General features: G+C 44.9%; 375 protein-coding genes, 3 pseudogenes and 1 riboswitch (1 of these 379 running past the window's edge). Of the genes and pseudogenes, 159 read left to right on the top strand and 219 right to left on the bottom strand.

The window, feature by feature from the left end:
• Positions 1 to 403: the 5' portion of an NADPH-dependent FMN reductase gene (locus AACT42_RS18160; protein WP_094133838.1), read on the bottom strand. The gene continues 191 nt to the left of window position 1, outside the view; the window shows 403 of its 594 coding nt (coding positions 1-403); its start codon is at positions 401 to 403; the stop codon falls past the left edge of the window.
• A gap of 1 nt (position 404) precedes the next feature.
• Complete coding sequence (locus tag AACT42_RS18155; protein ID WP_094133837.1) at positions 405 to 1,307, bottom strand: DMT family transporter; 903 nt, start codon at positions 1,305 to 1,307, stop codon at positions 405 to 407.
• A gap of 113 nt (positions 1,308 to 1,420) precedes the next feature.
• On the opposite strand from AACT42_RS18155, the gene AACT42_RS18150 reads away from it, so the two are divergent.
• From AACT42_RS18150 to AACT42_RS18140, 3 genes are all read left to right on the top strand, one after another.
• Entirely contained in the window at positions 1,421 to 1,912 is a 492-nt protein-coding gene (locus AACT42_RS18150; protein WP_094133836.1) for a MarR family winged helix-turn-helix transcriptional regulator, read from the top strand.
• Positions 1,913 to 2,400: 488 nt separating this feature from the next.
• On the top strand, positions 2,401 to 3,123 hold the full coding sequence (locus AACT42_RS18145) for a ParB-like protein (protein WP_094133835.1): 723 nt from the start codon (positions 2,401 to 2,403) through the stop codon (positions 3,121 to 3,123).
• Between the two features lie 265 nt (positions 3,124 to 3,388).
• A complete protein-coding gene (locus tag AACT42_RS18140; protein ID WP_017048214.1) occupies positions 3,389 to 4,213 on the top strand; it encodes a TerC family protein in 825 nt (274 codons plus the stop codon).
• 67 nt (positions 4,214 to 4,280) lie between these two features.
• On the opposite strand, the gene AACT42_RS18135 is transcribed toward AACT42_RS18140, so the two are convergent.
• Positions 4,281 to 5,981 carry a methyl-accepting chemotaxis protein gene (locus AACT42_RS18135; RefSeq protein WP_094133834.1) on the bottom strand — a complete coding sequence of 567 codons (1,701 nt, stop codon included), beginning with the start codon at positions 5,979 to 5,981 and terminating at the stop codon, positions 4,281 to 4,283.
• Positions 5,982 to 6,546: 565 nt separating this feature from the next.
• Positions 6,547 to 7,416 carry a LysR family transcriptional regulator gene (locus AACT42_RS18130; RefSeq protein ID WP_094133833.1) on the bottom strand — a complete coding sequence of 290 codons (870 nt, stop codon included), beginning with the start codon at positions 7,414 to 7,416 and terminating at the stop codon, positions 6,547 to 6,549.
• A gap of 142 nt (positions 7,417 to 7,558) precedes the next feature.
• Here AACT42_RS18130 and ampC point away from each other — a divergent pair, with 142 nt between their 5' ends.
• The 3 genes from ampC (at position 7,559) to yidZ (ending at position 11,133) form a co-directional block, all read left to right on the top strand.
• Positions 7,559 to 8,716, top strand: a complete 1,158-nt coding sequence (gene ampC / locus AACT42_RS18125) for a class C beta-lactamase (protein WP_094133832.1) — start codon at positions 7,559 to 7,561, stop codon at positions 8,714 to 8,716.
• A 277-nt stretch (positions 8,717 to 8,993) separates the two neighbouring features.
• Entirely contained in the window at positions 8,994 to 10,202 is a 1,209-nt protein-coding gene (locus tag AACT42_RS18120; protein ID WP_094133851.1) for an MFS transporter, read from the top strand.
• On the top strand, positions 10,177 to 11,133 hold the full coding sequence (gene yidZ, locus AACT42_RS18115) for an HTH-type transcriptional regulator YidZ (RefSeq protein WP_094133831.1): 957 nt from the start codon (positions 10,177 to 10,179) through the stop codon (positions 11,131 to 11,133). Before AACT42_RS18120 ends, yidZ begins: the two co-directional genes overlap by 26 nt.
• A 305-nt stretch (positions 11,134 to 11,438) precedes the next feature.
• Here the strand turns inward: yidZ and AACT42_RS18110 are convergent, their stop codons facing one another.
• The 8 genes from AACT42_RS18110 to AACT42_RS18075 form a co-directional block, all read right to left on the bottom strand.
• Positions 11,439 to 12,632 carry an acetate/propionate family kinase gene (locus AACT42_RS18110; protein ID WP_094133830.1) on the bottom strand — a complete coding sequence of 398 codons (1,194 nt, stop codon included), beginning with the start codon at positions 12,630 to 12,632 and terminating at the stop codon, positions 11,439 to 11,441.
• 329 nt (positions 12,633 to 12,961) lie between these two features.
• Positions 12,962 to 13,723, bottom strand: a complete 762-nt coding sequence (gene vctC / locus AACT42_RS18105) for an iron chelate ABC transporter ATP-binding protein VctC (RefSeq protein ID WP_013868453.1) — start codon at positions 13,721 to 13,723, stop codon at positions 12,962 to 12,964.
• 6 nt (positions 13,724 to 13,729) lie between these two features.
• A complete protein-coding gene (vctG, locus tag AACT42_RS18100; protein WP_026028906.1) occupies positions 13,730 to 14,680 on the bottom strand; it encodes an iron chelate uptake ABC transporter permease subunit VctG in 951 nt (316 codons plus the stop codon).
• A gap of 22 nt (positions 14,681 to 14,702) precedes the next feature.
• The gene (vctD, locus tag AACT42_RS18095; protein WP_026027432.1) at positions 14,703 to 15,638 is read right to left on the bottom strand and encodes an iron chelate uptake ABC transporter permease subunit VctD; all 936 of its coding nucleotides are present in this window, start codon (positions 15,636 to 15,638) and stop codon (positions 14,703 to 14,705) included.
• 27 nt (positions 15,639 to 15,665) lie between these two features.
• Positions 15,666 to 16,577: a siderophore ABC transporter substrate-binding protein gene (locus AACT42_RS18090; RefSeq protein ID WP_202599578.1), complete on the bottom strand. Its 912-nt coding sequence runs from the start codon at positions 16,575 to 16,577 to the stop codon at positions 15,666 to 15,668.
• A gap of 195 nt (positions 16,578 to 16,772) precedes the next feature.
• Positions 16,773 to 17,954: a DUF3103 domain-containing protein gene (locus AACT42_RS18085; RefSeq protein ID WP_017045107.1), complete on the bottom strand. Its 1,182-nt coding sequence runs from the start codon at positions 17,952 to 17,954 to the stop codon at positions 16,773 to 16,775.
• Between the two features lie 239 nt (positions 17,955 to 18,193).
• The gene (locus AACT42_RS18080; RefSeq protein WP_094132376.1) at positions 18,194 to 20,638 is read right to left on the bottom strand and encodes a M9 family metallopeptidase; all 2,445 of its coding nucleotides are present in this window, start codon (positions 20,636 to 20,638) and stop codon (positions 18,194 to 18,196) included.
• 187 nt (positions 20,639 to 20,825) lie between these two features.
• On the bottom strand, positions 20,826 to 21,587 hold the full coding sequence (locus AACT42_RS18075; RefSeq protein ID WP_019282661.1) for a class II glutamine amidotransferase: 762 nt from the start codon (positions 21,585 to 21,587) through the stop codon (positions 20,826 to 20,828).
• A 506-nt stretch (positions 21,588 to 22,093) separates the two neighbouring features.
• Between AACT42_RS18075 and AACT42_RS18070 the strand changes: the two genes are divergently transcribed.
• Both AACT42_RS18070 and AACT42_RS18065 read left to right on the top strand, forming a co-directional pair.
• Complete coding sequence (locus AACT42_RS18070; RefSeq protein WP_017043657.1) at positions 22,094 to 22,339, top strand: hypothetical protein; 246 nt, start codon at positions 22,094 to 22,096, stop codon at positions 22,337 to 22,339.
• 195 nt (positions 22,340 to 22,534) lie between these two features.
• Positions 22,535 to 25,291: an immune inhibitor A domain-containing protein gene (locus AACT42_RS18065; RefSeq protein WP_094166312.1), complete on the top strand. Its 2,757-nt coding sequence runs from the start codon at positions 22,535 to 22,537 to the stop codon at positions 25,289 to 25,291.
• A gap of 73 nt (positions 25,292 to 25,364) precedes the next feature.
• Here the strand turns inward: AACT42_RS18065 and AACT42_RS18060 are convergent, their stop codons facing one another.
• The 3 genes from AACT42_RS18060 to AACT42_RS18050 form a co-directional block, all read right to left on the bottom strand.
• On the bottom strand, positions 25,365 to 26,225 hold the full coding sequence (locus tag AACT42_RS18060) for a lipase secretion chaperone (RefSeq protein ID WP_088733178.1): 861 nt from the start codon (positions 26,223 to 26,225) through the stop codon (positions 25,365 to 25,367).
• Between the two features lie 84 nt (positions 26,226 to 26,309).
• A complete protein-coding gene (locus AACT42_RS18055; RefSeq protein ID WP_088733177.1) occupies positions 26,310 to 27,251 on the bottom strand; it encodes a lipase family alpha/beta hydrolase in 942 nt (313 codons plus the stop codon).
• A 265-nt stretch (positions 27,252 to 27,516) separates the two neighbouring features.
• Positions 27,517 to 29,739, bottom strand: a complete 2,223-nt coding sequence (locus tag AACT42_RS18050) for a leukocidin family pore-forming toxin (protein ID WP_088733176.1) — start codon at positions 29,737 to 29,739, stop codon at positions 27,517 to 27,519.
• 506 nt (positions 29,740 to 30,245) lie between these two features.
• On the opposite strand from AACT42_RS18050, the gene AACT42_RS18045 reads away from it, so the two are divergent.
• Positions 30,246 to 31,496, top strand: a complete 1,251-nt coding sequence (locus AACT42_RS18045; RefSeq protein WP_094133317.1) for an SGNH/GDSL hydrolase family protein — start codon at positions 30,246 to 30,248, stop codon at positions 31,494 to 31,496.
• A gap of 38 nt (positions 31,497 to 31,534) precedes the next feature.
• Here the strand turns inward: AACT42_RS18045 and AACT42_RS18040 are convergent, their stop codons facing one another.
• Positions 31,535 to 31,990, bottom strand: a complete 456-nt coding sequence (locus tag AACT42_RS18040) for an Lrp/AsnC family transcriptional regulator (RefSeq protein WP_026027548.1) — start codon at positions 31,988 to 31,990, stop codon at positions 31,535 to 31,537.
• A gap of 149 nt (positions 31,991 to 32,139) precedes the next feature.
• On the opposite strand from AACT42_RS18040, the gene AACT42_RS18035 reads away from it, so the two are divergent.
• Positions 32,140 to 33,093 (top strand): DMT family transporter, encoded by a 954-nt coding sequence (locus tag AACT42_RS18035; RefSeq protein ID WP_176429066.1) that lies wholly within the window; start codon positions 32,140 to 32,142, stop codon positions 33,091 to 33,093.
• Here AACT42_RS18035 and yegD read toward each other — a convergent pair.
• A complete protein-coding gene (yegD, locus tag AACT42_RS18030) occupies positions 33,084 to 34,436 on the bottom strand; it encodes a molecular chaperone (RefSeq protein WP_094133319.1) in 1,353 nt (450 codons plus the stop codon). The two genes, AACT42_RS18035 and yegD, sit on opposite strands and share 10 nt — an antisense overlap.
• A 107-nt stretch (positions 34,437 to 34,543) precedes the next feature.
• Positions 34,544 to 34,801 carry a hypothetical protein gene (locus AACT42_RS18025; protein ID WP_010317931.1) on the bottom strand — a complete coding sequence of 86 codons (258 nt, stop codon included), beginning with the start codon at positions 34,799 to 34,801 and terminating at the stop codon, positions 34,544 to 34,546.
• Positions 34,802 to 35,146: 345 nt separating this feature from the next.
• Between AACT42_RS18025 and emrD the strand changes: the two genes are divergently transcribed.
• Positions 35,147 to 36,352 (top strand): multidrug efflux MFS transporter EmrD, encoded by a 1,206-nt coding sequence (gene emrD, locus AACT42_RS18020; protein ID WP_013868437.1) that lies wholly within the window; start codon positions 35,147 to 35,149, stop codon positions 36,350 to 36,352.
• A 99-nt stretch (positions 36,353 to 36,451) separates the two neighbouring features.
• Here the strand turns inward: emrD and AACT42_RS18015 are convergent, their stop codons facing one another.
• Positions 36,452 to 37,432 carry an ABC transporter substrate-binding protein gene (locus tag AACT42_RS18015; protein ID WP_094133320.1) on the bottom strand — a complete coding sequence of 327 codons (981 nt, stop codon included), beginning with the start codon at positions 37,430 to 37,432 and terminating at the stop codon, positions 36,452 to 36,454.
• 113 nt (positions 37,433 to 37,545) lie between these two features.
• Between AACT42_RS18015 and AACT42_RS18010 the strand changes: the two genes are divergently transcribed.
• Positions 37,546 to 39,516, top strand: a complete 1,971-nt coding sequence (locus tag AACT42_RS18010) for a sensor histidine kinase (RefSeq protein WP_202599560.1) — start codon at positions 37,546 to 37,548, stop codon at positions 39,514 to 39,516.
• Positions 39,517 to 39,538: 22 nt separating this feature from the next.
• On the opposite strand, the gene AACT42_RS18005 is transcribed toward AACT42_RS18010, so the two are convergent.
• The 3 genes and pseudogenes from AACT42_RS18005 to AACT42_RS17995 all read right to left on the bottom strand — a co-directional run.
• Positions 39,539 to 40,312: an ABC transporter substrate-binding protein gene (locus AACT42_RS18005; protein WP_094133322.1), complete on the bottom strand. Its 774-nt coding sequence runs from the start codon at positions 40,310 to 40,312 to the stop codon at positions 39,539 to 39,541.
• A 50-nt stretch (positions 40,313 to 40,362) separates the two neighbouring features.
• A complete protein-coding gene (locus AACT42_RS18000; protein ID WP_017048193.1) occupies positions 40,363 to 41,910 on the bottom strand; it encodes a DUF3369 domain-containing protein in 1,548 nt (515 codons plus the stop codon).
• Between the two features lie 236 nt (positions 41,911 to 42,146).
• Positions 42,147 to 42,293, bottom strand: a pseudogene (locus AACT42_RS17995) (helix-turn-helix domain-containing protein); the annotation flags it as partial.
• On the opposite strand from AACT42_RS17995, the pseudogene AACT42_RS17990 reads away from it, so the two are divergent.
• Positions 42,280 to 42,456: pseudogene (locus AACT42_RS17990) on the top strand (MATE family efflux transporter); the annotation flags it as partial. The pseudogenes AACT42_RS17995 and AACT42_RS17990 sit on opposite strands and share 14 nt — an antisense overlap.
• Here the strand turns inward: AACT42_RS17990 and AACT42_RS17985 are convergent.
• The 3 genes from AACT42_RS17985 to phhA form a co-directional block, all read right to left on the bottom strand.
• Positions 42,453 to 44,777, bottom strand: coding sequence for a methyl-accepting chemotaxis protein (locus AACT42_RS17985; RefSeq protein ID WP_094133323.1), 2,325 nt, complete (start codon positions 44,775 to 44,777; stop codon positions 42,453 to 42,455). The pseudogene AACT42_RS17990 and the gene AACT42_RS17985 sit on opposite strands and share 4 nt — an antisense overlap.
• Before the next feature lie 316 nt (positions 44,778 to 45,093).
• Positions 45,094 to 45,426, bottom strand: a complete 333-nt coding sequence (locus AACT42_RS17980) for a 4a-hydroxytetrahydrobiopterin dehydratase (RefSeq protein ID WP_013868428.1) — start codon at positions 45,424 to 45,426, stop codon at positions 45,094 to 45,096.
• Positions 45,419 to 46,210, bottom strand: coding sequence for a phenylalanine 4-monooxygenase (phhA, locus tag AACT42_RS17975; RefSeq protein ID WP_017045087.1), 792 nt, complete (start codon positions 46,208 to 46,210; stop codon positions 45,419 to 45,421). The genes AACT42_RS17980 and phhA overlap by 8 nt, the downstream gene beginning before the upstream one ends.
• Positions 46,211 to 46,480: 270 nt before the next feature.
• On the opposite strand from phhA, the gene AACT42_RS17970 reads away from it, so the two are divergent.
• Both AACT42_RS17970 and AACT42_RS17965 read left to right on the top strand, forming a co-directional pair.
• The gene (locus AACT42_RS17970; protein ID WP_172859091.1) at positions 46,481 to 48,454 is read left to right on the top strand and encodes an acetoacetate--CoA ligase; all 1,974 of its coding nucleotides are present in this window, start codon (positions 46,481 to 46,483) and stop codon (positions 48,452 to 48,454) included.
• A gap of 153 nt (positions 48,455 to 48,607) precedes the next feature.
• Positions 48,608 to 49,522, top strand: a complete 915-nt coding sequence (locus AACT42_RS17965) for a LysR family transcriptional regulator (RefSeq protein WP_040122741.1) — start codon at positions 48,608 to 48,610, stop codon at positions 49,520 to 49,522.
• Between the two features lie 298 nt (positions 49,523 to 49,820).
• On the opposite strand, the gene AACT42_RS17960 is transcribed toward AACT42_RS17965, so the two are convergent.
• A complete protein-coding gene (locus AACT42_RS17960; protein WP_049785471.1) occupies positions 49,821 to 50,402 on the bottom strand; it encodes a class I SAM-dependent DNA methyltransferase in 582 nt (193 codons plus the stop codon).
• A gap of 213 nt (positions 50,403 to 50,615) precedes the next feature.
• Between AACT42_RS17960 and AACT42_RS17955 the strand changes: the two genes are divergently transcribed.
• Both AACT42_RS17955 and AACT42_RS17950 read left to right on the top strand, forming a co-directional pair.
• Entirely contained in the window at positions 50,616 to 51,494 is an 879-nt protein-coding gene (locus AACT42_RS17955) for a LysR family transcriptional regulator (protein ID WP_010319645.1), read from the top strand.
• 219 nt (positions 51,495 to 51,713) lie between these two features.
• Positions 51,714 to 52,610: a cation diffusion facilitator family transporter gene (locus AACT42_RS17950; protein ID WP_017043151.1), complete on the top strand. Its 897-nt coding sequence runs from the start codon at positions 51,714 to 51,716 to the stop codon at positions 52,608 to 52,610.
• 77 nt (positions 52,611 to 52,687) lie between these two features.
• Here the strand turns inward: AACT42_RS17950 and yddG are convergent, their stop codons facing one another.
• The 4 genes from yddG to AACT42_RS17930 form a co-directional block, all read right to left on the bottom strand.
• On the bottom strand, positions 52,688 to 53,602 hold the full coding sequence (yddG, locus tag AACT42_RS17945) for an aromatic amino acid DMT transporter YddG (protein WP_017048186.1): 915 nt from the start codon (positions 53,600 to 53,602) through the stop codon (positions 52,688 to 52,690).
• Positions 53,599 to 54,198 carry a sugar O-acetyltransferase gene (locus AACT42_RS17940; protein ID WP_026028176.1) on the bottom strand — a complete coding sequence of 200 codons (600 nt, stop codon included), beginning with the start codon at positions 54,196 to 54,198 and terminating at the stop codon, positions 53,599 to 53,601. Before AACT42_RS17940 ends, yddG begins: the two co-directional genes overlap by 4 nt.
• A gap of 171 nt (positions 54,199 to 54,369) precedes the next feature.
• Complete coding sequence (locus AACT42_RS17935) at positions 54,370 to 54,768, bottom strand: OsmC family protein (protein WP_026028175.1); 399 nt, start codon at positions 54,766 to 54,768, stop codon at positions 54,370 to 54,372.
• Positions 54,769 to 54,798: 30 nt separating this feature from the next.
• The gene (locus tag AACT42_RS17930) at positions 54,799 to 55,785 is read right to left on the bottom strand and encodes a Gfo/Idh/MocA family protein (RefSeq protein WP_013868419.1); all 987 of its coding nucleotides are present in this window, start codon (positions 55,783 to 55,785) and stop codon (positions 54,799 to 54,801) included.
• Positions 55,786 to 56,634: 849 nt separating this feature from the next.
• On the opposite strand from AACT42_RS17930, the gene AACT42_RS17925 reads away from it, so the two are divergent.
• Complete coding sequence (locus AACT42_RS17925) at positions 56,635 to 57,078, top strand: dCMP deaminase family protein (protein WP_010319355.1); 444 nt, start codon at positions 56,635 to 56,637, stop codon at positions 57,076 to 57,078.
• 77 nt (positions 57,079 to 57,155) lie between these two features.
• Here the strand turns inward: AACT42_RS17925 and copI are convergent, their stop codons facing one another.
• The 6 genes from copI to AACT42_RS17895 all read right to left on the bottom strand — a co-directional run bounded on the left by copI (position 57,156) and on the right by AACT42_RS17895 (position 67,108).
• Positions 57,156 to 57,668, bottom strand: a complete 513-nt coding sequence (gene copI, locus AACT42_RS17920) for a copper-resistant cuproprotein CopI (protein ID WP_176429059.1) — start codon at positions 57,666 to 57,668, stop codon at positions 57,156 to 57,158.
• Positions 57,669 to 57,744: 76 nt separating this feature from the next.
• Complete coding sequence (locus AACT42_RS17915; RefSeq protein WP_094133326.1) at positions 57,745 to 60,873, bottom strand: efflux RND transporter permease subunit; 3,129 nt, start codon at positions 60,871 to 60,873, stop codon at positions 57,745 to 57,747.
• On the bottom strand, positions 60,870 to 62,372 hold the full coding sequence (locus AACT42_RS17910) for an efflux RND transporter periplasmic adaptor subunit (RefSeq protein WP_094133327.1): 1,503 nt from the start codon (positions 62,370 to 62,372) through the stop codon (positions 60,870 to 60,872). Before AACT42_RS17910 ends, AACT42_RS17915 begins: the two co-directional genes overlap by 4 nt.
• A 9-nt stretch (positions 62,373 to 62,381) precedes the next feature.
• Positions 62,382 to 63,830, bottom strand: a complete 1,449-nt coding sequence (locus AACT42_RS17905) for a TolC family protein (protein ID WP_094133328.1) — start codon at positions 63,828 to 63,830, stop codon at positions 62,382 to 62,384.
• A gap of 82 nt (positions 63,831 to 63,912) precedes the next feature.
• Entirely contained in the window at positions 63,913 to 64,329 is a 417-nt protein-coding gene (locus AACT42_RS17900; RefSeq protein WP_094133329.1) for a hypothetical protein, read from the bottom strand.
• Between the two features lie 112 nt (positions 64,330 to 64,441).
• Positions 64,442 to 67,108 carry an ATP-binding protein gene (locus tag AACT42_RS17895; RefSeq protein ID WP_094167937.1) on the bottom strand — a complete coding sequence of 889 codons (2,667 nt, stop codon included), beginning with the start codon at positions 67,106 to 67,108 and terminating at the stop codon, positions 64,442 to 64,444.
• Between the two features lie 515 nt (positions 67,109 to 67,623).
• On the opposite strand from AACT42_RS17895, the gene AACT42_RS17890 reads away from it, so the two are divergent.
• Positions 67,624 to 69,066, top strand: coding sequence for a glyceraldehyde-3-phosphate dehydrogenase (locus AACT42_RS17890; RefSeq protein WP_094134226.1), 1,443 nt, complete (start codon positions 67,624 to 67,626; stop codon positions 69,064 to 69,066).
• Positions 69,067 to 69,172: 106 nt separating this feature from the next.
• Here AACT42_RS17890 and AACT42_RS17885 read toward each other — a convergent pair whose 3' ends face one another.
• Entirely contained in the window at positions 69,173 to 70,228 is a 1,056-nt protein-coding gene (locus tag AACT42_RS17885; RefSeq protein WP_094134227.1) for a hybrid-cluster NAD(P)-dependent oxidoreductase, read from the bottom strand.
• Between the two features lie 95 nt (positions 70,229 to 70,323).
• Positions 70,324 to 71,985, bottom strand: a complete 1,662-nt coding sequence (gene hcp / locus AACT42_RS17880) for a hydroxylamine reductase (RefSeq protein ID WP_017045073.1) — start codon at positions 71,983 to 71,985, stop codon at positions 70,324 to 70,326.
• A gap of 330 nt (positions 71,986 to 72,315) precedes the next feature.
• On the opposite strand from hcp, the gene AACT42_RS17875 reads away from it, so the two are divergent.
• A complete protein-coding gene (locus AACT42_RS17875) occupies positions 72,316 to 72,525 on the top strand; it encodes a hypothetical protein (protein ID WP_094134008.1) in 210 nt (69 codons plus the stop codon).
• An 80-nt stretch (positions 72,526 to 72,605) separates the two neighbouring features.
• On the opposite strand, the gene AACT42_RS17870 is transcribed toward AACT42_RS17875, so the two are convergent.
• The gene (locus AACT42_RS17870; RefSeq protein WP_013868407.1) at positions 72,606 to 73,220 is read right to left on the bottom strand and encodes a LysE family translocator; all 615 of its coding nucleotides are present in this window, start codon (positions 73,218 to 73,220) and stop codon (positions 72,606 to 72,608) included.
• A gap of 191 nt (positions 73,221 to 73,411) precedes the next feature.
• Between AACT42_RS17870 and yjeH the strand changes: the two genes are divergently transcribed.
• Entirely contained in the window at positions 73,412 to 74,689 is a 1,278-nt protein-coding gene (gene yjeH, locus AACT42_RS17865; RefSeq protein ID WP_094134007.1) for an L-methionine/branched-chain amino acid transporter, read from the top strand.
• 129 nt (positions 74,690 to 74,818) lie between these two features.
• Here yjeH and AACT42_RS17860 read toward each other — a convergent pair whose 3' ends face one another.
• Complete coding sequence (locus AACT42_RS17860) at positions 74,819 to 76,555, bottom strand: methyl-accepting chemotaxis protein (RefSeq protein WP_047688716.1); 1,737 nt, start codon at positions 76,553 to 76,555, stop codon at positions 74,819 to 74,821.
• A gap of 139 nt (positions 76,556 to 76,694) precedes the next feature.
• Positions 76,695 to 80,663 (bottom strand): response regulator, encoded by a 3,969-nt coding sequence (locus AACT42_RS17855; RefSeq protein WP_094134081.1) that lies wholly within the window; start codon positions 80,661 to 80,663, stop codon positions 76,695 to 76,697.
• A gap of 123 nt (positions 80,664 to 80,786) precedes the next feature.
• Here AACT42_RS17855 and AACT42_RS17850 point away from each other — a divergent pair, with 123 nt between their 5' ends.
• The 3 genes from AACT42_RS17850 (at position 80,787) to AACT42_RS17840 (ending at position 83,982) form a co-directional block, all read left to right on the top strand.
• Complete coding sequence (locus AACT42_RS17850; RefSeq protein ID WP_013868403.1) at positions 80,787 to 81,881, top strand: response regulator; 1,095 nt, start codon at positions 80,787 to 80,789, stop codon at positions 81,879 to 81,881.
• Positions 81,882 to 81,923: 42 nt separating this feature from the next.
• Positions 81,924 to 82,373 (top strand): GNAT family N-acetyltransferase, encoded by a 450-nt coding sequence (locus tag AACT42_RS17845; RefSeq protein WP_094134080.1) that lies wholly within the window; start codon positions 81,924 to 81,926, stop codon positions 82,371 to 82,373.
• A gap of 280 nt (positions 82,374 to 82,653) precedes the next feature.
• Positions 82,654 to 83,982 carry an anaerobic C4-dicarboxylate transporter gene (locus AACT42_RS17840; RefSeq protein WP_013868401.1) on the top strand — a complete coding sequence of 443 codons (1,329 nt, stop codon included), beginning with the start codon at positions 82,654 to 82,656 and terminating at the stop codon, positions 83,980 to 83,982.
• 126 nt (positions 83,983 to 84,108) lie between these two features.
• Here AACT42_RS17840 and AACT42_RS17835 read toward each other — a convergent pair whose 3' ends face one another.
• Entirely contained in the window at positions 84,109 to 93,549 is a 9,441-nt protein-coding gene (locus AACT42_RS17835; protein ID WP_094168001.1) for a retention module-containing protein, read from the bottom strand.
• 375 nt (positions 93,550 to 93,924) lie between these two features.
• Here AACT42_RS17835 and AACT42_RS17830 point away from each other — a divergent pair, with 375 nt between their 5' ends.
• On the top strand, positions 93,925 to 95,511 hold the full coding sequence (locus AACT42_RS17830) for an EAL domain-containing protein (protein WP_088729382.1): 1,587 nt from the start codon (positions 93,925 to 93,927) through the stop codon (positions 95,509 to 95,511).
• A gap of 34 nt (positions 95,512 to 95,545) precedes the next feature.
• On the opposite strand, the gene AACT42_RS17825 is transcribed toward AACT42_RS17830, so the two are convergent.
• The 8 genes from AACT42_RS17825 to AACT42_RS17790 all read right to left on the bottom strand — a co-directional run bounded on the left by AACT42_RS17825 (position 95,546) and on the right by AACT42_RS17790 (position 103,332).
• A complete protein-coding gene (locus AACT42_RS17825) occupies positions 95,546 to 96,334 on the bottom strand; it encodes a LytR/AlgR family response regulator transcription factor (protein ID WP_094132986.1) in 789 nt (262 codons plus the stop codon).
• Complete coding sequence (locus AACT42_RS17820) at positions 96,331 to 97,383, bottom strand: sensor histidine kinase (protein ID WP_017042182.1); 1,053 nt, start codon at positions 97,381 to 97,383, stop codon at positions 96,331 to 96,333. Before AACT42_RS17820 ends, AACT42_RS17825 begins: the two co-directional genes overlap by 4 nt.
• Entirely contained in the window at positions 97,383 to 98,684 is a 1,302-nt protein-coding gene (locus AACT42_RS17815; protein WP_094132984.1) for a hypothetical protein, read from the bottom strand. The genes AACT42_RS17820 and AACT42_RS17815 overlap by 1 nt, the downstream gene beginning before the upstream one ends.
• A 1-nt stretch (position 98,685) precedes the next feature.
• On the bottom strand, positions 98,686 to 99,447 hold the full coding sequence (locus tag AACT42_RS17810) for an outer membrane lipoprotein-sorting protein (protein WP_017042180.1): 762 nt from the start codon (positions 99,445 to 99,447) through the stop codon (positions 98,686 to 98,688).
• On the bottom strand, positions 99,440 to 100,699 hold the full coding sequence (locus AACT42_RS17805) for an ABC transporter permease (protein WP_094132982.1): 1,260 nt from the start codon (positions 100,697 to 100,699) through the stop codon (positions 99,440 to 99,442). The genes AACT42_RS17810 and AACT42_RS17805 overlap by 8 nt, the downstream gene beginning before the upstream one ends.
• Positions 100,687 to 101,370 (bottom strand): ABC transporter ATP-binding protein, encoded by a 684-nt coding sequence (locus AACT42_RS17800; protein ID WP_020477135.1) that lies wholly within the window; start codon positions 101,368 to 101,370, stop codon positions 100,687 to 100,689. The genes AACT42_RS17805 and AACT42_RS17800 overlap by 13 nt, the downstream gene beginning before the upstream one ends.
• A 14-nt stretch (positions 101,371 to 101,384) precedes the next feature.
• Entirely contained in the window at positions 101,385 to 102,203 is an 819-nt protein-coding gene (locus AACT42_RS17795; RefSeq protein WP_094132980.1) for a hypothetical protein, read from the bottom strand.
• 220 nt (positions 102,204 to 102,423) lie between these two features.
• Positions 102,424 to 103,332, bottom strand: a complete 909-nt coding sequence (locus AACT42_RS17790; protein ID WP_017048162.1) for an aldo/keto reductase — start codon at positions 103,330 to 103,332, stop codon at positions 102,424 to 102,426.
• Positions 103,333 to 103,653: 321 nt separating this feature from the next.
• On the opposite strand from AACT42_RS17790, the gene AACT42_RS17785 reads away from it, so the two are divergent.
• The 3 genes from AACT42_RS17785 to AACT42_RS17775 all read left to right on the top strand — a co-directional run bounded on the left by AACT42_RS17785 (position 103,654) and on the right by AACT42_RS17775 (position 109,635).
• Positions 103,654 to 105,702 carry an alpha-amylase gene (locus tag AACT42_RS17785; protein ID WP_094168082.1) on the top strand — a complete coding sequence of 683 codons (2,049 nt, stop codon included), beginning with the start codon at positions 103,654 to 103,656 and terminating at the stop codon, positions 105,700 to 105,702.
• Between the two features lie 345 nt (positions 105,703 to 106,047).
• Positions 106,048 to 107,283: an outer membrane protein transport protein gene (locus AACT42_RS17780; protein ID WP_013868388.1), complete on the top strand. Its 1,236-nt coding sequence runs from the start codon at positions 106,048 to 106,050 to the stop codon at positions 107,281 to 107,283.
• A gap of 15 nt (positions 107,284 to 107,298) precedes the next feature.
• Positions 107,299 to 109,635: a VolA/Pla-1 family phospholipase gene (locus AACT42_RS17775; RefSeq protein ID WP_094131786.1), complete on the top strand. Its 2,337-nt coding sequence runs from the start codon at positions 107,299 to 107,301 to the stop codon at positions 109,633 to 109,635.
• 195 nt (positions 109,636 to 109,830) lie between these two features.
• On the opposite strand, the gene AACT42_RS17770 is transcribed toward AACT42_RS17775, so the two are convergent.
• From AACT42_RS17770 to AACT42_RS17745, 6 genes are all read right to left on the bottom strand, one after another.
• Positions 109,831 to 110,388: an Lcl C-terminal domain-containing protein gene (locus tag AACT42_RS17770; protein ID WP_094131787.1), complete on the bottom strand. Its 558-nt coding sequence runs from the start codon at positions 110,386 to 110,388 to the stop codon at positions 109,831 to 109,833.
• The gene (locus AACT42_RS17765) at positions 110,385 to 111,845 is read right to left on the bottom strand and encodes an Lcl domain-containing protein (protein WP_094131788.1); all 1,461 of its coding nucleotides are present in this window, start codon (positions 111,843 to 111,845) and stop codon (positions 110,385 to 110,387) included. Before AACT42_RS17765 ends, AACT42_RS17770 begins: the two co-directional genes overlap by 4 nt.
• Positions 111,846 to 111,847: 2 nt before the next feature.
• Positions 111,848 to 114,124: a proprotein convertase P-domain-containing protein gene (locus tag AACT42_RS17760; RefSeq protein WP_094131789.1), complete on the bottom strand. Its 2,277-nt coding sequence runs from the start codon at positions 114,122 to 114,124 to the stop codon at positions 111,848 to 111,850.
• Between the two features lie 9 nt (positions 114,125 to 114,133).
• A complete protein-coding gene (locus AACT42_RS17755) occupies positions 114,134 to 116,275 on the bottom strand; it encodes a TonB-dependent hemoglobin/transferrin/lactoferrin family receptor (protein ID WP_094131790.1) in 2,142 nt (713 codons plus the stop codon).
• Positions 116,276 to 118,288, bottom strand: coding sequence for a prolyl oligopeptidase family serine peptidase (locus tag AACT42_RS17750; protein WP_094131797.1), 2,013 nt, complete (start codon positions 118,286 to 118,288; stop codon positions 116,276 to 116,278).
• Between the two features lie 256 nt (positions 118,289 to 118,544).
• Positions 118,545 to 119,891: a DEAD/DEAH box helicase gene (locus AACT42_RS17745; RefSeq protein WP_088733584.1), complete on the bottom strand. Its 1,347-nt coding sequence runs from the start codon at positions 119,889 to 119,891 to the stop codon at positions 118,545 to 118,547.
• A 396-nt stretch (positions 119,892 to 120,287) separates the two neighbouring features.
• On the opposite strand from AACT42_RS17745, the gene AACT42_RS17740 reads away from it, so the two are divergent.
• A complete protein-coding gene (locus AACT42_RS17740; protein WP_094131791.1) occupies positions 120,288 to 120,557 on the top strand; it encodes an Lpp/OprI family alanine-zipper lipoprotein in 270 nt (89 codons plus the stop codon).
• A 107-nt stretch (positions 120,558 to 120,664) separates the two neighbouring features.
• On the opposite strand, the gene AACT42_RS17735 is transcribed toward AACT42_RS17740, so the two are convergent.
• From AACT42_RS17735 to AACT42_RS17720, 4 genes are read right to left on the bottom strand one after another with little or no spacing between them, the layout of a single operon-like run.
• The gene (locus AACT42_RS17735; RefSeq protein ID WP_013868372.1) at positions 120,665 to 121,588 is read right to left on the bottom strand and encodes a L,D-transpeptidase family protein; all 924 of its coding nucleotides are present in this window, start codon (positions 121,586 to 121,588) and stop codon (positions 120,665 to 120,667) included.
• A gap of 5 nt (positions 121,589 to 121,593) precedes the next feature.
• Positions 121,594 to 123,006 carry a deoxyribodipyrimidine photo-lyase gene (gene phrB, locus AACT42_RS17730; protein ID WP_094131792.1) on the bottom strand — a complete coding sequence of 471 codons (1,413 nt, stop codon included), beginning with the start codon at positions 123,004 to 123,006 and terminating at the stop codon, positions 121,594 to 121,596.
• Between the two features lie 16 nt (positions 123,007 to 123,022).
• Positions 123,023 to 123,856, bottom strand: a complete 834-nt coding sequence (locus AACT42_RS17725) for a MerR family transcriptional regulator (RefSeq protein WP_013868370.1) — start codon at positions 123,854 to 123,856, stop codon at positions 123,023 to 123,025.
• Positions 123,846 to 124,799: a YbgA family protein gene (locus AACT42_RS17720; RefSeq protein WP_026027151.1), complete on the bottom strand. Its 954-nt coding sequence runs from the start codon at positions 124,797 to 124,799 to the stop codon at positions 123,846 to 123,848. Before AACT42_RS17720 ends, AACT42_RS17725 begins: the two co-directional genes overlap by 11 nt.
• Before the next feature lie 311 nt (positions 124,800 to 125,110).
• Here AACT42_RS17720 and deoD point away from each other — a divergent pair, with 311 nt between their 5' ends.
• The 6 genes from deoD (at position 125,111) to AACT42_RS17690 (ending at position 132,142) form a co-directional block, all read left to right on the top strand.
• Positions 125,111 to 125,821, top strand: coding sequence for a purine-nucleoside phosphorylase (gene deoD, locus AACT42_RS17715; protein WP_013868368.1), 711 nt, complete (start codon positions 125,111 to 125,113; stop codon positions 125,819 to 125,821).
• Positions 125,822 to 125,881: 60 nt separating this feature from the next.
• A complete protein-coding gene (locus AACT42_RS17710; RefSeq protein WP_026028170.1) occupies positions 125,882 to 127,351 on the top strand; it encodes a lactate dehydrogenase in 1,470 nt (489 codons plus the stop codon).
• Between the two features lie 163 nt (positions 127,352 to 127,514).
• Positions 127,515 to 129,002, top strand: a complete 1,488-nt coding sequence (locus AACT42_RS17705; protein ID WP_094131794.1) for a hypothetical protein — start codon at positions 127,515 to 127,517, stop codon at positions 129,000 to 129,002.
• Positions 128,983 to 130,563, top strand: coding sequence for a GGDEF domain-containing protein (locus tag AACT42_RS17700; RefSeq protein WP_017042162.1), 1,581 nt, complete (start codon positions 128,983 to 128,985; stop codon positions 130,561 to 130,563). Before AACT42_RS17705 ends, AACT42_RS17700 begins: the two co-directional genes overlap by 20 nt.
• Positions 130,564 to 130,625: 62 nt before the next feature.
• Positions 130,626 to 131,012: a DUF3302 domain-containing protein gene (locus AACT42_RS17695; protein WP_013868364.1), complete on the top strand. Its 387-nt coding sequence runs from the start codon at positions 130,626 to 130,628 to the stop codon at positions 131,010 to 131,012.
• Positions 131,012 to 132,142, top strand: a complete 1,131-nt coding sequence (locus tag AACT42_RS17690) for an HlyD family secretion protein (protein WP_017045041.1) — start codon at positions 131,012 to 131,014, stop codon at positions 132,140 to 132,142. Before AACT42_RS17695 ends, AACT42_RS17690 begins: the two co-directional genes overlap by 1 nt.
• A gap of 101 nt (positions 132,143 to 132,243) precedes the next feature.
• On the opposite strand, the gene AACT42_RS17685 is transcribed toward AACT42_RS17690, so the two are convergent.
• Entirely contained in the window at positions 132,244 to 133,434 is a 1,191-nt protein-coding gene (locus AACT42_RS17685; protein ID WP_094131795.1) for an MFS transporter, read from the bottom strand.
• On the opposite strand from AACT42_RS17685, the gene AACT42_RS17680 reads away from it, so the two are divergent.
• The gene (locus AACT42_RS17680; RefSeq protein ID WP_094131796.1) at positions 133,433 to 134,560 is read left to right on the top strand and encodes an endonuclease/exonuclease/phosphatase family protein; all 1,128 of its coding nucleotides are present in this window, start codon (positions 133,433 to 133,435) and stop codon (positions 134,558 to 134,560) included. The two genes, AACT42_RS17685 and AACT42_RS17680, sit on opposite strands and share 2 nt — an antisense overlap.
• A gap of 12 nt (positions 134,561 to 134,572) precedes the next feature.
• On the opposite strand, the gene AACT42_RS17675 is transcribed toward AACT42_RS17680, so the two are convergent.
• A complete protein-coding gene (locus tag AACT42_RS17675; protein ID WP_017042159.1) occupies positions 134,573 to 134,860 on the bottom strand; it encodes a GNAT family N-acetyltransferase in 288 nt (95 codons plus the stop codon).
• A 136-nt stretch (positions 134,861 to 134,996) separates the two neighbouring features.
• Here AACT42_RS17675 and AACT42_RS17670 point away from each other — a divergent pair, with 136 nt between their 5' ends.
• A complete protein-coding gene (locus AACT42_RS17670) occupies positions 134,997 to 135,740 on the top strand; it encodes a flagellar brake protein (RefSeq protein WP_017049260.1) in 744 nt (247 codons plus the stop codon).
• Positions 135,741 to 135,784: 44 nt separating this feature from the next.
• Here the strand turns inward: AACT42_RS17670 and gltS are convergent, their stop codons facing one another.
• Entirely contained in the window at positions 135,785 to 137,011 is a 1,227-nt protein-coding gene (gene gltS / locus AACT42_RS17665; protein ID WP_026027149.1) for a sodium/glutamate symporter, read from the bottom strand.
• 651 nt (positions 137,012 to 137,662) lie between these two features.
• Here gltS and AACT42_RS17660 point away from each other — a divergent pair.
• The 5 genes from AACT42_RS17660 (at position 137,663) to sstT (ending at position 141,777) form a co-directional block, all read left to right on the top strand.
• Positions 137,663 to 138,583, top strand: a complete 921-nt coding sequence (locus AACT42_RS17660; RefSeq protein ID WP_017042156.1) for a DUF368 domain-containing protein — start codon at positions 137,663 to 137,665, stop codon at positions 138,581 to 138,583.
• Between the two features lie 143 nt (positions 138,584 to 138,726).
• Positions 138,727 to 139,155 carry a hypothetical protein gene (locus tag AACT42_RS17655; protein WP_017048144.1) on the top strand — a complete coding sequence of 143 codons (429 nt, stop codon included), beginning with the start codon at positions 138,727 to 138,729 and terminating at the stop codon, positions 139,153 to 139,155.
• Positions 139,152 to 139,760: an SCO family protein gene (locus AACT42_RS17650; protein ID WP_094133716.1), complete on the top strand. Its 609-nt coding sequence runs from the start codon at positions 139,152 to 139,154 to the stop codon at positions 139,758 to 139,760. Before AACT42_RS17655 ends, AACT42_RS17650 begins: the two co-directional genes overlap by 4 nt.
• A 1-nt stretch (position 139,761) precedes the next feature.
• Positions 139,762 to 140,205 carry a copper chaperone PCu(A)C gene (locus tag AACT42_RS17645; protein ID WP_017048143.1) on the top strand — a complete coding sequence of 148 codons (444 nt, stop codon included), beginning with the start codon at positions 139,762 to 139,764 and terminating at the stop codon, positions 140,203 to 140,205.
• Positions 140,206 to 140,559: 354 nt separating this feature from the next.
• Entirely contained in the window at positions 140,560 to 141,777 is a 1,218-nt protein-coding gene (sstT, locus tag AACT42_RS17640) for a serine/threonine transporter SstT (RefSeq protein ID WP_026028166.1), read from the top strand.
• A 111-nt stretch (positions 141,778 to 141,888) separates the two neighbouring features.
• On the opposite strand, the gene AACT42_RS17635 is transcribed toward sstT, so the two are convergent.
• From AACT42_RS17635 to lamB, 4 genes are all read right to left on the bottom strand, one after another.
• Positions 141,889 to 143,034 (bottom strand): tetratricopeptide repeat protein, encoded by a 1,146-nt coding sequence (locus AACT42_RS17635; protein ID WP_019282475.1) that lies wholly within the window; start codon positions 143,032 to 143,034, stop codon positions 141,889 to 141,891.
• Positions 143,035 to 143,363: 329 nt separating this feature from the next.
• Positions 143,364 to 145,001, bottom strand: coding sequence for a glycoside hydrolase family 13 protein (locus AACT42_RS17630; RefSeq protein WP_094133717.1), 1,638 nt, complete (start codon positions 144,999 to 145,001; stop codon positions 143,364 to 143,366).
• A 148-nt stretch (positions 145,002 to 145,149) separates the two neighbouring features.
• A complete protein-coding gene (locus tag AACT42_RS17625; protein ID WP_094133718.1) occupies positions 145,150 to 145,983 on the bottom strand; it encodes a MalM family protein in 834 nt (277 codons plus the stop codon).
• A gap of 111 nt (positions 145,984 to 146,094) precedes the next feature.
• A complete protein-coding gene (lamB, locus tag AACT42_RS17620) occupies positions 146,095 to 147,294 on the bottom strand; it encodes a maltoporin LamB (protein WP_017042148.1) in 1,200 nt (399 codons plus the stop codon).
• Between the two features lie 438 nt (positions 147,295 to 147,732).
• Between lamB and glgX the strand changes: the two genes are divergently transcribed.
• Positions 147,733 to 149,730: a glycogen debranching protein GlgX gene (gene glgX, locus AACT42_RS17615; protein WP_017048138.1), complete on the top strand. Its 1,998-nt coding sequence runs from the start codon at positions 147,733 to 147,735 to the stop codon at positions 149,728 to 149,730.
• An 82-nt stretch (positions 149,731 to 149,812) separates the two neighbouring features.
• Here glgX and ulaG read toward each other — a convergent pair whose 3' ends face one another.
• Both ulaG and ulaR read right to left on the bottom strand, forming a co-directional pair.
• On the bottom strand, positions 149,813 to 150,880 hold the full coding sequence (gene ulaG / locus AACT42_RS17610) for an L-ascorbate 6-phosphate lactonase (protein WP_094133719.1): 1,068 nt from the start codon (positions 150,878 to 150,880) through the stop codon (positions 149,813 to 149,815).
• Positions 150,881 to 151,003: 123 nt separating this feature from the next.
• On the bottom strand, positions 151,004 to 151,759 hold the full coding sequence (gene ulaR / locus AACT42_RS17605) for an HTH-type transcriptional regulator UlaR (protein ID WP_026027147.1): 756 nt from the start codon (positions 151,757 to 151,759) through the stop codon (positions 151,004 to 151,006).
• A gap of 390 nt (positions 151,760 to 152,149) precedes the next feature.
• Between ulaR and AACT42_RS17600 the strand changes: the two genes are divergently transcribed.
• From AACT42_RS17600 to AACT42_RS17565, 8 genes are all read left to right on the top strand, one after another.
• The gene (locus AACT42_RS17600; protein WP_026028425.1) at positions 152,150 to 153,910 is read left to right on the top strand and encodes a PTS ascorbate-specific subunit IIBC; all 1,761 of its coding nucleotides are present in this window, start codon (positions 152,150 to 152,152) and stop codon (positions 153,908 to 153,910) included.
• Between the two features lie 74 nt (positions 153,911 to 153,984).
• A complete protein-coding gene (locus AACT42_RS17595; protein ID WP_094133720.1) occupies positions 153,985 to 154,467 on the top strand; it encodes a PTS sugar transporter subunit IIA in 483 nt (160 codons plus the stop codon).
• 7 nt (positions 154,468 to 154,474) lie between these two features.
• Complete coding sequence (locus tag AACT42_RS17590; RefSeq protein WP_094133721.1) at positions 154,475 to 155,167, top strand: L-ribulose-5-phosphate 4-epimerase; 693 nt, start codon at positions 154,475 to 154,477, stop codon at positions 155,165 to 155,167.
• A 5-nt stretch (positions 155,168 to 155,172) separates the two neighbouring features.
• Positions 155,173 to 155,994 (top strand): Cof-type HAD-IIB family hydrolase, encoded by an 822-nt coding sequence (locus AACT42_RS17585; RefSeq protein WP_094133722.1) that lies wholly within the window; start codon positions 155,173 to 155,175, stop codon positions 155,992 to 155,994.
• A gap of 5 nt (positions 155,995 to 155,999) precedes the next feature.
• Positions 156,000 to 156,647, top strand: a complete 648-nt coding sequence (locus AACT42_RS17580; protein WP_088733123.1) for a 3-keto-L-gulonate-6-phosphate decarboxylase UlaD — start codon at positions 156,000 to 156,002, stop codon at positions 156,645 to 156,647.
• Between the two features lie 8 nt (positions 156,648 to 156,655).
• Complete coding sequence (locus tag AACT42_RS17575; protein WP_026027146.1) at positions 156,656 to 157,537, top strand: L-ribulose-5-phosphate 3-epimerase; 882 nt, start codon at positions 156,656 to 156,658, stop codon at positions 157,535 to 157,537.
• A 188-nt stretch (positions 157,538 to 157,725) separates the two neighbouring features.
• Positions 157,726 to 158,148: a hypothetical protein gene (locus tag AACT42_RS17570; RefSeq protein ID WP_094126674.1), complete on the top strand. Its 423-nt coding sequence runs from the start codon at positions 157,726 to 157,728 to the stop codon at positions 158,146 to 158,148.
• A gap of 119 nt (positions 158,149 to 158,267) precedes the next feature.
• On the top strand, positions 158,268 to 159,224 hold the full coding sequence (locus tag AACT42_RS17565) for a diguanylate cyclase domain-containing protein (protein WP_026028163.1): 957 nt from the start codon (positions 158,268 to 158,270) through the stop codon (positions 159,222 to 159,224).
• Here AACT42_RS17565 and AACT42_RS17560 read toward each other — a convergent pair.
• Complete coding sequence (locus tag AACT42_RS17560) at positions 159,214 to 160,185, bottom strand: arginine deiminase-related protein (protein WP_094133518.1); 972 nt, start codon at positions 160,183 to 160,185, stop codon at positions 159,214 to 159,216. The two genes, AACT42_RS17565 and AACT42_RS17560, sit on opposite strands and share 11 nt — an antisense overlap.
• Positions 160,186 to 160,696: 511 nt before the next feature.
• Between AACT42_RS17560 and AACT42_RS17555 the strand changes: the two genes are divergently transcribed.
• Positions 160,697 to 162,541, top strand: a complete 1,845-nt coding sequence (locus AACT42_RS17555; protein WP_094133517.1) for an ABC transporter ATP-binding protein — start codon at positions 160,697 to 160,699, stop codon at positions 162,539 to 162,541.
• A 97-nt stretch (positions 162,542 to 162,638) separates the two neighbouring features.
• Positions 162,639 to 163,343, top strand: a complete 705-nt coding sequence (locus AACT42_RS17550; protein WP_013868329.1) for a DUF445 domain-containing protein — start codon at positions 162,639 to 162,641, stop codon at positions 163,341 to 163,343.
• An 86-nt stretch (positions 163,344 to 163,429) separates the two neighbouring features.
• Here AACT42_RS17550 and AACT42_RS17545 read toward each other — a convergent pair whose 3' ends face one another.
• Both AACT42_RS17545 and AACT42_RS17540 read right to left on the bottom strand, forming a co-directional pair.
• Positions 163,430 to 164,185: a phosphatase PAP2 family protein gene (locus AACT42_RS17545; RefSeq protein ID WP_094133516.1), complete on the bottom strand. Its 756-nt coding sequence runs from the start codon at positions 164,183 to 164,185 to the stop codon at positions 163,430 to 163,432.
• 308 nt (positions 164,186 to 164,493) lie between these two features.
• Positions 164,494 to 166,371, bottom strand: a complete 1,878-nt coding sequence (locus AACT42_RS17540; RefSeq protein ID WP_094133515.1) for a PhoX family protein — start codon at positions 166,369 to 166,371, stop codon at positions 164,494 to 164,496.
• Between the two features lie 442 nt (positions 166,372 to 166,813).
• On the opposite strand from AACT42_RS17540, the gene AACT42_RS17535 reads away from it, so the two are divergent.
• Positions 166,814 to 167,374 carry a hypothetical protein gene (locus AACT42_RS17535; RefSeq protein ID WP_047688797.1) on the top strand — a complete coding sequence of 187 codons (561 nt, stop codon included), beginning with the start codon at positions 166,814 to 166,816 and terminating at the stop codon, positions 167,372 to 167,374.
• A gap of 23 nt (positions 167,375 to 167,397) precedes the next feature.
• A complete protein-coding gene (locus AACT42_RS17530; RefSeq protein WP_176429058.1) occupies positions 167,398 to 168,966 on the top strand; it encodes a methyl-accepting chemotaxis protein in 1,569 nt (522 codons plus the stop codon).
• A gap of 117 nt (positions 168,967 to 169,083) precedes the next feature.
• Here AACT42_RS17530 and AACT42_RS17525 read toward each other — a convergent pair whose 3' ends face one another.
• The 7 genes from AACT42_RS17525 to AACT42_RS17495 all read right to left on the bottom strand — a co-directional run bounded on the left by AACT42_RS17525 (position 169,084) and on the right by AACT42_RS17495 (position 177,864).
• Positions 169,084 to 169,920, bottom strand: a complete 837-nt coding sequence (locus AACT42_RS17525; RefSeq protein WP_094133513.1) for an arginase family protein — start codon at positions 169,918 to 169,920, stop codon at positions 169,084 to 169,086.
• A gap of 6 nt (positions 169,921 to 169,926) precedes the next feature.
• Positions 169,927 to 170,661: an IclR family transcriptional regulator gene (locus AACT42_RS17520; protein WP_010316838.1), complete on the bottom strand. Its 735-nt coding sequence runs from the start codon at positions 170,659 to 170,661 to the stop codon at positions 169,927 to 169,929.
• A 161-nt stretch (positions 170,662 to 170,822) separates the two neighbouring features.
• Positions 170,823 to 172,709: a methyl-accepting chemotaxis protein gene (locus AACT42_RS17515; protein ID WP_094124805.1), complete on the bottom strand. Its 1,887-nt coding sequence runs from the start codon at positions 172,707 to 172,709 to the stop codon at positions 170,823 to 170,825.
• A 325-nt stretch (positions 172,710 to 173,034) separates the two neighbouring features.
• Complete coding sequence (locus AACT42_RS17510; protein WP_094133512.1) at positions 173,035 to 173,892, bottom strand: hypothetical protein; 858 nt, start codon at positions 173,890 to 173,892, stop codon at positions 173,035 to 173,037.
• Complete coding sequence (locus tag AACT42_RS17505; RefSeq protein ID WP_088729359.1) at positions 173,892 to 174,755, bottom strand: ABC transporter ATP-binding protein; 864 nt, start codon at positions 174,753 to 174,755, stop codon at positions 173,892 to 173,894. The genes AACT42_RS17510 and AACT42_RS17505 overlap by 1 nt, the downstream gene beginning before the upstream one ends.
• On the bottom strand, positions 174,752 to 175,123 hold the full coding sequence (locus AACT42_RS17500; RefSeq protein WP_026028428.1) for a GntR family transcriptional regulator: 372 nt from the start codon (positions 175,121 to 175,123) through the stop codon (positions 174,752 to 174,754). Before AACT42_RS17500 ends, AACT42_RS17505 begins: the two co-directional genes overlap by 4 nt.
• A gap of 194 nt (positions 175,124 to 175,317) precedes the next feature.
• Complete coding sequence (locus tag AACT42_RS17495; RefSeq protein WP_094133511.1) at positions 175,318 to 177,864, bottom strand: glycosyl hydrolase family 18 protein; 2,547 nt, start codon at positions 177,862 to 177,864, stop codon at positions 175,318 to 175,320.
• A 475-nt stretch (positions 177,865 to 178,339) separates the two neighbouring features.
• Between AACT42_RS17495 and AACT42_RS17490 the strand changes: the two genes are divergently transcribed.
• On the top strand, positions 178,340 to 178,963 hold the full coding sequence (locus AACT42_RS17490) for a DUF2057 family protein (protein ID WP_176429068.1): 624 nt from the start codon (positions 178,340 to 178,342) through the stop codon (positions 178,961 to 178,963).
• Between the two features lie 64 nt (positions 178,964 to 179,027).
• Here AACT42_RS17490 and AACT42_RS17485 read toward each other — a convergent pair whose 3' ends face one another.
• The 3 genes from AACT42_RS17485 to AACT42_RS17475 all read right to left on the bottom strand — a co-directional run bounded on the left by AACT42_RS17485 (position 179,028) and on the right by AACT42_RS17475 (position 182,222).
• Positions 179,028 to 180,413, bottom strand: a complete 1,386-nt coding sequence (locus AACT42_RS17485) for an SLC13 family permease (RefSeq protein WP_017043564.1) — start codon at positions 180,411 to 180,413, stop codon at positions 179,028 to 179,030.
• Positions 180,414 to 180,608: 195 nt separating this feature from the next.
• Complete coding sequence (locus AACT42_RS17480; protein ID WP_094133510.1) at positions 180,609 to 181,466, bottom strand: alpha/beta fold hydrolase; 858 nt, start codon at positions 181,464 to 181,466, stop codon at positions 180,609 to 180,611.
• A 147-nt stretch (positions 181,467 to 181,613) separates the two neighbouring features.
• Positions 181,614 to 182,222: a TetR/AcrR family transcriptional regulator gene (locus tag AACT42_RS17475; RefSeq protein WP_013868315.1), complete on the bottom strand. Its 609-nt coding sequence runs from the start codon at positions 182,220 to 182,222 to the stop codon at positions 181,614 to 181,616.
• Between the two features lie 126 nt (positions 182,223 to 182,348).
• Between AACT42_RS17475 and AACT42_RS17470 the strand changes: the two genes are divergently transcribed.
• A complete protein-coding gene (locus tag AACT42_RS17470; RefSeq protein ID WP_094133509.1) occupies positions 182,349 to 183,305 on the top strand; it encodes an AEC family transporter in 957 nt (318 codons plus the stop codon).
• Positions 183,306 to 183,363: 58 nt separating this feature from the next.
• On the opposite strand, the gene AACT42_RS17465 is transcribed toward AACT42_RS17470, so the two are convergent.
• The gene (locus AACT42_RS17465) at positions 183,364 to 184,113 is read right to left on the bottom strand and encodes a substrate-binding periplasmic protein (RefSeq protein WP_094133508.1); all 750 of its coding nucleotides are present in this window, start codon (positions 184,111 to 184,113) and stop codon (positions 183,364 to 183,366) included.
• Between the two features lie 172 nt (positions 184,114 to 184,285).
• Between AACT42_RS17465 and AACT42_RS17460 the strand changes: the two genes are divergently transcribed.
• The gene (locus tag AACT42_RS17460) at positions 184,286 to 184,918 is read left to right on the top strand and encodes an START domain-containing protein (RefSeq protein WP_422824440.1); all 633 of its coding nucleotides are present in this window, start codon (positions 184,286 to 184,288) and stop codon (positions 184,916 to 184,918) included.
• Positions 184,919 to 184,923: 5 nt separating this feature from the next.
• Here the strand turns inward: AACT42_RS17460 and AACT42_RS17455 are convergent, their stop codons facing one another.
• The 9 genes from AACT42_RS17455 to AACT42_RS17415 all read right to left on the bottom strand — a co-directional run bounded on the left by AACT42_RS17455 (position 184,924) and on the right by AACT42_RS17415 (position 199,174).
• Positions 184,924 to 185,319, bottom strand: a complete 396-nt coding sequence (locus tag AACT42_RS17455; RefSeq protein WP_094133507.1) for an MAPEG family protein — start codon at positions 185,317 to 185,319, stop codon at positions 184,924 to 184,926.
• 76 nt (positions 185,320 to 185,395) lie between these two features.
• On the bottom strand, positions 185,396 to 186,139 hold the full coding sequence (locus AACT42_RS17450) for a DUF2931 family protein (RefSeq protein ID WP_094133506.1): 744 nt from the start codon (positions 186,137 to 186,139) through the stop codon (positions 185,396 to 185,398).
• Between the two features lies 1 nt (position 186,140).
• Positions 186,141 to 188,276, bottom strand: a complete 2,136-nt coding sequence (locus tag AACT42_RS17445; protein WP_094133505.1) for a T6SS phospholipase effector Tle1-like catalytic domain-containing protein — start codon at positions 188,274 to 188,276, stop codon at positions 186,141 to 186,143.
• The gene (locus tag AACT42_RS17440; RefSeq protein WP_094133504.1) at positions 188,273 to 189,070 is read right to left on the bottom strand and encodes a DUF4123 domain-containing protein; all 798 of its coding nucleotides are present in this window, start codon (positions 189,068 to 189,070) and stop codon (positions 188,273 to 188,275) included. The genes AACT42_RS17445 and AACT42_RS17440 overlap by 4 nt, the downstream gene beginning before the upstream one ends.
• On the bottom strand, positions 189,070 to 191,118 hold the full coding sequence (locus AACT42_RS17435; protein ID WP_094183026.1) for a type VI secretion system Vgr family protein: 2,049 nt from the start codon (positions 191,116 to 191,118) through the stop codon (positions 189,070 to 189,072). Before AACT42_RS17435 ends, AACT42_RS17440 begins: the two co-directional genes overlap by 1 nt.
• Before the next feature lie 141 nt (positions 191,119 to 191,259).
• Positions 191,260 to 191,778 carry an Hcp family type VI secretion system effector gene (locus AACT42_RS17430; RefSeq protein ID WP_013868180.1) on the bottom strand — a complete coding sequence of 173 codons (519 nt, stop codon included), beginning with the start codon at positions 191,776 to 191,778 and terminating at the stop codon, positions 191,260 to 191,262.
• Between the two features lie 291 nt (positions 191,779 to 192,069).
• Positions 192,070 to 194,259: a 1,4-alpha-glucan branching protein GlgB gene (glgB, locus tag AACT42_RS17425; protein WP_094132859.1), complete on the bottom strand. Its 2,190-nt coding sequence runs from the start codon at positions 194,257 to 194,259 to the stop codon at positions 192,070 to 192,072.
• Positions 194,260 to 194,440: 181 nt separating this feature from the next.
• A complete protein-coding gene (gene malQ / locus AACT42_RS17420; protein ID WP_094132861.1) occupies positions 194,441 to 196,618 on the bottom strand; it encodes a 4-alpha-glucanotransferase in 2,178 nt (725 codons plus the stop codon).
• A gap of 102 nt (positions 196,619 to 196,720) precedes the next feature.
• Positions 196,721 to 199,174 carry a glycogen/starch/alpha-glucan phosphorylase gene (locus tag AACT42_RS17415; RefSeq protein WP_094132863.1) on the bottom strand — a complete coding sequence of 818 codons (2,454 nt, stop codon included), beginning with the start codon at positions 199,172 to 199,174 and terminating at the stop codon, positions 196,721 to 196,723.
• A gap of 586 nt (positions 199,175 to 199,760) precedes the next feature.
• Between AACT42_RS17415 and malT the strand changes: the two genes are divergently transcribed.
• The gene (gene malT, locus AACT42_RS17410; protein ID WP_017046883.1) at positions 199,761 to 202,469 is read left to right on the top strand and encodes an HTH-type transcriptional regulator MalT; all 2,709 of its coding nucleotides are present in this window, start codon (positions 199,761 to 199,763) and stop codon (positions 202,467 to 202,469) included.
• Positions 202,470 to 202,531: 62 nt separating this feature from the next.
• Here the strand turns inward: malT and AACT42_RS17405 are convergent, their stop codons facing one another.
• A complete protein-coding gene (locus tag AACT42_RS17405; protein WP_026027197.1) occupies positions 202,532 to 202,888 on the bottom strand; it encodes a YibL family ribosome-associated protein in 357 nt (118 codons plus the stop codon).
• 291 nt (positions 202,889 to 203,179) lie between these two features.
• On the opposite strand from AACT42_RS17405, the gene AACT42_RS17400 reads away from it, so the two are divergent.
• Positions 203,180 to 204,841 (top strand): methyl-accepting chemotaxis protein, encoded by a 1,662-nt coding sequence (locus tag AACT42_RS17400; RefSeq protein WP_019281765.1) that lies wholly within the window; start codon positions 203,180 to 203,182, stop codon positions 204,839 to 204,841.
• Positions 204,842 to 204,978: 137 nt separating this feature from the next.
• On the opposite strand, the gene AACT42_RS17395 is transcribed toward AACT42_RS17400, so the two are convergent.
• From AACT42_RS17395 to AACT42_RS17380, 5 genes and pseudogenes are all read right to left on the bottom strand, one after another.
• Positions 204,979 to 205,461 (bottom strand): YehS family protein, encoded by a 483-nt coding sequence (locus AACT42_RS17395; RefSeq protein ID WP_038148283.1) that lies wholly within the window; start codon positions 205,459 to 205,461, stop codon positions 204,979 to 204,981.
• A gap of 119 nt (positions 205,462 to 205,580) precedes the next feature.
• The gene (locus AACT42_RS24845; protein WP_405054803.1) at positions 205,581 to 205,961 is read right to left on the bottom strand and encodes a CZB domain-containing protein; all 381 of its coding nucleotides are present in this window, start codon (positions 205,959 to 205,961) and stop codon (positions 205,581 to 205,583) included.
• Between the two features lie 42 nt (positions 205,962 to 206,003).
• Positions 206,004 to 206,477: pseudogene (locus AACT42_RS24840) on the bottom strand (methyl-accepting chemotaxis protein); the annotation flags it as partial.
• A 336-nt stretch (positions 206,478 to 206,813) separates the two neighbouring features.
• Complete coding sequence (gene ribB, locus AACT42_RS17385) at positions 206,814 to 207,470, bottom strand: 3,4-dihydroxy-2-butanone-4-phosphate synthase (RefSeq protein WP_094132865.1); 657 nt, start codon at positions 207,468 to 207,470, stop codon at positions 206,814 to 206,816.
• A gap of 92 nt (positions 207,471 to 207,562) precedes the next feature.
• A riboswitch (FMN riboswitch) is annotated at positions 207,563 to 207,719 on the bottom strand.
• 181 nt (positions 207,720 to 207,900) lie between these two features.
• The gene (locus tag AACT42_RS17380) at positions 207,901 to 208,038 is read right to left on the bottom strand and encodes a hypothetical protein (protein ID WP_013868191.1); all 138 of its coding nucleotides are present in this window, start codon (positions 208,036 to 208,038) and stop codon (positions 207,901 to 207,903) included.
• A 145-nt stretch (positions 208,039 to 208,183) separates the two neighbouring features.
• Here AACT42_RS17380 and AACT42_RS17375 point away from each other — a divergent pair, with 145 nt between their 5' ends.
• The gene (locus AACT42_RS17375) at positions 208,184 to 210,082 is read left to right on the top strand and encodes an SgrR family transcriptional regulator (RefSeq protein ID WP_094132867.1); all 1,899 of its coding nucleotides are present in this window, start codon (positions 208,184 to 208,186) and stop codon (positions 210,080 to 210,082) included.
• Here the strand turns inward: AACT42_RS17375 and AACT42_RS17370 are convergent.
• The 8 genes from AACT42_RS17370 to AACT42_RS17335 form a co-directional block, all read right to left on the bottom strand.
• The gene (locus AACT42_RS17370) at positions 210,079 to 211,494 is read right to left on the bottom strand and encodes a coniferyl aldehyde dehydrogenase (protein WP_094132869.1); all 1,416 of its coding nucleotides are present in this window, start codon (positions 211,492 to 211,494) and stop codon (positions 210,079 to 210,081) included. The genes AACT42_RS17375 and AACT42_RS17370 overlap by 4 nt on opposite strands.
• A gap of 21 nt (positions 211,495 to 211,515) precedes the next feature.
• Positions 211,516 to 211,998 carry an Lrp/AsnC family transcriptional regulator gene (locus AACT42_RS17365; protein WP_010317305.1) on the bottom strand — a complete coding sequence of 161 codons (483 nt, stop codon included), beginning with the start codon at positions 211,996 to 211,998 and terminating at the stop codon, positions 211,516 to 211,518.
• Positions 211,999 to 212,220: 222 nt separating this feature from the next.
• Complete coding sequence (locus AACT42_RS17360; protein WP_013868194.1) at positions 212,221 to 214,110, bottom strand: methyl-accepting chemotaxis protein; 1,890 nt, start codon at positions 214,108 to 214,110, stop codon at positions 212,221 to 212,223.
• 217 nt (positions 214,111 to 214,327) lie between these two features.
• Complete coding sequence (locus AACT42_RS17355) at positions 214,328 to 214,555, bottom strand: hypothetical protein (RefSeq protein ID WP_013868195.1); 228 nt, start codon at positions 214,553 to 214,555, stop codon at positions 214,328 to 214,330.
• 215 nt (positions 214,556 to 214,770) lie between these two features.
• Positions 214,771 to 216,261, bottom strand: coding sequence for a sodium/proline symporter PutP (putP, locus tag AACT42_RS17350; RefSeq protein WP_017044927.1), 1,491 nt, complete (start codon positions 216,259 to 216,261; stop codon positions 214,771 to 214,773).
• A gap of 68 nt (positions 216,262 to 216,329) precedes the next feature.
• Positions 216,330 to 217,028, bottom strand: coding sequence for a 1-pyrroline-5-carboxylate dehydrogenase (locus AACT42_RS17345; RefSeq protein ID WP_017042347.1), 699 nt, complete (start codon positions 217,026 to 217,028; stop codon positions 216,330 to 216,332).
• Positions 217,029 to 217,049: 21 nt separating this feature from the next.
• The gene (putA, locus tag AACT42_RS17340; RefSeq protein WP_094132871.1) at positions 217,050 to 220,172 is read right to left on the bottom strand and encodes a bifunctional proline dehydrogenase/L-glutamate gamma-semialdehyde dehydrogenase PutA; all 3,123 of its coding nucleotides are present in this window, start codon (positions 220,170 to 220,172) and stop codon (positions 217,050 to 217,052) included.
• Between the two features lie 291 nt (positions 220,173 to 220,463).
• Positions 220,464 to 221,288, bottom strand: coding sequence for an AraC family transcriptional regulator (locus AACT42_RS17335; RefSeq protein WP_017042345.1), 825 nt, complete (start codon positions 221,286 to 221,288; stop codon positions 220,464 to 220,466).
• 426 nt (positions 221,289 to 221,714) lie between these two features.
• Here AACT42_RS17335 and AACT42_RS17330 point away from each other — a divergent pair, with 426 nt between their 5' ends.
• From AACT42_RS17330 to AACT42_RS17320, 3 genes are all read left to right on the top strand, one after another.
• Complete coding sequence (locus tag AACT42_RS17330) at positions 221,715 to 222,818, top strand: PEGA domain-containing protein (RefSeq protein WP_026028446.1); 1,104 nt, start codon at positions 221,715 to 221,717, stop codon at positions 222,816 to 222,818.
• Positions 222,819 to 222,974: 156 nt separating this feature from the next.
• On the top strand, positions 222,975 to 224,795 hold the full coding sequence (locus AACT42_RS17325; RefSeq protein WP_013868201.1) for an SUMF1/EgtB/PvdO family nonheme iron enzyme: 1,821 nt from the start codon (positions 222,975 to 222,977) through the stop codon (positions 224,793 to 224,795).
• A gap of 310 nt (positions 224,796 to 225,105) precedes the next feature.
• On the top strand, positions 225,106 to 225,822 hold the full coding sequence (locus AACT42_RS17320; RefSeq protein WP_088733577.1) for a helix-turn-helix transcriptional regulator: 717 nt from the start codon (positions 225,106 to 225,108) through the stop codon (positions 225,820 to 225,822).
• A gap of 39 nt (positions 225,823 to 225,861) precedes the next feature.
• On the opposite strand, the gene pdxH is transcribed toward AACT42_RS17320, so the two are convergent.
• Positions 225,862 to 226,497: a pyridoxamine 5'-phosphate oxidase gene (pdxH, locus tag AACT42_RS17315; protein WP_013868203.1), complete on the bottom strand. Its 636-nt coding sequence runs from the start codon at positions 226,495 to 226,497 to the stop codon at positions 225,862 to 225,864.
• A 297-nt stretch (positions 226,498 to 226,794) separates the two neighbouring features.
• Here pdxH and AACT42_RS17310 point away from each other — a divergent pair, with 297 nt between their 5' ends.
• The 4 genes from AACT42_RS17310 to AACT42_RS17295 are packed head-to-tail and all read left to right on the top strand — an operon-like array spanning position 226,795 to position 232,939.
• On the top strand, positions 226,795 to 228,186 hold the full coding sequence (locus AACT42_RS17310) for an HlyD family type I secretion periplasmic adaptor subunit (RefSeq protein WP_094132872.1): 1,392 nt from the start codon (positions 226,795 to 226,797) through the stop codon (positions 228,184 to 228,186).
• Positions 228,187 to 228,230: 44 nt separating this feature from the next.
• Positions 228,231 to 228,893, top strand: coding sequence for a transglutaminase-like cysteine peptidase (locus AACT42_RS17305; protein ID WP_026027195.1), 663 nt, complete (start codon positions 228,231 to 228,233; stop codon positions 228,891 to 228,893).
• A 5-nt stretch (positions 228,894 to 228,898) separates the two neighbouring features.
• The gene (locus tag AACT42_RS17300; RefSeq protein WP_013868206.1) at positions 228,899 to 230,809 is read left to right on the top strand and encodes a bifunctional diguanylate cyclase/phosphodiesterase; all 1,911 of its coding nucleotides are present in this window, start codon (positions 228,899 to 228,901) and stop codon (positions 230,807 to 230,809) included.
• Between the two features lie 15 nt (positions 230,810 to 230,824).
• On the top strand, positions 230,825 to 232,939 hold the full coding sequence (locus tag AACT42_RS17295; RefSeq protein WP_094132874.1) for a type I secretion system permease/ATPase: 2,115 nt from the start codon (positions 230,825 to 230,827) through the stop codon (positions 232,937 to 232,939).
• 81 nt (positions 232,940 to 233,020) lie between these two features.
• On the opposite strand, the gene AACT42_RS17290 is transcribed toward AACT42_RS17295, so the two are convergent.
• The 14 genes from AACT42_RS17290 to AACT42_RS17225 all read right to left on the bottom strand — a co-directional run bounded on the left by AACT42_RS17290 (position 233,021) and on the right by AACT42_RS17225 (position 248,936).
• The gene (locus AACT42_RS17290; protein ID WP_094128638.1) at positions 233,021 to 234,697 is read right to left on the bottom strand and encodes a DUF342 domain-containing protein; all 1,677 of its coding nucleotides are present in this window, start codon (positions 234,695 to 234,697) and stop codon (positions 233,021 to 233,023) included.
• A 188-nt stretch (positions 234,698 to 234,885) separates the two neighbouring features.
• Positions 234,886 to 236,580: an ATP-binding SpoIIE family protein phosphatase gene (locus tag AACT42_RS17285; protein WP_017044934.1), complete on the bottom strand. Its 1,695-nt coding sequence runs from the start codon at positions 236,578 to 236,580 to the stop codon at positions 234,886 to 234,888.
• A gap of 18 nt (positions 236,581 to 236,598) precedes the next feature.
• On the bottom strand, positions 236,599 to 236,898 hold the full coding sequence (locus AACT42_RS17280) for an STAS domain-containing protein (RefSeq protein WP_013868210.1): 300 nt from the start codon (positions 236,896 to 236,898) through the stop codon (positions 236,599 to 236,601).
• 11 nt (positions 236,899 to 236,909) lie between these two features.
• Complete coding sequence (locus AACT42_RS17275) at positions 236,910 to 238,088, bottom strand: methyl-accepting chemotaxis protein (RefSeq protein ID WP_017044935.1); 1,179 nt, start codon at positions 238,086 to 238,088, stop codon at positions 236,910 to 236,912.
• 44 nt (positions 238,089 to 238,132) lie between these two features.
• Positions 238,133 to 239,176, bottom strand: coding sequence for a protein-glutamate methylesterase/protein-glutamine glutaminase (locus AACT42_RS17270; RefSeq protein WP_088729800.1), 1,044 nt, complete (start codon positions 239,174 to 239,176; stop codon positions 238,133 to 238,135).
• Complete coding sequence (locus AACT42_RS17265; RefSeq protein ID WP_088729801.1) at positions 239,173 to 239,814, bottom strand: chemotaxis protein CheD; 642 nt, start codon at positions 239,812 to 239,814, stop codon at positions 239,173 to 239,175. The genes AACT42_RS17270 and AACT42_RS17265 overlap by 4 nt, the downstream gene beginning before the upstream one ends.
• 10 nt (positions 239,815 to 239,824) lie before the next feature.
• Entirely contained in the window at positions 239,825 to 240,685 is an 861-nt protein-coding gene (locus AACT42_RS17260; RefSeq protein ID WP_088729802.1) for a CheR family methyltransferase, read from the bottom strand.
• Positions 240,670 to 242,694 carry a methyl-accepting chemotaxis protein gene (locus AACT42_RS17255; RefSeq protein WP_094132875.1) on the bottom strand — a complete coding sequence of 675 codons (2,025 nt, stop codon included), beginning with the start codon at positions 242,692 to 242,694 and terminating at the stop codon, positions 240,670 to 240,672. The genes AACT42_RS17260 and AACT42_RS17255 overlap by 16 nt, the downstream gene beginning before the upstream one ends.
• A gap of 10 nt (positions 242,695 to 242,704) precedes the next feature.
• Complete coding sequence (locus AACT42_RS17250; RefSeq protein ID WP_013868216.1) at positions 242,705 to 243,169, bottom strand: chemotaxis protein CheW; 465 nt, start codon at positions 243,167 to 243,169, stop codon at positions 242,705 to 242,707.
• Positions 243,169 to 243,699, bottom strand: a complete 531-nt coding sequence (locus tag AACT42_RS17245; RefSeq protein WP_017044938.1) for a chemotaxis protein CheW — start codon at positions 243,697 to 243,699, stop codon at positions 243,169 to 243,171. The genes AACT42_RS17250 and AACT42_RS17245 overlap by 1 nt, the downstream gene beginning before the upstream one ends.
• Before the next feature lie 21 nt (positions 243,700 to 243,720).
• Entirely contained in the window at positions 243,721 to 245,859 is a 2,139-nt protein-coding gene (locus tag AACT42_RS17240) for a chemotaxis protein CheA (RefSeq protein ID WP_094132877.1), read from the bottom strand.
• A 59-nt stretch (positions 245,860 to 245,918) separates the two neighbouring features.
• Positions 245,919 to 246,278: a response regulator gene (locus AACT42_RS17235; protein ID WP_094132879.1), complete on the bottom strand. Its 360-nt coding sequence runs from the start codon at positions 246,276 to 246,278 to the stop codon at positions 245,919 to 245,921.
• 23 nt (positions 246,279 to 246,301) lie between these two features.
• Positions 246,302 to 246,565 (bottom strand): STAS domain-containing protein, encoded by a 264-nt coding sequence (locus AACT42_RS17230; RefSeq protein WP_017044940.1) that lies wholly within the window; start codon positions 246,563 to 246,565, stop codon positions 246,302 to 246,304.
• A gap of 307 nt (positions 246,566 to 246,872) precedes the next feature.
• A complete protein-coding gene (locus tag AACT42_RS17225; RefSeq protein ID WP_094132881.1) occupies positions 246,873 to 248,936 on the bottom strand; it encodes a tRNA(Met) cytidine acetyltransferase TmcA in 2,064 nt (687 codons plus the stop codon).
• Between the two features lie 173 nt (positions 248,937 to 249,109).
• Between AACT42_RS17225 and AACT42_RS17220 the strand changes: the two genes are divergently transcribed.
• Positions 249,110 to 250,144, top strand: coding sequence for an ABC transporter substrate-binding protein (locus AACT42_RS17220; RefSeq protein ID WP_017044942.1), 1,035 nt, complete (start codon positions 249,110 to 249,112; stop codon positions 250,142 to 250,144).
• 71 nt (positions 250,145 to 250,215) lie between these two features.
• Here the strand turns inward: AACT42_RS17220 and AACT42_RS17215 are convergent, their stop codons facing one another.
• Positions 250,216 to 251,187: a ParB/RepB/Spo0J family partition protein gene (locus AACT42_RS17215; RefSeq protein ID WP_017049342.1), complete on the bottom strand. Its 972-nt coding sequence runs from the start codon at positions 251,185 to 251,187 to the stop codon at positions 250,216 to 250,218.
• Positions 251,188 to 251,194: 7 nt separating this feature from the next.
• The gene (locus AACT42_RS17210) at positions 251,195 to 252,412 is read right to left on the bottom strand and encodes a ParA family protein (RefSeq protein ID WP_026027506.1); all 1,218 of its coding nucleotides are present in this window, start codon (positions 252,410 to 252,412) and stop codon (positions 251,195 to 251,197) included.
• Positions 252,413 to 253,641: 1,229 nt separating this feature from the next.
• On the opposite strand from AACT42_RS17210, the gene AACT42_RS17205 reads away from it, so the two are divergent.
• A complete protein-coding gene (locus AACT42_RS17205) occupies positions 253,642 to 255,618 on the top strand; it encodes a replication initiator protein RctB domain-containing protein (RefSeq protein WP_017043500.1) in 1,977 nt (658 codons plus the stop codon).
• A gap of 189 nt (positions 255,619 to 255,807) precedes the next feature.
• Here AACT42_RS17205 and AACT42_RS17200 read toward each other — a convergent pair whose 3' ends face one another.
• Positions 255,808 to 256,263: a transcriptional regulator gene (locus tag AACT42_RS17200; protein WP_094132123.1), complete on the bottom strand. Its 456-nt coding sequence runs from the start codon at positions 256,261 to 256,263 to the stop codon at positions 255,808 to 255,810.
• A 354-nt stretch (positions 256,264 to 256,617) separates the two neighbouring features.
• Here AACT42_RS17200 and AACT42_RS17195 point away from each other — a divergent pair, with 354 nt between their 5' ends.
• From AACT42_RS17195 to AACT42_RS17175, 5 genes are all read left to right on the top strand, one after another.
• Entirely contained in the window at positions 256,618 to 256,815 is a 198-nt protein-coding gene (locus AACT42_RS17195; RefSeq protein WP_017043498.1) for a PA3496 family putative envelope integrity protein, read from the top strand.
• Between the two features lie 159 nt (positions 256,816 to 256,974).
• On the top strand, positions 256,975 to 257,184 hold the full coding sequence (locus AACT42_RS17190; RefSeq protein ID WP_017044944.1) for a DUF3283 family protein: 210 nt from the start codon (positions 256,975 to 256,977) through the stop codon (positions 257,182 to 257,184).
• Positions 257,185 to 257,273: 89 nt separating this feature from the next.
• On the top strand, positions 257,274 to 257,990 hold the full coding sequence (locus AACT42_RS17185) for a YebC/PmpR family DNA-binding transcriptional regulator (RefSeq protein ID WP_017044945.1): 717 nt from the start codon (positions 257,274 to 257,276) through the stop codon (positions 257,988 to 257,990).
• Positions 257,991 to 258,157: 167 nt separating this feature from the next.
• On the top strand, positions 258,158 to 259,021 hold the full coding sequence (locus AACT42_RS17180) for an NAD(P)-dependent oxidoreductase (protein ID WP_094132122.1): 864 nt from the start codon (positions 258,158 to 258,160) through the stop codon (positions 259,019 to 259,021).
• Positions 259,022 to 259,483: 462 nt separating this feature from the next.
• The gene (locus AACT42_RS17175; RefSeq protein WP_202599505.1) at positions 259,484 to 260,719 is read left to right on the top strand and encodes an aromatic amino acid transport family protein; all 1,236 of its coding nucleotides are present in this window, start codon (positions 259,484 to 259,486) and stop codon (positions 260,717 to 260,719) included.
• Between the two features lie 35 nt (positions 260,720 to 260,754).
• Here the strand turns inward: AACT42_RS17175 and makE are convergent, their stop codons facing one another.
• From makE to AACT42_RS17145, 6 genes are all read right to left on the bottom strand, one after another.
• Positions 260,755 to 261,816: an alpha-pore-forming cytotoxin subunit MakE gene (gene makE, locus AACT42_RS17170; RefSeq protein ID WP_094132120.1), complete on the bottom strand. Its 1,062-nt coding sequence runs from the start codon at positions 261,814 to 261,816 to the stop codon at positions 260,755 to 260,757.
• A 51-nt stretch (positions 261,817 to 261,867) separates the two neighbouring features.
• Complete coding sequence (makA, locus tag AACT42_RS17165) at positions 261,868 to 262,977, bottom strand: cytotoxin MakA (RefSeq protein ID WP_000082912.1); 1,110 nt, start codon at positions 262,975 to 262,977, stop codon at positions 261,868 to 261,870.
• Between the two features lie 12 nt (positions 262,978 to 262,989).
• The gene (gene makB / locus AACT42_RS17160) at positions 262,990 to 264,054 is read right to left on the bottom strand and encodes an alpha-pore-forming cytotoxin subunit MakB (RefSeq protein WP_094132119.1); all 1,065 of its coding nucleotides are present in this window, start codon (positions 264,052 to 264,054) and stop codon (positions 262,990 to 262,992) included.
• A gap of 11 nt (positions 264,055 to 264,065) precedes the next feature.
• Positions 264,066 to 264,461 carry an alpha-pore-forming tripartite toxin MakABE regulator MakC gene (gene makC / locus AACT42_RS17155; RefSeq protein WP_013868236.1) on the bottom strand — a complete coding sequence of 132 codons (396 nt, stop codon included), beginning with the start codon at positions 264,459 to 264,461 and terminating at the stop codon, positions 264,066 to 264,068.
• Positions 264,462 to 264,485: 24 nt separating this feature from the next.
• Positions 264,486 to 264,866 carry an alpha-pore-forming tripartite toxin MakABE regulator MakD gene (makD, locus tag AACT42_RS17150; RefSeq protein ID WP_013868237.1) on the bottom strand — a complete coding sequence of 127 codons (381 nt, stop codon included), beginning with the start codon at positions 264,864 to 264,866 and terminating at the stop codon, positions 264,486 to 264,488.
• Positions 264,867 to 265,491: 625 nt separating this feature from the next.
• A complete protein-coding gene (locus AACT42_RS17145) occupies positions 265,492 to 266,379 on the bottom strand; it encodes a LysR family transcriptional regulator (protein ID WP_094132118.1) in 888 nt (295 codons plus the stop codon).
• A gap of 125 nt (positions 266,380 to 266,504) precedes the next feature.
• On the opposite strand from AACT42_RS17145, the gene AACT42_RS17140 reads away from it, so the two are divergent.
• The 3 genes from AACT42_RS17140 to AACT42_RS17130 all read left to right on the top strand — a co-directional run bounded on the left by AACT42_RS17140 (position 266,505) and on the right by AACT42_RS17130 (position 268,486).
• Positions 266,505 to 267,143, top strand: a complete 639-nt coding sequence (locus AACT42_RS17140) for an NAD(P)-dependent oxidoreductase (RefSeq protein WP_017043238.1) — start codon at positions 266,505 to 266,507, stop codon at positions 267,141 to 267,143.
• A gap of 115 nt (positions 267,144 to 267,258) precedes the next feature.
• Positions 267,259 to 267,981 (top strand): sulfite exporter TauE/SafE family protein, encoded by a 723-nt coding sequence (locus AACT42_RS17135; RefSeq protein WP_017044952.1) that lies wholly within the window; start codon positions 267,259 to 267,261, stop codon positions 267,979 to 267,981.
• 73 nt (positions 267,982 to 268,054) lie between these two features.
• On the top strand, positions 268,055 to 268,486 hold the full coding sequence (locus AACT42_RS17130) for a YccF domain-containing protein (protein WP_026027764.1): 432 nt from the start codon (positions 268,055 to 268,057) through the stop codon (positions 268,484 to 268,486).
• Between the two features lie 79 nt (positions 268,487 to 268,565).
• Here AACT42_RS17130 and AACT42_RS17125 read toward each other — a convergent pair whose 3' ends face one another.
• The gene (locus tag AACT42_RS17125) at positions 268,566 to 269,432 is read right to left on the bottom strand and encodes a hypothetical protein (protein ID WP_017044953.1); all 867 of its coding nucleotides are present in this window, start codon (positions 269,430 to 269,432) and stop codon (positions 268,566 to 268,568) included.
• A 241-nt stretch (positions 269,433 to 269,673) separates the two neighbouring features.
• On the opposite strand from AACT42_RS17125, the gene AACT42_RS17120 reads away from it, so the two are divergent.
• A complete protein-coding gene (locus AACT42_RS17120; RefSeq protein ID WP_017044954.1) occupies positions 269,674 to 270,531 on the top strand; it encodes a Vmh family MBL fold metallo-hydrolase in 858 nt (285 codons plus the stop codon).
• Between the two features lie 15 nt (positions 270,532 to 270,546).
• Here the strand turns inward: AACT42_RS17120 and AACT42_RS17115 are convergent, their stop codons facing one another.
• From AACT42_RS17115 to AACT42_RS17100, 4 genes are all read right to left on the bottom strand, one after another.
• The gene (locus AACT42_RS17115) at positions 270,547 to 270,954 is read right to left on the bottom strand and encodes a hypothetical protein (RefSeq protein ID WP_013868244.1); all 408 of its coding nucleotides are present in this window, start codon (positions 270,952 to 270,954) and stop codon (positions 270,547 to 270,549) included.
• Positions 270,951 to 271,442 carry a methylated-DNA--[protein]-cysteine S-methyltransferase gene (locus AACT42_RS17110; RefSeq protein ID WP_094134237.1) on the bottom strand — a complete coding sequence of 164 codons (492 nt, stop codon included), beginning with the start codon at positions 271,440 to 271,442 and terminating at the stop codon, positions 270,951 to 270,953. Before AACT42_RS17110 ends, AACT42_RS17115 begins: the two co-directional genes overlap by 4 nt.
• A 1-nt stretch (position 271,443) precedes the next feature.
• Positions 271,444 to 272,808, bottom strand: coding sequence for an AlkA N-terminal domain-containing protein (locus AACT42_RS17105; protein WP_443084838.1), 1,365 nt, complete (start codon positions 272,806 to 272,808; stop codon positions 271,444 to 271,446).
• Between the two features lie 165 nt (positions 272,809 to 272,973).
• The gene (locus AACT42_RS17100; RefSeq protein WP_094134235.1) at positions 272,974 to 273,864 is read right to left on the bottom strand and encodes a LysR family transcriptional regulator; all 891 of its coding nucleotides are present in this window, start codon (positions 273,862 to 273,864) and stop codon (positions 272,974 to 272,976) included.
• A 148-nt stretch (positions 273,865 to 274,012) separates the two neighbouring features.
• Between AACT42_RS17100 and AACT42_RS17095 the strand changes: the two genes are divergently transcribed.
• Complete coding sequence (locus AACT42_RS17095) at positions 274,013 to 274,372, top strand: DUF413 domain-containing protein (RefSeq protein WP_013868249.1); 360 nt, start codon at positions 274,013 to 274,015, stop codon at positions 274,370 to 274,372.
• Between the two features lie 266 nt (positions 274,373 to 274,638).
• On the opposite strand, the gene AACT42_RS17090 is transcribed toward AACT42_RS17095, so the two are convergent.
• Complete coding sequence (locus tag AACT42_RS17090) at positions 274,639 to 274,890, bottom strand: DUF3081 domain-containing protein (protein WP_094134234.1); 252 nt, start codon at positions 274,888 to 274,890, stop codon at positions 274,639 to 274,641.
• 311 nt (positions 274,891 to 275,201) lie between these two features.
• Between AACT42_RS17090 and nagB the strand changes: the two genes are divergently transcribed.
• Positions 275,202 to 276,002 (top strand): glucosamine-6-phosphate deaminase, encoded by an 801-nt coding sequence (nagB, locus tag AACT42_RS17085; protein ID WP_013868251.1) that lies wholly within the window; start codon positions 275,202 to 275,204, stop codon positions 276,000 to 276,002.
• 127 nt (positions 276,003 to 276,129) lie between these two features.
• Here nagB and AACT42_RS17080 read toward each other — a convergent pair whose 3' ends face one another.
• Positions 276,130 to 276,426 (bottom strand): bactofilin family protein, encoded by a 297-nt coding sequence (locus tag AACT42_RS17080; protein ID WP_305951630.1) that lies wholly within the window; start codon positions 276,424 to 276,426, stop codon positions 276,130 to 276,132.
• An 8-nt stretch (positions 276,427 to 276,434) separates the two neighbouring features.
• Positions 276,435 to 277,382: a M23 family metallopeptidase gene (locus AACT42_RS17075; RefSeq protein WP_094128595.1), complete on the bottom strand. Its 948-nt coding sequence runs from the start codon at positions 277,380 to 277,382 to the stop codon at positions 276,435 to 276,437.
• Between the two features lie 639 nt (positions 277,383 to 278,021).
• Between AACT42_RS17075 and AACT42_RS17070 the strand changes: the two genes are divergently transcribed.
• From AACT42_RS17070 to AACT42_RS17055, 4 genes are all read left to right on the top strand, one after another.
• Positions 278,022 to 279,971, top strand: coding sequence for a PTS mannitol transporter subunit IICBA (locus AACT42_RS17070; RefSeq protein ID WP_094133869.1), 1,950 nt, complete (start codon positions 278,022 to 278,024; stop codon positions 279,969 to 279,971).
• A gap of 116 nt (positions 279,972 to 280,087) precedes the next feature.
• A complete protein-coding gene (locus AACT42_RS17065; protein ID WP_094133868.1) occupies positions 280,088 to 281,236 on the top strand; it encodes a mannitol-1-phosphate 5-dehydrogenase in 1,149 nt (382 codons plus the stop codon).
• Between the two features lie 61 nt (positions 281,237 to 281,297).
• Positions 281,298 to 281,828, top strand: coding sequence for an MltR family transcriptional regulator (locus AACT42_RS17060; protein WP_094133867.1), 531 nt, complete (start codon positions 281,298 to 281,300; stop codon positions 281,826 to 281,828).
• Between the two features lie 105 nt (positions 281,829 to 281,933).
• Positions 281,934 to 282,863 carry a Gfo/Idh/MocA family protein gene (locus AACT42_RS17055; RefSeq protein ID WP_176429034.1) on the top strand — a complete coding sequence of 310 codons (930 nt, stop codon included), beginning with the start codon at positions 281,934 to 281,936 and terminating at the stop codon, positions 282,861 to 282,863.
• Here AACT42_RS17055 and nhaD read toward each other — a convergent pair.
• From nhaD to AACT42_RS17040, 3 genes are all read right to left on the bottom strand, one after another.
• Positions 282,860 to 284,308 (bottom strand): sodium:proton antiporter NhaD, encoded by a 1,449-nt coding sequence (gene nhaD / locus AACT42_RS17050; RefSeq protein ID WP_088733080.1) that lies wholly within the window; start codon positions 284,306 to 284,308, stop codon positions 282,860 to 282,862. The genes AACT42_RS17055 and nhaD overlap by 4 nt on opposite strands.
• 169 nt (positions 284,309 to 284,477) lie before the next feature.
• Positions 284,478 to 285,782, bottom strand: a complete 1,305-nt coding sequence (locus AACT42_RS17045) for a dicarboxylate/amino acid:cation symporter (RefSeq protein WP_029189696.1) — start codon at positions 285,780 to 285,782, stop codon at positions 284,478 to 284,480.
• Positions 285,783 to 286,264: 482 nt separating this feature from the next.
• The gene (locus tag AACT42_RS17040) at positions 286,265 to 286,708 is read right to left on the bottom strand and encodes a DoxX family protein (protein WP_013868258.1); all 444 of its coding nucleotides are present in this window, start codon (positions 286,706 to 286,708) and stop codon (positions 286,265 to 286,267) included.
• Positions 286,709 to 287,885: 1,177 nt separating this feature from the next.
• Here AACT42_RS17040 and AACT42_RS17035 point away from each other — a divergent pair.
• Together AACT42_RS17035 and AACT42_RS17030 are read left to right on the top strand one after the other, a co-directional pair.
• Entirely contained in the window at positions 287,886 to 288,542 is a 657-nt protein-coding gene (locus AACT42_RS17035; RefSeq protein WP_094132416.1) for a hypothetical protein, read from the top strand.
• A gap of 55 nt (positions 288,543 to 288,597) precedes the next feature.
• Entirely contained in the window at positions 288,598 to 289,833 is a 1,236-nt protein-coding gene (locus AACT42_RS17030) for a zinc-dependent metalloprotease family protein (RefSeq protein ID WP_017049322.1), read from the top strand.
• Positions 289,834 to 289,879: 46 nt separating this feature from the next.
• Here the strand turns inward: AACT42_RS17030 and AACT42_RS17025 are convergent, their stop codons facing one another.
• The 3 genes from AACT42_RS17025 to slyA are packed head-to-tail and all read right to left on the bottom strand — an operon-like array spanning position 289,880 to position 292,471.
• The gene (locus tag AACT42_RS17025) at positions 289,880 to 290,914 is read right to left on the bottom strand and encodes a DUF2955 domain-containing protein (protein WP_017049321.1); all 1,035 of its coding nucleotides are present in this window, start codon (positions 290,912 to 290,914) and stop codon (positions 289,880 to 289,882) included.
• A 12-nt stretch (positions 290,915 to 290,926) separates the two neighbouring features.
• The gene (locus tag AACT42_RS17020) at positions 290,927 to 291,982 is read right to left on the bottom strand and encodes an HlyD family secretion protein (RefSeq protein WP_019283055.1); all 1,056 of its coding nucleotides are present in this window, start codon (positions 291,980 to 291,982) and stop codon (positions 290,927 to 290,929) included.
• A gap of 6 nt (positions 291,983 to 291,988) precedes the next feature.
• Positions 291,989 to 292,471, bottom strand: a complete 483-nt coding sequence (gene slyA, locus AACT42_RS17015) for a transcriptional regulator SlyA (protein WP_019283056.1) — start codon at positions 292,469 to 292,471, stop codon at positions 291,989 to 291,991.
• Between the two features lie 113 nt (positions 292,472 to 292,584).
• Here slyA and AACT42_RS17010 point away from each other — a divergent pair, with 113 nt between their 5' ends.
• Positions 292,585 to 293,613 carry a VirK/YbjX family protein gene (locus AACT42_RS17010; RefSeq protein ID WP_017046842.1) on the top strand — a complete coding sequence of 343 codons (1,029 nt, stop codon included), beginning with the start codon at positions 292,585 to 292,587 and terminating at the stop codon, positions 293,611 to 293,613.
• A gap of 33 nt (positions 293,614 to 293,646) precedes the next feature.
• Here the strand turns inward: AACT42_RS17010 and AACT42_RS17005 are convergent, their stop codons facing one another.
• From AACT42_RS17005 to AACT42_RS16950, 12 genes are all read right to left on the bottom strand, one after another.
• Positions 293,647 to 294,405: an EAL domain-containing protein gene (locus AACT42_RS17005; RefSeq protein WP_026027758.1), complete on the bottom strand. Its 759-nt coding sequence runs from the start codon at positions 294,403 to 294,405 to the stop codon at positions 293,647 to 293,649.
• A 98-nt stretch (positions 294,406 to 294,503) separates the two neighbouring features.
• The gene (locus AACT42_RS17000) at positions 294,504 to 296,057 is read right to left on the bottom strand and encodes a cryptochrome/photolyase family protein (RefSeq protein WP_094132414.1); all 1,554 of its coding nucleotides are present in this window, start codon (positions 296,055 to 296,057) and stop codon (positions 294,504 to 294,506) included.
• 154 nt (positions 296,058 to 296,211) lie between these two features.
• Positions 296,212 to 296,586: a rhodanese-like domain-containing protein gene (locus AACT42_RS16995; RefSeq protein ID WP_017049317.1), complete on the bottom strand. Its 375-nt coding sequence runs from the start codon at positions 296,584 to 296,586 to the stop codon at positions 296,212 to 296,214.
• A gap of 50 nt (positions 296,587 to 296,636) precedes the next feature.
• Positions 296,637 to 297,734, bottom strand: coding sequence for an ABC transporter permease (locus tag AACT42_RS16990; protein ID WP_013868268.1), 1,098 nt, complete (start codon positions 297,732 to 297,734; stop codon positions 296,637 to 296,639).
• Positions 297,731 to 298,657, bottom strand: a complete 927-nt coding sequence (locus AACT42_RS16985) for an ABC transporter ATP-binding protein (protein WP_088733084.1) — start codon at positions 298,655 to 298,657, stop codon at positions 297,731 to 297,733. Before AACT42_RS16985 ends, AACT42_RS16990 begins: the two co-directional genes overlap by 4 nt.
• Positions 298,657 to 299,619, bottom strand: coding sequence for an HlyD family secretion protein (locus tag AACT42_RS16980; RefSeq protein ID WP_088733085.1), 963 nt, complete (start codon positions 299,617 to 299,619; stop codon positions 298,657 to 298,659). Before AACT42_RS16980 ends, AACT42_RS16985 begins: the two co-directional genes overlap by 1 nt.
• 91 nt (positions 299,620 to 299,710) lie before the next feature.
• Positions 299,711 to 300,370 carry an HAD family hydrolase gene (locus AACT42_RS16975; RefSeq protein ID WP_017044976.1) on the bottom strand — a complete coding sequence of 220 codons (660 nt, stop codon included), beginning with the start codon at positions 300,368 to 300,370 and terminating at the stop codon, positions 299,711 to 299,713.
• A gap of 4 nt (positions 300,371 to 300,374) precedes the next feature.
• Complete coding sequence (locus AACT42_RS16970) at positions 300,375 to 301,424, bottom strand: ABC transporter ATP-binding protein (protein ID WP_017046834.1); 1,050 nt, start codon at positions 301,422 to 301,424, stop codon at positions 300,375 to 300,377.
• Positions 301,421 to 302,224, bottom strand: coding sequence for an ABC transporter permease (locus tag AACT42_RS16965; protein ID WP_094131654.1), 804 nt, complete (start codon positions 302,222 to 302,224; stop codon positions 301,421 to 301,423). Before AACT42_RS16965 ends, AACT42_RS16970 begins: the two co-directional genes overlap by 4 nt.
• Positions 302,211 to 303,110, bottom strand: coding sequence for an ABC transporter permease (locus AACT42_RS16960; protein WP_094131657.1), 900 nt, complete (start codon positions 303,108 to 303,110; stop codon positions 302,211 to 302,213). The genes AACT42_RS16965 and AACT42_RS16960 overlap by 14 nt, the downstream gene beginning before the upstream one ends.
• The gene (locus tag AACT42_RS16955; protein WP_017049310.1) at positions 303,110 to 303,913 is read right to left on the bottom strand and encodes an alkaline phosphatase family protein; all 804 of its coding nucleotides are present in this window, start codon (positions 303,911 to 303,913) and stop codon (positions 303,110 to 303,112) included. The genes AACT42_RS16960 and AACT42_RS16955 overlap by 1 nt, the downstream gene beginning before the upstream one ends.
• Before the next feature lie 9 nt (positions 303,914 to 303,922).
• Positions 303,923 to 304,984, bottom strand: a complete 1,062-nt coding sequence (locus tag AACT42_RS16950; RefSeq protein ID WP_094131655.1) for an ABC transporter substrate-binding protein — start codon at positions 304,982 to 304,984, stop codon at positions 303,923 to 303,925.
• 212 nt (positions 304,985 to 305,196) lie between these two features.
• On the opposite strand from AACT42_RS16950, the gene AACT42_RS16945 reads away from it, so the two are divergent.
• From AACT42_RS16945 to AACT42_RS16935, 3 genes are all read left to right on the top strand, one after another.
• Positions 305,197 to 305,949 (top strand): UTRA domain-containing protein, encoded by a 753-nt coding sequence (locus AACT42_RS16945; RefSeq protein ID WP_094125826.1) that lies wholly within the window; start codon positions 305,197 to 305,199, stop codon positions 305,947 to 305,949.
• Positions 305,950 to 305,994: 45 nt separating this feature from the next.
• Positions 305,995 to 307,221, top strand: coding sequence for a DEAD/DEAH box helicase (locus tag AACT42_RS16940; protein WP_064626554.1), 1,227 nt, complete (start codon positions 305,995 to 305,997; stop codon positions 307,219 to 307,221).
• A 445-nt stretch (positions 307,222 to 307,666) separates the two neighbouring features.
• On the top strand, positions 307,667 to 308,902 hold the full coding sequence (locus AACT42_RS16935; protein WP_094166088.1) for a RidA family protein: 1,236 nt from the start codon (positions 307,667 to 307,669) through the stop codon (positions 308,900 to 308,902).
• Positions 308,903 to 309,041: 139 nt separating this feature from the next.
• On the opposite strand, the gene AACT42_RS16930 is transcribed toward AACT42_RS16935, so the two are convergent.
• On the bottom strand, positions 309,042 to 309,698 hold the full coding sequence (locus AACT42_RS16930) for an HAD family hydrolase (RefSeq protein ID WP_017044984.1): 657 nt from the start codon (positions 309,696 to 309,698) through the stop codon (positions 309,042 to 309,044).
• 217 nt (positions 309,699 to 309,915) lie between these two features.
• Between AACT42_RS16930 and AACT42_RS16925 the strand changes: the two genes are divergently transcribed.
• Positions 309,916 to 311,652 carry a SulP family inorganic anion transporter gene (locus AACT42_RS16925; protein WP_050934249.1) on the top strand — a complete coding sequence of 579 codons (1,737 nt, stop codon included), beginning with the start codon at positions 309,916 to 309,918 and terminating at the stop codon, positions 311,650 to 311,652.
• Positions 311,653 to 311,903: 251 nt separating this feature from the next.
• Here AACT42_RS16925 and AACT42_RS16920 read toward each other — a convergent pair whose 3' ends face one another.
• The 10 genes from AACT42_RS16920 to AACT42_RS16875 form a co-directional block, all read right to left on the bottom strand.
• Positions 311,904 to 312,785: a YjjW family glycine radical enzyme activase gene (locus tag AACT42_RS16920; protein ID WP_094131757.1), complete on the bottom strand. Its 882-nt coding sequence runs from the start codon at positions 312,783 to 312,785 to the stop codon at positions 311,904 to 311,906.
• On the bottom strand, positions 312,785 to 314,338 hold the full coding sequence (locus AACT42_RS16915; RefSeq protein ID WP_094131756.1) for a YjjI family glycine radical enzyme: 1,554 nt from the start codon (positions 314,336 to 314,338) through the stop codon (positions 312,785 to 312,787). The genes AACT42_RS16920 and AACT42_RS16915 overlap by 1 nt, the downstream gene beginning before the upstream one ends.
• A 145-nt stretch (positions 314,339 to 314,483) precedes the next feature.
• Entirely contained in the window at positions 314,484 to 315,098 is a 615-nt protein-coding gene (locus AACT42_RS16910; protein WP_094131755.1) for a glutathione S-transferase family protein, read from the bottom strand.
• A gap of 13 nt (positions 315,099 to 315,111) precedes the next feature.
• Positions 315,112 to 316,143 (bottom strand): NADP-dependent oxidoreductase, encoded by a 1,032-nt coding sequence (locus AACT42_RS16905; protein WP_017046824.1) that lies wholly within the window; start codon positions 316,141 to 316,143, stop codon positions 315,112 to 315,114.
• A gap of 84 nt (positions 316,144 to 316,227) precedes the next feature.
• On the bottom strand, positions 316,228 to 316,824 hold the full coding sequence (locus tag AACT42_RS16900; RefSeq protein ID WP_038148298.1) for a TetR/AcrR family transcriptional regulator: 597 nt from the start codon (positions 316,822 to 316,824) through the stop codon (positions 316,228 to 316,230).
• Positions 316,825 to 316,978: 154 nt separating this feature from the next.
• Complete coding sequence (locus AACT42_RS16895; RefSeq protein WP_094131754.1) at positions 316,979 to 319,282, bottom strand: glycoside hydrolase; 2,304 nt, start codon at positions 319,280 to 319,282, stop codon at positions 316,979 to 316,981.
• Positions 319,283 to 319,357: 75 nt separating this feature from the next.
• On the bottom strand, positions 319,358 to 320,185 hold the full coding sequence (locus tag AACT42_RS16890; protein ID WP_094131753.1) for a DUF2861 family protein: 828 nt from the start codon (positions 320,183 to 320,185) through the stop codon (positions 319,358 to 319,360).
• Positions 320,178 to 320,831 (bottom strand): response regulator transcription factor, encoded by a 654-nt coding sequence (locus tag AACT42_RS16885; protein ID WP_013868288.1) that lies wholly within the window; start codon positions 320,829 to 320,831, stop codon positions 320,178 to 320,180. Before AACT42_RS16885 ends, AACT42_RS16890 begins: the two co-directional genes overlap by 8 nt.
• A complete protein-coding gene (locus AACT42_RS16880; RefSeq protein WP_094131752.1) occupies positions 320,828 to 322,273 on the bottom strand; it encodes an ATP-binding protein in 1,446 nt (481 codons plus the stop codon). The genes AACT42_RS16885 and AACT42_RS16880 overlap by 4 nt, the downstream gene beginning before the upstream one ends.
• Positions 322,274 to 322,366: 93 nt before the next feature.
• Positions 322,367 to 324,064, bottom strand: a complete 1,698-nt coding sequence (locus tag AACT42_RS16875; RefSeq protein ID WP_094131751.1) for an RluA family pseudouridine synthase — start codon at positions 324,062 to 324,064, stop codon at positions 322,367 to 322,369.
• Between the two features lie 574 nt (positions 324,065 to 324,638).
• On the opposite strand from AACT42_RS16875, the gene AACT42_RS16870 reads away from it, so the two are divergent.
• The 18 genes from AACT42_RS16870 (at position 324,639) to AACT42_RS16785 (ending at position 350,188) form a co-directional block, all read left to right on the top strand.
• Positions 324,639 to 325,727 (top strand): hypothetical protein, encoded by a 1,089-nt coding sequence (locus tag AACT42_RS16870; RefSeq protein WP_094131750.1) that lies wholly within the window; start codon positions 324,639 to 324,641, stop codon positions 325,725 to 325,727.
• Positions 325,728 to 326,114: 387 nt separating this feature from the next.
• Positions 326,115 to 326,624, top strand: a complete 510-nt coding sequence (gene tssB, locus AACT42_RS16865) for a type VI secretion system contractile sheath small subunit (RefSeq protein WP_017043584.1) — start codon at positions 326,115 to 326,117, stop codon at positions 326,622 to 326,624.
• A gap of 49 nt (positions 326,625 to 326,673) precedes the next feature.
• Positions 326,674 to 328,149 carry a type VI secretion system contractile sheath large subunit gene (gene tssC, locus AACT42_RS16860; RefSeq protein WP_026027753.1) on the top strand — a complete coding sequence of 492 codons (1,476 nt, stop codon included), beginning with the start codon at positions 326,674 to 326,676 and terminating at the stop codon, positions 328,147 to 328,149.
• 2 nt (positions 328,150 to 328,151) lie between these two features.
• Positions 328,152 to 328,589: a type VI secretion system baseplate subunit TssE gene (gene tssE, locus AACT42_RS16855; RefSeq protein WP_013868295.1), complete on the top strand. Its 438-nt coding sequence runs from the start codon at positions 328,152 to 328,154 to the stop codon at positions 328,587 to 328,589.
• A 6-nt stretch (positions 328,590 to 328,595) separates the two neighbouring features.
• On the top strand, positions 328,596 to 330,365 hold the full coding sequence (gene tssF, locus AACT42_RS16850; RefSeq protein WP_013868296.1) for a type VI secretion system baseplate subunit TssF: 1,770 nt from the start codon (positions 328,596 to 328,598) through the stop codon (positions 330,363 to 330,365).
• Entirely contained in the window at positions 330,329 to 331,351 is a 1,023-nt protein-coding gene (gene tssG, locus AACT42_RS16845) for a type VI secretion system baseplate subunit TssG (protein WP_094132575.1), read from the top strand. The genes tssF and tssG overlap by 37 nt, the downstream gene beginning before the upstream one ends.
• 4 nt (positions 331,352 to 331,355) lie before the next feature.
• Positions 331,356 to 332,828 (top strand): type VI secretion system-associated FHA domain protein TagH, encoded by a 1,473-nt coding sequence (tagH, locus tag AACT42_RS16840; RefSeq protein ID WP_094132572.1) that lies wholly within the window; start codon positions 331,356 to 331,358, stop codon positions 332,826 to 332,828.
• A 2-nt stretch (positions 332,829 to 332,830) separates the two neighbouring features.
• Positions 332,831 to 333,310, top strand: a complete 480-nt coding sequence (gene tssJ / locus AACT42_RS16835; protein WP_013868298.1) for a type VI secretion system lipoprotein TssJ — start codon at positions 332,831 to 332,833, stop codon at positions 333,308 to 333,310.
• Between the two features lie 4 nt (positions 333,311 to 333,314).
• Positions 333,315 to 334,649 carry a type VI secretion system baseplate subunit TssK gene (gene tssK / locus AACT42_RS16830; RefSeq protein WP_017044997.1) on the top strand — a complete coding sequence of 445 codons (1,335 nt, stop codon included), beginning with the start codon at positions 333,315 to 333,317 and terminating at the stop codon, positions 334,647 to 334,649.
• Between the two features lie 2 nt (positions 334,650 to 334,651).
• A complete protein-coding gene (icmH, locus tag AACT42_RS16825) occupies positions 334,652 to 335,425 on the top strand; it encodes a type IVB secretion system protein IcmH/DotU (RefSeq protein ID WP_026027751.1) in 774 nt (257 codons plus the stop codon).
• Positions 335,426 to 335,448: 23 nt separating this feature from the next.
• Positions 335,449 to 338,067, top strand: a complete 2,619-nt coding sequence (tssH, locus tag AACT42_RS16820) for a type VI secretion system ATPase TssH (RefSeq protein ID WP_094132569.1) — start codon at positions 335,449 to 335,451, stop codon at positions 338,065 to 338,067.
• A 2-nt stretch (positions 338,068 to 338,069) separates the two neighbouring features.
• On the top strand, positions 338,070 to 339,632 hold the full coding sequence (locus AACT42_RS16815; RefSeq protein ID WP_176429031.1) for a sigma-54 interaction domain-containing protein: 1,563 nt from the start codon (positions 338,070 to 338,072) through the stop codon (positions 339,630 to 339,632).
• Positions 339,629 to 340,288, top strand: coding sequence for a type VI secretion system-associated protein VasI (gene vasI, locus AACT42_RS16810; protein WP_094132563.1), 660 nt, complete (start codon positions 339,629 to 339,631; stop codon positions 340,286 to 340,288). The genes AACT42_RS16815 and vasI overlap by 4 nt, the downstream gene beginning before the upstream one ends.
• A gap of 9 nt (positions 340,289 to 340,297) precedes the next feature.
• Positions 340,298 to 341,695, top strand: a complete 1,398-nt coding sequence (gene tssA, locus AACT42_RS16805) for a type VI secretion system protein TssA (RefSeq protein WP_019281678.1) — start codon at positions 340,298 to 340,300, stop codon at positions 341,693 to 341,695.
• A 17-nt stretch (positions 341,696 to 341,712) separates the two neighbouring features.
• A complete protein-coding gene (gene tssM, locus AACT42_RS16800; RefSeq protein ID WP_094132560.1) occupies positions 341,713 to 345,258 on the top strand; it encodes a type VI secretion system membrane subunit TssM in 3,546 nt (1,181 codons plus the stop codon).
• A gap of 57 nt (positions 345,259 to 345,315) precedes the next feature.
• Complete coding sequence (locus AACT42_RS16795) at positions 345,316 to 346,611, top strand: type VI secretion system ImpA family N-terminal domain-containing protein (RefSeq protein WP_094132557.1); 1,296 nt, start codon at positions 345,316 to 345,318, stop codon at positions 346,609 to 346,611.
• 167 nt (positions 346,612 to 346,778) lie between these two features.
• Positions 346,779 to 349,808 carry a type VI secretion system tip protein TssI/VgrG gene (gene tssI, locus AACT42_RS16790; protein WP_176432252.1) on the top strand — a complete coding sequence of 1,010 codons (3,030 nt, stop codon included), beginning with the start codon at positions 346,779 to 346,781 and terminating at the stop codon, positions 349,806 to 349,808.
• Complete coding sequence (locus tag AACT42_RS16785) at positions 349,805 to 350,188, top strand: hypothetical protein (RefSeq protein WP_019281225.1); 384 nt, start codon at positions 349,805 to 349,807, stop codon at positions 350,186 to 350,188. Before tssI ends, AACT42_RS16785 begins: the two co-directional genes overlap by 4 nt.
• Positions 350,189 to 350,255: 67 nt before the next feature.
• Here the strand turns inward: AACT42_RS16785 and AACT42_RS16780 are convergent, their stop codons facing one another.
• Positions 350,256 to 350,516, bottom strand: a complete 261-nt coding sequence (locus tag AACT42_RS16780) for a DUF3012 domain-containing protein (protein ID WP_013868177.1) — start codon at positions 350,514 to 350,516, stop codon at positions 350,256 to 350,258.
• A 306-nt stretch (positions 350,517 to 350,822) separates the two neighbouring features.
• On the opposite strand from AACT42_RS16780, the gene rbsD reads away from it, so the two are divergent.
• From rbsD to AACT42_RS16750, 6 genes are all read left to right on the top strand, one after another.
• A complete protein-coding gene (gene rbsD, locus AACT42_RS16775) occupies positions 350,823 to 351,242 on the top strand; it encodes a D-ribose pyranase (protein WP_013868176.1) in 420 nt (139 codons plus the stop codon).
• Between the two features lie 20 nt (positions 351,243 to 351,262).
• Positions 351,263 to 352,768, top strand: a complete 1,506-nt coding sequence (gene rbsA, locus AACT42_RS16770; RefSeq protein ID WP_013868175.1) for a ribose ABC transporter ATP-binding protein RbsA — start codon at positions 351,263 to 351,265, stop codon at positions 352,766 to 352,768.
• An 11-nt stretch (positions 352,769 to 352,779) separates the two neighbouring features.
• Positions 352,780 to 353,748: a ribose ABC transporter permease gene (gene rbsC / locus AACT42_RS16765; protein ID WP_443084857.1), complete on the top strand. Its 969-nt coding sequence runs from the start codon at positions 352,780 to 352,782 to the stop codon at positions 353,746 to 353,748.
• 73 nt (positions 353,749 to 353,821) lie between these two features.
• Positions 353,822 to 354,700 (top strand): ribose ABC transporter substrate-binding protein RbsB, encoded by an 879-nt coding sequence (gene rbsB / locus AACT42_RS16760; protein WP_010320543.1) that lies wholly within the window; start codon positions 353,822 to 353,824, stop codon positions 354,698 to 354,700.
• Positions 354,701 to 354,877: 177 nt separating this feature from the next.
• Entirely contained in the window at positions 354,878 to 355,798 is a 921-nt protein-coding gene (gene rbsK / locus AACT42_RS16755) for a ribokinase (protein ID WP_026027599.1), read from the top strand.
• 16 nt (positions 355,799 to 355,814) lie between these two features.
• Positions 355,815 to 356,822 carry a substrate-binding domain-containing protein gene (locus AACT42_RS16750; protein ID WP_094132250.1) on the top strand — a complete coding sequence of 336 codons (1,008 nt, stop codon included), beginning with the start codon at positions 355,815 to 355,817 and terminating at the stop codon, positions 356,820 to 356,822.
• A gap of 45 nt (positions 356,823 to 356,867) precedes the next feature.
• Here AACT42_RS16750 and AACT42_RS16745 read toward each other — a convergent pair whose 3' ends face one another.
• Both AACT42_RS16745 and AACT42_RS16740 read right to left on the bottom strand, forming a co-directional pair.
• The gene (locus tag AACT42_RS16745; protein WP_094132249.1) at positions 356,868 to 357,491 is read right to left on the bottom strand and encodes a DsbA family protein; all 624 of its coding nucleotides are present in this window, start codon (positions 357,489 to 357,491) and stop codon (positions 356,868 to 356,870) included.
• Positions 357,485 to 358,348, bottom strand: coding sequence for an MBL fold metallo-hydrolase (locus tag AACT42_RS16740; RefSeq protein ID WP_094132248.1), 864 nt, complete (start codon positions 358,346 to 358,348; stop codon positions 357,485 to 357,487). Before AACT42_RS16740 ends, AACT42_RS16745 begins: the two co-directional genes overlap by 7 nt.
• A 110-nt stretch (positions 358,349 to 358,458) precedes the next feature.
• On the opposite strand from AACT42_RS16740, the gene AACT42_RS16735 reads away from it, so the two are divergent.
• Positions 358,459 to 359,361, top strand: coding sequence for a LysR family transcriptional regulator (locus AACT42_RS16735; RefSeq protein ID WP_094132247.1), 903 nt, complete (start codon positions 358,459 to 358,461; stop codon positions 359,359 to 359,361).
• A gap of 53 nt (positions 359,362 to 359,414) precedes the next feature.
• Here AACT42_RS16735 and AACT42_RS16730 read toward each other — a convergent pair whose 3' ends face one another.
• From AACT42_RS16730 to AACT42_RS16710, 5 genes are all read right to left on the bottom strand, one after another.
• Complete coding sequence (locus AACT42_RS16730) at positions 359,415 to 359,555, bottom strand: hypothetical protein (RefSeq protein ID WP_017050239.1); 141 nt, start codon at positions 359,553 to 359,555, stop codon at positions 359,415 to 359,417.
• Between the two features lie 133 nt (positions 359,556 to 359,688).
• Positions 359,689 to 361,137 carry a decarboxylating NADP(+)-dependent phosphogluconate dehydrogenase gene (gnd, locus tag AACT42_RS16725; protein ID WP_094132246.1) on the bottom strand — a complete coding sequence of 483 codons (1,449 nt, stop codon included), beginning with the start codon at positions 361,135 to 361,137 and terminating at the stop codon, positions 359,689 to 359,691.
• A 13-nt stretch (positions 361,138 to 361,150) separates the two neighbouring features.
• On the bottom strand, positions 361,151 to 361,867 hold the full coding sequence (pgl, locus tag AACT42_RS16720) for a 6-phosphogluconolactonase (RefSeq protein WP_017046895.1): 717 nt from the start codon (positions 361,865 to 361,867) through the stop codon (positions 361,151 to 361,153).
• Complete coding sequence (zwf, locus tag AACT42_RS16715; protein WP_161441840.1) at positions 361,864 to 363,366, bottom strand: glucose-6-phosphate dehydrogenase; 1,503 nt, start codon at positions 363,364 to 363,366, stop codon at positions 361,864 to 361,866. The genes pgl and zwf overlap by 4 nt, the downstream gene beginning before the upstream one ends.
• Before the next feature lie 356 nt (positions 363,367 to 363,722).
• A complete protein-coding gene (locus AACT42_RS16710; RefSeq protein ID WP_176432251.1) occupies positions 363,723 to 364,235 on the bottom strand; it encodes a hypothetical protein in 513 nt (170 codons plus the stop codon).
• A gap of 209 nt (positions 364,236 to 364,444) precedes the next feature.
• On the opposite strand from AACT42_RS16710, the gene AACT42_RS16705 reads away from it, so the two are divergent.
• The 3 genes from AACT42_RS16705 (at position 364,445) to AACT42_RS16695 (ending at position 370,204) form a co-directional block, all read left to right on the top strand.
• On the top strand, positions 364,445 to 366,805 hold the full coding sequence (locus AACT42_RS16705) for a Lon protease family protein (protein ID WP_026027772.1): 2,361 nt from the start codon (positions 364,445 to 364,447) through the stop codon (positions 366,803 to 366,805).
• A gap of 270 nt (positions 366,806 to 367,075) precedes the next feature.
• Positions 367,076 to 368,704: a methyl-accepting chemotaxis protein gene (locus AACT42_RS16700; protein WP_013868163.1), complete on the top strand. Its 1,629-nt coding sequence runs from the start codon at positions 367,076 to 367,078 to the stop codon at positions 368,702 to 368,704.
• Between the two features lie 255 nt (positions 368,705 to 368,959).
• Positions 368,960 to 370,204 (top strand): MDR family MFS transporter, encoded by a 1,245-nt coding sequence (locus AACT42_RS16695; protein ID WP_176429111.1) that lies wholly within the window; start codon positions 368,960 to 368,962, stop codon positions 370,202 to 370,204.
• 42 nt (positions 370,205 to 370,246) lie between these two features.
• On the opposite strand, the gene AACT42_RS16690 is transcribed toward AACT42_RS16695, so the two are convergent.
• From AACT42_RS16690 to AACT42_RS16680, 3 genes are all read right to left on the bottom strand, one after another.
• Entirely contained in the window at positions 370,247 to 370,984 is a 738-nt protein-coding gene (locus AACT42_RS16690) for an MBL fold metallo-hydrolase (protein WP_013868161.1), read from the bottom strand.
• On the bottom strand, positions 370,962 to 371,591 hold the full coding sequence (locus AACT42_RS16685) for a hypothetical protein (RefSeq protein WP_013868160.1): 630 nt from the start codon (positions 371,589 to 371,591) through the stop codon (positions 370,962 to 370,964). The genes AACT42_RS16690 and AACT42_RS16685 overlap by 23 nt, the downstream gene beginning before the upstream one ends.
• 99 nt (positions 371,592 to 371,690) lie before the next feature.
• Entirely contained in the window at positions 371,691 to 373,025 is a 1,335-nt protein-coding gene (locus AACT42_RS16680) for an MATE family efflux transporter (protein ID WP_069212035.1), read from the bottom strand.
• 460 nt (positions 373,026 to 373,485) lie between these two features.
• Here AACT42_RS16680 and AACT42_RS16675 point away from each other — a divergent pair, with 460 nt between their 5' ends.
• The 8 genes from AACT42_RS16675 (at position 373,486) to AACT42_RS16640 (ending at position 384,151) form a co-directional block, all read left to right on the top strand.
• Positions 373,486 to 374,724, top strand: a complete 1,239-nt coding sequence (locus AACT42_RS16675) for a carbohydrate porin (RefSeq protein WP_094132243.1) — start codon at positions 373,486 to 373,488, stop codon at positions 374,722 to 374,724.
• Between the two features lie 337 nt (positions 374,725 to 375,061).
• Positions 375,062 to 376,069 (top strand): LacI family DNA-binding transcriptional regulator, encoded by a 1,008-nt coding sequence (locus AACT42_RS16670; protein ID WP_017046898.1) that lies wholly within the window; start codon positions 375,062 to 375,064, stop codon positions 376,067 to 376,069.
• Between the two features lie 30 nt (positions 376,070 to 376,099).
• On the top strand, positions 376,100 to 377,347 hold the full coding sequence (locus AACT42_RS16665) for an extracellular solute-binding protein (protein WP_094132777.1): 1,248 nt from the start codon (positions 376,100 to 376,102) through the stop codon (positions 377,345 to 377,347).
• A 94-nt stretch (positions 377,348 to 377,441) separates the two neighbouring features.
• Positions 377,442 to 378,428 carry a carbohydrate ABC transporter permease gene (locus AACT42_RS16660; RefSeq protein WP_094132775.1) on the top strand — a complete coding sequence of 329 codons (987 nt, stop codon included), beginning with the start codon at positions 377,442 to 377,444 and terminating at the stop codon, positions 378,426 to 378,428.
• A gap of 4 nt (positions 378,429 to 378,432) precedes the next feature.
• Positions 378,433 to 379,299 (top strand): carbohydrate ABC transporter permease, encoded by an 867-nt coding sequence (locus AACT42_RS16655; RefSeq protein ID WP_017044900.1) that lies wholly within the window; start codon positions 378,433 to 378,435, stop codon positions 379,297 to 379,299.
• A gap of 80 nt (positions 379,300 to 379,379) precedes the next feature.
• Complete coding sequence (locus AACT42_RS16650) at positions 379,380 to 380,474, top strand: ABC transporter ATP-binding protein (RefSeq protein WP_017044899.1); 1,095 nt, start codon at positions 379,380 to 379,382, stop codon at positions 380,472 to 380,474.
• Positions 380,474 to 383,074, top strand: a complete 2,601-nt coding sequence (locus AACT42_RS16645; protein ID WP_094132773.1) for a glycoside hydrolase family 3 protein — start codon at positions 380,474 to 380,476, stop codon at positions 383,072 to 383,074. The genes AACT42_RS16650 and AACT42_RS16645 overlap by 1 nt, the downstream gene beginning before the upstream one ends.
• A 63-nt stretch (positions 383,075 to 383,137) precedes the next feature.
• A complete protein-coding gene (locus AACT42_RS16640) occupies positions 383,138 to 384,151 on the top strand; it encodes a LacI family DNA-binding transcriptional regulator (RefSeq protein WP_094132771.1) in 1,014 nt (337 codons plus the stop codon).
• A 37-nt stretch (positions 384,152 to 384,188) separates the two neighbouring features.
• On the opposite strand, the gene AACT42_RS16635 is transcribed toward AACT42_RS16640, so the two are convergent.
• Positions 384,189 to 385,745, bottom strand: a complete 1,557-nt coding sequence (locus AACT42_RS16635) for a methyl-accepting chemotaxis protein (RefSeq protein WP_094132769.1) — start codon at positions 385,743 to 385,745, stop codon at positions 384,189 to 384,191.
• 234 nt (positions 385,746 to 385,979) lie between these two features.
• Here AACT42_RS16635 and AACT42_RS16630 point away from each other — a divergent pair, with 234 nt between their 5' ends.
• Complete coding sequence (locus AACT42_RS16630) at positions 385,980 to 388,898, top strand: alkaline phosphatase family protein (RefSeq protein ID WP_094132767.1); 2,919 nt, start codon at positions 385,980 to 385,982, stop codon at positions 388,896 to 388,898.
• Positions 388,899 to 388,994: 96 nt separating this feature from the next.
• On the opposite strand, the gene AACT42_RS16625 is transcribed toward AACT42_RS16630, so the two are convergent.
• On the bottom strand, positions 388,995 to 389,525 hold the full coding sequence (locus tag AACT42_RS16625; protein WP_010320227.1) for an RNA methyltransferase: 531 nt from the start codon (positions 389,523 to 389,525) through the stop codon (positions 388,995 to 388,997).
• A gap of 196 nt (positions 389,526 to 389,721) precedes the next feature.
• On the opposite strand from AACT42_RS16625, the gene AACT42_RS16620 reads away from it, so the two are divergent.
• The 5 genes from AACT42_RS16620 (at position 389,722) to AACT42_RS16600 (ending at position 394,131) form a co-directional block, all read left to right on the top strand.
• On the top strand, positions 389,722 to 391,050 hold the full coding sequence (locus AACT42_RS16620; RefSeq protein WP_094132765.1) for a sphingomyelin phosphodiesterase: 1,329 nt from the start codon (positions 389,722 to 389,724) through the stop codon (positions 391,048 to 391,050).
• Positions 391,051 to 391,998: a hypothetical protein gene (locus AACT42_RS16615; RefSeq protein ID WP_237666851.1), complete on the top strand. Its 948-nt coding sequence runs from the start codon at positions 391,051 to 391,053 to the stop codon at positions 391,996 to 391,998.
• An 83-nt stretch (positions 391,999 to 392,081) separates the two neighbouring features.
• Positions 392,082 to 392,603, top strand: coding sequence for a DUF2058 domain-containing protein (locus AACT42_RS16610; RefSeq protein WP_010320225.1), 522 nt, complete (start codon positions 392,082 to 392,084; stop codon positions 392,601 to 392,603).
• 182 nt (positions 392,604 to 392,785) lie between these two features.
• Positions 392,786 to 393,715, top strand: coding sequence for a CDF family Co(II)/Ni(II) efflux transporter DmeF (gene dmeF / locus AACT42_RS16605; protein WP_094132763.1), 930 nt, complete (start codon positions 392,786 to 392,788; stop codon positions 393,713 to 393,715).
• The gene (locus AACT42_RS16600) at positions 393,715 to 394,131 is read left to right on the top strand and encodes a MarR family winged helix-turn-helix transcriptional regulator (protein WP_069211994.1); all 417 of its coding nucleotides are present in this window, start codon (positions 393,715 to 393,717) and stop codon (positions 394,129 to 394,131) included. The genes dmeF and AACT42_RS16600 overlap by 1 nt, the downstream gene beginning before the upstream one ends.
• Before the next feature lie 53 nt (positions 394,132 to 394,184).
• On the opposite strand, the gene AACT42_RS16595 is transcribed toward AACT42_RS16600, so the two are convergent.
• Positions 394,185 to 395,654: a serine protease gene (locus tag AACT42_RS16595; RefSeq protein ID WP_094131775.1), complete on the bottom strand. Its 1,470-nt coding sequence runs from the start codon at positions 395,652 to 395,654 to the stop codon at positions 394,185 to 394,187.
• 275 nt (positions 395,655 to 395,929) lie between these two features.
• Here AACT42_RS16595 and AACT42_RS16590 point away from each other — a divergent pair, with 275 nt between their 5' ends.
• Positions 395,930 to 396,481: a YbhB/YbcL family Raf kinase inhibitor-like protein gene (locus AACT42_RS16590; RefSeq protein ID WP_017043292.1), complete on the top strand. Its 552-nt coding sequence runs from the start codon at positions 395,930 to 395,932 to the stop codon at positions 396,479 to 396,481.
• Between the two features lie 14 nt (positions 396,482 to 396,495).
• On the top strand, positions 396,496 to 397,338 hold the full coding sequence (locus AACT42_RS16585; RefSeq protein ID WP_202599616.1) for a helix-turn-helix transcriptional regulator: 843 nt from the start codon (positions 396,496 to 396,498) through the stop codon (positions 397,336 to 397,338).
• Between the two features lie 13 nt (positions 397,339 to 397,351).
• Here the strand turns inward: AACT42_RS16585 and AACT42_RS16580 are convergent, their stop codons facing one another.
• From AACT42_RS16580 to AACT42_RS16570, 3 genes are all read right to left on the bottom strand, one after another.
• Positions 397,352 to 400,192 (bottom strand): FAD-binding and (Fe-S)-binding domain-containing protein, encoded by a 2,841-nt coding sequence (locus AACT42_RS16580; protein WP_161441970.1) that lies wholly within the window; start codon positions 400,190 to 400,192, stop codon positions 397,352 to 397,354.
• A gap of 69 nt (positions 400,193 to 400,261) precedes the next feature.
• A complete protein-coding gene (gene lldD, locus AACT42_RS16575; RefSeq protein ID WP_026027779.1) occupies positions 400,262 to 401,398 on the bottom strand; it encodes an FMN-dependent L-lactate dehydrogenase LldD in 1,137 nt (378 codons plus the stop codon).
• Positions 401,399 to 401,505: 107 nt separating this feature from the next.
• Positions 401,506 to 403,206 carry an L-lactate permease gene (locus AACT42_RS16570; protein WP_029189968.1) on the bottom strand — a complete coding sequence of 567 codons (1,701 nt, stop codon included), beginning with the start codon at positions 403,204 to 403,206 and terminating at the stop codon, positions 401,506 to 401,508.
• A 220-nt stretch (positions 403,207 to 403,426) separates the two neighbouring features.
• Here AACT42_RS16570 and AACT42_RS16565 point away from each other — a divergent pair, with 220 nt between their 5' ends.
• Positions 403,427 to 404,326, top strand: a complete 900-nt coding sequence (locus AACT42_RS16565) for a LysR family transcriptional regulator (protein ID WP_013868134.1) — start codon at positions 403,427 to 403,429, stop codon at positions 404,324 to 404,326.
• A 20-nt stretch (positions 404,327 to 404,346) separates the two neighbouring features.
• Here AACT42_RS16565 and AACT42_RS16560 read toward each other — a convergent pair whose 3' ends face one another.
• The 6 genes from AACT42_RS16560 to budA form a co-directional block, all read right to left on the bottom strand.
• A complete protein-coding gene (locus tag AACT42_RS16560) occupies positions 404,347 to 404,550 on the bottom strand; it encodes a hypothetical protein (RefSeq protein ID WP_094133789.1) in 204 nt (67 codons plus the stop codon).
• Positions 404,551 to 405,375: a carbohydrate-binding protein gene (locus tag AACT42_RS16555; RefSeq protein ID WP_094133788.1), complete on the bottom strand. Its 825-nt coding sequence runs from the start codon at positions 405,373 to 405,375 to the stop codon at positions 404,551 to 404,553.
• A 20-nt stretch (positions 405,376 to 405,395) separates the two neighbouring features.
• Complete coding sequence (locus AACT42_RS16550; protein WP_094133787.1) at positions 405,396 to 405,632, bottom strand: hypothetical protein; 237 nt, start codon at positions 405,630 to 405,632, stop codon at positions 405,396 to 405,398.
• Between the two features lie 371 nt (positions 405,633 to 406,003).
• Complete coding sequence (locus AACT42_RS16545; protein WP_013868131.1) at positions 406,004 to 406,762, bottom strand: SDR family NAD(P)-dependent oxidoreductase; 759 nt, start codon at positions 406,760 to 406,762, stop codon at positions 406,004 to 406,006.
• Positions 406,759 to 408,462 (bottom strand): acetolactate synthase AlsS, encoded by a 1,704-nt coding sequence (alsS, locus tag AACT42_RS16540; RefSeq protein ID WP_094133786.1) that lies wholly within the window; start codon positions 408,460 to 408,462, stop codon positions 406,759 to 406,761. The genes AACT42_RS16545 and alsS overlap by 4 nt, the downstream gene beginning before the upstream one ends.
• Before the next feature lie 95 nt (positions 408,463 to 408,557).
• Positions 408,558 to 409,355 (bottom strand): acetolactate decarboxylase, encoded by a 798-nt coding sequence (gene budA, locus AACT42_RS16535; protein ID WP_069212237.1) that lies wholly within the window; start codon positions 409,353 to 409,355, stop codon positions 408,558 to 408,560.
• 85 nt (positions 409,356 to 409,440) lie between these two features.
• On the opposite strand from budA, the gene AACT42_RS16530 reads away from it, so the two are divergent.
• Entirely contained in the window at positions 409,441 to 410,325 is an 885-nt protein-coding gene (locus AACT42_RS16530; RefSeq protein ID WP_094133785.1) for a LysR family transcriptional regulator, read from the top strand.
• 63 nt (positions 410,326 to 410,388) lie between these two features.
• Here AACT42_RS16530 and glpQ read toward each other — a convergent pair whose 3' ends face one another.
• Complete coding sequence (gene glpQ, locus AACT42_RS16525; RefSeq protein WP_094133784.1) at positions 410,389 to 411,450, bottom strand: glycerophosphodiester phosphodiesterase; 1,062 nt, start codon at positions 411,448 to 411,450, stop codon at positions 410,389 to 410,391.
• 99 nt (positions 411,451 to 411,549) lie between these two features.
• On the bottom strand, positions 411,550 to 412,926 hold the full coding sequence (gene glpT / locus AACT42_RS16520) for a glycerol-3-phosphate transporter (protein WP_026029046.1): 1,377 nt from the start codon (positions 412,924 to 412,926) through the stop codon (positions 411,550 to 411,552).
• 494 nt (positions 412,927 to 413,420) lie between these two features.
• Here glpT and AACT42_RS16515 point away from each other — a divergent pair, with 494 nt between their 5' ends.
• A complete protein-coding gene (locus AACT42_RS16515) occupies positions 413,421 to 414,596 on the top strand; it encodes a lytic polysaccharide monooxygenase (protein ID WP_443085136.1) in 1,176 nt (391 codons plus the stop codon).
• Positions 414,597 to 414,687: 91 nt separating this feature from the next.
• On the opposite strand, the gene AACT42_RS16510 is transcribed toward AACT42_RS16515, so the two are convergent.
• Positions 414,688 to 415,092, bottom strand: a complete 405-nt coding sequence (locus AACT42_RS16510) for a cystatin domain-containing protein (RefSeq protein ID WP_013868124.1) — start codon at positions 415,090 to 415,092, stop codon at positions 414,688 to 414,690.
• Between the two features lie 398 nt (positions 415,093 to 415,490).
• Here AACT42_RS16510 and ompW point away from each other — a divergent pair, with 398 nt between their 5' ends.
• The 4 genes from ompW (at position 415,491) to AACT42_RS16490 (ending at position 419,155) form a co-directional block, all read left to right on the top strand.
• The gene (ompW, locus tag AACT42_RS16505) at positions 415,491 to 416,135 is read left to right on the top strand and encodes an outer membrane protein OmpW (protein WP_026027932.1); all 645 of its coding nucleotides are present in this window, start codon (positions 415,491 to 415,493) and stop codon (positions 416,133 to 416,135) included.
• A 163-nt stretch (positions 416,136 to 416,298) separates the two neighbouring features.
• Positions 416,299 to 416,442, top strand: a complete 144-nt coding sequence (locus AACT42_RS16500) for a hypothetical protein (RefSeq protein WP_019281242.1) — start codon at positions 416,299 to 416,301, stop codon at positions 416,440 to 416,442.
• A gap of 41 nt (positions 416,443 to 416,483) precedes the next feature.
• Complete coding sequence (gene empA / locus AACT42_RS16495; RefSeq protein ID WP_094133781.1) at positions 416,484 to 418,319, top strand: zinc metalloprotease EmpA; 1,836 nt, start codon at positions 416,484 to 416,486, stop codon at positions 418,317 to 418,319.
• Positions 418,320 to 418,546: 227 nt separating this feature from the next.
• A complete protein-coding gene (locus AACT42_RS16490; RefSeq protein ID WP_026027933.1) occupies positions 418,547 to 419,155 on the top strand; it encodes a 2OG-Fe(II) oxygenase in 609 nt (202 codons plus the stop codon).
• Between the two features lie 51 nt (positions 419,156 to 419,206).
• Here AACT42_RS16490 and AACT42_RS16485 read toward each other — a convergent pair whose 3' ends face one another.
• The 3 genes from AACT42_RS16485 to AACT42_RS16475 form a co-directional block, all read right to left on the bottom strand.
• A complete protein-coding gene (locus AACT42_RS16485) occupies positions 419,207 to 419,452 on the bottom strand; it encodes a Rho-binding antiterminator (protein ID WP_013868119.1) in 246 nt (81 codons plus the stop codon).
• Positions 419,453 to 419,469: 17 nt separating this feature from the next.
• Positions 419,470 to 419,991 carry a spermidine N1-acetyltransferase gene (speG, locus tag AACT42_RS16480; RefSeq protein ID WP_013868118.1) on the bottom strand — a complete coding sequence of 174 codons (522 nt, stop codon included), beginning with the start codon at positions 419,989 to 419,991 and terminating at the stop codon, positions 419,470 to 419,472.
• A 90-nt stretch (positions 419,992 to 420,081) separates the two neighbouring features.
• The gene (locus tag AACT42_RS16475) at positions 420,082 to 421,542 is read right to left on the bottom strand and encodes an aminotransferase-like domain-containing protein (RefSeq protein ID WP_094133780.1); all 1,461 of its coding nucleotides are present in this window, start codon (positions 421,540 to 421,542) and stop codon (positions 420,082 to 420,084) included.
• Between the two features lie 97 nt (positions 421,543 to 421,639).
• Here AACT42_RS16475 and AACT42_RS16470 point away from each other — a divergent pair, with 97 nt between their 5' ends.
• The 5 genes from AACT42_RS16470 to pstB all read left to right on the top strand — a co-directional run bounded on the left by AACT42_RS16470 (position 421,640) and on the right by pstB (position 426,454).
• The gene (locus AACT42_RS16470; protein ID WP_026027683.1) at positions 421,640 to 422,542 is read left to right on the top strand and encodes a DMT family transporter; all 903 of its coding nucleotides are present in this window, start codon (positions 421,640 to 421,642) and stop codon (positions 422,540 to 422,542) included.
• Positions 422,543 to 422,824: 282 nt separating this feature from the next.
• Positions 422,825 to 423,646, top strand: a complete 822-nt coding sequence (locus AACT42_RS16465) for a phosphate ABC transporter substrate-binding protein (RefSeq protein ID WP_026027935.1) — start codon at positions 422,825 to 422,827, stop codon at positions 423,644 to 423,646.
• A 211-nt stretch (positions 423,647 to 423,857) separates the two neighbouring features.
• Positions 423,858 to 424,790 carry a phosphate ABC transporter permease subunit PstC gene (pstC, locus tag AACT42_RS16460; RefSeq protein WP_094134176.1) on the top strand — a complete coding sequence of 311 codons (933 nt, stop codon included), beginning with the start codon at positions 423,858 to 423,860 and terminating at the stop codon, positions 424,788 to 424,790.
• A gap of 5 nt (positions 424,791 to 424,795) precedes the next feature.
• Entirely contained in the window at positions 424,796 to 425,659 is an 864-nt protein-coding gene (gene pstA / locus AACT42_RS16455; RefSeq protein ID WP_026027681.1) for a phosphate ABC transporter permease PstA, read from the top strand.
• 45 nt (positions 425,660 to 425,704) lie between these two features.
• Positions 425,705 to 426,454, top strand: coding sequence for a phosphate ABC transporter ATP-binding protein PstB (pstB, locus tag AACT42_RS16450; RefSeq protein ID WP_013868112.1), 750 nt, complete (start codon positions 425,705 to 425,707; stop codon positions 426,452 to 426,454).
• Positions 426,455 to 426,527: 73 nt separating this feature from the next.
• On the opposite strand, the gene AACT42_RS16445 is transcribed toward pstB, so the two are convergent.
• From AACT42_RS16445 to AACT42_RS16430, 4 genes are all read right to left on the bottom strand, one after another.
• A complete protein-coding gene (locus AACT42_RS16445) occupies positions 426,528 to 427,628 on the bottom strand; it encodes a GGDEF domain-containing protein (RefSeq protein ID WP_094134175.1) in 1,101 nt (366 codons plus the stop codon).
• On the bottom strand, positions 427,628 to 428,095 hold the full coding sequence (locus tag AACT42_RS16440; RefSeq protein ID WP_094134174.1) for an oxidoreductase: 468 nt from the start codon (positions 428,093 to 428,095) through the stop codon (positions 427,628 to 427,630). The genes AACT42_RS16445 and AACT42_RS16440 overlap by 1 nt, the downstream gene beginning before the upstream one ends.
• A gap of 201 nt (positions 428,096 to 428,296) precedes the next feature.
• A complete protein-coding gene (locus AACT42_RS16435) occupies positions 428,297 to 429,673 on the bottom strand; it encodes a YjiH family protein (RefSeq protein ID WP_026027937.1) in 1,377 nt (458 codons plus the stop codon).
• A 351-nt stretch (positions 429,674 to 430,024) separates the two neighbouring features.
• Positions 430,025 to 431,686, bottom strand: coding sequence for a SulP family inorganic anion transporter (locus tag AACT42_RS16430; protein WP_094132313.1), 1,662 nt, complete (start codon positions 431,684 to 431,686; stop codon positions 430,025 to 430,027).
• Positions 431,687 to 431,897: 211 nt separating this feature from the next.
• On the opposite strand from AACT42_RS16430, the gene AACT42_RS16425 reads away from it, so the two are divergent.
• Together AACT42_RS16425 and AACT42_RS16420 are read left to right on the top strand one after the other, a co-directional pair.
• Positions 431,898 to 432,197, top strand: coding sequence for an isoamylase early set domain-containing protein (locus AACT42_RS16425; RefSeq protein ID WP_026028657.1), 300 nt, complete (start codon positions 431,898 to 431,900; stop codon positions 432,195 to 432,197).
• Positions 432,198 to 432,383: 186 nt separating this feature from the next.
• A complete protein-coding gene (locus AACT42_RS16420) occupies positions 432,384 to 433,691 on the top strand; it encodes a peptidoglycan DD-metalloendopeptidase family protein (RefSeq protein WP_017050287.1) in 1,308 nt (435 codons plus the stop codon).
• Between the two features lie 52 nt (positions 433,692 to 433,743).
• Here the strand turns inward: AACT42_RS16420 and AACT42_RS16415 are convergent, their stop codons facing one another.
• On the bottom strand, positions 433,744 to 435,576 hold the full coding sequence (locus AACT42_RS16415) for a putative bifunctional diguanylate cyclase/phosphodiesterase (RefSeq protein WP_094132311.1): 1,833 nt from the start codon (positions 435,574 to 435,576) through the stop codon (positions 433,744 to 433,746).
• 216 nt (positions 435,577 to 435,792) lie between these two features.
• Positions 435,793 to 436,677, bottom strand: a complete 885-nt coding sequence (locus AACT42_RS16410) for a LysR family transcriptional regulator (protein WP_026027569.1) — start codon at positions 436,675 to 436,677, stop codon at positions 435,793 to 435,795.
• Between the two features lie 134 nt (positions 436,678 to 436,811).
• Here AACT42_RS16410 and AACT42_RS16405 point away from each other — a divergent pair, with 134 nt between their 5' ends.
• The 3 genes from AACT42_RS16405 (at position 436,812) to AACT42_RS16395 (ending at position 438,721) form a co-directional block, all read left to right on the top strand.
• The gene (locus tag AACT42_RS16405; RefSeq protein ID WP_094125776.1) at positions 436,812 to 438,008 is read left to right on the top strand and encodes a multidrug effflux MFS transporter; all 1,197 of its coding nucleotides are present in this window, start codon (positions 436,812 to 436,814) and stop codon (positions 438,006 to 438,008) included.
• A 124-nt stretch (positions 438,009 to 438,132) separates the two neighbouring features.
• The gene (locus AACT42_RS16400) at positions 438,133 to 438,483 is read left to right on the top strand and encodes a hypothetical protein (RefSeq protein ID WP_026027570.1); all 351 of its coding nucleotides are present in this window, start codon (positions 438,133 to 438,135) and stop codon (positions 438,481 to 438,483) included.
• A gap of 103 nt (positions 438,484 to 438,586) precedes the next feature.
• Entirely contained in the window at positions 438,587 to 438,721 is a 135-nt protein-coding gene (locus AACT42_RS16395) for a hypothetical protein (RefSeq protein ID WP_013868100.1), read from the top strand.
• Between the two features lie 198 nt (positions 438,722 to 438,919).
• On the opposite strand, the gene AACT42_RS16390 is transcribed toward AACT42_RS16395, so the two are convergent.
• The 3 genes from AACT42_RS16390 to AACT42_RS16380 all read right to left on the bottom strand — a co-directional run bounded on the left by AACT42_RS16390 (position 438,920) and on the right by AACT42_RS16380 (position 441,890).
• Complete coding sequence (locus AACT42_RS16390) at positions 438,920 to 439,489, bottom strand: glutaredoxin domain-containing protein (protein ID WP_010320515.1); 570 nt, start codon at positions 439,487 to 439,489, stop codon at positions 438,920 to 438,922.
• A gap of 59 nt (positions 439,490 to 439,548) precedes the next feature.
• On the bottom strand, positions 439,549 to 440,433 hold the full coding sequence (locus AACT42_RS16385) for a DMT family transporter (protein ID WP_013868098.1): 885 nt from the start codon (positions 440,431 to 440,433) through the stop codon (positions 439,549 to 439,551).
• Between the two features lie 461 nt (positions 440,434 to 440,894).
• On the bottom strand, positions 440,895 to 441,890 hold the full coding sequence (locus tag AACT42_RS16380; RefSeq protein WP_176429061.1) for a porin: 996 nt from the start codon (positions 441,888 to 441,890) through the stop codon (positions 440,895 to 440,897).
• A gap of 284 nt (positions 441,891 to 442,174) precedes the next feature.
• On the opposite strand from AACT42_RS16380, the gene AACT42_RS16375 reads away from it, so the two are divergent.
• The gene (locus tag AACT42_RS16375) at positions 442,175 to 442,789 is read left to right on the top strand and encodes a fumarylacetoacetate hydrolase family protein (RefSeq protein ID WP_094132307.1); all 615 of its coding nucleotides are present in this window, start codon (positions 442,175 to 442,177) and stop codon (positions 442,787 to 442,789) included.
• A gap of 58 nt (positions 442,790 to 442,847) precedes the next feature.
• On the opposite strand, the gene AACT42_RS16370 is transcribed toward AACT42_RS16375, so the two are convergent.
• From AACT42_RS16370 to AACT42_RS16335, 8 genes are all read right to left on the bottom strand, one after another.
• Positions 442,848 to 443,168: an AzlD domain-containing protein gene (locus AACT42_RS16370; protein WP_094132306.1), complete on the bottom strand. Its 321-nt coding sequence runs from the start codon at positions 443,166 to 443,168 to the stop codon at positions 442,848 to 442,850.
• The gene (locus AACT42_RS16365; protein WP_094132304.1) at positions 443,165 to 443,896 is read right to left on the bottom strand and encodes an AzlC family ABC transporter permease; all 732 of its coding nucleotides are present in this window, start codon (positions 443,894 to 443,896) and stop codon (positions 443,165 to 443,167) included. Before AACT42_RS16365 ends, AACT42_RS16370 begins: the two co-directional genes overlap by 4 nt.
• A gap of 76 nt (positions 443,897 to 443,972) precedes the next feature.
• On the bottom strand, positions 443,973 to 444,806 hold the full coding sequence (locus tag AACT42_RS16360; protein WP_029189976.1) for an AraC family transcriptional regulator: 834 nt from the start codon (positions 444,804 to 444,806) through the stop codon (positions 443,973 to 443,975).
• Between the two features lie 201 nt (positions 444,807 to 445,007).
• Complete coding sequence (locus AACT42_RS16355; RefSeq protein WP_094132302.1) at positions 445,008 to 446,711, bottom strand: phospho-sugar mutase; 1,704 nt, start codon at positions 446,709 to 446,711, stop codon at positions 445,008 to 445,010.
• 158 nt (positions 446,712 to 446,869) lie between these two features.
• Positions 446,870 to 447,784 carry an amino acid ABC transporter permease gene (locus AACT42_RS16350; protein ID WP_202599563.1) on the bottom strand — a complete coding sequence of 305 codons (915 nt, stop codon included), beginning with the start codon at positions 447,782 to 447,784 and terminating at the stop codon, positions 446,870 to 446,872.
• Between the two features lie 32 nt (positions 447,785 to 447,816).
• Complete coding sequence (locus AACT42_RS16345; protein ID WP_088721593.1) at positions 447,817 to 448,599, bottom strand: transporter substrate-binding domain-containing protein; 783 nt, start codon at positions 448,597 to 448,599, stop codon at positions 447,817 to 447,819.
• A 97-nt stretch (positions 448,600 to 448,696) separates the two neighbouring features.
• Positions 448,697 to 449,494: an amino acid ABC transporter permease gene (locus tag AACT42_RS16340; protein WP_026027335.1), complete on the bottom strand. Its 798-nt coding sequence runs from the start codon at positions 449,492 to 449,494 to the stop codon at positions 448,697 to 448,699.
• A complete protein-coding gene (locus tag AACT42_RS16335; RefSeq protein ID WP_094167952.1) occupies positions 449,494 to 450,213 on the bottom strand; it encodes an amino acid ABC transporter ATP-binding protein in 720 nt (239 codons plus the stop codon). The genes AACT42_RS16340 and AACT42_RS16335 overlap by 1 nt, the downstream gene beginning before the upstream one ends.
• A 299-nt stretch (positions 450,214 to 450,512) precedes the next feature.
• On the opposite strand from AACT42_RS16335, the gene aroG reads away from it, so the two are divergent.
• On the top strand, positions 450,513 to 451,565 hold the full coding sequence (gene aroG / locus AACT42_RS16330) for a 3-deoxy-7-phosphoheptulonate synthase AroG (RefSeq protein ID WP_094133176.1): 1,053 nt from the start codon (positions 450,513 to 450,515) through the stop codon (positions 451,563 to 451,565).
• 94 nt (positions 451,566 to 451,659) lie between these two features.
• Here aroG and AACT42_RS16325 read toward each other — a convergent pair whose 3' ends face one another.
• Entirely contained in the window at positions 451,660 to 452,103 is a 444-nt protein-coding gene (locus AACT42_RS16325; protein ID WP_026027942.1) for a DUF2850 domain-containing protein, read from the bottom strand.
• 369 nt (positions 452,104 to 452,472) lie between these two features.
• On the opposite strand from AACT42_RS16325, the gene ppnP reads away from it, so the two are divergent.
• A complete protein-coding gene (gene ppnP / locus AACT42_RS16320) occupies positions 452,473 to 452,754 on the top strand; it encodes a pyrimidine/purine nucleoside phosphorylase (RefSeq protein WP_161441901.1) in 282 nt (93 codons plus the stop codon).
• A 28-nt stretch (positions 452,755 to 452,782) separates the two neighbouring features.
• On the opposite strand, the gene AACT42_RS16315 is transcribed toward ppnP, so the two are convergent.
• Positions 452,783 to 453,529 (bottom strand): substrate-binding periplasmic protein, encoded by a 747-nt coding sequence (locus AACT42_RS16315; protein WP_094133178.1) that lies wholly within the window; start codon positions 453,527 to 453,529, stop codon positions 452,783 to 452,785.
• Positions 453,530 to 453,626: 97 nt separating this feature from the next.
• Positions 453,627 to 454,475, bottom strand: coding sequence for a pirin family protein (locus tag AACT42_RS16310; protein ID WP_094133179.1), 849 nt, complete (start codon positions 454,473 to 454,475; stop codon positions 453,627 to 453,629).
• 148 nt (positions 454,476 to 454,623) lie between these two features.
• Here AACT42_RS16310 and AACT42_RS16305 point away from each other — a divergent pair, with 148 nt between their 5' ends.
• Positions 454,624 to 454,914, top strand: coding sequence for a hypothetical protein (locus AACT42_RS16305; protein WP_013868082.1), 291 nt, complete (start codon positions 454,624 to 454,626; stop codon positions 454,912 to 454,914).
• On the opposite strand, the gene AACT42_RS16300 is transcribed toward AACT42_RS16305, so the two are convergent.
• Entirely contained in the window at positions 454,895 to 456,070 is a 1,176-nt protein-coding gene (locus AACT42_RS16300) for a GGDEF domain-containing protein (protein ID WP_013868081.1), read from the bottom strand. The genes AACT42_RS16305 and AACT42_RS16300 overlap by 20 nt on opposite strands.
• A 324-nt stretch (positions 456,071 to 456,394) precedes the next feature.
• Positions 456,395 to 457,303 carry a LysR substrate-binding domain-containing protein gene (locus AACT42_RS16295; RefSeq protein WP_094128091.1) on the bottom strand — a complete coding sequence of 303 codons (909 nt, stop codon included), beginning with the start codon at positions 457,301 to 457,303 and terminating at the stop codon, positions 456,395 to 456,397.
• A gap of 90 nt (positions 457,304 to 457,393) precedes the next feature.
• On the opposite strand from AACT42_RS16295, the gene AACT42_RS16290 reads away from it, so the two are divergent.
• Positions 457,394 to 458,320: a DMT family transporter gene (locus tag AACT42_RS16290; RefSeq protein WP_094128094.1), complete on the top strand. Its 927-nt coding sequence runs from the start codon at positions 457,394 to 457,396 to the stop codon at positions 458,318 to 458,320.
• 11 nt (positions 458,321 to 458,331) lie between these two features.
• Here the strand turns inward: AACT42_RS16290 and AACT42_RS16285 are convergent, their stop codons facing one another.
• Positions 458,332 to 459,423: a DUF3541 domain-containing protein gene (locus AACT42_RS16285; protein WP_094124469.1), complete on the bottom strand. Its 1,092-nt coding sequence runs from the start codon at positions 459,421 to 459,423 to the stop codon at positions 458,332 to 458,334.
• 328 nt (positions 459,424 to 459,751) lie between these two features.
• Here AACT42_RS16285 and AACT42_RS16280 point away from each other — a divergent pair, with 328 nt between their 5' ends.
• Entirely contained in the window at positions 459,752 to 461,128 is a 1,377-nt protein-coding gene (locus AACT42_RS16280) for a diguanylate cyclase (RefSeq protein WP_017045991.1), read from the top strand.
• Positions 461,129 to 461,373: the final 245 nt, after the last annotated feature.

Genomic DNA, 461,373 nt, shown 5'->3' with positions numbered 1-461,373 from the left:
ACGCGTGGTTGTTCTTGCTGCCTGTCATGCGCAGCTCACTGATCGGATATACGCCATTTACGCCCGCTGATACGCTTACTAAGAGTACCGGCTTATGTGCAAGCTCTTCATCGGTAGACAATAGCAAAAAATTCTTAAGTGCTGGAGTTGCCATTCCATGCCACTCTGGTGTAATAAGAATCACTGCATCCGAGTGTTTAAGTATCTCGGAAATTGGCGTCCATAGCTCCCACTCTTCACTTTGTTTCCAAACCCCTTCATTCCAAAACGGAAGATTAAGTGAGTGCAAATCCAAAATATTTGTTGTATCGAAATGATCTAAAGAAAGTGACTCTAAATAACGTGCAACTGATAAACTTTGCGAGTTTGCACGCTGGCTGCCAGATACAATTGTAATCTTCATATTAGTTCCTTTTTAAAAGTAAATTATTAGCTTTATCAGATGACGAATTTGTACGAGGGGCTGCCAAAGCGATAGCAACTAGGACAAACATTGCCCCTAATAATTGAAGCCAAGTTAAGGTTTGATCGAGAATGAGATAACCCAACACACATGCAGATACGCTACTGAGAAAACCGAGAAAAGAAACGGTAACCGGTGGCAGCTTTTCTATTCCTCGAAACCATAAGGAGTAGCCTAAAATTGCGCCTATTACACTCAGATACAGATATCCAATATAATTTGACAAACTTAAATGTTCAGGAAGCCCTTCAACCCATAAGGCCACTGGCAGCAGCATGAACCCACCAAAAAGCAGTTGCCAACCGGTGAAACTCAGTAAAGTTATCTCACTAGGTCTTTCCCATTTTTTTGTTAATACAACCCCAGAAGCCATACTTAATGTACCAATAGAAGCAACAACAACTCCTAATAAATTGATCTGTACAGCACTGTTGATGACCAGCAAGACAATACCTGAGATTCCAACCACACTAGCCCAAATTTGACACGATGATAGCTCTGATTTTAGCCACTTCCAGCTTAGTAGGAGTACGAACATAGGCTGGATAGACATCACTATCGACGCCATCCCCCCAGGTAGATAAGTTGCAGCAAAGAATAGACAGTAGAAAAACAAGCCAATATTTAAAAAGCCAAGTAACGCAAGACGGCTCAGCCACTTGCTATCAGGTAACGTCTTGCTAATTAAGACTAGAAATAAACCTGCCGGCAAAGCTCGAATTGTTGATGCAAGCAACGGTGACTCCGCTGGCAACAACTCAGTGGTAACAATATAAGTACTTCCCCAGACAATCGGCGCTATAGCGGTCAAACCGATTGTCCTTATCTGATGTAATCCTTTCATAATGATTCCTTCAAATTAAAAATATCTCTTGTAAAAGATACTTTCTTTAAAGTAATGGATATTTAACTTATGATCAAGTATCTTTTTAGTAAGATATTTATAGGAGAGATAAAATGTCATTGGATAATGTCGATTCCATTTTGATTCAGTGGAAAAGTGTCAGACCCGATCTGGACTGTTCTTCTATGGGAGTCATTGGACGTTTACGTCGAACCAGTAATGTCTGGAAGAGTAAAATGGATAAAGTGTTTAAAGAACATGGGTTAAGCAGCATCGAGTTCGATATTTTAGCAACGATGCGTCGAAGCGATCCTTCCGGTATTACACCAACAGAGTTATATAAGACACTCATGCTTTCTTCAGGCGCTGTAAGTACGCGTTTAGATCAGTTAGTAAAAAAAGGATTGGTAGGGCGTATTTATAGCGAACACGACCGGCGAAGCTGCAAAGTCACTTTGACCTCAAAAGGTGTTAAGTGTGTTGATACTGCGTTAAACGATCATGTTGAAAATATGGATAAAATGCTGAATGTATTGACTAAAAAAGAACAAGATCAGCTTGCAGATTTACTACGAAAGGTATTGATTTATGAGGAAAACGAATAAAGAGAATTTTGGGGGGTTGTAGTGGATATAACATGTTTCAGCAAACTATATCGCTCATCATAAATGGCATACTCTCAACGCTCACGAAACTAATTCCCTCCCCTTCAAAGGGAGGGGTGTTTCTTGGTTGGTTGCTAGCAGCACCCCCTCCTAACCTCCCCTTGAAAGGGGGAGGAACATAACGGGGCAAAAGTGTGTTGACGGCTCGCTAATCACTCGACTCTGAAACACACTCAAAATGATAAACGTTAATGCATTCATTCAAAGTTATAACTTTACACCCTCACTGTAACCCTATGATTTTTATTAAACTATATACCGACTGATAAATTCTCCAACACCTTATCGATGTTTTCTGTACCGTTAGGCTTCAAACTCCTACAATGCAAGGCAGAGGGTCGGTGAAGGCTAAGCTTTCACTTTTACATATTGAATAATCAACAATGCATTTGATTGCATTGGTACCGTCATCATTCAAAAGGAATAGCATGTTGAGCAAAGGATGGATATTGCTTGCCGCCGCAATCATCAGTCAGGGAGCATGGGCACTCGCTCCTTGCGGGACAGACAGTGGCATCGGGGACTGGTGCAGCCTAGATATTAATCAGCTACACCCCACTCAGGCCGGGGTTGGTCAACAACAAGTTGATAAAACACAAGCCAAACTGGCGACAAAAAGCCCAGCACAACTTAAAAAGTACATGAAAAAGAAAAAGATCCCAGTAATCGTAGATGCTGATGGCCAATATTGGTTGGTTGACCGACATCATCTGACTAAGGCGCTTTGGCAGCAAGGTGTGAAAGAGGTGACCGTCCACATCCTTGCTCACCTCGACAACAAGGAGAGCTTTTGGCAAGACATGCAAGGCAACCACTGGACATGGCTGCGCGATGAAAAAGGAGCCCCGCTAACTCCCGATCAATTACCTGCACACATAAGTAAGCTACCCGACTACCCCTACCGCTCTTTGGCAGGTGAACTACAAGATGCCGGTTATTACAGCAAGCATGAACAGGTTTATTTTGTTGAGTTTGCTTGGGCTAGCTGGCTTGGGGAGCAAATGAATTGGGTGCCAGTCAATGCGAGTACGCTCCCAGAACGACTCGAACAAGCTACACAACTGGCATGTAGCTCAGCCGCTAAGGCTCTGCCTGGTTACCCCGGAGAGCAGTGCTCAACTATGCGCCACCTCATCAACACGACAAACTAAGGTTCTATCGCAAAGCGTGATTTAAATAAGACTCATCATTTTGAAGATACAATTGCCTGCGAGCGAACAAATCGCTCGCAGGGCGTTGTTCGATAAGATGAATATGTATTTTGTTACAAATCGCCCTCTTGTCTTGTGGTTCAGTCAATGATTTACTGTCGCTTCCTTAGCAACAGAGGCTTTTATTGACAATGGACGACCCCTTCAGGCGACCAATATTTACTGATTCCCCCCTTCACCGTGCCCCCTTATTTAAGGAGGCCACATGTTAGAACTCTTCCTACTACCCGAAACTTGGGCGATATTTGCCACACTGCTTGCTTTAGAAGTGGTTCTTGGCGTTGATAATGTAGTGTTCATTTCCGTCTTATGTGAACGGCTCCCCGTTCAGCAGCGGCCGCTTGCGCGTAACTTAGGCATTTTGTTAGCGGTTACCGCTCGGATTGGTTTGGTTTTTTCTATCAGTTGGCTGATGTCGTTAACTGCACCGATAGTCGTTTGGTTTAGCAACGAATTATCTGGACGAGATTTTATCCTCATCTTCGGCGGTGCTTTTCTGTTATTCAAAGCAGCAAAAGAGTTGTGGAACTGGCTAATGCCTGATGAGCATTCACATACAACGACAGTGAGTGCTGGCCTTGCGGTCGTGTTACTGCAAATTGTCGCGGTTGACGCGGTATTTTCCATGGATTCGGTAATCACTGCGGTGGGTCTAACTAACGACATTCCTATCATGGTCGCGGCCATTTTAGCGTCTGCGGTGATCATGATATTAACCGCAGCGCGCATTAACGCCTTAGTCACCCGTTATCCGGGTTTTAAAACGCTGGCATTACTGTTTTTAATGATGCTGGGCGGTTTGTTAATCGCGGAAGGTGTTGAGCTGCACATCAATAAAGGCTACGTCTATTTTGCGATGGCGTTTGGTTTGGCAATGGAGATTTGTCATATTCAATGGGCGAAGAAACAAGCAATCCAGATTAAGCAGCTACGTCCGTTAAAGCTATATACGTCAAAACTACATACGTCAAAGCCATATTCGTTAAAAAGACCCATGCCTTTACTAAGGTCAAAGTCCTCAGCACATTGAAGAGATAATTAATATCAAAAGGGCGAACAGCAACGTCGCCCTTTCTTCTATCCTAATACTATTAACGTTAAGCTAATTTACGCACACTAAATTGGCTCATTAACGCTTTTAAATCATTGGCTTGCTGTGACAAATCATTACTAGCGTTAGCAGTTTCTTCCGTGCTCACTAATACTTTGTCGCCTGAATCACGAATACCCAACAAATTTTGGCTGACTTCTTCAGCACTCACGGCTTGTTGCTCGCTGGCGGAGGCGACTTGCAAGTTCGATTGCATCAGTTCGTCTAACGCTCCCGCTATCGAATAGAGCTGAGCTTTTGCACTATCGACGAGTGTTGATGATTCGCTGATCTGCTGGTCATTATCTTCTATCGATTTTGCAGCAATTTGAGCTTTATTCACCAACACTTGGATCAAACTGCTGATTTCATGAGTCGCTTCTTGGCTGCGAGAAGCCAAAGCGCGCACTTCATCAGCCACAACCGCAAATCCTCTTCCTTGTTCACCCGCCCTTGCCGCTTCAATTGCAGCGTTGAGTGCCAACAAATTGGTTTGCTCTGAAATCGAATCAACCACTGAAACGAAATTCTGAATTTTATGTGTGCTGTCTTGTAACTCTAAGATCATTTTCTGTGAGTTAGCCGCGTTAATCACCAATTGATGGGAGATTTTTTGTGTCACATCCGTCGTCTCACAAGCCGCTTTAACGCTGTTATCTGCACGAGAAGTCGACTCTGCGGCACCTTCATCATTACTCGCCACTTCTGTAATCGTTGATGCCATTTGCTCCATTGCAGCCGCAACTTGCTGAGTGCTCTCTTGCTGTACAAGCATCGCTTTACGGTTATTCTCTGCCAACACATTTAATTCCGTCACCAGCCCTGCAATGCTGTTTGCTCTTTGAATCACCTCACCAACGGTTTTACTCAACGAGTCCGCCATGGTGTTCATACTTTGCGTCAACTGGCCGATCTCATCTTTTGATTCTGGCACAATGTGCTGATCAAAATGACCATTTGCCATTTTAGCCGCTATATTTCTCACTTTTAGCACAGAGCGAACAATTTGACGGCTGAGTAACGTCCCCATAGCAAGGCCAAGAATTATCGAAACGGCAGCTAATGTTATTGTGCCCTGCAATGCTCTGTGTTCTTCATCCTCAGTAATGAGAATAGACGTTTCTGTTTTTTGCTCTAAATCGCGTAGAAAATGTTCAATTTCGGTATTAAATGCCTCTTGCATTTTTTCTAGCACGAGCACTTGTGGCGCAAGTTGTTCTACTGGCTCATTACTATTTAAGCGCTTGAGCAACTCAAACAAAGCCACCTCATACTGATAGTAATGACTTTCTAACGCTTCAAATGTTTGATATCGGTTTTGGCTCTCTTGATCAACACCCTTCGCTTGACGATGCTTCTTTGCATCACTGAGTATTTGCTTCGCTTGTGCCAATTCAGACTCCAACATTTTTGCGATGCTTTCTGCCTTCTGATTAAGGTCTTTCAGCTCTTGTGCATGATCTGCAAAGGGTATTTTGGCTAGTCGAAACGCCTTTTCTAACGCGATCGAACTTTCCAACTGTTTGATAGTGATATCCGAGGTCAATCGAATTAAAGGGATACTTTCATGAGCGATCTCTTCAATTTCGAGCGCAATACGATTCATTTTTAAAGCGCTAAAGCTTGCAACACCAACAATTAAGCACAGCATTAGCGTAATTAGCGAAATCATTTTTTGGGTAATCGATAAGTCTTTAATCCACTGCATAAATGCGCTCTCCAAACACAATCATTAAAGCCATTCGTTTATATGAATATTGTTATGCTGTTAAAGATAGTTTAGTAAAACCTAAAACACACTATTTCTAATACTAAGTAACTAGAGGTCATATCTGTTCAAGCGAGTAGAAAACTCTGCTTTTACTTATCAGTCAGTGTGTTAAAGAAAAAACCCGAACGCTTGGGTTCAGGCTTTAAGATAGGAAACAAGGCTTACTGCGTTAGATGCGCTCTACACATTCACGAGCAATTACCAGCTCTCAATAAATTAGTAGATGTATGGCAAACAACCTCTATTTGAGATAGCCAACTATTCTCATTCACTAAAGTCAAGCAGTTTGGTCTGGGGAGTTACGAACATGGAGGCAAGTGCATTAGCTTTAAGCACTGTAATCCATGCGGTTGCGTCACGCGCTATACCACAACTGAAGCGTGGGATAGTGATCTTCGGGCAGTGAACTCTCGGATGTTTGATCCCATAGGTGGCTAACATCGATGTCCGCTATTTTGATGGCCTGACAGCTGGACGTTTCAGAATTAATACCCGTTCACCATCAGCAACACTCCAGGATCCACTGCTTGAATAGAGTCTGCGCTTTGGTCTCAGTTTGACTTTGGAGTCTTGTTAGCCAGTAGGATCCGCTGTTGAGAAAGATATCGAAGGGTTGAATGAGCTTCTCTTCAATGAGTGCCTTTTCAAACATAACGGGAGGCGCTAATGCAATCCCTAGTCCCTGAATTGCTGCTTCAATCATCGAAATGGATGAGTCAAAGGTAATGCTATTGAGCCTGGACTTAGGTAGCGATATACGGGCTTGTTGAAACCACAACGACCACTCCTCAGGATTATATGAACGGAGCAAAGTGTAGCCCAGAATGTCCTGCGGTTTCTCTAAGTGATGGCCGATCGTTTTATTGCAAAGCACGGTTAAAGGGGCAGGAAACAAATGCTCTGCTTCGGTCGCATGCCATCTGCCTTTGCCATAACGAATAAAGAAGTCCAGCCCTTCGGACACGGGATCAGCCACGTTGTTGTTGGTCGAGATTCTGACATCGATATAAGGAAAACGTTCATTAAAGTCTTTAATTCTTGGGAGCAACCAGTTCAGAGCGAAGGTGCCCACAACACCAACACTGACCACTTCTCGGTGAATTCCTTGTTCAAGCATCTCTAGCGTATCGGTCATACTGTCAAACGCATTTTTAACCACCGGCAATAACATCATTCCTTCATCGGTCAGCGCTAATCCCCGCGGAAGACGGTAAAACAGCGCTCCCCCCAGTTGCTGCTCCAACATCTTAACCTGCTGACTGATCGCCGCCTGCGTGACACAGAGCTCGATAGCTGCTTTTGTGAAGTTTAAATGCTTAGCAGAGATAAGAAATGCCCTCAGTGCATTCAGCGGTAAATGTGTGATGTTCATGATTAGATCTTAGTTAAACTTATGGCTGGATTTAGTTTTAACGCATTGTTCTCTTATAGATCTATTTTTATGATTAGCGTGTCCTATGGTGATATATATTAAAAACAATAAGTAAAACTTATCAATGGAGAGATTAACTTCAATGTGTGTAAGAAGACTAACCATCAATACAATAGCTCTGGCTATGTTGTTTGCGCCTAACGTTCGCGCGGCTGGTGTGGGAGAAAAATTAAAAAACGAGGTCGATAAACAGGCTCAAGCATTGATGCAGAACTATCATATTCCGGGTATGGCGTTTGGTGTTGTCGTTGAGGGGAAGACGTATTTTTACAATTACGGTGTGGCTGATACAGCGCAAAACCAGCCTGTGTCTGAAGCGACGATTTTTGAGTTGGGTTCTGTCAGTAAAACATTCGCAGCCACATTGGCGAGCTACGCGCAGGTGAAGGGGCAACTGTCGTTAACGGATACTGCGGAGCAACACATGCCAGAACTAAAAGGCAGCACCATCGGTGCACGAACCTTGCAAGAGTTAGGAACGTACATCGCAGGCGGGTTGCCGTTGCAGTTTCCAGATACGGTGAAAAACAATCAGGATATGGTTCAGTACTATCGAAATTGGAACGAAGTGTACCCAAGCAACACTAAAAGAGTCTATTCGAACCCCAGTATCGGTTTGTTTGGCTATATAGCCGCATTAAGCCTGAAAGAGGACTACGTGTCTGCTATGGAAAAAAATGTGTTCCCAGCACTGAGTATGTCCAATACCTACATCCATGTGCCGGATAACAAAATGAAAGAGTATGCGTTTGGCTATAACGCGAACGGCGAAGCCGTGAGAGTGAATCCGGGCGTACTGGATGCAGAGGCGTATGGAGTCAAGTCCACCAGTTCGGACATGGTACAGTACATCAAAGCTAATCTGGGGTTGGCCGTAGTCGCAACCGATATGCAACAAGCACTGGTCAATAACAGGACTGGCTTCTATCAGTCCAGTACTTTTATGCAAGGTTTGGCGTGGGAGATGTACCCGTATCCCAGTCAGCTCAGTGCCCTTTTAGAAGGCAATTCGACGGACGTAATCATTAAGCCTCAAACAATCCAGATAAACACGCCGCCGACACCACCAACGAACGGAGTATGGGTCAACAAAACAGGCTCGACCGGTGGGTTTGGTGCTTACGTGGTCTACATTCCAAGCAAAGAATCGGGTATCGTGATTCTTGCCAATAAAAACTACCCAAATCAGGAACGAGTGAAAGCGGCATTCCGTATTCTGCAGGCAGGACTAGAACAGTAAGCGCAACTAGGTTAGATAAAGTCTGAACATTCATGTTCGCGGTTGGTGAGCATGAATGTTTGTTTATTGAACCAATAAACAGAAAAGGCGTAGTAGCTCAAGGAAAAATCAAGCATGTATGAAAAACAGGGAGCCTTACTAACGTAAATCCCTGACATACCCACACATTTCATTTACTAATGTAGTAAATGGAAATACCTGTTGTCATAAAGGTAACGCGCCAAGTTCAGAGATGTCTCATATTATCCTCGTAAACCCAACCACTTACGAGACCACCATGAAACCAGCGGCTAATGTATCCCGATATCTGCTATGCAGCTTTGCCTTTGTGCTGCTCTATCCCACTGCCATCGATCTCTATTTGGTTGCCTTGCCACAAATTGCCAACGATCTTTCTGCAAGTGAATCCCAACTTCATATCGCCTTTTCTGTTTATCTTGCGGGTATGGCTTCTACTATGGTGTTTGTAGGACGAGCTGCTGACCATTTTGGCCGTAAACCTGTCGCCATGTGTGGGGCAGTGATCTTCTCGCTTGCTTCGACGTTGGCGGGTTCAGCGGAAACCAGTGATAGCTTCCTAGTTATGCGTTTCTTCCAAGGCGTTGGAGCGGCATGTTGCTACGTTGTAGCCTTCGCTATTTTGCGTGATACCTTAGATGACCAAATGCGGGCTAAAGTGCTTTCAATGCTTAATGGCATCACTTGTTCGATTCCCGTGCTAGCACCTGTTATCGGTAATCTGATCATGATTAAGTTTCCATGGACTGTGCTGTTCACTGCCATGGCACTGATGGGGGTAGCCATAGGTTTGATAGCTTGCTTTGTATTGAAGGAAACCTTACCTAAAAATGAGCGTCACTGTATCACTGCGAATGACGGCTCAAATGAGTCACTGTTTAACCGTTTCTTTATCTCGCGCGTTGTTTACACATCCTTGGGTGTGACTGCGATTCTTTCTTATGTGAATACCTCACCGATGATTGTTATGGATATTCTTGGCCTTACAAGAGGTGAGTATTCTACTGCTATGGCACTGCTTGCCATGGTGGGTATGGTAACGTCATTTTCAGCGCCTGTGGCCCTCTCTTACTTCAAACAAACGACATTAATGTTTTCAGCTCAGGTAACCATTTTGCTGTCGGTTATCGTCATTCTTGCGGCTCACTTGAATGGCGATAACTCGACACTCTATATGGCTGGATTCGCCTTAATCAGCATGGGCTTTTCAATGGGGTTTGGTGTGGCAATGAGTCAAGCACTCAGTTTGTTCTCTCGCAAAGCTGGGTTAGCAAGCTCCATGCTTGGTATTGCTCAGGTATCGTGTTCGGCAATATTTATCTGGTTGATGGCGCTTTTAGGCCTCTCGGTAGTGATGATATTAATCATTGCCTTGGTCGCGAGTGGCGTAATTGGCCTCTCTCTAATAGTATTGTTTCCATATCATAATGTTAGTGAAAGCCATGAAGAAATCTCTTGCCCGACTTGATCTCAATTTATTGCTCACTCTGCAGTTGCTCTTGCAAGAGCAGAGTGTCACGAAAACGGCGAAAAAGCTGAATGTAACACCCTCATCGGTGAGTAAGTCACTGGCTAAATTACGTGATTGGTTTGACGACCCTTTATTTGTGAACACTCCGCTGGGACTTAAACCAACAACGCTTGCGACGAGCATGCAAGAAAGCTTGTTAGACTGGATGCAAATCGGTAATCAGGTTGCATCACGACGAGGTGATGATGCGCCGAGTGGTGTGAAGTTTCACCTTGGTGTCGAGTCGCCATTGTCACTCATTATGGTGGATGAGCTGACTAAACGAATTCATGACACGTATCCCGATTCTAAAGTGAAGTACCACAATTGGGATTACGATTCATTAGACGCGATTACGCGCGGTGAAGTGGATATCGGTTTTACGGGGCGAGAGAGCCACCCTCGCTCTAAGGAGTCGCTAGAACTGCTGCCATATTTCATCAATTTTGAAGTTCTATTTTCCGACCTGCCTATGGTGTATATCCGAAAAGACCACCCAGCGATTGAGCAGGAATGGAACTTGGAGACCTTCTTAAGCTACGCCCATATCAATGTTACATGGGAGAAGAACGACAGCTGGGCGTTGGATGAGATTTTGGCTGAGCAGGGACATACGCGCAATGTTAGCCTAACGATGGCAAGCTTCGAACAAGCGCTGTTTGTAGCAGAGAAGCCCAGCCATCTAATGTTAACCACGGCACCCAAGTATTGTCAGCGATATTGTGAACAACTGCACCCTAACTTGGTATCGCTACCCATTCCAATTCCGCAAGAATATCAGCATAAGCTACTGATTCCATTTACGATGATCTGGCATAAGCGCAATAATCAGAATCCTAAAATCGTATGGTTAAGGGAGACAATAAAAAGCTTGTATAGCATAAATTGAATGTTCAGGTGACATATGAACAGCTCCCGCTAAATCATTGAGGTTAGGTAGGGACTCCCATTAGTTTTGGTACCACCAATTTAGAACGCTTCCCTCTACTCTGATAGCGCTTTCTACTCATTATGGGGCATCAACAACCCAGTACTAACCTCGCTAACTTAGATGCAAAAAAATGAATTGTAGAAGGCAATTTAGTAAGCCATGGGTGTGTCGCCATGCACATCCTTAGCGATGGTCTATCCAACATATGAGTACAAAAAAAGCGAGCACTAAGCTCGCTTTTATCTATTTGATTTTAAATTTAATTATAGCAACTCAACCGACTGTTGGGCGATCACGAATTCTTCGTTGGTTGGTACCACAAGCGCTACTGCATTTAGCATGTCTGATTTTGCGATAATGCCAGCATTACCGAATCGAGCTTGCTCGTTGCCTTGCTCATCTTCCACAAAACCAAGAATTTTCAGGTTGTGTAGAATTTCACGACGAATAGGCAATGCGTTTTCGCCAATACCACCAGTGAAAATAATACCGTCGAGCGAATCAAGCGCTGCAAGGTATGACGCGATGTATTTCGCCACACGGTAGGTGAAGACTTGGAAGGCCAATGTAGCGCCTTCATGACCTTGCTCCATGGCTTCTAGAATGCCACGTGCATCGCTGGTTAAACCAGAAACACCCAAGAAACCAGAGGCTTTGTTCAATGAATTAAACACTTGTTCTTGCGTCCAACCCTTCTTCAATAGAAATTCAATGATACCGGGGTCAAGGTCACCACAGCGAGTGCCCATCATCAAACCGGAAAGCGGTGTAAAACCCATACTGGTATCGACACTCTGGCCATCTTTAATTGCGCACACTGACGCACCATTACCAAGGTGAACAGAAATAAAGCTGCTTTCTTCAACTGGCTTGTTGATCATTTTTGCCGCTTCACGGCTCACAAAATAATGGCTGGTTCCGTGGAAACCATAGCGGCGAATACCAAACTCAGTGTATAGCTCTTTTGCAATCGCACCTGTGTAGGCTTTTGCTGGCATGGTTTGGTGGAAAGCGGTATCAAAAACAGCAAACTGCGGTAACTCAGGAAACGCTAGCATTGCCGCGCGCATACCAATCGCGTGTGCTTTATTGTGTAGCGGTGCTAAATCACTAAGCGCTTCAACTTCGTTGACGATTTTTTCGTCTAACTTAACGGTCTTAGTAAACTTCTCGCCACCATGTACTACGCGGTGTCCAATTGCAACGACGTCATCAATCAAGCCGTAGCTTTTCACAAGCTCAACCAGTTTTGCAACCGCCAACAGGTGGTGATTCGCTTCACCTTGAATCGCACAATTGGCTTTTTCTCCGTTAAACTTCCAGCTCATACGGGCATCATCAAGCCCAAAGCATTCACCTAGACCACTCAGTACGGCATCCCCCGTATTTGAATCAATCACCGCAAACTTCAGTGATGAGCTGCCAGAGTTAATAACCAAAACAAACGAGTTCGACATGGGGTAAGTTTCCTGTTTTAGACTAAGTGTTGAAGTATACAACTTCTTGGTTTACGTGACCCTCATTATTCAATAATTTTTTAATCTTTCAACTTTGTTTTAGTTTCAGCATCATGCCAAACGATTTTTTCTTGATCTGAGGCAAGTTATTATTTCTTTTGAAGTGAGAAATATATCAATATTTAAGTCCATCCTGTAGCGCGCAGTAAACGTCTGCGCTTCCACCATTTTGCGTTGACAACATTAGGCACTAAAAAGGGGCCTTACGGTGAATCGAAAGCGTTCTGTTCAGTACTCGTAACGTTACGCACACCGGCAGTTAAATCGCATCAATGGGTGTAATACATACAAATACGCTTACTTTCTATTTCTAATACGTTGAACGGCGTTTCATAGATATCGCTCAAAACCGACGATTGAATCACCTCTTGTACTGTGCCAGTTGCTACTACTTGGCCTCGTTTCAGCGCAATGATGGAATCGGAGTAACAGGATGCAAAATTGATGTCGTGGATCACCACGACCACCGCTTTATTCAACTCATGTGCTAAACGCTGAATAGTGGCCATGATCTGCAATGAGTGTTTGATATCGAGGTTGTTCAATGGCTCATCGAGAAAGATGTAATCGGTATCTTGGGCGATCACCATGGCAATAAAGGCCAGCTGGCGTTGGCCGCCACTCAGTTCGTCTAGGTATTTATCTTCTATCGCTTTAAGATCAAGATATTCGATCGATTGCTCAATCATCGCATGATCGTTGGCTGTTAATTTACCTTGCGAATAAGGAAAACGGCCAAAAGCCACCAGCTCTTTCACGGTAAAACGCATGGTCAGAGTATTGGCTTGACGCAGAACCGACAGCTTTTTAGCCAACGCTTTAGTATCCCACTCAACCAGCTCTTTGCTTTCAATCCAAACTTTACCGCTATCACGGCTGACCAAACGGCTGGCCATCGACAGTAAGGTACTTTTCCCTGCGCCATTAGGGCCAATAATTGAAGTGACCTTGCCTTTTTCAAACTGCGCACAGGCCTTATCCACAACGGCTTGTTGGCCAAACACTTTAGTCAGTTTATCTAGCTGAATCATATGAAATTAAACCATTTTATTACGTAAAAGGAGGGAGAGAAAATAGAGGCCTCCGATGAAATTGATCACCACACTCAGCGTTGTTTCAAACTGGAATACTTTTTCAACCACCCATTGACCAGAAAGCAATGCACACACCGCCATCGCGGAACAACCAATCAATAAGGTTCGGTGTTGGTATGAACGAAACCACTCGCGCGTTAAGTTGGTGACCAATAAGCCAAAGAACATCACGGGCCCAACTAAAGCTGTAGAAATAGCAATTAATACCGCACTAAGCATCAATACATGGTGCGTCACTCGGCGTACATCCACCCCTAAACTGACCGCGTTATCGTTATCCAACCATAAAACATCCAACACGCGATGCAGGCGAAACAGGCCAAAGCAAACCAACAGCAGTAACGGTGTTACCCAATACACAAGTTCCACTTTCACGTTGTTGAAGCTCGCAAACATATTGGACTGTACCGATGAAAAATCATTCGGATCCATCAGCATGATCAAAAAGGAGGAAATGCTGGAAAACAGTTGCCCCAGAATGACTCCTAATAGCAACAACACCATTAAGTTGCTCTGCTGCTTACGAAAATAAAAAGCGAACAACAAACTAGAAAACAGCAACATGGCGGCAACGGACAACGAAAAATTGAGGTAAGCATTAAGCGCGTAGCTACTTAGGCCACCAAAAAGAGTCACCACTAACACCTGCACAAACAGGTAGAGTGAATCAAACCCCATGATGCTGGGCGTTAAAATTCGGTTGTGGGTAATGGTTTGAAACGCTAGAGAGGACTGCGCAATGGCAATACCCGCTAACACCATCGCCAATACTTTGGGTACACGACGAGAAAGAAAATAGTGATAGTTGCCGGCGTTCAATCCAACACCAATAAATAACCCAGCAAAAAGCAGAGAAGCCAAAACCAGTAACCACAGTTTGGTATGATCACGCAAAGTGATGCTCGCACATACAGATTTACCCATGGCGTTGTCCTCGCAACAGCAACACAATAAATACACTGCCACCGAGAATACTGATGATCATCGAAATCGGCACTTCATAGGGGAAAATAATCAAACGACCGCCCAAATCACATAGCAGCACCAATAACGCACCGAAAATGGCCGTACGAGGGATATTTTTGCGTAAGTTGTCGCCGTAATAGTGGCTGACTAAATTAGGCACAATCAACCCTAAAAAAGGCAGTTGACCGACAATCATCACAACCGTCGCAGACATCACCGACACCAAACAAACGCCAATCACCAGCACTTGCTGATAGTTAAGCCCTAAGTTCACAGCAAAATCTTTACCCATGCCGACCGCCGAAATTCGCGCCGCATACAAATAGCTAAAGAGGGCAACCGGGATCGCAATATAGAGCAGTTCGAAATCCCCTTTCAGCAAATTGGCAAAATTGGCTACCGTCCAGCTAGAAAGGTTTTGTATCGCATCGTATTTGTAAGCGATGAAGGAGGCGGCGGATTCCACCACATTACCAAAAATAATGCCGATCAAAGGGACAAAAATGGCATTTTTAAACTGCACGCGCTGAATCAGTTGGACAAACAGCAAAGTGCCCGCAATCGAAACCGAGAAAATAAGCCACAAGCTTTCACCGTGACCAAAAAAGACTAAGCTCAACACATAGCCCAGCATGGCGCATTCAATGGTACCGGAGGTAGAAGGCGCGGCAAATCGGTTTTGACTGATTTGCTGCATAATAAGACCCGCGATACTGAGCCCTGCCCCGGCTAAAACAATCGCCAACAAACGTGGCAAACGACTGGTAAAGAGCAGTTGCCAAGCATGGGCATCCCCTTGCAGTAATGCCATTAGTGATAGATTGCCTACCCCCACAAACAGTGAAGATAGGCTGACTACCAACAAAGCAAGCAATAACTTTTTCAAAGCTAACCTCAGCTTGTTTGTGGCAAATTAGTGAATGTGTACAGCATTTCTAACGTCGCTGATCATCTGCTCGGTAGCAGTCACACCAGAAATGGATAGGTACCAAGCATTAAGGTCTAAAAAGGCCATACTTTTATTTTTGTAGGCTGCCGTCGCTTTGATCAGGTCATTTTCAAACTCTTGGCGAGTATGACTTTGCCCTTTGTTGACCAACGTATCGCGATCAATGATCAATAAGGTTTTAGGATCATGTTCGCGAATAAATTCATAAGAGATTAGATCGCCATGGCGTGTCGCTTTGATACTATCGACGGTCGTTTTGAATCCAAAATCTTTATACACCGCCGAGAAACGTGATTCAGGCCCGAAAGCGGTAATGTTACCGCCAGAGCTCATCACTGTGAGCGCATCGATTTGATTGTTCTGATTAAAGCTACGAAGTGCTTGAAACTGCTTATCTAAATCTTCAATTTTGGCTTCCACTTGATCTTCAATAGCAAAGACTTTGCCTAGATTACGCCACTGCTGCTGTGTACTCTGCCAGTAGCCTTGGCTTGCATCGGCTGCAAAAACGATAGTTGGTGCAATTTTAGATAGCTCGTCATAACTGGTTGCGGCGCGCGGCCCAATCACAATCACATCCGGTTTTTGCATATAAATGGTTTCGAAATCAGGCTCAAATAAAGAACCGGCAGGTGCGTATGTATCGCTGTTGTACTTCGCTAAATAATTCGGCAGTTCAGTTACTTTCGATACCGCGACAGGTTCAATACCAAAGCGATCTAACGTATCTAACGCACCCAAACCAATGACAACCACACGTTGCGGATTTTGCTCGATCGTCGTGGTACCGAGTTGATGATCCACAGAAACGGTTTTAGCACTGAGAGTAAAAGAGGTAAGCAAGCCAAGTGCTGCCAAACTAAACAACGATTTCATATAGGTTCCCATTCAAAATAACTGCGACAGATTTTGATAAGCATTCGCATTAAGTTCGGGTAATATAATCGTTGACCGTCGTTCAAGCAACCCTATTCACATCAAAATCGGCCATGATGATCAGAAGCAGCAAGAATGATGAAAAAGCGAGCGCTAATAAGAGATTCGCGCTCGCTTTCTAGGGGGAGAGAAATGTTATGGACGTGTCGGGTTAATCGTCAAAGGTTCAAAAGTGGCCACTGCGTTACCACTCGCTCCAGGATGATCAACATAGCTGGTGTCTTGCATCAAAGTGTAAAAGACATCGACATAATCGTCGTCGTTGACCAGTAAACCATCGGGAATCGCATCAATGATCTTGCCCGTGATTTGCGGAATAATCGCATACGCCTGCACTTCTGGATCAGGGATAAGCTTCAGCACTTCTTCCGCTACTTTGACGAGTAATTTAGCCAGCTCCTTATAATCGGTACCATCATCTTGCTCCATCAAGATAAGATCGGCTGCGCCCCAACGGTAACGAGACCATTGGATCATCACTTGATTTGGGAAGTAATCTTGCTTGTCGTAATCCAAATAAGGCATTTCAACTAAGTCAATGGTCGGCTCATCTCGGCTTGGATTGATGCCTGTAACAATCGCATAAATTTCAGCCGCTCCAGAGATCCACGGTTCTTTGTCATCCGCTAAACGAATTTTTTTCAGTACTGTGGTGGAAATAGGCTCAGCGCTATTATCGCTGCTGCGGGCCATCGCTTGCGCGGCGACGCTACCACTTTCTACTGTGGTCAATGTGGTCGATTGACCCAATGCGTTCATCTGTGCACGCATTGCTTGTAAGCCTGCGCGCAATTCCACTTCGCTATTACTATCAACCACGAAAACGGGTACATCTGGCATTTGATATACATCCAGTTGATGCACCTGTCCGTACACATCAAACGCTTCAATATATTGCCAAGACGCATCATTACCTTTGGGCTCAAAAGCAAACAACGGGCTTTGCCCTTCTTGCCACTCTTTAATCATCGACGCATCGGCAATACGCAGTTGCAGCAATTGCTCAGTAAAATCCTCAATGCCTTTCATTGAACGAATTTGCGCGTCCGCTACAACCATCTGTTGACTAAAATCGGAATCAGGCTGCTCTTCAAACAAAGTGGAAACAGAAATGGATAGGTTTTGCGCGCTGATTTCAGTTTTAAGTGTGGTTTCAAGCTCGGCGTAACTTTCACTCAGTTGCAGTGCTAACGCTCTTTTTTGCTGTGCAATCGCATCAGCATTGGATTGGCTGGTGCTACTGGTTGTCGCTTCTTCTGAGTTGCACCCCATAATAGTGGCCACAAGCAGTAATGAAACGGGTGTTATATATCTCATAATGAACCCTTAATATTTTTAATTACAACATAGAGTAATAACTCTACATAAAAACACAATATCACCGAATGCTATTCTTTCAAGAAATAAATAGAGTGTTAATTTATATTCTTCCCACAAGATCAAATTATTATTAAGTAAAGATTAAATTACACAATGTTAATATAGCTATTACTTTTATGGCTAATTATATGATTTTAATAAAAAGAAGTGCTTTTACACTTCTTTTTATTCATTAATTATTCATAAGTTGCATAGAGCTCAACTTGGCTATTGGCTTGCTGTGCATTAAGCATGAAATGGACATAGCCCGCTTGCGTTACTGGCAGTTCAATATACTCATAGCTATCAGCACGTTTAGACGCTTGATCAAAATGAGTCAATGTAGGCCAGTGCTCGCTTTCTGCATAAAGATCAACATTGTGGGCTGCCATCTTATCAATAGGCTGGAGCCAAACTTTGACACTGCTCATTCCCTCTGGTACATAAATCGCTGCATAGCGAGTTTGATGAATACCCAACGTCATTGGCTGACGATTTTCGAGAACAACAGGTGCTAAATCATCACTAGGCTTTTGCGTATTATCGGTAATGGCGTAACTTACTTTCGTATTTAATTCAACACGCTGGTAAGCTTCTCTACCCGTAATACTAAAATAATAGCGACCCGGTAAAACGGTACCATGGGCTTGTTTTTCTAGTGCAATTGTTTCATTACTATGCAGTTCAAAATTTGTTATTTGATAATCATAATAATGCGCAATTTTTTCATAACTTAAATAAAGATCGGCGTCACCATCACCGCTAATATTAATCGACAATTCACTGACATTATCTGGAACATCAATATAATAGAGTTGTTCACTGTACTGCTCACCCGACAAGGTAACACTCTGCCCTAACGCTAAATGATTCATCGTGTCTTCTGGTTGAATTGGTGGCACAGTCGGATCTTCTGGATTACCACTGTCCGTTGTCAAAGTGTCTAACCAAGTTGAAAATTCGCTGTCTAGGCTTTTTCCGATCCGTTTCACTTGCTCAGCCCATGCTTTGAAATCGCCACTACGTGATAGCGCTAGCAGTTGATCCACTTCATTGGGATGGTTTTCCAGCATAAAACGAACCGCTAAATAGCCCCAGCGATAAATTTGATTGGTGTCATTTTGATAAGTAGTGGCTAGCACTTGCGTGAGGCTCAGTTTTTTCTCAGCAATTAAGTCTACCGCCGCTTGGTAGCCTTTTTTATAGTGCATGTATTCAGCGAAGCCTTCCAACCACCACACGATATGGCCTTCACTTAAATTGAGAGAAAACGAACCGTATTGATTGTAGCGTCCGTCCAAATAATGCACATATTCATGCTCTAAATTGAGAATAGACAACGCCTCATCCTGCGCATATCGGTAAGCGACAAAGCGCGCTGTGTTGTTGGCATCAGCCGGGTTGCCTTCAAGGTATTGCCCACCGTTGTTGGTAGTATTGCCAAACAAGAAGTTGGAATAACTGACATAACTTTCGTTGCTATCAAATACCACCACTTCCACTTGTTGATTAAGATCATCGGCCACGGGCGTGAAACCGGTATTCACGACGGTATGGAAGTCGGCTTCTTTCTCATTCAAAATGCCACACGCTTGCTCTGCTTGCTGAGGTGTTAAGCCTTGCGAGCGGATAATAGCAGGCCCATCACATTGATGGCGATTTGGCATGATACGCTGTTCAAGTTGCTGCTTAGCTTGCGTTAAATTAAGCGCTTCCAATGTCTCTGGCGCGTAGTAAGAAAGCATTTCAACCGCAGCAATCCAGAGTTTATCGCTACGTCCACCCAGCGGGTAACGTTCCAATACTTTTTCTAAAATCGCAATGACTCGAGTTTTGGTGTTTGGGTAAGGGCTAACCAGTAAGCGCCCCGTTTCACGCACCGCATTGTACAAAATGAAATCGGCATCGGTTCCTAACGCCCAATCATGCTCAGTGGCAAAACGATACAGTGTCTCCAAATATTCTGGATGGGCTTCAATGTCTTGATAAAAATCATCACGCGAAGCATGGCCGCTCATGGATCGAAATAAGTTATTTAAACCATCAACAAACTGTACATCTTGCGCCGTTTGTGGGTTAAAGGCGTCCAATAGCACGATGAAATTCGCCATCGTTGAAGGTAGGCGTTTCACGTTATCGACCATTAACGTTAAGCTCGACATGGCCGCCACTTGTTCACGACCTAAGCTCAAACTGTAAGGCGATAACATAAACTGGTTAATCGTATCCGCAATCGCATTACTCAATTGCTCCGAATAATCACCAAAATCTTGTTTTACACCATAGCGCACATAATACGCGGCACGGATAAACTCCCCCAGATTAGCAATAGATTTGGCTTGCGCTTCTGTTCCTTGATATTGCGAAACCTCTAACGCCAGCGCTCGGTTAATGCTGTCTATACTATTTTCACTGTATAGACCCAAGATGGCTTTACTATCGGTATAAAACCACGAGTTATAACAGGCTGGTTGTGCATTTTTAATCGCTAAAATTGGCTCTTGTGCTTGGGTGATATCATTAAACTGGCAGGCATCTAATGCATAAGAAAAAGACGGTAATCCTGCTAACGATAATGCCAATAGCAAAGCATTAGGTTTGGGACGAGGGGAATGAATAGATGGAACCGGAGCAATACGCATAGTAACGACTCTCTATAGATCATAGAAATGAATGAGTCGCGATTTATATCAGAATCACATCAACAAAATGAAACTTGATGCACAGAAACCAGGATCTTACTTCAAAAAAGAATTGCTCTCATGAGAGAGCAATCGATTAACCAATAGATCTTATATATCAATACATTACTAATTTTTCCACCACTAACTAAGTGATCGGATACACAGTACATTGAGTGCCAATCACATGAGTAATGGTTTGCGGCTCAATCATTTGCCAACCACTTTCACTATCAAGGGGTTCTGACGCAACCACCATATTATCGCCTTCGCTTTTACTAAACACGGTCGGCGGATTACCATCAGAGCTATAACGCACTAACCAAAAATCTTGCCCATCAGAGATACAAATCGAAGCTTTAAAAGGTGTGACTATCTGTTTCTCCGCCAAAGCCTGCGCAATTTGACCAATCGTGGTCGTAATGGCTTGTACTGGCTGACTGCGTAACCCATTACTCATCATCAATAAAAAAATCAATTCACTATCCGTTGTCCCAACACGCTTGACGTATAGCGATTCCGGTAGCTGCCGTTCTAAGGCGAATTTCACTTTTTCAAACTCACCAATTTGCCCGTTATGTAAAAACATCCAGTGATCCAAAATAAACGGATGACAGTTAGAACGGGAAACCTGCGTTCCGGTGGACGAACGCACATGTGCCATAAAACGGTGAGAACGAATGTGATGCGTTAAGGATCGCAGGTTTTCATCTCCCCAAGCGGGTAAGACTTCATGAAACTGCCCGGGTGTAGTGCGTTCGGTATACCAACCCAGCCCAAACCCATCAGCGTTGACACGGGTGACCGCTTTACGCGCTTCTAAACTTTGGTGCACGAGAGAGTGTTCCGGTTGATAAACCAGTTGATCGAGGTAGATAGGAGTTCCTTGGTAGGCGAGCCAGCGGCACATAATGCAAACATTCCAAAATAATCAGTCACTGATTTCAATAAAGCACGTTTGCTCAATGGCTGCAAGGTGTCCAGGCAACGATACCTTTGCCACTTGGCTCATCAACGCCACAAGTTAATGACTCTTAAATGCAGGCTTAAATGATGAATTATTTATTGAACTAAGATCATCTTTTAGCAAAGTTCATATTATTAAAAATACTAAACCTATTATTAGTCATTGTTGGTTTTGACCCAACATTTACTTTCGATTGAATTCTAACCTATCACTTTATTTATCTAAAGAATTTCATCTTCATCACTAAGAATAAAATACAAATCCATCAATTATTAATTCTAAATTTAAGAATAAAGAACCGACATATTTATCAATTAAAAACAAACCAAATGTTAACTAGTTATGTTTAAAATATGATGTTATTTCAAAACAACAATTATTTACACTTGCTATGCGTATGACTGATATATAGATTGTTACGAATAATTCACACATTATATGGATATACTGTGAAACATTTAATTTATTTTTTATTAATTAGTTACTCATCAATTAGCCTTGCTCAATCTTCAGTTGATGATGAACGGTTGCTCGCCTCATTAATCGAACGAGGTGTGATATGTGAAGGGCTGACATCAGAACAGCAACAACAAGCACTTGCCCTTTATCTACAAAGAAAACACCACAAAGAAAAGTCTCTCAATTCGACAACTCATCAAGAAGAAGCGTGTATTTCTCCGCCGAAGAGCGACTAAATCACCCGTTCAATCTTCACTGAATAACACTCAGAAAACTTGCCTAGATAAGAATATACCAGCCACTCATTGCGTCCATGAATTCTATTTTATGGCGATGAAAGCCATTTATTCTCTATAGCGCTCAGTCGTATGGAAATCAGTTCAGTGAAATTGTTAATACCATAAATACAGAAAGAAAAATAAGGAAAGCAGATGAAACACATAAGGAAAACCTTGCTTGCGTCAGCAATGGTAACACTATTTAACGTCAGTGCTTATGCGCACACCCCGATTGATTTAGGGGTAGTCAATGAAGATAAACTCATTGAAATGTTAGTGCGTAACGGTGTTGTGGATGGCAATGCTACCGATGCAATCAAGCGCGATGCCTTGGATCGTTATTTAGAGCAGAAAATCAAATCGGGCTTCCACGGCGATGCGCAATTTGGTAAGCAAGCTCTTGAGCAACGCGCACGGGTATTAAAAACCATTGAAAAACAAAAAGGCCACCAAAAAGCCAGCGTTTTTGCTCTCGATATCAGCACCAAACGCACCGATAAGGTATTAGCGCTTTTAATTGATTTTCCCGATTTACCTTGGAACGATAACCGCCTGACCAAAGAGCATACTGAAATGCTCTATGCCAGCTACAATCCACCTCACTATCAAGATCTGCTTTTTTCAGATGCGGGCTATGCAGGCCCTAATGGAGAAAATTTCATCTCGATGCGTCAGTATTATGAAAGCGAGTCTGGGCAAAGCTACAGTGTGGCCGGGCAAGCCGCAGGTTGGTATCGCGCGTCTAAAAACGCCGCGTTTTACGGGGGCAACTCGGCAACAACAGACAAAGATATGAATGCGCAAGAGTTGGTACGCGAAGCACTGAACCAACTGGCGCAAGACCCTAGTATTAATCTGGCCGATTACGATATTGAAGATCGTTACGATTACAATGGTAATGGCAACTTCCGCGAACCGGACGGCGTAATCGATCACTTGATGGTGTTCCATGCATCCGTTGGTGAAGAAGCCGGCGGCGGTGTGCTTGGACCTGACGCCATATGGTCCCACCGTTATAATCTCGGCCAACCTTATGTCCTTCAAGGCACAAAAAGTACGCTTCCAGATCGCTTTAACGGCCAATATGCCGCCTTTGATTACACCATGCAACCGATTGATGCGGCCGCTGGGGTTTGCGCACACGAGTATGGCCACGATTTAGGTTTGCCTGACGAATACGATACCCAATACACAGGTAAAGGTGAGCCAGTTTCCTATTGGTCCATCATGTCTTCTGGCAGTTGGGCCGGAAAAATTGGCGGAACACAACCGACGGCATTCAGCTCTTGGTCTAAACAGTTCTTACAAAAAGCGGTCGGTGGTCGTTGGATCAATGACGATCAAATTTCGATTGCAGAGTTAGAGAAAAATCCTCGCGTATTTACCCTCTTCCAAACCACTGACAATGCTCGACCAAATATGGTGAAGATTGATTTACCACTGAAGCGTGTTGATGGGGTGAAGCCTTATCAAGGTTCGTCCGCTTTTTATTCAAACCGAGGCGATGATCTGAAAAATAGCATGTCTCGTAAGCTTTCTATCCCTGCTGGTGAACAAGCTACGCTTAATTTTAAAGCATGGTATCAGATTGAAAAAGACTACGACTTTGCACGCGTACTGATCAATGGTAAAGCGATTGCAGGTAACATCACCACCATGGATGACCCGTACAATACAGGGCTTGTACCTGCTATTGCTGGTCAGTCGGATGGTTGGGTCGATGCGATATTTGACGTCTCCCAGTGGGCAGGCCAAGAAGTGACACTCAGCTTTGACTATGTCACTGATGGCGGCTTAGCCATGGAAGGTCTTTACCTTGATAACCTACAGTTAGAGGTCGACGGGCAGCAAACCCTTATTGATGATGCCGAAGGAACATCCACCTTCGCCTTTAAAGGTTACACCACCAACAATGGCTTCCATGAAGCGCCACACTATTATTTACTGCAATGGCGTAGCCACAATGACGTCGACCAAGGCTTAGCCAATATCAAACGCATGGGCCAGTTGATGACTTTCGAACCCGGCCTACTGGTTTGGTATGTGGATGAATCTTACACGGATAACTGGGTAGGTAACCACCCAGGTGAAGGTTGGTTAGGTGTCGTCGATGCGGATCAAAACGCATTGGTTTGGTCAAAAACCGGTGAGGCCGCACAAACGCGCTTCCAAGTGCGAGATGCAACCTTCTCATTGCAAGATCAAACACCTCTACGTTTAGTCGCTGCCGATGGTGATGTGCTCGAAGACACAAGCTTAATCGGTAATGGTAACTTCTCTGATGGCGCGGATTACAGCTCACCATTAGTACCAGATGCTGGACGTAAGTTAACGGAATTTGGCTTGATGATCGACATCCTCAACCAAGGCCAAGACAATGAGTACGGCGTAATTCGCTTATCAAAAGTCAGCGAACAAAACCAAGCTCCTGTCGCCAACTTTGAGCTTAAAACCGACGGTTTATCCGTCAGCGCTTTCAACTACAGCCATGATGAAGATGGCGAGCTAGTCAGTTACGCATGGGATTTTGGTAACGGCCAAATGAGCAGCGAAATGGCGCCAAGCTGGAGCTACACCAGAGCAGGGCAATACACAGTAAGCCTAACCGTAACGGATGATAAAGGCGCAACCAACACCACTACGCGCACAATACAGGTTGAAGTGCCTAACGCATTACCGCAAGCCAGTGCTAAGTACATCCACCTTGGACGCTGGGTAACAATGTGGTCAACCAGCAGCGATAGCGATGGGCGTATTGTCGATACGGAATGGACCCTGCCGAATGGAAAAATAAAACGTGGCAAACTCTTCACCGCCATTTTCCCAAGCTCTGGAAAACATGAAGTGAAAATTAAAGTGATGGATGACAAAGGTGCAACAGTGACTAACACCATTGTGGTTAATTTGTAACCACCTATTCTATTTTCTCTTAGAGAACTTGAGCGCGGCTTCGGTCGCGCTCTTCTTTATTGGATAAACAGAATTAAAGCGATTGATCACGTAACCTTTCCAAAGCCTCGACGCGTTTGAGTTGTTTAACCTCAAACGTTTGGGTACGCAGTTGCGTAATTTGCTGATTTTTTTCATCTTGGCTCAAGCGCGTATTTTCAAGCACCGCCGAACGCTGTTGTAGATAGTTTTCGAGATGCTGAGAAAACTGCTCTCGTTGTTCACTAAGCTGCGTTAACCGCTGTGCTCCTTGTTCGCCAACCAACTCGTTCCAAGCTAAGTATTGCTCTTGCGTGGACAAATGGCGACTCGCGTTGAGTGCTGGCAGTAGTTGTACATTGCGTTCACTGCGCTGAATGTATTCTGGCTGCTGCGCTAATAACGTTTGCCACTGCAACTGCTCATCATATGAATCTACTGCTTGAGCTTTAATGCGCAGCTTTTCTAACGCTAAATTTCGTAACGCATTCTCTTCACCAAACAACATACTTTGCTGATCAACGTTAAAAAATTGACTTTGTATTTTCAGTAACTGCTGATTGATCTCAGCTAAGGTAGCAAGATCGAGATTGGCGATGGAAGAATTAGCCTCTAACTCAGCTAATGCTTGTTTGTACTGGATAAACTGTTCAAAAAGCATTGGATCGATCACTACGCCCTCATCCTGCTCAGCATGCTGGGCAATGCGCAGCTCAACCTCAGGTAATGAACTCTCTCCTAATGTAGAGATAAAATAGTGAATTAAATCAAGACTCGATGCACTGTCTATCTGCGTATCTTGTTGAGATGGCGTTTGTAACGCGCTCTGTGATGATACTGGCTTTTGCAGAAAAAGCACCGCACCGATGCTCCCCAAGATGATCACGATAAAACCAAATAGTGCGGGCTTTTTCATAGCCAATCCTTATAAAGTTTGATGTTACAAAACTTGAAGTTATAAACCTCGAAACTATCAAGCTCGAGACTATCAACCTCGAAGTTATAAACCTTGAAGCTTCAATCGATTAGCGTGCTGGCGATACAAGGTAACGGGGTCAGTTTCAAAAAGGTGGTGTATCCCAAGCAAGCCGTTGATTTCATCTAAGTGGTTCATTTGGTAATCATCGCGGATCACCTTACCCAAGTGAGTACTGCATACGCCGACTAAACCATCATTAGGGCCATTAAAGACAAGCCCAGTCAACATCATCGCAGCATCAGTTGGGTCAAGGAGGTTGGTAAAGGTCGAAGATCCTGTCCACGAATAGTAATAAACACCATTGTCAGCCAGTAATTCACCATCACCACATTCACTGCTTGGAACGCCTTCTGGGTAGTATTGATTAAACGCTAGCGAACCTTGGGTAGTTAAAGCTTCTAAGGAGGCTAAAGGATCTTGCTCTAGGTTACTTCCCCCAGAAAGAAGGCCAACCAAACCCGCCAATCCTTGCGCCATTTTGACGGTAATCGCTTCAGAAATGGAGCCCTCTTTAATGTGCCCACGCACTAAATCTGCCACGATTGAGCCTTTATTCACACCACCAATGCTAGTCACGGACGCCACAAGATCGGGCCGAACTGATGCAACATAGCGAGCCGTTGGTCCGCCATGGCTATGGCCAATCAGGTTAACTTTTTGAGCGCCAGTGGCGGCTAAAAGTGACTCCACTTGTTGCAATAGTTGTTCACCTCTTAGCTCAGAGCTGTTGATTGCTGAGACTTGAGCCACGTAGACCTTTGCGCCATCTTTCGTCAGTGATTGCGGAATGCCGTAGAAATAATCGACTCCGGCCAGCGTATCAAAACCAAATAAGCCATGAACTAACACAATAGGGTACTGGGTTTGGGTATAGCCTGTCTTACTTAACGCCACCGTGCTGGTTGCCGCCAGCGCCGTGGTACTCAGCAGACAAAAAGCAGCAATAATAATCGTTTTTTTCAAAGTAAATTCCTTCTTATTGTAGTGCCTGGTTTAGGCGCGGCATACATCTAGCCTACCGTTACCACACCAGAGATTAGACCTCTGAGGAGCACCCTAACTTTAGAAGAAAAGCACTTTATTTCATGTCGGCTTACCAGCTTCGTGAATGAACTAAAAAAAACAACAGATAAAATTAACATCGCATTAACAAAAAGAGCACTCACGTTTTAGCTAATTAAGCCAAAAGCATGAGCGCTCTTTACTACTCAATCATGAACTGATTGCGCTATTTTATAATAAATTGAATACCATCGGCTAACCAACCTTCAGACCAAACCTTGACTTGCCGAATTGCCGATCCGGCTGGCAGCTCAAACACTTCATCGTGGGTACTGATTGCGTAGTCTTTTGACCCCACTACTTTGGTTGAACCATCATCAAGCTTAAAAGTCATACGGAGTAAATGGTTGCCACCGTACTTGAACTCACCCGAAGTAACGGTTATTTGCGTCACGCGTTTCAGATCAATTTCAGTCAAACTACCACTTTCACCGCCTTGCATCGCATTGGCTTGCGTACCAATTGCATCAATCGCAGCGCCATGGCGAATATACAGTGTCCCCGATTGACCAACATCTTGTAAGGCCAATGAACCCGATGTAAACCCAAATACGGCCGATTCACTATCTGAATGAAATACGTTGGTGTAAGCGGTAATGGTGCGCACACTTACCTGATCATTGCCATCAGCATACAAACCTAACTCACCGCTGGTTTTATCATGACCAAGTAACTCATGAGAGAAAACATTACTCAGCTTATCGCTGTTTTCTATCCATTCCCAACGCTGACTTAAACTCGAACTACAGGTTTGTAATTGACCCAGTGATTGTCCATCCAAACATTGATGGATGTCGTTTGCACTCACATAACGACCTAACTGATCATAAATAAAAGATTGTGAGTTTTTGGTTTCATCACAGCTTGAGGCAGAGAGCGCGCCATTATCAGCCACATCAACGCAACGATTATTAAAGCTGCCCAATTGCAAATTCACTGGACGACCGCCAGTGAATACTGGGTGCTCCCAATCGACAGTAAAGCTAGCACTTTTGCTCACTCTGCGGCGCGTCGTATTTTCAAAACCATGGTAGGACTGATGCGCACCTACAACATAATAATGCTTATAAGCACCGTTATAAATGGGACGAATATTGACCGAAGAATCAATGGTAAATTCCGTTGTCCCTGTTGCATTAGGAGCGGCTTTATAGATCACATCCATTTTTGGTACAAAGCTCGCGTAACCAATCGGGTTAATGCGGTTGGTATCCACAGGATAAGTATTGACCCACAGCGCATCCGTTGAACGATTTAACATCGATTCGGCAGTCGCGTATTGGCTACGATTCCATTTAAAGCTGACGTTTTGCGCGTTATTGGTGCTACGTTCAACACGATAATCGTGCGTTTTAAAGGTTAACCAACGGCTTTGGTTGTAGCTGGCATTGGCTTCTAGCTTGCCTTTAGGTCCATCAGCACTAACCTCGACACCACCACTCACTCCTAGCTGGAAGCCGGATACCTCTTTGACTTCATATTCGGCATTGAGATTTTCTCTCGGGAACGTTTTTAAGATCTGCGCTTTGTTGTTCGAAGAGTTAAATACAAATTGGTAGTCTTGAGCGATGGCATCAGTCGACCAGTCTCGGAAATAAGCATCTAATGTCACGTAATCAGCACCCGATTGACGATAATCAAGACGATCATTGAGATGGATGCCAGCACCCGTTGTATCATCATCTAAGCTGATGCGAACAATTTTTGCATCCGGCGTCGCTGAACCAATCGTGCCATATTGTAATGAACGCTCTAAATTAACTCGATAGATCAAAGAGATATTGGGGTTATCGCAAAACACTCGCGTGCCTCGATCCCAAAGATGTGAGTTCTTAAACGTACATTCACTATCAGTAATAGGCCGATTGACATTCAAATAAAACGCGACGTGTGGCAAAGAGTTGGTTTCCGAACCACTATTTGACACCATACTGGCCGTACTACGGCGCTGACGAGAATGGGCAATTGGGGCGGCTTCCAGTAGACGAATGTTGGCATCATTCTCGTCATCTAACGGTGTGAACAACAATTCTCCTTTGTGTTCACTGATGATCAAAAAGTCACTGGCAAACGCTAAGCCCAGTTTTTTCCTGAGCAGTGCTTTCGCCTCTGTCTTTTGCGACTCGCCTTCAATCGTACTGAAATCGACAAAATAGCGCATATGTTGGTTCAGTACATCGTCACGAATCTGCATTAGTGTCGGGGGCTCAACCTCTCCTTGTAACCAATAGCTCGCATTGAAGTAATTGATTTGGCTGTCATCCTGAAGCTCACTGAACATTTCAATGGCCAAACCTTGCGGCTGATTCACGTCAGCTTGAGCGGTGTTCCATACCAAGCCTGACATAATGGCAATAGCGCTAAGTGCTTTTCTTCTGTTTATTGACATATAAACCTCGTAAGCATTTTTATTGTTATCACGGTATTTAAAAGAAAATGAATACCCATTTTTTATTTTTTCAGACCACAAAATAAAAGGACATTGGTTTTTTGGTACCTTTGTGGCGAATTATTAATAGATCTTAAAATAACAAACACAAAGAGAAATGATTTTTAATGTGGCTTAAAATCACAATAAAACTGTTTAATTTTTACACATATTGACTGATTATAATTTTATTGATATTTTTATTAAACTACTGAAATTTAACATTAGGACAAATTAATAAAGCAAAACCTTATTGTTATTTATCTAAATTAGGATTTATAAAAACCCTTTCGTATTTTCTTCACTGACAGTCCATTGTTTGATCTTAATACCAAATAATGCTCAGCATAGTCGTTTATTGATTGACGCTTAACACCATAAACCCAAAATAGGTCTGACCAGTTTGTTAATTTCACTTTCGCACTTATTCTTTAGTAGATACGTGCCTAAACCAATAAGAAAAAAATATGAAACTAATGACGTTATTGATGACCGCAATATTGCCACTCTCCATGGCGATTGCAGAAAATACGGATACCACCTCAGAACCAGTTACCGCTTATGGCGTAATGAATACGCAAAATAAGCAAACCTACACTTATGTACGCTGTTGGTATCGGCCCGCTGGCAATCATGATGACCCAGCAACAGATTGGGAGTGGGCATTGGATGAACAAGGAAATGACTACACCATTAGTGGTTACTGGTGGTCATCTGTGCGCTTTAAAAATATGTTTTATACCGACGCCTCACAATATGAAATAAAGCAGCGTTGTGAAGAGACACTTGGCGTCAGTCACGATTCGGCAGATATTACTTATTTCGCAGCAGACAATAGGTTCTCATACAATCATTCGATCTGGACTAACGATAAACAAAATGCCAAACCCGTCATTAATAAAATGGTGACCATAGGTGACAGCCTTTCGGATACAGGAAATATATTCAATGCGTCACAATGGAAATTTCCCAATCCTAACTCTTGGTTTTTAGGACACTTTTCCAATGGTTTGGTGTGGACAGAGTATTTAGCAAAAATGCACAATTTACCTGTATATAACTGGGCGATTGGCGGTGCCGCAGGGCGTAATCAATATATCGCGCTGACAGGTGTGAACGATCAAGTCCGCTCTTATCTAAATTACATGACAATGGCCAAAAACTACCAGCCAGAAAATACGCTCTTTACCCTTGAATTTGGCTTAAATGACTTTATGAATTACAACCGTGAAGTATATGAAGTCAAAGCAGATTTTAGCAGCGCGATGATTCGTCTTGTGGATTCAGGGGCCAAAAATATTATTCTACTCACCCTGCCCGATGCAACCAAAGCCCCGCAGTTCAAATATTCAACAGCAGAAGAGATAGCGAAAGTCAGCGCTAAGATCACCACCTTCAATGCGTTTATTCAGCAACAAGCACTGTATTATCAGATGCAAGGGGTAAATATCATCCTGTTTGATGCTCATAGCTTGTTTGAAAACCTCACAGCCAATCCACAGCAATACGGCTTTGAAAATGCAACCGATGCATGCCTCAACATCAATCGCAATTCAGCTTTAGATTACTTGTACCGTCATAGCTTAACCAATGATTGCGCTTACCATAGCTCTGACAAATACGTATTTTGGGGCGTGACGCACCCTACCACGGCCATCCATCAATTGATTGCCAACGAAATCAGTAAAAACTCTCTCGCGTCATTTCAATTTGAATAAGCACGTCTGACCCTGAAGACAGCACGCAAGTGCTGTCTCTAAACCCAAATAGGCATCGCGGTAGCGGCTTTCACTTGACGCATGGCGAGGTGGGTATGCATATCTTTTACATTGTTGAGCCGCTGTAACTGACGCGTAAATGCTTCGTACCCTGATAAATTGGCACTAACGACTTCCAGCAAGTAATCATACGCACCTGAAACCACATGGCAGCTGATCACCTCCTCCATCTCTTTGATTGCCTCTTCAAAACTATCAATGGAAGCGGCTTGATGATTATTCAGGCTAACTTCAACAAAAACCGTCATACCAACTCCGACAGCTTGCCGGCTTAAGCGAGCTTGATAGCCATCAATGATCCCGCTCTCCTCTAATCGTTTCAAGCGTCTTGCGCAGGGAGAAGGTGATAATCCAACCTTTTCTGCAAGCTCTGCGGTGCTTAAGCGTCCCTCTGTTTGTAATAAGGTCAACATGCGGCGGTCTATTCTATCCATTACTCGATCCTTGATGAAATCCACTAACATTTTGCTAATTTATAGCGGATAAGTGCTAAACCATCTAGCAATAAGGGTGAACTTGCCGGATAAAAGTAAGCCGAACCATAGATAATGGTGAGAAACCATCCATTGATGTGAATGAAATTATGATTTATGGCTACCTCGCGATAGGCACCACACTGTTATTATGGTCCGGCTTTTTCCTCTCTTTAAAGGCAGGGGCGAGCGGCCTATTAACCCCTGCGGATATTGCATTAACGCGCTTTTTACTGCCCGCTTTGTTGCTCTCTCCATTGGTTTGGAGAACTCGACATCAATTGCAAAATGTACCTATGCGTTACTTAATTGGTCTATTTATTGGCTGTGGATTGCCCTATTTACTAGTGACAAGCCATGCGATGCACTACGTTCCGGTTTCTGATGGTAGCGCGCTTGTTCCGGGCGTGCTGCCGCTGTTTGTCTCGGGTATCGCGGTGTTGCTGTTTAAACAGCCGTTAAGTCGCCATCGAATAGCTGGGCTGACTTTAGTGGTGGCAGGGGTTGGTATTTTCCTCTATTCAAGTGCCACTGATTTTGAGTCAAACCGTTTGACCGGACATTTGATGTTTTTAACCGGCAGCCTGATGTGGGCAGTGTTTACGATTTGTGCGCGGGTAGCGAATTTGCATGCGCTCGTCAGCGCGGGATGGGTTGCTTTACTTTCTACTATTTTATTGGCCGTTCTAATCGCTTTAGGCATCGTCGATAGCTACTTAGCCACACACTCTTTTGCACACTGGCCGTGGAAAGAACTGGCGGGACACACACTGCTACAAGGTGTCGGGGCGGGGCTCATTGCAGCATTTACCTATTTATATGCAGTTTCAACACTCGGCGCAGAACGCTCCGCTGCCTTTGGCTCTGCAACACCAGTCGTGGCAACCTTGTTGGCGATTCCCGTTTTTGGTGAGATGCCAACGCCTTTGACTTGGATCGGATTAGGGTTGATAAGCTTAGGTAGCTTGGTTGCCAGTAATGTTTTAATGAAACACGATCATTCGCAACATTACCGGCCCCCAACGCATCAAAAACGAAGCGCTAAGCGCTCATATCAGCGATAGCAAATCTCAGCCCAACGAGCCAAACCAGCAGTCACTGAACCAAAGTAGTTACCGCTGACAACGGGTACGTGGGGCAGTTGCTGCTCTACCGCTTGGCGTAATATTGGAGAACGAGCAGATCCGCCCGTCATAAAGATAACATCCGGCTTTACGCCACCTTGTTCAACCGCTTCTTTGACCAATTCCACCATTTTCGCTTTAGGGGATTCAATGGCGTCGATCATTTGCTCACGCTCAATTTGCACTTCGATCTGCTCAGAAAGAAGATCGAGCACCACCTGACATTGCGTAAGATCAGATAGAGCAATTTTTGCCTCTTCTGCACGGCGTACAATTTGATAGCCGAGCGTTTCAAAATAGACTTTCAGCAAACGCGCCAACTTTTCTGGTTGCTGCGCCTCTTTGTGTAGCAATTTCAATGCTGCCAAGTTTTGCTGAGCATAGAAGTCACGTTGCGCTTCCACGTTGTTAATTGCAATCGGGTTCCAAAACTGCGTGATCGGCATATCAATGCCAGAAATGGCTTTACTTCCTAATCCAAAAAAAGACATCAACTGTTTGAAAGCAATATAGATATCAAGATCATTGCCTCCGACCCGTTGGCCACTATGCGCAAGCAAACTCGCGGTGCGGTCGTCACGCCCTCGCCAACTCGGCCCCATTTTTAGCAATGAACAGTCGGTGGTTCCACCACCGATATCAACCACCAGTACGGTTTGATCTTGCACCAGAGTCGCTTCATATTCTAAACCCGCCGCAACGGGTTCAAACTGAAAACTGATGTGCTGAAAACCTGCGCGTTTCGCCGCACGTTGTAAAATAGATTCCGCTTGTCGATTGGCCTCTTCACCACCTCGGCCATGAAAGTTAATAGGACGACCAATCACAGTATCTTGGATGGTGCGCTGAAGGTGCTGCTCTGCATTATGCTTAATATTGACCATCATGGCGCACACCAAGTCTTCGAAAAAACTGACCTGCACATCACGTAAACCTGCCGCGCCTAGAAATGATTTAGGGGATTTAACGTAATAAATATCGCGCGGATCCTGCAGATAAAGATCGAGCGCCGCTTGGCCAAAGGCAATGTCTTGCGCGGCAAGTTCAATACTCTCTTCTCTATTCACATTGATCGCGCGGCGAAGTACTTGCTCACCAATTTTATCGCTTGGCGTAATATTATGATGACGGAACAGATGCTCAGAAATGGACTCTCGCGTCGGGGCGCATATTGTCGAAGGAATGTAGTGGCTTTTACCTTCTATGGGTAACAATGTTGGCTGCCCATCTTGCATCATTGCGACAGAACAGTTCGCCGTTCCATAGTCAAAACCAATAAACATCGCTACCTCCTAGCATCAGAAAAAGGCCGGCGATCCTACCTTATGATTTTCACAAATACTATCCCCAAACTACTTGGAATGTCTGGCGAGAAAAGACATGGATTGGTTTACACAAGCCAAGAGACGAAAAAAGACAGCAGCAGACAGCCCACATAAGCCATTTTAATCGCCTTGATATGTCGATAGTGGATAAGACAAGGTGACAAGATAAATAACGGGATCAGGACAAAAATGGGGTTCATACTGAATAGCCAGCTTAACAATACAACAGAAAGTGCATAGTAGAAGAGCCACGAATTTGGAACCGACAACTTTTTGCCAAGTCCCACTATAAATAATAATGCAGCAAGTAAAGGTAACATCATTAATCACACCTTTATGATATTAATTCTCATTTGCATTAAATATTAGTCACTGTTCAGCGCAAAAGCAATAGAAAAACTAGGTACATTATCAGACACCAAGAGCCATACTCAACACAGGCATTGGAACCGTCTTTCATTTCTCTTTAACCACCCGAATAATGATTAGTTTTTCTAATTCAAATCATAGATTTTTATCTTGCTCAACTTCACACTTTTAGATTGATAAAAGCGCCTAGCCTCACTAATATCTCGCGCCGAAAGAGCGATACTTTTAACGCTGGCCATTAGTTTCATTATTCATATTAATTATATTTCGTAGTTGCACCATTGTGCAGGAGATAGACCATGTCCGCATCGTTTCCGTTAGTGAAACTCACATTTTTAATTGCGATTTTGACCGCTGTCGGCCAAATGACACAAACGATGTACGTCCCTTCCATTGGCCATATGGCGGGAGAATTTTTAGTTTCTCCTGCATCACTGCAGGCGGTCATGGCATGTTATTTAATCCCTTATGGACTATCACAATTTGTCTATGGTCCATTGTCAGACCGTCTAGGACGCAAACCGATTATTATCGCTGGGTTGCTGATTTATATTGCAGGATCGCTACTCGCATTATTTGCTCACCAATACGATTGGTTTTTGGTCGGTAGTTTTATTCAAGGGCTTGGCATTGGGTGTGGTGGCGCAATGTCTCGAACCCTTACTCGAGACTGTTTCTCAGGAGCAGAATTGCATAAGGCCAATAGCCTTATCAGCATGTGCGTTATTTTTTCGCCACTCATTGCTCCTGTTCTTGGTGGGTACTTAACAGAAAGTTTTGGCTGGCGCTCTAGTTACTTATTTTTATCCCTATTCGCGATTGCCGTGGTGATCACTATGATGACGAGTATGGTAGAAACATTGCCTAAAGCGGCTCGCAGACACGAATCGGTTGCAAACAGCTATCGCTATGTGTTGAGTGACAAACGTTTCCAAGGGTATTTAATTTGTCTCGTGGCGACTTTCTCTGGCGTCGCGGTGTTTGAAGCCGCTGCAGGTGTATTACTTGGTGGCGTTTTGCAACTGCCTGCCACCACCGTCAGCTTATTGTTTGTCTTACCGATCCCTGGTTATTTAGTTGGTGCGGCGCTATCGAGTGTTATTGCGTTGAACTTCAACGAAAAAAGCGCCTTGTATGTGGGCTTGGTAGCGATAGCATTAGGTTCATTGGTGGTGTTTGTTCCTGGAGTGTTGGGGCAAACCAGCGCATTGACCCTAATTGGTGGTGCCACTGTCTATTTTCTCGGTGCAGGCATTCTCTTTCCCGCAGCGACCACTGGAGCGTTAACACCACTGCCTTACCATGCAGGAACAGGAGGTGCTGTGTTAGGCGGTATGCAAAACCTTGGGGCTGGTTTAGCCACCCTTTTAGCGTCGGCTATTCCAGCTCATGACCAGATGCCACTTGGCGCATTGATGCTGTTGATGTCTGTGTTTGCTGTGGTTGGTTTGATTCGTGTTTACAGTAAACATGATCCATCAAATGAAATGCCATTGGCTGTTTAATAAACTGTAATGAAGAAAAAGCAGACAGGTCACCGCCTCTCTGCTTTTTTATTTTAGACGTAATGCTGAATTCGACAATTCAATACAGTCCCATCAAAGTCAGTCAATCTTCATCCATCCTTCCGGCACGCTTAACCCCCAACGGGACATTTCTCCCTGATGGTAAATAGCACGCCCTTGTTGGCCGATTTGGATAGGAATGCGGCTTGCGTCTTCATTATTATTTAAAATGCGTAACACCGTTTTGCCCGCCATTTCGCCTTGATCACGACCCGCTAACACAACACCCCCAGCCGCTTTGCCCGCACCGATCGAAAAATCCCAAAAACCAAATAAAGGAACCTCTGTATGTTGGTTTGTCCACGTTAATACAGTATCCGCTGGCACATTATTTTCGCTCTCATCGACCAAGGTTTGGTAAAGCCCCACGACTATGGCGCCAAATCCTTGCTCTTTAGCTGTGCTTATTCTTGTCTGCCATTCTTTCTCTGTCGCCACTGAAGCTATCTCTGTCGCAATGCCTAAATTCTTTTCAATCATACTCGCTTGGGTTTGCATAAATTCCAACGCAATACTCGCCGTACTACCCGAGTCAAATAACACCAGTACTTTACGCTTATCTTTATCGAGCATCCGGCCAATTTCTCCCATGGTTTTCACATAGAGAGGGCGCTCTAAAATACCGGTCACTTTGGCTTGCCCTTGGTATTGAGCCATGAATTTTCGTGGGTTTGAATTAATCCCCAGAAACACGATTGAGATTGGCTCGTTGTAGAGTTTCGGCAGCATATAAACCAACGCATTGTCGTCACCTAAAACCACCACCTGTGGTTTCAGTTGCTGATATCGGCTAAAGGCTTGTTCGGCGATTTGTGAATAACGGCTCGCTGGTACACGTTTGGTGTCCATCTCAAAGGTATGCAGTTCATGCGCAGGCGTTAACGACTGCTTAAGGGCGGATACATAGCTAGCATCCCATTCATAACCTTGCTCGTAGCTCTCTATTAAAAGTACGTTTCCCGCCATCACGGGCGCACTTATCACACACAATATCCATATCCATATCCATATCCAACGCATGAACTGCCTCCAATGTTTTGGCTATTTTTTTATAGTGTAGTCAATAAGATGTTATCCACACTTCCCATGTGACATCTATACTCAAATTATCACTCAAAAAAATGAGAAGCAGGATGAACAAAAGCCGAACATTTAATGAAAGCATTGATAACCCACTATCGAGTCGTATTGGTCGCAGGATCATTTTTTTCCTTGTCATTTTAAGTGGTGCTGTCACCCTGATGACAACGTTAGCACAAACATATTTCGACTATGACAGAGAGTTCGATGATGTGGCTCAGCGTCATCACGAAATAGAATTCGTTCATGCCGAACTGCTTGCCGCTTCTTTATGGAATTATGATCTCGTGACGCTTCAACAGCGCTTAGATGGCTTAGTGAACTTGCCTAAAATTGATTATTTGGAAATCACGTCTGGCGGTTATCAATTCAGTGCCGGAGAAAAAGTGATGGAGCAATTAGTCGCACACCGTTATCCCATGCTTTATATCAACCCAAAAACAGAAGCCAAAGAGCAGATTGGTGAGATCTACGTTGAGTCTAATGCTCAAGAAATCTACAACTACTTAATCAAGCAGTTTCTACTGATATTGGTCGTGAACGCGATTAAGACTGCCTTTATTTGTTACGCTATTTTGATGATTTTCCATGAGAGCGTAAATCGACGTGTCTTCGCTATTGCTCAATACTTACGCAAGTACAACCCTCGCCATCCACCAAAACCACTAAAACTTCCTCATAAAAAATGGATTATGGGGCATAACGATGAACTCACTTGGCTAGCCGATGAGACCAATAAAATTACCGGAAATGTAACTACGTTGTACAGTAATATAAAACTTGAACAAGAACGATTAGCCGATTTTACGGACGTCTCATCCGACTGGTTATGGGAGACGGATAATACTGACAGATTGATTTACACTTCCGAACCCATGCGTCAAGCTTTGGAGATCTGTGAAAATAGCAAGCCACTACTTTCAGAGATTGATTCACTGCGAGATATGAAAAAATTACTCCAATCCATTACTAAACACTGCTCGTTTTCAATGTGTGAAGAGACAATTATCATCAATGATTGTAAGCAATATTTGATGTTTCAAGCAGTAGCACGATATGAGAAGGATATGTTTCTCGGGTTACGGGGCACAGCCATTAATATTACCGAGCTAAAACTGGCGCAGCTTGAACTACAAAAACTTAACCAAAACTTAGAGCGTCAAGTCGCCAAACGAACCTGCGATCTGGAAAATAGTATTGAGCAACTAAAAGCCACGCAAACACAGTTGATTGAATCTGAGAAATTAGCGGCTTTAGGTGGTTTAGTTGCAGGGGTGGCACATGAAGTCAACACGCCATTAGGTATCGCGGTAACAGCAAGTTCGGTAATCATTGAGGTCACACAAGAGCTAAATAGCGCCTTCGCCAACCAAACGCTCACAAGCCAGCAGTTTTCTGAATTGATGCAGAGAATGAATGAAACCAATACGATGCTTGAAAGCAACTTAAATCGTGCTGCCAAACTGATCCGAGACTTTAAACAAACAGCGGTCGATCAGGTATCTGAGAGTCGTAGTCAATTCTCAATCCACCAAGTATTAAGCGCGCTTATCGCCAGTCTTCATCCCGAGACCAGGAAAATCCCTGTTACCCCCGTACTTGAGGGCGATGAAGGACTAACCATGAACAGCTTACCTGGAGTATTGACTCAAATAGTCTCTAATCTAGTGATGAATAGCGTCAACCACGCTTTTAGTGATGAGCAAAACCCCATCATAACCATTGCGTTCAAACAGGAAGGAGAGAATATCCTCTTAGAATATAAAGATAATGGCTGTGGCGTCGAACCAAAACTGCACCATAAAATCTTTGAACCCTTTTTTACCAGCAAAAGAGGCCGTGGCGGATCAGGGCTTGGCTTGAATCTTGTCTTTAATCTAGCGACTCAAAAATTACAAGGAAAACTAGATTTTAGTTCTAATGTTGGCCAAGGTGTTCATTACGTTTTTACTCTCCCTAAAGCCCTTGAACTTGTTAATGATGATGCTGCAATAAATGATGCAGTAATAATAGACAGAAAGTAATAATAGATAGAAAGTAAGAGGGTCAAGGTTGCCAATCATCGTAAGGACGGTGAATAGCATCATAGAGTATTTTCAACTCTCCACTTTCCTCTAGTTGAGAGAGTATTCGCGTTAAGTATTGATCAACCTCATCGCCTTTAGAGCCGTGAGCAATGACAAATACATCCTTGAAATCGGCAAAGTGTTGGCGTGAAACATTCTCTAAACCTAAACTTTTCAGCGCAATATCCGCTTCTTCTTGTGCCCAGACAAATCCATTAATACGTCCAGCGGCTACTTTAAGTAGTGAAGCATTGATGCTATTTGAGCGCGCAACTTCAAAAGGTATATAGCTAGGAACGGCCTCAACGTAGTATTTATCAGGCTGGCTCCAAAGCTGTTCTGACGTGATTCGATTGGCTTTATTTGTATAAAGAACATGTGCCACTAAACCGAACGACTTCGTACTAAAACGAAATGGTAACTTTCCTTCAGGATCATCAACATAAATCGCGGGTAAGGCAAAGTCAGCTTGCTTATTAACGACCCCATGTACAGCTCGATGCAAAGGGAAAACTTCAATATGGATCTCTGTATCAGGGTCGACCTTATCCATGTACCTCACTAATTCGACAAATGGCCCCGAACCATCCGCATTAATCAGTCCAGGGAGTTCACCAAGGTGTGCGACCATTTGTTTAGGTTCATTAAGTTTGGGATTTGAAGGATCAATTTGTGCTTGTACAAAAGGAATCTGAACGATGGCTAAGCTAGACGTACACAAGCCAACAATCGTCTTTAATTGGTTGCTTTTCACTCTATCCTACTCCCTGAAAACGGATCTATTTTTCGGTTCCAAAAAAGATTCTAGTCTGGAAACTGTTCACGAATAGTGATGAAATCATCCCAATGCGCCAGCATCAGATCGACCAACATCGGATCAAAATGTTTTCCTTTTTGCGCGACAATTTCTTGTTTGATTGTCTCTTCCGGCCAAGCATCTTTATAACTGCGTTTCGAGCCAAGGGCATCAAACACATCAGCTAATGCTGTGATTCTGCCACTGATAGGAATGCCTTCACCGGCTAATTGGTTTGGGTAACCGCTTCCATCCCATTTTTCATGGTGAGAACCGGCAATCTCTTTCGCTTTGATAATTAAACTGCGTTTTGAACGACTTAAGATATCAACACCGTATTCAACGTGTTTTTGCATGATCGCCCATTCTTGAGCGTCCAATTTCCCTGGTTTATGAAGAATACTATCAGGGATCGCCACTTTACCTACATCGTGCAGGGGTGACGCATTTTTAATCATATAAATATCCTGCTCAGGTAGGGTCATTAATGTGGCTAATTTTTCACAGATCAGAGAAACCCGCTGTACGTGAGCCCCTGTTTCTTTACTTCTGGCTTCGACGGCATTGGCTAAGTTATAAACAAGCTCCCTCGATGTTTCGCGTAAATCAAGCTGTAAATTTAAGTTTTCAAAAGTTAACCCTATGTTGTACATATAGATTTCAAGCAAGCGTTCGTCATTTTCAGATAAGCGCTCAAGCAAATTAATATAGAGTAAATTTTCTACACCACGACTGTCTGTCATATAAAGTACAGAGGCATCATCATAGCTATGAGACATTTTGCTTTGCAGTGCAAGCTGGCAGCGCTTAGCCACTTCCGAAGGTAAGCGCGAGAAATCACAGTCAGAATAAAAATCGACAAATCCTCCAATAGCCGCCAACGTTAAAGCACACGAACCTTCGCCTTCAGATTTAGGCTGAACGATACAATAAAATGCCGATGCATGGAGTTTAAGTAAAGAAGTGAGCTGGCTCAGTACCGATTCAGCATAGGTTTGTAAGGTTGTGGTATTTTGTACCTTCGCTGAGGCTTCAATCACGCGTTTAAGCCCCTCTTTTTGCTCTTCTATCAAACAAAGATCCCGATAAGATCGCAACATCGAATAGAGCAGGGTTCTGAGTTTTTGTGTGGTAAGTTCTGTTTTCTCTTTATAGTCATCAATTTCATACTCTTGGATGACCGTATCTTCGGGGGCTTGCCCTGCTTGCCCGGTACGTAATACCAAACGAATGATTCTATTCTTACACTCTTCACGGATATGCCTAACTAAATCTAACCCCGCGTGTTCCGTCTCCATAACTACATCAACGAGCGCTAAAGCTATATCGGGCTGAGTATTCAGCACTTCTCTGGCTTCAAGACCAGACATAGCAGACAGTAGCTCTAGTGGCCGTCCTTGAAATGAAAACCCTCTTAGCGCTAAACGAGTGATCTGGTGCATCTGCTCATCATCATCGACTAGCAGTACTCGCCATGGTTTATTTTCAACACTAAGTTCATGACTCTCCTGGCTCTTTGGTTGAGCCTCTTGTCGAAAATCCGCAAACAGATCCATCGCTTATCTCTCTATATTGACAATATTCCTACTCTTATAGGTTTAGCACATAACCGTTTTGTTGGTGGTTAGAATCTAATTAATGTGATGAATAAATTGATTTTTACAAGCTATATACTCAATGATATTGATATTTCAATCACCTTTATAAGCCGTGCTCGAGGTGCAATAATTTCATCGCGTTTAGTAGATAAAAAGTTTATGAATGAAGAGTGCCATTTACCAATGCCGTGGAATTAATCATTTCGTTTTTTACGAAATTCTCGTGGTGTGCAATGGCTCCATACCTTAAAACGAGTACTAAAGTTTGCTGGGTTAGGGTAGCCGACAATGTCACCGACATGTTGGATTGGCCAGTCGGTAGAAACAAGCAAACGAGCGGCTGGCATTTTGATTTACAACGTTATTGTCGGTCAGTTGGGCGTTTCTGAACTTGCGATTATCTCACTGCTTTCCCCAATTGAAAGTGTACTCATTTCCGCCTTTCTTGGATTTGCCGTGACCGCCTCTATCTTGCTTGGACATGAAATTGGTGCACAGCGTTACGCCTTATATTTGAACTGAGCAATCTCACTATTTAGTGTCTCTGCTTGCCCAGAAAGGTCGGTAAGCACCCCATCAACATCATTCACCTGCCCAGAAACTGACAGTGAAGCATCGGCAATCGAAGTAATACTGCTGCTGATTTCATCCGTTACTGATTTTTGCTCTTCTGTCGCGGCAGCAATTTGCACATTCATGTCATTCAGTTCGGTTAACATTGACATGATTTGAGCAAGCATATCCGTATTCAAATGGCAGGTTTCAACCCCTTTCACCACGGTTTTATTGGCCTTTTCAATTCCCTGCGACACACTGTTTATTTCATGTTGTAGCGAATCGATTTTTTTACGGATCTCTTCAGTCGAAGTCTGCGTGCGCCCTGCTAATGATCGCACTTCATCGGCAACGACCGCAAAACCACGCCCCTGCTCGCCAGCACGTGCTGCTTCAATCGCCGCATTAAGGGCCAGTAAGTTGGTCTGCTCGGCGATACCTTGGATAACATCAAGCACTTCAGCAATAGAATTACTTTCACTATGGAGCCGCTCAATAGCTTCCACCGCCATCCTCATCTCATCGCTCAACAAGCTGATTTCATTTCCCAACGCTTCCCCGACGTCGACACTTTGTGACCCTGTATCATTAGCTGATTTCACATAATCGGCAGCTCGGCTAGCAAACTGCGCTACCTCGCCAATTGAAGCACTCATTTGATTTACCGCCGCCGCGACCGATTCTGTTCTCATACTCTGCTCGGCAACAGCGCCTCGCGTGCTCTCCATATTGGAAGACATACGATGAGTGCTGCCGTTGAGTGACTCCGTCGCCCGCGCAAACTGCTCAATGGTTTTCTGTAAGCTGCTAAATAGCTGGTTAAAGGCAACCGCAACTTCCGCCATTTCATCTTTACCCTTTTCACTTAAACGCGCGGTTAAATCATTCTCCTGATTAATCCGATGCAGCTCTAACGACGCACTGCGGATAGGTTTGGATATACCACTTCCCACGATGTAAGAAATAAAGAGTGAAAGCACCACAAGAACAGCAATACTAATAAACACCGTCTGCAATACTGAACGCTCTAAAGTCGAGACATCTTGCAACGCCTCAGATTGATCGATTTCAGTTAATATAGCCCATTTTTGTCCTAAAACATCCAGAGGTGCGTAAGCCGAAAGTACTTCAACATTACGATAGTCTTTGATGGTTTCTAGGCCTTGTCCACCCGCCAATGCCTGTCGTACCGCGTCGGTCTTGATGCGTTGACGTCCAATGGCCGAACCCTTGGTTTTGATTTGCTCAATGGTGGCAGGCTCAACACCAATATCAGTTAAGGTTTGAAAGTATTGCTCAGGATCTTCTAATAAAAACCGTGATTGACTGCGCAATAAACCATCTTGCCCCACAAGGTAAGTTTCTCCACTTTTACCGAGCCCCGCATCAGCCCAGCTACCGCCAAATGTCATGATGTTGTTGATCACATCGATCGGCATCTGAAAGATCAGCGTGCCTACCCGCTGCTGTTCTTTGAAAATTGGGGCCGAAATAAACGAAGCCGCTGCCTCATAGGAAGGATAATAAGGTGCAAAATCTTCGAGGTAGGATTGCCCCTCTTGCAAGTTTTTTGCCTTAGCAAATGCATGGCCTAGCCCCGAATTTTGATATGCGCCAGTTGATAAATTGGTCGCAAAATCCAGTTCTTTAAACACGGTATAAACCACGTTGCCTGACAAATCGACAAGGAAAATATCGTAATAGCCAAACGCTTCTAAAAATCGCCTAAATGAGGCGTGATAACGCCGGTGAGCTTCATCATAGCTGCTGCCCAATGAATCAAAATCCAAGTGATGTTTGGATCCAAGCTCGTTAGGGTTTACGCCGATGTAGCGAGCCTGCAGTGCTTTTCCCTGCTCTGAAAGCTGTGCAAATGCACCAAGTTCATTTGGCTGACTGCCATTGTTTTCCTGACGGTAAGTACGACCAAACTGATCACGATAATACCGTTCTAGCGCATCCATATCTTGGGGCGTTATACGGTGGGCAGGATAACGAGAGAACGAACGAGTAAAAGAATCCATTGCTTCTTGAGTCGATACCTCGGAAGACAAGGTCTCAATTTGCAGACGGATCTGTTTGAAATAGTTAGTTATTTCACTCTTTTTGATTTCGCGTACGGAGGTAAGTTGATTTGCGGCTCGGTCATAAAGTGCTTGGCTTGAGAGCTCTGATGCTCGCCACCCAACAAAACCACCGCTGATTACCACGCCAACTGAACACAAGATAGTACATGCCGCAATGATTTTCGTTGATATTTTCATAGTCAAACCCTACGCATAGAAATGAACAACTTTTTGTAAAGCCATCGTCGCCCCTAGCCACTGGGTTTATATGAAATTTGTATTATGAGCTTTTCAAAGTGTAGGTCACGGTTTGGCTTTTGCGTAGAAAAACGACCGGATACATCCAAACAACTTGTTGAAGTTGCAGGTAGGCGGTAAGTGAGCTCATCCCCATGAGCACAAGTAAACTCTATGCTGGGTTGAGCAAACGTAGCCAGCACTGCTGCAGCTTCAAGTGCACAACGAAGGGAAAATAACCACCAGGTCGAGATCTAAAACTAAAACATTGATAGTATTGGTTTTAATCGATTAATCCATCACATTTTGCGGCGCAGATAAAATCGTTTTTGTGCAATCCTTTGATGGAATGGCTCCACCAAGTCACGGTCACTTTTCCCCACTCTAATAACAAACTGGGGTGGTGGAATTCCGCTTCAGCTAATTGAGCAACTTGGTTAGAAAATGCCCACGCCAACTTGAAGTTTTTGAACACATACACTTTTTCCAACTGGGGGATGTCATCACGTACAACAATAGACCACCCCTCAAGCTCAGTGAGTAGTTGCTGCTGCTCGGGGATCGATAATGCTAACGCATCAAGGCTACAAGCTTCACAACGTAATTCTTCAAGCATGGGTCTCTTCCTTGGGTTGAAATAAGGGGGCCAACAAGCCTGCCTGCATGGCACTTTCTACCTGCTGTACAAGATTTTCTTGGCTCAAATGGTACAGATCTCGTAGATCATCCAACACATAATAAATGGGTTGCATGATATCAATACGATATGGCGTTCTCAGCACTTGTTGGATGTCAAATTTTTCACGTATGGCCGTTTGATTATCAAGGCTATACACGGTTTCAGCGGGGGAGGATAAAATACCTCCGCCATATATTTTTACACCGTCACTTTCTTGCACTAAACCAAATTCGACCGTAAACCAATAGAGCCGCGCCAAATAAGCTCTCTGTTTTGGGCTCGCGTTAGCCCCAAGCTTGCCGTAAACCTGAGTAAATGATGCAAAATCAGGATGAGTAAGCATCGCGCAATGACCAAAAATCTCATGAAAAAAATCCGGTTCTTGCAAATAGTCAAACTCTTCACGGCTACGCAAAAACGTGGCAACTGGAAATTTTTTCTCTGCCAATAAGGCGAAAAATCGATCGAAATTAATTAAAGCGGGCACCGGCTCGACTTGCCATCCGGTTTCACGTTGCAAAATACGGTTGATATCGGGCAACTGAGGAACCTGATCTTTAGAGAGTTGCAGCATCGCTAACCCATCCAAATAGGCTTGGCATGCTCGCTGCTCAACGACGGTCTCTTGACGTGCGATCAGATCATACCAAATCCGATCCTCTTCGTTACTCCAGTCAATGAAACCTTTGCTATTTAATGGCTTAGAATGATACTGCGTCATACCACAACCTTTTAACAAACCGATTGCATTAAGCCTATCGCCTCGTGAAAAGTCTGCCAATCTTAGGCTCGACATCTGACGACGCTCACGCGTAACAAATATTTTACATTTATGGTTTTTTTACTTAGATATCAGGGATATGATTATGGCCAACCCGTTTGACTTTGCGGCATTCGCCGACAACACTAAACAGTGCCAACAGATCAGAAAATAAACGGATATATACCCACTTGTAGGGTTGTAGGGAACGCGATTATGTTTGAAGAAAATTTGACGCCGCACACACCGCTTTGGGTCCCTAGCCAAGACCGCATCAAAGCGTCCAATTTAAACCAGTTTATTGAGCACATTAATATGCAAGGTGAGGCGATAGAAAGCTACTCACAACTGCATCTCTGGTCCGTTGCCGAGAGAAAACAATTTTGGTTAGAAGTGTGGCAATTTTGCGATGTGATCGGCTTTCGTGGTAACTGCATTTACGGTGAGGGGATTGCGAGATGGGACGACTTCACCGCCGCCAGAGACACAATTTGGTTTCCCCAAGCACAATTGAACTACGCGGAAAATCTGCTCTCTTATGCGTTTCAACAACCAGAAGGCATTGCCGTTTGGTTTAAAAATGAAAATGGGCAAAGCAAGAAGCTAACATGGCAGCAACTCAGTGATCAGGTTTCTATTATCCAGCAGTGGTTAAAACAAAATGGAGTTGAAAAAGGTGATGTTGTCGCCGGTTACTTACCCTATATGACCGAAACTTTAGTGGCTATGTTAGCGACTACTAGCTTAGGAGCCGTTTGGACATCAACCTCTCCTGATTTCGGTGTCGACAGCGTAGTGGAGCGTTTCGGCCAAGTACAACCCAAAATTTTGTTCTGCTGCAATGGGTATACGTTTAATGGCAAAACCCACCTCATGGAAGAAAAAAACGGTCAGATTGCCGATGCTATTTCGAGCCTACACAACATTTGTCAGATCGAATATTTACATCAACGCTCACTCACGGCTGATTTTAACGACGCTTTTTCTGATTGGAATGCGATTCTCGCAAGTTACCTTCCACGTGGGCTACGCTATGAACGCGTTAGCTTCAATGACCCACTGTTTATCTTGTACTCATCAGGTACGACAGGTAAACCCAAATGCATCGCCCATTCGGTTGGCGGTACGATTTTAAATCATCTCAAAGAGCATCAATTACACTGTGATATTCAACCGGGCGATCGTGTGTTTTATTACACCACTTGTGGGTGGATGATGTGGAACTGGCATGTTTCGGCGCTCGCTAGCGGTGCTACGTTGGTTATTTATGATGGTAGCCCAATGTATCCGCAACCGGGAGTATTGTGGGATTTGGCAGAAGAAGCCAACATCACTTTGTTCGGTACATCGGCCAAATATTTAGAGGCACTGCAAAAAACCGCGTATTCACCGAGCGATTACTACCCTCTCTCCTCACTGAAAACATTATGTTCAACAGGTTCGGTTTTGTACCCAAAACAGTTTGATTATGTATACGCCAACATAAAAGCGGACTTACACCTCGCCTCTATCTCGGGTGGAACCGATATTTGTGGCTGCTTCGTGCTTGGCAACCCCATATCGCCGGTGTATCGAGGAGAATGCCAAGGAGCAGGCTTAGGACTTGATGTCGCCGTATTTAACGACCTTGGTCAACCCGTGATACAACAACGGGGAGAGTTAGTCTGCCGCAACAGTTTCCCTAATCAACCCATCGGGTTTTGGCATGATGATGGCCAACGTTATCACGATGCATATTGGAGCAAGTTCTCTGGTGTATGGCACCACGGTGATGAAGTTGAGTGGACCGACAATGGTGGAATACGTTTTTACGGGCGCAGTGACACCACCTTAAACCCCGGAGGCGTGCGTATCGGCACGGCGGAAATTTATCAGCAAGTGAATAGCTTTCCTGAAATACAAGATTCGGTCGCAGTGGGTCAGAAAATCGATAATGATGAGCAGATCATCCTTTTTGTACAACTGGCTCCACAGTGCGAACTCAACACCCTACTGGTGAACACCATCAAACAGCGCCTAAGAGAAAACTGCTCCCCTCGTCATGTTCCTGCGCAGATCCATTCCATCAGTGATGTGCCACGTACCAAATCCGGAAAACTGGTAGAACTCGCGGTGAAGCAAGTACTGCATGGCGAGACAGTCAAAAACTTAGGTGCCATTGCCAATCCTCATGTATTAGAAGAAATCCACGCGCTGTTTACATAAACATTATTCTTGAAATAAAGGCGATGGAAGTTGATGTAGGCGCATAGCGGTAAATATTTCGGCAGCTTGTCAAATAACCCGCATCTTTTCGTGTAATTTGTCAGTATGTCAGTGATATGCTTTTGAAAAAGTTTGGAGGAACCGCCTTTATTTATGGATTATATTCACCTTTCAAGAATCAGTTTAAAACACTTAACAGCGCTACACGTCATGCTCAGTACCCGCAGCGTCACGCAGACAGCAGCCCAGCTCTGCATTAGCCCTTCAAGCATCAGTAAAAACTTGTCGCAATTGCGCATTCTCTTGGAAGATGAACTATTTTATCGTGATGGTACACATTTAATACCTACCCCTTTCGCGCTACAAATGGGCCCCACTGTCCATTCAATCCTCTCTAGCATGAATGGATTGCTGCATCACTCAAATTTCGAACCTCAACATTATCAGGGGAAATACCGCCTTGCGATGCGAGAAAGTGCCTTCGAGTTGTTTGCTCCTATTTTGACAAACGTAATAAAAAATCATGCACCGCAAGCTTCCTTTACTATCTACTCGAAAGATCACTATGGCTTCGACGCCCTGCAAAGCGGGCTGATTGATTTCGTCATTTTGCCACACGATATCAGCCAGCCCCCAACGCGAGATAAAGAACTCGTGTGGGAAGTGATTGCTCACGATGAAATGGTCTGCTTAATGCGTAGTGATCATGCTTTAGCCAATGAAGTACTCACTATCGATCACTACCTTGCTCAATCGCATATCGGCATCATGGACAAAGAGCTGGCTGAACCTTTTTTTGAACAGAATTTAGCTCAATCTCATCGAGCTCGTCATGTTCCGGTCGTTGTTGCTGACTTTGGTGCGGCCGCCATCTTATGCAAACATACCGACTCACTCTTTACTTGCTCCAAACGCTGGGCGGAACAAGCGATGCAAGCTAAAGGGTTGCTCGTCAAACCGTTACCTTTCAATTATGGGAAAGTGGCTTACAGCTTAGTGTGGAATAAGCCCAGTATGAACGACCAAGCTTTGAAATGGTTGTGTGATCAGCTCAAAAAACCACACTGATGTTTGTGAATCAATATTGAAAATTTAGCTCAATGCTTAAAATAAAGAAGGCCAGCACTATTTTGCACTGGCCTTCTTTATTTATCTTCTGATGTGCTTTTATTTTTGCTTAACCCTAGCCATGAGTTATCAGTCAACAAACAGAATTATTCGTGATCAATGCCTTATAGTCTTCTAGGGAGAGTGACTATCATGACACTTATCAACAAGCTAGAGCTTACGCAAGTTGGTCATTATGGAACAGTGAAATAATGTAAATAAGCCATTCTCAATCTGGAAAACCATCTATTTTATGATGTTATTTCCTACCAATGCCCATCACTACTGGCGCTAGACCTTTTGAATTTTTAATCTCAAACGCAACTGCGGTTTCCACTTGGCTAAAACCTGCGCTTTTCAGTTGTGTCTCAATTTGGTTTTGGCTAAGACCATAGTCAGGATCATCTTCTTCAACCAACCAGTCCCAATGAATAAAAACGCCATGCTCATCTAATAGAGAATGAATGATGGTAAATACTTCATTAAGATTCGGCACAAACGCGCACACAGATGACGCCACAACAAGATCGAATTGTTTGCGAAAGGCCGGATGTTGCGCGACTAGACCACGGGTCAGAAAATCCACCACGGGTTCAACGTTGACCAACTCTTTTTTATCCAACTCTTCAATCATGGCCTCAGAGCCATCGAGCGCGACAATATCTCTGGCATGGCGAGACATCATTTGGCTCAGCAAACCCGTACCACACCCGAAATCAAGAACATGTTTACCTTCGAGAGTGACCCGTTTCTGCAATTGCTGAAACACATTTTGAGCAAAAAGCGTTGTGGATTCGTCCTGCTCCCACTGAGCCGCACACTCATCCCATTCGTTCGCCATCATGGCCTCCGTGTTACTTCTTGTATTGGGGAAATTTTCCCAAGAATAAACCAAAACTGTGTTACGTTCATAGAGTTACAGCTCAATCTTGACTAAGAAATGATGAACTGGCTTTGATTGGCGAGAAAACCGTCAGTTGGTAGAAGAACATCAGATAGGCAGTGGTACTAAAATTGTTTATGATCAACCCATTATTGTGCCTTAGAGAACGTTATGAACCTTTCTCAAATTGAAGCATTTTTCTCTGTCGCGGACACAGGCTCAGTCTCCGAAGCGGCGCGACAATTAGAATGTAACCGAACCAAACTCAGTATGGCGATTAAAGCGTTGGAGAAAGAGCTCGATACCGCTCTTTTTGTGCGCACTGGCAACAACCTGACCTTATCTGAAGCGGGGAAAGCAATTTATAAAGATTGTGAAAGTGTTTTGGTGACCATTGCACGTATAAAACACACCTGTACGCAAATATCACGGGGCTTCAACGCCGAGATGTGGATTGCCCGTGATGATTCTCTTCCTGATGCCTTGTGGCAAGATTTTGCACACCAGCTGAATAACCGTTTTCCCGCGACCTCGTTCAACCTTGTATTGGCTTCAAGCGGCGACTTAGCCAACTTGATTGCCACCCATCAAGTCGATTTTGCTTTTGGCGTCGATTACGAAAGGATCAACGACCCGCGGATCACTTATCAACCTTTGGGTAAAATCCGGATGATGTCGGTGTGCAAAAGTGACCACCCGCTAACTAAAATTTCGCGAGTCACCGACGAAGAACTGCGCAGAGCAATGCAAGCCGTGATGGTCTATTTAAACGAAAAAGATAACCCCGAATTACAACCTTTCTCTCGTCGCTACATTGGCTTTTCCAGTTTCGATTACATGCTCAATACCATTTTGACTGAGAATGCATGGGGCGTATTGCCAGAACCTTTAATTCGCCACTTCCTACGTGAACAAAAGCTAACGGTGATTAAGCACACCTACGGTCTCACTCAAGAAGATTACTGCATGTTTACGGCCACGGGCATGGCCGAACACCCTGGCATGAACTGGTTAGCCGATAAGTTGCGTGACTATTTGTTTGATTTTTAATTTTCGTTGTTTAGTTTCCAAGATGCCCACATTTCAAACAATCTAAAGCGAAGACAGTCAGCGTCAATTATCCTGACAGGCAAATAACAACATAACTAGTTGTTTTAATTAAAAATAAACTTACTTCCCAATATTCAAGCCAACGACCAATGCACTTAGAGATTGTCAAAACCGTGCTTTAAGCCAAAATAACAGCATGTTTTCAACAGGTAGTCTTTTATGTGTGCTCGAACAAGAAATAATGAAAATCGCATTTTGACGATTTCGGCCCTTTTAGCTTCTGGCTTTGCTGGTGGCGGACTTGTGGTTGGTATGCTTGTCGGTTCACTGGTTATCGTGTTTGACGGTGTGTATTCACTGGTTAGTTTGCTGTTAACATTATTGTCGCTGGTGGCGTCACGCTACATTCGTAAACCTTCTGACTCGACTTTTCCGTTTGGACGCGCGGTGCTAGAACCTGCGGTTATTGCTATCAAAGCCAGCGTTATTTTGTTAGTCGTGAGTTATTCGTTGTACTCGGCTGTCATGGCATTGTTTAGCGGTGGTCGAGAAGTGGATGCTTCTATCGCAACTGTTTTTGGCACAGTGAACGTGATTGGTTGTGCGATTGCGTGGTGGTTCATGGTCAACAAGAGTAAACGTTACTCTTCGGGTTTGATTGACGCTGAAGTAAAACAGTGGCAAATGGACACGCTATTAAGCGTCGCGGTAACGGTCGGTTTCATTGCCGCTTGGTTGATGACCTTGTCTCCTTGGGCAAAATATGCCGTCTATGCAGACCCAATCATGATGCTATTAATGTCGTTTTACTTTATCAAAGTGCCTTATGACATGCTTAAATCGGCAACACGTGAATTGTTGATGATGTCACCAAGCAAAGAGATTTGTAAAACTGTGGATCAAGGTGTCATTGCCGTAGGAGAAGAATCAGAGCAAGATATCGAGTTGACTGCGGTGACTAAAGTCGGTCATGAGCTGTGGGTCAATGTCGACATTCGCCCTGATGAGAATGAAATGATTGCACTTGAAGATATCGAAAGTACTCGTCGCTCACTACATAAGCGTTTATCAAAGCTGCCATTCGTACTGCAATTAACCATGAACGTGGCTCGTTAATCAGTCTCAATTAAACGGAAAAAGCCCTCTCGTTCCCGAGAGGGCTTTTTTTTATACATAATAAAGCTGTTGCGATGTCAGGCTATTGGCATTTTCTCTTGCACCGTCGATTGACGTTCTCTGGTCGCCCACCAACAAATTAAAGAACCCATCGTCACCATAATCACACCTTGCCAAAAGCTTAGCCCAAGCGCTACACCTAAGATTAGCGATGAAAGCAAGGTTGAAATCACTGGTGTGAAATAAGAAAGAGTCGCCAATAGAACCATGTTGCCACGCAAGATTGCCACATTCCAAAGTGCATAACCGCTGCCCATCACCACACCCGTTAACGCTAAATTCAAGGTTGCTGGAACGGTAAACACTAAAGTGCTTTCGCTGCTAAGAAAATACTTAATCCAGAGGGCGATAGCAGTAGCCATAAAGAACAGGATAATGGCATTTTGTCCATTGGCTAACTGTTTGGTGATATTGCAATAAACAGCCCAAATAATCGCCCCGCCAAACGCCATGCTATAGGTTAAGGGATTAGTCGCAATATTGGCCGATATTTGCATCACCGAAAATCCACTATCACCAGTAATGGTCCAAGCAACCCCAACAAATGCGAGCGCAACGCTTGGATACACCAGAATATGGACGGGTTTACGGCTGAGAAATACCGCAAACAACACCGTCAAGGCTGGCCACAAATAGTTAATCACCGCCATCTCGAGCGCTTGATGGCGATCATTGGCCATACCTAACGCTAATGCTAAGCAGATTTCGTAGCTCACAAAAAGCGCGCCACCGATCAGAACATAACGCAGAGAAAAGTGTTTGAATTTAGGCACGCCCATGACAAGCATCAGAAATACTGAGCTCACAGTGTAAATCAGTGCCGCCCCACCAATTGGGCTAAATTGCTCGGTGACCGTTCTGATTAGCCCCAGTAGACAGCTCCACAGCAAGATAGCCGCAACACCAAATAGTGTATGTTTATGCTGCTTCAATGATGCCCTTCCTTAACTGAACTATGCAGGTCAGATGTTCCATTCATTTCTTTTAATGAACGGAGCACTCTCGCTGGTGTGCCTCCGACTAGGCTATCAGCTGGCACATCCTGATTGACCACTGAATTTGCCGCGACAACCGAACGCGCACCAATCGTGACTCCTTGATTAATCACAACGTTGCCACCAATCCATACGTCATCTTCAACCGTAATCGGCTTACAAAATGTTTCCCACAAGCGGCGGCTGCGATAATCCAAAGCATGCGCTGGTGTATAAAACTGGGTGTTAGGGCCAATCAAAACATGATTACCAATCGTGATTTTAGCGCCATCAAGCATAGTGACATTCATGTTGATAAAGGTTTCATCACCAATGGAAATTGTTTCACCGAATTCACAATAGAAAGGAGGCTGCACCACACTTTGTTGGCCAATTTGACGATATAGCTGAGTTTGCAATTGATGGCGGGCTGTAGCATCGGCGCATTGGTTGATCTGCAACAGTAAATGTCCTGCTTTGCTACGAATAGCTTCCATTTCTGGGTCTGCACCGTCAAACACCATACCATTCATCATTTTTTCCATTTCGGTCATGAGCCGTTCCTCCTTATGCATCTAGTTTATTTAGACTACTTGGATAAACAAAAGAAAAAAGAGAAAAGCTCACTGTTTCACTTTCCTCTTTAATTTCAACCAACCTGTAACGCACAGGAAAAGGCAAGATCAGAGCATATTGCTTTTTCCTAGTTTTATTGATTGAATGGCTTAAACAATCGACCAACTGTGAGTCATTGTGACACCTTTGCCTAACATTAAGCAGACAGAACAGTACTTTTCTAATGAATCGGCCGTCACTTTTTCAACGACATTAGGGTCAAGATCAACGCCTGATACGTCGAAATGGATATTGACTAGCGTAAAAATCCGCGGTGCGGTTTCACGGCGCTCAGCCGTCAATTTCGCGTTACATGCCGTGACCTGTTGATTGGCCGATTTTAAGCCATCAACCACATCCACAGAGCTACAACCTCCCGCAGCCATCAGAACCATCTCCATCGGGCTAGGCGCGGTTGCACCACCACTGCCATCCATCACCACCGAATGACCAGATTGGGATTGGCCCAAGAACTTGAAATTTTCGACCCACTTTACTTCAGCTTGCATTATTTTTGCTCTCTTCTCTGTGCGATGAAACTACAGGTTATCGGTTGGAAAAATCACGCCCGTTTGGCGGCGTATTTCTGTCAATAATTTGGAAACGGTGAGTGAGCGTAATTTGCATTGCTCATCTATTGTCTTGTTCTGTATCTGATCTGCAAATTTTTGTGCTTCGTAAAACATGCGGTTGGCGTGTTGCTCAATACTCAGATCTTGGGTTTGACCACCACGGTTAATTCTCGTGATGCGGTTGCAGGTAGAAATCATCTCAACATGCAGTGCGGCCTCTTCACCTTGAATTTCGCTCGGCAAATAGGAGTCACTGGTTTTTGAATGCATTAATAGCACATCAAAACCGTCATATCCTAAGATCACACTGCCGTTACCATCAACCCCCGTCTCCAGTAAATGCGCTTGGGCTTGTACCGATTTAGGCTCACCAAACAGTTCAATGGCTGAGCCCAAACAGTAATAACCAATATCCATGATCGAACCATTGGAGAACTCGGGCAAAAAGGTATTGGGCATCTCACCCTTGAGATATTTAGGGTAACGAGAGGAATACTGGCAGTAGCTGAGCACCGCTTTACGGATAGCGCCAATCTGCGATAGCTCTTGTTTTAGAACGGAAAAATTGGGCAAATGTGGGGTTATAAAAGCCTCAAATAATACTACGCCATGCTGTTTGGCAACTTGATACATCTGCTGTGCTAATGAGAAATCAGAAGCCAGCGGCTTCTCACAGATAACATGTTTGCCCGCTTGCATCATTTGAATCGACTGTGGACCATGCAGTACATTCGGGCTGGCGATGTACACGGCATCCACATTGTCACTCTCACCTAGGCTCTTAAGGTCAGTAAACAAAGCAGGAGCATCGTATTTTTCGGCAAATTGTTTCGCCCTGTCCAGCGAACGGGAATAAACCGCTACTAGCTGAAATTCCCCCGTTTTTAATGCCCCTTCGATAAATTGGTCAGTAATCCAGTTGGTTCCAATAACAGCTAAGCGAATCATCATCATATCCTTTCATTATTTTCACCTATTATCTGGAGTTACTCCGCAGGAAGCAATGTTAACCTCACCACTTATTATTTTCAGGTGGCCATTATTTTCAGGTAACCAAAATAAAGAAAACCCCACTAAGCTCTCGCTTAGTGGGGTTCCAGTTCTTACTCGCAGCAATCCAGCTACTGATAAGTGCTCCCTGCATCAATTCCTTGATAGTCTGCTGATTCCCTCAGCGCATTCCCTTTCATCGCCTTCCTAGCGGTGTCCTTAACTCCGTCGTCCCGACAGATTTGTGCACTTTTCCTTTGCACCGTCCATTAACTTTCCTTGATAACCATCCTAGTTATTCAGCATCCAGCTAATGTCCTTCGCTATCCTTGCCGATCATCCTTCCTGAATTATCGAATCTTCGTCCTGAAGATGACCTATCCTTGGGTCTTTCCTGTTCCGTGTCCGCTTCCTGCTGACAACTTCAGATTACGGATTTCACTTTTTTCAGCAATCCCCCACCTGTTGTTTTTTCTCTGCCAGAAAGACACAAAATGAAAATTATCATTTAAATTCAAATAATTAAAAAATTTCAATCTCTTTTTATTGCATAGCAAAACGTTAAAGTCTCACGATACGTGTAAGAGATCTCTCACAAACTTAATCCTATAATTGCCTATCGCCGCAGCTAAGATACCCGCACGAAATGAGATAGAGCTCTCACTCTAATACTGATTGGCACGGCTGAATTCTGTTTAGAAATGAGAATTGCTCTAGACTAAGTGTGAGAAAACTAGGATATTAATGTCGATCTTAATCACACATCTCCCTCGCTACTGAGGAAATGCAAGAAAATCGTCAGAGGAACAACACATGATTTCGAAATGGGCACAGCGCTTTTACCAAATGGCAGAACTTGTTGGCTCTTGGAGTAAAGATCCCTCCACGCAAGTCGGCGCAGTGATCACTAAGCAAAATCGCATCGTTTCGGTTGGATTTAACGGTTACCCACATGGTATTTCAGACAGTGCAGGCACCGATGATCGTGATATGAAATACCTCAAAACACTGCATGCTGAGGAAAATGCCATCCTATTCGCCAAGCGTGATTTGGATGGTTGCGAAATTTATGTGACACATTTTCCTTGCCCAAACTGTGCAGCAAAAATCATTCAAACTGGGATTTCCGCAGTACACTGCCCAGAGCAAACAGAAGACTTCTTATCCCGTTGGGGTGATAAGATCAAAGTCAGCCAAGATATGTTTTTACAAGCGGGTGTTAAAGTAAACTGGCTACCGCTTAGTGATTTGAAATAATTAATCAATGGTCAAAAAAACCGCCCTGCCAAATTGGAAGGGCGGTTTTTTCTTTTAACGAGTTAGCGTGACAACTTTTACTGAAGCTGAATTTTCTTAATCATCCCAGCTTCAGCATGGCCGGGTATATTGCAGGCGAACTCAACATTATTATCACCATGGAAGTGCCATAACAGTTGTTTCGCTTTACCCGGTGCCACGGTGACGGCACTGCCACCATCGTGTTTATGATTGCCCATTTGGCGCATCATTTCTCGGTGTTTTAGCTGCTCGGCGGCTGAACCAATCGAAAATTCGTGCTCAATTTTACCTGTGTTCATAACGACAAATTGCACCACATCATCGGGTTCAATATTCACCTCCTTTTTGAAGGTGATTTTCATGTCATCCGAGAGTAAAACATGCACCACTCTATCGGGTTTTGCTCCTTTGGCAGGCATGCCGACTTCTGACATGTCATCCATCGCTATGTTCATCGTGTCCGTTTGCTTCATCGCCATGCTGCCATGATCCATTTTGCTATGATCCATTTCAGCCATGACAGAAGAAGTGAACAACGCCAGTGAAAGTGTGATTAGTGTTTTTTTCATTTTGATTTTCCTTAAATTCATCCAGTTACTATTTATTTTCCGATTGGTGCTTAGTTTTTACTTTGCCAACTGCACGCTATTTGAGTGTTGCGATTTCACGGTTTTTCCATAACTTGAATACCGCAGGTAGAACCAATAATGTGAGCAATAGTGCTGAAGCCATGCCTCCAATCATGGGTGCGGCAATGCGCTGCATTACCTCCGAACCGGTTCCCGTGCCATACATAATCGGGATCAGGCCAATAATAACTGTCAGTACCGTCATCATGACTGGGCGCACGCGCTGTCCTGCTCCTTCGCCAATGGCATTGATGAGATCTTGGCTGTCAATGACCGCACCATTTTCTTGCGCATCAATTTTTTTGTAGTGCCAAGCTTGGTTTAAATAAACGAGCATGATCACGCCAATTTCTACCGCAACACCTGAAAGTGCAATAAAGCCCACTCCCACGGCGATTGAAAAGTTGTAGCCAAGGTAGTGCATCAACCACACGCCACCCACCATCGCCAGCGGCAATGTCGCCATAATGATCAACACTTCTTCGATTCGACGGAAGCTGAAATAGAGTAGCAACATGATGATCGCGATTGTGATCGGCGCGACGACACTCAAACGCGCTTTGGCCCGCTCCATGTATTCATATTGGCCAGACCATACGAGAGAATATCCTGCTGGCAGTTGTAATTGCTCCGCTACCGCTTGTTGCGCCTCTGCCACATATGAACCGAGATCGCGTCCATCAATATCGACAAAGACCCAGCCGTTTGGCCGTGCGTTTTCGGTTTTGATCATCGGCGGGCCGTCTTCGTAGCGAATATCAGCCACATCGGCCAAGACCAAACGTGCACCGTTTTGAGTCACCAAAGGTAAGTTTTGCAGCTTCACTACCGAATCACGGTAATCTTGCGGGTAACGTACATTGATCGGGTAACGCTCTAACCCCTCAATGGTTTCCCCTACATTCATGCCCCCTACTGCGGTTGAAACCACTTGTTGCACATCTTTAATGCTTAGCCCATAGCGCGCCGCTTGTAACCGATTGATATCTATCGTTACATAACGTCCACCAGCCACACGTTCAGCATAAACCGATGCCGTGCCTTGAACGCGGTTAAGGATAGGTTCAAGTTGCGCACCGATGGTTTCAATCTGTTTGAGATCGGGACCCGCTATCTTGATACCAATCGGCGTTTTGATCCCTGTAGCTAACATATCGATGCGTGTTTTGATTGGCATCACCCACGCGTTGGTTAACCCCGGAAATTGCACTAAGCTGTCAAACTCCTTGCGTAGCAATTCTGTGGTTACGCCTTCACGCCATTGATCGCGAGGTTTAAGTTGGATCACCGTTTCAATCATGGTTAAGGGCGCGGGATCGGTTGCGGTTTCTGCACGCCCCATTTTGCCCCACACGGTTTTGACCTCTGGTACGGTTTTGATGAGTTTATTGGTTTGCTGCAATAGCTCACGCGCCTTACCAATCGAGATCCCCGGATAGGTTGTCGGCATGTACATGAGATCGCCTTCATCTAATGGCGGAATAAACTCACTGCCTAATTTGCTCATTGGGTAATAAGCGGAAGCCATTAATGCCAAAGCCAATACAATCATGCTTTTGGGATAACGCAAACTCAGGTTGAGTAGCGGACGATAAAGTGCCACAAGCCCCTTATTAACTGGATTTTTATGCTCGGAAATAATATTGCCACGCACAAAATAGCCCATAAGAACAGGGACGAGCGTGATCGCTAAACCTGCCGCAGCGGCCATGGCATAGGTTTTAGTGAACGCCAATGGCGAGAACATCTTACCTTCTTGGCCTTCGAGTGCGAAGACAGGCACAAAACTTAACGTAATGATAAGTAGTGAAAAAAACAGCGGCGCGCCGACTTCTTCAGCGGCTTTACCAATCACCTGCCAGCGATTTTTGCCGGTCAGTGGGGTGCGTTCAATATGTTTATGCACATTTTCGATCATCACAATCGCCCCATCGACCATAGCACCGATAGCAATGGCGATCCCCCCAAGTGACATGATATTGGCGTTGATGCCTTGCCAGTGCATCACAATAAACGCCGACAAAATGCCCACAGGCAAACTCAAAGCAATCACTAATGATGAGCGGATATGGAATAAAAACAGCGCACACACGACCGCAACGACAATGAACTCTTCTGCTAGCTTATGCCAAAGATTTTCAACGGCTTGATTGATCAAGGTTGAACGATCATAAGTGGCAACAATTTCGACACCTTCCGGTAAGCTGCGTTGGAGATCAGTCAATTTCGCTTTGACGTCATCAATCACTTGGCTAGCATTTTCACCAAAACGCATCACGATCACACCTCCAACCGCTTCTCCTTCACCGTTAAACTCAGAAATACCACGACGCATTTGTGGGCCAAGGTTAATATCCGCCACATCACCTAACAATAATGGCGTTCCTTTGTCGGTCACTTTCAGTGGTAGCGCTTTAATGTCATCAATACTGGTCAGATAGCCACTGGTGCGTACCATGTGTTCGGCTTCCGCAACCTCAATCACTGACGCTCCCGACTCTTGGTTACCATTTTGGATCGCCGCATTGATTTGTTGCAAAGTCAGGTTATAAGCGCGTAGCTTTGCCGGATCAATTTGCACTTGATACTGCTTAACCATGCCGCCAACGGTAGCCACTTCGGAGACACCATTCACCGTTTGCAGCTCGTACTTCAAAAACCAATCTTGCAAACTGCGTAACTGCGCAAGATCGTGTTGGCCGGTTTTATCTTGCAGTACATAACTGTAGATCCAGCCAACCCCCGTCGCATCCGGCCCCAAGGTTGGTTTGGCATTGGGTGGCAGTTTTGGCGTCACTTGGCTTAGATATTCCAATACCCGCGAGCGAGCCCAATACATATCGGTTTTATCATCAAAGATGATGTAGACGTAGGAATCACCGAAGAATGAATAGCCACGGACCGTTTCTGCCCCCGGAACGGCAAGCATCGCCGTTGTGAGCGGATAAGTGACCTGATCTTCCACTACCTGCGGAGCTTGGCCGGGATAGTTGGTTTTGATGATCACTTGCACATCTGAGAGATCCGGTAAAGCATCAACAGGCGTGTTCTTTACACTGTAAAGTCCGCCCAAAGTGAGAAACAGAGCCGCCACCAACACCAAAAAACGGTTATTGATCGACCAACGAATAATCGCACCAATCATTGTTGACCTCCTAACGTTTCTGCGGCGGTAATGTTCGTCTCACTACTTGCCTGCTCACTCGCTTCCAGTGCTTTTAGTACATATTCGTCACCCTGCTTTGCCACTAGAAATCGAACCGTTTGCCCTTCAGCAAATAAGCTGAGATCCAACGCCTCGTCGACCGTGAAATTGATCTGACCTGCTTGCCAACCCCATTTGCTTACTGGTTTGTAATTGAGAGTGATCATCCCAAAATCTGCCATCAATGTGCTGACATCACCCGTTAACCAAGCTTCATTGGCAGCTTCCACCCCATTAATACGTGATAAATCAGCGCTTTGGCTCGACTCTGAATCTAATAGGAAATGCGCCGACGTGACGACCGTATCTTGCTCTGTTAACCCTTGTAAAACTTCAAGGCGTTCGCCTGCTTCGCGGCCAACTTCAACCCTTGCTGAACGGTATTTGCCATTTCCTTTAGCAAGTACGACGCGCGTCATGCCGCCCGAATGAATAACTGCTGATTTAGGAATGGTGAGCACCGCTTGTTGCGATACGGGCTGCAACGCGATATTGGCGAACATGTTAGGCTTCAACTCACCCTTCGGATTGAGAAATTTCAAACGCATACGCAGCGTTCGGGTTTTCGGATCCAAAATGGGATAGACGTAATCTATCTTCCCTTGCCACTCCTTGCCGGGAAGAGCATCCAGTGTCATTGACGCTAAACTACCCGACGTAATCCAATGTGCTTGGCGCTCAAATACCTCAGCATCAACCCACACTTCGTTTAAAGGGCCTGCGCTTATCACTGCTTGCGCTGGCGATAAGTAACCCCCTTCGCGAATATTCAAACTCGCAATCACCCCATCAGCAATGGCTTTGACCTCTATCGATTGAGTGGCTTTGCCTCGAGCAATAATCTGTCTGATCTGTTCACGATCAACCCCCAGTGAAACCAAACGCTCGGTTGCGCCTTTCAGTAAACTTTCACGGCTGGCTCGGTGAGCATTTAACAGCTCCTCCTGCGCTTTAACCAGCTCCGGTGAGTAGAGCGTAAATAAGACATCGCCTTTACGAACCTGCTCTCCAACCGCATTAATGTTCAGTTTTTCAACCCAACCGGCAACGCGAACGTTCGTTTGCCACAATAAACTGTCATCAAATGCAATGTAGCCCACTGTCTCAATACGTGGAGATAACTGCGCAAACACCACGGGTTCCGTTTTCACACCCAAGTTATTTTCGACCGCAGCACTGATGGTCACCGTGCCACTCTTCTCTTGTGCTTGCGTCGGCGATTCGGTGTACACAGGGATGAGGTCCATCCCCATCGGTGACTTGCCCGGTTTATCACGTTTATAGTTTGGGTCCATCGGCGCAACCCAATACAGCGGTTCAGACATCGCATTGGTTGAGTTCATTGCCTCCATACCATGACCAGACAGGTATTGATTGATACTAAACCCCAGTAATCCACCTATCGCTAAGGAAAATACGGCTATGTTTAATGATTTCATTGAGTTCTCCTACTTTTCTACAGGCGTAAGTGTTTCTAAAGAGGTAAGTTTTTCTACAGACGTAAATATTTCTACAGACGTAAGTGAAGGCGCACTAACTTGAAAATCGAACCCATTTAACAGATAAGCGAGGTTACTTTTGGTTAGATTTAAATCGGTCATTAGGCGCATTTGTTCTAATTGCAGCGCTAGTTCATCGCTGGCGGCACTGACGACATCATTAAACTGGGAGGTATTGTTTTCATAGCCTCTCTCAACCGCTTGAGTGCGGGCTTTCGCTTGCTTTAGTAAGGTGGTTTGATAGCGCGCTAAACGCTGTTCGAGGTTCGTTTTATCAACCAATAAGGCATTCACTTTGGCGTTCATCTGCGCCAATAGAACATCACGCTGTGATTTAGCCGCGACCACTTGATATTGCGCCGCAGCGTGGTTTCTATCTTGGCGGCTCCCCGTAAACAGCGGGATATCCATGGTGAGATAAGCACTAACCATATCGGCTGCGGGTCCGCCTTGCATACTGCTTGCTTGGCGATAGGCGTACATCACTTCCACACCAAACTGAGGTTGATAGGCCGTTTGTGCTATTTCGACTTGCGTTTGGTTGGTGTGAATTGCCGTTTCTGCCATGCCGACCATCGGGTGAGTGACCAACAAAGCGTAGTGAGTGGTGCTGTCGTTAACCGTAGCCAATTGCGCATCTAAACGGGACCAGTTCACTGACTCTTCAGCGGTTAACATAGGCTGTTCAACCAACCAAGCGCTACCTAACCATTCGGATAATTGCGACACAATGCGTTGCTGCATTTGTTGATTGGCTTGTAATTTTTCGTCCAACTTGAAAACTTGTAACTGCGCTTGCAGCAGATCTTGCGCTTCGCTTTTACCTAATGAATAGTTCGTTTCAATAAAACCAGCCAGCTCACGCATTAAGGTTTGGTTTGCCCGCACAATACGTTCAGCGCGTTGTTGGTAGCCTAACTCTAACCATAATTGAGTCATGCTGTTTGCCACTTCCAACTCACGTAAATCAACCTGAAGCGCAACGCCACTGGCTTGTTGCTTTGCTTTTTTCGCTTGTAATGCCAAGCTTGAACCCCGTTCAAACTGCTGCATTAAGCCCACAGAAATGTTAGTCATAGGATCTTCATCAAACTTAAAACTATCAATGGGCAAACCACCAAAGCCAACTTTGATCTTAGGATCCATTAGGGTTGAACTGGCAATTCCAGTTTCTTGTATTGCTTGAGATTGAGCAAAATATTGCTTGCGGACGGCATCATTCGATAATGCAGCGTCAATCAGCTGAGCTAATTGTTTTGCATGCGAATCTGGCTGAGCCATCGCGGCTTGTGGGGCTGCATTCACCATCAAGGGGAATGACAAAACGCCCACTATACTGATCGACCAAGCGATCACAGAGAGTTTAAGGTTCACAATAAAATTCCATCTTTCATGCATCGCAAAAGGTTGAGATGCAACAGAGAGTCACGCACCTAGTTAAAGGCCGCACAAACACACCATAGGCGTAATGAAAGGGAAATTAAGCGATAGGGGGACGGTAAAGTGAGCGGGCGACCGTCACAATACCACGCGTTGCTTCTGCATTGATCAACAATAAAACCGCGTGAGGTGTGAAGGGTTCGTGTTCAGTGATAAAGAAAGCTAACGTGGTCATGCACATGACGCTGCAACAGGAATCAACACCTTGGCCGCTGTGATCGATACAATCGTTACTCATCGCTGATGAAATCATATCACTTGCATCGGAATCATGGTGCGCAGCGTTCATATTTGAGCAGTGTTGCGGCGGGTTTGCATCGTCAGTCACTGAATGGGATACAGCCGAAATCGGTGACATTGTGATCGCCATTAAAGGTGCGCTAGACACTAAGCTTGAAGCAAGCAGCGTCATCATCACCAACATGGAAACCCAAATTGTATGCAGCGAAAGTTGCATATCCAATATCACTATCTGACTGAAAACTCCCACAGACTAAAGCTTGCCCTAGGGGTAAGGTCAATTAATTTAAATTTCGAAAATCGATAAAAATAGCGATTAGGCTATCTTCTCAAGAGTTCGCCACTTGCAGATCGCTAAAAATATCAAAAAGTTGCTTGGATTTATAAGGTTTGGGCAAGTACGCATCCATGCCCGCGTCAAAGCAGCTTTTAATATCCTCCTCCAAAACGCTGGCGGTTAAGGCGATAATAGGCAATTTTTCAACGCCTTGCTCTTTTTCCCATTCGCGGATTTTCTTCGTCGCGGTTAAGCCATCCATCACTGGCATCATGCAGTCCATTAACACCGCAGCAAAATGTCCCCCTTGGGTGATGGCATCTACCGCTTCTTGCCCGTTGTTGGCCACCACATAACCAATCCCTGCTTTTTCAAGGAAGAAGCTGGCGATTTTTTGGTTCATCAAATTGTCTTCAACGATCAAAATACGCTTATGATTGCACTCTAAGTAGTCTAACTGACTCTCCTCGACTGGCGTTAAAAGCGTTTCTGTATCGGCCACTAATGCTTTGAGGGCACGTTCAAAACGCGTCCCTAAAAAAGGCAACGTGATACTTGCCTGCGCAATATGAATTGCGTCTTTGTTGACGAACAAGTGATGCTGCAGAACCACTATTTTTGCACTGGAAAAATGCTCACGCAGCGCAATGAGATCCGATTGCACGCTGTGGCTTAAGCTTTGGCAATATAAAATACATACGGCGCTAAGCCCACTCTTGACTGCTTGTTCAACATCACGCGCTTCATTGAGTTGAATCCCCCATTGAACGCATTCACGTCGAATAGCGGATGAGTAGTTAGACATATTGGTAATTAACAACGCCTGCGTGGCAAGAGGCTCAACTTGCGGCTGATCTTCGGCAACCTCAATCGGGACGACAAATTCAAAGCAGCTACCTAAGCCTTTAGTGGACTGTACATGAATGTCACCCTGCATCAGATCGACTAATTGACGGCAGATAGCCAACCCTAACCCAGTCCCACCAAAGCGACGGGTAATACTGCTATCTTCTTGAATAAATGGATCAAAAATCGTGTTCAACATCTCTTTATCGATGCCACTTCCCGTATCGGATACAGCAAAACGTATCGAGATTATATCGCCCGTTTCTAAGGTTAAACCCGTGTTGACATAACCATCTTTGGTAAATTTCACCGCATTGGACAACAAGTTCATCAAGACCTGCTTCAGACGATATTCATCCGCGATGATAAAACGAGGTAATGCAGGGTCGAGATAAATATTAAGCTCAATATGCTGGCTCAACGCTTTCGCGTTCACCAAGTTCACCGTGTCGTATACCAATTCAGCGAGTTCAAAGCGATGTGGAGCAAGCTCCAAGTTGCCTGATTCAATTTTAGATAAATCGAGAATATCGTTAATCAAGATCAGCAACGCTTGCGAAGAGGTATCAATATCGGCCAGGATTTCACGCTCATTCCCCGTAAACTCGCTGCGTGACAATATTTCAGTCATACCGATGATTCCATTAAGAGGCGTTCGGATCTCATGCGACATATTGGCTAAGAACGCGCTTTTGGCTCGATTAGCGGCAATTGCCGCTTCCTTTGTTTCCACCAAAGCACTCTCGTACTGTTGCTGTTTCTCAATAATATGGTTGAGATTGATCGTAAAACGGGAAAACTCATCTTTGCCATCAATCGGGATCTGTTCAATGCCGTTCTGCTTTTCACGCAATCGACTCATGGTATTGATGATCCGCTTGAGCTTTGACGAGATGCGAGATGAGGTACTTGCTCCTAGTACAAACAGCAGCGCCAACACGGCCAACAGCAATGCCGATATACTTAACATACTCATTTTTTCTTGTTGGAGACGCACATTCAGTTGAGCCGATAAGTGTTGGTTGACACTTTGCACCAGTTTATCTATCGCCAAGTAACGCTCTTCCACATTTTTGACATAAGAAGCTAATGCTTGAGGATCCGCTTCATTACTAACGATTTTTTCGCGAATCAAAGCGGCTTGGCGAAATTCAGGTTGCGTAAACAACTGCACCAGTTGTTCGAGTTGAGCACCGTTATCAATGATACGTTCGAAGTATTGTTGCTGGCGCTCAACAGCTTGAAAGTATTCTGTTTGTCGAGATTGAAACACCTCTTGATCCATGGTTAATTCTTTGATTAACCACGCCTCTTTTTGCACCCAAAATGCAAACCAATGCAGGTCGCTATACACCAGATCCAAGGTATGGATATCAACAGGCGCAAGAAAACTGTTGGTTTTTTGCAGATCGGCCATCACTTCATACAAAAGATTAAATACTTGGCGGCCTAATTCTAGGGTCTCGCTTTGTGAGGCCGACGGCAACTCATCCAACAAATGGTGAAGGTCAAGCACACGGTTTTCTATCAATGTACGGTTACTTTTACTCCCAAAATGACTATTTGTAGAACCTGTATCCAGCACAATTTTATCCAGCGATTCTGCTAGCTCCTGCTTGAGCTGCGGCCGAGAGTCCTCGCTATTTTCGCTGCGCAGCTGCGCACTGAGCAAGGTATAAAAAAGGGCTGAACTGGTGGTGACCTGATTGATTGCTCCAATCTTTTGGTTCAACACATGGTATGTGTCTAAACGGCTTTCAAATGGGAGGAATAGACGCCATGCCACAGCCAGAATAACCAGTGTTGGTATGAGGCAGAGTAAGAACAACCGTGCCTTAATTGAGAAGTGGGTAAGTATTACCATTGTTATCATCCTTGGAAGTAATACATCCTAGCCAATGGTTAAATAGTAGACGTTATTTTATGCGTCTGCGCTCTTATTAAGATAAAACCAGCGCAGTAACGAAAGCATTGCGCGTCACGATTCATCCAATAAGCGTGATGGTGAATTAGCCGAAAACTCACCACATTTTAAGATAACAATTTGAATCTAATCTCATTTTTATGAAAAAGAAAAACCATTCCACATCAAATATTTGAAACAGACCATTATCATCACAAAATAAGTCGCGACTTTAGAATTTGTCAATATCTCTAACCACTGCCAAAAACCACTCAATACGCTGATTTTTACCTAGTTTTCAGTAAAAAATGTCGTCATTATTTTTGCTAGCAGAATAACCATTCCACATTTACAATCCGGCCACATAAAAACAACAATAAACATCGACTTGTATCTCAGCACAGATGACCGTGCAAGATACGCGTTCACCAGCCCTACACTGTGAACATTACTGCTTAACATAACGTGAAAGGTCCCAAGTCAATATGAGCCCAGAGAAACATCTCTCAGACTGGCAAGCCAGCCAAACGATTGCTGAATCTATGTCTCCCCTCATCGGTCAGCTTTATCGCCAACAAGGTGTTGAAGTGGTTTTATTTGGAAAAACACTCATCAACGCCACCACCATTGATATCATCAAAGCACATCGAGTTGTCCGTCGCTACACGGGCGAGGCGCTTTCAACCCAGCAAACGATGCCGATTTTACAAAAGTTGACCACGCTTGCTCTATCGCCATGTCGTATCGACATTGGCCAACTTGCTCATCAATTTTGGCAACAACATGATGATGAACATGGCCTTGAGGATTACCTGCTAACGGCGCTTAATGGTGCGTTGAATGGTGAAACACTCAGTGAGCCTAAGGATGTGGTGCTGTACGGTTTTGGTCGTATTGGTCGCTTGCTGACTCGTCTTTTGATAGAAAAAAGTGGCCCGGGCTATCCACTGCGCTTGCGAGCGATTGTCGTTCGTGGGGGTAAAGCTGGAGATTTAGAAAAACGGGCAAGCTTGCTACGCCGTGACTCAGTTCATGGCCAGTTTAACGGCAGCATCATCATCGATGAGGCTCGCAAGGCCATTATTGCCAACGGCAATTATATCCAAATCATCTACGCCAATAAGCCACAAGAGGTTGATTATTCACACTATGGTATTCATAACGCGTTAGTGGTCGACAATACTGGTGTTTGGCGTGATAGCGAAGGGCTTAGTCAACACTTGGACTGTCAAGGGGCAAGCAAGGTGCTGCTGACAGCACCCGGCAAAGGTGAGATTAAAAATATCGTGTTCGGCGTAAACCACGCCGATATTCAGCCCGAAGACACCATTATCTCAGCCGCCAGTTGCACCACCAACGCTATCACACCAGTATTGAAAGCGATTCATGATCAATATGGTGTACTTTCTGGCCATATCGAAACGGTGCACTCTTTTACCAATGACCAAAACCTTATCGACAATTTCCATTCAGGTGAACGACGTGGCCGCAGCGCATCGCTCAACATGGTGTTAACCTCAACGGGTGCCGCCAAAGCGGTTGCCAAAGCGTTACCTGAACTCGCGGGTAAGTTAACCGGTAATGCGATTCGTGTCCCCACGCCAAACGTGTCGATGGCCGTGGCTAACCTCAACTTAGCCAATGCAGTGAATAAGCAAGATCTTAACGCGTATTTACGTGAAATGGCGCTTAGCTCGCCACTTTCAGCGCAAATTGATTACACCGACTCAACAGAAATTGTCTCCAGTGATTTGGTTGGCTCTCGCCATGCTGGCGTGGTTGATGGCGCAGCGACGATCGCTCAAGACAACCGTTGCGTGCTCTACATTTGGTATGACAATGAATTTGGCTACAGCGGCCAAGTTGTACATTGTATGGAGCAGATGATGGGCGTTCGTTACCGAACTTTCCCAGCTATAGCCCAGTAAACGGCTTAATATTGTTTTTATCTCCACAACATAATAATAGTGAGTGTTTATCTCACCTCCCCCTGCTTGCCGCCTTTTGATATAAGGCGGCTTTTTTATGAAGTGATCAGTTCAATGAGATTTCAACGTCCGAAACTAATCTGCTTGAACACGCTAAGGCATAGCCTTGTTCAATCTCTTGTGCACTCAATGTTTCGGTGCTCAAACGCTCGACCATACCCACCTTCACTTTGCATTTGCACGATCCGCATATCCCACTTCGGCAAGCCGCAATCATTGGTACGTTACCTTTCTCTAACGCATCGAGCAGTAAACTGCCCTTTTTCACGGTCACGGATGATGCAAACGCTGGCGTGCTGACTGTCACCTCCTGAGGCTCAATCTCGTCTTGATCTGAGCTCTCTTGTTTGTGGTGGCTCACTTCGCTTTCATACACTGATGGAGTAAAACTCTCTTCAAAGAAGTGTGCCATATCAAAATTAAGCTGTTGTAGGTAGCTTTTAACATCTTGCATAAAACCAACGGGACCGCACAGATACACACTGCGCTCGGCAATATCAGGGCACAATCGGACCAACCAAGCCTGACTCAGCCGCCCTTGTTGATGCGAGCTGCCCTTCGTCTCTTTGAGCAGAAGTTTTAAATGAAACTGCGGATAACATTGTGCCAGTTGTTGCAGCTCTGCGTAATAAATGGTGTCGGAAACACTTTTGGCGACATGAATAAAATCGATCTCAATGTCGCCTTGTCGCAGCCATTGTTGCGCCATAGCCATCACAGGGGTAACACCACAACCCGCACTGATCAGTGTCACTTTTCGTTTCGGCGCGCAATCTACACTGTTAAATGCACCCTGCGGTTGTAGCACCGAGACTGTATCGCCAACACTCAATGCATCGACAATATGGTTTGAAACCTTTCCGCCTACTACTCGTTTAACCGTAAAGCGCAGAAAGTTTTGCTGTGGCATTGAACTGATGGAGTAAGCACGAAACGCCACGCCTTCTGGTAATTCAAAGCCTAAAGTTGCAAATTGACCCGGTTTAAAATGAAAGGCGCTCTCTTCTTTCGAGGCCAGTTCAAAACTGACGCTTTCCTCGGTTTCTGCCCATTTTTGGCGGCAACTTAATTCAAGCACATCTTGGTAAGCCCAAGCTGACATACCCATCCCTCATACAATACTTTTTTCAAATCATGCTTTATTCAAACATCTTAAGCGGCATTAGGCTCTGAACACGCAGAGCCTAATGCTGACGATTACGCAGCCAAAATTGTTTTTAAATCATTCTCAGCAGTAGTAATTCCTCGTAGATCGAACTCTTGTTGCAAAATCTTCATCAAGTTTTCGGTGAGGAATGCTGGTGCGGTTGGGCCGGTATAAATTCCTTTCACACCTAACGCGAGTAGCGTCAGTAGAATAACAATCGCCTTTTGTTCAAACCAAGAAAGAACCAATGTCAGTGGGAGATCATTCACACCACAATCAAACTCACTGGCCAGTGCGAGTGCCAGTTGAATCGCTGAATACGCATCGTTACATTGGCCAACATCTAATAGACGCGGTATGCCATTGATGTCACCAAACTGATTTTTATTGAAGCGGAATTTGCCACACGCCAACGTTAAAATGAGGCTATCTTCCGGCGCTTGCGTCGTGAAATCAGTGTAGTAACTGCGTTCAGATTTATCACCATCACAACCTCCTACAAGGAAGAAGTGTTTGATGTGGCCCTGTTTGACTTGTTCAATCACGGCTGGCGCGGCCGCCATCAATGCATTACGACCAAAACCAACCGTAATATGTTGCTCTATTTCATCGTGTTTAAAACCGGGCTGGGCTAACGCGCACTCGATCACTTCACTGAAATCGTCACCTTCAACGTGTGCCACACCCGGCCAGCCGACAATACTGCGGGTAAATAGGCGGTCGGCATACTGCCCTACATTCGGGTTGAGCAAGCAGTTTGATGTCATCACGATTGCACCGGGGAAGTTAGCAAACTCTTTTTGCTGATTTTGCCAAGCACTACCATAGTTGCCCACAAGATGCGGATATTTCTTTAGCTGCGGGTAAGCGTGAGCAGGCAACATCTCACCATTGGTATAGACATTAATGCCTTTACCCTGAGTCTGTTGCAGAATTTTTTCCAGATCATGCAAGTCATGGCCTGAAACCAAGATGCACTTACCCGCCACCGTTTTCACATTGACGCTCGTAGGTTCAGGGTGGCCAAAGGTTTCGGTTTCACCCGTATCTAACATCTCCATAATGCGGTAATTGACCATACCAATTTGCATTGCCGTATCGAGTAACGCTTGCAGGTCAGTTGGATCAGTGCCAAGCCAAGCCATAATTTGGTGGTATTCAGCGTACACGGCTTGATCACTTTGGCCTAAAACGCGAGCATGTTCTAAGTAAGCCGCCGCACCCTTTAACCCATATAAACAAAGCAAACGCAAGCCAATCACATCTTCATGTAGGCTTTCACGCCCACGGTTAACGGCTGCTATCGGTGCGAATGCTAACAACGCTTCTTTGGTTTGTGGTAACTCAAATCTCGCAGCGGCCGACAACTCTGGCAATTCAAATCCGATAAGTACCGCAGCCGCTCTCACGTTTTCTTCCAAACGTTGACGGTACTGCGTGGAGTCTTGAACGAGTTCAAGGATACGTTCAGGATCGAAATTGACATTGGTTAACGTGGCAAAGAAGGCTCTGGGAGCCCATTGATCAATTTCTTGATCGATCACACCACACGCTCGACCTAAATTGGCCCAAAAAGAGACGCCCTGTAATGAATACACTAATACATCTTGTAAGTCTGAAACTTCAGCCGTTTTACCGCACATGCCTTGAGAGTAGGCACAACCTTTTGCCACAGGGGTTTGAATGGTTTGTTCACATTGAATACAGAACATTATTTTAGCTCCAGTTATTTGAGGCGTGTCGATCACGCTTATTATCCGAAGCCTTTAGGGCATAATACATGCCAACATATAACCACTTGTTTTTAAAAAGAATAAATAAAAAACCATACAACAACAATGTCAATTTGACTGCCAAAAAATAACAAACAAAGACACCAAGGTGTCAAAATGACTAAAAATTTGAACCGTCTGTCAGAGTCCCAATATTATTGGGGGAATGAACATCGTCCATACAACTCCAAAAAATTAGAGACACAACATTCATGTTGGATTCATCTTGGCTGCGTTAACCTAGCTTCAATTCAGAAAGAGGTACAGGTTATGAATAGATTTATTGTGACTACATTTGCGCTGGTTGTAGGGTTTTTCGCGTTGATGCTGAGCTTGCTGCTCGCCATTCCTCTCGCTATTGCAGCGATCATCACTGGCAAACGTATAGAAAAGCAGCTCAAGCGCCACACCTTTACGTCAAAAAGCGGCTACGTTATTGAAGGTGAATATGAAGAAAAAGCTCAAGCACACTATCGATGAAAACCCTATTCGCCCTCTTTCATTGGCACGGCGAAACTCATTAGAAGCGGGAGGCATTTCCTCCCGTTTTTTGGTATTAGCTAAAGAGTCATGACGACACGGATGGCAAGCGCAATCAGTACTACGCCCGACAAACGGTCAATCAATACGGCACGCGCGCGCAGTTTATCGAGTAATATCGGGCTAGAAAGAATTAAGGTGATGAACGTATACCAAAGTCCATCCACTAAAAATGGTGTTAACACAATAATAGCTTTGCTACTCAGTTCGTTGCCGATGGCGACAAATTGACTGAATAACGCGATGAAAAATAGCGCAATTTTAGGACTAAGCAGAGAAATCAATAATCCCTCTTTAGCCGACTGCCACACACTGACTGTCTCACCCGATTCTAATTTAGCCGCCACGCCCCCTTTTGAACGTAATGCATTGATACCCAAATAGGCCAAATACAACGCGCCTGCATAGCCTACTGTCTTAAACAGTAAGGGGGATTGATGCAGTACAACCGCTAAGCCAATTAAGGTAATGAAGGCATAGACACCAATACCAAATGCGTGCGCCCACGCCGTTGCAAACCCATTTTTACGCCCACCAGCGAGGCTATGTTTGGCCACCATCGCTAGGCTTGGCCCTGGCGACATCGCGCCTAAAATACAAATGGTAAATAGTGATAACCAAACGGTGAATGTCATGGATTTCTCGCTGTTGTTTCGGTGATTTAAGGTAATGACGATAACGAAATGACTCGCATAACGCTACCTGAATGTGGCACTGCCCAAACGGCCTGATGTTGCAGGTTAGCCGTTGCACCCAATGGGCATAGGCAAACTGAGATAGATGCATATTATTTCGCTTCAGCGTATGCTAACCGCCAGAACGATATTTGGGAACGGAAGCCGTGAATAAGTTAAAACAAGAGATCACCTTGCTGTCTGGTATTGGACAACTTTCCACCACTTTAATGGGAACAGGGTTATTTATGATCCCAGCGATTGCCGCTGGTATTGCAGGTGAGCTCTCACTGTGGGCATGGCTACTGCTGTTTGTGGCGATTTGCCCGATTGCACTGACGTTTGCCGCTCTGGGTAAGCGTTACCCTAACGCCGGCGGAACCGCCTACTTTGTCCGCCAAGCTTTTAACGCTAAGTTGGAACGCTCGGTTGCTTGGCTTTTTGTCAGCGTGATCCCTGTCGGCGTTCCGGCCGCTGTCGCATTGGCGGCAGGCTTTGCTCAACAACTCCTCCCTGCGCCACTCAACTCGGCGATGATGGCGCAAGTATTAACCGTACTGTTGCTGATTGCGGTCAATTTGGCGGGCACCAAATCTTCCGGGCAGTTACAAACCGTTATTGCGCTGAGCATTTTCGTATTAGTTGGTGCTTTTTTCTGGATAGGCGATGTTGGCGCTGCAGATTTAGCCATGCCCGCACTCAGCACGGACAGTATTTGGCCGATTGGCGCCGCACTCGGAGTGATGTTCTGGTGTTTCGTCGGGATTGAAGCGTTCGCTCATATGGGAGAAGAGTTTAAAAACCCACAGCGCGATTTTCCGATCGCGATCATTGTCGGCTGCTTTGTGGCTGGAATCACCTATTGGGCATGCTCGGTGGTCATCCTTAAATTTGGTGCGTATGGCAGCGCAGAATTTGATAGCACCTCCATTCCCTGGCTGAGCGAACAAATTTTTGGTAGCAGTTTGGCAACGGTGATAAGCCTTATCGGCTTTTTTGCATGCTTTGCGAGCATCAATTTATACACGCAAAGCTTATCTCGCATGGTGTGGGCACAAGCAAGGCAATATCGACCAGAAAGCGCAATCGCCAGAATTTCAATCCGCGGCGTCCCAGCCAATGCAACCATTGCTGTTGGAGTTGTATTAATGGCTTCTTGCCTGCTTGGTGAATGGTCTGGTCTTAATCTGGAATTTTTCCTAAAACTTGCGAATGGAATCTTTGTCTTAGTTTATCTGTTAGCGATGTTCGCCGCTTATAAATTGCTCAGTGGCATCAACAAACTGTTGGCGGCGATTTCGTTGATCCTCTGCACTGCGGTATTTATCTGCTTAGGCTGGTCAATGCTGTATGCTCTGACTATCTTCATTTTGCTCTCTTTACCTTGGCAACGTTTGGCAAGAAAAAGTCAGCCGAAGCAAGAGCTTTAACTTATCGCTTACCTTGCGGTATTGCCGTGACCACTTAAGTGGGCATAATTCTGCAAATAAAAAATTTTGCCAAAATAAAAGGCTCTCAGTATAGAGAGCCTAAAAAATAGCAAGGAGAGGATATTAAATTTAAGTGCGGATGTGCTTAATCGCGCTATTTAACTCATCGACATTACGTTGCAAATCAACAACGACAGGCCCGAGTTGATTGATGGCAACGTTCATATCACCCGAAAGGGCTTTAATGTTACTGAGATTGCTGGAAATTTCGTCGCTCACAGCCAATTGCTCTTCTGTCGCAGCCGATATCGACGTATTCAATTTATGGATCTCAATCGCCGATCCTTGGATGGTACCAAGCGCTTCGTTCGCCACCGACATATTAGAGCGCGTTGACTGCATTTTATCAGCACTCACCCGGATCGTTTTGGTCGATTGTTCTGCTTTCTCTTGCAGCATCGAAATCATGCTCTCGATCTCACCCGTCGATTGTTGAGTTCGTTGGGCAAGTGAGCGTACTTCATCCGCTACCACCGCAAAACCGCGACCTTGCTCACCCGCACGAGCAGCCTCTATCGCCGCGTTCAACGCCAGTAGGTTGGTTTGTTCAGCAATCGCTTTAATCACATCAAGCACATTACCAACGTTATTAGACTCATTCGCAAGTTGCTGGATGATCTCGGATGTTTTGGTAAATTCACCCTCTAATTCACCGAATTCATGGGTCGTTTTATCAAAGACCTGTTTACTGGTACTGGCTTCTTTTTCCGCGCTGCCCGCATACTCTTCTGCCATGGTGGTGCTTTCCGCCACGCTAGAGAGCGCCGATGTCATCTCTTCCATCGCCGTCGCCGCCATTTCAAGTTCTTGATTTTGCTGATTCGCCACTTTGACGTTTTGTTTGGTGACATCGCTTATCGTTTCAGAGATGGCCGAAATGGTGTGGTTTACCTGGTTTATTTTGCTAATGGTGGTGGCATAACTACCAAGCACCTTATTAATGGTGCCGCCGATTATACCCAGTTCGTTGTGACTGTTATCGTCAACTCGCAAAGTCAAATCAGAATTTTTGTCTACTTGTTGTAGCAATTTAGCCATGGTATCAATCGGCTTCACTACTTTTCGGTTAACAATGGCATACCCAATAATGGCAATAATAAAAACACTAATTAAGGAGATATTTCCAACCAATACCGTACTTTTTACTTTCTGCGCCGCATCCATGAATTGTTTATTGGTTCGATTTTCTAATTCAATAAAGAACTTATCGATCGGAGCCATGATTTTGGCTTTCTCTTGATGGTATTCATTACTGTGTAAGAGAGAAATCGCCATATTACGGTCTGGCTCTTTTCTAACGGTGTAGTTGCCATTGCTATCAGGATAAAGCCCCTTAACAGCATTCATCGCTTTGACTTCCATGTTCACTAAGCCATCTGAATTAGCTTGAGCTTCTTTGAGCAAACTAAACTCTTGCTGAGTAAAACCAAGATCCGTCATCATTTGGTTGAGAGAGATATTCTTACCGTCTGCTTTAGGCTTTTGTCCATATTGCAGCACAAGGTCCCAATATATCGTGTGGTAGTTCTGCGGGCGAGGTTTCTTACCATTACGAATATCAAGAATATCCATGTACATTTTTTCGTATTTTTCATCGCCACTGACCACATAAGTCCGGCCTAACCGAGTTAAGTCATCAGAGCTTTGACGAAGCTCATCGGCCGCTTGGTAAGATTGATAACGAACTTGAGCCATATTATCAACTTGTTGCATCAGCCCATTGAGCTGCAATACCGTCACAACACTAATGACAATACCAATACCGATGACAGCAAACACGAGCTTCATGGTGTTGTTGATATTCATAAAAGTATCCTTCTTCATTTATCAACGAAATTATTTCTGTTTATTCATTATTATTATTGCTTTTAGCATAGGATGAGAATGGCCAAAATGTCGAATTTTACGCCACAATTATTGCATCAATTTTAAGCACCATCATACTTCAACTTATTTTTTCAGTCGGTACTGGCAACTGAGCCAATACCTCTTTAGCCGCTTCAAAATCAAAATCTTCAATCGCATGCATCAAACTTTTCTTTTGCTCGTCAGACCATAAATTGCATTGTTTAATTTGGTGGATCATATGAATCGCATCAGCATCGTAGTTTTCAACACATTGCACTAATTGTTGGTAGAGCAACGCAATATCACGGTGCTCTTGCTGCGGATGTAATTGTGTCTGCTCCCAATCTCTTAGCTCATCCAACAAAGTAGACATCAACTTTGATACCGTGTTGAGATCTTGAATGGCGGGTTTCGTATGTCGCTGCACAACCCCTTCCATCTCGTTGGCTAGCTGCGCAATAGGCTCAATCCCTAGATTAGCCGCTGAACCTTTTAGGGTGTGCATCACTCGCTCTGCCTCTTCCCACAGCCCCTTATCAATCAATTTAGGGAATGCGGCTATTTCTTGCTGCTGGCTGGCAAGGAAGTGATCCAATATTTCAAAGTATCGCTGCGCATTGCCACCAATTCGGAAAATCGCTTGCTCCACATCAATACCCGTCAATTCTGGGTAGCCAGTGCTCGGTTTCACTTGATTCGGTAATACCGTAGAGGGTACTGGCGTGGTTTCATCCGCCTTTAAATATTTGCGTAGTACGTGGTACAAGCGCTGTACATCAATTGGCTTCGCCACATGATCATTCATACCTACATTTAAACAGTGCTCGACATCTGAAGACATCGCATTGGCGGTCATTGCAACAATCGGTAGCGTTTTCCACTCCTCATGTTGGCGGATCTCTTTCGTCGCACTGATACCATCCATAATGGGCATCTGCATATCCATCAGCACTAAATCAAAAGCTTCTTGCTGCAATTTCGTCAAAGCTTCTTGTCCATTATTAGCAAGAACAATGCTCAATTGAGTACTTTCTAACAGGCCGAAAGCCACCTCTTGGTTCACTTCGTTATCTTCTACCAAAAGTACTTTTTGCCCAATAAATGTTGGCCTTGTATCATGATCAAGATACTCATGGCTCTGCCTTAATTGCTCGATGCCGTAGCTGTCCATAATGGCATCAAGGAGATTTGATGGGTTCACAGGTTTCACAATCAAGGCATCGACTAATTTACTGTTTTCTCCCACCAAGGAAATTTCTCGGCCGTAAGCCGTAACGAGGAATCGTTTAGTGTTATCAAAAACACCCAATGGTTTCATTCTCTGCAGCAACTCTATGCCATTCATACCCGGCATATTCCAATCAATAAACAGCATATCAAAATGCGTATTGCGAATTTCATCTAGCGCCTCAAAACCGTTACTGACTGACTTCGCTTCAAAATGCATCGCATTGAGCAACGTCATTAAAATATTGCGTGCCGAGTCATTATCATCGACTACCAACGCACGTTTGCCTGCTAGAGCGCTGAGTGGCTTAGCGATATCGCGCATTTTGGCTTCTTGCAGCCCACACTCAACCGTGAATTCAAAGGTGGATCCTGACCCTTCTTCACTGTGAACTTGAATGTCGCCCCCCATCAATCCGACTAGCTGTTTACTGATGCTAAGCCCCAAGCCCGTGCCTCCATATTGGCGAGTAATGCTATTATCAGCTTGAGAAAATGCAGAGAATAGAGTGGCTACGTTAGATTCAGCAATGCCAATACCTGTATCAGAAACGGTAAACTTCAAGGTCACGTTGGCGTCGCTTTGCCCCACGACTCGCGCCGAAACGATGATCTCCCCTTGTTCGGTAAATTTCACCGCATTGCCACATAAGTTAACGAGAACTTGCCCCAAACGCAGCGGGTCGCCCACCAAGCCCACTGGAATGTGTGGGTCGATATCTAATAAAAACTCGATGTTTTTCTCTTGGGCTTTTAGCGAAATTAAGGTGGTGAGGTTATCCAATACCTCATCAAGGCTAAAATCAATGTGCTCAACATTCAGCTTGCCCGCCTCTATTTTGGAAAAATCCAAAATGTCGTTAATGATGCCAAGCAAGTTTTTCGCCGATTCATTGATCCGTGAAATGTATTTTTGTTGCGTAGGATTGAGCTCGGTGTTGAGCGCCAAATGTGCCATGCCCAAAATGGCATTCATTGGTGTACGGATCTCGTGGCTCATGTTCGCAAGGAAATCGCCTTTGGCTTGGCTCATGGCATCCGCGGTCTCTTTAGCTTCTCTTAACTGCTCTTCCATCTGCTTGCGATCGGTTAAATCAAGCAAAATTCCGACAATTCCAGAGACTTCACCGCGATTATTTTGGAAAGAAGCTTCGTATACCAACATCTCTCTTTTGTGGTGTGAAGCGTCATAGAGAGACAATTCGTAATCTTGCGAAGACTGCTCCTCTCCAAGCCTTTTATGTACTTGGGCAAAAATGGTCGCCGTTTCATTTTGAAAGATATCTTGCGGCGATTTACCGATAATTTGCTCGGCCGACAGGCCAACTAAATCCATAAACTTAGCGTTAATGGTGAGATACGTACCCGAGGCCGACAAGCAATACATGGGGTTCGGCGTCGCATCGAGGATCTCTTGATTCAGTTGAGATTGTTCGAGTACTTTCTGCTCGGCTCGTCGCTGAATTTCAATGTTTTGGCTCAATTGAATACTGACCGATAAGTCATCCAACATTTGCGATAACCACTGGAATTGCAAACTCGACAACGACCCGATAGTACCCAGCTCTAGTAAAGCGACAGGATGCTGATTGACGTGCAGCGGCAAATAATACACTTCGTTAATAACTAACTTGCCACCGTTAAATTCAATGTGACAGTTGCCATCGAGTGCTTTCATCGCATAGGGCTGACCGCTGAGCAACACGCTAAGCTGCGTCGAGGATGGATCGGTGTATTCTCTGGCCGAATGCTCACCATAACCCACTCCAGCCACTCGTTTTAATACGCCCTCTTGATAGATGTACATGCCAACCATTTCCAAAGGAAATTGATGCAGTAAGAATTGCGTAACTTCATTACACAAACGGTCCGTAGAATCGTTTTTGCGCAGGATGATATTGAAATCTTTAAGTAAAGTATTTTGGCTAAGCTGCTCAGCGATATGATGAAACACCACATTCAAACTGTCGATAAAATGTTGCAGCTCTGCATAGGCGGTTTGAGTGATGGTAAACGCGTAATCTTCCCGTTTGACTTGAGTCACAACCGTTTTGAGTAGCTGACTTAACGGATTGATGTAAAGACGCCACAGCAGAACAAAGGAGGCGATGATCACGCTGAGTAAGGTTAATACTAACGCCAAGCTTATCCATTCATAACGCAGCGCTTCGCTATCGGCACGTTGGATGTTTTGCTCCATGCGTTGCATGATCGATTGATGCGCAGAACCAATCGCCTGCATAATTTTCGCCTTTTCCGCGAAGTATTGGTCACCATAGAGAATAGCCCGAGCCAATTCCAGATCCGGCTCACCTGTGTCGACAAATTCGCCTTGGCTATTCTTTTTCCATCCTTTGATGGCCATGAAGGCTTCTCTTTCGAGTGACACCAGTGAATCAGACAACATAAGCGCATTTTTGAGCTCCAAAAACTCCACCGATTCAATGCCCGAAAGACGCATTCTATCGAGTAACGAAGGGTTGTCTGGTGCGCCACCCAGTGAGCGGGCAAGTAGTTTGTTTTGTGCAACGACATCCCAAAATTCGTACTCATTCCCTTTCGGTAACGGCACAGAACCATTTCTGACGCTCAGCACATAATTAAAAAGGTTGAGCCACTTTTCATCGCCAGTCGAAGCGTAGGCTCGGGCAAATTTGGTTAAGTGATCTGAGCTCTGCTTCAACTCTTGTGACAGACGATAGAAACGGTAAAGTTCGTCGTTCAGTTGTCGGCTCTCAGTTCTCAGAGCGGCCACTTTGTCTGTGACACTAAACATCGCAATGGAACATAATCCCATAGCAATAAATAAAACGGTGAATAAAGTTCGGATGGATCGCATGTGAAGCGCCTTCTTAATAATTTTCTCACTCTACTAACGCTGAGATTAGCTATAGTTATTGATAAGTTTAGACTTAAACCCAACCTTCGCCGCTCAATTGCTATTTTTTATTAGGAAAGACTCATGCCCATCGAAAACTTGGACAATTGTACCGTGTTAATCGTCGATGATTCGCCAGATAACCTTGCATTTATGTCTCAGGGGTTGGCTAACCGATATCATGTCAAGGCCGCTAAATCAGGCCCGATGGCGCTCAGTATCTTAGACAAGTTTTCTATTGACCTAGTGTTACTCGATATTGTGATGCCGGAAATGTCAGGTTTTGAAGTCATACAAAAGATCATGGCAAACCCTAACACCCAAGACATCCCTGTGATTTTTCTGACCGCAAAAGATAACCCTGAAGATCAAAAACTGGGGTTTGAGTTAGGTGCGGTTGACTATGTATACAAACCCGTAAGCGTACCGTTGCTAAGAGCCAGAGTAGATACTCACCTGCAAAACAAAATTTCAAAAGACATACTGAAAAACCAAAATGGCTACTTGGAAAAAGAGGTGATCAAACGTTCAAATGAATTGGATAAAATGCAAGACGCGGTCGTGTATGCTCTCGCCAGCCTCGCTGAAACCAGAGACCCGGATACGGGTAACCATATCCTGCGAACACAACATTACGTCAAAGCGTTAGCCGAGCAACTGGCTAAGCTGCCGAAATATCAACAAAAGCTAACGCCGAATGTTATTAATACCTACTTTAAAGCCGCCCCTTTACACGATATTGGTAAAGTGGGCATCGCCGATAACATACTATTAAAACCAGGAAAACTGGACAGTGATGAGTTTGAGATCATGAAAGGCCATGCCAGCTTAGGGCTACGTGCGCTAGAAAAAGCGGAAAAGATGTCAGGCGCGAAAAATGACCTTATCGATATGGCGAAAGAGATCGCCCATGGGCACCATGAAAAATGGGATGGCTCTGGCTATCCTAACGGTTTACAAGGTGATGCTATACCGCTCAGCGCACGGTTAATGGCTGTCGCTGATGTTTATGACGCTCTGATTTGCCGACGCATCTATAAGGAGCCGATGCCTCACGCCGATGCGAAAGGGATTATTTTGGACGGAAGAGGAAGCCATTTTGACCCAGAAGTCATTGATGCCTTCTTGGCAATAGAAGAGCGCTTTATTTCGATTGCCCATGAATACGCAGACGATTGATATCTTGGTAAGCAACGTATTATTAAACAAAAAGATAAACGTATGAGAGTAACCTTTCGCCCCGCAAGTGACAGCGATTATCAATTTGCTTTTGATCTAAAAAAAGTCGCAGAAATGGATGGTATTACGGCGATATTTGGCTGGGATGAAGAGTTGCAGCAAGTGCTGCATCGCCAAGAATGGCATTCTGGTCTACCAACGATCATCTGCGCTGATGGCCAACCGATTGGCACTTATTTACTGCAGAGCAAGCATGAAACTCTCTACTTCTCGCGCTTTTTTATTCTGCCAGATTTTCAAAACAGAGGGGTGGGTAGCCAAGTGTTACAACTGGTCGTCAACCAAGCCAATCTGACTCAATACCCATGTAAGCTCTGTTATTTGCAAGGTAGCCCCGTCGGTGCTTTGTATCAGCGATTTGGGTTTACGCACTACCAAATGGACGATGAGTTTTCTCATATGCATTTCATTCCAACGCCCAAAGGCCAATAGCTCAGTACCCTTTGTGCTATCTTGAATTAAGGTTAGCGATCGGCAAACAGCCTACGCGGCGAGAAAATAAGCTTCATCATTAACGCCAGCCCACCTGTAGCACAACAAAATGGTTACATTTGTTTATTCATATTCATTACTTATTGAATAAAATGCGTGAGCAATCTCTGATTAATGTCGTTTCATTTATAGGGTAAATGGTTGTGTGAACAAGGTTTCATCTTTTTTTAACGTTACGTTAGACAATATTTTCATTAACACCTTTGGATAGGAAACAGATATGTTGTATTTGGAATTTTTATTCCTGCTATTAATGCTCTATATAGGCTCACGCTACGGTGGTATTGGCCTTGGTGTGGTTTCTGGTATTGGCTTGGTCATTGAAGTTTTTGTCTTCAAAATGCCACCCACATCACCACCGATCACCGTCATGTTGATCATTCTTGCCGTTGTCACCTGTGCTTCAATACTCGAAGCGGCTGGCGGATTGAAATACATGCTGCAAGTGGCAGAACGTTTACTGCGTAAGAACCCGAAAAATGTCACTTTGATTGCACCGTTCGTCACTTACGCAATGACGTTTATGCTGGGTACTGGCCATGCGGTGTATTCCATCATGCCGATCATTGGTGATGTGGCATTGAAAAATGGGATCCGTCCTGAACGTCCAATGGCTGCGTCTTCTGTTGCTTCGCAAATCGCGATTACCGCTTCCCCAATCTCAGCGGCCGTTGTCTACTACCTTGCTCAATTGTCGAATATTCAACACGAGATCACCTTGCTCTCTATTTTGCTGGTCACTGTACCTGCGACCTTATTCGGTACGCTGTTGATGTCTTTGTACAGCTTGCGCCGCGGGAAAGAACTAGATGATGATCCTGAGTATCAAGAACGTCTGCAAGATCCAGTGTGGAAAGAGAAAATCCTAAACACAACCGCGACAACGCTGAATGAAACGTTACCCGCGGCAGCGCGTAATTCTGTGTTGATTTTCATTGGTGCGATATTAACCATAGTCGTGCTAGCGATGGTGCCAGAAACACGCACTATTGTTGAAGGCAGTAAACCGATCAGTATGGCGGTGGTTATCCAGATGATGATGCTCTGCTTTGGCGGTATCATTTTACTGGCAACCAAAACCGACCCACGAGATGTACCAAACGGTGTGGTATTCAAATCAGGTATGGTAGCGGCAATTGCCATCTTCGGTATCGCTTGGATGTCGGATACCTATTTTCAATACGCGATGCCTCAGTTTAAATCAGGCATTGTTGAGATGGTTACCGACCATCACTGGACCTTCGCGCTTGCACTATTCATTGTTTCTGTTGTGGTGAACTCACAAGCCGCAGTAGCGGTAATGATGCTACCTGTAGGCCTCGGGCTAGGTTTAGAACCTGCGCTACTGGTGGGATTAATGCCCGCACTGTACGGATACTTCTTCATTCCAAACTATCCGTCAGATATTGCAACGGTCAACTTTGATACCACAGGCACCACCAAAATCGGTAAGTACTACTTCAACCACTCGTTCATGTCCGTCGGTTTAATTGGCGTCGTGAGTGCGTGCTGTTTAGGTTATGTGCTGAGCCAAATCATCATTGGTTAACCCACTGTAAATGCCCCAGACTGATACAGCGCTGGGGTGTGTTTACTGTTAAATAAAAAAGTGCACCCAACTGAGCCTGAAGCCGTTGGGTGCACTTTTTCTTTATTTAACTGCTCTTTTCTTTATTTAAACGTCATGCTTGATAATGTTGTTGTCCAATAAGAAGCCAACAATGTCAATCGACGCCATGCCATCAAAATTGAATTGGCTGGCAAGATCTTGCACCACAATGGTTTGATGTACGTTATTGTCCGTCAGAATTTCCAATTCCACATCCGTCGTGTTGGTCATCACTTTCGCTTCTATCTGATGAGAAGTGTGTAGCGAAACGAGCAGTTGATCCATGGGCAAATGTAAATCGGCCACAACATCAGTGAGATCGATCACATCACCTTCACCAGCGTTGAAATCAGTGATAGTGTCGGTTTGCTCATCAACAGTATCGAGCGTCCATTTAAATATGTCAGCGCCACTTCCCCCAGTTAAGATGTCGGCACCAAGCCCGCCAATCAAGGTATCATTTCCGCCACCACCCACTAAGGTGTCATCACCATCGCCACCTTCAAGGTGATCATGACCACTGCCTCCTAGCAACTGCGCTCCAACATTACCGGCGAGCAATTGCGCATCATCCCCGTTCGTTGATTGATCAATCGTGCTGCCGTCAGGCAATACTTCAATCGCAATATCAATTGATGCAGAAGCTGCACGGCTACCATCCGTTTCTGTTGAGATAGCCGCTACCGACAGAGTGTGTTGCCCTAAATCGAGCCCGCTAACCTGTAATCCGTCGATAGCATCAGCGGAAACAATCCACACTCCGTTTTGCTCAATCACACTGCCCGAGCTACTAGAAAGCGTAGCGCTACTTGGCAGACTGTCGATCTCCAATGACAACACTTCATGGCTATCCGTTAATGCCGCGATTAACCCCAGCAATGCAATACCTTGAGCGCTGATACTTTGGCTAACATACGTCTGCTTCATATAATTAAAGCTCGGATCAAGGGTTAATATCGGCGTATTGGCTTTGGGCGTCACCGCAATACTGACGGTTTCTGTCTCTTCTAGCGCCATACCAGAAACATTGTCGGCATAAACACCACCATCATTGGCCTTAATTGTCAGATCAATATGGTCACTACCAATCGCGGTGGCATCGACAAAAACACCACTGGCGGGATCGCTGCTATTGAGTAGCGCATTAATATCCGATAACGTGCCTTGTAGGACGAGTTCTCCAGCCAAATTGGTGCTCTGCGTGACAGAACTTAACGCGGGGATCACGGCACTGAGCAAACCTTCGCTCACGCTCAAAATCACCGTCATGGGGTCGTTGGCATGTGAGCCTGCATAATCGACATCACTCACACTCAAGCCGGTAACTTTTTGCCCCGCCTCTTCATCAATCGTTGTGGTGACCGTAGCAGTATCAATGGTGGGCGCATCATTGACCGCCTGAACATCAACTGAAACAGTAAACTCACGCGCAGGCCCCAAATGTTCAGTACCGTCCAGCCCTGTATCGACCGACTGCACTTTAATCGTCAGATCTCCCGCCCAAGTGTCCTTATGCCAATCACCAGAATTAAAAATCAGTTTATCTAAGCTTTGTGCATCGGCATTCAACAGCCATACGCCACCACCGATGTAAGTCCCCAGCGTGCCATTAGACAATGCAATACTTGCTCCATCTGGCACCCCGGAAACTTCAATTCGCAACGTTTCTGGCGAGTTTTCACTATGGTTAGCACCGGCTGCAATCGAATCGGCTTTATCGATAATTTGCGCGTTGATATCAATTTCAATGTCAACGCCTTCATCGCCACTCGTTTGCTCAACAGGTTCAACGTCCACCACATCCCCAACGGGCGTAATATCCAATCTAAAGCTGCCGTTATGCTCTACAGGCACACCAAGCAAGGATTCTTGGGTAAAGACCTTGATGCCGATTTCCACTTCGCCACTAAAGTTCTTCGCAGGTTTCATCGCAATATCGGATAAATTGATCGAGGTTTGTGCTGGGTTGTTAATCTGAATGCTCCACTCACCACCACCATTATTTTTCACGGTATAGTCAGAAGAGAGAGAACTCACGACAAAATCCGTCGGCACCCCAGTAAGCTTGATCGACACAAATACCTCAGAGCCATCTGTATCGGTCAGATCAACGGTAAATTCAGAACCCGGTTTAGAAAGGACAATCCACTCATCTTCCAGACCGCTCACTTCAATATTGCTGCTACCACCACTGGAAATAATGACGTCGTCTACCACTGGCGTCACATCAAAACTTACTTGTGTAGTAAATGGTTTATCAGCATCAGTATTAGCCACACCCAACGCATTGGCATTGGTATCATCAAATTGCGTGATATCAGTCACTTTCCCCGCCACGGTAATGTTGACGGTATCATCATCATCGCCAGTCGGATAATTGGGTGCGGGTTTGAAATAAACATTGTCTAATGCCGCAGGTAGCTGAGGCTGACTAAAAGTGATACTGGTACCGAGATCATTGCCTTGCGCATCAACAAAGGTTCCGATATTGGTTCCTTGTAGGGTTAAGGTGACTTCGCTCAGCACCTCTTGTCCTTCCGTAGCGCTATTGCGAATATCAGCAAGGTCAATGTCGAGCGAAAGATGAATAATACCATCTTCATACCCGATGCCGTCATTGGTCGGAACGTCGGACGAGCTTGAAGTCGGCTGATGATTTGCATCTAACCCAAGCGAACCTTCCACAGTCAATGTCGCTTTAGGGTTAATGTTATCATCTTGCGGTTGATGCGTTCCGGGAACATCGGCTACCGGAGAAACTGCCACTGGGATTTGCGTACTGAGGGTTTTTTCATCACCAGAAGCCATGTCTGTCGTCACAAAAGTGATCGGCAAATTAAAGTCGCCAGAGTAATCTTCGGGCAGATGCAGATGCAGATTTTCTAACCCTGAAATCGAGCCATCGGTATTCACGGTACCTTTGTATACATACAAGCCATCAACGAAATCAAAATGACCACCAGATAAACTTGCGCCCGCTGGCAGGACACTTTGCGCGATAACAATACTGAGCTCATCTTCTACACCATCAAAACCTGAAGCGCTCACCATCAATTTATCTTGAATTTGCTGACCTAAATTAATGGCGTTATCTTCGATGCCTAATACAATATCATCCGCATTGCCAGCTAAAGTAATGTCAGCCGCTACCGTGTTGTTGCCCGTAGCCGTGAGCGGAAATTGTAAGGTGAGCTCTGATTGCACTTGTCGAACTACTTTGGCTTCAGAGCTATCTTCCCCTTGGTCATACACTTGGGCAAAAATGGTCACAGTGATGTCGTTATAACCATCACCATCAGGATCGTTACCACTACCTAATGTCAGGCCATTCGGTGCTTTTACACTGAAATTCTGCTCATCAACAATGGTCCATGAACCATCCCCATTATTAATGGCACCAGTAATCAGTAGTTGATCAAGTACCTGTGGCGTAATATTGCTAAAACGCACCACCAGTTGGTCGACCACTTCTAATGATTGGTAACCTTCTGTCGATTGAGTGTCTGCATTATCAAAGCGTATAACGTTCGCATCAGGCTCGCCGCCGGCCGCATCATTAATAGTAAAATAGATCGCACCAGAGGCATCTGCGACAGCTTTGTTTGTGACTACGCCGTTGTCTTCAACACGCAGTTGTCCATCAGCTTCAACTATCGGCCTTACCGTGACATCAACAGAGCCATGAATGACTTTCGAAGCAATACCTTCGCCAGAATTGATTGCATCGACGTATTCGTTGTCTTGCTCTTTAACCACAATCTCAGTGCTCAAGGTAAAATCAGTACTGGAGTGTTCTGGTGGCTGAACTTGAACGTAACCAGTTGTCAGCACTTGCGCTGAGAAATCTTGATCGCTCTGTCCCAGTGCGGGGGTCAAAATGAGCTTGCCGTCACTATCTAAGGTCGTGACAACACCATCGACGTAAATAGTACTACCTGCTGGGAAGCCAGAAAGTGTAACAGAGGCAAAATATTCATCAGCATCAAGATGTTGTTCCTCTTCTGGCTGCCAATGAACATTAATGCGGCTGTCCTCGTTACCAAGCGAGTGTGATTGATAGTTGTCAACAACATCAATCACCGGTGCCACTTTAATGCGAATTTCCGACTCAATTTGACGCGTATGTCCATCATTTTCAGTAACGATGGTGGTCATTTTGATGTTGATGTTTTCGGTCGATGAATGAGATGGCTCAACTCGAATACCTGAATCAACCTGCGCTGAAGTTAGATTCGCCTGATAAATAGGTTGCTGCGCAGTATCGTAACCAACAAATACCAAGTTAATCACGCTACCAACACTGTCATACAGTTTGACACCATCTGGAATGTTCGACAGTAAAACGGTGATCGACTCAGAGCTGTCCGCTGGATTATCCGCAAGCTCACCGGATAACACACTAAAGCCAAAGCCAACGGATTGATTTTCATCAATCGTCGTTTCAATCACTTGCAGACCATTTTCACTAAATTCATTCCAAGTGTTAGTACTGTTTGAGTGAAAATCAATGGTTGGAATGTCTGCTACGCCCTTAACTGAAACATTAACCGTCTTAGCACCTAACGATATTTCATCTGCCACCGCACCCGTAGAAAGATTGACCACATCTTTAATAATCCCTTCAACAGAGAAGGTAAAATCAGCGTTACTATGTAACGGGGGTAGCACTTCAACTTGGTCAAGATATTGTTCAGGAACTTCATAATAAGTATGACCATTGGCATCGGTTATTTGGGATATTTCGCTGGCTCCAGCTCCCAACCAAATCAGTGTGACACCTGTTTCTGAAAAATCAGAGAGACGCACATAGAGTGTTTCTGAACCATCAGAATCAACGGATCCGGCCATCGTAATGACTTCACTTAATAACAAGGGATCGTGATCTGTGGTGGGGTCAACGGTATTTTGCGTAGCGGCATTATCTTCAAAAACATTGATTCGATTGACAGAGAAGCTACCCATATCGGCAACAGGGCTAACATCTATCACGATTTCTTTCGTTTCTGATCGGGCGCTCTCTTTACCAACGTGAGCGTTATTTTGCTCGGTCGTGATCGCTGTGATATCAAGTTTGATCTGACCACTGAAATTATCATTGGGGTCAACTTGTACTTGGTTAATGTTACTCGTACTAACAAGATAATAGTGACCTGAAGCATCCGAGCTCATTACAACCGGCGTACCATCGGCATAAACTAGCTGCGCCTCACCTTCACCTTGAGTAAAGCGGATCTCATACAGGATTGTTTCGGGGGTACTGTTATCTTGTGTCTGCGCTAAAACATCGAGAGTAATATTGTCACTATCTTCTACTGCATCATAATGAAATTGGCTGCTTGAGGTCCAAGTCGCAATATCGGCCACACTTTCCACCTCAATGCGCAATTTCCCGTTCACATTATGATCATGCAGGCCATTATTCAAAACCTGCACAGTAATATTGAGTTGGAAGCCACCGTTAGCGCTGGCGTAGTGACGGTCAGGCACGAAATACAAGTTTTCAACCTTCGCCACGCTGCCCGTTAGACTTTGCTCAACCGCATCAGCTGGTAGTACAAACCGTCCACTGACGACCTCTAGTTTGACATAGACACCAGAGTCGTTGAGATAATAAAAATCACCATGAGCATTACTGGCCGTGATTTTCACTTCACCAAGCGATTCGTTTCGATCTAAATCGTGCAGGTTGACTCGCAAATCCACTTTAAGCGGTGAAGTATCTAAACCCGACTGGTTATCTTGGCTATTAGTGATTTGATTGGGGTCGCTCAACGGAATAGTGATGCCATCGCGTCCAGCATCTTCAGCGCCAATAACATTAGCAACTGTGATAGTGGCATTTCTATCAAGAATATTGATGTTCAACTGTTCGGTTGAGGCATCGCCATCAAAGTCTTGCGCAGTGACATCGACAGTAAATGAAATGGTCGGGTCATCACCATGTTCAAGGCTAGCAACTGGTTTAAATGTCGCGTTACCGTTAGGCGTAATCGTCAGTGTGCCTAAGTCGCGCTCAACACCATTTTTTATTTCGACAACTGTGACCGTTTTTGTGATGCCGTTAAGTTCAATTTCATTCGCTAAGCTTGCGCCATTGCCATCCCTAAATTGAATATCACGACCCACTTCATCAACGGCCACAAATTTAGTGATCGCACCATGATCTGCACCTTGAGTATCCGGCGAGGTATTGTTGTCTTGGCTAAATAAATTGACTGTTTTTATCGCCGTATTTTCAACACTAGTGATGCTTTTATCATGCAAAGTTGGAATATCATCAACAATCGATATTGGCAAACTCGCTGACGCTGAAACATCGCCATCTCTATCAGTTGCGGTAATCGGAAGATCTAAAATATAACTATTTTCACCATTACCCGTCGGGTGGTCGATGGCTTTAAGCAGTTCAAATTGGTAACTATCGGCCGAGCCATTTAGCGTGAGACGAAAAACCACGTCCGTCGTATTCTTAATCACCGCCTCATAAACAGTGACACCATTACTGCTTGAAATTTGGATGATCTCTATCTCTTGACCACCAGACGTTAAATTCTCGACAGGCGTTACAAGCTCCGATAATTGATAACTGACAATACCATCGGCACCGTCAATCACATCAAAATGTCCAGTAATAACGGTGCTGTCTGAACGATCAGAACCAATCGTGGCTAAGTCATCTTCATCCACGCTCTGTTCGCTACCGGCGCGAATGCCGACAATCGTTGGCTTGTCATCAACAATAGTGACAGGCAGTAGAATGTCAGAGGCAGAGGCGTCGCCATCATAGTCCGTCGCCACCACGTTGAAATTCACCAGTCGCTCATCGCTGCCTGCGGCGTGATCAATCGGACCTTGCAAAGTAAAACGGTAACTGCCATCTGCGTTAAGCACTAAGCTAAACACCGCATTGCCACTGGGTGTGGTGCTGGCTTGGTAGCGGTAGTTACCATTGGCATCGATTGTCGCCGCGCCCAAGATCACCGCTTCGCCTTGCGAGGTTAAGCCCGCAAGCGGGTTACTGCTGGTATCCAACTGATAGCTCACCACCTTATCGGCGCTTTGAGTGGTAAACATTCCCTCAGCGAACAGCGGCTCTTTGCTACTGTCTGAGCCCTGCGCTAAATCATCTTCGTCAACGCTGAGCGCTTGCACGCCGGTGATGATTGGCTGATCATCATGGATGGTGACGGGCAGCAGAATGTTGGCGCTGTCGCCATCATAATCGGTTGCCACTACCTTGAAATTTACCAGCAGCTCATCGCTACCCTGCGCATGGTCAATCGGACCTTGCAGGGTAAAACGATAGCTACCATCCGCATTGAGCACCAAACTAAACACCGCATTGCCGCTCGGTGCAGCGCTAGCTTGATAGTGGTAGTTGCCGTCGGCATCGATTGTCGCCGCGCCCAAACTCACCGCTTCACCTTGCGAAGTTAGGCCTGCAAGCGGGTTACTGCTGGTATCCAACTGATAGCTCACCACCTTATCCACACTTTGAGTAGTAAAAACTCCCTCTGCAAACAGCGGCTCTTTGCTGCTGTCTGAGCCTGACGCTAAATCGTCTTCGTCAACGCTGAGCGCTTGCACGCCCGCGATGATTGGCTGATCATCATGAATGGTGACGGGCAGCAGAATGTTGGCGCTGTCGCCATCATAGTCAGTTGCAACCACCTTGAAATTCACCAATAGCTCATCGCTCCCCTGCGCATGGTCAATTGGCCCTTGTAGGGTAAAACGATAACTGCCATCTGCGTTAAGCACTAAGCTAAATACCGTCTGACCGCTTGGGGTAGTATTTGCTTGATAGAGGTAGTTACCGTTGGCGTCAACTGTCGCCGCGCCCAATACCACAGCTTCACCTTCAGAGGTTAACCCAGCGATGGGGTTGATGCTGGTATCAAGCTGATAACTCACTACCGTATCGGCCCCTTGGGTGGTGGTGAAATAGCCTTCGGCGAACAACGGCTCTTTGCTACTGTCTGAGCCTGACGCTAAATCGTCTTCGTCAACGCTGAGCGCATCCACGCCAATGATTTCGGGTTTATCGTCAATAATGTTGATTGGTAAACGCACACTTTCAGAGCTATCGCCATCATAATCGGTTGCCAATACCGAAAGGTTGAGTAATAACTCATCACTATTGACTGGATGATCCAGCGCGCCTTGTAACGTAAACTGGTAACGACCGTCTGGGTTTAATATCAACTCAAAAATAGGCTGGCCATTGGCGCTCGCCTGATAGGTATAAACCCCGTTCAATGACGAGGATGAGGCCAATTGCACCGCAACACCAGCCGAGGTTAACCCCGCCAACGGATTAGCACTTAAATCCAACTGATAGCTTTCAATTTGATCAGAACCCAATTGGGTATCAAACTGTCCTGAAACGGTAATCGTCTGTGAAGCACTGGCATCCGAGCCGATATTTGCCAAATTATCCTCATAAACGGACGTCGACGGTTCATCGGACATAACAGGGTTATTACCATCACCAATACTGATTGCGATAGAAATCGGCGAGCGAATAGGATTTCCACCCGCATCAGAACCGGTTACATCAAATTGAATCGCAATTTGATCATTGGCAAAAGAGACTAAGCCGCCACCCACGGAGGGAACATGGTCAATCGGTTGACTAATGGTCGTCACTATCTCTAAGTTGATGTCTTTACCGACAGACGTCGCCACTAAATCAATCCGTAGCACTTCACTGCCGTCAAGTTCACCGACAATATGGTTAGCCGTAGCATCATAACGAAAGCTTACCGCTCGCCCAGCCGAAGTAATATCGCTATTCAGCTCTGACAATAGCGCAGCTAATGAAAGGGATTCAGGGACAAAAGAGGCGGCATCCAGTGGCAGATCTCCCGCCGCGATTAAAACATTTGCCGTCACTGATTGTGGATACGAATTTAGTGAGAGCGAACCTTCAACTAATGCCGCTGATAATGATTCACCCCCAGCGGTAAAACGCAACGGACTCAAATTCGTTTCAGTCAATGATTGCTGAGCATCACGCCCTGCAGTTTCGAAAAACGTACTCGCCAATACTTCTGCAAAATTGTAATCAATGGTGATGAACCCAGCATTTGCAGAGCCTTCACCACCGGCTCCGGCGGCGGTTGCTTCAAGTATTTGGGTCGGGTCTTGGCCATCTAAAATGGCTTGTTGGATGGCAGCAATATTGTCTGCGTCAAAACTCACCTCGTCTAATAAGCTCAGATCAGCGTTGATCTCGCCTTCAATCGGAAATTGAACTAAGTCAACTGAGCTCTCAGAATCTGGTGACGCATTGCTAAAACAAGTAATACAATTCTGATCGACTACGGTCGCTTGACCATTAAGCAGTATCGTCACCGACGAATGATTCACTGTGATTAAGATTTCATCTTTATTTAATTGATCACCCGCGCTTACTTTACGCGCATTACCTTTGGCATCTGCTGCGATAACATCACCAACCACTTCTTGTACTAACGCAGGTTGAACAACCACATGTAAATCCATAGAGCCCCCAGATACTTCTTTAGCAAATCGATTCAGAAAACGAGCAATAGACAACTGTTATTTTAGTCGCAATTGATTATGCAAATTTATATTTATGTAAATTACATCACTGAGCATAATTGTGCGTTAAAGCATCACTAGCGTCAAAACAGAGTCTGGCTAGCGAAACGCCACATAAGAAAACCTATCGGCTTGTATATTAAGAAAAATATGAAATTAGAGACGTTTAGCAAAGAGATTGGCAAGCAGATTACTGCACATCATCTCATTTTTGAGACGGTTACTTAGGTTACGTTTAGGGATTAATTACTTATAGTAATCAACATCAAAGCAATACTGATTTTTACTGGTAATAACCTATGAGCACTGTCTGTAATGCACAATAATAATGACAGTTCACCGAGCACATTTAGCATAGCAAAAGGAATACTGTCGACAAAGGTAAGCACATTCGCACCTATTTTGGGTATTTTCTTTTTTGTGTTCGCTTTGGCGATAATTAAAAACTTTTACGACACTAATCGGCTGGCAACCCGTTTCGGTGAACAAGCCATTACACAACTGGAACATCACATCAATCAAACGTCGGATGAACTGAACCAGTTAAGTAAAAACATTTCAAAGCACTGCCAAAGAGAAGACATCATTGCTCTGAGGAGCTATGTATTTCGCTCGAAAATGGTCAAAGAAGTGGGCATGTACAACGCTCACGGGACTATTTTTTGCACCAGCAATGAAGGCCATACCACCATTCATTTGTACAAACATATTCTTGACAGGCTTAAACAATCTCCAACGAATACGACCATTTCATTAACAAAATCTCGCAGTAAAGAGCAGACATTTTTTGTCTATGCTTCACAGCCAGATATGAGCGGCCTCAATGCACTGATGCCTCCAGAACAGTTTATGAACCTAGTCGCTCCTAAACTTGCCAAATGGCACTACGGCTATCAGGTCAACGTGTTAAGCCAAAGTATTCGCAGTGATCAGGAAGAGATCGATTCTGCTCATACTAGCTTTCTCTTTAAATCCGAGCATTACCCACTCTCAATTCAGATCTACTTAAATAACGGATCTTATGCTTACCATTTTCTCGATAACTTATGGCTTGTCTTGCTTACAGCAAGTATTATCTCTTTGATTTATCTTGCTTATCACAACTATTACCTCAGCCGAAATACCTTAGAAGTCTCTTTGAGAGAGGCAATATCAAACCATCAGTTGGAACTCTATTTACAACCGATCGTCGATATTACCGAGAATAGAATTGTTGGTAGCGAAGCGCTACTGCGCTGGAATGAACCCTCTCAAGGCTATATTTCACCCACCATTTTTATCCCGTTGTCAGAGCGTATTGGCGTGATTCACCAAATCACCTACCGTGTGTTGAAATTGGTGACAGAATGTGTGGAGCAGCACAAACATGCGTTGCACGATCAATACATCAGCATCAACATCAGCCGGTTATTGATCATTGATAATTACTTTATGGATTACATGAAACGCTACGCGACAAAACACCCAGCGATTGTTCCACGACTTCTGCTAGAGATCACCGAAGACAACCATTTCAACGTGGACGAGTTGAAGTTAGCCATGGAAAACTTACAACGACTGAAACAGCTAGGCTTTAAAATCGCCATTGACGATTTTGGCACTGGCTACTCGGGTTTAAATTTTATCCACCAACACGACTTCCACACTCTCAAAATTGATCAAGTGTTTATTAAAAGCTTGCATCAAAATTCAGCCATTACTTCGGTGTTAGTGTCGATGATTAAACTAGCAAAGCAATTGAACATGCGGCTGATTGCTGAGGGCGTTGAGAACCAAGATCAGGTGAGAGAATTAGAGCTGTTGGGTGTACGTTACATCCAAGGTTTTTATTATTCTGAACCTATGTCTGTGGATGCTTTCTTCCAATTTACCCTGTCCGCCAAGCAGATCGCACACCGCTAATCACGCGATCAATCGAACGGCGGTTTAAATTAAGTTACGACTTAAATTGAGCTTGCAGCGCACGGCTGACGGGTAACTTATCATGACCAATCAAGACGTACATTTTACCCGTGAACTCTTTTTTCACTTTATCTATCTTGGCAACATTCACTGCCGTTGAACGGTGAATTTGCCAAAACTGATTCGGGTCAAGCTGCTGCAGCAACTCTTTCAATGAACTGCGCAGTAAGAACTCCTGCACTCCAGAATCACTCTTTACATATATGGATAAATATTTGTCTTCAGCTTTGGCGTACAACATATCCGCCACCGAAATCAGGTGAATATCTTCACCTTTTTGAACTTTTAACCAGCTTAAAAACGACGGCGATGCCTGTTGGCTTATATGCTGTATCTGCTGTAAAAGGGTTTGCAAATCAGGTAATTGTCGCTCAGAAGAATGCTCGGCTAATCTTAGCTGCAACTTAGTACAGCACTGCACTAAACGCGCTTCAGAAAGCGGTTTCAATAAATAATCCGCCGCATTGGCTTCAAAAGCTTGAATGGCATACTCATCATAGGCGGTGATAAATACAATCAGTGGTGGCTTTGCCAAACCAGCCAATTGCCTCGCAAGCGACATACCATCCATTTCTGGCATTCGAATATCAATAAAGGCCACCTCCGGCTGATGCTGCTCAATCATGGACAATGCCACGCGTCCATTTTCGGCTTTCGCGACAATATCGAGCTCTGGCCACACTTCTCCTAATGCACGGTTTAAATGATGCCGCAATAGCGGTTCATCATCAGCAATAATAGCGGTCGCAGAGACAGTACTCATGTGGCACTTCCTTGTAGTTGGTCCAATAATAGCCGCTTTATTCTAATCGTTGCCGTCACGCCAGCATCATGATTTTGGGCGATAGTGAGACACGCATCATCAGCGAATAGGCCGCTTAAGCGTTGGCGAATATTATCCAACGCAATACCATGTCCTGCTGAAAGAGCACTCGGCTGCAATCCAATGCCACTGTCACAGACACTGACTTCAAACCACTCGTCATAAATTTCACTTTTGATGGTCACTTTCCCCCCCGCGGCTTTAGGCTCAATACCATGGCTAACAGCATTCTCAACCAAAGGTTGTAACAGCATCGGCGGCAAAGGAATGTCATCCGCGGCACCAGGCATTGCAATCTCATAATCCAGCCTATCACCTAAACGAATTTTTTGAATACCCAAATACGCATCGACTAAATGTAACTCTTCACGTAGCGTTGTGGTGCGATTGCGGTTACTACGCAGCGAACCACGCAATAAGTCGGTTAGTTTTTCGAGCATCATTTGCGCTTTATAAGGCTCAGAGCCAATCAACACGCTGATATTGGCAAGCGTATTAAATAAGAAATGGGGTTCAATTTGACTTTGTAACTGCTGCAACTGGCTCAAAATCAAGGCTTTCTCTTGTTCAGATTGACGCCGTTTGGAGGCTTCCAGCGCTTTTTCAGCAATCAGCTTTTGTTCATGCGCGTAGAAGTAGAAAAAGCAAACGCCAGTAAAAACGAAACCGAGAAAAATCACTGGTTTCATTGCTGAAAAATGACTAAAGTGCGCGTATTTACTAAGCCATAAATAAGCGTGTAACGTACCGAAAATCATCGACCCCGTGAGCGAAAAAACGTTCACTAAGCGTGCGGACAACTGCGGTGCGAAGCGACTCAGTAAGTGAGCAATGGCCACTGCGCTGTAACCGTAGCCAAAGCTTATTGCTAAGTGCAACGTGATGTCACTGGGCCAAATGGCCTGAGTAGTAAAGGCGATCACCACACAAAACAGCGAAGTAAATAACAAGCTTTTGGCAAGATTTCGAATTTCAACTTTCTCGCACATTAGAATTTCCCTTTCATATTTAATAGAATCATATGCTTATCTGGTAAGTTTGCATATGTAGAGTCAGCAGGCCCAGTCATAAAACGGGCGGCCAATTCGATTTCGATAGAGGCTGTACCCGAATCGTACACTGAGTAATTGAGCCATTGGGTAACGATCACGCCGCTATCTTGCGGTGCAATCAGCACATCAAGTGTCGGCACTAAGCCTTGCAACCATTCAATACTCTGGCTCCACGGCCAATGATGCCAAGCTTGGCTATCTAACGAAGCATGCAACATCACATTATGCTGCACGAGATTCACGTGGTTATAGCCTTGTGCGTAAGACCAACCTAACGCTTGATTATGCTGATAACGAACCGAATCCGCGTTGCTCTGCGCTTGTTGCCACTGCTCTTTTCCCCAACTGCGACTGTCGAACCAATATTCTGCAATGACGCTTTGCCCATCACTTCCCGACCAGTTGAACCCTATCAGCGCCTGATAGCCTTGCGTTCGTGATTCAAGAACCATGCGCGATTCAATCTCTTGTTGTTGAGAGTAAACTGCTTGAGCCAACGCGCTGGGCCGTTGGTACGCCAAATAGTGACGCTGATAGAGCGCTGATGCATGCACTTCCCATGCGTCAGTGAGCACAGTAACAAACGAGCTACCCAGCACGCCGCGTCGAACGTCATCATAATAAGCAATCGCCTGCCATTCGGCATTGCCCATCAACTGATAACGCCTTACGCCCACCCCTTGTTGTTCGGTCATTTGTTGTAATTCGCTGCCTTGCTGCTCTGTCCAAGAAGAATCCGTATAAAAAAGCGTCCATTCACCTTGCTGGTCATAATAAGAAGCAGAGAGCGTTCCGGCCCCCTCTTCTACCTGAATACCGACCGGATTGCGGCGATAAGGCTGAAAGAGATCAAGCGGACGATAACCGTAGCCAACTCCCCAATCCAAGCGCACTTTTCCTAGTGTCAGCTCAAACGGCACATCAGCCAGCACTAGGCTGCCTTGCCAAAACAGTTCTTGTAGAATGAACTCGCTGTCGGCGTGCTGCTGTGCATCGCTACTCCACAAGGCGTTTTGTTTGATAGCCACTAGACCCAACCAGCCATGCCACCTCATTTCTACATCCAATAACACCTCAATCTGCTGCGTATCGCGCGCTTGATTACTAGGAAAAAAAAGGCTGTCGCGATGCGCCGTGGTGGATGCGCTCATTACCCAATCCCAATCAAAACTGGGGGCTTCTGCCCGCGCAGCTAAGCTCAATACGCTGGTTAAAAAAGCGAACGCAACACGCTTCATCTCATAACTCCGATAAACTGTTACGAGTCAGATAGGCGGGGTTGTAATATTTTTCATCTAGCTCCATGGGCTCGATGTGTTGATACTCAACCACCGTTTTTTTGGTCGGTTGAATTTGATCAAGCAGCGTCATACTGGTTACGCGCATTCGTCCCTCTTTTTCACCAGCGCGAAACCAAGCCTGCTTGGCCAGTTTCCCAGAACGTAAATACAAAGAAGCTTTGATTGGGAAATCGTTCTCTTTATCCAACCATAAGATAATTTGCTGGTAGTTCGCCCCTTCTGTGACAGCCAGTAATGACAACTTATGCGTCAGGTAAGGTTGACCATTGGGTGTTTCTATCTGTTCTTCACCCATCAATTGACTTTGGTAATCCTCGCTCCACGTCAGTGTTGAAATATCGCCCACCGAAGCCTCACCAAGCAGTTTTTGCATTGGCGTAATACGAATAGGGCGGCGGCTTTTTGGCATCAACAACCAGTAGTTTTCATCGAGCATCAGCATTTTTTGCCCCGCTTCAACGGAGGATTTGAACACCACTAACGAGTCGCGATTGGCTTTGGTATACACGTGATATTGACGCGTTTTATCGAGCTCACCACGTTCATAAAGCGACACCAAAGAGACGACTTTGGCCGCGCTGTAACCAAGGCGATATTGGTCGGCGTTTTTGGTCATTTGCCCTGCATCCAGCGCCGCCCAGCCAGCGGCCGAGTAGCCACCGCTAAGCGTGATCAGTAATAACATCATCCATTTATACATAAGCCAGTGCCTCCGTGATTGGCTTGTTGACTCCTTTGCGTGCCGACAACCAAGCCGCTGCAATACAAATGCTCAGTACGCCAAGCGCACTCAGCAGAACCAATTCCCATGAAAAATAAATATGTAAAGGATACCCTTCCGTGCGTCCTGGTGGTGGTGGCATTTGCACATCGACTACCATCAATAACACGCTTGCTAGGGCATTGAATGCCGCACCCACCAGCGTGCCTAAAATGGCTAGCAGTACGGCTTCGCGTATGAAGCTGGCGACGATTTCATTTGGGTAAGTGCCAAGCGCCGACAGCGTTCCGATTTCACGTGTTCTCTCCGTGACCGACATGGTTAAGGTGTTAAATAGCGCGACGAAGACCACCAACCCCATCACCAAGCCCATGATGCCGAAGATGCGATCGTAAAGATCTTTTACTTTTTGATAAAAAAACGCGCGCTGCTGCCAAGGCGTCACTTGAATCGCTTGGCGAAGGCTCATTAATGACAGTTTGTTTTCAACCCAATGCCGCATGCTTTCTGTCTGTTCGGTGCTAAACAAAAACAGCGATAAGGTGCTCACTTTATTCGAAGCTAACAGCTCAGAGGCCGATTGAATGTGCAGATACAATTGGCGTTTATCCAATTCAGGCACACCCGTGGAATAGATGCCGTGCACTTTGAAATCAACCGCGTTGAGCGCGCCATCAGCGGTACTGGTCAGTAAAGTAACCCAGTCGCCAATCGAAACATTTAAGTTTTTGGCGAGATCCACCGCCAGCATCACTTCTGGCTCACTCGCATCAAATCGAGGGGAGTCAATATTGGACAAGGTTTTGCCTTGGCGAACGTCCAAAAATGGCCCTTTCATATCAAACTCTTTATGGTTAACGCCGGAACCGACAAAAATGGTCGATTTGCTACCGTTAGAGACCAACCCGCTAAACTCAATGCGTGGCTGAATGCCTCGTATCCGCTTATCGTCGATTAATCGCTCAACAATCAACGCACTGTCGGCAATCCCATTAGCCAGTGGTGACTCTTCATCTTGCTCAAAAAAGCCCGGTTGGCTGAGCGTTAAATGCCCGGTGTCGCGCGCAGTGGATTCGCGCAGTGCTTGGTAAGTGTAAAGGCCAAATCCTCCGGCGCTGGTCAATGCGAAAACAGCAATGGCAATGATCAATACCGAAAGCAGGCTGCGGCGGCGATTACGCAGTAAGTTCAGCGCCGCCATACGCCATTCCATAGAAATCAGCTTGCCCATTTCATCGCCTCCTGAATCACTTTGCCATCCACAAGCTGCAAGGTTCGGTCGCAGCGGTTGGCCATGCGCGCGTCGTGCGTAGCCACAATAAAAGTGGTGCCCATTTCGTGTCCAAGACTTTTCATGATGTCGATCACCACATTGGCGGTATGGCTGTCTAAACTGGCGGTCGGTTCGTCGGCAATCACCATTTCAGGGTTATGGATCAGCGCGCGCGCAATGGCTACGCGCTGTTGCTGGCCGCCTGAAAGATGATCCGGCCGGTGGTGAGCCAGCGTTTCTAACCCCACTTTGGCTAGCATAGTGCGCGTTAAAGTACGCTGATCGCGCAGGCTGTAGCCGTTTAGCATCAATGGGTAAGCAATATTTTCCGCCGCTGTCATCACCGGAACTAAGTTGAATTTTTGGAAAACGAAGCCTAACTTTTTGCGGCGCAGCGCCGCCGCTTCTCTTGGATCGGTTGGGTAAGGGTAACCCGCCAGTTCAATGTCACCCTGGTAATCTTGATCAAGCAGACCCAAGATATTGAGCAAAGTGCTTTTTCCCGAACCTGACGGGCCGCACAGCGCTAGCATTTCACCTTGTTTGACTTCGCCATTCACCGCGCTCAACGCCAGCAGCGGCTGCATACCTAATTGATAGGTTTTACTGATCTGTTCAAATCGTAGCATTTTGTTGCCCTCCCTCATTCGCTTTTCAATTCATGCGTTTTTTCAGTCAATCCGTTTTCAATCAACGCATTTGTAATCAAAGCCTTGGCTTGGATGATTTGCGGATGCTCTGCTGGCTGGTTGTCAACTTGCTTGCCTTGCTTCTGATGAGTTTGCATCTGAGCAAGCCATTGCTCTGCTTGAGGAGTGTCGTTGGCACGAAGGGCGGCTTGAATGGCGTATCGATAAACCCATGCGGTGGCGGCAAAAGGTTGTGCAGTTAATTCGGGTTCAACAAGAAGGTCGAGATACAAATCATAACCACGCTCAAAATGGTTGAACATATCGGGCAGTGAGGTGTAAGTCGCAGCCGAAACCGCGCGCGTTAAATAGCTATCCGGCAGCCCCATGACGCGCTCTTGTTCAGCAAGCGGCTGCGGGTGATTGCTGAGTAAAGTCAGGCCTTTGTCTATGGTGGCCAAGCCTTCTTCGACGTATCTCATCTTATTCCAAGGCATGAATGCATCACGCCCTTGCAGGGTTTGTGCACTGCCCAGATAAGCTAAGCTGAGCGGTTTGGCCCCTTGCTGTTTAATCAACTGCTCTAGTTGGTGAAGCACAAGTTCCACTTTGTCACTGTCGCCTTCGGCCGCTTGGTTGTACTGCATAATTAAAGCGTCGCTTGGATTAGCTTGAACAGCCGTGATACCCAGCAGCAACCCGACACTGAGTAGCAGGTTGCGAAGTGAGCGTGAATAAGAAAATGTCGTCATCATGATGGTCCCTTTCATTCGTTGGTGATGAAATTTGCTTGATGACGACAGATTACGCAGCAAATAGGCCAGATGCGCCACTTTGCGATAAAGGGGGATTATGCAGCGTTAATGGCAGGCTGGATGACGTGAATGGGAAGTAGACAAAAAAACCAGCCACTGAGGGCTGGTTGGGAGAGTGAGATTAAAACCTAATCGTAATACTGAAATAATAGCAATACGAAAAGCGTATCGCGGGGCAAAAACATCTGTTTTCAAAAGCATCTGTTCTAAAAAGCACCTGTTCCAAAAAACATCCGCTCTATGGCACGCCATGCCCTTTGGCGGCGACCCAAACCCGATACCACTGCTCGCGGGTCAGCTCTAAATCAAGCGCGGCAATTGCCGCTTTAACGCGATCAATTTTGCCAGAGCCAATAATCGGCAGCGGCTTAGAAGGCAGACGCAATACCCAAGCGTAAATAACCTGATCAATGCTGTCTGCGCCGATCTCTTGAGCGATCGCTTCTAGCTCACTGCGCACACGTTGGGCTTGTTCAGTCTGGCCGTTAAAAATCTCGCCACCAGCTAAACAAGACCAAGCCATTGGGCGAATGCGCTGCGTTTGCAAATGATCCAAAGTGCCATCGTGCACCACATCGAAATTGAGCGGGTTCATCTCCACTTGGTTGGTCACTAACGGTTTACCTAGGCGAGATTGCAGCAGTTCAAACTGGCGCGGGCTGAAGTTAGATACACCAAAGTGCTTCACTTTGCCCACTTTGCGCAGTTCAGAAAACGCTTCGGCGACTTCATCGGCATCCATCAAGGCATCTGGGCGGTGGATCAACAGCAGATCGATTTCGCTCACACCAAGTCGTTCCAGCGAATTATTGACCGACTGATAGATATGCGCAGAACTGGTATCGTAGTGGTTTATCTTACGCTGCGGCGTTTTTGCGCCACACAAATTGATGTCGCACTTAGTGACGATTTGGATCTGCTCGCGCAGCGCGGGCTCCAGCGCTAAGGCTTCACCAAACAGTTTCTCGCACTGGTAGTTACCGTAAATATCCGCATGGTCAACCGTGCTAATGCCCAATTCAATGTGCTGTTTTAAAAACGTTAAACGCTGTTGTGGCGTCATGCCCCAATCTGCCAAACGCCAGTAACCTTGTACTAGCTCTGAAAAATCTGGCCCTTGCGGCGCGATTGTTACTTTAGCAACCATTGGTTGTCTCCTTTGACTTAATTGCCGTCATCCTAAGCAGGTTTCGATGACGGCTCAATGAATCTACCGAATAAGTTAAGATTACGCGCCGAAGTTGTGAGATTCACTACACGTTGACAATTTATATCGCTGGAAAATTCATCGCTTCTACGCCCCCAAGCCATGCTTTGTGATCAACGCCAAATTCTTAAGGCTTAGGCACAAGAATGATGTCAACTTCTCTCTCTGCTTTTATTGTTAGCGATGAAGCACCTCGCCCTACAGCGACTGACGATAATGCAAAAACAAATCACCCTAACCCATGAAGGCCAAGGATAGAGCATGAAATTCTCAACGTTAACACTCGCACTTTGCGCTGCCGCGCCTGTTGTGTTTGCCGCGCCCAATCTGACCATTTCGACCACCACGACTAGCCGCGACTTTCCGCTGGATGCGAAAACGCCTTTAGTCATTCCCTTGACCAAAGAAAGCTACACAATAAAAGTGTCAGGGATTGAGGGTCAGTGCAGCGCGCCGGCTCAGCAGAGCATCAAATTCAACGCGCCCATTGCTCTCAATTGTGGGCAAGAAACCGAACTGCCGCTGACGATACGTTTCACTGGCGATTACGCCTTCGCTTATGATGACGAGCAGCAGACCTTAACCTTTGTCCGCCAAGCCAAAAAATCCACTACTAGCAAATTTAAACGGCCGATACCGAGTGTTTCGTGCGAGCAGTACCAAGGCGGCGAAGTGACCTTACAACTGGGCAATACGTTCCCCGATGGCACACGACTAAAAGAGACATTTACCGGCCAAATCCTCAGCGTGAAAAATAGCCAAGTCACCTTAATGCCGTCACCAACCAGTGGTGGATTGGTGCTGCTTGCCCCCGCAACGGATGCCGCCAGCGAACCCTTTACCTACCGCAATGCCACGATTTACTTTGTGATGGTGGACAGATTCAACAATGGTGACCCAAGTAACGACAATAGCTATGGCCGTAAAAAAGATGGCAAAGAAGAAGTGGGCACTTTCCACGGTGGCGACCTAAAAGGTGTGATTGCCAAACTCGATTACATCAAAAGCTTAGGCACCGACGCGATTTGGCTTTCGCCGATTGTGGAACAGGTGCACGGTTTTGTCGGCGGTGGTGACAGTGGCTCGTTCCCTTTTTATGCCTATCACGGTTACTGGACGCGTGATTTTACCAAGATCGATCAAAATTTTGGTGATGAGGAGGATCTCAAAACGCTGGTCACTGAAGCGCATAAACGAGGCATAAAAATCTTGCTCGATGCGGTGCTCAACCATTCCGGCTACGCCACCTTGGCTGACCTGCAATTTGATCAGATTGAGGTGGTTAATCCCCAAAATTTACCGCAAAAATGGGTTGATTGGATGCCGAAAGCTGAAGAAAACTGGCACAGCTACAATCAATCCATTGATTATCAAAGCGCCAACTGGTCGCAGTGGTGGGGCAAGGATTGGGTTCGCGCTGGGTTGCCCGGCTACCAGAAACCCGGATCTAGCGATATCACGATGACGCTGGCCGGCTTACCGGATTTTCGCACTGAATCAACACAAGCGGTGACGCCGCCGCAGTGGCTACTTAATAACCCCGGCACTCGCGTGGTAGCGCGCGAACAGTATAGCGTTACCGATTACTTAATTGAGTGGCAAACCGATTGGGTTAAACGCTTTGGTATTGATGGTTACCGCGTCGACACCGTAAAACATGTGGAAGGCGAGGTATGGCGACGCTTAAAAAGCGAGGCATCACGCAGTTTAGATGCTTGGCGCGAGCAAAACGGGCAGCAAGGGCAACCCTTTTGGATGATGGGCGAAGTATGGGGCCATTCAGCTTACCGCAGCCCCTATTTTGATGATGGCTTTGATGCACTGATCAACTTTGATATGCAAAAAAGAGTCGATAAAGGCGCAGCCTGCTTAAGCCAAATGGCGATGGTGTACCGCGACTACGCGCAAACGCTAGCGAAATACCCAGATTTTACCCCCGTGAGCTACCTCTCTTCTCACGATACCGAGCTGTTTTTTAGCCGTTTTAACTCCTTTGAAATGCAGCGTAATGCCGCCAATGCATTGCTTCTCGCACCGGGTGCGGTGCAAATTTACTACGGTGATGAAGTCGCACGTCAAGTTGGCCCTTACGCCGATGATTTTCACCAAGGCACGCGTTCTGACATGGTGTGGTCACTGGATGAAGAGCGACAAGCGCTGCTGAAGCATTGGCAAACGCTAGGCCAATTTCGTCAATCGCACCCTGCCATTGGCGCAGGTATTCATCATGAGATTGAACAGAAAAATGCCTATCTGTTCTCTAGAACGTTAAATAATGACCGTGTCGTTATTGCTTTTGTTGGCCGTTAAACCCACCACAGAGGTAGTTGCAAACACCATAGTGACTGCCTCTGTTTCTTCACCATTTTTTTGGTCAAATAATTTAAACTCACCCACCAAAACATCAATATTATGAACGTGTTGAAGCATAAAAATTAACTTTAGCACAAGCTAAACCAATTACCCTGCCAAATAAGCACAACTCTACTGGTCATACCAAAACTGTCAACTTTTCATTTGATTTACAAATACTTACACACTATCATTCGCCGCTAATTGAAATAAATACATCATTTTCTTTGACATATCAACAACACAAAATTAACATCTCGCATTGCAATGCCATTACCATAACAAGGCCTTAGGAGGTCGAGAATGATCATCAAACCCCGCACGCTACTCGCGCTATCAATATTGACAGCGTTTAATGTTCACTCTGCAGGCTTCCAAGTGGCAGAGCATTCAGCCTCAGGGCTAGGACGTGCTTTCTCTGGTGAAGGAGCGGTGGCCGATAACGCGAGTGTGATTGCACACAACCCCGCAGCCATGACACGGTTTGATACGACGCAGTTTTCTGGTGCACTGTCCATCGTTGACCCAGAGGTTGATGTATATGATGTGAAAAACCAACAGAAAATGAACGATGTTGCGCCACTGCAAGTCGTTCCCGCGGCTTACTACGTCAGTCCAATCAATGAAAAATGGGCTTGGGGGATGGGAATATTCACTACTTACGGCGTCGCTACAGACTACCCTAATGATATTTATGCAGGCGATCTTGCAGGCGATACTTCTCTTCTTTCTGTCAATTTAAACCCGAATATTGCCTACCGTGTTAACGAACAGCTTAGTCTCGCTGCGGGTATTAACCTCGTCTATGCCGAAGCAAAACTGACACGACATAAAGGTGCTTTAGCCGTATTTACTGGCGGCTCTGCCTCTGACAACCTAGTCGGAATGACTGGCGAAACCGTGGCTTTGGGCTGGAACATCGGCAGCTTATATGAGTTCAACCAAAACCACCGTGTCGGTTTTGCTTACCGCTCTGCTGTTGATCTGGATTTTGATGATGGTGAGTTTTCAAGCTATAGCTCAGGTGTTGCAACAAACGCTGTTGTTGAAGGACGTTTAAAAATCACGCTACCTGCGATGTGGGAAGTTTCCGCATTTCACCAACTCACTGATAGCGTGGCGTTGCATTACGGGTACCAACGTACCGACTGGAGTTCATTCAAAGAGTTAAAAGCAACGTCATCACAATGTACCAACGGAGAGTGTTTTTATAAATCTGAAAAGTATGAAGACAGTGGCCGTTGGTCATTGGGTTCAACTTATCAATTAAACTCGACTTGGACACTACGCGCCGGTTTTGCTTTTGATGAACAAGCGGGCGAAGCCACATTGAGTATTCCAGATAGCGACCGTTATTGGTATTCAGCAGGCGTGAGCTACGTGATCAGCGACTCGCTATCCATTGATGCGGGTTTTGCACTGGTGAAAAGTAAAAGCGGCACGTTTACCGAAACCAACAAACTCAATGAAACATTGACGTTTGAATCGCAAGGGACTGCTTACCTTAGCGCTATTCAACTTAACTACACATTCAACTAAACTCAGGGATAAGTCATGCTTAAAACAACATTCAAAATATCGCTGCTCTGCTCTGCGTTATGGTTAGTCGGTTGTGGTGATGAAACGAACAGTTCGGGAGCAAGCACAACACCCACTTACGAAGCCTACATTCAAGACGCGTTAAAACGCGACACCAGCATAAAATTCACGCTCAGCGGCGCAAACGCAAACGTACCACTACCCTCTTTTGCACTCATGAATGCCAAAGACGGCACGTTAGAAATTCCAACCAAGGGTGATGACGCCTTAACCAATCCAGTCGCCGCTATGGGCACCATGGATGGTTGGTCAACATCAATGCCACTGTTTCTAGACTTTGAAGGCGTAGGATTGGCTGACGGTCTTATCTCTAACGGTATTTATTTAATTGAGCTGACCGACAGTATGATTGGCAGCCCAGCGGTTAAAAATGTGCTGACATTGAACACCGACTTTGCTGCCATCGCCAGTGCCAGCAGCGATAAAATTGCGATCGTGCCAAACAAAGCGCTCAACCCTGCCAGTGAATATATTTTAGCCGTGACAGATGAGATTACCGATGTGAATGGCAATATTGCAGGCACATCCAGCAGCTACGCCGCGTTGAAGTCCAAAGTGAAAATCTATACCGATGATAAGCTAGGGGCATTACAAAAAGTGACCCAAGGCGTGGAAAGCATTTTCGATTTGGCAGGGGTGGATCAAACCAAGATTATTTATTCAACGTGGTTTAGTACTCAATCTGTTGGTCAAACACTTTACAGTGTGAAAGGCGCCACCGCCGCAGGCCTTGCAACGACAGATATTGGCAACATTTGGAAGCAAGGTGCGAACCCAAACAACCTTAATTTGAGCGCCGCTTACACCATGAGCTTTGGTGCTACAACCGATTTTGTAACCGCACTTAATAACGATGCAAATTTCCAAACTTACATTGGCGCAGAAAAAACAACCGCTAAAGCGTTTATTGAAAATGAATACACAACCAGCAGTTATCACGTTAATGTCACGACTGGAACGGTTAAGCTCCCTTATTATTTAGAGAAAGGAAGCAACTGGAACTCACAGCCGTTTGAATCAGCAATGCCAAGTTTGGCCTTGATTAAAAATGCTTTGGCAGATGACAATGAAAAAGCCACCATCGCCAATCAGCTCATTGCTAACAATATCGACGTGACTCAACTAGCAACCAGCCCAAGTGAACAGCTTAAGCTAGTGGGATTGACCCTCACAAAGTCTGATGGCAGCGCACTCGATCCTCAGCGCATCATTACACGCTATAGCCCTGTACCTAAGGTGAAATCGTTAGAAGACGTTGATTTCTTACTGTTTACTCCTAACGCGGGAACAAACTGGCCGATCGTGATTTACCAACACGGTATAACTTCTGTTAAAGAAGATGCGTACTTCACAGCAGCACATTTAGCCAATGCTGGTATCGCCGTGATTGCCATTGATCAACCACTGCATGGTGCTCGCAGTTTAGATGCACAGCGCTCAGCTAATGCCGATATTCTAGCGTACCTCAATTTGAACAACTTGGCCGTCGCTCGTGACAACACGCGTCAGAGTATCTTAGATATCATGGGGCTGCGTGCGGCCATTACTTACTCACAAAGTGCAGGGTTGTTTGTTGGTTCCCAATTAGCAAACGCAGACAATACCGCGACGACACCACCAAAATTCCTTGGCCACTCATTGGGAGGAATCGTCGGCTTAAGCGCTGTCGCGAACGCGAACCGCACTATCGGTGATGCTAGTGGTGATGCGCTGTATAAATTCTCTGGAATGGCCATTGCAAACTCAGGTGGTCAAATCGGTAACTTGTTAATGGGTTCAGCAAACTATGGCCCACTCATTAAACATAATCTTGCCTTAAGTGCGAGCCCCAAATACAAAGCATTCGCCGACCAATACTGTCCAGGGTTAACAGAGAAAGTTTGCTACACCACGTTTGAAAACACAGCCTCTGCTTCAGACAAAGCGGCACTGCAAAGTCAGTTGGATCAATTTACCTACGCGACTCAAACCTTGCTAGATACTATGGATCCATACACAAACGCAAGTTACCTAATCAGTGGTGGAACCGCGACAATCCCTACTTATTTACTGCAAGTGGCGGGAGACGAGAGTGTGCCTAACAATGTCACAAATACACGTGCAGGCACCGAACCCCTAGCAACACTATTGGGATTAGCCAACGCAGTACCCTCTGATGTAATCACTAATACGTCTAAAGTCTTCGTGAAAATGGACAGTGGTACACACACAACCTTTCTCGCACCACAAGATACGGCCGATGGTGTGCTTCGCGCTGGAGCGCTATCACAACTGGCTATTTTCTTGAACTAACCGAGTAAACAGCCTGTTTACTTATTCAAACAGCTTTCTTATTTGGAAGCTGTTTGAATTCTCCATCTGCCCTATCTCAACAACTATGGATCAAATCTTAGGTGCTGCTGAAGTAAAACAAAACACCGATCGTCATGTCAACATGACATGACTGATCGTTTCCCTTACAGCGTAAGTGGCGTCATTTCATAACACTTATTCTTCAGCCACCAGCAAAACACCAAATTCAAAATTCGGTGCGTAGTGGTAAATTTCGCCATTGACGGAATCAAAAGACCACACCTGACCACTCGCTAAATGGGGTGATTGGCTCCATAAATACGACAAGATATTGCCTGTTTCATACTTAAAGCCTTGGGCAAATGCTCTGCTATTCATCGCTGGGCCAAAACACGCCATTTCAGTCAATGACACTAACTCTTTAATATTCGGCAATCGCCATTCGGCTTGGCTGGCAAATTGGTGCAATGCATGTCGGCTTTGAGGATGGTTGATAGCCGCCACTTCTTGCAAAGCACTTTGCCAACGAAACCCGGTCGCTTCGCCATCACACTGCTCCGTAGCGGCGTTCCATGTTTTACCAACTTGGCAACGCATCCACGTTAAGCCAGTGAGCTTATCTTTGAGCGTCCCCTGCTCGCTGTAGACATAGCGCGTGTTGGGTGCGCTTTTCGTCATATCAGGAGAACACTCTTGGGCGACGCCGACAGCAGAAAAGATCAAGCAAGAAGCCGCGATTAAATGAGATTTCATTGGTTGTTCTCCTTGGTTGCAACAACTCGAATCGGAAGGACATAAGACGGGTCATTGTCCGCCGCCGTGCTGCTGGAGTAGAGTTCAATCGGGCTACGTTCCCCTTTGGTTGCGCCAGACAGCGCCGTGTAAAGATATTGCATCGAACCATCGCTTTGAAATTGAGAGGTATTGAGATAAGCAATGCCAGAAGTCCACGTATGCCCATCAAAAAATTCGGTGTTCTGCGGCTGATGCGGGAAATAGTCCCGGTTGAAACCAACCGCATCGTCACCCACTTCGCCTAAATCGAGCATCATGTATTGCTCGCTGTTGGTCGGTAAACGCCACGTTTGTAACCCACACAATTTATCTTGATTGATACGATTGATGTAATCTTGCGTAGTGCAAATAGTATCACCTGCCACCTGACAGGAAGCAGCCGTCACATCTTTTGCAAAAGGGATAAACTTGTCGGCAATTTCTAATGCAAACAACCGTTCTTTATAGTTCAAAGACGCGGCATCTTCTGACTTCACTTCCCAAATAAGTCCACTGTAAACATCTTTAACGCATGACCAATCGCTCGCTTCTGCCTCAAGTTCATTGCCAGCCGCATCTAATTTGATGAACGCAAAGCTCTTACCCGTCACGCCATTTTTGGCGGTAATATCTAGGCCATATTCAGCATCTTGACCGGGATAATCAGCATCAGCCCGCGCTTGTGCACCTTGATCGGAATAGAACTGAATAATGCCCGTGTCTTGCAGAGGTCGCTCTTCCGATACTTGCGCCATCAATGTATTAGCATATTCGGTCATCTTTTCGCCAGAAACGATCTCAGAGGCAATCAGTGGTGTATTTTTTGCCATGGTTTGCCCAAGCGTTGCCAGCAAATCAATTCGTTCACTTGCTTTCGCTTTTTGGAGCAACACGACAGCATTGGCATCCAATATTGCCAATGCTGTGTGGCTAAAGTTTTGTGAAATATCACCATTCACTTCAACGCCTAATTGCAAAAGCTGCTCGGCAAGCAAGCGATTCGCTTCTTTCTCCGTATTTCCATCCAGCATAATGCCGGCAAAAATAGAACTCACACCGTTGAGGATATTGCCACTGCTTTTGCCCAGCGCCGGCGCAATCAGGATCGATGATTGGCTGGTTTGGCGACTTCTCGTCATGACACTAATGCCAGTAGAAACGTCAGCCACAATAGGAAAACGGTAGATTTGAGTGCTGTCACTCGTGAGGGTGTAGCGCCCTTGGCTATCGGCTTGCGTGCTGATTTCGCCCACATCACAGGCAAAGTTTTGGTTAGAATCAATGCAGACAGTGGCATCAAGTGCGACGTTTTGCGCTTGAATTTGCCCGCTAATTTTATGGCTGGGTAAAGATGTATTGGCTACATCTCCACTTCCACCGCCACCACAACCAGCCAGTAAAAGTGCCAGCGAAAGTGTTGAAAGTCTTAAGTACATAGTTATGTGTTCTTCAGTTTAAGTGAAAAAATAGCCAACAAATTACGTCGTCTTATGGCGAATGCCGCTAGAGGAAGTAATAAGAGCAGTGAAGTCGAACCGCCACCTGTTTCAGGTGAAAGTGCGTTGGTCACAGGTTGAGGGCATTGATAGCCCGCTAGGCGGCCTACCCCCCATTCAATCAAGGTGCCGAAATTTCCCGGGTTGTAGTCAACCACTTCCAAACGCCAGTAGCCGCTTAGGGCTTCGCCTTGTAAAGAGCCCAATATGGCATCATGTGCCAGCACCCAATAGTCATCAAAACCATTGATGGCCGATGGTGCTTGGTTGAGTAATTCGACGCGTGTCCCTGCGGGTGAAATTAAGGTAACGCGCAGCTCTTGTAGCTCTGGGTGCGATAACTGCAGGCGAACCACAAAATCTTCATCAATCAATGCGTTGCCAACATCGATCGTCAAGCCATAGCTCTTAAATCCGGACGTAACCGTGTCTGCACCGTCAATACTGGCGTCTTTCAATACTGAATTTATGGCCACTGGCGGCGTTGCAAGCTGTGGCTTACCCACGATAAACGATAAAGTTTGCTTGTCAGATTGCATCGCAAGGTACGGTTGATATTGATAACTCGATTCAAGTTGTAGAGTCTGTTTGACTCCGCAGGTGTAGGTGGTTGGCAGCGCGATGCTCCATTGCTGCTGCTGGAATTTTTCGCTAGCGAAAGTAACGGTTTCACCTTGCAAAGTGGCTACCGTTTGTAAACTTGCTTGGCGATCCGTGGCCTGAATGTGCACGTTCAGCGGATCCGTTGGCATCACAAATCGACGTTCCAACAGGAATTTGAAGGGTTCTTGGACTAAGTTATGTTGCTTAAATTGCTGTAATAGAATCGCATCATAAGCGCGATGCGGGTACAGCTGTTTGGCGGTATACAGCATGCTTTCACTCAAATCATGCATTTTTAGACCACGACCTAAGCCGTACATTGATTCAAGAACAATACGGTCAAATTCAGAAAACGCTTCTTGACCGTACTCATTCACGGCCTGTTTCAGCGCTTGAAATAAAGGGGTAGACCACAATTCGTCACCCAACTCACCTGCAACACTTTCATGCGCTCGATACTCTGCGGATGCAAAATATTTTGCCCGCTGATTCCACAAACTGCGTGTCGAAATACGAGAACCAAAATAGCCATCCCAATTAAACACGGTGTCAATTTCGAACGCTTTTCCTTGTGTATACTGGCGGCGAAAACTGTGCGAACCCGCCCAATAGTCACCAAAGCCTTCACCAATCGCGCCCGAATGTCCATAAGCCCAATCGGGAACGATTTGATAATGAATTCCATGCCCAAGTTCATGGGTAACCACGTCGGCATCTAATGCATCGGGCGAGCCCCCAACACCAAACAACACCGCTTTCGGGCCAACATAATAAGAAGAGTTGTTGCTAGATAAACCTCTCGCATCAAACCTCACGGGCTCACTAAACAGGGAAAAACCGAGCTGTTTGGTATAATCAATCGATTGATCAAGATGGTAAAAAGCCATCAGCTGTACAAAGCGATCATCAAGCATCTCCATGGAGAGAATTTCAGCATCTGAGTTCCATTGCGCCACGTCTTCAGCGCTAAGTAAGCCAACACCGCTATCAACCCACTGCTTGGCATCATCTTGTTGCTGTATGGCGGTGGCATCAACTTGTCGTACTCGTTCATTGGCTAAGTAATATTTACCTGCACTTTGCAACATCTCGACATTCACACTTTGGTAGTGCGGCTGGTTTGGGTAATCAGCAAGGTCATTCCACGCCGAATCTGGTGCAGGCAGTTGATCCATGGTTCTTAAATCGGGGTCAAAAAGTTGCACATTGATGCTCTGCACATCTCCTGATGAGAGCGAAGGCGGTTCATTCGCCATCAATCGGCGGGGCGATTCGAGCTCTGCCGCTACCAATGCAACGCCATCTCGCTCGACTGTATTGTGCAAACTTTTGAACACGCGCGTCACTACGCCAGACTGATCGGTCGAGAGCACTAACGCTTTTTGCGGTTGGTATTGGCCGTTCTGCCATACATCAAAGTTGTAATGATTTCCCAGTAAACTCTCGGTTTGATAACGAAACTTCAGTGTCCCAACATCAGGATAAAGCGAGCTCAAATACAGCTCAGCCGACTCTTTCGTTGCAATGGTCGTTTTCGCCAGTGGATAGTCCCACTCCCCCGCAAAGGCGGAATGGCTCAAGCATAGCAAGGTGCTCAGAACGATAATTTTTTTCATCTCTAGCTCCTAAAACACGTATTTAGCCGTAGCGGTAAAGTAACGCCCGGGCTCAGTGGAATAGAGAGTTTGACTTTGACTTACACCTGCGACGTCTTGGTAACGAACGTATTCACGGTCAAATAGGTTCATGATGTTGAGGCTCACATCAAGGTCACGCATCACTTGATAACTCACGCCAAGATCGACCGTAGACCATGCCGACGTTTGCGCGCATTGCGCTTTACGGCCGATATCATCAGAGCATGCTGGTGCTCGATCCATTGAGCTCGCCCAGTTCCAACGTGCGTAGACATCCCAATCTTGCTGCTGGTAATTTAGTTGTCCATTTCCTTCCCACGGCGTGATGGTACGAACGTATTCATCTTGATCATCTTTGCCATCCACATAACCCGCTTTGAACGTGGTTGACCAATGTTGATTCAGTTGATGGGCGAAGGTGAACTCCACACCATACGTTTCGACGCCATTAATATTTTGGTACTGCTTGATCCAAGCGCCTCTATCGCTATCAAATCCCACGTCTTTAGTGTCCATGAAATTGTCAAAGAGAGAGTAAAAAACCGCGACATAAGCTTGAGATTGGCCATTATCGTATTTTGAACCCAACTCAAAACTATCACTGGTTTCAGCCTGTAAATTCATGTTCGGCGCGATAAAAAACGGCGTCAGTGGAACAAAGCTGTGGTCTGCCGCACCGTAGGCTTTGTCATAGGTCGGAGCGCGGTAGCCGTGGTTGTAACTGAGGTAACTGTTGAATGATGGCGTCCACTGGTAAGCTACGGATGCGCTCGGTGACCATTCACTGGTTTGAATTTCACTAACAGCAAAACCAGCAATAGGTTGCTCTGACTGAGGAGTAAGGTTATTCAAATCAAAACGTAAACCAGCGCTAAATGTCCACTGGTTAAGGCTGAATCTATCTTGCAAATAGACGCCCAAACCATAGGCCTTCGCCGGTGCAAACGGAATAATATTTTCGTAGGTTTCCCCATTGGAATCCTTGGTATCCACGTGACGAGGGCGTTCATAACGATTGGTATTAAGCACTGCACCGTAAATAAATTGGTGTTCGATGTTGTGGACTCGTGCTGCTTTTTCTAAATCAACCGATAGCCCTATCAACTGATCAGAAAAACTTTCATCGCGTCTCTCACGACGAAATTCAAGGGTGTCGAAAAAGGCATGTTCTTTGGTCAATAAGCGATTGGTTTGAGTATCACTTTGACTATCACGCCAGTAAAGCTTGGCGTCCACATGGTCTGCCCAGAAAGAAAGGGTATCTAATTGCACCCCCAATGATGCCGATAAGGTTTGGTGCTGTTCCTGTTCAAAAAATTCTTTGCTTTCCCATTTGTCATCGCGTTGAATGGAAGCAATGCCTTCTTTGCGGATGTTTTCATCTTTATAGGCGTTAAATTTTGCACTGAGTAACAGCGAATCATTGACCATGTGATCGTGGGCTAACGATGCACTGAATCCTTCAATATCTCGGTTATAGAGATCTTGGTTAAAGTTGCGAGTCTCTTCGCCTTGCCAATATGAAATGGTCACCAAGCTTTCACCATTTCCATTGCGCACCGCTAGCGTGCTACTGCTCTTATATTGATTGCTGATGCCTGTGTAAGAGCCAGAGGCATCAATATAGAAATCACGTCCTTGCAAATAATCCGCCGGCGATTTTGTGGTGACAACCACAACGCCGCCGATCGCGCCCGAACCATGAATGGTAGACCCTGCCCCTTTCACAACCTCAATGCTTTTTATGTTGTCTAAGGCGAAAGTATTGCGGCCTACTTTGTCGTTAATGTCATTGGCACCATAGCCGTCCGATGCGGCGACGCCATCTTGAATGATCGCAATGCGGTTGCCCGTCATCCCTCGAATCGTGATGTTTTGTGGCCGACCAGCGCCACCCGTAACACTGATTCCGGGTTCATGACTCAATACATCATACAGTTCTGTCGCGCCTTGTTTTTCAATGGTTTCACCGTCAATCGCTGATATTGATCCGGCGACTTTTGACAGCGGCTGTTCTACTTTATTGGCACTCACCACCACTTCTTCAAGCTTGGTTAGGCTGAATTCGGCATGCACTGACCCTACCGCAAGCACGCTAAGCACCGCTGCGGTGATTGGAGAAAGTTTCATTTACTGCTCCGCTTTTTTGTTTTTATCTATGGTAAGAAGAAAGGCGTATTCCACGGCCTGTTGCTGTAGTGCCTTACGTGAATCGCTACTGTGCCCGCTATTGAAGTCCGTCCATAACAAGTAAGGCCCGCTACCCGTACTCATCATCGACATTTTTTCTATGTATTTCGCGCCTTCCCAATAAGGGACACGGCTATCAAACCACCCGACACGGACGAGGGTTGGCGGATAAGGTTTGGCTTGTATATTGAGTAGTGGGTCATAAGCTTCAATTGCTGAGCGTTGCAATGGCTGGCTAGGATCTCCCCACTCTTCTCGCTGCTGCACCGAGAGTGAAGAGGAGTCTTCTGTGGACATGCTTCTAAGCACATCCACAAAAGGCACTTGCAGCACCACTCCAGCAAAAAGTGCTGGGTTTTGATTAACCGCGGCCGCAACTAAGGTTCCACCAGCGCTGCCGCCAATCGCATAAATAGCGCGTTGGCCGTTATTAAAATGCTGCAATGAAGAGGCGACGTTCAGGAAATCTGAGATGCCTATTTTTTTCAGAATGCCAGACCCAGCGCGGTGCCATGATTCACCGTGATAACCACCACCGCGCACATGAGCAATCGCATAAATTACGCCTTGATCCAATAAACTGATCACTTGTGGCATAAAGTACGGACGCATAGTGACGCCATACGCGCCGTAGCCATAAAGAAAGACGCTGGACTGTGCGCTCAAGGTGTCTTTTCGGTACGCCAAAGTGACAGGAATAGCCACGCCATCAACATCCACCACAATCTGTTGTGACTCATACTGTTCCGGTAAATAAGCAGGATAGTGGTCTTGACCCAGTCGCTTCCATTGTAAGCTTGCCACATCAAACTCACGCCAAACTCCTGCAGAAACCATCGACATTGAACGCACGCGCAGTTTATTGCTTTGCCAATCACCGTTACGAGAGACCCAAGCGACCTCACTTTCTGTTGCCAAAGGCTGTGATGCTCTCAACTTTCCATGCTGATCCATAATGGCCAGTTGAGAATGCTGTGCTTGGTTGGTTTTAACCACAACGCCAGCTTGATATAAATAAAAATTATCCAGCGTGGAATGATCATCTGGCGCATAAAAAAGCTGCCAAGGGTTTTCATTCATGCTCAGTAATCGACGGTAGAGTGCAAACTTGCCGTTGAGGTTACTATTGATGTAGAGCCAGCCATTAGCAACGTCTGCGTAGTATTCAATACCCGGCTGTGCGGCACGAAGCGGAAGGCTTAAGTGAGAGCTGTTGGTCTCTAAAATACGTTGTTCACTGCTGTTTTCGTTGTTGACTTGCACGAGGGCAAAATGCGGATCCGCCGCCAAATAGAGAGACACGATCCACTGCGGATCAGCCCACTCCCATAGGGTTTTTGTCTGCTTGCTCAGCACATCATAGCGCTGCAATAAGCTAGAAGAACGGCTTTCTTCTGCCGCCAAAAAATAGAGATATTGGCCATTTTCAGACCAAATCGCTTGAGTCGTTGCAGATTGGCTAAGCACGATTTCCTGCTTCGATACACGATCCACCAGCGTCAGCGTGTAGTGCTCTTCGCCAGTAAAATCTTCGCTTAATGCAATAAAGCGGTCCCCTTTTGCCACCGCCCAATTGGCTAACTGGTAATAATCTGATTGCTGCTGTCTTACACTGATATTGACCAAGCGCTCAATTGGGCTGTCTTCTGCGGTCTTTTTAACAACAAAACGTTCACCCTTAATTACTTGATCATGATAGTAATTTTGGTACTGGATGAGCCAAGGTGTCGGTGCTTTTACGCTCTGACTCTCTGACCATGTTTTAACTAGTGCATTAGAAAGTGGTGCGGCTTGATTGAGCCACTGTTGTGTTTTTTTATTGTGGTCTTCAAGGTGTGCTCGAACCTTAGGCTGGCTACGCGAGCCATCTTCCAGCCACTGTAGTGACTCACCATAAGATGAATGAAAACAAGACAAACCAACAACAAAAGCAATGATATTGAGTAATTTCATTATGATCAGTGAAAACATAGCCAATTATTATAATGAGGCGCAGCTTGCCACCAAACGATAATGAGATCAATTATCATTTTTATATAAAATAGAGAAATTATGAAATTTATAAGGGTGAACGTTTGCGTGTATATAAAAACACCGCCAATTTGGCGGTGTTTTTATAATTAGGGTGAGGTTGTCTCAGCAAATACTGGCATTGAGTCCGTCAGCAGATTCGATTGACCGAAAGGTCACGCTGACAAGACGCTCGCGGCTACTCATCGTCAACTTTAGGTGCAACTCTCTTTTTCGGCACAAATACCGCATCACCCACTGCCACATTCTGATAAAAGGTTTTATCGCGTTTAACGGGCTTCTTATTGGCGGTGTGCGCCTTGGGCTTAGTACTTTTAGTCTTAGCGGCTGCGTTTTTCTTAAAGGCCGGAACGCGTGGTTTTAGTCCGGTAAATTTACCTTTCAGATCATCAAATTGAGAGAACTCGATATCTTGCTGCAAAAAGGCTTCCACGCGCTTGAAGCTGTCCCAATCTTTTGGGCCAACCAGCGAGATTGCATCACCTTTATTACCCGCACGGCCTGTACGACCAACACGGTGCACATACTCTTCCGTATGTTTGGGCATATCAAAGTTAATCACGTGCGTCACGTTTGCAATATCAAGGCCACGTGAAGCCACATCCGTCGTGACCAAAATTTTAAAGACGGCGCGCTCAAACTGGCTCATGATGGTGTTGCGCTGGTTTTGATTTAAGTTACCACTCAACGCAACAGCTTTCAGTTTCTGCTCGTTGAGTTTAAGCGTTAAACGCTCAGTATCAGAACGAGTTGCGGTAAAAATGATCACTTGTCGATATTCGGCTTCTTGCAGCACGCGTTCGAGTAAGGCTTCTTTGTGATCGAGATGATCACAGAGGTAGAATTTTTGGGTGATGTCTTTATGCTCTTCGTTGGCAACACCAATCGAAATGCGTTTTGGATCTTTAAGCAACTCGGTACCAAAGTCATTCACTTGGCCGTGATCAAGCGTTGCGGAAAACATCAGTGTTTGGCGACGACGGTGGTTCGCTGCATGATGGATACGGCGTAGTTCCGGAGCAAAACCTAGGTCCAGCATGCGGTCAGCTTCATCAAGGATCAGCGTATCTAAACCATCAAGACGCAACGAGCGGTGCTCTAAGTGATCCGCTAAACGACCAGGAGTCGCTACAATAAAACGGGGGAAACGGCGCAGTGCTTTTACTTGGTCGTTAAAGTTTTCACCGCCCACAATCAGCGTTGCTTCGTAGCTCAACCCACTGAGCATAGTACGCAGCTCACCGTACACTTGTTTGGCCAACTCACGTGTCGGAGCGAGAATCAGAGCTCTAGGGTCTTTTGCTGATAACGCTTTAGTTTTTAGAGACTTATGCAGCATTGGCAAAACAAACGCTAATGTTTTACCCGAACCAGTCTTAGAGGATGCCAACAAATCTTTACCTGCAATCGCCACGGGAACCGCTTGTTGTTGGATCTCTGTCGCTTGTTTGAAGTCATAGTGTTTGAGGGTCTTCAATAAGCGATTGTCTAAGCCTAAATCTTTAAACTGCAAAGGATTCTCCAAAAATTTGTAAAGTTGCCACAATAAATAGGGCAAGAGGTCAAAATGAAAACGCAATATGATAGCCCGAAAGGCGCTTAGATAGATAGAGATCACATAAAAATAATCAGCACGCACACTTTTTCAAGGCATAAAGAAGATAGAAAATACGTCTCTTAACGATGAGACATAGCGGAGTAAATGGGCATAAATTGAAATTCTTGGATTATTTTGACGTTCGGCTACTGGGTGAACGCTAGAATAGTGTCTACAATTGAGTTCGTCACTATATGATGATTTCCAAACAAGCGTATACCCAAACGACTTGACGTTGCAGGTAAACAGCACCGCTGTAGCTTCAAGTAGGAAAAGTATAATAGGGCGTCATTGATAATAATCTTACAAACAAGGAGTTCAATAATGAATAAGATGTTAATTGCAGCTGCAGCCTCTTCTGTACTTCTACTTGCTGGTTGCGCATCAGGCCCTGATGACGCAGCAATGACGAAAATGGATCAGCTAAGCAACCAAGTTAGCCAACTCAGTGATCAAATTTCTGCACTTAAGAGCGAGCAATCGACACTTTCGTCTAAAGTAAGCCAAGCGGCTGATGCCGCTGCCGCTGCGCAAGAAGAAGCGGATCGTGCAAACGAGCGTATCGATAATATTGCTCAGTCATACACGAAATAATTTCGTTATATTCCATAGCTGAAATTGCTTAAAGGCTTGTTAATTCAAGCCTTTTTTATTGCTGCTATTACATGGTTCACCATTAATGAACTCATCAACTTCTTTAATTACTCCAATGAGGTCGAAAAATCTGCAGCCACAACTTCGACAGGCACACCATTTTGCGCCAAGATCACCGCTCTCGCTTTCGCATCTGATTTGTTAAATTCATCCAACCACCAGCGAAGTTCTTGCGGTACCTGCAACTCTTTTTTACTGCCGTTACTGCGCGTTAAAGGTTCATGAGCTTCAAGAAATACGCTTCGATCTGGCTCTAAGGCTAATTTTATCGGCTCATCAATTACTTTCACTTTCTCGCCACGCTGGACCTGCTTAAATAGCCATTCAATATCCTTGGGATCCATACGAATACAACCTGAGCTGACTCTCATACCAATACCAAAATCTTTGTTGGTACCGTGGATCAAATAATCACCCGCACCATAAGCGAGACGAAGCGCGTATTCACCAAGCGGGTTATCTGGCCCAGCAGGCACCACCGCGGGCAGTTCAATACCTTTCGCTTTATATTCAGTGCGGATCGATTGAGGAGGTGTCCAAGTTGGGTTCGGCCGTTTTTGGCTGATAGTGGTTTCCATTTCTGGCGTGTCACGACCAATACGGCCAATACCGACGGGGAAAATATGCACTTTGCGTTTTTCAGGCTCAAAGTAATAGAGCCGCAGTTCCGCTAAGTTGATGACGATGCCTTCGTAAGCCACGCGCGGTAAAATAATTTGTGACGGAATGGTTAGCACAAACTCTTGCTGCGGCAAAAATGGGTCAATTCCTTTGTTAGCCGCCATCAAAGATAAAAACCCAACATCGTACTGTTTTGCAATTTGCGCTAAGGTTTCGCCCTGCTCAATCACGTGATATTGAGTTCGGCCAACCATGCTACTGCCTTCGGCAGGAAAATCATAAGTCGCGGCGAACGCGTTCACACTGAGCGCACCCCAGCAACAACACAAAGAGAGTAGCTTGCGTAGCATGGTGATCAGGTATCCTTGGCGTCTTTATAGAGCTGTAAGGTTATCTCTCTTTCTACTTTATGATCAACCATTGGCGCGGGATATGACAAGGAATTGACGGCAGGGAATTTCCAAGGCGTGTGGATGTACTTATCTGGCAACGAAGCCAATTCAGGTACCCACTGACGAATAAAATCACCTTTCGGATCAAAACGTTCCCCTTGGCTGGTAGGATTAAAAATTCGAAAATAAGGTTGCCCATCACACCCTGTTGAGGCGCACCACTGCCAACCGCCATTGTTGGATGCATAATCGCCATCCACTAATGTTTGCATAAAATATTGTTCACCAAGTCGCCAATCGATATGCAGATCTTTGGTTAGAAAACTGGCCACCACCATCCTTAATCGGTTATGCATCCACCCCGTTTTGTTCAGTTGGCGCATCGCCGCATCGACAATAGGGAACCCGGTTTGACCCTGCTGCCAACGTTCAAAGGCCGTTGAATTCTCCCACCAAGATACGTGTTTCCCCCAAGGTGCAAAATCTTTTCCCTTACAGAGATCAGGGCGAAACCCGATCAGATGCTGATAGAATTCACGCCAAATAATTTCGCTCAGCCAAGTTTGCGCCCCTTCAGACAACCCAATATGTTGCGATTCAGCGTATAGGCGCGCCATACATTGACGCGCAGAAAGCGCCCCTATTGCGAGATAAGGTGACAGTGCGCTGGTCGAATCCAACGCGGGAAAATCACGCTGCTGGTGGTAGTTCTGTACCTTATCACGGCAAAACTGGCGTAATTTAGCGCGAATTGCATCGAACTCGACCACCCAATGATCACTGCTGATGCGTGGATAGCTGAACGAGCGGTGTTCGCTCCACAGCAACGGCTCAAGATCCTTTATGCGTTTATAATGTGTAGAAATAGGCGTTGGTAAAATTTGAGGAAGAGCCGCTTGTGATAACCACGCTCGTTTAAAAGGCGTAAAGACTTTGAAATAATCACCTTGCTTATTTTTGACCGAACCGGGCGCAATAATGCACTTATCGTCGTATGCTCGCCACTCGATCTGGCGCTCTAGGCAAAACTGGCTCGCCATCTCATCACGCTGCAACTCATTGATTTCATACTCGCGATTAACCAACACTGCGCTGGCATTAAGCTGCTTAGCCATAGCGGTAATCTGCTGCGCAGCATCAGCGTAATCATCGACTTCCTCATACAACAGAGCAATATTGAGTGCTTGCAGTTCACGTTGCAGCTCAAATAAACGCCGATAAATAAGATCCGCCTGCATCGGAGCAAGATGGTGTTTTTGCCACTGTGCTGGTGTTGCAATGAATACGGCAACAACAGGTTCTTCACCATCAATGGCGGCATGTAATGCCGTATTATCAACGGATCGTAAATCTCGGCGCAGCCAGAGTAATTTCACTGTACATCCTTACTGATTAATCTAACGAATGGTGCAGACGAGCAACCACATCTGACAACGAAAGCTTATCTCCCAGTGAGATACGCAATTTCCGTAACGCTTGAACTTGCTGCTCGGTTAGTGCTCGGTTGGCAAACAGCGCAACCTGTTGGTAGTTTGCTAAAGCATCATGATCAACAAGAGCTGTAAGATCTTCGACACCATCTAGGATAGTGAGGTTATAACCAGCTTCCACCTTTCCCACGAACCATAACCAAGCCAGTATGCTCGATGTTGGATCAAGATTAACGCAAAGACATTTTCCTTTAGTTGCCGCTTTGTTTTCCGCTTCAATGATCGAGCTCAACTTGCTTATCATCAGTGCCTGAAAAAGCCCTTTTTGCAAACTGCGCAACGGTCCTTTAACCCGCTCTAACGTGTCGATGACAGGAAAGACAAACTGCTGCTCAACAATCTCTAACGGATACTCTTTCAATACCGTAGCAATGGTTGATTCCGCTTTGCCTTTATTGAGATCCACTAAAGCTTGCAGCAATTGTTCTTGCTCTAAAAGCTCTGAGCCATGATTTGCCAAAGTATCAATGATACTTTCACTGCCACTGAGCAATGCACTCACTTTGCCAATCGAAACCCCTTTCGCCAGCCAGCCTTGAATAGTGCGAATCGTCGCAATATCCTCTTGTGAATAAAGGCGATGCCCTTTTTCCGTGCGCTGTGGCTGAACGAGGTGATAGCGGCGCTGCCATGCACGCAAGGTAACGGGCTTTACTCCAGTCATCTCGGCAACGTCTCGAATAGCATATAATTTTTCAGTCATCATGTTTTCAGTCAGTGGGTTCTCATAGTCCATAACGTAACCTTAGCGTTTGTGGATAAGGCGATAAATAGTGCTGTTGCTGCAGATAAGCATCGGGATACATTTTTATGTAATGTTTGAGCAACGTAATAGGCGCAAGTAAAGGAAGCTCGCCAGTTCGATAGTCATCAATCAATTGCGCTAACTCTACTTTCTGCTCTTTGTTTAAGGCTCGTTTGAAATAACCCTGAATGTGCATCAAAACATTGGTGTTATTTTTACGGCTCGCTCTGTGTTTAAGCGCATCCATTAACCCTTGGCGATAGTGCTCAATAAAATACTGTGGCGGATGCTGCTTGACTTCAGCCACCAAACGGCCGAGTTCTCGATACGCTTGCGGGTGATGCGCCATTAACGTCAATTTGTAGCGTGAATGAAAAGCCACCACTTTGCCCGGTGTCGGGTTGTCACCTATCGATTGATAAAAGTCATGTAAACAGTAGACACGCGTAATGAAGTTTTCGCGAAGCACAGGATCATGTAAACGGCCATCTTCCTCTACAGGCAACCACGGCATTTTACGCATCAAAGTGGCGGTATAAAGCCCAACACCCTCTTTGTCTGCTCGTTGATGCTTATAGACTTTGACTCTTTCCATGCCACATGTCGGGGATTTCGCACAAACGATATAACCACACAATTTCATCAATTCGAGCTCATCAACTTTTCGTTCTGAGAAATCGAACATGGCTTGCGTGTAATCTTTGGTTTCATCTTTAGTTTCAACCAGCGCTAAACGCTCTTCGTGAGAGATCAGGCGAATGGTAGGCCTTGGCACGGTTAAGCCAATCGCAACCTCTGGGCAAACGGGTATGAAAGAGAAATAATTCGTTAACTCTTTGGTCACAAAGTCACTCGCTTTGTGGCCAGAATCAAAACGGACTTGCTCTCCCAGCACACATGCACTGATCCCGATACGAATTTCTGGATTACTCATCGCCGCCTCATATACAAAAATATTTGTTGTATAATATATAGCACACTCCAACCACCTTATACAAAATATATTTATGTACACATAAAAGGTAAACGTTTACCCAAATCGATTGCCTTACCACTTTCAACACTTTTAGTTATCAATGAGCCACAAAAAGGGTATTAACCTCCATTCTGTGACAAATCTCTCAAGGAACAGTGTCAGGTCTAGCTAGTATTGCCTCAACAAAACACATCAGATTCAACAGAATTAGTAATTTAATCCACTTATTGCGGATAAATCGCTGACTCGAAAACTTTGGAGTAACAACGATGGCAACCCCACACATTAATGCGCAAGTTGGTGATTTCGCTGAAACCGTTCTAATGCCAGGCGATCCATTACGTGCAAAATACATTGCTGAAACTTTTTTAGATGATGCTAAACAGGTTTGTGATGTTCGCAGTATGTTCGGTTATACCGGTACTTATAAGGGTAAAAAAGTATCCGTTATGGGCCACGGTATGGGCATTCCATCATGCTCGATTTATGTTCACGAGTTGATTTCAGAATACGGTGTAAAAAATATCATCCGTATTGGTAGCTGTGGCGCAGTTCGTGACGATGTCAATCTAATGGATATCGTTATTGGTATGGGTGCTTCAACCGATTCCAAAGTTAACCGCATCCGTTTTAACAACCACGATTTTGCCGCGATTGCGGATTACGGATTGCTTGAAACAGCCGTCAATCAAGCACGCGCACAAAACGTGCCCGTGAAGGTAGGCAACGTGTTTTCCGCTGATCTGTTCTACACACCTGAAGGTGATTTATTCGAAAAAATGAATAAGCTTGGCATCTTAGGTGTGGATATGGAAGCGGCCGGTATTTATGGCGTTGCAGCGGATCTAGGCGCAAAAGCATTGACGATTCTTACGGTGTCAGACCACATCATTCGCGGTGAGAAATTAAGCTCTGAAGATCGCCAAACCTCTTTTAACGACATGATGAAAGTCGCGCTTGAAACAGCGATTAGTATCTAATTTTTAAACCTCAGCTGCTCACCCAAATTGGCAGCCTTAAATTACCCCGAGGGGGCGATTGTGTCCAACGACCAACTACCCAAGGACGCAGATGGTTTACAACTCAACTTTTGTAAAACATTGGCGTGTGACAACTTTGGACTGAGTGAAGCCGAACGGTACGTTCTGCAGCGCGTAAACCCGAAGCGTCCAACGATGGTTTGTCGTGAATGTGGAGCTTTCCCCCCCTTACTTAACAACCGAGAAGTGTTAAACGAATTACACCGTTTAAGGCAGCTTCACAGCGACGGGTTGCCCGCTTGTCGCAGTGATGATTGCCAAAATTTCGGTTTATCTGTTCATACGCACAAACACCTCTATCACGCTTTTGGCTACAGCGGCGATCGCCAGCGATACCGTTGCAAAGCTTGTCAGAGTACCTTTGTTGATAAGTGGTCAGGAGCCAACAAAAAACTCGTTTTTCAAGAAACCTTACTCGGCCTACTCTTCATGAGTTATTCGGTGCGAGAGATTTGCCGTAAATTATCCATCAACCCAAAAACGTTTTATGATCATGTCGAGCACATTGCCAGTCGCTGTCGGCGAAAACTGGCCATGATTGATGCGCGTTGGGTGAATCATGCAAACCAATATGAGCTGGCTTGCAATTACATCCCGCTCCAGCCCCATAGCGACAACGGCGTATTGTGGTTTGCAACAGGTGAAGCCAAAACAGGTTATATACTCTGTCAGCACGTAAACTATTCCGCCAATGAAGAGCCTGCAGGCGAGCTTGATCACAACCCCTATCACTCGCCCGCGCGTTTTGTTTCTCGTGAACATTCATCCGAAGCGAATCTACCTACTCCTGACGCATCTCCGCTGTTACGTGAGCGTATTGATCAGAAATACCAAACAATTTTAGCCCGCGGTAATGTTGAAGACCCCATGGGTAACCTCACCACTTTTCATTACCCTTCTAAAGGTGCCTTGATACGCCCTCCTTACACCTCTTATGCTCACTTCCTCCACGTGCTGGATTTGTGCCTTGAAGATAAGCGAGTTTCTATCTATCTGCCTCAAGATCCGGTTTTACGTTCTGCCGCATTGAGCGTCTGTTTGCCGCGAATCAAGCGTAAGAATGTTGACTTGATGTACGTTGAGGAAGATCCGCAATGGCAAAATGGACATTCCGTGAATAAAACGGACATTGTTCACATGGGATGGTGGCGAGATCGCTGGGCTATTGCCAATCAGGCGCAGGCTGCCAAAGGTGTTTGCTATTTGGCAGGAGACAATCCAACACCCGAAGCTTGGCTCGATAAAGCATCTATTAAGCAAACAGAGTTCTATCAAAAACGCTTCCAACTGTTGTTCGAAAGCTTTATCAACGAACCGAGGCGCAAACTTCGCCCTGGCGGCCTACAACCAATGCTGGATATTTTTCGTGCTTGGCACAATCTGTGCTACCAAGATAAACATGGATTCACCGCCGCCCAAAATTTGGAATTAACCAAACATCCACTGACATTGAAAGAACTACTCTCTTAGATTTTTAGGTTATATTTAGACTATGGATTGTGAAGTAGCGCAGATTATTGTGGTAATGAATAACCAATGCACCCACTTTTGGGAAAGTAAATAGTGCGCTTTAACGTTGGCTTCATATAATGAATCGGTGACTTAGGCTTCTTACTTTTGAGGAACAGCCCGTTTGGATAAAAGCCAATACCTTCTTGAAATTGAAATAGAACAGCTTAGAGCCCGTATTGAAACTGAGCCGGAGAAGGTGTCGATCGTCGCGGAGCAGTGTTTATTGAGAGCACAGCAGATCTTTTTCCCAGAAGGGGCGATTCAATGTTTGATCATTTTATCTCGCTGCGCTTGGTGTCTAATGGACTACCGTGTGGGTTTAAAATACATTAAAGAAGCCTTATCCACTCAAAATACCCTCGATACTGATGATTGCCTTCCCGAAATTCTGCATATTCACGCGCTGCAACTTTGGGGTCAGGCAAAATATTATACCGCCCAACAATATTGGATAAATGCCCTAGAACAATCGGCTCTGGTCGATGAAGTTGAGATCCAAATAGAAAGCCTGATTGGTTTGGGAAACGTTTGGCGTATCACCAACGAATATCAGCTATCATGCTCAACTCATGAGCTAGCGGTTAAAGTTGCGAACAATAGCCGTATCCACTGGTTAGAAGGAAAAGCCCGTATTCTGTGGGCATGGGATCTCTATCTACTTAACCAATACATCGATATGCTCACGGTGCTCGATGGTGCAGAAGAAGCGCTACAGGATCATCCCGATAAAACTTGGCAAGCCGAGGTTTGGGATTTTCGCGGCTTGGCACTGCTCGGGCTTGAACGAATCGAAGATGCGGAAGCGGCAACCACCAAAGCACTCGAACTTGCTGTTGAGCATAACCTTGTGTGGATGAAGGCTCACTCATTCATTAGTCGAGCTCGTTTGGAACTGCTGAGAAAAGACTCCAAGAAAGCAACTGAGCTGTTGCTTCTTGCTGAAGCCTCTGCTGCTTCATTTGATAAAGGTGAGCTACTTTCACAAATTTGCTACCAACAATCCCTAGTCGCAGAGCAGCGTGGTGATTTTAAAGCTTCTTTAGCCTCATTTAAGAAATATCGCCAATTTACGGTTGAGATGCTTCGAGAACAAACGGCGCGCATTGGCCTTGATAAAGCAAGAGCCTCTAAGCGACAACTTGAGCAACGAGCACGTAAACTCATTAACCGTATTCGTGGTCAACACGAATACGACCCAGAGAAACATCTCTCCAATGTAGTTTCAGAGACTTATTGGTGGGAACAACTCATGCTGTTCAAGACCGAGTTGAAGCATTCTAATCACGCCGTCATTGTCATCCAACATAACGACTCAAAGTACCTCGATGTATGTACCGAGATTGCCCACTCGCTCTGTAACCAAAAAGATCTCGTTTCTCGTTTAAGTAGCGAACGCTTAGCGCTGCTTCTTGCCGATAAAGGCGATGCAGCGCTGCACGTCTTCCATGTATTGGCTAAGATGATTGAAATATACCCCTGGGAAAGAAAAGGATTAACGGGGTCGCTACCTCAAGTGATGTTCCAAGACATTTTGAGTTTCCCATTCACATTAGAACAACTGGAAGACAGTCAACCTCAGGAATGGTCGCATGGAAGTACTGCTCAGTAAGATTAAAGATACGGGTTTGGATGCCACCTCCGTTTCCGGAGAAGAGGCCATCATTTTCTGGAATCACGTCCGACAACATATAGCCTCAACATCAAAAGAAAAAGCACTTAGCTACATCATCAGTGCAGAGTATCGTTCAGAACTGCATCAGTCGTCCGCCAGTATAGAGGAGCTTCGTCACGCCTTAGCATTACTTGAATTGCCTAAGGACGCCGAAATTATTTTGTCTGTGAAAAACAGTTTGAGCGATCGCCTAATGGAAAGCGGTGAATTTGCCGCGGCGCTCAACGAATATGTGTCCGCTTCTAATATTGCCGTCGACACAGGTTACATTGACGAATATGTACTAGCCGTCATTGGCATGGGTAACCTGTGTGATGCTTATGGCGAGCACAGCCGAGCCCTTCGTTACTATCAAAAAATTGATAGTATTGATCACGCAATCACCAGCCGCTCATTACGCCTGCGTTATAAACTTTACATGCTATCGTGTTACATTCAACTGCACCGAATCTCCGCAGCTACCGACCTAATTAAAGAGTGTGAAGAGCTGAGTATTTTGGTCAGCGATAAAATTCTTACCGGGCAAATTTCACTCTATCAAGCTCAACTTTATCTTTATCAGGATCAAGTCGATAAAGCGCTCATTACGCTTTCTAGTGTTCAGTACAGTGCTGGGAATATGAATTCCACCTGGCTATCGAATATGATTCGAATTGAAACGGCCAACTGCCTGGCTAAAATAGGTAAAAGTCATATTGCCAATATGATGCTGGCCAGTACAGACAAACGTCTGCAACGGTACACGTCACCCACGATGGCCAAGCAGCTGTATCGAGCATTCAGTGCCGTATGTGAGCGCCAAGGCCTTTATCAAGCCGCCCTGATTTATGAAAAAAAAGGCTTTCGAATTGAAACTGATCTGATGAAAAACATCCCGATTAGTGAGCTGGGGGCCAATCAACTGCGTCGCTTATCGCGCTTTGAATTGCAATTGAAATTGATCTTATCTGAGATTGAAAATCGCGAGCTCAAAGAAACCACAGAACATCAAAAGAATGCCGTAGCCCAACTTCAACAGGATGTATTCACTGACCCACTCACCACTTTACACAACCGCCGCTGGTTAGATGTAAAGCTGAAAGACCTACTGCTTCATGAGAAGCTATTTGCATTTCTAGTCATTGATATTGACCATTTTAAATCGATTAATGATGAACTTAGTCACTTGGTTGGTGACAAAGCGATAGTCAATGTTTCACGTGAGTTGAAAAACTACTTTAAATTCCGAGGCTCCTCCTGTGTCCGTTTTGGTGGAGAAGAGTTTCTGGTGATTTTAGAAGATTGCTCGCTCGACCAAGCTGAAATGCATGCCGAAAACTATCGAGAACGCATATTCCAATTTGGTTGGCACGATATTCTAGGTGAGCGCGGCTTAACCGTCAGTATCGGTATCACCTTGCATCGAGATGGTGAAAATACACAACGCACATTCTACCGCGCCGACAAAGCCTTATATCGCGCGAAAGCGAATGGCCGCAACCAAGTGTGCACTGAGTAACTTTCCATCACGTTAAGCTATTGGCTGCCGTTTACACTCGTCATTGAAATACAGGAGCAACTATGTTTTTAGATTACTTTGCCCTTGGTCTACTGATTTTCGTAGCCTTGGTCATTTTTTATGGAATCATCGTCATTCATGATATCCCTTATGAAATAGCCAAAGAGCGTGACCATCCACATCAAGATGCCATTCATGTTTCTGGCTGGGTCAGTCTATTTACCTTACATGCAATCTGGCCATTTTTGTGGATTTGGGCAACCTTGTGGCGAAAAGATCGCGGGTGGGGGTTCACTAAACTTCAAGAAGAGCAGCACGATATTCATCATCGTGTCGATGAACTTATCGATCAAGTCGCAACACTCACTCGAGAATTACATGAGTTAAAAGCGCAGCCACCCGTTGCTCAAGCGAACATCGACCATGCCAGTAATCAGGAGACAAAATAATGGATTTACTTCTGATCATGACTTATGCCGCTTTATGTATTGCGATATTCAAAGTCTTTAAAATTCCATTAAATAAGTGGACCGTCCCTACAGCTGTATTAGGTGGCGTTATTTTGATCGGCACCCTGATCTTACTGATGAACTATAATCATCCTTTTACTCAATTGGGTAGCCAAGTTTTTTCCACAACACCTGTCGTCTCAGGAGTACGAGGAAGAGTGATTGAGGTTCCGGTACAAGCAAACCAGCCCTTAAAACAAGGTGATGTGCTTTTTAGAATTGATCCTGTGCCTTTTGAAGCGGAATTGGCAAAAATTGAAGCTCAGATCAAAGAGGCGAGCCAAGGTGCACTCGGCCTAGAATCGAATGTTTCTGAAGCTGCGGCAGCGAAAGTACAGGCTATCGCTGACCGGGATAAAGCACAACGTGAGTATGCTCGTTATCAACGTGGGTATGATAAAGGTGCATTCACCGAACAAGATCTTGATACCCGTCGCCAAGCTTATAAAGCAGCAGAGGCAGCAGTAGAAGTCGCCCAAGCACGTCTAAATCAAGCCAATATCTCCTTAAACTCAGAAATCAATGGTGAGAATACTACCGTTGCTCGCCTGCTTGCCGATTTTAGACAAGCCCAATTCAACCTTGAACAAACCATTGTCAGAGCGCCTACTGATGGCTATGTGACGCAATTAGCTCTCAGACCAGGTGCGATGTCCGTACCATTACCCTTAGCGCCAATGATGACGTTTGTACACACAGAAGATAAAATCTACACAGCTGCATTTAGGCAAAATTCTCTTCAACGCCTAAAACCGGGCTTTGAAGCCGAGTTTTTGTTCAGAGCACTACCCGGAAAAGTCTTCAAAGGAGAGGTGGTTGAAATATTGCCTGTGATTGGTGAAAGCCAGATCCAAGCACGAGGTACCTTGCTAGGAACTGAGGCATTACGTACCAATGGACGCGTACTCGTCACCCTTAAAATCACCGATGATTTAAGCGATTATCACCTGCCACTCGGTACTGCTTTTGAAGCCGCTATCTATTCAGACAGTTTCTCTCATGTCTCGATTATGCGTAAGGTACTCATCCGGATGAAAAGTTGGCAAAACTATCTCTACATAGATCATTAGATACCATCCATCACGACATACGTTGAAAAACAGCCAACCCAGATGTTGCTTGTCTAGTGACTATTGGCATCATGTTAAAAGGGTCGTAAACGACCCTTTTGCTACCTGTCGCTCCAACGCAGAATTCTAACTTCATTACCCGCTTCGGGTTTAATTGGAATATTGAGTGATAAAAGCAGCGAAACAAGTGCCATTACCGCTCCAATGTAAAAGACGCTCGCCGGAGAGATAAGCCAAATTAAACCAAACGTGGCGGGGATGAACACGGCCGCAATATGGTTAATGGTAAAAGAAACTCCCGCTGTAGACGCCATGTCCGCAGGATCTGCAATTTTCTGAAAATAAGTTTTAATCGCCAAAGCCAAGGCAAAAAAGAGGTGGTCAACCACATAAAGCGCCGCCGCCCAATGTGCGTTTTGTACAAGACCGTACCCAACAAAAACAACAATCAACCCCGTGTATTCAAACAGTAGCGCTTTACGCTCGCCGACTACACCAATGAACTTACCAATACGTTTAGCAAACAAAAAGTTGAACAAATAGTTGATCAAAAACAGTAAGGTAATATCGCCCGCTGAATAGCCAAATTTCTCCACCATAAGGAAACCAGCGAAAACAGTGAAAATTTGCCTACGCGCACCACTCATGAAGGTCAAGGCGTAATACAGCCAATAACGTTTGCGTAGCACGAGCTTTTTATTTTGTGGCACTTCCGCTTTAAATTCAGGAAAGGCAAAGGCAATGAGCAACACCAGCACAAAACCAGCACCGCCAGAAATGACATAGACCCATTTAAAATCGAGCTGAAACACTTCTAACATTACCCACAAAGCACCGTAGGTGATCAGTGATGCAAGTGCTCCAACCGAAATGAGTTTGCCAAGCATTTCTGGCGCTTCATCTTTATTTAACCACTGCAAAGACAAGGATTGTTTAAGCGTTTCAAAGTAGTGGAACCCAGTCGACATCAATAATGTCGTGAGCAGTAACCCGATTAAAGAAGGGAAAAAACCCGTCATCGCAGTTCCTAACGTCAACATACCTAATGAGATCAGGATAAATCGCTGCTCTCGAATGAACAGTAAAACGAATACGGCGGTGAAGGCTAAAAATCCGGGGATTTCTCGTACACTTTGTAATAAGCCAATGTCTGAACCATCGAAATTCGCTTTTTCAATCACGAAATTATTCAACAGTGCCATCCAACTAGAAAATGCAATTGGCACAATAATGGAGATAATCAATAGGAAATTTTGTGGCGTGCGCCAACCTTGAGAGGCTTTAGGGTACATGAGAGATCCTTATCTATGTTTCAGCGCATCATATACTCAAGTCGCCTTAAAAGGCGAGAGCTCATCACAACAGGAAACAAGGTTAGGGATTAGCACTGCTAAATTACACCGTTCGGGTATAAGATCGAGCGAGACACAAATAGTGGGATTTAACATGACGATTACGTTCGCAACGATTAATTTATTCAATTATTTAGCTCCACCGAACGCATATTATCAGTTCGACAATATTTACACGCAAGCAGAGTGGCAGAAAAAAAAGCAATGGTTTAGCCAGAAGATCCAACAACTGGATGCCGATATCATTGGCTTTCAAGAAGTTTTCAGTTTTGATGAACTGCGCAACCAGATGATGGATTTAGGCTACCCGTATGTGGCCTGTGTAGATGAACCTATCGTCAAAGATGGATACATCTATAGCCATCCGGTTGTAGTAATTGCCTCTCGCTATCCTCTGCGCCAAGTGAGCGCCGTACATGGCACGTTACCAAACCAAGCTGCCCCTTTTTGCTTTAATCGTACACCGTTACACGCTACGGTTTGCCTACCAATGCTCGGGGATATCGATGTCTATATTGTGCATTTTAAATCTCAACGTCCGGCAGAATCGCCTGCGGCACCTCATCATCTGATCGATGAATGGCAACAAGAAACGCTAGGACGCTGGCTCTCTACTGTTCAGCGAGGTTTTGAAGCAAACCTGACTCACCAATATATCGTCAATACTCAAAAACAAACTGGGCGGCCTTGTGTGCTAATGGGCGATTTTAATAAACCGTTACATCACGAGGAGTTTCAAGGACTACTATCGCAGGCCTTATACCGCAGACCAGAAACACAACAACCGCTGGCTGGCTATGCGCTTTACGATGCTTGGGATCTGCATACCGAGAGTGTTGATCAGCCTCGCAAAGCCACTCATTACGCCGGAGCCACGGGATCTGTACTCGACTATATTCTCCTTTCCGCAGACTTTGCGCCTTTTACCCAGCCAATGAAAAGCTATATCAGTCACTATACTGTGCTTGATCAACATCTGGTCAACCCGAGCTATGAGCTCGATAACTTTAGTACTGACCATGCACTGGTCGCGGTCACATTAAAAGTAAACACTACACCGAGCTAATGGGTTTGTATGCTACGACTCTCGATGCAATAAATGCTGCCATTCACTGTGTCGATTTAAATAATGCACAACATAACTACAGACAGGTTTGATGGTGTAACCTTGCGCTTCAATTTGCGGTAATACACTCTCCATCATTATTTTTCCGTATCCTTTACCCTGAAGTTCATCCGGTACGCGAGTCGAAGTAATAAACAACACTTTATCCTGTTGTTGGTATGTCACAGTAGCGAATAGATTTCCCTCAAGATGTACTTTATATTGACAATTTTGTATATCATGTTGCACTTCATGAATCATGGTAACGTCCTAATTGATATATAAATCAAATAAATTGATATTCTCAGAATTGAATCTTCCAACATCTACCCCTAGAATTTAAACTATTACAAAAATTAGAATAAAATGCAGCTACTGCATCACGGAGAAAATTAAGATGGAATCGCAGTCGGCAGTGCTGAAAGATGAACAGAACCCAAACCGTTCAACCGAACGTAATAAAACCCTATCGACACTTAATAGTACTGATGCGTTATCTATGGTTGAACACAGTAGCGAACTAACCTTAAGTATAACCACTCCCGTTGGTACGAAATTCCAGTGCAAAACGTCATTTATCGGTACCTACTCTCATTCCCATCTCCTTGTAGAAATTCCTAAAATTTCCGCAGATGATCTCTCTTTTTTCTTCCAAGAAGGTTTTTGGATGAATATCAGAGCTATTTCACCACGTGGCGAAGGGGCTTTAATCCATTTTCGTAGCCAGTTGTTACATGTATTGCAAGAGCCTATACCGCTCGCCATGTTATCCATTCCCAACAGCATGCAAGTGACCCAACTGCGCAAAGAAGCTCGTTACGATGTGAATCTAGCAGGAAAAGCAACGGTAGGAACGCATAAGTCGGATTGTGAGGTAAGAGATCTCTCCAAAAGTGGCTGTCGTTTTGTCACACCTCCTCTTGGGCGTACTTTCCAAGTGGGTGATAAGATTAGTCTCGAATTATTTACTGATCCTCGCAGCAGCCAATTCTTTGCGCCTTTGATGGGTAAAGTTTGTAACTTGCAACGCTCACTGCACTATGCTCGTTACGGAGTGCAGTTTGATGAAGAAGGTGTCAAAAATGCAAAGAGTTTATTAAGCCAATTGAAGTTTGATGGCACAAAATTAACGCTGAAGTAAGCAATACACCCTAACCAATAAGTTAGGGTGTATTGCTATTATTTTTAACCGAGAAACGAAATATACCCTTGTAAGATCACCAAATTCACAATATCTACAAAGAATGCCCCAACGATTGGCACGACCATAAACGCTTGTGGTGATGGCCCATATCGTGTCACCAATGAGCCCATATTCATCACAGCGGTTGGGGTTGCTCCAAGACCAAAACCGCAGTGCCCACCAGCGATCACAGCAGCGTCATAATTTGATCCCATGACTTTAAATGTCACAAAATAAGCAAAAATACCCAACACGACCGATTGCACCGCTAAAATCACCAGAAATGGGACAGCCAAATCAAAAATATTCCATAACTTTAAACTCATGAGTGCCATAGCAAGAAATAGCGATAGAGAAACGGTGCCTAAGATGTCAACGGTTTCAGCATCAATTTTATGAACTTTCGTCAATTCCAGTATATTGGTAATGAACACACCGATGAAAAGCGCATAGACAAAATCAGGGATCATCAACCATTTGATTTCAAATGCACTTACCCACTGCTCTAAATATTTAGCACCAGTGACACAAATAAGAAGGATGAACAAACCCTCGATCACTTTCTTAGCGGTGACTTTATCTTCTTCATATTCATTGTACGTAACCAGCTCTGGGAACCTATCGTGCGTTTTGGTTCCTCGTCCATACTCAGATTCAAACCCGTTTTTATTAATGAGTTTTTGGGCAACTGGGCTACCGATAATCCCACCAATGATCAAACCAAAGGTCGCTGAGGCCATGGCAATTTCTAGCGTATTGCTAAGCCCATAATTGTCGTTGAATGTTTGAGCCCACGCCGCTCCCGTACCGTGTCCACCCGAGAGGGTAATAGAACCGGCGATCAACCCCATCAGTGGGTCAAGACCAAGAGCCGTCGCTAACGATACACCGACGCCATTTTGGATGATGATATAAAACGAGGCAACAGCGAGGAAAAGAAAGACTTTTGCGCCACCCTTAACCAGTTGAGTGTAATTAGCCGCAAGGCCTACGGTGCTGAAAAACATCAGCATAAAAATATTCTGCAACGGCAATGAGAACTCTAAATCTAAGCCGTAAAAATGTAGAAGAGTGATCGCGAAAGCGACAATTAAGCCACCGACGATGGGCTCAGGAATGTTGAATTTTTCCAAGATAGGCAGTTTTGCGTTAATAAAGTGACCTAAAAAAAGCACGCTAATAGCGATTAAGAAAGACTCAAGGGGCCCAATTGAAATTAAATGGTGCATATAACCTCTTATTACTGCTTCACTCATCTTCCTTAATGAGTTTGGAGATCATCAAAGAAAAGCTTGATAAGCTCGAAAAAAATACGATTGATCGATACGGATCATCCTTATGGATATTGTTTATTTACAATGACATACGATGTTTATTTGATGGGTTTTACGAACATATGGCCTAACTGGTTTTGCTCGAAAAACATCTTCGCTCACGGCTTTTGATTGTCATTTGCAAACTCTCATTAGACGAGCGAGGAGGCGTATCATACCTAACAGACAAAAAAAGAGCCAACCGCAATGATGCGATTGGCTTATATATAGTGTGAACAAATTCATTCACTAACAACGTCAGTTGGCTAGGTGACCCTCGGCTTTAAGAAGGGTCGAATAGCATTATGCATGAAGTATGCCAACTAAAAAAGGTCTGTTTTTTAGCTGTGCATCGCATTAATTCATCAAAATGTAGTACTTTTCGCATTACGCAAATTGCATTATGCGAAACGAATGCAAAACAATACTCACTCAGTTGCTATAAAACAAACTAACTTTCTGCGTTTTTTCACCTTAAGCCAGCACCACTCACTCATCTTTTGTACAAGCATTTCTTAGTTATTTCATTATATACTTCCGGCACATACACTTAATCATGCAGATTCAATGAACTATTTCAGTACGTTTTTAAAAGGGATGGCCATGGGCGCCGCCGATGTTGTGCCGGGTGTTTCGGGTGGAACCATTGCATTCATCACTGGTATCTATGACACTTTGCTTGAAAGTATTCGTAGGATTAACCCGAGTTTATTGCGCATAGTCAAACGAGATGGGTTAGCCGCCGCATTTCAACATATTAATGGCTTCTTCTTGCTCGCACTGTTTGGGGGAATATTCACCAGTATCCTCTCTTTGGCTAAACTCATTTCTTGGCTGTTAGCCACGCATCCTATTCCCATTTGGTCATTCTTCTTCGGTTTAATTCTGGTTTCGGTGTTCCATATTGTGAAACAAATTGAGCAGTTCAAACTTTCTCGGTTGCTCTTCGCTTTGCTGGGAATTGCGTTTGCTTACAGTATTACGGTGCTTAACCCAATGCAGATGGAACCAACAGCGCTGAACACAGTTCTAGCCGGTGCTATTGCCATCTGCGCCATGATTCTACCGGGAATTTCAGGCAGTTTTATCCTGTTGCTGATTGGTATGTACGCACCGGTACTGGGCGCGGTGAAAGAGATGCAAGCCGATATTTTGGCACTCTTTTTACTCGGATGTGTCGGTGGTTTACTGAGTTTTTCTCACGTATTATCTTGGTTACTCAAACAATTTAGAGACTTGACCTTAATTTTTCTTACTGGATTAATGATCGGCACCTTACCCAAAATCTGGCCTTGGAAAGAAACGCTCACTTGGCGAACCAATTCTCACGGCGAGCTCGTTCCTTTGCTACAGCGAAACCTTTCTCCATTCGAATTTGAGTCCATCACTTCACAACCTTCGCAACTGCTGGTAGCCATTTTATTGATGCTTTGCGCTGTTGCCCTCGTGCTTGGCTTGGAGCAATATGCAAAACATCACGATGTGTAAATCACACCGCATAGCATGAATGAGTAAAGGTGGGGAGACTCACCTTTACTATATTGATTTGTTGCACATTTTATCCATTCGTCACCACTGAAAAAAAATAGCTGTGATAATATTCGCGTTTTATAACCGCTTGGATTGTCCCCATGCACAACGCAATCAAAATCGGCGTCTTTGTTCTAGCCCTACTAGCGGGTTACTTTAGCAGCGATATTTTCAATTGGCTCTCTTCAGCACACTCTTCTCCAGACATTAATCGATATTGCCAATTGTCGAGTGCCCCTTGTCGACAAGGAGATGTTGTCATGACATTGGCACACGATAAATCTCAACCTTTGGTGGCTAACACTCTGACCGTTGAATGGCCGCAAGCCAATGCAAGTAAACTCACACTCACACTCAATGGGCTAGAGATGGAGATGGGCACCGCTAAATATGTACTGACGCCGCAGGAAGACGGGCTCTACACAGCACAGATTGTACTCCCAGTTTGCACGACTGAAAAAATGACATGGATTGGCGAGCTCTCTGATGGTCGTACCCAAGTATTCCCGGCAATAAGGATGGAAAGATGAGTAAAAATTGGTCTCTGGCATTGGTGGTTGCGTTTGTATTAGGCTTTGGCATAAAAACCTATTTTGATACGCAGCAAAGTATGGATTTAGAGAGCGGTAATAGCTCATCTTCTGAGGTGATTTTATTTGGCAAAGCAAATCAATCCATCTCTATTTTTGATACTAAAGATGAACGCATACGTGTTGTTTACTTCGGCTTTACACGCTGCCCAGATGTCTGCCCAACATCTCTGGCTATGTTAGCAGGTGCACTCAATCAACTGGATGATGTAACCAAAGCAAAGTTGCGCCCTTTATTTATCTCTCTCGATCCAGAGCGTGACGCTGCTGATGCTTCTCATCAATACGCCCAATATTTCCACCCTATGATCGAGGGGCTTTCTGCTCCTTTAGACATTACAACACCACTGGCGCATCAGTATGGCGTCATTTTCCGCAAAACCGAATTAAAGGGATCAGAACTGAAATACACATTAGATCACAGTTCCTACTTCTACTTTTTACAACCAGATGGAACATTAATCACTAAAGTTCCACACACGCTTTCACCGGCTCCCATTGTTGAAGCCATCAAAACAATAATGACGTCATCACAAGGAAAATAACATGAAGCTCAATGCTCTTTTTTTAGCAAGCCTTGCCTTTAGCCCACTTGCTTTTGCGAACACAGATATTATGGTACATCACCCTTACGCACGTGCTACCGCACCAACCGCTACCACCAGCGCAGTATTTTCTCAAATCATGAATAAAGGTGAAACGGACCGTTTCATTGTATCGGCCAACACCGATGTGGCAGGGAAAGTTGAGTTGCATGATGTAATCACCGAAGGAGATGTGATGAAAATGCGTCAAGTCACTGAATTTAAAATTCCGGCCAAAGGGCACGTCGAACTCAAACCGGGCGGCTTACACATCATGCTTTTTGATTTGAAGAAACCATTGGTTGAAGGTGAAAAGATTGACGTACAACTGACCTTTGCCAATGGTGAGCAGCAAACCATTACTGCACCAGTAAAAAAAGTGATGAGTGGTATGGCACACCATTAAAAAGAAGAGGGTGAGCGATGTTGGCTTACCCTCTTTTATCATCGCACTAACCGCTCATTGACCAGTCTAATGGCGAGAGCGAGACATCCCGACGAGAGGCTTATCATTCCACCACCACAAATGCTACATTTTATTTACATTTTACTCAAAATCGATTGCATTTCCACACATTGATTAATTATTTGTGCTGATTATCAATTAATTCTAGACACAATATCCCGCGTAGATATCATTACCCCCTTCAGTGGAGCTCACTGATGTCACTATAACTCTATTTGTCTACCATAACCGATGCTATGGCTTCGTAGTATTTAGGTCATGCAGGATGTAATTCGATTTATTGCAGGGATAACTATGCAAAGCAACAATATTTTCGCCCGTTTTGCGCGTGGCAATTTGGTTCTGCAAATACTCGCCGGTATCGTTCTCGGTGGGATATTAGCAACCCTTTCACCCGATGATGCGAAAAGCGTCGGCCTACTTGGCGACCTTTTCGTTGGCGCACTTAAAGCCGTAGCGCCGATCCTCGTGTTTATTTTGGTCGCCGCGTCCATCGCAAACCAAAAGAAAAACCAACACACTTATATGCGCCCAATCGTGGTGCTTTACCTTTTTGGGACCTTCACCGCCGCTCTTACTGCCGTTGTATTGAGCTTTATCTTCCCTACAACCTTAACATTGGTTGCGGGGGCAGAAGGTGCAACGCCTCCTCAAGGCATCGCTGAAGTGCTTAATACCCTGCTGTTTAAGCTGGTTGATAACCCAGTCAATGCTCTAATGAGTGCAAACTATATTGGCATTCTGGCATGGGCTGTTGGGTTGGGCTTAGCTTTACACCATGCCTCAGCAACAACTAAAGCCGTATTTGAAGATTTAAGCCACGGCGTTTCACAAATTGTGCGTTTTATTATTCGCCTAGCACCGTTTGGTATTTTCGGCTTGGTTGCATCCACGTTTGCCACGACTGGCTTTGAATCTTTGGCTGGTTATGCCAACCTTTTATTCGTATTGCTCAGTGCTATGTTGATCATCGCATTAGTTGTCAACCCAATCATTGTGTACGCGAAAACTCGCCAAAACCCGTATCCATTGGTGTTCCAGTGCTTGCGTGAAAGTGGTGTCACCGCATTTTTTACACGTTCAAGCGCCGCCAACATCCCAGTAAACATGGCATTGTGTGAGAAACTAAAACTGGATGAAGATACTTATTCAGTCTCGATTCCACTCGGTGCGACCATTAATATGGCTGGTGCCGCCATTACTATCACGGTTCTCACCCTAGCTGCAGTAAACACAGTAGGTATTGAAATTGACCTGATGACAGCCTTGCTACTGAGCATCGTTGCTGCTGTTTCTGCATGTGGCGCATCCGGTGTGGCAGGTGGTTCACTGCTGCTGATCCCGCTCGCATGTGGGCTATTTGGCATTTCAAATGACGTAGCAATGCAGGTTGTTGCCGTTGGCTTTATCATAGGCGTGATTCAAGATTCAGCTGAAACAGCGCTCAACAGCTCCACAGATGTTGTCTTCACCGCTGCGGTTTGCCAAGCTGAGCACAATAAATCAGCATAATCATTCGATACACTAAAACCGATACCAACAAAAATCCCCAGTCGATTCGCTGGGGATTTTCATTTCAGAGATTTTTTATTTACAGTGCTTAGCCACTTTATCGATCCAACATTACCTGTCCATTGAAGTATTGGAGAAATCTAATCGCGTTAGAACCTCATGATCATCAGATGGCTTGGATGACAAAAGCTCTTCGGAGGCATCCGCCACTACGCTCAATGAGAGATCGTCTTCATCAGGTAACTCCCCTTTCTCTGGGATAGGGATCCCACGTTTGTAGAGCTTGTTCAGCGCCTTAATAATTGAGTGTTTACTTACAGTACCCGCGCCGATTTTCTTCATGAGTGGTTTGGCCAACGATTGCAACCCCACAACAGAATCGACACCGATACGTGAGCCCACTTGATCTCTTAGCACCTTTGCCGGTTCAAAACCAAAATGAGCCGATAAAAATAACCAAATATAAGCAATAGCATTGCCATTTGAACCTTTATCTATCCAAGCTTCTCCTGCGTGATACATCGCCTCTACATGACCTTTTTCAGAAGCTCGCTCTAACCAATAACAAGCTTTACTGTGGTCCATTGCGACACCAACACCCTTAAGGTAATTCAAGCCTAGTTTCATCTGTCCTATCGGGCTATTTAGCTTCGCGGCTTTGGAATACCAAAATGTTGAATCCGCTGGTGATGGCGCAATATTGTCATGTGAAACACACCAATCCCCCATAAAAATCACAGCGTCGAGCAAATTCGCTTCCGCAGCCTCTTGTACTAACGAGACTCCTTTCGCAGTATTCGCTTCCACGCCACGGCCATGAATATAGGCCATGCCAGTTTCATACTTTGCGGTTAAGTTACCTTCAATGCCTGCAATACAAGTCTGCCAAAACTTCTCTTTTTCCCGCAAAATCAGATCATCTCGAAACTTTTGGCAAATCCGAACAACACCATACATTCCCGTAACATTGTCATAATTTGCCGCTTTGTCATACCAGTACATCGCCTCTTTGAGGTTGGTTCGTTCGGCTTCTTTCGCTAAATACAAAATCGTCGGCACATGGCCTGTTTCGGCCTTAAACAAGCGATCTTGTCTTTCTTGTTCACGTGATTTTTCTATCGCTTTGCGATAAGCGATTTCTCTCTCTTTTCTCTCTTCCTCTAAGCGTTTTTTGCGCAAAGAGAGCGAAAACATCCACACGAAGATGAGGATAAGTGATAACCCGGTTGCGCCTATGGCAATCCCAATAGTGCTCATTGATTCAAATCTTATTTAGCTGATTAACTTCATTATCGACCATTTTTCTCAATCTTTGAAAAAGTCTGACCACATTCATTCTGTCTCGAACCATTTAAAGCATACGAAACAGTCAAATCCGTTCATCCAAAACAGAGAGGCCACTCTATATCTAATGCTCGTGAATTAATTAAGCCACATAGCCTTAGCACTAAGATAGTACCGTACTCTTTTCAAGAGTGTTACGCACAATCACACTAATTGAGGAATAGATTCCGATTTGGGTCAATGAATGAAAAAACGCAGCCAAATCGCTGCGTTCATTCCAGATCAAAAATGAGCCACTCACTTTACTCTCTCATCAAAACCGCGATGGATTGATAGGGCTCGAGTACTAGGTTTTCTTCTAATTTTTCAATCTCTTGATAATTAGAGCTCAAACACTCCACCGTTCTCGATTGAAACTTTTCGGGTATTGTTAAACAAACCGTGGCCGATGAAAAATTACTGACCACGACAATTTGCTCACCTTGGTACTCACGCACATAGCCAAACACTTGATCATGTTCTTCAAATAAAGGCGTGAACGATCCATAGACGATGGACAGGTGTTTTTTACGCAGTGCAATTAACTTTTTATAGTGATGGTAAATCGATTGTTTATCAGCGAGCGCTTGTTCAACATTAACTTGTAAATAGTTAGGATTCGCCTCTATCCACGGAGAACCTTGAGTAAATCCGCCGTGTTTATCCGCTGACCATTGCATTGGCGTTCGAGCGTTATCACGGCTGTTTTGATGAATAGCACCCAGCATATGTTGATGAGAAACGCCCGATTCTGTCTTCACACGATAAAAATTTAACGTCTCGATGTCTCGGTATTGATCGAGCGAATCGAAGGCCACATTCGTCATACCAATCTCTTCGCCTTGATAAATATAAGGCGTGCCTTTCAGAAAGTGTAAGCTCGTTGCCAACATTTTCGCAGATTCAACTCGGTAGCGTTTGTCATCACCATACTTAGATACAGCGCGTGGCAGGTCATGATTATTCCAAAATAATGAATTCCAACCCTGATCGGCAAGCTCAATCTGCCACTTGGTTAATACCTGTTTAAACTGCTTAAGATCTAACGGAATAGGGTTCCATTTGTCACCCTGCTCCCATGTCAAAGTGATGTGTTCAAATTGGAAAACCATCGATAACTCACGACGACTCGGCGCACTGTACAGTTTTGCAATGTCTGGTGTGGCTCCCCAAGTTTCTCCCACGGTCAGCAGATCTTGATTACCAAAGGTGGCGGCATTCATTTGCTGTAATAACGGATGCAAGCGCGGGCCATTACCAGTAATACCCTTATCAATTTCTTTGCCAATTAAATCAATAACATCTAATCGAAAACCACCAATACCCTGTTCAATCCACCAGTTCATCATGCTGTGCACTTCTTGCTGCACTTTAGGGTTTTCCCAATTCAGATCTGGCTGACGTTTAGAAAAAAGGTGGAAGTAATATTGCTGCGTTTGCTCATCCCAGTGCCAAGCACTGCCACCAAAAATTGACCCTGTATCATCCGGTACACTGCCATCCGGTTTTGCATCCCGCCAAATGTAGTAATCTCGATACGGATTGTCTCGCGATTGCTTCGCTTGTAAAAACCATTGGTGTTCATCCGATGTGTGATTAACGACAAGATCCATCACTATCTTAATATTGCGTTTTTGTGCTTCGCTCAGTAAACGCTGCATATCTTCCATGGAACCAAACTCTTGAGCTATTGCTTGGTAGTCAGAAATATCATAACCGTTATCATCCATTGGAGATTGATAAACAGGAGATAGCCAAATAACGTTAATGCCTAACTCTGCAAGGTAATCAAGCTTACTAATAATGCCATTTAAATCGCCGATACCATCGTGATTAGAATCGTAAAAACTGCGCGGGTATATTTGGTATACCACAGCGCTATGCCACCATTTGGGTTCCATGATATTTATCTCTGCATTGAATGATCTAGTGAGCTCTAAAGTGAGAGAAGTGATAATTCGCTTGTCATCTTTAGTAATCGAAGCTCAGAATTTTGAGACTAGAAAAAGAAAGGCGTCCACGTAGGGACGCCAGTAGTACGATCTTTAATTATTTCTCATTCACGGCTTTAACAAAGACTTCTTGTGCTCCATCAATACCTAGCGCTTTGGCTTCATCAAGTAAGCTAAGTGCTTTAGATATATCGTTCGCTTTTACCGCTTTCTGCATCGATACCTTGTAGTAAGTTTCAGTATCTGGCTGCACTTTTTTTATCAGTTTTGCTTCATCCGTTGAAACTGTCTTTACTTTATTCTCAGGCTTCACAAACGATAGAAAGCTGGGACCAGAAACATCCAACTCAATGGTTCCAGTCAAACCGTGTGGCATTGGAATATCTTTTAATTCCGGCATGTAGTTACCACGGCCTTCGGCATCAATACGTCCAGGATGTGCAACATAAGTTACGCCTGATAGATCTTTTTCCTTTGTATAAACAATAAGTAAAAGCGTTTTATGACCTTGGGGAGGATAAAACTCCAAATCAGCAACCAGACGATTACCCAAATTTAAACGTGGCTTACGATATTCGAACTCAGTGTCGGTATACGATTCTAAAACGGTTCCTGTTTTATCTGTGATAACAACATAAGGATAAAATACTGAATCTTGAATTTCGCTGGTGACCGTTAAATTCATTTGGCCACGATCGGCTGGTATTTCAAACACGGCGACAGGGCTATGAATCAATGAGTTATGCAAGCGCTGAGTATTGGCTGTGAGCACCATTTTTGTTGTACTCGGTAGCTTCACTTTTGTGACTTGTAGTTGTTCTATATTATTGACAGCTTGCACTGCCGAACTTTGTGTTTGCTCAACAACAGGAGCTGTTTGACAGCCAGTTAAAGCAATGCAACTACCTAATAGTAGTGTTTTAAAAACCATTTTCCGCTCCTTTAGTATTTTTTTAACGACTCATCTCCGAGTCGTTAAAAAAATAGCCGACATCAGTCGGCTATCAGCATATGGATTTAGACTAATAAGAACAAGGAGGAATTACCACCAAGCTTCCACTTGAATGCCAACGACGTATTCAGTGTCTTTGCCAGTCGCAAATGCATTTTTGTTTTCGGTATCAAGTAGGTATGAGCCGTATACACGGAACTCTGGACGAGCCCAGAAGCTGTCTCCCATTGCCCACGCTTGTGCAACTGTCAATTTCGCATTGCCGAAATCTTCTGTTGCTGTGCCTGCACTATTAATTTTCTCACCAGCGTTATAGCCAGCTTCAAATACAGTGCGCATTGTCTCATCCCATTTGTACATTGGGCGCACAACAACTGAATACTGATCAATGTCTTTTTTACTAGCCCCAATATCAGAACCTGCTAAGTACGCAAGTTGATGGCCCATTTCCCACGATTGACCAAAACTCACTACACCCCAGTTTAATAAACGGTAGCCAGTTGCATCGTTCTGATCTGCATTACCACGGTTATAATAAGTGCCTGCACCCCAAAGATTAGCCGCTTGCACGCCATAACCATTGGTACCCACTTGAAGAATTGTTTGGTTAAAGCCGTTTGATAGGCCTTGGTGCAGAATGGCTGATGCCAACAAACCATCATCAGCTTGCTCTGTTGCATCACCTTTTTCGGTTGCAAAGTTATAAGCCAATGCAAATTCTAGATTCGCATTTTCCCAAAGACCGATATTGGCTAAGCGCGCATCAAAGATATAACCCGTTGAGTTGGTATTATCGCCATCTTGGATCAAAGCAAGTGACAGTTTCTGATTGCCGACTGATAGGTTTTGAATACCGCCACCTGTACCAGAAGTGTTCAAGAAATAGAAATCGGTGATGTGGATATCTTTACGTTGGTAATAAGATTTACCCGCCCAAATTTCAGCAGACTCATCACCAGCAATAAGACCTTTAGCTTTTACCGCAAACTGAGCAACGTTGAAATCGCCATCTTCCCAACCATTTGCACCTTTGTTACCTTGTGCAATCATTGATTCGACACGCCAAGTTTGCTCGCCTGTCTTTAACTCCTCAGCAAAACCAAACTCATAGTAGTTGTCGTTTTCGTTACCGAGACGACCTACACCATTCTTGTTAACAGCAAGATCACCATTACCCTGACCACTAATTCCGGTACCCGCGCGGAAATAACCATTAAAATCAACAGCAAAAGCAGAACCTGCTGCTAGAGTAGCAGCCACTGCGGCAGCAATTACACTTACTTTTTTCATTCTTAACTCCATTAAGGACGATTTATATTTATGGAAAATTTTAACTACGGACAGCATTTAAAACTTTCACTCTTCTCCTATTGGAACCTGCAAGGCAGTTGACAGATAAACGCTAAAAGAAGAGGTAAGACGGGACTAAGTCCCCAGTTGTTTCAACGGTGATAAGGTTACTAAAGGCGTAATAGGCTTGCTTCCTCCACCTCAAAGTAATTTAGGGGGGAGGAGAAAGGATGAGTAACTTTATGGTATGGCGTTTTTAAAGCACGGATCACGGATTTCAGGGGGAGGAGATCAGTTAATGGTTATAAAATAGAATACAAAATGCCTTATTGATCACTATTTAGGGCCAATAACATCATTAAAATGAAATAAAATTACATTCAAATTTTATTCATTGGGCGCTTGACCTAATATCAACAAAGCTTTTTACTTAAAGCGATGACGTGCAGCAAAATAACAATTAAAGATGCCCATATGAAATGTACTATTTCTAGCCCTTACCCACTCGGTGCAACCCTTGATAACACAGGTTGCAATTTTGCTATTCATGCTCCAGCAAATAAACAGCTTCTACTCGCTCTGTTTGATCAACAGGGAAGTTTCACCACCCACGAGTTAGAGAATGAATATGCGGGCGTGAAGTACACTCATGTGCCAAACATTAAAGCAGGGCAAAAATACGGTTACCTCATTTTAAATGGTGACGAGCCGCACTATATTTCCGACCCCTACGCGAAGGCGATAGATAAAAACTTAGGCTATAAAACACCATTTAGTTCAAAAAAGAGTTTCGAGCTGCCTAAGTGTGTCGTGGTCGACGATCAATTCGATTGGCAATCAACTAAAAAGCCACACATACCTCGCGATAAGACTATTTTATTTGAGACCCATGTCAAAGGGGTGACCAAACTCAATCCACGTGTGCCTAAAGCAGAACAAGGTACTTATTTAGGCTTAATCAGTGAGGAGATGCTGGAGTTTTATCGCAAGCAAAACATCAACACACTACAGCTACTGCCCATCGCGGCTTGTATGCATGAGCCACATCTATTGGATATGGGCAAAGTCAACTATTGGGGATATAACCCCTATCTGTTTATGGTGCCAGATCCACGTTATGCGCAAAAAGATGCGGTAACGGAACTGAAAACGGCTATCAGAGAACTGCATCGTCACGGAATTGAAGTGATACTGGATGTGGTTTATAACCACTCAGCAGAGGGGGGCGAAGATGGGCCTATTTTCAATTTAAAAGCACTCGACCCTAAATATTATCTAAAACACGGCCAACATTACGCGAATTTTACCGGTTGTGGTAACACCATTGATCTCTCTTATCAACCCGCCCTTAACCTAGTCATGGACACGCTGCGCTACTGGGTTAGCGAATACCAAATCGATGGTTTTCGTTTTGATTTGGCCGCAACGCTTGGAAGAAATGGCGATAATTTCAGCCCCGATGCTGCGTTCTTTAAAGCGGTGGCGCAAGATCCAACATTAAAACGAGTCAAATTGATTGCAGAGCCTTGGGATATTGGTCCAAACGGTTACCAAGTAGGCAATTTTCCTTTCGGTTGGAATGAATGTAACGACAAATTACGTGATATCACACGCAGCTTTTGGCGCGGCGATCAAGGCTATTTAAAAGAGTTCGCCACACGCTTAATGGGCTCGCGCGACTTGTACAGTGCCGCAAACTGGCCCTACAAACTGACCGTCAATTACATCACTTATCATGATGGCTTCACCATGCAAGATTTGGTGTCATACAAGCATAAGCACAATGAAGCGAATGGTGAACAAAACCGAGATGGTCACGGTGACAATCGCTCCGACAACTATGGCGTCGAAGGCGAAACCGAGAACATGGTGATAAAAGCAACCCGCGAAAAGCAAAAACGCAATATGATGGCGAGCTTACTTTTTGCTTTTGGCATTCCTCATATTCTCACCGCGGATGTGCTTTCTCATACTCAGCAAGGTAATAACAACGCTTATTGCCAAGACAATGAGATCAGTTGGCTTGACTGGAACATGACCGAACGCAAAAGCTACTTCAAACATTGGTTGAGTCAAATGGTGGCGGCAAGACACCTTTATATGGTGCCCTTTATTCGTGCTTTTAGCGGTGAGGAACGTAATGCCAACCGCGTATTCTGGCGACGCGTGGATGGCACACTGATGGAACATGATGATTGGAACCGCTTAAGTTCTGTGGCATTGCAGATGGGCATTGGATCGGATGGGGCTGAAATGCTCTACTTGATCAACCAAACCAACGCACCCGCTCGTTTTACTCTACCTAAAGATCGTAACCAAAACTGGGAAGTGATATGCGATACCAATTTACGTAACGTACAACCCGGCCATGCAGAAGGGGAGTTGTTGCAATCGCCCATATCAATGACAATTTTGCACTACCAACCTGAAGTATAAAATCAAGTACTGCACATCATTACCAATAAACAAAGAGGCCCAATTGGCCTCTTTCTCTTCTCTAATTTTTGCTTTCAAAACATTACAAGAATGCTTTGAAAGGCAGCTCTGGTTCATCGACAAAAATGTCTTTAAAGCCTCTGAAATGCTGGTAATGCATACGTCCTTTGTCGGTTGGGTAGGTGTATTTTCCACCCACTTGCCAAAAGAATGGCGCAAAACCGTATTGCAGACGATCTTTTTTCATTTGCCACAATACTTCGATTTCACGCGGGTCATTTTGGAAGTTAGCCCAAATATCGTGGTGGAATGGGATCACCACTTCACAATCTAACGCCTCGCCTGCGCGCAAAATATCAGATGCAGTCAGCTTATCTGTGATGCCTCGTGGGTTTTCACCGTATGAGAGCAGCGCTACATCAATCTTGTAGTCATTACCATGCTTGGCATAGTAGTTCGAATAATGCGAATCACCTGAATGGTAGATTGAGCCACCGGAGGTTTCCAATAAGTAGTTGACCGCGCGATCATCCATACCATCAAGAATCCCCTTATCATAAGATGAAACACCTTTAGGCAGCGTAATCAACGCAGTGCGATCAAAAGAGTCCAGCACTCGGATACTGATATCGCCGACTTCAATGCAATCACCCACTTTCGCCACAATGCAGCGCTCACTCGGTACTCCCCAGCCTTGCCACAGGTCAACGCAAGCTTGTGGCCCAATAAATTTCACATGCTCACCACAGTTTTGCAGCATAGCTGCTGCGACATTAATATCGATATGATCAGCGTGATCATGCGTCGCCAGCACTGCATCAATCTCTTTGATGCCAAATGGGTCCAACACAAAAGGAGACGTTCTTAAATTGGGTTGCAGTTCACGCACGCCCCCCATACGCATCATCTGATGCTGTTGATTCATCAAGGCATTCTTTTGCGTTTTCTTACCCGTCCCACACCAAAAATCGATCGAAAGATTGGTATTACCTGCACTTTTTAGCCAAATGCCTGTACAACCAAGCCACCACATAGCAAAGGTGTTGGCTTCCACTTCGGTCTTTTCTATCTCTTCATTCAGCCAAGTTCCCCACTCAGGAAACGTACTGAGAACCCATGAATCGCGTGTGATTTCATCAATTTTACTCATAGCAACACCTTTTATTTCACGATCAGTTAGACAAATTTTGAATGTAGGGAGCCAAGCGTCTTCATCCAAGGTGAAAACACTGAGCCTGTATTTATTATTAGAATGTGTAGAGCGAAGTGCTTTCTATACCAGAATCACTTCTGTCCCCTGCTGTTGTAGCGCTTGGATAACTTGCGGATCGGCGGCTTTGCCAGTGATAACAATATCAACCTTGCTGGCGGGGCAAAATAGCATGCCCGTACGCTGCCCAACTTTAGAGCTATCCACCACCACCACTAACTTACCGATTTGCTCTAGCATTTGTTGCTCGGCAACGGCGGTGAGCATATCGGTTTTGTATAGGCCATTTTCCGTCAGCCCTTTGCCACTGGTGAACATCCAATGTCCGGCATAACCACCTAACGAATCAGGGGCGGGGTTGAGGAAAATGTTTTGTGCTTTGTTGTACTGCCCACCAATGATGATCACATCGTCGTGATCTTCATTGATAAGATAACTGGCCAGTGGGAAATAGTTAGTCACGATTTGAACATCTTGGCCACACAACTCTTTACCGAGCAAGAAGGCGGTCGAACCACAGTTAATTACCACACTGTCACCTGGATTGCAGAGCTTAGCCGCAGCCATGGCAATCTGTGATTTTTCATGGAAATGATCCGTACTGTCGATATTTAACGGCGTCCACGCTCGCTTTCTAATCTCTAAACGTTCAGCACCATTACGAACTTTCTTCAGCTTACCTAGCTCATCTAACTTAGAAATATCGCGGCGGGCCGTTGCTGGTGACACGTTAAATTTCTCAATAATATGCGTGACGTTGATGGTGCGCATATTGTCTAGCAAAGACAGTATCTCGTTATGTCTTTGTACTTCGTTCATGGTTATCACCTTATCTTTTCATCAAGTGATTACTTGGTGATTATTTATGATTTGTTTTGATTCTATTTCTCATCCATCACAATGTCAAACACTGGACGAACAAAACTTCCCTCTCGCTCACAATAAAACCTAAACAATTGATTTTATTTGAAATAAAATTTTAACTGTGACTTGAGTATCAAATAATGTCTCCATTTGGCGAAGAAATTGATAAAAATCAAAATAATCACAAATGAGCATTGAATGATTACTTTTGATTGGTAAAGTCTATTTCGTGAGCAAAACAGGATTGAAATCGGCATCACCTTGCTGATTCACTCTGACCTACACCCAGCTTCGAGTAAGACGGGAATACACATAACGATAAATAGAGAATCAAGGGGTAAAGATATGCAGTTCATCTACGATATCTTCTACATTTTTTATAGCCAAGTAATGACTAAAGCACCTTTGCTGCTGGGCTTAGTCACCCTTATCGGTTACTGGTTATTAAGAAGAGATACCACCACCATCATTAAAGGGTCGATCAAAACCATCGTCGGCTTTATGTTGGTACAAGTGGGTGCAGGAACCTTAGTGGCAGGCTTTAAGCCTGTGATTGAGAAATTATCGGAATATCATGGTTTAACTGGCTCGGTTATCGACCCGTACACCTCAATGATGGCCACCATGGAAATCATGGGGGATGATTATTCTTGGGTTGGTTATACCGTACTACTGGCACTGGCGATCAACATCTTGCTCGTTTTGCTGCGCCGCTACACAGGCATTCGCACCATCATGCTAACGGGGCATATTATGTTCCAACAAGCAGGGTTAATTGCGGTGTTCTACCTTGTGCTGGGCGCAAGCATGTGGGAAACCATCCTTTATTCGGCTGTTTTGATGGCGCTCTACTGGTCTATCTCCTCCAACATTATGTTCAAACCCACCGAAGCCGTCACGGGTGGAGCCGGTTTCTCCATCGGCCACCAGCAACAAGTCGCGTCTTGGATTGCAGTTAAGATTGCCCCCAAATTGGGCGACAAAAACGAGAGTGTCGACCACCTTGAGCTGCCTAAATGGTTGCACATTTTCCACGACAGTATTGCCGCAACCGCGATTGTGATGACGCTATTTTTCGGCATTATTTTGCTCTCATTTGGTTTAGACAACCTGCAAGCAATGGCGGGAAAAACCCATTGGTCTATCTACATTCTAGAAACTGGCCTTAAATTTGCGGTAGCGATTCAAGTTATCGTAGCGGGTGTACGTATGTTCGTTGCCGAACTGTCTGAAGCCTTTAAAGGTATCTCAGAGCGCGTCATTCCTAACGCGGTTTTAGCCATTGACTGCGCCGCTATCTACGCGTTCTCACCTAATGCCATGGTGTTTGGTTTTATGTGGGGCGCGATTGGTCAATTTACCGCGGTGCTGGCCATGCTCGCTTTTGATGCACCGATCATGATCATTCCCGGCTTTATCCCGATGTTCTTCTCCAACGCAACCATTGGTGTTTTTGCCAACCACTTTGGCGGCTGGCGCGCGGTCATGAAGATCTGTTTTGTGATGGGTATCATCGAAGTCGTTGGCTCCGCATGGGCCATTCACATCTTCAACCAATACGGCACCGAATTCAGTGGCTGGATGGGCATGGCCGACTGGGCGTTAGTCTTCCCGCCAATCATGCAAGGCTTATCCGTCTCAAAACTGTTCTTCTTTGTACTGATTGCATTGGCTGGTGTGTACATGTTCTTTGCCTCTAAAAAACTGCGTGAAGAGGAAGATGCACAAGGTTTGGTGAACATCAGTGACGATCCAGAAGTCATCGCCGCCGTCGAACAAGCACTGAAAGTCAGTGATGGCGTGCGCCCGGTCAGCATTTTAGCCGTGTGTGGCAATGGGCAAGGCTCCTCAATGATGATGAAGATGAAAATCGGTAAGTATCTGGAGAAAAAAGGCATTCCACACGTGATGGATTCCTGCGCAGTGTCTGATTATAAATCTAAGCTCGCCACCACCGACATCATCGTCTCATCAAAACATCTCTCTGGTGAGATGGAGCCCGGAGAAGGCAAGTTTGTGCTCGGCGTACAAAACATGCTGAATCCGAACTCTTTTGGTGATGAGCTGCTCGATATCATCGATAAAAACTTTGTCACTTTGAAATAGCTATTGACTACAAAACGATAGGTACAAAAACAATAGGTGCCAGACGCACTGGCACCCACTCTGGAGATAGAACCATGGGACTGAAACAATCACTGATCGACAATGATTCCATCCAATTAAATGCACAGGCGAGCACTTGGCAAGAAGCGATCAGAATCGGTACGGATAGGCTGATCAAATCAGGAGCCATACACCCCTGCTATCACGATGCCATCATCAGCAGCGTTGAACAATTAGGCCCGTATATCGTCATCGCGCCGAATCTTGCCCTGCCTCATGCTCGTCCTGAAAATGGCGTGATCAGAACCGCCTTTGCTTTAGTGACGCTACAAACGCCTGTCTATTTTGACGGCGAAGATGAACCGGTCGATGTGCTGATCACCTTGGCTGGTAGCTCGTCTGATCAGCATATGGAAGGATTAATGGAAGTAACCCAAGTGCTGGATGATGAAGAGAGCGAGACTGGCGTTGATCTCGATAAACTGCGCCGTTGTCGTACTGCGCAGGATGTTTACCAAGTAATTGATGAAGCGTTAGCGGCACAATTGGTCGAGTGAGGATGTAATGTATAGCGAACTAAAACAGCGAGTATTTGCGGCAAATCTTAAGCTTCCCCAATACGGTTTAGTCACTTTCACTTGGGGCAATGTATCAGAAATAGACCGCGAGAAGGGCGTCATCGCCATCAAACCTTCCGGCGTAGAATACGATGTGATGAAAGTCGATGACATGGTGATCGTTGATCTTAGCGGCACGATTGTGGAAGGCACACTTAATCCATCCAGTGATACCGCCACTCACCTCGAACTCTATAAAGCTTATCCAGAGATTGGCGGCGTGGTACACACCCATTCGCGCAGTGCCACTATTTGGGCGCAAGCGGGCATCGACATTCCGGCTTTAGGGACCACTCACGCCGATTATTTTTACGGTGACATCCCCTGCACACGCAAACTTTCTTGCGATGAAATCGCTGGCCAATATGAGAAAAATACCGGCCTTGTGATCATCGAAGAGTTCAAACATCGTCACATTGATCCGATGGCGGTGCCAAGCGTGATTGTCGCCGGGCATGCTCCTTTCTCTTGGGGCAAAGATGCTAACGATGCGGTTCATAACGCCGTCGTCTTAGAGGAGATTTCCGCCATGGCGCTGGCGACTCGTTCACTCAACAGTGGCATCAAGATTCAACCGGAATTATCCGATAAACACTATCAACGTAAGCATGGTGATAACGCTTACTACGGTCAAAGGTAGCGGCTATGTATAAAGTTCTCGCGCTCGACCTTGATGGCACAGTGTTGACTGATGAACACACCATTCATCCGCTGCTAAAGCGGGCGATTCAACAGGCGCAGCAACACTGCCACGTGGTGATCGTGACTGGCCGTCACCACACGGCGGCTAAACCCTATTATCAAGAATTGGGGCTCACAACCCCCATCATCTGCTGCAACGGCACTTATGTGTATGACTACCAAAATGAAAAAGTGCTCAAGCACAATGCCATCACCAAACACGATGCATTGAGCTTTCTCGCTTTAGCTAAAGAGTTTCAAATGAAACTGGTGATGTATGTGACCGACGCGATGACCTATTCCAAGCGTAGCCCAATCGCCTACATGCAAGCATTAGAAAAATGGGCCAGCCAGTACCCACCAACAGCACAACCCAAAATCGAGCAAATTGACTCGTTTCGTCACCGCGTCGAGCAAGAAACGTTTATTTGGAAATTTGTGGTTGAAGGGCTACCGAGTTCCGTTGAACGCCTTGCCCAACAAGCTTGGGTACAAGAGACATTCAATGGCGAGCGTTCATGGTCGAATCGCATCGACTTTGCTGCCAAAGGCAATAGTAAAGGTCAGCGCTTGGCTGAATATGTGCAATCGCTTGGCTACCACGCCAATCACGTGCTGGCCGTCGGTGATAACCATAATGATATTTCAATGCTCGACTACGCCGGGCTCGGCGTGGCGATGCTCAATGCCGACGATACGGTGAAATCCCACGCCAAACTGATTTGTACAACCGATAACAATCACGACGGGCTCGCCCATTTGATCCGTGACAAAATTCAAGGATAACTCTCATGACTAAACCAATGATCCAAATCGCTCTCGACCAAACTGACCTTATTTCTGCCATCGAAGTGGCAAAAAACGTAGCAAGCTTTGTTGATGTCATCGAAGTGGGCACCATCCTCGCCTTTGCTGAAGGCATGAAGGCCGTCAAAACGTTACGCCATAATCACCCTGACCATATTCTAGTGTGCGATATGAAAACCACCGATGGCGGCGCTATTTTAGCGCGGATGGCATTTGAAGCTGGCGCGGATTGGATCACCGTTTCTGCCGCAGCGCATATCGCCACCATCAGCGCGTGTAAGAAAGTCGCCGATGAACTGGATGGCGAAATCCAAATCGAAATTTACGGCAACTGGACCTTTGCTGATGCACAAGCGTGGATTGACCTTGGTATCACTCAAGCCATTTATCACCGTTCAAGAGATGCCGAACTGGCCGGTATTGGTTGGACAAGCGAAGATGTTGAGAAGATGCGAACTCTATCCGATATGGGGCTTGAACTTTCCATCACAGGTGGCATCGTTCCAGAAGATCTCTATTTATTTGAAGGCATTAAGGCCAAAACGTTCATTGCGGGGCGTGCATTGGTCGGTGAAAAAGGTCGCGCCACTGCCGAAGCACTGCGCAGTCAAATCGATCGTTTTTGGTGCTAGGAGGCCGTATGTATCAACATTTGCCACGCCAACGTATCGGGTTGTATGAAAAAGCGCTCCCCAATCATTTCAGTTGGGAAGAAAAGCTCGCTACAACGAAAGAGCTGGGGTTTGATTTTTTAGAGATATCCGTCGATGAGTCGGATGAACGTCGTCAACGCTTAGACTGGGATGATGCAACCATCTATCAGCTACGAAGATGGTGTGAGCAATACCAAATCCCGCTGCAATCGATGTGCTTAAGTGCGCACCGTAAGTTTCCTTTTGGCTCGTCAGACCCCGCCATTAGAGAGCAAGCCATTCTGCACATGGAGAAAGCGATTACCTTAGCTTACAAACTGGGCATTCGCACCATCCAACTCGCAGGCTATGATGTCTATTACGAACCCGCTAATAAAGAAACTCATCAACGTTTCATTGAAGGCATGCAGCTTGCCGCCAAACTAGCCGAGCGTGCTGGCGTAATGCTGGCAGTGGAGATCATGGATACCAGCTATCTTAATTCACTCAGTAAGTTCGAAATTCTAAAGCGGCAAGTACCCTCCCCCTATTTTATGGCGTATCCAGATGTAGGCAACATTTCAGGTTGGAACTACGATGTGTGTACTGAATTGGCACTTGGTATGCCACACATTACTCAGATCCACCTTAAAGATACTCATTGCGTCACCTCTAGTTCCACGGGCCAATTTCGAGACTTGGTGATTGGTGAAGGAGAAGTCAATTTCGATGCTATTTCCCAAACGCTGAAAGAGGCAAACTGTGTTGTACCTATGGTGATCGAAATGTGGGCGCAAGATGAACATTGGAAACACAATATTCGTGTTGCGCAGCATCGGCTAAATCAAGCTTGTGATGCTGCTGATTCGCCTCGTTTATTCAACCTATAGCTCATTTATTCAACCTATAAATTGTGCTCGGGTGCATCTTTTATGCATCCTTCATCCTCATATTGGATAATACCGCGCCCTCTCCCCCGTGAGCGCGGTAGCTTTTCTTGGCAAATATTGACATCACCAACACAATCGCGCAGAGTTGCTTTTTGATAACGCCCCGATGCATAACACTCTGAGAACCAATGAAATTACTTCACTTACAACTCTTCTGGTATGAAAAGCATCACACCCTTTTAGAAATGGAAGCGCTCCCTACGCTCACCCCAACCCAAGAGCAAGCACTGGCAGAATGGGTTAAGTGTCGACGCAAAATATTAAGCTTTGAGGCTCACCAGCATATTTGGGTAAAAGTGAATGTAGACGGTTTTTCTTCCGCTTTGCATTTAAAGCCGAATGGCACGTTGGTCGAGCGAGATCTGTTTGGTGAAAAAACACTGCAAGGATTATGGAAAGTCATCGACGGTTTCTTATTTATCAAAGTGATCAGCGGTGAATTTATTGTCGAATATCAGATTGTTGGCAATAACGAACACAGCATTCACTGCGGTATTGAGTACATCAACGGCCGAGTCAGTACCTACAGCAAATTTATTCAAACCAAATAAGCTTTGTGACCCACGGGAAAAAATGAGATGTATGTTGAACAAGATATCAACAACCTTGTGAATCCATCGGCAAACTGTGGCACACTCGACATAAATGCAGACTCGGTTCATCACGGTTTATGGAAGAGTACTTAAAACGAATCAAGCAGCTTGAAGAGCAAGTTGAGCATCTCAAAAAAGAAAACAGCTCTCTTGAAGAAAAACTGAATGCAACGCTAGAAGGCACTGGTCTTTGTCTTTGGGAACAACACATTCCTAGCGGAACCCTTAAAATATTCAATAGAGAATGGGGTGATATGCTTGGCTATCAATCACACGAGCTAGACGCCACCGTCGACATTTGGAAAAGCAAGCTCCACCCCGATGATTATGACTTAGCCGTGGGCGCTTTTGAGGACCATTTGAATGGCAAGGCTGACACCTATCAGGTCATACACCGGATGATCCGCAAAGATGGAGGTCAAAGCTGGGTGTCGGATCGCGGCCGAATCGTTGAATATGATGAGAATGGAAAGCCGCTGCGCATGATGGGCACCCACACGGATATTACCAATGAAAAACATTATGAATTAGAACTCTCCAAACTCGCCGCGCAAGATCCATTAACCAACCTATTAAATCGAAAAGCGCTAGAAACTAAGTTTGACGAGATGAATGATCTTGTCGAACACCCTGCGGCACTGATTTTTATCGATTTGGATGACTTTAAAACCGTCAATGATCATCTTGGGCACCAAGCTGGGGATTTCGTGCTGCTCCAAGTTTCTCAATGGCTTCAAGAAAATGCGCCTCAACCATCATCGATTGCTCGTTTGGGCGGCGATGAGTTTGTCCTCTTGTGCATCAATCAAAGCACAGAAACGTTAAAGCAGTTTATCGACAGTTTGCTCACCAAAGCCTATTCACCACTAAAATTAAGCCATGGAGAAGTGCAGATTGGCTTTAGTATTGGTGTTTGCCAATTCACAACCTCAACACATACTTTTGAAACCTTATATGAATTGGCCGACCAAGCAATGTATCAGGTGAAGAAAAATGGCAAAAATGGCGTTGAGTACATCAATCTTAGCCAATAGCAGGCAAAAACACTTCCCCTAACATACATCTCACCGAACCACCGCCAATATCCTCAATGGTCTTCACATTACACGGCAATAACTTACCGTGACTGGCCAGCTGCGCACGCTGCGCCAGCGAAAAGGCATCAAACGCCGATTGCGACATAGCGATCACTTTATCTCCTGCCGCCGTTTCTAATTGTAAAATGTTGCCGCAGAAACCGTTCATCTGCTCAAGTGAAATTGAGATGATCTGCTTATCTTTGGCCAGTGATTTAACCACAAAACGACGTTCAAACTCCGGAATCACTTCATCGCAAATCACGCAGAATGCTTCACCAACCGCCATCATCACATTGGTGTGATAAACCGGTTGGCCTGAAGGCAACGCCGTTTGAAAAGAAACCACGCGATCATAACCGATACGTTTGGCGTACTCCTCTAACACTTCACGGTCGCAGCGCTGTGACAACGCCGAATAGATGGTTCGATTAAGGTGATCCATCACCATCACACCGGTGCTTTCAAGATAAGCCTGCTGGTCTTGATACGCGAGCAACGAATCTTGCGCCAATATCTTGCGGCCAGACAAAGTAAGGGCTTCAACCAACGCTTGTGGGCGCACTTCTTGCTGTCGATTTTTACAAGCCATCGGAAAGGTAAACAAGGTTCCCTCTGGCGTAGTGCTAAACCAGTTATTGGGAAAGACGGCATCTGGCGTTTCCACTTCAGATAATGGGTAATCAAACTCCACTACTTGTACGCCTTCGAGACGCAGTGTCTGAACCATGCTTTGATATTCGGCCATGGCTTGGATGCGAACTTGTTCGGTACTCAATGCAACTTGGTGTTGAAATTCATTATCTTGTGCCGTTTGAGCGTTAAATTTGAACTCTTTTGGCGGCACCATTACGACACAATTGGCATTTTGCACCGTATTCACGGCTGGCTGTGTGATCACTTGTTCCTGCAACATCATAGAAACTTTCCCTTCTACTCACTTTAGGCCAATTGTAAGCATAATGTTAAAATAACATTGACTGAATTTTGGGTTATTTCATCGAATAACTCCTATTAATTACTGAGAAAACTACTTTTCACATTAAAAATTACGGCAAAATCCTCATCACACCTACAAATATTCACCATTATTCAAAAAATATTCACAGTAAAAACTCACTTAAAAGTAACGCAACTCGTTTATGGTTCTCTTATCGTCGATAACGATATTTTACTCGCTTCATTTTTTCATCCGATGGACGTTACTGACCATTCGAGCCGATGCTTGCTGCATTAACCACCGTATTAATCAGGCGCCGTTTTCTAGAGCCAAGCGCGAAAAGTAATCCGCCACTTATGTTGTGATTTCGTTATACTTCTGTTCAGCTTACTCCATCATTTGCTCCCCTTATAGGAGTTCAACGTTAGATTCTCGCGTTCTAGGCTTTTGGTCTCTCATACTTTAGCGAGAATTGGCATAAGGATTTTCGATGTATAAAAAATTTGAAAGCTTTACCCAAGCCTTTCCCAAAGAGGAACCCAAACAGCCTCCTGCGACCTTATGGGCCTTTTGTCGTTACTACACGCGCGGCTTTGAAAAACCACTCATTTTAATGGCGTTAATCAGCACGTTAATTGCCGTTGTTGAAGTATCACTGTTCGGTTTTATGGGCCAACTGGTGGATTGGCTCTCATCCAGTAACCCAGAGACTTTCCTAACTGAGAACCGAGACACCTTGATCGGTTTATCTATTTTAGTACTCGTGATCATGCCACTTTTGATTGGCATCTATTCACTGTTGATCCACCAAACTATGCTCGGCAATTATCCCATGTCGATCCGTTGGTTAGCGCACCGTTATCTGCTCAAACAAAGCCTCTCTTTTTACCAAGATGACTTTGCGGGAAGAATTGCCACTAAAGTAATGCAAACGGCGTTATCCATCCGCGAAACAGTGATGAAGACCTTGGATGTGTTTGTCTATGTGTCAGTCTATTTCACTGCGATTGTGGTGATGTTGGCGCAAGCAGACTGGCGTTTAATGGTGCCGATGCTCGTCTGGCTCGCGGCCTACATTTGTATTCAACTTCACTTTGTACCACAGCTTAAAAAAGTAGCATCAGAACAAGCCGATGCTCGCTCAACCATGACGGGGCGCATTGTCGATAGCTACACCAATATTGCCACGGTCAAATTGTTCTCACACACCCGCCGAGAAACCGACTATGCCGAACAAGGCATGGAGAGCTTTTTAGACACGGTTCACCGCCAAATGCGTTTAGTGACTGGTTTTAACCTGTGCGTTGAACTCGCCAACTATATTTTGGTGTTCGTGATTGCGGCGACTTCGATTTATCTATGGATGCAGAGTGCCATCAGTATTGGTGCAATCGCGATTGCGATCAGCCTTTCATTGCGCATTAATGGCATGTCGAAATGGATCATGTGGGAAGTCGGTGCGCTCTTTGAAAACATGGGCACAGTCGTGGATGGCATGAAAACCCTCTCGAAACCGATCACCATTGAAGATAAACCCAACGCAAAACCGTTGCAGGTTGCACAAGGTGGCATCGAATTTGATGACGTGAGTTTCCACTATGGCGAGAATAAAGGCGTTATTAACCATTTAAACCTGACCATTAAACCGGGTGAAAAAGTGGGCTTAGTAGGGCGTTCTGGCGCTGGGAAATCGACTTTAGTCAATTTACTACTTCGTTTTCATGATGTTGAAGGTGGGCAAATTCGTATCGATGGGCAAGCGATCAATGACGTCACCCAAGATTCATTGCGCAGCAAAATTGGTATGGTGACGCAAGATACTTCACTGCTGCATCGCTCGATCCGCGATAACATTTTGTATGGCAACCCTGATGTAAGTGAGGAACAACTGCTGCAAGCCACCCGACAGGCACACGCGCATGAGTTTATCGAAACACTCACCGACCCATTTGGTAACCTAGGCTATGATGCGCAAGTGGGCGAGCGCGGCGTAAAACTGTCTGGCGGCCAGCGCCAGCGAATTGCTATTTCCCGCGTGCTGTTAAAAGATGCGCCACTATTGGTACTCGACGAAGCCACATCCGCACTCGACTCCGAAGTGGAAGCGGCAATTCAAGAGAGCTTAAATGAGCTGATGCAAGGCAAAACCGTGATTGCCATTGCTCACCGTTTATCAACCATTGCCGCAATGGACAGGTTGATTGTACTCGATAAAGGTAACGTCGTTGAGCAAGGCACACACCAAGAGTTGATCGCTCAAAACGGCATTTATGCACACCTATGGGCGCACCAAACGGGTGGCTTTATCGGTTGCGACGACGTTGAGATTGCTTAATGGTTTATCAACGGAGTTTGCGCTCCGTTGATGCTTCCACAATTGACTCTTTTTCCTTAGAATTCGCCCATTCCCTTTATTTAACTAGATTTGGATTATGAACAAGAGCTTACTCACTAATATCATTGCGCTAGCGCTCCTTGCAGCGGGCTATCAACTGGATAACACCATTGCGCTGTATGCGGGCTTATTTGCCTTTTCTGGCGCAATCACCAACTGGCTTGCGATTCACATGCTGTTTGAAAAAGTGCCCGGACTATATGGCTCGGGTGTGATACCTGCTCGCTTTGAAGAGTTCAAAACCGCAATCAAGAGCCTGATGATGGAGCAATTTTTCACTCAGTCCAATATTGACCGCTTCCTCAGTAAAGAGATGACGGGCAGTAAAACGTTGGATCTTGAGCCTGTGATTGCCAAAGTTGACTTCAACCCAACCTTTGATTCTTTGGTCGAAGTGATTGCAAACTCTCCATTTGGCGGCATGCTGGCGATGTTTGGTGGAACCGACGCGCTACAACCACTCAAGCAACCGTTTGTCGAAAAAATGCAGCAATCTATGATTGATATCAGCCAAAGCGATAGCGTTAAACAAGCGCTCAAAGAGCAGTTAGAAGCTCCTGAGATGATTGAAGAGATCACCGCTAACATCGAAAACATCATCGATCAACGTCTCAATGAACTCACGCCTAAATTGGTGAAAGAGATGGTACAGAAGATGATTAAACAGCACCTTGGCTGGTTGGTTGTTTGGGGTGGAGTATTCGGTGGTTTGATTGGTGTGGCTTCCTCCTTCTTTGCCTGATTGCCGTTACTTATGTGATTGAATGTGATTACAAAAAAGCCAGCACGTTTAAATGTGCTGGCTTTTTTATGATGACTCGTGACCCGTTAACAGAGATGAAGGCGCGTTAATAACGGTTTTAATTTAGGATGATCTAAGGGATACACTTTGGGTATCACAAGGTAAATCATGCTGACAAACAGCAAGGAGCCGTATAAATCAACCGGACGATGCATCCCTAACCATAAGCGGCTAAAGGAGACCCCACAGGCCCAAAGCAGTAGACCCGCCGCAAAAACATAGCGCTTTTGTTCAATAAACAGGCCACCAAAGAAAGCCAGACAAATAGCAGCGAAGATCGTATGGCCAGAAGGAAATGAATAGTCCTTTTCACCCTGCCAATGACGTAAACGCCAGTCACTGACTTGGGTTGCGATGTCGGTCATCACACTTTCTTTTTGTAATTCACTCAATTTATAAAAATGCGCAGGGTTTGGGATAAGTAACTCATACGTCATTAATTCGGTGTATGGACGAGGGCTCTCTGTCAGATGTTTTAAACCCGTTTTGGCAGCCATACCAATCACCAATAACAAGCCAATTTGAATAATGCGGTTAAGCAGTTCAATGCGGGAAGTCGCTTTCCGTGTTGCCAAAAAAGCCAACAAAGCAAAGGTAAAGCCAAAACCTTGCCAACCAGCCGAATCGGTTAAATAGGTAAAAAATGCACCGACGTCCTCGCTCACTGGCGTGCTCAAATCAATCGAAGACCCAACCAATGAGATGGGAACTAACAGCAACGAGAACAAGGCTAAGAGTACTAAGCCCGATTTTTTCATTTGGATTTGCTTTTTCACGCTCAATAGACACCGCTGGATTATTGAAGATCAGCATAATAACGGACGACACGCAAAGAACGTATCAAGCAATTGTCAATTTGAGGGAAAATAATCGCCCCGATCTCACCCTTTTTACTTATTTTCCTGACACAAAGAGTTCATACATAACGTGTAGGAAAGGCAAACCATGTCCTGCCTAACCGAAACAACGTCTTCTTTCGTGCAAGATAGAAGGCGCCAAGACCGTGAATGGATGATGGCAACAGCGTTGACCGACAGCAGGAATGTTAAAAAGGGAGCCGCAGCTCCCTTCAGAGGAAAATGATCAGGGCTTATGCGCCAATCACCCCGCCGTCTTCACGAGTGATCATCATAATTGTCGAACGCGGCTTGGTGGTTCCGCCGTATGGGAAATGCGATGGCGCTTCATCTTCCCCAGGGTGTTGAACGCCAACAAACATGGTTTTTTGATCCGGTGAAAAAGTTAACCCTGTTATTTCACAAGCAATCGGCCCAGTTAGGAAACGTTTCACTTCACCAGTAATTGGATCCCCGCACAACATTTGGTTGTTGCCTTGCCCAGCAAAATCCCCTTTGTTGGAATAGTTGCCATCGGTTTGAATCCACAAGCGACCCGCTTTGTCAAAGCCGATACCATCAGGGCTGTTGAACATGTTGTCTGCTGAGATATTGTCGCTGCCCGCATAGAGATCGCCTTTATGTACCGTTGGGTTGCCCGCAATCAAGTACAGATCCCATGCGAACACAGTGCTAGTGTGATCCTCATTGACTGGCATCCAGCGCAGAATCTGGCCATAGTTATTCTTAGTGCGAGGGTTGGGACCACCAACAGGTTGCCCCTCTTTACCTCGGTTTTTATTGTTGGTCAGTGTACAGAACACGTGCTTATTATCAGGGTGAATCGCAACCCATTCAGGACGATCCATTGTCGTAGCACCCACTTGAGTCGCTGCGCGGCGAGCAAAAATCATCACTTCTGCTTGGTCCTTAAAGCCATTTTCTGGCGTTAAACCATTTTTACCAAAGGTCAGTTCAAGCCATTTTCCCGAGCCTTTCAGTTCTTTCTCATTCATATCAAACTTAGCGACAAAGAGGGTTCCTTCTTCTAATAAATTGCGATTCGCCGCATCGTTACCAGCTTGGTAGCGATTTTTTGAAACGAATTTGTATAGATGTTCACCGCGTTCATCATCCCCCAGATAGACCACAGCATGGCCATCTTTGTTGAGAGTAAGCGCCGCATTTTCATGTTTGAAACGGCCTAACGCCGTGCGTTTAAGTGGCGTTGATGTTGGATCGTTCGGATCAATTTCCACCACCCAACCAAAGCGGTTTGGCTCATTGGGGTTTTTCGCAACGTCAAAACGCTCATCATGTTGGTGCCATTGATAATCACTGGGTTTAGCTTCAATACCATAACGCTTATGATCAGCCGTTAACTTCACGCCATCTTGGTTACTACCAAAGAAATCATCAAAGTTCTCCTCACACGTTAAGTATGTCCCCCACGGCGTTTGACCATTCGCACAATTGTTAAAAGTTCCCAGTGGATTTAAGCCCTTAGGATCAGTGGCGGTTTTCATTAGCGTATGGCCTGCAGCTGGCCCAGTGAGCAGCATTGGTGTGTTTGCCGTGATTCGACGGTTACGCTTCCCTGCGCGGTCAACCGTCCACTGGCCATTTTTGTTCATCACTTCAACGACAGTAACGCCGACCGCAGCTTGCGCTTTACGCACATCATCTGCTGTCATCGATTTACCTTTGTGATCAAACAAGTATTCGTAGTTGGTGTATTCATTATTAATCGCAAGTACACCGCGATCATCCGAAATTGGGAAGAAGCTCATGCCATCAGTGTTATCACCAAATTGAAGCTCTTGTGCTCGTGAATCTTGTTTACCACTTTGGTCAAACTCAGGAGCATCAACAGAAATGGGGTCACCCCATGAAATCAACGGGGTCGCTTTATACCCTTTAGGAACAATGATGGCATCTGCCGTTGAGACAGGAATGGCTTCAAAGTTGAGCAGTGAAGAGCTCGACTTTGCCGCCACAGCCTTAGCAACTGGATTTAAAGATAAAAACGCGCCTGCACTGACTGCCGCACTACCCGCCATAAAACGGCGGCGAGAGAGTCTCGCTTCGATCATTTCACTAAATTGAGACTCTTGCTCATCACGCTTCCACATGTTTGCTCCTTGACTTTACTTGTCTTGTTATTGGATTTTGCAAGCAGCTTAGCGGTCTATCGTGACAAATAAGTTAAATTTACATTGCTTAACGGTGACAGTGAGTTAAAAAATAAAATCTATGCGTTAGCTAAATAAGCCATTCAGCACAGCAGGCTCACCACAAGTATCACTCCAAAATCGATATTTTCTAACCGACCTCGTCGAGAAAACAATACAACCGGCACCGCCATCAAGCTTGTCAATTGTCAAAACGGATAGTTTTTTGTTTTGTTTGGCAAGAGATGAATATTCATTTGATCATGCGCTCAAATCACACCTATTTTTTTACAGTTTTCTATTCTTAAACTAGGCTCAAAGTGCATATGGATGAATATAAACATCTAAGATCACTACATACCTTATACACAACGCAAAATACCTAACTCGACTGGAGTCTGTTATGAAATATTTTATTTGCCTGATCGCTTGTTTCTCCTTTTCCTCCTTTGCTAATGAGTTTGAAGGGGCGCTAAAAAACTTCATTGATACCAAGGTGGCTGAAATCATTGCTAATCCCGTTTTAATCCAAGCCATTAATGCTCAAAACGCTCAACACGCGAACCTAACTCAAATGCAAATTGATCAACTCGACAAGGATTGGCGTAGCCAAGTGGGCCAAACCGATGCTCCACTGATCAACAAACTGCTCTCTTCCCCCGCATCTTCTGAACTTAAATCGATTCAACAAGCTAGCAACGGGCTAATTACGGAGATCTTTGCTATGGATAACAAAGGGCTGAATGTCGCCCAAAGCGAGATTACTTCTGACTACTGGCAAGGAGATGAGGAAAAGTGGCAAGACACCTACCTTAAAGGTCCAAGCGCATATCTAATTGGTGAGATAGAAGAAGATGAGTCGACCCAAATGTTTCAGTCACAGATAAGCCACAGCGTGGTTGACCCTAGCTCAGGGAAAGTGATTGGTGCCATCACCATCGGCGTTAACGTAGAAGCTCTTTAACTCATTGATCAGGATTACTCTATATGAGACTTAGTATTAGTCGGTTGGTAGTGGCAAGTGCGTCGCTACTTAGCGTTGTATCGCTGATTGCTATTTCCTATGCTCTATGGTCGAAAAGTGCCACAGTGATGTACTCGCTGAGCGCTCAAACTTATCAACAAATGGCGGCTTCTCTAGCTGAAAACGTCGCCACTTCGGTGCGCTTTAACAAAGTAGAGAGCTTGGAAGAGCGGGTTAAAGTCGCTGTCGATAGCAGCAATAAGGAACTCAAACATATAGCAGTTTTCCTTGCAGATGGATCTTTATTCTATCAATTAAATGAGAAGTCCGTATCTCCTAGCGGAGTCAATATAAAAAATGCACTGACCCAAGCATCAACCAACGCCATCATTATTGAACAAAACACACAACACGTGATCATCATCAACCCATTAACATCGGGCAAGGAAGCAAAATTGGTGGGTTACTTAGTTACTCAGTGGCAATTTGACAAGGTCAATGCCATTTCCAAGGAACTGGGGCTATGGGCCATTTCAATTGGCATAACCTTCGTGTTGATTACTTTTATTGGCTTGTTTTTTATTTTGAGGAGCGCTCTACTGCATCCTTTAAATCAGCTGAAAAACTTATGTGAATCATTGGCTTCTGGTCGGTGCGACCTCAAGCAACGAATTCCATTTAACAAAGATAACGAGTTAGGTGACCTTGCCACAGCAATCAATATGTTCATTGAAAAAGTGGAACATACCTTCCACCCTATTGAACAAAACATCTGCGATGTCACTGATGTTACGAAAGCTGTTGAACGACAAGTGAAGCAGCTAGAACACAATATCAATGGTCAGCAGCGGGAAATTGCGCAATCAGTACAAATTGGTGAAGGTGCTCGGCAAAGCATTGCGTCAGTCACTGAGAATATCAATACTGCGTCGCTGTCTTTACAACAAGCCGTTATTTCTGGGCAAGAAAGTCAACAACAACTTAAACATGCATTAAGTGAAAATGAAAACCTAGCAGAAAAGTCACAAGTAACAGCAAAAACCGCTGAGAGCCTAAATGCCCAGGTTGAAAAAGTCACCGATATCTTACAGATCATCCGTACGATCGCTGATCAAACAAACCTGCTTGCGCTCAATGCGGCCATTGAAGCGGCTCGCGCGGGTGAGAATGGTCGCGGGTTCGCCGTCGTGGCAGACGAAGTGCGTAACCTAGCGGAAAAAACATCCTCTTCAACCAACCAAGTGGAAGAGATCCTTACCGTGCTTAGTAACTTTTCGAAAGACTTGATCGGCTACATGGGGGAAAGTGTCAATGCATCAATGAGTTGCGTTGAAGCAATTGAAAGTAGTAACGAGTTAGTCAGCCAAGCGATCAAGGATGTTAATCAAGCGAATAACGCCAACCACTTAGCGGTCAATTCATCTGATGAGCAACTGTCACATGTTGAAGATTTGCTAACGCAACTGAGCAATCTCAATCAACATTCAATCGAACTACTTAATGACAGCAAAGTGATGAGTGATTGTAGTAAAGAGCTCTTCCAAAAAGCACAAGCCACTTCATTATCACTCAGCAAATTTAGTGCTCATTAACCTAATACTAAAAACCGAACAACACACTTAGCATACTTCAAATAGTTGAGTTCCATAAAACAAAAACCCCAGACAGCTGGGGGTTTTTGTTTGGTATATATGATAATCAATATGTCACTACGCAGCGTGGATCACATCTGGCGATAAAGCACATAGCTCATCTAAAATTTCTTTGGTCTGCTTAGAATAAATCAATTTATCCTTCGCCCCCACCAGTTGGATAAGCTTTACCTTGCCCGAAAGCGCACATTGCCTTAACGTTCTTAGTACCATTTGGTTATCTAACGCGTTGTTCTCATCAACCCCCACTCCCGGAACTAAAGAGGCTAAATCAATCGTCACGATCAGTTGATCACAATGCTCTATGTAGTGACCTAATTGGCTTTTTAGTTGATTACGATGACGAAAACCGCACTCATTCAGCGTTAACCAATCACAGCCTAAATCTTCTGCATACTCCCACACTTGGTTGGATTGATGCATTTCATCAATTCCAATACAAAATAGGCGCGTATTGTTATAGCGAGAGAGTGCAAAATGAAATGCAGAGCCAACTTGTAGGTCCAGCGTTTGTTTCAGCTCAAAATGATGTCCGATACTCACAATACCAACTTCGTCATTCTCAAAAGCCATCACTGGCAATGCATTGAGCAGCATTTCGTGACAATTCGCTAGTACGACAGGCACTGAGCTCAGTGCTAATTGATGACTCAAGGTGTCTTGAAAACGGGTGGCATTTTTATCTTTGACGACTATATGTCCCGCATCAGAGTAACAAGGCGTGGATTGACTCTGATAGAGCCAATCTGATGCAAATTCAAGGCTCTGCTGAGCAAATTCAAACTCTACTTGAGACATTGGCTTTATCTGTTCACAGAGTGTCATGAACGTGAATGGATAAGCGGGTTGGCTATGTGTACGACTCATACGGTAGCGTTTGAATAAACTTAGCATTATGAATTACCTTTCTGGTGGCAACGCTCTTGCTGCCTGTAATACATGTAAAATGATCCGCTGCTTGTTGGTTTCAACACGATGGGCTGGAGCCATCACTGAAATTGCGCCGATCAACTTACTCCCTTTCATTACAGGGGCACTAATTCCGGAAACACCAGGATCAATCTCTGACGTGCTCACGGCGTACCCATTACGACGTATTTTTTCCAACTCTGTCTGCCATTTTTCCATTTGGTGGTCTTCACCAAAATAACGAAGAATTTTTTCACAGCGCGGAGCGGGTAAATACGCCAACATCACTTTAGATGAGGCACCTCGAAGCAGGGGTTGACTTTGACCCTGGACGAAGCTGCATCGAAGTGCCTGCATACTTTCTTTTTGGCTAACGCACAAGGCTCGGTATCCCACCGGAACCATGTATGCCGCCATTTCGCCTGTCTGTTTCTGTAATCGACTTAACACCGCATCGACTGCATCTAAATTGTGTTGACTCGTTTCATAACTGCGCATTAAAAGTAGAGCCGCCGAACCGATGATCAACGTTTTGTCGTGTGGGCTCTCTTCGATCAAGTTCCACTCTTTCAAAATCTTCAGATGTCGGTACAAACTACTCAGCGGAACTTGCAATTGTTCGCTCAAGGTTTTCGCTGATACTGGCTCTTCATTTACCGCCACTTGCATCAATAATTGCAGTGACTTTTCATTAACTTGGCTGGCCGATAATTTCGTTTCGTTCATGTTTTCTTTTTAGCCTCATTTATTCCACGCCTCAACTATGATTCTTATATATCGAGAATTTAAGATTAATAACAGACTTGCTTTCTCATTAGGTGAGAAAACATAACAATCTGATCAAAAAAAGGCTCCGCAGAGCCTTTTGAACAAAAAAGAAACAACCGTTACGCTAATTTAAATGTCGCTACTTTTGCACTCAGCTCTTCCGCTTGCTGCTTGAGTTCATTGGATTGGCTCAAGCTATCTTCTGCACCAATGACCAGTTGCTCCGTCACATCCTTGATAGAAGTAACATTTTGTGTAATTTCACTAGTCACATGCGTTTGCTCTTCGGCTGCCGTCGCAATTTGCGTCGCCATATCACTGATCAAGGCAACCGCTGCTTTAATTTCTTCAAGCGCACCGGATGCTTTATCGGCATCTTCCACGGAGTTCTCAGCGAGCGTTGAGCTGCTTTGCATCAACGATACCGCACGTTTAGTGGTTTCTTGCAGGGTATCAATGGTTGATTTTATCTCTTCGGTAGAAGTATGGGTGCGCTGAGAAAGCACACGAACTTCGTCTGCTACCACGGCGAAACCTCGGCCTTGCTCACCGGCTCGCGCAGCTTCAATAGCCGCATTCAGCGCAAGTAAGTTGGTTTGTTCTGCAATGCCTTGAATGGTTGCCAGTACGGTCGAAATCTCTTGCGCGTGTTGGTTTAGTGCGGCAATCACGCCACTGGCCTCACTCACTGATTTTGCCAAGTTATTGATCGAGCCTTTGGTATGAATCACCAAGGCATGTCCATTGTTGGTGCTGGTTGCCGAGTCTTGCGCCGCTTTTGCCGTTTGCTCTGCGTGAGAGGCTATCTCTTGCGTTGCCGACGCCATTTCAGTGACCGCAGTAGCGACCATCACAATTTCTTGCTGCTGGTGACTAAGCTCTGATGCCGATTGATTAGCGCGATGCGCGCCATGTTCTGATTGCGCTTCCAATTGATGAGACTGGTGACGAATATGGCCAATAAGTTGTTGTAAACTTTCCACAAAGGTATTGAAGTTTCTGGCCAATTCACCTACTTCATCGCTGTTCTCTACTTCAATACGTTGGGTTAAGTCACCACTACCGTTTGCAATTTGTGCCAACGCTTGAGAAACATTATTCAAAGGACGGAACAAAATATTACACAATAAGTTGAACAGCAGAGTACAGAGTATGACCACAACGGCAGTAACAATGAGCTGGCTGAAGGTAGCTTCAGATAAAGGTGCGATGAGCGAATCGTGATTGATGACCACAACAGTACTGAGATTCGTTCCGTTGATGCTTCGAGCGTAGAGAACATACTCCTCACCTCGAATATCCACCAATAAATCGCTGCTTTTCGCAATCGCTTGGCGGATATCAGCGAAATTTAAACCCAGATCAGAAACACTTTTATTGAGCAGCTTAGTATCACTATGGGTAAAAATATTGCCTTTATCGTTAGCAATAAACATATATCCCTCACCCGGCAAAATAACTTGCTTCATGCTGTTGAGGATGTCAGTAATTTCTACGTCGGCGCCTAAAACGACTTGTTGGCCATTTAAATTCAGTGCCTTACCTAATGAAACCACATTAGCGCCCGTTGCCGCAGCAACGGTTGGGTTATCCATAAACACTTTTGATGGGTTTGCTTTAGCGTTTGTATACCAGCCCCATTTGCGCGGATCATCGTTCCCCGGCGGCAAGATGACACCATTAGCGTTGTTTTGCGAACCGTCGGGGTAAGCAAGAAATACGTTGTCAAACGCTGCAGAATCTCGAACTTGTTTTAAATGTGTCACGATGGCTTGTTTCTCGGCATCTTGCGACAGCGAGGTTAAAGCACGCTCTTTCGACAGTAACCAGTCCGTCACATACTGATTATAAGAAGCGGTGGTACTTTGTAATCGTTGTTCAACATCAATATCTAATCGCTCCAGTGCAGCTCGATACGACAATGCTTCAACGAGTAATCCCCCAAGAATAATGGCAGCGCTGGCTGAAATCGCCAGTTTGTTTTTTAACGACATTTTTTTAAACATAGGTAGACCTATTTGTAATAGTAATTTAACTCAAACCGATAGAATTCTCGATCAATTGGACATTATAATTTCAAGCCTCAAAATAAAACTTGAAGCGGTCCACGTCTTTGTCATTGCTCACAAAGGACTACAAAATAGCATAGTGCATTTAACACATTTATATCATGTGAGTCAGAGAGTTGATTACTCATCACTTTGGAACTAACTTCTAATTTTGAGTGAATTTTTTGGTCTAACCTTTTCTAGCCTCGCCATAGTAACCGCAGGAAATAGGCGAAAAAAAAGAGAACAAACGCTCTCTTTTTGACCACAATTAACCAGAAACTTATCGGGTCAACAGTGACTTCAATGAAAGTTCATCAGTACTATAGAGCTTGTGGCTAATCCAGTAACTGGCGATACCAATCATGATATACACAAATAAATTACCCCAACCAGCACCTTCAAAAGCCGTGAACATGTTTGAAGAAGTCATTAACTGCAACGGCAAGTTGAAAATCGCGTGGTAAAACTCCCCTACAATGTCAGAATTCAGCATAACAATCGAGATCCATTTAAGTGCGAAACCGCCCACGAACATCACAAGGATCGGCGAATTAAATATCTGTGAAATAACTAAAGTAAAGCAGGCTAATGGCAGGATCGTCACAGCAATCACCCACATGATACTGAGGTAATTCAACCAGTGTTGAACGGCATATCCTAGAGAACGTTGTTCAAATAGTAGGGCTAAACGGTTTTCTGTCGCTAAGTTAAGCCCCCACAGCAGAACGTCCGCACAAATGACTAACACGGAACAGACCACAGGAATTACAAATAAGCCAAACCCCAGTTTCACTATGTGGGTCATATTGTTCGTCACTGGCATGCTGCGCCAGAACATCGAGCTTCCCTCTTTACGCTCCTTGCGGAATGTTCTGGGGAAATAGAGTGAACTGAGCATTAGCGAAATAAAACCAACAAGCATGATGATAAAGGTGTTGAAATCATCCACAAATTCGATATGGACATCACTGATGTCGCCACCAAATTCCATCTCAAAAAACAGGTTGTGTTGCAGTGTATTGTTCATTAACAAACTGATGAACAATAGGATTCCGCATACCAATAGAAACAAAGGAATACGCGTAACATTTTTGTTTTCAATCAGCTCTTTTTCAAGCATATAAATACTGGGGTGCATTATGCGCTCTCCTTCTGCAAGGCAAGAAATAGTTCAGCAAGTTTTACACTGTAAATAGAACCAAGCCCTTCAACGGCTTGACGGTGTTCTGAAGTCAACAACCACTTTGTTGTTCCTAAGCTTGGCTGAGATGCCAAAGGACGATAGGTTTGGATAACGTCTTGATGTGCGTTACTGGCCTCTAGAACAAAATACCCTTGTGTAATCGCCTCCATTGAGTCTTGCAGCACGACCTTACCTTGTTTCAAGATCAGCACATCCGTTAGCAAATGTTCAATTTCCGATACTTCATGACTAGCAATAATCAAGGCACGCTCACCATCATGGAACCATTCGAGTAAGTGACGATAGAAGGTATCACGGTAGATTAGGTCCAAACCAAGAGTTGGCTCATCCAAAATCAGCACTTTGGTATCGGTGGCAATCACAATGGCTAAATGCAGTTGTACTTTCATCCCTTTTGATAAGGTACGAATTTTACTTGATAAACGAATGTTGGTTTGTGCAAGGACTTGTGTGGCCTTGTCTAACGAGAAACTGGGATGCACGCCTGACGTATAACGCAAAATTTGTTTAACCGTCATCCAATCTGGCAACACATTGACGTCTGAAATGTAGGAAAGATGCGCCATCACTTGCGCATGTTCCGTAATCGGATTTAAGCCCTGGATCAAAATGTCACCTTGATAATGGTGAGCACCGAGCAACGACTTAATTAAAGTCGACTTGCCCGCACCATTATGTCCGAGCAAACCGAGCACCTGTCCTGCGTAGAGCTTAAAGCTCACATTCTGCAGAGCTTCCGACTCGGCATGCTTTGCGTACTGTTTAGATACACCGTTGACTTCGACTAATGGATTCATTGGTCACCTTCAATATGCTGTTGTAGTTGGTTGATAAAATCCTCAAGCGGCATCGCCAATAGCTTGAGTGTTTGTGCAATTTCTGGGATCTGTTGCTCTAAAAAGTGCTGCTTTTGTTTCGCCTGTAATTGCGCTAGCGCTCCTTTCGCGACATACATACCTTGACCTCGTCTTTTTTCAACAATGCCTTCGTCAACAAGCAGTTGATAGCCTTTCATGACAGTTAAGTGATTGATTTTCATATCTGCCGAAACGGTTCTTACCGAAGGCAACGCACTATCTTCTAGCCAAATACCTTGTAGGATCTGCTCGGTAATTTTGTCGGCTAGCTGACGGAATATGGGTTGGTTATCTTGCCAATCTGTCACAATTTTATACCGATATAGTGTTATACACATATATAACACTAAAGCAAAAATATTGAATTGCAAGTGATGAATGAAAAAACATAGAAAAACGCACAAAAAAGCCTCGTGTTAGAACGAGGCTTGAAGTCATTGTTTGCAATAAAAAGTTTATTAAAACCCGTTAGCTTATTGAGGTAACTGGTTTATTAAAGCAATCAGCTTGTTGGGCAACTCGCAGGGCCAATATCTTTCCATACTCCCCACACACCAGTAGTCGATGGGTTTTCGCCAGTTGTCCACCACTTGGCTTCCCATACTTTACCAGCCCAAGAAACTTGTTGACCGCCAGTATAAACCGCTGATTTATCCCACAAGTTACTGCAAGTGTCACCACCAGAATCTTTCTTCGCCACGATAAGCGATGCACTTGCAGAGGCCGCCGCTTTACCATCACTGACAGTTACAGTGAAGCTTAGCGTGGTGTCTTGTGTATACTCAGGAGCAACAAACGAAACACTCGCACCTTGAATGGTTGCATTTAGGCCTGTAGGTACATCCCATACGAAAGTTAAGGTGTCTTGATCGACGTCACTTGAAGCGGAAGCGTCCACCACCACAACCTCACCAGCACTGGCATTGCTTGGCGCAGTAATCACCGCCACTGGTGGCGTGTTCACAGGCTCAGTTGCTTTAGGTTTGACCGTTACAGTCACAACATCAGAAGCCGTTGCGCCTTTGTTATCTGTGACCGTCAACTTGAACGTCAGCGTTTGTACTTGTACCACTTCGGCCGCGTCAAAACTGGCTCGTGCAGAATTAGCGTTTACTAAGCTCACTGCTGTGCCCGCCGTTTGCTGCCACACGTAACTGACAATAGTGCCATCACTGTCTTTTGATGCACCGCCATCAAGAACAACACTCACCGGACCAACCACCGATTGATCAACACCTGCATTTGCAGTGGGCACGCGGTTCGCGGGGGGTGTAGTACCTCCTCCTGCTAAGCTTTCATGCATCGCATTTAGGATGTCACCATTATCAGCGTCAATCTCCCAAGAGAACAACCCGGCCAAACCAAGGTTTCGAGCATAGGCGCCTTTGGCTTTGATTGAACGGTTATCGTCAAAAGTAACCAGTTGGCCCGTTGTACGATTCCAAACCCAAGGTGCTTCAGCTTGTGCATCGTATCCATATTCAAAGCCATTAATACCGGTATTATTAGCCCCTAACATGAATGATTTGATGCCTTTATAGTCAATCACACCCGCTTCCCACACGCCTTGCGCGGAAGTGCCTTTCAATTTTCCGTTACCTACCCCTGTCATCGGGTCGGTTGGATCACTTAATGAAGCCGGCATCACCCCTTCCCAGCCACGGCCATACATAGCCGCACCTAAGACTAACTTATTAGCAGGGACACCCTGTGCTAGCAGTAACTGGATACCGTTATCCGCCGTATAAGCTGGGCCTTTATAAGGTTCGCCATTTTCATCTACTCCTTTCCCATCACACTGACCAGGGCGCATGAATGATCCGCAGTAAAGCGCGGTTTGGTGGCCTAATACGTTATTCCAACCGCCATAAAAGTCATAAGTCATGGCAAAGATGTAATCCATATATTGAATGGCTTCGCCATAATTAACATCTTCAATCTTGTCATGACCAACACCAATTGCTGACGTGAGCTCATAAGTACGACCAGTTTCCGATTGCAATTCATCAAGCATGGCACGCAGTTCACGCATTAACGCAATGTACGCAGGGCCATCATTGACTGGGTCACCGCGATCCGCCGCTTGACCACCACCACCGGGATATTCCCAGTCGATATCAACGCCGTCGTAGAATTTCCAAGTGGTTAGGAATTTCTTCACTGAAGCAACAAAAGTATCGCGATTGGCCTTGTTGGTAAAATCAAAAAATGGGTCAGAGAGTGTCCAGCCACCAATAGAAGGAAGGATCTTGAGGTCTGGATTACGCTGTTTGAGCGCCATCAACATGGCATAGTTGCCCTTGATCGGAGAGCTGTATTGGTGACCCGCTTGCGGGAAACTCTTTTGATAGGCCGCCCAAGGGTCATGGATCACCACTTCGTAATCATTCACCCCATTACATGCGGTCATCAACGCGTTGTAGCTGTTTCCACCAACGGATTTCAATGATTCGTTAGGGCCACAAATTGGAATGAAGCCGTATAGAATATGCGTCAGATTATCAGCCGGGATGTTATCTACCGTATATTTCCGGTCATAGATGCCCCACTCAACAAAGTAGGTTCCAACCACCGTATCTTTATCGGTCGTGTAAGTCTTGTTATTGGGATCAATATTCATCACCAAAGGTTTGAGATGTGAGCCATCGGTATCGGCAATTGTTATCTCAACGGGTGCACTTTTGCTGCAACCTGTCGCGTCGCAAGCTTCGATTGTCATTTGGTAAACACCACCTTGTGCATAACTGAAGTTTGCGGTGGTTTGGCTGCCAGTGATTGGGCCTGTCGCGACCTGTGCGCCATCAAAATAGATTTTATACGTGTTGCCCGTTGTACCACTCCATTGGTTAAACTTAACGGCAATCGGCGCTTGGTCATAATATTTGACCATTTGGTTATAACCAGCCGTGCTTTCCATGGCTAATTCAACTTTAGAAAACTGTAGATTATTCGACCCATAGATATCGACGCTAGGGGTTGCTGGTGCTGCCATTGCCGTGCCCGAAAGAGCCATTGCAATACTTGCGGCGCACAAAGTAATACGATTCATACCTAATATCTCTCATTTCTGAATGTTTCACTTACATTTAAGCAAGCTGCTCTTCTGATAAGGCATTGAAGAACATCCATTTCAGTATTTACAAGACTTATTTTTTTTAGCAAAAAAATAAAAACGCTTTTCGAGTCATCGTTAAAATTTTGTTATGGGGATTCACCGTGTTACATCTTAAAAGCAATTCTGAGTCAGGAATTCAGAATTTTGACAAAGCAAAGCAGGTAAATTTAATTTTTTACGCTAATTAAGGCCTTTGAAGAAGACTAAATGGCATAATTTAAAATTAAGAGAATGACATTATCACGTGACTAACGATCTGATAATATTGACGAATGCATGACGCATGCCTCGCACTAAAGATGTTACATTTCAATGAAAATTAGTCACTTATGCCGTTGAGAACTTGCTTTTACAACCAACTATCGGCAACCTCTACTCTATTGCTTGCAAGGATAAAATAATGAACCTAATTAAACCGGCTTTATGTACATTAACCATGATCTTTAGTGCCTCTGTATTGGCTAATATCACTCTTGAAATTCCAGACACCATTAACTTATTAGCGGTGAATGGTCAGAAGCCAGAAACCTCTGGCAGTCTATTCTCCTCAGCGAAAAGCCTTGAACTGGCCGATGGTGAACAACAAATCGTCTTCAAATACGCACCCTATTTTACGCAAGGGAATGACCGCGTGATTATCGAAAGCGATGCAGTCATTGCCACATTCACCGCAAAGGATGCAAAACTGAACTTTGCCATGCCTGAATACCGTGATGCGCATAGAGCAGAGAAAGAGATTAAAACAATGCAATGGTCACTGATTGACCAAGCAGGTCAATCACTAGAGATAAAGCAAGACCGCCTTCTTAAAGAGGGATACCAAGTAGGTCGTGACTATATTCGCGAAGCAAATGACTATAATCGCGCAGGAGGTATTGCGGCTATTGGCATGACGGATGTTGCTATGCTGCAAAATGAACTCGCTCAGTCAGGAAATGTACAAAACGCCGCCGAAGAAATGCTGCATTTTTGGTACAACAAGGCTGATGAGAAAACGCAAGCGCGCTTTAAAGAATTCGTTAACCAACAGTAATAACATCTCAATATGAGCTCTCTGAATTGAGAGCTCATTAGTATTGAAGTAGTTTGTGCTTAGCTTACCAGAACAGCATCGCAATCATGGTCAGCAAGCCAATACAAGCAATATTTAACATCATACCCACTCGCATCATCTCACTTTGCTTAATGTGTCCAGAGGCAAACACTATCGCATTGGGTGGCGTCGCAACGGGCAACATAAATGCACAAGAAGCCGCAATAGCAATCAATACAGATAGAATCACGGGTGAGATACCAAAGGCTTCAGCAACACTGGCAAACACCGGAATAAGCAGCGCTGCACTGGCTGTATTACTCGCGAATTCCGTTAGGAACACCACGAAAACAGCAATCACGAATACAATAAAGAACAGACCTAAATGAGAGATCAGGGCACTTAGTTCATTGGCTAGGAAAACGCTGGTTCCCGTTTGCTTAAGTACGTTGCTCAAGCAAATACCGCCACCAAACAGCAGTAATACCCCCCAATCTGCCGTTTTTTCTACATCTTTCCAGTGCACCACTCGGGCAAAATTGACCAAAACAATCGCACCCAGCGCAACCAGAGTATCAAAGCTCGCAAAACCACCCAGCATGGCATTGACTGGTTTGCTAAATATCCAACAAAAAACCGTTAATGCGAAAATACCAAGCGTGACGACTTTACCTTTATCCCAAGTAACAGGTTCATAATTAAGCTCGAACTCTCCATTAAGATCCGGTTTTAATGCGAAATATAAAATAGTAATCGCAATGGGCAGCATAATCGCCGCCGTTGGAGCACCAAATTTCATCCAATCTGTAAATGAAAGACCAACCTCAGCCGCGGCAATCGCGTTAGGAGGGCTTCCTACGATGGTTGCGATACCACCAATGCTGGCGCTGTAAGCAATACCTAACAGCACAAAAACATAGGTCGAATGACCACGGTCTTTATCCACTTTGCTGAGCACTCCAAGCACAAGCGGTAGCATCATCGCAGCGGTGGCGGTGTTACTGATCCACATTGAAAGCGCGGCAGTCACACCAAACAACATGAATACCGCAACGCTCATTTTCCCGCGCGCCATGATAAGAACTTTATCGGCAATAACTTTATCCAGCCCCTGCCGATGCATAGCAGCAGCCAATGCGAATCCACCTAAAAATAGGAAGATAATCGAGTTAGCAAAGTTATTGAGCGCCGTTTGGGTGTTGAAAACACCAAAAACGATGGCCATGATAGGCACAAGAATGGCAGTGACCGTGACATGTAAAGCTTCCGTTAACCACAGCACAGCAATAAATGCCAGCATACTAATGCCCAAAGCGACATTAGAATCAACAGGTAAGGCATTGTACAGGACAAAAAACAGGACAATATCGGCTAGGATGATAAGGCTGTTGCGGTTAAAAAACCATTCTCGGGTGTTGGAGGGTAAAGGGACACTATCGTTTCTATTCATTATTATTTTTCCTTATGAGGGCCTACTGGCAACAATATGATCACACATATTCAAACAAGGAGATAATAATTATTGCGAAATTGTTAACCTTATCAAGACTATGGTTAACAATTTAACACTTTGAAATAAATGGAAAACTATTGGTTAAATTACGCCCATCCAATTACGGCTTCAAATTAACTTAAAACGAACACCTTAGCATGGTATTCCTGCCAACAAATCAAATCCGGACTTAACTTGTTCACCTTTCATCACACGTCCATGTCCTTGGTTTTGGGTGGTAATAAGTGACACTTTCTCGATTTCTTCTGCCGCTTGCTTTGACACAGAATATTTGGTGAACTTATCATTCTCATCGTGAACAATGACGCTGCGAGATTGACGCTGAGCAAGCTTATGGTAAGGATCGATAGATTGAATGGGATAACGATATTGATCGGCAACTTCCGCAACAACGGCCTCAAATAAGCGCATCGAATAGCCAGACCTTGCCACACTGCTGAATAAATTATCCAAATAATCCAGCACGGGCGCGACCAATAGCATTGGACAATGCTCAATTTTATGATGTCGGCACTCTAATACGGCGGCCGTCCCCATACTGTGTCCAACGATACCAGCAACATTGTCAATACTATCGATTATCGCTTCCAACCCTCCAACAAACGCAGGAATGTGACCATACACGCCCTCGCTTTGACCATGTGCTGGGTGATCATAAGCTAATGCCGTATAACCACGTGCCGCAATATGCTCCATCAGTGGATAAAACTGACTTGCCGTGCCAGACCAACCATGAGTCAATAACCAAATGGGACCACTTCCGAGTTGATAAGTCGTCAGAGCCCCTTCAACGCACATTACACGGCCAGTTTTCAGGCCAATTGGCGGCAGGTTTTGAGGCTTACTTCTTGCCGGAGTCAACAATACATTTCGTGCAACTTTTTTGGCATGTGACGGTGCGAGCGTGTGATGAAGACGAGTGCTCATATTGACCAATGTACGTTTCACACTGAATGTGCTTGAGGTGCTGAAATAGATTTTTTCACTCACTGAGTTGCCCTTCCTCTCGATAAAATAGAACGTTCGTACTATTTCTAATTAAAAAATTTTATTTTGTTAAGCATTTGATTTTGTTAAATAAAAGTGCATCTGCTCTGTTGCAGGCTCGTTCTTCTCGCTGTGAAAAGCGAGAATTAGCTAACATTGCTGCTTCACTATATTTCGCCATCGAGACATTAAATCGCCCACGCCTTTCCAAAAATGTTGATAACTTTCCATTTGGCCGTAGATCGAGTAGAACAAATGAGCACTTAAATAGAGTCCATACAACTCATAAGCAGCCTGCTTTACATCCAATTTCGGATGAAACTGTGCGCTATCAACCCCTTTTTGAATTTGAATTTGCAAGTAATGAATCCAAGTCGCGATGGTTTTTTTAAGTACTTTTTGAATTGCACAATCACAAGTTGCGGCATCTTTCCACGCATCTAAAAACATACAACTGCCTTGGAATGAATGATTCCAACCTAACCAGTGCTCTAACAGCACTCGCAATTTAGCTTCGATATTCTCGTCGCCAATCAGGCGAGCCGGCGTAATAACACGCTCAGTAAACACAGAATGGGCATGCTCTAATACTGCAATTTGCAAATTTTCTTTAGCATTAAAATGCGCAAACAAACCACTTTTTGATAAACCGCACTGTTTTGCCAACTCACCGATAGTGAGACTTTCCAAACCGTTTTCACTGGCTAATTCGAACGCTTTGTTCAGTACATTTTCTCTTGTAATTCTACCTTTGCTCATATTATGCCGACTCTCAATTCATACCATGCTATTTTTAGCACGTTCGTTCTTTTTTGCAAATTTGATTTTGCAAAATGAGGAACTGTGGAAGAATAGCAACGCTATGAGCAACTTCAATGGATTGATATGACAACGATTATCGAACAACTTTTGTTTTCGGCCTCAATTACAGGGCCTATCTGTTTGATGTTAGTACTGGGCGTTGTACTAAAGCGAACGAGGGTTATCAACGATAATTTCATCGATGTCGCGTCACGCATCGTATTCCAAGTCACCTTACCAGCCATGCTATTTCTTAGCATCGTCAAATCACAGCACGATTTTTCTTCCAGTGCAACACTGATTGGCTATGGACTACTCGCTAATTTCCTATTTTTTCTTTTCACGACTTTTTTCACCAAAAAAGCGTTCCCACAGCATCTGGATCACGGCGTGATCATCCAAGGCGGGTTTCGTGCGAATACCGCTATTATCGCTTTGGCTTATGTCGCAAATACTTATGGCGAACCTGGGCTAGCATTAGCGGCGATGTACGTTGCCGCAACCACTATCCTTTATAATATTCAAGCGGTGATAACACTCACGCCAAAAGGGGAAAGTTCAGGGCTCAAAGCCGCAGGAGTAATTGCCAAAACACTCACCAAAAACCCACTGATTATTGGTATTCTGCTCGGTGTTTTATGCTATTCCTTATCCCTTCCAATCCCGAAAATGGTCACTGATGCTGGCCAATATTTTGCTAATATGACACTACCATTAGCACTATTGTGTACTGGCGGCTCACTCAATATAGGTTCACTCAGAAGCGACAAATCACCGGCTTGGTTTGCCACTGCCCATAAGCTGATTCTCGCCCCGATATTGATCACATCGGGTGCGTTACTTTTTGGCTTTCGCGGGTTAGAGCTCGGGCTAGTCTTTTTGATGAGTGCATCCCCTACCGCTGCGGCCAGTTATGTTATGGCTAGAGCAATGGGAGGAAATGCAACCTTAGCGGCCAACATCATTGCATTGACGACCGTATTTTCACTGTTTACTTGTACACTAGGCATCTTCCTGCTCGCGTCTCTGAACTTAATCTAACCGCCTTTTAATTCACTGCGGAAAGGTAAGAAGGAAGGGCAATTCAAAAAAAAGCGAATCATTCCATCATGGAGACACCACTTTCTTTCAGTCCATGATTAAATAGCGTCAACAATTGTTCACTTCGTTCACCCATTTTAGGGAACAACAGATAGTTATTATTGATGAGAAAAGGTTTGGGATGGTGCGTGATCATTTCTCGCCATTGCGGTAAGTATTTATCCAGAGTGTAATAACCGATATGAATTTCTTCTGGCATGAGATCAATCCGCTTTTTCGCCAGCCGTTCGAAGTTCTGTTTTGGATCATTGACTCGAGACATTTTTATTTGCTGCGTCTCTAACAATCTGTCTAACTCGGCACCATAGCTGTAGGCAATGCCACCTCCTAAATATAACCCCTTAAGATCATAGAGGCTTTCCCAGTGAAAGTTGGTTTCTTTATGGTGAAAAAACACGAAGCGTTCATCGCTCACCGCTTCGCTATAATAAAAATCTACCGTCCGCTCTTGGTTAAACATCCAAATGGCAGTCGCATCATAACGTCCAGCTTTGGCTTCGGCGTATGCTCTCGCCCATGGGAAAAAATGAAACTCAACTTCGTAGCCGGCATCCTTAAATACTTTACGGATAATCTCAGCAACAAAACCATTATTTTCAAGGTGTTGACCAATAAACGGCGGCCATTCACCCGCACTAATACGAATGATATGACTATTGTGTATTGAGGATGGCGCTGCCCATGCGGGAATAGAAATCCATGATAGGATGAGACAGAGCCAAACCTCATACCATCTTAAAGATTTCATTGCCGTACCTGAACATTGAGCAAACTTTTAATAAACATAACAAAAACTAATAAAACAAAACGTATACATAATATATTTATGTTTTTATGCTAGTGCAGTTCTTAAACCCACTTTTTGTAACCAACACGACAAAAATAAGGCCACGTGCTACAACATCAATGAGGAAAGAACCATGATGAAATGGATAGTTGGTTTAAGCCTACTATTGAGCAATGTTGCTAGTTTGGCAGCGACTTCGGTCGATTGGTTACAGGTAAAATCAGAAGACGGCATTACGATCTACTCGCGCCACCATAGCGATGGCTTAGTCCAAATACGGGCGCAAATGTTCGTACCCACTAGCTATTTCGCTTTTATGCGGCTATTAGATGACAGTGAACATGTACCAAACTGGATAGATAACGTGAGTAACAGCCGTGTGCTGCAAAAAATTTCAGATACCGAGAATATTGTTTACACCCAATTCTCGGCACCATGGCCAGCTAAAAACAGAGATATGGTGACTTATTCAAAATTTGAAATGCTACCTAATGGTTTAAGTTTAGACATAGTGGATGCCCTAAATTACTTGCCTGAACAACCGGGATACATCCGTATCACTCAAGTCAACGCACATTGGACGCTGCAAAAACTGACTAATGGTATGACTCACATCGATTATATTGCCTTCGCTAATCCAGGAGGTGCGCTACCTAACTGGTTAGTGAACAAACTGTCCACTGACAGTGCCTTTACCACATTTAAAGGCTTGCGCCGAGAATTGGCCACCTATCAAGATAAACTTCACCCTGCCGTGAATGAATAGCATTCTTAACCCAATACTTGGCCAAAAGGAAGGTAAATAATATTCAGCACGATCAAGATAACCATCGCACTGAACGTTAGCTTCATACCACGAATCCGCCCTTTAAGTTGGTCACTTAAAATCGCTCTGGCATGTAAAATTCGGCCAACGATAAACGTAATACCCACCCCGTGGATCCACCATACGCTGGCACCATTAAACTCCAATAACCCCATTAAGATTAAAGTAATAGGAATGTATTCTGCGGCATTTCCTTGCGCTCTGCGAGCTAATTGCAGTGCTGGTACTCCACCATCGGCATATCTCACTTGGTTAGCCCGACGCTGTTTAATAACGTTAATAGCTAGCCACAAAAATAATACTGAAAGTATCGATGCATATAGAGCAGTAACCATGGTCATTCCTTTTCAAGTCAGCAATGTCTCTATAGTAGTGCATCAAGCACGTTCAGATCACTACTCTGATTCAAAGCAATCTCTAGTTCTGGAGTAGCTTAATCTCCTGAGCCGAGTACACCTTATCCACTTTATCCCAAGGAATCGGGTCAATTAATACACCGGCATCTTTTGCGCGTTGATGAATACGCTCTAATGAAGAACCAGGCTGCTTATACGTTTCCACACCAAAACCATTGCTATCGCGATCCATGACTTTATCAGGTGCTAATTCAGCTAAATAGATGGTCGTACCACAACCTCTTAACCAAACTTTGGCTTGCCCATTGGGCAGTAAACCAAACACGAATTCGGTGCGATAACAAACATTACCCAATGAACCATCTCTATTTTGGTAAAGACTTTTTTGTGCCATCAAACTTTTCACATCTTCAGATACAGTATATTTGGTCACGTAAAACTGAGTGTTAATAAGTGAAACCCAGTACAAGTAAAGACTATCTGGTGGTAATTTAATCTTTACAACCTGCTCACCCTGCGTATTCATAGCAAAACTATGAACAGGCAACCCAAAACCATCATATTCAGGTAACCAACCTTGAACATTTTTTAGATCACTGATTCTCATAAACTGAGAAAAGGTATGCAAAGGAGACGTCCAGTTTTGCGCCTCATTTACTCCATAAGCTTGAGTCACTTTAACAGGGTAAAAAGAGGGCATAGAGACGCTAACACTCCATGCCTTCTCTGGTATTGGCCCCGCATACGATGAGCAGGCATTTAACAATGCCGTGATCAACAAAACAGATACACTTTTTAAATACATTCTACTTTCCTTCTTCGCATGGGTAGCTGGCGCGCTTATAGCAGCCTTGACTTTTGTCCCAAAGCGGTTTGAGTGCAAAACTATCATCCGACGAATGATGAAATAAGTTTAGCTGCATCAACTCTTGTTTACGTTTTGCATCAAATTCACTCTCTAACTTGGTATATTGCCCTTGCTTTGCCATATCAAGAATCTGTTGACTAAATTGCTCGAGGCTAAACGAGAAACGCTCGACAGGCTGAAACGTAAAATCTTTGACTATATATAAATATTCTTCAGGGTTTTGCCACAAAAAACCATCCGCATCGGCCACTGGTACCCCATGATACTCGGCTAGACCATACATCAACCTAAGGTATACACGGGAGAGCTCTCCTTCCACCTTTCGCTGTATATAAAGGCGGCCGACCACTCTTCCGCCCTCTTTTTTACCTTGTTCAATAAACTCAACTTCTGGTTCTACATAGTCACTTTCCTGCCAACCGGTGGCTAAATCACGTTGCTTATACTCAGACAGCTTTCTTCTCACGTATTGCTCGGCGCGATCCTTATCCCAGCGGTCAGAGAAAGAGCGGCTCGCACGCTTCACCAACTTTTTCTCTAAGATCGGCAAGAAATAATCACTGTTGTTGTAGCTCAGGCGTGAATGGTAACCACCACCAATATCGGAATGGGCTCCTGGAAGGACAAATTCATGAAAATGATCTACCGAATCAACAGAGTTAAGATGGTTGAGGCTAAAGTTATAACGACACTCAATGCTAGGATCGGCGGTTAAGTGAACAGCACGCCGAACGCGCTGAGGATCAATCCATAACCTCACATCACCATTGTCATGATGAGTTGAAAAATCAAAAGAGAGTAGGTCAACCACAGAAGCAACAGTATCAAACAGGCCTGCAAAAGTAATCTCACAGCTGGCTTTAGCCTCATCTGCTTCACTCCAATCAAACCCGTAAGCTAAGGGAATGCCGCTCTTTTGGCACGCCTTACTAAACGCTTGAGCAAACTCGCCCTGCTCGCCATCTAGTACTACATTAATAAAATGTCTTGCGGCAGCGGCTCCACGGCTAAAGCCAAATACATCAAACTGCAGTTTATTAAAACCGTCAACGGTATTCGGATCTGCTTCAGCAAAGACTGATTTAATATTTATAATTGACGTTGACAGTTGCTCTATGGAAGTACTGACTTTAGCGGTCACACCATATTTACCTATCCCAGCCCCCTGCCCAAAAATTTCCGATTCATCAGCTGGTGCAATATTGGTGCTATTTCCCGTACCAATACCCGTAACATATTCAGCTATAGAATAGGCAAGCCTGTTTTCAGAAAATTGATTTTTCTCATAAAGTTCAAACAACTTCTGCACATTGGTTAGTTCATTACTAGCACTGCCTGCCACTGTCTCTACTTCGCCTTCATCATTTTTAAATAAAGAGATAAAAAAATTGTCTTTTTTAGGATAATCAAAACACTCGCTCGATAAGTGAGTAGCAGGAATGTCGTTTTTAAGCCGCCCTGTTTTTCTGGAAATAATGTCGCAGTCAACCTTGTATTTCATTTTCCATGTTTGATAGTAATTCTCTAACTGAGTTTTCCCCCACTGCGCACTGTAGCTATTATTGGCCGTACCATCAAAAAATATACCTACACGTAAGGTAATAAAGTTAAATCCTCTCACTTTAAGGACATAACTTTTATCTGTCAGTAAATTACAAGCATCCGCTTGGCCTTTTTGGTGTCTTACGGGTAGAGCTTGTTCTGGCGTTAATTCGGTTAGATCGCCACTGGTTACATTTAGAAAACTAGCACTATTACCTAAATGGTCTTGGTATTGCTTGGCAAAATCCAAAGTAGGATCGGCTTCATTATTGGGTGTTCTCAGTTTGCCCTGAGACTCTCTTAACCATTGTTCAGCATCGAGAGTGAGCGTCACAGGGCCGGGGGCAAGCGTTTTAAGCAAGATAGGTGCTTCACCTAATACGACGGGAAATTTATGCTTTGCAGAGTCAGTGATAGTACCAGTGATGCCTTCAAATGGCTTATTGAACTCATCACGGATGATAATTTCAATCCAATGCGTTCGATTTTCACACGGCGCACAAAAAGGGCTAACTCCTGTTGTGCTTCTCATTGCCAGCTCTCCTTAATGGCCTTTAACTCTTTCAATTCATCCAATGTTAAATGTAAAGGATGGGATAAATCATCAAGCGCGGTATCGGTTACAGTGACGAGTGCAACTAACGCATGCTGCTCTGCGACCTCGTAGCTATTTTGCTTTTCTAATGCTGATTGCAAGGCTGATAGTATCGTCTGCTGCGGTGATTCTAAGCGTTGTAAAAGATGCGGCAGTAGCTCCCACCAACGTCTTTCTAAGGAATTGGCATGAACATTTACGTTGTACAAAGGCGCTAGGTGGTGAGGTAACATATTCCACCAAGTCCCGTGACGAAGCACAAATTCACTGCATGAGGTATTACTGAAGGTAATGAGAGCGTCTTCTTCATGGTGATCAATCGCCACCAATTGGTTGATGTTGCCTAAAAAGTGATTCACCTCGGATTCATCCATCGCTCGTAGTATGGGAATAATCACATCACGATCGTAAAAACGAAACATCACTTCTTCGCCATCTAATGCGGCAATTAATAAGCTCCGCAGATGACCCAAAACTTCTTGTGTGCTTACCTGGCTTGACAACACTAGTCCCTGAGCAAGGAGCGATTCTGGCAACTCCAAGACAATATCAGTGACAGGAATTAGCCACGGTGATAGCGGCATAACTGAGTCAAACATGGAGCCATAAAATAAAGGCACGGCTTCCTCAAATCCAAAACCACCATTTTGCGCTAAAGCAAGCTTGTGAAGTTTATGATCAACCAACCAATATTGATGCTCTGACTGTGCTTCAAACCACGATTTCAACATTAGGCATCCCCGGCTAATGGGCATACTTTTACGGCTGGCACTCGTGCTTCTTCAGCTTGCAATAGCGCTTGGTAAAGAATGGTTTGAGGTGGCGCGGGGGATTTTTGCAGTTCAAGCTCACCAGGTAATAACGGTAGATCACCACTAAAACCACTACCACTGCCCGCACTTCCGCCTGAGTTTAAATTAACGCCCGCCCCAGAAAGATGGACACCAGCAGGATCAACTTTGACAAAACTGCCACCGGCTGTCACGGTAATTTCTGACCCTGCTTCGATCACCACTTTTTGTCCAGCTTTGATGTGGATTTCATCTCCACTTTCATTAGTCCAAACTTGCCCTGATTTTACGTGCAAGGAACCATCGACCATTAATATACAGCTACCCTTAACCGATTCGCGGCTTTCGCCCTCCACTGTGAGGTGGTGGTTATGTTTAACGTGCGTGAACTGGTCGTTATCCACCGTGAGGTGCTGGTCGTGCTTGATGTGCGCCGTGGCGTCATTGAGCACCAAGGCGTCTAAGTCTTTTTGCGCGTGTAGGTAGATTTTCTCTTGCGCTGCTTGGTCTTCAAAGCTCAGCTCGTTAAACCCTTCTCCTTGGTGCGTTTCACTGCGCAGCACGGTTTTGGTTTTGTTATCCGGTAGTGTGTAGGGCGCTTTGTTGGTCGCATGGTAGGTACGGCCTGTCACTATCGGTTGGTCTGGGTCGCCGTTGAGAAACGAGACGATGACTTCATGACCAATGCGCGGAATGGCTATCATGCCGTATTGGCTGCCGGCCCAACCTTGTGAGACGCGCACCCAGCACGAGCTGTGCTCATCGCCGTTGGAATATCTGTCCCACGGGAAATGCAGTTTGACGCGGCCATGTTCGTCACAGAAGATTTCTTCGCCATCAGGGCCCACCACCAACGCCATGCAAGGGCCATCCACTTGAGGTTTGGCTTGCGGTGTCGCACGCCACGTGACATCGGCAGGAATGAGCGTGAATTGGTTGCTGTACGTGGTCGCACCACTGCCGCCCTCTTCTTCCAATGCTTGTGGCTGACGCCCTTGGTGATGCACTTGCACTACAACCCAGTCGCGGTTCGCGCTGTCGTCAAGATGCTCTTGTAAGTCGAACTTTGTGCCCGCTTGCAGGCCAGGATGGTTACTTTTTCCGGTCGCAGTACGCGCTTCTCGTCGTAGGTACTCTAAGCGAATTTGATTAAAGGCTTTGCCGCTGACGTCGTCTTTAAAGCGACCCGGTGCATCAAAGTGTTCGTAGGTCGCTTGCTGGTAATCCATCTCGCGCCCTTGCGCTTGCTGAGCAAACGAGTAGCTCGGCTTTTTAAAGCTGTAATCTTGCAGCGCGCTGTGGCTCACTTCGGTTTGGCTGTGTTGCGTTAATTGCGACACATAAGGGCTCTCCATCACGCCACCCGCAAGGACGTTGTAAGGGATAGGCGTTTCTCGCTTCGTCAGGCTTTGGCTGTCGTCACTGAAAAAGAGGGTGTGTTTCCCTTCTTCATGAATGAAGTGATACACCAAGCCTTCTTCGGCGGCTAAGCGGTGCAAGAAGTCGATATCCGTCTCACGGTACTGCACGCAGAATTCACGCTGCGCACACTCACGCTTCAGCGAGAAGGCGTAGTCGTTAATGCCCATTTCTTGCAGTACGATGGAGAGGATTTCGGGAACGGTTTTGAGCTGGAAAATACGGCTGTTTTGGCGCAGTGATAGCCGCTCTAATGCCGGGACTAAGGTCAGTGAGTAAAAGGTGTGATGATGGCCAATATCGCCTTTACTGAACTGGCGCACAATGCCGTGCACGCGCTGCACGACAAGGCCATCACGCAGCATCTCAAGCTGAGCGGTTTTGTCCACCAGCTCCAGCGCCGTTAAGCCAGATTGGCGACTGGCCAGTTTTATCTCATAGCGAAAACCGTAGCAACGCAGGCCCGCTTGCGCGCTATCAGACAGCGATTCCACGCCTTGGTATTCACGCACCACCAACGTGTCGTCTGCCAAACCCTCCACGGTGAGCCTAAAACTTAACCTTGCCATCTTTTTACCTTCCACATTTGAATGTCGAAAAACCTTAAGCTCAATACATAACTAGGCTACGTACTGAGCTTAAGGTTTTGGTGTGGGCCACTCACCCCAAGGACATGAAACACGAGTGAGCGACCCAAAAACTAAGCGTGATTACGCTTCAACAGGCTTGCGCCAGTCGTCAGAGCCTGAAGTACCCGCATTCACGTGATCCCACAGGATTTTACGGTAAGACATAGAAACCGTAACGTTTTGTGTGAAGTCGCCGTTCGCTGGATCTTGGCAGTGTGGCATTTCACAGTGAATGTCCACGATAGACGCGCTTTCGAGTGTAGTAGTGAAGAAGTTCTCTTGCTTACCTTCGATAGAAGTGCGGTACCATTTTAGCTCAACCGATTTCATCTTCTCGCCAGACGCCAGTGCGTTATAAAGAAGAGGAACCGCTTTGTTTAGCGCTACGGTGAATTTAAATGGTTTGTGAACACGTTGACCAGAAGGCTGACCTGATTGTGGATCAGTCGGTACAGTTACAACGTGGTCAAATTGTTGAACCAACATTTGGTCTTCATGACCTTCAACGAACGCATCACCGATTGAATCAGTAGACAGAGCACCAGCAGTGATCAGGCCCTGAGTTTCGCCTTCGATAGAGATATAACATGGAGTTGGCATTGCAAATTCCTTACTTTAAATGATGAATGGTATGAAACAAGTTCACTCGTCATAGAGCAAAGTCAGTGCCAACTCTATTACCATTTAAAATCAAACACTTATATTGTATGTGTTTTTGATTGAGCAAAAACCTGCCCAGCACGAGCAAGATATTGCTTCGATGGGTAAAAACTTACCCTCATTCTGAGACAGCCAGATGTAAAAATCCCGATTCACACTGTAAATCGGGATTTTGATGTTGAGACTTCACAAGGAACCATTCAACTCATTAAATTGCAATGGGGTTGACAACTATACCCTTGTCTCTAGCTTATAGTAGAGAGTTGCCAGTGGCGGTACACAGACCAAAATAGATTGGTCTAAACCCTCACTCTCAACGTTTTCAGTCAGTACACGGTTTTTGACTTCAAAACCGCTACCGCCATAGTGCCTATCATCTGTATTAAGCAGTAATTGATACTCACCTTTGACAGGCATACCTAAACGAAAAGCTTGGTGAGGAACAGGGGTAAAATTGGTGATAATTAAAATACGTTCACCGCTGTCACTCATGCGTTCATGCGCAAGAATGCTCGCATCGGCCGCATCTTGTAAGCGCCACTCAAAGCCACGAGGCTCACTATCTAACTCAAAAAGTGCAGGCTCGGCTTGATACATCTTATTGAGATCTCGCGTTAAATTCTGCACTCCTTGATGGCGTTCAAACTGCAATAAGAACCACTGAAGTTGGTCATCATGATTCCATTCTGCCGTTTGACCAAATTCAGTGCCCATGAAGTTGAGTTTTTTACCCGGCTGGCCATACATGTAACCCATATAAGCACGCAAGTTTGCCGTTTGTTGCCACTCATCGCCGGGCATTTTGTTGTGGATCGAACCCTTGCCGTACACCACTTCATCGTGCGATAGCGACAACACATAGTTTTCACTGTGTGCATAGACTAACGGGAAGGTGATGACGTTGTGATGGTATTTACGATGGACGGGATCTTCTTTTATATAAGCCAAACTGTCGTGCATCCAGCCCATATTCCATTTGAAACCAAAACCTAAGCCGCCCATAAAGGTTGGCGCTGAAACGCCGGGAAAAGCTGTTGATTCTTCAGCAATGGTCATAGCATTCGGGAAGTGTTTGTACACTTCTTCGTTCATCCACTTTAAGGTGGCAATCGCATCGTAATTTTCTCTGCCGCCATCCACATTTGGGATCCATTGATCATGGCTGCGTGAGTAGTCGAGATAGAGCATCGAAGCAACGGCGTCTACTCGAATGCCATCGATATGGAACTGTTCAAACCAATATAACGCATTCGAGACTAAGAAACGGCGCACATGTTCGCGGCCAAGGTCGTAAATATACGAACTCCAATCTTGATGCCAACCACGGCGTGGATCAGGGTCATGGAATAAAGGAGTGCCATCAAAATTGGCTAAACCATGACTATCGGCTGGAAAATGTGCGGGAACCCAATCGAGCACCACTCCAAGACCAGCTTGGTGACATTGATCAACGAAATATTTAAAATCATCAGGCGTACCAAAACGGCTCGTTGGCGCAAATAAGCCAACAGGTTGATAACCCCAAGAACCATAGAATGGGTGCTCAGACACGGGCATAAGCTCTACATGGGTATAGCCTAAATCCACCAAATAAGGCACCAGTTGATCAGCCAGCTCACGATAATTTAAAAATTCACCCGCCGAATTACGACGCCAAGAGCCCACGTGCAACTCATAGAAAGAGAGCGCTTGCTTGCGCTTTTCGGTGATGGGGCGAGCTTGCCACGTACTGTCTTGCCATTCATAACGCCGATGATCATACGTCACTGAAGCAAACGAAGGGTATTGCTCGGCGTAGTAACCCCAAGGATCGGCTTTGTGCGGTAACCCTTCACCATGAGGCCCTTTCAATTCAAATTTGTATTGCGTACCTTCGGGTAAGTTGGGCATGAAAATTCCCCAAATACCGTAATCAAGGCGCTGCATTGGATTACGACGTCCATCCCATTGGTTAAATGCGCCAATCAAACTGCACGCTTTGGCATGCGGTGCGTAGACTAAAAAACGGATACCTGAGATTTGTTTACCACCACGTTCCATGGTCACGAACTGCGAACCCATGTGGTGATACATCGATTTCGGCGTATGTAAATCATCATATTCAGCGTATAAACCATGGTACTGATATGGGTCATCGATGAGCTGTTCGACACCTGCCCAATCGACCGCCAATTGGTAGTGGGTAAAACGTAAATCAATATTTGATTTTAGGATGAAACCCGACTCATCTTCACGCTCAAGCAGAATGCGGGGTTGATTTTCCACCACCAGCTCAACTTTTTCGGCACCCGGCATCCAAACGCGTAGCGCACCTTGATCGGGTGCGAGGTAAGGGCCTAAAAATGAGAATGGATCTGTAAATGATGCATGGGAAAGTTGGCTATATGCCTGCTTTAGCTTTGAAAGCTTTTTTGTTTTCATATCCCTACTCCTAACCTAACTTTCTTTAAACGTATAAAAATGCCCGCTAAAATGGCGGGCATACTAGCGAGGTTCAGTGTACCGAACTCTGCTGTTACATTGAGTGACCTAGACTAAAATTCTTCATGCCATGATTAAGAAAGATAACACTAAGTCACATCAAGGTTTATTCAGTAAGTGATTATTTACTTACACTCGCTCGCACTTCCGTTAAACGTGCAGCAATGCGATTGACATTATCACGCGCAAATACTTCATCCAAATTCATTGAAAGTTTACGACGCCAGTTAGGGTACTCATTAACGGTACCCGGAATATTAACGGGTTTATCCATTTCCAACCAATCTTCTAACTGAATACTTAACAAGGTCGATGCACCAGATGCAACGTGCAGTTGCAGCGCCTCACTTAAATATGAATCCATTGGAACAAGGCTTGCGTCGCGCCCCACACCCTCAGGCAAATAACCATGCCATGCCACCGAATCCAAAATGCCTTGTTTACATTTCAAACGGTCCTCAAACAAGGCTTCGAGCTGGGCTTGATCGGGGTACAAACCAATTTCGCTCCCCATTTTGAGATCATCGCAATGCCAGAAACCACGCAACGTTGGCATATCATGTGTGCACAGTGCCGACATCGACTGAGCGGCGTAATGTTTCGGTGAGATAAAGCCGCCATCTTCTGCGGTTTCAAAGAAGAACACTTTATAAGAGTGAACACCCGCGTCGGCTAAAATATCGACGATTTCATCAGGTACTGTACCCAAATCTTCGCCAATCACGCTGCATTGATGGCGGTGAGATTCCAACGCTAAAATCGCGAGCATATCTTGTACTGGGTAGTAGATATAAGCACCCTTAGTGGCATTTTCACCTTTTGGTACCCACCACAAGCGCAGTAAACCAAGTACATGGTCAATGCGCAGCGCACCACAATGTTTCATATTGGCGCGCAGCAGCTTGATATAAGCATCGTAAGCGGTTGCTTGTAATACTTGTGGATTAAGCGGTGGTAAGCCCCAATTTTGACCCAGTGGTCCAAGAATGTCGGGCGGTGCGCCAATGCTGGCGTCTAAAATCAAGTTACCGGCATCAGCCCAAGTTTCAGAGCCTGAATCAGCCACACCCACCGCAAGGTCGCGGTATAAACCGACCGCCATGCCTTTTTCTTCCGCGAGTGCTTGGGCTTCATTAATTTGGCCATCAGCAATCCACTGCAAGTACATGTATAGGTGAACTTTATCTTGATTGTCTTCGATAAATTTCTGTACTGCGCTGTTTTCAAACCGACGATATTTTTCAGGGAAAACCGGCCAGCCCCATACATTCGGATCTTGGGCATGTAAATCGACATGCAGCGCATCGAATGCCGCTTGGTGCACTAAGCTCTCACCACCTTCTTCAACGAAATTCAAAAAGGCTTGTGCGCGATCGCTATTTTTATCTAAATGGCGTTTTTTAAATTCGGTGAACAGGAGTGGCAAGACACTCATTTTTAATGTTGCAACTTCGGTGTAGTTTACCCAATGCGCTTCACGTACTTTCTGAAGACGTTGCTGAAACTCCGCACTGCCTACTTTTTGCTGCGCATCCGCACTCAAAGCAAATTCAGGCACTGAACTCACGTCAATGTATAAAATATTGAGCCAACGGCGTGACGATGGGCTGTAAGGACTCGCCCCTTCCGGGTTTGCAGGAAAGAGAGAATGAATCGGGTTAAGGCCGACAAAATCGCCGCCACGAGAGGCAATATCCGCCACTAACTGTTTTAAATCGCCAAAATCACCAATACCCCAGTTGTGCTGAGTACGCAGCGTGTAAAGCTGCACACTCGGGCCCCACAATTTTTTACCTTCAGTAATAGGTGCTTGTTTGTAACAGGCTTTTGGCGTCACTATCAGCGTGAGCTCATACGGTGTTTTACGGCGTTTCCGTGTCACCAACAGTTTGTGATATCCCCATGCCAAATCGCTTGGCAATGCAAACACTAAAGGGCCACCCTCAGCGCGTTCATCACGAACGACTTGCGATTGAAGATAGCCTTCAAGTACCTCTCCTTGCTCGGTTTCTAAGCGCCAGTTAAATTCGCTTTCACGTGCGCTGGCACCTAGATAAAGTGGCACTTCCACCGCTTCACCTTCACGAATAACGAGAACAGGATCTAATACATCTTTCTTGTGTTTCTTTTCTGCTAATTTCAGCAGCGTTTCATCATTGGTTGTGTCATAGCCCAAAGACGCCAATAAGCGGATAATGGTTTCATCTTCCACTTTCGCTTCGTCGCCCCACGCGCTTATGTAGCTGTCGGCAATGTTCGCCATCGCCGCTACTTGTTTTAATGCGTTTAGTTGTTTCATCGCTTTCTCCGAAGGGACTTCTTTCCCCTTCAAATGGGTAGGGTTTTATTATAATGAGTCATCATAGAGCCAAGGCCCTAAAGGCCTTGGCTTACTTGAAAATTAACGTTTAACGGTTTCTAATTTCCAGATGTTGTTAACGTAGTCACGGATACTGCGGTCAGAGCTGAACTTACCCACCAACGCGGTGTTAAGAATCGCTTTCTTCGCCCAGCCAGCCTGGTCACGGTACTGTTTGTCCATCGCCTGATGCGCTTGTACATACGAAGCGAAGTCAGCCAGCACTAGGTATGGATCACCACCATCAAGCAAGCTATCGAACGTGGCTTTCAATTTACCCGGAGCGCCTGGGGTAAATTCTTCACCCACCAACAAATCCAGTGAAGCCTTAAGCAGCGGATCCGCATTGTAGTAATCATATGGGTTATAACCACTGGCTTTTAACGCTTCGACTCCGTCCACTTCCAAACCGAAGATGTAGATGTTGTCATCACCCACTTCCTCACGAATTTCCACGTTTGCACCATCCATCGTACCTATGGTTAAAGCACCATTTAGCGCCATTTTCATGTTACCGGTACCGGATGCTTCTTTACCTGCGGTAGAAATTTGCTCGGATACATCGGCAGCAGGAATGATGATTTCAGCTATGCTCACGCGGTAATCCGGAATGAAAACTACTTTTAGCTTGTTACCAATGCGCGGATCGTTATTCACTTTTTCCGCAATTTTATTGATGGCGTAGATGATCTCTTTAGCTAGGTGGTAACCCGGTGCCGCTTTAGCCGCGAAGAACACCACGCGCGGCGTCATATCGAACGTTGGGTCATTCACTAAACGATGATACAAAGAGAGAATATGTAACATATTCAAATGCTGACGTTTGTATTCATGCAAGCGTTTGATCTGCACATCAAAGATGGCATTGGTATCAAGCTCAATACCCATGTTCTCTGATACCCAATCAGCCAGACGCTGCTTGTTGTGTTTCTTAACCGCCATAAACTCTTTTTGGAATTTCGCATCGTCAGCGTATTGCGCAATCGCTTCTAGCTGGTCAAGGTGCGCTGGCCACTCAGTGCCAATTTTTTCCGAAATAAGCGCCGACAAACCTGGGTTACAAAATTTCAACCAGCGACGCGGCGTAATGCCGTTTGTTACGTTGTGCAAACGTGTTGGGTAAAGCTCGTGGAATTCTGGGAAAAGATCGCGTTTTACCAACTCCGAGTGCAGCGCCGCCACACCGTTCACAGCGTAAGAGCCAACCACACAAAGGTTTGCCATACGCACTACACGGTGGAAACCATCTTGAATGATGGAGAGTTTTTGCTGTTTCGACACATCACCCGGCCACTTGGCTCGTACTTCTTGCAGGAAGCGGTGGTTGATTTCGTAAATGATTTCCATATGGCGAGGAAGCAAACGCTGGATCAACGACTCGCTCCACGTTTCGAGTGCTTCAGGCAGTAGCGTATGGTTGGTGTAGGCGAACGTTTTTGAGCTGATCGCCCATGCTTCATCCCAGCCCATGCCTTTCTCATCAATCAAGATACGCATCAATTCAGGAATGGAAATCGTTGGGTGAGTATCGTTTAGCTGAACGGTTTGATATTTAGGAAGATCAGCAATGTCATGACCCGCCGCCGCATGACGACGCAAAATGTCACGCATTGACGCCGCGCTATGGAAATATTGCTGCATCAAACGCAGTGTCTTGCCTTTTTCGTGGTTATCGTTTGGATAAAGTACTTTGGTAATGTTGCCTGCATCAATCAAGGCATGCTGTGCTTCAAAGTAGTTACCGTTGTTGAAATCAGCCAGTGAGAAAGGCGCAATTGCGCGACATTCCCATAAACGAAGTGGGTAAACCGTGTCGCTTTCATAGCCGACGATCGGTAAATCCCAAGGCATTGCTTGGACAAACATACTCGGAATCCAACGGCGTTTTTCCACGCCATTGTCATTGATAACGTCAACATGGCCGTAAAAACCAATCTCTTGTGCTAGGTGTGGTCGTGCCACTTCCCACGGGTAGCCTTCAACACAACGCCACTCATCAGGAGCTTCTTGTTGGTGGCCCTCACTAAAAGATTGCTTAAACAAACCATATTCATAATGTAAACCATAACCTACGGTTGGGTACTCTTGCGCAGCGCACGAATCCATGAAACATGCCGCAAGTCGCCCTAAACCACCATTACCTAAGGATGGGTCACGTTCTTCTTCTAATAAATCCGTTAGGTTCTGACCTAAATCAGCCATCGCTTCCGTGATTTGCTCATACAGGCCCATGCTGATGAGGTTGTTGCCCGTTAAACGGCCAATCAAGAACTCAAGTGATAAGTAGTTCAGACCCTTAGCGTTAACAATGCGCTGGTCTTGCTCAGTTTCGAGTAGATCAAACATCGTTAATTCAGCCAGTGCGCGCCCCATTGCGAGATACCATGAACGGCTATCTGCATTTTCAATGGTGGTGGCGTAGGTGGCAGTCAGGTGTTTCTTTACGTTGTCTTGGAACGAAGCTTTATCAAACTTCTTCTGTTGCGTAGGTTTCATTAGCGAAATCTCACTTAGTCGTTTTAATTCATCTTCGGCATATCGTGCATCAGCTACGCAAGGTCGGCATCCTCCTAAAAATGACCTCGTTTAGGAGGAGGGCTCAGGGCGTAGAGGGCGAGCACCAGAGTCGCAGTGATCTATCTCTCATTCGTTGCACATAGCGGTTCATAAGCAGTGATTGTGATCACATCACCTTGCTCACTAGCCTAAATACCGCTCATGACGCTAAGGTTTCGATCAGGAATATCAATCTCTCAATATGAGAATTGGCTCTCAAAAAAATGAGCTTCATTTACAAATTACATGAGATTTTGTACATGCTCAGTTTTTATATAACGCATAACAAAGAAGTTTTAGTGATTAAAGTCACAATTACAGGGCGTAGATGATGAGTAAATGTGAATCCTGCAAGAATCTCGGGATGGATCAATAAACGTGCGTCACGACATCAAGTAACATCCACACAAAATGAGTGATAGTTCACTTGTGTACTCCTAAATAATGATGCTCTTCTTACTAAGCACCTCCAAAGCTGCGATCAGCTTTTAAGTCAGTAACAAGAACAATAAATGGAATCTGGAAGATGTGGATACCTTCTAAGCTTACTCGTCCCGGCCGCCTACACAACGCCATCGTTCGCCCGCGTGTGTTAGAGCTGCTTGCCCAAGCACCTTGCTACAAACTCGTGCTATTTCGCTCGCCTGCTGGTTATGGAAAAACCACCATGGCAGCGCAATGGTTATCAGACAAGACCAATGTGGGTTGGTATAGCATCGATGAAAGCGACAATGATGCGTTCCGATTTATCAACTACTTACTGCAAGCGATTAATAAAGCGACTCAGCAAAGTTGTCCAAATGCCCAGAAACTGGCCGAGCGACGCCAGTTCTCTTCTTTACACTCGCTATTTAGTGAAGTGTTTTCGGAAATGTCTGGCTTTAACAAAGAGTGCTATGTGGTTCTCGATGATTACCATTTGATCGCCGATGACGATATCCACGAAGCGATGCGCTTTTTCCTCAAACACATGCCAGACAACCTAACGCTGGTCGTCACTAGCCGTGCCACACCACCATTAGGCACGGCCAACTTGCGCGTACGCGATTTGATGATCGAAATTGGTAATGAGCTACTCGCCTTTGATACCGAAGAAACAACACGCTTCTTTAATCAACGGGTCTCTGATGGCGTGGATGATGATACTGCCAACAACTTGTGCACCTATGTCGAAGGCTGGCCCTCTGCACTGCAATTGATTGCCTTACAAGCACAGCACCAAAAGCGCACGTTGGCTCAAACAGCGGAGTCAGTATCGCAATTTAATCATGCACATTTATGGGATTACTTAGTTGAGGAAGTGTTTGATCTACTCGATAAAGAAACGCGCCAATTTTTGATGCAATGCTCGGTGCTCGATCACTTTAATGACGTGTTAGTCTCTGCACTCACCAAACGTGACGACGCGCTGAGCATGATTGAGTCGCTCAACCGCTATGGTTTATTCATTTATCCACTGGAAGGTGAGCACAACTGGTACCGGTTCCACAACTTATTTGCGGAATTCCTCTCTCATGAACGCTTGGCGCGCATCCCGCAGCAGGAGCACGATCTGCACCGTGCCGCCGCGCACGCTTGGTTGCAAGAAGCCACACCTCATCAAGCGTTGCGTCACGCCACGCTCGCCAACGATACTGACTTACTCGCTACTATCTTGACGCAATTTGGCTGGAAGATGTTCAACCAAGGCGAGCTTTTGGCTCTCGAAGAGGCCATTAACCAACTCTCTCCGGCCCAACTCTATCGCGAGCCTAAACTGTGTATGCTACAAGCTTGGCTGGCTCAAAGTCAGCACCGCTACTTTGACGTTGGGGATCTGCTAACCAAATCGACCAACGAGATGAAAGCGCTCAATGTTCAGCTAAGCACCAAAGAACAAGGCGAATTCAATGCCCTACGTGCTCAAGTCGCGATCAACCAAAATGAGCCAGAAAAAGCCTTAGAACTTGCGGAGTTAGCACTCAGCCAACTGGATCACACAGTTTACCGCAGTCGTATTGTCGCCACTTCAGTCGTCGGCGAAGTGAACCACGTGCTCGGTCAATTAAGCCGCGCACTCTCGATGATGCAACAAACCGAAAAGCTGGCACGCCAGTATCAGGTTTACCACCAAGCGCTATGGGCATTACTACAGCAAAGCGAGATCTTGATTGCCCAAGGTTATGTGCAAGCCGCTTTTGAAGTACAAGATATTGCCTTCAAATTAATTGAAGAGCAGCAATTACAGCAAGTGCCATTGCATGAGTTCTTACTACGGATACGTGCCCAAATCCTGTGGTGCTGGAACCGCTTGGATGAAGCGGAAGAGTGCGCTTATAAAGGACTACGCGTATTGGGCAACCACTCTCCAAGCAAGCATCTGCACAGTTATTCAATGCTGGCGCGTATTGCTATTGGCCGTGGTGAACTCGATAAAGCGGGTAAGTTCATCGAACAAATACAGCACTTACTGAAACAATCGACTTATCACGTAGACTGGACGGCGAATGCTTCGCTCTCACTGATTCTATTTTGGCAAGCTCGTGGCAATGATGAAGCAATGTTGCAGTGGCTCAAGACCACCATTCGACCAGAAAAAGCATGCAATCACTTTTCACAGCTTCAATGGCGCAATATTGCTCGAGTTCAGATTCACTTAGGTCATTTGGAAGATGCGACTCAAACTTTGACGTTTATGCAGCACGAAGCGCAAACTTATCAGTTGATTACTGACCTAAACCGTAATTTGATCCTCGAAGCCGTTCTAGCCACCACAGTGCACAACGAAGAAGTGGCGAAAGAAAAACTCAAAGAGGCCCTACAGCTAACCAATCAGACGGGTATGGTGGGTAACTTTTTAATCGATGGTTCGCAGATCGGCCACTTATTGGAAAAACTCTCTAGCCGATCCGAATTGGGAGATCTGGAACGCCACCGCGCACAACAGTTAATGAAAGAGATCTCTACCACTCAGCGCAGCCGATCAGTCCATTTCGACGAAGAGTTTGTTGAGAAGCTGGTTAATCACCCAAATATTCCTGAGCTGGTTCGTACCAGCCCACTCACTCAACGTGAATGGCAAGTCTTGGGGCTTATTTACTCTGGGTTTAGCAATGAGCAAATTGCACAAGAGCTGGATGTCGCAGGAACCACCATCAAAACCCACATCCGCAACCTATACCAAAAACTGAATATTGCTAACCGCAAAGAGGCAATCCACACCGCCGAGAATTTATTGCAACTTATGGGCTATTGAGTCGCAGGTACGATCAAAAAGAGCCAGATTATCTGGCTCTTTTCTGTCGTAAAAAATGATGGTTAGAAGGTTTTTGGAGCGAAACCAGTCATCACTTCTAAACGCAGTTCTTTGCCCATTGTTGTCATCGGGTGTACCACGATTAAACCTTTAACTGACTTTTTCAATTGACCTAAATCCGCCTGTTCGGCTTTGGTCAACTCACGAGAAAATGGCATATCGAGCAAACTCTTACGCTCTTTGCTCACCGTATAATTTTGCTTGTGTTTTGCTTGAGCGAGCTTTTTCGTCAGTTGTTCTACTTCATCGGTAAATTTGCTGATCATTACTTGATCGCCACGACCTTTAGCCGCATCGAGCTTATGGCGACACGTATCTAAACGGTTATTGAGTTGTTGAATTTCATTTTTCAGGCTCATGGTCACTGGCTCTTCGAAAGTAAAGTGGGCGCGGAGTATATCACAGCCTATCTATACTCTATATAGAAATTAAGCTTAAACCAGTGAAATGAAAGCCACTGGCAAGTCATAGAGGGCATAACAACTCTACTTAGCATTCCAATTTGACATAACACCCATTTTTCATATGAAAATATGCTCTTTGTAAGACGCGGTGCCGCAAACTTAGCTAAGCTATATTTATAACAACAACGAGCATGTCAACCGTCAGTTAAAGTACCAAGGCCAATAACATAACAACAGGAAATAACCATGAGCCTGACTATTCGCCAAAGACTCTACGTGCTATCCATTGTTCCGCTACTGATTATTTCGTTAAGTATGATGTATCTCAGTTTTTCAGAAACACAAAAACTGAATCACGAACAAATGGCTGCTACCCGCGCTAGCATGATGGAGATGAAACAAAATGAGCTGCGTTCATATCTGCAAATTGCCGATACAGCGCTCAAATCACTCAAACAAAAGAACGCTCCCCTCAGCGAAGCCATCACCATACTGCGTGACATCGCGTTTGAAAATAGTGGCTATATCTTTGGCTACAATAGCAAAGGGGATCGACTACTACTGGGCCAAAGTAATGCTGGTTTAGGCGATAACTTTTGGAACATGCAAGATACGCATGGCAACTATTTAATCCAAGATTTAATCAAAAATGCCAAAGTAGATAAGTTCACTACCTACTATTTCCCCAAGCCGGGAGAGACGACACCACTACCTAAATTGGCCTATTCTACCTATTTACCACAATGGGATCTAACGATAGGCACTGGCTTTTACACCGATGACATTGATGCCGTAATCGCCAACATGGAAACACTCGCTGCGGAAAATATGCAAAGCAGTTTAGTCAATATCGGTTTGATGAGCTTGATCATTATCCTCATCGTCGGTTTTTTCGCCATCATTTTAAATCGCAGTATCATGCGTCCTCTCGAGCTATTTGATTTATCGATTCGTTCATTTGCAAGCGGTGACGCTGATTTAACTGCAAGAATGGAAAAATTCAACGCCCCTGAATTTGCAAGACTAAGTGATAACTTCAATGCCTTTGTCTCCAGCTTGCAAAGTATCATTGCGCGCGTACACCAAGTTGGGCAACAGGTTGTGGATGAAACCAATGACATGACACAACGAGCACAACAAGTTGACGCCATTGCATCAGGGCAACGTGAAGAGACCGATCAAGTAGCGACAGCGATGACAGAAATGACCACGACTGCAACAGAGATCTCGAACAACGCCCATCATGCCGCTCAATCAGCAAAAGATGCTGACGACAACGCCAAAGATGCCCATGAGATTGTTGATTCGGCAGCACAATCGGTACAGGATCTCGCCAAAGAGGTCGCTGAAGCGAGCCTTGTGATTTCAAAACTGGAAGGCGATGTGAAAAACATTTCGTCTCTACTTGCGGTTATCCAAGATATTGCTGAACAAACCAATCTACTGGCGTTAAACGCAGCGATTGAAGCGGCTCGCGCGGGCGAGCAAGGACGAGGATTTGCCGTAGTAGCAGATGAAGTCCGAAAATTAGCCAGCCGTACCCAAGACAGTACAGGGCAAATTCATGCCATGATCGGGCAACTGAAAAATGCCTCTGATGCCGCAGTTAAAGCGATGGATTCAAGCCAAAGCCGTAGCTTAAGCACCGTAGAAAAAGCCAATGCCGCATCGACAGCATTACAAAAAATTCAAGACTCTATTGCCACGATTATGGATATGAACGCGCTGATCGCAACTGCAACAGAAGAGCAAAGTATTGTTGGGCAAGAGATATCAGAGCGCATTGTGGTGATATCTGATCAAAGTAGTCAATCGGCTGAACTGGCTAATCAGAACCAAGCGGGTAGCCAACAGCTGAATAGCCGAGCCAACGAACTCTATGAGTTGGTGGACCGCTTTAAAGTTTAGCAAGAAGAGGTAAAACTGATATTCGTAAGCGTCAGAATGAAGATCGTTGATCACTAAGTAAAAAAGTAAAAAAGCCATGTCAACATGGCTTTTTTCAATGAAGAGATCCCTAATGACTTACAGGAGATTTCTTTGGTTTAATCGATTTTTTCTTGATATTCGCGTTTATCTTCTGGACGCAACTGACGCTGAACACCCATTAAAAAGTTACGCAGGATCTGATCTTTACATTCACGGTAGTGTTTATTGTCAGGCTTGCGGAAAAATGCATTGAGCTCGTGCTTACTTAAACGAAAATCGATGAAAGCTAATGTGTCTAAAATATCTTCTGCTTTCATATCCAGCGCAATACGCAATTTCATGAAAATCATATTATTGGTTAAGCGTGTTTCAGGCTGAGGTTGTTCACCATCGCGTTTACCACGCTTTGTATTGATTAAACCATTGAGAAATATCGCTAGATCCACATCACTCAACACAGATTCCGTCTCTTTGTTTAGCCAAGTAGTCACTTGCTCTTGAGTAACGCAGCCGTCCGCCGCAGCAAAAATCTCAACCATAGCTGAGTCTTTAAAGTCAAAAGTGTAGCGAATACGGCGTAAAATATCGTTATTGGTCAAAATAGATCCTAGGGTTAGATTTCCAGTGCCATCAAGATAACAGACTGTGAAGAAATAGCGCGCCACTGTAGCAGAAGAGCGATCGGACACCTATCTATTTTACGTAATACCGTCTGAGTTTAATGTGTGTTTACTACCTCTTTTAGTAATCGGTCTATCGAATCAACCACCGATTTACTGGCCAATTCCATAGTATCAACTTGCTTAATCAGTTGTGTCCAATCACCATTCTGACCAGACTTCAGTGCACTCTTTCCTGAATCATGCACCAATTTATGAGGAGCATTCAAACCAGCAAAGCTGGGAAGCTGGCTGTATTCACGCGCACCATCACCCTCAAAATACCATTTACCTAGACGGCACTCTTGATGAGTATTCATCCCATGTTCAAACCGACGATTGAGGATGTGATCGTACACTTCATTTTTCCAAACTGCGTGATCCAATTTCACCGTATCAAGGAAAGAACACGCCGTCGCAATACGAATAACTTCTTGCATTTGTTTTGATTTGTCTAAAACGATTGTTACCGTCTGTTTTAATTCATTTGAAGCATTTTCTACTTCGATTGCACATTCTTGACTCTGATTCACTGAACCTTTAATACTTTCCGTTTGGTTCTGAACTTGCCCAACTAAAGATTCAATCTTAGTGCTGGCATCATTGGCTTTGGAAGCTAATGCCCGTACTTCATCGGCCACGACCGCGAAACCTCGACCCGCTTCACCTGCGCGTGCCGCTTCAATAGCTGCATTCAGTGCCAATAAATTGGTCTGTTGCGAAATCTCTTGGATCGTGCCGACTAACTGGCCAATCGAAATGGTTGTTTTATCTAGAACAGTCACCGACTCCATACTAGCGTGAGCGTATTCTGCAATTTTTTCTGCTCGAGAAGATAAGTGATTAATTGCTGTGCTTGTCTGACCAAAAATACTATTCAGTTGCTTCAGTGATTCGTTCTCACGCAATAAATTCTCAGCATTGTGAGCCAGACCAGAACGGATGGCTTCTAGCATGTGGCTACCACTCAAATGGCTGGCCATCAAATCAGACTCTAATTGAGTTGATGTACGCAATAAGGCCAGCTGTTCTTTTAGCTGCTGAATTTCATCTTGCCACTTTTGTTGCTCAAGTCTTTGCTGTGCTTGTAATGCAGCTATCTGAGCCTTCAAATCATCATTTTCTTTTTGCATTTTCTTATTAAATAGCATGCTCAACCTCGGCAAAAATAACATCGTCAATCTACATAAGTTTAATCGAACGTTAATAATTTTATGCACTTCTCATTTCAAAATGAGCAGATTAAATCGGAGTAATGTGAAGGGACGCACCTAGCCTCCCTTCGACATTCATTAAGCCTGTTTGAGTTCAAATCTTGTTCGATACAGCACCATATCTTCAATCGTCAATACAGGCATATTGTGCTTTTGCCCGAACGCAACGATCTCGGGTGTTTTGGCCATGGAACCGTCAGGATTGGTGAGTTCACACAATACGCCCGCAGGCATTAAACCCGCCATTTGCATAAGATCAACCGTCCCTTCTGTATGCCCACGACGAGCCAAAACACCTCCCGCCCGAGCGCGAAGTGGGAAGACATGGCCGGGGCGTGCAAGATCATCGGCTTTAGCATCAAAGCGGGCCGCGGTTTTTATTGTGGTCACTCGGTCTTGCGCTGAAACGCCCGTAGTTACACCTGTTTTTGCTTCAATCGAGACAGTAAAAGCGGTTTGGTTTGCGCTATTGTTATGCATTACCATCGGGGGCAGTTGCAGTTGATTAGCCTGTTCATCGGTCAAACATAGGCAGACGATGCCACTGCATTCACGGATCATCAGTGCCATTTGTTGTGTGGTCAGTGACTCAACCGCATAAATGATATCGCCTTCATTTTCACGATCTTCATCATCAAGCAACAACACACCTCGCCCTTCTTTAAGCGCAGACAGTGCGTTTTCAACACGAGTAATAGGGTCGCCAAATTTGGCAAGTAGAGATAGCTGATTCATGGTTGTACTCCTAAAAAATCACCAGAATCAGGGCTGCTATGAGGGATCAAATCCAAAACAAATTGCACCAGCTAGCGAACTAACTGGCGTCTCTTCATTCTCTCTCATCCGGACTATAACCGTCGGCTCTGGTTTTTCACCAGATCTGCTGACCTCGATACATCGAGCGCTCGCGGGCTCATCTGCCTTCTCAACTGAAAAAACAAACACACCGCCGGTGGGGAATTTCACCCCGCCCTGAGAATTTAAAATATAAATTGGCTTTAAAAAAGCGATGTCATGGTAGTCGTTTACGATAAAGATGAAAAGTAGGACGAAGAAAAAGTGATGTATATCGAAAAGGAAAGGCATCCTGCAATTATGCAGTTGGGGGTAACAGGAGCATAGCTAACTCAAGAGTTTAGGGTATGCAAGATGCCTTTATTCATGGTCACCAGTGACATAAATGAATCAGAGCTAAAATCGCCATTACCTCTATAGGGTTACGTGATTTTTCTAAACGCTGGCGGTAATAGATCGCCAGCGGTGTTGGCTGTTTGGTGTCAGTCGTTATGGGGTCGTTCATCATTCACCTCCTCAGCTATCGATGCGTTGATTGTGAATCAAAACAAGGAATACAAAAACTGAGAATTTTTTATTTTTTAATTCCTCATATCATCGAAATTAGCCTTAAAACGATATTTAAAAACTAAAAATCAATAAATGAGGAACAAATGAACATTAATATATCTTATTTAGTTCTTCATAAATTCGCTACTATACTCAAACAACTTGACCATCAAGGAGGGCAAAGCGCAAGGCCGTGCGAAGAACTGAACTGCCTATCTCTTCCCTTTCATCCAGAGGATTTGCGAGTGTCTGATCTTACTTTATTACGTTATTACACACGCCTGACCGTGCTTGGTGTGGGTCAAGAGATTAAAGTGTCGTTAACACAGGTTGCAGAATGTTTATTCACCTCACCGCGTCATGCACGAAATCTGGTGGCTAAAATGCAGCAACAAGGTTGGCTCAAGTGGCAACCCAAAGTCGGACGTAACCAACGCTCGATACTGCGCCTGAACCTCGATTTAGACACAATCAAACAAATGCTCGCGAAAGAGCAAATTTTGGCTGGGAAATATGAAAAAGCCTTAACCATACTGGATAATGATGAGGTAGTGTTTGGGCGTTTGTTGCAAAGTACTTCCGGCGCATCTATTCGCGAAGGTCGCTTACACATTCAACTGACGTATAAACGACCATTTGAACGGCTAGTGCCCCATCAAATACAGCGTAGTAGTGAGCGATTTCTGCTCAGGCAAATCTATTGCTGCCTCATCCAGTGTGATGAACAAGGACGCTTTCATCCAGAATTAGCCCATCACTGGGAGTATGATGCGCAGCATTTTCAGTGGGTATTTTATCTTCGCCCCGGATTAGCGTTTCACGATGGCTCACCGATTGATGCTAATACGATCGTGAGTTTATTTGCCAAACTCTCTAGTTTGGAAGAGTACAAAAAAGAGCTCGCGCATTTGGTTGATGTAAGCGCACCACAACCACAAAAAGTAGTATTTTCTCTTAATCAATCTGATTTAGGATTTGCAGGGTTGCTCTCTGGCGTCAAATATTCAATTCAACCAGCCAGCCAAGTGAACAATGCATACTCCCCAATGGTGACAGGTTGTGGCCCATTTCAAGTTCAAGATCACTCACCTCACAAACTCATTTTAAGCGCATTTGACCAATTCTATGGCTGCCGAGCTTTAACGGATCACGTCACAATTTGGATTTTAAATGAAGACGAGTTGTACCCTCAAGGCATGCATATCAAACAAAAAAATCAGCAACAAAACATCTCTTGCCACCACGATGTAGAGCTGAGTAACGTTGAAGAACTGGCGATCATCACCTCTAATCAGTCATCAAGAGTGGAAGATGGCTGCATGTTTATTTTGTTCAATCAAGGTGCTCATTCACCTCTCAATGAAAATCAGAAACGCTACCTAGCTACCGAGATATCTGGAGAAAAACTAGAGCACTATTTAGCACAACAACCAACTAAGTTTGACGCAGTCGTTGCCAGTAACCTACTGCCAGTATGGCAACCTGTGGTGCGACCACCAGCGCCCAAAGCAAGCCTGCCAAATCAAATATCGATTGCCGTCTATGACTACACGGTACTGATTCATTGCGCCTTCGGTGTGAAACATATTTTAGAGGAGATGGGGCTGGCTGCTGCCGTCAACATTTACTCCTACCGAGAATTGAATTTTCTGGCCCAGCAAGGTAAATTGTACGAAACCATAGTTATCACCAATATTAATTTAGATGACAATCGGCATTTCAGTGCATTTAGCCATTTATTTGGCAACCCAATGTTGCACCATTGCATTGGCCCCGCAGAGAGCCAATGGCTGCTCAAAGCGTTAATCGACATTCGATCAACGACACCATTGACACACTACCTTATCGCGTTGGAACCGCTAGCATCGAGTTTGATCAACGAATACTGCCTCGTCCCTTTGTTCCACCATAAGCAAACATTACGTTTTCAGGGTGTGCTCAAAGACGTTGCACTGACCAACTGGGGATGGCCTGATATTAAAAATGTGTGGTCCATTGATTAGCGAATAAATAGCCTGCGTAATATTGCCAGCATCACTAAACGATAACGCAGCATCCACTGGCTACGTGGCAACCAACGCTTAGAAAACAATACGGTTTTGGCGTGTGAAAAGGTCTTAAAACCTTCAATCCCGTGATAGTGCCCAACCCCAGAATCGCCAATACCGCCAAAGGGGGCATCATCGGCGGCCACATGTAACAGAGTATCGTTCACCGCTAGGCCACCACTATGCGTTTGTGTACTAACCTGTTTGATCACCTCGTGATCATCACTCATTAAATATAAAGCTAACGGACGTGGGCGAGCGTTGATATAAGCTATCGCTTCATCCAAACTGTGATAGCTCAATACCGGCAATATGGGGCCAAATATCTCATGTTGGGATAACAACATATCAACCTTCAAATTCGTCACTAAGCAAGGCAAAAATTGATACGTTCCCGCTTTTGCATCGCCTTCTACGGGATGCAATGTGGCCCCTTTTTGTTTAGCATCGTCTAAGTATTGTTGCAGCCTATCAAACTGGGTTTGATTAATAATATGTGACGTATCATAGCCATCTTTAGTGGAAAAATAGCGCTTAAAGCGTTGCAGATAGAGCTCCACAAAGGCTTGTTGTTTGCCTTCCGGCAGTAAAACATAATCAGGAGCAACACAGATCTGCCCTGCATTGATGGCTTTGCCAAGCATGATGTTATCAACGCTACGCGCAAGGTCAGCATCAGGTGCAATGATCACGGGGGATTTCCCGCCAAGCTCTAACGTTACTGGTGTTAGGTTTTTCGCAGCCGCTTGGGCAACCAATTTACCTACCGGTGTTGACCCCGTAAATAACAGATGATCAAAGGGTAACGCACTGAACTGTGCGGCAACGTCAGCCCCACCTTCTACAGTATCAACCGCTTCATCGACCGTCGCAAAAATACGCATCAACACTTGGTTGGTGCAAGGCGTATGTTCGCTCAATTTGACCATAGCGCGATTACCTGCTGCCAATGCGGTGACTAATGGAGCCATACTGAGCACGATAGGAAAATTCCAAGGTACAATCACCCCCACAAGACCCAAGGGTTGATAGTGAACGCTCACTGTCGACGGCAGTAATAGCCAACCTGCATGACGCGATTGCGATTTTGTCCACGATTTGAGGTGTTTTAGCGTGTAATTAATGTGTGAAACGGCCGGTAGCAGATCGCAAACCGTACTATCAAAGCGACTCCGATAACCATAATCCCGATTTAAAGCCTCAACGAGCGCGGCCTGTTCACTGAGTAACGCGGTTTTTAAGCGCTGCAACCAAATACGTCTTTGCTCAAGGCTAGGATACGGCTCTGCTATTGTCTGCTGTTTTAACCTAGTAAAAAGTGTCGTAACGTCTTTAGTTAAGGGCTGTTGCTGTTCTGTTTCTTGCACCGTATTTCACCTCATTCGCAGCTAAGGCAGCGTCTTGGAAATGAGCTCAGGATTAATGCCAAAGCTGGCTTTATGTTCTTCAATCACAAATTCACTGCGCGTTTGAATCACTCCCGGCAATGTCCCCAACTTGCCAGACATAAAACTTTGGTAGGCTTTCATATCTTTCACCCTCACTTTGATCATGGTGTCAAAATCACCGGACAATGAATAACATGCTTCAATTTCTGGAATGTCCGCCACTGCTTGTGAAAAACGCTCAAAAATAGAGAAACTGGTTTGATCCAATCGAATATGAATGAACACTTGTACATCCAGACCTAACTTTTCTGGGCACAGTTCTGCATGGTAGCCTTTGATATACCCTTCCTTTTCTAAGCGTTTAACACGATCAGAACAAGGAGATGTGGTTAAATTCACCAACTTTGCCAGCTCAACAACGGGAAGCCGTCCTTTACTGTGCAAAATACGTAAAATCTGTTGGTCGATGCGGTCTAGGCTCATGGTTTTGCACGGCGCTCTCAAAAGAAGTGATATGGCATACAATAATGGCTTACAGCGTTAAACCAACCTATCATCACAAGGCATTGTGATATAAATCACATAGAATAGGGGAACGTTAGAATAAAAAGACTGAGGAGAAAAAAGGAAAAGAAAGTGAGCAAGCACCCACTTTCTTGGTTGTAATCTATTTATCGCCTCTTTACTTTGAGTATGTTGAGATGATTACAGTTTGAAGCGAGAAATTTCTTTATCTAACTCATTCGCTAAACGGTGCATTTCATGAGCTTGTTGCACTGCATTTTGCGCATCACTGGCGAGTTGGTCGCTGACTTCACGTACCGATTCGGTGTTGCCATTAATATCCGCTGTCACCAAAGATTGCTCTTCTGCTGCTGATGCAATTTGTGTCGCCATATCACTGATCATCTGAATGGCTTCGCTGATTGCGTGTAAGCTTTCTCCTGTATGGTTCACATCTTGCACACTTGTTTCGACCAGTTTATGGCTTTCCGTCATGACAGAAACAGCATTGGTCGTTACCTTTTGCAAACCGGAAATTTTAGACTGAATCTCCTCGGTAGAGGCGTGAGTACGCTGAGAAAGCACTCGGACTTCATCAGCTACAACCGCAAAGCCACGACCTTGCTCTCCGGCGCGCGCCGCTTCAATCGCCGCATTCAAGGCCAACAAATTTGTCTGCTCTGCAATCGAACGAATGGTCGACAGAATGGTTGAAATCTCATTAGCGTGCACTTCTAATTCACCAATGATGCCCACAGCACTGCTAAGCTCTTGTGCTAACTGATTGATTGACTGTTTGCTTTGCTGCATCTGGCGATAGCCTTGTGCACCAAGCTCAACCGATTCATTGGCATTTTTAGCGGTATTATCAGCATTGCCCGCGATTTCAGCGGTCGCAGACGCCATTTCAGTTACCGCAGTTGCAACCATAGTAATTTCATCTTGTTGAGTACGAATCCGTTCACTACGTTGACTGGCTGAGCTCGCAGCCTGTGTCGCTCCTTGGTTAAGGGAAACGGAAACATCACGCACGCTTTGCACCATGACATGGATGCGATCGACAAATTTATTGAACTTATCCGCTAAGATACCGACTTCATCGTCACTGCGAACGGCTAAACGACGGGTTAAATCGCCATCACCTTCGGCGATATCTGACAAAGCTTGAGCAATATTACTCAACTCATTCAACTGACGAGCGACGAACCATGAGGTCGCTAATGCCAAGATCACTAAAATCATCAAGCCAATCAAACTCTGTTTCAATAGCATGTCATTGAGTGGCTGTTCAAGAACCGTTTTGTCCATCACCATAACCAACAGCCAGTCGGTATGTTCAATACTTTGCGCCATCAATACTTTGGCCTGACCATCAATATCAACAAAGAGTGGTAATTGAGAATTTGCCGCCTCTGATATGCTTTGAATGGTCAGTTGTGAGGCCATTTCTTGGGTAGGTTTTAAAATAAGCTCTTGATTGGGATGGGCAACAATTAGCCCCTTGGTATTCACCAAAATAGCATTGCCCTTCCCGGGAACCTCAATAGCTAAGACGTCCTTGATCAATTTACCCAAAGCTAAATTGGAAGCGGCGACGCCAATCAGTTGGCCATTTTGACGGACAGGTTCTGCCAATGTCACCACTAAGGTTTGCATGGTAACGCTGACGTAGGGGGCGGTTGTGATCGGTTTACCCGCGACTTTGGCTTCTTTATACCAACCACGCTCACGAGGATCATAACCATTTTGGTTACGCGATCCGTCATTGCGGATCATATCGCCCTGTTCATTACCGTAATAACTCAGCCCAAATTCACCAGACTCCAAGGTTTGGCGTAGGTGAGGAACAATGTCTAATTGTGGATTACGCTCGATTTCGTTTTTTAATCCTAGCAGCGTTTTTTGTTTACCATTAAACCAGTCACCAATCCCTTTTGCATGAGCCTGTAATGTATTACGCGCTTCACTCTCAATCGCTCTCCAGCTGTCGGTTTTAAAGGTTTGATAGCCAACCATAACCAATGCAGCGGCTGTCAATGTAATAGCAGCAACCACAGAGAACACCATTTTTCTCTTTAAACTCAATTGCATTGCAATGCTCCTTGAAGCTTGTTCACCAAAGTAATGGGCTTGAGAGTATTACAACTATGGATTATTACTTTGCCTAAGTTCCCAATACTTGACACTCGTGCAATAGAACGGCACGTGAATGTGCGCTAAATCAAACTTAGTCAGCCGAATAAAAGCAAAATTATCTTTTGAGCGAGAAGCGCACTACGCCAAAAACTTAGCGCAGTGCTGGAAGTATTTAGAGAACGCGGACGCGTGAGAAGTCAGTATGGCTTAATGTTGATGGGTGATTACATACTCGGCAAAAACCTTGCTTTTCCATTTTGTAATGAGGTTCACCTTGTATAATGAGCGCAAAAAACTTTTGAACACCTTGCCACGTTGAACAAGGTTCTGACTGACAGCGCTTCATCACGACTTTATGTGGTGTCTCTTTACGACAACAGGTGCAATAAGCTTTTGACATGGTCCAATAATCCCTACAATTTGCATCATTATTGATAATTGACACATTTTGCGCCTACAGGTTCATTTTTCTCAAACTTTAGTGTGTGTTTCGTGAGCTATCTTCAAAAAACGTCCATCCCAATCTCCTTATTTTCTGCTAAGCACACTACACAATCTAACCTGTACAAAAAAGCCCCTCAGAAAGGGGCTAGTTATTGAACAACGGTATGAATGTCAATCTAGTTCAACCAGCTGCTTTTTAAAGGTCACGTGCTGTGCTCTCACGCTCTCTTCGGGTTCAGCTGTCGCTAAGCTCACCACAACGATCGCAAGTACAGAGAAAATGATCCCAGGAACAATTTCATACACATCAAACCAACCGCCAGACAGTTGTTTCCAAACCACAATTGTCACGCCACCAACAATAATGCCGGCTAGTGCACCATTGCGGTTCATTCGAGACCAATAAAGGCTCAATACCACTGCAGGGCCAAATGCGGCGCCAAAGCCCGCCCATGCATACGAAACTAAGCCGAGCACGGAACTATCTGGTGTCATGGCCAGCACTAACGCAACGATAGAAATTAGAATCACTGCAAAGCGGCCAACACGAACTATCTCCTCCGACGTTGCATCTTGCTTGATGACTTGCTTATAAAAATCTTCCGCTAACGCAGAGGAAGAAACTAATAATTGCGAGTCAGCGGTACTCATAATTGCCGCAAGAATAGCCGCAAGCAAAATACCTGCAATAACTGGATGGAAAATCGCATTCACTAGCAGCATGAAGATTTTTTCACCATCTGCCAGCTCCAGCGAACCTGTGTTCGTCACATAAACAAGCCCAACTAAGCCAACCAACAAGGCTCCCGCCATGGATAAACCGGTCCAAATGACCGCAATACGACGTGCAGTGGTGAGATCTTTATTTGAGCGGGAAGCTTTAAAACGCGCCAAAATATGGGGTTGACCAAAATAACCAAGCCCCCATGCCATTAATGAGATAATGGCAACGCCCGTTAACGGCTCACCTTTCACATCATGCCACAGCGTCAGTAGCTCTGGGTTTATTGCGGATAGATCTTGACTCAGTTGACCCAAACCACCGTTGATTGCCGCGATGGGCACAATCATTAATGCCGCGGCCATCAATAGGCCTTGCACTAAGTCAGTCCAAGAAACGGCTAAAAATCCACCAAACAGTGTGTAGGAGACCACACAAATGGTGCCAATAATAACTGCGGTTGAATAATCTAAACCAAATACCGTTTCAAATAGTTTACCGCCAGCCACAAGGCCAGAACTGGTATAAAAGAGGAAGAACAGCAAAATAAAGAAGGCTGAAATGGTTTGAATCAGTTTAGATTTATCATTAAAACGGCGTGATAAAAATTCAGGTAATGTTAATGAATCTGTCGTGATGCTATAAGTGCGCAAGCGCTTAGCATTCACTAACCAGTTAGCCCATGTGCCCAATAATAAGCCACCCGCTAGCCAGAAAGCCTCAATACCAGCGGCGTACGCGTAACCAGGTAAACCGAGCAATAACCAACCGCTCATATCAGATGCACCCGCCGATAAAGCCGCAGGCCAAGGGCCCAGTGATCGCCCTCCTAAGAAATAATCTGCGGAGTTCTTCGTTCGAAGGTATGCAACCACACCAATAGCCAGCATCAAAATAAGATACAGGATAAAGGTGGTTGTAATAGCAAAGCTATTTTCCATTGTGTTTGTCCTCTTTAAAAGATCGCCTTCCATGTCCTCTTCCGAAGAAGAGGATAAAACAGAAAGGATTAATGGGTTTCGCTACCAAGCTCAAGCAAGGTCGCATTACCACCCACTGCTGTTATATTTATTGTGCGAGTACGCTCGGTAATAAAGCGCAACGATAAGTGAGGATCATGAGCCACGGGGATCGCGCTCAAGTCCGTTTCAGAAACTAGGCTGACAATCGCACCATTACGATCAGCTAGCTGACGGTTGAGGCTACGCTCAACCGAAGTGTTCCCAACGTAACCTACACTTCGAACGTCCGACGCCATCAACGGATGATAAGCATCAAAAGACGTAAACTGAATGAGATTAGTAGGGAGTGTTGACTGCTCAAATGCCGCTTGCAGTGTTCGAATCAACATCGCATCGTCACTACATAAGACGACGCTATTGCCTGCCACAAGAGCGGCACAAAGCTGAGCTGCCACCGCCTGTTGCGCTTTATCACTGTGTTCACCTTGGATGATCACAGCCACGCCCCGACCTGCGGTGTATAGCTCATTGGTTTCTCCAGTAGGACCGATCAATTGATGCGAATGCGCCAACAGCGCCGATGCCTGATGAAGATGGTAAGAAATCACTGTTGCCAGTTGTGGCATAGCGCTTTCTAGTAGATTTTTAAATGAAAGTAAGCACTCACATTTAGAATCAAAATCGGTGATATTCCAATTTTCCCATGCTGAAAAAGCGTCAGAAAAACGTGTTACTTGATGAACCATGCTAATTCTCCTGAGCCTTTATTACTGAGAAAATTCAGTTTGAGTAAAACGGTATAAGTAATGTGGGCCACCTGCCTTTGGTCCGGTACCAGAAAGCCCCTGCCCACCAAATGGTTGCACGCCCACCACCGCACCCACTTGATCACGGTTGATGTAACAGTTACCTACTCGGGCGTGTTTTTCTATCCAACGATACGTCGTTTCATTGCGGCTATGGATCCCCATGGTTAAACCAAAACCAGTTTGATTAATTTGCTGCACGACATCGGCCAGCTCACGCGATTTAAAACGCACGATATGTAAGATCGGCCCAAATTGTTCTTCGGTTAAGCAGTGAATATCTGAAATTTCAAAAGCCGCTGGCGGTACAAAATCGCCGTGTTGGCACTCCGAACTGAGTTCTAATTGCGCAACTTTGGTCTGTGTCTTGGTCATCTGTTCAATGTGAGAGAGCAACTTTTGTTTGGCTTTTTCATCAATAACAGGGCCGACATCGGTACTGTGGAGGTAAGGAAGACCAATCTTGAGCTCATTCATCGCACCATGAATCAAGCTGATGATGCGATCGGCAATATCCTGTTGAACAAATAGCACTCGTAATGCAGAGCAGCGCTGCCCGGCCGAAGCAAAGGCAGAACGAATCACATCTCTGACCACTTGCTCGGGTAAAGCCGTACTATCAACGATCATCGCATTTTGCCCACCCGTTTCTGCAATCAACGGCACTGGCGCGGCGTCACGTTGAGCAAGAGCTTGATTGATACGTTGCGCGGTCGCTGTTGATCCAGTGAACGCGACACCTGCAATGGCAGGGTGAGAAGTCAGCGCACTGCCAATTTCTGCACCACGTCCGGGTAACAATTGGATAACGCCAGCAGGAAAGCCAGCTTCCAACATCAGTTCCACGGCACGCGAAGCAATCAAACTGGTTTGTTCTGCGGGTTTGGCAACGACCGTATTACCCGCAACTAACGCTGCCGTGATTTGCCCAAGAAAAATCGCAAGAGGGAAGTTCCATGGGCTAATACACACGAAAACACCACGACCTTCACGACTCACTTTACGCTTTTCATTATCAAAACTCGTCACTTCAAAGGGTGTTAACGCGGAAACTTGTTTGGCGTAATAGCGACAAAAATCTACCGCTTCGCGGACTTCATCAATGCTATCGTGAATGGTTTTCCCTGCTTCGTGATGACAAATGGCGACCAGTTCAGCCAAGTTCTCTTCGAGTAAATCAGCAAGTTTATCAAGTTTGCCCGCGCGAACACTGTGCTCTTCTTGCTTCCAAGCAGCAAAGGATTGCTCCGCTATTGAGATAGCTTCGGAAACATGATCAAGGTTGGCAAATACCACTTGTCCAACATGCTTCCTACGGTCATACGGCGCAGTCACAACTTCCAGCGATGCCCCTACCTTGATCATGCTTTCGAACTGAGCAACACCATTGATGATAGGAGAAGCATGCCACTGTTTACTGAGCCAACATTCTACTTTCGCTTCAAAAGGCGTTGCCTCACTTTCAATATCAATATTGACACCATAGGAATTAACGCGCTCGGCAAAGATATGCGGTGGCAAAGGGATTTTGGTATTTGGTAAAGAATCAAACGAGAGCAACATATCGACGGGATGTTGCGTTAACGTATCAATAGGACAACGAGCATCAACTAAACGATGCACAAACGAACTGTTCGCACCATTTTCAAGCAATCTACGAACTAAATAAGGCAGTAAGTCTTTATGACTACCTACTGGAGCATAAATTCGCACCGATTGTTGATAGGCTTTCATTGCATGATGATAAAGAGCATCACCCATGCCATGCAGACGCTGGAACTCAAAATCTTTGTGTTGTGACATCACCGCAATCGCGGTCACGGTTTGTGCATTATGACTGGCAAATTGAGGGAAAATATGACCACGAACACCCTCGCTTAAAAGAAAACGAGCGCAAGCCAAATAGGCTACATCAGTAGCTTCTTTACGTGTGTATACCGGATAGTTGCTGTAGCCACTTTGCTGAGACCACTTCACTTCGCTATCCCAATACGCCCCTTTGACTAAACGCAGTGGGATCACATCACCTTGCTGTTTCGCCAACCCATTAAGCCAAACTAAAACGGGTAAAGCGCGCTTAGAGTAAGCTTGTACAACTAAACCAAATTTCCCCCACCCTTTCACGGGCTCACTGCGATATATCTTTTCAAATAGCTTTAATGACAGCTCTAAACGGTCTGCTTCTTCTGCATCAATAGTGATCGCCACATCCAGCTCGATAGCACGGGCTAAAAGCTGTAGCAGTGTGCTATAAAGCTCGCTCAGCACGCGCTCTTGATTAGCCACCTCATAACGCGGATGCAATGCAGAAAGCTTGATTGATACGGACGGTGCCGGGCTGGTTGATAAGCCATATTTCTCGCGGCCAACCGCCTCAATCGCCATCAAATAATCTTTGAAATATTTATTGGCATCGGCCGTGGTTAACGCCGCTTCACCGAGCATATCAAATGAATAGGTATAGCCTTTATCACGCATAGGACGGCCATTTTTTTGTGCTTCTTCAATGGTTCGGCCTAGCACAAATTGGTGGCCCATCACCTTCATCGCTTGGTGCATAGCCTTACGAATCACTGGCTCAGAAAGCTTATTCACTAGACGATTAACCGCCTGCGTTGGACTAGTCGTATCCACATCAGCAAGGCCAATCACTTTACCAGTCAGCATCAACCCCCACGTGGACGCATTGACAAAGACAGAGTCAGAATTTTTCAGATGAGATTTCCAATCCGCAACGCTGAGGCGATCTTTAATAAAAGCATCCGCGGTTTCCGCATCGGGAATGCGCATCAGAGCTTCAGCCAAACACATCAACAAAATACCTTCTTGCGTATCTAAACTGTACTCAAGTAATAAGGCATCGATCATTTGCACCGCTTTTTTGTCGGCTCGGATCGCTTCGATTAACTGGGTTGTTTTATTTAATATCGCCGATTTTTCTGATTCTGTAGCTGTTGCCAGCGGTAATAACTGCTTCAGCCATTGAGATTCGTCCACCATATAAAGTGGAGAGATCAGCGACCACAGCTTATCAAGCGGTTGCTCGATAAAATCTGCATTCAACACATCTGTTGCTGTAAACATGCGTTTTCCTCAATCTCACTCCCGAAAAAGGTCGGGTTTCCTGCAATGGCTGGCAGTGTATTTTGAGCGCGAGAAGAATACTTGTCAAAAACTCCGAGTTTTTTGCTAAAAACTCTGGCTATTAACAAAATAAAAACACAATCACATCAATTGACATCATGCACAAAGCAGAAAATAGCAACATTGTTTCCAAAATTTAACCAAAGATGCACGTGTTGCCGATAGGTCAAGGCAAGCAATATAAAAATGATGTGGGAATTACAAACAAAAAAGAGGCAGGGATATAAAGAATTAGCGACGACACAATTTTCGGTATTGCGATGGAGAAATACCTTGCAAGCGAGTAAATGAATGAGTGAAGGTACTTTGTCCAGAAAAGCCTGTTAATTCCGCAATTTGACCAAAACTCAAACAACCTTGCTCAATCAAATCTTTTGCCATATCAATTCGTTTACCTAACAAATATTGATGAGGCGTGATCCCCATTTGCTCTTTGAACAACATATGAAATTGGCTTTCACCTAAATAAACGCGGCCCGCTAATTGAGCGACTGAAATTTTACGACCAAGGTGCAGATCGATATAACGATCAATCGCTTCAAGATCAAAACGAGATTCTTTGCGATGCGTTTCAAATACAGAAATATGGCGTTGCAGTAATGCCATAACGGTGTCATTGCAGGCACGGCTCAACAGTAAATCATCAGGACTCGATTGCATCTCTTTAACTAGCAATTGGATCAGCTTTTGGATTTGCCCATCCAGCTGAAAGTAAATATCCGCATTCGACAACTCATTCATTTTTTGTAGAAGCAAAGGGTCATCTCCACAGGAGATTGGAAGGTTAAGCACTAAGATATCCGACTGCCCAACGACACCACCAAACGCATGGCCAGTTCCAGAGGTAACGACACAACCTTGCCCCGGCCCCACCAAATTGCCTACACCCTGTACTTCAAACTCAGCTTGGCCTTTTAATCCGATAACGACTTGGGTATAACTATGATCATGACACTCCATGTACGAGGGTAATGTCACTAACTCTGCCGGCCTAGGCGACAAAACTTTGTCATTTTGTTGATAGTTAGATAGCTTAGCCGAAGAAAAGTCACTCATATTGCTGCATCATGGTTGAGGTTAGAAGCTGATGTTATAACAAAACTATCAGGAGCGAAAACAAAGCTGTATTTTTTTAAAAATTAAACATCAAAGTGCATATGAAGCTTAAGCTTAGGGGTGAAATGAGATCGATTTTTCAAAACGGAACAATGATCAAGTGCACATAAATTACGGTCAATGTGTGTTCAATCCCAAAACCCCTAAATAGATCGAAAATAGAGACTTGCATATTTCGCTATTAGGCTCAAAATGAAGATGCACAATTATAAAATTTACAAAATCAGTCACCTAGTAATAGATTTAAGTGAATTTTGCTATTGTTCGGAATAAATTTTGCATTATGAATACAGCTTATCCATTAAAGCTGTCAAAAGTTTGTCTTTCCCACTTTTGTGGTTAAACGTTAATTTGTTGCAGGGACCTATGATCACACGTCGCATCCCAGCGCTATTGCTTGCGCTAAGCCCTTTTTGGGTATCTGCATCGGTGTACGCGGAAGAAGTTATTCAGGTAGATCCTGTCACCGCTATCGATGAAAAAATGACTACTAAACAGACGGAAATCGACGCGATTTCTGCAGAATACGAAGCAGAGGGAGCCAAGCTTCAACAACTTAAAAATGAACATGTTCGTATTAAACGAGAAAGTGAAGAACTTGATGCTAAACGCAATCGAGCCAAGTCTGCTTTGGACAAACAATATAGCCGTCTTTTAGATGATCCAGACACAGATTTAGCCTCGTTTCAAAAGAAGTACCAAGAAACATGGGCATCAGTGAAGCAGAACCAAGCTGAAGGCCTTGAGAATAATCAAGCGATGACCGAAGTTGAAATGCGCTTGTCTCAAATCAAACAGAAGCAAGCTCGTCTCAGTAATGAGTATGCGAACCTCGAAGAGTCGCGCATTGAAGCTAGGGTCAAACGTCTCGAAGCCGAACTGCGTGAAAGTAGTGTTCTTGAAACTGGCTATAAAACCACCTGTTCAACGACAATGACACTCGGTGAGTGTTCAAATCAGGGACAGCACCTTACCAAACAAAAAGCGGTAAAAACGTTTCGGGCCAAGTTGCTTGATGACCTAACCGAATCGGTCATTGCCAAGCAAAATCTGAAAGGCGTGGAACTTAATATCCATGTACAAGATAGCCAAATTATTCGCAGTGGTTTTGAAGGCAACAACGAATACTTCACCCAAATGCAAGCTCAGCTTCAAGCGAAACCAGAAGCGGTGGCTGCGTGTAAACTGCTTAACGTGTCAACTCGATACTGTTTGAAAGGCGGCGTGTCTGAAGGTACGCAAAAAAATGACAAACAGTGGGCAAATGTGACCGTAAGGTCGGATCAATACAACGATGCCGTAACCATCAACGGTATTAACTACGGCAGTACACCTGTTGAGATTGTTTTGCCCAATGGCCGCCACCAAGTTACCGTCTCTAAAGATGGCTACGAAACCTACAACCGGGTATTAACAATTAACGGCAATGATACGGTTTGGATAAAGCTAAGACCGAATAAAGAGGGTTAATTACCTCAAAAAAACTCTGTTTTTCTGTCGTAATTCACAAAGATGCGGTTAAAACGCCATTTTGTCATTAAGTTATTGAAAGATGACTTCAGACAAAATGGTGTTTTCGTTTAGAATAGACACAATGAACTAATAACTTAACTGAAGTAGATAATAATGCGACAAGGTTTACCCGCTCTCTTATTAGCACTTTCGCCTTGCTTAGTGGCAACATCGACGATGGCAGAAGGAACGCCTTCCTCAGTAATTGCCATTGATGATGCGTTGTTTACTAAACAGTCCGAATTACAGGCAGCCCAGAAGGCCACCCATGAACAACAAGTGGTTGTGAACAACCACAACAGTGAGTTAGACAGGCTAACAAAGCAAGCCCAACTCTTTGATAAGGCACTTGCAAAAGCAAAAACTGACTTAGAACGCGATTACATGAAAATGATTGATGATCCTGAACTGGACATCATGCCTTCACAAAATGCCTACCAAGCAGCTTGGGCTAATGTAAAGCAGAATCAAAAAAACCGTTTAGAAGCTGAGCAAAAACGCCAAGAGTCAGAAGCACTGCTGGCACAAAAAAGGGCCGAGCAGAACACGGTCAGCAAAAATATCAATGAGCTAGAACAGCATAAATTACGCGCGCGAGTTGAGCGCTTAAGAGATGAACTCAAACAGAGTAGCACCGAGAAAGTTAGCTTTACTAACGCTTGTAGTGCCGATATGACATTGGCTCAATGCTCGAAACAGACCACTGACTTAGCGCTCCAGAAAGCGGTAAACCAGTATCAAACCAAGTTAATAGAGGCCACAAGTGAGGCCAAGCTCGTCCAACAACATTTGGCCAATGTCTCTTTTAATATTCATGTACTGCGCCATAAAACCGTAGATTCAGGTTTCTACAATGGCAATAAGTACAAAGCCGTACTAGATGTTCAACTTGATGCAAGACCGGATGAAAACACACCATGTCGGTTGTTGAATGTCGAATCACAATACTGTTTCGCTCCAGGCGAATACTCAGCCAATACAGAAAAACAGAAAGAAATTGCTTGGGTTACCCTATCGATTCGCTCGAACCAATACAGTGATAAAGTCTCTATCGATAATGTGAACTATGGCAGTACTCCCGTCGAAGTGATGCTTCCAGTGGGACCGCACATGATTACGATTGAGAAAGAAGGGTATTACTCATTTAATCAAGAGCTGAAAATCACCTCAGATCATACATTAAGAGCGAACCTACGAGAAAAAGACAACCTACTTAAACCTGGACATAAATTTGCTGATTCCCTCAAAGGGGATATTAAAGCTCCTGAGTTAGTCACTTTGATCTCAGGCGAATATTTGATTGGCGAGCACGCATCGAAACAAGTTTTCCTTGATCATGCTTTCGCAATTGGTTCAACCCCCGTAACTGTGGGTCAATTTGAAACCTTTGTGAATCAAACCACCTACCAAACTGATGCTGAGCTACAAAAACTGTGCACAGCAGTCGCCGAATCTGAAATTACTCCGATTGCAGGTAGCTATTGGCGCGACCCTGGTTTTAAGCAGTTGAGCAACTCGCCAGTGGTGTGTATTAGCCAAAATGATGCGAAGGCCTACACTCGCTGGCTAAGTAAGGAAACTGGCTATAAATACCGTTTGCCGACAGAAGAAGAGTGGGAAATTGCCGCTCGCGCTGGTACACAAACAGACTATTGGTGGGGAGATGATTTCGGAACTGGGAAAGCGAATACTGGCTGGAGTGGTACACCTTGGTCAAATAAAAGTACCTCTCCTGTGAAGTCTTTCGCTCCCAATGGCCTAGGCCTTTATGATGTTGTCGGTAACGTGTGGGAATGGACAAATGACTCAAGAGGTCAAGCAAAAGGTGGAGCATGGAGCTTCTCCCCTGCAACAGCGGCGGCTTATGGTAATTTGTTTATTGCTCCTGCTACTTCTGCAAATTATGTTGGCTTCAGGGTCATTAGGGAACTTTAGGTAAGCTGAACTAGCTCAGCCATTTATATAACAAAGGGGGGAATTCCCCCCTTTGTTATTGCACTCTCGTCGTCTAAAGTGGTGTTGAATATCAAACACGTTTGATATTTGATATCCATGTGGTATCCCTATGAATTTGCAACACCCTCGCAGCATTCATAGAACCTCTTCTGCACGTCGACAAGAAGCAATTCTTGTATTTATGCCAGCCCTTCTTCAGGCTGGCTTTTTTTATGTTCAAATGCCGCTATGGATTACAACCCGCCATGCCATTGGTATTATATCAATATCATTGTTAGGAGAACCCGCTATGGTCAATTTCCTCAGCGCAGAACAAATTTCATTGTTTCAACAGCTTCCGGGATATTGGGGTTGCAAAGATCTTAATTCGGTTTTTGTTTACGCAAACAATGCTTATGGCAAATTAATTGGTGTTAGTGATGCAAAACAGTGCATTGGATTAACTGACTTTGAAATGCCAAGCCCGACAACCGCTTGCGCCGCAGAATTCCAGCAACAAGATCGATGTGTAATCTCCACAAAAAAACCGTTAAAAGTGCTGGATATCCACCCCTATGCTGACGGTTCTTGGCGCGCTCATATTTTCACTAAAACCCCATGGTTCAACGCACAAGGTGAGGTTCAAGGTACAATTTTTTTCGGGCAAGAGCTAACTGATACCGCTATTTTGGAAGTAGGCCATTGGATATGCCGAGCAACAGGTTTAACGACCACACAGCATTCCACAGGTGTTCTAGAACCCATTTCCGGGCCCCTAACCACAAGAGAATCTGAAGTTCTTTTTCTTCTGCTTTACGGAAAAAAGCCCAAACACATTGCTCGGGTGATGAAGATTTCGATAAAAACAGTGGAAGGCTATGAAGCAAAATTGCGACATAAATTTGCAGCCCACAGTAAAGAGCAACTTATCGATATGGCTCTAGACCAAGGTTATGGCTCAAGCATCCCCAAGACCTTGCTCAAAACGCAATTATCCGTGGTACTCAATAGTGAATGCCCCATATAGATGAGGCATTCATTGCGACTGACTTTTAACAAGCAGGCCTTATGGCGCTAAACGTTCAGCGTCCCACTGTTGATCGTGTTGCGTAAACAAGAAGCGATCATGCAAACGATGCTCACCACCTTGCCAAAATTCTATCGATTCAACTTTAACGCGATATCCTCCCCAAAAACTCGGAACTGGGATCTCACCTTGTTCAAATTTCTTTTTTAACTCCAAGTATTTACCTTCCAAAATACCACGAGCTGAGATACGGCTGCTCTGGCGGCTCGCTATCGCGGCAATTTGGCTATCTTTAGGACGAGAAGTAAAATATTTCATGTTTTCAAAAGCCGACAATTTTTCAGCCGTTCCTGTGATGTGCACTTGTCTCTCTAATGGGTGCCAAGGAAAGTGCAAGCTGACTTTATTGTTGTGTTCAATATGCTGTGCTTTGCGACTGCCTAAATTGGTGTAGAAAACAAAACTGTCTTTTTCGACATTTTTTAATAGCACTATACGTTGGAAAGGTTGTCCATTTTCATCAACCGTTGCCACTGTCATCGCTGTGGGATCGGTAAGACCGGCATCAATGGCCTGTTGCAGCCAAAGGTTAAACTGCTCAATGGGATTTGAAAGCAAATCTTTGCGTCTTAAACCGCCTTTTATGTATTCGCGGCGGATGTCTGAAAGTTCCATCTCTGCTCCTTATGAAATTTTTGACGATTGTGCGCCTATCATCGTCATAACTCAAGAGTGCTAAGGTTCAACAAAATCAGTAATTCACAGCTAAACTCTGTAGAACGTACGCAATAGGAAGTACAATCAATTCAAATGGTGAATAGTAATCTCATGATGAGTGGCAAATCCTTAACATTTTGCTAGACAAGTAATAAAATCAAGCAACTATACCCAAACAACTTACAGTTGTAGCCTCCCTCTACAGCTTTAAGTAGAAAAGGGAAATACACTACGATTAGGCGCAAAGGATAAGCGATGAGCAACAAGAGTTATAACAAACTCTCTTCGACAGAATTGGAGTACGTAGACGACAAAACGGCGGCTCTGCTACTGAACACGCCCAACAGTGCACGTGTGATGCTCTGGGTTATGGTCTGTTTTTTCCTCTTAGCCATCGTCTGGGCCTCATGGGCACAGGTCGACAAAGTGACAGTTGGACAAGGCAAAGTCGTTCCGTCATCGCAAGTTCAAGTGGTTCAAAACTTGGAAGGAGGCTTAGTCAAACAGATATTGGTTCGCGAAGGTGAACGAGTGCAAAAAGGCCAACAACTGTTATTGATTGATGACACTCGTTTCCGCTCAGACTACCGCGAACGTGAACAACAAGTCGCTAACCTTACCGCCAGTGTTCTACAGCTATCCGCTTCCATTACTAGCGTGATGATTAACGAAGAAATTGATGATGACAACTGGCAAAATAGCGTCAAAATTGACTATAACAAACTCGCCTTTCCACCGCTGTTAACAGACAACCAACCCGATTTAGTTAATAGACAAAGGGCCGCCTACCGGCAAGATCTTAATAACTTACGCAACCAACTTTCTCTTTTAGATCAACAAGTCAAACAGAAACTACAAGAGTTGGTTGAAATACAAGCGCGCGTGAAAAATTTACGCCAAAGTTATGATTTTGCGAATAAAGAGCTTGAGATCACTAGACCTTTAGCAGACGAAGGTGTCGTGCCACGAATTGAGCTGCTGAAACTACAGCGCCAAGTAAACGATACTCGCCGTGAAATGACCACCAGCGAGCTTAACATCCCAGTATTAAAATCAGCGATTCGCGAAGCGGTGCTCAACCGTATTGATGCGGCTCAAAAGTTTCGCTCACAGCAGCAAGACAAACTGAACGAAGCCCAAGATAGACTTTCAGCAATCACAGAATCAGCCGTTGGGCTTGAAGATAAGGTAAATCGCACTGTTGTGCTATCGCCTGTGACAGGAACGATTAAGACGCTTTACGTCAACACCGTTGGCGGTGTTATCCAGCCCGGTATGGATATTGTTGAAGTAATCCCAACAGAGGATACCTTGCTTGTTGAAGCGCAAATTGCCCCACAAGACATCGCCTTCTTAAGACCAGAGTTGCCCGCCATCGTAAAATTCAGCGCCTATGATTTCACCAAATATGGCGGCTTGGAAGGGACACTTGAGCATATCAGTGCCGACACAACTCAAGATGAAGAAGGCAAAAGCTATTATTTAGTCCGAGTAAGGACCAATCAAACCAGCTTAGGGCATGATGCTAACCTGCCTATCATCTCAGGAATGACGGCCTCTGTTGATATTATTACGGGTAAACGAACCGTGATGGATTATCTACTAAAGCCCATACTCAGTGCACAAAAAAATGCGCTAAGAGAATAAGGTTCACTTATGCTTTTTAATATATTCATGATTGACGGTTTTTGATGAAGTTTTGGCTGCCACTGGTTTTATTGCTATTTATGCCCTCATCCCCCCAAGCGCTCAACACCAAAGAGCAGCAGTGGGTCGATGCGGTCGCGCTTACCTATGGCACAAGAGCGGGAAAACGCGTCGAAACATGGCGCAAAGAAATTGCCAAGCACCAAAATGCTCCCGAACGTGACAAATTGACCGAAATAAATCGATTTTTCAATCAGCTGTACTTTGTTAATGATATCGATTTATGGGGGAAAAATGACTACTGGGCGACACCACTTGAGTTTCTAGGAAGCAACGCAGGGGATTGCGAAGATTTCACAATTGCGAAGTACTTCTCCCTGCTTGAACTGGGTATCGATGATAAAAAGTTGCGCCTCGTGTATGTTAAAGCCATTGAATTAAATCAGTTTCATATGGTTCTTGCGTACTATTCAACACCCAATGCCGAGCCCTTAATTTTAGACAATATAAACCCTGAGATTAAGCCAGCATCAACACGCCGTGATCTGTTACCGATCTACAGCTTTAACGGTAAAAATTTATGGCTAATGAAATCCAAAAATGGCCAGCTTGCAGGAGACTCTTCACGATTAAGTCTTTGGAATGACTTACGTGAACGGGAACGCTCGCTAAAATTGAATAAACCAATTGTAAGTTACGATGAGTAAGTAATATGACGCTATATAAACAACTTGTCGCGGGAATGATTGCCGTCTTCATTATGCTGATGACTTCAGTCTTTATTATTGAATTCAATACGACCCGCAACAACTTAGAGCAGCAGCAGCGCTCTGAAGTCAACAACACCATCAACACCGTCGGTTTGGCGCTGGCACCTTATTTGGAGAAGAAAGATAAGATTGCGGTTGAGTCGGTTATCAATGCCTTGTTTGATGGCAGCTCTTACTCAGTCGTACGATTGATTTTTCTAGACGATGACGAAGAGATTCTGCGATCTTACCCTGTAAAACCCAATAACGTTCCGCAATGGTTTACCAATTTACACCTGTTTGCACCGATCCATGATCAACGCGTTGTAACCAGTGGTTGGATGCAGCTTGCTGAAGTCGAAATTGTCAGCCACCCTGGCGAGGCCTATGCGCAATTATGGAAGGCGCTGATTCGGCTACTTATCGCATTTAGCGCTATTTTTGTGATTGGCCTTGCCGCCATCGCTTTCATTCTGAAGCGCGCTTTACGCCCGCTACAGATGATTGTCGAAAAAATGGAGCAAGTCGCACGCAACCATTTTGGTGAACCGCTACCGCGGCCAGCGACCAAAGATCTGATTTATGTAGTTGATGGTATCAATAGCATGTCAGCGCAGGTTGAAAAAGCGTTCAAAGCTCAGGCGCAAGAAGCGCAGCAACTGCGTGAGCGTGCTTATATTGACCCAGTTTCTCAACTTGGCAACCGCGCCTATTACATGAGTCAACTCAGTAGTTGGCTATCAGAAAGTGCCATAGGTGGCGCTGCTATTTTGCAAGCAGAGTTTATTAAAGAGCTTTACGAAGAAAAGGGTTATGAAGCAGGCGATGGTATGGTGCGCCATTTGGCTGAGCATCTAAAAGTGTCGATTACTTCACCTGATGTGACTCTGGCACGCATTTCTACCGAAGAGTTTGGCTTTATTTTGCCCAACATGGAAGAGAGTGAACTCAAAATCATCGCCGATAGTATTATGAATTTTGTGCAAGACACTCTAGCCGACCCGACTGGCATGGCATCAGCCAAAGTCTCTTTAGGTGTTGTTCATAATAAAGAACCAAAATCTTCAACGCAGTTACTTTCCTTGCTCGACAACGCGTTAGCCATTGCAACTGCAAATCCAGAGCTGATTTACGGCTTTGTCAGCAGTGAAACCAAACAAACTGTGATGGGTAAACAGCAATGGAAAGCATTGGTTGAAGAAGCTATCCATAACGATTGGTTCAGTTTCCGTTTGCAGTCAGCCAATAATAGCTGGGGACAAACTTTCCACCGCGAAGTTTTTTCAGCGATTGAGCACGATGGTAAACGCTACAGCGCTAACCAATACTTATTTGCACTCGACCAACTCAATGCCAGCCATATTTTTGATGAATATGTTATTGAAACGATGATTCGCAAGCTCGAAACGGGAGAGATAGCCGAACCATTAGCCATTAATATCGCTCAAAGCAGCCTTTCTCAACCCAGTTTTATTCGTTGGGTCACTCAGACTCTGGCGAAGCATCGCTCTATCTGTGAGAACCTACACTTTGAAATACCGGAAAACGCATTCCTCAACGCCCCTCACCATACGGCGCTATTTTGTAATGCCATAAGAGCAGCCGGCGCAGACTTTGGTGTCGATAACTATGGCCGGAATTTCCAATCATTAGACTACATCAACGAGTACCGTCCAAAATACGTGAAACTCGATTATCTATTTACTCACCATCTCGACGATGAAAAGCAAAAATTCACCTTAACGTCGATTTCTCGCACAGCACACAATTTAGGAATCACCACAATTGCGTCAAGGGTAGAAACGCAAACTCAACTTGATTTCCTTTCCGAGCATTTTATAGAAGTCTTCCAAGGCTTTATTGTGGATAAATAAAAAAGGTCAGATGTAATGCAAGACACGCTACTCAATTCGCTTATCTATGTGAGTCGTTATTATGGATTGGCGAATTCCCCAGAAGCACTGATCAACGGCCTACCTTTATCAGATGGGAAACTGACGCCTTTTCTCTTTCCTCGAGCAGCCGAAAGAGCGGGGTTAATCGCCAAGGAAAATCGCTCAGCATTGGAGCAAATCCCAAAATTGGTTTTCCCCGTTATCTTAATTTTAAAAGGCGGTGAAGCCTGTGTGCTCAGCAGCATCAACGAAGCGAATCAAGAAGCTGAGGTCGTCACTGCGGAGTCTGGTCTAATCCCCGTAGCTATTCCCTTAGAGGAACTGACTGAACGCTATATTGGCCGCTACTTCATGGTGAAAAAACAGTTTCGCTATGACGAGCGCTCACCAGAAATATTAAAGACCCGTGATGGCCACTGGTTTTGGGGTACGTTATGGCAGTCAAAGCACATTTATCGCGATGTGTTGATCGCTTCCATTTTAATCAATTTGTTTGCCATTGCGGCACCAATGTTCAGCCGTTTAGTGTATGACAAAGTCGTGCCTAACCTTGCGTTTGAAACCTTGTGGGTATTAGCGAGCGGGATTTTTGTGATCTTCTTATTCGATCTGCTCCTCAAACTACTTCGCAGTTATTTTATTGATGTGGCGGGCAAAAAATCTGACATTCTGATCTCTTCCAAGCTCTTTAGTAAAGTGATGGGGATCAGAATGGAGTCTCGTCCTCCTTCTGTCGGCGCGTTTGCGCGACATTTACAAGAGTTCGAATCCATACGAGAATTCTTTACCTCAGCAACCATCTCATCATTGATTGACCTGCCATTTGCACTGCTCTTTTTAGTGCTGATCTGGCTAATGGCAGGCAGCTTAGTGCTGGTACCTATCGCTGGTGTACTGATCATTGCTATCTATTCTCTGCTCATCCAAGCACCTCTACGACGGGCGATTGAAGAGGGCTCTCGACTGGCATCACAAAAATACGCCAACCTGATTGAAAGTTTAGCTGGACTTGAAACGGTGAAACTCTTTGGCGCTCAAAGTCAGTTTCAATATCGCTGGGAAGAAGCGGTCGCGCACATGGCGAACTGGAACATTAAAAGCCGTAGAATTACTGATGGTATTCAAAATACTGCCGGCTTTGTTCAGCAAGCCGCGAACGTTGGCATGATCATCTTAGGCGTCTATCTGATATCCAACGGCGATTTAACCATGGGTGGGCTCATCGCCGCAACCATGCTCAGCGGCCGTGCGATTGGCCCAATGGTGCAACTATCATTACTTTCAACACGCTACAACCAAGCCAAATCGTCCTTAAAAATCATTGAACAAGTGATGCAAATGCCCGATGAGCAAGAAGAAGGTAAACGCTATATTCATCGTCCGATTGTGCAAGGTAAAATTGAGCTAGACAAAATCACTTTTCACTACCCTAATGCGCCTGTTGCATCAATACGTGACTTAAGTATAACGATTCATCCGGGTGAAAAAGTAGCGATCATAGGCCGCATCGGCTCAGGGAAGACCACCTTAGAGCGCCTTATTATGGGGTTATATCAACCGACCGAGGGGAATGTTCGCATTGATGACACTGATATCGCGCAACTGCATCACATTGATGTGAGACGTAATATTGGTTGCGTACCTCAAGACAGCAACCTATTTTACGGTTCAATTCGCGATAACATCACGCTCGGGCGTCCCTTAGTTGATGATAGAGATGTGATGGATGCCGCCAACCGAGCGGGAGTTACCGCGTTCACACAGCAAGACCCCGCGGGGTTAGAACGACAAGTGGGTGAAGGCGGCTTGTTGTTGTCTGGTGGTCAGAGGCAAGCGGTAGCCATTGCTCGTGCATTGCTCGGACGCCCACCCGTTTTGCTACTTGATGAGCCCACCAGCGCCATGGACAATCGCTCTGAAATGCACATCAAACATCAACTGTCTCAATTGACACCAAGTGAGACGTTAATATTAATTACTCATAAAACGTCAATGCTCGATGTGGTTGATCGCGTCATTGTGATGGAGAAAGGCTGTGTCATTGCCGATGGTCCTAAATCGATGGTGTTAAACGATCTCAAACAGGGCAAAGTGAGATCAGTGCAATAGCCACCTTACTAGAAATAGCATAATATGCAAAAAACGAGGCAAAATGCCTCGTTTTTTGCTTAGCACTCTGAGATAAGAATGTTAGATCCCTCCGACATCTTCATCTTCAAGCATCGAAGCACATTTAATCTCATACTGGTTAAATGAGAAGATACTAGCGCCATGAGCCCGCTTGGTGATGATCCGCTCATCATCAAATTGCACCGAAACATGGGTATAAACTTTATTTTTGACTTCGATCGTATTCATTTCGAGCAATTGCTCAAACTCCTCTCCCAGCATATCCAACGCCAATTTTGCTTTTTCTAAACGATCATTAGTCTGTTTCTTAAATTCATCAATTTTTAGCAATTCCTCTTCCGAGCGTTCCGCTTTAGGCTTTTTCTTAAATTCAATTTCACGGCGGATCACTTCCATCGTCGCTTCTTGCGCTTGTTTATAATGCTCTTTGTGTTTCGCGACCCGTTCTTTATACACAGCATAACGAGCAAAAGCCTGCACAGCCGTGGCGGTATCGCCTTCAACGCCTAGATTGAAGCAAACGATCTTACCACCAACTTTCGCGTGGCCACCGCTGAGCGTGCCTTGCTTCTCTTTACTATCTAATACTTTTAGATCATTGCCACAGCGTAATTCATTGCTCATACTGTGAACCGCTAAATTGATGTCATCTGCCGCTTGCAGTTCGCTAAATTGAGCATAGTTAGCCGTGATAGAGCCTCCTGATTTGATAATGCACGTTCTTGCTTCATCATCAAACACCGTATGGCCAATAATGCCTTTACCAACATCAATATTACCTTGGGCTTGAACATCAGCAGACTCAACAAACCCACCGATGGTGATTGAGCCCGTCGCTCTCACGATCATCCCAGGCTCGACATCACCCGTGATGACAACACATCCTTTAAATTTCACGTGGCCAGTCGCTACACTGACGTTGTTTAAACATAAAGCGTTATCGACATCAACCGTTTTACTTTTCAGGATAGGCATGCCCGCTTGACTGGCCAGTAGCACATTCGGATCATTGGGTGAGATGTAAGACCCCTTTCCTGCAACTAAGGCTGAGTCTTTACCTGGTTTAGGATCCAGCACTTTTCCCTGCACGGTATAGCCTGGCGTTCCTTTGGTTGCAGGAATTCGACGCATCACTTCATCATCTTGACCAACAGTGATGGTTTCACCTAAGTTGCGCATATCAATTTTATTCTGTCCTTGCTTTTTGGTCGGAGCTAACACGCGCTTGCTGACATCCTCAACCAAAGGAACAAATTGTGCGTCTTTACCTTGAATGGGTTCACGCCCCTGCGCAACAGGTTGAGTGTATACTTCCCCTGGCTTCAAGGTATTACTTACCATTAACACTTTCTTTAAAGCCAGTTTGTTGATGCCTTTTGTCACATGGGAATGAGCCAATGCATACACCAACTCACTACCGCGCAATGCTCTGCCACCATATGCACCCGTCACGACCATGCTGGCTAACATATCTCGATCACTAAATTCAATCTCAACCGAAGCGTTCTTTTTCTCTGCAATGGTGATTCCAGAGAATGCTTCACCCTTACCCTCTTTTGCACAGTTGATAAAGCGGGTAACTTCAGTTTCATTTAAGAAAAATGTCGATGCAGATAACTCAAACAATGCTTCTTTCAAGCCTGCTTGGTCAAAATTTTTGTCGATGGACTCCGTCCCAGGCAACTGGGCAATGACTTGTTTTTTGTCCTCTGAAAGCGAAATTAAGCGTTTCCACATACTACTTAACCCATATGGTTAGATTCCGTTCGTATGGCAGTGTATACAATTTACAGTATGGACTAAATCTTTAGGCAACCAAATTAAGGGCTACATCACTTAGTCACGACGAAACGAACTATATAACCTAAAAATAAACGAAAGAATGAGTTACGCAGAATTTTACAGTGTAAATAATCTGTTCAGTATTAAGACAATATCGGAAAATCATGTTTACTGTTAAAGGCGTAAGTCACCTTAACAGTGCAACCATCTTTTGAATATTCCAATGACTCACACAATTTAGAGACCAAAATAATCCCTCGACCGTGTGTACAGTTGCCGTCTGCAACCGTATGTTGGTAGTCAAAGCCTTCGCCATTATGCTCAAGTGAAAAGCTCAATTGTCCCACCGTTGGGTCATAATCAATGTCTAGTTTAATCCATAACGATTCATCTAACTCATCCATACACTCTTCACGTCGTTGGTAAAAAGTGAGAAATCCATCTGGGTCATCTTTTAGTGAAGAATTAAGTTTTAATAACCCATGCTCAATGGCATTAGCAAACAGTTCTGACAATACAGAGCAAACGAGGTCAAGATGCTCGCCACCACTGATAAAACCGCGAACAATGTTACGCATCTCGACCATAATTGAAATCTTTTTAAGAATTGAAGCAGGAAAAAAGAGATGGCTTTGCATTGGTATATGGCTAAGAAACTGTTTTTTTTGCGACGCTAATATTTCATTATTATTGGTAATTGGAAATGTCATTGAAAGAATTGAGAGGTCATCACCATGGCCACGATTGGAAAACTGGCATACTTCATCGTACAAATCTGAAATCTGAGTCTTACCGTTCCGTTGCAAAACTTGTTCGAGTCGCAACTGGCCAAATTGTTCCCCGTTTTCATTCATCGCTTCGGTAATACCGTCGGTATAACAGAGGATAGTTTGGTTAGGTTTTAATTTGAGATGAACTAAATTTACTTCAAATTCATCAGCATCCAGAACTCCCAGCGGCATATGTGTGGAAACGAGACGACGAACGATGTTGCTCTCTTCATCCAGTAAGTAACCATCAGGCAAACCACCTCCCCACCACGAAACCTCAAAGCCGTTGGCTCGTATCTCAAATACACTGGCCGCAAGCATCATGCCAACAGGCAAAAACTTTACTAGCGCACTATTAAGTTCTGCGACCATTTCGCCAAGCGACATCCCTTTTTCAGCCATTGAAAAAAAAGTACGCGTAGCAGGGATCGTTGAAATCGCGGCAGGTAATCCATGCCCAGTGGCATCGGCGATCATGATGTAGACGCCACCATAGGGCCGGTTCGCAACAATGATGAGATCACCATTAAAAATGGTCGAAGGTGTGGAGATATAACTGATGCCATAGATATTGCTGACTTTTGCACTCATCTCCTCCATTAAGTTGGTGAAAATAGATTCGGCGATGGCGTAGTCATATTGTACTTGTTCGTTGAAATAATTGAGTTTATCTCGCTGTTGAGTGACTTCATTATGCATTTTCACAATACGGTAATGAGCCTGAACTTTAGCGAGCAGGACGCTTCGTTCTACTGGTTTAAGAATAAAATCATCGCCCAGCGATAAGCAACGTTCAAACGAATCATGATCATCAAGCACGGTCAAAAATATAATGGGGATATGGTGATTTGGAAAAGAGTCGCGGATCTCTTTTGCGGTGGTGAAACCATCTTTAACTGGCATCATCACATCCAACAAAATAACGTCGGGTAAGACGTCCATGACGAGCATCGCCTCAACAGCATCAGCACCATTTTCGAAGGTATCTATGTGCTCAACAATAGGCGATAAAATAAACCGACAGAGCTCTCTATTTGATTTATGGTCATCAACAATCGTTACGCGCATCGGCTCACTCCTTAAGCATTATTCGATACTAAATTTTTTATCAAATCGAGAAATCAGTAAGATTTTCCTTATTTGGGGTAAGGTATTGGTAATTCGGATCATGCCATCACTTTGCTCAAGATATTTCTGCATATTGAGCAGCATGCCAAGACCAGCACTGTCAATATAGTCCACCTTGCGTAAATCAATGGTGAATCTAAAACCTCGATAGGGTGAATAACTATTACGAAATTCTTTAACTAAGTTAAAGCCAAAAGCACCATCAATCGCGATAGTAATGTGTTTCGCATTGCTATCTATTTCAGTTTCTATACTCATCGTACTCCCTCCTAGAAAAGCTCGACTTCGCCTTCGTCCATATTAGTTTGGATTGCGGCGGGACCACTTCGATTGTGCAGGCGCTCTGTCAATTGGTGAAGTTGTTCTGCCCATGCTGCTTTAGTCATGCTTTGTGTTAGTAAAGCGTTCAATAGCTCATTTGCTTCTTGCAAATAATCAATAGACGCATGCGCATAATCACTTTGTTGAACCACAATGTCAGCAAATTGAAGGGCACGGACGCCATTACTCACTTGCTGGGTTAATTCTTGTCCTAATTCTTGAATTTTTTGCACTTCTTGCTCTATTTCTATATTCACTTGTTGGACACCACGTAGCATGTGGTCCACTTTCTCTTTCGACTCAATCACGTGAGTCATATCTATCGATGCCATTTCGCCAACGGTTTTGTTTGCTCTTTGTACTGTTTGTTGAGCAACATTAATTTCTGATTCAATTTGAGTATTCAGCGTTCTTGCTTTAACCGACAAGTCGCGCACCTCTTGAGCCACGACCGCGAAGCCTCGCCCTGCCTCGCCCGCTCGCGCCGCTTCAATCGCCGCATTCAGCGCCAATAAGTTGGTCTGTTCCGATAGGCTTCTCACTTGATTTAACAGTTTAAATACCATATCCAATTTTTCTGACATGTCGTGAATGCTGTGTACCGCTGAAATACTTTTCTCCGAAATATCAATCAGAATTTGTACAAAGCCATCAATAATCGCCTCAGTCTTTGGTAGTACGGTGGTGAGATCATATTCGCTGCCTTGGTTTGCCAATAAGTTATTGACCAAGGTACTTGAAACGTGACTCTGTTTTTGGCTGATATCTTGCAAGCCAAAAAATGCGTTATTTAATGTCTCTACTGAACCTTCAATCACGGTGTGCTGCATGGTTAAAGGGCTACTCACTTTAGGTAGCGTCTCTTTGAACAGTTTTTCAATACTCTGTAGATGTTGCTGCGTTTCAAGAGTGGACTCTTCTTCAACCTTATTTTGGTTGGCTTTAGCTTTGTTTTGTTCACTAAAATTCATAGACAATACTAGCCAAGGTATTGCTGCCGCAAAAATCATTAGCCCCATGCTCCATAAATTAGGGGAGTGAAGCATGACGGCAAAAAGGGCCATTAGCTGCAAAACTAAAGCTAAAATATATTTTGCTTTTGGTGTCACTGTTTTATTTATCATCACCCATTCCTTGCTTATCTATGTTGAGCTTATTTAATGAGACAACACTAGCGATAGAGTTCATCACAAATCCATTGTGGTATGGCATTTAACGCTTTGATATTCTGTGTTGCGCCAATCTCTACTGCCGCTTTGGGCATTCCCCACACCACTGATGTTTTTTCGTCTTGAGCTAAAGTCAATGCGCCACGCAACTTCATTTTGAGCATGCCTTGCGCTCCATCTTTACCCATCCCGGTTAAGAGGATACCGATGGCTTTGTCTCCCACATTTTCAGCAACCGTATCAAACATCACATCTACTGAAGGTTTATGACGATTGACCGCAGGTCTATCGTCAACTTGACAGTAAAGGTGAGTGCCTTTTTTTATCACCATCAGATGCTTATCTCCGGGAGCAACATAAGCGCATCCATTCACTAAAGGCGCTTGATTAGCGGACAACTCTCTCACCTCTACGGCGCTACAAAGATTCAAACGCTCTGCAAAGGGGCGAGTAAACATCGCACTGATATGTTGAGTGATCACGATCGGTGGCAACCCTGCTGGTAAAACAGAGAATATGCTTTTTAATGCTTCTGTTCCGCCCGTTGAGGCTCCAATCGCGATCAACTGATAACGCGCCTCTTGGTGGCTAGCCGCTATCAGTTCGACCTGATTAACCGCCGCAGAATGATGCGATTGAACGACATTTGCCCCTGCCGCCATTTTTATTTTGTCGTTCACCAGTTCCCTATAACTTGCCATTTCAGCCGTGTTTTCGACCGACGGTTTAGGGAAGTAATCCACTGCACCAAGCTCTAATGCTTCTAACGTGGCTTGAGCGCCATGCTGGGTCAAGGTTGAAATCATCACTACCGGCATAGGGCGTAACCGCATAATATTTTTTAAAAATTGCACGCCATTCATTTTTGGCATTTCAATATCTAGCGTTAGCACATCAGGGTTGTGCTGCTTGATAAGCTCTCGGGCTTGGTAAGGATCTTGTGCCATTGCGACGACGTCTAACATAGGGTCAGCATTAATCAGCTCGCAGAGCAGTGCTCTAAAAACGGGAGAATCATCGACAATCAGCACTTTGATTTTTTTCATTTAAATAGCTCCACATCATCACTCTCTTTATGCGCTTTACGATCCAACTGTGTGGCATAAACCTTTTCTTGAAAACTTAACCGGCTCACTTCGGTCAATGGAATTCTTTTTAGCCACACTTTACCTGTCATGGGTTCGAAAATGACTTTTCTCGGTTCGTCCCCCCCCAAGTCACTGGCTTCGACAATAAGCCTTTCTTGCTCAACATAGTTTTTGATGAAATCTATGTTTTTCTGGCCAATCATGGCTTTAAAACCCAGCATTTGTGCTCCACCAAAGAGTTTTACTCGTAAGCGCTGACGCTCAGCCCCCATTTTGATCAACTGATTAATCAGTAGCTCCATCGCATAGCAACCATAACGAGAGGCGGTTGAAGCAATATCATCAGGATGCCAGTGATCAATTTGTGAATGCTGATCAAAAGGCAATAAAAAATGGTTCATCCCTCCAACTTTGGCCGCTTGGTCCCACATACAGGCGGTAACGCAAGAACCTAAACCGGTACAAATGACCTCTTGTCGCATCGTACAGTACAACCCACCGGGCAAAACCTTTACCCAATCCACTTTTTGTTGGGGATGATAAAATCGGCTGAAATTCCGATTGTCGGTTGCCAAATGCATCGCCAACAAGGTCATTCATTGTTCCTCATTTTTTCACGTAAATGGTGTGGCCGAGATGATGAAAAACATCAGCACAGCGCCCCACACTTTCTGAATGACCCAAAAATAAAATCCCATTCGGTTTCAACCATTCATAGAACCTTTCGAGCAAAGCCTCCTGAGTGGGTTTATCAAAGTAGATCATCACATTTCGGCACGAAATGAGGTCTAAATTCTTAGGTAACGTCCAAGGAGATAATAAATTCAGTTGCTGAAAATGGACAAAACGTTGTAATTGACTGGCGATTTTTATTTTTCCCTGTTTGATACCGCGCCCTTTTACAAAGCACTTTTTAAGATAGTGCTGTGGAATAGTAACCACAGCCTCATCGGTATAAATGCCCGCTTGCGCATGTGCCAAAACCTGTGTGTCTAAATCTGTTGCGTAGATATCAACATTGTCTGCGAAATCAAATAAACCGCTGCTGTATAGCGACGCAATAAAACTGTATGGCTCTTCACCACTAGAGCAGCCAGCAGACCAAATTTTAGGATGACGCACGCCCTGTGATCGCCACTCATCGAGCAGTACTTTTTCTAAAAACTCAAAGTGGTGGTACTCGCGAAAAAACTGGGTTTTGTTAGTCGTTAACGCATTGATAAAGTGGATCCGCTCTTGCTCATTATGCTCAATAAGCTCCTTGTAATCACAGAAACGCTGAATCCCCCGTCGACGCATCTGACGGCTCAAACGGCCGTAAACCATCGCTCGCTTAGCATCCGACAAGTAAATGCCAGCCGTTTTGTGCATAAACCACTGGATGAATTTGAAATCCTTTGCGGTGAGTTCAAATTCTTGGTCATTGTTCATCATGATTGGATGGCTATCTGTTAGAACTCTTCCCATTCATCTCCATCCTCATTGAGGTTGAGCCCAGAATTGGCAACGTTATTGGTGGCTTTAATGCCTGCCACTTTCTTGACCTTGGGTTTGGGTTTGGGTTGATGGGCGGAGATGGGTGTTCTTTTGGGCTCGAACGTTTTGATGTTGTCATCGGTGGTGAAATAGCTCATCAAGCTAATCAGCTCTTTCCCTTCATCTTTCAACGATTGGCTGGCCGCAGAGGTTTGTTCAACAAGAGAGGCATTTTGCTGCGTCATCTCATCCATGGCTGTAATTGCACGATTGATTTCGTCAATGCCCGTCGATTGTTCAATGCTTGATGATGCAATTTGGGCGATGAGATCAGATACTTTTGCTACAGCGTCCACAATCTCATTCAATGTTGCTCCTGACTCATCAACTAAACGCGATCCCTCTTCTACTTTCTCAACACTATCTTTAATCAGCCCTTTAATCTCTTTCGCCGCTGCTGCGCTGCGCTGCGCAAGGTTTCGAACCTCTCCAGCAACAACAGCAAATCCACGCCCTTGTTCTCCGGCTCTTGCCGCTTCTACCGCTGCGTTCAAAGCCAATAAATTGGTTTGAAAGGCTATCTCGTCTATCACTCCAATAATATCGGCAATCTTCTTACTCGAACGATTAATTTCCGACATGGCCGAGATCGCTTGCCCCACCACTTCACCACCTTTACTGGCTTTTTTGGCAGCATCACTCGCTAGATCGTTCGCACCTTTGGCGTTATCTGCATTTTGGCGCACGGTCGCTGTCATCTCTTCCATACTCGCGGCCGTTTCTTCTAAATTGGATGCTTGAGCTTCCACCCGTTGGCTCAAATCATTATTGCCTTGCGCGATTTCTGTTGACGCCGTAGCCACTCTGGCAGAAGAAATGGTGATTTTTTCAACCATATCGCGCAGGTTAGCAATCGAGGTATTGACCGCATTTTGCAGTTGACCAAACTCACCTTGGCTACCCTCTTCCATCTTGGTATTCAAATCGCCATCCGCCACTTTGCTCATGACGTCAATACACTGAGCCAGCGGTGAAACTAAGGTATCAAGCAAGTTATTAATCCCCTCGCCCAACTCCCGCATAAATCCGCTGTACACGGTGGTATCAATTCGTTCATTCAACTGCCCTGCGATCGCTTTTTGAATGAGGCTCTCTACTTGGTATTGACCATCTTGTTGTTCGGTAATATCGATCCATTGCAATGCAGGGCCAATGTATTCCCCTTTGTGATTGTGCATCGCAATACAAGTTAAATTAAATTGCAGCGCCCCCACTTTGATGTTGGATGAAAATGGCAAACGATCAGGGTTGGCAATAATGCTACGTTGATGGCCCGGGTTTTTATGAAAGATATCGATATTTTGTCCGACCAGATTATTGACGTCAAAGCTTGTTAATACTGTCCTCAACTCACTTTCTCTTGTACGCATCAACTTGGTCAATGAAGGGTTTAAGTATTGAATAATACCCTCTTTATCGGCCATCATTAGGTTGGTTGTCATCCCCTCGACTGCCGAAGCTAAGCGGCCTATTTCTTGCTCTTTTGCAATCTCTTGAGTGACATCACGCCACTCTAATGTGTTCCCGATATAAATACCGTCTTCATCAATAATGGCGCCAACATTAAGCTCGATCTTCACTCCTTTAATAGTAATCATGGTAGTGAAAGGCAAGTTGGCTGGATTCGACAACATTTGGCGTTGATGCTGTGGATTGACGTGAAAACCATCGATGCAGTAGCCAATCAATGACGACTCTTCAGCTTTAAAATCAGGCCAGACACTTTGAAAAAGCACTTCATGCTGCTTGAGTAGAATCAATGACTGCTTATTGAGATAGGTGATTTGAAAATCTCGGTTAATCATCATCAATGCGGTTTTTGCTGCATTAAGAGCAGAAAGAAGCTGCTGATTGGAGAGCCCTTCATTCTCATCGACCAATGGATCTTCTATCTGCTCAACAAATTTTTTTGGTTCTGGTTTGCGGTTCCAAAATGCCATGAGTATTCCCTCACAAAATAGCGTCTTCTACGAATGTCTGATTTAACCCAGGTACATCAAAAAGGGTCTCGATATTAATTAGGATCAAATGACCGTTAGCCACACTAGCAATTCCCTTCATAAATTGTGGTTCAACCGTGGTGGATAAGGCTGGTACAGGTTTTATCTCTTCAGCGGCTAAGTCATACACTTCTGAAACACCATCGACAATAATGCCGAGCGGATTGCGTTGCGCGTCATTCAAAACGATAACAACTGTCGTGGCCCCAATCTGTGCAGGTGGCAGACGAAAACGAATTCGAAGATCAACAATCGGTACATACTCACCACGGATATTGAGTAAGCCAACTAAGTAATCCGGTGCATTGGGTACAGAGCGCACATCACTCCAGCCGCGAACTTCTCGGACCTCAAGGATTGGCACAGCGTACTCATCGTTATCCAGCACGAAACTAAGAAACTCTTGTTTAGACATCAGGGTTCCTCACTCAGTATTCGGTGCATATCAAGGAGCCCTTGGGTATCGAGCAGTGACATGACCTCTTCGCCAACATTGAGCAAACCGAGCGAATACGCAGCGGCAGGTGTTTCCCCCACGGCAGGAAACAGCACATTATCTCCCTGGCCAATCACATCACTCACTGCATCAACGACTAAGCCCATAATACGAGGCCGCTCTTGTTGCAGGCTACGAAGTACCAACACCACAGTCGTGGGAAAGTAGCCACAAGCCTCCATACCAAATCGAAGGCGCAGATCGATAATAGGCACAATCATGCCGCGTAAATTAATCACACCTTTAACAAAGCTAGGCGCTCGAGGAATAGGCGTAGGTGGCTCCCATACTCGAATCTCTTCAACATCTTGAATTGCTACCCCGTACAACTCATTCGCTAACCGGAAACTCAGAAAATCGGCCTCACAGCTTCTTTCTTCATAAACAGCATTCAAAACACTCTGTGTTTGATTCTCTTGTTGATGATTTGGTGAATAATCATATTCCATGGCTCTTCCCTGTCACCTTCACTAAGCGGCAATAATCTTGGGAGATAAACTTGAACGTCGATTCGAGTACGTGGAGATTAACCCTTGAATATCTAAAATGAGCGAAACGGAACCATCTCCCAAAATCGTAGCTCCTGATATGCCTGCCACTTTGCAGTAATTTGACTCTAAGCTCTTTATAACCACTTGCTGCTGGTCTAGCAGCTCGTCAATCAATAAGCCAACGCGACACCCAGCGGCTTCAACAAAGCAGAGTATTCTATCGGGCAAAGCACCACTTGATCCCATTTCCAGTTCATCTTGCAGACGTAAGATAGGAATGTTTTCGTCACGAAGCCGGTACAGCTCAACCCCACCGGCGGCATACTTCACATTAGCTAAGTTGATTTGGATAGATTCGATAATGGTGAGCAGTGGGATGATGTAAACTTCCCCGCCTACTTTGATCAATTGCCCATCGAGGATGGCTAAAGTGAGTGGTAAACAGATAGTGAAATGGCTGCCTTTACCTAACGTGGATTCGACATCAATATGCCCACCCAACTCTTCGATATTACGTTTTACAACATCCATACCGACGCCACGACCTGAAATATCAGACACTTGTTCTGCTGTTGAAAACCCTGCGGCAAAAATAAGGTTAAGGATCTGTTTGTCGGTGATATCTTCACGCCGTGTATCTTTAGGTAATACACCTTTTTCTAGCGCCTTTTGAAATATTCTTTCACAGTTGATCCCCGCGCCATCATCTTTCACTTCGATCACTATCGAGCCACCTTGATGATAAGCATGTAGTTCAATGGTGCCGATTTCTGGTTTGCCTTGTTCAAGGCGAATGTGTGGCTGCTCAATTCCGTGGTCAATACTATTTCTGACTAAATGAACCAATGGATCAACAATACGTTCAAGGACGGTTTTATCGAGCTCGGTGTGCTCGCCAATGATGTTCAGTTCTACTTTTTTTTCAAGTCGGCCGCACAAGTCTCGCACAAGGCGAGGAAAGCGGCTAAAAGCAAAGCTCATCGGCAGCATGCGAATATTGAGCACATTTTCTTGTAAATCTTTACTGTTTTGCAAAAGCTGAACTAGGCCTGCTTGCAACTTTTCTAATTTATCCATGGTGAAATCGTTACCGATTTCGGTCAGCATTGATTGGGTGATAACAAGTTCCCCAACCAAATTAATCAGGCTGTCGACTTTCTCAATATCGACGCGAATAGAGCTTACGCTGGATTCTGCTTTCGCCACTTTGGGTGCAGCAGCGGGCGTAGACTCTATTGATTTTATGAGATCTACTTGCTCTGCAGATGCGGTAGGGGGAACAGCGTTCGCATGAAACGTAGGTGGCACCTCGGCCGAAGATTCCTCGCTCTCGCTGATCATACCTTGGGTCGTCGATTCTTGTACTAAAGGTTCAACAATTAAGTCACATTCATCTTCAACCCATTCAAAAATTTCGCGAATATCACTCTCTTGCACTTGGCTACTGAGGAAAATAGTCCAGCTTAAATAACAAAGCTCAGCCTCTATTTCCGCCAATTCGGGAAGGTGTTCAAGCTGAGCTTCCGCCCTGCACTGATCATCCAGTTCATAAAGCTCTCGCAGCAACCGAAGTGGATCATTACCACTGAAATAAAGTTCTCTATGCGGAGTAAAAACGACTTTCCAACCTAAGTGGTTCTCGTTGTCAGAAGCCTTTAAGAGCGATGACGTCTGTTCATCTTCGGCGTCAAGCGAGTGATGGTCTGCTAGTTCATGATCAACCGTTGAATTGTCGGCAAGTAAAGCATGCAGTGACTGGCTGACTCTCTGCTGAAGCTCACTATCAACCTCATCATGGCTCTCATGCCCCGCGAGCATATTGCGAATGCAATCACCGCTTTTCAGTAAAATGTCCACACTTTGAGCGGTGAGAGTTGATTTTTCGTTACGGACGAGGTCAAGATACGCTTCGACAGAGTGGGTAAATTCACTGATATCCAGTAAACTAAAGGTCGCCGCGCCACCTTTAATCGAATGGGCAGCCCGAAAAATGGTATTAATAGTCTCTTTCTCAACCTGATTAGGGTCAAGATTAAGCAGTACATTTTCAAGCACTTCAAGATTTTCACGACACTCTTCGTAAAACATCTTGCGCAACAGTTCCATGTCTAAAGCCATAGCTCTTCCTGCCAGTTAACGTCGTTTAACGAATGAAGCTTTTAATAAAATACGGTGTTCTATATGACCCGTTTTAGTGTTTTCAATAGCGTCTCAGGGTTGAACGGTTTGACCAACCATCCTGTAGCTCCAGCGAGTTTTCCTTCTTGTTTCTTTTCCATACTCGTTTCGGTGGTTAGCATCAAAATAGGAATAAACTTATATTGAGCATTACCACGTATCGCTTTAACTAACTCAAAACCACCCATCACTGGCATGTTGACGTCCGAAATAACAACATCAAATTTGGTTTGTTGTGCCTTACGTAATGCATCACTTCCATCAATAGCAGTTTCAACGTCATAGCCTGCATCTTTCAATGTATGGCTTAGCATTTGACGAATTGAAACCGAATCATCAACCGCGAGGATCTTTGTCATAGCCCCTTCCTTGCAAAATCTCATTACTCTGCGAACAAGCTTTCTAAAGCCAGTAGCGCAATACCTTCATTGAGCGTGTTTGTTGCGTTAACTAAAGTGATCTCAATTCCAGCTCGCTCTGCTGTCATAAACAAAGAAGCAAGCAGTTGCAGACCGGCAGCATCCACGCTATTAACTCGTGATGCATCTATCGTTAAAGGAGGAGTTAGGCTTAGCCATTGAAGATAATTTGCTTTGGAATCTAGTACCGTTGAAATTTCCAAAGACTCCGCCAACAAAAAATCCATATCTCATCCTTACGTACTATTTATATTCTATTTTTTAGGAGAACACCTGACTTTGAGTGTAGGAGGGAATACTCATTAAGCAAATGATTGAACACGTTAGGAACAAAAATAAAAACCTCACAATAAGGGGGACCGTATGGTTAACTCATTAATATAATTTGGATTTTTTATTCTGTGACTAGAACAAAAAATCCTACTCTTAAGACGTAAGTAGTAGGACTTTTTTGTCATATGACAAGCACAGTACATCTGGAGAAAGTGTCTGCTCTTACATTATTCACGCTTTACAGTGTAAATTGGCTGCAGTTCATTGCGTTGAATGATCCACTTTACAGTGTAAATCATCTAATAGTCGATTGAGGTCATGACGGAGGGTAGCCTCAATCATTTTCCGTCCAGTGAGGTTTAATTGACTGGCACACTCTTGCCAACTTTTCCTTTGCAATACTTTGACAATAAGTACATCAGATAATCGTGATAGAGCAGCTTTATCCAATGAAGTAATTAGCCGATGAATCCATACACTCACACTCTCATAATCCGCACCGCCTTGTGCGTAACAACGCAGCAATGAATAAGGTAGGAAATTAACTTCATTTGAATCCGCGCATGCGACACGATCTCGGACCAATGACAAGGTGGTCCGAACCAAAGCCGGCTCTAAACTTTGTAAAGAATCAGATAGAGAGAAAATGAAATGCTGTTCGAAAATCTGTTCTGCCCGAGTTAACCAATCCAATTTTTTCGCTTGAACCATGATTAAGGAAAAACAGCCACTCGCACTGTCTCTGTGGCTCCCTAGTTTTATCGGAACAAATTGGTTCTTAGCCCAAAAAGCCATTAAATCGCTCGTTACGCCAAAACTCGTCGCTAAATAGTCGGCATCATTTTCCAGCATGCACGCTTCAATCAAGCGGCTGCCCAACCCTTGATTTTGTAATTCGGGATGAACTGCAATACGCATGATGCGCTGACAAACACTCTGCGCAGCCTGCGTAATACCAACTTGATTAGCTAAGCAAACAGGAACTAGATGACCTTTAGGACGTCGCTTTCCTCGTTGGATTTCTTCCACTAAAGCGTTACAAAGCCCACCTTCACGTACTGTCAGCAAACAACCGACACAAACCTCGCCTACCATTGCAGCAACTAGCTGAACTTTATCGTCCGCTAAAAAATGAAATAGATCGTTCGGTGATGTCTGGTAATGAGCATTCACTAATAACGAAAAAATAGCGGCTAAGCGTGTCGGGTTGGCAATGAGTTGAGCCTTATCCAGATGCTCAATGTTAAGTGTCGCTAACTGTTCTGATGTCATCGTCGGCAATGTAGCTAAATCATAACGAAGGAGGAAAGTATCGTAATGCCACGCTTCTAACGGATCACCCTGACGCCAACGGATCGGCTGATCTAAATGGAGAGTTCGAGTCCCAGCTCGATGGTGTGCTAACCAAGTTTGAAACTTAAGCGTGAACCCTCTCCCACACCCTTCGTAGCCATGAATGGTGGTAGAGAAGACCGCACGATGATAGTGTTCAACCCAGTTTTTTAACATTGATAAAGGCAGCGCGGCCGCTTCATCTACCAATAGGAGATCACACTGTGGCCGATGTAAAATCAGCTCATCCGGTGCCACAAACGTCAATGACGAGTTTTGCCAAGTAAGGGATTGTCTGGTGACGCGAGCGCCTGCTAAACCTTTAGCCGCATGTTCAAATATCGGCGCTACGGCATGGATTGAGGGTGCCGTGACCACAATATCTAATGAACGAGACGCCATCAATTTAGCCGCAGCAATACCAAGCGCGCTGCTTTTCCCTCGTCCCCGATCGGCAGTGAGAACCAATGGTCGCTTGCGATGCCCATCCATCACACGAAGAATTGCTGAAACCGCATCAACTTGCTGTTCATAAATCGGTAATTGAGAACTGACTCGTGGATAAACGGGTAAAGGAAGGCAAGGTTGATTCTGTTCTATAACAACAAGCTGTTCGAACGCTCGCGTTAACCAGCGCTCAGCAAAAGAGTCATTACGCTGAGGGGCTTCAATGATCAACAGTAACCCACCACCGACCAGTGAACCCAGCGCAGCACTGAAACTGTTCGCATCAAAACCATGGTGATTGTCACAAATAAGTAAATGGCATTCTTGACCAAGAAACTGCTGCCCTTTGTTGAAGGGGGCATAACGAACGCATGGTAACGGTTCTCCGCCTAACTGAAATATGGCTTGCCCCTCATTTTTTGCGAGAAAATGCATAAGCACGTGTTGTTGCCATTGAGGCTCACCACGGATTAAGAGCCCCATACGCCATAGGCTATTCTCAGCCTGCACCATCAAATCATCTAAATAAGCCGCTATCATGTTCATATTTACGCCACCTCGCTGAAACGCAATGGTAGCACAGCCGCTATAATCACTGTGCGTCGTTAAAAATATTTTTCTTTACGACAAATTATATTTGCTTTAATCGTGACCATTTTTAACTAATTATTCACCTACACCCCAGTACACTTCTGGGCTATTTAAGGAATTCAAATGCAATGAAAACTTTCATCAAAGGATTGGTTTTGGCAGCAGCTCTAACTTCTTCACACGTAAGCGCAGACAACAAAACACTCAACGTTTATGCATGGGGAGGATATCTTCCAGAAAAATCCCTCAAGCAGTTTGAGCAGCAGGAAGGGGTAACGATTAACTATTCGACCTTTGAAAATAACGAGTCAATGTATACCAAGCTCAAGTTGCTCAAAGGTGGCGGTTATGATGTGGTTTTTGCCTCAGCGTATTTCATTGAAAAAATGGGACGTGAAGGGTTACTAACCGAGCTGGATCATGCACAAATCCCGAACATGAAAGATGCCATGCCTTCACTACTCGGCCAAGCACACGATCCCAAAAATAGTTATTCCCTGCCCTATATTTGGGGGATCACTGGCCTCAGCTATAACGAAGCATTAGTACCAGAAGGTGTCTCTCGCTGGGCTGATTTGTGGGATAAGAAATATAGCCAACAAGTGATGTTGATTGACGATATTCGCGATGTCTTTGGTATGGCGCTGATCTTAAATGGCTTCAGTATTAATACAAAAAATGAAAAAGAGATTGAAAAAGCCTACCAATCATTGGTCGCGTTAAAAGATAATGTACTGTTGTATAACTCTGATGCGCCACATGTGCCTTATGTCTCAGGTGAAGCAGCGTTAGGGATGCAATGGAACGGGAATGCCTACCAAGGCCAAGTTGAGATGCCAGAGCTAAAATTTGTAATGCCGGAAGAAGGCGCAGTCTTGTGGATGGATAACTTTACTATTCCATCAGGCAGCAACAACAAAGCGTTGGCGCATAAATTCATCAACTTCATGTATCAAGCAGAGAACCAAGCTGAGATTGTCAATAGCTTAGGCTATGCATCGGCAACAAAAAGTGGACGAGCGTTGCTTCCAGCAGAGCTTCGCGACAATCCAACGATTTTTCCAGCCGATGAAGATATGGCTAAAGGGGAATTCATTAATGATGTTGGGCCTGAAGCACTCGCTATCTACGAAAAATACTGGCAGCGTTTAAGAAATCAATAGATTCGAACTGAATAGACTTAGTTACTAAAAAACCCGCCGTGGCGGGTTTTTATTCTTTACATGATGGATGCTTAATCAAGCTTAGATTGGATAAAATCTAATATTTCTTGCACCGTAGCATCATCCACCTTTTTCAAATTAAGCGCTAAATTACTGCCTTTACGACTGTAACTTACGCGGCCTTTGATCAGATCAATTTTTACATGCTCAGTGCGCTTAGGTGGCAACAACTCTTGTATCCAAGACTCTATTGTCTCTGTGACTTCTTTCGTCAATCGGGCAACACCTTGTACGCTACTACGCTGCCAAACAAATCCATCTTCAGATTGACACTTTTCCAACAAATTTGCTTGCTGCTTTGCATCGAGTTCATTAAATTGTTTATGTAATTTAACTATGGTTGGACGACCTAATTCAACCACATTTGGATAAGCTTGCAATAGCTCAAGTGGCAAAGCCGCTGCTTTTAGAGCACCACTTACTAGGGCCTCACTGCACTGAAATATCTTGGCTAAAGCTTTTTGGTCTTCCGCTTCACCGTTATCCAGCTTCGCTTGCATCTCTTTACCCTTCTCATAAAGAGAAAGCGGCTTGTGCGCGTTTGCCACATCCGAAAGAAACTTCGCATGTTCCGAGTTTATGTCTTCAGCGACATAAACCAAAAATTCTTTACCCGCCAAGATACAAGACATTCGACGACGGCTGCCATCAAGGACTTCAATTTTGCCCCCAGCGGTTTTACGACCAACCGCAGGATATTGCTGACCACGCTCGCGTAATGTACTCAATACATCAGATAGAGCATGCTCATTCAGAAAAGCTTGTTCACGCGCATTCTGCGTAAAAACAATCGTCTTTTCCGCTACTTGATCAGCGGGAATCCTGACCAGTTCGAAAGTGACTAACTCTTCTCCCGCAACCGCCAATTCGATGATTTGCGCTTGTTCTTTCGCTGCCGTTTGGGCTTCTTGCGGGGTGGTTGCACGTCGCTTATTCGCTTTACCAAACAGTTTCGCATTTAGTTCAGACGTTTTAATTGCCATGTTTTACTTACCCCTGATTTAGTGATGACCAATGACTGTGAAGCACTCGCTCAAGCTCCAGTGCACTTTTTTGCACAGCGTCTTGCGCAGTCGCTAGCGTCTTTTTACCACCTTCAAAATCGCTGGTGGTGAGATCAAAAACGGTGCTGTAGGTGTCAGCACAGGTTTCAAATGCTCGGCTACGCGGAATCGTCGCCATCATGACTTGATCACCCAACAGGTAATTCATTTCCGTTAATACCGAGACTTGCTTTTTATTATCATCTTCAAACATCGTCGGCATCAAACGTACAAATTCTAACCCTTTCCAATCTTCTGGAAACATTTCATAAACCGTAGGAAGGTGTTGAAAGAAATTGACGGTTGACGCCCAATCTAATCGCTTAGCCGCGCACGGGATCAGTAATGCATTGGAAGCATACATTGCATTCCATACCAATGGATCAACGTGTGGGCCAGTATCAATCATAATGATGTCAAAATCATCGCCAATCTTATCGATAAGTTTCTCTTTCAGCAGTCGAACAATATCAAGCGATTGGTTTTGCGAAAGATACTGCCACGCTTCTGCGTTAAACATTGCATCTTCAGGAAATGCAGAGATGGTTTTTAAATTAGGATATTGGGTTGGCAACATCACGTTCTTATGTAAGAACGCCTTGTCCACTTCAGTGTCTTCAGGCACGTTGTCTAACATAATATCAACGGCAGAATAGATATTACTGTGCTCTGATAAACTTATTTGCGGGTTGAGAAATAACCGTAATGAACCTTGCGGATCTAAGTCAATCAAGCAGATACGGTAACGCTGATCCAAATTCAGGGCGAGGCACGCGGCTAGATGGACAGCCGTCATTGATTTACCTGTCCCCCCCTTTTGGTTCTGAACATTGATGACCCAAGGCTTATGATCACCATGCTTTTTTCTTTGGTGGAACTTAGGCACACCAGCGGCATCCATGAGCATGTGGGCTTCCGCTAAAGAAATTGAATAGTGATTTGCATTGTTTTTAGTAAATTGATGGCCAGCTTGTTCCATTTTGGAAATGGCATCATCTAGCTTACGGCGTGTTAAGCCTGAACGAGTTTCCATTAGCGCTTTTGACATCGCTGGGAAATGGTCATCACTACGTTCTTCTAAAACAATTTCAATTCGGTCAGCTTGCACCTGTTGAGTTTGCTCGGCGAGCTGGTAGAGATTCGCTATGGTTTGTTCTCTTTTCATTGCCAAATTCCATAATAAGTACCTAACGCAGATTGTACAGCAAACAATTTAATACTCAACAAAAAGGTGAACATTCACTTTTAGATTAATATCACAATAAATAGAAAAACATATCGGAATTTAATGAATTGACCTCATTATGGTTATCATTTTTCCTTAAATAATGGGTAACTTAGTCCATTATTTATTTGAACATTAAAAATATTACAACGTAACTTATTTACATTGTAAATGAGCTTAAAATACCCGGAACGATTAGAGAAGCAGCATAATTTACGGTATGTGTCATTTGGAATGATGTTCCCCCGGCAGATCAATTAAATAATCGTACAACATGAATAATAATAACTAGAGCGATAGGGCAGGGGAAACTTATCCTTTTAGTCAGGGAAACAGGACGCATGATCAAGGCTAACATGATGATCATGCGTCCGAAGAGATCCCTCGCCACAGGAACAATGATCAAGAGGAATTGGCGCCTTCCTTATCGGCAAATAATCAGAAAACAAATGGATCTTCATCGGATCAATGATCAAGTGTGATTTAAGCTCGGAAGCATGTAAAAATAGCGCATAATTACGGGTGATTGCAGATGGAGTAGGGGCTGAGCAAGATACCTAGTACATAACAAGTCAAATTTAAAACACACCAAATAACAAAACCTTCTTCAATACGCTCTTGATCATGCTTTCGACACACTCTCACTCCTTATAATAGAAGCCGTTAAAAGAGTTATTTGTCATTTCAATTCGTGTTTATGCCAAAATCGACTTTGAAAGAACATTTAATGCACTTCCTTGATCATCTTTCCAAAGAAAAACCAAGCCCATATTCTTCATCTAGCTCAAATAAAATAATCACTTCAACTCATCATGTGGATAAGTTGTGCATGAGCCATGATCATGCTTTAAGAAAGTGTTTGATCATTGATTCAGTCGTCTGATGATCATCGTTCGGAATGTGATTGATCATGCTTTCTTCTCTACAATGATCATGTTTTCAGTTTTCTATGATCATGCTTCTGAAGGGGATTTTTTTTTATCCCTATAAAACAATCAATTAGGCTGTTCATTAAGGCCTGATCATTAGATCATATAAGCAATATAGATCAGAATAATCAAAAAGATCAGTTATTTAAAAGCAATAAGTTTTTCTTTATTTATGATCTCTTTTTCTTTATTCTATTGGAACTATAGCGATATTACGGCTAGTGTGATACGGATCTAATAATGAACGCAGACGAAAAAATATTGATCAAAGCACCAAGGAGCCACAAAGATGGGCATCTTTTTGAAGTTTCAGAAACTGCTGTTGATTGGGTTGATCAATACCAACATTTTAAAGGTGTTACCAAAAGTATCGTTGAACTTCTTAACCTGATCTCATTAAGAGGTTTCCGCAGCCAAGATGGGTTAGTCTCAACAACAGAGTTAATTGAAGCAACCGATGGCCAATTGACCAGAGCGGCTATTCAGCAACGGCTGCGTGCTGCAGTAAGTATTGGTTTATTTAAACAGATCCCGGTGAGATTTGAAGAAGGTTTAGCCGGCAAGACAATGCTGCATAAATTTGTTAACCCAAATAAGCTCATCTCTGTGCTTGGTTCAACCAGTCTGGTAACTGAATCAGTAAAACAGACAGAAAAACGCAAGCGTTCAAAAGCGCTGGCTCAAACTCAGGTCAATAAGCGTTTGTTGACAGAACATGGGCTAAATATTCCACCAGCGATGAAAGACGAAGCGGATCAGTTTGTGGTTTCACCCACCAATTGGGCTGGGATCATTGATCAAGCATTAGCTCCACCGAGAACTCGTAAAAGCTACCAGAAATCAATGGTATCGATTTCTGGTACCCGTGCGATCATTGAAACTCGTTCTTCCAAAAATATCATGACAGTGGATGATCTAATGACACTGTTTGCATTGTTCACCTTAACGGTGCAATACCACGATCATCACCAAGAAGATTACCAACTTAATACCAAACACACACCGAATAAAACCCCATTGTACATTACTGACATTTTGTCGCTTCGCGGTAAAAAAGATAGTGGCCCAGCAAGAGATTCTATTCGCGATAGTATTGATCGGATTGAATTTACAGACTTCCAACTGCATGAGTTAACCGGCCGTTGGCTGAGTGAAAACATGCCAGAAGGATTTAAGAGTGATCGTTTTCGGTTCCTAGCAAGAACGATCACCGCTTCTGAAGAAGCGCCAACGGAAGGGGCTGATGGTGAAATTAGGATCAAACCTAATTTGTACATTTTGGTGTGGGAACCTTCATTCTACGAAGAGTTACTCACTCGCGATTACTTTTTCTTGTTTCCACCAGAGATCCTAAAGCAACATACGTTGGTCTTCCAACTCTACTCCTATTTCCGCAGTCGCATGTCGCGTCGCCATACCGACAGCATGCTACTGAGTGAATTGAACCAAAAGTTGGCCCGTAATATCGAATGGCGTCGTTTTTCGATGGATCTTGTCCGTGAGCTAAAACGATTATCGGAAGGAAAGGGCAGCGATTCGTTATTTGTCGTGAATCTTTGGGGCTATCATTTGACGGTCACCACACTGGTGGATAAAGAAAAAGTGATGGATTACCAAGTCGACATTAAGTGCGATGTGGAAGAAGTCCTGCGCTACTCGCGCGCTCGTACCACCAATGCAGGCAAACGCAACATGGCTCCAACGTTACCTAACCCACTGCGCAATGAGATGGTTTCTAAGCAAAAACTAGAAGAGCTTTCTGAGATCATTGATGGTGAATTTGAACCGATTCAACGTAAAGCACCGTCTCCAAAGGGTAAGCTGGGACGAAGAGTCAAGCAGCGCAAACACCTAGTAGAGATCAATGCCGATGAAATTACGATTACCTTATCTAAATATACCTCTCCAGAGGCCCTAGAACGCAGTATAACGGCGTTATCAGCAATGACTGGACACCCACCATCCTCTATCAAGGAAGAGTGTACAGAGCTGATTGATAAGCTGGATTGGCTGAGGGTTGGAAATGAGGCGATCTCTTATGAGACGTTAAGTAAATTGATCGAGCTCTATAACACGAAAAACGAGAATAAACATTTATCGATCGAACGTTTGATCTCGGGTCTCGCAGTACGCCGCAAAGTGTGTAAGCAAGTGTACGAGGGGCATTTAGATGAATCCGTATTCCGGGCACTTGATGAAGTCGCTATTGGTATTTAAAAGGTATTTAAAACCAATTTACAACACAACCTTGACACGTAGCTGACATTTTGTTTTAGAAGGTTCGTTAGTATAGAAAACGAATAGACAACCTTTTGTCCTATCTGATGAATTAATAGATTGGCTCATATATGTTTTTAGCGAGTTATATAACTCGCTATTTTTTTATCTGTTGATCCCTGCAATCAATTAATACCCTCGCTTTATACCTTGATCATTGTTCCACGCGTAGTATGCAAGAAATCGAACATGAGCATCAATTAAACTTCGGGATAAGGCCTCATCAACGTGCTGTTGATTGAGATGCTCCAAACTCAGTACCATCAACTGCTGCATCCGTTTTATACACCAAGATTTTAACTCAAGTTCACTACTCGGCTCCGAGACACAACGCTGAAAACGAGCGTAAGCAAGCTGCAGATATTGGAAGGCAAGCTCACCGTCAATAAGCTTGTAGTACTCATATTGGCGCAGGCAAGCATCAAGCCAACAAGCAATTGCTTTACTTTGATCATCACTCAGATCCGGCCCCCAGATCTCTTGTGGAGCATTAAGGATCAGAGGTTGTAATTGAGCCACCTGATCATAGCGCTTGTTCAGATGCCATTGATGGATCTCAGTTAACCAGTCGTGAAGCTTACACATCGCGTCTTACCTACAACTTTAAATGCATTAACTACAGTCTGGTGTATTTCAAGCTTATTTGCCAAACAGAAATGGGGAACCATGAGCTAAAAATCAGCACATTGAAAGAGCGTGGGGTAGGGGGGCTGCGACAGTATGCAACAGAATAAAATGAGCGCTAAAACGCTTGAATTCATGTATGCAATATTTAAATCTAGCCTCGTCTAGCAAGGTTGGCAAAGTAATATTAATAGTTTTAAAAATAAGGTTTCTAAACCATCGCCAAAATCACAATATGGACGAAATATGCTTAACAAATCAAATATCGTTTGCTACAGATTACATGTCCCTTACGTGGTTTGTTCGGAGGTAACAATGTCCATAAATTCTATTGACCATGACGAAATGACTGATATTGCAAATAAGTGGGACTTCACGGAAGAAGTAGAAACTCAAAAACCAGTTAAAAACCTTAAATCAGCCGAAGCTCGCCGTCGTATTGAAGCATTAAGAGAGATTCGAGAAAGTGGTTTAACCATTGAAGAAGCGAAGGAGCTAGGCATACTTCACTGACGAGTTCTCACCATTAATCCCCTAAGGGTGGCGCATAGCCACCCTTTATATTTTCCAATTTTCTTGATTTCATACCGATAAATTGCACATTTATGCTCTTAATTTTCCTATGTCCTATGCTATATTTCGTGCCACGTATTTACCGATCTAGGCTAACTCATGTCCTTCAACCTATCTTTACTTGCCGCTGAAGAGAAAAACAAAGTAGAGCTCGATAAACAAGCTTCCTTTCTTGTTTGGAAACTCAAGCAAGGAAAAGCAGGGCCTGAAGCGATCACTCAGCAGCAGTCTAAAATTGCCAGTGAGGCCGAAAGAGAGTGGTTTTTACAATCGGTGAACAAATACAAAAGAGTGATGGGTGTTGCGTAGCATTCATGTCTTTGCTAAGTGGAAAATTGAAATGATCCCACTTTTTGCTAAAATCCCTCGCGTTAAATTGAATTAGAGAGATCATCCCTATGGGAAGAAGTTTTGAAGTGCGCAAAGCCTCAATGGCGAAAACTCAAGGCGCAAAAATTAAAGTCTATTCCAAATACGGTAAAGAAATTTACATGTGTGCGAAAAATGGTGGTTCGGACCCAGACATGAACTTGTCTTTGCGCCACCTGATCACAAAAGCGAAGAAAGACCAAGTTCCAGGCCACGTTATTGATAAAGCGCTAGATAAAGCCAGTGGTGGTGGTGGTGAAGACTACCAACCTGCTCGTTACGAAGGTTTTGGCCCTGGCGGCGCAAGTGTTATCGTTGACTGCTTAACAGATAACGGCAACCGTACGTTCCAAGATGTGCGTCAATGCTTTGTTAAAACGGGTGCGAAAATTGGTACTCCAGGTACCGTATCACATATGTTTGATCACCAAGCGGTATTTCAGTTCAAAGGGGATGATGAAGATTCTATCCTTGAAGCACTGATGATGGATGATGTCGATGTGACGGATGTTGAACTGGAAGATGGTGTGATCACTGTATTTGCACCTAACACTGAATTCTTCAAAGTGAAAACATCGCTAAATAATCAGTTCCCTGATTTGACTATCGATGTGGAAGAAATCACGTTCGTTCCACAAACACACACACCGGTCACGGGCGAAGAGGCGGAGAAATTCCAGAAGTTCCTCGACATGCTAGATGACTGTGATGATGTACAGCAGGTTTACCATAACGCTGAGCTGTAATAGAGCGAATTAATGAGAAGCCGAGTGATTGACTCGGCTTTTTTTTATCTGTGCATTGCTAACCGTGGTCTTATTCATAGAGAATGACGCAAGGATACATACAGCCCACACTCAGTTACGTGTGTTCGTCCGTTTGGGCTGCTGGGTAATAATAAAAGGAGAAGTTAATGAAAGTCAGTTTTATTGGATTAGGGGTTATGGGATACCCTATGGCTGGGCATCTAAAAAACGCAGGATTTGATGTTAGCGTCTACAACCGCACTCAAGCTAAAGCGCAGCAGTGGGCGCAGCAGTATCATGGGTATGCAGCGCAAACAGTCGCAGAGTGCGTGCAAGATGCCGATGTGGTTTTAACCTGCGTTGGCAATGATGATGATGTCCGTAGCATGACGACCAGTGACGGCGGCGCGATAGGGGCGATGAAACGCGGCGCAATTTTGGTTGATCACACCACCACATCGGCACTGTTAGCCGAAGAGCTGGCGTCTGCGACTCATAAAGCGGGCATTCGCTTTATGGATGCTCCTGTTTCTGGTGGCCAAGCAGGGGCTGAAAATGGTGTGCTAACCATTATGTGTGGTGGAGATGCCGAACTGTTTGAGCAGCTGCAACCCGTATTTCGTGCTTATGGCAAGTCATCGGTGCTGATGGGGAAAGCAGGGCAAGGACAACGCGCAAAAATGGTCAATCAAATTTGCATTGCTGGCGTATTAAATGGCCTGTCGGAAGGATTGATCTTAGCGGAAAAGTCAGGGTTAGATATTGGCGTTTTGGTTGATTGTTTGAAAAATGGAGCCGCAGGTTCATGGCAGATGGAAAACCGCGCTGTGAATATGTCAATAGGTAAATTTGATTACGGCTTTGCCATTGATTGGATGATCAAAGACTTGGGCTTTTGTTTGGATGAAGCGCAACGAAACGATCTAAAATTGCCGATGACAGAAAAAACTTATCATGCTTACCAAGCCTTGTCTGAGCAAGGTGAGGGAAGAATGGATACTTCTATCCTTATCAAAGCCGTTAATTCATAAATATCACAGCTCAGAGATAGACTCAATTGGCCCTATTTAGGGCCATTTACACTGTAAACCTATAAATCGATTCCTATTTATCTTCTGGCCCCGCATACCTACAGTGTCTATCTGTGTGCCTCTTTTCGAAAAACAATTGTATAAAACCATGATTGCCTACCGATTAGGGAGGACAAATGTCCTTCATTTTTGTTTGCTGTGCGTGACAGTGCTGGATGAATCGTCAACTAATTACATTTACTGAAAAATCTTAAAATTTGGTTTTTAGTTTCAATAAAATCACATAAAACCAGTTTAATATGCTGTTAATTCGGTGTTTTCATGGTTTTCAATCCAAGCCAAGTCCCTTGATTATAGTGATTATGACCAAGGTCTCAAAATGATCATAATGATTAATAGGAGTAGGATTCGCGACATTATTATTTTTATATAAGTGAAAAAGCAGTGAAAGACACTAAGGAAATGGCTCATTTTAGTCATGTTCAGATTTCCAATTGGACTAAACACGACACCTATTGGCTACTCAGTTTATTTGGTACGGCCGTTGGGGCTGGCATTCTATTTTTGCCAATCAACATTGGGTTAGGTGGTTTCTGGCCATTAGTGTTAATGGTCTTACTCGCTTTTCCGATGACTTATCTCTCTCATCGTGGTCTTGCTCGTTTTGTTCTCTCATCGCGCCGTCCTAATGCCGATTTTACCGACGTTGTTGAAGAACACTTTGGCCAAAGGGCTGGTCGCTTGATCTCTTTGCTGTATTTCCTCTCTATTTTCCCAATCTTACTGATTTACGGTGTCGGTCTAACTAACACTGTTGATAGCTTTTTGGTTAATCAAGCGCAGATGGTCGCTCCCCCTCGAGTGCTACTTTCTGGTGGCTTAGTCTTTGCGTTAATTGCCATTATGCTGGGTGGCGAGAAGATCATGTTGCGCGCTTTTGCTGTTATGGTTTATCCATTGGCGGCTATTTTATTATGTCTTTCGCTCTATTTGATCCCGTATTGGTCAGTGCCGTCATTAGCATTGCCGCAAACGAGTGATTTCTTACACACAGTGTGGCTAGCCATTCCTGTCGTGGTGTTTTCTTTTAGCCACGCAGCGGCGATCTCAAGTTTTGCCAATGTTCAACGTCGTCATTATGGCGCGCTAGCGGATAAAAAATCAGAGCAGATTCTGCGTTACACCAGTCTTGTATTAATTTTGTTTGTCTTGCTGTTCGTGTTTTCTTGCGTATTGGCTTTATCACCAGAGGCATTGCAAGAAGCAAAAGTGCAAAATATTTCAGTGCTGACTTACCTTGCCAATGTCACAGATAATCCCTTTATCGCCACTCTAGGCCCTTTAGTGGCGTTTATTGCCATTACCTCTTCCTTTTTAGGGCATTTCCTTGGTGCGCGAGAAAGCCTGACTGGGTTGCTGTGTAAAAACTTTGGCCTGTCAGTGCATCTTGCTGGGCGACTCACCATTGCGATTTTGTTTGTCACGATTTGGATTGTCGCGATACTCAACCCCAGCATTCTGGGAATGATGGAAGCGTTTTCAGGCCCCGTGATCGCTATGATTCTGTTTATTATGCCGATGATTGCTGTATTCAAAGTGCCATCGCTGGCGAAGTATCAACAGCAGATGAGTACACCCTTTGTCATGGCAATAGGGTTATTGGCGGTATCGGCATTGCTTTATAATTTGCTCAATTAAATCAACCATTGGCTCCGTCACTGGAGCCAAATCAATTACTTGATTTGAGCTTTTGTTATTTGAGGTTGTGCATTATTGAGCGTTGATGCTACCTCCAGAATATCTTGCCACTCATTGTAAGCTGATTGGTACCAAACTTGCTCCAGAATGACCGCTTGTGAATCTTGTGCTTTGGTAAGGTTAGAAACGACGTTGTTGGTTTCATTGTATAAACTGAGCACCGTGGTTTGTAGTGTATCTAAGGATCGGCTGATCGCCGCACAATCGTTGTTAACTTGATCGACACTTAGCAATAGGGCATTGAGAGACGCGATTTGTTGTTGATCTTGAGAGAGCGTTTGTTGATCGTGGTTGATGGTATTTAAAGATGATTGGATATCGCTTTGCAGGCTAGATATTTCACTTTGTGCTTCTACAATAGAGCTAACACCAAACCCTGCCAATATCAAAGAACCTCCCAGTGTAAACGGAGCAAGCACCACGCCAAAAATCGTTTCAAATATCCCTTTCTTACGCTGCGATTGAGCATTCGCAATGGCGGTTTTAAATGCTGCTATCTGTTGTTTCATTAGATCAATTTGGGCGTTGGTGGCGATAATTTCTGCTTGGATGGAAACTTCTTCTTGCTGGATCTGTGCAATAGTTTGTTGCAATGTGTTATGAGCATCTTCCACTTGGCGAGCCCAAGAATTCAATCCCTCATCATAACGTTTTATATTTGATGTAAGACTTTGAATCGGATTTTGTAATGTTAAGATTAATGAAGTTAGCTGCTTTAGTTGAGCGGTGTCAAAACGGGTTTCTAGTGCTTTGAATAACGTTAAAATTTGAACATTAGAATCTTTGAATGTATTCGCAATGGAAAGAACACTGTCCATAATGTCATTTGAAAAATATAAATTACCACTCAAACGCCATTGCCGTACCAGTTTTTGCACCGCATTTAAATTTTGTTCTACCTGAGCATACCAATGTTCTGCATTGCCTTGATCAATATAAGTTTCAACAACGCCTTGGCATGCAGAATTTAGTAACACCATAGCGCTAATAGATGCAGAAATGTCGGTTTGAAGTTGCTCGCTGGCTGATTGATTCATGATGGTCCTCGAAAAAGAATAAAAGGGGGCGTAACCCCCCTTTAGTAATGTTTAAGCTGCTTGTTTTACTGCAGGTGCTAACTCTTTCGTTTCGATAGCTATTTTTGCGCTAGCTAGCTGTTTAGCAAGTTCAACCGCATCATCCCATTCGTTTTTCGCTGCGTCAGACATCACTTTTTCCATAATAATGCTCTGCATGGATGCACCATTATTAAGCTTGGTTACTACATCATCTAACTCGTTGCCAAAGACAGTCCACGTCGTTTCAAAATCAGATAATACTGATGTCGATGTTTCAATCGCTGAAACGACGGCGCTACTGGCATTGGAAAGCCCCTGTAAAGCGATAATCTGTTGTTGATCTTCAGCTTTTTGCTTTTGTTCTTGCGCGATGCTGTCGTAGTCATCATCAATTTGATTTTGTAATACGCCCCACGTAACACCACCAGCAATAATCGATGCCGCGCCAACGGCTGCGATACCGCCGGAGACTACAGCTGCGGTGCCAGCGGTTGCGACGGTAAGCGCAACGCCTGCGACGAGCATAAAGATGCCAACACCAACCGCAACTTGTGCATAGACTAGATCTTTATTCAGTTTCTCAATGGCTGCACGATTGTTGTCTATTGCGTTATTCATACTTTCAATATCTGTTTGTAAATCGATAATTGTTTTTTGAATATTGGTCGCACCATTGACTAAGTCATCATGTGCTGCTTGCATTTTCACCCCCCAATCAGAGAGTTCCTTATTCATCCCTTTGACTGTGGCTTCGATACCGCTGACTTGAGAAGATAGGGCGGTCATAATCTGTGAAGCTTGCTGAACCGTTGTATTGTCTTTGCCACTTGCTGTTGGATCCGCTTTATATAACTCATGAATGGCATCGATTGATGCTTGGAAAGTGGCGTCAAAATTAATTACGCTGGAGGGAATCGATGCTGATACTTGTGGTCCCAAATCGTCAATCCATTGCTTAGCAACCAATTTTGCTGAGTCTAATTTTTTACTCAGGTCATCAAACCAATCTGGTTTTACCGTAGGTGGCGTAAACTGTGTGTTTAAAATGGCATGGCACTGCGCTGTGATGACTGTGGTTGCCAAAAATGCAGATTGAGTGGTTTGCTGTGTTGGGTTCAACTGAGTAACTTGTTGTGACATTGTGTATCTCCTTTACTGTTCTTGAATGGTGTTATTTAGCGTGTTGACTAAAACGGGTTTTCCAATGTTTGGCGGTAAACTAATGAGTTGCACAAATTCTGAAATAGTTTTCCATGAGGCTGAAGCAATCTTGATGGTTTGCAAATCAGTCAATAGGGCAGGGTCTGAACCGCTTTGTAAGGCGTTGATCAGTTCGTTTACCTTGTCTAATTCGTCTTGCCATAACAATGAAAGTGCTGGCAAGTTATCATCAATCTTTAGGAATTCTTCGCTCATGTTGCTGAGGGTTTGAATAATGGCTTTAGTAATGGCAGCCGCTTGTGCTTCTTCACTGGCTAGTGTTTGTAATTGAGTGAGTTTGTCTAAATCTTGTTGTACCTCTTTCGCGCTCGATATTGTGCTGTATGCACTGTAACCAACCGTGAATAGCGCACCAGCAAAGGAAAGGAATGGCACAGACGTCGTTGCTCCCATTACGACACCGTAGGAAATAGTGACCATACTTTGTATGTAAGCTTTTCCTGCTCTTAATTGGGCCGCCGTGACATTGGCTCCTAAACTGGCAATGGATTGCGATAGAGAGCCTATCTCTGTTGCAATGCGTACCATTGCTTGTTCTTCGCTCGCAAGTTCATTCCAGCCATCTTGAATGCTGGATGCGAGCAGCTCCTCTGCATTTTTCGCTTGGCTGTAAGATTTCGTGAAAACTTGCTGAGCTTCATTTGTTAACGTGATATTTTGCTTTAACGTTTTTTGCAATAATTGTAAGCATTCAATCCATTGCTTCGTACTTGTTATCGCCTTACTGTTTTGTGCGCAGGCATCGAACGTGGTCTGATAATTAATAAACGATGTAATAATTTGCGCAAAAATTTTAGGCTTTTGCTGCATAAACTCATTCATTACCGCTCTTAAGATCTCAGTCCTGCTTCGAACTTCTACGAGCCAGTTTGGATCTTTTGCTACATGGCCAATAAAGAGAGAGTTGCACGTTGCATCGTAGTTACTAATACCTAAAAAATCAGTATATACGTCGGTCAGCATATTTAATGCGGTATCAACATTTGGGCTTAACATGAGTTCGCCCTCTACAGTGAAATAACGAGGAAAGGATCAAACGTTAATCTTGCACCATCAATAGACAAGGTCGCATTGTATTGTTGTGTGCTGGCTTGTCCTTGCGCTTCAACTCGGCCTTCCCAGAATTCATCACCGCTTAGTCCTTGCTTAGTGGGTATACAAACTCTGTCATTTATCATTTGCCCATTAAACTCGACAATATCAACTTCATTGTCTGGTGAAATAGCGACAACTCGCCAGCATAATAATTGACCGTCTTTACAGGCTGTTTTTAACTCAGCTTGGCCTTCATTACCCGAGCCCATATATTTATTTGTATCAATGAGATAAATGTTACTTTGCAGATCTCGACTTGCCAGCGCTGCTGCTGCATCTACGACCATGAGTATTTCTACTTTTTTCATACAATGTTCCTTATTTAGATGGAGTTATTGAACTTCGAGATAAGGTGAAAAATTCATTGTTATTCCGTTTATTGAAAGAGAAATGGTATATAGATAACGCCCAGTATCCCCGCGAGTCTGAACTCTGCCTTCCCACGCGTCATTAACAGGGCTTGGTAAGCAAGCTTTTTGATCAATCATGTCACCAGAGAATCCCGTTATATTGACTTCGTCATCTGGCGAAATGGCGCAGCTACGCCAGCAAATAAACTGACCATCTTGAGATACCGTGTGGAGTTGGCACGTTCCTTCATCCCAAGAACCAAGCCATTGGTTACTATCAATTAAGTAAACGTTATCCATTAAGCTCGTGGTTGCTAATGCTCCGGCACAATCAACCACGATAAGTATTTCTATTTTTTTCATTCAATACCTACTGACGTTTATTTATGGATCCACAGAATATCACTGTACTGATTTAACCATTTCGAATGGTTTTTTGGGTTATATCTATTAAATCTTATTGATATTAGTGTTGATATTTACATGTTTATAATCTTTATGTGGATAAATATAGTTAGTGATTTCAGTTAATCAAGGTTGCATAACTAATATGTACATATCAGTATGTACATAAAATAATTTTATAATGATATTCATGGATAGATCTTAAGTTTAATTTCATTTTTGTTATTTATTAAGCACTTAATTTGCTGGCTTAATCATGTTTTTGTGTGAGATATTGAAAGGGATAATAAACGCTCATTTACTTGATGAAATTTTTATTTCAGGGTTAAATGATGATTTCAACAATGCTGGTTATTTTTACTAATAGTATTAAGTAACTTATCAACATTTATTGTTGATTGTTTTAGTGTAAGTAAAAATATATTTTTATTTTCACTTAACTTTTTAATAGGTAGGTGGTATGTCTGTGAGATAAATGAGGTCATCTACAATATTAATTATAGATAATTTCATTTTTGGCATTAACACTATGTTTAATCTAGCTAATAATATTGATTAAATTATTAGCTAGAATGACTTAACGCTAAGCGATGAGATCGTTTTTCCAGCTTTGAGCGATGAAATCAATGAATTGGCGAACCAATGGGGTTTGATAGCTACGAGAAAGATACACAGCCCATAGTGCGCTGCTTGGGCTGTGAAACTCTGGCAAAACGTGTACTAGTGTTCCTGAGGCGATAAAGACATTTGCAAGATCGCATGGTAGCCGTACGATGCCTTTGTGATGTAGGGCAGCACGGCATAAAATTTCCATATCATTAGCGCGGATGTTGCCATTCACGGTGACAGAGAGCTGTTCATTGTCTTTAACCACATCCCACTTGTTATTACTCATGTGCACAAAGCAGTTGTGCTGGGTTAAGTCATTGGGTGTATTGATAGGAGGGTGTTGGTTGAGATAGCTAGGGGAAGCGCATATGACGGTGCCGACGCTCATTAAACGGCGAGCGATGAGCGTATCATCCGGCTGTTGGGTAAAACGCAGGGCAATATCCACGCGTTCATCGACCAGTTGTGAAAGGCGATCTGAAGCGACAATGTCAATTAACACATTGGGGTGTCGTTGCGTGAAGTCTTCAACAACGGCCAATAACATGTTTTGAGCAAGGCCTATCGGCGCGGCAATGCGAATGGTACCGTTTAAGAGTTGTGACTGTTCCAACGCCCGTGTTTCAAGTTCGGCAGTTTGGTGCAAAATTTGTTCGCAACGGATTAAAGCCTCTTCACCGGCGGTGGTTAGGCTGACTTTGCGTGTCGTGCGGTGCAGTAACCTCTGCTTTAACCAATCCTCAACTTCTTGGACATGACGTGACACTTGTAATCGACTTAAGCTCAAGTTGTCTGCGGCTTTGGTAAAACTGGCAGTATTTGCCACTTCGATAAAACTGCGCATGGCGGTTAGTCTGTCCATGGTAGGCCTTTATTAGATACGAATATTGATACAATCTACATCATTTTTGGGTGTTTTTCCTCCTTCGTTTAACTACTAGACTACAATTGTTGTCGAGAAACAGAAACCGAATGAGGAAATAAATTATGAAAATTGCAGTATTAGGCGCATCAGGTTGGATTGGTAGTCACATTGTCAATGAAGCAAAAGCACGGGGCCACGAGGTGATCGCGTTAGTGCGTGATTCAAGTAAAGTTGATGCTGAAGGTGTTAGCGTTCAACTATTTGACTTACAACAGCCTTTGTCAAAAATTAGCGCTGCGTTAGCTGGTGTTGATGTCGTGATCGCTTCTATCGGCGGACGTGCAGCTGGCAACCACGATATTGTTGCAGCTACAGCGCAAAAACTGCTGTCAGATCTACCGCAAGTGGGTGTGGATCGCCTACTGTGGGTTGGTGGTGCGGGTTCATTGGAAGTCGCTCCCGGTATCAAATTGGTGACCGTAGAAGGTTTCCCTGAAGAGTACAAAGGGGAAGCATTAGCGCAAGGCGAAGCGTTGGATCTCTTCCGTGCGAGTACAAGCAAGGTTAATTGGACATTTGTTAGCCCGGCCGCTGAGATTTTTCCGGGTGAGAAACAAGGTGCTTACCGTGTGGGCGGTGACGCTCTATTGTCTGATGCTGAAGGTAACAGCAAAATCTCAGTCAGTGACTATGCCCTCGCGATGATCGATGAGTTAGAAAGTGCCGCTCACCCTCGTCAACGTATTGGTGTTGCTTACTGATACCAGACCGATAGATCCATTTGGCTATTCTCATGATCGAAAATTGCTGATAACGTGAACGAAGTAATGCTCTCTATGGGCATTACTTTTCTTTGTTTCGCTTATAGGCATTTTAATGGAAATGTTCAGTAGTACGGCGCTTATCGCCATGTTTCTTATTTTCTTGGGTTCATTTGTGCAAACGGCGATTGGTTTTGGTTTAGCGATCGTCGCAGCGCCCTTGCTGTTCTTGATCTCCGCCGATTACGTTCCTGCCCCCATTTGTATCGTGGCGCTGTTTATTTCTATCTTGAACGCCTTAAAGCATCGCTCGAACATTGAGCTCGGCGGTTTAAAAATGGCGCTGATTGGTCGCGTTCCCGGTTCAATTGCGGGCGGTATCCTTCTGGTTTTAGTCTCGACGGATGTACTGGCGTTATGGCTTGGTTTATTGGTGTTATTTGCCGTGGCTGTTAGTTTATTGCCGTATCGCATCGAACCTACCCCGATAAAAATGGGTATTGCGGGTTTTTTCTCCGGCTTCTTTGGAACTAGTTCCGCGATTGGTGGGCCGCCGATGGCGTTGATCCTACAGCATCAAGAAGCGAATCAGTTGCGTGGCAATCTTTCTGCATTTTTTGTGTTTAGCTCGATTATCTCTTTGAGCATTCAAATACCGGCAGGTTTTCTGACGTTGCATCATTTATGGATAACGATTCCGCTTATCCCCTCAGCTTGGTTGGGCTATAAGTTGGCGATGATGACCACGCAATCACTGCCCAAAGATAACATCCGTTTCGCCGCGTTGCTGCTTTGTACGATAAGCGGCGTTACGGCGGTATGGCATGGTTTAGCTTAGCGTTAATCTTCCGTTCAGGTCATGCAATGATACTGAAAGGGTTTATGGGTCTATTTTATACGGAGTAGCAGTGATGAGAACAATCGGCAATATTATTTGGTTTTTACTGGGCGGAGTGTTTATGGGGCTCGCTTGGTGGTTTTTTGGTCTCCTTGCCTTTATCAGCATTATTGGCATTCCATGGGGGCGTGCTTGCTTTGTTATCGGTAACTTTTCGTTTTTTCCTTTTGGACAAGAGGCTATTTCCCGTGATGAATTGACCAATCAGCAAGATATTGGTACCAGCCCATTTGGCTTAATCGGCAATGTGATTTGGTTTGTTTTCGCAGGTTTTTGGTTAGCCGTTGGTCATATTTTATCGGCGGTGGCGTGTTTTATTACCATTATTGGCATCCCTTTCGCACTACAGCATTTGAAACTCGCGGTTATTTCTTTGGCTCCGATTGGTAAAACCATCGTCCCGAAAGAAGAGGCGGCTAGAGCTCGCTATTCTTCTTATCGTTAATATAGGTTTTATTTTTTGCTCCTTTTCTCTCGTGTTGCTCTCTCAGTGACGAGGGGAAGGGGGCATCTTGCCAACGCGATTAATACGCTTTAATCCCAAACTCTCGCAGTTTTCTAGGCAGAATGTCATCTAAATGCGCAATGTCTTGCGGATGAATATTAATCAGAGCAAAGCCGTGATCGTAGTAAATCGCTTGAGTTTGTAAGCGCGTTTTTTCGTCGGTTGCGCCACTATCTGAACCCCAATATTGTAAATAGACTTTCCCTGTTGGCAGATAAAAATCGCACATCACATCAGCTTCTATCGGCAACTGACGCTCATAAGCGTGGACGACGCCCGCCAAATAGAGCCAATTATCGATCAATAATTCGCCGGTTGAGCGAACATAGTGGCCGTCTAAGGTGCGATGTTTTGCCTCAAATTTTTGGCGAAAGTGGGACAATGATTTATCGGTCGATTGGCTGTGAGCCTCTTGCCCTAAAAATTCGACAATGGATTGTTTCAGACGTTTATGGCGAGTCACCGTATCATGCCAAACAACAAAGAATTGCTCAGAAGATTTATCTTCACGTTGCTGAGCGCCAGCTCTGAGCCCAGCCTCCGTTACTTGCCAACCTTTTTCTGTTTTAGATATCCAGCCTAACTCACTCAATAGTTGATTTATTTTTTTTGGGTTGAGCCTGAAATGATCGCCAAGTTGAGTGGCACTTAACGTTTTCCCGTTGGTGGCTTGTGTGTCGACGAGCAAGTTTTCCGGCCAGACAATAAATTGGCCATATTGCGTGTGCTGGGCGTATTCGCCGCCAAATTTTGCTCCCAGTTCTGTTAATACCCACTTGTTGTCGAAGCGGTTAATGTACCCTGCTTTTTGGAGGTTACTGAATAGTTGTTTAGCGTCTGTATTACGCAATTTAGCCAGTGCCGAGGTTGAATGTTTTTCTACCATCGTTCTCTCCTATCTCTCTTGAAATCGATCCAACAGATTGATATCCCTACCTTACTTGAATTTTTAATAAATGACAGTGTGAGAGCATGAGATCGTTTTTAAAAAACGGAGTGGTTTGAGTGAATAATGCTTTTATTAGTATCTTAAATTGAATCAGTGAAGTTCATTATTGGATCTATTTGTTCTAAATAAAAAACAATAAGATGTTATTACTTCGAACAATGAATGAAAGGTAAACACAATGACAATTTCAAAACCGTTGATAACGGGTTTTTTGCTAGCAAGCACTTCTTTCTCAAGCTTAGCCGCATTGACGTTTCAAACGTACAACCCAGGGGAAAATGGAGTCTTTCCAGTTAGCTCAACACTGATCAGTGGTGAGAAACAAGCGATTTTAATTGATGCTCAGTTTGGTACAAAAGATGGCCAAGCTTTAGTAGACATGATTAAGCAGTCAGGTAAAGAACTTAAGGCCATCTATATTAGCGCTGGTGATCCTGATTATTATTTTGGTCTGGAACCGTTGGTTTCGGCGTTTCCTAACGTTGATGTTTTAGCAAGCCAAGCGATTGTTGAGCATATCAAGTCGACGAAAGACGCTAAGCTACAGTTTTGGGGCCCGATACTAGGAGAGAGTGCGCCAAATAAAATTATTGTCCCTAAGATTTTTGACCACAGCGAGTTTTCATTAGAAGGTGAGAAGATCGAAGTGAAAGAGCTTAATACACACCAAGCTTACTTATGGGTGCCTTCTGAGAAAACGATTGTCGGTGGTGTAGCGGTTGTCTCTGGTATGCATGTTTGGACGGCTGATAGCCAAACCCCGAAAGCGCGTGGTGAGTGGGTTCAAGCTTTAGAGAAAATGCAGATGCTTCAGCCAAAGAAAGTCATTCCTGGACATTATTTTGCTGATATACCGCAGGGTGTCGAAGCCGTAAAATTTACTAAAACCTACTTGGCGAAATTCGAACAGGCTATTTCAACCTCGAAAGACTCGGTACAAGTAGTATCTAAAATGGTCGCAGCTTATCCAGCGCTTCCAGGTAAAGAGGACCTTGAATTAAGTGCGCAAGTGAATATGGGTGAGCGTACTTGGTAACAGTATCAACGCGAGTTATTGGCTCGCGTTTTCTACTCCAGACGGTTTGGCTTCAACATTACCTGTTTTTACCCATACGTTACTCAATTTATACATGGCGCAGACACTGCATGTGAGCACTTCTCCTTTGCCATGGATCACAAGCACGATATCTTCTCGTTTTTCTTTCGAGTTATTGCGTAGCTGGATCGTCAGTTGATTACCATCCACGCTGTAAGCGCGAGACCAGTGCTGAGTTTCAGATTCAGCACGTACAACACCCTCTTCGAAAATCAATAAGTCATCATTGAACTGGTTGTCATAAGTCCCTTTGAACTCATAAGTTTCACGGTTTAACCAACGTTCAAGGTCATCTTGAAAACAGCCTTGCAAAGTGGCTGTAAGGACGAGAATACTGATTGATTTTGCCGTAGATCTTATCATGTTGCTGCAACCTCTATTGTTGTTCGCTCAAGTTTTAATAAGCTCGCTTTACGGTTTAAGCCCCCCGCATAGCCAGTGAGTTTACCACTTTTTCCGATCACTCTATGGCAAGGAACGATGATCGAAATTGGATTTCTACCATTGGCCAAGCCGACAGCCCTTACGGCTTTGGGGTTACCGATCGCCTCTGCAATCTGTTGGTAGTTCCAAGTTTCGCCATAAGGTATCTTGCATAATGCTTGCCACACAGATTGTTGGAACTCGGTGCCTTTTGCCGCTAAAGGTAAAGTAAATATAGTCCGTTTCCCGGAAAAGTACTCATCTAACTGTTTGATAGTATTGATGAGTATAGTGCAGTGTTCGGATTTTACCCCTAACTCTGTTGGCATGGTGGTTTCGGTTTCAAACCAAGCCCCCAATAAACCTTGCTCGCAGGCTTGCAATGTCATGATTCCTAAGGGGCTGTGATAGTGGGTGAAGCTATTCATATTAGTAATTCCAACAGTGAAAGGTGGCGTAACTTCCCCAAGGTGAAACCTTGTCTGCGTTCAGCTCAGGAAAATGGCTTAAGGCCTTCTTAACCACCAAATCAGTGTCTAGAAAGCAATCTGAATCGGACTGACCTCTTAACCTAGCGTAGTTTACGGTCCACGGCCCAATACCTTTTAGTGAAAGCCAAGCATCCACATCGGCTTCAGGGTGTTGGCACATGAATTGAGCAAAGCGTGTTAAGGTCTCTTTTCGGCTGTGTGGCATCTTTAAAAAGTGCAAATCAAGCTGTGCGATTTGTTCCGGGCTTGGAAAGTAACTGCTCGTATTTTGAGCTGGGTTTACCGCATCGACTAATCGATTGAGCTGGCCAATGGCTGCTTTTATCGAAACTTGTTGACCTAAAATAGCTCTGACTCCCGCCTCCCAACAATTCCAAACGCCGGGAATGCGGATTCCTGAACGAGTGACTAAACCCGGAGCGCAGTCTTCCAAATAGGCCTCGATGTGGCTGATGTCGGCTTCGAGGTCAAATAGGCGGCGTAGTTTTGCCACCAAGTAACGCAGTTTGGTGATGTCTTGCAACTCGAATTCAACCTCTAAATGGGTCGCAGAGGTTAAGCTGGCACGAAACCAGCCGGTCGTATTGTGTATGTTGAAGGTGCGTTGATAATGATTGTTACTGACCTGTTCAATGGCGTTTACTGCACGTAATCGATAGAAATCTAGCATATGTTGCCAATCGAAAGGGCCGCGAAAAGAGAGTGTTAATAGGTTTTTTGTCATCAATACTGTTTTAGATTGCCGCACTTGGCTGGGGGTCAGTTGCAACGTTTTGATAAACGCATCGTTAAAGCGGCGGGTACTGTTGAATCCACAAGCGAATCCTATATCGGTAATGGACAGAGCACTGGAATGCAACAACTGCTTAGCAAACATCAACTGATGGTACTGAGCATATTGTTTCGGTGACACTCCTAAATGAGTTTGAAACAGTTGTCGTAGATAGCGGTCACTGATCCCCAAACGTTCGGCAAATTGAGCCAGATTGCTCGATTGTAATTCACCTTGCTCAATAAGCTTGATTGCACGCAAAAAGGTGGTTTCAACCCCTTTCCATGCCCAAGAATGAGGTGCACTGTCTGGGCGGCAACGCAGGCATGGCCGATAACCCGCTTGTAGAGCCAGTGCGGAGTTGGCGAAGTATTCAACATTCTTTTCTTTTGGCAGGGTTGCCGGACATATTGGGCGACAAAAGATGTTGGTTGTTTTGACGGCAACGAAAAATCGTCCATCAAATCGCGGATCACGGCTAGTGCGAGCCTGTTGGCATTGTTCTTTATCGAGTTCCATCCATGGTGTCATTTGGTATAACGAGCCTTATGCAGTTTTTATAAGCTAAGTGTATGCATGAATTCTGTCGATACTAGCCATTTTCGGAACTGGATGGCTTTTCCTGAGGCTTCTCTTGAAAAAGGATATTCATAACGCTGTATTCAATACCCGCTACAGCGTTATGAATTTGTTGGGTCAGTCGAGAATGACCTCGCCCGCTTGTTGTAATGAGTAAGCACTACTAGGGTTGATGTTTTTGACTAACTTTTCCACTTGCATAATGGCTTCTATCGATGAGCTGTTTTTCCGGTAGCTGAGGAAGATGGGACGCTGCCAATCTTCCACATTGCCAATTCGATACAATTGGCCAGAGTGGATAAAAGGTTCAACAAGTGAGGTAGGAAGGTAAGCGCTTCCCCCTTTTTCTAAAATGAAATCAAGTGCGATACGAGCGGTCGAGGTGCGCAAATAGGGGGTTGGCGTCTTCGGATGTCGCTCAGCATGCTCGGAGGCGAAACGGCTTCCCCAATCGACGTACACGTATTTATTATCAAAGGCGGTTTCCAGTGTGTCAGGACGCGTCGAAACCAACACCAGTACTAAATCTGCGACTTTTTTGCAGTTTAGCTCTTCGGCTTTAATTGGGTCAAAGGCAAACGCCATATCTAAGGTACGCTCCAGCAGGCTGCGGTTGAGCTGCTCGCGCCCCATAACTTCCGCCATAAAGCCATAACCGCTAAAAGCATCAGTCACAACGCTTAAACAGTTTTGTAGATGAGCATCCCAAACGTTGGGCGTTCCCCCTAATGTCAGCTGTAAAGCTCGGCCATTTTCCAAAGAGAGCTCAAACTTGGCTTGTTGCAAGGTTGCCACCATCACTTCGGCATAGCCAACGAGTCGTTCTCCTGCCGATGTGAGCTTTATGTTGTTGCGATCACGCGTAAACAGTTGAGCATCAAAATAATTTTCTAATTGCTTGATGCGTGCACTGACGGCGGCTTGGGTCAAATAAAGGTTTTCAGCTGCTCGCCCAAAATGACGTACTTTGGCGAGTTCGAGAAAAGTGCGAAAAACTTTTACATCCATATTAAATCCTCTGAAATTACCCCGTCAGATTAACAAGGAAGTGCAATTATGACGATAAAAAATTTTTGTTTTTCTTTTCGGAGATTTACGCCTAATTTTCGCGTGATCTATCGCTACATGGTAGTAGCGCCATTCACATGAGGTTGATATGTCTGAGACTGAATTCCGTCACGGAAAAAAACGTTTTTACGACAATACAAAGTTTCCACGAGGCTTTGCTAAGTCTGGTGATTTTACTCTTGCAGAAGAAGAACTTCTCGCCATTTATGGTGGTACCATGCTTGGTCTTGAATCTGGTGAACTCACGCCAGAGAATGCCGAAGAAGCTCATTTTGTTAAGGCGATTGAAAACCCAGGTAAAGCGAAATCTAAGTTAGAGCGTGTCTGGTTAAAATACACTCAACTTGCTCGCGGTCGTAAGCGTTTCCATACGTTGAACGGTCGCAATAAACCTGAAAGTGGTGACGACTATAATGATGAAGAAGTTAGCTTAACGGAAGAAGATTAATCTGTATCTCTAATGCAGGATCTTAAGCCGTAATTTGGTCAGCTTTCTCATTTATCTCTTCAGCCTTATTGTCTCAATAGGGCTGACAAACTCGCTCGCATCGCCTTTCATATAAGAGATCTCTGTGCAAAAGAGTGTGACTCAATCAAGATGAGAAAAATGCTTTCGCTCAAAGCCCTAGTATTGATGACTCACTCGGGCTTTGCATTATCGCCACTCTGCTCATGTGGTCGCGCTTAGCCAATCCATGAGCTGAGTCAACACCGCTACTTAGCCAAAATGGCTACTTTTTGCAAAAAGCTGTCGCGTAGATGCTCTTGGTCATAATCGAGATGGTAGGTATTGTGGAAGCCAACTTTTAGCTCCACACCATTTCCTCGCATGTAAATGTTATAGCCGTCATAGTCTGAAAAAGCTTCGATACCTTCATAGATTTTCCCGAATTCAGTCGGTGTACCATGCGCCATTACTGTTTCATAAGCATGGAGAATTTTCGCGGGTTCAAGTTCGTTTTTCATGGCATTTGCTCCTTTCTTGCTTGTTACTCCAAGTATGGGTAATGAATGCACGCTTCGCCAGATAGTGGAGTGATAGCGACTCAAACTTTACTTAATTTTATAGATGAATTTTTATCTCATTTGGTTATAGCATGTGCCGTATTAGTTAAGCGTACCTGTAGAAATTGCTACAAATTTAAGCGCATTTCTGGTTGAGATTTGAAGAAAGAGCGAAAATTTGACCTAAAACAATGGCAGTTACCTAATACTTATTTTATAATGCGAATTAATGTTCTATTACACCATAATATTCCAATAACTAGGGGCCAATCATGAGACTTATCCCGTTAAAACAGGCTGCACAAGTCGGCAAGTGGGCAGCAGCACACATCGTAAAACGTATCAACGCATTCAACCCAACGGCAGACCGTCCTTTTGTATTGGGTTTACCTACTGGTGGTACACCATTGACGACTTATAATGCACTGATTGAAATGCATAAAGCAGGCGAGGTGAGCTTTAAGCATGTCGTGACATTTAATATGGATGAATACATTGGTATTCCTGAAAATCATCCGGAGTCATACCGCTCATTTATGTATAACAATTTCTTCAATCATGTTGATATTCAAGAAGAAAATATCAACTTACTGAATGGCAACGCACCAGATGTTGATGCAGAATGTAAGCGCTATGAAGACAAAATTAAATCATACGGCCGCATTAATCTATTTATGGGCGGTGTGGGTAATGATGGGCACATCGCGTTTAACGAGCCTGCTTCTTCACTTTCGTCGCGCACTCGCATTAAGACACTGACAGAAGATACGCGCATTGCAAACTCTCGATTCTTTGATGGTGATATCAACCAAGTTCCTAAATACGCGCTAACGATTGGTGTAGGCACACTGCTAGATTCAGAAGAGATCATGATTTTGGTGACAGGCCACAATAAGGCGCTGGCTTTGCAAGCGGCCGTGGAAGGAAGCGTCAACCATTTGTGGACAGTCTCCGCACTACAACTTCACGCGAAATCAGTGATTGTATGTGATGAACCATCGACTCAAGAACTAAAAGTGAAAACCGTAAAATACTTTGCGGAATTAGAAGCAAAAAATATCGAAGGTTTCTAAGTCTCTCCCTGCTGGGAAAGGACATTCATAAACAAAAGGCCTGCTAACATCAGCAGGCCTTTTTACACTTTGTAGCAAATGGGACTTTCTATCAAATGGGGAAGTGCGAACGAAATCGGTAGTTGAATTAACCTTCAGCAGCGATTTTCGCTTCTTTTAATTCAACTACTTGTTTCTCCGGGGCAGGGTAGGTTACTCCATTAAAGCGCCCACCTTGTTCAATGCTCAAGTCGTCGCTATAAATAGACCCTGTGACGCTCCCTTTGCTTAAAATTTCAATTTTAGTCGCGTGACATGTGCCTTGGAACTCGCCATTAATGATGATGTGGCCTGCGTACAGTTCACCATTAACCGTGCCTGTTTCACTAATGACGATGGTTTTATCAACGTGCAATTGACCTTCTACCGACCCGTCAATTTGAATGTCGCTTTCTAACCTGAGTTCCCCACTAATGGAACAGCCTTTTGCGATGAGAGTTGTAGCTGAGTGCTGACTCTTAGCTCGACTTTGTTTACTAAAGATTCCCATCGGATACCTCTTACCTTACTAAATATCGTTTCAAAATCATTCACGCCCCAATCAACAAAAGGTCTTGGATCTAATGAACGGCCGACAAATCGAATTTCATAGTGCAAATGTGGGCCAGAAGATAACCCACTGTTTCCAGAATAAGCAATTAAGTCGCCCTTCTGTACAAAATCGCCCCCTTTCACGGCAAATTTTTGCAAATGAGAATAGGAGCTGGTAAATCCATAAGAGTGCTGTAAGCGTAAAAAATTGCCTGACCCTTTATCACTGGCGCGAGTGACTTCGGCAACGCCATCGGCTGGTGCATAAATTGGCGTGCCTATGTTAACCGCAAAATCTTGCCCGCGGTGAATTTTGACGTTGCCAGTGACAGGATGAATACGCTCACCGTATCCTGACGAAATTCTCGCATTATGCACAGGTGCACCGCTGGGTATTTGGGTCAGCATCACCATTCTAACTGAAGAAGTGATAGCAGCGGTGTCTAAACGTGATTCTAATTCCGCTCCGCTTTCATCCATCCCCAATACTTTTTCAAGATCGCCGAGCCTGTCTGAAACAACCTGCATCTTTTCTTCTCGTTCGAGCAGGTCATTCTCTAAGCTGCTTTTTAGCTCCTTTAAAGAGGTGACTTCTTCGGTCAGTGACATCGACTGGCTCTCTAACTCTTGTTGCTTAAGTTTAGCAAAATCAACTTCATCAAGAAGGTAATAGATAACGCCGCCAGTGGCGAGAATGCTGGCAACCAGCACATAGCCAAAACCTTTTAAAAAATGTCGGAACCATTTACCGAGATGAAAGTGCTTCGTCCCATGGATGGATGAAACGGAAACAACCACTCTTTCTTTCATGAATTCGTTCACAGCGTCTATGGTTAACAGTACAGCCGATTCTAACAGGGAATGCTCAGGGTCAAAACATTTTGCGTTGTAAGGCTATACTCGTCCCACCTCTTATTGTTCGGTTTGTGAATTGGAGCGTATCCTTGGCCTGCTTTTAGAAGAAGATCCGATGTTGTTAGTAAAAAAAGCCATATTAATGTATGAGCTCATATTAATATGGTTTTGTGTATATAAGTTACAAAATAGACAATATGGAAGTGGTGGCTTTATTTTGATTAGTGAAATAAAGATGTAATTGTGATGCTCATCACTTTTGGTTCTTTAATTTTTAATAATTAAAGTGAAAGTGTGATTTTAATCTCTTTTTTATTAAAAGTTAAAATTCAAAAAGTATGATGTTGATCGTTTAAATCTTGTTGACAAGTTGTATTTTTGTTTTTTGTTGTAAATTTACATGTCAATTTAATGACCATGATCACGAAGAAATGATTTGTAAGCTAGGATTTATGAGGGGCTGATCACGAAAAACCCGTCGTCAGTTCCAGAATGAAATTGTGTGGTAAATTGATTGTGTACTAAGCAATCAACGGTTTTTCGCAGAACCGTTACAACAACAATATTCATCAGAACATCGAACGGGGAATCCACATGATATCACCAGATGCAAAGATCAAGATACAAAATTTTGGTCGCTTCTTATCTAACATGGTTATGCCAAACATTGGCGCGTTTATCGCGTGGGGCTTTATAACCGCACTATTTATCCCAACAGGTTGGCTACCGAATGAAACGTTAGCATCTATGGTTGGGCCGATGATTACTTACTTATTACCACTGCTGATTGGTTACACGGGTGGTAAATTGGTTGGTGGAGAACGTGGCGCTGTTGTCGGTGCCATCACCACAATGGGTGTGATTGTCGGAACAGATATCCCCATGTTCATGGGAGCCATGATGGTTGGCCCTATGGGTGGTTGGGCGATCAAAACCTTTGACCAACGTGTTGAAGGTAAAGTAAAAAGCGGTTTTGAGATGTTGGTAAACAACTTCTCGGCAGGCATTATTGGTATGCTTGGCGCAATCTTGGCGTTTTACCTTATTGGGCCATTTGTCAAAGTGCTCTCTGGTGGTTTAGCGGCAGGCGTAAACTTCCTAGTTTCAGCACACCTTTTACCACTCACCTCTATTTTTGTTGAACCCGCGAAGATCTTGTTCCTTAACAACGCGATTAACCACGGTATTTTCTCACCGTTAGGTATTCAACAAGCCAGTGAAATGGGGCAGTCAATCTTCTTCTTAATTGAAGCAAACCCTGGCCCTGGTCTCGGTATTTTGTTGGCTTACATGGTGTTTGGTAAAGGTACAGCACGTCAAACAGCTGGTGGCGCTTCCATCATTCACTTCTTCGGCGGCATCCATGAGATTTATTTCCCATACATACTGATGAATCCACGTCTGATTCTTGCAGCGATTGCTGGTGGTATGACAGGGGTGTTCATTTTGACTCTCTTCAATGCAGGTATTGTTTCTCCAGCGTCTCCTGGCTCTATCTTTGCAGTACTACTGATGACACAGAAAGGATCGATTGTTGGCGTATTATGCTCAATATTTGGTGCGGCAGGTGTGTCCTTTACCGTTGCGTCATTATTGATGAAAGCACAGAGCAGCACCGAGGAAGAAGGTGATGAAGCGGCGTTAGAAAAAGCCACATCACAAATGAAAGAGATGAAATCGAGCGCAAAGGGCAATGTGACGGCGGCTTCTCAAAAAAGCAATATTGATTTAGCCAACGTGAAAAGCATTATTGTTGCTTGCGATGCGGGTATGGGTTCAAGCGCAATGGGCGCAAGCATGCTGCGTAAAAAAATCAAAGATGCGGGCTTAGCGATTCACGTCACTAACCTTGCCATCAATAGTTTGCCGGAGAACGCAGAAATCGTGATTACTCATAAAGACCTGACTGGCCGCGCACGCACACATGCACCCAGTGCACAGCATATTTCACTGAGCAACTTTTTAGACAGTGAAATGTACAACCAGCTTGTGACTAAGCTTTTGGCAGCTCAACGCCCTAAGGCGGCGAATGATAGCGATGTGGTTAAAGTATCCATCCTCGCTGCGAATGACGACAGCTTTGAAATTCAAAAACCGTCCGTTTTTCAAATCCAAAAAGAAAACATTCACTTAGGTTTGAATGCCGCTAATAAAGAAGAAGCCATTCGTTTCGCTGGCAATAAGTTAGTTGAGCTTGGCTATGCGGAGCCTGAGTATGTTGATGCCATGTTTGAACGTGAGAAAATGGTATCCACTTATCTTGGAGAATCGATTGCCGTTCCTCATGGCACCGTCGCCGCCAAAGACCGTGTGATTAAAACGGGTATTGTGATTTGCCAATATCCTGCTGGTGTGCAGTTTACGGACGACCAAGATGGCGTCGCGAAACTGGTTATCGGTATTGCCGCCAAAAATGATGAACATATTCAAGTTATTACCACCATTACCAACGCACTCGATGAGCCTGATGCTATCGAGAAGCTCACCTCAACCAGAGACGTGAGCGATATCTTGGCCATCCTATCGGGTAACCAAGCAGCGTAACGCTTTTGCTCCTGAGGCAAAACGAGGTCGGCTGTTCCCCTATACTGCTGACCTCACCTCAATTGAAGTATTAAGCGCTCTTTTCTCTTTTAGATAAGTTTTTGGTAGGTAAGATTATGAAAAATGCAGTACATTTTGGCGCGGGTAACATTGGTCGTGGTTTTATTGGTAAATTATTGGCCGATGCAGACATTGAAGTGACTTTTGCCGATGTCAATGAACCTTTGGTCGATCAATTGAGTCATCGTCAAGAATACAAAGTAAAGGTAGTGGGTTCTGAGTGCAAAATTGATACTGTCACTCATGTCACTGCGGTGAATTCAGCCAGTAATGATGTGATTGATCGCATTGTAAAAACGGATTTAGTTACTACAGCTGTCGGCCCTGCAGTGCTTGATATCATTGCGAAAACGATCGCCAAAGGCATCACCAAAAGATTTGAAGCGGGCAATGAACAGCCACTCAATGTGATCGCTTGTGAAAACATGGTGCGCGGTACAACACACCTGAAAGGCGAAGTGTATAAATATCTAGACCCATCGCTGCATGCTAAAACCGATGAGTTAATTGGTTTTGTCGATTCCGCGGTGGATCGCATTGTGCCACCTGTCGAAGCCGCGAACGATGACCCGTTGGCCGTGACGGTTGAAAGTTTCAGCGAATGGATTGTTGATGAACAGCAATTTAAAGGTGAGATCCCCAACATTGAAGGGATGGAAAAAACCAATAATCTGATGGCTTTTGTTGAGCGTAAACTTTTCACCTTAAATACTGGGCACTGCATTACCGCCTATTTGGGTTGTTTGAGTGGTCATAAGACGATTCGTGAAGCAATTGAAGATCCTGCAATTCGTCAGCAAGTGAAGCAAGCCATGCATGAAAGCGGTGAAGTACTCATTCGTCGTTACGGTTTTGACCCTGAATTGCACGCCGCTTATATCGAAAAAATATTGAGCCGCTTTGCCAACCCATATTTGGTGGATGAAGTGGATCGCGTTGGTCGTCAGCCAATACGAAAATTAGGCCCCAATGATAGATTAATCAAGCCATTACTCGGTACAATCGAGTACGGTGTTGAAAACAAAATGCTATTGAAAGGGATTGCGGCGGCCCTTAAGTATACCAACGACAGCGATCCTCAAGCGGTCGAGCTTCAAACATCATTGAACCAATATGGCGTATGTAAAACACTGGCCCATTACACAGGGTTAGATGAGCAGAGCGAGCAGGTTAAGCAAATTGAAGCGATCTACAAACAGCTTTAATCACATAAATACTTTGGAGGGCGCTAATGCCCTCCCTTTATAACAACAATTAGTACAGCGTATGGCAGATAGAATTAACGAAAGCGATATAATTGAACGACTGAATAGTGCCCATTCGGTGCGCGGATTCTTTATTACGACGGTTGAAGTGTTCAGTGAGGCGATTGATGCATTAATGCAACGCATTTTTCGCAAAGATAACTTCGCTGTCCAATCAGTAGTTGGCCCTCTATTGCAAGATTCTGGACCACTCGGCAACTTGTCTGTCAGGCTAAAACTGCTGTTTGGTCTTGGGGTATTACCTGATGATGTTTACCACGATATTGAAGATATCATCAAACTGCGTAATCAACTCAACAGTGATGGTGCTGAATACGAGTTCACCGACCCGAAAATTTTGGTGCCGATAAAAAAGCTCCATTTGGTGGCCAAAATGGGCATGGTGCAGTTGGAAGTATTGGAACCGGATGGCGACATTGAACTGGATTTTTACCAGCTTCAACTTCAGCGTCAGCAACAAATCATCAAATCCGGGCTCTCATTGGCGATTGTCGAAATTTGCAATGAACTGAACAAAGAGAGCCCATTTTAGCCTCATCCCAGACAGGCAAGGATTGCCTTTTCACTGGGTTCTACACCTCCCTTTTTTATCTTCTTGTGTTAGCCTAACCTTCATCTAACGAAAAGAGATTTGATGATGAAAATTGGCATTATTGGTCTAGGTGATATCGCGCAAAAGGCGTATCTTCCGGTCATCACACAGCGCCCAGATTTAGAATTGGTATTTTGTACTCGTAATCCAGCTCTTGTTACGCAGCTAGCGCAGCGTTACCGCATTTCAGAGAATTGCACGGATTATCGAGAGCTACTTGGCTATAACGTTGATGCGGTTATGATCCATGCGGCGACCTCGGCTCACCCTCAAATCGCCCAATTTTTCCTTGAACACGGAATTCCAACCTTTGTTGATAAGCCGCTAGCCGACAGCGCAAGCGCCTGTGAAATGTTGTATGAGCTTGCAGAAAAGCATCGTCAACCCTTGTATGTGGGGTTTAATCGCCGACATATTCCGCTCTATAACCAACACCTAAATGCAGTGCAAACTAGTAATAGAAACGACTTACGTTCGCTTCGTTGGGAAAAGCACCGCTATGATCTGCCCGGTGATGTGCGCACCTTTATCTTTGATGATTTTATCCATCCGCTAGACAGCGTAAACGTGAATGCTAAAGCCACATTGGATTATGCTTATATTACCTACCAGCAGCATCAAGGTCAGTTATCCCGCTTGGATGTTCAATGGCAACACGGCGAAAGTTTGCTGCATGCCTCAATGAATCGCCAGTTCGGCATAACCGCTGAGCGAGTCAGCGCGAGCTTTGTGAATGAAGGTTTTGAGTTTGATTCGTTTACACAAGGAAAACGTTGGCATCAAGGGCAAGAGCAAGCCCTTAGTTTAAAAGATTGGACGCCAATGCTTGCCAGTAAAGGCTTTAGCGCCATGATTGACGATTGGATTGGCGTGATAAATAGTGGAAAGCTGGCTTCAGAAGTGGTGGCACGCAACTTGGCCTCGCACCAGCTGGCAGAGGCGCTGTGTCATTATATTGCGAAGCAAATTCGTTAAAACAAAGCGTGATTGAGTAGTAAATGGACACCAATACTTGCGGCGTAGCCTGTTGCAATAATCGGTGTCCATTTTAGATGGCCTACAAAGGTGTATTTGCCGTGTGCAGCGCCCATCAGAGCCACTCCAGCGGCTGAGCCAATCGAGAGTAAACTGCCGCCGACGCCCGCTGTTAATGTGACGAGCAGCCAGTTTCCGGTGGACATATCGGGTTCCATCGTCAGTACTGCAAACATGACGGGAATGTTATCGACAATTGCCGAAAGAAAACCAATCATCACGTTTGCCCATATGGGGTTCCATTGGCTATACATCACTTCCGAGATCAAGCCTAAATAACCCAGTAAGCTTAGCCCTCCTACGCACATGACCACCCCGTAGAAAAACAGTAGCGTATCCCATTCGGCGTGTGAAACTCGCTTAAAGACATCGAATGGCACCACCGAGCCAATACGTTTTAGGGCGGCCTCGTCATTATTTGCAATCGCAATTACGGTTTTTTTGGCCAGCGAAGTAGGTAAGGTTTTCCTGAGGAAATAGCCAAAAAATTGTAAGTAAGCGAGCCCCATCATCATACCTATAACGGGTGGAAAGCGCACCACAGCATGGAATGCTACGGCGGTAGCAATGGTTAACATGAAAAGTACGACAATACGGCGGGCTCCACGTTTAAGCTCGACATGTTCATGTAGGGTGGTTGGCTTTTCCTTGGGCAGGAAAAATGACATCAGCAATGCAGGAACAAGGTAGTTGATCACAGAAGGGAGAAACAGAGAAAGGAACTGTGAAAATGGCACATGGCCCGCTTGCCAAACCATTAAGGTGGTGATGTCTCCAAAAGGGCTAAAAGCGCCTCCGGCGTTAGCCGCTACGACGATATTAATACAAGCAATGTTGATAAAACGTGGGTTGTTTCCTGCCACTTTTAGTACGACAGCGCACATCAACAGCGCGGTGGTTAGGTTATCGGCAATTGGCGAGATGAAAAATGCAAGTAGCCCCGTGATCCAAAAAAGAGCACGAAAATCAAAACCTTTTCCCACCATCCACGCTTGTAATGCATCAAATAATCGCCGCTCTTCCATTGCACTGATGTAGGTCATCGCGACTAACAGAAACAGCAATAATTCGGCGTATTCCAGCAAGTTATGCTCTAGCGCGTTTTTGGCAATCTCGGTTAATTCATACTGCTGATAAACATAACCAATCATGGCCCAAATTAAACCAGCTGCAAGTAACACAGGTTTAGACTTTCGTAGCTTAAGGTACTCCTCCATCATGACCAAAGTGTATGCCAGAGTAAAAATGACTAAAGAGGCATAACCAATCGTTGAGTGTGTTAGATCTAACGAATCGATATCGTTAGAGGAAGCGAGAGCGACTGAAGGAAAGAGTAAAGTGCAGAACAAAAGAAGCCATGTGCGTCGAGGTATCATTGTGTTCACTCCTAGAAAGTTAGGCTGATAAAATTCTAGATCTATTGAAGATAGTTCGGTGTGAGATAGCTCTGATCTACTTGATTTTTAATCTTATTCTTGACCTGTAAAGCGAATAAAGAAAAACCCTGTAGCAATAGCGACAGGGTTTGATTTTGATGAGTGGAAGTGAAGAAAGTTAGGCTTGAGCTTTTGCTAAATGGACTTCTTCTTCTTTCACGCCAGCTTGTGGATCATTAAAGCGAGCTTCATCTAACGCGCCTTCTGTTTTCGCCACAATAAGAGTCACACAGCTATCACCAGTAATATTGACTGCGGTGCGGATCATATCTAATAAGCGGTCAACACCCATAATCAAAGCAATACCTTCTAGTGGCAAGCCGACTTGGTTTAGCACCATCGCTAGCATGACAAGACCAACACCCGGAACGCCTGCTGTACCAACAGAGGCTAGTGTTGCCGTGAGGATGACCATCACGTAGTCACCCATGGTTAGGTCGATATTGAACGCTTGGGCAATAAATGCTGTCGCAACGCCTTGCATGATCGCTGTGCCATCCATGTTAACGGTCGCACCTAGCGGAATGGTGAAAGAAGCTATCTTGTTATCAACCCCTAAGCGGTTTTTAGCCGTTTCCATGGTGACGGGTATAGTCGCATTGGAAGAGGCTGTAGAGAAAGCGAACATAATGGCATCTTCCATTTTACGGAAGAAGGTGATTGGACTTAAACCAGTAAAGCCTTTCAACATCAAACTATAGGTGACAAAACCGTGTAGCAGCAGGGTAACCGTCAGTACTACGAAGTATTCTGCGAGGTTCAAAATGGCACTTAAACCAAGGCTGGTGAACAGTTTTGCCATCAGGAAAAATACGCCGTATGGAGCAAGGTTCATCAACAAGGCGACTAGTTTCATAATAACTTCGTTCAAGTCATTAAAAACGCCCGCAATACGCTCGCCCGGTTTACCCGCGGCACTGATGGCTATGCCAAATAGTACTGCAAAGACGATGACCTGCAGTGTTTTACCTTCTGCCATCGCGCTGATTGGGTTGGTCGGGAACATATCAATAAACACTTGGCCCAAAGAAGGGGCTTGCGCAGATTGGAATGAGCTTGCTGCGGTTAAATCGGCTCCGGACCCCGGTTGAAACACAGTGCCCATTGTCAGTGCCAGTGTGATGGCAATCGCAGTGGTTGCGATGTAAAAGGCTAGGGTTTTACCGCCCATGCGGCCAAGTGTGGTGAGATCTTTCAGTGAGCTCGTACCACAAACGAGAGAAACAAACACGAGGGGTACAACTAACATTTTTAAGCTGGCGATAAAGATTTTTCCGCCAACATCGAATAAGCCGTTAACGATATACGCGTCAACAAATCCGTTTTCAGCAAATAGGGCTCGAATGGCAAAGCCAGTCAAAATACCCGCTACCATACCTAAAATAACACGGCCGGTAAGCGACATCGGTTTTTTGGTATTCATTGTGAACACTCCTTTATTTTATGCACTTCGACATCATTTCAAAGCGTGCCGCAGGTTAGCAGGGCTGAGTGCAAATCAAAAAGTAAAATAATGTTAACGGTTAATTGCTGTGATCTTTATCACTTAAAATCGCCCATCCTTTACGTTTTAATAACCTATTTTTGGTTTTAAATTTTTATTTTTTATCATTTGGCAACACATGAGTCTTTTGTGTTAACAAATATCACTATTCTCATCTAATGGTAATTCGCTAGTTTTCATTCAATTTTAAGCTCGTTTGGTTGCATATTTACCCATTAAGGTTGCTTTATATGAATAGGGTCTCAACGGCACTTTTATGTAGCATAAAAAGAAGGGCATGCAACACAAGTAGAGAAAGGAAGGAAAGTGATACTAAGTTGAATGTTATCGACTGAAAATCTTAACGTTTGAAGGAGGCTTGGCCTCCTTCAATGAAACGGTATGCTGGCCTTAGGCATAGATTATGCGAGCTTTTTATTTAACCAGTTATCAAGTGCCAATTTGCCAGCACCAGAGAAAACCAACGATACACTGGCTGCAAGCAGCGCAAGGCCAAACTCATAACCGTTATTAGCCATGAATAAGCCGTTACCTAAGTGTACAGAAGCGATTGCGACGATCATCGTAATAGAAAGAAGCAAGGCGGCAGGGCGAGTTAGTAAGCCAAGTAAAATGAATAGGCCCCCAAAGAATTCACCACTACCCGCTAAAAATGCCATCAGCACACCTGGGTTTAAGCCAATTGAAGCCATCCATTGACCTGTGCCTTCTAATCCATATCCTCCAAACCAGCCAAAGAGTTTCTGCGCACCGTGCGCCATAAAAATGATGCCAATTGGGAAACGAAGCGCAAGCGCAGAAAATCCAGAAGTTGATGTGGTTAGTTGTTTCAATAGTGCTTTCATTAAAGTGTCCTCAGATTCATTAAAAGGTAGTAGGTGCTCAGCGGCTTCCTAGCTGTTGGAGCCAGTGTAGAGTGATTCGTAACCTGAGATAACTCACTCCGTTTGATGATTAAGTTCGAAAAAATTGAACAAGATTTATCTAGTACTTTTCTTAGCGTGGGGAATGTTGTGACCTTCTATCTATGATGAATCATGCCGATTGATCGTTTGATATCCTCTTCTTATTTGAAGCTGCAGCGGTGTTGGTACGTTCGCTCACTTCATCAAATCGTTTATCTATGCTCATGGGGGAAACTTACTTTCCAACCTACCTGCAACTTCAAGTTGTGTAGTTATACACAATATTATCATTTATACGGACACTAATAGAATTCGGATTGACCTGTATTTCATAGTAGTGTCTTTTTAAAGGAGCAGATAATGAATTAAAAAACGAAGAAGGTTACTAAAATAAACGGGCTACCTTTGGGTCGTTAGCTATATCTTTCTTTACAATGTCATCCATCATCTGTTTTCTCTTTCCCATGGTTTATAAAAAGTGCAAATATTAAAATAATGGAATAAGTGTCAAGAAATAATAAGATTTATGTCCGAATAGATAAATATCTTATTGTTTGGTCATTAGGGTAAATAGTGAATTACGTTTTGATAAAATACCAAATTAGTTGGTTTACAGTTCCAGCAAAGTGCTCAGCCATAGATTAAAGAGCTTCGAGAATGAAGGCTTTTTCCTTCCCATTGAAAGCTGTAGCGATGTTGACTACATTTTTAGCTATTGCTATGTGGTGCTCACTTACCACATCGACCTGCAACTTCAAGTTGTTTAGTCATAGACAGCCTAAACTGTATTTTTGCGCTTTTAAGTGCCTTTTTCATAAGACTCGTCGTTATCAAGAGTACCACCTTCTTTAATTTTCTCTGTTTATTGCCATCAAACAATAATAACTAATTTATTAATTACGGATTATTGTTTTTCTTTTGGCTTGATATTTTATTTAGCGCATTGCATTCATTTTTTTGAAAATTAGATCATCATTCAAATCTATAAAGTTTGATTATATTTAACATTAACTTTATTGACTTAAGATCACGTTATTTAATTGTATTCATACATCTTATGTATCTATATATATGCCACATCTAATTGTCGGAGATATAAAGTTTGAAAGTTAAGGTAATGACCATTTTGTTATTAGCAATATTCGGTCTCATTGTTGGTAAATATTACATTAGCCATAGTTCATTAACATTAGTGCCTGCCCAAAAAGCACCGAATAATAACGAGGATACAGATTTTAAAGCCGCAACAGTTGCTGATGAGCGTCAGCTGATGAAGCCACCACGAGAAGATGCATCGAACGCTGGAGATGCTCGTTCTGCTCTGAATTCAGAGCCTATCACTGAAGAACGCATGCTTGCGGCGCAAACCGTTGATGAAGTATGGCACGACATCAACCCAAGCCCAGCGTTGCAAGCCATTAGGCCGAAAAGTGATGCAGTGACGGAAATCAAAGCGATCGAAATCGAAAATATTGAACAATTCCGAGTTCTGGCAACGGGCGATGCTGTCACGGTCACTATGCCTGATAACCAGCCAGTCAATATCCAAGTAACTTCATCAGAAATTCAGAATGAAGGCGTCCGGACTTGGTCTGGGCAGTTTGAACTCGACGGGGAAGTTTACCCGGCCACATTCACTTTCGGCAAAACGGCAATACTTGGTTTTATTGGTCATCCCAGTGGTCAAGTGAAGCTTGAAGGCAACGGCAGTGAAGCATGGGTTTACCGAGTACCACCGAATCATGGCTATGACGAAACCTCGACCAGCCATTGATACCTAAAACGCACGGCTTTGTGTGTTAATAAAATAAATAATGTAGGAGTTTTCTATGAAAATAGCGTCATTGGCATTAGCCGTGGTGTTAGCAACACATGCGTTACCGAGTAGTGCAACCACTGAAATTGATATTCTAGGTGTTTATACACCCGGCACGGCTGAGTGGTTTCAGCAAGATCACGTGGCTCAAATCCAGCACCGATTTAACGTGGGAAATGAAATTCTGCGTCAAAGTGGTCTGGACATCAAAGTCAACTTAATTGGCACGAAAGAAGTAAAATACGATACGCAAAGAGGGCTGAAAAAATCGCAAGAGCAGGCGCTTGATGCGATTACTCCCGGCAATAAACAAGATCCGGCGTTTGCCGATATTGAGCAATATCGTAAGCAGGTTGGCGCGGATATGGTGGCGCTGTTTCGTAATCTAGATATTAAAAATTCTCCTGATTATGAAGATAAAGGCAATGGTACTTACATGCTAAGCTGTGGTCTAGCATGGATAATCCCTGCCGCGTATTGGAACAATAGTGCGCGTTATGCGCAATCTAGAATGTACAGTCATAGCTATTTGAATGAGTGTGGCGATGATACGTTTATTCACGAATTAGGCCACAATTTGGGCTTGAACCATGCTCATGAACAGTACAATGGCGAACCCCATCTTTCAAATGGTACAGAGCAAGATGCGTATGGTTATGGGGTTCAAGGCCAATTTGCGACGACCATGGCCTATGGTTTCTTATTTGGTATTCATAGCCGTTCTTACACATTCTCTAACCCAAGCAAAGTGTGTAAAGGTCAAGCATGTGGTGTCACTGACTACGCGAACTCGGTGCGAGCGATTGGCCTGAGCGCACCACACATTGCGGCGATTTATGCACGTCCAGATGGGAGTAATGACGGAGGAACGTCACCCACTGAACCGACTTCGCCCCAACAAGCCATCTATGATTTACAAGGGCCTTTTGCCATTCCCGATCATGCACAAGGAGAGTTAGCACTTCCGATTAATGTGACTTATCAAGGAAATGCGGAAACGGCCACTGTTCAACTTGATATTGAACACCCATTTGTGGGTGATGTTTCAGTCAAGTTGTATGCACCTGATGGTGGCTATTGGAACTTAAAATCGTATAACCAGTATGATCGCAACACGGCTTATCGTGTTCGCTTTACACTCAGCGGAATGCAACAAATGAACGTGCAAGGCCAGTGGCGTTTAGTCGTGGCGGATCACTATCAAGGTTTAACGGGTGTATTAAATTCGGCACGCTTATCCTTTGAATAAAGGTTTGCTGTGATGTTGACCCTGCACCTATGTGCAGGGTTTTTAATTACTGGCCAAATTGGGTGGCTTTGAATTGATTCAGCAATCGATGGATCACATAGGTTGTAAGTAATGTGGCGACAATAGCAAACAAAATACTGCCGACTCGGTACAGGGCACTGAAAATTAAATCATTGCCCGGCGTCAAATATTGACCAAACAAGATCCCCAAGGTAGTCAATGAGCCAAAGCCGACCCCTGAACCGCTGGATTCTTTTACATGCCAGTAGCTAAAGAGCATCGCACCTATCCACAGCAGCGGAGTAACAAATAAAAGCTGACCTGACCAATCGTAGAGCAGCAGTTGGACCGCAATACCGAAAGTGACACCAAGCAGAGTACCCATCGCGCGTTTGCGTGCGTAGCCTAGCGCTCCGTTCCAATGCATCGGGAAAAGTAGCAACAAAGTTGTGGCTTGCGCGGACATTGAATCTTGCAGATCGAATATTTGAAACACAACGAAAGAGAGTGTGGCAATGGTTGCGCCCATGAGCGCTTCATGGCGCATACGATGTGACTCTTTGGCCACGCTTGCATGAGCGGGAGGTTGCCTTTTCTGTGCGTCGGGAATACAGAATGTCACCAGATAAGCGACCATTACCGAAAGCAAATTCGCGATAAAGTTGCTAGTAATCAGATCGTTAAGATCAGTTGTGGGGTAGCTTGCAAAGTGCAGCATGATGCTCAAGCTCAATACGCTGTTCGCTCCAAATAAGAATAAGCTGCCTTTCGACATACAAGCAAATTTGCAGAGAAACAGTACAAAAGCCATCATCGTCATCAGTGCCGGATGAGCGCCAAACAGCCCCCCGAGAATGGCTACTTCTAAGCCACAAACGACGGCGGAAGCGAGCAGTTGCTTTGCGGCGTGCGCATTCATGACGGGCACCATGCCCAGTAACAGCATCGGTGTTACGGTAAAAAATACCCCGTAGTTCCAACCCAGTAGTTTACAAAAGGTAAAACCAAGCGTCGCACCTGTTGCTATTCTGACGCATTGGCGAAAGTCATTTTCAGATAATGGATGATCCCAAAGTCGCATTTTTTACTCCGCTTAATAGACGTAGTGCAGAGTGCTCAGAAACTGAATTTGCATTTTTGCCAGCCAAGCAAACGGGCCACTTTCTGGTAGCAACTGTACCGTCGCACGAGCACCGGAAGGCAATGTTGACATCGTTTCATCGAGCGAAAGGTGCACACGCATGCGTTGTGCATCACGCACCCAGCGATTAGATTCTGTTGGAGTGGCTAAACGCCCATTCGCATCAAACTGACCAGTGCTTACCCCAGCATCCAGGCTACGAATACGCGCGGTAAAGACTTCGCCGGGTTTGCTATCAAAAGCAACTAGGGCGCGGCTATTGTCTGGGAAATGGCGTAAGCTTTTTTCTCTAAAATCAGCAATCACGTCTACATCCGTCGCTACCAACGCAACTAACGGCATACCTGCTGCGGCGTAGGTGCCCGTTTCAAGCTGTAAGTTGGTAATGACACCATCTTGCTCTGCTAGCGTTTGTGTGTAGGCAAGGTTTAGCTTGGCCTGCGCCAATTGGTTCAAAGCGGCGCGAATGCTGACATTACTCTCGTCACTATTACCTCGACTGACGTGCAATTCTTGCAGGTGAGCTTGCGCTGCAACCAAATTGGCTTTCGCGGCGGTAGCGCCACTTTGTGCATCGTCTTTAAGTTGCTGAGAAGTCCCATTGCGTGCAAACAGAGTGTTTAATCGGTTAGCTTCGCGCAACTTTTGATCGGCAACGATACGGCTTGCCGTGACATTAGCTTCTGCGGCTGCAATCGATGCATCCAATTGAGCGTTACCTTGTACCGCACGTTCATAATTGAGTTGGGCCTGCTCTACCGCCAGTTGATAGGGTTGTGGGTCGATGGTGAAAAGTGCTTCACCCTTGTGTACGGTTTGATTATTAGTGACAAAAACATCACTGATTTGACCATTAACTCGGGGAGATATTTTGGTCACAGTCCGCGTTGCCATGGCTTGCGGTGTTAAAGGCATAGCCAAATCGGCCACCAAAAAATAGGCAAAGAGCGCCACAAAAGCAACGATGGAATATTTGATCCAAAGTGCAAATTTTTGATCAGGTGTCATAAGTAATTATTGTTCCTTTGAAGGTGTTGCTATCGGTTTGCTGAGCGTATCTAGAGCGTTGTGTGAGATTTGTTCGAGCGTAAGAGTCAGTTGGTGCAATTGTTGATCGTCAATATTACCCAGTAAGTTTTGGCGAACTTGCAAAATACGGGTTTCCATCTGCTTGATAAGAGCACGCCCGTTACTCGTCAAACTGACGATTCGAGCGCGCTTATCGTTGTGACAGCAGTGACGTTCGATCAGCGATTGTTCTTCGAGCTGCTTTAAAGTTCGCATTAAAGAAGCCAGTTCTATTTCTAACGCTTCGGCTAAGGTTTTTTGACTGACGTTGTCACCGAGACGCTGTAATTTCCACAATGCGGTCCAACGAGGATGGGTAAGGCCCAAGGGTGAGAGTTCTCGGTCCGCCACCATTTTCCATAAGCGTGAGAGACGAGCAAACTGCTCAGCGAGTGATAATTCTTTCAGGGTGTGTGTGTTTTCAATCATAACGAGTCACATATTACTTAGCGTGCTAAGTAATATAGTTTAGTTAGCGCGCTAAGTAAATAGCTAATGACGAAGGCTGACATTTTCATACAAACTCAGGACAGCACCTCTCAATGAAACACTGTACATTATTTTCAATGAGCGACTCCCCAATGTTTGAGGCTGTCCTAGCTGCTGAAATTCTGGTCCATACTATGATAATTGAAAATAAACTCGACTACCTGTTTAGCCTGTCTGAACTCTCCGAAACGATTTACCCCAATACCAAAGGCTGGTCTAAAATCAGGAAGAATATCCGTTTTTGTTTATGGGGTGTGACCAATGCCTATGCTCTAAAGAGTATGCTGAGGCTGTTTTCGTGCTCCGAGTTAGCGGAGGTATTGAAGCAATGCCCACAGTTTTTGGAAAAACCATTAAAACCTTATCTCTGCGTCAATTGGTCTGCCAAAGAGCGTACATGGCACATTAATCAACATTTTATCTACTTAGTTGAACAGTTTGGCTTTAATGCTGCGAAGTTTTTCTCAGAATCAGGCTTCTCTATTTTTGATTTTTACGACAAAAATGGGGCGAGTTATTCATTAAGCCTGTGCAGTGGAGAGATAAGAGAAGGCTCGTTGGGGCTGCAACTGACGGATGAAAAAGGGCAGAAAATTTACTCGATCAGTTTCAATGTTTCTGATCAAGGGCGCAGTATTTACATTGGTTCACTACAAGGTCCAAGCAGTGGTGTGACCGATCGTAATCAAATCATTAAAGATTTGACGCGCACGACTCACGGCTTAAGAACTAAAGCACTGATGGTTGAAATGATCATGACGCTAGCGCGTATTTTAGGGGTTGAGAACCTGTATGCGATTTCTAACCGCGGCCATATGTATCAAGCGTTGCGTTATATTGGATCAAAGCGCAAATCAGTAAGCTTTGATTACGATGAACTGTGGACAGAGTACGAAGCAGAGAAAATGAGCAAATATTTGTACCGTTTGCCAACCACGCCAAACCGTAAAGGTGTTGAGACGCTAAATCGCAATAAACGCCGTCTATATACTAAACGTTATGAGTGGTTAGCCGAGGTGGAAACAGCCATGTCGGGCCGTATTGAACAGTTGAAACTTATGCCCAAGCATTTCGTGGTTTGATGGATCCACAAAATTAGAGGCTGATGTTATGGTTCAAAACGTCACTGTAGGCAACGCTTCAAACTCAGGTTTCGCAAAATAGTAGCCTTGCATGAGTTCAATGCCGAGTCGTTTTAGCCATAACATTTCTTGTTGAGTTTCAATACCTTCAGCGAGTGGACAAATCCCTAGTTCAATGAGCATTGCAACAGTATGACGGACGATTGCTTGCTTCGTGATGTCTTGATCGATATTACGCAGCAGTGACATATCTAATTTTACTATTTTAGTTTGGAAGTTAACCAATAGCCCAAGCCCGGCGTAGCCTGCACCGAAATCATCAATCGCGGTAGTAAATCCTAGGTTGGAGTAATAAGCGACGATCCGTTTTATGTGCGCTGTGTCTACGATTTTTTCCACCTCAGTAAATTCAAACATGATCCGTTCTGTCGGGAAACCGAACTGCTTTGCTGCCTCTAATGTGGTGCGGATACAGCGCTCTGGTTGGTAAACGGCATTAGGTAAAAAATTAATGCTCAAAATACCTGACAGTTTTAGTTTAGCCGCGAGTTTAATCGCTTTGATTCGACAAAGTTGGTCAAAGCGGTATCGGTTGTCATCACTGACTTGTTCAATGATGGAGTAAGCCGATTCATTATTCAGACCTCGTACGAGTGCTTCGTAGCCAAAGATGGTGTTATCTGCAACGTTAACTATGGGTTGGAAAGCCATGGTGAAGTCAAAAGGCAAGCTTTGTTTTTCTGAGCATTGCTGGCAAATACGTTGGTCCATATGGACTTGCTGTTGTTGCATAATCACTCACTGATATTTAATCGAATAGCATGATTATAGTTACTTGCAGCGTGCTCACCAAATTGCATAAATCAAAACGTGACCAGTAAGCCGACGAACTACAGCTCTTCAATATGGTGTAAATAGTATTGAGCTTGATCTAAGATTGCTTGTTGAGTGGCGTTTTCAGTGTTATCCCAATTTTTATAAATCATGCCTATCCTTGGATTTTTGGCTAACCGTTCACGATGAGTGAGCATGAACTGCCAATATAAACTATTGAATGGACATGAATTTAGACCACTACGGCTCTTTACTTGGTAGTGACAATCTTTGCAGTAATCACTCATTTTATTGATGTAAGAGCCGCTTGCGGCATAAGGCTTGGTGGCAACAATTCCTCCATCAGCAAACAGAGCCATACCTCGGGTATTGGGCATTTCTACCCATTGCAATGCATCAATATAAATACCTAAGTACCAGTCATCCACCTCATCCGGCTCGCAACCTGATAGGAGTGCAAAATTACCCGTGATCATCAAACGTTGGATATGATGTGCGTAGGAAAATTCCAGTGATTGAGTTACGGCTTGTTTAACACAATGCATACGAGTATCCCCTGTCCAATAATAGTGAGGAAGAGGTCGTTGAGCGTCAAGGGCGTTGTGCTTGGCGTATTGGGGCATGTTCGCCCAATAAATGCCTCGAATGTACTCACGCCAGCCCAAAATTTGCCTAATGAATCCTTCGATTTGTGCTAAATCCATCGTATTGTCATTCTCAAATCGCATGAGTGCACTTTGAATGACTTCTGCAGGCGATAGTAGTTTGCAGTTGAGTGCAAAAGAGAGCCGGCTATGGTAGAGGCTCCAACGATGTGGGCTCTTTGCCGTCATTGCATCTTGAAAGCGACCAAACAGCGGCAAGCCGTACTGACAAAAGTGGGCCAATAATGACAGCGCTTGTGAGCGGTTAATCGGCCATAACAATGAAGGAGTATACAGGCCGAAAACGTGAATATTATGGTGCTGTAAACGGTTATAAATTGCACTGACATCGTTTTGAAAGCTAAGTGGTTTGGGTAGGTTTTCTATGTCTTGCGCGCTGAGCTTATTGCGATTTTGGTGATCAAAATTCCAACGCCCACCCAAAGGCGTTTGATGATCATCTTGCAGAAGAATACCGAATCGCTTACGCATTTTGCGATAAAACGGCTCCATAATAGTGGTTTTGTTGGTGTTAAAATGCTGAGTGATCTCGTCAAAAGGCAATAAAAAGTGTTCAGTATCAAAACAAGTCACTTGTGTATGAGAGAGGTTTAGCTCCTGCAACTGTTGCCAAACTCGGTATTCATCAGGTCGCTGATAGTGAAAATATTCTGCGTTGATCTGATGACACAGATCACTAATCAATGGTGGTAGCTGCAAATAATCGGCAGTTTCATCAAGGGTCAAGTAGAGAACCTGGTGTCCCTCACTTTGCAATAATTCGGCAAAAGCTTCCATCGCGGCAAAAAAGGCGCAGATTTTTTGAATGTGATGTTTTACATAGCCTGTTTCTTGTTTAAGTTCAGCTATCACGTACAGTACGGAATCATCCGTTTTGTTAAACCAAGAGTGCTTGATGTTGAGCTGATCGCCTAGGATCAAGCGTAAGGTTTTGTACGTTCGCATGCTGTATACCGTTGAGATTGGTTATCGAACATCTTCTACGTTCCAATCAAAAAATCGATCATTGTTGCCGAATAACAAGCGCTGTCTTTCTGTTGCGCTTTGAGAGCCAATTAAGAACAAACAGAGCGATAACGTGAATGTGAGTAGGCTAACATCAATTGAGCGGCTTTATTGCCGAAGGATGAATGATCATTTCTTCTAAACCGCCGCCGTTATGTACTTGAGTGAACCCTTGCTCGAGTAAATAGGCCATGGCTTGGCCCGATCGATTGCCGCTGCGGCAGTAAACCACAATCGGTTGTTGTTTATCGATGTGAGAAAAAGCACTGCTAACAGTATCAAGTGGGTAGTTTAGCGCACCTTCAATATGGCCAGCTGCAAATTCTGCTGCGGTTCGAACATCGACTAAAAGCGCGCCATTTTCAATCCATTGCCATGCTATCGTTGAGCGCTCTGATGCCAATGCATCTGAGGTATTGGAGATCAGGCCTACACACAATAACGCTTTGGTCATCAGTGACTTTAACATGTTAGTTTCCTTCTTTTGGCTTAAAAATTAGTCTTCAAATGTGAATGGCGTTAATCAAGGGATTTCTTAAATCTCAACGACGCGACGATAATCCCACCGACGGTAAAGCTTAACATCCATAATGCATCTCGCCATAGATCCATGAGGTTAGCACCGCGCAACACAATCCCACGGATCATGCGCATAAAGTGAGTCGCAGGCAACGCTTCAGAAATCCACTGCGCTGCGACTGGCATGCCTTCGTAGGGAAACATAAATCCAGAAAGTAAAATCGAAGGCAGTAAAATAAAAACAGTCATTTGCATAGCTTGCAGTTGAGTGGAAGCAATGGTTGAAATCACCAAACCTAAGGTCAAACTGGCGGCGATAAACAGCAGCGTACCGAAGAGAATTTGGCTGATCGCACCATTAATGGGCACGTCAAAAATAAAATGCCCTAAGCCCAAGATGATGAAGACCTGAATTAATCCGACAAAAATATAGGGCACAATTTTGGCGACCATAAGCTCAATAGAGTGAATTGGCGTTGTGATCAGCAGTTCTAAATTGCCGCGCTCTTTTTCTCGCACAATCGCGGCACTGGTGAAGAGGATCATCGTCATGGTTAAAATGACCCCCAGTAAACCGGGTACGATATTAACCGCAGAGCGGCGAGTGGGGTTATAAAACAGCGTGACTTCAAAGGTTTTGACGGTAGCTGGACGAATGTCAAAGTCAAAATCGGTCAGCGGCATGGATTGCAGACCTAAAATGGAGGCACTGATCATCGTATCGGAGCCATCAACAATCCACTGACCTAACACGCGTTTTTGCACCGCGCGCTGGGTGAGATCTTTTGGCAGGATCAGCGCTGCTCTCACGTTACCTTGTTCAATCGCATGTTCAGCTTGCTCTGCTGTGGCAAAAGTGTGTTTGACGCTCACAACCTGTGTGGCTTTGACTGACTCTACAATTAACCGTCCGAGGGTACTTTCACTTTGATCAACGATGGCGATCGGAATATTGCGTACGTCAGTATTGATGGCAAAGCCAAATAGCAACAGCTGGATCAGTGGGATCATCACTACCATGCCGAACGTAATTCTGTCTCGCGAGAGTTGGCGTATCTCTTTCACCATCACCGCTTTCATTCGAAACAGTGCTTTCATTGACGCCCCTTGCCAGTCACAGTGACAAAGACATCTTCCAAACTTGGGCGAGCTAGATTCATCTCAGCTTCAGCCAGTTCAGGGAAGGTTGTTTTTAGCCACGCGATAGGTTGTGTGACTTGTTGATGAATAAGGATCCGCAAGCGGATGCCAAGTTGCGCAGCAGAGCGAACCTCCGCCCGAGCCATGACTTTTTCTTTTAATTGGCGCAAATTATGGGCTCGGACTTCGACAATGTTGACGCCCATCGTGTTCATTAAGGTTTCTGGCTCACCATCTGCACGAATTAAACCCGATTCCATGATGGCTAAACGGTGGCAGCGTTCCGCTTCATCCATGTAGTGAGTGGTGATCAAAATGGTGGTGCCTTGGTCTGAAAGATCGAACAATTGTTCCCAAAATTCCCGTCTATTTTCAGGATCGACCGCCGACGTTGGTTCATCCAAAAACAGCAGTTCAGGTTTATGCATCGTGGCGGCTGCTAGTGACAAGCGCTGCTTTTGGCCGCCACTCATCCCACTTACGCGTTGTTTTCGGCGCTGATCAAGCCCATAAGTGCACAACTGTTCATTGAGTCGTTGTGCCAATGCTTTGCGCGGCATACCAAAAATTTGTCCAATAAATTGTAGGTTTTCCTCGACGGTTAAATCATCGTATAACGAAAATTTTTGTGTCATATAACCAATTTTTAGGCGCAATTGCTCGGATTGTTTTGGGATCGCTAACCCCAGCACATCAACACAGCCAGAGGTAGGGCTTAATAAACCCGTGAGTACGCGAATTGTGGTCGATTTGCCACAACCATTTGGGCCGAGAAAACCGTAAATGGTTCCTTTGGGGACACTCAGATTGATGCCTTCAATCGCAGTGAAATCACCAAATTTTTTGACCACATTACGGGCGTGAATGGCGAGTTCAGTCACTATTTTTGCCTCGCTAAATCGACTTGCGCCGGAATGCCAGAAGGGAGCGATTGCGCGGATTCGGGCAGATCCACTTCGGCTAGATACATTAAGCGGGCGCGTTCATTTTCGGTCAGTGCGTAGTAAGGCGTGAAAGAGGGTTCCGTTGCCACCCAACGCACAGTGCCTTGCAGCGGCTCTTTTATACCGTCGATATGCACTGGAAACTGTGCGCCCGGCACGACCGCTAAACGATGTGGTGCGGGAACGTAGACACGAGCATAAGGGATGCGGCTGGCTTGGATGATAGCGACAATGCCGTTGTTTGGGACGCGCTCACCCAAGTTGTATGGGAGGTTATCCAAAATTCCATCGCGGGTGGCGACAATGGTTAACTCGTCGAGCTTTTGCTGTTGCAGTGAGATGTCGGCTTTGGCGGCGGTCAGCGCCGCTTGCGCTTGTTCGATATCTTCAGGGCGAGTGCCAGCGGTGAGTTTAGCAAACTCTTCTTTTGCAGAATCGAGTTCGGCGCGAGCGGCATCACGCGTGGCGGTGGCGCTGTCTTTTTCTGATTGGCTGAGGAGCTTTTTACCAACCAGTTCTTCCACACGTTTGAAGTTTTGCAACGCCTCTGTCAGTTTGGCTTGCGCGCGATTGACTTTGGCTTGTGCGGCCGCCGTGTCTTCTTGGCGTTCACCATTGCTCAGTTTGAGCAAATACGCTTGCGCTTTGGCCGCCTCTGCGAGTGCATGGGCCAGCACCGCCTGCTGATTTCTGGTATCCAGTCGAACCAATACTTCGCCAGCATGCACTGCGCTGCCTTCCGCGACAGGAAGCGCGCGAATGATCTCATTGGCGGTGGCGGAAAAAGTGATGCGGTCTCGCTCTAAAGTGCCCAATGCTTGCGCGCTATTTTCCGGCGAGCAAGCATTGAGAGTTGACAGTAAAAGAGAGATAAAGGCAATGCGGTGTTTCATGCTCATGGCGAGAGGCTCGGTTAACTTATTGTCTTCATACTAGAAGTTTACCGCCAGCGCCTCAAGCTACATGGTTCATCAAAAGTAGAGGATGTGATTAGCCCCACTTTAATATCGGCCATTGTTGGGGCTGCGCGTATTGGATGAGGCGCGTGCATGGGTTGACCAAATAGGTGAAATCGGCGTGTAGACACAAAGGTAAATCATTGATCGAGTCAGTGAAAAAATGCACTTGACCCACGTATTGTGGGCGCTCAGCTAGCCATTCATTTAAGCGAGTGACTTTACCGTCTCGGTAGGTGGGTGTTCCCAAAATATGCGTGGTGTAATGGTTGTTCTCTATGACCATATCGATACCCATCGCCTCTGCAACGCCTATTTTACGGGCGACAGCTTTAACCAAAAAACTGACCGACGCCGAAATAATGAGCATTTGAATACGCTCGTCCGTTAACTGTTTAATGAGTGCTTTGGCTTGAGGAAATAGCCTAGGTACGATGCGTGTAGCGACACAATCGTCTGCCAAGCGCTGGACTTGCTCTGTGGGCAGGGTGAGCAACGGTTGCATCGCAAAATCGAGGTAATCTTCCATGTCCATTTCACCGCTGGCATAGCGTGACATGATCAGCCTATCTTGCGCGACAAAATCCGGGTCGCTCGCTATGCCCTTATCGGCCAAATATTCGCTCCAAATCATTGCGCAGTCGCCGTCAATCAATGTGTCGTCCATATCAAAAACGTATAGAGGTGTTGGCATCTATTTAGGCTCTCACAGGTTGTATTTCGTTAAGGTTAAACAGTAATTCTAGCTGACTGCCAGTGGCAAATAATCGCTCTGACGAACGATTGAGTAAATCGACCGTGAGCTCGCAGCCTCGCACATCCACATGGTAGCGAATCACGTTACCCAGTAATTGGTGATGCTTGATGGTGCCATGTTGCGGCGCAGAAACATGGGCACCATAGCTCCGCCCAGCTTCCTTGACGTAGATGGATTCGGGACGAATAGCCACTTTCCAAGCCGTGTCTATATTAAACAACTGCTTGGCGGTGGCCGCCTCTACTAAATTGTAATGGCCCATAAAACCAGCCACAAACTCATTGGCTGGCTGAGTATAAATGCTTTCTGGGGAGCCTTGCTGAACGATTTCACCTTGGTGCATTAAAAAAATACGATCAGAGAGAATCATCGCCTCTTCTTGATCATGGGTTACAAATACGGTGGTGAGATTGAGCTCTTTTTGAATATCACGGATCTGCTGGCGCAAGTGTTTGCGAATTTTGGCATCCAGTGCTGAAAGGGGTTCATCAAGTAGCAAAATACGCGGCTTGACCACTAAGGCGCGAGCTAAAGCGACGCGTTGGCGCTGCCCACCCGAGAGCTGGTTGGGATAGTGTTTTTCTTTCCCTATCAGCGAAACCAGTTCGACCACTTTTTGTACTTCGCGCGCGATGTAAGCTCTGTCTTGCCCTTGCATTTTGAGGCCAAAAGCGATGTTTTCAGCCACCGTCATATTTGGAAACAGAGCGTAGGATTGAAACACCATGCCAATGCCGCGTTGCTGTGGTGTTTGGTTAGTGATGTTTTCACCGTTGACCCAAATTTCGCCGTCATCGACGGGATTTAAGCCAGCCAAACTACGTAATAGGGTCGATTTCCCGCAGCCGCTCGGACCAAGTAGCGTGACAAATTCCCCTTGCTCAATGGAAAATTCAATCCCTTCAAAAACGGTATTGTTGCCAAAACGTTTGGTGAGGTTGGCGACGTGGACGTAATCAGAGCGAGAGGTTGTGTGGGTCGTGGAATTCATTGAGTGGATCCTCGGCTAAAACGACTGGCGAGCCAAGTCAGTAAAAAGATAAATAGGAAGTAAGTCATCACTAACGCGGAGGTGAAGTGACCACTAGTCTGACGCATGTTGTAGAGATAAATCTGCAAGGTTTCATAGCGCGTGCCGACCAGAATGTTCGCAAATACAAACTCGCCAAGTAGAAAAGAGAAGGATAGAAATAGCGAAGCCATCAACCCTTTTCTAATGTTTGGCAGTACGATCAGTAAAAAAGCACGGCTGGTGCTTGCGCCGAGCAGGTGCGCGGCGTCCATGAGATCGTGCAGATGGATCGCCTCAAAACTGTTGGCAATTGCACGGTACATAAACGGCAGCGCAATGGTGAAATAAGTGCCAATCAAAATCCAAGGTGTACCCACAATTGGAAATTGGCTATCGGCGTACAGTTGCAGTAATCCAACTGAAGAGACCACAGGCGGTACCGCAAAAGGGATTAAAATCAGCAGGTTCATTACTTTATCGAGACGAGGGAAATAGTAAAACACCACGAAGATCGCCGGAATAATCAAAACCGCGCTGAGTGTCAGAGAAGCGATGCCAATCAGCAATGAGCGGCCAAATGCATCGAGAAAGCGAGGGTCGGTCAGCAGTTTGAGATACCAGTCAAAGGTGAAGCCATCGGGTAAAATCGTTGCGCCCCAGCGTGAAGAAAAGGAATAAACCAAGGTGGCCAAAATGGGCAGCAACATCACTCCCACGATGGAACAGACCACGCTTTTATGAAAGGTGATTTTATCAAGGGTAGGATTAGCGTTTTGCATGGGTGTTCCTTGCGCTATAGCTTTTCGCAATTAGCCACTGATTGATCACAGTAATGAAGGCTAAAATTAGCATCAATACCACGGAAATGGCTGCGGCTAAATTGGGCTCTAAGAACAGATCTCCCGCCACTAAACTGGCAATGCGTACCGTAATGACGTTGTAGTTGCCGGATGTGAGTGCGTAGACGCTGGCATATGCGCCCATCGCATTGGCGATTAGGATAATCAAGGTGCCGAGTAGGGCTGGTGAAAGCACAGGCAAGGCGATTTTCTGCCAATATTGCCATCCGTTGGCACCCAGAGTGGACGCCGCCGCTTGCCAGTCATCACTGAGCCCATCAAATGCAGGATAGAGCAGCAGCACGCCAAGAGGGATCTGAAAGTAGATATACATCGCCAGCAGCCCCCATTTGCCATATAGGTTGAACTCTTCAATCAAACCGTATTGCTTTAGCAGCAAAGTCAGTGCGCCGTTGACCCCAAGAATAATAATGAAAGCGAATGCCAAAGGGACGCCCGCAAAATTACTGCTCATATTGGTAAAGGCGATCACACCATCGCGCAGCTTGCCATCGACTCGGCGTAAGGAGGCGACCAACATTGCCGCAATCGCAAGGCCAGCGACGCTGGACCATATGGCGAGCCACAAACTATTGCCCAGCCCTTGTAAAATAAAGGATGAGCTGAAGATTTCGCGATAATGGTCCAGTGACCATTGATCGTCAGAGATAAAGCTGTTGAACAGAACCCACAGCATGGGGGCGAGCTGAAATAAGTAGAAAAACAGCGCAAAAGGAGTAAGCCATAACGCAGGTTTGAGTTTGCGTGCCCAGTGCGTTGATTGGCTCAGCACGGCGCTAGGCTTGCTAATAACTTGGCTACTGATCATGCTAAGCACTCCGCAGAAAAGGGCTTATTGTGATCAAGATTAAGCAGTTGGCAGCATAGGCCGCAGAGCTCAGTTTGTTTGATCTCACAAGCTTGGTGCGAAAATTGATCGCCCAATACAAACAGCGGGACGTTGCGCTCTTCGGTTAATCTTCCGCCGTGTGACTTGTCATTGTTCATGCCGTGATCGCTGGTCACCATCACTTGGTAACCATCGTTTAGCCAGCTTTCTAAAAAGTGAGATAACAGCGCATCGGCCATGCGTGCACTATTACGATACTGTCCTGAATCAAGGCCAAACTTATGCCCAGCATCATCGATATTCATTGGATGGATCAGTAAAAAATCAGGCTGATGAGTACGACGTAAGTGTTCGGCGTCTAAAAACAGTGCTTCATCGGGATAGTGATCCCAGTGATAAAAACAGCCATGCTGAATATTGAGTGTTTTATCACAGGTAAAACGATCGCGCGTTGCATCAAAAGGCGCGCGGTTATAGAGCTCGCTGACCCAATGATACGCCGCTGCGGCTGTTGTCAGCCCTTGCTCTTTTGCCAAACTGAAGATGGATTGATGATGTGAAAGGCGCACAATGTGGTTATGAACAATGCCGCTTTCGACAGGCTTTACGCCAGTGAGTAGACATTCATACAAAGGACGCGATAACGAAGGTAATTCACATTGTAGGGAGTATAAGGTTGCTCTTTGCTGCTCAATTAAGCCGTTTAAGTAGCCCATGCAATCACGGGCTACGGAATAATTGAGTCCATCAAGAACAACAAGGATCACCTTATTGTTCATGGTTGCCTCTTACTGCTGGTGGATAATGACATTTTCTTGCCATTGACGTGGCAATTGGCGAGCTGATTTTTCCCAAGCATTAAAGTCGCTAATTGGGCTCACGTTCTGGTATTGATCGTTAGCAATCAATTTGCTTTGTACCGCAGCAGGCAGTGCAACGTTGCTGCGGATCGGGCGAGCATAGCCTTGTGCAAGGTTGATCTGGCCTTGATCGCTAAAGATGTATTCACGTGCTAGCTTGGCCGCGTTTGGGTTTTTGGCGTATTTATTGATGATGGTGGTGTAGCCGGAAATCACAGAACCATCTTGCGGAATGTTAACGCTAAAGCGGTTACGGTCAATTTGGTCACGGTAACTTAGGGCGTTGAAATCCCACAATACGGCCACTTCAACTTCACCTTTTTCTAGGTTAGCGATACTTGGGTCTGTAAATGATAAGCGACCTTGCTTGGCGAGTTTGGCAAAAAATTCGATTGCCGGATCGAGGTTCTTTTCACTGCCACCATGAGCAAAAGCAGCGGCTAGTACGGCATTATTTGCTTGCGCGGCAACACCGACATTACCAATACTGATTTTGTAATCGCCTTTGAGCAAATCGTTCCACGTTTTTGGCGCATTCTTGACTAGATTATTGTTCGAGATAAATGAAATGGTGCCCGTATAAGCCAGAGCCCAGTGGCCATCTTTATCTTTGGCCCAGTCAGGGATGTCATTCCAAGTGCTCGGTTTGTACGCTTGAGTTACGCCTTTTTTCACCGCCACACGAGCAAATGCAAAGCCAACATCACCGATATCGGCGGTCGCATTTTTCTTTTCGGCTTCAAACTTGGCAATTTCTTGCGCTGAGCTCATATCCGTATCTTGGTGTTTTAGGCCATAAATCTTACCTAAATTGCTCCACGTGTCTTGCCAGTTAGCCCAACTGCCGGGCATACCAACACTGTACACTCGGCCTTCTTGTTTCGCTGCGTTGATCAAAGATTGTAAATCAGCCTCTTTAGCAAAAGCCGAAGTTGAAAGAGTCAGCGCAAGTGCTGTGGCAGCCGCTGCGCGGGTAAATAAGGTTTTCATTGTCGCTATCCTTCTGGACTAGGTCAGTAAGTTCGATTTTTATCCTAGGGAAGAACTGTGACGTTTTCGGTGTAGTTATTTGACATTTTTGATGATTTTCTATTGCACTTTTATTTCAAATTCAATCAATTAGCCTGTCATAAATCTGTTATCTGCCTTAAGTAGCCTAAAAGACGTTTATTCACTTTGTATAATATTGGACTAGGTCACGCATGAGATTTCGCAGCGCTTTGCCAGTGGCAAATGCTCCTTTAGAAAAGACCCAACTTGGTAACATTAAAGGCACCCTTCGTGAGCAAATTTGCAGTGGGATGCTGAGCGACAGACAAAAACTGCCATCTGAACGTGAATTGAGTGAATTGTTTAATACAACGCGCATTACAATTAAAGACGCTTTGGTTTCACTGGAAACCGAAGGGTTGATTTACCGAGAAGAGCGGCGTGGCTGGTTTGTCTCTCCGGCGCGAATTCATTATAACCCGCTATCGCGTTGCCACTTCCACCAGATGATCCGCGAGCAGCACCGAATCGCAGAAACTAAGCTAGTTGCGGTACGCAGCGTGATGGCTTCTCGTGAGTATGCAAGAGCGATGGATATTGACCGAATTACGCCCATTCATATTATTGAACGGTTGCGCTCGATTGACGGGCGAGCGGTACTGTTTGTCGAAAACTGCCTGATTGCGCAGTGGTTTCCAAAGATATTAGAGGAAAATTTAACCGCTTCGTTAACGCATCTCTATCAGCAAAAATACGGTTACATCACCACGCGTTCTCGTTTTGAAGTAATCCCTACGGCTGCACCTCTTCATGTGGCAAAAGCGCTTAACTTAGCTGCTGGCCAATCTGTAATGAAAATTTGTCGAGTTAATTACAAACAAGATGGCGAGATCATGGACTGTGAATTTGAGTACTGGCGGCCAGATTCAGTCCTGATCCGTATCGACAGTTGTGATGGAGAATGAATAGCTTTAGACTCGGCGCAACCTTTTTCACCCTGCTAGTCGTTTATGAATTTTTCTAAGCTTAACTTAAGCGCCCCTTTGATGGCTGCGCTGCCTGCGTCGCGACACACGGCGACCAAAATCCAACAATTGGCTATTCCAGCCGTACTTTCTGGGCAAGATGTGCTTGCCTTCGCGCAGACGGGCAGTGGTAAAACGTTAGCTTATGGTTTGCCTTTACTGCAACGGATTGAAGTTAATACTCTTGAAATTCAATCCGTTGTCATTGTTCCTACCCGTGAATTAGCACAACAAGTCAGCCAAGAGCTGAGTACCGTGGCAAGCAAAATGGGTATTAGCTTATGCACTTTATGCGGGGGAGTGGCCCAAGAAGAGCAGCTTGCGCAGTTGGCCAAATTACCGCATTTAATCGTCGCGACACCGGGCCGCTTGCTTGATTTACTCACACAGCAACTGATCTCATTGGAGTCGATGCACTGTGTGGTGTTAGATGAAGCTGACAGACTGTTAGAGATGGGGTTTTGGCCGGATGTACAACGCCTGCTCAGTTTTATGCCCCAAACCAAACAAACGTTGTTGTTTTCCGCCACACTCGCCGCCGATCTCGAACAGGTGGCATTGGCCGTGTTAAATAACCCGGTAAAGATAGAGGCGAATCAAGCCAATCAAGTGGTGGAAGAAATTGAAGAGCAGCTCTACCTTGTGAATAAGGGCAGTAAAGCACAAGCATTAATTGCTCTGATTAAGCAGCGTGCTGGGCAGCAAGTATTAGTATTCATTAGCGCCCGTGATAGTGCTGACGCGGTCGCGAAAAAATTACTCAAAGCGGGTATTCGTGCGGCAGCTTTGCATGGTGAAAAAGATCAAGTTATTCGCGAGCAAACGTTAGCCGATTTCAAAGCGAATCAAGTGGATGTACTGGTGGCCACCGATTTACTGGCGCGTGGTATTCACATTGACGCGCTGCCAGTGGTGATCAATTTTGATTTACCGCCTAGTGCGCCAGTTTATATTCACCGCGTTGGCCGCACAGCGCGTGCTGGTCAAGGTGGTGTGGCGATTTCACTGGTCTGCCATGGTGAAAGCCAAGCGCTGGAGGCTATCCGCAGCTTAACGCAGCGCGCTTTACCTCTGCAGGCGTTGACCGATTTTCCAGTGACAGACCAACCTACTAGCGGTGAACCGAAGCGCAAACCGCGCGATAAGCAAGCCAACCGCCGCAGTGCTCAAAAGCGCAGCGTGAAGCAGTTTCAACAGAAAACAAGCCATTAAGTAGCTCAATATACGCATGCTATTGTGCGTTTTGATGGAGTAAGGAAACTAAGTGACTCAGGAAATTTATGCATTTATCACGATTGAAATGGCATATTAATCGAGTTTATGTGTAAATTTTCAGCAGCTTATTGTGAACAACCTATCATTATTGGATTAAATCAAGAAAATGCAGTATTCAGTTTCATGAGATTATATTCACAATTTTAGAATCATTTCTAGGATAAATATTCTTTAATCCACGTTATTAACACGATTTTGGATAATTAGTCGTTAATCAATCATTATCAATATAAGCGATGACTTTCTAGTCAAATAATATTTTAATGTATGTCACATTTACTGAAATTTTTTTAACTTACCATTTCGCCACTTTGATTGTTTTATCAAAAACACTTATTAAATATAAATACGTATTTCTACTAATAATAGGATAAATTTCGATATGGCTGCCGATATTGTAAAGGTTTCAAGAAACACAGAAAATGCACCTATATGTGCTGTCTCTACACAAACTGTCGCTTTTTCTCATTATAATAATATTTCAGCACAACTACCGATAGATCCTAAAACAGGTGAAATTGTTATTGGTTGTATAAATGACCAAACAAAGCAATGTCTGAATAATATACAGTCTATCGTAGAAAGTATTGGTCACGTTATGGATGATGTGGTCAAAATTAATATTTTTGTAAAGAATATTTCAGATATTGATGCCATCAAAAAAGTATACCCCACTTTTTTTCAGGGGCCGCTTCCTACAGTGACCATAGCGGCGGTTGCGGCTTTACCTGTCAGTGATGCTTTAGTGCAAATTGATGCTCTTATTTCAAACGGTGAAGGCACTGCTCCACAAGCGCCTTGTGAGCTCATCAAAGTGTCAAGGAATACTGAGCATGCACCTCAAGGTCTATACTCTCAAACCGCGGCCTTCTCTCATTATAATAACCTCTCGGCTCAATTGCCGATTGAACCCAAAACGGGAGAAATAGTACAAGGTGGTATTAAAGAACAGAGTCAACAGTGTTTGAATAATATTAATGCTATCTTAGAAAGTATTGGTCATACGATGGCTGATATCGTTAAAACAACGATATTTCTTAAAAATATATCTGATGCAGAAGCCATCAATGAAGTCTGTGGGCAATTTTTCCCAAGTTATGTGCCTGCGCGAAGCCTAGTTAGTGTTGCTGACTTGCCTATGAATGCATTGGTGCAAATTGATGTTGTTGTGTCACATGGTGATGGTACACCGCCACAGCTTCCTGAAGATACTCGCTTACTTGTGATTGAAGCAAATAATACCGTGAATGCACCTGAAGTCGACTATTCCCACTCTGTTGCTTTTTCTCATTATAATCATATTTCAGGTCAGTTACCTTTATCTCCAAAAAATAATGAAGTTGTTGCTGGTGGAATAAAAGAACAAGTTAAGCAGTGTTTAGAAAATATAAAGAATATTGTAGAGAGTGTTGAGCATGTTATGGATGATATTGTTAAAGTCAATATTCAAATAAAAAATATGGATGACATTAATATTGTCAATGAAGTTTACACAACCTTCTTTAACCATGAGCTACCTGCGAGAACCGTGATTGGTGTTTCAGAACTGCCTATGGATGCGTTAATACAAATTGATGCTGTAGTTTCTAATTGTGAAGGTACACCACCTAAATATTAACGAATATTTCTTATTGACTAAAGAAGGGGGTATCAATGATACCCCCTTGTTACTTGTTAGCTATCTGTAATTGCAATACCAATATCACGCTGTTTAGTTATGGCAATCGAAATCAAACAGGCGGCGTATGAAAAACCGATCAATTACTGTTTTTTAGGGCCGTTAAAACGTGATGTAGTGAGGGGACCACTTGGTGTCCAAGCGCCAAAACCTCTTCACTGGGTTCGACGAGATCAGGAATTTGGTAGGTGATCATATTCGCACTCACGGCGGATCGCACGCCGTTATTAGAATCTTCAAAGGCTAAGCATTGGGTCGGTTCAGCGCCAAGACGTTGCGCAGCGAGTAGATAAATCTCAGGATCGGGTTTGCCATGTGTCACTTCACAACCGGTTGTGAACGAGTCAAAATATTGCTCAAGGCCTGAAAGGCGCAGCTTAATTTGTGCCACGTCTTTTTGGGTTGATGTTGCGACAGCAGTAGGAACACGATTGGCTTTTAACCATTGTAATAACTCGATAACCCCTTCTTTCACTGGGATCGCCTGGTGTTTCACCACGGCATCGTAACGTTTACGCCACTCCGTATGTAATACCGGATAGTCTAATTCTGGCCCGTAGCCTGCGCGCAGTGCTTGTTCAATGCCTGCCGCATTGCGACCAATAGCCGAGAGATAAACCTCTTTTAAAAATGGGACGCCAACTGCGTGGCAAGCTTGTTCGAATATCGTAAGGCAGACACGTTCCGTGTCGAGTAACAGTCCATCCATATCAAAAATGGCAGCTTGAAATTTCATAAGTACAACTTTAGGCGAGTGAAATGGAGTGGGCTATTTTCACATAAGTCGACCTATGGAGGCGATCTTTTTCCTGCACTTTTTCTTTTTCTCATACTTCAATAAAATCAGCCAATTATAAGCGCTAGTTTGTTAGCAATGAGTTATGCTTAATGTGAAAACCTTGTTGCGAGAAGAGGGGGGAAGCAATTTGAATAGTGCATTTGTACAACAGTGGATGCCGGGTTTACACCAACTGAAAGACTATGAAACTCGCTGGTTGATGGATGACGTACGTGCGGCGCTTTCTGTGGTTGCGGTTGCACTGCCTGTCGCGATAGCGTACGCGCAGCTCACTGGAGTAAGCGCGATTGTCGGCTTATATTCCTGCGTATTGCCGATGTTGGTTTACGCGATTTTTGGCACGTCTAGGCAGTTGATCTTAGGCCCAGACGCGGCAACTTGCGCAGTGATTGCGGCGGTAGTGACACCGCTGGCGATGGGCGATCCTCTCAAACACTGGCAGTTGGTCATGACAATGACGGCAATGACTGGTGTATGGTGTTTGCTGGCCAGTCGTTTCAAACTCGGTATTTTAGCCGATTTTCTCTCTCGCCCTATTTTACTTGGGTTGTTAAACGGTGTTGCTCTGACCATTATCGTGGGTCAATTTGCTAAAGTGTTTGGGCTGAAATATGAGCAGCAATATCTACTAGAGCGTATCGTGGAAGCGCCATCCTTACTGATTGATTTGCATTGGCAAACCTTATTGATAAGTGCGCTGACAGTGGTGGTTTATTTTCTGTGTAAGCGTGTCAGGCCCAATTGGCCAGCAGCGATGTTGGCTATCATCGCTGCTGCATTTTGGGTGTGGTTTTTTGGCGCTGAACATCTTGGCGTTAAAGTCGTTGGTTTAATCCAAGGTGGGTTACCGATATTCCAAACCCCTCTATTTGATCTAGGGGTGAGCCGTGAATTAGTCATGCCCGCTTTGAACTTAGCGATGGTGAGCTTTGTCAGTATGATGCTCACTGCGCGCAGTTTTGCGGCAAAAAATGGTTACGATATTGACGCCGACAAAGAGTTTCGCGCGCTTGGCTTAGCTAATATCGCTTCTGCATTTTCACAAGGTTTTGCCATCAGTGGGGCGGATTCACGTACGGCGGTGAATGACGCTAATGGTGGAAAATCGCAATTAGTTTCGATTATTGCAGCGATTGTGATTGGATTTGTCGCGATTGTGGCGTATCAGCCACTGCAATACATTCCGATTGCTGCATTGGGAGTTGTGTTGATTATCGCGTCTATCTCGTTGTTGGATCTGAAAGGGATTTGGAGTTTACACAAGCGTGATAAAGACGCCTTCTATTTGGCAAGCTTAACCTTCATCGCTGTATTGGTCATTGGCGTTATCCCAGGCATCACTCTTGCGGTATTACTGGGTCTGTTCCAGTTCTTACGCACCGTGATGCGGCCAAGTGATCAAACATTGGGTTTGGATGATAAAGGCACGATTCGCACGATTGATACGTCAGCGAAGGCGAAACCAATACCGGGTTTGGTGATTTATCGTTTCAACTCTCCGCTGACTTATTTCAATGCGCCTTACTTTAAACGTCGTATTTTATTTCACACTGAATCGGCGGGCATGAGTGTGGGGTGCGTGATTATTGATGCGGTGTCGAGTTTTACCCATTTAGATTTAAGCGTCATGGCGATGTTATCGGACGTGCAAAGCATTCTGAAAAAACGAGGCATTCGTTTAGTGCTAGCGGGGCGTAAACGCAGTTTGAGAAAATGGTGTGAAATCGCTGGAATTTCAACGGGTGATGGCGGCGTGGTGATTCGTGCGGACATGTATTTAGCCATTAAGCTAAGTGGATGTTACCAACACGCTGTAGAAGAAGGGCAAGTTCCGCCAGTACAAAAAGAGCCGCAAAAGGATATTGAAGGTGAAATTGCGGCTGCTATTTAAAATGAGGTTGGCTCGTTAATAATATTGGTTCTCGTTAATAAAAGATAAAGAGCTCTTGAGTATCGAAAAGATGTAAGAAATCCCATTCAATCATGATGCTTTCCTTTTTATGTGATGAGAGCGAGTGCTCGGCCTTTTGCTAAACGGTTGGTGCCTGTTTGGATAAGCATAGGTGAGCGTTATGCATTAGGCAAAATGGTACGGGTTATTAATCTAATATAGGTAGCCTATGGGCATGGTGGTTTTCGACGCTAGGCGTAGCGTGTCGGCAGGTAAACAGTTCGCTGTACTTGAGCGGCCAGTTTTCGATGAAACTGCAGCATTGCACCTTCACTGCATGGCTGCCAAGTTAAGGCCTTGCCGACCACACCGTGATGTTGGAAGGCGTTGAGCCGAATGCTGACGTTCGCAGGCAACTGGTTAATCAGATGCGCCACTTCGGTAATTTCAGTCTCTAAATCACTTTTGTCCGGTATATGCAGCAGTCGCACTTCGTGCAGTTTATTCCGTTTAGCGAGGTGGAAAATAGTGCGTATCACTCTATGGTTACTGCGTTCGGTTAGCCACCGATGCGTTTCCTCTTGCCAAGCTTTTAAATCGATCATTGCGCCATCCAAATAGGGCGATATTTTGTCCCATCCCGATTCTGATAGTGAGCCATTACTATCAATAAAACAGCTGAGATGTTTCAGTTCTTCATCACGTTTGATGGCTTTGAAAAGAGCGATGATACACGGAAGTTGTAGGGTTGCTTCCCCTCCTGAAATGGTAATACCGGCTAAGAAATAATGATTTCGGCGGATAAGTTCCACGAGTTGTTCAACACTGTAGTGATGAATTTTGGGGTTTGATTGGTGCATGCAGTGCTCAATACAGCGATCGCAGTGAGTGCATTTATTCGCTAGCCATTCGACTTGCTGGTCAGCATTGAGGCGCAGTGCTTGCGATGGGCAGGTTGTTACACAATCACCGCAATGGTGACAGTGACGAATCGTATGTGGGTTATGGCAAGACAAGCAATTGAAGTTGCAACCTTGCATAAAAATGACCAGTCGGTTGCCCGGGCCATCAACGCAGGAGAAAGTCAGCACTCGGCTGACTTTTGCTCGGAGCGGCTGTTTTCCACTCACCATTAGTTGACAGAGTTTGGTTGATAAGCCGATTGCATTTCATGGCTAACCACGCGTGCTTTTCGCTTGAGTACGGCCGTGTTTTTGGCCGCTTCTGCCCCAAGAAATGTGGTGTTGGTGCGTGATCCGCGCTGCTCAAATTGCGCTATTTCAGACAATTTCACCATGTAACCCGTAATGCGAACTAAATCGTTCGAAGCCACGTTGGCCGTAAATTCGCGATAGCCAGAGTGGAGGGCTCCTTTACATAGGTTGAACATCGCCTCTGGGTTGGCCTTTATGGTTTCATCCAGAGTTAAAATATCGCTGATACCAGAGGTGTAATATTGATGATGTCCAGCCGTTGCTTGTACATATTCAATCGGGTTGGGTTCGGTGCCATAAGGGATGCGCACGCCCGGAGTGACATCAAGATCAAGGCTAATACCACCTTGCGCGTGTAGTAAAGCACGACCGTTGAAGCCATATTTGACCGGTGAGTTCTGTACAATGTTGGCCAGCTTGGCGGAAATGGCGACACCTAATTGGTTGGCGATATTATCATGGCCATAACGGGCGTTACTCTGCTCTTTTTCTAGTAGTAGATTAACGGCTTCGGCCATGCCATAAATGCCAAACATCGGTGCAAAACGAGATTCTTCAATCAAACCTTCTTGAGTCAGAAAACCTTCAAAAAAGTGAGATTGTTGGTGCAGATGATCAGCTCGAACGTCCATCAGCTCGATCATATATTGGCTGTAAGTGGGCAGAATCTGATCTAAGAATGTTTGGCGGTCACTGGCTTTCTTCGCGGCCTCTTTTAAATTCATTCTGACTAAAGTATTGCAACCACCCGCTAAAGGAAGCGAGTTGTAGCAACTGACAATACCAAAACCTTGCTCGCCATAGGCGGTAGCATGAATCGGATAGTTGGCGATGTGCGGTTTACTGCATTGACAGATATTATCGGTCGCTTGGCGCAGTAAATCGTCAGGGGTGATGGAAGGGTCATACATGAAGGTAAGGTTGGGAGCGATCTGTTTCAGTTCAGCATCGACACGTAAAATAGTACGACAAATAATATTGTCGCTCGGGCCGATGTTGGCGTGCATGAAAGCATCGGGCAGAGTGCGATCAAGCATGATCCAAAACAGCTTCAGTTTTTGATAAATCGACGCTTCGCTCAGTTCGCCCACATAGGGCAATAACACGCTATCTAATTGCCCCAAATAGACAGGAATAGAGGTCACTGAAGGCACGTGATGGTACAAAATGGTCAGCATATTGAGTGCTTCATCAAAATTACTGGCAGGCGAAAGCTCTAAATACTCACTGCCTTGTGCTAAAAATTTTGCGTAGTCAGGCAACACGTAACGTGGTTTAAAAGGTGCATGGCCCTCAAACATATCGCAGATAATGCCTTGTTCCATTGCACGAGCCAACTCAGGAGAGAGTTTCAGATAGGGCAAGCTTGCTTCGGCCTCTAGCGCAAGGAAGTGTGACTTTTGTTTGGGCGAGAGGTGTGCGTCAGTGACGATGGCTTGGAAGCGTTGCTGTGTATCGAGTGAATGGCCCATAAATTAAACCCTTATATTGTTGTGGTTTAATCCTAATGTGCTTGGTTACTTTTCACTATTGATAATACATCAAGTAGTCATTTCCATAATGGAAATAAAAACGCCACTTCGACGATAACGAAGTGGCGTCATCAGGAACCTAAGGTTAGGCGTATTGCGCTTCGATTTGGTTCGATTTTAGATAAGCAGGGTGAGTGGCGAGCTGCTTTAAGTAACGTTCAATATTCGGGAAGTGAGTAATCGCTCCGTTGGTCAGTAATATTTCAGCAATGAATGACATCATGAAATCAGCGCCAGTGAGTTGGTCGGCCACTAAGTAGCGTTTATCCGCTAAACACTGGTCAAAATAACTCATCACTTTGGTCGTTTCGCTTTCTGCATAGCCACCAAGGAAATTGGTTTGGCAGCCATCTTTGGCAACAAACATCTTTAATAGCAGCGGCAATATGGCAGAGCTTTCCGCAAAGTGGAGCCATTGCTGGTATTGCACATATTCCACGCTGCCACGCTGAGGCGCAAAGTGTTGGCCGTATTTTTCTATCAAGTAATCGGTAATGGCGCCAGATTCAGCAATCACCAAGCCATTGTCTTCAATCACAGGTGACTTACCTAACGGATGCACGCTTTTTAGCTCGGGCGGTGCTAGAAAGGTCACGCTATCACGTTGATATGGAACCACTTGATACTCAACCCCGAGCTCTTCAAGTAACCAGATAATGCGCTTAGAGCGTGATTTATTAAGGTGATGAAGTTTGATCATTATGCGGTCCTTATTAAAGTGGTTGGTTGATTTGGATAACCAGTTTGCCAAAGTTTTTGCCTTCCAATAGACCAATAAAGGCTTGTGGTGCGTTTTCTAAACCGTCAATCAGTTGCTCGCGGTATTTCACTTTCCCTTCGCTTAGCCATTGAGTCATGTCAGTAGCAAATTCGTTATAGCGATGGCCGTAGTCATCAAAAATAATGAAACCTTGCATGCGAATTCGTTTGGTAAGCAAGGTGCCCATCAGCATAGAGAGACGATCAGGTCCTTCAGGCAGCGACGTTGCATTGTATTGAGAAATCAAACCACACAGCGGAACTCGCGCTGCTGTGTTAAGCAGAGGTAAAACCGCATCAAATACTTTGCCACCGACATTTTCGTAGTAAACGTCAATCCCTTGAGCACATGTTTTAGCCAATTGCTCTGCAAAATCGTCAGCTTTGTGATCAATACATTCATCAAAACCTAATACTTCTTTAGCGTAACGACATTTTTCCTCACCGCCAGCAATGCCGACCACGCGGCAGCCTTTGATTTTAGCAATTTGACCAACCGTTGCCCCTACTGGGCCAGTGGCGGCGGCGACTACCACAGTTTCACCTTGCTTCGGTTGGCCGATGTCTAGCAAACCCATATAAGCGGTAAAACCGGGCATTCCCATGATGCCTAGTGCGTATGAGGGTGAGGTTGGATTTTTACCGAGTTTGAGTAAACCTTCGCCGTTAGAAATAGCGTAATCCTGCCATCCGGTATAAGCGAGTACCCACTCACCTTGCTCAAATTTTGGGTGGTTTGATACTTCCACTTGACACACGCTCCCGCCTACCATGACATCATCAATTGCGACAGGATCGGCGTACGATTTAGCGTCACTCATGCGGCCGCGCATGTAGGGGTCAAGTGAAAGATAAACACTACGCAGCAACACTTCACCAGCGGCAGGTGTTGGTTTAGGCGCATGTTCTAAGCGAAAGTTAGCAGGTGTTGGTGCACCGACAGGGCGTGAAGCGAGTACAATGCGGCGGTTAGTTTGTTCAGTCATTGGAGAGTCCTTTATTATTTTAAATTAGACCAGTCGTCTAGTCTGGATTTCAAAAAAACCGCTATCGAAATAGCGGGGTAAATCTTAACTAGGGCACTGGCCTTGCAAAATGTGTTCGGTGCTCGTAAGCGCTTGTGCAAGCCCTTGGTTATCTTGACGCAGTTTACTGAGCAAACTTGCGCCGAGCCAAAGGTTATAAAGCAATTCTGCGGTTTGCTGGCTGTGTTGTACGTGAATGGAGCCGTCGTCGATCCCTTGCTGGATACATTTTCCGACCGCCTCAATAATGCTATCTGCACCTTTAAGTAAAGCAATACGCATCGCATCAGACAAGTCTGAAACTTCAGCGCTTAATTTCACCACCAAGCAGCGCTGTGCGTTACATAAGCCATTGCTCTGCTCATACCAACATTGCCAATAATGCATCAAGTGTTGATAGGCGTTTCCTTCTTCTTGGTCAAAAAGGGCATTAATCCGTACTAAATAGTGCTGAAAATAGTCCGTAATCAGTGCCTCGCCAAATTGCTCTTTTGACTTAAAATAATGATAGAAAGAGCCTTTGGGCACATCAGCGGTTTTTAATAATTCAGACAAGCCTACGCTGGTGAAGCCTTTGGTTACGACAAGTTGGTAACCGACCTCAAGGATGTGTTGGCGAGTATCATGGGTTTTTGTATTCATGGACGGCACTATAATTAAAATTAGACCAGTCGTCTAGTTTTGTTTGCCCATATTGTCTTTGTGCTACTGGCTATGGTTGCTGAATGACAGAAATGGACACTTCTTCCTTGAAGTGTCGCACTATTATTTATCTTTTAATGAGTTAGGGATGAGACTATTTTTCTGTTTTTAGCGTATCAGAATCAGGTGCCCAAACGATACTTTTCCCATTGCTGAGTTCAGCTTGAATACTCAAGGCTGGTATTATTTGCTTATCCTCTTTTTTATATGGCTGCGTAGAGAAATTAGCAGTAATTTTACTGCCATCACCAAAGGTTGTTTGTTGTACCATCCCTTGTTCATCAAGCCATTTAAAATCGACTAAAGGTTGGTTCCACACTACTTCATGGATTGGTGTAAACCCTTGTTGATAGCGGCGTAATGCGTTGACTCGAGCGCTGTTAGGCGTCGCTTCATCACGGCTAAGGTGAATCATCGCTGGGGTGTTATACAGCATGGCGATTAAATCTCGCTCCGCTTGCACGTTTGATAACTTCAAACTATCGCTGTGCCAGTGGTGACTGTTGATCACCTCATCATGGAACACGGTTTGATAGAGAGGAATACGGTATTGTGGTGCAAATAACAGTGTTTTGTACGGCTCTTTGACTTGCGCGGGTTTGAAGAAAAAATCGGGCTTATTGTCTGGAAACCATGCCCCAAGAAAATAAGGTGATTGACGGTTAGTTTTCATATCCGGATCTGTCCAGCCAAATCCTACCGTTTCTAAACCATGAGCAAAGGCGAGCCCTTGTGTCGTCAGGCTGTTACCATCTTCAGAGCCGAGAACCACATTCTGTTCATTGGCTATCCAGCGCATGCGTTGATTAAATGCCTCCAGCATCGCGCTTTCTTTCATTCCTTGGCCCTCTTGGTATGAGTAATCTTCACGGGCCATTCCGGTCCCATCCACATCAAGAAACAGGCTGTTAAAGCGGCCATATTTTAAAATCGCCTCAATGCGTTGCTGCGCAAATCCTAATTGGCAGGCAGGGTTAAGGTAAAAGCCGTTGCCACGAAATCCTTTTTGTTTTTTGCCGTCGGCGTTTTCTATCGCACATTGCTCACGCATCGAATCCGGTAGCTGCGCGGTAAGCCAACCATCGTTGATGCCTTTTGCTATGGCGGTATTGTAGGAGTCGTACACCCCAACTAAGTAGCCAGCTTGTTTTGCTTGGTCAACCACTTGTGGCTGGTAAAAGGCGGGCATCCAATTATCCAAACCTAACCATAAGTGTTGCAAACCAGCTGAGCTGAGTGCGTCGATCATGGAAGTCGATAGCCCCTGTCCCCAAGTGCTGGCATCACGTAGAAACGGTAGTTTCTGCTCTGCGAGCCATGCTTTTCGTGCCTGAGCGGCTTGATACTGGCTGGCGATCCCAGCCTCGTTATTTGAGGGCGACTCTTTGATCCAAGAGTTCAGCCCATTATTCACCTCTTCAATCAGCAAACGTTTATGATAGCGGCTTAAGAAATCTTTGCCCTTGATGAGCGGTTTGAGCTCTTTGAGCGCTTCGTTTGATGCTACCCACTGGGGCTGCTCAAAATACCAAGTTTTCAATGCCCAGAAGTCGCTAACATCTTGCTCAGAGAGTAAGTCTCTACCAAACAGATAGACATGGCTTGCGCCGATAAGCTCTTTTATGGCCGGATTTTGCTGCGCTTTCTGTTCGAGCGTTTGCGATAGTCCATTCTCTTTTCGCCACTGACGATAACGTTTTGCGCCATCTAACGGCGAGTTGCCAATAGAGATTTCCACCTCAAAAGGCTCATCTTTGTTGAGTACAGTAAAAGCGTGCGTGGCTTGCATGTCTAACTTGTTTTGCTTGGCATTAAAATTGAGTTTGTTGTTGGTGGCGGTATTGAGTTGGTAGCTCACATACTGCTCATTGCCAGCTTCCACACTCCAAAATGGCATTTTGAGATCTTGCGTGGTATTGCTGGCAGAGCGTTCCGCTATGAGGTAGTTCACCCACTGTGGGTTATCAGTTGGAATGCGCATTCCTTCACTAAAAGGAAGAATGAGCGTTTTGCTTTGCTGCTCAGGCAGTTCAAACCACTGTACGGTTAACGGTTTAGCACGAGAGATCTTACTCTCAGCGCTCGCGGTAATCGACAGCTTCAATGTTTGTTGTAAATTGGCCTCAACCTTTAACTGGCTAGGAACAAGCAGCCAAGAGGCGTGATGTTGATTATCTTGTTGCAGTTGGCTGACTTTCTGTGGCTGGCCGTTAACGGTTAGCTGGCCTTGGTTAATGGTTAGCTGGGCATTTTGCTGCCAATCAATAGCAAAATTTTGTGGCTCTATTTGCACGGTTTGGTTTTGATTATGCAGTGTAATTGACGCCGGTTGTGATTGGCTAGCCAACGCCAAAAGTGGCGTACAAGTGATCAATAAAGAACAAAGTGGTTTATACATGGTTTGTCATTTCCAGTGTGTCTCGGTGTGTTGATTACATAAGAAATCGACAAATCAATTGTCACTCTGATGTCTTCATTGAGCCTGATTTGGCAGAGTCAAACGTTGTATATATTCCACTTTGATTGCTCCTTGATACTCGATAGTTTTGATCAGAGTACTGAGCCATTTAGCCGAGCTGGGGGATGAGCTTGGTTTGTCCAATAATTGCTGAGTATTACTCATAGCTACCATATCTTGCTGCTTGATTAACTGAAATTGGTCGTCAAACCATTGCCAAGCAAGGCTTGTTGGGGGGCAGTTTGTCAATGCTGTGGGGGACTCAAGCGCTAGTGGGTAGCCACCGTTGGGAGAGGCGGATTGCAACCATGTGGAGCCAAAAGGCATGGTAAGAACTAACCAATAGTGTTGTTTGTCGAGTGTCAGTCGATAAACGCCATCTTGCGGAGCAAAGAGCAGTTCTGGGCTTTCTAATTCTATGTAAGGGGCTGATGACGTTACTTGGCTCTGTGAGATGAGCAAGCCATTGTCAGGGCCAAGAAGTTCAACCTGGCTAGGCAGCTTCGCTCCCTCCATTGATAATTTGAACTGGTAACCTTGCTGCATCACGTTGGTTTTTTTTTGTATCGAGACTTTGATCAGCGCCGCATTTGGTACCACATCGCTTAAGAGCTGTTGGCCACATTGGGTTTGTTCAATAATGGCATGCTTGACGCTTGCCCAGTGTGGCGTGGCAATGGTTTGGTTATTGAGTGCGAAGACCAACTCTTGCCAGGCAAGCTGTGGCTGATGGTTCGCTAAAGCGCGATAGGTTGATTGCAGTGGTGTGGTCATAAACCAATCATCACTCACGGCGTGGCTTGGACTAACGACGAACAGTGCAAACAGCCAAAGGTTACGCATTGGACACCTCGACTAAACGATACCCAACGCCACGAACGGTTTCGATATTGAGTGAGGGTAACTGCTGCCTTAGCTGTAAAACATGATTATCGACGGTTCGAGTTGAGGGAAAGGCTTGGTAGCCCCACACTTTATTGAGTAGTTCATCACGGTGAAAAACACGTCCTTGGTTTTGAACCAGCAGCAGTAATAGCTGAAACTGTTTCGGTTTTAGCGTCATCAACTGCTCACCTAAGGTAACGCTGCGCTTTGAGAGATCAATGGCAATGTCAGCGTAGGAAAGCAAGCTTTCTCCTAATGGTCGCAGTTGCGCTTGAATTCGCGCCAGTAATTCTTGTTGCGAAAATGGCTTGGTGACGTAGTCTTTTGCCCCCGCCATCAGACCTGCTATTTTTTGCTCAACCTCGATTTTGGCCGTCAGGATGATCACTGGCACGGCTTTGGCCATTAGCCATTGAGGCAGATGATCCAAGCTGTCTCCTTGAGCCAGTTGTCTATCTAAAATCACCAAATCGGCGCGAAACCATGCTTTTTTGACTTGTGAGAGCTGCTGTACCCACAAACAATCAAAACCTTGCTGTAGCAAGTAATCATGCAAACCTTGCCCGAGTAGAGGATCATCTTCGACCAATAACAGTGTGTTCATAATGGTAATTCCAATTGGCAGCGAGTGGGGTGGGCTTTACACGTCAGTTTGCCGCCCATTTTAAGCATCAAATGGCTCACAAGACGGAGCCCAATCCCCATATTGGAAGTCGTGCGAGAACGGGAAAATAGCCGTTTTAGACGAGAGGGAAACTCGCCTTCATCGCTAACGCAAAGCCGCAGTCGAGTGTCAGTCACGCTGGCCGTTATTGAGATTGTTCCTTGACCATGCTGCTTGGCATTACGGATCAAGTTATCCAAACAAATCCCAAGCCAGTAATACGGCAGTGTGAGCTCGATATCTTGTGTCAGTTCATAGCTGAGTTCGTGTTTCGCTACGCAGTGATCTAACCAATCTGAGAGATAAGCGGTTTGACATTGAAACGGCTCATTTGGGTCGCTACTCAAAAATCCTTTACTGGTCTGAGCAAGCTGAGCTAAACGTTGGTGATCGGCCAGTAAGCGGCCGAATGTATCTTGGGCCAGCTCTGGCAGAGTATCAAATTGCTGGCGAAACTGCTCAACGGTCAAGCCAAGACTGGTGATAGGGGTGCGTAGTTCATGCGTCAGCAACTGTAAAATAAAGCGTTTTTCTTTGGCTTGTTGGCGGCGTAACCAGAGCGTCCTACTCAGCGTTGCTGCGAGCAACAGCAGTAATATGACCGATAACCACAGTGAGATATTGGGTTTTTCTTGGCTAGAGACACACAGATTACTGTAGCGTAATTGGCAACTCTGAGTAGCCGCTGTGATGGCCGACAATACCAATTGCTGATCGAGCGCGACTTTTTTCCATTGCAATGCGCTCAGTACGCGAATACCGAAATCGCCACTGATCCATAGCCGTTGTTGACGGTCAATATAAGCGCGATAACCGCTGACCAAGGCATCTCGCCCTGCCGTTTCTAAATCGGTAAAAAAGGTGTACAGCGGATGCTGAGGGTCAGAGAGAGTCGTGTAGGGCTGTAGCTCGGCGCTTTGCTCGGCTGTTATGTTATGAGTAGAAAAAGCTAAGTATCGCTCTGCGTAGCTCCCACCTGCAGGATGCAGAAACGGAGCAGTCTTAAACCAACGGATGGGCAATTCATCGCCTTGGCATAAAGCGAGTTCAAACGACGCTGCTTTTTGCAATTCAGGGCGTGATGCCAAGGTTTTTGATAAACCGGGCGACAGTGCGCACTGTGAGGCTATCGCTTTGAGATCGGTTATGGTTTGCCATGAATAACGGGAAAAATCAGGATAGGCGCTGGCGCTGAGCAGAAGATCGACAGGGTATGAGTTAATACTTTGCGATGGCAAGGCTCGCGCAGCCGATAGCGATTCGGCTTGGCGTAGAAAATGCTGCCAACGATCTTGCAGCGTTTGCTCTTGCCCGTGTGCTAGGTTTGATTGCCCTAGCACTGCGGTGAGTGTGATCAAAAGGTACAGCAGCCGTGTTCTCAACGTTAAGCACTTAGAAAAAGGTTCGCATTCACGAAATTATAGCTGTGCTAAGTCAGGATTTGTCACCTCAATGTCACTAAAGCGGAATGTCGATCAAAACTCGGCATCCACCGTGAATGTCATCCTTTGCTTGGTATAAGGATGATCAAAGCTCAGCGACTCAGCATGTAGATGTAAACGCGCTCCTTTCGTGCCATAAAGATCGTCGCCAACGATGGGCAGGTTGAGTCCTTCCACATGAGCGCAATGCACGCGCAATTGGTGGGTTCGTCCTGTTTTGGGGTAGAGGTAGACTTTACTGAATCCATCTTGGCATTCAATTAATTGCCAGTGAGTGTCAGCGGGTTTGCCATGTTCAAAACAGACCAATTGACGCGGCCTGTCATCTAAATCGCCTCGCAGCGGTAAGCGAATGTCACCATGCGATTGCTGTAATTCACCAGCGAGTAAGGCAAGGTAGCGTTTTTCAACGCCGCGAGTAATAAATTGCTTCTGCAGGCTTTTATTGGCTCGGCGGGTGAGAGCAAACACCAATAAACCTGAAGTAGACATATCGAGGCGGTGGATCACAAAAAGCCCTTCATCTGAGCTAAACATTTGTTGCAGACGAGTATAAACCGAGTCCTGAATGTTGACTCCGGGAACGGATAGAAACTCGGCAGGTTTGTTGACGACAATAATGGCTTCATCCTGATAGATGATGTCGATCTCTTTGCCTTGCGCTGGGTTATGCAATAGCGGGTTATCATCGAGCTTCAGCCCATCAAGCATGTGAGCCAAAATCGGTTGGCACTTGTTTTGACAAGCAGGATAGAATTTCTTGTGTTGACGAATTTCAGATTTTGGTGACGCTCCCCACCAGAATTCGGCGAGTGAAATCGGTGTCATCTGATGTTGAAACGCGTAGTGCAGCAATTTTGGTGCGGCGCATTCTCCAGATCCTGCTGGTGGAACAGGGTTAGCCGTAAGACGGAAAATCTCCCCCAGAGATTTTTCAGTGCCGTATTGATTGAGAAATCGATAGTGAGAAAAAAGTCGTTGCTGCAACGCATTAGAGAGATTTTTACGCTGCTCTTTTAACGCATCAATCTTTTCTTGAAATGCGTCTATTTGCGCTTGTAGTTCGTTGAGGTTGACGTCCCATTTTCGTTTTAATTGCTTGAGGAACGTTTTTTCAGCCACACTTTGTTTGGCGAGACAATCTAAGGTTTCACGCAATTGTTGGGCATCATTTGATTGTTCGGCAAGGATGCGTTGCTGTTTACGCTGTTCACGACCTTGAATCATCAGTTGGCGATGCGCTTCTAATTCATCTTGCGCCTGCTGTTGGGCCGTGGCCCATTGCCGCTGAAGTAGCGCACGCTGTGGATCGCACTCCAATTGTTCAACTTGCTGATTAATTTGATTGATCGGCACGCTGCCTTCCAAGAAAAAACCATCGTTAGTGAGCATGTCAAATATAGGCGGCACAAAATGCGGCAGCAGGTTTTGCTCAGCTAACTTCCCCGAGAATGCAGACAGGTACCCTAGCTCTCCACTTTGTTTACGCACCACTAAAACGCCAAACATTTTCCCGATAGCTTCCGGATGCTGGTTTAGCACGCCGTGATTATCGAGCCCAAAATTATGTTGCCAATTCTGCTGGTTCAGCAGGTGTTGTTGCAGCTGGCTTGCCGCTAATTCGCTTAGCGGATGCGGCTCGTAACAAAATGGGAAAGTAAAGCGCTCAGGCAGAGAGTAGCCTTCAATAGGTTTTTTAAAGGCAGTAAAACAGGGCGCTGGTGTTGGCATTTTCTCTGGCTCGCAGTGGATGGTGGTGGAGAACGCAGAATTGTACTGATTTGACCTAGAAATGCCAGTTTCTGGTTGAACGGCGATGATGATACGATTAATTAATGTAACTAGCTTATTAATATCATTAATATAGCTTAGTGAATCCCAAAGAAATAAGTTAACAGTGTCGATTTAACCTGATGCTATGCGTTTATTTAAAACATATAGAATGATTGGAGGATTAATTCATTTTATTTCTATGCAAAACAATGTCAGCTTTATGTTAGTTTTTTGTCATTAATTCTATTTGTGGTGATTGGTTCCTGATTCTATTTAATTTAATGAGTGTATTGTTTTTAATTTTGATGGGTAAAGGCTGAGTATTGATTATCATATAGGCAATATTATGCCCGCTCGGGCAATTTGTTGCTCGGTTGGGCAATTTTTTGCCCGCTCGGGCTGTGGGGCTTTATTCTTAAGTAAGCGTAATTGAAGGGAATGATTTTTGCTTACGTGTTTATGGATAAATGGTTAGTCAGTTAAGGAAATATAATGAGTCAGAGTATTGTAGTGGGTAATATGGAAACGGTTCATGATGGATTTCTGCCAACGTCTATCATTGTGTGTTCCGCAAGCGTCAAGTTTGGAAGTCGCGTCAATGTGGATTAATAAAACATATGCCATTTTAGCGCTCTCCTTATTTCCTTCGATGGTGTTACATGCTGAGCAAGAAACGTCTGCAGCAGAAGTGTATGAAGTAGGAAATATGTCTCCAGAAAAAGCGTTTGCTACCGGACGACTGCTTCGAGCGCAATACAAAAATATGGAATCGCGACCATACCTCCAGTACGCGGCAGACAACGACAATTCGGATGCCGCCTTTCTCTACGCGATGGAGCTTTCGAACTACAAAACGACCATTAGAACGCCTCCTGAAGCGCGTGAATATCTGCTTAAAGCCGCAGAATTAGGCAATCGTCGCGCCATGAAACATCTTTATACTGATGCCAAGTGGTTAAGAGATCGCGATGTGCAGTATTGGAAAAGCCAGTATTACGATAGTTTGATTCGTTTAGGACGAGATGATCCTGCACAAGCCACTTACGAGCTTGCCCAGTTTTACAAAGGTATGGATAACGAGATGTATAGCTACTATCTCGATAAAGCGGTCAGTTTTAATCATCCACGAGCATTGATGGATAAAGCAAAGCAAGTTCAAGCGGGTGGAGGCCTGTTTTTAATGCCTGGAGAAAGGGAGACCAAGGTGAGAGAGCTCTATCTCGCGGCTGCGAAGACAAACTATATCCCTGCGATGAGACGCTACATCGGTATTTTAGAGAGCAAAGGCCGTTTTGAAGATGCCTATCAATGGCGACTGATGGCGTTAGAGCAAGGTGATATTACCTCTTTGGCAACGGTAGTTAAGATTCTGCTCGGCGATAGCGCATCCTATCATTTTGTGACTCCCGATCGGATCAAAGCGCAAGCCTATTTAGATTTATATCTCTCTGCTGCTGGTACTGAACGTATGCAGTCGCTCTACTCAATATTGGAATTAGAGGAAGAAAGCCTTGCTGGTAAGATGAGTGAGGAAGAAAAAGCACAAGCTAATGGCATATTTGTTAACTATAAGAATAGTCTGAATTTTTATTATCATGATGTCTTTTGGGATATTAATTAGTTAAATTATACAGTATTAGAAACGGCATATTTTTTTGGGTGAAGATCATGTTTTTGTGATTTTTTATATTTAAAATGCTCCTATATGAATAGAATGTGCCGAGAATTTTAAATCCCCATGAAAATATCGATAAATCTGATGGGGTAGTTTAGGGAAGAATTTAATAGCTAATGCTAATTAATGGGATTTATTGTTTAAATGCTCATTAAAATCTACCAGATAATAAATATTAAGAGACTTGAGTTCTATTAGAACTTAAGTCCAATAGATTTAACTTTAATTTTTACAACGTTATGTAACCCTCGGCCTGAGTAAGTGGTAACTAAGTTTAGCTACGCTCTTGTCCGTAATTTTGACAATGATTGGCATAGGTATTGGAGACGTAATATGTCTAAAGAAGGAAGTGTAGCTCCTAAAGAGCGGATTAATATTAAGTATATTCCAGCAACGGGAGATGCACAGGCTGAAGTTGAGTTACCGCTAAAAACTCTGGTGGTGGGTGATTTTAAAGGCCATACCGAAGAGACCCCACTTGAAGAGAGACAAACCGTTTCAGTGGACAAGAACAACTTTGAAGCGGTTATGCGTGAAAGCGATTTGAAACTGACCACTACAGTGCGCAATAAACTGAGTGGCGATGAAAATGCTGAGCTTCCTGTTGAGCTTAGTTTCAAATCTCTTGCTGACTTCGAACCGGATTCAGTGGCAGCACAAGTTCCAGAATTAAATAAATTGGTTGAGCTACGCCAAGCTCTTGTGGCCTTAAAAGGTCCTTTGGGCAATATTCCCGCATTTAGAGAGCGTCTACAAGAGCTACTAAATTCGGAAGAATCGCGTGAAAAACTTCTATCTGAGCTAAGCCTAGTGAGCGGCAAAGAAGAAGAGCCTCAAGCATAAGGCTTGATCAACCCAACTTTTTATTTAATCAAATTTAGGAACGAAATTGATGTCTACTACTGAAGCTGTCTTAGAGAGACAAAGTGCCACCCAAGGCAGTTTACTTGATGAAATCATGGCACAAACGCGCATTGCACCGACTGAAGAAGGGTATGATGTTGCGAAGAAAGGGGTTGCTGCGTTTATTGAGAATCTCATCGGTTCGAATCAAACGGAAGAGCCGGTTAACAAATCACTCGTTGATCAAATGCTGGTTGAGCTTGATAAGAAAATCAGTGCTCAAATGGATGAGATTTTGCACGAAGAGCGTTTCCAGCAGATGGAATCGTCATGGCGTGGTTTGAAACTGTTTATTGACCGTACCGATTTTCGTGAAAACAACAAGGTTGATTTGTTGCATGTAACGAAAGGCGAGTTGCTTGAAGACTTTGAATTTGCACCAGAAACGACGCAATCTGGTCTTTATAAGCACGTTTATTCTTCTGGTTATGGCCAATTTGGTGGTGAGCCGACTGGCGCTATCATCGGTAACTTTGCTTTCACGCCATCAACCCCTGACATGAAGCTACTGCAATACATGGGTGCACTTGGTGCGATGGCTCATGCTCCATTCATTTCTAGTGTAGGCCCTGAGTTTTTTGGTATCGATTCTTTTGAAGAGCTACCAAATATCAAGGATCTTAAGTCAACATTTGAAAGCCCTAAATACACTAAATGGCGTTCTCTACGTGAATCAGAAGATGCGCGTTACCTTGGCTTGACTGCGCCTCGTTTCTTATTGCGCGTACCTTATGATCCAACAGAAAACCCAATTAAATCATTTAATTATGTGGAAAGTGTCAGCGCTTCACACGAACACTATCTATGGGGTAACACCGCGTTTGCTTTCGCTACTCGTTTAACCGATAGCTTTGCCAAGTACCGTTGGTGTCCAAACATCATTGGCCCACAAAGTGGCGGTGCGGTTGAAGATCTGCCAGTGCATGTGTTTGAATCGATGGGTGCACTGCAAAGTAAGATCCCAACTGAAGTGTTGGTCACTGACCGTAAAGAGTTTGAATTAGCAGAAGAAGGTTTCATTGCTTTAACCATGCGTAAAGGCAGTGATAACGCCGCATTCTTCTCTGCAAACTCGATCCAAAAGCCAAAAATATTCCCGAATACCAAAGAAGGCAAAGAAGCGGAAACCAATTACAAGTTGGGTACGCAACTGCCATATATGATGATCATCAATCGCCTTGCACACTACGTCAAAGTGCTACAGCGTGAGCAAATTGGTGCTTGGAAAGAGCGTCAAGATCTTGAACGTGAGCTTAATGGCTGGATCAAACAGTACGTGGCTGACCAAGAAAATCCACCAGCAGACGTACGTAGTCGTCGTCCTCTTCGTGCTGCAAAAATCGAAGTCATGGATGTTGAAGGTGAACCAGGTTGGTATCAGGTCTCTCTCTCTGTTCGTCCTCACTTTAAGTACATGGGCGCGAACTTTGAATTGTCATTGGTTGGTCGATTAGATCAAGCATAACCATGACTTATATTGCACCTGAAGAGAGTGCATTTGGTGTCGGCTTCTTTGAACGTTTAGAAGCTGGCACCAAGCCTATGTCTTTGACTCAAGGGCCAAATGCATGGGATGTGCTCCAATCAATCAAACGCAATGTTTCCAATATTTTGAATACTCGCATGGGTGAGGCACAAAGTGCTCCAACGTTAGGTTTAGTGGATTTTAACGATGCAACGTTAGAAACCTTAGACTTATCGCTGCGGATTAAGCTTGCGATACAAAGCTGCTTAGATGTGTATGAGCCCCGTTTACGAAATATTGTGATTCGATCCGAGTCGGACGTGTTTAGCCCTTTGATGCTGCGCTTCCATATTGTGGCCGAAATAAACAGTGATGCGTTACATGAGAAAGTGCAGTTCAACCTGCTACTGGATCAAAACCGAAAGTACCGAGTGTATTAGAAAATTATGGCTCAAGATAAGTACTTCAGAGAAGAGCTTGCTTTCCTTAAAGAACAAGGAAAGCATTTCACTGAAATTCATCCTCAACTCTCTCGCTTTTTACACGGTAAAACGACGGATCCTGATGTCGAACGTTTATTGGAAGGCTTCGCCTTTCTCACCGCTCGCTTGCGCGAAAAAGTTGAAGATGAATTTCCTGAGCTAACGCACTCCATCATCAACATGCTATGGCCAAACTACTTACGTCCTGTGCCAAGCATGAGTATTGTCTCGTTCACACCGGATAAAAGTGTCAGTGATAAGCAGCAAATCGCTCGTGGCACTCAGCTCGATAGCAAGCCTGTTTTCGGCACCAAATGCCACTTTAGAACCTGTCGTGACGTGCAGATTTACCCACTGAAATGTACTGACGTCACTGCGCAACACACTAGAGAAGCGACCATCATCGAAGTGTCGCTTAATATGTTGGGTGAGATAAGCGTCGGTGATGCGCATCTTGATGATCTGCGCTTTTACTTAGGTGGTGATAAATACAGCTCACAAATGCTCTATCTATGGCTCAACCACTACCTTGATAAGATTTCTGTTGAAGTCGCGGGGGTAGAATTTACGCTGCCGCGCAATAGCTTCCAAACGGTCGGATTTGATAGCGAGCAGTCGCTTTTGCCCTATCCTTCCAATGTGTATGAAGGTTATCGCGTTTTGCAGGAATACTTGTCGTTTCCTGAAGCATTTCATTTTGTTGACATTACCCGTCTGGCTAGCGTAGTGCCGAAATCAGTGCATGGTGCGTTCAAACTGAAAATCAGTTTTTCGAAAACCTTGCCAGCGGACGTTCGAGTGCGTCAGGATAATTTCCAGTTGTACTGCACCCCTGTCATTAATTTGTTTGAACATGATGCCGATCCGATCGATTTAACGGGCAAGCGTTCAGAGTATCGCATTATTCCCTCTAGTCGTTACCCTTCTCACTATGAAGTGTTCAGCGTTGACGGCGTGTTCGGTTGGCAAGACAAAACTCAAGCCAGTCAACGAATTCGGGGTGAAAAACGTGTCTATTCAGCATTTGAAAGTTTTCAGCATGAAGTGGAGCGGGTTCGAAATCGTGAAGCGCTCTACTACCGTACACGAGTGAGAGACAGTATCCGTGGCGATGGATTTGATAATTTCATCTCTTTCATTCGCGGAGATGAAACGCAATCCATGCATGTCGATGAAGCCATCTCGCTCAAACTCACCTGCACCAATCGCTTATTACCGCTCGAACTCGGTGTCGGTGACATTTGTGAGCCGACAGACAGCTCGCCCCCCTTTGCCACTTTCAGCAATATTACCGTGCCTTCACAATCTCTGCGCCCAGTACTGGATGGCAGTCTATTGTGGGTATTGATTTCTAACTTATCGCTGAATTATTTATCGCTGCTGTCCAAAGATGCCTTAAGCAGTGTGTTGCGAGCTTACGATTTCAGAGCCTTGGTGGATCGCCAAGCGGAGCGTGTTGCGCGTTTGCGTCTTGAAGGGATCCAAAAAATTGAGTCGCAACCCGTGGATAAAATATTGCGCGGTTTGCCAGTGCGAGGGCTGCAATCGACGATTCATATTGATCAAAACTGTTTTGGTTCAGAAGGGGAGCTTTACCTCTTTGGCACAGTGCTTAGCCACTTTTTTGCCCTCTATGCCAGCATCAATTCGTTTCATGAGCTGATCGTTATTAACGCGTCCAATCAAGAGAAGTACACATGGGGAACACAGACAGGAATGCAGCCATTGATCTAGATATGGCTGCGGCGGCTGTGCCGGAGCCTCTACTGGGTTTACCAAGCGATGTACGAACGTACAACTTCTACCAGTTGGTGGAACTGCTGCAAAAACTTAATGCGTTTAATCCTGAATCAGAAGATTGGGAGCGGACATGCCAGTTGGTATTCAGTGCCAACCCCAGTTTAGGTTTTGCACCAGCGGACGTAACGGATTTACGTGAGTTCGCGGATGAGCGCCTGATCTTACAAACCAATTTTTTTGGATTAACTGGGGCACAGTCACCGTTGCCTGGTTTTATTTTGCAGCAATTGGTCGAAGAAGATCCCGGTGGTTTCAAGCGGCCCTTTTTAGATTTTTTCAATAACCGGTTGATTAACCTTGTGTATCGCGTATGGCGAAAGTATCGCTATTACGTCCGTTTTCAAGCGGGTGCGCAGGATCAATTTTCATCACAGCTGTTCGCTTTAGTCGGTTTGGGTGATGCGGACTTGCGCGGCGAAACACCGATAAATTGGTGCAAGATGCTGGCTTATGCGGGCACTTTGGCTGGCCGAAGTCGTTCACCGCAAGTGGTGTCTGGCATCATCGCGCACTGCTTTGATCTACAAGAAGTCAGTATTCGCCAGTGGGTTCGACGCAAAGTCCGGATAGAGCCTTATCAGCAGTTTTGCTTAGGTAAGCAGAATGGTGAGCTTGGGATCAACAGCATGTTGGGTGAGTCAGTGATGGACTGTAATGGTAAGTTTGTTATCTGTATCAAAAACTTAACTCGAGAACGATTTGCCGATTTTTTGCCATCAGGCAAAGAACATCAACCGCTGTGTAAGTTGGTGGAGTTTATTTTACGAGAGCAGATGGCTTACGACCTTGAGCTGACCATGCACGAGAGCGAGGCTCCGGTGATGAGTTTATGTCATGACAGTGGTGTGGCTTTGGGTTGGTCATCATTTTTAGGGCGCGATTTGGCGGACAAAAGCGTGCTTATACAAGTAAGGCAATAGCGATATGCAGAAGAAGCAAACGCTTTCAATGGTAGTGACGAATGTGCAACTACTGGAATCAGGATTATCCGCACAAGCGATGTTTAATGTGCAAGGCGGTGTGATTGGCTCTGCAAGTGATGCGCATTGGCAGCTTCGTGACGGTAAAGGGAAAATTCAAAATCATCACTGCGCCATCCGTGTGATTGATGGTGCGTTTTGCATTCAAGATCTGGTTGGTAATACCTATGTTAATGGTTCCCATAAGCCGTTAGGACAAGGTGCTTCGGCTAAGTTGGAGCATAAAGATGAAGTGTCCATTGGCCCTTACCAAATTCGTGTCATTTTTGGTCAAGTGGGTGAAGACGATTCTCTGATTAATGGCTCTTTGGATCAGCTGTTTGCTAAAGAGGGGCTCGATCTACTCAAAGATGGTCCATCGGATGATATCAGCCGCGACGAGGATGAACCAGAGCCGAGTTCAATGGACCCTATCGCCGCTTTAGATGATTTATTGCAAGGCATTAAACAAGAAGAGTCGTTGCTTGAAGAGACGGAAAAACCACTCGCACAAGCACAACATTCATTAGTGCCAGAATACGATAGCCAGCAGTCGCAACTGCAGTTTACGCCTCAAGCTGACAGCGAGTATGAGATGACGTCATCGATTCGATTAAAGAAAATTCTCGGTTTTGGCAAAACCTCCACCGATTTACCACCTATTCCGGCTGTTGAGCACCATGAGACTGCGCAACCACCGACTCATTTGAACATTAATAACAGCATTTACAACGTACCTGAGGGCTTAGCGATGGACGATAAAGTATTAGATCTACTTGAGGAAGAAGTGGCGAGAAGCTACCACCCTCACTCAGAGCAACACAACAGCTCGTCAAACAATGCATCACACTTATTGACCGGCCCTATGCTCACCGGGCTAGGTGTTGACGTTGGCAATAGCCACGATATGGCGAAAATGCACATGCTTTCAGAAGAGCTTGGGCAATCGTTGCAAGCGTGTGTGCAAGGTTTGCTTGAGCTTCACCAGCAAGTGAGTGAAGGGCGTTTTGGTATGATGAATCGTAACTTGCAACCGATTGAAGATAACCCACTTCGCTTGGGGCTATCATACGAAGAAACCATTCGTACTCTGTATGATGCTGATAAAAGTGTGGTGCACTTGTCTGCCCCAGCGGCGATTGCCGAAAGCCTAAAAAATGTGCGCGACCATAACGAAGCAATGCAGCACGCCACTAGCGAAGCCCTAAATCAGATTCTTAATGCCTTTTCTCCTCAAGTGCTACTGCGCCGTTTCCAACATTACAAGCGCAATAGTGATGCACAGAATCACTCTTCAGATGCTTGGGCGTGGGAGATGTATTGCCACTACTACCAAGAGCTCACTTCTAATCGCCAAAAAGGATTTGAGAAACTGTTTTGGGAAATTTTCGAGCAGTCTTACGACAAGAAAATTCGTGAAAAACAGCTGGAGCTATAACGGTGAACAAGCGGTCTTTTGTCCTGCTGATGCTACTGACGGTATTAACCGCCTGTAGCTCATCAGAAAAGTATGAGCCAGCCACACAGCCGACCAAGGTAACGTTCAGTCTCGTTAGTGATGAAGGTACTAACCCCAATATTTGGGGTGAAGCGTCGCCGATAGAGGTTCAAGTGTTTGAGCTCAAAGATGATTCGATGTTTATGTCTGCCGATTATGACCAAGTAAAAGCAGACTACAAAAAAGCGTTACGCAGCAATTTTATCGCCAATTACGATTATGTAATGACACCAGGCCAGTTTAAGTTTGTGAACGCGTTCGAGATTGATGAAGGCACGAACTACATTGGGGTCATGGCGCATTTTGCTGAACCTGAGCTGAGTGAATGGAAAAAGGCCGTCAAAGTGCTTAACAAAGGTAGGGAATATCATCTTTTGATGTATTTCAAAGACTACGATGTAAAACTGGAAAGGGTGGAATAACAAGATGTTTGCGCGTAATCGTGTCATTTGGAATGAAGGTCTATTCATTAAACCGCAGCATTTCCAGCAGCAGCAACGCTATTTTGAATATCATATTGATGAACGCATCTCATCAGTCAGTGGCTACCTTTACGGAGTATCAGAGTTATCACTTAACCCTGAATATCTCTCTTTTGGTCGTATCGCGATCGAACGTGCGGTCGGCATTATGCCTGATGGAACCGTTTTCCGTATTCCTCAGGAAGATGTGCTGCCCGATGCGCTTGAGATTGCCGATGCTTCGCTTGCAAACCAGTTGGTCTATTTAGCGGTGCCACTTCGCAGTGAATCGTTAATGGAGATTAACTGGCCTGAAGAGCGTGGAACCGGGCGTTATTTAAGCAATCGTCTAGAAGTGCGTGATGTGCATACCGTGCGCGGTGACACCACGACACTAGATGTCTCACCTGTTCGTGTGCAGTTGATGCTTGAAAAAGAAGACAGAAGCTCTTATGCCTCAATTGCGATCGCTCGTATTTTAGAAAAACGTCCTGATGGCAGTGTCGTGCTCGATCCGGATTTTATTCCGTGCCATCTTAATGTTGCGAGCAATGCGGCTTTGCACCGTTTTATTAACGAAATCTCTGGGTTAATGCGCGAACGTGCCAAAAACATTGCTCAGCGTATCAGTTCTCCCTCTCAAGGCGGGGTCGCGGATGTGTCTGATTTTATGTTGTTGCAAGCCCTGAATCGTCTACAACCCCAGATGCAACACTTGGCAGAGCTACGCAGTTTGCACCCGGAACGTTTATTTGAGTGCCTGTCATGCGTATGTGGAGAATTGGCTACATTTACCGATGAAAGTCGTTTACCACCGAGCATCCCGAGCTACAACCATGAAATGCCGACCCACTCTTTTGGGCCGCTGATCCGCAACTTAAGACAGAGCCTAAGTATCGTGCTTGAGCCTAGAGCGGTCTCGATTCAGTTGGATAAACGTAAATACGGCCTGATGGTTGCCCCAATCCACGACCCTCAACTGGTTGAAAGCGCAGAATTCATCATCGCAGTGAAAGCACGCATGCCATTAGATGAACTGCGTCGTCTCTTTACTCAACAGACCAAAGTATCGTCAGTGGAGAAAATCCGCGAGCTCATTTCACTGCAATTACCGGGCATTCCAATTACACCGTTACCAGTGGCACCAAGGCAGTTGCCTTACCACGCCGGTTATACCTATTACCAATTGGATAAAACCAGCTCAGCATGGTCGATGTTAGGTCGCTCAAGTGGTTTTGCTTTCCATGTCGCGGGTGCGTTTGAAGATCTTGACCTGCAATTCTGGGCGATTAGGAGCTGATGATGGCCATTGATAAAAAAAACACCCAATACAGCGGTCTGCTTTTTGACAGCGTCGAGCAGATCAACCACGACCAAGATTACTGGTTTCAACTGCGTGGTGATAACCCTAATGTTTTGATTGATGCTGCTACCCCTCTGTTTGGTTTGTCGCTGCGAGTACGTAGCTTGTCAGAGTGCGACAACATTGAGCAGATCTACAAACAGACGGTGGAAGAGATTAAAGCGATTGAAATCGAGCTTGCCGAGCAAGGGTTTGAGCATGCGATTTTGATGGCTTATCGCTACATTCTGTGTGCGTTTTTGGATGAAGCCGTCATGGGAACCGAGTGGGGTGCATCTAGTGTGTGGGCTGAACATTCTATGCTGTCTCGTTTCCACAGTGAGACTTGGGGCGGCGAAAAAGTGTTTACCATCTTAAGCCGCTTGGAAGGTGAACCTAAACGTTATCGCGCGTTGCTAGAGTTTATCTATCAATGCCTAGTGTTAGGTTTTGAAGGTAAATACCGTGTGATGGAAAGCGGCCACAACGAGCGTGAAAAGGTGATCAGTCGTTTACATGACACCGTCAGTTCGTTGGATGAAAACGAGCCGAAGGAACTGACCTCCGCCACCGACCATGTGGTGAAATCAAAATATAAGTTAAGCAGGCAGTTACCGGTTTGGTCAGTACTGCTTGGTTTTGTCATTATTTGGGTCGGTGTGTTTTTAGGCTATTCCTATTTACTGCACAGCCAATCGGCAGACGTATTAAACCAATTGAACCAAATACTCTAATTATAAAAGGCTAGGTGATTGTAGTGATCCGTATTGAATTACCCACATTAATTTCAAAACTCAATGAACAGAGTAAGCTAGCCCTAGAGCAAGCCGCTTCATTATGTATTGAACGTCAGCACCCAGAAGTGACCTATGAGCATTTCCTGCATGTGCTGTTAGAGAACCCACTTTCGGATGTGCGTGTGATAGCTAAGCACGCTAACTTAGATGTGGAAACCGTAAAACAAGCCATCAGTGCCAGTTACGCTCGTGAGCAAGTGTTAGATACCTATCCAGCATTCTCGCCACTGTTGGTTGAGCTATTGCAGGAAGCTTGGTTGCTTTCTACCACTGAGCTGAATCAGAATCAGCTTCGTTCAGGTGTGGTGTTTTTAGCCGCATTGATGCGCGCTGATCGTTACCTACCACTTAAACTAATCCGTCTTTTTGAACACATCAACAAAGAGAGCCTAAACAAAGGGTTTGATACGCTGTTGCAAGACTCTTCCGAGTCGGCGGTTGAAAAAAGCAAAGCGGGTTCTCAAGCTCCTGCCGCGCTGGATGCAGCGTCATCTTCGCCACTGCATAAATACTGCACCAATGTCACGGCGCAAGCGCGTAACGGCGAACTGGACCCAGTATTGTGTCGTGAAAACGAACTCAATTTGATGATCGACATCTTGTGTCGTCGTCGTAAAAACAACCCCATCGTTGTGGGAGACGCTGGTGTCGGTAAAAGCGCCATGATTGAAGGACTTGCATTGCGCGTCGTTGCGGGCAATGTGCCGACACAGCTGCAAAATGTAGAGTTGTGCTCACTCGATCTAGGCTTGTTGCAAGCGGGTGCTTCAGTCAAAGGTGAATTTGAAAAACGTCTTAAAGGCGTGATTGACGCGATCAAAACCTCGCCTAAACCGATCATTTTGTTTATCGATGAAGCGCACACTTTAATTGGTTCTGGCAACCAAGAGGGTGGTAGTGATGCGGCCAACTTGCTCAAGCCAGCTCTTGCGCGAGGCGAGCTCAGTACTGTCGCAGCCACCACATGGAAAGAGTACAAAAAGTATTTTGAAAAAGATCCTGCGCTGACTCGTCGTTTCCAGTTAGTGAAATTAGAAGAGCCGAGCATCAGCCAAGCAGTAGATATTCTGCGCGGCTTGAATCGTGTTTACGAAAAAGCCCATAACGTATTGATTACTGATGATGCATTGAAAGCCGCCGCCGAGCTTTCAGCGCGTTACATTTCAGGTAGACAACTGCCGGATAAAGCGATTGATGTGTTGGATACTGCTTGCGCGCGTATTGCAATTAATATCACCACACCGCCGAAGCGCTTAGCGCAACTAGAGACCGCTTGCCATCAACGTCAACTTGAAATTGATATGCTTGAGCGTGCTCAATATTTAGGTCAAGTGGTTGATTCGCATCGCTTGGATGAGCTATGTAGCCAAGAAATGGCCGATGAAGCTGAAAAAGCGGCCTTGACTCAAAGCTGGCAAGAGCAAAAAGCGATCATTGAGCGCATTATTACCCTACGCGATCAGCTCTTAGATGGCTCTGAGGATCATGGCGAGCAGACCCAAGTTGAGCGTGATGAGTTACTTGTTCAATTGCAGGCGCAATATCGAGCGTTAGAAGAGATCCCTCATAATGATCGCCTCATGCATCCACAAGTCGATGCTCAGCAAATAGCGGAAGTAATTGCGGATTGGACGGGCGTGCCCGTTGACCAAATGAACAGCGATGAGCTGCATAAAATCACCCACCTAACGGCTATTTTAGGTGAGGCAATCAAAGGGCAAGATACTGCGATTGAGCGTGTTCACCGTAACTTATTAACGGCGCGCGCGGATTTGCGCCGTCCGGGGCGTCCAAAAGGTTCCTTCCTACTCGTGGGTCCAAGTGGCGTTGGTAAAACCGAAACGGTAGTCCAACTGGCGCAACAACTTTATGGTGGTAAACAATTTTTAACCACTATCAACATGTCGGAATATCAAGAAAAGCATACTGTTTCACGCCTGATTGGTTCGCCTCCGGGTTATGTTGGTTATGGTGAGGGTGGCATTCTTACCGAAGCGATTCGTAAAATGCCGTACTCTGTGGTGCTGTTAGATGAAGTTGAAAAAGCGCACCCAGAAGTGCTCAATATTTTCTACCAAGCCTTTGATAAAGGTGAGCTGGCCGATGGTGAAGGTCGAGTGATCGACTGCCAAAACATCGTCTTCTTCCTCACCTCGAATTTAGGTTACCAAACCATAGTCGATTACGCGCAGCAGCCTCAGTTGCTTGATGAGCAGCTTTACCCAGAACTTGCGGCTTTCTTCAAACCCGCCTTACTGGCTCGTATGGAGATTATTCCGTATCTACCGCTCAGCAAAGAAGTGCTAGAGCAGATTGTACGTGGCAAGTTAACCCGCCTTGAGCAGCTCTTTAAACAGCGTTATGCCGCTGACGTGGTGATTGAAGATAGCTTGATCGAAGAGATCTTAAGCCGTGCAACGCGCTCTGAAAATGGGGCTCGTATGCTGGAAGCGATCATCGAAGGTCAATTACTACCACCGATTTCATTAGCTTTGTTAAATAAACTGGCTGATAAACAACCAGTGCAACGCATCTATTTAGCGGCGGAAGAGGGTGAGTTTATTGGAGAGGTTGAGTGATCATGAGTCACTGGTTAGCTTACGCAACCGAGCTTGTTGTCGCGAGAAAGCCTAGCCAATTGGCCGCATTGTTTGTAGAAACGCTGCGCCGAGAGCTAAGGCTCGATACTTGCTTGTTACTGGTTCCCAGTTCAGACGGCCGTACCTTAGTGCCACAGGATAACCCGCTGAATTTAAGCTGGTCGGTCACCGATTTTGATTGTCCGTTTGCCCATGTATTGCAATCGGCCAAATCGATGCACTTAACCGCTGATGAATTGGTTTTTTGGCAATCTAATCGCCTGTTTAGTCAACTCACTAGCCGGGTCGGCATGTTAGATAGCGTGGTTGTACACCCGTTACCGAATGGGGATACACAAGTTCAGTCTATTTTGCTGTTGATTGGTGAAACCCATACCTTGGAAGGCCTATTTGAGCAGCCAGATTTTATCAAGTATGTGGATGTGTTTTGCCATCAGTGGTCGTTGCTTAATGAGATGCAACGGGAAGAACAAAATCGACAAAACTTATCGGAATCCTTGTCTGACGTCCAGCGAGACAACGCTCGTCGCTCATTAATTGCGAGCCTCTCTGAAACCTTAATCGGTAACAGTTTGGCGATGAAAAAATTAAGAGAGCAGATCATCAACGCCGCGCCATCACAGCTTTCAGTGATGGTGCAAGGTGAAACAGGGACAGGTAAAGAGTTGGTCGCGCAAGCGGTGCACCAACTCTCGCCCCGTAAACAAGCGCCATTTGTTGCTATTAACTGCGCGGCTATCCCTGAAAACTTATTGGAAAGTGAACTGTTCGGCTACTGCAAAGGGGCGTTTTCCGGCGCGGATAGCGATAAACAAGGGTTGATTGCGCAAGCCGATGGCGGAACCCTGTTTTTGGATGAAATCGGTGATATGCCCTTGAGCCTGCAAGCCAAATTACTGCGGGTGTTGGAATCTCGATCTTTTCGGCCGATTGGCGGTAAAAACGAACAATCTTCTGATTTTCGTTTGGTTTCAGCAACGCATGTCAATCTCCTCGAACAAGTGCGTAATAAATCGTTTCGTCAGGATCTTTATTACCGCTTATTTCAGTACCCGATCACTTTGCCACGCCTTGCGGCAAGGATGGATGACATTGAACGGCTTAGCCAACATTTTGTGCGCAGCTTTAATCAGCAGCATGCAACCAACATTCGGGGTGTGCACTATAAAGCGATCGATTGCCTAAAACGTTATGACTTTCCCGGTAATGTGCGTGAACTCAAGCACCTTATTGAATTTGGTTGTGCGCAAACATTGGATGGCACACAGGTGGAGGAGTCCTGCTTTACACAACGTTTAGCATACACTAAAGCCGAACAGCAGCCAGAGACTGAACGACATGGGCATAAGGTCGCTAAAGCTGAGTCAGGTGTCAGCCGAGTGGTGGATGATTTAAAACAAGCGGTGAATGAATTTGAGTCTCGTATTATCCGTGAGCGCCTCCAATATTTTGCTGGTGACAGGGCCAAAGCGGCCCAAAGCCTCGGTATTCCCAAGCGGACCTTGGCCTATAAATGCCAAAAATTGGAGATTAAAACACCATGAATAAACGGTTGTTTAGGCTCACAGTTTGCCTCTCTATGACGCTGTATTTTCCCATGGCAAATGCGGAAAATGACGCTGTAGCACAAGCAGAGCAATGCACTACGATCACATCTCGGTTAGAGCGATTGAGCTGTTTTGACCACCTGTTTAAAACGCCTTCTGACGTGGTGATGCCTCAAGCGGCAACGCCCAATGCGCCGCTATCTTGGCAACGCGCCTTTGATAGCATCAGCCAGTATCAAGACGGGGAAGCAAGTCACTTAACCGTGGAAGGTGACGATGATAAAGGTAATGCGTGGATTACTTTGGTTGCGTTAAATCAAAATACAAAGTTTGACGATAACGCTAAACCTGTGCTGCTGATGAGCTGTATCGACAATTTGAGTCGAGTGGAATTGGCGTTTCCTAGCGCGATTGATGATCCTCGCATCCAAGTTTCGATTGCTAATATGCAGGCACAATCTTGGCGTAGTGACGATTTAGGTTTGCTCTTTTCCTCAGGCAGAGGCATGCCAGCGATTGAGATGATGAAAGCGATGGCGCGAGAAAATCGCCTTGTGCTGCGTTCAAACTCTCCTTTTGTTGATGGATTGCAGTTTGATGCGAGCGAGCTTTCGCAATCATTAACGGCACTAAAAACACGCTGTGGTTGGTAAGGAGTTCCAATGGAGTTAACCGATTATCGCCGCTGTATTACTCAGCCTATTCAAGCCGATAACCCTGTGGGTGAGCGGCTGATTGATGATCCACTGTTTGATTTTGTTGAAGATCAAATGATGAAAGTGGGGTCACTCTCCCACGCTAGCGTGCAATGGGATGAAGTCGAACACAGTACGCTCAAACTGCTCAGCGAAAAAAGTAAAGATCTCAAATTATTGATCTACCTGTTGCAGTGTCTGCATAACCAAGTCACACCGCTACGTTTCACCACGTCGCTGCAGCTGCTGAGCGATTTCATGTCCCTTTACTGGGAAGATTGCTTCCCTGCGCCAGGCAAAAGAGGCAGTTTGCCACGTCGCAAATTCTTCAGCCAGATTGTGCAGCGGTTAGCCTTAGTCATCGACAAGTTAGATTTCGCACAATTTGATGGACCAGATCGTGATGAGTTAAACACCGCGATCGACGCGCTACAGCAAGCGACTACTCAAGCCGGACTGATGTCTGAAAGCGTTGAAAGTCTAGTGGCTAAAGTTCAAGTCCAACTGCGCCGTGCAACAGAACGTGAGCAAGCGACTCAACATGTGCAAGAGACTCCGGCGGTTGAACGTAAAACCACCACCCAGAGCGCCATCTCAGTCGACAGTTCAAGTGACAAAGCCACTAAGCAGACCTTACTAAAGGTGGCTGAGTTTTTGTCTGAACAAGAGTTCGGCATTGCCTTGGCAATACGAGTCAGGCGTTTTGCCGTGTGGTCAAGTATTACCTCATTACCTGAGCACGACGTCAGCGGTGAAACACTGTTACGGGCGATGGCGCAAGAACGAATCAAAGAGTATCACGACCAAATGCGTAGCCCAGATTTAGCCTTATGGCGCAAGGTAGAGCAGAGTTTGACCATGGCACCTTACTGGTTTGAAGGGCAAATGATGAGCTATCAAATCGCGCAAAGTTTAGGCCAAAAGGCGTGGAGTGAAGCCATTTTGAGTGAAAGCCAGCAGTTTGTGGCACGTCTACCTGCGCTGCTCGAGTTGAAATTCAAAGGAGGCGAGCCTTTTGTCAATGCGAGCGTAAAAGAGTGGCTACTCAGCCAGCAGCAAAGTAGCGCCCAAGGCCAAGTAGCAGGTGATTGGCAAGACAAACGCAAAGAGGCGTTTAGCTTAGCGAAAGAGGGAGGCATTGCGGTGGCGCTCTCTATGCTCAACGATGGTCTGGTCAGCGCCAGTGAGCCAAGGGATAAATTCTATTGGCGGTTATTATCGGCTGATTTGTTAAATAGCAATAATTTAGATGCGATGGCGAAAGAACAGTACCAAACGTTACATGCTCAGGTTAGCACCATGAGCGTTACCGATTGGGAACCCTCATTAGTTGAGCAATTAGAACAATACACAACGTCAGAGTAAACGAAGGACACAAACCCATGTGGAAATTTATTGTTGGGATCGCAAGAAAGTTAACACCGGGCATTGCCGCGGCGATGCCTATTTTGCTATTTAGCACATTCATTTTATTGAATGTTGCGATTTGGTGGGCAGGCCCTTGGCTAGAGATCGCGGGGAATAAGCCACTTGAATCGATAACCGCTCGCGCAGTGGCAAGTAGCTTGTTCACTTTAGGTGCATTGGCCGTTTGGGGCGTGTGGCAGTGGCGAAAATTGCAAGGTTTTAAAGCCGAGCAAAAGCGTGAAGATCAGCTTCGCCAAGATCCAATTAAAGCCTATGAAGAGCGCCAAGAGGTTGAGCTGAACCAAGTGATGGTCAGCATGAAAGAGAACCTCAATAAACGTAATTATCTTTATGCGTTGCCATGGTATTTAGTGCTCGGTTTGGAAAATGCCGGTAAAACCAGCCTCATCAACCGCTCTGGGCAAAACTTTGTTTTTTCTTCGGTAATGCGAGCCTCGGGTCAAAAAAGTGAAAACCCGTATTCGTTTGATTGGTGGATTGGCGATGAATCGGTATTGATCGATCCAGATGGAGAGCTACTGACACAAGGTAACCACAGCAATGATAACGATGGTGCGATGGAGCGCCGTTTATGGCTTCATTTTGTTAATTGGTTGGAGAGAACGCGTAGCCGTCGTCCACTCAACGGTATCGTTTTAGCGTTAGACGTTTCTCACTTAGCAACCGCAACTGCAACCGAGCGTAAAGCTTACGCCAATTTATTGCGTGCTCGTTTACGTGAATTGATGGAGACGTTATCCACGCGTCTACCCGTCTATATTGCATTGACGAAATTGGATTTATTACACGGTTTTGAACCTTTCTTTAAACATTACTCGCGCAGTCAGCGTGAAGATGTGCTGGGCTTTACCTTTTCGCTCGACTCTATTGATGACTTGGATAACTGGCTCAACGAGTTTTCAAAAGACTACAGTCAGTTTGTTGAGCGCATTAATGATGTACTGCCGCACGCCGTTTCTGTGCCGATGGATTTGGAAGAGCGCAATGCTATTTATAGCTTCACGCGTCAAATTTCTGGTTTAAAAGAGATCTTATTACAATTTTTCAACGATGCATTGGCCAGTGATCAGTTCTCTACGTCGGCTTTGGTGCGTGGTGCGTATTTCACTTCTGTGTATCAACAGGGCGTACCCACAAACGCATTTGATGATGCCGCTTCACGTCGTTACGGGCTAGATCATGCCATTAATAAAGCGCAGCAAGCCAAAAACTCAACGGTTTATTTCACACAAAAACTGTTTAATAACATCGTCTATCCTGAAGCTGGGCTTGCCTCAGATAATTTTCGTGTTGCGAAGCAAAAACGGCGCTTGATTGGTTTGTCAGTAGTGGCCGGCTCTATTGCAACTGTGTTATTAGTTGGCACTTGGCATCGTTATTACCTTAGTAACGTGAAGCACTCTGATGCTGTGTTAGCGAAAGTAAACGAGTACAAAAACGAGTTCCCCTCTAATCTTTATTTAGCCTCTCAGCAAGATGTTCTCGTGCCGCTCAATAAAATTCGTGAAGCGACATTGGAGTTTGGTTTCTTCCGTGATAAACCACAGTACATTTCCGATTTTGGTTTGTACCAAGGCCACACGATTGGTCCAATGGTTGAAGCTACCTATTTGAATTTATTGGAAAACCGCTTTTTACCTCTGCTCATGGCGGATGTTGTTGTGCAGCTTAACCAAGCCAACACAGATGAAGAGAAGCTGGCCGTACTGCGTGTTTATCGCATGATGGTAGATAAAAGCGGCCGCTATAAGGATTATGTACTCGATTATTTCTCCAAATACTGGCAGCAAGAGTTCGCTGGGCAACGCGTGATCCAAGAAGAGCTGTTGGGGCATTTAGACTACGCTATGTTACACACGGATTTAGCGGGTGATCGCGCGCGCGGTAATCGCAATGCAGAGTCGGTGATGAAGCCTTATGATCAGGTGGTGGCGAAAGTGCAGTCTGATCTTGGTTCTATGCCTAACGATCAACGTGTTTACCGTAATTTGAAGTTGAATGCACAAACGGTTCTTGGCCCCTCGATCAATTTACGCAACTTGATTGGCCCCGTCTTTGATGTGGTTTTTGAAGAGCGAGTGGTCAACAGCAGCTCGCTGTATATTCCGCAAATGCTCACCAAAAAAGGGTTTGAAGATTACTTCATGCCGCAATCAGAATCCGTTTCTGAGCTGGCCTTGATCGACAGTTGGGTACTAGGGCAATCCAAATCGGCTCAATTTAGCGAAGCGGATAAGCATGACCTCCGTAACAAAATCCGTAGCTTGTATGTGGCGGACTACACCAATATCTGGCGTGCGGCTCTTAATGAAATCAGCGTTAAGTATTTTAGCGACATCAATGACGCGGTGTCAGTATTAGAAAACTTTACTGGCAACATTGAACCGATGCAGCGTTTGCTTCGCACTTTAGAAAGCAATACTCAAATGTATGCCAGTGTGCCTAAAGATGAAGCCGCGCAAAAAGAGCTGTTAAAAAATCCAAAATATAAAGTTGCTTCGCAGATTGATGCGCCCTTTGCTGAACTAAACGCTATGCTCAAGCCAGTCGGTGATAAGCCAGCGTACATCAATGAAGTGTTAGTGGCGGTGGAAGAGTTACAAAACTACCTAAAATCTATTCAAGAAGCGCCAGATGTTGGTATGGCTGCGCTTGATGCCACCAAAGCACGCGTAAAATTAGTGAACGCTGATCCAATTTACACGGTGAAACGTATTGCATCAGGTTTGCCTAAACCGCTCGATACTATGGTGTCTAAACTGGCGGATGAGAGTTGGTATGTTGTCAAACAAGAAGCGATTAAGCACCTTGAAGTTCGTTGGCATGATGATGTTTACAAAACCTTTGAAGAGAAATTGGCTGGGCGCTATCCATTTAATGAGTCTTCCAACAAAGACAGTTCTCTTTCTGATTTTGAAGCATTTTTTGCGCCCAACGGCACATTAGACAACTTCTACAACAACCAGCTAAGAATGTTTGTGGAAGAAAATATTGCGGTCAATGATGACGATAACGCGCAGTCGATTATTCGCAAAGACGTTCTAGAACAGCTCAAGCAGGCGAAGAAAATTCAGCAAGCTTTCTTTAACCGCAAAGGGGTCTTAGACGTTAGTTTCTCGGTTGAACCGCTACGCTTGAGCAACAACAAACGCCGCAGTGTGCTGAATGTTGACGGTCAATATCTCGCTTATAGTCACGGCCCAAGAGACAGTGTCGAGTTGATTTGGCCAAATACGCTGCGTGATTCTGCGATCTCTAAAGTAACGTTAGTGCCGACTAAAAATAATATGTCGCCACGAAGTATTAATATCCAAGGTCCGTGGGCATTTTTCCGCTTGCTTGAACAAGGTGATGTGGTGGGTGCTAGTTCCACGTCGGTTGACTTTAAGTTTGCAGTTGACGGTGGTGAGATGATTTATCGACTCAATTCAGAGGCAGATATTAACCCATTCACCGAGCGGTTATTTAAGTCATTCAAACTCTCGAAAACCCTTTACTAAAATAATAGTGAGGAGCGATTGGTCATCGCTCCTCAACTCACTTAGGACGCTGTAGTCATGTCCAATATTGTATTTATCGACCACGCTCGTTTTCATTTGATAGATGATGCTGCCGCTGTTCGTCACATTGATGCCTACCAAAAGGTGAGAGATGAGATCAATCGTCGTAACAACCCATTATCAGGTGGTCCAGACTGGGCTGTGGTGAAAGTTTCTTGTGAAACATTAGCAAAAGGCCCGGGGATTGACCTTTTGCTGTGCGGTTATTACACCGTAGCCTGTTTAAAAATGCAGGGCTTAGCAGGATACGCCAATGGTGTTGAACTGCTGTGCTGCTGCTTAAGTAATTTGCCAAAACCGGACGTAAAATCGGCGAAAATGCGCAAGGAAGTGCTCGATTGGGTTAATGCTCGTGTCGTGCGGGAGTTAAAAGATCTGCGTCCGAATCATGAAGCGCTGCGTGATCTATACCGCTGTGAGCGCTTTTGTGAGCGTATGCATGCCATTTTAGAGCTGCAACAGCCGGACTATGTGGTCGATTTCGAAGGGGTAGGTTTTGCTATTTTTGAACATATTGATCGTTTAGAAACGCAATATCATTCGCTGCTAAAGCGCCATACCCAAACGGAACAGGTTGAGCAGGTGCGTAATCAAAAGCGCTCACGTATTACGCATGTGGCCGCTTTTATATCCGGTGTTCTTGGTGTTGTGATGGTGTATGGGGCCGTCACTTATTTGCCGTTTTTCAACTCAATATCTTATGCAACCAACCTAAGGTTACCTGCTTTACATACGCCAGAGCAGGTCAATGCGTTTCAACAGGCCAACTCGCCAGCCAAGCTTGAACAGTTGTCAAATGAGATTGTGCCATTGTACCGAGAGGCGATTGAGCAAAAAATGGCGCGCTCTTTTGAATCGGCTCGTGTTGAAGCCCAGCAAGTGTTGGATGCGTTATTGCAACTTTATCCCCAAACCGAATCGGTGCTGGAGGTTGATCAAGCGTTTGCCGATGCTCAGCGTGAAGCTCTGCAACAAACTGAGCGCTTTATGGAGCGTTTTAGTGAAACGCGAACCAAGATGGCTAACATCGCGCTGCTCGCGCAAAAAGGAAAATTAACCGAACTGCAAAGACAAACCAAATCGCTGGAGGAGTTCGCTATTAGTCTGTCACCTATTTATGGGAGAGCTGCATATGTCGAAGAGTTGCTCAAAAAAGGTGATGTTGTACAGGCTGAACAGGAGTTTATGATTCTGAAGCAGCGGCTTAATAATTTGAGCTGGAAAATGGCCGAGCTCGACAAGCAGTTTGAGCATTTGACTGTGACACATAATCAGGAAGCTCAGGCTCAATAAGCTGAGCAACAATTGGTTATTGAAGGGCAACTTTTTGCTCATATCAGGCAGTTTGTTGCCTTTGTCAATCGAGCTGTTTATAAGTTCATGAATATAAAAGAAAAATATCTGGCACTGCACTTGCTGTACTAGTGTTATTTTGCGATGAAAGAGTGGAAGGGAAAAAGATGGCAAGGTTAAGTTTTAGGCTCACCGTGGAGGGTTTGGCAGACGACACGTTAGTGGTGCGTGAATACCAAGGCGTGGAATCGCTGTCTGATAGCGCGCAAGCGGGCCTACGTTGCTACGGTTTTCGCTATGAGATAAAACTGGCCAGTCGCCAATCTGGCTTAACAGCGTTGGAGCTGGTGGACAAAACCGCTCAGCTTGAGATACTGCGTGATGACCTTGTCGTGCAGCGCGTGCACGGCATTGTGCGCCAGTTCAGTAAAGGCGATATTGGCCATCATCACACCTTTTACTCACTGACCTTAGTCCCGGCATTAGAGCGGTTATCACTGCGCCAAAACAGCCGCATCTTCCAGCTCAAAACCGTTCCCGAAATCCTCTCCATCGTACTGCAAGAAATGGGCATTAACGACTACGCCTTCTCGCTGAAACGTGAGTGTGCGCAGCGTGAATTCTGCGTGCAGTACCGTGAGACGGATATCGACTTCTTGCACCGCTTAGCCGCCGAAGAAGGCTTGGTGTATCACTTCATTCATGAAGAAGGGAAACACACCCTCTTTTTCAGTGACGACAGCCAAAGCCTGACGAAGCGAGAAACGCCTATCCCTTACAACGTCCTTGCGGGTGGCGTGATGGAGAGCCCTTATGTGTCGCAATTAACGCAACACAGCCAAACCGAAGTGAGCCACAGCGCGCTGCAAGATTACAGCTTTAAAAAGCCGAGCTACTCGTTTGCTCAGCAAGCGCAAGGGCGCGAGATGGATTACCAGCAAGCGACCTACGAACACTTTGATGCACCGGGTCGCTTTAAAGACGACGTCAGCGGCAAAGCCTTTAATCAAATTCGCTTAGAGTACCTACGACGAGAAGCGCGTACTGCGACCGGAAAAAGTAACCATCCTGGCCTGCAAGCGGGCACAAAGTTCGACTTACAAGAGCATCTTGACGACAGCGCGAACCGCGACTGGGTTGTAGTGCAAGTGCATCACCAAGGGCGTCAGCCACAAGCATTAGAAGAAGAGGGCGGCAGTGGCGCGACCACGTACAGCAACCAATTCACGCTCATTCCTGCTGATGTCACGTGGCGTGCGACACCGCAAGCCAAACCTCAAGTGGATGGCCCTTGCATGGCATTGGTGGTGGGGCCTGATGGCGAAGAAATCTTCTGTGACGAACATGGCCGCGTCAAACTGCATTTCCCGTGGGACAGATATTCCAACGGCGATGAACACAGCTCATGCTGGGTGCGCGTCTCACAAGGTTGGGCTGGCAGCCAATATGGCATGATAGCCATTCCGCGCATTGGTCATGAAGTCATCGTCTCGTTTCTTAACGGCGACCCAGACCAACCGATAGTGACAGGCCGTACCTACCATGCGACCAACAAAGCGCCGTACACATTGCCGGATAACAAAACCAAAACCGTGCTGCGCAGTGAAACGCACCAAGGGCAAGGGTTTAACGAGCTGAGTTTTGAAGACCAAGCAGCGCAAGAGAAAATCTACCTACACGCGCAAAAAGACTTAGACGCCTTGGTGCTCAATGACGCCACGGCGCACATCAAGCACGACCAGCACCTCACGGTGGATAACGACCAGCTTACGCACGTTAAACATAACCACCACCTCACGGTAGAGGGCGAAAGCCGCGATAACATAACCAAAGATAACAGTGTAGAGATTAGCGGGTCAGTACAGCATAAAGTGGCCAAACTGACCGCGATACAGACAGGACGCGAAATCAGTCTTAAAGCGGGAGCTAAAATCGTTGTAGAAGCTGGGGCTGAAGTGACTTTAAAAGCGGGTGGCAGCTTTGTCAAAGTGGATGCCGGTGGCGTGCACATCGTTGGTCCTGCGATTAACCTCAATGCTGGCGGAAGTGCGGGCAGCGGTAGCGCTTATGGTGGGCAATCAGCCATGTTGGCAACCCCACTACTTGATATGAAAGCTCCAGCCGAATTGCAAGCGAGTGCAATTAACGCGACCATGCAAAGCGGCCAAGCGAATGTGATCACTCATTTTGAGGCTGCCGCAGTACAATCCGCTGCGCAGAAATCATCTGCATCATCAGAAAAGCAGTCAGAAGCGAAGGTGGCAGAAAAGAGCGCTCAGGAAGAGAGCCCAAAAGAGGGTGCACAAAACGAAGATAAAGCATCACTGCTACAATCGGATGTGTTGAAAGCTTCAGAAGAGCTGGAAAAGTTAGCGAAGAAACAAGCCAGCGCTTTCAGAAAAGGCAACAATGGCGAAGAAGTGAGCTTGATTCAGCAAGCGTTAATCAAAATGAAATTTGATTTGCAAGCCGATGGTGATTTCGGTAATAAAACCAAAACGGCCATCGAACAGTTCCAAAAAAGTTATCAACCCAGCCATCAAACGCATCCGTTATACAGCATTGGCCCCATTGATGGCCTTGTTGGTCAAGGCACACTGCTTGCATTGGATGAAGCGTTGATGGATGGGTGGGAGTCAAAACCGCAGTGTAAATTGATGATCAATTTTGACTTCATTAAAGAACTTGAAGGAGTAAAAAAGAAAGGATATGTTCCTGATGTCGAAAATAGTAATAGTGGTGTCACTATTGCTTCAGGATTTGATTTGGGAGCACGCTCAAAATCAGATTTAATTGCTTTAGGTCTCCCTGCTTCTTTGGTAGATAAGCTTACACCTTATCTTGGTTATAAAAAGAGTGAAGCTGAAGCTATTTTGATTAAGAATCCTCTTATGGTTAACGATTTTGAATTAGAAATTCTAGTATCAAAAGTAAAAAAATCAGAGACAAAACGTATTGTTGATTTATACAATCGAATATCCAAGACGACAAAGTTTGAATGTTTACCGTGGCAGGCTCAAACTGTCATTGCTTCATTGTCATACCAATATGGTTATTTACCATCAGAGACAGAAAATTTCTGGAAGCAAGCCATCGAACAAAATTGGGTAGAAATGTATGATAACTTAATGAAATTTGGTGATAAATATCCCACGCGCAGAAAAAAAGAAGCAAAATTAATAGGAGAAATAAAATGAAAAAATCACTGGTGTTTCTTTTTTGTATAATAACATCCTATGCTCATGCATTTTCAAGCAATGAAATATATAAATCCTTAGATATAACATCGTTTAATAGCTCGCTTATGCAGAAAATATCTGAGAATCAGCGCTATTTTCCACAGTTGGATTTACCTAAACCGAAGATATCAAATGAATCAATTCTGATTGAAAGTGATTATTGGAAATATGAGATTAAGTTTCTTAAAGAAACCAGTAGTGGAATACATATTTGTTTTATAGATAAAGCAAAGTGGGGCAGCTATGATACTCAAACTCCGATGATTATACGTAAGTATGCTAATGAATACGTAGCAATAAAAATGGTTAGTGATGTATGTGAAGATTTCGCTAAATAGATTTTTGTAGAACATCATGTTTTTATTTGCAATCTCCCATAGCAACCTAGCTCTGGGGACTCCCTTCTCACAGCACACAATATTTAGCGTAAGAACCAGCCTCATTCGCTGTCCAATCACCTTTTGGCTTGTCTTTCATATCTTCACACCACGCGTCGCTGCCAATTTGTGATTGGAAGACACAGTGCTTTGCATAATCCACCGCCTGCCCGGCGTTCCATTCGCCTTTTGGTTTCTCTTTCATATCTTGACACCATGCTTCGCTGCCTACTTCTGAGCAGGCGGCGAGTGAGAATGCAGTAAACAATACCAAGGCTATTTTTTTCATGTTTGAGTTCCAAATGGATGCGATTTTTGTTCGGAGTGACTATACCGAAAATCACGGTCTCAGTGTTAATCCTATGCTAAAAATGGGCATCTAATGACAAATAACTCAGTGATAGTCCTCACTCTTTTTTACTCCTCAGCTCACTAATCAACGATCAAAATCACATTACCTATTTTCGCATCGTGCAAATTATTTTTGCTACGCTAGGATTCATCGAAACGTTTCGATGAGATTTTCTTGAACGATTCAAGAGTGATAGAAAGGTGTCAAAAAGCGAAACATAAAGCCTAACGTGAAGGTATAACAATGAAAAAAAGTACCCTATTAAATTCAGAACTCTCTTACTTGGTGGCTACTTTAGGGCATACCGACGAAATCACAATTTGTGATGCCGGTCTGCCCATTCCTGATGAAGTGCAGCGTATTGATTTAGCATTAACTCACGGTATTCCCGGTTTTATTGACACGGTCCGCGTGATTCTTTCTGAATCTCAAATTGAAGGTGTGATCATTGCTGAAGAGTTTGCACAAGTAAGCCCTGAGCATCACAAAGCACTGCTTGCTGAGCTGAAAGCGGAAGAGGAGTTATGCGAGAAAGCGATTGCTGTCACTTACCTCTCTCATCAAGATTTTAAAGAGCGCACTATGCGCAGCCGCGCCGTGGTAAGAACAGGCGAATGCACGCCGTATGCGAATGTTATTTTTCAAGCAGGCGTCGTGTTTTAAGCCGCGATTGAGGATCCACTATGACTCAAGCAATTTTAGCGCTCAGTGAGATTGAAAAAGCGTTCCCCGGCGTGAAAGCGCTCGATAAAGCTAGCCTCAATGTTTACCCCGGCCGCGTGATGGCGTTGATGGGCGAAAACGGCGCGGGTAAATCAACCTTAATGAAAGTGTTGACGGGTATCTATTCATTGGATGCGGGTTCTATCACTTACCAAGGAAAACCAGCCGCCTTTAAAGGCCCACGAGATTCACAACAAGCGGGCATCAGCATTATTCACCAAGAGTTGAATTTGATTCCGGAATTAACTATTGCTGAAAACATTTTTCTAGGCAGAGAGATAACCGGTGCGATGGGGCGAATTTTATGGAATGAAATGTACCAAGCAGCCGACAAACTACTGGCCCGTTTAAACGTTAAACACAGCTCCAAGACCTTGTTGGGTGACTTAAGCCTTGGTGAGCAACAGATGGTTGAGATTGCAAAAGCGCTCTCATTTGAGTCGAAAGTAATCATCATGGATGAACCGACGGATGCGCTGACGGATACCGAAACTGAATCGTTATTTAATGTGATTAACGAGCTACGCGAACAAGGTTGCGGCATTGTTTATATCTCACATCGGTTGAAAGAAATTTTTGAAATTTGTGACGACATTACCGTGTTACGTGATGGCAAATTCATTGGCCAGTGCAAAGTGTCTGACACCAATGAAGATGGCCTGATTGAGATGATGGTCGGCCGGAAATTAGAAGAGCAGTATCCACGTATTGAGGTAAAGCACGGCGACACTTGCCTTGAGGTGATCGGCTTGACGGGCTCAGGTGTGCATGACATTAATTTTACGCTCAAACGAGGTGAAATCCTCGGTGTATCGGGTTTGATGGGCGCAGGGCGCACTGAATTAATGAAAGTGATTTACGGCGCGCTGCCCAGTGAGCGAGGCGTGATTAACCTTGAGAACAAAACCATCAACCCAGTCAGCCCACAAGATGGCCTTGCAAACGGTATCGCGTATATTTCAGAAGATCGCAAAGGGGACGGTTTGGTTCTTGGCCTGTCGGTGAAAGAGAACATGTCACTGTGTGCGTTGAATAAATTTAGCAAAGGTGTACAGATTCAACACAGTGATGAAGTCATCGCAGTGGAAGATTTTATTCGCCTATTCAACATCAAAACGCCATCTCGTGATCAAATCATTGGCAATTTGTCCGGTGGCAATCAGCAAAAAGTAGCGATTGCGAAAGGGTTGATGACACGTCCCAAAGTCTTGATTTTGGATGAACCCACACGCGGGGTTGACGTGGGAGCCAAAAAAGAGATTTACCAATTGATTAACCAATTTAAAGCCGAAGGGATGAGCATTATTTTGGTTTCGTCAGAGATGCCAGAAGTGCTAGGGATGAGTGACCGAATTTTGGTGATGCATGAAGGTCGAATCAGCGGCGAATTCAGTGCCAAACAAGCCAACCAAGAGATTCTACTCGCCTGTGCGGTAGGCAAAAAGATCAATGAGGAAGCAGCATGAGCAGTAACAGCATGAGTAATTCAACCCAAACTAACCGCAGAAAATGGATCAGTAAAGAGTGGCTCATTGAGCAAAAATCACTGATTGCTTTGCTTTTTTTAGTGGTCGTTGTCTCTTTTTTAAACCCCAATTTCTTCACGGTTGACAACATACTGAACATTTTGCGCCAAACCTCAGTCAACGCCATTATCGCTGTGGGGATGACCTTGGTTATTCTAACGGCAGGTATCGATTTGAGTGTTGGCTCGGTACTGGCGTTGTGCGGCGCTTTTGCTGCAACCATGATTGGTCTTGAGATTCCTGTCATTATCGCAGTCCCTACAGCGTTACTTTCTGGCGCGGCACTGGGTGCGATTAGCGGCATCATTATCGCCAAAGGTAAAGTGCAGGCGTTTATTGCCACCTTAGTCACTATGACCTTATTGCGTGGTGTGACCATGGTGTATACCGATGGGCGTCCAATTTCGACAGGTTTTACCGATACTGCAGATGCTTTTGCTTGGTTTGGTACAGGTTACGCATTGGGTATTCCCGTTCCGGTGTGGATGATGGTGGTGGTCTTTGCTGCGGTTTGGTACTTACTTAACCATACACGTTTTGGCCGCTATGTTTACGCGCTAGGTGGCAATGAGTCTGCGACTCGATTGTCAGGTATTAATGTGGATCGCGTGAAAATTGGTGTGTACGCCATCTGCGGTCTATTGGCTGCGCTGGCTGGCATCATCGTCACGTCTCGCCTCTCTTCTGCGCAACCGACTGCTGGTATGGGTTATGAGCTGGATGCCATCGCTGCCGTCGTACTTGGTGGTACCAGCTTGATGGGTGGTAAAGGACGCATTATGGGCACGTTAATTGGGGCGCTGATCATCGGCTTTCTTAATAACGCGCTGAACCTGCTTGATGTCTCTTCTTACTACCAAATGATTGCGAAAGCCGTGGTTATTTTGCTCGCGGTACTCGTGGATAACAAAAATAAGTAACACGATAGAAAACCTCCGTTTTAAAGCGAGCCATATTAGTTTTAAAACGGCCCCTACAAAAAGGACTATAAAGATGAAAAAACTTGCAACTTTAATCTCTGCTGCTCTACTTTCCACCACTGTCTCTGTGGCTGCGCATGCGCAAGACACCATGGCGATTGTACTATCCACTCTGAACAACCCATTTTTTGTCACCATGAAAGATGGCGCAGAAGCGAAAGCGAAAGAGCTAGGCTACAACCTGATCGTCTTGGATTCACAAAATGATCCAAGCAAAGAGCTATCAAACGTAGAAGACTTAACCGTTCGTGGCGTTAAAGCGATTTTGATCAACCCAACCGATTCTGATGCCGTCTCTAACGCCATTCGTATGGCCAACCGCGCTAAAGTGCCAGTGTTGACACTGGATCGCGGTGCAAGCCGTGGTGATGTTGTGAGCCACATCGCTTCTGATAACGTAGTCGGTGGTGAAATGGCCGGTCACTTTATCGTCGAAAAAATCGGTGCAAAAGCCAAAGTCATTCAACTGGAAGGGATTGCCGGCACATCGGCCGCTCGTGAGCGTGGAGAAGGTTTCATGAACGCGGTGAAAGGCAGTGAAATGGAACTGCTTGCTAGTCAGCCTGCTGATTTTGACCGCACTAAAGGTTTGAATGTAATGGAAAACCTGCTAGCGGCAAACCCAGATGTTCAAGCCGTATTTGCCCAAAATGATGAAATGGCATTGGGTGCACTTCGCGCCGTTCAAGCATCAGGCAAAGAGGTGATGATCATCGGTTTTGATGGTACCGACGATGGTATCGCGGCGGTAGAACGCGGCCAACTTGCTGCGACTGTTGCTCAACAACCAGACATGATCGGTGCACTTGGCATTGAAACGGCCGATAAAATGCTAAAAGGCGAACAAGTGGATGAGTACATTCCGGTTCCTCTAAAAATCATCAGTAAATAATCTTTGCTGTAGGTAGCTCTTTACTGGCTCGTAGAGAGCTACCTCTTCTCTATAACCCCTCAGCCATTAATAACCAGTAATCAGGCTCGATAGGTTTGTTTTTTCAGGTGAAGCCACAAAAGCCAAACCTCTCCAGCTCTATTTCAAACATGTTCACTCATGAACAAAGGACAAATTATGAATCAGTTAGTGGTATTAGGTAGTGTTAACGCTGACCATGTTTTGCAAGTGCCTTCATTTCCTCGCCCGGGCGAGACGCTGCATGGTCGTCATTATCAAGTTATTCCCGGTGGTAAAGGGGCCAACCAAGCTGTAGCGGCCGCGCGATTAAAAGCGGACATCGGTTTTATTGCCTGCGTGGGTGACGATGCATTCGGTATCAATATTCGTGAGAATTTTAAGCTCGATGGTATCAACATTGCGGGAGTTAAAATGCAGCCCAATTGTCCGACGGGCATTGCGATGATCCAAGTCTCGGATAGCGGAGAAAACAGCATCTGTATTTCGGCAGAGGCGAATGACAAGCTGACGGCTGATGCCATTGAAGCGGATTTAGCCGCCATTGGCGCGGCCAAATATTTATTGATGCAATTAGAGACGCCAATCGATGGCATTATTAAAGCTGCGCAAATCGCCAAACAAAATCGTACCAATGTGATTTTAAACCCAGCGCCTGCCCGAGATCTGCCTGATACTCTGCTAGAATGTGTCGATGTGATCACACCAAACGAAACGGAAGCGCAGCGCTTAACGGGGATCACGGTTGATGATGATCACACGGCGCAATTAGCGGCCAATGAACTGCATAAAAAAGGGATTGAAATCGTCTTGATCACCTTAGGTGCAAAAGGCGTTTGGCTAAGCCAAAATGGGCGTGGTCAACTGATTGCTGGTTTTAAAGTCGATGTGACAGACACCACCGCGGCAGGTGATACGTTTAACGGTGCTTTGGTCACGGGTTTGTTGGAAGATATGCCTTTAGAATCAGCCATTAAATTTGCACATGCTGCGGCAGCCATTTCTGTTACCCGTTTTGGCGCGCAAACCTCAATACCCACCCGAGTAGAAGTGGACGCGTTTCTCGCTCAGCATCAATAGAATAGGAAAAACAGACATGGCGACAATGAAAGATATTGCAAGATTAGCCGGCGTATCCACGTCTACCGTCAGCCATGTCATTAATAAATCTCGCTATGTGAGCGATGAAATCGCTGAGCGTGTCAATAAAGCCGCGCAAGATCTGAACTATGCCCCGTCAGCATTGGCTCGTAGTCTCAAAATGAACCGAACGCGCACCATTGGTATGTTAGTGACCACTTCGACTAACCCCTTTTTTGGCGAAGTGGTCAAAGGGGTAGAGCGCAGTTGCTATCACAAAGGTTATAACCTTATTTTGTGTAATACCGAAGGGGATAGCCAGCGGATGCAAGCCTCTATCAACACGCTGCTGCAAAAGCGCGTTGATGGCTTACTTTTGATGTGCTCCACCTTAGAAGGTGAGCGGATTGACGTTTTTGAACGCTACCCAGATATCCCTGTCGTGGTGATGGATTGGGGCCCAATGCTCTTTCCTAGCGATAAAATACAAGATAACTCTTTGCGTGGCGGTTATATTGCGGCGAACTATTTGATTGAGTGCGGTCATAAAGAAATCGGTTGTATTACCGGGCCATTGATTCGACATCAAGCTCAAATGCGTTATGAAGGCTATAAGCGCGCTGTCTTGGAAGCAGGTTTGGACATTCACCCTAATTGGATTGTGGAATCCGATTTTGAATGTGAAGGTGGCTACGAAGCGTTCAATAAAATGTTAGCTAAAGGGCCATTGCCGAGTGCGATTTTTGTCTCTAATGACATGATGGCAATGGGGGTGATTAATGCAGCTAATGAAAAAGGGATCCGCATTCCTGAAGATCTTTCGCTGATGGGGTATGACGATATTCACATCGCCCGTTTTATGTCGCCAGCTCTAACCACTATTCATCAACCCAAATATCGTTTAGGTAAAGCAGCAGTTGACACCTTACTTGCCCGTTTAGAAAACGAAGCGCTCGAACCGCAAATTGTCCAATTAGAGCCGACTTTAGTGGTGCGTAAAAGCATCAAAATGATGAACAAGTAGATGGAAAAATCCCTCTCTTTAGTCAAGAGAGGGATGAGGCACTAATTACTGAGTCATATTTTTCCAGAAATCAGCCCATTGTTGTGGTCGATTATAGAAATGGCTAACAGATACGGTTCGCCATTGCCCCTCTGCTTCATACACAATCGAGGGAAAACCAGAAAGCTGATATTGCGCCATTAAGCTTTGCGTCTGCTCTAACTGCTCTGGTAACTGAGCTTTAGCTTGCTCCATCGCTTGTTCCCATTGATTTAGCTCTAGGTCAAGCGATTGAGCTAACAGTGCCAATGTTTCAGTATCGGCCACAGGCAAACCTTGCTGGTAGTGCGCTTGTTGAATGCTTTTGAGCATAACACTTGGCGATACACCGAGTAATTGCGCTGCAATAATGGCTTGAGCAGTAACGTATGAGTCCAATATCATGGTTTCGCCACTTTTGATTTTGGCGATGTAACCTTCCCCAAATACGGCTCCTGTTTGCTGAGCAATGCGCTGATCAGCTTGCAGTACATGTTGGCGAAAACTATCTGAAAGAGGCGATCGCTCGATCATTCCACCCGGATGAAGGTGCAGTTTTACTCCGCTCATTTCATTCAACTGCTGAATCAGAGAGGTTGCTCCGTAACACCAGCCACACATTGGGTCGAAAATATAGTGGACGTTTACCATTTCATCTCACCCATGTGAACTTTGGCACCAATTTCTAAAGCCATTGGTAGGCCAGCATTAGGGTAAAGGTTTTGCATGGTTTGAATTAACTGAGCGCTGTCTTTGCTGTTTGCTTTGGCTTTAGCAAAATCCATAAGATATTGCTGTGCAAATTCAATTGAAGAAGCATCAAGCGCTGTTCCAGAAGTCATATGCCCCGGGATCACTACGTTTGGTTTGAGTGCTTTCATTTGATCAAGTTGTTGCGCCCAAGCTTGGCGGCTCGCATCACTTTGTGCATCGGCCATCCATAAATGAACATTTCCGTATACCGCGACGTTACCTAAAATCGCTTTATTGGCTGGTATCCATAAATAAGGACGATGCGCTAATGCTCCATCCGCATCGCGAATTTCAATAGTTTGCCCATCAATGGTTAAGGTTTTGCCATTATAAGCCGTTGGTAGTATCGGTTTTACAGGGGCATTTTCACCCATTTTTGGAGCCCAAAATGCCAGTTTACCTTCGAGTTTTTCTGCAATCGTTGCACGTACGCCAGGAGTCGTCAGCACTTTCGCTTGTGGAAACATGTCATGCAGTACTTCAGCGCCAAAGTAGTAATCAGGGTCAGCTTGGCTAATAAAAATCGTGGTTAGGTTTTTGCCAGAGTCGAGTACTTTTGCTGCAATACGGAGTGCGTCGGCTTTAGTAAAGCCAGTGTCAACCACCATCGCTTCTGTTTCGCCATAAACCAAAGTGGAGTTGACATGGAAGCTATTGCCATCTGCATTGTAGACGTCAAGTGTCAAAGGTTGTTGTGCTGCAAACGCGGTGCTGCTGATGAGTGTGGTTGCGGTAAGTAGAGTCAGTGTTTTCATGATTATTTATCCAAAGAGTATGTTATCGGTTCGGGAGCTATCATACGAATTAGACTTGTTCGGATATATAGCTAATAATTGACATCATTGTTTCTTAATTAGAACTAATCATGGACAAACTCACAGCAGCTCAGGTCTTTTTAGATATAGCGATTACCCAAAGTTTTACGGCGACAGCGGAACGGCTGGATATTTCTCGTCCTATGGTGACTCGGCATGTTGAAACCATGGAAACTTGGTTACAAGCTCGGTTATTAAACCGAACCACACGAAAAGTATCGCTCACATCAGCAGGAGTTCAATGCCTAGACGCGATAAAATTATGGGTCGAGCAAGCGCAGCAATTGGAACATCAGTTGATGGATCAACAGTCGTTATCTGGAAAAATTCGGATTGCGACCAGCATGTCGTTTGGCTTTTCTCAACTGATCCCGGCCGTTAAACCTTTTTTGAATACGCATCCAAATATCGAAATTGATATTGATGTACAGGATAAAACCGCAGATTTGATTGCAGAGCGAATTGATTTAGCGATCCGTATTGCAGCCGATCCCGATCCTTCTTTAATCGGGCGCCCTATCGCTCAATGTGATTCTATATTGGTTGCCTCTCCTGACTATCTCATGCGCTGTGAGCCAATACTCACACCAAGCGATCTCGCACAGCATCGTTGTCTTGGATACAAAAATTTTGAGCGACATATTTGGCATCTAAAACAAGATGGTAAGCATCAATCGGTGGAGGTGCCATGCCAGCTAACTGCGAATGAAGCCACCACTTTGTTACATGCGGCTATCCACGGGATGGGCGTTGCTTTACAGCCGACTTATCTAGCCAAGGGTGCGTTAGAAAGGGGGGACTTACAGCAGGTGTTAGCGCATTGGCAACCGAAGAAAATGGACATTTACGCTTTATATCCTTCTCGGCGTCATTTATCACCCGCTGTCAGAGCTTTGATTGATCACTTAAAGGAGTATTTCATGAATCATGATTGGCAAACGATATGCCTATAGGTGAGGTAGAGAGGAGTGATAAGCAGAGCGTGTTGCCACACTCTGCTTATGGATTATGCTACTGCGCCTTGTTTCTGCGCTTGTTGCACTAATGCCTGACGTTGAGCTTCCATAGCAGATTGAACTTCATTTTCCCTATGAGTGTCTTCTTCCACAGCCTGTGGGACAAGTACATAGAACTTATTGATGGTCATCTTTGGATCTCATGTAGTTTTGGAAACAAAAAAATAGAGGATGTTAACCTAGTTAACATCCTCCATGACGGTCAAATTATAGGCGTAGATGAAGGGGCTTAGCTAGTCCTTTTTTCATCGTAAGCCGAATTTTTTATACGTCGTAAGTGGTAGACGCCGTATTTCCGCCTGTACCAGTCCAGTTTGTGTGGAAGAATTCACCACGTGGACGGTCAGTACGCTCATAAGTGTGAGCACCAAAGTAATCACGTTGGGCTTGCAGTAAATTAGCCGGTAAGCGAGCGGTGGTGTAGCCATCTAAGAAAGTGAGCGCGGAGGTCATACATGGCATTGGAATGCCGACTTCCATTGATTTGGCCGCTACTTTACGCCAAGCCGCTAGGCAGTTATCCAAAATGCCCTTGAAGTAGGCATCTGAACCTAAGAAGGCGATTTCTGGGTTAGCTTCGAACGCATCACGAATGTTGCTCAGGAATGCGGAGCGGATGATACAACCACCACGCCACATCAATGCCACGTTACCGTAGTTAAGATTCCAACCATTCTCGTTAGACGCTTGGCGCATTAGCATAAAGCCTTGTGCGTAAGAGATGATCTTAGACGCAAGTAGCGCTTGACGAAGTGCGTCAACCCACTCTTGTTTATCACCTTCGATTTGCATATTGCTCTTACCAAACAGTGCTTCGGCAGCAACGCGTTGATCTTTCAATGCTGAAAGGCAACGAGAGAAAACTGACTCAGTGATGAGCGTCAGCGGAATACCCATATCGAGTGCGTTAATGCCCGTCCATTTACCTGTGCCTTTTTGGCCAGCAGTATCGAGGATTTTCTCAACCAGAGCTTCACCATCTTCGTCTTTGTAGCCTAAGATATCAGCGGTGATTTCCACTAGGTAGCTATCGAGCTCGGTCTTATTCCAATTAGCAAACACTTTTTGCATTTCATCATGGTTTAAACCCAAGCCGTCTTTCATAAACTGATAAGCTTCGGTAATTAGCTGCATATCGCCATATTCGATACCGTTGTGTACCATTTTAACGAAGTGACCCGCGCCGTCGTTACCCACCCAATCACAGCAAGGTTCACCAGCTTCGGTTTTTGCTGAGATACCTTGGAAAATTGGCTTCACGGCTTGCCAAGCTTCAGGTGCGCCACCTGGCATGATAGATGGGCCAAAACGTGCCCCTTCTTCGCCGCCAGAAACGCCTGTACCGATAAAGTGAATACCTTTTTCACGCAGTGCTGCAACACGGCGGTTGGTGTCTGGGAAGTTCGTGTTACCACCATCGATAATGATGTCGCCTTTATCGAGTAACGGAACCAGTTGGTCGATGAAATCATCCACGACTTGGCCCGCACGCACCATCAGCATCACTTTGCGAGGTGTCGCCAGTTTGTCGACTAACTCTTGCAGTGAATAAGCACCAATAATATTGGTGTCTTTCGCTGGACCTGCTAGGAATTCATCGACTTTTGCCGCGGTACGGTTGTGAGCTACCACTTTAAAACCGTGGTCGTTCATATTTAGGATAAGGTTTTGGCCCATCACTGCTAGGCCGATTACACCGATATCACCTTTCATTTATTTCTCTCCTTCACGCAATCTTTGTTGCGGCATCTGAATCTAAAAACCACTCTGTTTCGCCAGTTGTTGATTTAACTTTGGCAGCCGGATAAGGAAGATCCTCGGCTTTCGTGGTGTGAATTTCGTGTACGATCTCGGCTTTACCTGCGCCAAGAACGAGGTAGCTAATGCGTTTTGCAGCTTCCAACACTTTCGCTGTTTTAGATACACGAAGTTGGCCTGATTCCGGATGCGTTGCCACTAAAGATAAATTCTCATCCTCGTAGTCGGTCACATTAGGGAACAGGGATGCCGTATGGCCATCTGCGCCAACACCGAGCAAAATCCAATCAAAAACAGGAGTACCGTTGACGGATGGAATGACTTTGGCCATCTCATCGGCAAAGCGCTTAGCTTCGGTTTGTGGATCATCTTCGCCGCGAATACGGTGAATATTTTGAGGTGGAATGTTCACTTGGCTAAACAGCAGTGTATTGGCTTCACCAAAGTTGCTTTCGGCATCGTCAGGAGCGACACAGCGTTCATCACCCCACCAGAAATGCAGGTTTTGCCATGCAATCGCCTGTGCATAAGGTTCACTGGCCAATAATTTGAACAGCATTTTGGGTGTGCTGCCACCGGAAAGGGAGATATGAACTGGCTGACCTTGCTCGCTATAGCGTTGCATTTCATTGGCGAGCGTTTCAACCACCTGTTCTGGGGTTTGAAAAATTTTATGATTGATCATAATTCGCAGTAATCCGTATCGGTCAAGTTTTTACACGGGAAGCGCCACGCGCGGCCATCGCTGTGTAGCAGTAAATCAGACTCTTTCGGCCCCCACGTGCCACAGGCATAGCCAAACAGCGATTGAGGGTCTTGTTTAAAATCCAAAATAGGTTGCACGAACTTCCAACACGCTTCTACGGCATCGGTACGCGCAAATAAAGTTGCATCACCGTTGAGCGCATCCAAAAGGAGCCGTTCATAAGCGGTCAACATCTTGGTTTCTTCCAGTGATGTGTAATGGAAGTTCATAGAGACTTCTTTGGCTTTAAAGCCCGCACCTGGCTCCTTCAAACCAAAGCTCATTTGAATGCCTTCATCGGGCTGAATGCGGATGATGAGCTTGTTTTCAGGGGCATTTTGCCCAAAAACAGGGTGTGGCGTACGCTTAAAGTGAATGACCACTTCGGTGACGCGCGTTGGTAAACGTTTACCTGAACGCACATAAAATGGCACGCCATTCCAGCGCCAGTTATTGATAAACATTTTCAAACCGACATAGGTTTCAGTGCGCGAATCTGCCGCCACACCATGTTCATCACGGTAACTGGGTAAAAACTGGCCACGAACTTCCGATTCCGTATATTGCCCCAGTACGAGGTTGTGGCGTAGGTCATCATCAGAAAGCGGTTGCAGGCTTTGCAGCACTTTATTGACTTCGTTACGAATTGAATCGGCATTAATGGCGGCTGGTGGTTCCATGCTAACCATAGCTAACACTTGCAGTAAATGGTTTTGGAACATATCACGCACCGCACCAGAACCGTCGTAATAGCCACCGCGTTCTTCGACGCCCAAAAATTCTGCGCCTGTAATTTCGACATAGTCAATGAAATTGCGGTTCCACAAAGGTTCGAACATCCCGTTAGCAAAACGGAAAACCAACAGGTTTTGTACCGTCTCTTTGCCTAAATAATGGTCGATACGGTAGATCTGGTGTTCTTGGAAATGGCGATGAATTTCGATATCAAGGCTTTGAGCCGATGCGAGGTCATAACCAAACGGTTTTTCGATGATCAAACGCTTCCAACCTTGCGCTTCGCTATTTAATCCATGCGCTGCGAGATTGGCCGGGATGACGCCATAAAGGCTCGGCGGCGTCGCGAGATAGAACAGAGTGTTGCGTTGCGTGAATTGGTATTGCTCAGCCAAAGAGTCAAGACGCGTGGCGAGCTGCGCGTATTCTGCAACATCTGAAGTATTGATCGCTTGATAATGCAAGTGCTCGCAAAAGGCGTCGAGAATATCTGGGACGGTCTTTTCCATTTCCTGAAGAGAGCGCTTTAATTTTTCACGGTATGACTCATCGCTGTATTGGGTTCGGCTGACACCCAGAATAGCAAAGGATTTCGGCAGTTGATCACTGGCGAACAAGTGATACAGAGCAGGTATAAGCTTGCGATAGGTTAAGTCGCCTGAAGCACCAAAAATCACAATACTGCTGTTTTCAGGTATTACCATCATCTTTCCCTTAAAAACGAGGTATTTAGCATGCGCCAACGGTAGCAGCGTCATGCAAAAATAGAAAATAGGCTCTAACTATAATGTCGATAGTTAAAACCAATGCGCTCCTCCAAAAGTGCAGAACGCAGTCTAGGGATCGCCCCTAGACTCGGGTGCGTATTGTCTACGACAATTTGACATACATCAACTATTGATAACGCAATCGATTAAATTCTCATGCCATCTCGACACATTTTCAGGGTGAGAGGTTAGGTTCCGCCTAAGTCTCATCCCCTGACCACAGCACGTTACTTATAGCGGCTGTGAATGATGCTAGGTGGTCAGTCTTATCCGGAATGGTAACTCTATGGTGATTATTCAGTTGAACAATGACAGTTTGACGACGGAACTTGAGCCTGTACTTGGTTATAACGTTTGAGTTGGTTGAAATAGTGGTGCGCTTTTTGTACGTGTTCGAACTCCAACATCCAAGTCGCGCTGCGCTGCGCTGAACAAAAAGCACCCATATGTTTGAGCAAGTCATCGCTTTGTTTGGTGAGTACGTTGGCAAGGCGGTTAACCAAGGCATTGGGCTCAATCGCAGTAAACTGCAGCAGAGCATAAGATTGATTTAAGACATCAAAGGCTTGTTTATGCTGACCCAAGTGGTTGAAAATTTCAGATTGGGAAACAGCGGCATCACATAGCCCAGAGATCAAGCACACCAACTGGCAAGGTTTTGTTTGCCCACAGTTTAGCGCTGATTGAATATGGCTTGGCATATGATGCAGTACATCTTCAAGCAAACGGTGTGCTTGTGGCCAATGCCCTTGCGCTAATAGTTGTTCAGCCTTGAGATAGCTTGCCCAGCACTGTTGTAAGTCCATACTCAATTCTCCAGAATGACGACGTTTACTTATTTAAATGCAATTTATTATCAAATGCAAATAATTGTTATTTGCAATTCTAAGTGTGATGATTGTTTATTATTTGTTCGGTTAAACGCGAATAAGGTGTAACTCGCTAAAATATAAATGAATTGCTTCTACACTTAGGTCAAACTACAACAAGAATCCAAAAGCTAAGGAGCGGAGTGATGGCGATTCAACGATTGAATGCAGAGCAGCTCTACCACGTTGCCCAGTTAGAAAAACTCCCTTGTAAATCAACTAAGGAGTTAGACCCAGTTGATGAGATTGTGGGGCAAGAACGGGCGCAAAAAGCGGTCGAATTTGCAATGTCGATCAAAGAGAAGGGTTACAACATCTACGCTATTGGCCGTAATGGGTTGGGCAAACGTACGATGATTTTGCGCTATTTAAACCGCCATCAGCATGATGTCGATGCGTTGTTTGATTGGTGTTATGTGGCCAATTTCAGCGATATTCGAACCCCAAAAGTGCTGAAGTTACCTTCGGGTATTGGGGTTAAACTCAAGCAAGACATTGAAAAGTTAATGAATAAGTTGGTCAATGCGATCCCGTTAGCTTTTGATAACGAGATTTACTTTGCTCGTGCCGATAAACTGAAAAATCAGATGGCACAAAAACAGCAAAGTGAATTGGATAGCATCAGTAAAGAAGCCAAAGATAAAGGCATTAGCTTAACCATCACCACTCAAGGCGACTATCAATTTGTTGCGATGAACGGTGAAGAGATGCACACCGAAGAGTCCTTTGACGCCTTGTCTAAAAAAGAGCAAGAGCACTTTAGCCATACCATTGATGAGCTAGAAATCAGCCTACGCAATATGGTACGTCAACTGACCGAATGGGAAGACTCCTACAGTGAGAAGATCAAAAAGCTCAATGATGAAGTAACGCTTGGCGTGATTACCCACTTTATTAAGCAGCTTAAGCAAGATTATTCTGGCTACCCAGACATCAAAACGTATCTCACGGAGTTACAAAAAGACATCGTCGATAATGCGGACATTTTTTTAGATGAAGACAGTGAGCAAGGCGAAGTCGCGACAGCTTCTTTAGATAAGCGTCTGCCGCGTCGCTACAAAGTCAATGTGCTGGTCAGCCAGCCTTCAGACAAGCTACCGATCGTGGTAGAAGAGAACCCGAACTACCACTCTCTATTTGGTTATATCGAAACGGCGACTTTTAAAGGCACAGTATTTACCGATTTTTCGTTGATTCGAGCGGGTAGTTTACATAAAGCCAATGGTGGTGTGTTGTTGATGGATGCGGTGAAAGTGCTTGAACAGCCCTATGTTTGGGACGGTTTAAAGCGCGCGCTGCGTTCACGCCAAATGAGTTTTACCTCTTTGGAAAAAGAGGTCACGCTAACAGGGACGGTTTCACTTGACCCAGAGCCTATCCCGCTAAATGTGAAAATCATCCTATTTGGTGATTACCACACCTATCAGCTGCTGACTCATTACGATCCTGAATTTAGCGAATTGTTCCGAGTAACGGCCGATTTTGAAGATGAGATGAAACGTACGCCCGATACCGAGCTACATTACGCGCGTTTTATTTCGAGCATAGTGCACGACAACAATATGCTGCATTGCGACCGTAAAGCGATTGCACGCATCATTGAACACAGTTCACGTACAACGGGCGATCAAGGCAAACTGTCACTTCATTCGGCGCATATTGCCAATTTGCTACGCGAATCTAACTATGTGGCGAAGCAGGCGAATTCAAACATGATCCGCCAGAATCATGTCGAAGAGGCGCTCAGCAACCAAGAGATGCGTGTGAGCCGCCTGCAAGACAGTGTGATGGAGTCGTATGTTAACGGTACAACGCTAATCCAAACGCAAGGCATGGCGGTCGGGCAGGTGAATGCGCTGTCGGTATTGAGCACCAGCGATCATATGTTTGGTGCGCCAAACCGTATTACCGCCACCACTTCCTATGGCGATGGTGACATTATCGATATCGAGCGCAGTGTCGATCTGGGTGGCAGCATCCACTCTAAAGGTGTGATGATTTTATCCGCGTATCTCTCTTCGGTATTTGGCCGTACGGCGCGCGTACCACTCACCACGACCATCACATTTGAGCAATCTTACGGTGGTGTGGATGGTGATAGTGCCAGCATGGCCGAATTCTGTGCGATTGTGTCTGCGTTTTCTAAACGGCCTAATCGCCAAGATATTGCGATCACAGGTTCGATGAACCAATTTGGTGAATCGCAGCCGATTGGTGGTGTGAATGAGAAAATTGAAGGTTTCTTTGATGTGTGTGCAATCAAAGGGCGCACCAGCCAGCAAGGTGTCATCATTCCTCGTTCAAACATGCACAATCTGATGTTACGCGCTGACGTTGTTAAAGCGGTCGAGAAAGGGGAGTTCAATATCTGGGCTATTGAACATGTCACTGAAGCGGTTGAGCTCTTTACTGGCAAACCCGCAGGCGAAGCAACAGAAGATGGCAGCTACCCGGTTGATACCATCTTCGGTTTAGCCCAAGCCAAACTGAATGCGCTTAGAAAATAGCCTTATCGAAGAATAAGTTCTTCAGTACTAACCACCTCAATGACCACCTAGCAAGTGGTCATTTTTCTTCATAAATCATCATAATTTAACTTATATTGTCTTATTGGTATCTAGTCATTGTTTTGACGACCATATGCTCATAACTATATGAATTGCATTATATTATTTCATGGACAAAAATGTGAATTTTGTCTATTGTTTGCTCTTGTTTAGTCCGTGGGATTAGTCCCAAGGCATGGATGCGAATGTTATTTTAATCGAGGCTTTTAAATGCATTTTTCACTGAAAAATTTGTCAATTCGCGTACAAGTTTTATTACCCGTTTTGTTAACCACTTTCGCTTTACTTATTGCACTGTGGATAACCAAAAGTAATCTCCAAAATGAACAAATCAAAGTGTCGAACAGTACTGATCGGCTCGTTGAATATAAAGATGCTCTTGCCAGTGTAGACGATACTGTTTATCCGCTGCGTATTAGTGCGGTATACGCTATTTATGATCCCGCTCGTCGCGCCACATTCTTAGCTGAGTTAAAAAATGGCCTGGAAGAAGTAGAGCGCAATTTGAGCAAAATGCGACAAGATGAGCTTTATCGGAGCGATGTTGAGGTAGTTCATAAAAGCATCGAACATTACGTTGATATGTCGACGAAAATGGTGGAATTTTTTAACCGTCGCGATCAAGGGATGACCTCTGAAGCTGAATACACAGCATTTATTGCGCAATTTCGTCAAAGTGGTGAGCAAATGGTCAATGCGATAAATGATCTTTCGCAGCAAGTGAACCAACAAGCGACGCAGTCATTGGCTCAAAGCGACAAAGACAACATTCGCGTTATGAACACGGCTATGGTCACTGTTCTGTCTGTACTTTCGCTCTCTCTTGCGATGGCTTGGATCCTTTCGAATATGATTGTGGCCCCGATTCAGAAGCTGCAAGCTGTAATGCGTGAATTAGCGCAGGGGAACTTAACCATTCGCGCTGATGCGGATGGCGAGAATGAAATCTCAAAGCTGGGTAAAGATGTCAATACGACTACCTCTCAGTTACATGCTACGGTAGATCATTTGAACCGTATTAGTGAAGAAGTGGCGTCAGCTTCAACCGAGCTGGCTGCGGTGATGACGCAAGCAGAGTCAAATGCACAACAAGAGTTGAGTGAAATTGAACAAGTTGCTTCTGCGGTGAATGAACTTGCGAGCACAGCAAACAACGTGAGTGATAACGCAACGGTCGCTGATTCAACCGCTCGCGAAGCGGATGAACTTGCTAAATCAGGCTTAGCTATTTTTAAAGAGAGCGCCCAAGCGAGCTTACAAATGTCAGAAGCGCTGAATCATGCTGCGAGCGTAGTTCTGCGTCTAAAAGAGCAATCAGAGCAGATCAACGATGTCGTTGAAGTGATCCGAGGTGTCTCTGAGCAAACCAACTTATTGGCACTGAATGCGGCTATTGAAGCGGCACGTGCAGGTGAGACTGGTCGTGGTTTTGCGGTCGTGGCTGATGAAGTTCGCATGCTTGCTGCACGTACTGAGAGTTCAACTAAAGAGATTCGAGTTATCATTGAAGAGCTGCAAAGCCAATCGATTCTTGCAAACGATAGCATGCAAACCAGCATTGAGATGCTTGCGCGTAACGGTGAGTTAACGCAACGAGCAAATGATGCACTCGTTGGGATCACGGAATCGGTTTCAGACATCAATGATTCAAATACCCAAGTGGCGACTGCGGCAGAAGAGCAGTCGCAAGTCACGCAAGATATTAACCGTAACGTGGTTAATATGTCTGAGCTTGTAAATCAAAACGTAACGGGTATCAGCCAGAGCGCCAGTGCCAGTGCCGAACTGTCACAATTGGCCGAGAAGCAAAAAGCGCAGCTCGCCTTCTTCAAACTATAAATCGACTACTATTTCCTAGTCTCAACCGCATAACTCGAAAGGTTATGCGGTTTTTTTATGAATCAAAGAATATCTAACCATCCGAAATAACTAGGTTTTTTGGGGTTATCTGTTTGTTTTTATGATTCGATCTCCCTCGTATAAAAACACTATCTTTATTAACATTATCTTCATATATTGACCCAATAAGAACTAGAAATGTGATGCTCATCGTGTGAACGCATGGTCAAGTGGCTGAAAGTAAGGAGTGTTTTTATGGCGAAAGAGGAAAGCTTATTTCGTTTAGAAAGGGTAAAAAGGTTTAATTTTTCAGTGTGGACGGTATTAACCGGAACATTGATTGCTCGTACCAGTTTTTTCATGGCATGGCCATTTTTGATCGTGTTTCTTTACCAAGATTATGGTGCATCGCCGATTGAAGTGGGTGGAATGCTGGCGACCTCTGCTGTTGTAGGAGCAATTACTGGGCTGTATTCAGGGTATCTTTCCGACAAATTTGGTCGCAAGTGGGTGATGGTTCTTGGCAGTGTGATGGCTGCATTTGCCTACAGTGGCATTGGTGTGGCTGATCAAATCTGGCAGTTTTACGTGCTTATCGTCCTTACTGGTTTAATGCGACCAATGATTGAAGCGCCGGGCAAAGCAGTGATTGGTGATAACTTGCCGAATTTGAAAGATCGCGAGCTGGCGCTCAACATCCGCTATTTCCTACTCAATCTAGGTGGTGCCATTGGGCCACTGCTTGGGATTACGTTTGGGCTTTCTCACCCACAAACTCTCTTTTTCTTTACCGGCGGCACGTATTTATTGTTTGGCTTTTGGCTGCTGCTCGGTATTGAACGTAAAGGGCGCTACACCAAACCCGATCGCTCTGGTTTGCCTAATTTTTCTTCGACGCTAAGAGTGATCAGTAAAGATAATATTTTTGTGAAGTTGATGGTGGCGAACTTCATCATGATGTTCATCTATGGGCAGGTAGAATCGTCTATTCCACAAGTGATTGTACGCACCAGTGCCGCCGATGCAGCGCAAATTGTCGCAGGGTTAGTGCTGGTAAATACCATGACCATTATCATCTTCCAGTTCCCAATGTTGAAGTGGTTGGAAAACGTCCCGCTGTTTGTACGAACTCGGATCGGCATGTTATTGATGGGGCTTGCGCAACTCGGCTTTCTGTTTACCCCCGCAGATTTACCGATTGGTTGGGCGCTCGCTTGCTTTGTTTTGAGTATGGGCGAAGTCATTGCTTTTCCAACCTTAAACGTACAAATAGACCGCATGGCTCCCGCCCATTTGCGTGGTTCTTACTTTGGTGCCGCCGCGCTTTACTCGTTAGGTTTTGCGATTGCGCCACTAGTTGGGGGGGCGGTGATTGGATACCTCAATTCAAACTGGCTGTTTGGTCTTTGCTTTGTGCTGTGCTTAGTGATGATTTGGCTTTACTGGCTCGCAGAGCATCAGCCCGATACGGTCGAGCGTGAACCCATTACTCAAGCTTAATTTGCTCTTTTTGTAAGGCTCTCATCGAGAGCCTTAACATCGCTATTTTTTTATCGCTACGCCAACTTCCAGCTTATCTAACCATTCCAAAAATCGTTGAACATCATCGCCCCGAAAAATAGCGCCATGTTGCGGACACATCATCTCAATATCCAGCTGGCTGACTCGCTCAATCCAATCACTTTTGGCGCGGTTAGATGGCATCCAACGTTGATGAAAATAAGTCATTTTTGGAATATGGCTTTGAAAATCTTCTACAAAAAAAGAGGCGTTAGGGCTGTCGAGCGCGGCACCAATATCGCCAGACATCAATATTTTTGCATCAGGGTCGTAAACCGAAAAGTTACCAGAAGAGTGCATGTAATGTGCTGGGATAAAGTGCAGGTCGTGACCTGATAAGGACACTTTTCCACCTTCATCTTTGATGGGGGAGAATTGAATTGACTCCATACCAAAATGGCGGATAAAACCTTCCCACAACCAAGGTGAATGTAATGTTGCACTGGGCAGTGCTTTATCCCATAAACCGAGGGAAGAGATGATATCCGGATCTTGGTGAGAGGCAAAAAGATGCTTGATATGTTCAATCGGCACTTCTTTCACGACGCAACCGAGCATCGCCGAAAATAGTTCAATGCCACCGGGATCTAGCAATATCGCTTGATCACGATTGACTATCATATATTGGTTGGTATCAATGATTTTTTCTGGTTTGTTTGGATCGCGAGCAAACATCACCCAGCGATGATGGCCGCGTTCAAATAGTATTTTTGATTGCATAGTTCACCTGAGAAAAGAGAGAGAATGTTTTGAGCGATAGCATGACGTGAGCTTGAATTTCTTTTGCCAGTTCAGCGACGTTATTCGCAATGCTTTGCAGTTGGGCTTGATATCGCTCATCTGCTTGAGAGGCTTCCACGCTCAGCATGATCGAGATGATTTGTGCAATGCGCAGGTTGTCATACAAGGTTTGCAATAACTCGTGCAGGTTTTGAGCTTCAGAGTAGAAACTGTGACTGAGTTTGCTATATTCCTCTTGGTTTTGATGATGTACGATATCCAAACTGTGTAAATGCCGAGCGTTATGCGCTTGTATATACACATTTTCAAAACGTTCAAGCGCAGCGCGTGCACGAGTCCTTGCAGTTGCGAGTTGGCTGATACGCTGCGCCTTCAAGTTGATGGTGTGCGACGCCTCTAGCGTGACGCGGACTAAATCATCAATCGAATCAGTAATTGGCCGAAAACCTGCGGCACTTTCGCCCGCACGCAGAGCCAGAGCTCTGGCATTGCTGGCGACAAGCAGTAATTTTTTTGCAATGAGTACGCTTTGGTTTAGCTCTGCTGCCACTTCCGCCGCAATTACGAAAACCGGTTTGTTGTCCATAGTTATCGAAAATATTCATCAACTTAACGTGTGTTAACTATAGACCAGATTCATATTTTTGAGACTAGATTGCTCGTTTTGGCTCTGTGTTACCTAAACTCAATGGTTTTTCTGCTGCTCAACTTGCCGAAGTGCACGTTGGTACATCGCCCACGCGGCAAGGCCTGCGAGGATGTTACCGACCAACGCCCCGATAAACAGGCCATGCAGTGCCGCTATTTGAGCGCCAACCCATAGACAGGGCAAGAAGAACACAAACAGGCGCAGCGCGGAAATGGTTAAGGCGGTGTATGATTTTGCCAACGCATTAGAAACCGAGACCATTAACATGCAGATACCAAGCGGCCCTAAACTGATTGGCACAATCATTAAGTGCCAGTGCAAAATGGATTCGACACTTTGTTCGCTGGTCATCAGCGCTGCAAGGTGGCCGGATAATAGATAGGTCACTACGGCGATGATGAGCTGAAACCCAAGAATAAATTGGCACGCAACACGAACCAATTTTCGAATGTCTTGCAATTGGCCTGCACCAAGCAAACGGCCCACCATCGGTGGCATCGACATAGTTAATGCCAATATTGCGACCATCGCAAAAAACTCAAAACGAGATCCTAACGCCCATGCCGCGACAGCTGCGGTGCCGAAACTGGCCAATAGCTTGGTTGCCAGCATCGAAGAAAGCGGTGGAAGAAGCTGGCTTATCATGGCCGGCCCCATGATATGGCTGATAGAGCGAATACTTTTCCCTACATCCAAATCTGACCAATCAAACAGCATCCAGTGCCTTTTCGACACCTTGGGCGCAACCACGAATACACCAATCCCAAAGGCTAGAATGGTCGCCAGCGCTGCGCCTTCAATACCCAAATCAAAAGTGAAGATAAAAATAGGGTCTAAAATCAGGTTTAAAATGCTGGTGACCATCATCATAGTACCCGGCAACATGGTATTACCATTAGCTCGACACAGACTGTATAAAAAGTACAGCACCGCACCCACCCAAGCACTGATTAACCAATAAATCCAGTAGCTGTCGACGATCTGATACACAGATTCAGGAGCGCTGAGTAGCGCTAAGATAGGGTGACGCAGTAAATAGATAATGACTGAAAACAGAGCAACCCCAATGCTGCCAATAGCGACGACCAACCCACCAAGCTGCTTCGCGTAGCGAATTTGGTTCGCACCCAATGCGCGAGCAATCACCGCTGTGGTCGCAATGCCAAGCCCAACCTGAAGGCCAATAATGATCATCTGAATGGGTAATGTAAACCCTTGCGCGGCAAGGGGTAACACGCCAAGTTGGCCGATAAACGCACTATCGACCAGTTGGAAGCTCATGAGGGACAGCACACCAAACATCATCGGCCAAGTCATTTGCAAGAGTTGGCGCGTGAGTGACGGTGGAGATAACGGGGTGGTGTTTGACATTGCTCGGCTCAACTATATGGGTAGAGGTTTTAATATGTGGCCTCTGCGGTGAAAAACAAGCTCAGAATGGTTTGTACGTTATGTGCGTTGAGTATGTTAACAGCTATACGTGAAGAGAGCGACGTTCATCCCCATCGAGTTGTTCCGTGCAATGACATGAAAATCATCATATTGATGAAATGTTTCATAAAATCCTAACCATTTGGTGAATACTTGAGCGTTAATCTCGTGATGAACTCGTCCTATTTCTATGAAATGAAACCGATTTCATTTCTGTTTTGTGAATCAATTTGCGTTTAATGTATTGATGGTGTTAATAAAAAATAACAATAACGGTCTTCCTCAGTTTCATCGCCAAAAGCAGTCGAGCGCGCTGTGAAGCGACACCTAATTTTCACTTGTTTCATTTTTTAAACTGACCACAGAACAAAAACAAACCAAGTGATTAATAGGACTTAACATGAAAAATTATAAGCTTCTACCTCTATCCCTAGCTGTGGCTGCCGTACTCTCTTCTGCTCCTTCTTTTGCCAACGATCCAATGCCAAATCCTGAGGTGTTGGATCAAGATCAACAACCACTGGTGCTGACACCAGATATAAACGTTCCCGCGGGTATCGTATTTTCTGGTTATGCTCGTTATGGCGCAGCCTACCAAAATGGCGATGTCAAACTGGTTGAAACCAATGGCCGTTTAAACGGTAACTCAACAGGCCGTTTAGGAAACGAAGGTAACGGTGGTGAGTTCCAATTTGGTAAAGGATTCGTCAGTGACAGCGGTGCTATTTGGGATGTGGTGGTGATGTTCAACCATTGGGGTGATGAGGTGGGTGTGCCTAAAGCTTACGCTGGCGGAACCAACATTTTTGAAAGCCAACCTGAACTTTACGTATGGGCTGGTCGAGACTTTCACCAACGTATTTCAACGAATTTGAACGACTATTTTTGGATGACGCATGATGGGCAAGGTGGTGGTTTCTACAACCTTAATCTAGGAGGTATTAAATTCGACGCCAGTGTCGTCAGTGCAACGGGGGCTTCTCCTAGCGATCATCCAGATGGTAATTACGCATTGACCACCAAAATCCACGGCATTCAATTTTCTGATACAACCAATCTCAGCATTTATGCTAACTATGGCTTTGATGACAATTCGGATCCAACGGCCAAAAAACTCAACGCGTTTCAAGTGGCGGGTGAATTGAAGTTTGGGGATGACCGTTTGGTGGTGCGTTATGCTGATAACGCCAAAGACAGTGTTTTTTGGAAAACGGAGAATCAATCAGCGTTGTTGGTGAGCTTTGATGGGAGTAAGACACTGGGAGACAATGCGGCGATTGAATACCTAGCGGCTTATCAAGCCTACGAAGATGGTGCATACAAACAGTATGACCGTACTAACTACAACGTGTTGGTTCGCCCGATGTATTTTTGGGATGAGACCAACTCAACGTGGTTAGAAGCTGGCTATGATGTTGTAGATTTTGACAACATTGACGCCACCAACTCTTCTTGGAAAGTGACACTATCGCAGAACATTTCGTTTGGTAAAGGTGCAGGCGCTCGACCAATGCTCCGTTTCTATGCCACTTTGGGTGATGCCGATAACGAAACTGTGATCGACAAAGACGGCCTATTTAAAGCCGCAAGTAACCCAGATACGGTAACGATTGGCGCGATGTGGGAAGCGTGGTGGTAACCCCATATTTGATCATTAACTGTCCATTCTTTTTTCACGGCTCGCTCGATGCCTGCCGTGGTTTTTAACCTCCAGCGATACACTTACGCTTTCGGGCCACATTAGTGGCCCTTTTTTATTTACGGTAATCGGCCACCATCTTTTTCTCTCTTCCGATTGCCATGAAACAGTTTCATGGCTGCCTGGGAAACTGCTGTGGCTTTCAATGTTTAGATAATTGTCATTTGTGTGCCTAGTTCGATGTGATTTCTCTCACGCTAAAGCGAGGGGATATCTTGAATACTAGCTCATGAAAGCGGTTTCTTGTTGGTTTTGTCAGTAATGTTGTGAGGCGAGAGTGGCGACAATTAAAGATGTGTCTGAACATGCAGGTGTATCGCAAGCGACGGTGTCGCGGGTGATTAATGGAACTAGCCGTGTTAGCCACGATAAAAAACTCAGAGTCGAAAAGGCGATTAAAGATCTTGGTTACCGCCCCAATTCTATTGCTCAAGCACTGGCCTCAAGCCGTACGGGGAGCATCGGCATCATAGTACCGGAATTAGGGGGCCCTTTTTATTCAAGCATTTTGCATAACATTGAAGAGCAACTGCGTAAGTTTGGCTACCACGTCGTCGTGACGGCAGGCTCGAACACAGAGCAAGGACAAAAAGAGTCGGTGCAATTTCTGCTAGGTCGCCGAGTCGATGCATTAATTCTTCATACTCAACATCTAACCGATGACTACTTGATTGAATTGGATCAACAAGGGGTTCATTTGGTGCTAGTGAACCGTTTTATTCCTGAAATGGCCAGCAGCTGTATTGACATTGATAACGAGATAGGTGGCTTTTTGGCGACACAGTATTTACTCAGTCAGGGTCATCAACGAATTGCTTGTATTACTGGGCCATTGGATAAATCTGATGCGCGAGGTCGTCTGCAAGGCTACCGAAAAGCGTTGGAAGAGGCTGGGCTTGACTATGAAGAATCACTCGTGTCTGAAGCTGGTTTTACCGAAGAATCCGGCGTCAAAGCGATGCGCAAATTACTGATGCGTCACTGTGAATTTAGCGCCGTATTTGCTTCAAACGATCATATGGCATTTGGTGCATTTGAAGAGTTGCGCCGTGTCGGGTTGCAAATACCACAACACATATCCTTGGTTGGATTTGACGATATTTTATTCGCGCGTTACCTCACCCCAGCGTTAACGACCGTGAATTTCCCTCTTGAACAGATGAGCTTAGAAGCGGTTCAGCTCGTTATTCAAAAGCTGCACAAAAACAAACGCGACGTGAACTTCAAATTATCCCCTTCGTTGGTGATACGAGACTCCGTCAAAAATTTACTCAACACCCTATAAACCTAACAATAAAGATATTAAGGATGAATCATGAAATTTAAGACCTTAGTGCTATCAAGCGCCGTGGCTTTAGGATTTTCTTCGCTTACATATGCTGCCGACCACACCATCCGTTTAGACGGTTTCCCCGACTTTGATAGCAGTTTGAAAGTCTTATTGCCGGACTTTGAACAAAAGAGTGGTATCAAGGTTGACTATTTAATGAACAACCACGGCGACCACCACACCAAGCTGACGACGAACCTCGCCACAGGATCCGGAGCGGGGGATGTGATTGTGGTTGATGTAGAGAAAATTGGTCCCTTTGTTGCCTCCGGTGGCTTAGTCAATTTGTCGGAAAAATATGGCGCGGACAAATTCCAAGACCATTTCGCACCTTATGCTTGGGCACAAGGCAAGGGTGGTGATGGCAATATGTATGGCATTCCTGTCGACCTTGGCCCAGGCGTGATGTACTACCGAACCGATGTGTTTGAAAAGGCGGGGATTGACATCAATCAAGCGATAAAAGATTGGGACTCCTACATCAAAGCCGGTGAAATATTGAAGAAACAAAACGTACAGCTGATTGCATCCGCCGCTGATGTAGCACAAGCGATCATTTTTACCACGGTTCCTGACGGCGAAGGATTGTATTTTGATAGTAAGGGAAATTCAGTCGTCACTTCCGAACGTTTTGTACATGCATTTGAAGTGGCAAAAACGATTCGTGAAAAAGGGCTAGATGGCCGAATTTTGGCATGGTCTAACGAATGGTATGAAGGTTTCCGTAACGGTACTTTTGCCACTCAGCTTTCTGGTGCGTGGTTACTCGGACATCTGAAAAACTGGATTGCGCCAGATACAGCAGGCAAATGGGCCGTATCAAACCTTCCTGATGGTATTTACGGCAGTTGGGGCGGTTCATTTCTCTCAATCCCTACTCAGTCAAAACATCAAGATGAAGCGTGGAAGCTGATTGAGTACATGACAACCAACCGTGATGTGCAGCTTAAAGCGTTCGAAACGATTGCCGCGTTCCCCTCTAATGTCACGACTTACGATGACCCAATGTTCAATGAAGAAATTGAATTTCTAGGTGGTCAAAAAGCGCGTTTGTTGTTTGCGAATGTGGCAAAAAACATCAAACCAGTCGCGCCTGCGAAAGGCGACCATGTGGCTCGTTCTATCATCTTAGAAAATGCACTGATGGAAGTGTTGGATGAAGGCAAAGACATCAAAGCCGCACTGAAAGATGCAGAACGTTTGATTCAGCGTCGTACCCGTAATATGCAATAGCACGGTCATCATTAAAAAGAACCGCCAGCGGTGCTGGTGGTTCACTAAGCGTAAGTTATAGAAGGCATGATGTTATGCCTAAGAGGTCGTTATTATGAATCACGTTACGAGCAACGCTGTGCAAGCGCCATCGGGTCGACGTTTTTTTTCTCACCTGAGTTTGAAAGCGCTTACACCGTACGGGTTTCTATTGCCGTTTTTGATTATTTTTTCTGTTTTTGGAGTTTTTCCTCTCCTGTTTTCTGTCTATCTCTCTTTTCATGCGTGGAACCCCGTCGAAGGGGTTGCCGCCATGAATTATGTGGGATTTGATAACTACCAAGTTGCATTGACCGACCCTTGGTTGTGGCGTTCATTAAGCAATACATTGTGGTTGGCGATAACCTCGGGCGTCGCTCAACATTTAGTGGCTATTCCAGTGGCCTATATTTTGGTTTCATTGGGCGATCGGCTGCGTCATTGGCTGACATCCGCTTATTTTTTACCATTCATTACTTCAACGGTGGCGGCGTCGCTCATCTTCTTCAATATGTATTCACCCAATTCGGGCATCATCAACCAAAGCTTAATTGCTTTAGCTGATAGCAGTGTCTTTGGCTGGGCATTTTCTTGGCTTAATGAGTATCAACCTATCCGTTGGTTAGATGATGCCAACATGATCAAACCCTCGATTGCCATCATGGTTTTTTGGAAATACACCGGTTTTAACATCGTGTTGTACACCACAGGTTTAATGACCATTCCCAAAGAAATTTTAGAGGCCGCGCGGATGGATGGCGCCAACGCCTTTCGCCGTTTTTGGAATATCTCACTGCCGATGATTCGCCCTTTCGTTTTCTTTGCCGTCACCATGACCATCATTGGCAACTTACAACTGTTTGAAGAACCGTTTGTATTAACGCGCGGCACCGGAGGCGTAGGCCAAGCGGGCTTAACCATCTCAATGTATCTCTACAAAGTGGGTTGGGAGTGGCTAGAGATGGGCACGGCATCCGCTATTTCTTGGCTGCTGTTTGCGCTGATTGCAACTTGTACTGCGATTCAGTTTTTCTTCTTTGGTAAAAAAGGGTTGGGGGAGTAATAGCATGTCAATCCACGCTTTAAAACTCAGTGATCGCAGCATTGAACTCATCACTAAAGTAATGATGGCGCTACTGGCGGTTGTATTGATTGTCTCGGCGTTGATCACTGTTTTCCCATTTTTGTGGTCGGCGCTGCTGTCAACGCGCGATCGTACGGAAATCTTCGGTTCAGGCATCAGCTTTGCCATTGGGGATAGCTTAGCCATTAACTATGCAAAGCTGTTGCAGATTATGCCGTTTTGGCAGGCGATGTTTAACTCTATCTACATTGCCTTTTTAGGCACCACTATCTCACTGTTGTTTTGCAGTATGGGCGGTTACGCGTTTGCTGTGTTTCAGTTCAAAGGTAAGAACGCGCTATTTGGCATGTTGGTGGCTTCCATGATGATCCCACCCGTCTTGAGCTTGATCCCCTATTTTATGATCGTGAAATTTCTGGGTTTGATGGATAACCACATGGCGGTTTGGCTGCCGTTTACCACCACTCCATTTGGGATTTTTCTAATGCGCCAACACGTGATGGCCTCTATTCCTAAAGAGTTATTAGAAGCGGCCAAACTCGATGGCGCGGGAGAGTTTCGTACTTACTGGAGCGTTGTTTTGCCGTTGATGAAACCAGCGTTGGCAACACTGGCGATTGTACAGTTTGTCTTTTTCTGGAACAGCTTTATGAACCCGTTAGTGGTGCTCACATCGCCAGAAAACTACGTCATTACTCAGGCGTTACGTAGCGTGCAAGGCATTCCAAATACGCCTTGGGGTGCGGTGATGCTTGGCACCACCATTTCTATATTGCCGTTGGTGACTATCTATCTCTTTGCGTCCAAACAGATGATAAGCGGCTTAACATCCGGTGCAGTAAAAGGCTAATTGGCCTTTAATCCCTCATTTTAGTTACTCATGCTGGCGTGGTTTTGTTGAAAGAAGGCGCAGTGTGAAGGAGAAAAATTATGGCAAAAGTTGAATTTAAGAACATTAAGAAGTCGTTTGGTCATGTGGATGTTGTTAGGCATTTTGATTTCACGGTGAATGATGGTGAGTTTGTGGTATTTCTTGGCCCATCGGGTTGCGGAAAATCAACCACATTACGCATGTTGGCGGGGCTGGAGTCGATTACGGCCGGTGATATTTACGTTGGTGACAAGTGGATGAATAACGTAGATGCCAAAGATAGAGACTTAGCGATGGTGTTCCAAAGTTATGCGCTTTACCCACATATGAGCGTGTATGAAAACATCGCGTTTGCATTGAAGTTAAAAGGCATGCCAAAAACTGAAATCGATAAGGAAGTGCGTAAAGCGGCAAAAATGTTAGAGCTTGACCCGCTCCTTGATCGTAAGCCTAAAGAGTTATCCGGCGGTCAACGCCAACGCGTGGCGATGGGGCGTGCCATGGTGCGTACGCCAAAAGTGTTCTTGTTTGATGAGCCACTTTCTAACTTAGATGCCAAACTTCGTGGTGTGATGCGCGAAGAGATCAAGCAGTTACATCGTCAGCTTAAAACTACCACTATTTATGTTACGCATGATCAAATTGAGGCCATGACGCTCGCTGATCGCATTGTGATCCTCAAAGATGGTTATGTTGCGCAAGTCGGTACGCCAACAGAGGTGTTTCAACGCCCGGCGAACAAATTTGTGGCGCAGTTTATTGGTAACCCTTCGATGAACATGCTTGATGCACAACTTATCCAGCAAAATGGCGAATGGCTTATCCAACTGGGTGACATATTTATCCCGCTTCCCGAGCGATTTAAAGCGCATGCGTCTAAAAACCTCGCACTGCATGTCGGTATTCGTCCCACCGATATTCACTTACGCGCAGAACAAGTTAACCATGAACGCGTCTTGCCAATTGCCGTTACGCTCAAAGATAAAGAGTTGCTCGGTGCGAGTATTTTGTTGAAAACCCATGTTGCAGGCCAGCCTTTGATGGTGGAAACCCAAGCGGCAGAGGTAGAGGTGACGAAGGTTACACTCTATCTCGACCTAGATGCGATTCATATTTTTGATGCGCTGAGTGAAAACTCATTGGCCAGTTTTTAATGGTGAACAAGACGATGACAATAATAAAGCAAGCCCCTTATTTCGACGTTTGGCCCAAAATAGAATCAGCAATCAAAGCTGACCCTGAAATTGAACAGCAAGTAGCAAGAATCGTAGGGTTGATGACCTTAGAAGAAAAAATTGGCCAGATTATCCAACCAGAAATCCGCGATATTACGCCGCAAGAAATCATCGATTATAAGATTGGTACGGTACTCAATGGTGGTGGCTCTTGGCCAAACAGCAATAAACATGCACCAGCCAGTGAATGGGTAGCGAAAGCAGATGAATACTGGTTTGCCGCAGAAAAAGCTTATCAAGGTCGCCCATTTCATATTCCGTTTATGTGGGGGACTGACGCAGTACACGGCCACAATAACGTCTTTGGTGCAACCGTATTTCCGCACAACATTGGGTTGGGGTGCGCGCGCAATTCTGCCTTAATTCGCAAAATTGGCCGTATTACCGCGCTGGAAATCGCCGCGACGGGTATTGATTGGACCTTTGCACCAACCGTAGCCACCCCTCGTGATTTGCGTTGGGGGCGCTGCTATGAAGGTTACTCTGAAGACCCCGAAGTGACTTATGTTTATGCCAGCGAAATGGTCGCAGGTTTGCAAGGTGACGCCATTGACTTACAAGGTGAGCATCATGTGATCTCAAATGTCAAACATTGGGTGGGTGATGGCGGCACAGTGAATGGTGTTGATCGTGGCAGCAATACTTACAGTGAAGATCTGCTGCGTAACGTGCATGCCATGGGCTATTTCAGTGGCCTTAATGCCGGTGCGCAAGTGGTGATGTCTTCATTTAATTCGTGGGATAACCAAGCGAACTACGATCACGCGCCGCACATTTCAGGTGATTACAACCTCAAAATTCATGGCAGTAAGTATCTACTCACTGATGTTTTGAAAGATCAAATGGGCTTTGATGGATTAGTTGTAACCGATTGGCATGGTCATTCTGAAGTCAGTAAATGTACCGATGGTAATGCGACTTACGCTATCAATGCGGGTAATGATATTTTAATGATCCCTATTCGTGAGCATTGGCAATCAGCCTATCGTCAAGCGGTGAGCGATGCCAAAAGTGGAGTACTGAGCCAGAGCCGAATTGATGATGCTGTGACGCGTATTTTACGGGTGAAAATGCGCGCGGGTTTATGGAAAAAACCGCATCCTTCAGCGCGAGCTTTGGCTGGTCAGCAGTCACTGATTGGTTGCTCTGAACATCGTGCTATCGCTCGCCAAGCCGTGCAGCAATCGATGGTACTGTTGAAAAATAACAAGGGTATTTTACCGCTCAAACGTGGGTGCAAGGTTGTGTTAACGGGCAGCGGTGCGAATGATTTGCAAAAGCAAGCGGGCGGGTGGAACCTCACTTGGCAAGGGGATGAAAATAACTTAGCCGATTTCCCCGGAGCCACCACAGTGAAAATGGCGTTAGAAGCCGAATTGGGCATAGATAATGTTTGCTACGATCCAGAATTAACGGGTGATTGGCAAGCGGGTGATATTGCGGTTGTGGTGTTTGGTGAAGATCCTTATTCTGAAATGATGGGTGATATCAAAGCGTGGCAATCTTTGGAGTTTTCAACCTTGAAACGTCGCTACCGAGCAGATAGCGAAAAAATCAAAGCATTTCATAAGCGCGGCGTAAAAGTGGTATCGATTTTCTTTAGCGGTCGTCCACTGTTTGTCAATGAAGAAATATCCTTGTCTGATGCTTTTGTTGCGGCATTTTTACCCGGCAGCGAAGGACGTGGCATTACTGATGTTTTAGTGGCTAAAGAGAATGGTGAAGTTAATATCGACTTCTCTGGTACCTTGTCATTCAGTTGGCCCAATAAAAAGCGCAGCACCTGTGTGAACCGTATTCCTCCTCATATTCCCAACTATGTCGTGCCTGAATGTGAGCAGTCTCCTGTTGGGGAACATGCTCCTTTATTTGAATACGGTTATGGGCTTAATTACGCTGAAAAAAAACAAACTCGAGATTTGGATAACCTTGATTTAGATATCGACTCAGAAGAAGCAAAATGGCAAGCAACACGTGCAGAGCATCTGTATGGCATTATGGCGACGATAGGCGATTATCAACTTAAAGTGTCGGATGCTGAACATTGGATGGGCGTGGATGTCTCACGCAACAACGTGATGAAACTCGGTGCTGTCCGAACTAAGCCGTATAACTACCAGCAGCAGCAAGACGCCGTTGAGGTAGAAATTCTGGGGGGTGGAGCAATGGTTTATGCGCAAACGGGGCTAGGGCAAGCGGAAGATTTCAGCCATTACGATAATGCGCATGGTGTGGTCAGTTTTGAGATTAAAGTGCTCAGAGCGGCAACAGAACCTGTTTATTTGGCACTGCAACGCGCCGTTGTTCCTGGATGTTTGGGGGATATTGATAACGTGGTTAAAGTGGACGTCAGCCACTACTTTTCCACCATCAATGATAGCTTTACGCGCGTGAACATTGCTTGTTCACATTTCTCCGAGCAGGGATTAAGTTTTACTCATCTCGACACGCCCTTCTCATTATTTACTAATGGTGAGTGTCAATTTGTGATCGCCAATATATGTTGGGATACACAGTAACAAGAAACGATAGACTCCTTCTCCGTGTGGAGAAGGAGTGCTTCTAAAGGGCCAAATATTGCCATGAGAAAATCAAAGAAAGCACCCACTGTTTATGATGTCGCTAAGCTTGCCGGGGTTTCGGCAAGCACTGTCTCTCGTTTTTTGAATCGCACAACTTACGTATCGGATGAAAAAAGCCAAAATATTGAACGTGCAATTAAAACCCTTGGCTACAAACCTAGTTACCCAACCAGTCATCTAGGCAATAAGCGTTCGATGACTATTGGTGTATTGGTGCAGCACGCAGAGAGCCCTCACACCAGTCGAATTCTGAATGACATGGAGAAGGTATTAATGACCCAAGGGTATTCACTGGTGATTGCCACAGGTCAGTGGCAGAAAAACTTGGAAGCACATGCACTGGAGTATCTTGCCAGAAGCAATGTCGATGGAATGATCATAGTGACAGGCAGTTTAAAAAGCGATCAAATCCTCAAATATGCTCAATCGATTCCCATCATTGCTGTCGGCCACCAAATTGTTAGTAATAATGTACGTTGCATTAATGTGGACAATGTACTCGGTGGTTATATTGCCACCTTGCACCTATTGCAATTAGGGCACGTGAACATTGCTCATATAAAAGGGCTCGCTAATCAGCCTGATTCAACCGCACGTTTCACTGGCTACCAAAAAGCGCTTCGTGAAGCGGGAATTAAGCCTATGCCTAAACTCATTAAACAAGGTGACTTTAGCTCTGAATGTGGGTATGAAAAGACGGTTGAACTGTTGCAGTCGAAAGTCCATTTCTCGGCTATTTTTGCTGCTAATGATCAAACGGCTTATGGTGCCATTAAGGCGTTAACTGACCACGGAGTGCGAGTACCAGATGATGTTTCAGTGATTGGTTTTGATGACTTACCTGTCTCTCAGTATTTCACTCCGGCCCTAACGACATTACGCCAACCAATTGAAGAGATCGGTGCGGTGTGCGCGCATTCCATTCTCAACTTGCTCAGTGGTGAAAGGCACGATGCTAGGTTACCCCCTATCGATTTAATTGTGCGAGAGTCCACAAAGTCTATCTACCGTTAATAAAAAGCCCTCGTTAGAGGGCTAGTATGAGATGAAATTATAACCGTCGGAATTGGCGAACTAATGTGCCTTGAGAGCTAAGGTTTACCACTAAATCCTCACATTCATCTCGTGTATCACTGGCCAAAATATTGGTCGCAACACAGACATCACTGATCGATTGAACACTTGAATTCATATCTTCAGTCACGCGTGCCATCTCTTCTACGGCGGTGGCAATTTGTTCATTTCTATCCGTAATATCAATCACTTGTGTAAGTAGCATATTGAGTTTATCGCCAGAGACATTAGCACTATTAACACATAATTTAGATAACTGTGCGCCTTCATGCATCGCATCGACAGCTTGGTGGGTGCTGGTTTGAATCAGCGCAATGACATTTTGGATCTCTTTAGTGGACTCATGGCTGCGTTGTGCCAAGGTGCGAACTTCGTCGGCGACGACCGCAAATCCACGGCCTTGCTCGCCAGCCCGAGCAGCTTCAATAGCGGCGTTAAGTGCAAGCAGGTTGGTTTGCTCAGCGACAGATTGGATCACAATTAACACTTGGCCAATGGTTTTTCCGTGGTCTGCCAATTGTGTGACAACCGATGAAGCGCTGTCTAGTTGGGTTGCGAGCTGTTGCATTGCATTCAATGTATCTTTTACCGAATCCATACCTTCTTCGGCGGCCAATTTTGCTTTCTCTGTTGCGTCTGATGCACTTTGCGCATTTTGTGCAATTTCATTCGCGGTAGAGTGCATTTCATTGATCGCGGCGGCAACTTGTTCTGTTTCTCGTGTTTGACCTTCTAAATTGGTCGCAGTTGTTTTGCAGTTTTTTGAAGATGAATTGGCCGCTTCACCAATTTGTTGGTTTGAATCTTGAATGCGTCCCACCACAGCATTGAGTTCGGATTGGCGCATTTTTAACGCAAGTTTGATTTCAGAAATGTCATCAATATGGCCGTTATACACCAATTCCATTAGTGGGTTATCAAATATCTTGCGTGCTTCGGCACTGAGCGATTCCAAACGGCGAGTTAAATAATAACCTGCAACCATGGACAGTAATAACATCAATACTAAGCCTATTCCCGGAAGAAGAGTATCAGCCACAAAACTGATGCCTGCAATGGGGACTAAAGCGGTGGCCAAACGTTGCCACAGGCGAGTCCGAGGCAGCTTTAACTGCCTGGGTGTTTTGCCTGCTTTAAGCTGCGCGTAGATTTTTTCTGCGTTGGTGATGTGTTCTCGACTTGGACATAAACGTACCGACTGAAATTCAACCGTTTTACCATTTTCGACTATCGGAGAAGCAAACGCATCAACCCAATAATGATCGCCATTTTTACATCTATTTTTGACGATACCCATCCAAGATTGGCCGCGTTTTAAATGCTCCCACATATCTTTAAACGCTTCTGCTGGCATGTCTGGGTGACGAACTAGGTTGTGAGGCTGGTTGATAAGCTCTTCTAATGAGTAGCCCGCCACTTCACAAAACTCTTTACTGGCATAAGTGATATGGCTGCTTGGTTTAGTGACCGATAATAAGTTATAGCTAGGTGGAAACTTGACTTCTTTTTGTGTGACAGGTTGGTTGGTACGCATGATTACCTCGAATTAAATAAGTTAAAAACAAATTAAGCCAAGTTTCTCTAGCGTTAGATGAGGGTGTTATTTATTATTTTTGTTTCCACTGTTATAGATTCGAATCGCTAAGAACGCAATAGAATTAACCAATATAGAATACCTAATTGGTATCATTACTTTTGATATGGATATATGGCCGATTTATAACGTAAATATGACTTACGGCTTGACCTTACGAGTAAGCTTGCCACAATGTGCGCATGCAATAACTGTAGGGAAAACAGTATGATATTTTATTCTTTTGGGCGGCTAAAACCCATCGCGTTACTCTTAACTTCTTTACTTTCATCAACTTCTTTCGCTGCTATCAGTGACGCGCCTGTGGTTGGCGGGCTGTTCAATTCGGCGCAAATATTGAAAAATCAAATGGCGTCGTCTTTAAGCTATTCAACGCGCTTTGCCCGTGATTCGACCTTATTTACCATCGCCGGGGTAACACTCGATAGCTATATCCTTATGTTGCCTTTAGATGCAAAAACAAAAGCTCGCGTTATTGCACAAATTTCTAACCCAACTTACGCCATCCCACTGGGCTACTTTTTATATCAATATTATGATCGTTATACGGGGTTAGAAAATGATGATGTATTTAAACAGTATTTAAGTACTGTTTATGACGCAAAGGTCTTAAAGGGATTCGAGCATAGCCTCTACCATTATGGGGAAGAGGTGGTGAGTGAACAAAAAGAGAATATTAAAGATCAAGGGCATCATGAAGGGATTAAAGTGGATGCCCAATTTATTGCGGCCATGGTGACTGTGTATGATGCCTTGGTTGAAATTGGTGAGTGGCAACAGCTTGAGAGATTGCCGGATCACTATCAATATCTGACGTCAAGTGAACCCGATCGATTGCTGATTAATAAAATCCAACCGATAGTGATCCAAATCATTAGTCAGGCTTCTAATGGGATGGATGAAGGAGAGATGAAGCAAGCCCTTTTTGGGGTATTAGAAGATGCAAAGCCAGAAAATACGGCACGAGTGAACAACAAAGCAGAGGCAATCACGGTTACTTTGATTGATTTTGTGCGTATGAACGTATTAAAAGGCTACCGCCAATTTGTCTATCAGCAAGAGCGAGAACAAGCACTAAATTCCTGGTTACAAAAAGCATTTGATGATGATCCTCTAGCATTGATTGCGTTTCTCCGCTCTCAGCAACAACGTCGTATGGCAGTGCAGATCACCGTGGATGGTTTGCAACAAGGGCTGATCGAAGGTTTGGTTGACCCGAGTAAGCCATTTATCCGCAAAGCTCACCAAGATCACAACAATCGATTGAGCACTAAGCCCTCTTCAATGGAGGTGGTTCAACCCGAACATCAGCAGCAAGTACGTTTCATGCAGATATTGGCTGAGCAGCCTTATCACGATCCACATTACTTGCCGTTTTTTAAACGCTTGTATCGTGATCATCGCACTTCTATTACTCAAGTGGGCATTTCATCAACACCAACGATCAGTGTGCGTAATTTACCGATCATAAAAACAGGAGCTAAGGTGTCCGGCCAAGGCGGTACTGGCATACCCAATTTCCACTTTGTTGATCGCCCAACCGACCGTGCTTATTACTTTTTTGGTAATGATGCACTGCAGCTTGATCGCTTACTGGTTAAAAACCAAGTACAAACGATGTTTGATCGCCTCGCTTACCTCAACACCCTCAACTGCAATGCGCAATACGATTGGAATGCTCACACCACTTATGATGGTTTAGTGAATTTAGGGGCGGGTGAGGCACTACGTGATTTTGGTGAAAAGCGGTGTGTGCGTGAGCTGAAAGAGCGCGCGATTGTCGAACGTGAACTTCAACAGTTGCGAGCGACATTAGTTGAAGAGGTCACGCGCTATCAGCAGATAAGCAAGTGGGATTTTTATACTCGCTGGACTCGCCATCAAGTGCTTGCTAACCAGTTGAAACAACTTGCACAAAAAGAATTGAAAGGAATGCCCGACTATACGCTGATTTATAATCCATGGCCGGATCATTTTGCTCATTTTAGCGGCCCATTCAGCGATGAAGTCATCATGCCAACTGGGGAACTAAACCGCCTCGATTACTGGCTAGCGCAAATAGAAGCAACCTATCAAGACGCGGGAGTATATGACCGCACGTTATGGGGCATGGCTGGCGATCATGGTTTAGCTCCTGTTTATTTCTCCCTCAATCCAGAAAAACAGATCTTTGAACCGCTAGCGTCGCAACTGGGAATAAAACTCAAGGTGAAGAAAATCTCATCGGATGAGGGAGAAGGGCCAAAAATGACGAATGCGATTAACGCGCCGTCAAACAAAGGGATTGATGTGGTCGTCGCTTCCACTGCGGGTGGAAATTTTATGATGGATTTCTTTAATGCAGAAGCTGGATGGGAAGTTCAACCGGTTTATCAAGAGCTGATCCGTTGGCAACCGATCCATTCTAAGTCAGGGCAGCAGGTTGATGTGATCGATGAAACCGTAGCGCGACTTGCTGAAAGCCTAGATTATTTAGTCGTGAGAGAAAAACCATGTGATTTAACAGGTTGTTCTGTACGGTTGGTTGGCGAGCGGCAAGGTAAACGAGTGGATGAATGGATTGAAAAAAAGGGTGATAAACTGCGCTATTTTGCTAAATCGGAACAGCCATTGCTGCTTGGCGTTCAGCAGCTAAATGCTTATTTGTCGCCTCCTTCATCTGACGAGCTAGAACATTATGCACAACTCGTCGAACGTTGCGTTTATCACGCTAAAGCGAATCAAGCTGAGACGTGGTGCTCAAGTGCGCAGTGGCGAGAGTTAACACGTTTTACGCCCCGTCCAGATTCGGTTAATCAGCTCGCTGCTATTTATGAAGACGACCGTGCGGGCACCATTAACCTATTTCCTAAAGAGGGCGTTGGCTTTAATACTAAAGTTCCGGGGCGTCATGCGGGTGAAAGCTATCTAGAAAAAGATGCTTTTATCGGTTTTTGGGGGAGTCCGATTGGCAATCAAGCCACGCCGCTCGGTTCAGTCGAAAATGGCTCACTTGCGCCCACTCTTTATCACTATTTAACGGGAGACGAAGTTAAAGTTGGTGAAGATGGGTGGGGTTATCCATCGGTTCTTAAACAGTTGGATATTCGCTAGCGAGACTTAACCGTTATGACTGCCAATGAAATAAGTGAGCGTTAGGCTCTATTGAGTGAAGAACGTTCGCTTGTTTCATTGGCTTCGATTGCAGCCTTAAGTGGCAGGTTGATCAGCACGTTTAAACTTCAAACGATTTTTCACATCTCGGCTATCGAGAATACGTTGGCTGTGGTCAATATCGAGCTTGGATTTTGCCAATCGATCATACAGCAGCACATTGACGCTCGCGGCCAAATTCATGCAACCAATCGTTGGGATGTATACAACCTCGCTGGCTTGGTTAACTATCTCTTGTGGAATAGAACCATCTTCAGGGCCAAACACATACAGCGCTTTTTCCGGGTGAATAAACTCGGGCAGTGGTGTGGCCCCTTCTGCCAGTTCAACACAGACGATTTTCATCTCACTTGGCAAGTCCTGCGTGATCTCTACCATCGCGGTGAGCGGGATTTTACTTTGAATGTTTTTTGTGTCGGTTTGAAATTTCACTGCGCGATCATAACGCTCACCACTGTAGCGAACCGCGCACGCTTGGTAGCAACCTGCCGCGCGCATCACACCACCTACGTTGGTTGGGCTTTTAGGGTTACACAAACCAATGATCACTGACATTTCACGTTCCACAAAAAATCCTCTCACAATTTGGGGCGGGCAGTATAACGCTAAAATTTGCCTTGAAAGAAAAAATATCGATAAATCGTTCAATAGTTTTTATATTTTTCGTGACCTTTCTTGGAGTACTCAAACTGTCGTATTTCTTACATCAATATTTCATAGGGGGATGGCTTAATTTATTTTTTCACAGTTAAAGGATGAAAACGTGAAGATTATTAATAAAGTCATGCTATTTGGGTTGTCTCTTGCTGCTCATGCGGCATTGGCGGACACCGATATTTATTTAACCAATAACTCTGCGCTGCCAATGTCTATTGCCGTGAAACAGACCGGATCTGATCAGTTGCAACAAGGCAGTGAATGGCAGCAACACAGTGAAACGCTAGGCTCGTGGGAAACTAAAATGGTGCTCAGCTTTAACCGCTGGCAAGGGGTGAAATCTGGCAAAACGTACCAATTTGAAACCATGGTGACTTTACCGCAAGGGCAGGTTTTCTCTTTACAGCAGAAGATGGAAGGTCATTGGTATAACTCAAGCATTGAGCATGGGGTACAAGCACGAGATGTTCCTCTTCAGTGGCAAAATGATCGTGCGGTTCACCGTTATTACTCAACGCAGTTGATTGAACGTCCAACCGAGCTTGCGTTTAAATCCGTCAGCACCACTCGTTACGACGACATTTATTACACCATTACGCCAACGAATACAGAAGAAACACCCGATGCTGAGACCTTAAAAGTGATGACCTATAACGTTTGGGCGTTACCTGTGATTGCTTCAAATATTGCCGAGCGTTTTGCTATCATCCCTCAGCACATCAAAGGATATGATGCCGTAATGCTGCAAGAAGTGTTTGCTGCGGGGCGTGATGCCTTTCTTCGAGAGCTGGCAAAAGAGTATCCGTACCAAACGAAAATGCTCGATAAGTCTGGGGTGAATATCCATGACGGTGGAGTGATCATCGTCAGCCGCTACCCAATTGTTAACCAAGGACAATATGTTTTCCCTGATTGCTCGGGAACTGACTGTTTTGCTGATAAAGGGGTGAATTATGCTGAAATCATCAAAAATGGTCAGGCGTATCATCTGTTTGCAACGCATACTGCCGCGTTTGATACCGATACCGCTCGCGATTATCGTCAACGTCAGTTCAGACAGATGCGCAGTTTTGCGCAATCGTTCTCTATTCCCAGCACAGAAATGGTGATTTATGGCGGTGATTTTAACGTGAATAAACGTAAATTTGCCGATGACTATCAAAACATGCTCGCTAATCTTGCGTCAACCGAACCTAGCTACGCAGGCTATACCGAATCAACGTTTGATCCGCGTATCAATGATTTTGCAGGAGAACCCTTATCCGGTGGTGAAAACGTGGAGTACCTCGATTATGTGGTGGTAAGCCAAGAGTTTGCACAACCAAGCGAACAACAAAATCGCAATACTGTGCTGGTGCCAAGAACCACGGACGAGCGTTTATGGCAGCATTACAATTTATCGGATCACTTTCCGGTTAAAGCTGAGATCCGCTAGATGCGTTGGGTTAGGTTATTGATCTGCGTTGCCTTAGCCGGCAGCGCAAGTTATTGGTGGGTGAAGAGGGATGAGTTTCCCACTATCCAAACACCACCCAATAGAATTGAGGTTGCATTGCCGGGCACGGTGCGTTTGCCAGAGCAAAGTGGCGTTGCTTTGGTGGCTAATCGCGATCATCAAACCCATGAAGAGTGGACACTCGTTGGTGAAACGCTGCAAACAGAAATAGGCAAAGCGCTGAGAGAGAGAATAGAGCAGTTTTGGCAACAGTGTCGTCAGCAAAATGTGTGTGCTGCGCGGCTACAACAATTACAAGCGCAGTTGCCCCATGAACGCTATGAGCTGGTTGCACTCTATTGGCAAAAACAGGCGCAACGTGACGCGTTGCTTGGAATGGAACTCATCAGTCAGGATACGGAATTAGGTGACAAAATGGCTTATGTAAAATCGATTGATCAACAAGTATGGGGGCGACAAGCGGATATCTTGTTTGCTGATCAGTACGCTTATGATGATTTTGTACAGCAACCCAATGACTACGAAGGTATTGCTTCGGTAGAAGAGGCGTTGCAGAGCATTGAACAGCGGCTTGCACAGCATCAATATCAATGGGATACATTCTCATTAAACACAGGTAATGCACGCTATGAACAAGCGATTCGGCTGATCCCTCAACATTTATCGTTAGAACAGCGCTTAGAAGTACAACAAGGTTTGGCCGAACTTTACTTAAATGAACATGAGCGCAGTGAGGTGGCCCATCGTCAAATCGAGCAACAAGCGCAGGCTGCTCAAGTCATTGACTACCAGCAAGCGTTAGCGCAGTTAGAAAAGACGCTCTCAAGCCAGAGAAAGACAGCCTATGTTACCCTTTCGACAGAAGAGTGGGTGCGTTACGCGGCAAAGCAGCGTTATGAGTTTAGAAAAGCATTTTTTGCTCGTTAGGATGAATAAGATAACCATAGCGCTCTTTATTCACTCGCCATGAACCGTTAAACTCACCAGAAAATAACTGACTTGGATTGATCATGGCAACCTTATCTCTACAAGAGCAAATGCTAAAAGCGGGTTTAGTCAACGCCAAAAAACTCAGCAAAGCGAAAAAGAGCTCTAAAAAATCGCGCGTGCAAGCACGTGAAGTGAAAGCGGCAGTAGAAGCGAATAAAGTCGAGCAACAAGAGCGCGACAAGGCACTAAATAAACAGCAAAAAGAGCAGTTGTTGAGCAAAGAAATTCGCGCTCAAGTAAAACAACTGATTGAGATGAATAAGCTGGATCTAAAACACGGTGAAATCAAATACAACTTTGTTGATGGTAAGTTGGTGAAGTCACTTTATGTCGATTCACTGGTTCGTGATCAACTGAGCAAAGGAATCCTGGCTATCGCGCGTTATGAAGAGGGCTATGCTGTCATCCCGGGTGTGGTAGCGGATAAAATCTTCATGCGTGATGAAGAGAGCATTATCGAAAATAAAACTGCCGATGAATCTCTACCTGCTGAAGATGATCCGTACGCGGATTTCGTAGTCCCCGATGATTTGATGTGGTAATTCCTTCCAGCTCTCCTTCTCAACGGAGGAGGGCTCTCGTTCTCCCTTCCTACCTCTACTTTCCACTTAGCCTATTTCCCCCAATGGTTTCGGTACTAATAGACAGAGTTTGTTTACAATGTTTGATAATCAAACTAAATTTAAATCAAATATTTTGATCATCAAACTAAGTGAGTGGGATTTTGCAGTTTACTACCGAGCATCGTCATAACTTTATCGCTAGCGCAGACCAAAATGAGAAACGCACGTTTTACGTTCTTTTGCTCACGCTTGTCACCATGGTAGCGGAGATCATTTCTGGTACTATTTTCGGTTCGATGGCTTTACTTGCCGATGGTTGGCATATGGGTACTCATGCGGCTGCTTTCTGCATTACGCTGTTTGCTTACCGTTATGCTAGAAAGCATGCACACAGTGAGAAGTTCTCATTTGGTACAGGTAAAGTGAGTGTGTTGGGAGGCTACACCAGTGCGATTGCATTAGGTATTGTGGCGTTGCTGATGGTGGTGGAATCGGTTCATCGTTTATTCAATCCCGAAGCGATTCAATTTAATGAAGCGATTATTGTCGCCATCATTGGCTTGCTGGTGAACTTAGTGAGCATGCTATTGTTGCATGATAACCATCACCACCATCATAGTGACCATGACCATGACCATGACCATGACCATGACTATGACCATGACCATCACCATCACGATCACAATTTACGAGCGGCCTATTTGCATGTTCTTGCCGATGCCTTGACTTCTCTTCTGGCGATTGTGGCGCTCTTGTTTGGAAAATATTATGGCTGGAACTGGTTAGATTCTGTTGTAGGCATCGTCGGCGCTGCCGTGATTGCTAAGTGGACAATAGCTCTTATCAAGCAGACTAGCCCCATTTTATTAGATGAAAGCATCGAGCAACCCTATCGGCGTTTAATTGAAGAAGAGCTAGCCGCATTTGCGGTGATTAAAGATCTCCATATTTGGAAAATCAGTGGTCATCACTACTCAGCTGCGATTATCTTAGAATCTCATGTTGATAAAACCGTGGCAGAATATAAACAAATACTGGCGAAGTTTGATAAAATCCACCACCTTACCCTTGAAGTTCACCCGATGGCATGATGAGTAATATCGAAAAACTGAATCAACAATTAACGGAATTTTACGACAAGATGTCCTCATGGGAGCAATCTGTGGTGCGAGACACCGGCTACTCTCTGGCGCAGATCCACACCATCGAGGTGTTAGGTATTCATGGCGCGCTGAGAATGAAAGAGTTAGCGCAAAAGCTCGGTATCACAACTGGTACGCTCACCGTTCAAATAGAGAAGTTAGTGAATGCTAAGTTGATTGAACGCGGCGCGCACCCAGATGACAGAAGATCGATTGTCGTGACTTTAACCGCGGAAGGTCAGAAAATTCATCGCCAGCATAATCAGTTGCATGTGGAGTTAGTGAAAGATCTGACGAGATACTTGGATGCAAACGAAGAAGCAGTATTACTCAACAGCTTGCTAAAAATGAACCAAGAGTTTTAAGCTATGACCAACCACTTGCGACTTGCAAGTGGTTGGTCAGCTAATTTTCTGTTTTATTCTACCTGTAATGTTACATCAGAAAAATTCGAGTATGCATCGATCATGATATGCAGATCCTCAGAATTTGGCTCTGCTAAGCATTGCTCATTACTTCCTGATTGGTAAGGCCGACAATCAAAGACTCTTTTGGTCGGTGGATTGCCTGAAAGGGTATAGAGATCGGCATCGCCTTGCCCAGAGGTTATCGAAATTTTTACCGCTGCTTGGCGTTCTGATGCAGGTAAAATGAATCGTTTTTGTTGGCCTTTGCTCAAGGTGATGCCAGTAATGCTTTGCCCACGTTGGATGACGCCATCTTGCGGAGGTGGAGTGCCTCCTTTTTTCCCTACGGGCAACTGGTTATCAAAAAATGGTGCAACTTGAGGCCAGATTTTGCTGATTTTGACCCCTTGGTTTTCACATCCCCCAAAGTGGTGTAGTGCAATGACTTTATGGCTCTCAGAGGCCAATACAGGTGAACCAGAAGAGCCGCCAATAGTGTCACAAAAATACCCTGTGTCGGTATTGGCACCGCGACCATTGGTAGAGGCTATATCAATTTGGCACATGCCAGAGCCATTTTGATCGCTTTCTATCGCCAACTCTTTGGGGTTACCCGCGCCGTGTTGTGGAATATAAATACCCGTGCCGTAGCTGGGCTCTGAATTGTCTAAGCCTAAGTAACTAAATTGTCCTAGCTGCTCGAAATTAGCCACCGTGAATAATGTGTAGTCCAAGGTATAATCGGTGCTTAATAACTGATCGCCGATGACTTTTACTGTGGTATCCAAGCTACCGCCGCAAGTCGTGCGTTGGTAATTAAACCATACTTCAGTATTTTTTAGTTCAGAGGCTGTTGATACACAGTGGTTATTGGTGATCATGTGATTATTGGGCCCGACACGCCAAGCCGTGCATAAACTACGACCATCAATCAGTAGCCTTGCTACGGCGCTACTCCACGCCACTTTTTCAGGGTGTGAGTCGATCCAACAAGCAACATCTTTTCTTTCATTGATGCCACAGGTTGAAAACAACCCAGAATTATCAGCGGCTAGGTTCGGTTGTGGTAACGTGGCACTTTCATTCCCAGCCATAAAATAGTCAATCGAGATTTGTGCTTGGTCAGGGTGTTCGCCGGTTTTCCACTCCACGATAACGCTATCCCCATTAATTGAGCGGGCAAATAAAGGCCCGTTCTCTGAACTGTTGTAGGTGATACTTTCATTGCTGTGTGGAGAGCGTAGTGTGACGGTTCCCCCTTTGCTGAGTTGAAACTTATCAAAGTGGACCTTAATAAAGCTGGCTCCCGGCGAATGGATTGGATAGTGAGTGGTTAGAGATTGGTGGGTTGTTAAAGAATGCGGATGGATTACTTTATCCGCAATGGTGGGGAGTGATTCTTTTTCTATTGAAGCAGTCGCTTGAGTAGAACTCAACACCACTGCTGCTATTAAGCCAAGTAGACGTATTGATAATTGCATTTTGATCTCCTCTATGTGGCAATAAATGCCTCATAAAGCATATGAGCCTATGAGAGTATTGGCTCAAAAATAGTCTCGATATGTGTGTAAACTTAATTGTGCGTAATATTATCAATAGCAGTCCTCTCCAGTAGTATCTCGATAATGGTAGAGGAATGGGGTCAACAAAAAGTATCACTGTTCAATCTTTAAAGCGTTAAAATGATACTTTCTGTCGGATGTTGCATGGGTGATGCTGCTAGACTTGTTCATGAACTTATTCATAGGAGAAAACAATGAACTCGACGATTTTTAGCTCGGCCATCGTCACCACGACGTTAACCACCAGCTTATTATTTGCAGGGATGGCAAATGCTTTGCAACTCAGTAGCCGTGATATCCAAGAAGGCCACCCGATGGCAAAAACCTTTGAATTTTCAGGCTGGGGTTGTTCTGGGGAGAATCTTTCGCCGCACTTAATTTGGACTGATGCACCACAAGGAACCAAAAGTTTTGCTATTACGGCTTTTGATCCAGATGCTCCGACAGGAAGTGGCTTTTGGCATTGGATTGCGCTGGATATTCCAGCGACAGTGAGTGAGCTAGCACGTGGGGTTGAAGTCAAAAAACTCGGTGCAATAGAAACACGTATCGATTATGGCAGTGTTGGTTTTGGTGGTGCTTGTCCGCCAGAAGGGCACGGAATGCACCGTTACCAGTTTACGGTATGGGCTCTCCCGACGGAAAAACTCAATTTGGCGGCCGATGTATCACCTGCGGTGGTTGGTTTTACCCTCAATAGTTTGGCGTTAGAAAAAGCGACGCTGACCGCAACCTATACACGCTAATTCATGGGGGAGTGATGAATCACCAATACCAAGTCACCACCTTTCGAGCCGCTCAGCAACAAAGGCTGAGAAATGTGAGGATTCACTCTCCAAGCTTGATTCAGATCCAATCTGGCAGTAAAAAACTGTTTCATAAGGAAGAGGCGATTAATCTATCGAGCGCTTCGTTATTATTGTGTGAGGCCTCAGCTTCGCTCAGTTTCGAAAATTTACCAGAGCACGGTTACTTCTCGTCAAGGCTGTTCAGTTTCACCTACCGCCCGCCCGAGGCGATGCTTGCGTTAAGCGCAAGTTATGATCGCCCAGTTATGTGGCCTGTGATTTCAACCAGCTCCTCATTGAAAAGTTCGCTCAATGCGCTCGCCTCGTTCGATCTTTCGTTAATCAGCCAAGAAACCCAAGCCTATCTACTGATGGTGTTATACCAACAATTGGCTGAGCAAGGTGCACTGCATTGGCTCTTTGAGAGTAATTCTCTACCCTTTGAGCAGAAGCTGAGAAACTACCTCGCCCAGTCACCAGAAGAAGAACATCCACTTGAGCGGGTAGCAACGCACTTTGCTATGAGCCGCGCGACCTTAATTCGACGCTTAAAGCAACATGGCACCCGTTACCGTGAGGTTTTGGCTGAAGTGCGTGTGAATCACGCGCTGAACTTAATGCAAAGTGGCCAACGAAATATAGCGATATTGGCGCAGTGTTGCGGCTACCAATCGGAACAGCGATTTAATCAACGTTTTCGCAGTCAGTTTGGTTTAAGCCCCAAAGCGTATTTACAAACTCTTGGTATACGAGGTAAAGGTACGCCAGATAAAGAGACAAAAAAACAGCCCATTTTATCCAATGAGCTATTTTAAGATTGAGGGTAGATCAAAGCGGTTTAGACACTTCATCAACCAAATACAAAATGGATTGATATGGAATACCGCTGTGGTGTGATAGGCCAATTTCACAGGTACGGCTATTACTGAATCCGCGTTCGCAGTGAGCAGGGACTTGCTCTTTGAGCGGATGAACGGCCGCAGCATTCAGTTCTGGCGTGGTAAAGCCTTTATCGCCCGCCCAGCCGCAGCATTGAATATGCTCTGGCACAATCACTGTGCTGACGCAGGTTTGGGTCAATTTGAGCATGTCGGCTTCCAACCCCATTTTGCGCGCACTACAGGTGATATGCAGCATCACAGTTTCTTCTTTGACTTTGATCGCTAAAGAATCCAGCAGATACTTATTGACAAAACCGACGGGTTCTAAGATCTCCAGTGGTTTGGTAAATTGTTCAATACTGCGTTTTGCACACGGGCTGGTATCCATCAATACCGGATATCGCCCTTGTTGGCTAGCTTGCCATAACGCGGCTTCTAACTGCTGCGCTTTTGACTGCGCAAGCTCATTCATTCCCTTGCTGTCATAGGGCATGCCACAACATTGGCTGTTGAGCTCATTAGGTAGAATCACCTCATATCCTGCTTTGTTAAGCAGCGATAAGGTCACTTCGGTTAATGGCCGCTGATCGCCCGCGCTGTTCTGCTGGCCCATATTTCGGCTCGCACAAGAGGGCAGATAGACAACTTTTTTCTCACGGCGCGGCAGGTTTTCTACTGCAATGGCTAAGTTCTGATGATTGGCTTGCGGCAGTTGTGGATACCAAATAGGCGTTTTGCCTTTGCTGAGTTTACGCAAGCCGTTGGTTGCGCCGCCGACTAACTTCTCGCCCAGCCATTTGCTAGCCAATTGGTTGGCACTGAGGCCGATTTTAGCCACGGCTGTGGTGGCGGCAAAGTGATCCGCTGTCCATGTAGCAATGGGGATGAATTTTTGGTATTTCGCGGTGCGCAGCTTTTTCACTAAATCGCCAGTGTTGATGCCAACAGGGCAGCGCTCAGCGCATAAGCCAGTTGCGGCGCAGGTGTCTAATCCTTGGTATTCAAAGACTTTTTCAAGCTCAGAAGCTTCTACCGTTTCACCTTGCGCGCGTCGACGTTGTAGCTCGCGGTACAAGACGATTCGTTGACGGGGCGAGAGTGATAGCGTGCGAGACGGACAAACAGGTTCGCAAAACCCGCATTCGATGCAGCGATCGACCAAGGCATCAGCCGCTGGCATCGGCTTTAGGTTAGCTAAGTGGGAACGCGGATCATCGTTGATTATAACGCCGGGGTTGAGCAAGCCTTGTGGGTCAAACAGGGTTTTGATTTGTTGCATTAAGGCGTAACCGTCTTTGCCCCATTCCAACTCCACATACGGTGCCATGTTACGGCCCGTGCCGTGCTCGGCTTTGAGTGAGCCTTGATATTTCACGGCCACCAGCTCGGCCACTTCATCCATAAATGCGCCGTAGCGGTCGATCTCGCTTTGGCTATCAAAGCCTTGTGTAAAGACAAAATGCAAGTTGCCTTCCAGAGCGTGGCCGAAGATGATGGCTTCGTGATAGTGGTAGCGATCAAACAAAGCCTGCAAGTCGCGCACACCATTGGCAAGGCTTTCTACCGGAAACGCCACATCTTCAATGATGACAGTTGTCCCCACTTCGCGCACCGCGCCCACGGCAGGGAACATCCCTTTGCGAATGCCCCATAAGGTTGCCACCGTCTTGGCATCAGAGGTGAATGGTACGGATTCGATGATCTGGTAGTCGCTTAGTGCTGCCATCACGGCGCTGCATTGCGAATGAAGGGCCGCGTGATCGCTGGCGTGAGACTCAATTAGCAGCGCCGCGGCTTCTAGATCCAATTGCGCAATAAATGCGGGCATGCCAGCTTTGTCAGCGACAGAGCGCATCGCGCGTCCATCCATCATTTCCACTGCCGCAACTGGGGTTTTGGACAGGGTCGTAACCGCTTGGCTAGCCTGCTCAATATCAGCAAAGACAAGCAACGCCGAGGCTTTGTGCGCGTGCTCAATGACGGTGTTGTAGGTGATGTCGGCAATAAAACCGAGTGTGCCTTCCGACCCAATCATCAAATGTTCAATAATTTCAATCGGATCAGAGTAATCAACGAGAGCATTTAGGGCGTAGCCAGTGGTGTTTTTTAGGCGATATTTGTGCTGAATAAGCTTTGATAGTGTGTGATTTTGCGCCGTTTGTGCATGAAGTTGAGCAATACCTTCAATCAATTCGGGTTTAGCGATTTTGAATGCAGCGATGCTTTCTGGGTTTGCGGTGTCGAGCACGGAACCGTCTGCAAAGACGATCTTCATACTATCGACAGTGCGGTAAGAGTTTTGCGCAGTGCCGCAGCACATACCACTGGCGTTATTGGCGGCGATTCCACCAATTTTGCAGGTGTTGATTGAGGCTGGATCTGGGCCGATTTTGCGTTGAAAAGGGGCAAGGTATTTGTTGGCATCGGCTCCGATGACCCCCGGTTGTAGGGTGATTTTTTTACCCTCATCGTGAATGCGATGGCCTCGCCAGTCATCGGTTAAGGCGATCAAAACCGAATCAGAAACTGCCTGACCAGATAAACTGGTGCCAGCGGCGCGAAACGTGCAGTGAACGCCAAGCTCGCGGCAGCTTTTAATGGCAAAAATGACCTCATCAAGGCTTTGTAAGCGCAGCACAATTTTCGGCACCAAGCGATAGAAACTGGCATCAGTGCCATAAGCAAGGCGTTTTGCCTGCTGCGTGATGATGCGCTCAGGGTCGATGCGCGTAGCGAGTTGCGTTTCCAGTTGACGATAGGTGGCGTCTGAAAGAGTGCTGGCCATCATTGTTTCCCATTTTAAATTGAGGTTGTGGATAGGTTAACGTGCGGCTACCGTTGGTTTGTCATCATGAGATTAAAGTTTGACTAACGAGTCTCGTGACAAATCGGCAATGGTTTTCGCTCCGGTTAAGGTCATGGCAACGCGCATCTCTTTTTCATATAAATCGAGCAAATTTTCAACGCCGCTTTGACCTTGCGCCGCCAATGCATAAACAAACGAGCGACCCAGCAGCGTACAGTCCGCGCCCAGAGCCAGCATGCGTACCACATCAAGCCCAGTGCGAATCCCCGAATCGACCAGAATTTTCAGGTCGCCCTTCACCGCATCAGCAATCGCAGGTAAGGCTTTGGCGGTTGACAATACCCCATCAAGCTGGCGACCACCGTGGTTGGATACGATAATGCCATCAGCGCCAAATCGCACCGCGTCTTTGGCATCTTCTGTATCTAGAATGCCTTTAATGATCATCGGGCCGTCCCAAAAGTCGCGGATCCACTCTAAATCTTTCCATGAAATGGAAGGATCAAAATTTTCACCAAGCCAACCAATGTAGTCTTCCAATTTAGTCGGCGTGCCACGGTAGGCAGAAATATTGCCTAAATCGTGTGGCTTGCCGAGCAAGCCGACATCCCACGCCCAGCTTGGGTGTTTCATCGCTTGAAACACTCGGCGCATCGCCGCATTAGGGCCGCTCATGCCAGAATGCATATCGCGGTAACGCGCGCCGGGAACGGGCATATCCACGGTAAACACGAGGTTTTTTACCCCCGCGGCTTTGGCGCGCTCCAACACGTTTTTCATAAAACCGCGATCTTTGAGCACGTAGAGTTGAAACCAAATTGGTCGAGCCAGCGCCGCTGATACTTCTTCGATCGGGCAAACCGATACGGTAGACAGTGTAAAAGGAATACCTTTATTTTCAGCCGCGCGCGCTGCTTGCACTTCGCCGCGCCGCGCGTACATACCAGTTAAACCTACAGGGGCAAGGGCAATCGGCATTGCAAGCTGTTCGCCAAACAGTTGTGTTTCTAAACTGAGCTCTGACATGTCATTAAGCACGCGTTGGCGCAGTGCGATGTCAGCTAAATCCGCGGTATTGCGTGTGAGCGTGTGCTCACCGTATGAGCCACCATCAATATAATGAAACAGAAAAGGAGGCAATTTCGCTTTCGCGGCAGCGCGATAGTCGGTGGAGGCTGAAATAATCATAGATTGAATCCTAATTTGTACAGAGCTGCCGCCTAGCGAGCTCTGCATTTATTACACAAGATTAATGGTTATAAAAACCAAGTTGATACCAAATCACATCACCAAACTTAGGGTTGCTGGGTCATTAGTACGTCGGTCATATTAAAGCCGTAAATCACCACTAAACCGATAAGGCCAGTCATCACAAGGTAGTAGAAAGTCGGGATAATGGTTTTGCGCAGCGTGGCTCCTTCACGGCCCAATAAACCGACCGTTGCTGATGCCGCGACGACGTTGTGAATCGCAATCATATTGCCCGCCGCTGCGCCAACAGCTTGTAGCGCAATGATCATCACACTGGAAATAGAGAGTGTTTGCGCCACTTCAAACTGGAACTGACTGAACATCATGTTCGACACCGTATTTGAGCCTGCGATGAACGCCCCAAGTGCGCCAACGGTGGCACTTAATGCAGGGAAGGCATCACCGACTAAACCCGCGGCAAAATTGGCGGTAGTGACAGGCATGCTCGCAAGCTCTGCGCCATTGACGCCAGAGTTAATAAAAATGCGCACCATAGGGATAGTAAATACCAACACAAAGCCCGCGCCGATCAGCGTTTTGCTTGATTCACCGAATGCTTTGATGAGCGGTGTCGCACTGCGTGACTGCAATATTACTGCCAGTAACGCGACAAAAACCAAGATGCCACCGGGAAGATAAAGCGGTTGAATGGCCGTGCTGATGCCTGTTTCAGCCAGAATGTTGTTAAAGGATAGGCTCACTCCAGCCAGCAGTGACTTAAATTCGCTGCTCACACGGCTTGCCACAAGGATAACCGCGAGCAGAACATAGGGAGTCCATGCCAATGCAAGGCCCATCGGTTTAGCTTTGATCTCCTCAATATCAATTTTTAATGAGCCTAACCACTCTGCGGGCCACGATTTCTCTTCTGGAAAATCCCATTGTGATTTTGGTACTAAAAAGCCTTTTTTCGCGGCCGTGACAACCAGTGCCAAGCTGATCAAGCCACCGATTAATGAGGGAAATTCTGGGCCAAGAAAGACGCCCGTTAGCGCGTAAGGCACAGTAAAAGCCAAGCCAGAGAAAATCGCAAAAGGCAAAATATCTAACCCTTCGGTCCAGCTTTTGTTTTTACCGAAAAAGCGCGTCAACATCATCGCCATTAATACTGGCATCAATGTACCGACTATCGCATGGGTGATGGCGACACTGGCGGTGATTTGCTGTAAATACACATCCCAACTTGAACCGTTGCTGATCAGCGTTTCGGTGATGTTGTGCGTATCTAACCCCTTGTTTACCCCAACAATAATCGGCGTACCCACTGCGCCGAAAGAGACAGGAGTGGATTGGATCATCATCCCCATCAATACGGCAGCCAACGCCGGAAAGCCAATCGCAACCAGCAACGGAGCCGCGATAGCCGCCGGTGTACCAAAACCAGAAGCGCCTTCAATAAAAGAGCCAAAACACCACGCAATGATAATGGCTTGCACACGGCGATCGGCCGAAACATCCGTAAAACCGTTACGAATGGTGGTGATAGCACCAGTGTGTTTTAAGGTGTTGAGTAGGAAGATTGCGCCAAACACAATCCAGAGCACGGAAATCGTGATACCGAACCCTTGCAAAACAGAAGCGAGCACGCGGTTTGCCGACATATCCCAAAAGGTGAGGGCGATGGCCACAGTTAATGCAAAAGCCACGGGCATCGCCTTTTTCGCAGGCCAGTTGAGCCCGACTAAAAGAATTGCTGCCACCACAATGGGGGAGAAGGCCACTAGTGCCAGTAAGGTTTCGTTCATTGGATACTTCCTCGTAAAGTGTGCTCTTCGTTCTATCTCTAAATAGTAGGATAGTTGAGGAGCAGACATCCTGTAGGGGCTACAGACCTTTCGGCCACGTCGGGTAGCTAAATTATTATATTTGTGATGTTTTTGTTAATTTGGGGTAAATTTACTCCTTTATTTTTTATGGATATAGGGAAATAATGAAAATAATTAATTCCAAAATTGACATAATAAAATGCGAGCAGACGACCTAATATTGTTTTCACAAGTGATGGAACTGGGGAGTTTTAGTAAGGTAGCAGAACAGAATAGCCTTACAAATTCGGTAGTTAGTAAAAGAATGGCGCGTTTGGAAGAAGAGCTAGGCGTGCAGCTATTATACCGAACAACGCGTAAATTAACCCTGACCGAAGCAGGCAAGGCACTGTTACAGGGTGCGAAAAATGTGAAGCTTGCCACTCAAGAAGCCGTCGATGCGGTGGCTGGGTTTGGTGAAAATGTCAGCGGCCACATCAAAATGTCGGTACCCACCATATCAGGCGATCTAATATTGGCCGACGCGGTTGCGGAATTTTGCAATTTACACCCCGGCTTAACGGTGGACATGTCGCTTGATAACCGTTTTGTTGATTTAGTGGAAGGAGGTTTTGACCTAGTGATCCGCACTGGTTATTTGGAAGATTCAAGCTTAATTGCGCGGCATATTTTAGACTCACAGTGGGTTGTGTGCGCTTCTCCCTCTTATATTGCGAAAAATGGAAAACCGTTAAAACCGGAAGATTTAGTCAACCACAACTGCTTTCAATACGCCTACCAAACCACAGGCGCGAGCGAGTGGGAATTTAAAGGCCGCAAAGGAAACTACATTGTCACAGTCTCGGGTTGCTTTTCTACGGATAACGCCACGGCATTGAGAAAAGCGGCTTTAGGCGGCCACGGCATTGCTTATGTACCGCGCTGTTTGGTTTATCATGATTTTCGTAACGGCCAGCTAGTGGATATTTTCCCGGAACAAGTGGGCAAAAAATTGGGTATATACGCCGTGTATCCCTTTACTCGCCAACCCCCGAATAAAGTCCGCTTGCTGATAGAGCACATCCGCGCCCGCTATTTGACTATTTCACACTATTTTTGAGTATCAACTTATGTTTATGGCTACTTTTCATATTGACCTAAGTGCTTGTCCTGAAATCTGTCTAGCGCGTCTCTATTGGATCGTGCGCCTTCAGGGCTGGTGAACATCCCATTGACATAAAAGAGTTGAAGTTTATCTACGTTATCAACACATTGGCCTTGAGCGGAAGAAACTAAAGACATCATCGTACTCAACAGTACCAAATTTGGTATATAGTTTTTCATCTAGTTTGACTCGCTATTCAATGTTTGAGGACATGGGTTCTCAGGCAAAACCAAAGCATCAAAGTCATAGTCCATGGCTTTAAATAAGCGTTCTTTACCCAAACGGTAATAGAGTGCGCGATAAATTGAGTTGGCGTACAGTTGTGCTGGGGTTTCGTCGATCCTGCCTTCCGATTGCAATTGCTGAGCACATTTCTCGAAAGCAACGATACTGTTGTATTTGGTAGTTGCGTCTTCTTTAGAGATCTCAATCGTCTCTGCCTCTTCGAGTCCCAATGTATGGAGGTCGGCATATTCTAGACTGACCGCCAGAGCCAGTTGGACAATGTCAGGGTGTTCATATTTTTCAAGCACCGATGCTTTGTAACTGTCTCTGATGCCATCGTTATCGCTATCCACACCATGAATAGTGTCTGGTGATTTAGGGTTTACGTTGGGATCTGGATCTTCAACGGGCGTTGAAGGTTCAAGGTTAAAGTCTTCGAGTAATCGCCATGTGCTGGATTCGCTTGGGTATTCGCCCTTAACCCACCACTTGGCTAGGTACACATCACCGTTGTAATTGACGACAGAGCCTCCCACATAGGCTTGTTCATGTGCATACATCGCTACATTCGTACTATCAAGATGTATCCAGCCATCCCATGAAATGTTGTTCACCTCGGGCGCTGTACCTTGGCTCCAATGAGACGCAACGAATGACTCACCGTTATGGTTGACAATGTCGCTGGTACTGTATGCAGTGTCTTTGTCCCACGGCACGGACGCGAGCGCACTGGTTGATAGACTCAATCCTATGGTTAACGCAACTAACTGCTTGTTCATAATTCTTCCTTAAAAGTGATTTAAATGCCTTCTTTACAAGATGAGTAGCTACTAACAGAGTCCAACGGTTGTTCGTATTCATCAAATAGAAAAATGGTGTCGCCGGAGTTGTTGGGCGTTACCCCGGATGGAATGGTGATGGTCAATTCACTGCGTGATGGTAGGCTGGCTTCAAGTACACTCGTGCTCTGACTTGCATCTGGTAGGAGCGAACCAACCATCGTTATTAACGGAATGTATAAACCCAATAATCGCATGGAGTACCTCACAATCTAAGATGGCGGATACTTTATGCAAACTGGTTTATCTAGCCTTAAAATGAACGTAATATTGCGAGTAATCTTGAATTATATCTTTTTTACAAATCAGTCAGTTACTTTGCGATTGTTAATCCACTCTAAGTGAGAGGCCTTTGGTGTTTTTATCGTCATTAAAACGTTCGTGTAACTGGGTGTCTAAACGGATGACTACCCGAGAACACAGTGTATTGATATTCGTGATGCAACTAATTTATCCTTGCCACTAGACTTAGACAGAAATTAATTGGAGCAAATTTCGGCTGCATCAAGTGTAACTAAAATGTCAGCCAGCACGGAAAATGGTTTGGGTACTGGCTGAATTTTCGTGGTTAAACGATTTTAGGTTGGCCGTCGGAAGCGGTAGCGCCACCATCGACGGGTAAATTGACACCATTGATAAATGATGCATCGTCACTGGCTAAAAAGGCCACTGCGGCGGCAATTTCGCTCGGTTCTGCGGCGCGTCCTAGTGCGATGCGCTCGTTAAATTTATCTCTAATCTCTTGCGACCAACCATTGGTCATATTGGTTTTAACTAAGCTTGGGCACACGGCGTTAATTCGCACGCCAGCGGCACCGTGGTCTAACGCCATGGCGCGAGTGAGGTTGACTACCGCGCCTTTACTGGCGCAGTAAAATGCGGCACCCCAGTCGCCACCTAAGCCAGAGACTGAAGCGGTGTTGACTATGGTCCCCTGCGTTTTTAGCAGTTCAGGTAAGGCAAATTTAGAGCAATACACGACGCCATCAATATTCACCGCTGATATTTTCTTCCAATCTTCAACGCTGCTTTCTAAGACGGAGCCGGGGATGTGGATGCCCGCATTGTTGACTAAAATGTCGAGCTTACCGAAGCGTGATACGGCGTTATCGATCATAGCTTTTACTTTTTTAGGATCGGAGACGTCAATCACTTGCGCCGCGACGCGTGTTGAGTCAAAAGCTTCGATGGCGGTGGCGAGCTGCTCTTCATTCCAGTCGGCCAGTACCACATTGGCCCCTTCATCATATAAACGCTGTGCTATCGCAAAGCCGATGCCGTTGGCGGCACCCGTGACTAAAGCGACTTTATGGGTTAAACCATTCATATTGTTTCTCCTTCGATATGCTCAAAAATTGGATCTCGATTTTCTTGTGTTCTGGGTAGCATCAACTTGTAGTTGTCGCTGTAATCAACGGGGATAGCGATGACAGCAGGTCCTTGAGTTTCCATGGCTTGATGCAACATAGGCATCAGTTGATGACGTTCGGTCACGGCAAAGCCTTGCGCGCCAAATGATTCGGCATACGCTTTAAAGTCTATTGGGCCAAATTTTATTCCGGACGGGCGTTGATACTTTTTCATCTCTTGTATCTCGACCATGTTGTAGGCGTTATCGACCCAGATGATATGTACAATGTTGCATTTTAGGCGGACGGCCGTTTCTAGCTCCATGCTTGATTGCATGAAGCCGCCATCACCAGAAACAGACACCACTTTGGTACTGGGTTTAAGCAGGTTTGCACCAATCGCCCAAGGTAGGGCAACGCCCATGGTTTGCTGACCATTTGAGATCAGCATTTGACGGGCGCGAAAACAGCTTAAATAGCGCGCAATCCAGATATGGAAGCTGCCCATATCCAGACATAAGGTGGTGTCTGGGGTAATAATGGATTGCATCGCTTTGATTAAGGTTAATGGATGAAACCCATGCTGAGATTGACGAGTAGGGTAGGATTTTATTATCTGCCGCTGTTGTGCCACTTCCTCTAAAATCGATAAGGCTTTGGGAGAGAGGCGTGCGAAATTGGTGACACAATCGGTCATATCATCCAGTGATTGAACGATATTGCCGACAATTTCCACACAAGGTTGGTAGTTGAGCTGATACTCTGCTGGTTCAATGTCTAAGTGGATGATTGGGGACTGTTTTGCGTTCCAAAGCTCTGGGTCGTACTCGATGGGGTTAAAACCAATAGTGATAATCAGGTCAGCATCTTGCAGCAATACATCTCCGGGCTGATTGTTAAATAAACCTACGCGGCCAGCGAAATGGTGATAATAGTTAATATCAACTGCCCCAGCGGCTTGATAGGTTCCGACTACAGGCAGTTGAGTGGTGCGCAAAAAACGGCTGATGGCTTGAGCATTTTCAGCGCGACTGGCGTGTAAGCCAAGTAATACGACGCAGCGCTGTGACCGCTCGATTCGGGTAATGGCTTCTTCGATCGCTTCTGGGCTGGCTTGGCTTGAATGAACATTACGTGATGGAACAATAATATCGGTGAGAGTGTGGTCGGATAACACATCTTGGGGAATGCTAACGAAACACGCCCCCGGCCGGCCTGATTCTGCTGTGCGAAAGGCATTGGCCATCACTTCGCTGGCGGCATCAACATGTTGAATTTCTGCACTGGATTTTGTGATAGAGCGGAAAATACTGACGGTATCCATACTCTGGTGCGTTTGCTTTTGTTGATCTGCTCGTTTGACCGCGCCGCCGATAGCGACCAGCGGGTCACCTTCTGAATTGGCAGTGGCAACCCCTGAAACCAAGTTGCCACAGCCCGGGCCTGAGGTCACCATGGTGACTCCAGCTTTGCCGGTTAAACGGCCGATGACGCCGGCCATAAAGGCCGCATTGGCTTCGTGACGCACTGGGATCATTTGAATATTGGTGTCTTCAATGGCGTCAAATAACCGATCAATTTTGGCCCCCGGAATGCCAAAAATATAGCGGACACCCAAAGATTCCAGCTGTTGAGCGATTAATTGAGCGCCATTTCTAGTGGTAGGTTTTGTATTCATTTTTATACCCTTATTGTTGACTGACGTTGACACTTCTTCACGAAGTGGTGGTGCTATCTGGCGGCTTTTTCCAATTCTTTTTCTCCTGTTCAGCGCTATTTTTCCGCTTTTTCAATCGCGGTTCGGATGTCATTGGGTGCTAGGTTGGCTTTAAGGAAATCTAGCGAAGTTGGGGTATCAATTACCAAGCGCGATACTTTGCCAATTTGTAAAAAGCCCGACGAAATAGAGTAGTCCTGTATGTGGCCGCCGCCTTTTCTATCTTCGGTAATGAAATGTTCGTGATACCCCGGAACGTTAATACCTGTGGTGTACTGCGGGCTTCTAAAACCGGCGATAACGCCTTGTTTGAAGGTGAAATTAAATGTGGGCTGCTCTTTTACAACATCCAACATTGGGCGAAATGGGCGAGTTTGACGCGGCACGGTACGCGTTCTGACAAACTGATATAAACCGTCAATGCGTACTGCGCAGAAAATATTGTCACTGGGTACTAGCTCATCAATCAGATGATGAACGTCAGCACGAGACATTTTAGAGGTGATAGGAACTTCGACATCAGGAGTGAAAAAAGTCATGACGGCGAAGGGGGTTTGCTGCGCTAAGTGTGCGGGGTTAGCCGAACCATCGGCTTTTAATTGGAAAACTTCTTTATCAAACGCAATGAGCTCACCGTCTAATTGATTGAATGTGCCCAAGCCAAAATCGCCATGTTGCAGCAGTTGTTCAACCGTTGTTGCGCCTTCATAAACGCCAGCAATCAACGCACTCATCAACGAAGTTTGGTAAATCTCTCCATCCCCCGTTACATGATGATATTCAGCAAACTCTTTTGCTACATCGAGAGAACAAGCACAAAGCGGAGTGTAGAATCCACGCATGAGAATAACCATTTATGCAATAAAGTGTATATTTAGATTGACTTCTCCACGTGGCTAAATCCAATATAAATAAGATTTATTTCTATATGGAAAAGATATGGAGTTTCGCTATCTCAAGTATTTTGTGGCGGTGGCACAAACTCGCCATTTCACACGAGCGGCTGAAGTGTTAGGTATTGCTCAACCACCGTTGAGCCAGCAGATAAAGAAATTGGAGCATGAGCTCGATACGCTGTTATTCAAGCGGTTACCACGTGGTGTAGAGCTGACCGAGGCTGGGCAAATGTTTTATGTTGATGCGGTCACCATCTTAAATGATGTGGATCGAGCGAAGGCGAAAGTAAAACAGCTGGCGCGTGGAGAAAAAAATGAAGTGCGGATGGGCTTTGCTACTTCGGTTGCGATGAATACCCAAATATTATCCCGAGTGCGGGAGATAAGGGACAGTTTTTCAAACGTGAATCTCACCGCGGTTGAGCAAGCGATGCCAGAGTTGGTTGAGCAGTTGAAAGCTAAGCAGTTGGATATAGCATTGGTGCGTTTACCTTGTTATGCCAGTGAGTCTTTAAAGCGGGTGGTTTTATTTGAAGAGCCTTTTGTCGCGGTGATCCCTTTAGGGCATCCCTTGGCTGGAAAAGATCGCCTTACTTTAGTTCAGTTAAAAAATGAGCACGTTTTGTTGTTTCCTCGTGAAACGGGGCCAGCATTGCATGATGGTATGAAAGCGCTGTTTGACGATGTGGGTATCCGTGTCGATCAACGTTTTTCGGCTCCACAGTTGAGGTCGATGGTTGCAATGGCTCAAGCGGGATTTGGCGTAGCTGTTGTACCCCAATCACTGGCTGAACATATCGATGATTCTGCCGTGATCACTTCTATCGAGGAGATGCCTTTTAACAGCCAAATTGCGGTGCTTTGGGAAGCCAGTAACTTAAATAAGCATGTGCTTAAGGTGGTGAAGGCATTAAGTCACCAAAAATAACATCCCCAGCATGATGATACTGGGGATGAAGCGTGTCAGAGTGGTAAGGTTAATCACGCTTACTTAGCGAGTTGAATGCAAAAACTCCACTGCTTTATCGGGATAGTCCGTAAATAAACCATCCACTTTTACAGTGTTGTAGAACACATCGAGCATCCCATCAAAGCTGTCGGCATAAGGTGCAATGCGATCGGGTTCTGCGCGGAAGGTATAAGGATGAACGACTAATCCGGCGGTTTTAGCGGCTTTCATCAATGGCTTGATGATGATGTTTTCTTTGGTTGAAGCGTCGTCAACCAACATAGGTTTCCACGGGCCAATGCCATCGGCGTAGGTGGCGACTTGCTTCATGCCGTTTGCTTCGAACATCCAATCATAGCTGTATGGCTGTGCTTGGTCGCCATCATAGATCATGGTCTCATTCCAATCGGTGTAGGCCATCAATTGAACCAGTTTGAGGTCCATTTTCATTGCTGGAAGCAGTTCATCATTAATGCGTTTTAGCTCGATAGGATCAAAACATTGCAGATAAACGTTTGACTCTTGACTGTCGTAACCATATTCCTTCAGCATTTTCAGTACCGCTTTACTGATGTCTTTACCTTCATGGCGGTGGAACCAAGGCGCTTTGATTTCTGGATAAATACCAATATCGTAACCGAGCGTTTTGTTCAGCCCTTGGATCAGCTCGATCTCTTCCGCTAAGGTTGGGACGGTGAAGTCTGATTTCCAAAGAGGGAAACGGTTGGGGAAACCAGCGGTTTTATTGCCTTTGTCATCGATATTAAAACCTTCAGTTACGCGCAGGCTTTTGATCTCTGCCAGCGTAAAATCGATGGCGTAATAGCGGCCATCACCACGTGCGCGGTCAGGGAAACGCTCGGCAACGTCAGTGACGCGGTCAAGATAGTGATCGTGCAGAACCACCAATTGGTCATCCTTGGTCATCACGACATCTTGTTCAATAAAATCAGGCTTCATGCCGTAAGCAAGCGCTTTGGCTTCAAGGGTATGTTCAGGCAGATAACCGGAAGCGCCGCGATGGGCTATCACCAATGGTTCTGCTTGAACCCACGCCGAGCTGGCTAAAGTAGCCATGGAAAGTGCGAGTAGTGTCAGTTTCATATTGTTATCCTTAAAAATTCCCCCTGACGTTGCAGGGGGAGAGTTTTGATTCAAAGTGAACAGTGCGTAACGCAAATTCAACACATTTAGGTGTCAGATTTATGATGGCGTTGACGCTTTTTCTTCCGCAAGTCTGTCTTTTTCTTTATGGTGAGCACGCTCGCCAATGTAGGCATACAGCAGACAAAGGATAGAAATACCGCATGAAGCGACTAGGATCATAAAGCCGCCATCCCAACCAAAGTGGTCAACGGTGTAACCCAATACCGCATTTGCCGCTACTGCGCCGCCGAGATAACCAAACAAACCTGTTAAACCTGCTGCGGTACCTGCTGCTTTTTTCGGAGCCAGTTCCAGTGCGTACAAACCAATCAGCATTACTGGGCCATAAATTAAGAAACCAATTGCAACAAGAGCTGCCATATCGATCCCTGGGTTACCCGCAGGGTTGAACCAGTAAATCAGTACTGCAAAGGTAACAAGAACCATGAATAAGATGCCCGCAGGTGCACGACGGCCTTTGAATACTTTATCGGATATCCAACCACACAATAGCGTTCCCGGAATACCTGCCCACTCATACAAGAAGTACGCCCAAGAAGATTTATCAACGGTAAACTCTTTAGCTTCTTTCAAATAAACAGGAGCCCAGTCCAATACGCCATAACGAATGAGATATACAAAAGCGTTGGCAATAGCGATAGACCACAGCAATTTGTTAGAGAAAACGTACTTAAAGAAGATTTCCTTCGCGGTCATCTCATTCTCATGAGATTTATCGTAGTCGTCTGGGTAGTCATCTTTATACTCTTCAATCGGTGGTAAACCACAAGATTGCGGCGTATCGCGCAGCGTCATCCAAATGAAAATGGCAACTAAGGTCGCAAAAAAGGCAGGAACGTAAAATGCGGCGCGCCAGTCATCGTTAAATGCCCAAAGACCAAACAAGAAAAGGGGACCAATTAAGCCACCGCCGACGTTGTGGGCTACGTTCCATACAGAAACAATTTCCCCACGTTCTTTACGTGACCACCAGTGAACCATGGTACGGCCACAAGCAGGCCAGCCCATACCTTGGAACCAACCGTTTAAGAACAGCAAAATAAACATCGCAGTAATGCTGCCTGTTGCCCACGGCATAAAACCGAAACAGAACATCACTAACGCAGACATTAAAAGGCCTGCACTTAAAAAGTAGCGTGGGTTAGAGCGGTCAGAAACGCTCCCCATTAAGAATTTAGATAGGCCATAAGCAATCGATACGGCGGCAAGAGCTACCCCGAGATCACCGCGGCTAAAACCTTGGTCAATCAAATAAGGCATCGCCAAACTAAAGTTCTTACGAACAAGGTAGTAGCCTGCGTAGCCGAAGAAAATACTGATGAATAACTGCCAGCGCAAGCGGCTATAAGTGCTATCGAGCCGCTCAGTAGCGAGCCTCTCGATATGCGCTTGGGGTTTAAAGATACCAAACATAGTTGACCTCATTAATGTAGTGCGATGGTTCTAAAGCTCGAACGATAAAAAATGTTTCATTCGAAAGAGAACGGCATTGTCGTGTGCAACTAAATGTATTTCTGTGACAAATGTTACAAGGGAATTAATTTGTGCATAAAAACAAATGATTAGTTTTCATTTTTTCATGGTTAGTGCCATTAAATTGAGATGTAATCGTTTTCATTTTTGTTCGCGAGATGTTTGTTTTTGGTTGTTTTGTCGTCAATTAAATCGCAGATAAGGAAAGTTGGCAAAAATTGTTAAACCATGAAGTCACTCGAAACTCACTGTGAGTTCAATGATTCATATCCTTTTTGATTGGAAAGAGAGTGGCAAAATAAGCAAATAGTCCAGCATTCCTACCCAGATTTGACACTGTCTATTGATAATTCTTGCTAGCTTTGATTGGCAATTCATGTGTTACAGAGTGTCGTTCTGTGGCATTGATGCTAATAATACAAAAAGGAAGAATGATGAATAATTTTAATAAAGTCAGTGTATTGGGTTTGCTTTCATTGAGCGGATTGCTTTCTGCTCATGCACAAGCTCATGGTTGGGTCGAATTTCCGAGCGCGCGGCAAAATACCTGTTACTTAGATGGTGGTTTTTGGAGTAATACGATCCCTAATGCAGCATGCCAAGCGGCTTTTGATCAGTCTGGAGCTTATCCTTTTGTACAACGCAATGAAGTGGCGGCCAATGTGGCAAATTATCGTGACATGGCTCATGTTCAAGCTGTTGTTCGCGACGGCTTGTTGTGCTCCGCAGGTAGCAACGCGAAAGCAGGGCTAGATGTTGCTTCACCTCATTGGCAAAAAACGGCCGTGAATTTAGACGCTAATCAACAAATCGAATTAGTCTTTAATGCTACCGCGCCACATAACCCCTCTTATTGGGAGTTTTATCTCTCTAAACCGACTTATACCGGTGAGGCCCCATTAACTTGGGATGATCTGGATCTTATTGATACCAAAGGTAATATCACAGTGGGGACGGATAAAAAATATCGCATCAAGATTACCCTGCCCGCCGATAGAAGTGGTGATGCTGTGCTTTATACTCGCTGGCAACGTATTGATGCCGCGGGCGAAGGTTTTTATAACTGCAGTGATATTAGTTTTAGCGGTGGTGGATCAAACCCAACGGATCCGACAGACCCATCAGAACCTGCGCAGAATCTCAGCGATCTTGGTGGTTATCTTTCACAAGGTTTCGGTCCTGTTGAATCTGGCGATACGGTTCGTTTGCGTACCTTCGATGCCAATGGCAATGAAACGACCGATATCAGCTTAGCGATTTCAGCCAATAATACAGCAACGTGGCCAGTGGAAATGGCGGGTCAGTTTAACCAAGTGAAAAAAGGGGGATGGTTTATTGGTATTTGGCACCAAGAAATGAATCACTATATGTACGATAGCCAGAATGTATATGCTAACCGTGTGTTTGCTCCAAACGCGACTTACAGTTATCAGCTTTCTTTGCTAAAAGAGGAAACGCCACTGCCACCTGTCCCCGATAATGCTTGGAATGCGACTAAAATTTATACGTCCGGTGATGTCGTTATGCACAAGCAGCAAACTTGGACCGCGCAGTGGTGGACAAAAAATGAAGAGCCCGGAACTACGGGTGAATGGGGTGTATGGCGATAGTATTAAATAGCTATAGTATCGAGGAGTAAAAAGAGGCCATGGCCTCTTTTTACTCTCTAACTCTGGTTTAATCATGGCTTATGAGATGAGGTTATTCACACAATTTGCCTTGTTTTGCTGGTTGGGTTAACGAGTAATCACCTTCTAAACTGCGATAGATTATCGCATTCCAAATGCTGCCATCCGCCATTTCAAACTCAATGGCATAATTCACCCCGTTAACCACTTGTGAACGGACATCGATAATGTCTTTTAATTGTGCATTGCTCTCCATTTGTGCTAAAGCGCTCTTCAACGCTTCTTTAGCTTCGTCGGTAATTTCTGTCGCTTGCCAACCTCCCGGCATCAACTCGCTTGCACAGATGGGTGACGGTACGGCATCTGTTTCCGTCACCATCACGGTGGGCTCTAGAGCCTTAGTACTTTCTGTTTGTGTTTGTTGATCACACCCCGCTAACGCGAGCAAACCAAATAGAGGTAAAAGAAATCGTTTCATTGAGTTGTCCTTTGTTTTTAGAAAAGCAGAAAGGGTTAATCTGAGGAGTTCATATTAACAATTGTGGTGTGAGGAGTCCGTCAAGCTCTGTTAGGTGCGTGATAAATTATGATGATTTATTCTGACAATAAAACGTTATTACTATTTCTTACCAATATTGTCAGTTTTTAACCATAAATAACAAAGCCATTTCAACGTTAGGCTAGGTGTGATGCACATAAAAAACGCATTACATGACTGTGTGTTTTTATGTCTAGAAAAGTGATCAAGGTTGCAGAGTTGTAAGCTGATCGGCGATAAATTTTACAAATTGATTTCCATCAAAAAAGTGTGGTTTTTATGTGCTACTGTGCGCGCAAATAAAAACTATTACCTCGCCCTACAAAAAGGAAATCACAATGAAAAAAACACTTTGCGGCCTTGCCGTGCTTTCTGCTCTTGTTTCTACGAATGTTTTTGCCCACAAAGAAGGTGACTTTCTTGTGCGTGCCGGTCTTGCCGCTGTGGTGCCCAATGATAGCAGCGATGGTATTTTAGGCTCAAATGAAGAGCTTGCTGTGGACTCAAACGTTCAGCTTGGCTTAACAATAGGCTATATGATCACCGACAATATTAGCTTTGAAGTGTTAGCGGCTACACCTTTTAGCCATACTATTTCAACCAATCTTTTGAACTTAGGTGACATTGCTGAAACAAAACATCTACCGCCAACTTTTATGTTGCAATACTACTTTGGTGAAGCGTCATCGAAATTTCGTCCTTATGTTGGAGCGGGCATTAACTACACCATGTTCTTCGATGAAGGTTTTAACAGTACGGGAAGTGGTGCAACCTTAACGGATCTCAAACTCAAAGATTCTTGGGGTTTAGCGGCCAATGCTGGTTTTGATTATATGCTCAACGAACAGTGGTTTTTGAATGCGTCAGTTTGGTATGCCGATATTGAAACTGAAGCGACTTATAAGTTTGGCGGCATTGAGCAAAAAACCGATGTGACCATTGATCCTTGGGTATTTATGATAGGCGCTGGTTATAAGTTTTAGTGGTAGCAAGGTGATTAATAGAAGGCAGCGAGCGCTGCCTTTTTCAATTTCAAGCAAAAATTATATTGATAGTTATGTGCACTATTAAATGTACACATAATTATCATTTATGTTTATCTCCTTAATATACAAGTTAATTATTGTAATAAATTTTCGAGTTATTTTGGCTATTGTCTTTTTTGTGACCATTTTATTTGACGCTCGTTTTGCACTATTTTTCCGTGCTACTGGCGAGGTTGGTTTTCTTGATCCATTTTCAATGAGCGAATCATTCGCAGTCACGTCGCTGGTGGTTGATTGGATGTAAGTCGTCAGCGGATGCTAATAATAACTCTCTAGGATTGAGAAATGAAAAAAGTACAACGTCAAATGAAGTGGCTATTCCTCGCAGCCTCTATCAGCGCAGCACTACCAGTATCAGCCGCGAAAATGGTGCAGGTTGATGATCCAAGTCTACTAGAACAAGCTTTATCCATGCAGGCTCGCAGTATTGTGCCAACACAAAATGGCTTTCAGATGGTAAAAAGCGTCACTCTACCTAATGGTAAAGTCAAAGTCCGTTACCAGCAGATGTATCATGGTTTACCGGTCTTTAATACGTCAGTCGTAGCAACGCAAACTGAGAAAGGTATCGGCCAAGTTTACGGCATGATGGCGCAGCAAATTGATTCTGATGTGGTAAGTACTTCACCACAAGTTGAACAAAAGCAGGCGGTTAGTATTGCACTTACGCATTACCAACAACAAAACCCATCACTGACGAGTGCGGATCTTGTTACAGAAAACGAGCGCGCTCAATTGATGGTGCGTTTGGACGAAAACCAAATGGCTCAAATGGTTTATTTAGTCGACTTCTTTGTTGCAACCAATGAGCCTGCACGGCCATTTTTCTTTATTGATGCGAACTCTGGTGACGTATTACAAACTTGGGAAGGGTTAAACCATGCAGAGGCGACGGGTACTGGACCTGGTGGAAATCAGAAGACAGGTTTTTATCAGTACGGAACAGATTTCCCAGGGTTAGTGATAAATAAAGTAGGCAACACCTGTAGCATGGTGAATAGCGCTGTAAAAACCGTGGATATGAAGCATGCGACATCGGGTGGTTCAACGTTCAGCTATTCATGTACCGACGCGAGTAATTACAACGATTACAAAGCGATTAATGGCGCTTATTCACCGCTTAATGACGCACACTACTTTGGTAAAGTGGTGTTCGATATGTACAAAGACTGGATGAACACCACCCCATTAACCTTCCAGCTAACTATGCGTGTGCATTATGACAGCAACTATGAAAACGCCTTCTGGAACGGATCGTCCATGACCTTTGGTGATGGCCAAAATACATTTTATCCATTAGTGGATATCAACGTCAGCGCGCATGAAGTGAGCCACGGCTTTACCGAGCAGAACTCAGGGCTTGTTTACCAAAATATGTCTGGTGGTATCAATGAAGCGTTCTCTGATATTGCTGGGGAAGCAGCTGAATTTTATATGAAAGGCAGCGTTGACTGGGTGGTCGGGAGCGACATTTTCAAATCTTCCGGTGGCTTACGTTATTTTGATCAACCGTCAAAAGATGGCCGTTCTATCGATCACGCTTCTCAATACTACAATGGATTAAATGTTCACTATTCAAGTGGTGTGTTTAATCGCGCGTATTATTTGCTAGCCAACAAAGCCAATTGGTCGGTTCGTAAAGGTTTTGAAGTGTTCACCGTCGCTAACCAGTTATATTGGACAGCAAACAGTACCTTTGACCAAGGTGGATGTGGCGTCGCAAAAGCGGCACAAGACTTAGGTTATAACAAAGCGGATGTGGTTGATGCCTTTAACCAAGTGGGCGTAAATGCTAGCTGTGGCGTAGTGCCTCCAACGGGGAATGTGCTAGAAAAAGGCAAACCAGTAATAGGGTTACAAGGTACGCGAAGCTCCGAAGCCTTCTATACCTTTACGGTCGCAAGCTCAACCAGCGCTAAAGTTTCGATCAGTTTGGGCTCAGGTGATGCTGATTTGTATGTCAAAGCCGGCAGCAAACCAACCACGTCTTCGTGGGATTGTCGCCCTTACAAATCGGGTAACAATGAACAGTGCACAATTTCTGCAACACCAGGAACCACCTACCATGTGATGCTCAAAGGCTATAGTAACTACAGTGGTGTAACGTTAAGACTGGATTAATTATCTTTATTGATTAAATTTAAAGGGGCACGAGTCAGTGCCCCTTTGTTATGTAGGAGTGTATTCAACGATAGGTTGTTCAACAACCACGGTGTTTGTTTCTAGTCTTTTCTTGCCAGCTTCTCCACCTCCACAAATTCGCCTTGTCTTAAGCATCGAAACACCGATTTGTTGTTATGGCTTGCTATCGATATAACCACAGCACTTTTGTTATATGTAGTGTGAAAATGTCGTTAGATAAATTGATGGACGCAATTGCCGATCAAGGTTGGTACATATGGGATGACTTTTTAACACCAGAGCAAACCAAAAACCTACGAGCGTGTACGCCACCGCAGTTACAAGTGGCGCGAATTGGCAGGCACGATGCCTTGCAATTAGAGGTTGAAATACGCAACGATAAAATCCAGTGGATTGAAAACAGCATGGGTTTGCCTGTGCAAGACTATTTGCAACGTATGGAGCAAATTCGGCAAGAGGTTAACCGCCACTTTTTTCTTGGGCTATTTGAATATGAAGCTCATTTTGCCAAATATGAAATAGGAGCATTCTACCAAAAACACCTCGACGCCTTTACAGGCAACGCCAGCCGCAAACTGACGACGGTATTTTATATGAATGATCGGTGGTGTGGTGCTGATGCAGGTGAGTTGGTTATTTACGATGTTCAAGATCAGTATCTCGCGACGGTTGCGCCGATAGCGGGGCGTTTACTGGTCTTTTTATCCGAACGTTTTCCGCATGAAGTACAACCTACCAATGCTGAGCGTTTCAGCATCGCTGGGTGGTTTCGCATTAATGGCGTGACAGGCAACAAGCTCGATATTGCCAGTTAACGCAAAAAAGCTAATAAGTAAGCGTGGCTTGTGTGCTGCCACGCTCTTTTATCAGTCAAATTTGATCAGGGTAAAATGAGGATGTGAGCTTAATGCCTCCATCATCAATAAGGCATTGGTTTCAATTAAGTGTTCACTTTGTTCATTTTTCAACACAATGCACTCTTGTTGGTGTTCATTGCGCAGAGTGTCCATCGCGGTGCCTGAATAGGTAATACCATTTTTTAAGGTGAGCTTGACGGGCAAATGAAACAAACACGCGAGCTCAATGTAATCATATTGACTGCAAGTGACCATTATTCACTCCTATGACGTTACGCGGGCTTATTAAGATACGCGTTTTGCAAAATGTACATGCGCTTTACGTCACGATATTGGCCATTAATAAAGAATTCTTCAACTAAGTGCCCTTCTTCAACAAAGCCGGCTTTTTGGTATAAATGGATGGCTTTTTCGTTTTCCGTCGACACATGCAGGTAGATTTTGTGTAGGTTCAAAATGGTGAAAGAGTAGTCTAATGCTTTGTTGATCAAGGTTTGTGCAAACCCTTTTCCTTGGTGCTCTGGCGTGATGATGATCTGAAACTCGCCACTGCGGTGAATGTAATCAATTTCAATTAATTCAACGAGACCGATCAGTTCCTTATCTCGGTTCTCAACCACAAACCGACGCTCGGCGTTATCGTGAATGTGCTTGTTGTACAGCTCTTCCAGCTCATCAAAAGATTCATAAGGTTCTTCAAACCAGTAAGACATAATGTTGCGGTTGTTATTGAGATCATGGATAAAGCGTAAGTCACCGCGCTCTAACGCTCTTAATGATAATTGATTATTCATAGCAAACCTTCATTGAACTAAGGCATTCATCTTATGCCGACTTTGTTGCAATACAAGTGGTTAGTCAGCAATTTTTTAAAATGCGTACGCTTACGTCTTGTGATCTGATGCCGCGAGATGAATCAGTTCGGTCAGTTTGTTTATGCTTTCCTGCCATGCCATGTTGTCTTCAAAGTTCGCTACACTGAAACGGATACAGTGTTGGAATTGTCCCTGCGTTGCAAAAAGATGCCCCGGCAGGAGGCTGATTTTGTTTTGCAGGCCACGTTGATAAAGCTCAAAACTATCGATGAATGACGGAAGTGTCAGCCAGCATAAAAATGAACCTTCAGGTCGGCTTAATTGAAACTGCCCTTGCAGCGACGGGTAGTGATTGAGCGAGGTGGTGAGCAATTTGGCAAAGCGCTGCTGGTTCAGTTGGTAAGTGCGGCGCATTTTGGCTAGATGTTGACGGTACTTACCACTTTCGAGAAATTCCGCTACGGCTGATTGGATTAAATTCAAGCTGCCCATATTCTCGCTGAGCAGTATCTTTTCTATTTTCGCTTGATACTTTCCAGCGATGATCCAACCGATCCTCAGCCGTGAATCCAAGGTTTTGGAGAGCGAATTGATGTAAATAACGCGGCCTTTGCCATCCAGCATCTTCAAGCAAGGTATCGGTTTTTGAAAATACAGGCCACCAAACACATCATCTTCAATAATTGGTGTATCACCACTGACAGCCAAAAGCTGTTTACGTTTTTCCAGAGGCATTTGTGAACCGGTTGGGTTGTTAAAATTAGGCGTGACGAGAATCGCCTTAATCGGCCATTGAGATAGCGCTTGTTCGAGGGCGCTGATGTCGATGCCTTCGACACTATGGCTGGGGATCTCCACCACTTTTAAGCCTAATGATTCAAGCAACAGCAGCGTGCCAAAATAACAAGGTGACTCAACGGCCACAATGTCTTCGCGCTTGGTTAATGCACGAAATGCGAGGCTGATGGCCTGCTGACCGCCATGCGTAATGGCGATTTCTTGTGCTTTGATTTGTAGGCCCAAATCTTGCGATATTTTTAGCAGTTGTTTGACTAAATGGCTATTACCTGGCGGTAGCTGATAGTGGCTAGGAATGTGCGTTTGCTGGCGGCTGTGGCGGCCAATTTCTGCATACAAACTACGAATCGCGGCGCTTTGCGTATTAGGATGCGCTGAACCTGCGGGCATGTGATGTTTCACTGTGGGTTGAACCAAAATTGATTTAGATAAAGAGAGCAGGTCAATGCTATTGGGTTGTGGCAGCGGAATCTCCAAAGGGGTTACAGCACCTTGGACTCGATAGCCTGAACGAGGCTGAGAGTAGACGACATTCATCGCTTCTAACTCTTGATAAGCACGAATAACGGTATTTTTGCTGACAGACAGTTGTTCGCATAGCTGGCGAATGGAAGGCATTTTATCGTGTGCGTGGAATAAACCATCGTCGATGGTCTGCTTAAGATGACGTTTTACCTCAGTATATTTAGGTTCAGTATATTTAGGATCCGTGTTTTTAAGCTTACTTTTCATTCTGTACCCACTAAATTATTCAAATCTGTGCCTTTTGCGAATAACTGTACCCAAATAAAGTAGCAGCATAGAATCGATTGTGGCTAGGAATTTTGTGATGTTTGTAAGAATGATCCCGTTCTTGTTTGTCGTGCTATGGGCATCTGGTTTCGTTGGCGCAAGGTTTGGCTTAATGTATGCGGAACCTGCCACGCTGCTCACGCTGCGCATGGTGGCGAACGTGGTGCTTTTTATTGGTTTGCTGTTATTGCTCAAAAGGCGCATTCCGCGTGGTCGCCATTTGTGGCATTCCTGTATAACGGGCGTGTTGATTCATGGTTGCTATTTGGGCGGAACCTACCAAGCGATTTCTTGGGGAATGCCAGCAGGTTTAAGTGCTCTGCTGGTGGGGACGCAACCCATTTTGACTGCGCTGCTGCTGGTTTTTATGAGTACAGAGCGCTTTAATCTGGCGCAGTGGTTAGGGTTAGCTCTTGGGTTTTCTGGGATAAGTCTCGTCTTGATGGGTAACATTGAGTGGCAATCGGAAGTACACAAATGGCCTGCAATTAGTTTGTGTTTGTTATCTCTGCTCGGCATCACGCTCGGCACCTTATATCAGAAAAAATTTTGCCAAGGTGTGGATATGATTGGCAGCGCTACCGTGCAATATGTGGCTGCGTTATGCCTATTTTTACCTTGGGCTTGGAGCTTTGAAACCATGCAAGTGCAATGGACACCGACCTTTATCATGACACTGGTATGGCTGGTTGTGGTGCTGTCATGTGTCTCTATTTTATTGCTGTTGTATATGGTTGAACACGGTGCGGCCTCAAGTGTGGCTTCAGTGTTTTATCTTGTACCGCCAACCACCGCCATTCAAGCATGGCTTGCTTTTGATGAATCATTGGATGGGTTTGGTGTTGCGGGCTTCTGCCTTGCCGTTACGGCTGTTTATCTGGTGGTGAAAAAGCCGAATCTGCTGAGAAAATTGGCGAAACCGGTATTTGAGCGTTCATAAAATTCACCCCTATAAATCGAACTTAGAATGGGGTGCTCTGCTGGTGGTCGGGTAATAAATGGATAATTTCTGACTCGCGGCGGCACCTAATGACTTTGCCAATTTTTTCAGATTGATCTTAAGCGATGCACTCAAAAATGCGCTGCCCTTCCTCTGTTTTCCTAAAATATTTTACTGTGTCATCTAGTTTTAAACTAAGTGAAACACAACTGTCATATTTGCGTCCTAAAGTGAGTTTCGTTCAATACACAACGGCAATAAAGCCTCTTAAGGATATTTGTGATGAAAAAGACAGTAATCGGTGCAATCGCTCTTTTAGGTGCATTGGCAGTTAACCCAGTTTTTGCAAAAGAAACCATTTCTGCTGTTGGCTCTAGCAGCGTAACGCCATTGATGGAAGTTTTCTCTGAAACATATATGAAGAAAAACGCGGACGTGTTTATTGAGGTTCAAGGCCCAGGTTCTTCTGCCGGTATTAAAGCCGCTAAGAACGGCAGTGCGGATATTGGTATGTCTTCACGTGGCCTAAAAAGCTCAGAAAAAGAAGCATCATTAGTTGAAGAAAAGATCGCGCTTGATGGTATAGCGGTGGTTGTGCATCCAAGCAATAAAGTAAAAGGGTTGAGTGCTGAACAAGTCTCTGCTGTTTACCGAGGCGAGATCACGAATTGGAAAGATGTCGGTGGTGAAGACAAACCTATCGTTGCAATTACTCGCGATACCGCATCAGGGACTCGTGGTGCATTCGAAGAGATTATGAAACTGACAAAAAAAATCTCAGACAAGACGGTATCTGCTATCTCTCAACGAGCTCAAGTAGCTAACGGTAACGGCAGTTTGAAAACTATGGTTGCGTCTAACCCTTATTCCATCGGTTACATCTCTCTTGGCACCGTTGATAACACGGTTCATGCCTTAGCGGTAGACGGTACTGATGCATCGGTAGATAACGTGAAAAATGGTTCATACAAAGTGGCTCGTCCTTTCCTTGTACTGTACAAAAAAGGCCAACCATCCGCTCAAACGCAACAGTTCCTTGATTGGATGCTAACGCCTGAAGCTCAAAAACTCGTTGCAGAACATCACTATATCGCAGTGAACTAATAGACTCTCCCATTCGACTTGAAGGTGCAGCGACGTTGTTTCGTTCAGCCCAAACACATGCTTTATCCATGTGGATGGGAATTCACTGACTTGCTGTTTAGCCGCCACTTCAAGTTGTTTGGGGAAATAACTTTAAAAGTTTGCTTAGCCCATCGTTGGGGCTGAGCCTTTTCTATCCACGTCGATTCCATCGAATAGTGAGATTGATACTATGACCATCGCAACAAATAGTGAAAAGCTTATGAACAACGTTTCTACGCAAGCTTCCAAACGTGCACTTCGTGCTAAAAAGCGTGTGGACTGGAAAGAGCGCATTTTCCACGGGTTGTTTCTTACCAGTGCCATTATTGGCATTGTGTCTCTTGCCATCATTGCCTACTTCATTTTCCGCGAAAGTATTCCCGCATTTCAAGAAGTGGGTATCTCGGGTATCGTCCTTGGACAAGATTGGTTGCCGCCAGCTCTGTATGGTGTGGCAACTATGATTGTCGCTTCTGTGATTTCAACGTTTGGTGCGGTTATCGTTGGTGTGCCTGTGGGCGTACTCACCGCTATCTTTATTGCCGAAGTCGCACCAAAACGTGTCGCGAATATCATTCGCCCAGCCGTTGAATTGCTCGCTGGTATTCCTTCCGTGGTCTATGGTTTCTTTGGTCTTGTGATTATTGTTCCTTTGATTCAGGACATTTTCCAAGTTCCTGCGGGCAATACCATTCTCGCGGGCATTATTGTGCTTGGTGTCATGATCTTACCGACGGTGATTACCGTGTCCGAGACTTCTATTCGCGCAGTCCCTCATGCGTACAAAGAAGGTTCTTTGGCATTAGGTGCATCCAGTATTTTTACCATCTTCAAATTACTGGTACCGGCAGCTCGTTCCGGAATTATGACCGGCGTCATCTTAGGAATTGGGCGCGCGCTCGGTGAAACCATGGCCATTATTATGGTGATGGGCAACGCGCCAGCGATGCCTGAAGGTATTTTAGACTCAGCACGCACGCTGACAGCCAATATTGCGATTGAAATGTCTTACGCAAGTGGTGTTCATGCCAGTGCGCTTTATGCAACAGGCGTTGTGCTATTGGCATTCATCATGATCTTGAATGCCACATTGCTCTATTTAAACCGTGAGAGAGCGAGGTAATAGTGATGGATACAGTAAAACTAAAACGTGCCCGCCAGCTAAAAGATAACGTATTGAAAATATCTATTTGGATTGCGGCCGCTGTAACAGTCGGCTTCCTATTTTGGATTATCTGGTACATCCTTTCTAACGGGCTACAACACGTAGATTGGAATTTCGTTACTGACGATTACACCCGTACTGGCAATGAACACGGGATCTTCCCGATGATCATATCGACGATTTATATGGTGATCGCTTCTATTTCGGTGGCCGCCCCGTTGGGTATTATGACGGCGATTTATCTTACCGAATACGCCAAAATCGGTAGCCGCTTGGTGAAAGTGATCCGCTTTTGTACCGAATCTTTGGCGGGGATCCCCTCCATTATCTTTGGTCTATTTGGCATGACCTTCTTTGTGGTGATTCTAGGCTTAGGCTTCTCTATTTTGTCGGGTGCGCTAACGCTCAGCATTTTGATTTTGCCTGTGATCATTCGGACCACAGAAGAAGCGTTGATGGCCGTTCCTCAAACTTATCGCGAAGGTTCTTATGGTCTTGGAGCCTCAAAAATATACACCATTTGGCGTCTGATTTTGCCAAGTGCAATGCCCGGCATCCTCACGTCAATTATTTTGAGTATTGGTCGTGTTATTGGTGAGTCGGCTCCTGTGTTTTTAACCGCAGGAATGGTGGCACGTATTCCTGATTCATTGCTCGATTCAGGCCGCACCCTAACCGTTCACCTTTACAAGCTCACAACAGAGCTGTTCACGGTTGAAGAGTGGAATCAAGCCTACGGCACAGCAACCGTGCTGATTGTGGTTGTGCTACTGATCAACATGGTGACGAAGCTAATCGCAAGACGATTTAATACCGCTTCTTATTAAGCAGAGCGTTGGGCGCGATTTACAGAATTTTGAGAGATAACAAGAATGAACAAATTTAATATTGAAAACCTAGACCTTTTTTATGGCGATAACCAAGCGCTAAAATCAATCAACCTGCCTATTCCAACTCGTCAAGTGACAGCGCTGATTGGCCCTTCTGGCTGCGGAAAATCGACTTTATTACGCTGTTTGAACCGAATGAATGACCTCATTGAAGGCGTGACTATCACCGGTAAATTGGCGATGGATGGGCAAGATATTTACGGCAATATTGATGTTGCAGATCTGCGTATCAAAGTGGGAATGGTGTTCCAAAAGCCAAATCCGTTCCCAATGAGTATTTATGAAAACGTGGCGTATGGGTTACGCGCACAAGGGATTAAAGATAAAAAGCACATCGATGAAGTGGTTGAGCGCTCATTGCGCGGCGCGGCGTTGTGGAATGAAGTAAAAGATCGCTTGAAGTCGCATGCGTTTGGTCTCTCTGGTGGTCAACAACAGCGTTTGTGCATCGCACGTACGATAGCGATGGAGCCGGATGTGATTTTGATGGATGAACCAACGTCCGCCCTTGACCCGATTGCAACACACAAAATTGAAGAATTGATGGAAGAGCTGAAAAAGAATTACACCATCGTTATTGTCACGCACTCAATGCAGCAAGCGCGTCGTATTTCTGATCGCACGGCGTTTTTCTTAATGGGGGAATTGGTTGAACACAATGATACACAAGTGATTTTCAACAATCCTAAAGATGATAGAACCATGGGATATGTCAATGGCGATTTCGGCTAATCACTTATTGCAGCGACTAACCTGAAATAATAGCGGACTCATTATAACTATAAAGCGATGGTAACTTTGCCCCTCATACAGAGGGGCTTTTTTGTAGAAACTTCATGGCATACATATTCTTATCCGCAATATGTATTAATTGATTAATATTGGCTGAATCTTTAGGAAAAGAGGCAATACCGATACTGGTTGAAAGCTTTGCTCCCACTCCATTATCCACGAAGAAATTCTCTTTAAAACACGCTTTAATGTGGCGTTGCATAATGCTCAGTTCCATCGCATCTACGCTATGGATGATCAGGGCAAACTCATCACCCCCCATACGAAATACCGAATAATCAAAGGTTGGAATCGAATGTGTTAAGCGAAACGCTACTTGCTGCAACACACTGTCCCCTGCTTTATGACCATTTTGGTCGTTAATGGGCTTAAAGCCATTTAAGTCGAGAAGAAAGAGAGAGAAGGGGTTGTTGGTAGAAATTTGATTCAGCTCTTCAAACATAGCAAGGCGGTTTGCAAGCCCAGTTAGAGGGTCAGTTAATGCTAAGGTACGCTGAGCAACCGCTTCTTTATGAAAAATATAGCTAACTAAGCCAATGCAACCCAGCATCAAGAACATCAGCAGAAATTGTACCTGTGTTAGCCTATTTGCTTTTTCTTTTTGCTCGAGATAGATAGGGCTTTGCAGTTGAAAGTTTTGGTTTACATAGCCGATAATCTGGTCGTAAATCAAGCGAGCATGTTTTTCAAATACAGCCAATGATTTTTGATCTTTAACGGCCAGCAATAAGCTTTCTAATATTTTGAAATCATCAAAGTTGTTCTTAAAGAAATGCTGGGAATCCGTTCTCCCCATAAAATTATCCGATTCCTTACTCGTTAGAATCAAGTCAAAACGGCTCCAAATCAGCTCATACTGCAGCCAAGTATGCGCTCTCTTCTCCTTTGACTCTAGGTAATAAGGAATCGAAGCAACAAGCTCAGAATACTCCTTGGTGAGCTGGAATAAATACCAAGTTGCATAGTTACGTTGGTCGGTATAGGAGTTGGCTAAAGAGCGTGTGGTCGAAAGTATATACAAATTAGCGACGATCAAGGCGACTGACAGGACAATCAACAGTGTTTTTGCTCGGTATAGCAAGGGGTGTAAAGTGCTGTATTTTTTAAAATTCATTATTTACCGTGAATCAATAGTTTTTCTAACTGCCACACCATCTGGGTGTAATAAATGTCATTGTCTATTTGTGGATATTTATCTAGATTGTAGATCAGCCAAAACGGCCCCTTGTTTCTTATTTTCATTTCATCGCTATTCATGTGATAAGCAATAATGGGTTCATAGCGAGTTAAGTTTTCAATTGCAATATTAGCGGCGTAATCATTAATGGCCAAAAATGATACAGACGAAACCTGTCCAACTTGCAAATGATTAATTAAATCAATAACTTTAAAACCAGTGAAAGTATTTTCTTTTGGTAACCAAGGAAGCTGAGTCGTGAAGGTTTCACGAGGCAGTATCTCTGCCAATTGTGCAAGAGAATAAGTAACCCGATCTTGGTTTGGGAGGGTAATAGTTAAGCTTGCAGCATGGACAAATAAGCTGAAAAAAATAAGTGGTAAAGCGGTTATCCATCTCATCATAAACTACCTTATTTACTTCTGCTTTTTTCTTAGAGCATAGGCTAAAAGTATAAGGTGATAATTTAATCAATGAAATTATTTTCTATTTATATTTCTGTTAATTTGGTCGAATCAATCTTTAGTTTAGAACAAAAAAATCCCCACATAAGTGGGGACTTGCATATTGAAATGTTATTAGTGCCGTTACTGCCGCATTGTTTACTAAAAAATGAGATGTGCTACACCAGCTATCACTGGCAGTGTAATGAGCGTACGCAGAATAAATATGACAAACAGCTCAAGGATGTTGACAGGAATTTTGCTGCCTAACATTAATGCACCCACTTCAGACATATAGATCAACTGAGTCACTGACATGGCCGCAATCACGAAACGTGTCATTTCATTATCAATGGAAGCTGCAAGAATCGCGGGAATAAACATATCCGCAAAGCCGACCACAATGGTTTGAGATGCTTGAACAGCCTCAGGTACACCAAGTAATTCTAGAAAAGGAATAAACGGTTGGCCCAATACAGAAAATACAGAGGTGTATTCTGCAACAATCAGAGCCAGAGTACCCAAGCCCATCACGACAGGTAGCACACCAAACACCATATCAACAGCGTTACGCATGCCTTCAGCGAAGATCGATTTTGCAGATTTAACTTGGCTTGCTTTCGCCAGTGCTAATTCCATCCCCCATGAGAACGAGGTATGGCCGCTTGGAACTGCATCGGCATCTTTAGCTGGAGAGGTACCATCAATATAAGTGTTCTTTTTGAAACTTAATGGTGGCAGGCGAGGAATGATGATCGCTGCAACAAAGCCTGCAAGGCAAATGGTGCCATAAAAAGGTAGGAACAGATGCTCTAGCTTAACTTGCGCAATAACGACTAAGCTGAAGGTAATTGAAACGGCAGAAAACGTTGTACCAACAATAGCGGCTTCACGCTGTGTGTAGAATTTGCTTTCGTACTGTTTGCTGGTCAGCAAAATACCGACACTACCGTCGCCCAACCAAGAAGCCATGCAGTCGATTGCGCTACGGCCTGGAAGGTTGAAAACTGGACGCATGATTCTGCTTAATAAACTACCAAATAGCTCCAGTAGCCCGAAGTTAAGCAGTAAAGGCAGCAAAAGCCCTGCAAAAATAAATACAGAAAATAAAGTGGGTAATAAACCCTCAAGAACCATACCGCCAGTGTTTTCTTCCCAGATAGCCTTAGGGCCGATTTGGAAAAACGTCATGATGACGGCGATACCACCAAATACACGGACGGCTAACCAAAGAGCCGATGGATTAAAAAGCCCATTTAAGAAAGGACTCTTTGTAATGAATGCAGGTTGAAAAATTTTACATAAAATGGAAGCTGCAGACATAAAGGCGATGATCACTGTCACTATTGCAACAAGGTAATCGCCCAAAATAGCTTGGATAGATTTAGCAAGGACGGCAACTGGAATGGTTAAGTCACCTTGGTAGCTAATTGGCGCCATAAACAAAAATAGACCAATTAACGAAGGGATGAAAAACATCCAAAAGCTACTTTGTGTTGGTGCTACAGGAGCTTCAATAGTTTGAGCGTTATCTTGCATGTCGTGTCTCGTATTACTGCGGGTCAATAGTCACCAACTGGTGGCATAAAAATGCACTAAATAGCTCTATTTAGTCATTGCAGGCAAGAATATCTATTTTTAAGATGGCTTGCAATACTATTCATTAATCAAGGTTAAGTATTCAAACAAAAGAGCTGTTATTCTCAGATAACATGGTCATTTGTTTTGTTATTGTTGCATTGGTTAATAATCTGTTGGTGATTGAGGCGTGCGTTTTAAAAAGAATTAAGGAGGGCTGAGGAAAATTGGGCGGTTAAGGTAAGAGGGACGGGTCAGTCAAAGGCCTTTAACCGCAGGCTAAAGGCCAAAAATGTATAGGTCCAATGAGCTTTATTGAGCTGTACTGATATTCAAACGTTGTAGGCTAACGCTGAGCGCATCATCGAATTGACTAAAGAAATTATCTTCACCGACCAAATCAACAATCCCCGCTTTTTTCAGTTTCATTGCAACACGAGTATTTGCACCAGAGATCAACACTTGCACATTCTTTTTATGGAAGTTTTCGATCATTTCCTCAATGGATTGCAGGCCAGTAATGTCCATAAATGGAACCCATTTAAGGCGAATAATTAAAATTTCTGGCTGCTCTTGAATGCTGCTCATCACACGCTCAAAGGTTTCAGCCGCAGCAAAGAAAAATGGGCCTTCTAAGGCATAAACGGCGAGTTCTCTTGGTAACTGAGTTTGCCCATGACGAAGCAGCTCAGCACTGAGCTCATGGTGTGTACTGGCTTTTACCTCAACACTAGATGCCATACGTTTTACAAAGTGAAGGGTAGCGATGATCACCCCGATATTGACGGCGACAACTAAGTCAGCAAACACGGTTAATCCAAAGGTTAGCAACAAAATAACCACATCGGCTTTGGGTGCACGTTTAACCAATTTAATAAAGTGGGGAACTTCACTCATGTTCCATGCTACGACGAACAAAATCGCACTGAGTACTGCCAGCGGAATATTGACGGCTAATGGTGCAAGTGCAATAAGGATAATGACCAGAGTGAGCGAGTGCACCACGCCCGAAAGTGGGCTTGTCCCCCCGTTGCGTATATTGGTTGCAGTACGTGCAATGGCGCCTGTTGCTGCAATACCACCGAAGAGAGGAGCAACGATATTAGCGATACCTTGGCCGACTAATTCTTGGTTTGAGTTGTGTTTGGTGCCCGCCATACCATCGGCGACCACCGCAGAAAGCAATGATTCAATCGCACCTAGCATGGCAATCGCAAAAGCAGGGCCAATCAATAGAATAATTTGAGAGAAACTAACTTCTGGAAGCGAAAACTCTGGCAATCCTTGAGGTATGCCTCCAAAAGCCGATCCAATCGTGCGGATCCCTTCAAAGCCAACAAAATATTGCAACACGGTAACGGTGATGAGAGCAAGCAGCGGCCCTGGTACTTTCGAGAGCTTAGGGATCTTAGGACCGAAGATAACCAGCGCGAGTGAAAATAACGCAAGGCCTGTTGTGGCCCAATCCATCTGCGGAAAGGCATGGAAAATAGACACTAATTTTTGATGAAAATGCTCACCTTCGATCTTGGGGAGGCCGAAGAACTCTTGCCATTGCCCAACCCAGATGATGACACCGATACCGCTGGTGAAGCCGACGATTACGGGGTCAGGAATATAGCGGATGATGCTACCGAGTTTTGCGACCCCCAGAACCAATAGAATCACACCGGCCATCATAGTGGCTATCTGCAACCCGCTGACCCCATACTGGCTCACAATTCCAGCGAGTATCACGATGAAAGCACCCGTTGGGCCAGCTATCTGCACTCGCGAGCCGCCAAACAGTGAAACGATAACGCCTGCAATAATGGCGGTGTATATCCCTTGCTCCGGTTTCACGCCAGAAGCAATAGCGAATGCCATCGCCAGTGGCAGAGCGACAACCCCTACAATCAAACCTGCACTGATATTATTTAGCCACTGTTTTGGTCGTAGCAGACCGGCTTTATAGGATTCATATACGGCAAACATAATTGATAACCTTATTGAAAATAGGGGAAAATAGAAAGCGCGGTGGATTCTACGCTCATTTAAAATGCTGTAAAGAGGGGGGAATATTCAACTGAGGTTATAAATATAGTGGTTCGGCGGCGGAATTTTTACTATTTAGAGTTGTGGATGTGAGTCTATTTTCTTATGATTCACTAGGTAGGATGTTTTTTATACAGAGATGGAGTTTGTGATGATCAATAAACGTTTTTTTAAAACAAAAGAAGAAGTCGAAGTGACCTTTGAAGTGGACGTCCCAGATACGGCTGGCAATGTTGCGATAGTAGCGGACTTTCTTGACTGGCAACCAGAACCGATGAAAAAGGTGGCGAAAAGTAATAGTTTTAAATTTAAAACCCGTTTACCTAAAGATGCTGAATTTCAATTTCGTTACTTGTTGGATGACCAACAATGGGTTAACGATCCTAGCGCTGACCAGTACATTGCCAATGGTTTTGGCGAAGAAAATAGCCTAGTGACGACTTATCAATAGGTTGTTGATAAATCTTGTGAAAGCGTGAAATATGATTAGGACAGTACTCATTTTTACGTGTAATTGTTGATTTATTATAAGGCACTCCGGTGCCTTTTTTGACCATAGAATCACACGATATAGGTGACTTTTGAAACAGAAAGTCTTAATCTTGAGGCTCTTTTGACTTAATCCACAGGATAGATAGTGCTTCCTCGTTCTCTCATTCTGCGCTTTTCTGAGCTTTCACTTCCAAAAAAAGCGTCGATTATTGGCCTACCGATTGTCGCGGCCATCGCATTTTCCTCGTCTATTCAGGATAGCTCCTTACAGCGCCAAATTGAGCTCTCTATTACCGAAACTCAAATTGTTCAGTCGATTTTATCTGATGCTATTGAGGTAAAAAATCTTCCGGATTTTGAATATGAGATTAAATCTGGTGACAATTTAAGTACTATCTTTAATCAACTTGGCTTTGGTTACCAAGACTTGATGAAGATTATGGAAACCGATTTAAACTACCTCGCATTGGATACGTTAAAACCTGGCAACATCCTCAGGTTTTGGAAAGCGCAAAATGGAAATGCGCTTTCCAAAATGGAGCTAGAATTTAGCCTAGTCGAGCGCGCGGTATATTCACGTTTAGATGATGGTACCTATGAGTTTCAAGATGTTAAAATACCGGGTGTATGGAAAGAGTTCGCCATGGTTGGCGAGATCCAAGGCAGTTTTTCTCAGTCGGTCAATTCGATAGGGTTAGGCAGCGCTGAGATAGAACAGATCGTCTCTTTACTTAAAGATAAACTCAATTTCTCTCGTGATCTTAGGGTTGGCGATCGATTTGAAGTGGTTCAATCTCGTCAATTTGTCGGTGAGAAATTGACGGGCAATCGTGAAATCCAAGCGATTAAAATCTACAGTCGAGGCAAAGACGTTTCTGCTTATTTACACCGTGATGGGCAGTACTATGACAAAAATGGCGATAGTTTACAGCGCGCATTTCAACGCTATCCGACGACAAATAAACGCATTACCTCTAACTTTGATGCGCATCGCCTGCACCCAGTCACAAAAAGAGTGGCTCCGCACAATGGTACTGATTTTGGTGTACCAGTCGGTACTCCGGTATTCTCGACTGGCGATGGTACGGTGATCATGACGCGTAAGCACCCTTATGCGGGTAATTACGTGGTGATACAACATGGCAGTACTTACAAAACACGCTATTTGCATTTGAGTAAAATTTTAGTGCGTAAAGGTCAGAAAGTATCGCGAGGTGAGCGGATCGGTTTATCTGGACAATCGGGCCGAGTCACTGGGCCTCATCTGCATTATGAGCTGATGGTTCGAGATCGCGCAGTGAATGCCATGACCGCCAACATACCAATGGCAAACTCAGTGCCTAAAAAAGAGATGGCGGGGTTTGTTGCAAGGCGTAATGAACTCGATTCTATGCTTCAGCAGCAAGAACTGCGGTATGCCACCAGTGAGTCTTCGGCTGACCAAGAGTCTTAATGTGATAGCATAATGGATATTAGTAATCCCTCACTTTCAGAGTGAGGGTTTTTTATGCGCGCCGTACATGGCTCATGTTGTTCCAGTGAGTCACGATAGAGTGCGGTGTTTCTGGCTTTGAAAAATAGTAACCTTGGATCTGTTCACAGCCCATAGCATAGAGTTTTTCTAGAGCTTCTTGGTTCTCCACCCCTTCTGCGACGAGATCAACTCGAAGTTGATTTGCCAATTGAATAATCAACCAAACTACGCGCTCCGCTGTTTCGTTACACACCATGTTTTTGATAAAAGTGGCATCAATTTTAATGCAATCGATGGGGTAGCTATGGATGTAATTCAAGCTCGAATAGCCAGTGCCAAAGTCATCAAGCGCGATGGTAAAACCAAGTAGTCTGAGCTTATCTAAGATGTATCTAACTTCACTGGTTTGTGAAAGTAGTACTGTTTCGGTGAGCTCAATTGTGAATTCATTAGGCTCAAAGCCGTATTGAGTAATGGTTTGCATTAAGTGTTCGAGATAGCGCTTGGAGTTGATCAGTTCATGTGCCGAACAGTTAAGTCCTAATTTTACCTTGTAGCCTAAGCCCTCCTCTAGCTCAACTTTTGCTAGGCATGCCAGCTCAACAATGCGTTCTCCTAATTCCACAATTAAACCTGACTGCTCAGCAGTATCGATAAACTCAATCGGTGAAATCGCACCCAGAGTTTCGCTATTCCAGCGAGTGAGAATCTCAAAATAGTTCCACTGTTCTTGGTGACGACTGACGATCGGTTGCGCCACCACAAATAGCTCACTATTTTTACTGGTTAACTTATTGAGTTCACGGCGTAGAGCTTCTGTGATTTGGGTTTGACGATGGTATTGGTCACTCAGATGGGTATCATAGCAACGGATATTACTACCGCGAGTTTGCTTACACTCTTTGAGTGCTAAACAGGCATTGAGTATCAGTTGATCGGCCGTGATTGTCTCTTGAGTTTTCCTTGAAATGCCAATGCTTAAGCTAATTTTAATGCGATGTGATGCATCGACATAACCTGTATTTAGCTTATCCAATATGCAGCGGCAGATTTGCAACGGATCATTAGAGAAGGTGATAAACGCATATTCATCCCCTGCGATTCGAAATGCCAAATTCTCTTCCGGAACGCTTTGAATGATGGCATTAGCCACAAACTTAATGATTTGGTCGCCAATATAGTGCCCATATAAGTCATTGATCGATTTAAAATTATCGATGTCTAAATAAGCAAGAGTAAACGGCTCATTGGTTGTTTCAACTAAGCGTTCTAATTTGTCAGCTAGATAACTGCGGTTCATTAAATCAGTCAGGTTGTCGTGAGAAACTTCATAGCTAAGTTGATTAACCAAGCTGTCAGAGCGTTCGCTCAACCACTTATTGCGCAGGCTGTGAACGACTATGTTCGCAATGATTCGGTGGTAGCCAATCACGAATTCCTCATCTTCGATGGGAGAATAGAAGGTAGACACGAGCATTCCGAGTATTTCGCCATTCTTGGCACGTAGTGGAATACCGATATAGGCATCAATCTTATTTTCAATTAGAAACTTGTCATCAGGAAAAATTTTGATCACTTGTGATGGAAACAGACAGTATTCCTGTTTTGATTTCCACACTTGCTCACACGGTGTTCCCCTGAGCGGATAACCCGTGTCGTTGTTGTCTGGCGCCTCACCAGCATGAGATAAGGTGTGAGCTCTGTAATGCCATTTGTCTAACTCGACGATGCATGTACAGCAGGTTTGAAAATGTGTATGCAGCACCAATGTGGCTCGATCATGTAACTCAGAGCCATCGAGCAGCATGAGCTCGTTAATGGTGTTTAGACTAACTGCATCCCTAGCCAATGATGTTTTAGTCATATGTCGTACTCTGTTTTTTTAGAATATGCACTTAGTGACTATGGTCGACATTGCGCAGTTTTGCCACTCGCAATGATGGGTACTTGAGACGCAAAAAAATAAAATATTGGTTATTCAGCGGCTTAGTTGCAGAGTTTTATGAGTACTTTTTTGTCTAGGATAAATTTGCTCTGGTGGACAATTTTGTGATGGAAATAGACGTAATCCCCAATTTAGTTACCTAGCTTCATTCGTTAATTTTTCTTTTAAGTAGTTGAGAAATAAATGAGTTCGAGTGTGTTGATAATCAAGTTTAGGGTAATAAGCGTAAACCGTTGCTTGATCAACGGTGATATCGGGTAGCAAACGTACCAGATTGCCCAAACGTAGCTCTTCTTTGACCATCACGTCGTTGGTGACAATCACTCCCATGCCATTTTTGCCTGCATAGAAAAGTGCTTCTGGATTGGTTGTCGCGAAATTACCTGATAACGATAGGCGTTTGCCCGTTGAGGTTTTTAATTCGCGCGTTGTGTGTTCTCCCCAAATCAAGACATTGTGCTGTTGAAGCTGTTCGGCAGATTTGGGCATACCATATTTTTCAATATAGTTAGGAGAAGCATAAAAGCCGGCCCTATGTTCAAATAGGGGTGAGGCTTTAAAACTGAGGGAGTTGAGTTGGTCAATTTCTCGGCTGATGAATAAATCAAGGTGAAGTTCGGGCAATTGCCCCGGAGTTGTTGTGGTCAGTTGGATTCGAATGTCAGGGTAGCGCTGTAGAAATTCATCTAAATACTGCACCAAAAATTTTGAGCCCACAGAGAGTGTCGCCCCAATTTTTAGCAGGCCAGCGGGAGTTTGGCTGACAGATCGTGTTTCATCAACCACCGATTGCCAACTTTCAAGTTGTGCTTTTGCTCGCTCATAAAAGAGAGCACCCGCTTCGGTTTGTGTCACCGTTCGTGTGGTGCGCTTAAGTAACTGCACGCCAATTTTCTCTTCCAGCCAATGTACTCGTTTACTGATGGCTGAGCTGGTGGTATTGAGCTTACGTGCCGCGCCGTTAAAGCTGCCTTCTTCAACCACTCGCATGTATGTTTTAACATTTTGTATCCAATCCATCGTTACCCTACTCATTCCTCATTGGAACTAATTCATTTCCTGAGTGCTTTATTATCAAATCTGAGTTGCCAATATATACTGAAAACGTATTTTGACACCACATCTACCGACGATAAGAGCTCACTTAGCAATCCATGAAAACTCTCGCTAGCACACCATTTAAAAAGACGCCGATGTTATTGGCGATGATGATCATTGCCACGGGCCAAGTTGGGGTGAGCATCTATTTACCTGCACTGCCGCTGATCAGCCGAGACTTAATGGTTGACCAAGCCAGTATTCAATGGCTCGTCACGCTCTTTTTAGTGGCGTTTGGGATGTCACAGCTTTTTTACGGGCCATTGTCTGATGCGGTTGGTAGACGCCCGACATTTTTACTCGGGCAGGGGATCTATTTGGCCGGTACAGTATTGTGTGTCTGTTTTTCGGATAATTTTCATGCGTTGGCTGCTGGTCGCCTACTGCAAGGGCTTGGCGCGGGAAGTGCTTCTGTTCTTGGCCGCAGTGTGCTGCGTGACAGTTATGATGGTCTGCAATTAACAAAGGCGCTTTCTTACATCGCCATCACCGCCTCAATTATGCCAATTATTGCCCCCGTACTCGGTGGGTGGCTTGCCTTTCATTTAAGTTGGCAGTCCGTGTTTGTGTTCGTATTAGTGTATATCTGTACCATTTTTATTTTAGGTTGGTGGATATTGCCAGAAACGTTGCCATACGCGAAACATCGGTTTCAACCTAAGGCCGTATTGCATAACTACTTGCTACTCTTGAAAAATTCCCAAGTGCTGACCAGCGCCAGTTACAACTGGATCAGCTATTTATCTAGCTTAGTGACTCTGTCTGTGCTGCCTTTTCTCTTGCAAAACAAGCTGGGGTTAACGGCCGCCGATTATGGAACCGTAATGATCGTCCCTTCCGCGGGTTTGATGATAGGCAGTGTTGCCGTTAACTTACTCAATGATCGTTTTTCATCCCAACGTTTACTTGCTTTGGCGATTGTCATTATGGCTTTTGCCGGTATTTGGTTACTGATAACCCCGATGAGCGTGTTCAATTTAGTGTGGGGATTTACTTGGTTAACGGTTGCGCAAGGTATCTCATTTCCATTATCCACCAGCATGCTGCTCGGGCCACACAAAACTCAAGCGGGCTCCGTTGCGGCTTTATCCGGCTCCATTCAAATGTGTTTAGCTGGATTCTTAGGAGGATACTTGGTGGAAAGATGGATCACGAGTCAGATGTCGCTAGGCTGGTTCTATTTAGCAACCAGTTGCGCTATGTTTTTGGTGTTGTGTTCTTCCTATCGCTTACGTCAAACCAAATTCGCTTAATGCTGTTTATACCCTTCCGGTTTGAAGCGGTTTAAGTCTAGTGGTGCATTTACATCGTACATGTCGGCACAAGAGAAATAATTTGAGGTATAATCTCGGCGACATTAATTCGACGGAAAAATCAATGCAACAAGATGAATTTCAAGCATTAGTCAAAAGCTTGTGCGAGCAAAAAACACTTCCTCAAGCGTTAGATATGCTGAAAGTATTTGAAGATCAAGATATTGCTGAAGCAGCCTTATCGTTAGTGGGTCAGTTTGCTTTAGCCGAAGTGGATGGGGAGCAACGCATTTACCACGTCGTGTTGCAAGAAAACGAGCAAGGTGAAGAAGAAGAGTTTGTCGAACACATTATGAATGAAGGCGATGACGTTATTAAGTTTGTTGCTTGGTTTTTTGAAACCATGTTTGAAGTTAAGCAGAAAGAAACTTACTTGGCTGCTGGTAAAACCTATAAGCAGCCTAAACGCGGTTAACTGAAAATTAATTACTTTATTTTGTGACTTAAGTCTTGTTTTTGTTCTTTTTTGGACTAATATACACCTCGTCAGGTAAATAAATTACATGTTGAGGTGATTCATGGGTTATGAATTAGGTGGTGCTTACGTTGGTCAACTGATCGCAAAAAAAGCGATGTATGATGCAATGCATGGCAAACCACAAGCAAAGAAAAAGTCTTTCATTAAAACGCTAGTGAAGAAATTCAGCAAATAGTGAATGCCTAAGAATTAAAAAGCCCTAGCTTGGTAACAAGCTGGGGCTTTGCTTTATTTACTGGGGTAAAAATGACTGTGCAAATTCGTCCACCATTCGTCCACAAAGAGCCCGTATACCATTACTGACTAAAGAGTCGGCGGTTTCTGAGGCGTCAGTACTTTTTCTTCTAAAGTAACCAGATACTCTGGGGGGGCACTACTGACTTTTTTTGGTTAGCCAATCTTCCAATTTATCACACCCGCCGATATAGCGGCTTTCTAGCCAAATTTGTGGCACGGTGACGGGCGTTTTTTGACCAATGATGGCTTTAACTTCTGGGATCATCCGGTACAGCGCCGCACTTTCTTTGACTACATCATGATAGGTGTATTGAATCCCCGCTTCATCCAGCAATTTCTTTGCTTTGACGCAGTATGGGCAAGTGGCTTTTCCATACACAATATTGCCAGTTAACTCGTCACGTTGTGCCCACTCTTTGATCACCGATTGAACCAAAACACCTCGATTTAACGCTTCTCCTTGGCTGATCACTTTACCTTCAACGACCAATATTGGGGCGTGCCATGCGCCCAATTTCAAGGGTTCCCACCAGTACGATAGCCAGTCTTTGACTTCTAACTCGATGGGAATGCCCTCCAGTTCATTATTGAAGGTGTCAGTCAAAATGTCCTTGGTGAGCGTACACTCGCCGCAAGGGATGGTGACTTTAAATGGACCCCAACTTCCGGCCCATCGGTATAGTGTGATTTTTATCGGTTTTGCCATCGTGTTTTCCTCAAGAAGCATTGCTTAGAGAATAGGAAAGAGTTGAGTGACTTTTTATTTCAACGAGAAGATTTTTTTGTTTCCCAGTGAGTAATAAAGGCCACTGAAGCGATAATGATGGCAGCGCCAAGCCATAATCGCCCGGGTGGTGCCCAGCCAAACACTAACCAACCCGCCAAAACATTCAGTGGCAGCTTCGCGTGATCAAAAGGTTGCACAAAAGACGCATCTGCCACCGCATAGGCTTTAACGATCGCCCATTGAGCCAGTGCTGTCATCGCACCCGCAAAAAGCAATATGAGCCATAGAGTGCTCCCTTGAGGTGTTTGCCAATCTGGTAAAGCGAGCAGTAGATTGAACGGTGTGATCAGTACCAAAAGGTAGACCACCATAGTAGACGGTGAGTCATGGGCAGACAGTTTTTTCACCATCAAAGAGTAACAAGCCCAAAAAAATGCCGCGCCAACAGGCAGCAACGATGCCCAGTTGAAATCGTCAGCCCAAGGTTCAAGGATGATCATCGCCCCGACAAAGCCAGTTAATGTTGCTCCCCAGCGCGCTGTACCCACTTTCTCTTTTAAAAAAAGGCCTGAGCCAATCGTGGCAAACAGAGGAGAGGTCATCAGCAGTGCAATACCTTGCCAAATGGGTACGGGATAGGCGAGTGCCCATAACCAGAGTTGTATGCCAATCACAGATAAAAACACACGGAAAATATGCATGCTTAAATGCTCGGTGCGCAGCGAGTAGCGGATCCCTAACGTTGATAAATACGGCAAAATAACGACTAACGCGATGGCATATTGAACCAGCGCCACCGTGGTAGATGACAGGCCATAATTGATACTGGCGACTTGAGCAAGGCTATTGACTATCGCAAAGGCGAGGCCTGCGATTAGCATCCAACTTGCCCCTTGGATTGGGTGGTGAAGTATTTTGGTCATAGAGAAAAGGGTTATAGAAAAAGTCGTTGAATCATACTGACTTATCAGCGTTAAACCAATCTCTGAAATGAATGGAGTGGTTCAATAAATTTGAGCAAGTGTTATCCCTGCTGATTTCCACTTGTCTGAAACGCCAAACATTTTGCGTATGGGCTGTGGTGATGGGATAAAAAAAGCCCCCTAAAAAGAGGGCGAAAGAACATGAACGGCCAGTGCTCTGCCTTAGCACTGAAAAGAAGCACAAACGCTGCCATGCATTTGTACTTATTACATAGCAGGTTGTGTGCCAAATTTAACTTATTGAAAAATAATGAAATTATATCATTGGCTCTATAAGGGATGGTCTAGCCTAGTGCAATGTGTTTCATTGTGGTGCAATGCCGTCAAATAAAAAAGGCCAAGCGAGTGCTTGGCCAAAAGGATGATATCCTTAGGGAGTATATGCGTTCGTATGATTGAAATTAGAAGTTGTAACGTAGGCCTAGGCGAATAGAGTCTTTTGCATCATACGCAGTGCTGAGGTCTTTTTTATCTAGGTTGTTTATTTTGTAGGCAACGTAAGTGTAGATTGATTTATTGAAATCATAACGCCCTGTCAACTCAGCAAAATCACTTTTCGTCGTTGTGACGTTTGCAGTTTCATTTTCCGTTTTTTGATACACACCAATCAAGCGGAAGTTACTTGTGATTTTGTATTGCGCAGCAAATTCAATCCCGTTGAATTCACTCTTTGCTTTATCGTCCAAATCCCCTTGTGTATAGGTCAGGCCTAAGTACAAATCGTCCAACGTGTAATTCACACCGGCAATAATTTGATTCGCTGCACCTTGGCCTGTGCCATTATCGTTGCTTGCGTAGCCCAAGCCTAAACCAAGGCCGATAGGTAAGTTATAAATTGCAGAAAGACCAAAGCCATCGGTGTCTTTTTCTTCGCCTGCAATAAAGCTTGCTTTCACATTGAGGGCATCAAATGTAGCTGCGTAGAGGAAGGTGTTGTTGATTTGCTCATTACCTGCGTTGATGAACTCTTTTTGAGCGCCAGTATAAGTACCGATGTCTGACATTTGAGAAATTTGCACGCCAGCTGTATCTTGGCGGCCGACAGAAATAGCACCAAAATCAGCTTGTAAACCTGCAAATAGGTAACGTTGGTTGAAATCAGAATTCTTATCGTTGCTGGCGGAGGAATTAACCGTTTGCTCTGCTTCATAGGTTGCAAAACCTTTCAAAGAGTCAGAGATTTCTGTTGAACCTGTAATGTTCAAACGCGCACGGCTTTTGTTTTTCATCGTACCTTCAATTTCTTTGCCTTTGTCATCACCACCGAAATCGCCACGAAATTCTGCACGTCCACCAACTTTAAGCTCATTTCCATCCGCTTTGTAAACGGTCGCAGCAAAAGAAGAACCTGATACCAATGCTGTAAGAATTGCGGTTGCGATTGTTGCTTTGTTCATTTTATTTACCTTATCCATAATCAATGAGCTTCAGTGCTCGAACGGTTTGATGTGAGTAAAGTAGATGTTTTAAATGAATGTTTAATTACTGATTCATGATGTTTACATGTTGTTTTTATTGATGATTTATTAAAAAGAATGTTATGTAGTGATGTTCAAAATAGTCAAGGTACCATGAATTTTGAGTCGAAGATCTTACTTTTATCTAATGAAGATGCAAATCCATTCACTCGCGCTGTAGATGAGGTAAACTCGACGATCTTAGTCATCTCAAGGAAGAGTATATGTATTCGGTTCGTTTGGATAAACAGAAGATAACCCCGTCTAAAGTGTTGTGTGTTGGTCGGAACTATATTGAACATATTCAAGAGCTTAATAACACAATGCCAGAACAAATGGTGGTGTTTAATAAACCTAACACGAGCATCACAACCACTCTATCCTCGTTTCACCAAGAGACGCTTCACTATGAAGCTGAAATTTGTTTTTTGATCAAAAAAGGTCAATATAGCGCGGTTGGTTTGGGGTTAGATCTGACTAAGCGGGTACTGCAATCTCAGCTTAAAGCAAAAGGTTTACCTTGGGAGAGGGCGAAAGCATTTGATGGTTCAGCAGTACTTAGCCGATTTGTGCCACTGCATGGTATCGACACCAATAAGTTGCAGTTAGAGCTATTCATCAACTGTGTTCGGGTTCAGTGCGGTGGTGTAAACCAAATGATCTATTCACCCGCCATCATTTTAGAAGAGCTGAAATCTTACACATCGCTGCTTGATGGTGACGTTGTGATGACCGGAACGCCACAAGGAGTTGGAGAAGTGCATTGTGGCGATCTCTTTTTAGGGCGTCTTAAATGTGGAGAGCAGACTTTAATCGAGATTGAATGGCTAGCGCAATAAAACTGATTTGCGCTATTCGGGCTGCGGTTATTATCAGTATTCACCGCAGCCTCTGTCTTTAATGGGCTAAGAGCGTTAAATTTAGCAAAAAGAAAGTCGCCATGCTGATGATCGTGGTCAGCAGGACATTCTTGGTTTTCCATGCAATCAGTCCCGCTAATGCTGCGGCCCACAAGTAGGGATTATGGCGATCAAGCCAAAGTGTTTGATCTGGCAGGAACACAATCGGAGCCCAAATAGCAGTTAATACAGCAGGGCTAGAATAAGTGAGTAAGCGCTGGATAACTGGGTTGAGACGCAGCGGTAATTTAGGCTCTAAGAACAGATAACGGCTCATAAAGACCAAAGCGGTCATGGCGAGGATAGAAAGCAGAATCATCGTTGGTTCCTCCTGCTCGAACAGAGTAAAACTTCAGAAACATAACCTGCACACATTGCGCCAATGCTTGCTAGCATTAAGCTACCTTCAACTTGCCAAAGAGTCAGGCTTACCGATAACACTAGGGCACTGATGACAGCAACGAGTATCGGTATGTTTTTAATGTTCGGAATGACAATGGCGATAAAAGTAGCCGCGACTGCAAATTCCAACCCCAACTCGTTTAAAGCGGGGATGTAGCTGCCCGCAATAATGCCGGCCAGTGTGGCCAAATTCCAAACTAAATAGAAGCTTAAACCCGCACCAAGCGCGTACCAACGGTTAAACTGTTTTTCATTTTGTTGTCCGCAGACCGCAAACAGCTCATCAGTGAGCAGAAAACCCAGAATTAAACGCCAACGTGTCGGGAGTGGGCTGATTTTGCTGCGCATGGAAACGCTGTAGAGAAAATGGCGAGAAGTGATGAAAAATGTGGTGATCAGCAGAGTCAACAGCCCTGCACCTGTTTTAAACATCCCCGTGGCGACGAGTTGCGCTGAGCCTGCAAATAAAACCGCAGAGAGTGCTTGGCTCTCTAATACGGTCAGGCCACTTTCAATCGCAAATGATCCTGCCAATAAGCCCCATGGTAAAACGGCAATACTCAGCGGTAGCATGGCCAGTGCGCCTTGCCCAAAGAGGCGACCTCGAGGTTCTAAATGTATGTGGTTCAATAGTGTGCTATCCATAGTAATTCCTTTGCTGGAAGTGATGAATCTATCAAGCCACAAGGTTGGGTCAAGCGATTGTACAAAATTGCGCTTGCTATTTGGCTAAGAACTGTTTTGGCGTTAAGCCCATTGCACGCTTAAAGTGGCGATGTAGATGACTTTGGTCATGAAACCCAGATTCTTGCGCAGCATCTGAAATGGGATGACCACTTCTCAATAGTGTTTTAGCATAACGCAACCGCGCTTGAATTTGATAGGCATGCGGTGGGAAGCCATACATTTTTTGAAATGAACGAACCAAATGATAGGGGCTAACTCCAGCTAGTTTTGATAAATCTTCTAATGAGACATCGGCCTGAGGAAAGTCATCTAAGAATTCTTTAACCGTATAGAGCGACTGCTGAATTTTAGTTTTAGGTAGTGAGATAGGAGGACTTTTGGCATGACGTGCTACCAGTTTGGTTAGGGTCGCGTACACTAATGTTTCGCGTAATAGACGGTTACTCGACTGCTCTAACGTATCAAAAACTAAACGAAATTGGTTTGCTAATTCAGGATCGTAGACTACGGGTTCTGGAAAATAAGGAGCGCATGAGTTAAAGGAACCTAACTCTTGAAGCACGGTACTAAATTGTTCTGGAAGTGGGTACATGGCTTTATAGGCCCAACCACCTTTTACAGCAGAATGGCCATTATGGACTTCTTCGGCATTAACCAAAATAATGCTGTCTTGTGGAGCAATATGATGACCACCGGTGCGGTAAAATCGTTGAGCACCGCGTTCAATAACTCCTACCGTGTACCCTTCGTGGCTGTGGCGCGAAAAGTTTTGTGTTTCGTATTGTGCATCGAGAAGCTCAATTCCGCCAAGTTCATTAGCGATATGAAACTTGGCTAGTTCTCTCTTTTTGCTTTTCTGCTTGGGCATTTCATATCCTACCTTTTTGCAACAACCAGTGTAGCCGATTTATTCAGAATGGTTTTGTACAAAATTGCGCATATCAGTGTTATCCACTGAAGGCAAAAGAGTGTCGCGATAGTGCGCAACCTAAACAGATGAAATAAAAATGCCGCCAACAATGAACTGAAGACGGCCTGTTATTTCGCTGTGCTTGTCCAGCAATGAGCGCTACAAGCTGTGTTGGTGTTCTGCGATGAGCATCGCCATTTGCTCGTCGGCTTTTTTCTCGGCGCTGGCGAAATCTTCTTCTGCTTCGAAGGCTCCGACGACCTCGTAATAGCATTTCAATTTAGGCTCAGTGCCCGACGGGCGCACAATCACTCTCGCTCCGCCTTCCAAGTGATAGGTCAATACATCGCTAGCAGGAAGTTGAATCGCTTGCGTTGTTCCATCGGCAATATAACGTGTTAGTGATTTGAGATCGTCGGTCATGAGCACTTTTCTACCGGCAATTTCCGTTGGCGGTGTGGCGCGAAGCTTGTCACCGATAGGCGGTGAGTTAGGGTCTAACTTAATGCTACGTTGTGCATTAATGTAAAAACCGTGCTGGCGGTAAATGGTTTCGAGTTGATCCCAAATAGTCTTACCTTGGCTGTATAATTCGGCCGCTAGTTGTGCAAATGCCACCATGGCCGAAAGGCCATCTTTATCCCAAACGGTTTGCCCTATGGTGTAACCCAATGCTTCTTCATAGGCGAATAAGAACTGCTGTTCATCGCTTTGTTGTTGCATCGCCACGTTGGTCAACCATTTAAAGCCAGTCAAGGTTTGGTAGTATTTTGCACCTTTCGCCTGCGCAATATTTCCGAGTAAACTGGATGAGACGATGGTGTTGCCAACCAACTGCTTTGAGGCATCGGTTTTGGAGAGCAAATAGTCCCCAAATAGTGTGCCAACTTGATCGCCAGTCAGCATTTGGTATTGACCATCCGCTCGTTGTACGGCAACGGCAAATCGGTCGGCATCTGGGTCGTTGGCGCAGGCCAGTTGTGCATTTTGGGCATGGGCTAACGCGATAACCATATCCATCGCCCCCGGCTCTTCAGGGTTCGGGAAGTTGACGGTCGGGAAACGGCCATCCGGCTCTCGTTGTTCCTTTACACTGATGACATGGGTAAACCCAGCGTCATGCAGCAAAGTTTCAGCCATCTCAGCGCCGACACCATGCATCGCGGTATACGCAATGGTAAGGCATTGCGGATCAGTGTGGTGGTTTAACAATGGGCTTTGATTGAGGGTACGGCGGTAAGTTTGGTAATACTCTTCTGTTAGCCATTGCAAAAGGCCTTGTTGGTGCGCGTTGTCTAACGGCATCAGAGAAATAGCTCGCATTGCCGCTAAGTCGATTTCTGCTGCAATACCTGAATCGTGAGGCGGGATAATCTGTGCACCATTTTCCCAGTACACCTTAAAGCCATTGTATTCGGGTGGGTTGTGACTGGCGGTGACTACGACTGCGGCGGCGGCATTAAAGTGTTTTACCCCAAAAGCGACTACTGGGGTCGGTGCCACTTTATGCGTGAGATACACTTTGATCCCCAGCGCGGCGAGTACTGAGGCGGTATCGTGTGCAAATTGCTGAGAATCTGGCCGGCCATCATAGCCAATCACCACCCCACGTGTTTTGGCATTGCTGACTTGTTGAATGAGGTAGTGCCCTAAACCCGTCGCCGTTTCTTGAATTACCAGGCGGTTCATACGATTAGGGCCGCATCCCACCATGCCGCGTAAACCTGCGGTGCCGAACTCAAGGCGTGATTGAAAGCGAGCTTTTATCTCATCTAACTGATGCTGATCGACTAGTGCTTGTAGTTCTTGGCGAGTTTTAGGATCGGGATCTTTTTCTAACCATTCGGAAACGTGTTGCATCATGGTTTCACCTTCTTACATTCATGTTGAATTGATCTTAACTGATATTCATTCTCAATAATGGGGGCGCAATCGCTAAACATCGTTCTTATTTTGTTTCTCATCACGTGTTGCTTCTCTTTGATTGGTTGCGCAACTGACGCTGACAAATTCAGTGTTATCTAGTTAGAGTGATGAAGCGAGAGATGGCGTAAACTGCGTAGCTCGAGCCGCCTAAACAGTAAAGAGAGGCTTAAACATAAACCCAAGTATGCACCGCCCACTAACAACCATATTTCAAAAATAAGCCCAGAAGAGTTAGCGATTTCTGTGCCAACAAACGTCATTTCTTGAATTGAAATTAGCGATACAATCGAAGAATCTTTGACCAAAGAAATCGCTTGCCCAGCTAAAGCCGGCGTGATCGCCGCCAATACTTGAGGGGCAATGACGTATCGGTATTTTACCCATCGAGACAGCCCTAAAGAGTGCGCTGCTTCCCACTGACCTTGAGCTATTCCGCCCAAACCTGAACGAACAACTTCAGCGATGTAGGCCGATGAAAGCATCCCAATACACACAATTCCAGAGAACAAATTTTCCCATAGATGAGAAGGACCAAACAGCCAATGCTGAATGACATTGGTTGGCTCATGGTGTTCCCGTAGTAGGTTTTCTAGGCCCAACAACGGGATCAGTTGATTGGAGACAAAAAAATAAAAAATGAACACGAAAACCAGCGGCGGAATGTTCCTAACTAATTGCACAAAAGCGTTAGCCGGAATTCTGAACCACGAAAACTGAGAGTGGCGTGCTACGCCAAGCAGTGTGCCTAACACAAGGGCCAGCACCATCGCCCAGACACTTAAGCGCAAAGTGGCGAGCAAACCTTGAAAGAAATAAGGGATGTCGCCATTGCTGGTGGGAGTGAAAATCAGAGCAAAAGCTTCTCGCCAACGCCAATTATAATTCACCCCAAGCTCGGCTCGGTGTGTTAACCAAATAACAAAGCCTAACAGTACTACGAGTAACGCATAATCGAGCTTATTGAGCGATAATCGTAACCATGGTTTAAGGCTCCGTTTTTCATACAGCATGGTTTTTGTTCTATTCACATCCGCCCCTCAGGCTATTGCCCTGAGACGATTTGGTTTTGCCAATCTAGTGTTGAGAACCAATATTCGTAGCGTTCACTCAACCAGCCGTCATTGGTTCGTTCAATAATCCATTGATCAAAAAAGGCTTTTTTGTCCTCTTCACCTAAGCGAACGGCAAACGCTTCGTTTCCTTTGGACAACCGTTCATTGAAAGGAATGAACAGTTTGTCACTGTGTTTCACTGTTTCATGTTCAGGTTTAGGGCTTGACGCAATCACGGCATGTGCTTGGCCGTTTAATACTTCTTGAAAGGCTTGTGCATCGTCATCAAATTGCAGAATTTTGGCTTTGGGGAAGGTTTCACGAGCGACTTGAACGGTAAATGCTCCGCGTCGCGCTGCGATAGTCACTCGACGAGAATTGAAGTCTTCTATTGTAGAAAATCCTTTAGCGAGGGACTGATTAGCGGCAAGTTGTACTCCTGAATGTGAATAGGGAGCAGTGAACAGGACGCTTTTCGAGCGTTCTGGCGTGATAGACATGCCGCCGATAATAACATCAAATTTTTGTGCTAAGAGTGCTGGAATAATGCCATCCCACGCGGTAGGTACAAATTCCACTTTCCAACCTGAATCTTCAGCAAGACGTTTGGCAACATCAATTTCAAAGCCAATTAGGTCGCCTTGCTTGTCGCGCATTGCCCAAGGCACAAACGTAGACATACCCACACGCAATGTGCCTCGTTCAGTGATTTTATCAAGGCTAGGCGTTTCACTGGCAAAGGCGGGTATGGAAATGGTTATCCCTAGTAACATGGTCAACCCGAGCGATAGAGCGGCGATAGCCTTCAATCCAGCGCGTTGCCACGCTTTTGGTGCAGATTGCTGCATGATGTTCTCCTTTTAAGGATGATTATTGAGCGCGCCATTGCGCCCCGAGTTTGTGTTCTAACCATGCTGAAAACCCTGATAAAGAAAGAGTTAACAGTAAATAAATTGCAGCGACGGTAAACCATATTTCAAATGGCATCGCCGTTTCTGAGACAATATTTCTACCTTGAGTGGTTAAGTCAAAAATAGCCATCACACTGACGATAGACGAGTTTTTAATTAATGACACGACTTCATTGGTCAGTGGAGGTAATGTACGTTGGATAAGTTGCGGTAAGATCACATCAACATAGGTATAAAAACGAGAAAGCCCTAATGTTCGTGCCGCTTCAAACTGTCCCTTCGGAATGCTGTTTAAACCACCACGAAACACTTCGGCAGTATAAGCGCCTTGAAACAGTGCCAAAGCTAAAATGGCAGTAGAGAAGCGATCTAAGCCCAGCACTGGGCCAAACACAAAATAGAGCAGGTATATCTGCACCAGTAGCGGCGTGTTGCGGATAAGCTCAATATAAATATTGGCCAACCAACGCCCTACCACTGAATTGGAAAGCTTCAACAAAGCGGTTGTTAAGCCAATGACCAGCGTAAAAAATAGGCTGACCGTTGAGATTTGCACCGTGACGGCTAACCCTTCGAGCAGTTCCGCGGGCCACCATTCACCTTCGTCGTAAAAAGCAATGAAATCAGGCACACGATGCCATTGCCACTGGTAACCCATAGCATGTGCGCCAGAATCAAGTAGCCATACCATCCCCGCAAGCAATAGAACTATCTGTACTAGAGCGGAGAAGATCGGTTTTATCAGTACTTTTATCATCAATGGCTCAATATTTGGTTGAGAAACTGTTGAGTTCTTGGGTGTTTTGGCTGACGAAATATCTCTTCCGGCGTAGCGATCTCGAGAATTCTTCCTTCATCCATAAAAATGACGCGATCCGCTACTTTTCGGGCAAAACCCATTTCATGAGTGACGCACATCATGGTGATGCCATCTTGAGCAAGATCTACCATGACATCCAGCACCTCCTGGATGGTTTCAGGATCGAGAGCTGAAGTGGGTTCATCAAACAATAAAATTTCTGGTTGCATACAGAGTGAGCGTGCAATGGCAACACGCTGTTGCTGACCGCCAGATAATTGCACCGGATATTTGTCAGCTTGGTCAAGAATATTCACTCGCTGTAAAAAATGGCTCGCTCTTTGTCTTGCGGCTTGCTTACTCAATTTCAGTGTACGAATTGGAGCTAAAATAAGGTTTTCAATCACCGTCAAGTGAGGGAAAAGGTTGAAATGCTGGAAAACCATACCGATTTTTCCCGCAGGCTGTGTGATGTCGGAATGGTTAGAGTTCAGGGTGATCTTGCCCGCGGTGATAGCTTCTAACCCATTGACCGTTCGGATTAATGTTGATTTTCCTGAGCCTGAAGGGCCACAAACGACTAAGATTTCCCCTCGACGAACCTGAAGAGTAATGTTTTTCAAAGCGTGAAAATTATTGTACCACTTGTTTACTTTTTCAAACTCTATCGCATTCATGGTTGAATATCTTGTTGCTATTTTGTTATCACCTACCTTAGCAATATCAACGAGATAATGCACCTACGAAGCTCATATTAGCGTTAACTTTTGGGTTCCAGCACAAGAGTGTAACTATTTTTTTACGCAATGATTGTTTTGTAAAAAAGTAGCTAATATTGCCTTTTGTTGAAAATAATGATTGAAGTTGTGGTTTTTAGTAGATAAGTTACAGGGGAGAGCCGAAAGCAAGGCTGCGTATAGATCCAACCTGTCCGTTGTTCGGTAGGCAGTAGAAAAGAATAAGGAAGAAGTAAGCAATGTTTCAGACTGATGATGTAAAAATTAAACGAGTTAAAGAGTTATTACCCCCTGTTGCGGTTCTAGAGAAGTTTCCAGCAACAGAAGTTGCTTCTTCAATCACATTTCAGGCTCGTGAAGCCATTCACAATATTCTACAAGATAAAGATGACCGTTTATTGGTGATCATTGGCCCATGTTCAATTCATGATCCTCAAGCGGCTGTTGAATATGGAAAACGTCTTAAAGTGTTACGTGATGAACTAGGTGATCGCCTTGAAATTGTCATGCGTGTCTATTTTGAAAAACCTCGTACAACCGTCGGATGGAAAGGGCTCATTAACGACCCTTATTTAAATGATACCTATAAAATTAACGATGGTTTACGCATGGCGCGTAAGTTACTGCTTGATTTGACCGATATGGGGATGCCGACAGCGAGCGAATTTTTGGATATGATCACACCGCAGTATGTGGCTGACCTTATCAGTTGGGGTGCTATTGGTGCTCGTACAACAGAATCTCAAGTTCACCGTGAGCTCGCATCGGGTCTATCTTGTCCGGTTGGGTTCAAAAATGGGACAGATGGCAATATCAAAATCGCTTCTGATGCGATTCGCTCTGCCAGTGCATCGCACCATTTCTTGTCGGTCACTAAGTATGGTCATTCGGCCATCATTCAAACGGCAGGCAACCCTGATTGCCATATCATTCTACGAGGTGGTAAAGAGCCAAACTACAACGCTCAACATGTCGCGGCTATCAAGCAGGAACTAGAAATCTCCGGTTTACCACAAAAAGTGATGATTGACTTTAGCCACGCAAACAGCTCTAAACAGTACCAGCGTCAACTTGTGGTATCACAAGATGTGAGCGAGCAGATTGCATCGGGTGAACATGCTATTTTTGGTGTGATGATTGAGTCTCATCTCGTTGAAGGACGTCAGGATCTCGTGGATGGTTGTGCGGCCACTTATGGTCAATCGATTACGGATGCATGTATTGGCTGGGATGACACTGAAGTGGTATTGCGTCAGTTGGCTGGTGCGGTAGAGGCGCGTCGCGCACGCTAAATATGGCATCACTCTATAATATAAAGTATCAACAGAGCTCCCGATTCGGGGGCTTTTCTATTTAGACTCAGCTCTGATCGCGTCACTTTAAGCGCTATGGTTGTGAAAAGTGCTCAGATAATGCTGAACGACGATTTTTGCTTGGGTCGCCGTTTTCATCGTTTTCTACCGTGCTTTCATAGCCTTGTTTGATAAAGCGTTGTAAAGGCATTACAGGTTCAATGCGCTTGAGTTGAGGGGAGTTTGTTGTCCCAGCAAGTTGGTAAATGGTCACGCCACTACCAGTGTTAATCACAATTTTATCCCCATCATATTCAAACTGAGTGCTGACTAAGCGATTATTTCGAAACACGCCATTTGAATTGAGAGTTAGAACCTCAGTGCTATAACTGGGTGTACCGATTTCGATCCATGAACCATAGACATTTTTGGGGCTTGTATACTCTTGATAGCTCACTAAAAGTAAAGTGGCAAAACTAGCTGCGATAGTGAACAGCACTATCCAAAAAAGACTTTTTAATACCCACTTTTTTTTCATAGGGTGACCTGAAGAGGCTTTATTTGCATGCGTGAAACCCTTAACTGCCATTCCCACTCCATAACGTAAGCAATCAGCGACTAGTATCGGTAAGGCTAACCAATTAAAACAAGGTTAGAGAGTGGAATATGTCGTGTGGTTTAGCAAATGTCACACTGGAAAATATGATCTTTTTTCCAAAACTAGTACTAATGGATGACAAGATGAAAATTGCATCATGAATTTTGTTGACTTACCGATCAGTATAGGTCGCGTTTCACTATTTGTTTAATCCCAATTGCTACTTGTGTATTTTTACGATTTCAGATAAAACGGCTTACAAACGTGTTATTCACCATATTTTGGTGGTTTATTTTACAAGGAAGAGAAATGATCAAAGAAAACACATACTTCGATGGGGCTGTTAAATCTTTAGGTTTTGCTCACCAAAGTGGTGACAGTTCGGTGGGCGTAATGGCTCCTGGCGAATACACCTTTGGCACGGCCGCTCCTGAGCGTATGACAGTCATCAAAGGTTCGTTAACGATAAAGTGTTTAGGGGATGAACACTGGTCTACATTTAAAGCGAATGAATCTTTTGAAGTCGCTGAGAATTCGTCCTTTGATTTGAAAGTTGCCGAAGCAACAGCTTATTTGTGCGAATATTTGTAGTTGAAATAGGGCTTAAAAGCCCTATTTCTTATTGAGCTGTTAAGCCAAATTTTGCATAGATGGCTTCGATCCTTCCACTTTTTACCATTTCAGACAGAGCGTCTTGTAATGCATCCGCTTGTGGATGGCTTTTAGGCATACCGTAATAGTTGCCGATAGTGTTTGGATAGTAGTAGGTTGCTACTTGGTAGTTACTAAAATTGATTGTTTTTAATTCCACTTCTAGCGCAGGTAAATCCAATACGATAACGGTATCTATTCTCTTTGCCTCTAGCATTCTTGCTAGGTTGAAGTCATCATTAACAACCGTTCTATTTATCTCTTTGTCTTGATCAAACGCTTCGAAATAAGCGGTACCTCTTTTCACACCGACATTCAGCTCTCGTAAATCTTGATAATTGTTGATTGCTGGCCCATCACTGCGAGTGACAAAAACAATATTCCGTGTTTGCTCACTTATAGGACCGATAAAGCGAACAAATGCTTCTCTGTCTGTTGTTCGTATGACACGTGGAACAATGTCAACAGTACCATTTTCTAAAGTAGCAAGGCTGCGAGGAAATGGAATGTTTCGCCACTCGATATCGAAGCCTATATTTTTTGCTGCTTCTTCAATGATTTCCTTTAATGGGCCGCTGATTTTTTGACCATCTGGACTGATCACCATTTCTGGTGGTCGATGCCTAAAATCAGCTTTAAGGGTGTTAGCAAAAAGCGTTGAGCTGATCAGCACTGCTGCCAATGAAATGAGAATATTTCTAGTCAATACCCACATATTTCGTGCCTCTCGTCAAATTTACTACTTGAGTATAGGCAAACTTTCTGAGAACCCCAAAATGACACTTAAGATCAGCCGGATGACTACCCTATGATTAATACTGTTCAAACACACCTGAGTTGTAGTCTTTAATTGCTTGTTCTATCTCAGAAAATGAGTTCATTACAAACGGCCCATAATGCACGACAGGTTCATCAATGGGTTGCCCCATTAGCAACAATACTCCGCTCGTATCATTGGCTGTTAATGTTAAGAACTCACCTTTTGAGAGCAACGCTAGCTCGCCTTGCTCCAACACTTTACTGCCTAGCTGTGCATTGCCTTTGTAGGTAAATGCCATGACATTAAAGTGATTCGGAGTGACGATCTCTAATTTGCTACCCGGTGTTGCTTGCCAGTCGGCCACACTCAATTTAACGCCCGTTTTTGTTAATGGGCCTGTTACTATCTGGTTGCCACAAGTGACATCACCCGCGAGTACTCTCAGCAGGCCAGTCTCTTGGGAGTGGTATTCGGTAATGGTTTCGGGTTGAAAGTCGTGGTATTGCGCTGGCGCCATTTTTTGGCTAGCAGGCTGATTGATCCAAATCTGAAAACCGTGCAACTGACCTTCAGTCATGATTGGCATCTCGCTGTGAATAACACCTCTTCCTGCGGCCATCCATTGGGCACCTCCAGAGCGTAATTCACCGACATTACCCATATGATCTTGATGTTGGAAATGCCCATTTAGCATATAAGTGAGAGTTTCGATTCCTCGGTGTGGATGAGGAGGGAATCCGCCAATATAATCGGCTTTTTGATCAGATTTAAATTCATCGAGCATTAAAAATGGTGAAAAATTAGCATTATTAAAGCCAGCAACGCGGCTAATTTTTACGCCATCTCCATCCGAAGTGGGTTGTGCGGGGATTATCTGTTTTATTTCACGTTGCGTTAGCATAATGATTCTCCTTGTCGGTATAACATCAGTCTAAGACAAGGTGCTGATAAAGAAGAGCGCTGTGTTTTGAAGGTCTTCGTCGAGAAATTCGAACATATCTTGAGGGGGGCTATAATTAAAGTAGCTTGGATCACGAGGAGGATGCCCAATGTCTATGTTGCCCAAACATGAAGATCAGAATCCGCATTATGATCCCAAAGAGGATTTTACGCTTGAGCAGATGCACCGATTTACCAAGGTGGCTAATCAAGCGCAGAAAAATCGCGATACGCTTGAACAGCTCAGTGATAAAGACGTTTCCATTGTTGAAGCAGCAAGGCGTGCGGCAATGAGGCCAGTGATTCACCCTAAACCAAATAAACCTAATACAGCACGCTACGCCGCATGGATGGTGGTGGTATGTGCAGTAGGTTTGTGGATTATGTATATGACTCGCTAGCTTTCTTTATTGGTGTCACTGTTGCTGAATGGGTTGCAGTAGATGCTTCAGTATGGTCAAGTGAAATATGTTGGTAATACTGATATTGATTTTTGCCGTTATGTTTTGCTGCGTACATCGCTTTGTCTGCGCACCGAGTCAGCTCGGCCAAGTTATCAGCATCAGAAGGAAACAAAGCAGCGCCGATGCTGACGGTGAGGTTATTGATCATTTCTGAACCTTGATATTTATCCTCAAACAGATAACAAATCCGGTTGAGAACGCCATCCAAATCCTTAACCGTTTTGATATCGTAAAGTAGTAGCACGAACTCATCTCCGGCAAATCTCGCGATGGAGTAATCGTGTTTATCGGTCTTCCGGTCTTTATTTCGGACGTTGTTTTTTAAACGGTTGGCGAAATATTGTAAGACTCGATCCCCGACCTCATGTCCGTAGCTGTCATTAATGGACTTGAAATTATCAATGTCTAGAAAAACGAGTGCGGTGATGGTCTTTTTATCAGTCTGCTGGGAGAGCTTTTCACGTGCCCAAGTTTCGAAACTCCAACGATTGGCGAGCCCAGTCAGTTGGTCGGTGTAGGCAAGGTCTTCAATTCCCTCTTGATAAAGATGCTGGATATAGCAAACCGCTTTGTTGTAATAGTAAGAGGAAATATGACACATGCAACAGAGTGCGATGAGACTGAGAAAAAACCGATCTATGGGGAGATATTGAGGAAGAATATCGGCACCGGAGAGTTGTACTGAGACGCCAATTAGCATAAAGAAACTACAGCTAAAAACTAAGCCTATTCGAAAGTCATTAATGAAGATCACCGCCGCAATAATTGGAAACAACCACAGCACATTGCCGACCATATGCTGTCCATATAGTAGTAATATGACCCCTTTTGTTAACAAGATGGCACTGAGGAATAAATCGGCATAGGAGGTGTTATCTGAGTGATGGTAGAAATAAAGGTAATTAGAGGCAATGGCGATCAAGCATAATAAATTAAAAGTGCTCAGGTAATATTGCTGTTCAAGAAAATGAAGAATGCCATAAAAGGCGAAAAGTAGCACAGACACAAACGAGCATAAGGCAACGACCCTACGCTTGCGTGACGCTCGCATATTGGCCATCTCTTCTAAATGTCTACCTACCAGTTCAGTCATACTCGATCTCGATGCTATCCTAAAGTATTAGATACCGAGTTAAGTCTAGAATAAATAACAGAGTTTTGCGGACGAAGTGCATGGAGTCAGTTAAAAAATACAATGGCTAATCATTTGGCGTTTTCGTTAAGTCATTAGGCTATTAATAATCGGTGATCAATTGTCTTATAACTTATTGTATTATCAGCATGTTTTGTCGATTATTTTAACGTTGTTCAAATAAGCCATTATTTAAGCCATTATTTTTTATAAAAAAATGAATATAAGCAAATGTGGATATAGCAAAAAAATCTAAGCCGTCCTGTAGTTACATTACAAATTTAGTTACATCGCAAATTCTTTTTTGATCCAACTTCTTAACACTAAGATACTCTCTTGTTTCAGTTGCTCTTTGGCACAAACGAAGTAGTAGTCTTGATAGGGATTAGTCACTGCGGAACCGAGTTCTTGTAGTAGGCCTAACTTGATGTCATCTTTTACAAAGAGGCGATGGGTAACGAAAATACCTAATTGGCGGATAGTTGCTTGTACGGCTTGTGCTGAAGAAACAAATGATAGGTTTTTGCGACTTTCTGGCATGCTAAGTTGATAAGCATCGCACCAAATTTGCCAGTCTTTTTTGCGGCGCTCGTTCACAGCGATAATCGCTGGGTGGCATTTAAGTATGGATGAAAGCGTCTGCTTATCACCTTGCTTTATGAGGTCAGGTTTTATGAGTTCAGGGCTGCATACCAGCACTAGTTCATCTTCGGCAAGTTTCTCACAATAGTAGTCTTGCCACTCATCTTGTTTACCATGAACAATCGCGATATCAACGTTCTCTGATGTTAGAGAAAAAGTGCCTGTTAAACTCGATATTCTCACGTCTATATGTGGCGCATGCTCTTGAAAGCGGTTAACTCGTGGTATCCACCAGTGCAGCGCTAATGAGTTGACCATGTTGAGTGTCAGTCGGTTATGGCGTTCATCTCTCATAAGCACTTCAGTTGCTTCAACGATTTGCTCCAAAGCAGGCGCAATTCTCCGATAGTATTTTTGACCAGCATTATTGAGTACGACGTGACGCCCAACGCGATTGAATAGCGGCTGGTTTAGCTGGTTCTCTAATGCTTTTATTGATTGACTGATGGCTGAATGACTAACATTAAGGTGCTTTGCTGCATCTGTCATGCTGCCTGTTTCTGCTACGGCAATAAATGAGTAGAGTGACTTGAGCGGAGGTAGTTTTCGCATTGGTAAGTTTCTCTTACAGGTTTGGTTAATATTACTCGTTATTTTTCCTTTCGTCATTGTTCTATGATGGCTGTACTAGAGGAGAGTTGTATGAACCCACGAATTTTGGCTCCATTATTTATGTTGTCCTCCACATTTAGCTTGTCATTGACAGGGCTACTGTCTAAGTTTCTTGCACATGAGATACCGCTACAAAGTCTCAGTTTTCTCCGATTTTTACTCCCCGCGCTCATATTGTTGGGAGTAATGAGCTTAACTCATTTCCGTTTTCCTCCCAAAGGTATGAAACGGGCTCTGTGGGTTCGCTCAGTATGTATTGCAGGCTGTCAGCTCTGTTTTATTTACTCACTTCAGCATCTTTCTTTGGTGGAAAGTGTTGTATTGTTTAGCACTGGTCCACTGTTTATTCCTTTGTTAGAAAAATTAATATTTGGTGTAGTGATGAAAGCAGGCACGGTTATGAGCTTGGCCATTACATTTATCGGGGTGTTACTGCTGGCTGGCGATGTTTCGGGCATCCATTTACGGATGGAGTTATTGGTCGGTTTACTTGCGGGAGCGCTGAATGCGGGATCGCAGTTAAGCTTATATCGAGCGACGAAAAGTAATATGCGATCTATTGATATCAATGCTTGGACGTTTGTGTGTGCATCAATCTTATTACTGCCTTTGTTATTTCTTCCTACCGTAGACGCGAATGTACTTCAACAAACCTGGGGCAGCTTGCAGCAGTTAGCTGTGGTTATTGCCTTGAGCGGAGTCTCTATATTAGTCATCAACACTCAAATTTTTCGAGCCAAAGCCTACCGTCTGGCACACTCTGGCTCGCAGCTCGCTCCGTTAATTTTTACCAATTTGCTTTTTACCGCTTTATGGCAACAGTTGTTTTTTAATGTGCAGTACTTGCCAACACAAATGGTAGGATTGGGCTTGATTGTGATGGCAACTTTTACCGGAATTCTTATCCCGAAGCTATTTAAATCCTCAGTATCGTCAAACCAGCTTAAATCAGCTTAACCCGCTTATTGCTACTGTCTGATGAGCCCATAAGGCAGGCTAGAAAATACCTTAGGATTATTTTTCACTGTGGGCGCTTGGTTGGTTTTCTGCCAGTCAAGTAACATAATGGCAAGTACATTGCGGTGCTCTCCGTCGGCAAGGTCAAACACACCTGAGGTAGAGGGGATCATCCCTTTCTTTTTATCAATCGCTTGTTGAATTGCGAGACGAGTTTTTTCTACAACAGGATCCTTTTCTAAACCTGCGAGTAGAAAAGTGATTCCAACTTCAGCAACCACATCTTCCTTCGCTCTTAGCAAAATGGTATCGATATTATTGCGAAAGTAGTCGAAGATCCATTGATGCTGCTGCTCTTTAATGGGATTTTGATAGTATTCCGAATCGGCAAAAATAATGTGTGTCATGCCATACAGCTTATTGCCATATTGTTGCGCGGAGAGTGCTTTATCAGCAGAATCTGGGTATGTTTTCCTAAAGCTATCAATGAATGGTTGTACGACATCTTGTTCACCTAACTGGCGTAACCAATAGACTTGGTTAGCAAGTTGTGCGGCCCACGCTTTAATCATTTCTTCATCAGTGGCGTACTTAGTAAAATCATAACGGCGGATCACTTGGCGCAAAAGCTGATCTTCTTTATGTTTCAAACCATATTCGTTGGCACGGGCCATAGAGCCTAATAGGTCGACGCCTAAGTAGAGGTATTCTGGCATATGTTTAGTGGCGATATAGCGTAATTGGCTGCGTTCATCTTCGTCATCGAGGTATCCAGCCAAACGTTGCTCAGAGTAGAGAAAAACCTGTTCAGCAGTTGAAACTTCTGCGGAAAATTGATTAAGTCGGCTTGCTACGCGAGCAAGATCACTCCACACCGCTGCTGAATATTTAGGATCTAGAGTTTGGCGATACATCCGTAACCCATAGTGCCCCTCTTTGAATGCCGGCAATGTGAAAAGTTGCTCTTCATAGGTTTGACGAATAAGCTCCGCAGATTCAGAAAAAGTGTTATTCGTTGTTGACGCCGGCTCTGCATAGCCAGAGGCAGGCAACCACAATGTAATAGCTAATCCCAGAAATAGGCCACTCTTTTTTAATAACATGATGAAAACACACCTCTAAGCTAATATTCATAATAACATTAGCATTTAATGGATTTATTATTGTTGGTGATGTGTCAAGTGTGCGTAAAATGACCGCTTTGAGCCGTCGTTAGGATAATGCGTTTAGCTGATTGTGCTTTTTACGCTATGCAAATTGATGGATTAAAATATTGCTATGTTAGCAAAAAGCTACGAGTTCATTTGGTTATATCAACAAATTTGTAATTAATTTGGGTATTCCCCCATTAATTACGTTAATCTTAAGTAAGAAGCACTATTCTAAATAGAGCAAGTAAAACCATACACATGTAGTGATCGCTACAGGCTAGTGAGGGAGAGTTGCATGAGACATATCTCAGGCAAACAGTGGTCTGTCAATTTGCTTCTCGTTGCCTTCATCATTTTTTGTGGAGGGTTGATCGAAATTATCAATTTCAATCAACGAAGTTTTATCCGAGATAATCTTCAAACCAGAGCAAAGGAAGAGCTTTCGATTATTCGAGCTCAGTTAGAAGCTGCCATTTTGTCTGACATCTATGTAGCAAATGGGTTAACCAGTTTAATTGCGATTAACGCCCATTCTCAGTTCGAAGATTGGGAAAAGATTGCGGCTAATATTTTACATGAAGGTAGACATTTGCGCGTGATTGGGCTTGCGCCTGATGATGTGATTCGTTACACCTATCCATTGAGCGGAAATCACAAAACGATAGGCTTAGATTACCGTACCGTTCCCAAACAATGGGCCACGATCTTAAAAGCAAGGGAGATCCAAGAGATCTTCATTGCAGGCCCTGTGAACCTAGTTCAAGGTGGGCGAGGCCTTGTTGCTCGGATTCCTATATTTACTGACCCTCCTGATAACCAACAATATTGGGGAGTATGCAGTGTCGTGATCGATTTAGATTCGTTATTACTTTCCACTGGCGTTGAACGTTTTACTCACCGCTTTAATTTGGCGATACGTGGGGTAGACAGTACTGGTTCGGAAGGCGAGGTATTTTTTGGTGAACAAGAGGTGTTCACAAAAGCTTTTGCAAAACAAAGTGTTCATTTTCCCTATGGCGGCTGGGAAATTGCTGTTGCGCAGAAAAGCGATGTTTTAGGTCAAGTGCCTTGGTATCAGGTTCACATTGTACGGCTGTTAGGTTATCCGATCTTAATCTTGTTGGTTGCGGCGTTTATTACGATATATCGCTTGTACTCTATTGCTAATGAAAGAGCACTTCATGATGAATTAACTCAGCTTCCTAACCGTCGGTACTTCATGTATACGCTTGATCGATATTTTGAGCAGGCTATAAAAATGGACCAATCGGCTGGTTTTGTCATCCTCAACATTGATATTGATAAGTTCAAATCGATCAATGACACCTATGGGCATGCGGCGGGTGACAAGGTGTTGATTGCTTGTGCGGAGCGAGTGAAAAGCGTATTGCGTTCTTCGGATTTAGTTGCACGTATTGGCGGTGATGAGTTTCTGGTTTTGCTGTCTCGAGTATCGGACAACGATGATATTGAGCGGATCAGTCTCAAAATAAAAAGTGCGTTGTGTAATGCGCCAGTCATTTATGAGCAGCACTTAATTAACCTACATGTCAGTGTAGGCGCAGCCGCATTTAGCCCAGAATTTGATAATGTGGATGCGATGTTGAAACTGGCTGATGAGCGGATGTATCAAGAAAAGAGGCAGCAGTACTACTAAATTATTTATTCAGATTTGCATTTTGAAATTTAATTGCAAAATGCAAATTTATTATGCGACACGTTGTAATGAAACCGCTCATAAAGTAGACAGATAAGGTGTTTTTTGGCAGTTTTAAAGTTGGCATGCATCCTGCTATATAGTAAGTGACCCTTCTAAGCCGAGGGTCACCTAGCCAACTGACGTTGTTAGTGAACCTTATTTTTGTTCACACTTATTAATAGCCAATCATACTTTTTGTGATT

The sequence above is a fragment of the Vibrio sp. V15_P4S5T153 genome (genome assembly GCF_963874485.1).
Taxonomy (GTDB): domain Bacteria; phylum Pseudomonadota; class Gammaproteobacteria; order Enterobacterales; family Vibrionaceae; genus Vibrio; species Vibrio anguillarum.
This window is presented reverse-complemented; position numbering and strand designations above follow the sequence as displayed.

Coding starts and splice junctions, on each gene's coding strand:
- AACT42_RS18155 (WP_094133837.1), bottom strand. CDS start 1,307: ATGAAAGGATTACATCAGATAAGGACAATCGGTTTGACCGCTATAGCG.
- AACT42_RS18150 (WP_094133836.1), top strand. CDS start 1,421: ATGTCATTGGATAATGTCGATTCCATTTTGATTCAGTGGAAAAGTGTC.
- AACT42_RS18145 (WP_094133835.1), top strand. CDS start 2,401: ATGTTGAGCAAAGGATGGATATTGCTTGCCGCCGCAATCATCAGTCAG.
- AACT42_RS18140 (WP_017048214.1), top strand. CDS start 3,389: ATGTTAGAACTCTTCCTACTACCCGAAACTTGGGCGATATTTGCCACA.
- AACT42_RS18135 (WP_094133834.1), bottom strand. CDS start 5,981: ATGCAGTGGATTAAAGACTTATCGATTACCCAAAAAATGATTTCGCTA.
- AACT42_RS18130 (WP_094133833.1), bottom strand. CDS start 7,416: ATGAACATCACACATTTACCGCTGAATGCACTGAGGGCATTTCTTATC.
- ampC (WP_094133832.1), top strand. CDS start 7,559: ATGTGTGTAAGAAGACTAACCATCAATACAATAGCTCTGGCTATGTTG.
- AACT42_RS18120 (WP_094133851.1), top strand. CDS start 8,994: ATGAAACCAGCGGCTAATGTATCCCGATATCTGCTATGCAGCTTTGCC.
- yidZ (WP_094133831.1), top strand. CDS start 10,177: ATGAAGAAATCTCTTGCCCGACTTGATCTCAATTTATTGCTCACTCTG.
- AACT42_RS18110 (WP_094133830.1), bottom strand. CDS start 12,632: ATGTCGAACTCGTTTGTTTTGGTTATTAACTCTGGCAGCTCATCACTG.
- vctC (WP_013868453.1), bottom strand. CDS start 13,723: ATGATTCAGCTAGATAAACTGACTAAAGTGTTTGGCCAACAAGCCGTT.
- AACT42_RS18090 (WP_202599578.1), bottom strand. CDS start 16,577: ATGAAATCGTTGTTTAGTTTGGCAGCACTTGGCTTGCTTACCTCTTTT.
- AACT42_RS18085 (WP_017045107.1), bottom strand. CDS start 17,954: ATGAGATATATAACACCCGTTTCATTACTGCTTGTGGCCACTATTATG.
- AACT42_RS18080 (WP_094132376.1), bottom strand. CDS start 20,638: ATGCGTATTGCTCCGGTTCCATCTATTCATTCCCCTCGTCCCAAACCT.
- AACT42_RS18075 (WP_019282661.1), bottom strand. CDS start 21,587: ATGTGCCGCTGGCTCGCCTACCAAGGAACTCCTATCTACCTCGATCAA.
- AACT42_RS18065 (WP_094166312.1), top strand. CDS start 22,535: ATGAAACACATAAGGAAAACCTTGCTTGCGTCAGCAATGGTAACACTA.
- AACT42_RS18060 (WP_088733178.1), bottom strand. CDS start 26,225: ATGAAAAAGCCCGCACTATTTGGTTTTATCGTGATCATCTTGGGGAGC.
- AACT42_RS18050 (WP_088733176.1), bottom strand. CDS start 29,739: ATGTCAATAAACAGAAGAAAAGCACTTAGCGCTATTGCCATTATGTCA.
- AACT42_RS18045 (WP_094133317.1), top strand. CDS start 30,246: ATGAAACTAATGACGTTATTGATGACCGCAATATTGCCACTCTCCATG.
- AACT42_RS18040 (WP_026027548.1), bottom strand. CDS start 31,990: ATGGATAGAATAGACCGCCGCATGTTGACCTTATTACAAACAGAGGGA.
- AACT42_RS18035 (WP_176429066.1), top strand. CDS start 32,140: ATGATTTATGGCTACCTCGCGATAGGCACCACACTGTTATTATGGTCC.
- yegD (WP_094133319.1), bottom strand. CDS start 34,436: ATGTTTATTGGTTTTGACTATGGAACGGCGAACTGTTCTGTCGCAATG.
- AACT42_RS18025 (WP_010317931.1), bottom strand. CDS start 34,801: ATGATGTTACCTTTACTTGCTGCATTATTATTTATAGTGGGACTTGGC.
- emrD (WP_013868437.1), top strand. CDS start 35,147: ATGTCCGCATCGTTTCCGTTAGTGAAACTCACATTTTTAATTGCGATT.
- AACT42_RS18015 (WP_094133320.1), bottom strand. CDS start 37,432: ATGCGTTGGATATGGATATGGATATGGATATTGTGTGTGATAAGTGCG.
- AACT42_RS18010 (WP_202599560.1), top strand. CDS start 37,546: ATGAACAAAAGCCGAACATTTAATGAAAGCATTGATAACCCACTATCG.
- AACT42_RS18000 (WP_017048193.1), bottom strand. CDS start 41,910: ATGGATCTGTTTGCGGATTTTCGACAAGAGGCTCAACCAAAGAGCCAG.
- AACT42_RS17980 (WP_013868428.1), bottom strand. CDS start 45,426: ATGCTTGAAGAATTACGTTGTGAAGCTTGTAGCCTTGATGCGTTAGCA.
- phhA (WP_017045087.1), bottom strand. CDS start 46,210: ATGACGCAGTATCATTCTAAGCCATTAAATAGCAAAGGTTTCATTGAC.
- AACT42_RS17965 (WP_040122741.1), top strand. CDS start 48,608: ATGGATTATATTCACCTTTCAAGAATCAGTTTAAAACACTTAACAGCG.
- AACT42_RS17960 (WP_049785471.1), bottom strand. CDS start 50,402: ATGGCGAACGAATGGGATGAGTGTGCGGCTCAGTGGGAGCAGGACGAA.
- AACT42_RS17955 (WP_010319645.1), top strand. CDS start 50,616: ATGAACCTTTCTCAAATTGAAGCATTTTTCTCTGTCGCGGACACAGGC.
- AACT42_RS17950 (WP_017043151.1), top strand. CDS start 51,714: ATGTGTGCTCGAACAAGAAATAATGAAAATCGCATTTTGACGATTTCG.
- AACT42_RS17940 (WP_026028176.1), bottom strand. CDS start 54,198: ATGACCGAAATGGAAAAAATGATGAATGGTATGGTGTTTGACGGTGCA.
- AACT42_RS17935 (WP_026028175.1), bottom strand. CDS start 54,768: ATGCAAGCTGAAGTAAAGTGGGTCGAAAATTTCAAGTTCTTGGGCCAA.
- AACT42_RS17930 (WP_013868419.1), bottom strand. CDS start 55,785: ATGATGATGATTCGCTTAGCTGTTATTGGAACCAACTGGATTACTGAC.
- AACT42_RS17925 (WP_010319355.1), top strand. CDS start 56,635: ATGATTTCGAAATGGGCACAGCGCTTTTACCAAATGGCAGAACTTGTT.
- copI (WP_176429059.1), bottom strand. CDS start 57,668: ATGAAAAAAACACTAATCACACTTTCACTGGCGTTGTTCACTTCTTCT.
- AACT42_RS17915 (WP_094133326.1), bottom strand. CDS start 60,873: ATGATTGGTGCGATTATTCGTTGGTCGATCAATAACCGTTTTTTGGTG.
- AACT42_RS17910 (WP_094133327.1), bottom strand. CDS start 62,372: ATGAAATCATTAAACATAGCCGTATTTTCCTTAGCGATAGGTGGATTA.
- AACT42_RS17905 (WP_094133328.1), bottom strand. CDS start 63,830: ATGCATGAAAGATGGAATTTTATTGTGAACCTTAAACTCTCTGTGATC.
- AACT42_RS17900 (WP_094133329.1), bottom strand. CDS start 64,329: ATGCAACTTTCGCTGCATACAATTTGGGTTTCCATGTTGGTGATGATG.
- AACT42_RS17895 (WP_094167937.1), bottom strand. CDS start 67,108: ATGATAACAATGGTAATACTTACCCACTTCTCAATTAAGGCACGGTTG.
- AACT42_RS17890 (WP_094134226.1), top strand. CDS start 67,624: ATGAGCCCAGAGAAACATCTCTCAGACTGGCAAGCCAGCCAAACGATT.
- AACT42_RS17885 (WP_094134227.1), bottom strand. CDS start 70,228: ATGTCAGCTTGGGCTTACCAAGATGTGCTTGAATTAAGTTGCCGCCAA.
- hcp (WP_017045073.1), bottom strand. CDS start 71,985: ATGTTCTGTATTCAATGTGAACAAACCATTCAAACCCCTGTGGCAAAA.
- AACT42_RS17875 (WP_094134008.1), top strand. CDS start 72,316: ATGAATAGATTTATTGTGACTACATTTGCGCTGGTTGTAGGGTTTTTC.
- AACT42_RS17870 (WP_013868407.1), bottom strand. CDS start 73,220: ATGACATTCACCGTTTGGTTATCACTATTTACCATTTGTATTTTAGGC.
- AACT42_RS17860 (WP_047688716.1), bottom strand. CDS start 76,555: ATGAATATCAACAACACCATGAAGCTCGTGTTTGCTGTCATCGGTATT.
- AACT42_RS17855 (WP_094134081.1), bottom strand. CDS start 80,663: ATGCGATCCATCCGAACTTTATTCACCGTTTTATTTATTGCTATGGGA.
- AACT42_RS17850 (WP_013868403.1), top strand. CDS start 80,787: ATGCCCATCGAAAACTTGGACAATTGTACCGTGTTAATCGTCGATGAT.
- AACT42_RS17845 (WP_094134080.1), top strand. CDS start 81,924: ATGAGAGTAACCTTTCGCCCCGCAAGTGACAGCGATTATCAATTTGCT.
- AACT42_RS17840 (WP_013868401.1), top strand. CDS start 82,654: ATGTTGTATTTGGAATTTTTATTCCTGCTATTAATGCTCTATATAGGC.
- AACT42_RS17835 (WP_094168001.1), bottom strand. CDS start 93,549: ATGGATTTACATGTGGTTGTTCAACCTGCGTTAGTACAAGAAGTGGTT.
- AACT42_RS17830 (WP_088729382.1), top strand. CDS start 93,925: ATGCACAATAATAATGACAGTTCACCGAGCACATTTAGCATAGCAAAA.
- AACT42_RS17825 (WP_094132986.1), bottom strand. CDS start 96,334: ATGAGTACTGTCTCTGCGACCGCTATTATTGCTGATGATGAACCGCTA.
- AACT42_RS17820 (WP_017042182.1), bottom strand. CDS start 97,383: ATGTGCGAGAAAGTTGAAATTCGAAATCTTGCCAAAAGCTTGTTATTT.
- AACT42_RS17815 (WP_094132984.1), bottom strand. CDS start 98,684: ATGAAGCGTGTTGCGTTCGCTTTTTTAACCAGCGTATTGAGCTTAGCT.
- AACT42_RS17810 (WP_017042180.1), bottom strand. CDS start 99,447: ATGTATAAATGGATGATGTTATTACTGATCACGCTTAGCGGTGGCTAC.
- AACT42_RS17805 (WP_094132982.1), bottom strand. CDS start 100,699: ATGGGCAAGCTGATTTCTATGGAATGGCGTATGGCGGCGCTGAACTTA.
- AACT42_RS17800 (WP_020477135.1), bottom strand. CDS start 101,370: ATGCTACGATTTGAACAGATCAGTAAAACCTATCAATTAGGTATGCAG.
- AACT42_RS17790 (WP_017048162.1), bottom strand. CDS start 103,332: ATGGTTGCTAAAGTAACAATCGCGCCGCAAGGGCCAGATTTTTCAGAG.
- AACT42_RS17785 (WP_094168082.1), top strand. CDS start 103,654: ATGAAATTCTCAACGTTAACACTCGCACTTTGCGCTGCCGCGCCTGTT.
- AACT42_RS17780 (WP_013868388.1), top strand. CDS start 106,048: ATGATCATCAAACCCCGCACGCTACTCGCGCTATCAATATTGACAGCG.
- AACT42_RS17775 (WP_094131786.1), top strand. CDS start 107,299: ATGCTTAAAACAACATTCAAAATATCGCTGCTCTGCTCTGCGTTATGG.
- AACT42_RS17770 (WP_094131787.1), bottom strand. CDS start 110,388: ATGAAATCTCATTTAATCGCGGCTTCTTGCTTGATCTTTTCTGCTGTC.
- AACT42_RS17765 (WP_094131788.1), bottom strand. CDS start 111,845: ATGTACTTAAGACTTTCAACACTTTCGCTGGCACTTTTACTGGCTGGT.
- AACT42_RS17760 (WP_094131789.1), bottom strand. CDS start 114,124: ATGAAAAAAATTATCGTTCTGAGCACCTTGCTATGCTTGAGCCATTCC.
- AACT42_RS17755 (WP_094131790.1), bottom strand. CDS start 116,275: ATGAAACTTTCTCCAATCACCGCAGCGGTGCTTAGCGTGCTTGCGGTA.
- AACT42_RS17750 (WP_094131797.1), bottom strand. CDS start 118,288: ATGAAATTACTCAATATCATTGCTTTTGTTGTTGGTTTGTCTTGTTTT.
- AACT42_RS17740 (WP_094131791.1), top strand. CDS start 120,288: ATGAATAAGATGTTAATTGCAGCTGCAGCCTCTTCTGTACTTCTACTT.
- AACT42_RS17735 (WP_013868372.1), bottom strand. CDS start 121,588: ATGCTACGCAAGCTACTCTCTTTGTGTTGTTGCTGGGGTGCGCTCAGT.
- AACT42_RS17725 (WP_013868370.1), bottom strand. CDS start 123,856: ATGGACTATGAGAACCCACTGACTGAAAACATGATGACTGAAAAATTA.
- AACT42_RS17720 (WP_026027151.1), bottom strand. CDS start 124,799: ATGAGTAATCCAGAAATTCGTATCGGGATCAGTGCATGTGTGCTGGGA.
- deoD (WP_013868368.1), top strand. CDS start 125,111: ATGGCAACCCCACACATTAATGCGCAAGTTGGTGATTTCGCTGAAACC.
- AACT42_RS17700 (WP_017042162.1), top strand. CDS start 128,983: ATGGAAGTACTGCTCAGTAAGATTAAAGATACGGGTTTGGATGCCACC.
- AACT42_RS17695 (WP_013868364.1), top strand. CDS start 130,626: ATGTTTTTAGATTACTTTGCCCTTGGTCTACTGATTTTCGTAGCCTTG.
- AACT42_RS17690 (WP_017045041.1), top strand. CDS start 131,012: ATGGATTTACTTCTGATCATGACTTATGCCGCTTTATGTATTGCGATA.
- AACT42_RS17680 (WP_094131796.1), top strand. CDS start 133,433: ATGAGAGATCCTTATCTATGTTTCAGCGCATCATATACTCAAGTCGCC.
- AACT42_RS17685 (WP_094131795.1), bottom strand. CDS start 133,434: ATGTACCCTAAAGCCTCTCAAGGTTGGCGCACGCCACAAAATTTCCTA.
- AACT42_RS17675 (WP_017042159.1), bottom strand. CDS start 134,860: ATGATTCATGAAGTGCAACATGATATACAAAATTGTCAATATAAAGTA.
- AACT42_RS17670 (WP_017049260.1), top strand. CDS start 134,997: ATGGAATCGCAGTCGGCAGTGCTGAAAGATGAACAGAACCCAAACCGT.
- gltS (WP_026027149.1), bottom strand. CDS start 137,011: ATGCACCATTTAATTTCAATTGGGCCCCTTGAGTCTTTCTTAATCGCT.
- AACT42_RS17660 (WP_017042156.1), top strand. CDS start 137,663: ATGAACTATTTCAGTACGTTTTTAAAAGGGATGGCCATGGGCGCCGCC.
- AACT42_RS17655 (WP_017048144.1), top strand. CDS start 138,727: ATGCACAACGCAATCAAAATCGGCGTCTTTGTTCTAGCCCTACTAGCG.
- AACT42_RS17650 (WP_094133716.1), top strand. CDS start 139,152: ATGAGTAAAAATTGGTCTCTGGCATTGGTGGTTGCGTTTGTATTAGGC.
- AACT42_RS17645 (WP_017048143.1), top strand. CDS start 139,762: ATGAAGCTCAATGCTCTTTTTTTAGCAAGCCTTGCCTTTAGCCCACTT.
- sstT (WP_026028166.1), top strand. CDS start 140,560: ATGCAAAGCAACAATATTTTCGCCCGTTTTGCGCGTGGCAATTTGGTT.
- AACT42_RS17635 (WP_019282475.1), bottom strand. CDS start 143,034: ATGAGCACTATTGGGATTGCCATAGGCGCAACCGGGTTATCACTTATC.
- AACT42_RS17630 (WP_094133717.1), bottom strand. CDS start 145,001: ATGGAACCCAAATGGTGGCATAGCGCTGTGGTATACCAAATATACCCG.
- AACT42_RS17625 (WP_094133718.1), bottom strand. CDS start 145,983: ATGGTTTTTAAAACACTACTATTAGGTAGTTGCATTGCTTTAACTGGC.
- lamB (WP_017042148.1), bottom strand. CDS start 147,294: ATGAAAAAAGTAAGTGTAATTGCTGCCGCAGTGGCTGCTACTCTAGCA.
- glgX (WP_017048138.1), top strand. CDS start 147,733: ATGACGTGCAGCAAAATAACAATTAAAGATGCCCATATGAAATGTACT.
- ulaG (WP_094133719.1), bottom strand. CDS start 150,880: ATGAGTAAAATTGATGAAATCACACGCGATTCATGGGTTCTCAGTACG.
- ulaR (WP_026027147.1), bottom strand. CDS start 151,759: ATGAACGAAGTACAAAGACATAACGAGATACTGTCTTTGCTAGACAAT.
- AACT42_RS17600 (WP_026028425.1), top strand. CDS start 152,150: ATGCAGTTCATCTACGATATCTTCTACATTTTTTATAGCCAAGTAATG.
- AACT42_RS17595 (WP_094133720.1), top strand. CDS start 153,985: ATGGGACTGAAACAATCACTGATCGACAATGATTCCATCCAATTAAAT.
- AACT42_RS17590 (WP_094133721.1), top strand. CDS start 154,475: ATGTATAGCGAACTAAAACAGCGAGTATTTGCGGCAAATCTTAAGCTT.
- AACT42_RS17585 (WP_094133722.1), top strand. CDS start 155,173: ATGTATAAAGTTCTCGCGCTCGACCTTGATGGCACAGTGTTGACTGAT.
- AACT42_RS17580 (WP_088733123.1), top strand. CDS start 156,000: ATGACTAAACCAATGATCCAAATCGCTCTCGACCAAACTGACCTTATT.
- AACT42_RS17575 (WP_026027146.1), top strand. CDS start 156,656: ATGTATCAACATTTGCCACGCCAACGTATCGGGTTGTATGAAAAAGCG.
- AACT42_RS17570 (WP_094126674.1), top strand. CDS start 157,726: ATGAAATTACTTCACTTACAACTCTTCTGGTATGAAAAGCATCACACC.
- AACT42_RS17565 (WP_026028163.1), top strand. CDS start 158,268: ATGGAAGAGTACTTAAAACGAATCAAGCAGCTTGAAGAGCAAGTTGAG.
- AACT42_RS17560 (WP_094133518.1), bottom strand. CDS start 160,185: ATGATGTTGCAGGAACAAGTGATCACACAGCCAGCCGTGAATACGGTG.
- AACT42_RS17555 (WP_094133517.1), top strand. CDS start 160,697: ATGTATAAAAAATTTGAAAGCTTTACCCAAGCCTTTCCCAAAGAGGAA.
- AACT42_RS17550 (WP_013868329.1), top strand. CDS start 162,639: ATGAACAAGAGCTTACTCACTAATATCATTGCGCTAGCGCTCCTTGCA.
- AACT42_RS17540 (WP_094133515.1), bottom strand. CDS start 166,371: ATGTGGAAGCGTGATGAGCAAGAGTCTCAATTTAGTGAAATGATCGAA.
- AACT42_RS17535 (WP_047688797.1), top strand. CDS start 166,814: ATGAAATATTTTATTTGCCTGATCGCTTGTTTCTCCTTTTCCTCCTTT.
- AACT42_RS17530 (WP_176429058.1), top strand. CDS start 167,398: ATGAGACTTAGTATTAGTCGGTTGGTAGTGGCAAGTGCGTCGCTACTT.
- AACT42_RS17525 (WP_094133513.1), bottom strand. CDS start 169,920: ATGCTAAGTTTATTCAAACGCTACCGTATGAGTCGTACACATAGCCAA.
- AACT42_RS17520 (WP_010316838.1), bottom strand. CDS start 170,661: ATGAACGAAACGAAATTATCGGCCAGCCAAGTTAATGAAAAGTCACTG.
- AACT42_RS17515 (WP_094124805.1), bottom strand. CDS start 172,709: ATGTTTAAAAAAATGTCGTTAAAAAACAAACTGGCGATTTCAGCCAGC.
- AACT42_RS17510 (WP_094133512.1), bottom strand. CDS start 173,892: ATGCACCCCAGTATTTATATGCTTGAAAAAGAGCTGATTGAAAACAAA.
- AACT42_RS17505 (WP_088729359.1), bottom strand. CDS start 174,755: ATGAATCCATTAGTCGAAGTCAACGGTGTATCTAAACAGTACGCAAAG.
- AACT42_RS17495 (WP_094133511.1), bottom strand. CDS start 177,864: ATGAATCGTATTACTTTGTGCGCCGCAAGTATTGCAATGGCTCTTTCG.
- AACT42_RS17485 (WP_017043564.1), bottom strand. CDS start 180,413: ATGAATAGAAACGATAGTGTCCCTTTACCCTCCAACACCCGAGAATGG.
- AACT42_RS17475 (WP_013868315.1), bottom strand. CDS start 182,222: ATGAGCAAAGGTAGAATTACAAGAGAAAATGTACTGAACAAAGCGTTC.
- AACT42_RS17470 (WP_094133509.1), top strand. CDS start 182,349: ATGACAACGATTATCGAACAACTTTTGTTTTCGGCCTCAATTACAGGG.
- AACT42_RS17465 (WP_094133508.1), bottom strand. CDS start 184,113: ATGAAATCTTTAAGATGGTATGAGGTTTGGCTCTGTCTCATCCTATCA.
- AACT42_RS17460 (WP_422824440.1), top strand. CDS start 184,286: ATGATGAAATGGATAGTTGGTTTAAGCCTACTATTGAGCAATGTTGCT.
- AACT42_RS17455 (WP_094133507.1), bottom strand. CDS start 185,319: ATGACCATGGTTACTGCTCTATATGCATCGATACTTTCAGTATTATTT.
- AACT42_RS17450 (WP_094133506.1), bottom strand. CDS start 186,139: ATGTATTTAAAAAGTGTATCTGTTTTGTTGATCACGGCATTGTTAAAT.
- AACT42_RS17445 (WP_094133505.1), bottom strand. CDS start 188,276: ATGAGAAGCACAACAGGAGTTAGCCCTTTTTGTGCGCCGTGTGAAAAT.
- AACT42_RS17440 (WP_094133504.1), bottom strand. CDS start 189,070: ATGTTGAAATCGTGGTTTGAAGCACAGTCAGAGCATCAATATTGGTTG.
- AACT42_RS17435 (WP_094183026.1), bottom strand. CDS start 191,118: ATGGCAAGGTTAAGTTTTAGGCTCACCGTGGAGGGTTTGGCAGACGAC.
- AACT42_RS17430 (WP_013868180.1), bottom strand. CDS start 191,778: ATGCCAACTCCATGTTATATCTCTATCGAAGGCGAAACTCAGGGCCTG.
- glgB (WP_094132859.1), bottom strand. CDS start 194,259: ATGAAAACAAAAAAGCTTTCAAAGCTAAAGCAGGCATATAGCCAACTT.
- malQ (WP_094132861.1), bottom strand. CDS start 196,618: ATGAAACAACTAAACGCATTAAAACAAGTAGCGGCGATGGCGAACATT.
- AACT42_RS17415 (WP_094132863.1), bottom strand. CDS start 199,174: ATGAAACCTACGCAACAGAAGAAGTTTGATAAAGCTTCGTTCCAAGAC.
- malT (WP_017046883.1), top strand. CDS start 199,761: ATGTGGATACCTTCTAAGCTTACTCGTCCCGGCCGCCTACACAACGCC.
- AACT42_RS17405 (WP_026027197.1), bottom strand. CDS start 202,888: ATGAGCCTGAAAAATGAAATTCAACAACTCAATAACCGTTTAGATACG.
- AACT42_RS17400 (WP_019281765.1), top strand. CDS start 203,180: ATGAGCCTGACTATTCGCCAAAGACTCTACGTGCTATCCATTGTTCCG.
- AACT42_RS24845 (WP_405054803.1), bottom strand. CDS start 205,961: ATGCAAGAAGTTATTCGTATTGCGACGGCGTGTTCTTTCCTTGATACG.
- ribB (WP_094132865.1), bottom strand. CDS start 207,470: ATGAATCAGCTATCTCTACTTGCCAAATTTGGCGACCCTATTACTCGT.
- AACT42_RS17380 (WP_013868191.1), bottom strand. CDS start 208,038: ATGATGAACGACCCCATAACGACTGACACCAAACAGCCAACACCGCTG.
- AACT42_RS17375 (WP_094132867.1), top strand. CDS start 208,184: ATGAACATTAATATATCTTATTTAGTTCTTCATAAATTCGCTACTATA.
- AACT42_RS17365 (WP_010317305.1), bottom strand. CDS start 211,998: ATGAGCCTAGACCGCATCGACCAACAGATTTTACGTATTTTGCACAGT.
- AACT42_RS17360 (WP_013868194.1), bottom strand. CDS start 214,110: ATGCAATTGAGTTTAAAGAGAAAAATGGTGTTCTCTGTGGTTGCTGCT.
- AACT42_RS17355 (WP_013868195.1), bottom strand. CDS start 214,555: ATGTCAAAAGCTTATTGCACCTGTTGTCGTAAAGAGACACCACATAAA.
- putP (WP_017044927.1), bottom strand. CDS start 216,261: ATGGAAAATAGCTTTGCTATTACAACCACCTTTATCCTGTATCTTATT.
- AACT42_RS17345 (WP_017042347.1), bottom strand. CDS start 217,028: ATGGTTCATCAAGTAACACGTTTTTCTGACGCTTTTTCAGCATGGGAA.
- putA (WP_094132871.1), bottom strand. CDS start 220,172: ATGTTTACAGCAACAGATGTGTTGAATGCAGATTTTATCGAGCAACCG.
- AACT42_RS17335 (WP_017042345.1), bottom strand. CDS start 221,288: ATGAGTGACTTTTCTTCGGCTAAGCTATCTAACTATCAACAAAATGAC.
- AACT42_RS17330 (WP_026028446.1), top strand. CDS start 221,715: ATGATCACACGTCGCATCCCAGCGCTATTGCTTGCGCTAAGCCCTTTT.
- AACT42_RS17325 (WP_013868201.1), top strand. CDS start 222,975: ATGCGACAAGGTTTACCCGCTCTCTTATTAGCACTTTCGCCTTGCTTA.
- AACT42_RS17320 (WP_088733577.1), top strand. CDS start 225,106: ATGGTCAATTTCCTCAGCGCAGAACAAATTTCATTGTTTCAACAGCTT.
- pdxH (WP_013868203.1), bottom strand. CDS start 226,497: ATGGAACTTTCAGACATCCGCCGCGAATACATAAAAGGCGGTTTAAGA.
- AACT42_RS17310 (WP_094132872.1), top strand. CDS start 226,795: ATGAGCAACAAGAGTTATAACAAACTCTCTTCGACAGAATTGGAGTAC.
- AACT42_RS17305 (WP_026027195.1), top strand. CDS start 228,231: ATGAAGTTTTGGCTGCCACTGGTTTTATTGCTATTTATGCCCTCATCC.
- AACT42_RS17300 (WP_013868206.1), top strand. CDS start 228,899: ATGACGCTATATAAACAACTTGTCGCGGGAATGATTGCCGTCTTCATT.
- AACT42_RS17295 (WP_094132874.1), top strand. CDS start 230,825: ATGCAAGACACGCTACTCAATTCGCTTATCTATGTGAGTCGTTATTAT.
- AACT42_RS17290 (WP_094128638.1), bottom strand. CDS start 234,697: ATGTGGAAACGCTTAATTTCGCTTTCAGAGGACAAAAAACAAGTCATT.
- AACT42_RS17285 (WP_017044934.1), bottom strand. CDS start 236,580: ATGCGCGTAACGATTGTTGATGACCATAAATCAAATAGAGAGCTCTGT.
- AACT42_RS17280 (WP_013868210.1), bottom strand. CDS start 236,898: ATGAGTATAGAAACTGAAATAGATAGCAATGCGAAACACATTACTATC.
- AACT42_RS17270 (WP_088729800.1), bottom strand. CDS start 239,176: ATGAAAAAAATCAAAGTGCTGATTGTCGATGATTCTCCCGTTTTTAGA.
- AACT42_RS17265 (WP_088729801.1), bottom strand. CDS start 239,814: ATGACCTTGTTGGCGATGCATTTGGCAACCGACAATCGGAATTTCAGC.
- AACT42_RS17260 (WP_088729802.1), bottom strand. CDS start 240,685: ATGGGAAGAGTTCTAACAGATAGCCATCCAATCATGATGAACAATGAC.
- AACT42_RS17255 (WP_094132875.1), bottom strand. CDS start 242,694: ATGGCATTTTGGAACCGCAAACCAGAACCAAAAAAATTTGTTGAGCAG.
- AACT42_RS17250 (WP_013868216.1), bottom strand. CDS start 243,169: ATGTCTAAACAAGAGTTTCTTAGTTTCGTGCTGGATAACGATGAGTAC.
- AACT42_RS17245 (WP_017044938.1), bottom strand. CDS start 243,699: ATGGAATATGATTATTCACCAAATCATCAACAAGAGAATCAAACACAG.
- AACT42_RS17240 (WP_094132877.1), bottom strand. CDS start 245,859: ATGGCTTTAGACATGGAACTGTTGCGCAAGATGTTTTACGAAGAGTGT.
- AACT42_RS17235 (WP_094132879.1), bottom strand. CDS start 246,278: ATGACAAAGATCCTCGCGGTTGATGATTCGGTTTCAATTCGTCAAATG.
- AACT42_RS17230 (WP_017044940.1), bottom strand. CDS start 246,565: ATGGATTTTTTGTTGGCGGAGTCTTTGGAAATTTCAACGGTACTAGAT.
- AACT42_RS17225 (WP_094132881.1), bottom strand. CDS start 248,936: ATGAACATGATAGCGGCTTATTTAGATGATTTGATGGTGCAGGCTGAG.
- AACT42_RS17220 (WP_017044942.1), top strand. CDS start 249,110: ATGAAAACTTTCATCAAAGGATTGGTTTTGGCAGCAGCTCTAACTTCT.
- AACT42_RS17215 (WP_017049342.1), bottom strand. CDS start 251,187: ATGGCAATTAAAACGTCTGAACTAAATGCGAAACTGTTTGGTAAAGCG.
- AACT42_RS17210 (WP_026027506.1), bottom strand. CDS start 252,412: ATGAAAAGAGAACAAACCATAGCGAATCTCTACCAGCTCGCCGAGCAA.
- AACT42_RS17205 (WP_017043500.1), top strand. CDS start 253,642: ATGAACGCAGACGAAAAAATATTGATCAAAGCACCAAGGAGCCACAAA.
- AACT42_RS17200 (WP_094132123.1), bottom strand. CDS start 256,263: ATGTGTAAGCTTCACGACTGGTTAACTGAGATCCATCAATGGCATCTG.
- AACT42_RS17195 (WP_017043498.1), top strand. CDS start 256,618: ATGTCCATAAATTCTATTGACCATGACGAAATGACTGATATTGCAAAT.
- AACT42_RS17190 (WP_017044944.1), top strand. CDS start 256,975: ATGTCCTTCAACCTATCTTTACTTGCCGCTGAAGAGAAAAACAAAGTA.
- AACT42_RS17185 (WP_017044945.1), top strand. CDS start 257,274: ATGGGAAGAAGTTTTGAAGTGCGCAAAGCCTCAATGGCGAAAACTCAA.
- AACT42_RS17180 (WP_094132122.1), top strand. CDS start 258,158: ATGAAAGTCAGTTTTATTGGATTAGGGGTTATGGGATACCCTATGGCT.
- AACT42_RS17175 (WP_202599505.1), top strand. CDS start 259,484: ATGGCTCATTTTAGTCATGTTCAGATTTCCAATTGGACTAAACACGAC.
- makE (WP_094132120.1), bottom strand. CDS start 261,816: ATGAATCAATCAGCCAGCGAGCAACTTCAAACCGACATTTCTGCATCT.
- makA (WP_000082912.1), bottom strand. CDS start 262,977: ATGTCACAACAAGTTACTCAGTTGAACCCAACACAGCAAACCACTCAA.
- makB (WP_094132119.1), bottom strand. CDS start 264,054: ATGTTAAGCCCAAATGTTGATACCGCATTAAATATGCTGACCGACGTA.
- makC (WP_013868236.1), bottom strand. CDS start 264,461: ATGAAAAAAGTAGAAATACTCATGGTCGTAGATGCAGCAGCAGCGCTG.
- makD (WP_013868237.1), bottom strand. CDS start 264,866: ATGAAAAAAATAGAAATACTTATCGTGGTTGATTGTGCCGGAGCATTA.
- AACT42_RS17145 (WP_094132118.1), bottom strand. CDS start 266,379: ATGGACAGACTAACCGCCATGCGCAGTTTTATCGAAGTGGCAAATACT.
- AACT42_RS17140 (WP_017043238.1), top strand. CDS start 266,505: ATGAAAATTGCAGTATTAGGCGCATCAGGTTGGATTGGTAGTCACATT.
- AACT42_RS17135 (WP_017044952.1), top strand. CDS start 267,259: ATGGAAATGTTCAGTAGTACGGCGCTTATCGCCATGTTTCTTATTTTC.
- AACT42_RS17130 (WP_026027764.1), top strand. CDS start 268,055: ATGAGAACAATCGGCAATATTATTTGGTTTTTACTGGGCGGAGTGTTT.
- AACT42_RS17125 (WP_017044953.1), bottom strand. CDS start 269,432: ATGGTAGAAAAACATTCAACCTCGGCACTGGCTAAATTGCGTAATACA.
- AACT42_RS17120 (WP_017044954.1), top strand. CDS start 269,674: ATGACAATTTCAAAACCGTTGATAACGGGTTTTTTGCTAGCAAGCACT.
- AACT42_RS17115 (WP_013868244.1), bottom strand. CDS start 270,954: ATGATAAGATCTACGGCAAAATCAATCAGTATTCTCGTCCTTACAGCC.
- AACT42_RS17110 (WP_094134237.1), bottom strand. CDS start 271,442: ATGAATAGCTTCACCCACTATCACAGCCCCTTAGGAATCATGACATTG.
- AACT42_RS17105 (WP_443084838.1), bottom strand. CDS start 272,808: ATGACACCATGGATGGAACTCGATAAAGAACAATGCCAACAGGCTCGC.
- AACT42_RS17100 (WP_094134235.1), bottom strand. CDS start 273,864: ATGGATGTAAAAGTTTTTCGCACTTTTCTCGAACTCGCCAAAGTACGT.
- AACT42_RS17095 (WP_013868249.1), top strand. CDS start 274,013: ATGTCTGAGACTGAATTCCGTCACGGAAAAAAACGTTTTTACGACAAT.
- AACT42_RS17090 (WP_094134234.1), bottom strand. CDS start 274,890: ATGAAAAACGAACTTGAACCCGCGAAAATTCTCCATGCTTATGAAACA.
- nagB (WP_013868251.1), top strand. CDS start 275,202: ATGAGACTTATCCCGTTAAAACAGGCTGCACAAGTCGGCAAGTGGGCA.
- AACT42_RS17075 (WP_094128595.1), bottom strand. CDS start 277,382: ATGAAAGAAAGAGTGGTTGTTTCCGTTTCATCCATCCATGGGACGAAG.
- AACT42_RS17070 (WP_094133869.1), top strand. CDS start 278,022: ATGATATCACCAGATGCAAAGATCAAGATACAAAATTTTGGTCGCTTC.
- AACT42_RS17065 (WP_094133868.1), top strand. CDS start 280,088: ATGAAAAATGCAGTACATTTTGGCGCGGGTAACATTGGTCGTGGTTTT.
- AACT42_RS17060 (WP_094133867.1), top strand. CDS start 281,298: ATGGCAGATAGAATTAACGAAAGCGATATAATTGAACGACTGAATAGT.
- AACT42_RS17055 (WP_176429034.1), top strand. CDS start 281,934: ATGAAAATTGGCATTATTGGTCTAGGTGATATCGCGCAAAAGGCGTAT.
- AACT42_RS17045 (WP_029189696.1), bottom strand. CDS start 285,782: ATGAATACCAAAAAACCGATGTCGCTTACCGGCCGTGTTATTTTAGGT.
- AACT42_RS17040 (WP_013868258.1), bottom strand. CDS start 286,708: ATGAAAGCACTATTGAAACAACTAACCACATCAACTTCTGGATTTTCT.
- AACT42_RS17035 (WP_094132416.1), top strand. CDS start 287,886: ATGACCATTTTGTTATTAGCAATATTCGGTCTCATTGTTGGTAAATAT.
- AACT42_RS17030 (WP_017049322.1), top strand. CDS start 288,598: ATGAAAATAGCGTCATTGGCATTAGCCGTGGTGTTAGCAACACATGCG.
- AACT42_RS17025 (WP_017049321.1), bottom strand. CDS start 290,914: ATGCGACTTTGGGATCATCCATTATCTGAAAATGACTTTCGCCAATGC.
- AACT42_RS17020 (WP_019283055.1), bottom strand. CDS start 291,982: ATGACACCTGATCAAAAATTTGCACTTTGGATCAAATATTCCATCGTT.
- slyA (WP_019283056.1), bottom strand. CDS start 292,471: ATGATTGAAAACACACACACCCTGAAAGAATTATCACTCGCTGAGCAG.
- AACT42_RS17010 (WP_017046842.1), top strand. CDS start 292,585: ATGAAACACTGTACATTATTTTCAATGAGCGACTCCCCAATGTTTGAG.
- AACT42_RS17005 (WP_026027758.1), bottom strand. CDS start 294,405: ATGCAACAACAGCAAGTCCATATGGACCAACGTATTTGCCAGCAATGC.
- AACT42_RS17000 (WP_094132414.1), bottom strand. CDS start 296,057: ATGCGAACGTACAAAACCTTACGCTTGATCCTAGGCGATCAGCTCAAC.
- AACT42_RS16995 (WP_017049317.1), bottom strand. CDS start 296,586: ATGTTAAAGTCACTGATGACCAAAGCGTTATTGTGTGTAGGCCTGATC.
- AACT42_RS16990 (WP_013868268.1), bottom strand. CDS start 297,734: ATGAAAGCACTGTTTCGAATGAAAGCGGTGATGGTGAAAGAGATACGC.
- AACT42_RS16980 (WP_088733085.1), bottom strand. CDS start 299,619: ATGAGCATGAAACACCGCATTGCCTTTATCTCTCTTTTACTGTCAACT.
- AACT42_RS16975 (WP_017044976.1), bottom strand. CDS start 300,370: ATGCCAACACCTCTATACGTTTTTGATATGGACGACACATTGATTGAC.
- AACT42_RS16970 (WP_017046834.1), bottom strand. CDS start 301,424: ATGAATTCCACGACCCACACAACCTCTCGCTCTGATTACGTCCACGTC.
- AACT42_RS16965 (WP_094131654.1), bottom strand. CDS start 302,224: ATGCAAAACGCTAATCCTACCCTTGATAAAATCACCTTTCATAAAAGC.
- AACT42_RS16955 (WP_017049310.1), bottom strand. CDS start 303,913: ATGAACAATAAGGTGATCCTTGTTGTTCTTGATGGACTCAATTATTCC.
- AACT42_RS16950 (WP_094131655.1), bottom strand. CDS start 304,984: ATGAAAACCTTATTTACCCGCGCAGCGGCTGCCACAGCACTTGCGCTG.
- AACT42_RS16945 (WP_094125826.1), top strand. CDS start 305,197: ATGAGATTTCGCAGCGCTTTGCCAGTGGCAAATGCTCCTTTAGAAAAG.
- AACT42_RS16940 (WP_064626554.1), top strand. CDS start 305,995: ATGAATTTTTCTAAGCTTAACTTAAGCGCCCCTTTGATGGCTGCGCTG.
- AACT42_RS16935 (WP_094166088.1), top strand. CDS start 307,667: ATGGCTGCCGATATTGTAAAGGTTTCAAGAAACACAGAAAATGCACCT.
- AACT42_RS16930 (WP_017044984.1), bottom strand. CDS start 309,698: ATGAAATTTCAAGCTGCCATTTTTGATATGGATGGACTGTTACTCGAC.
- AACT42_RS16925 (WP_050934249.1), top strand. CDS start 309,916: ATGCCGGGTTTACACCAACTGAAAGACTATGAAACTCGCTGGTTGATG.
- AACT42_RS16920 (WP_094131757.1), bottom strand. CDS start 312,785: ATGGTGAGTGGAAAACAGCCGCTCCGAGCAAAAGTCAGCCGAGTGCTG.
- AACT42_RS16915 (WP_094131756.1), bottom strand. CDS start 314,338: ATGGGCCATTCACTCGATACACAGCAACGCTTCCAAGCCATCGTCACT.
- AACT42_RS16910 (WP_094131755.1), bottom strand. CDS start 315,098: ATGATCAAACTTCATCACCTTAATAAATCACGCTCTAAGCGCATTATC.
- AACT42_RS16905 (WP_017046824.1), bottom strand. CDS start 316,143: ATGACTGAACAAACTAACCGCCGCATTGTACTCGCTTCACGCCCTGTC.
- AACT42_RS16900 (WP_038148298.1), bottom strand. CDS start 316,824: ATGAATACAAAAACCCATGATACTCGCCAACACATCCTTGAGGTCGGT.
- AACT42_RS16895 (WP_094131754.1), bottom strand. CDS start 319,282: ATGTATAAACCACTTTGTTCTTTATTGATCACTTGTACGCCACTTTTG.
- AACT42_RS16890 (WP_094131753.1), bottom strand. CDS start 320,185: ATGCGTAACCTTTGGCTGTTTGCACTGTTCGTCGTTAGTCCAAGCCAC.
- AACT42_RS16885 (WP_013868288.1), bottom strand. CDS start 320,831: ATGAACACACTGTTATTGGTCGAAGATGATCCTCTACTCGGGCAAGGT.
- AACT42_RS16875 (WP_094131751.1), bottom strand. CDS start 324,064: ATGCCAACACCAGCGCCCTGTTTTACTGCCTTTAAAAAACCTATTGAA.
- AACT42_RS16870 (WP_094131750.1), top strand. CDS start 324,639: ATGATGGATTTCTGCCAACGTCTATCATTGTGTGTTCCGCAAGCGTCA.
- tssB (WP_017043584.1), top strand. CDS start 326,115: ATGTCTAAAGAAGGAAGTGTAGCTCCTAAAGAGCGGATTAATATTAAG.
- tssC (WP_026027753.1), top strand. CDS start 326,674: ATGTCTACTACTGAAGCTGTCTTAGAGAGACAAAGTGCCACCCAAGGC.
- tssE (WP_013868295.1), top strand. CDS start 328,152: ATGACTTATATTGCACCTGAAGAGAGTGCATTTGGTGTCGGCTTCTTT.
- tssF (WP_013868296.1), top strand. CDS start 328,596: ATGGCTCAAGATAAGTACTTCAGAGAAGAGCTTGCTTTCCTTAAAGAA.
- tssG (WP_094132575.1), top strand. CDS start 330,329: ATGGGGAACACAGACAGGAATGCAGCCATTGATCTAGATATGGCTGCG.
- tagH (WP_094132572.1), top strand. CDS start 331,356: ATGCAGAAGAAGCAAACGCTTTCAATGGTAGTGACGAATGTGCAACTA.
- tssK (WP_017044997.1), top strand. CDS start 333,315: ATGTTTGCGCGTAATCGTGTCATTTGGAATGAAGGTCTATTCATTAAA.
- icmH (WP_026027751.1), top strand. CDS start 334,652: ATGGCCATTGATAAAAAAAACACCCAATACAGCGGTCTGCTTTTTGAC.
- AACT42_RS16815 (WP_176429031.1), top strand. CDS start 338,070: ATGAGTCACTGGTTAGCTTACGCAACCGAGCTTGTTGTCGCGAGAAAG.
- vasI (WP_094132563.1), top strand. CDS start 339,629: ATGAATAAACGGTTGTTTAGGCTCACAGTTTGCCTCTCTATGACGCTG.
- tssA (WP_019281678.1), top strand. CDS start 340,298: ATGGAGTTAACCGATTATCGCCGCTGTATTACTCAGCCTATTCAAGCC.
- tssM (WP_094132560.1), top strand. CDS start 341,713: ATGTGGAAATTTATTGTTGGGATCGCAAGAAAGTTAACACCGGGCATT.
- AACT42_RS16795 (WP_094132557.1), top strand. CDS start 345,316: ATGTCCAATATTGTATTTATCGACCACGCTCGTTTTCATTTGATAGAT.
- tssI (WP_176432252.1), top strand. CDS start 346,779: ATGGCAAGGTTAAGTTTTAGGCTCACCGTGGAGGGTTTGGCAGACGAC.
- AACT42_RS16785 (WP_019281225.1), top strand. CDS start 349,805: ATGAAAAAATCACTGGTGTTTCTTTTTTGTATAATAACATCCTATGCT.
- AACT42_RS16780 (WP_013868177.1), bottom strand. CDS start 350,516: ATGAAAAAAATAGCCTTGGTATTGTTTACTGCATTCTCACTCGCCGCC.
- rbsD (WP_013868176.1), top strand. CDS start 350,823: ATGAAAAAAAGTACCCTATTAAATTCAGAACTCTCTTACTTGGTGGCT.
- rbsA (WP_013868175.1), top strand. CDS start 351,263: ATGACTCAAGCAATTTTAGCGCTCAGTGAGATTGAAAAAGCGTTCCCC.
- rbsC (WP_443084857.1), top strand. CDS start 352,780: ATGAGTAATTCAACCCAAACTAACCGCAGAAAATGGATCAGTAAAGAG.
- rbsB (WP_010320543.1), top strand. CDS start 353,822: ATGAAAAAACTTGCAACTTTAATCTCTGCTGCTCTACTTTCCACCACT.
- rbsK (WP_026027599.1), top strand. CDS start 354,878: ATGAATCAGTTAGTGGTATTAGGTAGTGTTAACGCTGACCATGTTTTG.
- AACT42_RS16750 (WP_094132250.1), top strand. CDS start 355,815: ATGGCGACAATGAAAGATATTGCAAGATTAGCCGGCGTATCCACGTCT.
- AACT42_RS16745 (WP_094132249.1), bottom strand. CDS start 357,491: ATGGTAAACGTCCACTATATTTTCGACCCAATGTGTGGCTGGTGTTAC.
- AACT42_RS16740 (WP_094132248.1), bottom strand. CDS start 358,348: ATGAAAACACTGACTCTACTTACCGCAACCACACTCATCAGCAGCACC.
- AACT42_RS16735 (WP_094132247.1), top strand. CDS start 358,459: ATGGACAAACTCACAGCAGCTCAGGTCTTTTTAGATATAGCGATTACC.
- AACT42_RS16730 (WP_017050239.1), bottom strand. CDS start 359,555: ATGACCATCAATAAGTTCTATGTACTTGTCCCACAGGCTGTGGAAGAA.
- gnd (WP_094132246.1), bottom strand. CDS start 361,137: ATGAAAGGTGATATCGGTGTAATCGGCCTAGCAGTGATGGGCCAAAAC.
- pgl (WP_017046895.1), bottom strand. CDS start 361,867: ATGATCAATCATAAAATTTTTCAAACCCCAGAACAGGTGGTTGAAACG.
- zwf (WP_161441840.1), bottom strand. CDS start 363,366: ATGGTAATACCTGAAAACAGCAGTATTGTGATTTTTGGTGCTTCAGGC.
- AACT42_RS16710 (WP_176432251.1), bottom strand. CDS start 364,235: ATGGACTTACAACAGTGCTGGGCAAGCTATCTCAAGGCTGAACAACTA.
- AACT42_RS16705 (WP_026027772.1), top strand. CDS start 364,445: ATGGCGATTCAACGATTGAATGCAGAGCAGCTCTACCACGTTGCCCAG.
- AACT42_RS16700 (WP_013868163.1), top strand. CDS start 367,076: ATGCATTTTTCACTGAAAAATTTGTCAATTCGCGTACAAGTTTTATTA.
- AACT42_RS16695 (WP_176429111.1), top strand. CDS start 368,960: ATGGCGAAAGAGGAAAGCTTATTTCGTTTAGAAAGGGTAAAAAGGTTT.
- AACT42_RS16690 (WP_013868161.1), bottom strand. CDS start 370,984: ATGCAATCAAAAATACTATTTGAACGCGGCCATCATCGCTGGGTGATG.
- AACT42_RS16685 (WP_013868160.1), bottom strand. CDS start 371,591: ATGGACAACAAACCGGTTTTCGTAATTGCGGCGGAAGTGGCAGCAGAG.
- AACT42_RS16680 (WP_069212035.1), bottom strand. CDS start 373,025: ATGTCAAACACCACCCCGTTATCTCCACCGTCACTCACGCGCCAACTC.
- AACT42_RS16675 (WP_094132243.1), top strand. CDS start 373,486: ATGAAAAATTATAAGCTTCTACCTCTATCCCTAGCTGTGGCTGCCGTA.
- AACT42_RS16665 (WP_094132777.1), top strand. CDS start 376,100: ATGAAATTTAAGACCTTAGTGCTATCAAGCGCCGTGGCTTTAGGATTT.
- AACT42_RS16660 (WP_094132775.1), top strand. CDS start 377,442: ATGAATCACGTTACGAGCAACGCTGTGCAAGCGCCATCGGGTCGACGT.
- AACT42_RS16655 (WP_017044900.1), top strand. CDS start 378,433: ATGTCAATCCACGCTTTAAAACTCAGTGATCGCAGCATTGAACTCATC.
- AACT42_RS16650 (WP_017044899.1), top strand. CDS start 379,380: ATGGCAAAAGTTGAATTTAAGAACATTAAGAAGTCGTTTGGTCATGTG.
- AACT42_RS16645 (WP_094132773.1), top strand. CDS start 380,474: ATGGTGAACAAGACGATGACAATAATAAAGCAAGCCCCTTATTTCGAC.
- AACT42_RS16640 (WP_094132771.1), top strand. CDS start 383,138: ATGAGAAAATCAAAGAAAGCACCCACTGTTTATGATGTCGCTAAGCTT.
- AACT42_RS16635 (WP_094132769.1), bottom strand. CDS start 385,745: ATGCGTACCAACCAACCTGTCACACAAAAAGAAGTCAAGTTTCCACCT.
- AACT42_RS16630 (WP_094132767.1), top strand. CDS start 385,980: ATGTGCGCATGCAATAACTGTAGGGAAAACAGTATGATATTTTATTCT.
- AACT42_RS16615 (WP_237666851.1), top strand. CDS start 391,051: ATGCGTTGGGTTAGGTTATTGATCTGCGTTGCCTTAGCCGGCAGCGCA.
- AACT42_RS16610 (WP_010320225.1), top strand. CDS start 392,082: ATGGCAACCTTATCTCTACAAGAGCAAATGCTAAAAGCGGGTTTAGTC.
- AACT42_RS16600 (WP_069211994.1), top strand. CDS start 393,715: ATGAGTAATATCGAAAAACTGAATCAACAATTAACGGAATTTTACGAC.
- AACT42_RS16595 (WP_094131775.1), bottom strand. CDS start 395,654: ATGCAATTATCAATACGTCTACTTGGCTTAATAGCAGCAGTGGTGTTG.
- AACT42_RS16590 (WP_017043292.1), top strand. CDS start 395,930: ATGAACTCGACGATTTTTAGCTCGGCCATCGTCACCACGACGTTAACC.
- AACT42_RS16585 (WP_202599616.1), top strand. CDS start 396,496: ATGAATCACCAATACCAAGTCACCACCTTTCGAGCCGCTCAGCAACAA.
- AACT42_RS16580 (WP_161441970.1), bottom strand. CDS start 400,192: ATGATGGCCAGCACTCTTTCAGACGCCACCTATCGTCAACTGGAAACG.
- lldD (WP_026027779.1), bottom strand. CDS start 401,398: ATGATTATTTCAGCCTCCACCGACTATCGCGCTGCCGCGAAAGCGAAA.
- AACT42_RS16570 (WP_029189968.1), bottom strand. CDS start 403,206: ATGAACGAAACCTTACTGGCACTAGTGGCCTTCTCCCCCATTGTGGTG.
- AACT42_RS16565 (WP_013868134.1), top strand. CDS start 403,427: ATGCGAGCAGACGACCTAATATTGTTTTCACAAGTGATGGAACTGGGG.
- AACT42_RS16560 (WP_094133789.1), bottom strand. CDS start 404,550: ATGAAAAACTATATACCAAATTTGGTACTGTTGAGTACGATGATGTCT.
- AACT42_RS16555 (WP_094133788.1), bottom strand. CDS start 405,375: ATGAACAAGCAGTTAGTTGCGTTAACCATAGGATTGAGTCTATCAACC.
- AACT42_RS16550 (WP_094133787.1), bottom strand. CDS start 405,632: ATGCGATTATTGGGTTTATACATTCCGTTAATAACGATGGTTGGTTCG.
- AACT42_RS16545 (WP_013868131.1), bottom strand. CDS start 406,762: ATGAATGGTTTAACCCATAAAGTCGCTTTAGTCACGGGTGCCGCCAAC.
- alsS (WP_094133786.1), bottom strand. CDS start 408,462: ATGAATACAAAACCTACCACTAGAAATGGCGCTCAATTAATCGCTCAA.
- budA (WP_069212237.1), bottom strand. CDS start 409,355: ATGGTTATTCTCATGCGTGGATTCTACACTCCGCTTTGTGCTTGTTCT.
- AACT42_RS16530 (WP_094133785.1), top strand. CDS start 409,441: ATGGAGTTTCGCTATCTCAAGTATTTTGTGGCGGTGGCACAAACTCGC.
- glpQ (WP_094133784.1), bottom strand. CDS start 411,450: ATGAAACTGACACTACTCGCACTTTCCATGGCTACTTTAGCCAGCTCG.
- glpT (WP_026029046.1), bottom strand. CDS start 412,926: ATGTTTGGTATCTTTAAACCCCAAGCGCATATCGAGAGGCTCGCTACT.
- AACT42_RS16515 (WP_443085136.1), top strand. CDS start 413,421: ATGAATAATTTTAATAAAGTCAGTGTATTGGGTTTGCTTTCATTGAGC.
- AACT42_RS16510 (WP_013868124.1), bottom strand. CDS start 415,092: ATGAAACGATTTCTTTTACCTCTATTTGGTTTGCTCGCGTTAGCGGGG.
- ompW (WP_026027932.1), top strand. CDS start 415,491: ATGAAAAAAACACTTTGCGGCCTTGCCGTGCTTTCTGCTCTTGTTTCT.
- empA (WP_094133781.1), top strand. CDS start 416,484: ATGAAAAAAGTACAACGTCAAATGAAGTGGCTATTCCTCGCAGCCTCT.
- AACT42_RS16490 (WP_026027933.1), top strand. CDS start 418,547: ATGTCGTTAGATAAATTGATGGACGCAATTGCCGATCAAGGTTGGTAC.
- AACT42_RS16485 (WP_013868119.1), bottom strand. CDS start 419,452: ATGGTCACTTGCAGTCAATATGATTACATTGAGCTCGCGTGTTTGTTT.
- speG (WP_013868118.1), bottom strand. CDS start 419,991: ATGAATAATCAATTATCATTAAGAGCGTTAGAGCGCGGTGACTTACGC.
- AACT42_RS16475 (WP_094133780.1), bottom strand. CDS start 421,542: ATGAAAAGTAAGCTTAAAAACACGGATCCTAAATATACTGAACCTAAA.
- AACT42_RS16470 (WP_026027683.1), top strand. CDS start 421,640: ATGTTTGTAAGAATGATCCCGTTCTTGTTTGTCGTGCTATGGGCATCT.
- AACT42_RS16465 (WP_026027935.1), top strand. CDS start 422,825: ATGAAAAAGACAGTAATCGGTGCAATCGCTCTTTTAGGTGCATTGGCA.
- pstC (WP_094134176.1), top strand. CDS start 423,858: ATGACCATCGCAACAAATAGTGAAAAGCTTATGAACAACGTTTCTACG.
- pstA (WP_026027681.1), top strand. CDS start 424,796: ATGGATACAGTAAAACTAAAACGTGCCCGCCAGCTAAAAGATAACGTA.
- pstB (WP_013868112.1), top strand. CDS start 425,705: ATGAACAAATTTAATATTGAAAACCTAGACCTTTTTTATGGCGATAAC.
- AACT42_RS16445 (WP_094134175.1), bottom strand. CDS start 427,628: ATGAATTTTAAAAAATACAGCACTTTACACCCCTTGCTATACCGAGCA.
- AACT42_RS16440 (WP_094134174.1), bottom strand. CDS start 428,095: ATGATGAGATGGATAACCGCTTTACCACTTATTTTTTTCAGCTTATTT.
- AACT42_RS16435 (WP_026027937.1), bottom strand. CDS start 429,673: ATGCAAGATAACGCTCAAACTATTGAAGCTCCTGTAGCACCAACACAA.
- AACT42_RS16430 (WP_094132313.1), bottom strand. CDS start 431,686: ATGTTTGCCGTATATGAATCCTATAAAGCCGGTCTGCTACGACCAAAA.
- AACT42_RS16425 (WP_026028657.1), top strand. CDS start 431,898: ATGATCAATAAACGTTTTTTTAAAACAAAAGAAGAAGTCGAAGTGACC.
- AACT42_RS16415 (WP_094132311.1), bottom strand. CDS start 435,576: ATGACTAAAACATCATTGGCTAGGGATGCAGTTAGTCTAAACACCATT.
- AACT42_RS16410 (WP_026027569.1), bottom strand. CDS start 436,677: ATGGATTGGATACAAAATGTTAAAACATACATGCGAGTGGTTGAAGAA.
- AACT42_RS16405 (WP_094125776.1), top strand. CDS start 436,812: ATGAAAACTCTCGCTAGCACACCATTTAAAAAGACGCCGATGTTATTG.
- AACT42_RS16400 (WP_026027570.1), top strand. CDS start 438,133: ATGCAACAAGATGAATTTCAAGCATTAGTCAAAAGCTTGTGCGAGCAA.
- AACT42_RS16395 (WP_013868100.1), top strand. CDS start 438,587: ATGGGTTATGAATTAGGTGGTGCTTACGTTGGTCAACTGATCGCAAAA.
- AACT42_RS16390 (WP_010320515.1), bottom strand. CDS start 439,489: ATGGCAAAACCGATAAAAATCACACTATACCGATGGGCCGGAAGTTGG.
- AACT42_RS16385 (WP_013868098.1), bottom strand. CDS start 440,433: ATGACCAAAATACTTCACCACCCAATCCAAGGGGCAAGTTGGATGCTA.
- AACT42_RS16380 (WP_176429061.1), bottom strand. CDS start 441,890: ATGAACAAAGCAACAATCGCAACCGCAATTCTTACAGCATTGGTATCA.
- AACT42_RS16375 (WP_094132307.1), top strand. CDS start 442,175: ATGTATTCGGTTCGTTTGGATAAACAGAAGATAACCCCGTCTAAAGTG.
- AACT42_RS16370 (WP_094132306.1), bottom strand. CDS start 443,168: ATGATTCTGCTTTCTATCCTCGCCATGACCGCTTTGGTCTTTATGAGC.
- AACT42_RS16365 (WP_094132304.1), bottom strand. CDS start 443,896: ATGGATAGCACACTATTGAACCACATACATTTAGAACCTCGAGGTCGC.
- AACT42_RS16360 (WP_029189976.1), bottom strand. CDS start 444,806: ATGCCCAAGCAGAAAAGCAAAAAGAGAGAACTAGCCAAGTTTCATATC.
- AACT42_RS16355 (WP_094132302.1), bottom strand. CDS start 446,711: ATGATGCAACACGTTTCCGAATGGTTAGAAAAAGATCCCGATCCTAAA.
- AACT42_RS16350 (WP_202599563.1), bottom strand. CDS start 447,784: ATGCTGTATGAAAAACGGAGCCTTAAACCATGGTTACGATTATCGCTC.
- AACT42_RS16345 (WP_088721593.1), bottom strand. CDS start 448,599: ATGTTACTAGGGATAACCATTTCCATACCCGCCTTTGCCAGTGAAACG.
- AACT42_RS16340 (WP_026027335.1), bottom strand. CDS start 449,494: ATGATAAAAGTACTGATAAAACCGATCTTCTCCGCTCTAGTACAGATA.
- AACT42_RS16335 (WP_094167952.1), bottom strand. CDS start 450,213: ATGAATGCGATAGAGTTTGAAAAAGTAAACAAGTGGTACAATAATTTT.
- aroG (WP_094133176.1), top strand. CDS start 450,513: ATGTTTCAGACTGATGATGTAAAAATTAAACGAGTTAAAGAGTTATTA.
- AACT42_RS16325 (WP_026027942.1), bottom strand. CDS start 452,103: ATGAAAAAAAAGTGGGTATTAAAAAGTCTTTTTTGGATAGTGCTGTTC.
- ppnP (WP_161441901.1), top strand. CDS start 452,473: ATGATCAAAGAAAACACATACTTCGATGGGGCTGTTAAATCTTTAGGT.
- AACT42_RS16315 (WP_094133178.1), bottom strand. CDS start 453,529: ATGTGGGTATTGACTAGAAATATTCTCATTTCATTGGCAGCAGTGCTG.
- AACT42_RS16310 (WP_094133179.1), bottom strand. CDS start 454,475: ATGCTAACGCAACGTGAAATAAAACAGATAATCCCCGCACAACCCACT.
- AACT42_RS16305 (WP_013868082.1), top strand. CDS start 454,624: ATGTCTATGTTGCCCAAACATGAAGATCAGAATCCGCATTATGATCCC.
- AACT42_RS16300 (WP_013868081.1), bottom strand. CDS start 456,070: ATGACTGAACTGGTAGGTAGACATTTAGAAGAGATGGCCAATATGCGA.
- AACT42_RS16295 (WP_094128091.1), bottom strand. CDS start 457,303: ATGCGAAAACTACCTCCGCTCAAGTCACTCTACTCATTTATTGCCGTA.
- AACT42_RS16290 (WP_094128094.1), top strand. CDS start 457,394: ATGAACCCACGAATTTTGGCTCCATTATTTATGTTGTCCTCCACATTT.
- AACT42_RS16285 (WP_094124469.1), bottom strand. CDS start 459,423: ATGTTATTAAAAAAGAGTGGCCTATTTCTGGGATTAGCTATTACATTG.